General features: G+C 59.2%; 403 protein-coding genes, 3 tRNA genes, 13 pseudogenes and 4 riboswitches (2 of these 423 only partly in view). Of the genes and pseudogenes, 236 read left to right on the top strand and 183 right to left on the bottom strand.

The annotated features are described in order from the left end of the window. Nucleotides 1–913, bottom strand: partial view of an NAD(P)-dependent alcohol dehydrogenase gene (locus EQV97_RS03755; protein WP_240888446.1) — the 5' portion only. 98 nt of this gene lie to the left of the window's left edge; only the first 913 of its 1,011 coding nucleotides appear in the window; it begins with the start codon at nt 911–913; the stop codon falls past the left edge of the window. Between the two features lie 364 nt (nt 914–1,277). Between EQV97_RS03755 and EQV97_RS03750 the strand changes: the two genes are divergently transcribed. Further along, a complete protein-coding gene (locus EQV97_RS03750) occupies nt 1,278–1,613 on the top strand; it encodes a hypothetical protein (protein ID WP_201148178.1) in 336 nt (111 codons plus the stop codon). Between the two features lie 161 nt (nt 1,614–1,774). Here EQV97_RS03750 and EQV97_RS03745 read toward each other — a convergent pair whose 3' ends face one another. From EQV97_RS03745 to EQV97_RS03735, 3 genes are all read right to left on the bottom strand, one after another. Next, on the bottom strand, nt 1,775–2,254 hold the full coding sequence (locus tag EQV97_RS03745; protein WP_240888445.1) for an SMI1/KNR4 family protein: 480 nt from the start codon (nt 2,252–2,254) through the stop codon (nt 1,775–1,777). A 132-nt stretch (nt 2,255–2,386) separates the two neighbouring features. Beyond that, nucleotides 2,387–2,704 (bottom strand): hypothetical protein, encoded by a 318-nt coding sequence (locus EQV97_RS03740; protein WP_346769713.1) that lies wholly within the window; start codon nt 2,702–2,704, stop codon nt 2,387–2,389. A gap of 359 nt (nt 2,705–3,063) precedes the next feature. Next, nucleotides 3,064–4,323, bottom strand: a complete 1,260-nt coding sequence (locus EQV97_RS03735; RefSeq protein ID WP_346769712.1) for an outer membrane beta-barrel protein — start codon at nt 4,321–4,323, stop codon at nt 3,064–3,066. Between the two features lie 381 nt (nt 4,324–4,704). Between EQV97_RS03735 and EQV97_RS03730 the strand changes: the two genes are divergently transcribed. From EQV97_RS03730 to EQV97_RS28970, 6 genes are all read left to right on the top strand, one after another. Next, nucleotides 4,705–5,772 (top strand): maleylacetate reductase, encoded by a 1,068-nt coding sequence (locus EQV97_RS03730; RefSeq protein WP_240888443.1) that lies wholly within the window; start codon nt 4,705–4,707, stop codon nt 5,770–5,772. Nucleotides 5,773–5,815: 43 nt separating this feature from the next. Beyond that, nucleotides 5,816–6,691, top strand: a complete 876-nt coding sequence (locus EQV97_RS03725) for a dioxygenase (protein WP_225570398.1) — start codon at nt 5,816–5,818, stop codon at nt 6,689–6,691. A 12-nt stretch (nt 6,692–6,703) separates the two neighbouring features. Then, nucleotides 6,704–7,621 (top strand): alpha/beta hydrolase, encoded by a 918-nt coding sequence (locus EQV97_RS03720; protein WP_240888442.1) that lies wholly within the window; start codon nt 6,704–6,706, stop codon nt 7,619–7,621. 49 nt (nt 7,622–7,670) lie between these two features. Beyond that, nucleotides 7,671–9,593, top strand: coding sequence for an NAD(P)/FAD-dependent oxidoreductase (locus tag EQV97_RS03715; protein WP_240888441.1), 1,923 nt, complete (start codon nt 7,671–7,673; stop codon nt 9,591–9,593). 101 nt (nt 9,594–9,694) lie between these two features. After that, a complete protein-coding gene (locus tag EQV97_RS03710; RefSeq protein ID WP_225570400.1) occupies nt 9,695–10,627 on the top strand; it encodes a LysR family transcriptional regulator in 933 nt (310 codons plus the stop codon). Continuing rightward, complete coding sequence (locus EQV97_RS28970; protein ID WP_346769711.1) at nt 10,585–10,812, top strand: MarR family transcriptional regulator; 228 nt, start codon at nt 10,585–10,587, stop codon at nt 10,810–10,812. Before EQV97_RS03710 ends, EQV97_RS28970 begins: the two co-directional genes overlap by 43 nt. A 379-nt stretch (nt 10,813–11,191) precedes the next feature. Here EQV97_RS28970 and EQV97_RS03700 read toward each other — a convergent pair. After that, nucleotides 11,192–12,001 (bottom strand): annotated as a pseudogene (locus EQV97_RS03700) (TonB-dependent receptor plug domain-containing protein); the annotation flags it as partial. Nucleotides 12,002–12,453: 452 nt separating this feature from the next. Here EQV97_RS03700 and EQV97_RS03695 point away from each other — a divergent pair. From EQV97_RS03695 to EQV97_RS03675, 5 genes and pseudogenes are all read left to right on the top strand, one after another. Further along, nucleotides 12,454–13,785, top strand: coding sequence for an amidohydrolase (locus tag EQV97_RS03695; RefSeq protein WP_240888439.1), 1,332 nt, complete (start codon nt 12,454–12,456; stop codon nt 13,783–13,785). A 185-nt stretch (nt 13,786–13,970) separates the two neighbouring features. Then, a pseudogene (locus EQV97_RS03690) lies at nt 13,971–14,063 on the top strand (DUF4113 domain-containing protein); the annotation flags it as partial. Between the two features lie 359 nt (nt 14,064–14,422). Then, entirely contained in the window at nt 14,423–15,601 is a 1,179-nt protein-coding gene (gene solA / locus EQV97_RS03685; protein ID WP_240888438.1) for an N-methyl-L-tryptophan oxidase, read from the top strand. 38 nt (nt 15,602–15,639) lie between these two features. After that, nucleotides 15,640–16,377, top strand: a complete 738-nt coding sequence (locus EQV97_RS03680) for a MetQ/NlpA family ABC transporter substrate-binding protein (protein WP_052321298.1) — start codon at nt 15,640–15,642, stop codon at nt 16,375–16,377. A 78-nt stretch (nt 16,378–16,455) separates the two neighbouring features. Next, nucleotides 16,456–16,821, top strand: a complete 366-nt coding sequence (locus EQV97_RS03675; RefSeq protein WP_240888437.1) for a histone-like nucleoid-structuring protein, MvaT/MvaU family — start codon at nt 16,456–16,458, stop codon at nt 16,819–16,821. Between the two features lie 92 nt (nt 16,822–16,913). Here EQV97_RS03675 and EQV97_RS03670 read toward each other — a convergent pair whose 3' ends face one another. Beyond that, nucleotides 16,914–18,200, bottom strand: a complete 1,287-nt coding sequence (locus tag EQV97_RS03670; protein WP_240888436.1) for a citrate:proton symporter — start codon at nt 18,198–18,200, stop codon at nt 16,914–16,916. A gap of 106 nt (nt 18,201–18,306) precedes the next feature. Then, nucleotides 18,307–19,233, bottom strand: a complete 927-nt coding sequence (locus tag EQV97_RS03665; protein WP_240888435.1) for an SMP-30/gluconolactonase/LRE family protein — start codon at nt 19,231–19,233, stop codon at nt 18,307–18,309. Between the two features lie 332 nt (nt 19,234–19,565). Here EQV97_RS03665 and EQV97_RS03660 point away from each other — a divergent pair, with 332 nt between their 5' ends. The 7 genes from EQV97_RS03660 (at nt 19,566) to EQV97_RS03630 (ending at nt 25,725) form a co-directional block, all read left to right on the top strand. Next, nucleotides 19,566–20,507: a hydroxymethylglutaryl-CoA lyase gene (locus EQV97_RS03660; RefSeq protein WP_122840423.1), complete on the top strand. Its 942-nt coding sequence runs from the start codon at nt 19,566–19,568 to the stop codon at nt 20,505–20,507. Then, nucleotides 20,504–21,703, top strand: a complete 1,200-nt coding sequence (locus tag EQV97_RS03655) for a CaiB/BaiF CoA-transferase family protein (protein ID WP_240888434.1) — start codon at nt 20,504–20,506, stop codon at nt 21,701–21,703. The genes EQV97_RS03660 and EQV97_RS03655 overlap by 4 nt, the downstream gene beginning before the upstream one ends. Nucleotides 21,704–21,780: 77 nt before the next feature. Next, nucleotides 21,781–23,100, top strand: coding sequence for an MFS transporter (locus EQV97_RS03650; RefSeq protein WP_240888433.1), 1,320 nt, complete (start codon nt 21,781–21,783; stop codon nt 23,098–23,100). 122 nt (nt 23,101–23,222) lie between these two features. After that, nucleotides 23,223–23,990: an IclR family transcriptional regulator gene (locus tag EQV97_RS03645; RefSeq protein WP_122840424.1), complete on the top strand. Its 768-nt coding sequence runs from the start codon at nt 23,223–23,225 to the stop codon at nt 23,988–23,990. Beyond that, on the top strand, nt 23,983–24,315 hold the full coding sequence (locus EQV97_RS03640) for a histone-like nucleoid-structuring protein, MvaT/MvaU family (RefSeq protein WP_240888674.1): 333 nt from the start codon (nt 23,983–23,985) through the stop codon (nt 24,313–24,315). Before EQV97_RS03645 ends, EQV97_RS03640 begins: the two co-directional genes overlap by 8 nt. Nucleotides 24,316–24,506: 191 nt before the next feature. After that, nucleotides 24,507–24,908: a putative quinol monooxygenase gene (locus EQV97_RS03635; RefSeq protein WP_240888432.1), complete on the top strand. Its 402-nt coding sequence runs from the start codon at nt 24,507–24,509 to the stop codon at nt 24,906–24,908. A 418-nt stretch (nt 24,909–25,326) separates the two neighbouring features. Next, nucleotides 25,327–25,725, top strand: coding sequence for a GFA family protein (locus EQV97_RS03630; protein ID WP_240888431.1), 399 nt, complete (start codon nt 25,327–25,329; stop codon nt 25,723–25,725). A gap of 26 nt (nt 25,726–25,751) precedes the next feature. Here EQV97_RS03630 and EQV97_RS03625 read toward each other — a convergent pair. The 8 genes and pseudogenes from EQV97_RS03625 to EQV97_RS03590 all read right to left on the bottom strand — a co-directional run. Further along, nucleotides 25,752–25,862, bottom strand: a pseudogene (locus tag EQV97_RS03625) (transposase domain-containing protein); the annotation flags it as partial. An 84-nt stretch (nt 25,863–25,946) separates the two neighbouring features. Beyond that, nucleotides 25,947–26,309: a response regulator gene (locus tag EQV97_RS03620; RefSeq protein ID WP_240888430.1), complete on the bottom strand. Its 363-nt coding sequence runs from the start codon at nt 26,307–26,309 to the stop codon at nt 25,947–25,949. A gap of 23 nt (nt 26,310–26,332) precedes the next feature. Then, nucleotides 26,333–27,774 (bottom strand): annotated as a pseudogene (locus EQV97_RS03615) (ATPase domain-containing protein). A 190-nt stretch (nt 27,775–27,964) separates the two neighbouring features. After that, nucleotides 27,965–28,453 carry a copper chaperone PCu(A)C gene (locus tag EQV97_RS03610; RefSeq protein ID WP_240888429.1) on the bottom strand — a complete coding sequence of 163 codons (489 nt, stop codon included), beginning with the start codon at nt 28,451–28,453 and terminating at the stop codon, nt 27,965–27,967. Continuing rightward, nucleotides 28,453–29,058, bottom strand: a complete 606-nt coding sequence (locus EQV97_RS03605; protein WP_240888428.1) for an SCO family protein — start codon at nt 29,056–29,058, stop codon at nt 28,453–28,455. Before EQV97_RS03605 ends, EQV97_RS03610 begins: the two co-directional genes overlap by 1 nt. A 157-nt stretch (nt 29,059–29,215) precedes the next feature. Next, the gene (locus tag EQV97_RS03600; protein WP_240888427.1) at nt 29,216–29,647 is read right to left on the bottom strand and encodes a copper uptake system-associated protein; all 432 of its coding nucleotides are present in this window, start codon (nt 29,645–29,647) and stop codon (nt 29,216–29,218) included. A gap of 63 nt (nt 29,648–29,710) precedes the next feature. Next, nucleotides 29,711–31,633 (bottom strand): TonB-dependent receptor, encoded by a 1,923-nt coding sequence (locus EQV97_RS03595; RefSeq protein ID WP_240888426.1) that lies wholly within the window; start codon nt 31,631–31,633, stop codon nt 29,711–29,713. A gap of 276 nt (nt 31,634–31,909) precedes the next feature. After that, nucleotides 31,910–32,290: a DUF2946 domain-containing protein gene (locus EQV97_RS03590; protein WP_240888425.1), complete on the bottom strand. Its 381-nt coding sequence runs from the start codon at nt 32,288–32,290 to the stop codon at nt 31,910–31,912. A gap of 364 nt (nt 32,291–32,654) precedes the next feature. Beyond that, a riboswitch (cobalamin riboswitch) is annotated at nt 32,655–32,852 on the top strand. Nucleotides 32,853–32,893: 41 nt separating this feature from the next. Here EQV97_RS03590 and EQV97_RS03585 point away from each other — a divergent pair. From EQV97_RS03585 to EQV97_RS03560, 6 genes are all read left to right on the top strand, one after another. Continuing rightward, entirely contained in the window at nt 32,894–33,541 is a 648-nt protein-coding gene (locus tag EQV97_RS03585) for an energy-coupling factor ABC transporter permease (protein WP_240888424.1), read from the top strand. A gap of 98 nt (nt 33,542–33,639) precedes the next feature. Next, nucleotides 33,640–34,023, top strand: coding sequence for a DUF2946 domain-containing protein (locus EQV97_RS03580; RefSeq protein WP_240888423.1), 384 nt, complete (start codon nt 33,640–33,642; stop codon nt 34,021–34,023). Nucleotides 34,024–34,257: 234 nt separating this feature from the next. Next, nucleotides 34,258–34,896, top strand: a complete 639-nt coding sequence (locus EQV97_RS03575; RefSeq protein WP_240888422.1) for a putative natural product biosynthesis protein — start codon at nt 34,258–34,260, stop codon at nt 34,894–34,896. After that, nucleotides 34,896–35,309: a DUF2946 domain-containing protein gene (locus EQV97_RS03570; protein WP_346769710.1), complete on the top strand. Its 414-nt coding sequence runs from the start codon at nt 34,896–34,898 to the stop codon at nt 35,307–35,309. The genes EQV97_RS03575 and EQV97_RS03570 overlap by 1 nt, the downstream gene beginning before the upstream one ends. Before the next feature lie 96 nt (nt 35,310–35,405). Further along, nucleotides 35,406–37,592, top strand: a complete 2,187-nt coding sequence (locus tag EQV97_RS03565; RefSeq protein WP_240888421.1) for a TonB-dependent siderophore receptor — start codon at nt 35,406–35,408, stop codon at nt 37,590–37,592. A 10-nt stretch (nt 37,593–37,602) separates the two neighbouring features. Next, the gene (locus tag EQV97_RS03560; protein WP_240888420.1) at nt 37,603–38,433 is read left to right on the top strand and encodes a DJ-1/PfpI family protein; all 831 of its coding nucleotides are present in this window, start codon (nt 37,603–37,605) and stop codon (nt 38,431–38,433) included. 84 nt (nt 38,434–38,517) lie between these two features. Here EQV97_RS03560 and EQV97_RS03555 read toward each other — a convergent pair whose 3' ends face one another. From EQV97_RS03555 to EQV97_RS03530, 6 genes are all read right to left on the bottom strand, one after another. Continuing rightward, nucleotides 38,518–38,805 carry a c-type cytochrome gene (locus EQV97_RS03555; protein WP_122557269.1) on the bottom strand — a complete coding sequence of 96 codons (288 nt, stop codon included), beginning with the start codon at nt 38,803–38,805 and terminating at the stop codon, nt 38,518–38,520. 510 nt (nt 38,806–39,315) lie between these two features. Beyond that, nucleotides 39,316–39,690, bottom strand: a complete 375-nt coding sequence (gene copC, locus EQV97_RS03550) for a copper homeostasis periplasmic binding protein CopC (RefSeq protein WP_240888419.1) — start codon at nt 39,688–39,690, stop codon at nt 39,316–39,318. A gap of 92 nt (nt 39,691–39,782) precedes the next feature. Further along, entirely contained in the window at nt 39,783–41,864 is a 2,082-nt protein-coding gene (locus EQV97_RS03545; protein ID WP_240888418.1) for a TonB-dependent receptor, read from the bottom strand. A 112-nt stretch (nt 41,865–41,976) separates the two neighbouring features. Further along, entirely contained in the window at nt 41,977–42,366 is a 390-nt protein-coding gene (locus tag EQV97_RS03540) for a DUF2946 domain-containing protein (protein ID WP_240888672.1), read from the bottom strand. A 233-nt stretch (nt 42,367–42,599) separates the two neighbouring features. After that, a complete protein-coding gene (locus EQV97_RS03535; RefSeq protein ID WP_240888417.1) occupies nt 42,600–44,636 on the bottom strand; it encodes a TonB-dependent receptor in 2,037 nt (678 codons plus the stop codon). Between the two features lie 138 nt (nt 44,637–44,774). Beyond that, complete coding sequence (locus EQV97_RS03530; protein WP_240888416.1) at nt 44,775–45,152, bottom strand: DUF2946 domain-containing protein; 378 nt, start codon at nt 45,150–45,152, stop codon at nt 44,775–44,777. A gap of 188 nt (nt 45,153–45,340) precedes the next feature. Further along, nucleotides 45,341–45,402, top strand: a riboswitch (Fluoride riboswitch). Between the two features lie 142 nt (nt 45,403–45,544). Between EQV97_RS03530 and crcB the strand changes: the two genes are divergently transcribed. Together crcB and EQV97_RS03520 are read left to right on the top strand one after the other, a co-directional pair. Next, nucleotides 45,545–45,928 (top strand): fluoride efflux transporter CrcB, encoded by a 384-nt coding sequence (crcB, locus tag EQV97_RS03525; RefSeq protein WP_240888415.1) that lies wholly within the window; start codon nt 45,545–45,547, stop codon nt 45,926–45,928. Between the two features lie 10 nt (nt 45,929–45,938). Continuing rightward, nucleotides 45,939–46,271 (top strand): DUF190 domain-containing protein, encoded by a 333-nt coding sequence (locus EQV97_RS03520; protein ID WP_240888414.1) that lies wholly within the window; start codon nt 45,939–45,941, stop codon nt 46,269–46,271. 559 nt (nt 46,272–46,830) lie between these two features. Here EQV97_RS03520 and EQV97_RS03515 read toward each other — a convergent pair. Then, a complete protein-coding gene (locus EQV97_RS03515; RefSeq protein ID WP_240888413.1) occupies nt 46,831–47,040 on the bottom strand; it encodes a hypothetical protein in 210 nt (69 codons plus the stop codon). 823 nt (nt 47,041–47,863) lie between these two features. Between EQV97_RS03515 and EQV97_RS03510 the strand changes: the two genes are divergently transcribed. From EQV97_RS03510 to EQV97_RS03500, 3 genes are read left to right on the top strand one after another with little or no spacing between them, the layout of a single operon-like run. Then, nucleotides 47,864–48,352, top strand: coding sequence for a type VI secretion system tube protein Hcp (locus EQV97_RS03510; RefSeq protein ID WP_240888412.1), 489 nt, complete (start codon nt 47,864–47,866; stop codon nt 48,350–48,352). 9 nt (nt 48,353–48,361) lie between these two features. Then, the gene (locus tag EQV97_RS03505; protein ID WP_240888411.1) at nt 48,362–49,339 is read left to right on the top strand and encodes a hypothetical protein; all 978 of its coding nucleotides are present in this window, start codon (nt 48,362–48,364) and stop codon (nt 49,337–49,339) included. Further along, nucleotides 49,336–49,701: a hypothetical protein gene (locus tag EQV97_RS03500; RefSeq protein WP_240888410.1), complete on the top strand. Its 366-nt coding sequence runs from the start codon at nt 49,336–49,338 to the stop codon at nt 49,699–49,701. The genes EQV97_RS03505 and EQV97_RS03500 overlap by 4 nt, the downstream gene beginning before the upstream one ends. 10 nt (nt 49,702–49,711) lie before the next feature. Here EQV97_RS03500 and EQV97_RS03495 read toward each other — a convergent pair. Continuing rightward, nucleotides 49,712–50,249, bottom strand: a pseudogene (locus EQV97_RS03495) (transposase); the annotation flags it as partial. A gap of 147 nt (nt 50,250–50,396) precedes the next feature. Then, a complete protein-coding gene (locus tag EQV97_RS03490) occupies nt 50,397–51,353 on the bottom strand; it encodes a LysR family transcriptional regulator (protein ID WP_240888409.1) in 957 nt (318 codons plus the stop codon). Nucleotides 51,354–51,489: 136 nt separating this feature from the next. On the opposite strand from EQV97_RS03490, the gene EQV97_RS03485 reads away from it, so the two are divergent. Next, on the top strand, nt 51,490–52,548 hold the full coding sequence (locus tag EQV97_RS03485; RefSeq protein ID WP_240888408.1) for an SDR family oxidoreductase: 1,059 nt from the start codon (nt 51,490–51,492) through the stop codon (nt 52,546–52,548). Between the two features lie 491 nt (nt 52,549–53,039). Here the strand turns inward: EQV97_RS03485 and EQV97_RS03480 are convergent, their stop codons facing one another. Next, entirely contained in the window at nt 53,040–53,951 is a 912-nt protein-coding gene (locus EQV97_RS03480) for a LysR family transcriptional regulator (protein ID WP_240888407.1), read from the bottom strand. Nucleotides 53,952–54,078: 127 nt separating this feature from the next. Here EQV97_RS03480 and EQV97_RS03475 point away from each other — a divergent pair, with 127 nt between their 5' ends. The 4 genes from EQV97_RS03475 (at nt 54,079) to EQV97_RS03460 (ending at nt 58,935) form a co-directional block, all read left to right on the top strand. After that, nucleotides 54,079–55,386 carry an MFS transporter gene (locus tag EQV97_RS03475; RefSeq protein ID WP_240888406.1) on the top strand — a complete coding sequence of 436 codons (1,308 nt, stop codon included), beginning with the start codon at nt 54,079–54,081 and terminating at the stop codon, nt 55,384–55,386. A 26-nt stretch (nt 55,387–55,412) separates the two neighbouring features. Next, the gene (locus EQV97_RS03470) at nt 55,413–56,918 is read left to right on the top strand and encodes a M81 family metallopeptidase (RefSeq protein WP_240888405.1); all 1,506 of its coding nucleotides are present in this window, start codon (nt 55,413–55,415) and stop codon (nt 56,916–56,918) included. 268 nt (nt 56,919–57,186) lie between these two features. Then, entirely contained in the window at nt 57,187–58,494 is a 1,308-nt protein-coding gene (locus EQV97_RS03465) for an OprD family porin (protein WP_240888404.1), read from the top strand. A gap of 177 nt (nt 58,495–58,671) precedes the next feature. Then, complete coding sequence (locus EQV97_RS03460; protein WP_240888403.1) at nt 58,672–58,935, top strand: hypothetical protein; 264 nt, start codon at nt 58,672–58,674, stop codon at nt 58,933–58,935. 150 nt (nt 58,936–59,085) lie between these two features. On the opposite strand, the pseudogene EQV97_RS03455 reads toward EQV97_RS03460, so the two are convergent. The 4 genes and pseudogenes from EQV97_RS03455 to EQV97_RS03440 form a co-directional block, all read right to left on the bottom strand. Then, a pseudogene (locus tag EQV97_RS03455) lies at nt 59,086–59,951 on the bottom strand (patatin-like phospholipase family protein). Nucleotides 59,952–60,180: 229 nt separating this feature from the next. Continuing rightward, nucleotides 60,181–60,468, bottom strand: a complete 288-nt coding sequence (locus tag EQV97_RS03450) for an AbrB/MazE/SpoVT family DNA-binding domain-containing protein (protein WP_240888402.1) — start codon at nt 60,466–60,468, stop codon at nt 60,181–60,183. Between the two features lie 62 nt (nt 60,469–60,530). After that, on the bottom strand, nt 60,531–60,812 hold the full coding sequence (locus EQV97_RS03445; RefSeq protein WP_240888401.1) for a hypothetical protein: 282 nt from the start codon (nt 60,810–60,812) through the stop codon (nt 60,531–60,533). Nucleotides 60,813–61,003: 191 nt separating this feature from the next. Continuing rightward, nucleotides 61,004–61,969: an endonuclease gene (locus EQV97_RS03440; protein WP_240888400.1), complete on the bottom strand. Its 966-nt coding sequence runs from the start codon at nt 61,967–61,969 to the stop codon at nt 61,004–61,006. A 672-nt stretch (nt 61,970–62,641) separates the two neighbouring features. On the opposite strand from EQV97_RS03440, the gene EQV97_RS03435 reads away from it, so the two are divergent. Beyond that, nucleotides 62,642–63,748, top strand: coding sequence for an aromatic ring-hydroxylating dioxygenase subunit alpha (locus tag EQV97_RS03435; RefSeq protein ID WP_240888399.1), 1,107 nt, complete (start codon nt 62,642–62,644; stop codon nt 63,746–63,748). Between the two features lie 214 nt (nt 63,749–63,962). On the opposite strand, the pseudogene EQV97_RS03430 reads toward EQV97_RS03435, so the two are convergent. The 5 genes and pseudogenes from EQV97_RS03430 to EQV97_RS03410 form a co-directional block, all read right to left on the bottom strand. Beyond that, nucleotides 63,963–64,743, bottom strand: a pseudogene (locus tag EQV97_RS03430) (NYN domain-containing protein). An 824-nt stretch (nt 64,744–65,567) separates the two neighbouring features. Next, nucleotides 65,568–66,686: an agmatine deiminase family protein gene (locus tag EQV97_RS03425; protein WP_240888398.1), complete on the bottom strand. Its 1,119-nt coding sequence runs from the start codon at nt 66,684–66,686 to the stop codon at nt 65,568–65,570. Nucleotides 66,687–66,709: 23 nt separating this feature from the next. Then, complete coding sequence (locus EQV97_RS03420) at nt 66,710–67,807, bottom strand: extracellular solute-binding protein (RefSeq protein WP_240888397.1); 1,098 nt, start codon at nt 67,805–67,807, stop codon at nt 66,710–66,712. Nucleotide 67,808: 1 nt separating this feature from the next. Next, on the bottom strand, nt 67,809–68,717 hold the full coding sequence (aguB, locus tag EQV97_RS03415) for an N-carbamoylputrescine amidase (protein WP_240888396.1): 909 nt from the start codon (nt 68,715–68,717) through the stop codon (nt 67,809–67,811). 4 nt (nt 68,718–68,721) lie between these two features. Further along, nucleotides 68,722–69,774: an agmatine deiminase family protein gene (locus tag EQV97_RS03410; protein ID WP_240888395.1), complete on the bottom strand. Its 1,053-nt coding sequence runs from the start codon at nt 69,772–69,774 to the stop codon at nt 68,722–68,724. Nucleotides 69,775–69,908: 134 nt separating this feature from the next. Here EQV97_RS03410 and EQV97_RS03405 point away from each other — a divergent pair, with 134 nt between their 5' ends. Next, the gene (locus EQV97_RS03405; RefSeq protein ID WP_122840440.1) at nt 69,909–70,790 is read left to right on the top strand and encodes a LysR substrate-binding domain-containing protein; all 882 of its coding nucleotides are present in this window, start codon (nt 69,909–69,911) and stop codon (nt 70,788–70,790) included. On the opposite strand, the gene EQV97_RS03400 is transcribed toward EQV97_RS03405, so the two are convergent. Further along, nucleotides 70,768–71,979: a type II toxin-antitoxin system HipA family toxin gene (locus EQV97_RS03400; RefSeq protein WP_240888394.1), complete on the bottom strand. Its 1,212-nt coding sequence runs from the start codon at nt 71,977–71,979 to the stop codon at nt 70,768–70,770. The two genes, EQV97_RS03405 and EQV97_RS03400, sit on opposite strands and share 23 nt — an antisense overlap. Further along, nucleotides 71,979–72,323, bottom strand: a complete 345-nt coding sequence (locus tag EQV97_RS03395; protein ID WP_240888393.1) for a helix-turn-helix domain-containing protein — start codon at nt 72,321–72,323, stop codon at nt 71,979–71,981. Before EQV97_RS03395 ends, EQV97_RS03400 begins: the two co-directional genes overlap by 1 nt. A gap of 315 nt (nt 72,324–72,638) precedes the next feature. Between EQV97_RS03395 and EQV97_RS03390 the strand changes: the two genes are divergently transcribed. Beyond that, nucleotides 72,639–73,292 carry an MliC family protein gene (locus EQV97_RS03390; RefSeq protein ID WP_240888392.1) on the top strand — a complete coding sequence of 218 codons (654 nt, stop codon included), beginning with the start codon at nt 72,639–72,641 and terminating at the stop codon, nt 73,290–73,292. Nucleotides 73,293–73,332: 40 nt separating this feature from the next. Further along, nucleotides 73,333–75,720 carry a DUF3772 domain-containing protein gene (locus EQV97_RS03385; RefSeq protein WP_240888391.1) on the top strand — a complete coding sequence of 796 codons (2,388 nt, stop codon included), beginning with the start codon at nt 73,333–73,335 and terminating at the stop codon, nt 75,718–75,720. A 72-nt stretch (nt 75,721–75,792) separates the two neighbouring features. On the opposite strand, the gene EQV97_RS03380 is transcribed toward EQV97_RS03385, so the two are convergent. Next, complete coding sequence (locus tag EQV97_RS03380; protein ID WP_225570407.1) at nt 75,793–76,716, bottom strand: helix-turn-helix domain-containing protein; 924 nt, start codon at nt 76,714–76,716, stop codon at nt 75,793–75,795. Nucleotides 76,717–76,878: 162 nt separating this feature from the next. Here EQV97_RS03380 and EQV97_RS03375 point away from each other — a divergent pair, with 162 nt between their 5' ends. The 7 genes from EQV97_RS03375 to EQV97_RS03345 all read left to right on the top strand — a co-directional run bounded on the left by EQV97_RS03375 (nt 76,879) and on the right by EQV97_RS03345 (nt 84,526). Next, entirely contained in the window at nt 76,879–78,237 is a 1,359-nt protein-coding gene (locus EQV97_RS03375) for a glutamine synthetase family protein (RefSeq protein WP_122840688.1), read from the top strand. Nucleotides 78,238–78,411: 174 nt separating this feature from the next. Then, nucleotides 78,412–79,500 carry a polyamine ABC transporter substrate-binding protein gene (locus tag EQV97_RS03370; protein WP_225570408.1) on the top strand — a complete coding sequence of 363 codons (1,089 nt, stop codon included), beginning with the start codon at nt 78,412–78,414 and terminating at the stop codon, nt 79,498–79,500. Further along, on the top strand, nt 79,497–80,798 hold the full coding sequence (locus EQV97_RS03365; RefSeq protein WP_240888390.1) for an FAD-binding oxidoreductase: 1,302 nt from the start codon (nt 79,497–79,499) through the stop codon (nt 80,796–80,798). Before EQV97_RS03370 ends, EQV97_RS03365 begins: the two co-directional genes overlap by 4 nt. Before the next feature lie 267 nt (nt 80,799–81,065). After that, nucleotides 81,066–81,662, top strand: coding sequence for a paraquat-inducible protein A (locus EQV97_RS03360; protein WP_045058403.1), 597 nt, complete (start codon nt 81,066–81,068; stop codon nt 81,660–81,662). Beyond that, nucleotides 81,659–82,315 carry a paraquat-inducible protein A gene (locus EQV97_RS03355; RefSeq protein WP_225570410.1) on the top strand — a complete coding sequence of 219 codons (657 nt, stop codon included), beginning with the start codon at nt 81,659–81,661 and terminating at the stop codon, nt 82,313–82,315. The genes EQV97_RS03360 and EQV97_RS03355 overlap by 4 nt, the downstream gene beginning before the upstream one ends. Beyond that, a complete protein-coding gene (locus tag EQV97_RS03350; RefSeq protein WP_122840449.1) occupies nt 82,296–83,951 on the top strand; it encodes an MlaD family protein in 1,656 nt (551 codons plus the stop codon). The genes EQV97_RS03355 and EQV97_RS03350 overlap by 20 nt, the downstream gene beginning before the upstream one ends. A 17-nt stretch (nt 83,952–83,968) precedes the next feature. Beyond that, nucleotides 83,969–84,526 carry a PqiC family protein gene (locus tag EQV97_RS03345; protein WP_122840450.1) on the top strand — a complete coding sequence of 186 codons (558 nt, stop codon included), beginning with the start codon at nt 83,969–83,971 and terminating at the stop codon, nt 84,524–84,526. A gap of 123 nt (nt 84,527–84,649) precedes the next feature. On the opposite strand, the gene EQV97_RS03340 is transcribed toward EQV97_RS03345, so the two are convergent. Next, on the bottom strand, nt 84,650–85,573 hold the full coding sequence (locus EQV97_RS03340) for a tyrosine-type recombinase/integrase (protein WP_045058399.1): 924 nt from the start codon (nt 85,571–85,573) through the stop codon (nt 84,650–84,652). Nucleotides 85,574–85,928: 355 nt separating this feature from the next. On the opposite strand from EQV97_RS03340, the gene EQV97_RS03335 reads away from it, so the two are divergent. The 3 genes from EQV97_RS03335 (at nt 85,929) to EQV97_RS03325 (ending at nt 89,043) form a co-directional block, all read left to right on the top strand. After that, nucleotides 85,929–86,639 (top strand): HPP family protein, encoded by a 711-nt coding sequence (locus EQV97_RS03335; RefSeq protein ID WP_240888389.1) that lies wholly within the window; start codon nt 85,929–85,931, stop codon nt 86,637–86,639. A gap of 142 nt (nt 86,640–86,781) precedes the next feature. Then, a complete protein-coding gene (locus EQV97_RS03330) occupies nt 86,782–87,888 on the top strand; it encodes an enoyl-CoA hydratase/isomerase family protein (RefSeq protein ID WP_240888388.1) in 1,107 nt (368 codons plus the stop codon). 3 nt (nt 87,889–87,891) lie between these two features. Beyond that, nucleotides 87,892–89,043: an acyl-CoA dehydrogenase family protein gene (locus EQV97_RS03325; protein WP_240888387.1), complete on the top strand. Its 1,152-nt coding sequence runs from the start codon at nt 87,892–87,894 to the stop codon at nt 89,041–89,043. Nucleotides 89,044–89,159: 116 nt separating this feature from the next. Here the strand turns inward: EQV97_RS03325 and EQV97_RS03320 are convergent, their stop codons facing one another. The 7 genes from EQV97_RS03320 to pssA all read right to left on the bottom strand — a co-directional run bounded on the left by EQV97_RS03320 (nt 89,160) and on the right by pssA (nt 97,610). Then, nucleotides 89,160–89,933: an enoyl-CoA hydratase gene (locus tag EQV97_RS03320; protein ID WP_240888386.1), complete on the bottom strand. Its 774-nt coding sequence runs from the start codon at nt 89,931–89,933 to the stop codon at nt 89,160–89,162. A 14-nt stretch (nt 89,934–89,947) separates the two neighbouring features. Next, nucleotides 89,948–91,075 carry an acyl-CoA dehydrogenase gene (locus EQV97_RS03315; RefSeq protein ID WP_122840455.1) on the bottom strand — a complete coding sequence of 376 codons (1,128 nt, stop codon included), beginning with the start codon at nt 91,073–91,075 and terminating at the stop codon, nt 89,948–89,950. A gap of 122 nt (nt 91,076–91,197) precedes the next feature. Next, nucleotides 91,198–92,391, bottom strand: a complete 1,194-nt coding sequence (locus EQV97_RS03310; protein WP_240888385.1) for an acetyl-CoA C-acyltransferase — start codon at nt 92,389–92,391, stop codon at nt 91,198–91,200. 11 nt (nt 92,392–92,402) lie between these two features. Beyond that, nucleotides 92,403–93,164, bottom strand: a complete 762-nt coding sequence (locus EQV97_RS03305) for an SDR family NAD(P)-dependent oxidoreductase (RefSeq protein ID WP_122840457.1) — start codon at nt 93,162–93,164, stop codon at nt 92,403–92,405. A 16-nt stretch (nt 93,165–93,180) separates the two neighbouring features. Further along, a complete protein-coding gene (locus tag EQV97_RS03300) occupies nt 93,181–94,845 on the bottom strand; it encodes an AMP-binding protein (RefSeq protein ID WP_240888384.1) in 1,665 nt (554 codons plus the stop codon). 257 nt (nt 94,846–95,102) lie between these two features. After that, a complete protein-coding gene (locus EQV97_RS03295) occupies nt 95,103–96,119 on the bottom strand; it encodes an AraC family transcriptional regulator (protein ID WP_240888383.1) in 1,017 nt (338 codons plus the stop codon). Between the two features lie 147 nt (nt 96,120–96,266). Beyond that, a complete protein-coding gene (pssA, locus tag EQV97_RS03290) occupies nt 96,267–97,610 on the bottom strand; it encodes a CDP-diacylglycerol--serine O-phosphatidyltransferase (protein WP_122840460.1) in 1,344 nt (447 codons plus the stop codon). A 168-nt stretch (nt 97,611–97,778) separates the two neighbouring features. On the opposite strand from pssA, the gene EQV97_RS03285 reads away from it, so the two are divergent. From EQV97_RS03285 to EQV97_RS03270, 4 genes are all read left to right on the top strand, one after another. Continuing rightward, nucleotides 97,779–98,636: an SDR family oxidoreductase gene (locus EQV97_RS03285; protein WP_122840461.1), complete on the top strand. Its 858-nt coding sequence runs from the start codon at nt 97,779–97,781 to the stop codon at nt 98,634–98,636. Between the two features lie 133 nt (nt 98,637–98,769). After that, on the top strand, nt 98,770–99,381 hold the full coding sequence (locus EQV97_RS03280; RefSeq protein ID WP_122840462.1) for a Yip1 family protein: 612 nt from the start codon (nt 98,770–98,772) through the stop codon (nt 99,379–99,381). A gap of 46 nt (nt 99,382–99,427) precedes the next feature. Continuing rightward, nucleotides 99,428–100,771, top strand: coding sequence for a cation:proton antiporter (locus EQV97_RS03275; RefSeq protein WP_122840463.1), 1,344 nt, complete (start codon nt 99,428–99,430; stop codon nt 100,769–100,771). Between the two features lie 116 nt (nt 100,772–100,887). Continuing rightward, entirely contained in the window at nt 100,888–101,175 is a 288-nt protein-coding gene (locus EQV97_RS03270) for a hypothetical protein (protein WP_122840464.1), read from the top strand. Between the two features lie 80 nt (nt 101,176–101,255). Here the strand turns inward: EQV97_RS03270 and EQV97_RS03265 are convergent, their stop codons facing one another. Then, on the bottom strand, nt 101,256–102,479 hold the full coding sequence (locus EQV97_RS03265; protein ID WP_240888382.1) for a zinc-dependent alcohol dehydrogenase: 1,224 nt from the start codon (nt 102,477–102,479) through the stop codon (nt 101,256–101,258). Between the two features lie 355 nt (nt 102,480–102,834). Here EQV97_RS03265 and EQV97_RS03260 point away from each other — a divergent pair, with 355 nt between their 5' ends. Further along, nucleotides 102,835–103,311 carry a hemerythrin domain-containing protein gene (locus tag EQV97_RS03260; RefSeq protein ID WP_240888381.1) on the top strand — a complete coding sequence of 159 codons (477 nt, stop codon included), beginning with the start codon at nt 102,835–102,837 and terminating at the stop codon, nt 103,309–103,311. 55 nt (nt 103,312–103,366) lie between these two features. On the opposite strand, the gene EQV97_RS03255 is transcribed toward EQV97_RS03260, so the two are convergent. The 4 genes from EQV97_RS03255 to EQV97_RS03240 form a co-directional block, all read right to left on the bottom strand. Beyond that, nucleotides 103,367–103,903 (bottom strand): hypothetical protein, encoded by a 537-nt coding sequence (locus EQV97_RS03255; RefSeq protein WP_122840467.1) that lies wholly within the window; start codon nt 103,901–103,903, stop codon nt 103,367–103,369. Nucleotides 103,904–103,988: 85 nt separating this feature from the next. Further along, entirely contained in the window at nt 103,989–105,911 is a 1,923-nt protein-coding gene (locus tag EQV97_RS03250) for a PAS domain S-box protein (RefSeq protein ID WP_240888380.1), read from the bottom strand. An 84-nt stretch (nt 105,912–105,995) separates the two neighbouring features. Continuing rightward, the gene (locus tag EQV97_RS03245) at nt 105,996–108,275 is read right to left on the bottom strand and encodes an ATP-dependent DNA helicase (protein WP_240888379.1); all 2,280 of its coding nucleotides are present in this window, start codon (nt 108,273–108,275) and stop codon (nt 105,996–105,998) included. Next, the gene (locus EQV97_RS03240; RefSeq protein ID WP_122840470.1) at nt 108,272–109,954 is read right to left on the bottom strand and encodes a VRR-NUC domain-containing protein; all 1,683 of its coding nucleotides are present in this window, start codon (nt 109,952–109,954) and stop codon (nt 108,272–108,274) included. The genes EQV97_RS03245 and EQV97_RS03240 overlap by 4 nt, the downstream gene beginning before the upstream one ends. Before the next feature lie 147 nt (nt 109,955–110,101). Here EQV97_RS03240 and EQV97_RS03235 point away from each other — a divergent pair, with 147 nt between their 5' ends. Further along, entirely contained in the window at nt 110,102–110,326 is a 225-nt protein-coding gene (locus EQV97_RS03235; protein ID WP_122840471.1) for a YgdI/YgdR family lipoprotein, read from the top strand. Between the two features lie 188 nt (nt 110,327–110,514). On the opposite strand, the gene EQV97_RS03230 is transcribed toward EQV97_RS03235, so the two are convergent. Genes EQV97_RS03230 through EQV97_RS03215 form a run of 4 tightly spaced genes read right to left on the bottom strand, consistent with a single transcriptional unit; the run spans nt 110,515 to nt 114,284 of the window. Further along, nucleotides 110,515–111,600 carry a polyamine ABC transporter substrate-binding protein gene (locus tag EQV97_RS03230; protein ID WP_122840472.1) on the bottom strand — a complete coding sequence of 362 codons (1,086 nt, stop codon included), beginning with the start codon at nt 111,598–111,600 and terminating at the stop codon, nt 110,515–110,517. A 46-nt stretch (nt 111,601–111,646) separates the two neighbouring features. Further along, nucleotides 111,647–111,988 (bottom strand): cupin domain-containing protein, encoded by a 342-nt coding sequence (locus tag EQV97_RS03225; RefSeq protein ID WP_122840473.1) that lies wholly within the window; start codon nt 111,986–111,988, stop codon nt 111,647–111,649. A 28-nt stretch (nt 111,989–112,016) separates the two neighbouring features. After that, nucleotides 112,017–113,423 carry an FAD-dependent oxidoreductase gene (locus EQV97_RS03220; RefSeq protein WP_240888378.1) on the bottom strand — a complete coding sequence of 469 codons (1,407 nt, stop codon included), beginning with the start codon at nt 113,421–113,423 and terminating at the stop codon, nt 112,017–112,019. Nucleotides 113,424–113,471: 48 nt separating this feature from the next. Beyond that, nucleotides 113,472–114,284, bottom strand: coding sequence for a helix-turn-helix domain-containing protein (locus EQV97_RS03215; RefSeq protein ID WP_240888377.1), 813 nt, complete (start codon nt 114,282–114,284; stop codon nt 113,472–113,474). A 273-nt stretch (nt 114,285–114,557) separates the two neighbouring features. On the opposite strand from EQV97_RS03215, the gene EQV97_RS03210 reads away from it, so the two are divergent. After that, nucleotides 114,558–114,830: a DUF1652 domain-containing protein gene (locus tag EQV97_RS03210; RefSeq protein ID WP_045058376.1), complete on the top strand. Its 273-nt coding sequence runs from the start codon at nt 114,558–114,560 to the stop codon at nt 114,828–114,830. Between the two features lie 84 nt (nt 114,831–114,914). On the opposite strand, the gene EQV97_RS03205 is transcribed toward EQV97_RS03210, so the two are convergent. The 3 genes from EQV97_RS03205 to EQV97_RS03195 form a co-directional block, all read right to left on the bottom strand. Next, nucleotides 114,915–117,398 (bottom strand): UvrD-helicase domain-containing protein, encoded by a 2,484-nt coding sequence (locus tag EQV97_RS03205; protein WP_240888376.1) that lies wholly within the window; start codon nt 117,396–117,398, stop codon nt 114,915–114,917. 298 nt (nt 117,399–117,696) lie between these two features. After that, nucleotides 117,697–121,074, bottom strand: a complete 3,378-nt coding sequence (locus tag EQV97_RS03200) for an ATP-binding cassette domain-containing protein (protein ID WP_240888375.1) — start codon at nt 121,072–121,074, stop codon at nt 117,697–117,699. Nucleotides 121,075–121,446: 372 nt separating this feature from the next. Further along, the gene (locus EQV97_RS03195; protein WP_240888374.1) at nt 121,447–121,623 is read right to left on the bottom strand and encodes a hypothetical protein; all 177 of its coding nucleotides are present in this window, start codon (nt 121,621–121,623) and stop codon (nt 121,447–121,449) included. 146 nt (nt 121,624–121,769) lie between these two features. On the opposite strand from EQV97_RS03195, the gene EQV97_RS03190 reads away from it, so the two are divergent. Next, on the top strand, nt 121,770–122,465 hold the full coding sequence (locus tag EQV97_RS03190; RefSeq protein WP_122840478.1) for a pirin family protein: 696 nt from the start codon (nt 121,770–121,772) through the stop codon (nt 122,463–122,465). A 76-nt stretch (nt 122,466–122,541) separates the two neighbouring features. Here the strand turns inward: EQV97_RS03190 and pgm are convergent, their stop codons facing one another. From pgm to EQV97_RS03170, 4 genes are all read right to left on the bottom strand, one after another. After that, complete coding sequence (gene pgm, locus EQV97_RS03185; RefSeq protein WP_240888373.1) at nt 122,542–124,188, bottom strand: phosphoglucomutase (alpha-D-glucose-1,6-bisphosphate-dependent); 1,647 nt, start codon at nt 124,186–124,188, stop codon at nt 122,542–122,544. 109 nt (nt 124,189–124,297) lie between these two features. Beyond that, nucleotides 124,298–125,698, bottom strand: a complete 1,401-nt coding sequence (locus EQV97_RS03180; protein WP_201148096.1) for a PLP-dependent aminotransferase family protein — start codon at nt 125,696–125,698, stop codon at nt 124,298–124,300. Next, entirely contained in the window at nt 125,695–127,149 is a 1,455-nt protein-coding gene (locus tag EQV97_RS03175; RefSeq protein ID WP_240888372.1) for a hypothetical protein, read from the bottom strand. The genes EQV97_RS03180 and EQV97_RS03175 overlap by 4 nt, the downstream gene beginning before the upstream one ends. A gap of 563 nt (nt 127,150–127,712) precedes the next feature. Further along, nucleotides 127,713–128,735 carry a zinc-dependent alcohol dehydrogenase family protein gene (locus EQV97_RS03170; RefSeq protein WP_122840481.1) on the bottom strand — a complete coding sequence of 341 codons (1,023 nt, stop codon included), beginning with the start codon at nt 128,733–128,735 and terminating at the stop codon, nt 127,713–127,715. A gap of 265 nt (nt 128,736–129,000) precedes the next feature. Between EQV97_RS03170 and EQV97_RS03165 the strand changes: the two genes are divergently transcribed. From EQV97_RS03165 to EQV97_RS03150, 4 genes are all read left to right on the top strand, one after another. Continuing rightward, entirely contained in the window at nt 129,001–129,930 is a 930-nt protein-coding gene (locus EQV97_RS03165; RefSeq protein ID WP_045058370.1) for a LysR family transcriptional regulator, read from the top strand. 280 nt (nt 129,931–130,210) lie between these two features. Continuing rightward, entirely contained in the window at nt 130,211–131,464 is a 1,254-nt protein-coding gene (gene mexE / locus EQV97_RS03160; protein WP_240888371.1) for a multidrug efflux RND transporter periplasmic adaptor subunit MexE, read from the top strand. Between the two features lie 15 nt (nt 131,465–131,479). Then, nucleotides 131,480–134,659, top strand: coding sequence for an efflux RND transporter permease subunit (locus EQV97_RS03155; RefSeq protein ID WP_205892591.1), 3,180 nt, complete (start codon nt 131,480–131,482; stop codon nt 134,657–134,659). Then, nucleotides 134,656–136,077, top strand: a complete 1,422-nt coding sequence (locus tag EQV97_RS03150; protein WP_122840484.1) for an efflux transporter outer membrane subunit — start codon at nt 134,656–134,658, stop codon at nt 136,075–136,077. The genes EQV97_RS03155 and EQV97_RS03150 overlap by 4 nt, the downstream gene beginning before the upstream one ends. Before the next feature lie 143 nt (nt 136,078–136,220). Here EQV97_RS03150 and EQV97_RS03145 read toward each other — a convergent pair whose 3' ends face one another. From EQV97_RS03145 to EQV97_RS03135, 3 genes are read right to left on the bottom strand one after another with little or no spacing between them, the layout of a single operon-like run. After that, complete coding sequence (locus tag EQV97_RS03145; RefSeq protein WP_122840485.1) at nt 136,221–137,183, bottom strand: HlyD family secretion protein; 963 nt, start codon at nt 137,181–137,183, stop codon at nt 136,221–136,223. A 4-nt stretch (nt 137,184–137,187) separates the two neighbouring features. Next, nucleotides 137,188–137,388: a DUF1656 domain-containing protein gene (locus EQV97_RS03140; RefSeq protein ID WP_045058365.1), complete on the bottom strand. Its 201-nt coding sequence runs from the start codon at nt 137,386–137,388 to the stop codon at nt 137,188–137,190. Further along, a complete protein-coding gene (locus EQV97_RS03135; protein ID WP_240888370.1) occupies nt 137,378–139,513 on the bottom strand; it encodes an FUSC family protein in 2,136 nt (711 codons plus the stop codon). The genes EQV97_RS03140 and EQV97_RS03135 overlap by 11 nt, the downstream gene beginning before the upstream one ends. Before the next feature lie 150 nt (nt 139,514–139,663). Between EQV97_RS03135 and EQV97_RS03130 the strand changes: the two genes are divergently transcribed. The 3 genes from EQV97_RS03130 (at nt 139,664) to EQV97_RS03120 (ending at nt 144,131) form a co-directional block, all read left to right on the top strand. Continuing rightward, on the top strand, nt 139,664–140,719 hold the full coding sequence (locus EQV97_RS03130; RefSeq protein ID WP_240888369.1) for a tetratricopeptide repeat protein: 1,056 nt from the start codon (nt 139,664–139,666) through the stop codon (nt 140,717–140,719). 242 nt (nt 140,720–140,961) lie between these two features. Continuing rightward, nucleotides 140,962–142,464, top strand: a complete 1,503-nt coding sequence (locus EQV97_RS03125) for an ATPase domain-containing protein (protein WP_122840488.1) — start codon at nt 140,962–140,964, stop codon at nt 142,462–142,464. Continuing rightward, a complete protein-coding gene (locus EQV97_RS03120) occupies nt 142,461–144,131 on the top strand; it encodes a response regulator (protein ID WP_225570439.1) in 1,671 nt (556 codons plus the stop codon). The genes EQV97_RS03125 and EQV97_RS03120 overlap by 4 nt, the downstream gene beginning before the upstream one ends. 309 nt (nt 144,132–144,440) lie before the next feature. Here EQV97_RS03120 and EQV97_RS03115 read toward each other — a convergent pair whose 3' ends face one another. The 5 genes from EQV97_RS03115 to EQV97_RS03095 form a co-directional block, all read right to left on the bottom strand. Beyond that, entirely contained in the window at nt 144,441–144,818 is a 378-nt protein-coding gene (locus EQV97_RS03115; RefSeq protein ID WP_045058360.1) for a response regulator, read from the bottom strand. Between the two features lie 77 nt (nt 144,819–144,895). Then, nucleotides 144,896–146,077, bottom strand: a complete 1,182-nt coding sequence (locus EQV97_RS03110) for a hybrid sensor histidine kinase/response regulator (protein ID WP_122840490.1) — start codon at nt 146,075–146,077, stop codon at nt 144,896–144,898. Next, nucleotides 146,071–146,652 carry a chemotaxis protein CheB gene (locus EQV97_RS03105; RefSeq protein ID WP_122840491.1) on the bottom strand — a complete coding sequence of 194 codons (582 nt, stop codon included), beginning with the start codon at nt 146,650–146,652 and terminating at the stop codon, nt 146,071–146,073. The genes EQV97_RS03110 and EQV97_RS03105 overlap by 7 nt, the downstream gene beginning before the upstream one ends. After that, a complete protein-coding gene (locus EQV97_RS03100) occupies nt 146,649–147,464 on the bottom strand; it encodes a protein-glutamate O-methyltransferase CheR (protein WP_122840492.1) in 816 nt (271 codons plus the stop codon). The genes EQV97_RS03105 and EQV97_RS03100 overlap by 4 nt, the downstream gene beginning before the upstream one ends. Then, entirely contained in the window at nt 147,464–150,958 is a 3,495-nt protein-coding gene (locus EQV97_RS03095) for a response regulator (RefSeq protein WP_240888368.1), read from the bottom strand. The genes EQV97_RS03100 and EQV97_RS03095 overlap by 1 nt, the downstream gene beginning before the upstream one ends. A 259-nt stretch (nt 150,959–151,217) precedes the next feature. On the opposite strand from EQV97_RS03095, the gene EQV97_RS03090 reads away from it, so the two are divergent. The 11 genes from EQV97_RS03090 (at nt 151,218) to EQV97_RS03040 (ending at nt 163,048) form a co-directional block, all read left to right on the top strand. Then, on the top strand, nt 151,218–151,586 hold the full coding sequence (locus EQV97_RS03090; protein ID WP_045061169.1) for a response regulator: 369 nt from the start codon (nt 151,218–151,220) through the stop codon (nt 151,584–151,586). Between the two features lie 94 nt (nt 151,587–151,680). Then, nucleotides 151,681–152,976, top strand: coding sequence for a glycosyltransferase (locus tag EQV97_RS03085; RefSeq protein ID WP_240888367.1), 1,296 nt, complete (start codon nt 151,681–151,683; stop codon nt 152,974–152,976). Nucleotides 152,977–153,054: 78 nt separating this feature from the next. After that, the gene (locus tag EQV97_RS03080) at nt 153,055–153,960 is read left to right on the top strand and encodes an AraC family transcriptional regulator (protein ID WP_122840495.1); all 906 of its coding nucleotides are present in this window, start codon (nt 153,055–153,057) and stop codon (nt 153,958–153,960) included. A 156-nt stretch (nt 153,961–154,116) separates the two neighbouring features. Next, nucleotides 154,117–155,427: a sugar ABC transporter substrate-binding protein gene (locus EQV97_RS03075; RefSeq protein ID WP_240888366.1), complete on the top strand. Its 1,311-nt coding sequence runs from the start codon at nt 154,117–154,119 to the stop codon at nt 155,425–155,427. A gap of 159 nt (nt 155,428–155,586) precedes the next feature. Continuing rightward, entirely contained in the window at nt 155,587–156,486 is a 900-nt protein-coding gene (locus EQV97_RS03070) for a sugar ABC transporter permease (protein WP_225570463.1), read from the top strand. A 10-nt stretch (nt 156,487–156,496) separates the two neighbouring features. Then, nucleotides 156,497–157,327: a carbohydrate ABC transporter permease gene (locus EQV97_RS03065; protein WP_240888365.1), complete on the top strand. Its 831-nt coding sequence runs from the start codon at nt 156,497–156,499 to the stop codon at nt 157,325–157,327. Nucleotides 157,328–157,494: 167 nt separating this feature from the next. Next, nucleotides 157,495–158,598, top strand: a complete 1,104-nt coding sequence (gene ugpC, locus EQV97_RS03060; protein ID WP_122840500.1) for a sn-glycerol-3-phosphate ABC transporter ATP-binding protein UgpC — start codon at nt 157,495–157,497, stop codon at nt 158,596–158,598. Nucleotides 158,599–158,614: 16 nt separating this feature from the next. Next, nucleotides 158,615–160,087 (top strand): mannitol dehydrogenase family protein, encoded by a 1,473-nt coding sequence (locus EQV97_RS03055; protein WP_240888364.1) that lies wholly within the window; start codon nt 158,615–158,617, stop codon nt 160,085–160,087. Nucleotides 160,088–160,160: 73 nt separating this feature from the next. Beyond that, a complete protein-coding gene (gene xylB / locus EQV97_RS03050) occupies nt 160,161–161,657 on the top strand; it encodes a xylulokinase (protein ID WP_240888363.1) in 1,497 nt (498 codons plus the stop codon). Between the two features lie 13 nt (nt 161,658–161,670). Next, nucleotides 161,671–162,609, top strand: a complete 939-nt coding sequence (locus tag EQV97_RS03045; RefSeq protein WP_240888362.1) for a carbohydrate kinase — start codon at nt 161,671–161,673, stop codon at nt 162,607–162,609. Between the two features lie 172 nt (nt 162,610–162,781). Further along, nucleotides 162,782–163,048, top strand: a complete 267-nt coding sequence (locus EQV97_RS03040; protein WP_122840504.1) for a DUF2790 domain-containing protein — start codon at nt 162,782–162,784, stop codon at nt 163,046–163,048. 74 nt (nt 163,049–163,122) lie between these two features. On the opposite strand, the gene EQV97_RS03035 is transcribed toward EQV97_RS03040, so the two are convergent. From EQV97_RS03035 to EQV97_RS03020, 4 genes and pseudogenes are all read right to left on the bottom strand, one after another. Then, a complete protein-coding gene (locus EQV97_RS03035; RefSeq protein WP_122840505.1) occupies nt 163,123–163,392 on the bottom strand; it encodes a DUF1652 domain-containing protein in 270 nt (89 codons plus the stop codon). Between the two features lie 297 nt (nt 163,393–163,689). Then, nucleotides 163,690–164,676: pseudogene (gene ilvA, locus EQV97_RS03030) on the bottom strand (threonine ammonia-lyase, biosynthetic); the annotation flags it as partial. 336 nt (nt 164,677–165,012) lie between these two features. Continuing rightward, nucleotides 165,013–166,164 (bottom strand): PQQ-dependent sugar dehydrogenase, encoded by a 1,152-nt coding sequence (locus EQV97_RS03025; RefSeq protein WP_122840507.1) that lies wholly within the window; start codon nt 166,162–166,164, stop codon nt 165,013–165,015. A 39-nt stretch (nt 166,165–166,203) separates the two neighbouring features. After that, entirely contained in the window at nt 166,204–166,554 is a 351-nt protein-coding gene (locus EQV97_RS03020) for a hypothetical protein (protein WP_122840508.1), read from the bottom strand. 205 nt (nt 166,555–166,759) lie between these two features. Here EQV97_RS03020 and EQV97_RS03015 point away from each other — a divergent pair, with 205 nt between their 5' ends. Continuing rightward, complete coding sequence (locus tag EQV97_RS03015; protein WP_225570451.1) at nt 166,760–167,632, top strand: Ku protein; 873 nt, start codon at nt 166,760–166,762, stop codon at nt 167,630–167,632. Nucleotides 167,633–167,737: 105 nt separating this feature from the next. On the opposite strand, the gene lpxO is transcribed toward EQV97_RS03015, so the two are convergent. Next, nucleotides 167,738–168,637 (bottom strand): lipid A hydroxylase LpxO, encoded by a 900-nt coding sequence (lpxO, locus tag EQV97_RS03010; protein ID WP_122840510.1) that lies wholly within the window; start codon nt 168,635–168,637, stop codon nt 167,738–167,740. A gap of 409 nt (nt 168,638–169,046) precedes the next feature. Between lpxO and EQV97_RS03005 the strand changes: the two genes are divergently transcribed. Further along, the gene (locus tag EQV97_RS03005; RefSeq protein WP_122840511.1) at nt 169,047–170,636 is read left to right on the top strand and encodes an ABC-F family ATPase; all 1,590 of its coding nucleotides are present in this window, start codon (nt 169,047–169,049) and stop codon (nt 170,634–170,636) included. A 238-nt stretch (nt 170,637–170,874) separates the two neighbouring features. Beyond that, complete coding sequence (locus EQV97_RS03000; RefSeq protein ID WP_240888361.1) at nt 170,875–172,062, top strand: MFS transporter; 1,188 nt, start codon at nt 170,875–170,877, stop codon at nt 172,060–172,062. 19 nt (nt 172,063–172,081) lie between these two features. Here EQV97_RS03000 and EQV97_RS02995 read toward each other — a convergent pair whose 3' ends face one another. From EQV97_RS02995 to EQV97_RS02985, 3 genes are all read right to left on the bottom strand, one after another. After that, on the bottom strand, nt 172,082–173,119 hold the full coding sequence (locus EQV97_RS02995) for a dienelactone hydrolase (RefSeq protein ID WP_240888360.1): 1,038 nt from the start codon (nt 173,117–173,119) through the stop codon (nt 172,082–172,084). A gap of 166 nt (nt 173,120–173,285) precedes the next feature. After that, nucleotides 173,286–173,897 (bottom strand): FMN-dependent NADH-azoreductase, encoded by a 612-nt coding sequence (locus EQV97_RS02990; RefSeq protein WP_122840513.1) that lies wholly within the window; start codon nt 173,895–173,897, stop codon nt 173,286–173,288. A gap of 102 nt (nt 173,898–173,999) precedes the next feature. Beyond that, nucleotides 174,000–174,926 (bottom strand): SDR family NAD(P)-dependent oxidoreductase, encoded by a 927-nt coding sequence (locus EQV97_RS02985; RefSeq protein WP_122840514.1) that lies wholly within the window; start codon nt 174,924–174,926, stop codon nt 174,000–174,002. A gap of 187 nt (nt 174,927–175,113) precedes the next feature. Between EQV97_RS02985 and EQV97_RS02980 the strand changes: the two genes are divergently transcribed. Further along, a complete protein-coding gene (locus EQV97_RS02980) occupies nt 175,114–176,034 on the top strand; it encodes a LysR family transcriptional regulator (RefSeq protein ID WP_240888359.1) in 921 nt (306 codons plus the stop codon). Between the two features lie 118 nt (nt 176,035–176,152). Here EQV97_RS02980 and EQV97_RS02975 read toward each other — a convergent pair whose 3' ends face one another. Beyond that, entirely contained in the window at nt 176,153–177,022 is an 870-nt protein-coding gene (locus tag EQV97_RS02975) for an SDR family oxidoreductase (RefSeq protein WP_240888358.1), read from the bottom strand. A gap of 116 nt (nt 177,023–177,138) precedes the next feature. Between EQV97_RS02975 and EQV97_RS02970 the strand changes: the two genes are divergently transcribed. The 7 genes from EQV97_RS02970 to grxC all read left to right on the top strand — a co-directional run bounded on the left by EQV97_RS02970 (nt 177,139) and on the right by grxC (nt 181,858). Next, nucleotides 177,139–178,077: a LysR family transcriptional regulator gene (locus EQV97_RS02970; protein ID WP_122840517.1), complete on the top strand. Its 939-nt coding sequence runs from the start codon at nt 177,139–177,141 to the stop codon at nt 178,075–178,077. 221 nt (nt 178,078–178,298) lie between these two features. After that, a complete protein-coding gene (locus tag EQV97_RS02965; protein ID WP_240888357.1) occupies nt 178,299–178,928 on the top strand; it encodes a LysE family translocator in 630 nt (209 codons plus the stop codon). 277 nt (nt 178,929–179,205) lie between these two features. Then, nucleotides 179,206–179,682, top strand: coding sequence for a nuclear transport factor 2 family protein (locus EQV97_RS02960; protein WP_122840519.1), 477 nt, complete (start codon nt 179,206–179,208; stop codon nt 179,680–179,682). 367 nt (nt 179,683–180,049) lie between these two features. Then, on the top strand, nt 180,050–180,517 hold the full coding sequence (gene cynS, locus EQV97_RS02955; RefSeq protein ID WP_045061152.1) for a cyanase: 468 nt from the start codon (nt 180,050–180,052) through the stop codon (nt 180,515–180,517). Between the two features lie 101 nt (nt 180,518–180,618). Further along, nucleotides 180,619–180,867 carry a DUF2790 domain-containing protein gene (locus EQV97_RS02950; RefSeq protein ID WP_201146576.1) on the top strand — a complete coding sequence of 83 codons (249 nt, stop codon included), beginning with the start codon at nt 180,619–180,621 and terminating at the stop codon, nt 180,865–180,867. Nucleotides 180,868–180,905: 38 nt separating this feature from the next. Then, a complete protein-coding gene (locus tag EQV97_RS02945; protein ID WP_240888356.1) occupies nt 180,906–181,568 on the top strand; it encodes a carbonic anhydrase in 663 nt (220 codons plus the stop codon). A 26-nt stretch (nt 181,569–181,594) separates the two neighbouring features. Continuing rightward, nucleotides 181,595–181,858 (top strand): glutaredoxin 3, encoded by a 264-nt coding sequence (gene grxC, locus EQV97_RS02940; RefSeq protein WP_201146578.1) that lies wholly within the window; start codon nt 181,595–181,597, stop codon nt 181,856–181,858. Nucleotides 181,859–181,879: 21 nt separating this feature from the next. Here grxC and EQV97_RS02935 read toward each other — a convergent pair whose 3' ends face one another. After that, the gene (locus EQV97_RS02935; protein WP_240888355.1) at nt 181,880–183,952 is read right to left on the bottom strand and encodes a pyridoxamine 5'-phosphate oxidase family protein; all 2,073 of its coding nucleotides are present in this window, start codon (nt 183,950–183,952) and stop codon (nt 181,880–181,882) included. 409 nt (nt 183,953–184,361) lie between these two features. Between EQV97_RS02935 and EQV97_RS02930 the strand changes: the two genes are divergently transcribed. Beyond that, entirely contained in the window at nt 184,362–185,138 is a 777-nt protein-coding gene (locus EQV97_RS02930; RefSeq protein ID WP_240888354.1) for an alpha/beta hydrolase, read from the top strand. Between the two features lie 37 nt (nt 185,139–185,175). Here the strand turns inward: EQV97_RS02930 and EQV97_RS02925 are convergent, their stop codons facing one another. The 4 genes from EQV97_RS02925 to cynR all read right to left on the bottom strand — a co-directional run bounded on the left by EQV97_RS02925 (nt 185,176) and on the right by cynR (nt 188,854). After that, complete coding sequence (locus EQV97_RS02925) at nt 185,176–186,087, bottom strand: LysR family transcriptional regulator (protein ID WP_240888353.1); 912 nt, start codon at nt 186,085–186,087, stop codon at nt 185,176–185,178. Then, nucleotides 186,087–187,007, bottom strand: coding sequence for a LysR substrate-binding domain-containing protein (locus EQV97_RS02920; protein ID WP_122840526.1), 921 nt, complete (start codon nt 187,005–187,007; stop codon nt 186,087–186,089). The genes EQV97_RS02925 and EQV97_RS02920 overlap by 1 nt, the downstream gene beginning before the upstream one ends. 196 nt (nt 187,008–187,203) lie before the next feature. Further along, complete coding sequence (locus EQV97_RS02915; protein ID WP_122840527.1) at nt 187,204–187,833, bottom strand: glutathione S-transferase; 630 nt, start codon at nt 187,831–187,833, stop codon at nt 187,204–187,206. 130 nt (nt 187,834–187,963) lie between these two features. Beyond that, nucleotides 187,964–188,854: a transcriptional regulator CynR gene (cynR, locus tag EQV97_RS02910; RefSeq protein WP_240888352.1), complete on the bottom strand. Its 891-nt coding sequence runs from the start codon at nt 188,852–188,854 to the stop codon at nt 187,964–187,966. Between the two features lie 327 nt (nt 188,855–189,181). Between cynR and EQV97_RS02905 the strand changes: the two genes are divergently transcribed. Further along, nucleotides 189,182–190,114, top strand: a complete 933-nt coding sequence (locus EQV97_RS02905; RefSeq protein WP_240888350.1) for an alpha/beta hydrolase — start codon at nt 189,182–189,184, stop codon at nt 190,112–190,114. 157 nt (nt 190,115–190,271) lie between these two features. On the opposite strand, the gene gorA (EQV97_RS02900) is transcribed toward EQV97_RS02905, so the two are convergent. The 3 genes from gorA (EQV97_RS02900) to EQV97_RS02890 all read right to left on the bottom strand — a co-directional run bounded on the left by gorA (EQV97_RS02900) (nt 190,272) and on the right by EQV97_RS02890 (nt 193,204). Continuing rightward, nucleotides 190,272–191,633 (bottom strand): glutathione-disulfide reductase, encoded by a 1,362-nt coding sequence (gene gorA, locus EQV97_RS02900; RefSeq protein ID WP_240888348.1) that lies wholly within the window; start codon nt 191,631–191,633, stop codon nt 190,272–190,274. Between the two features lie 474 nt (nt 191,634–192,107). Continuing rightward, a complete protein-coding gene (rclC, locus tag EQV97_RS02895) occupies nt 192,108–192,686 on the bottom strand; it encodes a reactive chlorine resistance membrane protein RclC (RefSeq protein WP_201148798.1) in 579 nt (192 codons plus the stop codon). 176 nt (nt 192,687–192,862) lie between these two features. Next, nucleotides 192,863–193,204 carry a carboxymuconolactone decarboxylase family protein gene (locus EQV97_RS02890; RefSeq protein WP_122840530.1) on the bottom strand — a complete coding sequence of 114 codons (342 nt, stop codon included), beginning with the start codon at nt 193,202–193,204 and terminating at the stop codon, nt 192,863–192,865. 108 nt (nt 193,205–193,312) lie between these two features. On the opposite strand from EQV97_RS02890, the gene EQV97_RS02885 reads away from it, so the two are divergent. Continuing rightward, complete coding sequence (locus EQV97_RS02885; protein WP_122840531.1) at nt 193,313–194,227, top strand: AraC family transcriptional regulator; 915 nt, start codon at nt 193,313–193,315, stop codon at nt 194,225–194,227. Here the strand turns inward: EQV97_RS02885 and EQV97_RS02880 are convergent. Further along, a complete protein-coding gene (locus tag EQV97_RS02880) occupies nt 194,217–195,167 on the bottom strand; it encodes a LysR substrate-binding domain-containing protein (RefSeq protein ID WP_225570077.1) in 951 nt (316 codons plus the stop codon). The two genes, EQV97_RS02885 and EQV97_RS02880, sit on opposite strands and share 11 nt — an antisense overlap. Before the next feature lie 222 nt (nt 195,168–195,389). Here EQV97_RS02880 and EQV97_RS02875 point away from each other — a divergent pair. Then, nucleotides 195,390–195,500: pseudogene (locus EQV97_RS02875) on the top strand (LysR family transcriptional regulator); the annotation flags it as partial. After that, a complete protein-coding gene (locus EQV97_RS02870) occupies nt 195,497–195,856 on the top strand; it encodes an MmcQ/YjbR family DNA-binding protein (protein WP_122840532.1) in 360 nt (119 codons plus the stop codon). The pseudogene EQV97_RS02875 and the gene EQV97_RS02870, both read left to right, overlap by 4 nt. Here EQV97_RS02870 and EQV97_RS02865 read toward each other — a convergent pair. Together EQV97_RS02865 and EQV97_RS02860 are read right to left on the bottom strand one after the other, a co-directional pair. Continuing rightward, entirely contained in the window at nt 195,853–196,260 is a 408-nt protein-coding gene (locus EQV97_RS02865) for a DUF1294 domain-containing protein (RefSeq protein ID WP_122840533.1), read from the bottom strand. The two genes, EQV97_RS02870 and EQV97_RS02865, sit on opposite strands and share 4 nt — an antisense overlap. Continuing rightward, on the bottom strand, nt 196,257–197,087 hold the full coding sequence (locus tag EQV97_RS02860; protein ID WP_122840534.1) for an undecaprenyl-diphosphate phosphatase: 831 nt from the start codon (nt 197,085–197,087) through the stop codon (nt 196,257–196,259). The genes EQV97_RS02865 and EQV97_RS02860 overlap by 4 nt, the downstream gene beginning before the upstream one ends. A 289-nt stretch (nt 197,088–197,376) precedes the next feature. Here EQV97_RS02860 and EQV97_RS02855 point away from each other — a divergent pair, with 289 nt between their 5' ends. From EQV97_RS02855 to EQV97_RS02815, 9 genes are all read left to right on the top strand, one after another. Then, complete coding sequence (locus EQV97_RS02855) at nt 197,377–199,011, top strand: methyl-accepting chemotaxis protein (RefSeq protein ID WP_122840535.1); 1,635 nt, start codon at nt 197,377–197,379, stop codon at nt 199,009–199,011. Nucleotides 199,012–199,222: 211 nt separating this feature from the next. Further along, on the top strand, nt 199,223–199,786 hold the full coding sequence (gene pnuC / locus EQV97_RS02850; protein ID WP_045061131.1) for a nicotinamide riboside transporter PnuC: 564 nt from the start codon (nt 199,223–199,225) through the stop codon (nt 199,784–199,786). Further along, nucleotides 199,783–200,325 (top strand): AAA family ATPase, encoded by a 543-nt coding sequence (locus EQV97_RS02845; protein ID WP_122840538.1) that lies wholly within the window; start codon nt 199,783–199,785, stop codon nt 200,323–200,325. Before pnuC ends, EQV97_RS02845 begins: the two co-directional genes overlap by 4 nt. A gap of 292 nt (nt 200,326–200,617) precedes the next feature. After that, nucleotides 200,618–201,055, top strand: coding sequence for a hypothetical protein (locus EQV97_RS02840; RefSeq protein WP_122840539.1), 438 nt, complete (start codon nt 200,618–200,620; stop codon nt 201,053–201,055). Between the two features lies 1 nt (nt 201,056). After that, complete coding sequence (locus tag EQV97_RS02835; protein ID WP_122840540.1) at nt 201,057–201,629, top strand: adhesin; 573 nt, start codon at nt 201,057–201,059, stop codon at nt 201,627–201,629. Between the two features lie 51 nt (nt 201,630–201,680). Continuing rightward, nucleotides 201,681–203,048 carry a heme utilization protein gene (locus tag EQV97_RS02830; protein ID WP_122840541.1) on the top strand — a complete coding sequence of 456 codons (1,368 nt, stop codon included), beginning with the start codon at nt 201,681–201,683 and terminating at the stop codon, nt 203,046–203,048. A 62-nt stretch (nt 203,049–203,110) separates the two neighbouring features. Then, nucleotides 203,111–203,794 carry a C39 family peptidase gene (locus EQV97_RS02825; protein WP_240888346.1) on the top strand — a complete coding sequence of 228 codons (684 nt, stop codon included), beginning with the start codon at nt 203,111–203,113 and terminating at the stop codon, nt 203,792–203,794. A gap of 33 nt (nt 203,795–203,827) precedes the next feature. Further along, nucleotides 203,828–204,625: a hypothetical protein gene (locus EQV97_RS02820; protein WP_122840543.1), complete on the top strand. Its 798-nt coding sequence runs from the start codon at nt 203,828–203,830 to the stop codon at nt 204,623–204,625. Between the two features lie 46 nt (nt 204,626–204,671). After that, nucleotides 204,672–205,952: a hypothetical protein gene (locus EQV97_RS02815; RefSeq protein ID WP_122840544.1), complete on the top strand. Its 1,281-nt coding sequence runs from the start codon at nt 204,672–204,674 to the stop codon at nt 205,950–205,952. A 116-nt stretch (nt 205,953–206,068) separates the two neighbouring features. On the opposite strand, the gene EQV97_RS02810 is transcribed toward EQV97_RS02815, so the two are convergent. After that, entirely contained in the window at nt 206,069–207,394 is a 1,326-nt protein-coding gene (locus EQV97_RS02810) for a sigma-54 dependent transcriptional regulator (RefSeq protein ID WP_122840545.1), read from the bottom strand. Between the two features lie 344 nt (nt 207,395–207,738). Here EQV97_RS02810 and EQV97_RS02805 point away from each other — a divergent pair, with 344 nt between their 5' ends. The 3 genes from EQV97_RS02805 (at nt 207,739) to nhaB (ending at nt 211,127) form a co-directional block, all read left to right on the top strand. Then, a complete protein-coding gene (locus tag EQV97_RS02805; protein WP_045061122.1) occupies nt 207,739–208,005 on the top strand; it encodes a hypothetical protein in 267 nt (88 codons plus the stop codon). A 246-nt stretch (nt 208,006–208,251) separates the two neighbouring features. Continuing rightward, on the top strand, nt 208,252–209,541 hold the full coding sequence (locus EQV97_RS02800) for a hypothetical protein (protein ID WP_240888344.1): 1,290 nt from the start codon (nt 208,252–208,254) through the stop codon (nt 209,539–209,541). Nucleotides 209,542–209,624: 83 nt separating this feature from the next. Beyond that, complete coding sequence (gene nhaB, locus EQV97_RS02795; protein WP_240888342.1) at nt 209,625–211,127, top strand: sodium/proton antiporter NhaB; 1,503 nt, start codon at nt 209,625–209,627, stop codon at nt 211,125–211,127. Nucleotides 211,128–211,244: 117 nt separating this feature from the next. Here nhaB and EQV97_RS02790 read toward each other — a convergent pair whose 3' ends face one another. Genes EQV97_RS02790 through gnd form a run of 3 tightly spaced genes read right to left on the bottom strand, consistent with a single transcriptional unit; the run spans nt 211,245 to nt 214,581 of the window. Beyond that, nucleotides 211,245–212,084, bottom strand: a complete 840-nt coding sequence (locus EQV97_RS02790; RefSeq protein WP_122840548.1) for an HAD family hydrolase — start codon at nt 212,082–212,084, stop codon at nt 211,245–211,247. Next, nucleotides 212,081–213,604 carry a glucose-6-phosphate dehydrogenase gene (gene zwf / locus EQV97_RS02785; RefSeq protein WP_122840549.1) on the bottom strand — a complete coding sequence of 508 codons (1,524 nt, stop codon included), beginning with the start codon at nt 213,602–213,604 and terminating at the stop codon, nt 212,081–212,083. Before zwf ends, EQV97_RS02790 begins: the two co-directional genes overlap by 4 nt. Continuing rightward, nucleotides 213,601–214,581 (bottom strand): phosphogluconate dehydrogenase (NAD(+)-dependent, decarboxylating), encoded by a 981-nt coding sequence (gene gnd / locus EQV97_RS02780; RefSeq protein ID WP_240888340.1) that lies wholly within the window; start codon nt 214,579–214,581, stop codon nt 213,601–213,603. Before gnd ends, zwf begins: the two co-directional genes overlap by 4 nt. 271 nt (nt 214,582–214,852) lie before the next feature. On the opposite strand from gnd, the gene EQV97_RS02775 reads away from it, so the two are divergent. The 4 genes from EQV97_RS02775 to EQV97_RS02760 all read left to right on the top strand — a co-directional run bounded on the left by EQV97_RS02775 (nt 214,853) and on the right by EQV97_RS02760 (nt 219,651). Then, nucleotides 214,853–215,026 carry a DUF6026 family protein gene (locus EQV97_RS02775; RefSeq protein ID WP_163019498.1) on the top strand — a complete coding sequence of 58 codons (174 nt, stop codon included), beginning with the start codon at nt 214,853–214,855 and terminating at the stop codon, nt 215,024–215,026. A 236-nt stretch (nt 215,027–215,262) separates the two neighbouring features. Further along, complete coding sequence (locus tag EQV97_RS02770) at nt 215,263–216,996, top strand: phosphoethanolamine transferase CptA (protein WP_240888338.1); 1,734 nt, start codon at nt 215,263–215,265, stop codon at nt 216,994–216,996. 117 nt (nt 216,997–217,113) lie between these two features. Beyond that, a complete protein-coding gene (locus EQV97_RS02765) occupies nt 217,114–219,351 on the top strand; it encodes a TonB-dependent siderophore receptor (protein WP_122840552.1) in 2,238 nt (745 codons plus the stop codon). A gap of 99 nt (nt 219,352–219,450) precedes the next feature. After that, the gene (locus EQV97_RS02760; RefSeq protein WP_045061113.1) at nt 219,451–219,651 is read left to right on the top strand and encodes a hypothetical protein; all 201 of its coding nucleotides are present in this window, start codon (nt 219,451–219,453) and stop codon (nt 219,649–219,651) included. A 55-nt stretch (nt 219,652–219,706) separates the two neighbouring features. On the opposite strand, the gene EQV97_RS02755 is transcribed toward EQV97_RS02760, so the two are convergent. The 3 genes from EQV97_RS02755 to zapE all read right to left on the bottom strand — a co-directional run bounded on the left by EQV97_RS02755 (nt 219,707) and on the right by zapE (nt 222,030). Further along, a complete protein-coding gene (locus tag EQV97_RS02755; protein ID WP_045061112.1) occupies nt 219,707–220,198 on the bottom strand; it encodes a GNAT family N-acetyltransferase in 492 nt (163 codons plus the stop codon). A gap of 113 nt (nt 220,199–220,311) precedes the next feature. After that, a complete protein-coding gene (locus tag EQV97_RS02750; protein ID WP_122840553.1) occupies nt 220,312–220,893 on the bottom strand; it encodes a DinB family protein in 582 nt (193 codons plus the stop codon). Between the two features lie 18 nt (nt 220,894–220,911). Continuing rightward, complete coding sequence (zapE, locus tag EQV97_RS02745) at nt 220,912–222,030, bottom strand: cell division protein ZapE (protein WP_122840554.1); 1,119 nt, start codon at nt 222,028–222,030, stop codon at nt 220,912–220,914. Nucleotides 222,031–222,175: 145 nt separating this feature from the next. Here zapE and EQV97_RS02740 point away from each other — a divergent pair, with 145 nt between their 5' ends. Continuing rightward, on the top strand, nt 222,176–223,228 hold the full coding sequence (locus EQV97_RS02740; RefSeq protein ID WP_201147902.1) for an aldo/keto reductase: 1,053 nt from the start codon (nt 222,176–222,178) through the stop codon (nt 223,226–223,228). 90 nt (nt 223,229–223,318) lie between these two features. Here EQV97_RS02740 and speB read toward each other — a convergent pair whose 3' ends face one another. Continuing rightward, complete coding sequence (speB, locus tag EQV97_RS02735) at nt 223,319–224,278, bottom strand: agmatinase (RefSeq protein ID WP_240888336.1); 960 nt, start codon at nt 224,276–224,278, stop codon at nt 223,319–223,321. 108 nt (nt 224,279–224,386) lie between these two features. Between speB and EQV97_RS02730 the strand changes: the two genes are divergently transcribed. From EQV97_RS02730 to EQV97_RS02715, 4 genes are all read left to right on the top strand, one after another. After that, entirely contained in the window at nt 224,387–225,289 is a 903-nt protein-coding gene (locus EQV97_RS02730) for a LysR family transcriptional regulator (protein WP_122840557.1), read from the top strand. Between the two features lie 117 nt (nt 225,290–225,406). Further along, nucleotides 225,407–226,879 (top strand): nucleobase:cation symporter-2 family protein, encoded by a 1,473-nt coding sequence (locus EQV97_RS02725; RefSeq protein WP_122840558.1) that lies wholly within the window; start codon nt 225,407–225,409, stop codon nt 226,877–226,879. Between the two features lie 57 nt (nt 226,880–226,936). Next, on the top strand, nt 226,937–227,410 hold the full coding sequence (locus tag EQV97_RS02720) for an LEA type 2 family protein (protein WP_045061105.1): 474 nt from the start codon (nt 226,937–226,939) through the stop codon (nt 227,408–227,410). A gap of 24 nt (nt 227,411–227,434) precedes the next feature. Next, nucleotides 227,435–227,980: a GNAT family N-acetyltransferase gene (locus EQV97_RS02715; RefSeq protein ID WP_122840559.1), complete on the top strand. Its 546-nt coding sequence runs from the start codon at nt 227,435–227,437 to the stop codon at nt 227,978–227,980. 89 nt (nt 227,981–228,069) lie between these two features. Here EQV97_RS02715 and EQV97_RS02710 read toward each other — a convergent pair whose 3' ends face one another. The 4 genes from EQV97_RS02710 to EQV97_RS02695 form a co-directional block, all read right to left on the bottom strand. Beyond that, nucleotides 228,070–229,359 carry a sensor domain-containing diguanylate cyclase gene (locus EQV97_RS02710; RefSeq protein ID WP_240888333.1) on the bottom strand — a complete coding sequence of 430 codons (1,290 nt, stop codon included), beginning with the start codon at nt 229,357–229,359 and terminating at the stop codon, nt 228,070–228,072. Then, the gene (locus tag EQV97_RS02705; protein ID WP_122840561.1) at nt 229,356–229,721 is read right to left on the bottom strand and encodes a PAS domain-containing protein; all 366 of its coding nucleotides are present in this window, start codon (nt 229,719–229,721) and stop codon (nt 229,356–229,358) included. Before EQV97_RS02705 ends, EQV97_RS02710 begins: the two co-directional genes overlap by 4 nt. A gap of 160 nt (nt 229,722–229,881) precedes the next feature. Next, the gene (locus EQV97_RS02700; RefSeq protein ID WP_240888331.1) at nt 229,882–230,661 is read right to left on the bottom strand and encodes an EAL domain-containing protein; all 780 of its coding nucleotides are present in this window, start codon (nt 230,659–230,661) and stop codon (nt 229,882–229,884) included. 277 nt (nt 230,662–230,938) lie between these two features. Next, entirely contained in the window at nt 230,939–232,144 is a 1,206-nt protein-coding gene (locus tag EQV97_RS02695; RefSeq protein WP_122840563.1) for a diguanylate cyclase, read from the bottom strand. Between the two features lie 308 nt (nt 232,145–232,452). Here EQV97_RS02695 and EQV97_RS02690 point away from each other — a divergent pair, with 308 nt between their 5' ends. Genes EQV97_RS02690 through EQV97_RS02680 form a run of 3 tightly spaced genes read left to right on the top strand, consistent with a single transcriptional unit; the run spans nt 232,453 to nt 235,482 of the window. Continuing rightward, nucleotides 232,453–233,595: an ABC transporter substrate-binding protein gene (locus tag EQV97_RS02690; RefSeq protein WP_240888329.1), complete on the top strand. Its 1,143-nt coding sequence runs from the start codon at nt 232,453–232,455 to the stop codon at nt 233,593–233,595. A gap of 13 nt (nt 233,596–233,608) precedes the next feature. Then, a complete protein-coding gene (locus tag EQV97_RS02685; protein ID WP_240888327.1) occupies nt 233,609–234,685 on the top strand; it encodes an iron ABC transporter permease in 1,077 nt (358 codons plus the stop codon). Beyond that, complete coding sequence (locus EQV97_RS02680) at nt 234,682–235,482, top strand: ABC transporter ATP-binding protein (RefSeq protein WP_225570062.1); 801 nt, start codon at nt 234,682–234,684, stop codon at nt 235,480–235,482. The genes EQV97_RS02685 and EQV97_RS02680 overlap by 4 nt, the downstream gene beginning before the upstream one ends. A 118-nt stretch (nt 235,483–235,600) precedes the next feature. On the opposite strand, the gene EQV97_RS02675 is transcribed toward EQV97_RS02680, so the two are convergent. Beyond that, nucleotides 235,601–236,695: a GNAT family N-acetyltransferase/peptidase C39 family protein gene (locus EQV97_RS02675; RefSeq protein ID WP_122840567.1), complete on the bottom strand. Its 1,095-nt coding sequence runs from the start codon at nt 236,693–236,695 to the stop codon at nt 235,601–235,603. A gap of 94 nt (nt 236,696–236,789) precedes the next feature. Between EQV97_RS02675 and EQV97_RS02670 the strand changes: the two genes are divergently transcribed. From EQV97_RS02670 to EQV97_RS02650, 5 genes are all read left to right on the top strand, one after another. Next, the gene (locus EQV97_RS02670; protein WP_225570060.1) at nt 236,790–238,370 is read left to right on the top strand and encodes a RimK family protein; all 1,581 of its coding nucleotides are present in this window, start codon (nt 236,790–236,792) and stop codon (nt 238,368–238,370) included. 3 nt (nt 238,371–238,373) lie between these two features. Then, complete coding sequence (locus EQV97_RS02665) at nt 238,374–239,285, top strand: magnesium transporter CorA family protein (protein ID WP_122840569.1); 912 nt, start codon at nt 238,374–238,376, stop codon at nt 239,283–239,285. A 194-nt stretch (nt 239,286–239,479) separates the two neighbouring features. Then, nucleotides 239,480–239,944: a DUF393 domain-containing protein gene (locus EQV97_RS02660; protein WP_201147893.1), complete on the top strand. Its 465-nt coding sequence runs from the start codon at nt 239,480–239,482 to the stop codon at nt 239,942–239,944. A 90-nt stretch (nt 239,945–240,034) separates the two neighbouring features. Next, nucleotides 240,035–240,595, top strand: coding sequence for a GTP cyclohydrolase I FolE (gene folE, locus EQV97_RS02655; protein WP_122840571.1), 561 nt, complete (start codon nt 240,035–240,037; stop codon nt 240,593–240,595). Between the two features lie 144 nt (nt 240,596–240,739). Continuing rightward, nucleotides 240,740–241,186, top strand: a complete 447-nt coding sequence (locus EQV97_RS02650) for a PAS sensor domain-containing protein (RefSeq protein ID WP_045058345.1) — start codon at nt 240,740–240,742, stop codon at nt 241,184–241,186. A gap of 69 nt (nt 241,187–241,255) precedes the next feature. Here the strand turns inward: EQV97_RS02650 and EQV97_RS02645 are convergent, their stop codons facing one another. After that, nucleotides 241,256–242,242, bottom strand: a complete 987-nt coding sequence (locus tag EQV97_RS02645; protein ID WP_240888325.1) for an aldo/keto reductase — start codon at nt 242,240–242,242, stop codon at nt 241,256–241,258. Between the two features lie 156 nt (nt 242,243–242,398). On the opposite strand from EQV97_RS02645, the gene EQV97_RS02640 reads away from it, so the two are divergent. Further along, nucleotides 242,399–243,316: a LysR family transcriptional regulator gene (locus EQV97_RS02640; protein WP_225570059.1), complete on the top strand. Its 918-nt coding sequence runs from the start codon at nt 242,399–242,401 to the stop codon at nt 243,314–243,316. Nucleotides 243,317–243,396: 80 nt separating this feature from the next. On the opposite strand, the gene EQV97_RS02635 is transcribed toward EQV97_RS02640, so the two are convergent. Then, nucleotides 243,397–244,296: a LysR family transcriptional regulator gene (locus EQV97_RS02635; RefSeq protein ID WP_240888323.1), complete on the bottom strand. Its 900-nt coding sequence runs from the start codon at nt 244,294–244,296 to the stop codon at nt 243,397–243,399. A 122-nt stretch (nt 244,297–244,418) separates the two neighbouring features. Here EQV97_RS02635 and EQV97_RS02630 point away from each other — a divergent pair, with 122 nt between their 5' ends. Continuing rightward, nucleotides 244,419–245,033, top strand: coding sequence for an NAD(P)-binding domain-containing protein (locus tag EQV97_RS02630; protein ID WP_240888321.1), 615 nt, complete (start codon nt 244,419–244,421; stop codon nt 245,031–245,033). Nucleotides 245,034–245,587: 554 nt separating this feature from the next. Next, the gene (locus EQV97_RS02625; RefSeq protein ID WP_201147890.1) at nt 245,588–246,037 is read left to right on the top strand and encodes a PTS sugar transporter subunit IIA; all 450 of its coding nucleotides are present in this window, start codon (nt 245,588–245,590) and stop codon (nt 246,035–246,037) included. Between the two features lie 87 nt (nt 246,038–246,124). Here EQV97_RS02625 and EQV97_RS02620 read toward each other — a convergent pair. After that, a pseudogene (locus EQV97_RS02620) lies at nt 246,125–246,493 on the bottom strand (LuxR C-terminal-related transcriptional regulator); the annotation flags it as partial. 242 nt (nt 246,494–246,735) lie between these two features. Between EQV97_RS02620 and EQV97_RS02615 the strand changes: the two are divergent. The 6 genes from EQV97_RS02615 (at nt 246,736) to EQV97_RS02590 (ending at nt 252,619) form a co-directional block, all read left to right on the top strand. After that, nucleotides 246,736–247,341, top strand: a complete 606-nt coding sequence (locus EQV97_RS02615) for an SCO family protein (protein ID WP_163019502.1) — start codon at nt 246,736–246,738, stop codon at nt 247,339–247,341. Continuing rightward, nucleotides 247,341–247,829, top strand: a complete 489-nt coding sequence (locus EQV97_RS02610) for a copper chaperone PCu(A)C (RefSeq protein ID WP_122840578.1) — start codon at nt 247,341–247,343, stop codon at nt 247,827–247,829. Before EQV97_RS02615 ends, EQV97_RS02610 begins: the two co-directional genes overlap by 1 nt. A 144-nt stretch (nt 247,830–247,973) precedes the next feature. After that, on the top strand, nt 247,974–248,387 hold the full coding sequence (locus EQV97_RS02605) for a DUF2946 domain-containing protein (RefSeq protein WP_240888320.1): 414 nt from the start codon (nt 247,974–247,976) through the stop codon (nt 248,385–248,387). A gap of 106 nt (nt 248,388–248,493) precedes the next feature. Further along, nucleotides 248,494–250,629, top strand: a complete 2,136-nt coding sequence (locus EQV97_RS02600) for a TonB-dependent receptor (RefSeq protein WP_240888671.1) — start codon at nt 248,494–248,496, stop codon at nt 250,627–250,629. Nucleotides 250,630–250,793: 164 nt separating this feature from the next. Beyond that, entirely contained in the window at nt 250,794–252,236 is a 1,443-nt protein-coding gene (locus EQV97_RS02595; RefSeq protein WP_163019504.1) for an ATPase domain-containing protein, read from the top strand. Between the two features lie 23 nt (nt 252,237–252,259). Beyond that, on the top strand, nt 252,260–252,619 hold the full coding sequence (locus EQV97_RS02590; protein WP_122840581.1) for a response regulator: 360 nt from the start codon (nt 252,260–252,262) through the stop codon (nt 252,617–252,619). 74 nt (nt 252,620–252,693) lie between these two features. On the opposite strand, the gene EQV97_RS02585 is transcribed toward EQV97_RS02590, so the two are convergent. Then, a complete protein-coding gene (locus EQV97_RS02585) occupies nt 252,694–252,945 on the bottom strand; it encodes a hypothetical protein (protein ID WP_045058343.1) in 252 nt (83 codons plus the stop codon). Nucleotides 252,946–253,108: 163 nt separating this feature from the next. Here EQV97_RS02585 and EQV97_RS02580 point away from each other — a divergent pair, with 163 nt between their 5' ends. Beyond that, entirely contained in the window at nt 253,109–253,426 is a 318-nt protein-coding gene (locus EQV97_RS02580; protein WP_045058342.1) for a DUF883 family protein, read from the top strand. A 65-nt stretch (nt 253,427–253,491) separates the two neighbouring features. Here the strand turns inward: EQV97_RS02580 and EQV97_RS02575 are convergent, their stop codons facing one another. After that, on the bottom strand, nt 253,492–254,532 hold the full coding sequence (locus EQV97_RS02575; protein WP_240888319.1) for an Ldh family oxidoreductase: 1,041 nt from the start codon (nt 254,530–254,532) through the stop codon (nt 253,492–253,494). A 281-nt stretch (nt 254,533–254,813) separates the two neighbouring features. On the opposite strand from EQV97_RS02575, the gene EQV97_RS02570 reads away from it, so the two are divergent. Beyond that, complete coding sequence (locus EQV97_RS02570; protein WP_240888317.1) at nt 254,814–255,818, top strand: FecR family protein; 1,005 nt, start codon at nt 254,814–254,816, stop codon at nt 255,816–255,818. A gap of 63 nt (nt 255,819–255,881) precedes the next feature. On the opposite strand, the gene EQV97_RS02565 is transcribed toward EQV97_RS02570, so the two are convergent. Then, nucleotides 255,882–258,197 (bottom strand): acylase, encoded by a 2,316-nt coding sequence (locus tag EQV97_RS02565; RefSeq protein ID WP_240888316.1) that lies wholly within the window; start codon nt 258,195–258,197, stop codon nt 255,882–255,884. Nucleotides 258,198–258,441: 244 nt separating this feature from the next. On the opposite strand from EQV97_RS02565, the gene EQV97_RS02560 reads away from it, so the two are divergent. After that, nucleotides 258,442–258,813: a fe2+ zn2+ uptake regulation protein gene (locus EQV97_RS02560; protein WP_122840585.1), complete on the top strand. Its 372-nt coding sequence runs from the start codon at nt 258,442–258,444 to the stop codon at nt 258,811–258,813. Nucleotides 258,814–258,831: 18 nt separating this feature from the next. Here EQV97_RS02560 and EQV97_RS02555 read toward each other — a convergent pair whose 3' ends face one another. After that, the gene (locus tag EQV97_RS02555; protein WP_045058337.1) at nt 258,832–259,020 is read right to left on the bottom strand and encodes a hypothetical protein; all 189 of its coding nucleotides are present in this window, start codon (nt 259,018–259,020) and stop codon (nt 258,832–258,834) included. Between the two features lie 251 nt (nt 259,021–259,271). Here EQV97_RS02555 and EQV97_RS02550 point away from each other — a divergent pair, with 251 nt between their 5' ends. From EQV97_RS02550 to EQV97_RS02530, 5 genes are all read left to right on the top strand, one after another. After that, nucleotides 259,272–259,718: a DUF411 domain-containing protein gene (locus tag EQV97_RS02550; protein ID WP_045058336.1), complete on the top strand. Its 447-nt coding sequence runs from the start codon at nt 259,272–259,274 to the stop codon at nt 259,716–259,718. Continuing rightward, nucleotides 259,718–260,152, top strand: a complete 435-nt coding sequence (locus tag EQV97_RS02545; RefSeq protein ID WP_240888670.1) for a YqaA family protein — start codon at nt 259,718–259,720, stop codon at nt 260,150–260,152. The genes EQV97_RS02550 and EQV97_RS02545 overlap by 1 nt, the downstream gene beginning before the upstream one ends. An 82-nt stretch (nt 260,153–260,234) precedes the next feature. After that, complete coding sequence (locus EQV97_RS02540) at nt 260,235–261,260, top strand: alpha/beta hydrolase (RefSeq protein ID WP_240888315.1); 1,026 nt, start codon at nt 260,235–260,237, stop codon at nt 261,258–261,260. Between the two features lie 13 nt (nt 261,261–261,273). Further along, a complete protein-coding gene (locus tag EQV97_RS02535; protein ID WP_240888314.1) occupies nt 261,274–262,227 on the top strand; it encodes a D-2-hydroxyacid dehydrogenase family protein in 954 nt (317 codons plus the stop codon). Nucleotides 262,228–262,342: 115 nt separating this feature from the next. Next, nucleotides 262,343–262,876: a tetratricopeptide repeat protein gene (locus EQV97_RS02530; RefSeq protein WP_122840588.1), complete on the top strand. Its 534-nt coding sequence runs from the start codon at nt 262,343–262,345 to the stop codon at nt 262,874–262,876. A gap of 67 nt (nt 262,877–262,943) precedes the next feature. On the opposite strand, the gene EQV97_RS02525 is transcribed toward EQV97_RS02530, so the two are convergent. Together EQV97_RS02525 and EQV97_RS02520 are read right to left on the bottom strand one after the other, a co-directional pair. Continuing rightward, nucleotides 262,944–264,245, bottom strand: coding sequence for an ATP-binding protein (locus EQV97_RS02525; protein ID WP_122840589.1), 1,302 nt, complete (start codon nt 264,243–264,245; stop codon nt 262,944–262,946). Nucleotides 264,246–264,249: 4 nt separating this feature from the next. Next, the gene (locus EQV97_RS02520; protein ID WP_045058331.1) at nt 264,250–264,951 is read right to left on the bottom strand and encodes a response regulator transcription factor; all 702 of its coding nucleotides are present in this window, start codon (nt 264,949–264,951) and stop codon (nt 264,250–264,252) included. 295 nt (nt 264,952–265,246) lie between these two features. Here EQV97_RS02520 and EQV97_RS02515 point away from each other — a divergent pair, with 295 nt between their 5' ends. The 8 genes from EQV97_RS02515 (at nt 265,247) to EQV97_RS02480 (ending at nt 275,720) form a co-directional block, all read left to right on the top strand. Then, nucleotides 265,247–266,404 carry an efflux RND transporter periplasmic adaptor subunit gene (locus EQV97_RS02515; protein WP_240888313.1) on the top strand — a complete coding sequence of 386 codons (1,158 nt, stop codon included), beginning with the start codon at nt 265,247–265,249 and terminating at the stop codon, nt 266,402–266,404. 15 nt (nt 266,405–266,419) lie between these two features. Continuing rightward, nucleotides 266,420–269,518, top strand: coding sequence for an efflux RND transporter permease subunit (locus tag EQV97_RS02510; RefSeq protein ID WP_240888312.1), 3,099 nt, complete (start codon nt 266,420–266,422; stop codon nt 269,516–269,518). 158 nt (nt 269,519–269,676) lie between these two features. Next, nucleotides 269,677–270,318 carry a DUF1345 domain-containing protein gene (locus EQV97_RS02505; RefSeq protein ID WP_122840592.1) on the top strand — a complete coding sequence of 214 codons (642 nt, stop codon included), beginning with the start codon at nt 269,677–269,679 and terminating at the stop codon, nt 270,316–270,318. Between the two features lie 115 nt (nt 270,319–270,433). Next, complete coding sequence (locus EQV97_RS02500; protein ID WP_346769709.1) at nt 270,434–271,459, top strand: LacI family DNA-binding transcriptional regulator; 1,026 nt, start codon at nt 270,434–270,436, stop codon at nt 271,457–271,459. A 107-nt stretch (nt 271,460–271,566) separates the two neighbouring features. After that, nucleotides 271,567–272,349 (top strand): TIM barrel protein, encoded by a 783-nt coding sequence (locus EQV97_RS02495; protein ID WP_240888311.1) that lies wholly within the window; start codon nt 271,567–271,569, stop codon nt 272,347–272,349. Then, nucleotides 272,342–273,367 (top strand): sugar kinase, encoded by a 1,026-nt coding sequence (locus EQV97_RS02490; RefSeq protein WP_240888310.1) that lies wholly within the window; start codon nt 272,342–272,344, stop codon nt 273,365–273,367. The genes EQV97_RS02495 and EQV97_RS02490 overlap by 8 nt, the downstream gene beginning before the upstream one ends. Before the next feature lie 66 nt (nt 273,368–273,433). Then, nucleotides 273,434–274,729 (top strand): MFS transporter, encoded by a 1,296-nt coding sequence (locus tag EQV97_RS02485; RefSeq protein WP_122840596.1) that lies wholly within the window; start codon nt 273,434–273,436, stop codon nt 274,727–274,729. Nucleotides 274,730–274,742: 13 nt separating this feature from the next. Beyond that, complete coding sequence (locus EQV97_RS02480; RefSeq protein ID WP_122840597.1) at nt 274,743–275,720, top strand: D-glycerate dehydrogenase; 978 nt, start codon at nt 274,743–274,745, stop codon at nt 275,718–275,720. 73 nt (nt 275,721–275,793) lie between these two features. Here EQV97_RS02480 and EQV97_RS02475 read toward each other — a convergent pair whose 3' ends face one another. Further along, nucleotides 275,794–276,981, bottom strand: a complete 1,188-nt coding sequence (locus tag EQV97_RS02475; RefSeq protein ID WP_225570045.1) for an aminotransferase class I/II-fold pyridoxal phosphate-dependent enzyme — start codon at nt 276,979–276,981, stop codon at nt 275,794–275,796. Nucleotides 276,982–277,138: 157 nt separating this feature from the next. Here EQV97_RS02475 and rarD point away from each other — a divergent pair, with 157 nt between their 5' ends. After that, a complete protein-coding gene (gene rarD, locus EQV97_RS02470) occupies nt 277,139–278,020 on the top strand; it encodes an EamA family transporter RarD (RefSeq protein WP_045058321.1) in 882 nt (293 codons plus the stop codon). A 48-nt stretch (nt 278,021–278,068) separates the two neighbouring features. Here rarD and hppD read toward each other — a convergent pair whose 3' ends face one another. Further along, nucleotides 278,069–279,145, bottom strand: a complete 1,077-nt coding sequence (gene hppD, locus EQV97_RS02465) for a 4-hydroxyphenylpyruvate dioxygenase (protein WP_122840599.1) — start codon at nt 279,143–279,145, stop codon at nt 278,069–278,071. A gap of 407 nt (nt 279,146–279,552) precedes the next feature. Between hppD and EQV97_RS02460 the strand changes: the two genes are divergently transcribed. Then, on the top strand, nt 279,553–281,088 hold the full coding sequence (locus EQV97_RS02460) for an EAL domain-containing protein (RefSeq protein WP_240888309.1): 1,536 nt from the start codon (nt 279,553–279,555) through the stop codon (nt 281,086–281,088). 229 nt (nt 281,089–281,317) lie between these two features. After that, nucleotides 281,318–281,683 (top strand): histone-like nucleoid-structuring protein, MvaT/MvaU family, encoded by a 366-nt coding sequence (locus EQV97_RS02455; protein ID WP_240888308.1) that lies wholly within the window; start codon nt 281,318–281,320, stop codon nt 281,681–281,683. 197 nt (nt 281,684–281,880) lie between these two features. Here EQV97_RS02455 and EQV97_RS02450 read toward each other — a convergent pair whose 3' ends face one another. Next, nucleotides 281,881–282,393, bottom strand: a complete 513-nt coding sequence (locus EQV97_RS02450; protein WP_122840601.1) for a DUF4946 domain-containing protein — start codon at nt 282,391–282,393, stop codon at nt 281,881–281,883. Nucleotides 282,394–282,538: 145 nt separating this feature from the next. Here EQV97_RS02450 and gloA point away from each other — a divergent pair, with 145 nt between their 5' ends. After that, nucleotides 282,539–283,060 (top strand): lactoylglutathione lyase, encoded by a 522-nt coding sequence (gene gloA / locus EQV97_RS02445; protein ID WP_225570042.1) that lies wholly within the window; start codon nt 282,539–282,541, stop codon nt 283,058–283,060. A gap of 80 nt (nt 283,061–283,140) precedes the next feature. On the opposite strand, the gene ahpF is transcribed toward gloA, so the two are convergent. The 3 genes from ahpF to EQV97_RS02430 all read right to left on the bottom strand — a co-directional run bounded on the left by ahpF (nt 283,141) and on the right by EQV97_RS02430 (nt 286,481). Next, nucleotides 283,141–284,703: an alkyl hydroperoxide reductase subunit F gene (gene ahpF, locus EQV97_RS02440; RefSeq protein ID WP_122840603.1), complete on the bottom strand. Its 1,563-nt coding sequence runs from the start codon at nt 284,701–284,703 to the stop codon at nt 283,141–283,143. Nucleotides 284,704–284,840: 137 nt separating this feature from the next. Beyond that, complete coding sequence (ahpC, locus tag EQV97_RS02435; protein WP_240888307.1) at nt 284,841–285,404, bottom strand: alkyl hydroperoxide reductase subunit C; 564 nt, start codon at nt 285,402–285,404, stop codon at nt 284,841–284,843. A 138-nt stretch (nt 285,405–285,542) separates the two neighbouring features. Next, nucleotides 285,543–286,481: a site-specific integrase gene (locus EQV97_RS02430; protein ID WP_240888306.1), complete on the bottom strand. Its 939-nt coding sequence runs from the start codon at nt 286,479–286,481 to the stop codon at nt 285,543–285,545. A 320-nt stretch (nt 286,482–286,801) separates the two neighbouring features. Here EQV97_RS02430 and EQV97_RS02425 point away from each other — a divergent pair, with 320 nt between their 5' ends. After that, nucleotides 286,802–287,812, top strand: a complete 1,011-nt coding sequence (locus EQV97_RS02425) for a DNA-binding protein (protein WP_240888305.1) — start codon at nt 286,802–286,804, stop codon at nt 287,810–287,812. Here EQV97_RS02425 and gorA (EQV97_RS02420) read toward each other — a convergent pair. Together gorA (EQV97_RS02420) and galU are read right to left on the bottom strand one after the other, a co-directional pair. Beyond that, nucleotides 287,809–289,167 carry a glutathione-disulfide reductase gene (gene gorA, locus EQV97_RS02420; protein ID WP_225570039.1) on the bottom strand — a complete coding sequence of 453 codons (1,359 nt, stop codon included), beginning with the start codon at nt 289,165–289,167 and terminating at the stop codon, nt 287,809–287,811. The genes EQV97_RS02425 and gorA (EQV97_RS02420) overlap by 4 nt on opposite strands. Nucleotides 289,168–289,296: 129 nt before the next feature. Beyond that, entirely contained in the window at nt 289,297–290,136 is an 840-nt protein-coding gene (gene galU, locus EQV97_RS02415; RefSeq protein ID WP_010460715.1) for a UTP--glucose-1-phosphate uridylyltransferase GalU, read from the bottom strand. Between the two features lie 280 nt (nt 290,137–290,416). Here galU and EQV97_RS02410 point away from each other — a divergent pair, with 280 nt between their 5' ends. Both EQV97_RS02410 and EQV97_RS02405 read left to right on the top strand, forming a co-directional pair. Then, the gene (locus tag EQV97_RS02410; protein WP_045058310.1) at nt 290,417–290,608 is read left to right on the top strand and encodes a hypothetical protein; all 192 of its coding nucleotides are present in this window, start codon (nt 290,417–290,419) and stop codon (nt 290,606–290,608) included. Nucleotides 290,609–290,758: 150 nt separating this feature from the next. Next, nucleotides 290,759–291,040, top strand: coding sequence for a lipoprotein (locus EQV97_RS02405; RefSeq protein ID WP_045058309.1), 282 nt, complete (start codon nt 290,759–290,761; stop codon nt 291,038–291,040). 11 nt (nt 291,041–291,051) lie between these two features. Here the strand turns inward: EQV97_RS02405 and EQV97_RS02400 are convergent, their stop codons facing one another. Both EQV97_RS02400 and EQV97_RS02395 read right to left on the bottom strand, forming a co-directional pair. Next, nucleotides 291,052–291,282: a hypothetical protein gene (locus EQV97_RS02400; protein ID WP_045058308.1), complete on the bottom strand. Its 231-nt coding sequence runs from the start codon at nt 291,280–291,282 to the stop codon at nt 291,052–291,054. A 72-nt stretch (nt 291,283–291,354) separates the two neighbouring features. After that, nucleotides 291,355–291,711: a hypothetical protein gene (locus tag EQV97_RS02395; RefSeq protein WP_122840607.1), complete on the bottom strand. Its 357-nt coding sequence runs from the start codon at nt 291,709–291,711 to the stop codon at nt 291,355–291,357. 210 nt (nt 291,712–291,921) lie between these two features. Between EQV97_RS02395 and EQV97_RS02390 the strand changes: the two genes are divergently transcribed. The 13 genes from EQV97_RS02390 to EQV97_RS02330 all read left to right on the top strand — a co-directional run bounded on the left by EQV97_RS02390 (nt 291,922) and on the right by EQV97_RS02330 (nt 302,525). Continuing rightward, the gene (locus EQV97_RS02390; RefSeq protein ID WP_045058306.1) at nt 291,922–292,224 is read left to right on the top strand and encodes a DUF1883 domain-containing protein; all 303 of its coding nucleotides are present in this window, start codon (nt 291,922–291,924) and stop codon (nt 292,222–292,224) included. Between the two features lie 35 nt (nt 292,225–292,259). After that, nucleotides 292,260–292,430 (top strand): hypothetical protein, encoded by a 171-nt coding sequence (locus EQV97_RS02385; RefSeq protein ID WP_163019503.1) that lies wholly within the window; start codon nt 292,260–292,262, stop codon nt 292,428–292,430. Between the two features lie 49 nt (nt 292,431–292,479). Then, nucleotides 292,480–293,145 (top strand): DNA oxidative demethylase AlkB, encoded by a 666-nt coding sequence (gene alkB, locus EQV97_RS02380; RefSeq protein ID WP_240888304.1) that lies wholly within the window; start codon nt 292,480–292,482, stop codon nt 293,143–293,145. Nucleotides 293,146–293,232: 87 nt separating this feature from the next. Further along, nucleotides 293,233–294,333, top strand: coding sequence for a bifunctional DNA-binding transcriptional regulator/O6-methylguanine-DNA methyltransferase Ada (ada, locus tag EQV97_RS02375; RefSeq protein ID WP_122840609.1), 1,101 nt, complete (start codon nt 293,233–293,235; stop codon nt 294,331–294,333). Nucleotides 294,334–294,426: 93 nt separating this feature from the next. Continuing rightward, the gene (locus tag EQV97_RS02370) at nt 294,427–295,488 is read left to right on the top strand and encodes a nitronate monooxygenase (protein WP_240888303.1); all 1,062 of its coding nucleotides are present in this window, start codon (nt 294,427–294,429) and stop codon (nt 295,486–295,488) included. Nucleotides 295,489–295,648: 160 nt separating this feature from the next. After that, the gene (gene modA, locus EQV97_RS02365) at nt 295,649–296,416 is read left to right on the top strand and encodes a molybdate ABC transporter substrate-binding protein (protein WP_122840611.1); all 768 of its coding nucleotides are present in this window, start codon (nt 295,649–295,651) and stop codon (nt 296,414–296,416) included. After that, nucleotides 296,417–297,097, top strand: coding sequence for a molybdate ABC transporter permease subunit (modB, locus tag EQV97_RS02360; RefSeq protein ID WP_122840612.1), 681 nt, complete (start codon nt 296,417–296,419; stop codon nt 297,095–297,097). It begins immediately after the preceding gene. A gap of 3 nt (nt 297,098–297,100) precedes the next feature. Next, nucleotides 297,101–298,180, top strand: a complete 1,080-nt coding sequence (gene modC, locus EQV97_RS02355; protein WP_122840613.1) for a molybdenum ABC transporter ATP-binding protein — start codon at nt 297,101–297,103, stop codon at nt 298,178–298,180. A gap of 75 nt (nt 298,181–298,255) precedes the next feature. Next, on the top strand, nt 298,256–299,302 hold the full coding sequence (locus EQV97_RS02350; RefSeq protein WP_122840614.1) for a DNA topoisomerase IB: 1,047 nt from the start codon (nt 298,256–298,258) through the stop codon (nt 299,300–299,302). Between the two features lie 140 nt (nt 299,303–299,442). After that, nucleotides 299,443–301,173: an ABC-F family ATP-binding cassette domain-containing protein gene (locus EQV97_RS02345; RefSeq protein WP_240888302.1), complete on the top strand. Its 1,731-nt coding sequence runs from the start codon at nt 299,443–299,445 to the stop codon at nt 301,171–301,173. Nucleotides 301,174–301,206: 33 nt separating this feature from the next. Then, on the top strand, nt 301,207–301,428 hold the full coding sequence (locus EQV97_RS02340) for a hypothetical protein (protein WP_045058297.1): 222 nt from the start codon (nt 301,207–301,209) through the stop codon (nt 301,426–301,428). Nucleotides 301,429–301,540: 112 nt separating this feature from the next. Beyond that, entirely contained in the window at nt 301,541–301,771 is a 231-nt protein-coding gene (locus EQV97_RS02335; protein WP_046038414.1) for a hypothetical protein, read from the top strand. A gap of 328 nt (nt 301,772–302,099) precedes the next feature. Continuing rightward, nucleotides 302,100–302,525: a hypothetical protein gene (locus EQV97_RS02330; RefSeq protein ID WP_122840616.1), complete on the top strand. Its 426-nt coding sequence runs from the start codon at nt 302,100–302,102 to the stop codon at nt 302,523–302,525. 113 nt (nt 302,526–302,638) lie between these two features. Here EQV97_RS02330 and EQV97_RS02325 read toward each other — a convergent pair. Further along, nucleotides 302,639–302,725 (bottom strand) — tRNA-Leu (locus tag EQV97_RS02325). A 690-nt stretch (nt 302,726–303,415) separates the two neighbouring features. Here EQV97_RS02325 and EQV97_RS02320 point away from each other — a divergent pair. Then, the gene (locus EQV97_RS02320) at nt 303,416–304,498 is read left to right on the top strand and encodes an acyltransferase (RefSeq protein WP_122840617.1); all 1,083 of its coding nucleotides are present in this window, start codon (nt 303,416–303,418) and stop codon (nt 304,496–304,498) included. Nucleotides 304,499–304,570: 72 nt separating this feature from the next. Here the strand turns inward: EQV97_RS02320 and EQV97_RS02315 are convergent. From EQV97_RS02315 to uvrY, 5 genes are all read right to left on the bottom strand, one after another. Continuing rightward, nucleotides 304,571–304,644: transfer RNA gene (locus tag EQV97_RS02315), tRNA-Cys, on the bottom strand. A 47-nt stretch (nt 304,645–304,691) separates the two neighbouring features. Continuing rightward, nucleotides 304,692–304,767, bottom strand: a tRNA-Gly gene (locus tag EQV97_RS02310). 63 nt (nt 304,768–304,830) lie between these two features. After that, nucleotides 304,831–305,391, bottom strand: a complete 561-nt coding sequence (gene pgsA, locus EQV97_RS02305; RefSeq protein WP_122840618.1) for a CDP-diacylglycerol--glycerol-3-phosphate 3-phosphatidyltransferase — start codon at nt 305,389–305,391, stop codon at nt 304,831–304,833. Between the two features lie 32 nt (nt 305,392–305,423). Next, nucleotides 305,424–307,247, bottom strand: coding sequence for an excinuclease ABC subunit UvrC (uvrC, locus tag EQV97_RS02300; RefSeq protein ID WP_122840693.1), 1,824 nt, complete (start codon nt 307,245–307,247; stop codon nt 305,424–305,426). Nucleotide 307,248: 1 nt separating this feature from the next. Further along, nucleotides 307,249–307,890: a UvrY/SirA/GacA family response regulator transcription factor gene (gene uvrY, locus EQV97_RS02295; RefSeq protein ID WP_082069126.1), complete on the bottom strand. Its 642-nt coding sequence runs from the start codon at nt 307,888–307,890 to the stop codon at nt 307,249–307,251. A 678-nt stretch (nt 307,891–308,568) separates the two neighbouring features. Here uvrY and EQV97_RS02290 point away from each other — a divergent pair. From EQV97_RS02290 to EQV97_RS02245, 10 genes are all read left to right on the top strand, one after another. Then, nucleotides 308,569–309,636 (top strand): 3-deoxy-7-phosphoheptulonate synthase, encoded by a 1,068-nt coding sequence (locus tag EQV97_RS02290; RefSeq protein WP_240888301.1) that lies wholly within the window; start codon nt 308,569–308,571, stop codon nt 309,634–309,636. A gap of 227 nt (nt 309,637–309,863) precedes the next feature. Further along, a complete protein-coding gene (locus EQV97_RS02285; protein WP_045058291.1) occupies nt 309,864–310,145 on the top strand; it encodes a peptidylprolyl isomerase in 282 nt (93 codons plus the stop codon). 136 nt (nt 310,146–310,281) lie between these two features. Next, nucleotides 310,282–312,150: an extracellular solute-binding protein gene (locus EQV97_RS02280; protein ID WP_122840620.1), complete on the top strand. Its 1,869-nt coding sequence runs from the start codon at nt 310,282–310,284 to the stop codon at nt 312,148–312,150. Next, nucleotides 312,150–313,211 carry a microcin C ABC transporter permease YejB gene (locus EQV97_RS02275; protein WP_225569932.1) on the top strand — a complete coding sequence of 354 codons (1,062 nt, stop codon included), beginning with the start codon at nt 312,150–312,152 and terminating at the stop codon, nt 313,209–313,211. The genes EQV97_RS02280 and EQV97_RS02275 overlap by 1 nt, the downstream gene beginning before the upstream one ends. Next, nucleotides 313,211–314,233 carry an ABC transporter permease gene (locus EQV97_RS02270; protein WP_122840622.1) on the top strand — a complete coding sequence of 341 codons (1,023 nt, stop codon included), beginning with the start codon at nt 313,211–313,213 and terminating at the stop codon, nt 314,231–314,233. The genes EQV97_RS02275 and EQV97_RS02270 overlap by 1 nt, the downstream gene beginning before the upstream one ends. A gap of 16 nt (nt 314,234–314,249) precedes the next feature. Beyond that, entirely contained in the window at nt 314,250–315,833 is a 1,584-nt protein-coding gene (locus EQV97_RS02265; RefSeq protein ID WP_240888300.1) for an ABC transporter ATP-binding protein, read from the top strand. Beyond that, nucleotides 315,830–317,248, top strand: coding sequence for a sigma 54-interacting transcriptional regulator (locus EQV97_RS02260; protein WP_122840624.1), 1,419 nt, complete (start codon nt 315,830–315,832; stop codon nt 317,246–317,248). The genes EQV97_RS02265 and EQV97_RS02260 overlap by 4 nt, the downstream gene beginning before the upstream one ends. Nucleotides 317,249–317,540: 292 nt before the next feature. After that, nucleotides 317,541–318,932 carry a GntP family permease gene (locus EQV97_RS02255; protein WP_045057562.1) on the top strand — a complete coding sequence of 464 codons (1,392 nt, stop codon included), beginning with the start codon at nt 317,541–317,543 and terminating at the stop codon, nt 318,930–318,932. Nucleotides 318,933–318,939: 7 nt separating this feature from the next. After that, nucleotides 318,940–319,713, top strand: a complete 774-nt coding sequence (locus EQV97_RS02250) for a 3-hydroxybutyrate dehydrogenase (RefSeq protein WP_122840625.1) — start codon at nt 318,940–318,942, stop codon at nt 319,711–319,713. Between the two features lie 100 nt (nt 319,714–319,813). Further along, the gene (locus tag EQV97_RS02245; RefSeq protein ID WP_240888299.1) at nt 319,814–321,769 is read left to right on the top strand and encodes an acetoacetate--CoA ligase; all 1,956 of its coding nucleotides are present in this window, start codon (nt 319,814–319,816) and stop codon (nt 321,767–321,769) included. Nucleotides 321,770–321,809: 40 nt separating this feature from the next. On the opposite strand, the gene EQV97_RS02240 is transcribed toward EQV97_RS02245, so the two are convergent. After that, the gene (locus EQV97_RS02240; RefSeq protein WP_122840694.1) at nt 321,810–322,919 is read right to left on the bottom strand and encodes a PilT/PilU family type 4a pilus ATPase; all 1,110 of its coding nucleotides are present in this window, start codon (nt 322,917–322,919) and stop codon (nt 321,810–321,812) included. Between the two features lie 119 nt (nt 322,920–323,038). Here EQV97_RS02240 and EQV97_RS02235 point away from each other — a divergent pair, with 119 nt between their 5' ends. Next, complete coding sequence (locus EQV97_RS02235) at nt 323,039–325,576, top strand: PAS domain-containing protein (RefSeq protein WP_240888298.1); 2,538 nt, start codon at nt 323,039–323,041, stop codon at nt 325,574–325,576. Between the two features lie 66 nt (nt 325,577–325,642). Further along, a complete protein-coding gene (locus EQV97_RS02230; protein WP_007898282.1) occupies nt 325,643–325,918 on the top strand; it encodes a peptidylprolyl isomerase in 276 nt (91 codons plus the stop codon). Between the two features lie 55 nt (nt 325,919–325,973). On the opposite strand, the gene EQV97_RS02225 is transcribed toward EQV97_RS02230, so the two are convergent. The 5 genes and pseudogenes from EQV97_RS02225 to EQV97_RS02205 form a co-directional block, all read right to left on the bottom strand. After that, nucleotides 325,974–327,191, bottom strand: coding sequence for an amino acid deaminase (locus tag EQV97_RS02225; RefSeq protein WP_240888297.1), 1,218 nt, complete (start codon nt 327,189–327,191; stop codon nt 325,974–325,976). 59 nt (nt 327,192–327,250) lie between these two features. Next, nucleotides 327,251–327,640, bottom strand: coding sequence for a RidA family protein (locus EQV97_RS02220; protein ID WP_225569927.1), 390 nt, complete (start codon nt 327,638–327,640; stop codon nt 327,251–327,253). 163 nt (nt 327,641–327,803) lie between these two features. Continuing rightward, entirely contained in the window at nt 327,804–329,363 is a 1,560-nt protein-coding gene (locus EQV97_RS02215; RefSeq protein ID WP_240888296.1) for a TerC family protein, read from the bottom strand. A gap of 256 nt (nt 329,364–329,619) precedes the next feature. Next, nucleotides 329,620–329,712, bottom strand: a pseudogene (locus tag EQV97_RS02210) (outer membrane lipoprotein carrier protein LolA); the annotation flags it as partial. Further along, nucleotides 329,687–330,583 (bottom strand): LysR substrate-binding domain-containing protein, encoded by an 897-nt coding sequence (locus EQV97_RS02205; protein WP_122840631.1) that lies wholly within the window; start codon nt 330,581–330,583, stop codon nt 329,687–329,689. The gene EQV97_RS02205 and the pseudogene EQV97_RS02210, both read right to left, overlap by 26 nt. 103 nt (nt 330,584–330,686) lie before the next feature. Here EQV97_RS02205 and EQV97_RS02200 point away from each other — a divergent pair, with 103 nt between their 5' ends. After that, nucleotides 330,687–332,234, top strand: coding sequence for an MFS transporter (locus EQV97_RS02200; protein ID WP_122840632.1), 1,548 nt, complete (start codon nt 330,687–330,689; stop codon nt 332,232–332,234). A gap of 86 nt (nt 332,235–332,320) precedes the next feature. Further along, nucleotides 332,321–334,045: a ubiquinone-dependent pyruvate dehydrogenase gene (gene poxB, locus EQV97_RS02195; protein ID WP_240888295.1), complete on the top strand. Its 1,725-nt coding sequence runs from the start codon at nt 332,321–332,323 to the stop codon at nt 334,043–334,045. A gap of 125 nt (nt 334,046–334,170) precedes the next feature. Here the strand turns inward: poxB and EQV97_RS02190 are convergent, their stop codons facing one another. From EQV97_RS02190 to cobW, 4 genes are all read right to left on the bottom strand, one after another. Continuing rightward, nucleotides 334,171–334,911 carry a VWA domain-containing protein gene (locus tag EQV97_RS02190; RefSeq protein ID WP_240888294.1) on the bottom strand — a complete coding sequence of 247 codons (741 nt, stop codon included), beginning with the start codon at nt 334,909–334,911 and terminating at the stop codon, nt 334,171–334,173. Further along, nucleotides 334,836–335,834, bottom strand: a complete 999-nt coding sequence (locus tag EQV97_RS02185; protein WP_240888293.1) for an AAA family ATPase — start codon at nt 335,832–335,834, stop codon at nt 334,836–334,838. Before EQV97_RS02185 ends, EQV97_RS02190 begins: the two co-directional genes overlap by 76 nt. 67 nt (nt 335,835–335,901) lie before the next feature. Further along, on the bottom strand, nt 335,902–339,729 hold the full coding sequence (gene cobN, locus EQV97_RS02180) for a cobaltochelatase subunit CobN (protein WP_240888292.1): 3,828 nt from the start codon (nt 339,727–339,729) through the stop codon (nt 335,902–335,904). Nucleotides 339,730–339,732: 3 nt separating this feature from the next. Beyond that, a complete protein-coding gene (gene cobW, locus EQV97_RS02175) occupies nt 339,733–340,794 on the bottom strand; it encodes a cobalamin biosynthesis protein CobW (protein WP_122840637.1) in 1,062 nt (353 codons plus the stop codon). Nucleotides 340,795–340,893: 99 nt separating this feature from the next. Further along, nucleotides 340,894–341,108, bottom strand: a riboswitch (cobalamin riboswitch). A 189-nt stretch (nt 341,109–341,297) separates the two neighbouring features. Continuing rightward, a riboswitch (cobalamin riboswitch) is annotated at nt 341,298–341,527 on the top strand. A 118-nt stretch (nt 341,528–341,645) separates the two neighbouring features. Here cobW and EQV97_RS02170 point away from each other — a divergent pair. The 4 genes from EQV97_RS02170 (at nt 341,646) to cobM (ending at nt 343,799) form a co-directional block, all read left to right on the top strand. Continuing rightward, nucleotides 341,646–341,837 carry a CbtB-domain containing protein gene (locus tag EQV97_RS02170; protein ID WP_045057575.1) on the top strand — a complete coding sequence of 64 codons (192 nt, stop codon included), beginning with the start codon at nt 341,646–341,648 and terminating at the stop codon, nt 341,835–341,837. A gap of 11 nt (nt 341,838–341,848) precedes the next feature. Further along, nucleotides 341,849–342,556, top strand: a complete 708-nt coding sequence (locus tag EQV97_RS02165) for a CbtA family protein (RefSeq protein WP_225569920.1) — start codon at nt 341,849–341,851, stop codon at nt 342,554–342,556. After that, a complete protein-coding gene (locus EQV97_RS02160; RefSeq protein ID WP_240888291.1) occupies nt 342,553–342,966 on the top strand; it encodes a cobalamin biosynthesis protein in 414 nt (137 codons plus the stop codon). The genes EQV97_RS02165 and EQV97_RS02160 overlap by 4 nt, the downstream gene beginning before the upstream one ends. 80 nt (nt 342,967–343,046) lie before the next feature. After that, entirely contained in the window at nt 343,047–343,799 is a 753-nt protein-coding gene (gene cobM, locus EQV97_RS02155; protein ID WP_240888290.1) for a precorrin-4 C(11)-methyltransferase, read from the top strand. Nucleotides 343,800–343,876: 77 nt separating this feature from the next. Here cobM and nfuA read toward each other — a convergent pair whose 3' ends face one another. The 3 genes from nfuA to EQV97_RS02140 form a co-directional block, all read right to left on the bottom strand. Beyond that, the gene (gene nfuA / locus EQV97_RS02150; RefSeq protein WP_045057579.1) at nt 343,877–344,461 is read right to left on the bottom strand and encodes a Fe-S biogenesis protein NfuA; all 585 of its coding nucleotides are present in this window, start codon (nt 344,459–344,461) and stop codon (nt 343,877–343,879) included. A gap of 57 nt (nt 344,462–344,518) precedes the next feature. Beyond that, the gene (locus EQV97_RS02145; RefSeq protein ID WP_240888289.1) at nt 344,519–345,553 is read right to left on the bottom strand and encodes an acyltransferase; all 1,035 of its coding nucleotides are present in this window, start codon (nt 345,551–345,553) and stop codon (nt 344,519–344,521) included. Between the two features lie 123 nt (nt 345,554–345,676). Further along, nucleotides 345,677–347,962 (bottom strand): fatty acid cis/trans isomerase, encoded by a 2,286-nt coding sequence (locus EQV97_RS02140; RefSeq protein WP_122840642.1) that lies wholly within the window; start codon nt 347,960–347,962, stop codon nt 345,677–345,679. 155 nt (nt 347,963–348,117) lie between these two features. Between EQV97_RS02140 and metH the strand changes: the two genes are divergently transcribed. Then, a complete protein-coding gene (metH, locus tag EQV97_RS02135) occupies nt 348,118–351,828 on the top strand; it encodes a methionine synthase (RefSeq protein ID WP_240888288.1) in 3,711 nt (1,236 codons plus the stop codon). Between the two features lie 102 nt (nt 351,829–351,930). Next, nucleotides 351,931–352,149, top strand: a complete 219-nt coding sequence (locus EQV97_RS02130) for a DUF2970 domain-containing protein (protein WP_045057583.1) — start codon at nt 351,931–351,933, stop codon at nt 352,147–352,149. Between the two features lie 8 nt (nt 352,150–352,157). On the opposite strand, the gene EQV97_RS02125 is transcribed toward EQV97_RS02130, so the two are convergent. After that, nucleotides 352,158–353,231 (bottom strand): ABC transporter substrate-binding protein, encoded by a 1,074-nt coding sequence (locus EQV97_RS02125; protein WP_240888287.1) that lies wholly within the window; start codon nt 353,229–353,231, stop codon nt 352,158–352,160. A gap of 521 nt (nt 353,232–353,752) precedes the next feature. Between EQV97_RS02125 and EQV97_RS02120 the strand changes: the two genes are divergently transcribed. Both EQV97_RS02120 and EQV97_RS02115 read left to right on the top strand, forming a co-directional pair. After that, nucleotides 353,753–355,411 carry a nitrite/sulfite reductase gene (locus EQV97_RS02120; protein WP_122840645.1) on the top strand — a complete coding sequence of 553 codons (1,659 nt, stop codon included), beginning with the start codon at nt 353,753–353,755 and terminating at the stop codon, nt 355,409–355,411. Further along, a complete protein-coding gene (locus tag EQV97_RS02115; RefSeq protein ID WP_045057586.1) occupies nt 355,395–355,889 on the top strand; it encodes a DUF934 domain-containing protein in 495 nt (164 codons plus the stop codon). The genes EQV97_RS02120 and EQV97_RS02115 overlap by 17 nt, the downstream gene beginning before the upstream one ends. A gap of 91 nt (nt 355,890–355,980) precedes the next feature. Here the strand turns inward: EQV97_RS02115 and sohB are convergent, their stop codons facing one another. Further along, on the bottom strand, nt 355,981–357,003 hold the full coding sequence (gene sohB / locus EQV97_RS02110) for a protease SohB (RefSeq protein WP_122840646.1): 1,023 nt from the start codon (nt 357,001–357,003) through the stop codon (nt 355,981–355,983). 207 nt (nt 357,004–357,210) lie between these two features. Between sohB and EQV97_RS02105 the strand changes: the two genes are divergently transcribed. The 6 genes from EQV97_RS02105 to EQV97_RS02080 all read left to right on the top strand — a co-directional run bounded on the left by EQV97_RS02105 (nt 357,211) and on the right by EQV97_RS02080 (nt 363,750). Beyond that, complete coding sequence (locus tag EQV97_RS02105; protein ID WP_122840647.1) at nt 357,211–357,921, top strand: histidine phosphatase family protein; 711 nt, start codon at nt 357,211–357,213, stop codon at nt 357,919–357,921. Between the two features lie 64 nt (nt 357,922–357,985). Further along, nucleotides 357,986–358,300, top strand: coding sequence for an SCP2 sterol-binding domain-containing protein (locus EQV97_RS02100; protein ID WP_008154977.1), 315 nt, complete (start codon nt 357,986–357,988; stop codon nt 358,298–358,300). A 302-nt stretch (nt 358,301–358,602) separates the two neighbouring features. Then, nucleotides 358,603–360,450, top strand: a complete 1,848-nt coding sequence (locus EQV97_RS02095; RefSeq protein WP_240888668.1) for an amidohydrolase — start codon at nt 358,603–358,605, stop codon at nt 360,448–360,450. A 100-nt stretch (nt 360,451–360,550) separates the two neighbouring features. Beyond that, the gene (locus EQV97_RS02090) at nt 360,551–361,414 is read left to right on the top strand and encodes a LysR family transcriptional regulator (protein WP_240888286.1); all 864 of its coding nucleotides are present in this window, start codon (nt 360,551–360,553) and stop codon (nt 361,412–361,414) included. Between the two features lie 105 nt (nt 361,415–361,519). After that, nucleotides 361,520–362,665 (top strand): SRPBCC family protein, encoded by a 1,146-nt coding sequence (locus tag EQV97_RS02085; protein ID WP_122840697.1) that lies wholly within the window; start codon nt 361,520–361,522, stop codon nt 362,663–362,665. Continuing rightward, nucleotides 362,662–363,750, top strand: coding sequence for an SMP-30/gluconolactonase/LRE family protein (locus EQV97_RS02080; protein WP_240888285.1), 1,089 nt, complete (start codon nt 362,662–362,664; stop codon nt 363,748–363,750). Before EQV97_RS02085 ends, EQV97_RS02080 begins: the two co-directional genes overlap by 4 nt. Nucleotides 363,751–363,800: 50 nt before the next feature. Here EQV97_RS02080 and EQV97_RS02075 read toward each other — a convergent pair whose 3' ends face one another. Continuing rightward, nucleotides 363,801–364,040: a DUF465 domain-containing protein gene (locus EQV97_RS02075; RefSeq protein WP_045057592.1), complete on the bottom strand. Its 240-nt coding sequence runs from the start codon at nt 364,038–364,040 to the stop codon at nt 363,801–363,803. Between the two features lie 206 nt (nt 364,041–364,246). Here EQV97_RS02075 and EQV97_RS02070 point away from each other — a divergent pair, with 206 nt between their 5' ends. Continuing rightward, on the top strand, nt 364,247–364,768 hold the full coding sequence (locus EQV97_RS02070) for a DUF4142 domain-containing protein (RefSeq protein ID WP_240888284.1): 522 nt from the start codon (nt 364,247–364,249) through the stop codon (nt 364,766–364,768). A gap of 61 nt (nt 364,769–364,829) precedes the next feature. On the opposite strand, the gene EQV97_RS02065 is transcribed toward EQV97_RS02070, so the two are convergent. Then, on the bottom strand, nt 364,830–365,087 hold the full coding sequence (locus tag EQV97_RS02065) for a hypothetical protein (protein ID WP_122840651.1): 258 nt from the start codon (nt 365,085–365,087) through the stop codon (nt 364,830–364,832). 213 nt (nt 365,088–365,300) lie between these two features. On the opposite strand from EQV97_RS02065, the gene EQV97_RS02060 reads away from it, so the two are divergent. Genes EQV97_RS02060 through EQV97_RS02035 form a run of 6 tightly spaced genes read left to right on the top strand, consistent with a single transcriptional unit; the run spans nt 365,301 to nt 370,725 of the window. Continuing rightward, the gene (locus EQV97_RS02060) at nt 365,301–366,152 is read left to right on the top strand and encodes an STAS domain-containing protein (protein ID WP_045057595.1); all 852 of its coding nucleotides are present in this window, start codon (nt 365,301–365,303) and stop codon (nt 366,150–366,152) included. Between the two features lie 4 nt (nt 366,153–366,156). Further along, on the top strand, nt 366,157–366,519 hold the full coding sequence (locus EQV97_RS02055) for an STAS domain-containing protein (protein ID WP_240888283.1): 363 nt from the start codon (nt 366,157–366,159) through the stop codon (nt 366,517–366,519). Beyond that, a complete protein-coding gene (locus EQV97_RS02050; protein ID WP_045057597.1) occupies nt 366,516–366,920 on the top strand; it encodes an anti-sigma regulatory factor in 405 nt (134 codons plus the stop codon). The genes EQV97_RS02055 and EQV97_RS02050 overlap by 4 nt, the downstream gene beginning before the upstream one ends. Continuing rightward, entirely contained in the window at nt 366,917–367,927 is a 1,011-nt protein-coding gene (locus EQV97_RS02045; RefSeq protein WP_240888667.1) for an ATP-binding protein, read from the top strand. The genes EQV97_RS02050 and EQV97_RS02045 overlap by 4 nt, the downstream gene beginning before the upstream one ends. Beyond that, the gene (locus tag EQV97_RS02040; protein ID WP_122840653.1) at nt 367,920–368,792 is read left to right on the top strand and encodes an ATP-binding protein; all 873 of its coding nucleotides are present in this window, start codon (nt 367,920–367,922) and stop codon (nt 368,790–368,792) included. Before EQV97_RS02045 ends, EQV97_RS02040 begins: the two co-directional genes overlap by 8 nt. After that, nucleotides 368,782–370,725: a response regulator gene (locus tag EQV97_RS02035; protein ID WP_122840654.1), complete on the top strand. Its 1,944-nt coding sequence runs from the start codon at nt 368,782–368,784 to the stop codon at nt 370,723–370,725. Before EQV97_RS02040 ends, EQV97_RS02035 begins: the two co-directional genes overlap by 11 nt. A 55-nt stretch (nt 370,726–370,780) precedes the next feature. On the opposite strand, the gene EQV97_RS02030 is transcribed toward EQV97_RS02035, so the two are convergent. The 3 genes from EQV97_RS02030 to EQV97_RS02020 all read right to left on the bottom strand — a co-directional run bounded on the left by EQV97_RS02030 (nt 370,781) and on the right by EQV97_RS02020 (nt 376,499). After that, nucleotides 370,781–373,402: an excinuclease ABC subunit UvrA gene (locus EQV97_RS02030; RefSeq protein ID WP_240888282.1), complete on the bottom strand. Its 2,622-nt coding sequence runs from the start codon at nt 373,400–373,402 to the stop codon at nt 370,781–370,783. A gap of 84 nt (nt 373,403–373,486) precedes the next feature. Next, complete coding sequence (locus EQV97_RS02025; protein WP_240888281.1) at nt 373,487–375,598, bottom strand: ATP-binding protein; 2,112 nt, start codon at nt 375,596–375,598, stop codon at nt 373,487–373,489. Nucleotides 375,599–375,809: 211 nt separating this feature from the next. Then, nucleotides 375,810–376,499, bottom strand: coding sequence for a GntR family transcriptional regulator (locus tag EQV97_RS02020; RefSeq protein WP_122840657.1), 690 nt, complete (start codon nt 376,497–376,499; stop codon nt 375,810–375,812). Between the two features lie 140 nt (nt 376,500–376,639). Here EQV97_RS02020 and EQV97_RS02015 point away from each other — a divergent pair, with 140 nt between their 5' ends. The 7 genes from EQV97_RS02015 (at nt 376,640) to EQV97_RS01985 (ending at nt 383,997) form a co-directional block, all read left to right on the top strand. Beyond that, nucleotides 376,640–377,725, top strand: coding sequence for an ABC transporter ATP-binding protein (locus EQV97_RS02015; RefSeq protein ID WP_122840658.1), 1,086 nt, complete (start codon nt 376,640–376,642; stop codon nt 377,723–377,725). Between the two features lies 1 nt (nt 377,726). Further along, nucleotides 377,727–378,644 (top strand): ABC transporter permease, encoded by a 918-nt coding sequence (locus EQV97_RS02010; RefSeq protein ID WP_240888280.1) that lies wholly within the window; start codon nt 377,727–377,729, stop codon nt 378,642–378,644. Next, nucleotides 378,641–379,429 carry an ABC transporter permease gene (locus tag EQV97_RS02005; RefSeq protein ID WP_240888279.1) on the top strand — a complete coding sequence of 263 codons (789 nt, stop codon included), beginning with the start codon at nt 378,641–378,643 and terminating at the stop codon, nt 379,427–379,429. Before EQV97_RS02010 ends, EQV97_RS02005 begins: the two co-directional genes overlap by 4 nt. A 17-nt stretch (nt 379,430–379,446) precedes the next feature. After that, nucleotides 379,447–380,499: an extracellular solute-binding protein gene (locus tag EQV97_RS02000; protein WP_122840661.1), complete on the top strand. Its 1,053-nt coding sequence runs from the start codon at nt 379,447–379,449 to the stop codon at nt 380,497–380,499. 141 nt (nt 380,500–380,640) lie between these two features. Continuing rightward, nucleotides 380,641–381,831 (top strand): amidohydrolase family protein, encoded by a 1,191-nt coding sequence (locus EQV97_RS01995; RefSeq protein ID WP_240888278.1) that lies wholly within the window; start codon nt 380,641–380,643, stop codon nt 381,829–381,831. Then, complete coding sequence (locus EQV97_RS01990; RefSeq protein ID WP_240888277.1) at nt 381,828–383,327, top strand: amidohydrolase family protein; 1,500 nt, start codon at nt 381,828–381,830, stop codon at nt 383,325–383,327. The genes EQV97_RS01995 and EQV97_RS01990 overlap by 4 nt, the downstream gene beginning before the upstream one ends. A 10-nt stretch (nt 383,328–383,337) precedes the next feature. Next, nucleotides 383,338–383,997: a flavin reductase family protein gene (locus EQV97_RS01985; protein ID WP_122840663.1), complete on the top strand. Its 660-nt coding sequence runs from the start codon at nt 383,338–383,340 to the stop codon at nt 383,995–383,997. A gap of 114 nt (nt 383,998–384,111) precedes the next feature. Here EQV97_RS01985 and EQV97_RS01980 read toward each other — a convergent pair whose 3' ends face one another. From EQV97_RS01980 to EQV97_RS01920, 13 genes are all read right to left on the bottom strand, one after another. After that, a complete protein-coding gene (locus EQV97_RS01980) occupies nt 384,112–387,210 on the bottom strand; it encodes an error-prone DNA polymerase (protein ID WP_240888276.1) in 3,099 nt (1,032 codons plus the stop codon). Then, complete coding sequence (locus tag EQV97_RS01975; protein WP_122840665.1) at nt 387,186–388,601, bottom strand: DNA polymerase Y family protein; 1,416 nt, start codon at nt 388,599–388,601, stop codon at nt 387,186–387,188. The genes EQV97_RS01980 and EQV97_RS01975 overlap by 25 nt, the downstream gene beginning before the upstream one ends. A gap of 7 nt (nt 388,602–388,608) precedes the next feature. Continuing rightward, nucleotides 388,609–389,226 carry a translesion DNA synthesis-associated protein ImuA gene (gene imuA / locus EQV97_RS01970; RefSeq protein WP_045057611.1) on the bottom strand — a complete coding sequence of 206 codons (618 nt, stop codon included), beginning with the start codon at nt 389,224–389,226 and terminating at the stop codon, nt 388,609–388,611. Continuing rightward, nucleotides 389,226–389,843 (bottom strand): transcriptional repressor LexA, encoded by a 618-nt coding sequence (gene lexA / locus EQV97_RS01965; RefSeq protein WP_122840666.1) that lies wholly within the window; start codon nt 389,841–389,843, stop codon nt 389,226–389,228. Before lexA ends, imuA begins: the two co-directional genes overlap by 1 nt. 79 nt (nt 389,844–389,922) lie before the next feature. Continuing rightward, nucleotides 389,923–390,198 carry a DUF971 domain-containing protein gene (locus tag EQV97_RS01960; protein WP_240888275.1) on the bottom strand — a complete coding sequence of 92 codons (276 nt, stop codon included), beginning with the start codon at nt 390,196–390,198 and terminating at the stop codon, nt 389,923–389,925. Next, the gene (locus tag EQV97_RS01955; protein WP_240888274.1) at nt 390,195–391,157 is read right to left on the bottom strand and encodes a HEAT repeat domain-containing protein; all 963 of its coding nucleotides are present in this window, start codon (nt 391,155–391,157) and stop codon (nt 390,195–390,197) included. Before EQV97_RS01955 ends, EQV97_RS01960 begins: the two co-directional genes overlap by 4 nt. Continuing rightward, nucleotides 391,154–392,002, bottom strand: coding sequence for an ABC transporter ATP-binding protein (locus tag EQV97_RS01950; protein ID WP_240888273.1), 849 nt, complete (start codon nt 392,000–392,002; stop codon nt 391,154–391,156). Before EQV97_RS01950 ends, EQV97_RS01955 begins: the two co-directional genes overlap by 4 nt. Then, entirely contained in the window at nt 392,002–392,784 is a 783-nt protein-coding gene (locus tag EQV97_RS01945) for an ABC transporter permease (protein ID WP_240888272.1), read from the bottom strand. The genes EQV97_RS01950 and EQV97_RS01945 overlap by 1 nt, the downstream gene beginning before the upstream one ends. A gap of 83 nt (nt 392,785–392,867) precedes the next feature. Beyond that, on the bottom strand, nt 392,868–394,274 hold the full coding sequence (locus tag EQV97_RS01940; protein WP_122840671.1) for an ABC transporter substrate-binding protein: 1,407 nt from the start codon (nt 394,272–394,274) through the stop codon (nt 392,868–392,870). Nucleotides 394,275–394,421: 147 nt separating this feature from the next. Further along, on the bottom strand, nt 394,422–394,667 hold the full coding sequence (locus EQV97_RS01935; RefSeq protein WP_007946457.1) for a ferredoxin family protein: 246 nt from the start codon (nt 394,665–394,667) through the stop codon (nt 394,422–394,424). A 26-nt stretch (nt 394,668–394,693) separates the two neighbouring features. After that, nucleotides 394,694–396,439: a fumarate reductase/succinate dehydrogenase flavoprotein subunit gene (locus tag EQV97_RS01930; protein WP_122840672.1), complete on the bottom strand. Its 1,746-nt coding sequence runs from the start codon at nt 396,437–396,439 to the stop codon at nt 394,694–394,696. Continuing rightward, on the bottom strand, nt 396,436–397,188 hold the full coding sequence (locus tag EQV97_RS01925) for a GntR family transcriptional regulator (protein WP_122840673.1): 753 nt from the start codon (nt 397,186–397,188) through the stop codon (nt 396,436–396,438). The genes EQV97_RS01930 and EQV97_RS01925 overlap by 4 nt, the downstream gene beginning before the upstream one ends. Nucleotides 397,189–397,322: 134 nt before the next feature. Further along, nucleotides 397,323–398,210 (bottom strand): Dyp-type peroxidase, encoded by an 888-nt coding sequence (locus EQV97_RS01920; protein ID WP_240888271.1) that lies wholly within the window; start codon nt 398,208–398,210, stop codon nt 397,323–397,325. A gap of 298 nt (nt 398,211–398,508) precedes the next feature. Between EQV97_RS01920 and EQV97_RS01915 the strand changes: the two genes are divergently transcribed. The 7 genes from EQV97_RS01915 to EQV97_RS01885 all read left to right on the top strand — a co-directional run bounded on the left by EQV97_RS01915 (nt 398,509) and on the right by EQV97_RS01885 (nt 407,211). Beyond that, nucleotides 398,509–399,636 carry a PAS domain-containing protein gene (locus EQV97_RS01915; RefSeq protein WP_122840675.1) on the top strand — a complete coding sequence of 376 codons (1,128 nt, stop codon included), beginning with the start codon at nt 398,509–398,511 and terminating at the stop codon, nt 399,634–399,636. Further along, nucleotides 399,633–401,060 carry a sigma 54-interacting transcriptional regulator gene (locus EQV97_RS01910; protein ID WP_201146521.1) on the top strand — a complete coding sequence of 476 codons (1,428 nt, stop codon included), beginning with the start codon at nt 399,633–399,635 and terminating at the stop codon, nt 401,058–401,060. The genes EQV97_RS01915 and EQV97_RS01910 overlap by 4 nt, the downstream gene beginning before the upstream one ends. Before the next feature lie 233 nt (nt 401,061–401,293). Then, nucleotides 401,294–401,896: a dimethylamine monooxygenase subunit DmmA family protein gene (locus EQV97_RS01905; protein WP_201146520.1), complete on the top strand. Its 603-nt coding sequence runs from the start codon at nt 401,294–401,296 to the stop codon at nt 401,894–401,896. Further along, complete coding sequence (locus tag EQV97_RS01900; protein WP_240888270.1) at nt 401,893–402,861, top strand: PDR/VanB family oxidoreductase; 969 nt, start codon at nt 401,893–401,895, stop codon at nt 402,859–402,861. The genes EQV97_RS01905 and EQV97_RS01900 overlap by 4 nt, the downstream gene beginning before the upstream one ends. Before the next feature lie 18 nt (nt 402,862–402,879). Next, a complete protein-coding gene (locus EQV97_RS01895) occupies nt 402,880–403,902 on the top strand; it encodes a DUF3445 domain-containing protein (protein ID WP_122840679.1) in 1,023 nt (340 codons plus the stop codon). 188 nt (nt 403,903–404,090) lie between these two features. After that, nucleotides 404,091–405,629, top strand: coding sequence for an amino acid permease (locus EQV97_RS01890; RefSeq protein WP_240888269.1), 1,539 nt, complete (start codon nt 404,091–404,093; stop codon nt 405,627–405,629). Nucleotides 405,630–405,786: 157 nt separating this feature from the next. Next, complete coding sequence (locus EQV97_RS01885; protein WP_240888268.1) at nt 405,787–407,211, top strand: gamma-aminobutyraldehyde dehydrogenase; 1,425 nt, start codon at nt 405,787–405,789, stop codon at nt 407,209–407,211. A 308-nt stretch (nt 407,212–407,519) separates the two neighbouring features. Here the strand turns inward: EQV97_RS01885 and EQV97_RS01880 are convergent, their stop codons facing one another. Beyond that, entirely contained in the window at nt 407,520–407,762 is a 243-nt protein-coding gene (locus tag EQV97_RS01880; protein WP_045057348.1) for a hypothetical protein, read from the bottom strand. 181 nt (nt 407,763–407,943) lie between these two features. Between EQV97_RS01880 and EQV97_RS01875 the strand changes: the two genes are divergently transcribed. The 7 genes from EQV97_RS01875 (at nt 407,944) to EQV97_RS01845 (ending at nt 417,209) form a co-directional block, all read left to right on the top strand. Beyond that, the gene (locus EQV97_RS01875; protein WP_122840367.1) at nt 407,944–409,707 is read left to right on the top strand and encodes an L-lactate permease; all 1,764 of its coding nucleotides are present in this window, start codon (nt 407,944–407,946) and stop codon (nt 409,705–409,707) included. Nucleotides 409,708–409,792: 85 nt separating this feature from the next. Beyond that, nucleotides 409,793–411,292 (top strand): glycolate oxidase subunit GlcD, encoded by a 1,500-nt coding sequence (gene glcD, locus EQV97_RS01870; RefSeq protein WP_045057350.1) that lies wholly within the window; start codon nt 409,793–409,795, stop codon nt 411,290–411,292. Then, complete coding sequence (glcE, locus tag EQV97_RS01865; protein WP_240888267.1) at nt 411,292–412,356, top strand: glycolate oxidase subunit GlcE; 1,065 nt, start codon at nt 411,292–411,294, stop codon at nt 412,354–412,356. The genes glcD and glcE overlap by 1 nt, the downstream gene beginning before the upstream one ends. Before the next feature lie 3 nt (nt 412,357–412,359). Continuing rightward, nucleotides 412,360–413,601, top strand: coding sequence for a glycolate oxidase subunit GlcF (gene glcF / locus EQV97_RS01860; RefSeq protein ID WP_225571006.1), 1,242 nt, complete (start codon nt 412,360–412,362; stop codon nt 413,599–413,601). After that, entirely contained in the window at nt 413,598–414,011 is a 414-nt protein-coding gene (locus tag EQV97_RS01855) for a heme-binding protein (protein ID WP_122840363.1), read from the top strand. The genes glcF and EQV97_RS01855 overlap by 4 nt, the downstream gene beginning before the upstream one ends. A 49-nt stretch (nt 414,012–414,060) precedes the next feature. Continuing rightward, entirely contained in the window at nt 414,061–414,948 is an 888-nt protein-coding gene (gene yghX / locus EQV97_RS01850; protein WP_122840362.1) for a YghX family hydrolase, read from the top strand. A gap of 92 nt (nt 414,949–415,040) precedes the next feature. Then, complete coding sequence (locus tag EQV97_RS01845; protein ID WP_240888266.1) at nt 415,041–417,209, top strand: TonB-dependent siderophore receptor; 2,169 nt, start codon at nt 415,041–415,043, stop codon at nt 417,207–417,209. Nucleotides 417,210–417,366: 157 nt separating this feature from the next. Here EQV97_RS01845 and EQV97_RS01840 read toward each other — a convergent pair whose 3' ends face one another. Next, entirely contained in the window at nt 417,367–418,308 is a 942-nt protein-coding gene (locus tag EQV97_RS01840; protein WP_240888265.1) for an aldo/keto reductase, read from the bottom strand. Then, nucleotides 418,295–419,581: an MFS transporter gene (locus tag EQV97_RS01835; RefSeq protein WP_240888264.1), complete on the bottom strand. Its 1,287-nt coding sequence runs from the start codon at nt 419,579–419,581 to the stop codon at nt 418,295–418,297. Before EQV97_RS01835 ends, EQV97_RS01840 begins: the two co-directional genes overlap by 14 nt. A 91-nt stretch (nt 419,582–419,672) precedes the next feature. On the opposite strand from EQV97_RS01835, the gene EQV97_RS01830 reads away from it, so the two are divergent. Continuing rightward, the gene (locus EQV97_RS01830; protein ID WP_240888263.1) at nt 419,673–420,455 is read left to right on the top strand and encodes an alpha/beta fold hydrolase; all 783 of its coding nucleotides are present in this window, start codon (nt 419,673–419,675) and stop codon (nt 420,453–420,455) included. 71 nt (nt 420,456–420,526) lie between these two features. Here EQV97_RS01830 and EQV97_RS01825 read toward each other — a convergent pair whose 3' ends face one another. The 3 genes from EQV97_RS01825 to EQV97_RS01815 all read right to left on the bottom strand — a co-directional run bounded on the left by EQV97_RS01825 (nt 420,527) and on the right by EQV97_RS01815 (nt 423,342). After that, nucleotides 420,527–420,994, bottom strand: a complete 468-nt coding sequence (locus EQV97_RS01825; RefSeq protein WP_240888262.1) for a cupin domain-containing protein — start codon at nt 420,992–420,994, stop codon at nt 420,527–420,529. A gap of 147 nt (nt 420,995–421,141) precedes the next feature. Then, on the bottom strand, nt 421,142–422,170 hold the full coding sequence (locus tag EQV97_RS01820) for an AbrB family transcriptional regulator (RefSeq protein ID WP_122840356.1): 1,029 nt from the start codon (nt 422,168–422,170) through the stop codon (nt 421,142–421,144). A 155-nt stretch (nt 422,171–422,325) separates the two neighbouring features. Further along, the gene (locus tag EQV97_RS01815; protein WP_225570999.1) at nt 422,326–423,342 is read right to left on the bottom strand and encodes a succinylglutamate desuccinylase/aspartoacylase family protein; all 1,017 of its coding nucleotides are present in this window, start codon (nt 423,340–423,342) and stop codon (nt 422,326–422,328) included. A gap of 163 nt (nt 423,343–423,505) precedes the next feature. Between EQV97_RS01815 and EQV97_RS01810 the strand changes: the two are divergent. Then, nucleotides 423,506–423,991 (top strand): annotated as a pseudogene (locus EQV97_RS01810) (TetR family transcriptional regulator C-terminal domain-containing protein); the annotation flags it as partial. Here the strand turns inward: EQV97_RS01810 and EQV97_RS01805 are convergent. From EQV97_RS01805 to EQV97_RS28850, 5 genes are all read right to left on the bottom strand, one after another. Next, a complete protein-coding gene (locus EQV97_RS01805) occupies nt 423,947–424,954 on the bottom strand; it encodes a DMT family transporter (protein WP_122840354.1) in 1,008 nt (335 codons plus the stop codon). The pseudogene EQV97_RS01810 and the gene EQV97_RS01805 sit on opposite strands and share 45 nt — an antisense overlap. Then, nucleotides 424,954–425,652 (bottom strand): ABC transporter permease subunit, encoded by a 699-nt coding sequence (locus tag EQV97_RS01800; RefSeq protein ID WP_122840380.1) that lies wholly within the window; start codon nt 425,650–425,652, stop codon nt 424,954–424,956. Before EQV97_RS01800 ends, EQV97_RS01805 begins: the two co-directional genes overlap by 1 nt. A 5-nt stretch (nt 425,653–425,657) precedes the next feature. After that, nucleotides 425,658–426,371 carry an ABC transporter permease subunit gene (locus tag EQV97_RS01795; RefSeq protein ID WP_240888261.1) on the bottom strand — a complete coding sequence of 238 codons (714 nt, stop codon included), beginning with the start codon at nt 426,369–426,371 and terminating at the stop codon, nt 425,658–425,660. A gap of 103 nt (nt 426,372–426,474) precedes the next feature. Further along, a complete protein-coding gene (locus tag EQV97_RS01790; RefSeq protein ID WP_240888260.1) occupies nt 426,475–427,257 on the bottom strand; it encodes a transporter substrate-binding domain-containing protein in 783 nt (260 codons plus the stop codon). A gap of 24 nt (nt 427,258–427,281) precedes the next feature. Next, entirely contained in the window at nt 427,282–429,285 is a 2,004-nt protein-coding gene (locus tag EQV97_RS28850) for an aminotransferase class I/II-fold pyridoxal phosphate-dependent enzyme (protein ID WP_122840352.1), read from the bottom strand. 491 nt (nt 429,286–429,776) lie between these two features. Here EQV97_RS28850 and EQV97_RS01775 point away from each other — a divergent pair, with 491 nt between their 5' ends. The 4 genes from EQV97_RS01775 (at nt 429,777) to EQV97_RS01760 (ending at nt 436,066) form a co-directional block, all read left to right on the top strand. Next, the gene (locus EQV97_RS01775; protein ID WP_122840379.1) at nt 429,777–431,066 is read left to right on the top strand and encodes a sialidase family protein; all 1,290 of its coding nucleotides are present in this window, start codon (nt 429,777–429,779) and stop codon (nt 431,064–431,066) included. After that, the gene (locus EQV97_RS01770) at nt 431,063–431,674 is read left to right on the top strand and encodes a hypothetical protein (RefSeq protein ID WP_240888259.1); all 612 of its coding nucleotides are present in this window, start codon (nt 431,063–431,065) and stop codon (nt 431,672–431,674) included. Before EQV97_RS01775 ends, EQV97_RS01770 begins: the two co-directional genes overlap by 4 nt. Nucleotides 431,675–431,704: 30 nt before the next feature. Further along, nucleotides 431,705–433,741: an LTA synthase family protein gene (locus EQV97_RS01765; protein ID WP_240888258.1), complete on the top strand. Its 2,037-nt coding sequence runs from the start codon at nt 431,705–431,707 to the stop codon at nt 433,739–433,741. Between the two features lie 105 nt (nt 433,742–433,846). Continuing rightward, the gene (locus EQV97_RS01760) at nt 433,847–436,066 is read left to right on the top strand and encodes an LTA synthase family protein (RefSeq protein WP_240888257.1); all 2,220 of its coding nucleotides are present in this window, start codon (nt 433,847–433,849) and stop codon (nt 436,064–436,066) included. 31 nt (nt 436,067–436,097) lie between these two features. Here EQV97_RS01760 and EQV97_RS01755 read toward each other — a convergent pair whose 3' ends face one another. Next, the gene (locus EQV97_RS01755) at nt 436,098–437,225 is read right to left on the bottom strand and encodes a GGDEF domain-containing protein (protein ID WP_240888256.1); all 1,128 of its coding nucleotides are present in this window, start codon (nt 437,223–437,225) and stop codon (nt 436,098–436,100) included. Nucleotides 437,226–437,369: 144 nt separating this feature from the next. Beyond that, nucleotides 437,370–438,410 carry a GlxA family transcriptional regulator gene (locus EQV97_RS01750; RefSeq protein ID WP_122840347.1) on the bottom strand — a complete coding sequence of 347 codons (1,041 nt, stop codon included), beginning with the start codon at nt 438,408–438,410 and terminating at the stop codon, nt 437,370–437,372. Nucleotides 438,411–438,517: 107 nt separating this feature from the next. On the opposite strand from EQV97_RS01750, the gene EQV97_RS01745 reads away from it, so the two are divergent. From EQV97_RS01745 to katG, 6 genes are all read left to right on the top strand, one after another. Further along, complete coding sequence (locus EQV97_RS01745) at nt 438,518–439,567, top strand: ABC transporter substrate-binding protein (protein WP_122840346.1); 1,050 nt, start codon at nt 438,518–438,520, stop codon at nt 439,565–439,567. A 15-nt stretch (nt 439,568–439,582) separates the two neighbouring features. Then, a complete protein-coding gene (locus tag EQV97_RS01740) occupies nt 439,583–440,650 on the top strand; it encodes an ABC transporter ATP-binding protein (RefSeq protein WP_240888255.1) in 1,068 nt (355 codons plus the stop codon). Further along, nucleotides 440,647–441,489, top strand: a complete 843-nt coding sequence (locus tag EQV97_RS01735; RefSeq protein WP_122840344.1) for an ABC transporter permease — start codon at nt 440,647–440,649, stop codon at nt 441,487–441,489. Before EQV97_RS01740 ends, EQV97_RS01735 begins: the two co-directional genes overlap by 4 nt. Further along, complete coding sequence (locus tag EQV97_RS01730; RefSeq protein ID WP_122840343.1) at nt 441,486–442,274, top strand: ABC transporter permease; 789 nt, start codon at nt 441,486–441,488, stop codon at nt 442,272–442,274. The genes EQV97_RS01735 and EQV97_RS01730 overlap by 4 nt, the downstream gene beginning before the upstream one ends. A gap of 38 nt (nt 442,275–442,312) precedes the next feature. Next, nucleotides 442,313–443,326, top strand: coding sequence for a proline racemase family protein (locus EQV97_RS01725; protein ID WP_122840342.1), 1,014 nt, complete (start codon nt 442,313–442,315; stop codon nt 443,324–443,326). Between the two features lie 230 nt (nt 443,327–443,556). Next, nucleotides 443,557–445,815, top strand: a complete 2,259-nt coding sequence (gene katG, locus EQV97_RS01720) for a catalase/peroxidase HPI (protein WP_240888254.1) — start codon at nt 443,557–443,559, stop codon at nt 445,813–445,815. Nucleotides 445,816–446,203: 388 nt separating this feature from the next. Here katG and yecR read toward each other — a convergent pair whose 3' ends face one another. The 4 genes and pseudogenes from yecR to mqo form a co-directional block, all read right to left on the bottom strand. Beyond that, complete coding sequence (gene yecR / locus EQV97_RS01715; protein ID WP_240888253.1) at nt 446,204–446,728, bottom strand: YecR family lipoprotein; 525 nt, start codon at nt 446,726–446,728, stop codon at nt 446,204–446,206. Nucleotides 446,729–446,768: 40 nt separating this feature from the next. Continuing rightward, the gene (locus EQV97_RS01710) at nt 446,769–447,386 is read right to left on the bottom strand and encodes a GAD-like domain-containing protein (RefSeq protein WP_122840339.1); all 618 of its coding nucleotides are present in this window, start codon (nt 447,384–447,386) and stop codon (nt 446,769–446,771) included. 47 nt (nt 447,387–447,433) lie between these two features. Continuing rightward, a pseudogene (locus EQV97_RS01705) lies at nt 447,434–448,018 on the bottom strand (DUF6861 domain-containing protein); the annotation flags it as partial. Nucleotides 448,019–448,269: 251 nt separating this feature from the next. Continuing rightward, nucleotides 448,270–449,919: a malate dehydrogenase (quinone) gene (gene mqo, locus EQV97_RS01700; RefSeq protein ID WP_045057376.1), complete on the bottom strand. Its 1,650-nt coding sequence runs from the start codon at nt 449,917–449,919 to the stop codon at nt 448,270–448,272. A 385-nt stretch (nt 449,920–450,304) separates the two neighbouring features. Here mqo and ilvD point away from each other — a divergent pair, with 385 nt between their 5' ends. Continuing rightward, on the top strand, nt 450,305–451,987 hold the full coding sequence (gene ilvD / locus EQV97_RS01695; RefSeq protein ID WP_240888252.1) for a dihydroxy-acid dehydratase: 1,683 nt from the start codon (nt 450,305–450,307) through the stop codon (nt 451,985–451,987). Nucleotides 451,988–452,108: 121 nt separating this feature from the next. On the opposite strand, the gene EQV97_RS01690 is transcribed toward ilvD, so the two are convergent. Genes EQV97_RS01690 through EQV97_RS01680 form a run of 3 tightly spaced genes read right to left on the bottom strand, consistent with a single transcriptional unit; the run spans nt 452,109 to nt 456,382 of the window. Then, entirely contained in the window at nt 452,109–453,536 is a 1,428-nt protein-coding gene (locus tag EQV97_RS01690; RefSeq protein WP_240888251.1) for an aldehyde dehydrogenase family protein, read from the bottom strand. A gap of 9 nt (nt 453,537–453,545) precedes the next feature. Beyond that, entirely contained in the window at nt 453,546–454,853 is a 1,308-nt protein-coding gene (locus EQV97_RS01685) for an aminotransferase class III-fold pyridoxal phosphate-dependent enzyme (RefSeq protein WP_122840335.1), read from the bottom strand. 29 nt (nt 454,854–454,882) lie between these two features. Then, the gene (locus tag EQV97_RS01680; protein ID WP_225570990.1) at nt 454,883–456,382 is read right to left on the bottom strand and encodes a serine hydrolase; all 1,500 of its coding nucleotides are present in this window, start codon (nt 456,380–456,382) and stop codon (nt 454,883–454,885) included. 190 nt (nt 456,383–456,572) lie between these two features. Between EQV97_RS01680 and EQV97_RS01675 the strand changes: the two genes are divergently transcribed. After that, nucleotides 456,573–457,451 (top strand): GntR family transcriptional regulator, encoded by an 879-nt coding sequence (locus tag EQV97_RS01675; RefSeq protein WP_240888250.1) that lies wholly within the window; start codon nt 456,573–456,575, stop codon nt 457,449–457,451. A gap of 71 nt (nt 457,452–457,522) precedes the next feature. On the opposite strand, the gene EQV97_RS01670 is transcribed toward EQV97_RS01675, so the two are convergent. The 3 genes from EQV97_RS01670 to EQV97_RS01660 all read right to left on the bottom strand — a co-directional run. Then, nucleotides 457,523–458,761, bottom strand: coding sequence for an OprD family porin (locus EQV97_RS01670; protein WP_225571011.1), 1,239 nt, complete (start codon nt 458,759–458,761; stop codon nt 457,523–457,525). Between the two features lie 161 nt (nt 458,762–458,922). Beyond that, nucleotides 458,923–460,551: a dipeptide ABC transporter ATP-binding protein gene (locus EQV97_RS01665; protein ID WP_240888249.1), complete on the bottom strand. Its 1,629-nt coding sequence runs from the start codon at nt 460,549–460,551 to the stop codon at nt 458,923–458,925. Nucleotides 460,552–460,553: 2 nt separating this feature from the next. Next, nucleotides 460,554–461,373, bottom strand: the 3' portion of a protein-coding gene (locus EQV97_RS01660) for an ABC transporter permease (protein WP_240888248.1). It continues 56 nt past the right edge of the window; the window shows 820 of its 876 coding nt (coding positions 57–876); its start codon lies off the right edge, out of view; the stop codon is at nt 460,554–460,556.

Raw genomic sequence — 461,373 nt, 5'->3', positions numbered from 1 at the left:
GGCGCATGCCATTAGCATTGATGGCTCGGATCATGTCTTGCTGCTGGCTGCGGCTACCCACCAATACACCCTGCAGACGCACTTGCTTGATCAGTGCGGGTACAAAATTCATTGCACCGCTTACGCCACTCAATATCCCGATGATGGAGATGTGACCAGCAACCCGAATTGCAGTCATCGATTGCTCAAGCGTCGCAGGGCCGCCGACTTCGATGATGTGGTCAACACCGCGGCCACCCGTTAGAGCGCGTGCAGTTTCGCCCCAGTTAAGGTCTTTGCGGTAATTGATCACATGATCAGCACCTAGCGCTTTCAGACGTTCAAGTTTTCCGTCACTTGAAGAGGTAGCAATGACGGTAGCACCGGCCATTTTAGCGAACTGCAGGGCGAAAATTGAAACGCCACCAGTGCCTTGGACCAGCACGGTGTCGCCCGGCTTGAGTGAGTCATCGGCCATCAGGGCGCGCCATGCAGTAAGGCCGGCGGTGGTAAGCGTCGACGCTTCAGCATGGGTGTAGCCAGTAGGCGCGAGGGTGAACGATGTGGCTTTGGCCGTCACTTGCTCACGAGCGTAGCCGTCAATGCCATCACCTGGCACGCTAACAAAACCTTCGACCAGGGGCGCACCGTTGATCCACTCCGGGAAGAAGGTGCTGACGACCGAGTTACCCACCTTGAATTCAGTGACATCCGGGCCGATAGCAATGACTTCACCGGCACCATCGGCCATGGGGATGCGTTTTTCGCTGGGGCCCCACATACCGCTAACTACCGCGAAGTCGTGGTAGTTGAGCGAGTTGGCGTGGAGGCGTACGGTGATTTCGCCTCGAGTTGCGGCTCGGACTTCGCTGCTGCCAACCACAACCTTTTCATAGCCGCCACCTGGTTGGACGAAGATAGTTTTGCTGCTCATAGGGGTTTCCTTATAATTTCCAATTACGCGAAATAACGAAATCAAGATTTAAAAATTGCAATTCGATAATCAGCCTAGCCGCAAAGTCATCAATCGCCTGCTGATTGCGCCTTCTTATCGCCATGTGTTGAGAAATTCCGCGTAGAATTCGCGTCCATCTTCGGACCCCAATGCAGCCATATAAGCTTCGCTGAGACGGGCTTATCACACGACTGCCGGAGGAAAAGCTTTCGCGAGCGTTGAGGGGCTCTCGGATCGAATTCGAAGTGGGGATGTGACGTCTATGCAGGTTCCCCAATGACGCCAGTCAGTAACAATCCTAGTAACATTTGTCGAGCTAAGTACCACTCCTTTGAGATGCCCTATGAACTCTGAGTTAACTGAAGAAGAAATGCGTCGTGCCCTGTTCGGTACGGATGAGCCCGAAGTGCAGGTTTCTGCTCCTCCGGTGCAGGAGCCTGCGCCCGAGGTTTTACTTCCCAAGCCGGTTGAAGCTCCCATAGTTAAGAAAGCAGTAGCGAAAGCATTTACGCCTAGGCTTAGAGTCACGCTTCGGGTTGGCAACGAATTTGAGGGGAAGATGCACGAGTTAATTCACGAGGCCGACACGTTGAGCTCGTTGCTTGCCGAGCAAGAAGCCGTGAAGGCTGCCAGGAAGAAGTACAAGTATGTGGAGGTAGTATCGGTCAAGTCGATGTAGAGGCGCTCCTGGCTTCCTTGGTTAGGCGGCTAATCGTGCGTGCGTCAGGATCATCGAGTTTCGCGTAGGCGTAGGCGTAGCGTAGGGCGTATAGCGCGCTATGTTGCCCCCCCAGATGGGTGGCGGATAACGCGATACGCTTTAGATGGCAAACACAGGGACTAGGCCAGCTCCAGCCGCCCGGACTCCATGGTTTCCACAAGACTGTGCAACCAATCTTCCAGCGTTGGAGCAACCACTTCGCGTAGTGGCTCGTCGTGCCAGAAGTCGATGATCTCACCTGGTTTTTCAGACACTATATTGATGCAGAGATGATCGCCGCCAAAGCTCTGCGTAAATGGTACCCACTGCCGTTTCCACCATTCTGGGTCTTCGAAGTCAGAACCTATCATTGCGTCTAGCTCCAGCTTGCTGCTCAGGCTGTCTCTGACAGAGATGAACATGTGATTGGTAAATAGCGCTTCCTCGGTACTCCCATCCTTCCATAACCAGAGCGCCCGGAGGTCTGCTGGGAGTGTGATGCCAGTTCGGCGCTCGTAATCATCCAATGCAGCAACTGACACGCCAGTCGCAAGTGTTGCGTAATAGGCTGGGCGGTGCTGTTGCAACCACCCGTCCATGCGCGTGATGAGATCCTGCATGTAAAAGACTCCTGTGACTGCTCGGTAGGCCATTATGGATCTCATTCCATGATGGGATAGGACTTCGTATCATGACGTCAGGTTCGTTTTTCAACTTTTCTTTCACTAAAGATTCCAGCAGCGCAGATAGCCTCAAACAAGCATCAGTCTGGTCTTGACCCTGGCGGTGACTAGCGCGGCGTCTACACCTGGCGGCATCAGGTACGGCCAAGTGCCGTCTTCCAGCGGTAGCGACAAGTGATCCAGCACGAACGGAATCGCCACTGACGGCTGCAGTGGGGCGTTACCCAGCGCCTGGCTGTTACGCCAGGCCGACCAGTAGGCGAGGGCGCTGAGATAGCTGCGCATCGCATTCGCCGCGATGCTGGCAGTGATAAAAGCTGCTGCCGCTTCCTGGGTGTTGAGCCCGAGGAGATGCGGGTACAGCGGGTCTTCATCGACCAAGAGCAATCTGCAATTCCGATTATGTTCAACGGAACATAATTCCAGTATTAAGAATATGATGTCGGATAACATTCTATTATCAGACCTAATATAGCCAGCGATGAACCCGCCTGGGCTCTGATTGCCGGGTCAAGCTGGTGGAGGATTTTCGTTTAGGCTCCTTCGTTAGCCACAACCCATTTTAGTGCTCGGTTGGCAAAATTTACTTCTCGAGGGCAACTGCCAGTCTGAAACTCGGAAAGTTGCCTGCAATGGAGGTTGGCAATTTCACGGCGGCAAGGCAATGGCACTTCCGGGCTAGCAGGTTTGCGTTTTCTGCAAAACGTCGTCAATCGCAGCCGCCACGCTATCACCAGACGGGGCGGTCAAAAATAATAAAGCGCCTGCACGGTGGCCGTTGCTTGGTGGCGCTTTCTTCCATTGCCAAAAGGCCGGTCATCGGCATCACCGGTAAACCAGTCGTAGCGGATTTCGGGTCGCAGCGACAGATTACGCGTGGCTTCATAGCGCAGGCCCAGGGTAATACCATCAAATGCGCCGTGTGCCACGGATACCGGGAACAGCGCAAAACCCTGTGGATCGCTGAAGTGTTCCGCCCGGGCAGAAAAAGCCAGGTCCTGGCGATACTGATAAGTCAGCGAACTGTTGACGCCCCACCAATGCGCACCGGAAAACCCGGGGCCTGTGACTATATCGAAAGTACCCGGCTTGCCGTCGCCGTCCTGGCGCCCGTAGAGAACTTCGGCACCGATGGACCACTGTTTGTCCAGGGCAAACCAGCCGTTCAATGAGTGCTGTTGCTTGAATTGGCCACTCGACGAAATCAAGCGCGAGGTGGGTGCCTGAATATCATCGGTAGCCTTGTTCTGCTCATCACCGGCGATGAATTCATAGTCGATCCAGGCTTGCATATCGGCGCTGCGCCAGCGCAAGGCGCCCAGTACCGATTTGCGATCGTTGTTATCACGCAGGTTATTCCAGCCCTGTACGATCCCCAGTTCGCCGCCCATTACACTGGAATCGGTAGCCAGTATTCGTGTACCCACGACGACCCCACTAACGGTCCCTGGCTCGGTCACGAATGCATAGGTCTTGGTCGCGAATGCGTTGCGCGCAACCCGGATATTCGGCGGAATTTCATAGCCGATCCCAGGGCCGAAAATTCCCGCCATGACGCTGATGCCGGTGCCATACGGAAGGTACGCCGTCGCGAACAGATCCGGGAATGCATAGAACTTTTGCCGGCGTCGCTTGGCGCTCTCCGCATCTGAAGCGCCTGGTTCATTGATGCCCCAATGCTCGTCCCAGCCTGCGGTGCGGGCGAACTGGCCGTCACGGCCGTATAACAATCCCAGGCTAAAGCCGAATGAGTAATCCGTCGCCTGTGGCCCGGGCAGGGGTGTGGCGCGTGGCAAGTAACGGCTGGCGAGTGGCTTTTCGATAAATAAGTTGAAAAAAGCCAGTTCGAATTTTTCATCGGCGTACCCGGCCACTGGCAAGTTAGTCAGGCCGCCGCTGCGCTCCGTTCGGGTGGATGTATTGTTGCGCGAATACCCTGCGTCGATTACGCCATGGATGTTGATGCCGGTTTCTTTTTCCAATGCAGGGAACAACCAGTTAGCCATGTCACCTTCACCAGGTTGGGAGGAGGCGGCAGCACACAGCGTGCACGATAACATCGCGCACAAAGAGGCGAGGGATTTGAGCATCGGGCTCGGACCTTATTGTTGTTATTTTTTTGGCGAGAGGGACTATCCGCCCGCTCTTTTGTGCCCGGACATTAAGATCATGGCTCTGGTCAAACAAGGCCAATATGGGCGAATAGAATGTTCATGAAACACGAATAATTGATGTGTTCGTCATGATAAGTTGGTTCGAACTAACCGCATTAGCGACAGCTTTGTTCGCGTTTTGCGAACAGTCATTTCGCCGAGAATGGTCTTGTTAGGGCCATGGGCGCACCTTACTGTCTGGCCACTCAAACACAAAAATAAAAGGCCATAACGATGAATACCTTTATCTATCAAGGTACGCCGACGCGGGTCATTTTCGGCGCGGGTAAACTCGCCAGTCTGAGCGACGAAATCGAGCGGATGGGCGCCCGTCGTGCGTTGATCCTCACCACCCCTGACCAGCAAGAGCTTGGCGAGCAGGTCGCCCGCTTGCTAGGCGATCGCAGCGCCGGGGTGTATCCCAAGGCAGTGATGCACGTGCCACTGGAAACCGCTCAGGCAGCTCGCGAGGAGGCCGTGCGCCGTGAAGCGGATTGCTGCGTGGCGGTGGGCGGAGGTTCGACCATCGGCCTGGGCAAGGCGATCGCCATGGACAGCGGCCTGCCGATCCTGGCCGTGCCCACTACCTACGCCGGATCGGAGATGACGCCGATCTACGGCCTGACCGAAAACCGCCTGAAAAAGACCGGACGCGACCCCCGGGTGCTCCCCAAGACCGTCATCTACGATCCGCAACTGACTCTGACCCTGCCGGTCGCGCTGTCGGCCTGCTCGGGCATGAACGCCATGGCCCACGCAATTGAAGCGCTGTATGCCGAAGACGCCAATCCGGTGATCTCGTTGATGGCCGAAGAGTCGATCCGCGCCCTGGCGCAGTCGCTGCCCAGGATCGTCGATGATCCGTCCAACATCGAGGCCCGCGGGCAGGCGTTGCAAGGGGCCTGGTTGGCCGGCATTTGCCTGGGATCGGTCGGCATGGCCATCCACCACAAGCTCTGTCATACCCTCGGCGGCACCTTCAACCTGCCCCATGCCCAAGCTCACGCCATTGTTCTGCCCCACGCTGCGCACTACAACCGCGAGGCGGCCGTCGAGCCCTTGCGCCGCGCAGCGCGGGCGTTGGGTGGCGAACAGGCGGACGACGTCGGGCCGTTGCTGTACGCCCTTAATCGCCGCCTCGGCATCCCCTTGGCGCTGGCCGATGTCGGCTTCCCCGAGCATGGCCCGGCTGAAGCGGCGCGCATCGCCTGCGCGAGCCCTTACTACAACCCGCGACCGTTCGAGCAGGGAGCCATCGAGGCGTTGTTGACCCGTGCGTTGAACGGTCAAGCACCGAATTAAGGGTGTTTGCGCTGATCCACCCTTGTCAGACGAGATTATAAATATGAGTCACTCAGACATAGCATCCGAACGCGAGATTACTGCCCGTGCCGTCAACAGCTTTGCCCATACCCCTGACGCACGCCTGCGCTTTTTGCTGCAGAAACTGGTAGGGCATCTGCACAATTTTGCCAGCGAGGTGGAGCTCGGCGAGGCCGAATGGTTTCAGGCGATCCAGTTCCTCACGGCCACCGGGCAGAAGTGCGACGACGTAGTGCGCCAGGAATTCATCCTGCTCTCCGATGTGCTGGGGCTGTCGATGCTGGTCGACGCTATCGAGCACCGCAACGGCGCCGAGGCCACAGAAAGCACGGTGTTCGGGCCGTTCTATATTTCCGGCATGCCGGATCGTGAATACGGCGAGAACATGGCGCTGATCCCGGGTAACGCTTCGCTGATCACGGGTTGCGTACGTGACATCACCGGCAAGCCTCTGGCAGGGGCCACCCTGGATGTCTGGCAGACCGCTGAAAACGGCCAGTACTCCGGCCAGGACGTTACCCAGCCGCATGGCAACCTGCGCGGTCGCTATCACACCGATGAGCATGGGCGCTATGCGATTCGCAGCGTGGTCCCGGTCAGTTATCCGATCCCTACCGATGGCCCAGTCGGTCAGTTGCTGGAAGCGACGGGACGGCATCCATGGCGCCCGGCGCACCTGCATTTCATGCTCGACGCCCCGGGCCACAAGCGCCTGGTGACTCACGTGTTCAATGATGACGATCCCTATATCGATTCGGATGCGGTATTCGGCGTCAAGGATTCGCTACGGGTGGTCTACCAGCCACGCGGTGCCAGCGACCCACTGGCCAGCCAGTTCGATATAGGTACCGACTTTCACCTCGCGAGTTTCGACTTCGTTCTGGATACCACGGCGTAGGAGGGCACCGCTATGACACTCGATATCGAGTCTGCCCAGCTGTTGGCGCAGTTGGCCGAAACCGGCTTGAAACCCTTTCACCAGATGGATGCGCCAGAGGCCCGAGCGGTCATGGCGGGGCTGCGAGCTCAAGACGAGGGGCCGGCCATGCACAGCGTCGAGGACATGCAACTGGGCGGTGCGCGCTTGCGGATCCTTAGCCCAAGCGCCTCGGTCCGTGGCGCCATTCTTTATCTGCACGGCGGTGGCTGGGTACTTGGCGGCATCGACGACTTCGACTGCTTCGCCCGCCAGTTGGCGCAGCGCACCCAGTGCACCGTGGTGCTGGTCGAGTACCGCTTGGCCCCGGAGTTTCCGTTTCCGGCGGCGCTCGATGATGTAGAGCGCGCGGCGCAGTGGCTGGTGGATCGCCGCGCACAACTGGCCGGCGGCGCCGAGGGCACGCTGATCGTCGCCGGTGACAGCGCCGGCGGCAATCTGGCCGCGGTGTTCGCCCAGCGCGCGGCCCGGCGTGGTCAGTTGTACTGGGCCTTGCAAGTGCTGATCTACCCGGTCACCCAGGCGGATCTCGACGGCCCCGCCTACCTGGATCCGCAACGCCAGTTGCTGCTGACCCGCGAAGACATGCGCTGGTTCTGGGATCACTACCTGTCCGATGCCAGCCAACGCCAACAACCGAATGCCTCGCCGCTCGCCGCCAAGGATCTGCGCGGCGTGCCACCGGCGATAGTGCTGACCGCACAGCTGGATGTGCTGCGGGACGAAGGCCAGGCTTACGCCGCCCGCCTGGTGCAAGACGGCATCACGGTGGTCGAGCGCTGTTTCAGTGGCCAGATGCACGGATTCGTGACCATGCCGTTCCTGCGTGCCAGCGGTGATGCGCTGGATTGGCTGCGCGAACAGATCGAACCTTTTTTACCGCCCGTTTGACCCTCGCTGACGATCAATGACCCCTGACAAAAAGAATAAGAGGTTTACCATGAGTGCCTTCAATACCACTGTATCCTCCATCGATTGCGATGATGAAACCCTGCGCGGCAACCTGCAGGGTGCCGATATTCCTACATTGCTGATGACGGTCGCTCACCTCACTGGCGACCTCACAGTCCTTAACCCCGAATGGAAACCCGTGGTCGCCATGGGCGTCGCCGGTAGCGGCATGCCTCCTGAAACAGAAGCCCAGGTTCGCGAATTTTGCCTGCAACGCCTGCTGGCGTTTCGTGACAGCGGCCAGCCCGTGCCCGGTCGGCCCACCACTGATCAACTGCACACCTTGGGCACCTGGCTGATGGGGCCCGTCATTGAGCCCTATCTACCGCTGATTGCCGAGGAGGCGGTTACCGCTGAAGAAGACTTGCGTACTCCGCGCTGGCACAAAGACCATATCGCCGCCGACCGGGACTTCAGGGTCGTGATCATTGGCGCTGGCGAAAGCGGCATGATCGCGGCCCTGCGCTTCAAGCAGGCGGGGGTGCCCTTTGTGGTCTATGAAAAAGGCGATGATGTCGGTGGCACCTGGCGCGAGAACACCTACCCGGGTTGCCGCGTCGACATCCATAGCTTCTTCTACAGTTTCTCGTTTGCGCGCCATATCTGGGACGACTGTTTTGCGCCCGCGCCGCAAGTATTCGCCTACATGCAGGCGGTGGCACGGGAGAAAGGTCTGTACGAGCATATCCAGTTCAACACCGAAGTCAGCGATGCCCATTGGGATGAAGCGACTCAGCGCTGGCAGTTGCTGTGTCGCAACAGCGACGGGCAGGTCCGAGTCGATAGCAACGTAGTGGTGTTTGCCGTAGGGCAGCTGAATCGCCCGATGATTCCGGCGATTCCCGGTATCGAAACGTTCGAGGGGCCGGCCTTTCACTCGGCGCAGTGGGATCACAGCATCGACTGGAGCGGCAAACGTGTAGGGGTGATCGGCACGGGCGCCAGTGCGACCCAGTTCATTCCTCAGCTGGCCAAGACGGCGGCCGACCTGAAGGTGTTTGCACGCACCACCAACTGGCTCCTGCCGACCCCTGATCTGCATGGGAAGAACTCTGACAGCTGCAAGTGGCTGCTGGCAAATCTGCCCCATTACAGCCTGTGGAACCGGGTAGCCATGGCGATGCCGCAGGGTGTCGGTTTCCTCGAAGACGTGATGGTTGATGTCGATTACCCGCCGACCGAAGTCGCGGTGTCGGCACGCAATGAGCAATTGCGCCAGGACATCAGCGCCTGGATGGAGCCGCAGTTCGCCGACCGCCCGGACCTGCGAGACGTCTTGGTGCCTGACTCGCCGGTGGGTGGCAAGCGTATCGTTCGCGACAACGGTACCTGGATCGCGACACTCAAGCGCGATAACGTCAGTATGATCCGCCAGCCGATCGAAGCTATTACTCCAAAAGGCATCTGCTGCGTCGACGGCACCGAGCACGAGTTCGACCTGATCGTCTACGGCACCGGGTTTCACGCCTCCAAGTTCCTCATGCCGATCAACATCACTGGTCGGGGCGGCGTGGCGCTGCAGGAGGTCTGGAAAGGTGACGACGCACGGGCCTACCTCGGCATGACGGTGCCCGAGTTCCCCAATATGTTCTGCATGTACGGACCCAATACCAGCCTGGTGGTGTACAGCACAATCATCCAGTTTTCGGAATTGACTGCTAAATATGTCGTCGATGCGGTGCGGCTGCTGCTTGAGGGCGGACACCAGAGCATGGAGGTCAAGACACCGGTATTCGAGTCCTACAACCAGCGCATCGACCAGGCCAACCTGCTCCGCGCCTGGGGCTTTTCCAAGGTCAACAGCTGGTACAAGAACAGTAAGGGGAGGGTGACGCAGAACTTCCCCTTCAACGCAGTGGAGTTCTGGCATCGCACCCATGAGGTCGAGCCAACCGACTACATTCTTTCCTGACCGCTAAGCTGGCGGCCCCACAGGCACAGCCTTACTATGCAAACAAGTCTGTGCCTGATCGACCGTCGTGGGCCGCCAATCACTACAAGAAGAGAGAGGTCATGGATCGTCTACTCATCACCGAGGCGTTCGTGCGCGTCGCCCAAACCGGCAGCTTTGCCAAGGCTGCGGAGCAGTTGGGCGTCACCCGCTCCGTCATCACTCATCGCGTGCAACAGCTCGAGGCGTTCATCAACGCACCGCTCTTTCACCGCAGCACCCGCCATGTGCGGCTCTCGGATATCGGCGAGGCGTATTTTCAGGAGTGCGCCGACCTGGTCGCAGGCTTTCACGGGCTGACCGAGAAAATGCGCCATCAACGTTCCAACCTCACTGGCCAGCTGCGCCTGCAGGTACTGCAAGGCTTTGCAATCGACCATATGGGCCCGATGCTGGCGCAGTTCACCGCGATGTACCCCGAGATCGAGTTGGATGTGGTAGTCACCGATCGCGTGGTCGAGCCGATCGAGGAGGGGTTCGACATCGCCTTCCAGATGTTCCCGCCCCATGCCGAGCGTTTGGTGGTGCGCAAACTCTTCACCCTGCACCGGGTGTTCTGTGCTTCGCCGCAGTATCTGCGCGACCATGGGGAGCCGGAACATCCCATGCAACTCAAGGATCATCGCGTGGCGTTGTTCAGTTCATACCCATCGCGCAATCGCTGGCAATTTACCAATGGAGACGAGAGTGTCGAGCTGACGCTGCACAGCCAGATGCGCTCAAGTTCCATCCATTTGTTACGCGACTACGCTCTGAACGGTGCAGGCATCACCTGCCTGCCGACCTTGATAGCCAGCGACGATTTCATCAACGAGCGACTGGTGCCGATCCTTAACGACTATCGCCTGTCGTCCTTCGATTTCGCCGCCGTGTACCCGGAAACTCAGCGCCGCGCCTTGCGGGTACGCACGTTGATCGATTTTCTAATCGAACGCATCGGCGAAGTGCCGCTATGGGATCAACGCCTGATCGATCGCGGAATTGTGCTCCACTGAAGCCCGCTGCACTGGTCAGCCGTCGTGTTATCGGTGTGCCCATATCGATAACGCGAATGCTCGATTATCTTGAGCGAAAAGGCCTAATCGTCCGTAGTCAGGAAGGTCAGGATCGACGCCATACCAAGGGGAGGGTGCGCCAATCGCGAATTGGGTGGAAAGTCCTAAAACCCAGTAATTCCTAATCCAAACCCTTCTCTTACGGAAGTTAGTGGAATTCTTCGCGGTTTTTCCACTCAAGAAGCAAAATAAATCGTGATTTTCCGCCCATTCGTTTAAAGCCAATGTGAATTTCCACCCATTGATTCTAACCATTTCAGCGTCCCGCAAAAATCTGGCTAACGCCTGCCCCCACCTCTCCTGCGTCTCCGCGTGCGCCAGTCAGAGCAACCTGGCTGCGGCGCACTCCTAGCTCCCTTGGCGGCCAGCGTTCACTTCAAGGCTTCGGCTGCTGACAAAACCACGCAAGAACACAACATGTCTGACATGGGCCCCGACATGGACAAAGTGCCTTGGATGGGAGACGAGCAAATCGCAATGTTGATCTACCCAGGCATGACAGTAATTGCCCTGGCGGCTGTAGCTGGCTTCCAGGTCAATGGCGTTTTCCGGGTTCAATTGCCAGCTCAGCAGACCATTGATGTCCTTGTTGCGCACACCTTCCCGGCCAGCCACCAGGGAATCGGCGATGGCCTGATGGCTGGCGTTAATGCCGTCATCGTCGGCATCGGTCTTGTTTGCACTGCCGTAGACGCGAAACACCAGGATGTCTTTCAGTGGACCGCTCAAATTGAAGTTGGCACGTTTGCCGGTACCCTCGACGCTGTCTTCGGGGAACTGGGTGTAGACGGTCATCGAGCCGTGCAGCTTGTCGGTCGGGCGCTTGGTGATGATGTTGATCACGCCACCCATGGCGCCGGAGCCATAACGCGCGGCCGCCGGGCCACGGAGGATTTCGATACGCTCGACCTCTTCGGCCGGCACCCAGTTGGTTTCGCCGCGGGTGTCTCGGTCGCCGTTCCAGCCGTGGCGCACGGCGTTGCGGGACGAAGAAGGCTTGCCATCGATCAGGATCAGGGTGTTTTCCGGACCCATGCCACGCAGATCGATCTGGCGATTGTTGCCCCGGTTGCCGCTGGCGCTGTTGCCGGTCAGGTTGCCCCCCGGCTCGCGGCGGATGATGTCGGAAAGATCGTTGGCCGGTGGACGTTTCTGGATGTCCTCAGCGGTGATGATGGACACTCCCGGCGCTTGCTTGAGCTCTTCTTCGGCGGTACCCAGTACCCGGACTTCCTGCAACTGCAGGGCTTGATCGCTAACGTCCACCGGCAGGTCGCTCGGCTGGATGTACACTTCGCCAGGTTTGATTTCCATGACTTGGGCAAAGGAAGTTGGTGCGAAAGCAGTCAACAGGGCGACAGACAAATGGTTGAGGGTAAAGCGCATGGCACAGCTCTCCGTTAGGTAATGCGAGATGGAAGAGCGCTTGCCGGTGGTTTTTGGAGTCAGAGATTTATCCTTGGTCTAGAGCGCTCGACACATCAGTCCGGCTCGGATGGTATTAATCAAATGTAAGTAAAGCGCATTTACAATCTATACACTTAGTTTGTTTCAAGGTGTTAGCAGTGCTAGTGAGTGGCCGAATATCGCCCACAAAGTTGTAACTAACTGCGTTTATCTTTCGGTTATTGTTGAATCTTTTCGCACCGGGAAACTTCGTTTATCGACAGGTTAAGCATTAACTTGCACCTTTGACTTAATCGGTTAGGCTGGGTCTTTTGTAGCGACTTCTACAGGCCGCTGCATCGATGTCAGGAGTTGATACAATGCAATCATTCAAACCATCAAAGTTGCTGGCCGGGCTACTGCTGGGCCTCGCCGGTGTCGCCCAGGCACAACCACCCAGCGCACTCGAGGAGCAGGCTTACAGCCGTGCTGCAGCCGTGGAGCAGAAGCTGATTGAGTGGCGCCGCGATATTCACCAACATCCAGAATTGGGTGATCAGGAGACGCGCACCGCCAAGTTGGTAGCTGACCACCTGCGCAAGCTCGGCCTTGAGGTGCACACGGGCATTGCGCGCACCGGCGTGGTGGGCATTCTCGAGGGTGGCAAGCCCGGGCCTACCGTGGCATTACGCGCCGACATGGACGCCCTGCCGGTCAAGGAGCCGGAGGGCCTGCCGTTCGCCTCCAAGGCCCGCGGCACCTACAAGGGCAAGGAAGTGGACGTCATGCACGCCTGCGGCCACGATGCCCACACCGCCATGCTGATGGCCACGGCCGAAGTGCTGGCGGGCATGCGCGAGAAACTGCCTGGCAAGGTGATGTTCATCTTCCAGCCTGCGGAAGAGGGATCGAGCCAGGTCATGTCCGGCCAGAACCAGCGTTGGGGGGCGCAGCTGATGCTGCAAGAGGGTGTATTCGACAAGCTCAAACCCAATGCGGTTTTCGCTGTGCACGTCATGCCGGGACGCTCAGGGGAGCTCAGCTGGCGGACCGGCGCGACCACTGCCAGCAGCGATGACCTGCAAATCACCGTCACCGGCAAGCAGGGCCATGGCGGCATGCCCTGGAACACCGTCGACCCGGTCGTGACCGCCGCCCAAGTGCTCACCGGCCTGCAGACTGTGGTGAGCCGCCGGACCAATTTGACGCAGTCGCCAGCGGTGGTCACCGTCGGCATGATCCAGGGCGGCAGCGCCCCCAACATTATCCCGGAGCAAGTACAAATGGCCGGCACCATTCGTACCTACGACGAGAAGGTCCGTGCGCAGGTAGGGCGCGATGTGAAACTCACCGCTGAGAAGATCGCCGAAAGCGCAGGCGCCAAGGCTGAGGTGTCGGTAGTCCCGGCTTATGGCACTACGATGAACGACGAAAAGCTCTCGGCACAAATGGCTCCCGTGCTTGACCGGGCGGCCTCTGGCAAGGTTGCGACCACCCCGCTGGTTGGCGCCTCCGAGGACTTCTCCTTCTTCGCCAGTCAAGCGCCCGGCCTATACTTTTTCCTTGGCGTAACGCCGGATGGCCAAGACCCAGCGACCGCCGCGCCTAACCATAATCCGAACTTCTTTGTGGATGAAAGCGCGTTAGTCGTCGGAGCACGTGCGCTGTCAGGGATGACCGTGCGGTTTCTTGAGGCAGGGAAGGAGGGGTGACAATCCCTGGCACTCAATAAAACTAGTTACTTCCACTATTACTCGCGCCGTTGCCTGAATCCTGTTCTCCTTCAGGCGGTGCTTGACCAGGTTTTGCTTCGGCACTGTTGCCTTTTTTATCGTGGTTTCCCTTGGAGCCTGACAACTCTCCAGGCTTGGTGGCCGGCGGGGTGGTCTGGGGGGGGCCAACAAACCCTGACTGGGGTATGCGAAGGGAGATGATGAGTCAGAGTTTCACGACACGCGTTGATCAGCTTTGGACGGTTTACTGCCAGTGAGTCGAGCTTCTCTGTCCGTCTCTCATACCTAGCCGTCCGAGCAGAACACTTTCCTGACACCTTCGCGTAATCTGAAGCACATCGCCATAGGCAAACGATTCACCTGGGTCGCGTTCCGTGTGTATGGTGTCCCGTTAGAAATCCACTGCCTGATCTATGCCACTTATGACAGCTTGAAACTCATCGCGTCGTGATCAGAGTTGACGATAATCGAAAGCGAAGTATCGACGCCTTTCCGATAAAACACTTGAGGCAGTGCGGCTGCTTACACGTGATTTAGAATATGCATATGCTCTTTTAGATGTTGATTCTTAATCTGTTTCCCTCTCAACTAGCCTCTTTTTGACAGGTGAGAGCTGATGTCCGAGCGGTGTGATGTTGCGGTTTTGGGCCTGGGTGCCATGGGCGCTGCAACGGTGTATCAGTTGTCGAAGGCCGGTGTGAGTGTTGTTGGTATCGACCGCTATCACCCACCTCACAATCAGGGCTCTAGCCACGGCGATACGCGCATTACTCGGCTTTCGGTCGGTGAGGGCGCGCAGTACGTTCCCATTGTGCGCAACTCCCACCGCATCTGGCGCGAGCTTGAGGAATTGTCGGGGGAGTCGCTGTTCGAACAGTCGGGCCTACTGGCGCTGACCTCGAGTCCCGAGTTTGACCCCAACGACAAAACAGACTTCACCTTGCGTACCATCGGCTTGGCGCAGACATATGGCATCGAGCACGAAATCTTGTCCGCCGAGCAGATTCGCCAGCGCTTTCCCCAGTTTGCCAACGTGCACGACAATGCCATCGGCTATTTCGAGCCTGGTGGAGGCTTTGTACGCCCTGAACGTTGCATCGACGTGCAGCTCAAGCTGGCCGAACAGCACGGCGCGATCCTGTACAAAGGCGAGACCGTCACCGCGATTAGCTCGAATGAGCAGGGTGTTGAAGTCACCACGAACTTGCGGACGCTCTTTGCCAACAAGCTAGTGATCAGCGCCGGCAACTGGAGCAGCGAATTGTTGGGCAAGCCGTTTGACAGCCTGCTCAGTGTCTACCGGCAGAAGCTGTTCTGGTTCGAGCTGGAGGAGAGCGCCGGGCTGGTGGGCCACTCACCGACTTTTATCCTCACCCACGGTCGCGGCGACGACAAAATCAATTATGGCTTCCCCGCGTTACACGGCGAGGGCAGCCTGAAAATCGCTACCGCGCAGTACCACACTACCTCGTTGCCACAATCAATGGATCGTACAGTCTCGGCGGCGGAAGAGCAGGACATGTTTGAGCACCAGGTGCGCGGCCGCATCGCCGGTGTTACCTCGAAGGTGGTCAAGTCTGCTGTCTGCGCCTACACCGTTACGCCGGATCGCCATTTCATCATCGACGAGCATCCGTCGTTGCAGCACACCTTGGTAGTGTCAGCCTGTTCCGGCCACGGCTTCAAACATTCCGCTGCACTTGGCGAGGCGTTTGCGCAGTGGTGCATGCGCGGCTCGACCGACCTGGATCTCTCTTCTTTTTCCCTAAATCGCTTCGAAGGTAAATTATCGTGAAACGCGTCGTTCTCTCCGTTGCACTGCTCGTCGCAGCCATGGGTTCTGCCTATGCCGAAACCCTGAAAATCGCAGTGGTGCCTGTGCCCCATGCCGAGATCTTGGAATTCCTCAAACCTGAGCTTGCCAAAGAAGGGGTGACGTTGGATGTCAAAGTCTTCTCTGACTATATCCAGCCAGACCGGCAAACGGATGAAGGTTTGTTGGACGCCAATTACTTCCAGAGTAAGCCGTACTATGAGGCGTATAAAAAAGATCGCCCAAGCAGCGATCAAGTGCCAATCGTGGCCGTGCACATCGAACCGTTCGGTGCCTATTCGAAAAAGATCAAATCTATTAGTGAACTCAAGGATGGCGCCACCATCGCCATACCCAACGACCCGACCAACTCCGGTCGTGCGCTGCTACTGATCGCCAAGCAAGGGCTGATTACCCTCAAGGATCCCGATAACATCATGGCTACTCGCCTCGACATCGTCAGCAACCCCAAACACCTGAAATTTCAGGAGTTGGAAGCGGCCATGCTGCCGCGCGTGCTTAACCAGGTCGACCTGGCATTGATCAACGCTAACTACGCGCTGGAAGCGAAGCTTGAGCCTCATAAGGATGCTCTGTTTATTGAAAGCTCGGAGTCACCGTACGCCAATTACCTGTACGTACGTCGCGACAAGGCGAACGCTCCGGCCGTATTGAAACTTGGCGCGTTGCTCAATTCGCCTGAAGTGAAGAAATTCATCCTTGAGCGCTATCACGGCGATGTCGTGCCTGCCTTTTGACGAAAGTAGGCTTACGCCAATTACAAACTTTTTTTTATTTAGTGTACGGTTAGGAGACTAACCAACTAGAGGCCTCTCATGTCTAAGCTCGCAGAATTCCGCCAGCTCGAAAAACACTTAGCCGAGCAACTCCAAGCTCTCGAAGCCCTGAAAGGCGACGCTGGCCTCAAGAAAGAAATCGAATTTGAAACGAAGCTACGAGCTTTGCTCGCCGAGTACAGCTACAGCCTGCCCAACGTGATCAACTTGCTTGATCCTAAGGCTGGCCGTCGTGCACCTGCTGCCGAATCCAAAGCAGGCGCTCGGAAGCCCCGCCAAGTAAAGGTCTACAAGAACCCGCACACCGGCGAAGTCGTAGAGACCAAAGGCGGCAATCACAAAACGCTGAAAGAATGGAAAGCAGAGCACGGCTCCGCGACCGTTGAGTCCTGGCTGACCAAGTAATTTTGGTTTGAGTACAATAGAGCCTCTAGAGGGCCCTTTTTATTTATTCGGTTTCCAGGACTCGGATTTTGGCTGGGCACCTGTCACATCAGTCAGTTAATGACTGTTATCGCCCCAATTCCGATTGCAGTCATAAGCATCACTAAGACCGTTCCGAACGTCCATTTCAGGGAGACTCGCTGGTTGTCGCCGTAGTCAATATCCAACAGCCCGCATAGCAGGTAAGTCGATGCAACCAGAGGGCTGAGGAGGTGGACGGGCTGGCCAATCAGTGACGCAATTGCCATTTCATTCGGGCCAATCCCATAGTGAGCAGCCGTCTCTGCAAGGATGGGCAACACACCGAAGTAAAACGCATCGTTGGTCAGTACATAAGTGAACGGCATGCTCAGCAGGGCTGTGATCAGCGACATGTAATGACCAGCCTGTTCTGGCAGGATCATGATGAGGTTATCCGAGATCGCCTTGATCATCCCTGTGCCACTCATGATGCCGACGAATATGCCTGCAGCAAAGATCAGCAGAGTGACCGCCATGACGTTATCAGCATGGCGGGCTATGACTTCTTTTTGCTGTTTCAAGCTTGGATAGTTAACTAGGCAAGCTAAACCAAACGCCAGCATGAACAGAATCGGCAGGGGCATGAGGCTAAGCATCATGCCGGCGATCAGCGTCAGCGTCAGCACAACGTTGAACAAGAACTTCGGATCTTTGAGCCGAATGTGCGCATAACCATCCAGCACTTCGTCCTCACTCACCGTCACAACGCCGAGCCGACGATATTCCATGCGTCCCAGCCACCAAGCGGCAAGAACAACCCAGACGGCGCCGGCGATCATGATCGGTATCATCTCCAGAAACAGCGCGGTGATATCGACATGCATAGCGCTGGCCGCGCGAGAAAACGGCCCCGCCCAAGGCAGTATGTTCATCACGCCGATGGCCATTAGCAAAACGGTCGCCATCACCTGCAGCCGTATCCCGGTCAGGCGGTATAACGGCAAAAAGGCTGCAGTGGCAATGATGTAGGTGGTTGCGCCATCGCCATCGAGGCCAACACACAAACCCAGAATGGCAGTGCCCACGACGATCTTCCGGGGGTCGCCTTTTACCAGGCGCAGCAATACTTTAATCAGCGGATTGAAGAGCCCTGCGTCGGTCATCAGGCAGAAGTAGAGAATCGCAAAGGTCAGCATGATGCCCGTCGGCGCGAGCATTTTTATGCCGTCGTACATCATTGCGCCGAGTTGGGTCGCAAAGCCTCCCAGGCACCCGAACACGACAGGAACGAGTAACAGCGCTACTAGGGGAGATAGTCGCTTGCTCATGATCAGGTACATGAAGCAAACGATCATGGCGTAGCTTAAGAAGATCAGCATGAGTGTCCCTTTTATTAGACTTGTAGGGCTGGTGCGTCGTGCGCACGCTTTTTTCGGGCCGAACGAATCCCGTGCGGGCAGCACTAGGAATTCAGAGCGTCATAGGCTAGCTATGGGAATACATGGGTGACCCGGCGTGTTCGAGATCGGCTACCAATATCGAACCGGTGGAGGAGTCGGTGATGAACAATTGCTTGTTGCCCGCACCACCGAACGCCAAGTTGGTCAGGGTGCGTCCATCGGTGCACGATCGAATCCGATACAGCGGCACTGCATGGGGGTCGAACACCCAGACGCAGGCATTCCCGGCATCGCACACATAAAGATTACCGACGCAGTCTAGTGCTAGGCCATCGGCCCCACTGACACCTCCCGCCATTGCGGCGAAGATGCCAACTTTGCTGGTTCCCCCATCGCTTTGAATCGGCAGGCGCCAGATTGCATTGCCGCGTGTCATCGCAACGAATAGCGCATTCTGCTGAAGATTCATCACCAGGCCATTCGGGCTTGGGCCGTTGTCTATCAAACGGGTCAGGATTTCTTTATCCAGGTCGTAGGCAAATACACGTCCGCTGGGATCCTGTTGGCCGGTCTGACCTTGATCGGTGAAGTAGAGCTTTCCGCTTTCATCAAAGAACAGATCGTTTACGCCTTTGAATCCTTCACTACGGCTGTGCGTAAGAAATGGCGCAATTGAGCCGGTGTTTGGATCGAGTACAAGAATGCCCTGCTTGTAGTCGGCAATGAAAACTCGACCATCCCGGTGGATTTTCAGTCCGTTCGGCCAACCGTCATATTCCGCAACCAGCGTCCAATTGCCCAACGGGTCTATTCGAAAAATACGACCGTAGGGAATATCAGTTACGTAGAGGTTTCCGCTTACATCGAAGGATGGCCCTTCTAGAAAACTTTTGACGTTCTGTCCGGGTTTGTTAGCACGTACCCACTCGGAGTCACCATCCTTCCAGAAGGCCTCAGGCATCGTAGTAAATACGCGAGTCGGTAAATCACGCGGGGGGGCATAAAGGCTCACAAAGTCGACTCCTACACGGGCGCCGAACAAGACAGGTATCGACCTTCGAGGGTGAAAAAGTCTGTTCTTCGCATTGTTGTTGTTCTGTCAGACAGAATTAAATATCTTCTGGCAGAACAAATGTCGATCTATTTTCCTTCCCTGTCAACCCACCTGCTGCCGTACGGCACTGATTCGACCATCTGCGCTTGCGTCGTTTAAATCAAAAACCCCAACTCACCGGAATTATAGATGGGTGGCGTTGACAGCTTGAATTCATGCGCTCATTATTTATTTCAGAACATTGTTCTATCAGATAGAACGTACGCAATTCAACACCCGGAGAACCGGCGATGAACGATAAAAGCAACGTAGATATCCTGATCAGTGAGGTAGGCCCACGGGATGGGTTGCAGAGCGTCAATGCAACGATGCCGACTGAGCTGAAAAAGCACTGGCTAACTTCGCTGGCCGACGCCGGGCTTCGAGAAATCGAGATTGGGTCTTTTGTCTCACCCAAGCTGCTGCCACAGATGGCTGATGCAGCAGAACTGGTCGCTCACCTTCGGCAAAGACAGGATGTATTCGTCACCGCCCTGGTGCCTAACCTCAAGGGCGCAGAGGCAGCGTTCAAATCCGGCGTTCAGAAAATTACGATGCCGATTTCCGTCAGCGAACCGCATTCACTTGCCAATATCCGCAAGACCCATGAGCAGGTTTACGAAGAGGTGCGTTCTATTGTCACCCTTCGAAACGAGCAATTTCCTCATGTCGAGATCGAGTCCGGCCTATCGACGGTATTCGGCTGCACGATTCAAGGTGTAGTCCCGGAATACGATGTGATTCGCATGGCTTTGCGCATGGTCGAGTTGGGCGTTGATGAGGTCGGTCTGGCCGATACCGTCGGCTATGCGAACCCGGCTCAAGTACGCCGTCTTTTCACTCGGTTGCGTAGCGAGATAGGTGCTAAAGCAGGCAGTGCGCATTTCCACAACACTCGTGGTCAAGGGTTGGCCAACGTGGTTGCCGCGCTGGATGTTGGCGTCACGACGATCGACGCTTCCCAAGGCGGTCTCGGAGGATGCCCTTACGCACCAGGTGCCTCGGGAAACATCGTCACCGAAGATCTCGTCTATCTGCTCGAATCCATGGGGCTACGTACCGGTGTCGACATCGACAAACTGGTAGCGGCCCGTGAGTGGCTCAAACAAGGGTTGCCGGGCGAACCGCTCTACGGGTTTATCCCGGACGCTGGAGTGGGTAAAAACTTTCAATACGCCGGGGGCGCGCAATGAGCATGCAAAATCAGAACATCCAGACATTGCCGCTGGCGGGCATCCGGGTTGTCGAGTTTGTGCACATGGTCATGGGCCCTACGTGCGGTTTGGTACTCGCAGATCTAGGTGCGGAGGTGATCAAGGTCGAACCAACGCCTGAGGGCGACAATACGCGCCGCTTGACGGGTTCTGGCGCGGGTTACTGGATGACCTACAACCGCAATAAGAAAAGCTTTGCTGTCGACATCAAGTCGGAGGATGGCATGGCCGCAGTACGCAAGCTGATTGAGAGCGCGGATGTGGTCACCGAGAATTTTCGGCCAGGCGCGATGGAGAAGCTTGGGCTGGGTTATGAAGACGTGAAAGCTTTCAAGCCCGACATCATCTACAGCTCCATGAAAGGTTTTTTGCCTGGCCCGTATGAGCACCGAACGGCGCTGGATGAAGTGGTGCAGATGATGACTGGGTTGGCCTACATGACGGGCCCTGAAGGCCGTCCATTGCGGGCGGGTGCTTCGGTTAACGATGTGATGGGGGGAATGTTCAGCGCCATTTCGATCCTCGCAGCACTTTGGCAACGCAAGGCCACCGGTGAGGGCCAATTTGTCCAAACGGGCCTTTTTGAAAACTCAGCTTTTCTGGTAGGCCAGCACATGATGCAAATGGCAACCACAGGAAAGCCCGCAGCCCCAATGCCCAGCCGACTTTCAGCGTGGGCAATCTATGACGTCTTCACCACGCTGGATGATGAGCAGGTTTTCATGGGCGTAGTGAGCGACAGTCAATGGGTCAGTTTCTGTGAGGCCTTCGGTTTCGATCAGTTGGGCCGTGACCCCGATCTGGCGAAAAATACCCAGCGCGTCCAGGCTCGTTCAAAAATTCTTCCCCTGGTGAAGGAGCGGCTCGCCAGCCTCAGCAAACATGCCGTCATGGCCATGTGTGAGCAAGCAGGTTTGCCTTTTTCTCCCATCCAGCGTCCTCAGGATCTGTTCGAGGATCCACATCTGAATGCCTCTGGAGGCCTGGCACACCTCTCCTTGGAAAACGGCGAAGAAGTAAAGGTACCTATGCTGCCGTTCGAGATGAATGGTCGGCGCATGGATGCTCGTCTGAATGTGCCTCGGTTAGGCAGCCATTCAGAAGAGCTGCTCGGCGAGATGGGTTATGACTCCAAGGATATCGAGTCTTTGCGAGGTCGTGGCGTCGTCCGCTAACCCTCAAGCCTGTAGCAAATTCGCTGACGGTTTTTCCCGCCGTCAGCCATATAAAAATAAAGTTGAGGAACCCCGTCATGGCTATTGTCACGACATCTCCGAAAAGTCCAAAAGCCTTCACGGCACAACCTCTCGATGCAGAACAAACCCGTGTGCTTCACAAGGCTGCGTGGCGATTGATTCCGTTGCTTGCGCTCGCCTATTTTTTCAATTACCTGGATCGCACCAGCGTAGGTTATGCCGCGCTGCAAATGACTGATGATCTGGGGCTGACCGCTACTCAGTTTGGGCTTGGCGCAGGGATCATGTTTTTTGGGTACTGCTTATGTGAAGTCCCCAGCAACCTCGCAATGTATCGATTCGGCGCCCGGCTCTGGATGGCCCGGATCATGATCACATGGGGACTGGCCGCCGCCGCAACAGCTCTGGTAGTCGGGCCTTACAGTTTCTATGTGGTAAGGCTGATCCTCGGTATCGCCGAAGCAGGTTTCTTTCCTGGCGTTATCTTCTTCCTGACGTTGTGGTTCCCAGCGCAGTACCGCACAAGGGTGCTGGCATGGTTCACAGTGGCCACACCTATTTCATTCCTGGTAGGGGGCCCACTCTCTATTTGGCTCTTGCAGATGCATGGCTTTCTCGGACTCGCCGGCTGGCAATGGATGTTCATCATCGAGGGGATTCCAGCCTGTATTTTGGGATTGATCACATTGAAAGTGCTCACCAACCACCCCTCAGAAGCAAAGTGGTTGACATCTCGTGAGCGTGATTTGATCGCCGGCATGCTGGCGGAAGAACAAAGTAAGGGACAACACAGTCATGGTTTCAAGGCAGCGCTAAGGGATCCCAGGGTGTGGATTCTCAGCTCGATCACCTTCAGCTTCACCTTAGGCTCCTACGGTATCGGCATCTGGTTGCCACAGATGCTCAAGGCCCACGGCGTAGAAGTGAGCATGATTGGTTGGGTAGCGGCGATTCCCTACTTCTTCGCAACCATCGGCCTTTTGATCTGGGCAAAACATGTTGATCGCACCGGCAAGGGAATTCTTAACCTTACGCTTGCTATGCTGCTTGCAGGTTTGGCGCTGCTGTTCGCGTTGCAGATGAATGCGTTGGCTCCCGCATTGGCCGGTATCACCTTGGCTTTGGTCGGTACGATTGCAGGAAAAACAATTTTTTACACACTGCCAGGCAAGTTTCTTCGCGGTCAGGCAGCTGCGGGTGGTATTGCCTTGATCAACTCGATTGGTGCCTTCGGTGGTTTTGTGGGCCCCTATCTGATGGGGTTTCTCAAGGACTACACCGGCTCATTCACAGCAGGGCTGATGGTGATGGGATGCATCATGTTTGTGGCTGCGGCGATGGTCATGTCATTGCGCCTGTTTCTACGCGAGGATTGACGCACTGGCTCCTGGGCTGCTCAGAAGGTATCTTAAGTTCATTGAAATTGTCTTGCAGGCAATTACAGCTGTGCTACTGCTGCTGGATTGCCTTGCGAGCTCAGACCTGACGTTGAGTGACTATGAACACCGAATCTGATACAGGCCTTTCTGATCAATCCAACGGCGTTGAAGGAGGCGGGGTCGCCGCTGTGGATCGAGCCTTTGCGATTCTAGCTGCCTTCCAGGTTGAACAGGAAAGCCTGACATTGGCTGAGCTTGCGAGGCGAACCGGGCTCTACAAAAGTACAATTCTGCGGTTGATTACTTCGTTGGAGAAAGCCGGTTTTGTGCGCCGTCTGAGTGACGGTAGCTATTCTGTCGGGCCTGAGCCTCTTCGTTTGTCGCAGCTGTACCAGGCCTCGTTCCGACTTCGTGATGTCATCCATCCATTGTTGGAGTCAATAGCAGAGGAGAGTGGGGAAACGTCCTCTTTCTATGTGTTGGAGAACGGCAGCAGGGTGGTGCTGTTTCGTGTTGAGCCTAAGCGAGCAGTGCGCGTTTCCGTACTGGAGGGCTCGCGCTTCCCTTTGCATGCAGGCGCTTCAGGAAAAATTCTTCGAGCTTTTTCTCGGCAGGGGGATCCTACGTTGACGGAAGTACGGGAGCGTTTCTGGGCTAGCTCTTTTGGCGAACGAGATCCAGAGACAACCGCTGTATCAGTTCCTGTTTTTTCGCTGGGCTATGAGCTAAAGGGCGCACTCACGCTCTCTGGCCCATCTGATCGCCTATTGCAAGAGCATGTTCAACACGCAGCGTCAATTTTGCTACGTAACGCCATCATTGCAACGAGTGCCTTGGGCGGTAGTAATGCAGAGCTGAGAGAGGCGCTTAAACGACTGAATCCTTAAGAACTGCCATTTCTGGTGGCTCGAAGCCCTGAAAGGCGACGCTGGCCTCAAGAAAGAAATCGAATTTGAAACGAAGCTACGAGCTTTGCTCGCCGAGTACAGCTACAGCCTGCCCAACGTGATCAACTTGCTTGATCCTAAGGCTGGCCGTCGTGCACCTGCTGCCGAATCCAAAGCAGGCGCTCGGAAGCCCCGCCAAGTAAAGGTCTACAAGAACCCGCACACCGGCGAAGTCGTAGAGACCAAAGGCGGCAATCACAAAACGCTGAAAGAATGGAAAGCAGAGCACGGCTCCGCGACCGTTGAGTCCTGGCTGACCAAGTAATATTGGTTTGAGTACAAAAGGGCCTAGAGGGCCCTTTTTGTGGGTGTCAAAATTCCACCCTCCCACGTACATGAGCGAGGCGATGAGTATGTGGGATGCAGGACTCTGACAGCCCTACCAGGTAAGCCGCCAGACATGTCACCGGCGACCGCTAACTCGGCAAACTTAATAAGCGTGCCATGGAGGCAAAAATGAAGAAGCTGATGCGAACATTAGGAGTCATCGTAATGCTCGGTGTACCCACACAGCAGGCGTTATCCGATGAGACTGGCGGAAGAGTCATCCGCATTGCTCAACTTGAAATTGACCCCGCGCAGCTGGCAGCCTACCAGGCAGCAGTCAGGGAGGAGATAACTGAGTCGGTAAGACTCGAGCCTGGTGTCATCTCAATCTACTCAGTAGCAGAGTCTGACCATCCTAATCGCCTACATTTTTTCGAAATTTATGCCGACGATGCAGCCTACAAGAGCCATATTGCGTCAGCGCATTTTCAAAAATATGCGGCGACTACTCAGTCGATGATTCTCTCAAAGCGCCTAATAGCTACGCATCCTGTACAGCTCAGTCCAGTCCCGACCCCAGTTGGCAAGTAATACGAACGCCATGCCTAGGATGGAGGAGGTGTTCAAATTATTCTGCACTTATGTCATCGCTTACCGATAGCTAGGCTACGGTATGAAGTGGCGTCAATGAAGAGATCGCACCTTCGGGCCTTAAGGCCCGGCTCAACCATTAGCCAAATATTTCCCGCAAGATGTAAGCCACATCCTGCATCGTCTACCCCTTGGTGATAGGTACCCTGCAAAGCCTCGTCAGTTGTAAGCATCCGCTCAATACACCTTGTGGATCACGATTTTTATGCTGTGCGTCCGGCACATATCGTAACCCTGAGAATTAGGGCAGAAAAATTTAGAGGTTTAGAAAATATGTATCTATTGATTGCTCGTCGAGACAGGTTCGATAGCCTACCGCTAAGCTTGACCCTATGACCGCAGGTCAACGGAGTAGTACATGGAAAAAACAACCTATAGTGGCGGATGCGTCTGCGGATGGGTTCGATATGAAGCGCTAGGCCCAGCAGAGAAACCTCATACGTGCTCATGCAAAACTTGCCAGCAGCATACTGGCTCTCTTACTGCCGTGTGGGTCGAGTTTGCGCGAGACAGAGTTAAGTGGATAGGTGCCGGTGGTGCTCCCTCAGCGTTTAGATCTTCAGATTACTCCAGTAGAGCTTTTTGTCCAAAGTGCGGGAGCTCCATCGGTGCAATAGATGACGAACCAACTATCGCATTGCTAGTCGGTGGTTTTGACGACAATGATCTAGAAGCTCTCTTACCGTTGTATCACTCGTACGAGGACAGAAAGCCACGGTGGTGGTACGTTAGTTCGACGGATTCGAAATCAAAGTAAAATTTCTCAAAAGGTACACTCCTCGACTATAGGGGGTTCCATCTTTGGGGCAGTAACTCAGCAGCCTCACTCGCACGCTGCGTCGGCAGCCGCGTCAGCACATCTTTAAGATAGGCATACGGATCATGCCCATTCATCGGTGTAGCTCCTAGCGCCTCCGCCGTAGTAACTCTCACGGGGCGCGATGGTCAGCTCGACCCCATGACGCAGGCGCTCTCGTACTACTCTGACCCCAAGAGCTTTCTAACTTCTGCGATGATCAAATCGATGTTGAATGGCTTTGCCAATACAGCATCAAACAAATCCGATCTCTGCATACCGATATGTGCCTGAGCACCGCTCATCAAGATGATCGGCAAATGATTAGCGGAAGGAAGGGCTCGGACGGCTTTGGCGAATTCCAGGCCGTCCATCACCGGCATCATAAAGTCGGTAATGATCAAGGCAGGCCGTTCTCTATCCAGCACCTCGAGTCCTTTTCGACCATTGCTGGCCGTCACCACCATGAACCCCTCATCCTCCAGCGCAAGGCTGAGAATGTCAGCGATCAAATACTCGTCGTCGACGACCAGGATGGTGGTCATGTTAATTCAACCCACTCAAAAGCCTAAGAAATTGAACCGGGAGATGACTCAGTGGGGACTGAAGGTTCATGTCTTGAAGCCTTTTTCAGGAAAACATCTTGATCACGGATGACGACCTCAAATCGTGAAGGGTCGTAAGAGCTGTCTCGTACTTTAAGAATGGAAAGCGTTCTGCTTAGTTCAGAGTGATTCTCAGAGAATCGCATCAGCATCAGGTTGTCGACGATGCTCGACAGGTCAGAGTTTGGTGCGCTGACCTCGGAGCCAAATAGATCGCGCATTTCCCATGAGGCAAATACCGTAACGCCCCTGGATCGCAGCTCGTTCATCAAAGCACTGAAGAAGTCAGTAATCCGTGCGGGATTTGTCGAGACTCGTGTCATACCGCTAAGGCTATCGATGAACAGGCGCTTGATACCCTTTTCCTCAACGATACTCAGCAGTCGTGCGCCCAGTCCATCGAGCAGGCCTTCAGTAGTTGGCTGCCAGGCAATGCTCAGGGCGCCGCTGTCTTCCATGCCTTTGATATCGATACCCAGTGATTGGCCTTTGAGTCGCAAACGTTGTGGGCTCTCGTAGAAGCCAAAATGCAGTCCTGGAGCATCCACCGTTGACTCGGACAGAAATTTGAGACCAGAGTCGTTTTACCAATTCCGGAGGGGCCCATGACCAGAGACACACTGGAACTGTAAAGGCCTCCGCCCAATATGCCGTCCAGTGATCCAATGCCACTGGCAATACGCGTCATGTCGGCGCTGTCGGGGGCGGACGGGTGGCTGTAAAGACTTTCGAGTCGAGGGTAAACCACCAATCCGTTGTCGGTAATCTCACACTCATGAAGGCCTGTCATTGCTCCACTGCCGCGAGTTTTACGCAGTTGAATACGACGCACTGAGCGAGTGCCATATAGCTCTTCACCCATCTCAATCACGCCATCAACCATAGTGTGCTCAGGGCTGCCGTCATCGAGTCGGGAACTGGTAAGAAACAGTACGGTGCAACCCGCGAAAGCAGCGTGCCCTTGCAACTCTGAAATGAATTTCTTGGTGTCGATGTGCGAATCGGCTTTTGAGCGCGCATTGAGTAAGCCGTCTACCACCATCACCGTGGCTTTTTGGCGGCTTATCTCGCGCCGAAGCAGCTTTACTACCTCATCCAGACCTTCGTTTTCCAGGGTGTCAAACGCGCTGACAAATTGAATTTCGGCGCCGACTTTGGAAGAGTCGAAAAAGCTCAGAGTAGAAAGAAATTGAAAAAGGCGGTCATGTGACTCGGCCAGCAGCGTGGCGACCAGAACCCGGCCTCCATTATTCGCGTGATGGAACCCGAGTTGGTTAGCGAGGATCGTTTTTCCAGACCCTGGGCGACCCTGGATTATGTACGAAGCGCCTGCGACCAGCCCTCCCTTGAGCAGAGCGTCGAGACCTTCTATTCCACTTTGGAGGCGTTTTAGCTTTTCCACGATGCGACCCTGATCTGAAAAACAGGCTGTTTAAACCGAGTGGACGGAATGCTATCGCCATTTTCGCTCCGGAGCCATTCACGCCTATTCGCGGAGGGAGGCTAATTGCCGCAGCTCGGTCTATGACGCAATGGGATCTTTAATCAGTGACGTTTACCTGGTCAAACGTCACTGATTTTTATCCTTCAGGTCATCAATTCATCTTGCTGTGATCAGGCATATTCAGAGCCCGCGCTGTGGCTTCAACCTTGATCGACTCCTTCTCGCCTTTGGCATTCTCGACCGACAACATCAGCGGCACCTTGTCGCCCTCTTTGACCTGCTGAACTAGGTCAATAAGCATGATGTGGTAGTTGTGGGGATCCAGAGTGACGGCTTTGCCAGCAGGCAAGGCGACGAACTCTACCGGTTGCATGCTCATCACGTCGTTCTTCATGATCGACTGGTGAACTTGCACGGTTTTAGCCACCGGTGACTGCGCACTGAGCAGCTTGCTGTCGCTGCTTGCCGTGATAGTCATGAACGCTCCGGTCGCTTGTTGTCCTGCAACTGTTGCGCGAACCCACGCGTCGTCTACCTGCGTCTGGGCTGATACCTGGCAAGCCAGTCCCAGTAGAGAACACCCAAGTACGATCTGTCTGACGCGTTGGGTAATGCTGGTTTGATTGAGAGTTGAGTTCATTAGCAGACCTCCATGACAGTGAGCAAATCTTCCGTGCACTCTTGTGCAGAAAGCGAGTGAGACAATCCAAGGCGTAGCGTTCCCCTGGAATCATAAACATAGCTCGTCGCAGTGTGGGAAAGCGTATAAGTTGATCCGCTGGGGACTTTTTCGTAGAACACGCCGAACTCTTTGGCCGTAGCAGCCGTTTCTTCCAGTGTTCCGTAAAGTGCGACAAATGATGGGTCAAAGGTTTTGACGTAGGCGTCGAGCACGGCAGGTGTATCCCGTTCGGGATCCAGCGTGATGAAAATGACCTGGAGACGGTCACCATCCTTGCCCATTAGTTTTTTGATTTTTACTGCTCGGGCCAGAGCGGTGGGGCAGATCGCGGGGCATTGGGTAAATCCGAAGAACACCATCGGCATCATGCCTCGATAGCTCGAGAGCATTCTCACGTCGCCGTCAGTATCTTTTAACTTAAACGTTCGACCGAGGATCTGATTGCTCAGATCCTTGCCGTACTTGTACGACAACTCCCCTCGGGAATCGCAGCCGGTCAGGATGCCCAGACCAAGCAGCCCCATACCTGCAACCACTTTGCGGCGAGTCAGCAAAACGCTCATGGATTAACGCCTTTTGGATCGTCCAGCAGTCCAGTCAACTGTATGGACGCATCATCTTAAAATTAACGTATGGCATCAAAATGACTGATCGATATTTCCCGACTGAACGAGAGGTCAGTCGGGGTCTGCCCTGCTGAATGCATCTAATCGATTCAGCTCAATGAGCCGCTGAAGAGTGCTCTTGGCCTACGTTCACGACTCCTTTGAACAGAGCGAACTGCTTCACCCGATTCGGCGATATAGCGCTTTCTGCCTGTGTCACGGATTGGCTCATATGTACGGCTGCGTCAGGGGCCAATCCGGCGCTGCGTAAGGTGGTCGGATCCAGCAACGCGTCGCCGGCGCACAGCACGACTCGCCAGCCTTTATCGCTTTTTCCTAGCAGTGCGCGACCTCCGCGCTCGCCTTGTGTCCAACCGGCGACAGCGTGATCACCTTCGACCGTAATTGGGCCGACATCAAGCGGAGCATCCGGACGCTCCCAAGTATGGCGCATCAGCTGTTGGATATTTTGTTGATCCGATACAGTGTCAGCGAAAGCCCCCGTGACAAGTGTCATCAAGATTAGAAATAGCGGTGCGAATTTCATGGTGTGTGTCCTTGAGTAGAGGCTGCCGTCGATCACTCGGCAGCCGAGTTCCATCGGGGTCGTTTAGAAGCCCATTTTCACGCCGAGCTGCGCCGAGGTTCCGGGCATTGGATAACCGTTGCGATACTCATAGTTGCGGTCGAATAGGTTTTCTACCGCCACAAAAACCTCACCGACTTTGCCCAGCGCCGGAACCGCATGACCCACCCTCAGGTTCACGACAGTGAAGCTGTCCACCTGTGCGAAGTTCGCGGCCCCTGCGGTACGCTCTTCCGCTAGCACGTACATGTCTCTCTGATACTGGGCATCAGCGCTCAAACGCCAAGGGCCGGTTTCGTAGGTCGTGCCTAACGACAAAGACCGTTTCGGTGCGTAAGGCAGAGTTTTCAGCGACGGATCCAGCCAGGTGAAGCCGACGAAGCTGCTCCAGCTATCGTTCCAGTGCTGCTGCCAAGTGGCCTCGGCGCCCTTGATTTCGTAGTTACCCAAGTTCGTAAATGAGGGCTGTGAAACGGCAGGAGGGAACGCGAACAAATAGCGATCTTTGTACTTGTCCTTGAAGATGGCCAGATCCAGGGTTGCACTCTCGATAGGGTTGAATTTGACCCCCAGTTCTTGGTGATCGAGTTTCTCGGGCTTTAGATCTTTCCAGCTTTCGCCGAGCGCCGGGATTAGGTTCGAGAGAACTGAAGCCTCGAGCCCTGGATAATTGATGCCTCGAGACAGGTTGGCCCGAAACTCGACATTGGAAGTGGACAGCAGCACACCAGCATGCGGCGCTGTAGCGCTTTCGAAGACGTTGTGGTCGTAGGTACGCACTCCGGCAGAAGGCGTTAGTGTCCAGCTGTCATTGAGTTCAAATGCATGGCTGAGAGCAATGTGTGGCGAGATCACTCGCAAGGTTGGCGCGTCGAAGTCGGCACGCGGTGCCGGCGCTATACGTTTGTAAGTCACGTCGCCTTTGCTTTCATCGATGTCCATGCCCAGCGCGACTTCGCCGTTTTGCCAAGGTCGCAGACTTTCTTCCCAGCGCAGGCCTTGCAAGGTGAAGTCGCTGATGGTGTCACCATCGAGCCCAGGTTGATCGAGCGCGCTGCCTCGACCTTCGTTGTGGTAAAGCTTGACGCTACCGTTGCCCCAGTCGTAGTCGTGGTTAAGTGAGAGCGTAGCCAAGGTGCCGCGAGTGTTGAATTCACCTGTCTTGGTCTCTGGTAGACCTTTCTGTCCAGGGTCTGAGGCTTGGTTGTTGGCATGCAACAGCAACAGGCCAGCACTCCAGTTATCGTTTAAACGATAACCTATGCGCGCCAGGCCGTTGTTCAAACGGCCATCGCCATCCGGACGGTCGCCATCGGAGTGAGCGGCTCCTTGCGCTAGCAGGTAGTCCCAATCGCCGCTGCGGCCAATAAGGGAGGCTTGATCGGTCGCTGTGTGGAAACTGCCACCAGTTACCTGCAATTCGCCATGCTGGTTATCGCCCGCTTCAGCAGTACGAGGAGTCAAATCAATTGCGGCAAAGGTGTTGCCGAATTTTTGCGGTTGCGGGCCTTTGTAGACGCTGATGCTTTGCATGGCATTGATCGGTAGCAGATCCAGTAAAGGGTGCCCCCAAACGCCCATGTAAAAAGGCACTCCATCGATGTACGTCTTGATCTCACTGCCTGGTCGGCTGGCACCCATACCACGGATATACACCGCACCACCTTCAGCCCCACCAAACGACCCCACTGGGTTGAATCGTGAAACGGTCACCCCTGGAGTACGGCGCAGCGCGGACGATAGATCTAGCGCGTTGAGGTCGCGGATCTGATCCTGCCCCACCACGGTGGTCAGGCTACCGAAGGAGTCGACCTTGTTCTGGTCGATTACAGAAGAGCCAATCACCGTCGTTTCAGGCAACTCCACAGGTTGATTATCTGCCTGTGCAGCGGCAGTGGCGCCAAACAGTGAAATCGAAACACCGTACCAAATAGCCTTTTGCATCATCCCTTGTGCTCCTTGTTATCGACGAGGCCCTGCTCACTAACGGAGTGTGTGCCTACGTTTTCAATGCCAAAGTTTTCTCGCCTGCGGTGCATCCCCATGCACGGCAGGGACTTGCTGCATCACAAATGAAATAGCCAGCACGGGGCATACCTGATCACACCAGTACGTGATTCAGATCTCGGTATCGGACGCGCACCAACGATGGATCTCTTGGTCATCAAAGGATCCCAGAGATCGAGCTGGCAATAATTGAGCGCTGATGACCGTGGCTATTTATTACAAGGGAGAGGCGCGAGGGTTGGCCGATGGCCAAGAGTAGCGAGGAGGAGCCTTACCGCGGGTTTCAACGGGTTTTCGCTGAACCTGGTTGGTTCGCGCAAGCCAAGCAAGGCAGAACAGGAACACGAGGTTTAAGGTGATTGAGGAGCACATCGGGCAACTGAAGTTGCTGGCCCAATTACTCTTGGACTGGGCAACCAAATCCCCCCCGACATCCGCAACACCCACATTAGATACTGAGCAGAATTGCCCTCCCGCGCCATTGAGGGCCAAGCCACTCATCTGTCCGTGAGCAATACCGCAAGCCAATAGATTGAACAGGACGCAGGCATAGAGCGTCCAGGCAATCAACGAGCGGTCTGTTCGAGTTCTGTTCATGGAAATGACTCTAGCACCCGACTTTTGGGCGTGCCACGTAACGACCATGTATTTGGTTGAGGTTTAACGCAGAAGCATTTCTAGTTCCAGACGAACCGTCCGAGCGTATTTGAGCTACTGTCGGAAGTGCGTCAGGTGAAACCCAATCATGCCTACTGAGCATTTGTTCTGACCGACTCGTGGAGGGGCAAAAAGTCTAACGACACCTGTCACCTTTAATAACCTGCGACAGTCTGGCGCAGGCATTGCCCTAAGTCCGATAAAACATGCCTATCGAGTCGCCTGAGGCAGACTGTCGCACGTTGTTCCGTGGAACCTTGTCGGAAAGACTACTCGCCTCGTGCGCAGACCGTGCAAAACCCTTAATCTGTTGACGCTTTGTGGTTTCACCTTTTGGTGAAGCAATAGGGAAGCAGGTACGCCCTTTGGCCATTCCTGCGCTGCCCCCGCAACTGTGAACGGTTAGCTCTCTCGTCTATGCCACTGGCCTATAACGGCTGGGAAGGCGCGGGAGGGTGTTGAGCTGTGAGCCAGGAGACCTGCCACAAGTGCTGCCGAATATCCCGGCAGTTTTCAGACCCGCATCCCTCGGAGGGAGAACTGATGCATATCGAACCCGGCGTGCTCAATGCCGCCAAAGTGCTGTACGCCAACGCCGCTGCAATCGCTACGCTGGCGGCGTTTTCGCCGAAGCTGTTACGCCCCGATAACCTGATTAAGACGATACTCGCCGCCGCGTTTTTCTCGGTGTTCATGGAAGTATTCCATTTGCCGGTCGGCGCTTCTGAATTGCATTTCGTCGGTGCTTCCGCCGTCTACGTCATCTTCGGCTTTATCCCCACGCTGTTTGGTTTTGCCATTGGCCTGTTGTTGCAAGGATTGTTGTTCGAACCGCAGGATCTAGTGCACCTAGGGGTCAACTCGTTGTCTTTGATGTTGCCGCTGATTGCCGCCCACGGCTTGCTGGGACGCCGCTTTTTCGACGTTGCCGGACGCAGCATTCGTTGGGCTGAAGTGGTCAAGTTCGATGCGCTGTATTACACCGGTGTGGTAGTGATGGTGGGTTTCTGGTTGTCCATGGGCGAGGAGCCAACCCCTCTGAGTAACTGGGCGCTGTTCGCCGTTTCGTACTTGCCACTGGTGTTATGCGAGCCGTTGTTCACCTGCCTGGTTGCGAGGACGCTTAAGCGCTATGCCGACAACACCTTTGTCGAGCGCTTCACCTGTGTGAAATCACTGAAAGTCGCATAATTTCCCCGTGCCCCATCGTCTAGGTATTTCTGGGCGGTGGGTTTGAACGACATCTTTCGATCTTCAACCCCGCTTGCTTGGGTGTTAATGTCGCTGCCATGAAATTGTCCCTATCAAACCGCTCGCTCGTTGCCTGGACGCTATATTTCTGCGTCCTGTTCAACGTGTTTGCCTGCGGTTTGGGACATGGGCAGATGAGCGGGCTCGAACTCAATGGAGTCGGCGGTCAGTTTTGCTCTGCACTGGGCAGCAAGAGCCCGATTCAGAAAACGGACTTCACTGACCAGTCAACTGGTGGCTGGGCCGGTAGTCTGTCGTGCCCTATCTGTTCAGCGGTGACATTGAGCATCGCCTTTCTATTTTGCCTGACCTGGCTGCTGCGAATCAGACAAAAGCCGCAGCCCAGCCGCGAGCTGCGCTGCAAGGCACCTCCTCGATACTCTTGGCCCTCGGCCAACCCTCGCGCTTCCCCTCAGATTTGACGCCTGTGAGTGGCCGGCTTGATTTGCCCGCCATCGCTTGTTTTTTCGTCGTCCGTTTTACGCCGGCTGTCGCTGATGCGACCAAGGGTGGACGCCGTTCAACCGTCTCGGGAAGGACATCCGTATGTCTCTTGTTATTGATCATCCAAGTTCCAGGTTTAGTTTTTCCGAAAGGATCACTGTCTGTATTACTGCATTCCGTAAGTCGCAAGCGGTTGTGGCACGGAGGTTGGTATGCGCTCTGTAGCCATTCCTTCAGGGGCTTCGCGGCTGGTCAGTAAGGCGTCGCGTGTGAGCAGTCGTGGCGACTTCCTGTTGCCGTTTCCTGACTACCCCAGTAATGCACGCTGTTTTGTTCACTTGGATGCCCGGTTGCTGCCTTACTGGCATACGTTGTTCGATGTGTGTCCTGGGTTGCTCAAGTTAGATCCACCGGACGGCTTGAACATATTTCGAAGTTTCATGACCTGGGCATACCGCAATCATCCACCTCTGAACTGGACTTACTACCTGAGTGTTTGTCGCTGGTTACTCAACTCGACCTACCAGAAGCAAATACACGAGGAACACATCGACTCCTTCATGACTGCGGCGGCGGCTCGTTGGATAAATACTGACGATAGCCAAGCTCGCGGGCTGGTCTTGGCTTGGCAGGGTTCGCCTATGAGGGTGTTTGACTGGAAGGTAGCCCCCCGTTCTGTCGCCGGCGTTGACCCCGAAAAAGAGGAATTTCCCCCGACGCCTTGGGACTTCGCCTGGTGCCCTCTTACAGGAAAGGGAGGCGCTGGCTTTCGCCGCTGGTTGCCTATCCCCGGATACGAGCCACAGGCCCAGCCTTTGAAGGCTGTCCGTGATAAGCAGAAGTCCTGCTAGTGCATAAGCGCTACATCATCGGAGCATGGCTGAGTCTGTTCGCCATGCTGATGATTTTTGCCGGCCCGCTGATCAGTCAGGGGATCAGCCTTGCCCATGGCCAAAGTCAGCAAATGGGTATGTCAGGCATGGAATGCCACGACATGCCTGGCATGAGTCAGATGACTCATCACGGCTCTGCTGACAAACACCATGACCTGATCGTGTGGGAAAAGTGCGGGTACTGCTCACTGCTGTTCCAACACCCTGCACTCATCGAGTCGAATCTGCCCAGCTTCCGGCTTAATGCTCCACCGCTACGCCATCTTTATGCTCGCCTCACCGCACAGCCAGCAGCGCCACCAGTTTTTCCTGGTGCTCGAAGCCGAGCGCCACCGGTTCAACCTTTGAACGTCACCGCTACTTTTTGCTGAAAACGAATTGCCGACCTGCGTCACGTGCTCTTGTGGGCCGTGTTGCCGAATCGTCATGAACGTTCAGCCAATACCTGACTTTCATCGGAAGATCCCATGTACCCGACCAAGAACGAGCCGCTGCTTCACATTGACCTGTCGCGTTTGCGTTGGCGCCATGCCTCCTACATGGTTCTAGGGCTGGCATTACCAGTAATCGCCCAAGCTGCACAGCCGCAGGACGGCACCGGAGATGCAACACAAACAACCAAACGGTTACAGACCTGGACGTTGGAGCCTATAAACGTTTCTGGGGAGCGCGAAGGCTATACCGCACCAAGCTCTGCTTCAGCCACGCGCACCGACACACCCTTGATCGAAGTCCCGCAGTCGGTACAGGTCGTCACTCAATCGATGATCAAAGAGCAGGACAGCCATTCGCTTACTGATGCGCTGGTCAACGTCTCAGGAGTCAGAGCGACAAAGCCTCAAGAGGCACTGTTCGCCCAGCCTATCGTGCGCGGATTTCCGGCGGAAATTTACATGAATGGGCTACCTGCATTCGGAGGTACGGCGGCCAGTATCGACCCAACCAGCCTCATTGGCACCGAACGCGTCGAGGTACTCAAAGGCCCGACATCAGCGCTTTACGGCGGCGGAATTGGCGCGCCGCTAGGTGGCTTGATCAACGTGATTTCCAAGCGCCCTGAAGCTGAGCCCAGTGCCTTACTGTCAATGCGCACAGGCAGTTTCGGCACGGTGAATCCTTCGATGGATCTCAACACACCCATCGGCGACAAGGTTGTCGCACGGATTTCCGCTGACTATCAGGAAAACGATAGCTGGATTGATCACGTCAATGGCCATCAATGGTCGATACAGCCAAGCATTGCGTTCCAGCTTTCGCCAGAGACCGAGCTATTGCTGCGTGGTCAGTACGAGGATCGTAGCCAGCTCGAATATTCCGGCCTACCAGCCGCCCAAGCATTGAGCGGGCAGATTGATCGCAATGCATTCCCAGGGGCTACAAGTGGACAGCCTCACACCACCATCGAGAATCGAACAACGACTGCCCAGCTCACGCATGAGCTTAGCGACGACACGCGAATGACCGTCACCGCTCAGTATTACGAGGGTAGGGTTCGCGACTATGGCAGTTTTGTTTATCCGGAACTTCTCGGCCCAAGTCCTGCGACGCCAACGGTCTACCCGATATTCAAGCTTTACCTGCCCACGAACATCCGGGAAAACACCCTCGATACCAACCTGGCATCCAGAATCGAAGCGCTGGGCGGCAACCACGAACTACTGATAGGAGCCAGCTACGACCGTACCGATTTCACCTCGGCCATGTCCGGCGCGGAGCTCATCGGTGAGCTTGACCTTGCCAATCCGGCATATGGGATTTCCTACGGCGCGACACCCGAAATAATGGTGTCCCAGACCAACCGTTACGAAACAAAGGCTCTTTATGTTCAGGATCAGGCAACCTATGGCCGCTTCCACCTTTTGGGGTCGTTGCGAGTGACCCAGCTTGATCTCAAGCAGCAAGAGCAGGGCGTTGATACTTCCTATCACCGTGTTACGCCACGGTTTGGCATCACCTATGACCTGACCGAAAGTCTTGCGCTCTACGCGGCGTATTCCACCGGTTTCAGGGGGGCGTTCAACTTCACTGGTCGCGAAACTCCCAAGCCTGAGCTCTCTCGCAACTATGAGGCGGGCATTAAGCTGGCTTTCAAAGATCTCGGCATTTCCGGCACGCTCGCGGTGTTCGAACAGACGCGCCGTAATGTGTCCACTCCCGATCCTGACCCTAACTACTCGATTCTGGGTTATTCGGTGCAGAGCGGCGAACAACGCGCTCGCGGGGTAGAAGCGGATCTGGTCTGGGAACCGATCCCCGCTCTTTCGTTACTGGCCAACTATGCCTATACCCAGGCAGAAGTCACAGAGGACAGCTCGATTCCGGTCGGTGACGGACTGCCTCGAGTACCACGGCACAGCGGTCGCCTCGCAGCCCGTTATCGAATACTCGATGGCGCCGCGAAGGGGCTGGGCTTCGGTGCTGGTATCACAGCACTCAGTTCCCGTGAGTTAACCCTGCCCAATACGGTATCCGCACCAGGCTATGCACTGCTGGATGCGCAGACTTCCTACGACTTCGACCGATACACGATCTCAGTTTCGGCGGTAAACCTGACAGGTCGCAAAGTCTTTGAGACCTATCAATATTTGGGGTCTCCCCTGGTATTACCTACTCAACCACGTTCGGCTTACCTGACGCTGACAGCCAGCTTCTGAGGACACCATCATGATTGATAACCAACGTCGTAAATTAGTGATTGGCGCACTCCTAGCTCCCTTGGCGGCAAGCGTTCACTTCAAGGCTTTGGCTGCTGACAAAACCACGCAAGAGCACCACATGTCTGACATGGGCCCCGACATGGACAAAGTGCCTTGGATGGGCGACGAGCAAATCGCAATGTTGATCTACCCAGGCATGACAGTAATGGATCTGATTGGCCCGCACTGCATGTTTGGTTCGCTCATGGGGGCCACGATTCATATTGTTGCCAAGTCGCTTGATCCGGTAACCAGCGATGCGGGTTTAACGATTATACCGACCGCCACCTTCGACACCTGTCCTCGCGACCTGACTGTGCTTTTCACACCAGGCGGCACGGATGGCACCCTGGCAGCGGCCTCTGACCCCGAGACTCTGGCCTTCATGGCTGATCGCGGGTCGCGTGCGAAATATGTCACCAGTGTCTGCTCTGGCTCGCTAATTCTCGGCGCGGCTGGGCTGTTAAAAGGTTACAAGGCAACCTCTCACTGGTCGTGCCGCGAGGCATTAGCCGGGTTTGAAGCAATCCCCACCGAGGCTCGCGTTGTGCGCGACCGCAACAGAGTCACGGGCGCAGGCGTAACAGCGGGGTTGGACTTCGGCTTGGCTATGGTCGCGGAACTGCGCGATCAGACCTATGCAGAATGTACGCAGTTAATGAGTGAGTACGATCCCGATCCGCCGTTCAACGCAGGATCAATGAAGACCGCTCCGCCGAAGGTAAAGGCAGCCATGATCCAGATGGCAGTGGACTTTACGAAGAAGGCAGAGGCGCTCGCCAGCGCGGCGAAAGGCTAAGATTTGTGGTGCGGGGTATGCGGTAGTTCCGCACTTACGGATATGAGCTGGTGGGGGCAGCAAGCTGCCTCCCTACCGCGACCCTTACTTCGACATCCACGCAATTACGGCCTTGTAGTCTTCGGCGCTACAGTCCATGCACAGGCCCCGCGCCGGCATTGCATTAAAGCCTTCGGTCACGTGTTTGACTAATACATCGGTGCCCTGCTCAAGGCGGGGTTTCCATGCCGCTTGATCACCTTTTTTTGGTGCCATAGGTAACTGGCCGCTATGGCACATGGTGCAGGCGCGGTTGAATACCGCTTCAGGCTCTTGGGCGGCATAAGCGGTAGAGAATGCGAGTAAACAGGCTGCTGCCAATACTTTCTTCACGGTCGACCTCATGGGACATTTTATAATCAGGCGGCGCCTTCGGAATGACAGAGTCCATCCGTGGCACATGAGCATTGCCGACGCATTTGCCGTTTGGCAGAAAGCACATCAGCAGGGCATTTTGAGTTTAGTGAGGGCGTATCGAGACCCCAAATGCGACAGGCCGCCGCACCTGGCGACCTAGCTAATGAACCGTAGCTCGCTTGAGGGGGGGCGAGCGTCACCTGTGGCAGGTTGTCGCAGACCAGTGTGTCAGTGGATGCATGCTACATTTAATGCCGACGCGGTGATTTCTCTTGGCAGGGTTAACGTCGTGTCACTGAGTGCCATGGCCTGAAAGGGCCGTGGCACTTTTCTTTTCTCTAAGTAGCTCACTCCCGCATACGATATCTGCGCTCCTTGTTTACTGATTCTCCAGCAGACTCATCTCCAGCTTTTCTTTGAAAGCGCCTCAAAGAAAAGGCCCACAGCGTGGGCCTCGTTAACTTCAGTCGAGCTTACCGATCAAGATCACTTGCCCACGGTGAAACCGTAGTCGCCATCACTTTTGTGGGTATCAACCGAAACGGCATGCCATTCAACCTTGTACTTTCCGGCTGCCAGCGGCTTCTCAGGTGTGACGATCAGTGTTTTCTGGTCGCCAGGAGCGGTTTCGATGCTTTTGACCGCAACTGCGGAGCCATCGCCAGTGATGATAACTTTGGTGAACTTGGCTTCGACACCCTCAGAGAACACCAGACGCAGCTCCTGCGGTGCACTTACCGTGCTATCAGCAGCCGGCGTTTCACTCTTAAGGTGGGCATGGGCAAACACTGAAGTGGCCGTTGCAAGGGATGCAAGCAACGCCACGGAGGTCAGGATTTTTTTCGCAAAATGAGCTGGCATCTTTATTACCTATGGTTAACGACGAGTAAAGGTTTGCTGCGAATTCGTACTCTGTATCGCTGAGGCCAGATGGGCCCCAGCGGTTATCCACATCAGAAGTCAAGAGTAAGCCCGGCGTACAAAGCACGCCCATCACCTGGTGAGTGCAGGGATGCTTGGGCACCATCCGGGTCGTACCAAACGTATTCATAATAGCGGTTGGTGAGGTTTTTCAACTGTAGATCGACGCTCACCGATTTGGTCACTTTGTAGGTCGCGCCGAGGTTCATCAGAACGTATCCGCCATACATCCCTTTGGTGTTTTCTCGCTCCAGGTAGTAGTTAGTCTGGCCATTCATCCAGGCCGTCAGCTGTAGCGCAGGTGTCGCTTCATAGCTGATCCCGGCGTTGTAAAGGTGATGGGGGATATGGTCGATTTCCTGACCTTTGCTATTGGGCAAAGTGGCGCTTGGCTGGAGTATTTTCGAATACTGCCAAGAGTAGGCCATCCATGTTTCAGTGCGTTCGTTAGGGTGTAGGTTCATCTGCAGGTCATAACCCCACCGTCGCGTTTCACCGACGTTGTCAGACTCGCCGCTCGGGTCGTTGAGGCGGCGACTGACTTCACCCGAGGCTTCTTGCTGCCAGTAGGCGACGCGACCATCAATCCAGTCCGCCGGGGTGAACTTGATGCCTGTTTCCCAGCCTTCATTGATTGAAGGTGCCAGATCGGTATCTCTTGGCGGGATTTTGTAGGCTGCCGCGCCGGTGCCAACTTGGAAGGTACGGCCCCAGTTGGCATAAAAACTGGCCACGTCCCACGGCGAGTAGACCACGCTAAGCTTGGGCTGTTTGATCAGGCCATAATCGTTGATGTCGTAATCCAGGTCGGTCATTTCGTTGGTGAAATCACCCTGGATTTTGTCGACTCGATACGCCGGAACGATCTTCAACGACTCGAAAGGTTTGATCTCTGCCTGGACGTAAGCACCATAGGTGTCGAAATCAAACTGTTGATCGCGTGTCTGTGCCAGGCGGGCACGGTTTTTTGTGCGGTAGCGCTCACTCTCGTTCTGCTGCTGTTGTAGGTCTGCACCGCCCTCCAGGGCAAAGTCATACAGCCAGCTGACTTCCGGGCGCCAGGTTAGGGAGGTGAGGGCTCCGTACTGTGTTTCGTAGGCATCGCGTTCCTGCTGGGAGGTGGTGCGCCAATACTGTGTCCATCGTCGGTCATCGAAGGTGTTGACGTAGGTCTTCGCTGACCAGGCGAGCGTATCAGCCAGGTCAGTATCGAAATGCAGAATGACCTGATTCATGCGCCGCGTGCCCTTGTCTGTGGCGTTATAGCTGTTGGTCATGCTCGGATGATGACGGGCATCGTCTTCGGTCAAATAGCCGGGCTCCTGTGCCTCAGCTTCGTAGTGACGGGCAATCAGACCAATGCGGTAGCTGTCATCGTCGGGCGTATAGAACCACTTGCCAGACATCGAGTATCGGTCGGCTTCGGCATGATCCCGATAGCCGTCGGATTTTTGATAAGCGAAGAAGTAGTTTTGCGTCCAATTGCTGCTTTCTATGCCCTTGGCGAGTTGGGTTTCCTGGGTATTGAAACTGCCGTAGCGAATGCGCGCCTTACTGTAGTCACCGCCTGTACGGGTCAGCATGTTGACGTTACCGGCGATGTTATTCAGACCATATCGCGCATCACTGGTGCCCCGGACAACCTCAATGCTGTCCAGCTCCATAGGGAAAATCATGTCCATGAACGGCATGTTGCCGTCGTTGCTGTTGCTCGGAATCCCGTCTATCAACAGCTTCACGGCATTCACTTCGCCTTCGCCGTTAAAGCCACGGAAGGAGATTTTCCCTGAGGTCGTGCCCTGGTTGAACTCCGTGAGCATCACCCCTGGAGCTCGGCTGAACAACTCCCAGCTGTAATTGACTGGCATCTTTTCCAAGATATCTCCCCCGAGGATATCCACCGAGCTGAGTACACTGCTGGTACTCAAGGGGCCGCTGGCTGTGCCCTGAACGTTCACGGTGCCCAGAGTCAGAATTGAATCTTCGCTTTTGCTGGTTTCGGCCAATGCCAAGGACAACGGGCTTATTGCAAAGAGGCCTAGCGACAGCAGCGGCCATAGTGAACGGGACACAGACAAAGGCTTTGCCTGAGGCAAAGTAAATGGAGCAGGCATAACGCACACTTCCTGATGACCAAGAAACTTCAAGGGCGTTTAGCGATCACGACAGGGCCGCTAAAAATTGGTAATGAAGACAACGCAGGACTTATGTCAGCGGTGTTGATGATCAGGCGAGGGGAGACGCGCGCGGGCTCAGGCTGGGCCAACGAATCCTGGGATGCAGCGTCGGCAGTTCTGGATTGTCGAGGGACGTATCAGGCGTGTATCGCGGTAGGAAATGTCTGTAGTAGTCAGACGGAAGCGCTGCCATTCCGGCATGGCCACAGCAGCAATCGCCGTGTTGCATGACAGTTTTAGACGGGGCCGGCTGGAGAGCATCGATCAGCTTGTCGAACCCTGGAGGCAATGCTTGTGAGGCACTTCCTGAGCAGAATCCACCCCAAAGCATCAGTTGCATATCCGGTGTCTGCATAGCGCGGCTCAGCGGCATGGCAAACATGTTTAGCAACACGGCCAGACAGGCGATCCAAGGGCTTATGCGTTTCAACGAGGACATGAACAAGGTCGGCAAAGAAGGGCGGCCATTTAGCCGGAATTCAGGGAGGATGTAAAAGTCGCTAAACGCGCTATTTTGCCGCAGGTAAAAGCTGAGCGATGAGCAACTTCGTCTCCGGGCATAAGACACGTACCAGGCTAAATGCATCCAAAAATGAACCGGCTGCTGGTGGGCCCTATTCAACAAGGCAGCGTCCACGAAGACACTGCCTTGGCTCAGACTGGAGCGCGCTATTACATCCGCCACTCCAGACCAAAAAACAGGCTTCGGCCATCGCCAGGCAGGAACTGAGCACTGTCTTGCCCATTTGCGTCGGCGATCACCCCGGTGGTGGCTGCGTAGGTCTTGTCGGAGAGGTTGCGGCCTTCAACAAAGAAGCCCAAGCCCTGCGCTGGTCGGTATCCACCTTTCAGCCCCCAAATGGCATAACCGTCTGCATACAAGGTTTCAGCCTCGTCGACATTGTAGTGGTTGGGTACCCATTCAAATGTCGGGCCGGCGTACCAGCCTTGTAGCTGCCACAGGGCCTCGCCCTTGATGAATTGCCGAGGGATCCCGGCCAGTCGATTATCGCCGTAGACCTTGTCATCGTCGAAGCGGAAGTCGTTCAACAGGTACTGTCCACGCAAAACGAACTGGCCAAAGGTCAATGCTCCCCCTAGCTCAATACCTTGGTGAATCGTATGGTCGGCATTCACCGTTCCCAGTGGTTGGCCACTGCTGTCGTTGAGTGCGAGCAATTCGTCGCGGATCTCGCTGCGGTAAACCGCAAAGTCCAGGTCGAGATTGTTTCGAGACCAGCGCATACCGGCTTCCAAAGTATTTGCCTTCTGCTCGTCGTTTTTCGTCACGACTTGCCCTCCAGTTAGTTCGGAGAACGTTGGCGGCTCGATACTTTGGCTCAAGTTGGCAAAGAGCTGTATACCTTCAGCTAAGTCATGGAGTATGCCAATGCGGCCTATGTGACCTTGGTAAGTCTCGCTGAACGATTCATCCTGAGGCAAGCAGAAGGCCGAGACAAAAGCGTTGCACTTGAAGCGGTCGTCGACTTCGCGTTGCTGGTGCAACCAGGCAACACCTGCGATCACAGCCCAGCGTTGCGCGACGGGGATCTCTAGTTCGCCAAAGGCATTGAGGTTGCGCGCTGTCTGGTGAAGCTCGTTGACCTTGCGACCTTTGTGCCCGGTAACGTTGACGTATCGAGAGTCCCAGTTACGTCCTTGACTCGCCTCCACGCCGGCTGTAGAGCGCCAACCTTGCTCGTTCTGCCACTTGTGTGAGAGACGTGCACCGTAGTCTTCACTATTGATGTCCAGTACTTGGAAGATCGGGTGGAACAACGACTTCTCGCTGTAGTAAGTGGCCAGTTCCAAACTGTGCCCATCGTCCAGCTGTAAGGTACTGATATTGCCGATCCGGTTGAGGGTGAAATCGCGCTGCTGATCACCGCTGATGCTGTCCGCTGAAGCCTGTTTGGGGTCATTACGCATCTGAGCCTTGGTCAGGTTGCCGGGCAGATCCGAGTCGGTCTCCACATGGGTCAGGTAGAAACGGGTCGACAGGCGTTCGTTGATGCGACCGCCGAGGTTGGCGAAATAGCGCTGATTATCCTGCCTGGAATGGTCGCGGTAGCCGTCCTGATTGGAGTCGGAAACACTCAAAAAACCATCCCAATTCCCGAAGTCCTGTGCGAACGCACCGTATCGACGTTGATAGCCAAAACTGCCTCCTTCGTAGCGCACGTCTACAGGCGGAGCGGTCTTTCCGGTGGGTGTCACGAAGTTGATTGCTCCACCAAGGTTGGTTGCCCCATAACGCCAAGCATTGGCACCACGCAGCACCTCTATATGGTCAGCGGCCAGTGGTTCGATGGTCTGGAAGTCGAAACTGCCATCGGCCAGATTGACGGGGGCGCCATCCTGCATCAATAGCAGACCGCGCCCGTGGAAAGTACGTTGCAATCCCGAACCCCTGATTGAGAGTCGGGCTTCTTCTGCGCCAAAACGCGGCTGAATGAAGACACCGGTGGCGAGCCCGAGCGCATCCTGCAAGGTACTGCTGCGACCAGTCTTGTAGGTCTCAGCATCGACCACTGAGGCACCGCCGGGGATATGTGAAAAGTCAGCGCGTTTTTCAGCAATGCTCGGTGCTGTCGGGTCACTACGGTACTCGCCCTTGATTTGGGTTTCTCCTAGTTCGACGTGATCGGCCTGCGCACAGGGAATGAGGCCCAGGCTTAAAGCCAGGCTCAAGAACGGCGTACGGTTCATGGGTTGCTCCTTGGATCTAATTTTAGGTGTTCGAATCGGCAGACAGCATCGTTCCCTGTCGAGCAGACAAAGCTGCACCGCTCAGACAGGCACGATCAGATACCCGCAGCGAAGTGCGGGAGAGGGATAGCGATGGAGTTAAGGGGAAGCGCGGGGGTTGGCGGGGGGCCAGGTGAAGCGAGGGCAAGTGCTTTCGCGTTGTTGGCGATACTTGAATGTTTTGCGATGGGAGCGAAGCAGCCAGCTGAGGCAGAACAGCATGGTGATGTTTAAAGTGAATGCGCTACAAAGCGGACAGCCCATGGTTGGCATCAAGCCCGGATTTTTCGAATCGTCCGATTTTTCGCCCAGACCGACACCGGTATGGTTGTCAACAGAACAAAAGAGACCGCCGATTCCATTTAGCTCCAGACCACTTTGTTCTCCATGACTGAAGCTGCAAGCCAATGCACTGAACAGGACGCATGCATAGAGCATCCAGGCGATCAGCGCGCGATGACTTCGAACAACACTCATGGCATTGGCTCATGGTTACGGGGGCTTTATTCTTATTCATCATAGACGCAGATTTTGCATATTCGCCAGTCGTCTTAAGGAGAATGGAGTAATCAAATTCAGGCGCCTTCGTCAGCCATGCTGGAGACTCGGTTACGGTGGAATTCGAGTTCTTAGCATCTTGAATATCCAACCGGTGCTGCTATAGGATGAAGACAGGAGATGGCATTCCTCCTTTAACCGCCTTTGTGCTGATGATGCCTACGTGAACCCTGGACAGGGTGCGTAGGTGTGTCTCCCTGTCCTCCAATTCAGGACAGGATCGTGACCTCTATTCTCATATCAGTTCGCTCTCGTAATCTGCGGTTATCAGCCGCTCCTCGGCTCTACCAGCCCAGAGGAGAATTTCATCCATGCTGAAATCACTTCTCGTTATCGCCATCGGCGCGTCCCTTGGTGCCTGGTTGCGTTGGATCTTGGGCATGGAGCTCAATGCCCTGTTCCCTACAATTCCCCCAGGTACTGTGGTCGCCAATATGGTCGGGGGCTACATCATTGGCCTCGCAATAGCGGTTTTGGCCGCATCCCCCTCCCTAAGCCCTGAGTGGCGCCTGCTGATCATCACGGGTTTCTGTGGGGGACTTACCACCTTGTCCACTTTTTCAGCCGAAACAGTCGCCCTGATTCAGGAAGGCAGATTACTGTGGGCACTCGGCTCGATTTCGTTGCACGTCGTGGGCTCGTTGGCGATGACGGCTGCCGGGCTTCTGTCCTATCAAATGATTGGCACGCGCTGAGGAGATGAAAATGAAAGGTTTTCTGGTGATTTTCTTTACCCAGCAGAACCGTCGTTACCAAGGAAAGATGCTCGGTGACTGGATTGTTGATTTGGCGAACGACATGGGTTTGCGTGGTGCGACCCTGTCTACGGGTATTGAGGGTTTTGGACACACGGGCCGGCTACATTCCTCGCATTTTTTTGAGTTGGCAGATCAGCCGACGGAGATTCGAATGGCTATCACCGAGGAGGAATCCGAAAGGTTATTCAAACGATTGGAAATTGAGGATATTTCGGTTTTCTACATAAAAACCCCCATCGAGATGGGCACTGTCGGAAAAAGCCCACCTAACCCCCTCTGACAGCTGCCGATTGAAGCTTTCAACGAATCATGACGCTTACCTTCGCAGGAAGGACGGCTTAACAGTAGGTGACGTGTTGAGCCATTTTTCCTTAATTAGTTGCTGCGTGCCGGCTACCGCAACCATAATGCCAACGACTACCCTCCGCCATTTCACGGTAAAAGCCCCGCCTCGCGCGAGACTTTTATCGCAAACTTGCGTCCTTAAATTTCCGGAAACCCAGAGGGCTAGTCGTGCTTTTGACCGCTTGAGAATGAGCTTTGGACATCATCTAAGGCCTGCCATGGGAGTATCCCCAAAGAAGCCTTCGCGCAGCCTGGCCCGTGGGGAAATGTTTTGTCTCTGTCCAGTTCCGCCTGCTCGGCATGGCAAGTCTTGCACCTGACCACTCCCTGATCGATCGCCCAGCTTGAGTGCCATTCAAGAAGTTTTTCTGTCGGTGTCATGGAACAACGCTCTCAGGCGAGATTGGCAAATCAGTGTGCTCTGTTCGGATGACAAGACCGAAGTCACAGCAGTTCAATTGACCGTCTGCTTTTGGATTTTAGCTGCCTGTTGATCACTCCGGAGCCATCAACATTGCGAGCGTCATATTGATGAATTCTTCATTTTTGCTGATCGTGCCCAGCGCTCCACGAACGTTGTCGGCGACTTCAGCAGATCCGCGCTGCTCAACCCAAAGCGTCAATTCCATAATGGTCGCCTCAAGCGCGAGTTGGTTCTGATTGATCTTGAATAGTAGGGATGGGAGCAGGTCTGAGCTTGGCATCGCGAATCCTCCGTGGAAAGTCAGCGTAGCAGCAGTAAAGTTTTCAGGAATGGATGATCGTCAAACAAGTAGATGTGCGAGGCCAGGGCAGATCACGAGCCTTTTTTACGATGCTTCCGATCGACTCATGTCCGCTCGTGCTGCTTATCGGAAATTGACTGCGGTCGCTTGCGATGGTGGCTCATGGCCGCTAATAGTGAGGAGGTGCTTGGAGAGGATGTGAAGATGATTTCGAGATTTGTTGTTGTCCCTGCAATCCCAACGGAAACGGGATCAATGCGTAACGGATCGCGCTTTTACTGCCAGACTGCTCCAATAGGCTTCAACCTCTATGACAATGAGGAGAAGCTTCGGCTGAAGTCTACCTATCAGACCCGAGAAGAAGCCGAGGGAGAGTGTCAGCGGCTAAACCTTGAGGGGCTTCAAAGCATCCTTTCAGAGCAGGAATCCGTGACTGCGCTATAGGCATTCACTCCCGCATAGTCATCAGGCGCCCAGTTTCCAAAATGAGTGGATCAGGAGCTCGCAAAAGCACGACCGACATCACTTTGACGGGGATGGTCTGCATTCAGGAGCGAACAATCAGCGTCTGCCTCCACCCTGACTTTGAACACCCCATGCGTGCTAGCTGAACCTTAAATTCATAATCGCGGCTGCGCGCTCGCCTCTGCGCAGCTGCCCGCGGAGAATCAGCTCTCTAGCTCATATGCCCATGACTTTATTCGGTAGAGGTGGCGCTTTTGTATGAGGGAACATTTTGGTGACGCAACAGTCATAACCATTCACCAGGTTTCAACCCAACTATTACCAAGGAGAGGTAAGCATGTCCTTCGACGCTTTCATCCAATTTGACGATATCGCTGGCGAATCGCTGGATGACCAGTACACCAACTGGATCGAGATCACGAGCTACAACTTCGGCGTCAATCAAAGCACCTCTGCCACCGCGAGTTCTTCTGGCGGTGCAACTTCAGGGCGTACGACCCTGACCAATTTTACCTTCACCAAGTTTCTCGACATCGCCAGCTGCAAACTGCTGGAAGCGAGCTGTGTGGGTCAACATTTCAAAGAAGTTAAGCTCGTGCTTTGTCGGGCAGGCACGGACAAGCTTAAGTACTACGAAATTGTATTGGAGGAGGTGATTATTGCCGACTACTCGCAGAACGCCAGTTCGGGCGTTCCCATCGAAGTCATTCAGTTGAATTACGGGCGCATCAAAACCACGTACACCCGGCAGAAACGTTCCGATGGTAGCGCTGGCGGTAATGTGGCCGGGGGCTGGGATCGGATCAACAATAAGAAGTACGCGTGAGGAAAGGCGATGTCTGAAGCACGGAGCTTCATCAACCCACGAACCCAGTCGTACCAGTCGTTGAAAGCTAGCACACCGGTGTCGGGGTATGCCAAAGGCAAATTTGATGTCTTGAATGCGCATATTGCCACCAGTGTGGTCATGGCCGGGGAGCTTGTTATTGTGGGCGACGCCAGTACGCCATCTTGCACTAGCCAAGAAGCGTTCCTGATGGCCAAGGCTGCTCAGGTGCATAGAGATCTGCTGACCAGCGGGGTGGAGGGGGATGATTTTTTCCTGGAACACTTCGACTTGCTGCAGAGCGTACTGGCCAATGCCTCAATCGGAGCGGGTGCAGCCAGTGATGGGTGGAGCAAACACCTGGGAAATATCAAGGTCACACTTGAGGAGATCGAGAAACTACACCGCGATTACCTCGGCTCTGGCACCCTGAGTGCCCGCGACACGTTTTACGCCAAGCGCACCGCTTTGTTCATAAAGCTCGAAAAGCAGTTGGGGAACGTTGCCGCGTATGGCTCAGGGTTACGTAACGAGGGAAAGATCAAGCAGGCATTGGGTATCTCGACCCGCAGCTACCTCCATACAGGCGAGATCGCCGGCTATGCCGACAAAGTGTCTGGCATTGCCAGAGCGTCGAATCTAATCAAGAAAGGCACTTATATTGGTACTGCGCTGGATGTGGCGTCCACAGGCTTGTCGATTCATAAAGCCTGCACGTTGGGCCGGGAGGAACAATGCCGCCGCGCCAAATATGTCGAAAGTTCGACATTGATGGGGAGCTTGGCGGGCGGCAGCGCCGGGGGGTATGTGGGCGGTATGGCTGGCACTGCTGTTTGTGCCGTAGTTCTGGGGGTCAGTACAGGCGGCCCTGGAGCACTAGCTTGTGCTGTCGTCGGTGGTGCAGCGGGCGGTAAGCTCTTCGGTGATTTCGGGAGCAAGGCAGGCGAGATGCTGGGTGACTTTTTGTATGGTGAGGTATCGGAGTGAATGAAGTTGCCCCTGGATTGATCGCGTTGCTGATCATTGCACCCATGATGCTGGCTATGGTCGTACAGTGCTACATTGCACATAAATACACTGAGCGCTTTGAGTCGTTTCTTACGAATTGCATCTTCGTGACCGGCAATAAAAATACATTTCAACATGCAGGTTTGTTGGGCAAGGTCATGCGCACCGGGTTGATCTCAATGGTGCTGGCTGCACCAAGGATCTTTGTGCGCAGGAAGTTAATTGATTTCGATGAAGTTAAACGCTTCCCGCCGCGCATGAGACGACTGCTGGTGAGTCTGTTAGGCATCCACATCCTTTTGCTCGCTGCGCTGGCCATATTCAATTATGCACAGCCCTGAATCTTATGAGTCAGGCTGGCATCCACTGATGCAGAAGCAACCGGTCAATCTCTCTCGCCTGCTGCGTCGGCAGCCGCGTCAGCACATCTTTTAGATAAGCATGCGGATCATGCCCTTTCAGTCGTGCAGTTTTGGATCAAACTCATGATCGCCACCGCCCTTTTCCCGCTGCGCAACGACCTTGCGAAGAGCCAGTTCTTGCGTCCAAGCGCCCATGGCCGGATCTGGTTCTCGGCCCAATTGTTGTCAATGGGCACGGCCCCGTTATCAAGGTAGCGCGACAGCGCTGCCCGGCGTTTCAGGCTGTAATCGAGCGCTCTGCTGATCGCTGAACCTTCGGGCACAAGATCACGTTGGGCGAGCATTCAGGCATGCAGCCTATCCATCACCGTCACGGCTTTTTCTTGCCGTATTCGGCGCCGTAAATCCGGCTCCAGGTCGCGGACTTCGTACTCGATTTCGTACAACCGCTGTATGTAGCGCATGGCTTGCTCGGCCAGCGTGCTTTTATTGGTAGAGTGCAGTTCGAAGAATTTGCGCCGTGCATTGATGACTGCTGTTATGCCATAGGGCATGCGAGGGGCTGCTTCTGGCTATCTTCAGCGTTTCACCACGGGCAGCAATCGACCCATTGCGGACTAAGTGGCGCTCCAGTGAGCATATGTGGCCAGGTGGGCATTTACGAAGCACATATTTTACCAAGCATCGCCCATCCGCTTTTCATCAGGCCCCTGACCATGTTCCAGCCTTTTGAGTTGTACGTTCGCGACCAGATAATCGAGAAAAACACGAACCCGTAACGGCATCTGCGTGCCTTGGCCGAGAAATACCGCATGGACGGGATCAATGTCTCCAGGGTTGAAGGCTTGCAGTATCGGCAAAAGTTTTCCTGATTCAATGTCGTCAACCACTTGGAATTCATCGAGACGAGCCAAGCCTACTCCTGCCAGTGCTAGCTGGCGAAGAGCCTCACCGTCACTCGCCGTCACATTACCCGCTGGCGAGACAATCCATTGCGAGCCATTCACGATGAAAGGCCAGCCTTTCAGTGTGCGTGTGTAACCGAAGTCCAAGCGGTTATGGCGGGTCAGGTCTTCTGGCACGGTCGGCAGGCCATGGCGCTCCAGATACTGGGGAGCTGCGACGACGACCATCCGTGTTTCGCCGAGCCTTCTCGCCACCAGGCGCGAACTTTCCAGCGGGCCGTGACGTATCGCAACGTCGGTGCGCTCCTCAATCAGATTCACCACTTGATCCGTGAGTACGATATCCAGCTCTATACCTGTGTAGCGCGAGAGGAATTCGGGGATGAGGGGTAATAAAACTCCTCGGGCAAAAGGCACACTGGCACTGACCCTGAGAAGCCCCCGTGGATCGCCCTGTCCGGAGGTGCTGCGTTCAGCATCCTCCACATCCGCAAGAATTCTGACGCACTGTTCATAGAACGAATGGCCTTCCGGCGTGGGCGTCAGTCGCCGAGTCGTTCGGTTTAGCAAGCGTGCCTGAAGGCGAGTCTCCAGGCGGGATAGCAACTTGCTGACCGCCGAGGGTGTCATGCGGAAGTCCCGCGCCGCCAACGAAAAATTGCCGAGTTCTATAACCCGGACGAACACTTCCATCTCTGCCAGACGGTTGATATCCCAACGTGCCATTGTGAATTTATGTCATATAAGCCATTCGTGATAGCAGTCTATATCACAGATCATCCCGTGGGCATCATCTCTCTCAACCCCGTGTACAAGGACGGAAGGAGAAATAAATGATCAGAATTCGAAATGGTGAGGCAGCATGAACCCGACTATGGCAAACCCCAAGGTCGCGCTTGTCGTCGGCGCGAACGGCATCATCGGCCATGCCCTGGCAGAGGAACTCAAGCGCGAAGGTTGGCGGGTCAGGGCGCTGGATCGCCGAGCCGTCGTGGGTACCGAGACAATACTGGCGGATCTCACGGATGCCGATGCCGTGGCCATCGCGGTGAACGCTGTCCGAGACACGACTCATGTTTTTTACGCGGCCTTCAGTCCTGATCCGGATCTGGCGGTGGAAGCAAGTCGCAATGCCAACATGCTGGCCAATGTGCTGGATGGACTTGAGCAGGCGAATTCCGCTCTTCAGCGCGTGGTCATCTATCAGGGCTTCAAAATTTACGGCTCTCACCTCGGCGCGAAGGTTCGCACGCCCGCACTGGAAAGCGATGCGGGGCATATGCCACCGAACCTGTACCTTGCACAGGAAGCCCAGCTTAGAAAGCGTGCCGAACACAGCCGCTGGGATTACGTGGCGCTGCGTCCCGATCTGGTGGTCGGGGATATCTACGGCAACACGATGAATATCGCGCTGGTCATCGGCGTTTTCACCGAGCTGTCCCGTGCGCTGGATATCCCGTTGCGATTTCCCGGCACCGATAAAGCCTACGGTCAGCTGCTGCAATTCACCGATGCCGGGTTACTGGCACGGGCCAGTGTCTGGGCTGCACTCAGCGACTCTGCTGGTGGAGAGGCTTTCAACGTCGCCAACGGCGACATTTTCCGCTGGGAGCGTATGTGGCAAGACACGGCCAAACATTTCGGGATGGAAACGGCGTCTCCGGTTCCGTTGACGCTTGCACGCCACATGCCCGACAAGGCCGCGCTGTGGCGGGAAATCGCCGATCGCCACAATTTGATCCAGCCTGATCTGGGCAAGTTGGTCGGCTGGGGATTCGGAGATTTCATCTTTCACACCGAGACGGACATCATCTCGGATACGAACAAAATCTACCGGTACGGATTTACTGAAAGGGTCGACTCGAAAGCCTCGCTGTTCGATGCGCTGGATAGCCTCAAGAAGCAGCGAGTGCTTCCGTAGAGAGATCAGTAGTCGTTTGGATTGCCGCTGGTTTACGCAATCTCGCCAGCGGCAATTCTGCGCTTGAGAAGCGCAGCAAAGATAAAGTCTCTACTGACCGCTATTGGCCGATCTCTGCCGGTCGCGAGAGGCAGAAAACGACCCAAAGCTGCCTGTTGTAGAAGCGCTTATCCGGTGATCAGTGAAGCCAAGCGGAATTGAACCAGTTGCCGAGATATCACTGACCCAGTCTGATTCTTCGCGAACCATTGCCTGTGCTGGATTTGTGCCGACTTGTGGGTGGGGCAGTTTTTTACCGGTACATGGGCCAATTCGACATTGGCGTCTACAAATCCTGACCTTTAGGGCTATCGCATCCGCTTAAAAATACGTGGACGCCAATACGGGAGTTCGGAAGGTGTGTTGGCGGGACGCTTACTACTAAGGTGATGGCTTTGAGGGGGCTTGAAAAATATTAGTGTCCTCGGCTCGTATGAATTTATCTTCGGCATTTATTTATTGAATATAAATATCCGTTCTTTGATCCATTTTATAAGTTCTTCTGCACCAACAGATTGGGGCTTTCTTTTTTTAACTAGAAGACGAGCATATATGTTTTGGAATAGTGGGTGATCGATTGATCGAGTAACAAGATCTCCGCTAATCATATCGTTAAAGGCGGAAAATTCGCTCATCATCGTTACCGCATCTCCGCTCATCACATAACGTCGGAGAGCGGTAAGAGAGTTCGTTACCATGGCCGGTCGAATGGATAGATTTTCTGTATGTGTTACGAGCTGAATAATCTGTCCTAATCCGTATTGAAGCGGCATCACAGCTAACGGGTAACGCATTATCTCTTCGAATTTCAGAGGTTCACTGAGATGCGTAAGCGGATGATCTGATCGCATGAGCAATCGAACAGGTTGCAGTGATGATGCGCGATAGGTGACTTCAGGATGCGCAGGTGGATTGTACGCGAGGCCGATATGGGCTGCGCTCTGAACTACTTCCTCCAGAACGCTCTTGACCGGAAGTACATCTAGACTGATACGAATACCAGGATAGGTGGCAGTGAAATCCCTCAAAACATTGTCGATCAGCAAGTCGATGAACCCCTCGCTGGTAACGATACGGACTTCACCCTCCCTTAACCCCTTCAATCCTCGCAAGCGGTCTTCAAGATGCTCTTGTTGTGCCTGGCAGCCACGCCAGAACTCCAAGAGAAGGTGGGCTGCTTCAGTAGGAAGCACTCCACGTGCTTGCCTTTCAAACAATATAGTTTCCACTTCCTCTTCCAGAAGTTGGATTTGCCGGGTGATAACTGAAGGTGCCGTGTTCAGGTTTTCGGCTGCCCCACGAATGGAACCGCTGGACAGAACCTCATAGAAATACCGCATTCGGCGTTGATTCAGATCTCTCACAAAAAATCCTCCCCTTGCATGACCGTTGCCCTCAGAGCAACGATAACATCAAAAAGTTGCTCTTGCTTGCCTTGCCATTCCGCCTGAATATCAATCGCACAATAAAAACGCCTACAGCGGAGGCAGTATGCAAAATTGCATCAATCCATCGAGCGAGCTATCGACCATCTATCGGAAAATAGACTGGCGGTTATTACCCTTTTTGCTCCTATGTTACGTAGTGGCGTATCTGGATCGGGTAAATGTGGGATTTGCCAAGCTTCAGATGCAAAGCGATCTAAGTTTATCTGACGCGGCTTATGGACTTGGTGCCGGAATTTTTTTCATAGGCTATGCCTTGTTCGAAACCCCTAGCAATTTGCTATTGCCCAAGATCGGAGCGCGCAAGACGCTCAGCCGGGTAATGATTTTGTGGGGTATCACATCTGCATGCATGGTTTTCGTCGAAAGCGAGAGATCATTTTACGTGCTGCGTTTTTTCCTCGGAGTCTTTGAGGCGGGTTTCGCTCCCGGAATGATTTTTTACCTTACTTATTGGTATGGCCGTGAACGGTTAGGCAGAGTGATGGCGATCGTTATGCTTGCGGGGCCACTGGGCGGCATATTTGGGGCCCCTTTGTCCGCGTGGATCATGACCACCTTCGCAGGTTTCCACGGCTTGGCCGGATGGCAGTGGATGTTTTTTCTGGAGGCATTACCGGCTGTAGTGTTAGGTCTCATAGCGTTGAAAGTTCTTAGCGATAAACCCTCGGTCGCGCCTTGGTTGAGTGCGCGTGAAAAACAAGTGCTGAATGCGCATATCGGTGAAGGGCAGGGAGCCCACCATTCATTTGTACAAGTGTTAAAAGACCCTCGTGTGTATCTAATGGCGGCTGGTTATTTCTGCTTGATTTGCGGAATTTACACCATGAGCTTTTGGCTGCCATCCATTCTGAAGGATGCAGGCGTTCAAGGTGTCATGCAGATCGGCCTGTACTCAGCGATTCCATATGTGGGTGCGATGGCAGGGATGTTGGTCTTTGGTCGTACATCAGATTACTTTTTTGAGCGGCGTTGGCATACCGCTGTACCGGCGTTAATTGCAGCCATTTGTTTAATGGGGTCTGTGATTTACAAGAATGAGTTTGTTTTTGCACTCACTTTCTTGACGCTTGCTACGACCATGATGTGGGTTGCTTATACAGTGTTCTGGGCAATTCCTTCGCAATACTTCAAAGGTGACACTGCTGCGGGTGGTATCGCAGTTATTAACACCATTGGGTTAACGGGCGGGTTTCTCAGTCCCACGGTGATCGGTTATGCCAAGTCCATCACTGGCAACTCTGATTCAGGTCTTCTGGTCATGGCTGCAATTCTAATAGTGGGTTCATTGATACTTGCCGCCAACAAGCCGCAACGTGTTCAGCAAAAAGTTTGCATTACACAGCCTGTCTAAAAATTTCAACGAGGCGTTTAATAGCCATGACATATCGAATTCTGATCGCTGGTTTTCAACACGAAACTAATACGTTCGCGCCCTCCAAAGCTGAATATGAGAATTTTGTCAGGGGTGAAGGTTTTCCTCAGATGGTAAGAGGCGTTGAGATGTTGGAGCTTCGGAATGTTAATATTCCGGCAGGCGGGTTTCTGATTGAAGCAGAGCGCTTGGGCTATGAAGTAGTCCCGGTGATCTGGGCTGGAGCCAGTCCATCCGCGCATGTTACTCAAGAGACCTACGACCGCATTACCGATGAAATCATAAAGGCCGCTGCAAACGAAGCAATCGACGGTATATATCTAGACTTGCATGGGGCTATGGTTGCCGAACATACGGACGACGGAGAAGGAACGCTCCTAGCTCGGCTGCGAGCTGTTGTCGGCCAGGATATTCCGATAGTCGTATCTTTGGATTTACACGCTAATGTTACTGAGTTGATGCTCAACCACGCAGATGCAATGGTTGCATTTCGTACTTATCCCCACGTGGATATGGCTGATACTGGCGCACGAGCTGCCAAATTACTTGAGTTGCGGCTCCGTTCGGGAAAACTGCATTGCGAGAGCCTGCGACTCCCTTTCCTGATCCCGATAAACGGGATGTGCACGCTCATGGATCCAGCACGAAGCCTTTACGACCAATTAGAACACCTTGAGTCCGAAGGTCTTTCATTGTCATTTACTCCAGGCTTTCCGGCTGCTGATTTCGAGGAGTGTGGGCCGGTTATCTGGGGTTATGGAACAGACAGGCAAGCGATCAAGGCTGCTGTCGCTGTCCTTTATAAAAAGGTAGTGGGGGAGGAGGATCAGTGGGAAGTACCTTTCCTGCTCCCGGACGAAGCAGTGCTCCGAGCAATGACATTAGCAGAAACCGCTCAGCGTCCAATTGTCATTGCCGATACCCAAGACAACCCGGGAGCAGGCGGGGATTCGAACACAACAGGAATGCTTAAAGCACTCATTAAACACGGTGCTACTAATGCCGCCGTAGGATTGCTTTATGACCCGGCAGCAGTTCAGTCCGCCATTGCAGCCGGGGTAGGCGGTTTCATTGAGATAACGCTGGGGGGACAGTCAGGTGCACTGGGCGATAGTCCCTTGCAGGGGCGCTTTGAAGTAATGCATCTATCCGATGGCCGCTGTCGTTTTGCAGGCCCCATGATGAATGGCATGGAGGTTGATGTGGGGCCTGTTGCATGCTTGAAAATCGGGGGAGTGAAGGTTGCTGTCAGCTCTGGTAAATGTCAGATGCTGGACAGGAATTTGTATCGGATAGCAGGTATAGAACCAGAAAAAATGAGTGTACTGGTTAACAAAAGCTCTGTTCATTTCCGGGCCGATTTCGCGCCGATTGCCGACCAAATACTCGTTGCCAAAGCGCCTGGGCCCATGACAGCGGATCCTGCGGACATTCCATGGAAAAGACTTCGTGAGGGAATCAGGCTAAAACCCAATGGGCCTTCATTCCACAGCCCTGCACTCCGCGCTTAATGACCGTTTCCAAATTAGGTATTGAACTGCATTAACGTTAAATGGCGTAAGGGGACGTTCGCCTGGATTAAAAATACTTCCTGATCTATCTGGAGTCAGAAAGTGGATTACACCAGTAGATAAGATAGAAGGTATTCCAGTTGTGCATATTAAGTTGATGCATTTGCGTTAGCGAACGCTGCGTGGGATTCGTGTGTGTTGCGTTGGTGTGGAAGATTTTCTTGTAGCTTCTGTTATTTAACAATTATAAAAAATCGGAGCGTTATAAGTGAGCGTAAATAAAATATCTGCAACTTTGATGTTTGGCAGCATTGCCATGAGTAGCCAGGTGTTTGCTGACTTCCTAAGTGATAGCAAAGCTACGTTAGGAATGAGGAACTTCTACTTCAATAATGACAACCGTGATGGCACCGCTGTCCCTTCGAAAACCGAAGAGTGGGCGCAGGGTTTCATGCTGGACGTTAAGTCGGGATATACTGATGGTACCGTTGGTTTTGGTGTCGATGCCTTGGGGTTGCTGGGTGTTACCCTGGACACAGGCAAGGGACGCCACGTCGGCAGCTCTATGATTCCCTCTGACAGTGATAACCGCGCCGTCGATGAGTGGAGTCGGTTGGGGTTGACCGGAAAAGTCAAAATATCGAAGACCAACCTGCGCTACGGTACCTTGATTCCGAAACTTCCGATTCTGGTCGCCAACGATGGACGGGTGCTTCCACAAACCTTCGACGGCAGCCAAGTCACCTCGAGCGAGTTCAAGGATCTGACTCTGACCGGTGGGCGAATTGAACATGCAACAGGTCGCGGTTCAACTGATCAGACGGGGCTGGCCGCTCTGGGAGGTACGCGTGAAAGCAACCAGTTCGACTTCGCCGGGGGCGACTGGAAAGTCACCAAGGATCTAACGGCTCAGTACTACTATGCCCATCTCGAAAACTACTACACTCAGCAGTTTTTCGGGCTGATTCACACGCTTGCGTTCTCGGACAACCAATCCCTGAAAACCGACCTGCGCTATTTCAACACTGACTCGTCAGGTGAAAACAACTCCGGTACATCAGGTTACAGAATCAGTGGCTACACCAAAAACGGTGATGGCGTGATCGACAACCGTACCTGGAGTGCTGCATTGATTTACAGCCTTGGCGGCCATGCGATAACTGCGGGCTACCAAAGCGTTTCGGACGGTAGCAGCTTCACCCAGCTCAACCAGGGTGGTTTGGTAGATAAAGGCGCCGGAGGCAGCAGCGTGTACCTGTATACAGACCGTCTGATCCAGAGTTTCACCCGCGCAGGGGAGCGTACGTCATTCGGTCAGTACGCCTATGACTTTGCTGCCCTGGGTGTCCCTGGACTGAAAGCCTCGGTCGTATACCTCTCCGGGGACAATATCAAGACGAGATCCGGTGACAATCAGAAAGAATGGGAAAGGGATATTTTTCTCGACTACGTCCTTCAGTCAGGGGCGCTCAAAGGTGTTGGATTCGGTTGGCGTAACGGTAAATCCAATAGTGAAGCCGCCCGTGATCAAGATCAGAATCGGGTTTTTGTAAGCTACAGCATTCCGCTTCTCTAAGGGCGCAGCATATGCTCTTGCTGAATCGCACCACTCGCACCACTCGCGGCGTCGCGCCCACCGAAGCAGGGCAACTGCTCTTGTAGACCCTCGCACTTGCGCTCGACGAACAGGATGCAAGCAGGCGCCCTGAGTGAGCTGGGCGGTAAGCCCGCTGGAACAATACGAATAACCTCAGTGGAACACGCAGCCAAAACCATCCTGTGGCCGGTGCTGCGGGAGTTGATGATCACTTACCCCACCTCCCAGGCCGATATCACTTTGGACTATGGGTTGACGGACATCGTTGCCGAACGCATTGATGCCCGCGTCCGCCTTGGTGAGTACGTCGATAAAGACAGGGACGGGCTTAAGCTGAGACAAATCATGACAGAGCACCATGCTTCTCATCGTAGGAAGGGCGGTTTAGCAGTAGGTGCCGTGTTAAGCCCTTTTTCCTAAAGTCGCTACTTCGGGCCAACAGGGCCCGGCTGAACTTTTGGTGTGCCTGATAGAAGTGCATATGAAGTCCTTCTGAACGAACATCAGTGGTACGGCCTGCCCATCCGAAGTGACCCTGGCTATTAAGCGCAGCTCGAATAGAGCCTTCACTCAATGCTCATGGGCATGTGAATGGATGGTCAGGGCACCAGGTACCTTGGTGCGTTCGAGCCCCCCATGTTCCAGCCACCGGAGGGTCTGCTCATATGCGCGCTGCAGCAAAGACTCGGTCTGGTCAAAGTTGAACACCGAGACATCCACAGGGCACAAGGGCGGGACGATGTGCAGGCTGGTGAGAGTGCGGAAGTGTTCGATATCACTCACCAACTGGCGCATGCTCATCAGGTTGACAGTATGGAGGGCTAAGGCGATCAGGCCTCGGGGCGGTTGTGGTAGGGCGCAACTCATTCCTGTAGGAACCACCACTACGTTGGTGGCGCCCAGGGCTACGGCGGTTGAAATAGGTGTATTGCTTGCCACGCCACCGTCAATCAGGAACTGATCGGCAATTTTTACGCAGGGGAACACCAGCGGGTGGCCGCGCTGGCAAGCAACGCCTGTCGGAGTTCGCCACTGGACAGAACGGTCTCGGCACCGCTCAGCAAGTCGGTGGTGACGATGTGCAGGGGTAACGTCGCATCCTCAATGCGGTGGATAGGTAGAGCTTGTCCTAGCAGTCTGTTCAAAGCCGCCGGCTGCAACAGAAACCCACGTCCTTTGATCAGTCCTCTACAGGTATCGAGCCAGGACAATGGAAAGATGTCCGTTTTACGAAGACCACGCCAAAAACCGGCTAGCGCCTCGACACCTTCCAAATCGGGCCGTGCGGCAAAGTAGGCACCATTGATGGCGCCCACCGAAGCGCCCACCACCAAGTCGAATCGAACATTAGCCTCGACCAAGGCCCGCAACATGCCTACCTGGACAGCACCCAAGCTACCACCGCCAGCGAATACGATTGCGGTCTTGGTCGCCATGCTCGAAGTCTCGGTGCAGAAAGGTATCGAATGAGTGTAGCTGGTCGGGCGGCGTTACTTCCGGGTGCTCACCCCATGATCGAGACTGCGCAAGCCCGGAGTTCCGGACGAATCCAGACTGGTTCCTTCCGAGTCCTCGAAGAGGCGCGGTGAGTCCTAGTCCAAATTGGATCTAATCGGTCGACTGGAGAGGGGAGTGTTCGTTTAAGTTTTGTCACGTGCTTCAACCTTACGAATTCATCGCAAGCCCTCGATTTGATTTGGAGGAGCGACCTAACTTGTCCTCGGCGGTGCCGCGCTGTTCGTTATTCCAGCCATCAGTCAGCTCATCTATCCGATCCGCAATCTGAGGCGTTTTTGATAGGATGAGGCAGCGCGTGTTGCCGACAAACTCTTCTATCAGGTACACAGCGTCGCCGACATCCAGCTCGAGCTCCTGCAGCGCCTCATCGGGAATTCGGATGGCACCGTCACCATCCCATTCTTCGATGATGATTTTCATGGGGGGCTTTTTCACATTTGATCTCCGTTGCTATGAGTAGGCAAGCCGTTCCCGCATTTAGATTCGCGGTGGCTCGTTTACAGATCCGGATAATCATCAAGCTTAAGGCTAGGAGCGCCTGCGTCCTCCGGCTCGCGCTTAGGCGTATGTATCACTCCAGCTTCGGCGTCAGAACGCATCTGCTCGAGCTCTTTGTGAAATGCCTTGTCCTGAACCGTGGGCTTGCTGGTGTAAGGTTTTCGGTCAGGTACAGGCTGGGCCGCATAGGTCGTTACCGCGTCTGGGTCGTGCTGCAGCTTTTCTTGGACTTGCGACTCCAGCAGTGCACGGAGCGCGTCTTTGTCGGGACGGTTAAGCAATTTTCTACTCCTCGTTCACAGCAAGCGATTGGCTTATTGGATGGTGAAAGATGTGGCGTCCAAGCCTTAGCTGGAACGGCCTGCGGTGAATGACTTTATCAAGTATGAAAATCGCAAAAACAGGACGCATGTATGAGTCTGATGTTAGGTGCCGGCCTCGGTTTCGCAAGGCCGGGTTCAATGAGAAACAACTATTTGCAGTTACCTGCCTTTCGATATCCCGCCGCCTGTGCATCAGATTCTGAGGTGAAGGAGATCTGATTTTTCTCGGACACCTGACCATAACTAGGGCACCCCACTGAGAGGTGATACACCTGGCTCTTCCGGTTACCGATGATCACACCTATCCCGGTCGCGCTCGCGAGGGTTGGCTGGGCTGCTACTGGCGGAGAATTAACAGGAATCGCGCTAACGACCCCATCACCAACTGCCTTGTACCCTTGTGACCATCGACGCTCGCCAGTTACGAATGGATTCGAGTGCCCCATGATTGCTGCAATGCGGCGATCTCGCTCTTTCTCCCAGGACGAAACCGGGTACTGCTTGTCCCAGGCCATCAGCAACTGTTGCTGCTGACGAGACATGCTCAGCTTGTATCTGTCGAACATGTAAAACGTTGTCCTGGCAACTAGGCCCTTAACCTCGTCACGCGGTTCCGCAGCACGTTGATCGAAATCAACTCGCGTCTTGCACTGGCCATACTGCGGCGAGACCCCGGACGCCATTCCATAGTTGAAATTGCTACGGTCGCCATTTACCTCACCTACAGATGGGTAGAGGTTAAAAAGGTCTGCTTCCATCGCGCGGAATACCGGATCATCGTCCACGCAATGCTCTCGACCACCGTTCTGCCAGCATTGACGTTGGTTGCCGAATGTCCAGGCTGGAACTATGTGCTCCCACTCCGTACGTTCTGATCGAGTCTCTTGCTTCCTCGCCTTAAGGCCACATGACTCAGCATCGATACGACCTCCCGATTTACCAACCCACGTCCATTTGCAGCCGCAATACAACTCGCCCATGGCGCTGTTCGCCTGGTCGAGGTAGATCTTTTGCTTGGCGATGATCTTGGCGTCGGAAAAGGTCGCTGGAGGGCTTGAGAAGGCGGGCGTGATTACTGAGAGGGTTAGAGCTACTACGGAAAGCAGTTTTTTCATTGGAAAGCTTAAGCAATTGAGAAGAAGCGCAGTATACGCGTTACTCCGTGGCCACCGATTGAGAGGGCAATGTAGAAGTCGCAGGTTCGGGCCAGCGGGCCTAGATTAGATGTAGGTTTTTCAGATGGAGGTAAGTGCTGTCACCGATCAAGGAATAACAACCGGGGGCCCAGATCCCACAGAATATTTGGATGACCGCCGGTCTTCCTTCACGCGGTACCAGACTTCATGACCTAGCTGGGTCTTCGAAGTCAGAACCTATCATTCCGTCGAGCTCAAGCTTGCTGCTCAGGCTGTCTTTGACAGAGATGAACATGTGATTGGTCAATAGCGCTTCCTCGGTACTCCCATCCTTCCATAACCAGAGCGCCCGGAGGTCTGTTGGGAGTGTGATGCCAGTTTGTATAGAGCTTCGTATCATGACGACAGGGTCGTTTTTCACCTTTTCTTTCACTAAAGATTCCAGCAGCGCAGGTAGGCTCAAATAAGCATCGGACCAATTGAGTCATCCAACCTGATAGCGCTCTCGCTACCAAACGGTGCCAAACGCCGAGGCCTAGTTGGAATGGGGAATTGCTTTCCATGTGGTATCTGAAGTGAACGCCCCTCGACGGAACGGCTCAAACTCTCCGAAGCTTTAAATCCACTTTCGGTTTAACTGGTCGCCCGGCAATGCTCAAAAATATCTGGTACGTCGTTCTTCCGTCATCGCAGCTGACGAGCTGGCTGGTGTCGGTTCGATTGCTTGGACAACCGTTCGTAGCGTTCCGTGACAACGCTGGGATGGCGCACCTGCTTTCTGACGTTTGCGTGCATCGTGGAGGCTCGCTATCCGCTGGCAGCAAGGTGGGAGACAGCGTGCAATGCCCATATCACGGTTGGCGGTTTGGAGCAGATGGAATCTGCACGCTTATACCTGCCCAGCCAAACCTGCGAATTCCAGCTAAGGCCCGAGTGGACGCATATCCAACATTAGAGCGTTACGGTTGGATTTGGGCCTTTTTGGGTGACCTCCCTGAGCCGGAACGTCCCCCTCTACCAAATCTGGATTGGGTCGATAATCCAGCCGTCCGAGTGGTAACTGGTCATTTTGATTGGGAGGCAAGTTGGGATCGGATTATCGAGAATGGCCTCGACTTCGCACATGCTCCATTTGTACATGGCTCTACCTTCGGCGATCCGGATCATCCCGAAATTGAATCGTTCAATGTAGAAGCTGATTCCTGGAGCGGTAGTGCAAAGATGCTCATGCGCAGGCCAGTGCGCAAAGGCTTGCTCAGGCGCAAATCATCAACTGAGTTTGTCAGTGTGGCCACTGTGCCTGGATTTCATTTGTCTGGCCCGTGTACAACTCTGGAGCTCGAACTGCCGAGTGGCTGGAACATCTACATCGTCTCGGCGCACGTCCCAATCGAAGCTAACCGCACTAGAACCTGGTGGATGATGGGTAGAACCTTTCTTCGATCTCGACTGCTGGATCAAAGGTTTGTTGCCAGCAATATCCGCATTTTCGAACAAGACCATGACGTACTCAAAAATGTGCGTCCGGAGCGAGTGCCAGACTCATGGCAGCAGGAGGTTTCGTTGAAGTCTGATGCGCTTCAGATTTCTTTCCGGAAACGGGTGAAGGAACTGGAGCAGGGAGGGTGGCGCATCGATGAAGAATGTCTCGCTCGAGAATTCACGGGACGTAAGGCATGCGCTATACCAAGCCCCGAGCGTCGTAATTTTGATTCCTGGGCGATAGAGCCAATTCCGGTCGTAGACATCACAGACTGATACGAATGACGCAGCGTTCGGCATTCGTTCACTCCCAGGCGATCGGTTTACCCCCTGCATCACCTACTTGCAGGGTAAAAACAGGAGGCTTCGACAGGGGGGAGGGTGGGGCAGTGTGCGGGGTTTAAAGTAAGGGCAAGCCTTTCCCCAAAGTGACTCATTCCATTCTCAAACCTCATACATGCCGGCTCCGGGTATCTTTTCTGGAAAACGGCTATTTGCCCTGTTGCTTGTGTCTTGCATACATCGCGGCAGTGCCACCTGGGGTATCTCGTGCCTGCAGCTCGAAAGCGTGCGGGTACCCTTTGATCAGATCGCTCAGCTTTTTGTAGCCATGAGTGCGAGGGTCAAACTCTGGGCGTAGCTTCGTGATGTTCGCGCCTAACGCGCCTAGATGTGCCCATCCATCCTCATCTGCAATGTCGTCAAGGATTTTGGTAATAAATCCCACGGGGACCTTTGGCTTTTTCGGCGGTTCTATCACTGCAGGTTTGGCGGTGTACGCGCTGGTGGTCGGGTCAGGCAAAGGCTCTTCGTTAGCGGGCGTCAAGGCATCCTCACGGAGCAGTTCGATGTAGACAAACTTGTCGCAGGCAGCCACAAACGGCCGTGGAGTTTTCTCCTCGCCAAAGCCGTAAACAGTGAGGCCTTCTTCGCGTAACCGAGATGCCAGCCGAGTAAAGTCACTGTCACTTGAAACCAGGCAAAACCCATCAAAGCGCCGGGTGTACAGCAAGTCCATCGCGTCGATGATCAACGAGCTGTCAGTGGCGTTCTTACCTTTGGTGTAGGCGAACTGTTGGGGAGTGATCCAGCAGGACTTTCTTCCAGCCGCCGAGCTGCGGGCCCGTCCAGTCACCATAGATGCGTTTGACGCTGGCGACGCCGTACTTGACTATTTCTTCAAACAGGCCTTCAACGATCGCTGCTGGAGCGTTGTCAGCGTCGATCAGGACAGCGAGATGCTTTTGGTTGCTGGAGCTTTGGTTGGCCATAAGTCGTCCCTGAATTAAAGGTGCCACCATACATTGACAGACTGGCTTCCTGAAGCAATACCTTATTTAACATAATATACATTATGCGTAACGTTGGATTGCGCAGTTAGCCCGGTTGGCCGTGGATTTCGAGGTGGCCTCTTCTCAAATAGTGGTCATTTTATCGTCGGGCTCTTGAGACCGGTTCGGCTGCTTGAGATCTGCTTTGCTTGTGATGATCTTGAAGATGATTGCACAACTGCGCTTGCGCTTCGTTGTCCTCGACCTCGACTTGGTTTAGTCGGCGCTGCATTTCCCAGTTTGAAAACCTTTTGCTTGGTGGTTCAGTTGGTGCGGTATTTCAAAATCAAAGTCAAAAGATCGCAGCCTTCGGCAGCTCCTACGGTGTTTTACGGTGTTTGCATGGTCATGATGGGAATTGGTTTTTTGCCGCGGCTGGCTGTTGTCGAGATTTGAGCTCGCAGTGTTGACCCGATTTGAAGGACGCGATCCATTGCCTGCTTAAGAGCCAGCGTTATGGTCTGTCAGCCAACTGGCACTGATGTTGACTCCTGAAAACGCGTGTTCCCTTGAGGAGCCGGTGAGCTTGTTGGCCTGGGTTTATAGTGCCTGAAGCGCTAAAACCATAAGTTGGCAAGCAATCCTCCACAAATCCGTAGTACAGCCCAGCATTTCGAGTGCGCACTCGCTCTGGTTATCATTTAGATTGAAAAAGATCTGCTCTATTAGGTAGTTAGAAGTTGGTAGAATTTAACTATACTAAATGTCTCTTTAGTTGAATTAGATTTTACCGTGCCCTGGATCACCCCGATCTCTCGCTTTTTTCACACCGCCGGCTGATGGCTGGTCACGCAGTGAATCCCTCCACCGCCCGCTGCAATCGCGTCAATGTTCAGCATCACCGTCTCCCTGTCCGGATAAAGCCCGGACAGCAGTTCCAGTGCCTTCGCATCTGCCTCCCGATCGCCGAACTCAGGCGCGATGACCGCCCCATTGACCACAAAGTAGTTGATGTATCCAGCCGCGAAGTCCGGATTCTTTCGGTTGAATTGGCTCTTTCGTGGCTTGAGTGGCGGCGACAGTGTGTGCACCTGCAAAGGCCGGCCATCGGCGTCTGTGGCCTTCTTGAGGATCTCCAGGTGTGCCAGGGTCACTGCCCGGTCGTAGGATTTGGGGTCGTTGTCGAGGTTGGCGATTACCACGCCCGGCTTGACGAAACGTGCGTAGAAATCCACGTGGGCATCGGTAATGTCTTTGCCTTTGATGCCCGGTAGCCAGATGATTTTGCGTAAACCCAGGCGTTCTTTGAGCGCTTGTTCGACCTCGGCTTTGTTCCTGCCCGGGTTGCGGTTGCTGTTGATCCAGCTGCTCTCGGTCATGATCCCGGTGCCGTGGCCGTCCACTTCGATGGCACCGCCCTCTCCCACCAGTTCACTGCGCAGGTAGACCGCTTTGGTGGTTTTGGCGACGACTGCAGCCAGCTCGGCATCTTTGGCATGCTGTTGTTTGTTACCCCAGCCGTTGAAATTGAAGTCCACGGCGCCGAGATTGCCATGGCCATCAATGACGAAGTTGGCGCCGATGTCGCGCATCCAGATATCGTCGAGTTCGGTGGTGACGAACCTGATGTTGCGGGTGCCGCAGTGTTGTTCGGCGAGGTTGCGTTCGCTCGGGCGGCAGAACACGGTGACGGGTTCATAGCGCGCTATGGTGCGAGCGATCAGGCCGACGGCGGCGTGCACGTGGGGAGTGAAGTCTTCCCAAATGGAGGCTTGGGCGCCGAAGGCAATGAACGCTTGTGCGTGGCGGTCGCTTTCTTCGGGCATACGCCAGAGGCTGTCGGTTGCCGCTTGCGCCGGCGGCGGGCGCAAACTCATGCAGGCGGCGGCGCCCAGGCCGACGACTATGGCTGTCTGTTTGATGAAGTTTCGCCGCGTCGGCATGGTGGATTCTCCTGGCGCAGTGCTCATTTGGCGGTCGCCGTCTTGAATTTGGTCCAGGTGCGCATCCGCGCCCGCATGTCGGCCTGGGGAATGTCTTTGCCTGGAATCAGGCGTGCGTAGGTGGCTTCATCGAGGTAGATGTCGGGGTTATTGCGCATCGTCGCATCCACGCTCGCGCGGGCCTTGGCGTTGGAGGTCGGGTAGCCGGTGAAGTTGCTGATGGCCGCCATGTGCTCGGGCTGCATCACGAAGTTGATGAACGCGTAGGCGTACTCCGGGTGTTTGGCGTCGACCGGAATGGCCATGGTGTCCATCCATACGGTGGTGCCTTCGCGCGGGATGCGGTACTCGAATCGGGTGCTTTTGCCGGCGCCGTCCGAGGTGCGTTGGGCCTGGGTCATGTCGCCGCTGTAGCCCAATGACACACACAGGTTGCCGTTCACCAGATCGGTCACGGGTTGCGACTGGAATTTGCGAATGTAGGGTCGCACTTTCATCAGCAGCGCACTGGCGGCGGCGAGGTCGTCGGGTTTGGCGCTGCGCGGGTTGCGGCCCAGGTAGTTGAGGACGACGGCCAGTACTTCGTCCGGTGAGTCGATGATCGAGATACCACAGTCGGCAAATTTCGCTGCCAGTTCCGGCTTGAACAACATGTCCAGGCTGTTGACCGGAGCATCAGGAACGCGTTGCCTGACCTGTTCATCATTGTAGGTCAAGCCGATGGTGCCCCAGGTGTAAGGAACGGTGGCCTGGCTTGAGGTTTCATACTGCGTGCGCAGCTTCTGCAGGCCGGGCTCTATGTCCCCCAGGGCGCTGAGTTTCGAGCGGTCCAGCGGGAGCAGGCTGCCGGCGCGCATCAGGCGTTCGGCGACGGTGTCTCCGGGAAAGATCAGGTCGTAGCCACTGCCGCCGGCGAGCATCTTGGCTTCCAGGGTTTCGCTGCCGTCCATGACGTCGTAGATCACCTTGATCCCGGTTTCGGCGGTGAAGCGGCTCAGCGTGTCTTCGGCGAAATAATCGGACCAGTTGTACAGCCTCAGGGTTTTTTCATCGGCATGCAGCGGTGCTGAGGCGATTGCCAGGCCCAGCGCGCCCAGCAACAGTGTGTGGGGAATGCGCATATCAGACTCCTCCGGTGTTCCAGCGTGCATGAAGACTACGGCCGTCCTGAGTCAGGAGCGCCCCGTACATTTCCGGGCGACGGTCGCGGTAGATACCCCAGCTCAAGCGCTCTTCACGCATCGCGCCGAGATCGAGCCGCTGGACCAGCACGCCGGCACTGTCGCGGTCAGCCTCAACCAGCAGTTTGCCCTTGTGGTCACAAATGAAGGACGAACCGTAGAAGGTCATTTGCAGGGATGGATCGGTAGTCGCCACTTCCTTGCCGACGCGGTTGGCGGCGACCACCGGCAGCAGGTTTGCGGCCGCGTGGCCACGCATGGTCATCTGCCAGTGATCGCGAGAATCCAGGGCCGCGCAACCGGGTTCTGAGCCGATCGCCGTCGGGTATAGCAAGACTTCGGCGCCCATCAGTGCCAGGCAGCGGGCAGTCTCGGGAAACCACTGGTCCCAGCAGATGCCAACGCCGATGCGCCCAAATGCCGTGTCCCAGACCTGGAAACCGGTGTCACCAGGGCTGAAGTATTCCTTCTCCTGATAGCCGATGGCGTTGGGGATATGGGTTTTGCGATACACCCCGCGCAAGCGCCCATCGGCGTCGGCCACGGTCAGGGAATTGAAGCAGGCATTACCGGCCCGCTCGAACCAGCTCAGCGGCAGCACCACCCCCAGCTCCCTGGCCAGCGCGGCGAAGCGTTTGAGCAGGTGACTGGCCTCAAACGCTTCGGCCAGTGCCAGGTGTTTATGGTTTTGCTCGATGCAGAAATACGGCGTGGCAAACAGTTCCTGCAGCAGGATCACCTGGGCGCCCTTCGCTGCTGCTTCACGTACCAGGCGTTCGGCTTGATCGAGGTTGCCCGGCAAATCCCAGGTGCAGGGCATCTGCGTGGTAGCGATGGTTAATAGTGTCATGGCATCACCCCTGCACTGGCCAGGCCGGTTGCTGCTGGGTGATGCAATGCACCCCGCCACCGCCGTGGGCCAGGTTGTTGATGCGCACCGGTACTACCTCGCGACCAGGGAACGCCTGCGCCAATACGGCGGCCGCTGCGTTATCGGCGTCGATGCCATAGGCCGGCATGATGATCGCGTTATTGGCGATATAGAAGTTGGTGTACGAGGCACAGAACACTTCAGCTTCGGTGTCCACTGCATCCGTGGCTTCGTACAGCTCGATCAGCTCGAAACTGCGTCCATTGGCATCGGTGGCCAGCTCCAGTGCACGGCGGTTTTCCCGGGCGACCTCGGCGTACTGCGAGCCGGTGTCGTGGGTCGCATCGACCAGCAGCACGCCAGGACGGGCGAAGGCACAGACACCGTCTACGTGGCCGTCCGTCATGTCGCCGGTCACATGGTCCGGGTCGCCCGGTAGCCAGATGGTTTTTTTCACCCCCAGCAGTCGTGTGAAGATTTCTTCGATGTCGGCCTTGGTCAGTCCCGGATTGCGATTGGGGTTGAGCAGTACTGACTCGGTGGTGATCAGCGTGCCCTCGCCGTCGACATGGATCGCCCCGCCTTCGTTACTCAGCGCCGTGCCGAAGCATTGCACGCCCAGCTGCTCAAGTGCCCGGCGTGCCAGGGTTTCGTCGAGGTCGTGGGCCGACTTGCCGCCCCAAGCGTTGAACCGCCAACTGACACCGGCCAGGCCCTGTTGGGGGTGACAGACGAACGTCGGGCCGGAGTCGCGGCACCAGCTGTCGTTGACTGCCAGTTCAATCAGTTCGACATTGGGGCCGCAGAGTGCCCTGGCACTGACAACGGCAGACGGGTCCACCACCATTTTGACCGGTTCGAAGCGCGCAATGGCGTTGGCCACCCGGGCGAAATCGATTTGCACCAACGGCAAGGTGACGCCCCAGCTCGACTCCCACAGCGCCTGATTGTGCGGCCAGACCATCCAGGTCGCGGCATGCCTGACCCACTCCGCCGGCATCTGCCAACCACTGTTCTGACGATCATCATGCTGCATGTTATAAACCCCTTGGTTAGTCATTGTGTTCAATGAAAATCGCAATCGCGGTATTGGCATGCATGCTAAGGCCGTGATCATGGGCTAACAAACGATGGATTTTGTGGAAAAGTGATTAGAGGAGCTTATCAATCATGCTCAAGCACTGGCCCCCGTTGGGCACCCTTCGCGGCTTTGAAGCGGCCGCCCGCCTGGGCAGTTTTCACAAGGCTGCCGATGAGCTGCACCTTACCCAGTCGGCGATCAGTCAGCAGATCCGCACGTTGGAGGCTTATCTGGAACAGCCGCTGTTTTTCCGCAGTGGCCGCAGTGTCAGCCTGACCGATGCCGGTCATGACTTGCTCAGCACCACCCAGGCATTACTGCAACAACTGGCTGTCGGCATTCGCCGCCTGGGGCAATATCAGAAACCCAATCAACTGGTGCTCAACACCACGCCGACCTTTGCCCGGCACTGGCTGCTGCCGCGCCTGGGGGATTTTCGGCGCCGGCATCCAGAGGTCGACCTGTGGATTTTCAGCACCGATGAAGTGCCGGACATGACCACCCAGACCATCGACCTCGCCGTGCGAGATGACATCAGTTCGCAGGCTGAATGCAGTTTCAAGGTGCTGCACGCCGATCGCCTGTATCCGGCGTGTCATCCGCACGTGCTGGAGGTGGCGCCCGAGCAGCGCACTACCCTGCACGGCGAGCGGGAAATGGACTGGAGCCATTGGGCCGTGGAGGCTGGAATTGACGTCGGCCAGCGGGATCAGGGGCTGAATTTTTCCGATCCTGGACTGTTGCTGGACGCCGCCTGTGCAGGGCTTGGCATTGCGCTGGTCAGTCAGTTGCTGAGCCAGACAGCGCGCGATGGCGGGTTGTTGGCGCCTTTGGTGGAGGACACCATTCGGGGGCCGAACTGGGCGTTATTGACCCATCGGGACAGCGAAAACAATCCGTTGGCGCGCAGTTTTGTGCAATGGTTGCAGGCCAATTTGCAGGCGCCGGCTACCGCATCCGCTCGGTGCTGACCGCTGCCCGGGACATGGCCAGTTCTTCGCCATGCAGGCAGGTGGCGTAGTAGTCCTTGAGCGGTTCTTCCCAGCCAATGACTTCGTCCAGCAGGTGCTCGGCGTGGTCGCGGGTCAGGGCGAAGTGCGCGTGGTGGCTGAGCAGGTTGACGCGGCTGACCCTGGTGCCGTCGCGGCCCACCGCCATGGACAAAGTCTGGGCAGGCCCCTCATCGATAATCGGCAATACGTCGTACATCGGTGACAGACGCCATTGCCCGCCAAGCCAGATGATCGAATGGTTGCGCGGATGATCGTCGCTGTTGCCTACCAGAGCGTTGTAGCACATGCGTTTGAACAGCTCCTGCAGATCGCCGTCGGGCACGCCGCGCCGGCGCATTTCATCAGCCACCGAGGCATAGCGCCAGTCACGGTGGTACTGCTCGTTCCATTCGGAATCAAGCAAGGTCAGTGCGCTGAGCATCGGGATGCGTCGGGCGCCGTCGGCCAGCGGGGTGCGGTCGAAACGCTCGACCAGCAGCGTCGACGGTGATTCGGCGTGCAGTGCGGTGTTGGCCACGTTCAGCCCTTTCGACGCGGCAAAGGTCATGCAGGCGTATTCGATTGCAGGGAAATCATAGAGGTCAAAACGGTCGCGGGGCTTGGCCAGGATCAGCATTCCGCTGTCCTGCAAGGTGCGCTTGGGTCGTGCACCGCCCAGGGACGAGCGCTGCTGGCGGATGTTGAGCATGGCGATCGACTGCTCATCGAGCTGGCCGTCATACACCGCTTCGCAGGCCTCGATAAACTTCCCCAGCCCTTTGAGCGTAGGCACCGGCCCTTCCCCCAATCCGGGCGCGGGCACAGTCGCAGTGCCGGCCAGGAGGTTGCCGACCCGGTCGTTGTTCGGCGACTTAAGCAGGAAATCAATAGGCGCCAGCACCTGCCCGAATGCACGCTGCAGCAGGCGCTCGCCCCAGCCGTCCGGCATTGCGTCATTGACGAAGCCGGGGATGCCGCGGTTTTTGCTGATGCCGGTATAGGCTTCGGTACGCAAGGGATAGTTGATCGGATCAGGCACCCAGCCACCGCGTTCGACGTAGTCGGGGGCATAAATGAACTCGCCGAATTTACCCTGCAGCGTCACCCGGCCCAGGGTCAGCAGTTCACCGGTGTCCGGGTGCTCCATGTAGATATAGGCACGGGACATCAGAAATCCTCCGCCTTGGTTTTCGGCAGGCGCACGCGCTTGTTGGCGATGCTCTGGTAGGCATCCGCGTCAGTGACATAGCGGGCAACCTGCGACGTGGTTTCGACCCCTTCCAGTGAGGCAAAGACCGTCTCGTTGATCCCCAGGCGCCACAGCACCAACATGAATGAGCGCAGGTCAACTGACTCCGAGCCATTTTCGATCTTGCGCAGGATGTGCTCGGAGATGCCCAGTGCCGATTTGAGATCAGATTGACGCAGACCCAGAGCCAGTCGCCGGGATTTGACCAGCAGGCCTATCCTGCCGAGGGTATCGCTGCAGGAAACCGGAAAAAAGTCGTTCATAGTATGCACCAGTCGCAGCTTTAATCTTAATAAGGCAAACCATAACATGCCTTATAAAAGATAACCATGTTTGTAACGTGCACACCAGTGCGTATTAAATAGTTTAATGCTCGCCTGCGTAAACATTAATAGGCTTGCCGATGATGCTTTCCCGGCGGCCCTCGCAGTCTGTGTCTACTATGAAAGTCTGTGCGACCTGACTTTCGATCACAGAACGAGAATCCCGATGACCAGGAGGATTCCAGGCATCGTCCCGAAGGCTGGAACGCCTCGCTGTCCGTGGTGCTGCCAATCTCCGATTAAACTGGATCGATCATGAAAACGCTCACGGTTATCTGCACCTGTCTGCTCACCGCCAGCGCGGTGACGAGCCTGTGCGCCAGCGCTGCCACCCCTGCCCCGCTGTTTAAAACCAGCTTCGATTGCGCCAGCGCGAGTGCACCGGTGGAAAAGCTGATCTGTCGCGACGCGCAACTGGCGCGGATGGACCGGGAACTGGACCGTCTCTACCGCCTGGCGCTCACGGACGAATGCTCGGTTCCGCGGCCGGGAAAAGTCATCACCGACCAGCAAATATGGATGCTGACGCGCAATCAATGTTTCACCGAAGCCGATCCGAAGGCGTGTACGGTGAGCCGCTATGCCGAACGCGCCCATCAGTTGCGCCAGGGCTCGGCCATCGTCAGGACCAAGGACCCGGACCGTCTCACCGAAGGCCCGCTGGCGATTCGATGTGCGGGGCTTAATGCGCTGATCGCCGCCACCTGGTTCAACGCCGACCCCGGCGTGGTTTACCTGCGCTGGGCCAACTCGTCCATCACCCTGAGCCAGGAACCTGCGGGGACGGGGCAGCGCTACAGCGGCAAGGACACCACGGGTTACTACAGTTTTTCGCAAACCGGTGATGATGTGCTATTCCAGAAGCCGGGCTCCGGGACACTGCGCTGCCAAATGGAGCCGACGGGGTGATGCACATCTACTTCAGAAAGTCAGCGGGCGGGACGCGTGTATGGGTGATGCATTGAAGTGGCTGGTATTGAGCGTGATCATGCTGTTTCAAGCCGGCACCGCAGTGCTTTGGGCCGCCGAGGCGCCGAGCCCGATCTCCGCAGTGACAGGAGCGCCCTCTTTTACGGTGTCCCAGAGCGAGTTACAGGACTTGCAGGTCCGCCTGGATCGCATCAAGCAGCAAGTCTCCCAGGCCAACAACCTGAGCCTGATGGTCGGCCTGCAGGATTCGGTGCAGTTGTATATCAACGACATCGACAGCCTGCAGTCGGCGCTGCTGCCGGAGCAGAAGCAGTTGCAGGCGCAACTGGACGTGCTGGGGCCGGTGTCCCCGGTAGAAATCGGCGCAGAGAAGTCGGAAATCGCCACGCAACGCGCTGACCTGTCCGAGCAAAAGCGTCGGGTCGACGCCAGCCTCACCACGCTGGCTGCGCTAAGAGGCAGCGCCGCCGGGCTCATCCCGCAGATCGCCGGCATTCGCCGCAGCCTTCTGGAAAGCGAGGTCACCCTGCGCAGTGGCAGCATCCTGGGGCCGCAGTTCTGGGCGCCGCTGTTCAGCCCGCGCGAGGACGATCGCCAACGTTTAAGGGAGTTCATCGAGCAGGCCCAAGACGCCGTTGCAGTCGCCTGGCAACCGGGCAAGCGTCTGGTTACCGTGCTGCTGGTGGTGCTGGCACTGGCAATCTGGACCTCGGGCCGCAGCGTGGCTGATCGCGGACTGACCTGGCTGTGTATTCATCGCATGCCTGAAGGACGTTTGCGTCGCAGTTCGCTTGCCCTGGCTTCGGTGATCGCCACGGTCCTCGCTACTGCGCTGGCGATGCAGTTGCTGTTCTACGCACTGACCCGCCAGCTGCCACTGACGCCAATGCTGCAGAATTTCGCCGACGAGTTTGAAAAGCTGATTTACCTGTGCGTGATGATTACCGGGTTGAGCCGCGCGCTGTTGTCGACCGCGCATCCGTCGTGGCGTCTGCCGACCATCTCCGACTCCGTGGCCCATGCCCTCGAACCCTTTCCGCGCATAGTGGCCTGCACCCTGCTGGTGCTGGTGGGGCTGGCGCAAATCAGCAATGTCAGCGGCATGAGCGCCTCGGCCATATTGCTGGGCCGCGGAGTGGTTGCCCTGGTCGTCACCGTGCTGTTCGCGATGTTGTTCCGCCGCGCCAACAAAGCCCGCAGGGCAGTAGCGGTGGCCGGCGATGCACCGGAGGCCAGTACCACGCTGGCCGGGCTGATCTATTCCGCTGCCACTGTGGCCATGATCATTTCGCTGTTCGCCCTGCTGATCGGTTACGTGTCCCTGGCACGCTTCATCACCTATGAGCTGGTCTGGGGCTTCCTCATCCTCTGCGGTTTCTACCTGCTCATCCAGCTGCTCAAGGACAGCTGTGAATACCTGTTCTCCGCCAAGAGCCCGAGCGGCAAGGCGCTCAAACAATTGCTCGGCATCGGTGACACTCGCCTCGAGCAGATTTCCATCGTGCTGTCCGGTGTGGGCCGCGCCGCGTTGCTGTTACTGGCGATCATTTCCATGTTCGTCGGTGGCGTCGGCGTCACGCTGGGGCAATTGTTCAGCCAAGTGGTGGCCATCCTCGGTGGCGACGGCTTGCGCAAACTCAATGTGGTTCCGGCTCATTTGCTCAACGCGGTGCTGGCGCTGCTGATCGGCATCTACCTGATCCGCTCGCTGCGCCGCTGGCTGGATAACGAGTTCCTACCCAAGACCAATATGGATCCGGGCATGTGCGCGTCGCTCAGCACGCTATTTGCCAACATCGGCTACGCGCTGGTGATTCTGCTGACGCTGTCGTCGCTGGGTATCCAGTGGACCAACCTGGCGTGGATCGTCAGCGCCCTGTCGGTGGGCATCGGTTTTGGTTTGCAGGAGATCGTGAAGAACTTCGTTTCCGGCCTGATCCTGCTGACCGAACGCCCGGTAAAGGTAGGCGACCTGATCAGCATCAGCGGAGTCGAAGGCGATATTCGCCGGATCAACGTGCGGGCCACGGAAATTCAGCTCAGCGACCGCTCCATCGTCATCGTCCCCAACTCGCAGCTGATCTCGCAGAACCTGCGCAATGTGACCCTGGGCGGCAGCGCGCAGGGGGTGGCCAGCCTGGAGCTGACCTTTCCGCTGGACATTGACCCCGAGCAAGTCAAGAACCTGCTGTACGACACCTACTGCGAGCACGAAACCATTCTCGACAAGCCTGCGCCGATGGTGCGCTTCAGCAAGCTCAGCCCCGAGGGCATCACGCTGACCGTCACAGGCTACGTCAGCAGCCCGAGGATCGTCGGCGCTACCAAGAGTGATCTGTTGTTCGAGATACTGAAGCGGTTAGGCGCGGCGGGAATCGCGTTGGCCACACCTGCGCCGACAGTCTGATCGGAATAAAGATACGCCTGCGAAAAACAGCGGGAGCGAGCGCCCTCGCCACAGGCGTTGGCAGACACAGGATCATCCAGTTACGCGGTGGTTACGGCCACTTCGCTTGAGCGTCTCGCTCGGCAATTCCTTGAACAACGCACGGTAGCTGCTGGAAAACCGCCCCAGATGCCAGAACGACCACTTCATCGCGACCTCGGCCACGGTGGTGTCCATGGGGCTGCGCCCGAGCAGTTCGCGGTGCGCACTGTTCAGTCGGCGCAAGCGCAGCCAGTGGGTGGGCGTCATGCCGGTGTAGGCCTTGAACGCGTGCTGGACCTGGCGCAACGACACCCCGGCAACCTGGGCAAGTTGCAGCAGGTTGAGGGTTTCCTCAGGCGAGTCCGCTGCCCACTCACCAATGCGCTTCATCACCGCCCGTTCCTCAGTGCGGCGCTGCAGGCCACCGTGATCCAGGCACACGCTGGCATTGTCGAGCAGATAGAGGCAGTCCTCGAGCAACTGTTGGGTCAGGGCTTCCCTGCTGGGTGGATCGATTGTCTGTGTCAGCTGGGTCAAGGTGCTGCTGAGCCAGCGACTGAACAAGGCGTTCTGCCCTGAATTCAACGGCGCCAGGAACAGCCCCTCGAGCCTGGCAACGTCCAGGCCATGGCGTCGCACGAAGTCCGGACCGAACACCACGGCGATTTCCTGGTAGTTCTCCGGGGTGATCCAGATGTTGCGGCTCTCGCCATTGAGCACATACAACGCGTTGTCACTGCGATCGAAACAGAACGCCAGCGCCCCCTGGGGCGCACTGAAATTCTGCTCGACCCGGGTGTTCATCTGCTCTTCGTAAATCTCCACGCCCTGCAGGTCCAGGTAACGCACGCGCCCGGCGAAATGCCCCGGTGACATCTGCTGGTATTGCTGCACCCACCCGGGCGTGGCACGGATCTGTTCGGCCACATCTTCGGTGTTGAACGCTTGGACTTGTAACGGGCTGGACGCTGTCATGGGTGAACCTTACGCACTCGTTTGGTGCGTTTTGGTGCTGCTGAAAGTGGATAGATGGATCTGCAAGGCTCGCCCAAGATAGTCGTCAACGCGTCCCAGGGGAAGGGTGTGGTGGATGAAACCGCCCTCCCCGGCGTTAATAAAACCAATAACGAGGTCTGTATGAATGTCCCTTTCGATCAGCTGTTCACGTGGCTGAAAGATCACAAGATTACCGAAGTCGAGTGCGTCGTCAGCGATCTGACCGGCATTGCACGCGGCAAGATTGCACCCACCAACAAGTTCCTGCATGAGCGAGGCATGCGCCTGCCGGAAAGTGTGCTGTTGCAAACGGTGACCGGGGACTTTGTCGACGACGACATCTACTACGACCTGCTCGACCCGGCCGATATCGACATGGTCTGCAAGCCCGACGCCGACGCGGTGTACGTGGTGCCGTGGGCAATCGAGCCGACTGCCATCGTCATCCATGACACGTTCGACAAGTTCGGCAACCCCATCGAACTGTCACCGCGCAACGTCCTGAAAAAAGTCCTGCGGTTGTACACCGACAAAGGCTGGAGGCCGATTGTTGCGCCGGAAATGGAGTTCTACCTGACCCAGCGCTGCGAAGACCCGGACTTGCCCCTCAAGGCACCACTGGGCCGTTCCGGACGTGCGGAAAGTGGCCGGCAGTCTTTTTCCATCGACGCCGCCAACGAATTCGACCCGCTGTTCGAAGACGTCTACGACTGGTGTGAACTGCAAGGCCTGGACCTGGACACACTGATCCACGAAGACGGCCCGGCGCAGATGGAGATCAACTTCCGTCACGGCGACGCGCTGGACCTGGCCGACCAGATCACCGTATTCAAGCGCACGCTGCGCGAAGCGGCGCTCAAGCACAACGTGGCGGCAACCTTCATGGCCAAGCCCATCGGCGATGAGCCCGGCAGCGCCATGCACATTCACCAGAGCGTGGTGGACATCAGCACCGGCCAGCCGATTTTCGTCGACGCCGACGGCAAGATGAGCGAGCTGTTTTTAAACCACATTGGCGGCCTGCAGAAGTACATCCCCAAGGTGCTGCCGATGTTCGCGCCCAACGTCAACTCGTTCCGCCGCTTCCTGCCGGACACCTCGGCACCGGTGAACGTCGAATGGGGCGAGGAGAACCGTACCGTCGGCCTGCGGGTGCCGACCTCGAGCCCCGAGGCGATGCGCGTGGAGAACCGCCTGCCCGGCGCAGATGCCAACCCCTACCTGGCGATTGCCGCGAGCCTGTTGTGTGGTTACCTGGGCATGATCGAAGGCGTGCAGCCAAGCGCGGCGGTAGAGGGGCGCGCCTATGAGCGACGCAACCTGCGCCTGCCGATCACCATCGAGGACGCCCTGACGCAAATGGAAGAGTGCCAGACCATCGAAAAGGTCCTGGGCAGCAAATTCGTGCGCGGGTATGTCGCGGTAAAGCGTGCCGAACACGAGAACTTCAAGCGGGTGATCAGTTCGTGGGAGCGTGAATTTCTGTTGTTCAGCGTTTAGGTATCAGGCGTCTGCGAAGGGCCCATCGCGAGCAGGCTCGCTCCCACAGGGGAGTGCATGCCATTCGTTCCCACTATGGAATGCACTCCCCTGTGGGAGTGAGCCTGCTCGCGATGAGGCAGCGACAACACGACAGAAACACCTGAAAAATCCAATAACTCCAAGAGGTGTCTAATGCGTCTATTGAAATCCGTGGTCCCGGCAACGCTGGCCTTGCTGTTCAGCGCAGTGGCTCAGGCCCAGCCAACCGTCAGTGTCTACAACTGGACCGATTACATTGGCGAGACCACCCTCGTCGACTTCCAGGCGAAAAGCGGGATAAAAGTCATCTATGACGTCTTCGATTCCAACGAGACCCTCGAAGGCAAGTTGCTCGCCGGGCGGACCGGATACGACGTGGTGGTGCCGTCCAACCACTTCCTCGCCCGTCAGGTAAAAGCCGGCGCGTTCCTCAAGCTCGATCGCGCTCAGTTGCCTAACTACAAGCACCTGGACCCCAAGCTCCTCGCCCTGCTGGAAAGCAACGATCGGGGTAACGAGCATTCGGTGCCGTACCTGTGGGGCACTAACGGCATCGGCTACAACGTAGAAAAGGTCAAACAGGTGCTTGGCATCGACCGGATAGATTCCTGGGCCGTACTGTTCGAGCCGGAAAACCTGAAAAAACTCAGCCAGTGCGGCGTCTCTATGATGGATTCTGCGGACGAAGTGTTCCCCGCCATTCTCAATTACATGGGCATGGACCCGCGCAGTGAAAATCCCGAGGATTACAAGAAAGCCGAAGCCAAACTGCTGAGCATCCGGCCATACATCACGTATTTCCACTCGTCCAAGTATGTGTCCGACCTGGCCAATGGAGACATATGCGTCGCCTTCGGTTATTCCGGTGACGTGTTCCAGGCGGCCAATCGCGCCAAGGAAGCCGGAAACGGGGTGAACATCGCCTACGCCATCCCCAAGGAAGGCAGCAACCTGTGGTTTGACCTGCTGGCGATTCCAGCCGACGCGAGCAACCCTAAAGAAGCCCATGCGTTCATCAATTACCTGCTCGACCCGCAAGTGATTGCCAAAGTCAGCGCCTCGGTCGGCTACGCCAACCCCAACCCTGACGCCAAACAATTCATGGACCCGGAGTTGGTGAACAACCCCGAGGTCTATCCTCCTCAGGCCGTCCTCGACAAGCTCTACATCTCGACCACCCCGCCCCAGGCGATCATGCGACTGATGACGCGTTCGTGGAGCAAAGTGAAGTCCAACAAATGAACCAGTACACCCAGGAACATGCGCACTCTTACTACGCCGCCACGGCCCGTGACCTGACGGCCTACCCGAGCCTGGCGACTGATCGGGTCGCTGACGTGTGTGTGATCGGCGGCGGTTTTACCGGGGTCAATACCGCGATAGAGCTGGCGCAGCGTGGGCTTTCGGTGATTATGCTCGAAGCCCGGCGGATTGGCTGGGGCGCCAGTGGGCGCAATGGCGGGCAGTTGATTCGGGGGATCGGCCATGACGTCAGCGGGTTTGGCCGGTACATCGGAGCGGATGGCGTGCGTTATCTGGAGCGCGCCGGCACGGAATCGGTCGAACTGGTGGGCCAGCGCATTCGCGAGCACGCCATTGATTGCGACTTGCGCTGGGGCTTTTGCGAACTGGCCAACACCCAGGCGCAGTTCGCCGCATTCAAGGCCGAGCAGCAGCAACTGCAGACCAGTGGATACGCCCATGAAACCCGCCTGGTGGGGCCGCAGCAGATCCGCGAGGAAGTGGTGGACTCCGGCGTGTATGCCGGAGGCCTGGTGGACATGGGCTCGGGGCACCTGCATCCGCTCAACCTGATCCTTGGCGAAGCGCGCCTGGCTGCGTCCCTCGGCGTGCAGATCTTCGAGCAGAGCCCGGTGCTGGAGTTGATCCATGGCGATACCGTGCAGGTGCGTTGCGCGGGTGGCACGGTGCGCGCTGGCAGGCTGGTGCTGGCGTGCAACGCGCACCTGGATGAACTCGAACCCAAACTCAGTGGCAAGGTGTTGCCCGCCGGCAGCTACATCATTGCGACCGAGCCGCTGACGGCGGATGCCGCCAGTGCCTTGATCCCCCACAACCTGGCGTTGTGCGATCAAAAGGTCGGGCTGGATTATTACCGGCTTTCGGCAGACCGACGCCTGCTGTTTGGCGGTGCCTGTCATTACTCAGGCCGCGATCCGACGGACATTGGCGCCTATATGCGCCCGCAGATGCTCAAGGTGTTCCCGCAACTGGCGGATGTGCGCATCGACTACCAGTGGGGCGGCAAGATCGGCATCAGCGCCAATCGCTTCCCCCAGGTCGGTCGCTTGGGCCAGCACCCGAATGTCTACTATGCCCAGGGATACTCCGGGCATGGGCTGAACGTGACCCACTGGTGCGCCAGGCTGCTGGGTGAAGCGATACATGCCGGACACAGCCACGGCTTCGATGTTTTCAGTGCCGTGCCGCACATGACCTTCCCCGGCGGCCCGATGCTGCGCTCGCCGCTGCTGGCACTGGGGATGTTATGGTATCGGGTGCGCGAGATCCTGGGCTAAATCCGCCCTCGTAGGAGCTGCCGCAGGCTGCGATCTTTGATCTTGACTGCATGCATCCGCCCCCCCTCCCCGTAGGAGCTGCCGAAGGCTGCGATCTTTTGACCTTGACCCTAAATAAAGGCAAAGATCGCAGCCTTCGGCAGCTCCTACAGGGTTCATGCCTTCTGTCTTCTCATGGCTTTGATTCAATTTCGATTTGCTGATTCGCCACTCGCCTCTATATTGAGGAGGTGCTCTGCCTTTAAAGCCTCTTATTGAGCGCGACCCATGGCCTCGAACGACCAGCTGATCATCTGCGAGCATTGCGATTGCGTGTTTCAAAAAGCGACGCTCGCCAAACATCAGAAAACCCTGTGCTCACGTTGTGGCGGGGTGCTCCAGCGCTATAACGGCTTGACCATAGAGCAGCGCCTGGCGTTGAGCCTCACGGCGCTGGTGGTGTGGATCTTCACCAACTTCTACCCGGTAATGAGCATCAGCCTCAAGGGCTTGAAAAACAGTGCCACGCTCTGGGATTCGGTACTGGCCCTGAGCCAGGGACCCATCACCTTCATCGCCATGGTCGCAGCGATCGCCATGATCATCGCCCCGATCTTTCAGCTGGTGCTGCTGATCTGGGTGCTCGGTTTCGCCCTCTCCGGGCAACGCTGCCCCGGCTTCAAACCCTGCATGCGCTGGCTAGAAACCTTGCGCCCCTGGAGCATGCTCGAAGTCTGCCTGCTCGGGGCCATGGTCGCCGTGATCAAACTGGCAGGGTTGCTCGATGTATTGCCCGGCATCGGCCTGTTCGCCCTTGCCGTGCTCAGCCTGATGATGATCCGCATCGCCGGGCGCGACGTGCGTGATCTGTGGGACACCCTATGAGCCGACCGCCAGTGGCGCAAGAACTCGACCTATGCCTCTGTCACAGTTGCGGCCTGGCGTGTGACATGACGCATGAACCCCATGAGTGCGAACGCTGTGACGCGCCCTTGCACCGACGCAAGACCAACTCGATCACCCGGACCTGGGCTTACCTGCTGACCTCGCTGGTGTTCTACATTCCCGCCAACCTGTTGCCGGTCATGAACACAAAGATGGTCGGCAATGGCGCCGACAGCACGATCATGAGTGGCGTGCTGGAGTTCTGGGAAGCCGGTGCCTGGGACATCGCCCTGATCATCTTCATCGCCAGCATCGCGGTGCCGGGCATCAAGTTCGTGGCCCTGACGCTGCTGCTGGTGACCGTGCAGCGCAACAGCCTGTGGGCACGCAGGGAGCGCTCGAAAATGTATCGCTTCGTCGAGGTGATCGGCTACTGGTCGATGCTCGACGTCATCGTCGTGGCGCTGGTCGCCGCCCTGGTGAAGTTTCAGGCCCTGGCCGATATCGAGCCAAGGCCGGGTATTCTGTTTTTTGGCCTGGTGGTGGTGTTCACCATGCTGGCGGCGATGAGTTTCGACCCACGCCTGATCTGGAATGATTCGCGGGAAAAGCCGCATAACGAGGAGGTCATGGATGAAGTCGCAAGCCACTGACGGGCCCCAGCCCCCCGGCCAGGCACCGATCAAGACCCGCAGGTTCAGTGTTTCCCTGGTGTGGATCGTGCCCATTGTTGCGGTACTGGTAGGTATTTCCCTGGTGGTGCACAGCATCCTGCAGCAAGGGCCGACCATCACCATCACGTTCAAGACGGGCGCTGGCCTAACGGCCAACAAGACCGAGGTCAAATACCGTAACGTGGTCATCGGCCATGTCTCGGAAGTCGAACTCAGTGACGACCAGAAGAGTGTCAATGCCACGATAAAACTGGCCAAGCAGGCGGAAAGCTTTACCCGTGAAGACTCGAAATTCTGGGTCGTGCGCCCGCGCATAGGAGCTGGCGGCGTGTCGGGTATCGATACCCTGCTGTCCGGCGATTACATCGGCGCTGATATCGGCCAGGCCAACACCCGGGCCAAGCGCTTCCAGGGCATGGAAAACCCGCCGCCGATCACCTACGGCGAACCGGGCAAGCGCTTTACCCTGCACACCCAGGACCTGGGCTCGCTGGACATCGGCTCGCCGGTCTACTACCGCAAGATCCCCGTCGGCCAGGTGGTGGCCTATGCCCTGGACGCCGATGGCAAAGGCGTGAACATCGACGTGTTCGTCCACTCGCCCAATGATGCCTATGTCACACAAAACACCCGGTTCTGGAACGCCAGCGGCATTGATGTGAGTGTCGGCGCCAATGGCTTTTCGCTCAAGACCGAGTCGTTGTCCTCGATACTGGTCGGCGGCATCGCCTTTCGCGCTCCTGAGTACAGCCCTGACGACAAACCTGCGGCAGAAGAATATGCCTATGAGCTGTTCCCGGATCAGCAGACCGCCCTCGCCCCGCCCAATGGCAAGGCGCAGTACCTGAGCCTGCGCTTCGATCAGGCGCTGCGAGGGCTCAAGGTCGGCGCCCCGGTGGAGTTCCTCGGTACGGAGTTCGGCAGAGTCGTTTCGGTCAACCTCGATTTCGATGCGCAGAAGCGCAGTTTTCCGGTGAATGTCGGCATCGTCATCTACCCGCAACGTCTCGGCACGGCCCATACCAAGATTCAAAAAGTGTTGAATCACGATTCCAACGACGAGGCCGCCGGAGTGCGCCTGATGGGCTCCTTCGTCGAGAACGGCCTGCGCGCCCAGGCCCGCAGTGGCAACCTGTTGACAGGGCAGCTGTACATTGCACTGGACTTCTATCCCAAGGCGCCAAAGGTCACGTTCGATGCGACTGCCCGCCCCGTCAGCATTCCAACCATTCCGGGCAGCCTGGAGGAGATTCAGGGCAAACTGGAGGCGATGGTCGACAAGATCAACAAACTGCCGATCGAACGAATCGCCAACAACCTCGATGCCAATCTGGTCGAGCTGCGCAAGGGCTTGACCCAGTTCAATGCCAAGACGTTGCCCGGCGTCCAGAGCACCCTGGCCGACGTCAGCAAGACCTTGCAGTCGGCCAACTCGACATTGGCCGAGGACTCGCCGCAACGTGAGCAACTGTCCGAAACCCTGGACGATCTGGGCCGTACCTCGCGTTCCTTGCGCGACCTGGCGGATTACCTGGGACGCCACCCCGAATCGTTGATTCGCGGACGTCCCAATAATGCCGCGCCTATCGACCTGCAAGGGCCGCCGAGCAAATGACCACAGGAGCATCACCCATGGCTTTTCCGCTGAAGATCACCCTGCTCGCCGCGCTGTCATTGCTCGCCGCCTGCCGCAGTGATCCGATTCAGTTCCATACCTTGACCCCGGCGCAGTTGAACGCGAATTCGCAGTCCACGGCGCAGATACAGATCGAATCGCTCACGGTGCCGCCGCAGGTCGATCGTCCGCAGATCGTCGTGCGTCAGGGCAACACCGGGATCGCGATTCTTGAAACCCAATGGTGGGGCGCCAGCCTGGTGGATGAGTTACGCGCGGCGTTGATCGACCAGATGGTGAACAGCAACCCCAGGCGCAATATCTCGGTGCGCCTTGAGGTGCAGCGGTTCGACTCGATTCCGGGTCAATATGGGCTGATCGACGTAAAATGGCGCCTGCGCGACGCAGGCTCCACTGACAAGGGCACCCTCACCTGCCGCAGCACCTTGAAGACCCCATCCGGGCCTTCGATTGATGACCTGGTTGATGCGCAGCAGACCAACGTCAAGCGTCTGGCCGCGCTGATCAGCCAGGCGGCAGGCAATCCGCAAAACACCTGCCCCACCAGCCTGTAAACACTGACAAGTACTGCGCCGGGTGTTGCCCCCACTGTATGTTCGTCACGGTTCAAGCGGGATATCAGGCTGCCAGAGAGTTCGTTCACGACCATCGCGAGCGAGCTCGCTCCTGCAACCGCATCACAAATCGAAACGATCCACCGCCCGCCGCCGCTCGTTGTCGTCACGCACATCGTAGTTGGCGGTCGTCTGGATATTGCTGTGGTGCGCCAGCTTCTGCGCGATAGACAGGTCGTGCTCCTCGATCACCCGGGTGATGAACGACCGGCGAAAATCGTGGGGCATGATCTTCACGCCGACCTGCGCGCCACGCTGGCGGGCAATGTAATAGATCGCATGTTTGGTGATGCGCTCGCGCGTGATGTGGCTGCCTCGACGAATGCGGTTGAACAGGAACGGGTCATCCACCTCCCCCTCCTTGAGCTGCGAGCGGCGCAGTTCAAGCCAGGCGTCGAGCTTGGCAAAGGCCCAGGTGGGCGCATATTTGATCAACTGCTTGTTGCCCTTGCCCGTCACTCGCAGACTGCGCTCGGCAAAATCCAGCTGACTGAGGTCCAGGTTGACCGACTCCGACTTGCGCATCCCCGAGCCATACAGAATTGCAATGATAGCGGCGTCGCGCAGCCCCTGGGGTCTGGGGTCGGCGGCACACACCGCCATCAGTTCCTGGATCAGCGAACGGCGCAGATTGCGCCCCTGGGACAGCCGCGTGCCGGCGATGCCCTTGACCGAGCGCATCTTCAACAGGTGTTCCTGGCTGATCAGGCTCATGCGCCAGGCTTCATTCATTACCCCGCGCACGGCGTTGACGTACAGCGATGAGGTGTTGGGCGCATAACCGTCCTCGCGCAGCGCTGCAACCAGCGCAACGACATCCTCTGGCTGTAATTGATGCCAGGGAATTTCCTCGACGTTCATGTCTTCGAAACCCAGGCGATCGGCGGCATCCTGCAGGACATAACGCATCGTCATTTGGCTGGAGGGTGCCAATCGCGCCAGGTAGACAGTGAGCGGATTAGCCTTGGAAGCGGGTAAGTCAGTCAAACGAAACGGCCTTGAGTGAAATCGGTGTCATTGAACAAAAAACAGCCATGAGCTGCCTTGCGGTAGTCAGGTGCGGGCTAAACCACAATCTCCATCAGCTGACGTGCCCCGGTGGGGCTCCCAACCCTGCCGGCCGGGGCTGCAAAAGTCAAATCAGCTGTCATTTAAAATGGGCAACGCTGCCATTTAATTCATAATTAATGCATTAAACCTGCATTAATATGAATTTGTCAGTGCCCGTATAGCGAGGCAAACTGTGCGCGTTCCTCCCCCAACAGTGGGAACGCTTTCAAGGGCTTACTGGGTTTCCAGCCGAGCCTTTTTTTTCGCCTGCTTTTCACGGATCGTTTAATTCATGCTTGCTCGCTGGTTACCTGCCGCCATCAACACTCGCCCCACTGAATGGAGCCGCGCCGCGATTGGCATGGCCATAGGTACGATGTTCACCGTCTGGCTGTGCAGCCGGGTATTCGGCGTCGAGGTGGCCCAACACCTGATCGGGCCGCTGGGGGCTTCGGCCGTGCTGCTGTTTGCCGTGTCATCCGGTGCCCTCGCCCAACCCTGGGCGATCCTGGGCGGCTACCTGAGCGCTGCAGTGGTGGCTCTGCTGGTAGCGCACGTGCTCGGTCGCACGTTGACCAGCGCATGCCTGGCGGCGGGCGTTGCGCTGATCCTGATGTGCTGGATGCGTTGCCTGCACCCGCCCGCCGGCGCCCTGGCGCTGACCCTGGTGCTGGCCGACCCTGCGACCATCGCCCTGGACTGGCAAGCTCTGGGGCCCGTGATGCTCGGGGCTGCCACCCTGTTGTTGTGTGCCCTGCTCTACAACAACCTGACGCGCATCCGTTATCCCAAACGTGCAGGCGAGCCCCCGGTAGCAGTGCCCGCCGGTCCCGCCGTGGTCGACAGCCAGGCCATCACCGCCCAGGATTTGAAGCTGGCCCTGGCAGACCTGGAGGCCTTCTACGACGTCACGCCCGAAGACCTGGAGCAATTGATCCATGCCAGTGAAGTGCACGCCCGGCGGCGCAGCATTGGCGACGTGTTCACGGGACGGTCCGCGTAGTCAGGTTTCGTTCCCTGCATGCATATCTGCAGACTGGACCTGCAGATATCCCGGTTGTACATCACAAATTTGCACTGGTACGATCCGGGATCGCTCGCGTGCGAGCTTCTCTATAAAGAACAATAAAAGCAGGGAGTTAGTGATGACTGCTCAGGTTTCTTCTCCGGGGACTCAGTCCATGGATGCCACGCACAACGACGTGCTGGCCGAAGTACGCAACCACATTGGTCACCTGACCCTCAATCGTCCCGCCGGTCTCAATGCCCTCACTCTCGACATGGTGCGCAACCTGCAGCGCCAGCTCGACGCCTGGGCGCAGGATTCGACGGTACACGCCGTCGTATTGCGCGGCGGCGGGGAAAAAGCCTTCTGTGCCGGTGGTGACATCCGCTCGCTGTACGACAGCTTCAAGAACGGCGACTCGCTGCACCAGGATTTCTTTGTCGAGGAATATGCCCTGGACCTCGCCATTCACCACTACCGCAAACCGGTGCTGGCGCTGATGGACGGATTTGTACTGGGCGGCGGCATGGGCCTGGTGCAAGGTGCCGACCTGCGAGTGGTCACGGAAAAAAGCCGCCTGGCAATGCCGGAAGTGGGCATTGGCTATTTCCCGGACGTCGGTGGCAGCTACTTCCTGCCTCGCGTGCCCGGCGAGCTGGGGATCTACCTGGGCGTCAGCGGCGTGCAGATTCGCGCAGCCGATGCTCTCTACTGCGGGCTGGCCGACTGGTACCTGGACAGCAATAAAATTGCCATCCTGGACGAGCAGCTTGATCAGATGGCATGGCACGACACCGCGCTCAAGGACCTGCAGGGCGTACTGGCCCGGCTCGCGGTGCAGCAACTGCCCGATGCGCCGTTGATTGCGCTGCGCCCGGCCATCGATCACTTCTTCGCCTTGCCCGACGTGCCGAGTATGGTTGAGCAACTGCGTGCCGTCACGGTGGCTGACAGCCACGACTGGGCGCTGGCGACGGCGGACCTGCTGGAGACGCGCTCGCCGCTGGCCATGGGGGTCACCCTGGAAATGCTGCGCCGTGGTCGCCACCTGAGTCTGGAAGACTGTTTTGCCCTTGAACTGCACCTGGACCGCCAGTGGTTCGAGCGTGGTGACCTGATCGAGGGCGTGCGCGCCTTGCTGATCGACAAAGACAAGACGCCACGCTGGAACCCTCCCACCTTGCAGGCGCTGGGCGCCGGGCATGTGGAGAGTTTCTTTGAAGGCTTCGACCGGAGCGGGAGCTGAGTCATGCACGATATCGAATTGAGCGAAGAACAAGTGATGATCCGCGACATGGCCCGGGATTTCGCCCGGGGTGAAATCGCGCCTCATGCCCAGGCCTGGGAAAAGGCCGGCTGGATTGATGACGCCCTGGTGGCGAAGATGGGCGAGCTCGGCCTGCTGGGCATGGTGGTACCCGAGGAATGGGGTGGCACCTATGTCGACTACGTGGCCTATGCGCTGGCGGTGGAGGAAATTTCCGCAGGTGACGGCGCCACCGGCGCCCTGATGAGCATCCACAATTCCGTCGGTTGCGGGCCCGTGCTGAACTTTGGCACCGAAGAACAGAAACAGGCCTGGCTGCCGGACTTGGCCAGCGGCAAAGCCATTGGCTGCTTCTGCCTGACCGAACCCCAGGCCGGGTCCGAAGCCCACAACTTGCGCACCCGCGCGGAACTGCGCGATGGCCAGTGGGTGATCAACGGCGCCAAGCAATTCGTCAGCAATGGCAAGCGCGCCAAATTGGCGATCGTGTTCGCCGTGACCGACCCGGACCTGGGCAAACGCGGAATTTCCGCCTTCCTGGTGCCAACCGATACCGCCGGTTTCATCGTAGATCGCACCGAACACAAGATGGGCATCCGCGCATCCGACACCTGCGCAGTCACCCTGAACAACTGCACCATCCCCGAAGCCAACCTGCTGGGGCAACGCGGCAAGGGCCTGGCCATCGCCCTGTCCAACCTTGAAGGTGGACGCATCGGCATCGCCGCCCAGGCGCTGGGCATCGCCCGCGCGGCATTTGAAGCAGCCCTGGACTACGCCCGCAGTCGGGTGCAGTTCGACAAGCCGATCATTGAACACCAGAGCATTGCCAATCTGCTCGCCGACATGCATACCCGGCTGAACGCGGCGCGCCTGTTGATCCTGCACGCGGCGCGCCTGCGCAGCGCCGGCAAGCCTTGCCTGTCGGAGGCGTCACAAGCCAAGCTGTTCGCTTCGGAAATGGCCGAGAAGGTCTGCTCTTCGGCGATGCAGATTCATGGCGGGTATGGCTATCTGGAAGACTACCCGGTGGAGCGCTACTACCGCGATGCGCGGATCACGCAGATCTATGAGGGGTCGAGCGAGATTCAGCGGATGGTGATTGCCCGAGAATTGAAGAACTATCTGGTTTAGGGCCTGGAAGCATCGCGGGCAAGCCTTGCTCCCACACAAGCCTCGGTCCCACAGTCCCGATCACCTGTGGGAACAAGGCTGTGGGAGCAAGGCTCGCCCGCGATAGCCTTACCCGATTACTTGCCCTGGAACTGCGCCTCACGCTTGGCAATAAACGCCGCCATCCCTTCCTTCTGATCCTGCGTCGCGAACGCCGCATGGAATACCCGACGCTCAAAGCGCACGCCCTCAGACAGGCTGACTTCGAACGCGCGGTTGACGCTTTCCTTGACCATCATCGCGATCGGCAGGGATTTAGCGGCGATCAACGCGGCGGCTTTCAGCGCCTCGGCCAGCAACTCATCCGACGGCACGATGCGCGCCACGATGCCACAGCGCTCTGCTTCCACGGCGTCGATCAAACGTCCGCTCAGGCACATTTCCATGGCCTTGGCCTTACCTACCGCGCGGGTCAGGCGCTGGGTGCCGCCCATGCCCGGGAGCACGCCGAGGTTGATTTCCGGTTGGCCGAACCGGGCGTTGTCGCCCGCCAGGATGAAGTCGCACATCAGTGCCAGTTCACAACCGCCACCCAAGGCAAAACCGTTCACCGCAGCAATGACGGGCTTGCGGCGATTGGCCACGCGGTCGCTGTCGCTGAACAGATCGTCGAGGTAGATCTGCGGATACGTCAGCTCGGCCATTTCCTTGATGTCGGCGCCGGCCGCGAAAGCCTTTTTCGAACCGGTGAGCACGATGCAGCCGATGTTCGAGTCAGCTTCCAGGCCATCGAGCGCCTGGTTCAGTTCGCTGACGATCTGCGCATTCAATGCGTTTAACGCCTGGGGCCGGTTCAGGGTGATCAGGCCAACACGACCGTGGATTTCCAGCAAAATCGTTTCGTAGTTCACAAATGGACTCCTGTTCAAAGGTTGCGCGAGATAACCATGCGTTGAATGTCGCTGGTGCCTTCGTAGATCTGGCACACCCGCACGTCGCGGTAGATGCGCTCCAGCGGGAAGTCGTTCAGGTAACCGTAGCCGCCCAGGGTTTGCAAGGCCGCAGAACAGACTTTTTCAGCCATTTCCGAGGCAAACAACTTGGCCATCGAGGCTTCGACCAGGGCGGGCTTGCCGCTGTCACGCAAAGCCGCTGCGTAATGCACCATCTGCCGGGCCACGGCTATCTGGGTGGCCATGTCGGCGAGGCGGAACGCGACGGCCTGATGTTCGATGATCGGCTTGCCGAAACTTTCCCGCTCCCTTGCGTAGTCCCGGGCTGCTTCGAACGCGGCTCGGGCCATGCCCACCGATTGCGAAGCAATGCCGACGCGACCGCCTTCAAGGTTGGCCAGGGCGATTTTGTAGCCTTCACCCTCCTCGCCCAAACGGTTGGCCACTGGCACCTTCACGTCTTCGAAGAGAATCTGGCAGGTGTCGGAGGCGTGCTGGCCGAGCTTGTCTTCAACCCGCGCGACTTTGTAGCCCGGTGAATCGGTGGGAACGATTAGGGCGGTGATTCCGCGCTTGCCTGCGCTCGGGTCCGTCACGGCAAACACGATCACTACGCCGGCATTCTGCCCGGAGGTGATGAACTGTTTGCAGCCATTGAGCACGTAGTGGTCGCCTTCCAGGCGGGCACGTGTTTTCAGGCCACTGGCATCGGAACCGGCCTGGGGTTCGGTGAGGGCAAAAGCGCCGAGCATGTCGCCCCTGGCCAAGGGTTTGAGAAAGCGTTCTTTCTGCTCATCGGTGCCGTAATTGAGGATCGGCACGCAGCCCACCGAGTTGTGCACGCTCATGATGGTCGAGCACGCGCCGTCACCGGCCGCGATCTCTTCCAGGGCCATGGCGTAGGCCAGGTAACCGGTGTCGCAGCCACCCCATTGCTCCGGCACGAGCATGCCGAAGAAGCCCAGTTCGGCCATTTCGCCGATGGCTTCGGTGGGAAAACGATGCAGGCGGTCCCACTCGGCGGCGAACGGTTTCAGCCGTTCCTGGGCAAACTGCCGTGCCGCGTCGCTGATCTGGGATTGTTCGTCATTGGGAATCATGCCAAATCCTTGAATATGAAATACCCCGTGTAGGAGCTGCCGCAGGCTGCGATCTTTTAATGATGATCTTCAAGGTCAAAAGATCGCAGCCTGCGGCAGCTCCTACAGGGGGTGTGCGGGTTTTAGTACAGGCATTCCACAGCCATGGCCGTGGCTTCACCGCCGCCGATGCAGATGGCTGCAACGCCGCGCTTCAAGCCTTTCTGGCGCAGCGCCGAGAGCAGGGTCACCAGGATCCGCGCGCCGGATGCGCCAATGGGATGGCCCAGTGCGCAAGCTCCGCCGTGCACGTTGACTTTCTCATGGGGGATTTCCAGCTTGGCCATGGTCACCAGGCTGACCACCGCAAACGCTTCGTTGACTTCAAACAGATCGACCTGGTCCAGGGACCAGCCCGTCTTTTTCATCAGCTTGCGGATTGCGCCCACCGGGGCCACCGGGAACAGCCCCGGGGTATCGGCAAAGGCAGCATGCCCGTGAATCACTGCCAGCGGCTTGAGCCCCTGTTTTTCGGCAGCGGAGCGGCGCATCAAGACCAGGGCCGCAGCGCCGTCGGAGATCGAGCTGGAGTTGGCCGCAGTGACGGTGCCACCGTCGCGGAACGCCGGCTTGAGTGCAGCAATCTTGTCGAGTTTGGCTTTCGGCGGCTGTTCGTCGTTACTGATCAGCACCTGTTCCTTGCCGACGGTAACGGTAAGCGGGACGATCTCGTCCTTGAAACTGCCGTCCTTGATCGCTTGCTGTGCACGGGTGGTCGAGGCAATGGCAAAGGCATCCTGGGCTTCGCGGCTGAAGCCGTTGGTCTCGGCGCAGTCTTCGGCGAAGGTGCCCATCAGGCGTCCCTTGTCGTAGGCGTCTTCAAGCCCGTCGAGAAACATGTGGTCCATCACCCGACCGTGCCCCATGCGGTAACCGCTGCGTGCGCGGTCCAGCAGGTACGGCGCGTTGGACATGCTCTCCATGCCTCCGGCGACGACCACCTCGGCACTGCCGGCGACGAGCATGTCGTGGGCCAGCATCGTCGCTTCCATACCCGAGCCGCACATTTTGTTCAACGTGGTGCAGCGGGTTGATTTGTCCAACCCTGCACCCAGCGCGGCCTGGCGCGCCGGGGCCTGGCCAAGGCCTGCGGAGAGGACGCAGCCAAACAGAACTTCCTCGACCAGAGCAGGGACGATACCGGCGCGTTCGACGGCGGCGCTGATCGCGGCGGCACCCAGTTGCGGTGCGGTGAGACTTTTCAGTTCGCCCTGGAACCCGCCCATGGGGGTGCGCACGGCGCTGACAATAACAATCGGATCGTTGGCAATAGTCATGACGAATTCTCCTACCTGGCGGCCATGCGCAAGGCACCGTCGAGACGGATCACCTCGCCATTGAGCATGCTGTTTTCAATGATATGCCTTACCAGCGCGGCATACTCGTCCGGTTTCCCGAGCCTGGGTGGAAACGGCACGCCAGCCGCCAGCGACGCGCGTACTTCAGGCGTCATGCCGGCCATCATCGGCGTCTCGAAAATGCCCGGGGCAATGGTCATCACGCGGATGCCAAAGCGCGCCAGCTCGCGAGCGGCGGGCAAGGTCAGGCTGACGATAGCGCCCTTGGACGCCGCGTAAGCCGCCTGGCCGATCTGGCCGTCATAGGCAGCGGCTGACGCAGTATTGATGATCACCCCGCGCTCGCCGTCGCTATCCGCTTCAGTTTCGGCAATCGCCGCTGCCGCCAGGCGCAGCATATTGAAGCTGCCGATCAGGTTGACGTTGATCACTTGGCTGAAGCTGGCCAGCGCATGCGGGCCGCTCTTGCCGAGGATTTTTTCCCCGCGCACGATACCGGCGCAGTTGACCAGTCCATTGAGGCCGCCGAAGGCTTTCACCGTGGCTTGCACTGCTGCTTCGGCGGCGGCCTCATCACTGATGTCGGCGACCACACTTTGCGCGCCCAGTCGCTGGGCCTGAGCGGCGACGGCGTCGGCGTTCATGTCTACCAGCATCACGCTGGCACCGGCGGCCACCAGCATTTCAGCGGTGGCGGCACCGAGCCCGGACGCACCGCCGGTGACGAGAAAAACCTTGTTTTCGATCTGCATCACAGTTTCCTTGGATTCAAGCTGAAACGTTCTTCGCGGCGGCCTCTTGAGCCTTGGCGATTTCCTGGTTGCGCAAGATAAAGCGCTGCAATTTGCCGCTTGGGGTTTTCGGCAATTCGCTGACAAATTCGATTTCACGGGGGTACGAATGCGCGGCCAGGCGCTTGCGCACGTGCTGGCGCAGTTCTTCGGCGAGCGCCGGATCGGCGCGGTATTGCGCACTGAGTACAACGAAGGCTTTGACCAGCTCGGTGCGCTCCGGATCAGGTTTGCCGACCACTGCCGCCTCGACCACGGCCGGGTGCTCGATCAGCGCGCTTTCCACGTCGAACGGGCCGACCCGGTAGCCGGAGGTGGTGATCACGTCGTCACTGCGCCCGACGAAGCTGATGCTGCCATCGGGGTTCCACTCGACGGTGTCGCCGCTCAGGTAGTAGTGGCCGACGAACGCTTTGGTGGGGCCGCCTTCGTAACCGGAGAACCAGCACATCGGTGACTGGCTGCGATCGATGGCCAGGATGCCCGGCTGACCGACGCTCAGTTCCTGGCAGGCCTCATCCAGCACCACAATGCGGTGGCCGGGCGAGGCAAAGCCGGCGGCGCCCATGTGAATCGGGTGTTCCAGGCCGTGGTGATTACACAGCACCATGCCCAGTTCGGTCTGGCCATAATGGTCGTGGATGACCACGTTCAGGTTGTCGGCGAACCAGCGGATCACTTCCGGGTTCAGCGGTTCACCGGCACTGCTGACAATGCGCAACCTGCCTTTGATGGACCGGGCGAACTCGTCGCCGCCGGCGATCAGCAGTCGGTAGGCCGTGGGCGAGCCCGTGAGGTTGGTGATTCCATATTTGTTGATGACCCGGCAGGTACTTTCGAGGGTGAACGGGCCGTCGTAAAAGGTAATCGGATGCCCCATCGCCAGTGGCCCGGTCACGCCGAAATAAATGCCGTAGGCCCAGCCGGGATCGGCGACGTTCCAGAATGCATCTTCGGGGCGCAAGTCGACCGCATCGCGGGTGTAACTGTGGAACGCGACGATGGCCTTCAGGGGTACGGACAGGGCTTTCGACGGGCCGGTGGTGCCAGACGTGAACATCAGCAGGAAAGGGTCTTCACCAGTGAGCAGCACCGGTTCGCAGACAGCAGGGTAATTGGCCAGCTCAGCCCAGAAGCTGAAATCGCCACGGACAATGCCCTGGCCTTTTGGTCCTGCGACGGTAACGATGGTCGGGCAGCTCTCGACCTCGGCGAGCTTGCTGCGATTGCCCGCATCGGTCACCACCACCTTGGCACCGGAACTGCCCAGACGGTGCTCGATCGCCTTGGGGCCGAAGGCGGTGAACAGCGGTTGATACACCGCACCGATGCGCCAGGTCGCGAACACCGTGACCAGCAGTTCGATGTTGCGAGGGAGCAAGCCGGCAACCTTATCGCCTTTGCGCACGCCCTGCTCCAGCAGGAAATTGGCGAAACGCGCGGCTTTGTCCTGCAAGTCGCTAAACGTATAAGTCGCGCTCGAACCGTCGCGCCCCTCCCAGAACAGCGCAATGCGCCCGGGCAGTGCGTGCCGGTCGCAACACTCGACGCAGGCATTGAGCGCAGTGAGGTCGCCGGCCAGTGCGGCATCGACGGTGTGCTGATAATCGAACTGTGAAGTGGCAGTCAGGTAGTCGCGCATTGCCAGAATCCCTCTGTATTTTTATTAGGTTGGGGGAACCGTAATCAACAGGAGAAATAGTCGCTCTGTGCGCCCGGCGGGACAATGGTCAAAGCTATCAAGTTGTTTGACTGGTTTGGCCAAGGTTCGGGAGGCGCAGCGGCTGCCATGGCCTCGTCGCGGGCACGCTCACTCCCACAGGATCTGTGTGCTGACGCTAAAACTGCAGGAGCGAGCTTGCTCGCGATGGGGCCAGTCAGGCCACTACACAATCACGCTCAGTTCGGCTCATTGAGGATAAGACTGCGGTAATGCCCGGGATTGGACCCCGACCACTTGCGAAACGCCTTGTAGAACGAGCTCGCATCGGCAAACCCCAGGCGCGTGGCAATTTCGGCAAAGCTGATCACCGGGTCCGCCAGCCAGACGATCGCCAGCTCCTTGCGCACGCTGTCCTTGAGCCCCTGGTAAGTCTGCCCCTCCTCCGCCAAGCGGCGGCGCAAGGTCGAGGCCGACATGCACAATTGTTGCGCCAGTGCCTCGGTCTCCGGCCAGTGCTGGGCGGTGATCTGCCGCAAATCGTGCTTGATCCGGCTGGCCAGGCTCTGTGGATCGCGGTATTTCACCAGGATATTGGCCGGGGCATGGGCCAGGAAGCGCTTGAGCTCATCGGGACTGCGGCGGATCGGCATGTCCAGGCAATCGGCGGCAAAAATCATGCGAGTGCGGGGTCGATCGAAGCGCAGGTTCTCGGAAAACATTACCTGGTAGTCGTCCAGAAAATCCGGTGCCGGGCAGCGCAGTTCAATCGCCAGGATCGGTATTCGCCTCCCGGCCAACCAGCAGGCGACGCCGTGCACGATCATCCAGTAGGTAAAGTAGGTGAACGCGCGCTTGGCGGGTTGCTCATCCTCGATCAGCACGATTTCCGCCAGGCTCTGCTGACGCACCAGGTGCGCTGGCAGGTGCCGGAACATCAGCGAGAGAAAGTCCAGGCCGCAGGTCAGGCCCGCCATCAGGCTGGGCTGGGCCATAGCGCTGCGGCAGAGGAATTCGAAACTTCCGGAGCGCAGCGGGCGCGGATCCATGCCAAAAAACTCATCGTCGCCCCGTCGGGCCAGCAGCCGCCACAGCCGTGCATAGGCCGTCGCCGGCACCCGGGCATTCGCGGTACCCAGTAACGCCGGGGCAATGCCGACCTTTTCCAGTACTTCGGCGGTTGCCACGCCGGGCGCACAACTTTGCAACAGGGCTTCGCGCACCAGTTGGATGGAGATAGTGTCTTTTTCCGACATTAAATCAGGCAGGCCAGGTTGTTATTCGAATATCGCCATCTTACATGCAGGAGGCAGCTTGCTGGCGATGGTCTTTAACGATGACGCGGGGTGCCTGATGCCCCGAGGCGGCCTCTGGTTTTTCGCGAGCGAGCTGGCTCCTGCAAGTTACAGGATCCGGTACAGCAACCTCTCGATCCGCACGCGGCTGACGCGCTTGAGGAACTTGGCCACCGCTGCCGGGTATTCCACCAGCGTTTCCAGGTCCTGGTATCGGCCAATGCGCGTGGTGTGCTGGAAAATCTGCCCAAGCTCTTCCCTGCGCGGCGCCAGCAGCTCACCTTTGGGATCATCGATCAGCAAGGCGTTTTCCAGGTCGAGACGGAACGCCCGCGGGTTCAGGTTATTACCGGTGAGCAAGGTATAACGCTGGTCGACCCACATGCCCTTGAGGTGGTAGGTGTTGTCGCCGTCCTTCCACAGGTGCAGGTTCAACTGGCCGCTGTCGATATAACGCTGATGACGCTTGGCGAAACGGCGCAGGCTGATTTCGTACAGGTATGGCAACGCCGCGATCACCTTGAACGGCTCGCTGGGTGGGATGTAGAAATCGTTGGCTGTCTTGTCCCCGACCACGATGTCGATCTTCACGCCCCGTGCCAGTGCCCGATTGATTTCCCGGGTCACGGCCAGCGGCAGGTTGAAATACGGCGTGCAGATGGTCAGCTGCTGCTGGGTGCTGGCGATCAACTCGCCAATCACCCGGCTCAGCGGATTGTTCTTGCCCACGCCGAGGAGCGGGCTGACCGACAGCCCGCCTTTGTCCGTAGTCCCATTGGTGGTGTCATACGTCGCGTGCTTGAGGCGGCTGCGCAGGTCACCGATATCGTTGCGCAGGCTGCGGGTGGTCGGCAGATTGGGCAAATCCAGGCGATTGACCGCCTTGGAGGCGATAAGGCCGTGCTGCACCAGGTGCTGCATCGAGTCCGCCAGGTCGCGGTTGTGCAACAGGTGATAACGGTCGTAACGGTACTTGTCGAACTTGTGCAGGTAAACGTTGTTCAGACTGGCGCCGCTGTAGATCACGCAATCATCAATTACAAAACCCTTCAAGTGCAGCACGCCGAACAGCTCACGGCTCTGCACCGGCACGCCGTACACCGGCACTTCGCTGGCATGGGTGCGGGTGGTTTCCTGGTACCACGCCGAGTTGCCCGGCTGCTTGCCAGCACCGATCAGGCCACGCTGGGCGCGCAGCCAGTCGACGACCACCACGACATCCAGTTCCGGGCGCGCCAGTTTGGCGGCATGCAGGGCATCGAGGATCTCCTGGCCGGCTTCATCCTGTTGCAGGTACAACGCGACGATGTAGATGCGTCGGGTTGCACTGGCGATCTTTTCCAGCAGGCAGCGACGAAACTCGGCGGCACCCGAGAGGATGGTGACGGCCTCGGCGGTCAGCGGGAAGCTGCGCAGTTTTGGCAGCAGGGAGCGTTTGAAAAGCGACGGCATAGGGCTCGCAAAGGGTCGAATCCGAAGAGTCGCAGAGCTTACACCATGGCGTCGCGCCTGGCACAGCGTGTTGACCGTTCAACCCTTTCACCGAAAATCCAACCGAACCCACGCCAAAAGCCCAGGGTCCACCCTCTGACTCTTTCGCCTTGAGATTGGAGATTCACGATGAATGACTATCCAAAACCGCCCTTCCCCAAACAGGCACAACCCGTCCCCGGCTCCCAGAAAAAAATGGATCCCTACCCGGACTGCGGTGAGCAAAGCTACAAAGGCTCCGGCCGGCTGGAAGGCAAGATTGCCCTGATTACCGGCGCCGACAGCGGCATCGGCCGCGCCGTGGCAATTGCCTTCGCCCGCGAAGGCGCGGACGTGGTCATTGCCTACCTCAACGAACATGAAGACGCCCAGGAAACCGCACGCTGGGTCGAACAGGCCGGCCGCCAGTGCCTGCTGGTGCCAGGCGACCTGGCGCAAAAAGCCCAATGCCAGGCGGTGGTCGACAAGACCGTCGAACGCTTCGGTCGCATTGACGTGCTGGTCAACAACGCCGCGTTCCAGATGACCCACGAGAATTTCGAAGACATTCCGGACGAGGAATGGGTGATGACATTCGACGTCAACATCACCGCGATCTTCCGCATCTGCCAGGCGGCGTTGAAACACATGAAGCCCGGCAGCTCGATCATCAATACCAGCTCCATCAACTCGGACATGCCCAAGCCTACCCTGCTCGCCTACGCCACTACCAAGGGAGCTATCGCCAACTTTACCGGCGGCTTGGCGCAGATGCTCGGGCCGAAGAACATCCGGGTCAACAGCGTCGCACCCGGGCCCATCTGGACGCCACTGATCGTCTCGACCATGCCCGACGAAGAAGTGCAGAACTTCGGCGCCCAGACCCCGTTGGGGCGTCCCGGGCAGCCTGTGGAAGTCGCGCCAATTTATGTACTGCTCGCCTCGGATGAAGCCAGCTACATCACAGGTCAGCGCTACGGCGTAACCGGTGGCAAACCGATGCTGTAACTGTCGCGCAGCCAGTCTTGGGGCCTGCACGCCAAGACTGGCTGGTCTGTGCGACAAAAAAATGAACCGTCGGTAAATGCCCTTGCTCAATACGTTTATAGCCCTCCACCACGGGCCGTTCGAGGAGGTCGTCATGTCCGCACCTATCGTCAAGCTATTCACTCAACCCAACTACGCCTGGACGGATATTCGCAAGGAAGAGGAAGCGCATCCGCGCCACTACCTTGCGCATCTGCTCCTGCTCGCCCTGATCCCCGCAGTGTGCCTGTTCATCGGGACCACCTATGTGGGTTGGAGTTTGGCGCAGAATGAGACAGTCAAGCTCAGTACCACTAGCGCCTTGCAGCTGTGCGTCATGCTCTACGTGACGATTCTGCTGGGCGTAGCAGTAATGGGCCTGTTCATACGCTGGATGTCGCGCACATTCGACGCCCGGCCGACCATCAACCAATGCATCGGATTTGCGGCTTACACCGCCACCCCGTTCTTCCTGGCCGGGCTGGCAGGCCTTTATCCCAGCCGTTGGCTGGCCATCGCGGTGCTGGGCGCTGCAGGCATCTACTCGACATTTTTGCTGTTCGTAGGCTTGCCCACGTTCATGCATGAACGCAAGGAACAGGGAGTATTGAATGCCGCCTGCGTCTGGGGCGTGGGCTTGCTAGTGCTGGTCACTATCCTGGTGGAAATGATCTTGCTGTGGTTCAACGTGCTGACGCCCGAATACCTGCGCGCGACTGTCGGTTGAGCTTACTCCACGCTGTATCACGGCCACCCTCGCGCAGGACGCAAGTATGAGTTTTACGATATGGGTGGCCGTTCTCGGTGCCGTGTTACTGACCCTGGCGTTGACGTCGTCCTATCTGCGCTGGAAGCCCGTTACCACCTCGGCGGTATGCCTGGCGCTGGGCGTCGGTATCGGCCCCACGGGCCTGGGCGTATTGAAACTGGATGTGGACGATGCATCAGTGTGGATGGAACACCTGACCGAAGTGGCGGTGTTGTTTTCCCTGTTCGTTTGCGGTTTGAAGCTGCGCGCTCCCTTCAGGCAAAAGAACTGGCGAGTGGCACTGGGCCTGGCGGGCCCGGTTATGATGCTGAGCATTGCCGGGGTGTGTCTGCTGCTGCACTTCGCATTCCAGTTGCCTTGGGGTGTCAGCGTACTGGTTGGCTCGATCCTGGCGCCGACCGACCCTGTGCTCGCGTCTCTGGTGCAGGTTAACGATGCCCGCGACGACGACAGTGTGCGGTTCGGCCTGTCCGGCGAGGCTGGCCTGAATGACGGAGTCGCCTTCCCGTTCGTGATTCTTGGATTGCTCCTGCTGCAACAAGACGGCAACCCCGGCTGGCTGGGAGATTGGGCGCTCGGCAGAGTGCTCTGGGCAGTGCCGGCGGGGCTGTTGATCGGGTACTGGATGGGCCGTGGAATCGGCAGGTTGACCTTATCCCTGCGCATTGCCAATGAAGACAGCACCCTCTCCCCCAACGACTATCTGGCCCTGGCCCTCATCGCATTGGCCTATGTCGGCGCCGAGTGGGTTCACGCCTACGGGTTCCTGTCTGTATTCGCCGCTGGCCTGGGGTTGCGTCAGGAAGAGGTCAAGTCCACGGGCGATGCCCCGGTGCCGGCCGAGCATCTGGTCCAGCCAGTGGTCGGTCACCAGAACGTCGACCCCCAGCAAGCGGTGCATGGCGACACCGAGAATCTTGAAGACTCCCAAGTGGCCGCCGGCATCATGATGGGCGACATGCTGGCATTTGGCGGTCTGGTGGAGCGCGCCATGGAAGTATTCCTGGTGACCTTGCTCGGCGTGGTGCTGATTGCGCACTGGGACTGGCGCGCGCTGCCGATAGGTGGCGCATTGTTCCTGCTGATCAGACCGCTGAGCGTCCTGGCCATGCCCTGGGGCGGTCTGCTCGAAAGTCGCCAGCGTCTGTTGATCGGCTGGTTCGGGATCCGCGGGATCGGCAGCCTGTATTACCTGTTCTACGCCCTGAATCACGGGCTGGACCCGTCAGTCGCGGCCTTGTGCACCAACCTGACGTTGTCGGTGGTGGCGTTGAGCATCCTCGTGCACGGGGTCAGCACCCAACCCATCCTTGCTCGATACGAACAGCGTAAAAAACGAAAAAACTGATTTTTTGCTCAGGGTTTTATCGTCGGAATAATCGAAATTTAACGCTCATAAATTTGAAATCCTTCGCCGGTGCCGCTGCCTATTAATCATTAACATTCTGAATAAAGGTGCCGGCCATGATCCACTACTCCACCCGTGATGAAATTTCAGCCTGCCGCGAGTTCGCCCTGGAACGCAACCGCCAGCTATTTGAAGAAGCAGAGACGCTGAATCAAGCCGCCTTCGCCCTCCTCGAAGGCAGCGAGCTGGATGGCGAGCAGTTCGACCGCTACCAGGCAATGCGCAGAAAAGCCGACTTGAAATTCGAAGAAGCCATCGAGCATTTGCGCCTGTTGAACGAGGACTTCCCTTCGATGCCGATGGCGGTTGCCAATCCCAAACCCGCGCACGAATCCAGAGCGTGATGTAGCTGGCACTGCCTGTCACTTGCAGGAGCCGGCTTGATGCTCCTGCAAGTGTGCTTCCCCCCTTTCTCGGCTCTGCATCAGGTCACCGGGATTGCCTGGGCCTCGAAGGTTTCAGCCAAGGGCTCCTCAGGGCTACCCGGAGTCAGGATCACTTTGCGACAATCCTCCTGCTTTTTATCAAACAGCTTGTACCCTTCGGCGGCCTGCTCCAGTGACATGCGGTGGGTGACGATTGCCTCGGGTTGCAAGCGTCCGGTTTCGATATACCCCAGCAGCTGCGGCAAATAGCGCTGGACATGGGTCTGCCCCATTTTGAATGTCAGGCCTTTATCGAACGCGTCACCGAACAGGAAACCATGGATAAAGCCGGAGTAAACCCCAGGCACGCTGACCACGCCGCCTCGGCGAACGGCAGCGATACTCTGGCGCAGCGCCTTGCCACTGCTGCCCTCCAGCTTCAACGTCGCCAGCACCGTCTCGGTGGTGCTGCCCTTGGCCTCGAAGCCCACCGCGTCAATGACCGCGTCCACCCCGCGACTGCCAACGGTCTGGCGAATGATGGTGTCCGCCGGGTCGTCATCTTCATCGAAGTTTATCGGGATCACTCCGTAGGCACTCTGCGCGTAAGCCAGTCGATACGGATGATGATCGACCATGAAAATTTGCTCGGCGCCCAGCATTCGTGCGCAGGCAGCGCTGAGGAGCCCCACTGGCCCTGCACCGTAGATCGCCAGGCTGGAACCCTGGCCAATGCCAGCGTTAAGTACGGCTTGCCAGGCGGTAGGCAGGATGTCCGAAAGAAACAGTACTTTCTCGTCTGCCAGCATACCCGGAACCTTGAAAGGCCCGGTGTTGGCCTTGGGGACACGCACTAATTCGGCCTGCCCGCCGGGAATGCCCCCATATAAACGGCTGAAGCCGAACAATGCCGCCGGTGGAGGGATTGCCTTTTTGTTGACGATGGCTCCGCGCCCGGAGTTGGTGGTTTCGCAGCACGCGAACAGCTCTTGCTGGCAGAAAAAGCAGTCGCCACAGGCGATCACGAAAGGGATCACTACCCGATCACCGCGCTGTACTGCAGTCACCGCCGAACCGGTTTCCTCGACAATGCCCATGAACTCATGGCCGAAGATGTCGCCATGTTCCACCGTGGGAATCTTGCCTCGATACAGGTGCAGGTCCGACCCGCAAATGGCGGTCGCGGTCACCCTGAGGATAATGTCATCAGGGGCCTCGATGACGGGATCAGGTACGGTTTCGACCCTGACGTCGTGAGCACCGTGGTAAGTCATTGCTCGCATGGCTGCATCCTCGCTGGTCAATCTCGCTGGTCAATAAAGACTGGATAGTCTGTAGTTAAGGGCGATGGCTGAAGCGGCGAGTTCAGTTGAATGCGAGGCGATTCTGATCGGCGGTTTTTGCCTCTTCAAGAAAAAATCCCGCGTGGTGCCAGCCCAATGCGAAGTGCAATGGCCGCCTTTGTACACTCATGCAGGCTGCATGGTAGTCCCAGCTTATAAACAGAGTTAATTAATTGATTTATAAGAGAATTAGCCGCTGATCGGATCCGGCACGGGAAATGCTCCCTCACTGTAAGCGACCTGCGGCATCGAGACCGTTAGCGCTCTACCCGTGACTATTCGAGAGAACCCGACCATGAACGCCATCGACCTGTTGAAAGCCGACCATGAACGCGTGAAGAGCATCCTGACCCAGTTGAGCGAATCCACCGAGCGTGGAGTCAAGAAACGCACGGAGCTGCTTGCCAAGCTGGAAATGGAAATCACCATCCATACCCGGCTCGAGGAAGAAGTGTTGTACCCCGCCTACAAGAAAGCCGGGGGCAAGGAGCAGGAAATCATGTACTACGAAGCCAAGGAAGAACACCGCACGGTCGATTCCCTGGTGCTGCCAGACCTGAAAGCAACCGACCCATCGACCCCCGAGTTTTCCGGGCGGGTGAAGGTAGTCAAGGAGCTGCTGGAGCACCACATCGAAGAGGAAGAACAGGAGATGTTCCCTGAAGCCAGCAAGCTGCTGGGCAAGGCTGAGCTGGAAGAGCTTGGGGCGCAGATGGAGAGCTTGAAAGCGCAGTACAGGAAAGAGATGAGCGCCGCTAATCTGGCGGCTTGATAGCCAATGCCAGGGCGTGGCGAGGGCAAGCCCCCCGCCACAGCCCAAAGGCTGATCAACCACCAGGATTGGTCACCTGAATAAATACCGCATAAGTGCCCAGCAATACCCAAAACGTCGCAAAAATCCACGGGGTTCGCACTGAAAACAGTAGCGACTTGCGGTATCCCTTGTGCGAAGACTCCATCTCGCTGAATAAAGGTGATTCATCGTACGCCAGGCCCATCAGGGGTTCACTGCTCAACAGTTCGCTCTGTTTGAAATGCCAGTGATCGATGATGTCGTACGCCGCCCTGATGCCGGGCCAGGCATTCAGGGAACTCAGCAACCCCAGCAGCGCCAGGAATGGCGGTACGATCAAGGTGAACAGCTTGCCCCATTCGGGGTTGAGGTTTGCCATACAGGATGCGAACGCAATGACCAGGAACGACTGCGCGGCCAGGTAGGCATCCGTGCGGTTGGCCAGGATGCTGGTCTCATACTGGATTTCCCTGCGGTAGAAATCCAGGCGCTCCTTCGGTGAGCCAAACATTTTGGCATTGTGTTCGGTCAGGGCTTCTTCAGCCGTGGCTTCGGTCAATATTCTGGGCACGGGGGTTCTGTCAGGTCTGAAAAAGAATTAGAAGATCCGGCTTGAAACTAGTTCAGCCGGATTTCATTCCCTGGCCTGCACGCACTTACTTCAAGGTCGAGGCAATGATTTCTACCAGGTTGAGCTGGTTGAATGGCTTGGACAGCCGCGGCAGATTGGCAGCGAAACCTTCCAGTCGCTCGGCGAAGCCGGTGGCGATGATGATGGGGATGCCCGGGTTGATCTCCTGAATGGCATGCGCCAGTTGCGCGCCACTCATGTGCGGCATGGCCATGTCGGTGATCACCAGGTCGAATGGCTGGTCGGCGCTGAACAATTGCAGTGCTTTCGCGCCGGAGTTCGCTGCTGTGACCTTATGGCCCAGGTCCTCCAGCAGGAGGCAGGTGCTGGTCAGGACCAGGCTGTCATCGTCCACCACCAGTACGCTTATTCGTGACACAGGTGCAGACGGCTCGGTTTCGGCCTGTAGTCGGGTTGCGCTGCTGACACCAGCCACCGGCAACCACAACTCGGCCGTGGTGCCTTTATCCTTCTGGCTCTTGAGGATGAAACGGCCACCCAGCTGTTCGATAAACCCGTGCACCATCGACAAGCCCAGGCCGGTGCCCTTTCCAAGCCCTTTGGTGGTGAAGAACGGGTCCATTGCCGAGGCGAGCGTGGCGTCGTCCATGCCTTCGCCGTTATCGCTAACGCTCAGGCAGATATATTGCCCGGCCGCCAGAGACAGAGTCGATTGCGCATGGATCTCCACGGCCTGGGCACTGACCAGAATTTCGCCGCCCTGGGGCATGGCGTCGCGGGCATTGGTTACCAGGTTCATCACGGTCAATTCAAGCTGGTTCATGTCGGCGAGGGCCGGCTCGAGTCCTGGCGGGAAATGGGTTACCAAACGCACGGACGGCCCCAGCGCACTGCGTAACAGTCCGGTAATCCCCTGCACCATTTCCGCAACCTGGACCGGCTCGGTCTTGAGCTCCTGGCGTCGGGCAAAAGCCAGCATACGCTGGGTCAGGGAGACCCCGCGCAAGGCACCTTGGGTCGCGTTGTCTACCAGACGGGTGATTTTTGGTTCGTTGACTGCGCGTTTGCGAATGATCTCCAGGTTGCCCAGGATGACCGTCAGCAAATTGTTGAAGTCGTGGGCGATCCCGCCACTGAGTTGACCGATCGCCTGCATTTTCTGCGCCTGGAACAGCGCTTCGCGGGTTTGTTCCAGGGTGCGCTGTGCCGTGGTGGCCTCGGTGATATCGCGCGTAATCTTGGCAAAACCCAGCAAGGTTCCGGTTTCACCCCAGATGGGGTCGACCACCACATGCGCCATGAACCGCGTACCGTCCTTGCGCATACGCCAGGCCTTGTTCTCGAACCGGCCTTCGCGCACCGCCGTATCCAGCGCCCGTTGCGGTTCGCCGGCAACGCGATCTTCAGGGGTGTAGAACATCGAAAAATGCTGGCCCACCACCTCTTCAGGGGCATAGCCCTTGATTCGTTGAGCCCCCGGGTTCCAGTTGGTCAGGCGCCCTTGCGGGTCGAGCATGTAGATGGCGTAGTCAGTGACTGACTGAACCAGCAGGCGAAACTGTTGCTCGCTTTGCTTGAGCGTTTCCTCGGCCATCTTGCGGTCGGTGAGGTCGCGGGTGATCTTGGCAAAACCGAGCAATTGACCATCGGCGTCACGAATCGGGTCGATCACTACATGGCACCAGAAGTGCGAGCCATCCTTGCGCACGCGCCAGCCCTCGCCTTCGAAACGGCCGTCGCGGATCGCAGTATCCAACGCTCGTTGGGGCAGGCCGGCGCGACGGTCATCCTCGGTGTAAAACCGTGAAAAATGCTGACCCAGGATCTCCGCCTCTTCATACCCCTTGAAACGCTTGGCCCCGGAGTTCCAACTGGCGATTGTGCCATCGGGATCGATCATGTAGATCGCATAATCGACCACGGCATCGATCAACAAGCGAAAGCGCTTCTCTTCGATGGCACCGGCTTTCCTCCGATCCTCGCTCATTCAACCCTCACGTGAATTTCGTTTTCGAGAGTATGGGACATCCGGCGAAATTGAAAAGCTGCAATCACAGGCAATCAATTGTCTTTACCCGCCTGCGCTACCAGCGACCAGACCTGGCGCCCACCAGCGTGGCAGCAATTGCATGACCTTGGCCTGCGCGAAACGGTCATCGATCAGCATGACGACGCCCTGATCCTGCTGGGTACGGATCACCCGTCCGGCCGCCTGAACCACTTTCTGCACACCGGGATACAGGTAGGTGTAGTCATAACCGGCGCCGAAAATCGCTGCCATTCGGTGTTTGAGTTGTTCGTTGATCGGGTTCAACTGTGCCAGGCCCAGGGTGGCAATGAACGCTCCGATCAAGCGCGATCCAGGCAGGTCAATGCCCTCGCCAAACGCGCCGCCGAGCACCGCGAAGCCGATGCCCTGACTGTCGGCGGTGAACTGGTCGAGAAACGTCTGGCGCTGCCCTTCCCCCATGCCACGCGATTGCGACCACAGATTGATGTGCGGGTGGGCCTCGGCCAGCCGTTGCGCGACTTGCTGCAGGTAGTCAAAGCTGCTGAAAAATGCCAGGTAGTTACCGGGACGCTCTGTGAATTGCCGAGCCATCAACTCGACGATCGGCCCCAGGGACGCCTGACGATGGACAAACCGCGTGGAGATCTGGCTGACGATATGGACCTGCAACTGGTCGGCGTGAAACGGCGATTCGACATCGATCCACACGGTGTCGGGCGGCGTGCCCAGCAGGTCGGCGTAATAGTGACGGGGGCTGAGGGTCGCGGAAAACAGCACGGTGGTGCGCGAGGCGGTCAGGCGTGGGCGAATGAATCCGGCAGGCACCACATTGCGCAGGCACAGGGTCGAGAGGTTGTGCTTGCGCTCAAGGTCGCGCTTGCTGATATCGAACAGGTACTGCTCATCGAAGAGTTCGGCCACTCGGCCAAATTGCAGCATGTCGAAATAGAAGTTCTGCAGGCCACTGTCGACCCCTTGGGGATGATCATTGAGGTAGTCGCCAATGCTCGCGCTGCAGGAAAACAGCGCCTGCAGGAGTTTTTCCGGAGCACGGTCATAAGCCTGATAGGCGCCCAGTTGCTGATTATGCAGGGCATTCCATTCACGATGGACTCGCTGCAGCGACTTCTTCAATGCCTCGGGCGCGGTTTTGCGCACCGCGTTCAGGGCCGATTGGTCGAGGCTGGCGCTATACATCTGGCGGCCCCGTTCGACCAGGTTATGCGCTTCATCCACCAAGGTCGCGACTCGCCAGTTATTGGCCTGGGCCAGGCCGAACAACAGTGCGCTGAAGTCAAAGTAATAGTTGTAGTCGGCAACCACCACATCGGCCCAACGCGCCATTTCCTGGCTCAGGTAATAAGGGCAGACGTCGTGTTCCAGCGCCACCTCGCGCAAGGCGGCCTGATTCAGCAGGGTCAGCTCGCTGGCAGCCTGGCGCGCGGCCGGCAGGCGATCATAAAAGCCTTGCGCCAATGGGCAGGACTCACCGTGGCAGGCTTTGTCGGGATGCTCGCAAGCCTTGTCCCGGGCGATCATCTCCAGCACGCGCAACGGCGGTGCGTCGGCGCTGTCGATGATCACCTGCGCCGCGTCCAGTGCCAGTTTGCGCCCCGGGGTCTTGGCCGTCAGGAAGAAAATCTTGTCCAGTTGCTGAGGCGCCAGTGCCTTGAGCATCGGGAACAGTGTGCCGACGGTCTTGCCGATGCCGGTGGGCGCCTGGGCCATCAGGCAGCGCCCGGTACTGACCGCCTTGAACACCGACTCGGCGAGGTGGCGTTGCCCGGGCCGAAAACCGGCGTGGGGAAACGTCAACGCCTGCGCGGCGAGGTTGCGTGCCTCGCGATGGGCCATTTCCTGCTGCGCCCAATGCAGGAACAGCTGGCAATGGTGCTCGAAAAACTGCTCCAGCAGTGCAGCACTGAACGCCTCGACCAGGCAGGTTTCCTTTTCGCTGACGATGTCGAAGTACACCAGGGCCAGGTTGATCTGCTCCAGGCCGGCTTTCTGGCACATCAACCAGCCATAGATCTTCGCCTGGGCCCAGTGCAGCTGCCGGTGATTGGCGGGTTGCTTGCCCAGGTCGCCGCGGTAAGTCTTCACCTCTTCCAGGCAGTTTTGCGCGGGATCGTAGCCATCCGCCCTGCCCTTGACGCGCAAGGTCCGGTAATGGCCCTCCAGCGCAACCTCGGTCTGATAGCCCTCGCTGCGACGCGATGCAACCGTGCGGTGCCCGACGATGCCTTCCAGGGCAGTGGGCGACGGCGTAAAACGCAGGTCGAGGTCACCGACCTTGGCGGTAAACTCGCACAACGCCCGCACTGCGATGCTGTAGCTCAAGCGCCCTGCTCCGCCCACTGCACGTAACAGACGGCAATGGGCATCTGGTGCTCATGACAAAACTCCAGCCAGCGCAGTTGATTGTCCTGCAGGCGGTCGCCGGGGCCTTTGACTTCGATCATGCGGTAGGTCTTGTCCTGCGGCCAGAACTGGATCAGGTCCGGCATGCCGGTACGGTTGGCCTTGATATCCAGCAGCAGGCGATTGAACCAGTGCCGCAGGTGCTCGGCGGGCAGGCACGCCAGCGCCTGGTCGAGCAACTCCTCGCTCAACGCGCCCCAGAACACGAAAGGCGACTGCACGCCCCATTTGCTGGAGTAACGCTCGCGTATGGTCTGCAGGTAGCGACCGTCTTCCAGTTCGGCCAGGCACGCGGCGAACAACTCGGCGCGCCGGGAATGAAAGTCTTCGTAGAGCAAGTCCGCCGGACCGCGCTGAAACGGATGGAAGAACGCGCCAGGCAAAGGCGCAAAAATCGCCGGCCAGCACAGCAAGCCGAACAGCGAATTGATCAGGCTGTTTTCCACGTAGTGCACGGGTGCTGTCACCTCTGCCAGATGCACTTGAACGCAGCGCTCCACCGACAGCTCATCCGCCGATACTGCGGGATCAAACCTGGGCAACTGCAGGTCAAGGCGCAGCATTTGTCGCGGCGACGCCCGTTTCATGGGCGGTCCGCCGAGCTTGCGGCGCAGCCTGGGCAGTATCCTGAGCACATGCTGCTGCTCAGCGGCGCTATGCGGTAACTGCTGCGCATGCAGGGCCAGGTCCAGGGCCAGCTGATATTCGGCGCAGCGCTCCAGCACGCGGATCAGCCGGACTCGCGCACCGGGGTAAGTACAGTGGCGATAAAGGGTCACGGCGTTGACGAAATCTGCAATGCGTTCGCAGTGCTGGCCCATCTGGAACATCAACTTGCCGCGGCGCCTGGACAGCCAGGGGTTGGTGAGCGTGAGACTGTTGATCTGTTCGACGATCTCCGACAGCGCTTCACCCGCTTCGAAGCGCATCTGGCAGTCGTGCAGGTAAAGACAGGCATCCACGTCCTCGCGACTGCACAACCCGCGCGAGTCGGCGCCGATTTCGATTTTCTCGTAGGTGAAGATGCCCAGGTCGGCCAGCACGAATTCGGACCAGTCCTGGTAAAGATTGCCGAAAAACATCAGGCGCAGGCGATCGCACAGGCCCATGATGGTCAAGGTGAACAGGCGATCCCCGAGGGGCGCGCACCATTGGCTGAAGCTCTGGGCCTCGGGGTACTGCTCGATCAGGGTCGGCAACCAGTCGTTCTTCTTGCCCCTGGGCTGAGTGATCGCGCTTGCAAAACACTGCAGCACTTCGGTCTTGAGCAACACCGGGAACAGGGTTTCGATGGGCAGCGCACTGTGCTCGTCGATCCAGCCCAGCGTGATCAGCCGCGCGGCTGCCTGGGCAATGTCGCCTATTTCGACGTACTGCAACTTGCTGGCGCGAAAATGAATGCCCTTGCGCATGATCAGCCTCACCAGCAGTGCCCGGGATTCACGGGGCAGCTGGTTGAATTCGCCAATGAAGCGCTGCTCCTCGTCACTCAACACGTCCGCATAACGATGCTCAAGCCAATCAAGCACTTGCATGAAGTTGTTAAGGTAATAGAACGGATCGTCGAGGGGGTTAGCAGTCACAGAATCCGGCGCCATGGCAATACAAGTACTGGTTATGCGTACAGATAACAGCTCTGGGCGGTCAGGCGCAAATGGAAAAAGATAAGCGGCTGGCGAACTTTTCTGCGTTCCACTGCACCAACGCCGATAGGGATACGCTTTTTTGCATTTCGAGAGGTGAATATGAACATCAAGACCCTGGGCCTGCCACTGGCCGTTGCGACCCTTCTGGCGCTGGCAGGTTGCTCCACCGCCACGGTGGTGACCCTGCAGAACGGCACTCAGTACCTGACCAAGGACATGCCGAAAACCGAAACAAAGGATGGTTTTTACGAGTTTGAAGATATTTCCGGGTCGAAGGTTAAAGTCCGCGCGGCGGAAGTGGCCACGGTCCGCGAAGAAGATTAAACAAGAGCAAGGAGCAAACATGGTGATTGAGGCCGATGTTTGCTCCCTGTCGAGTCGCTTGATTGCAGTGGCTTGTGCTGGCTTTGGAGTATTGATTAACCAGGGACACGCACACAAAAAACCTGTCTGGAATGACAGGCCGTTTGTGTGGGGTGGGACGATAAACCCCTCAGGTAATCGATTCGCGCTTAACTCCCCGTGCGAATCTTGTTCCACACCCGCGTACGAATCCTGTCGATGTTCAGCGGCATGGCTTCCAGCGCAAACAGCTTGCCCATCATCTCTTCGCTCGGGTAAACCTTGGTGTCATTCTTGATCGCAGGGTCAACCAGGCCGTCCGCCTGCTCGTTACCATTGGCGTAGTGCACATGGTTGGTAATGCTGGCCATGACGTCCGGACGCAGCAGGTAGTTCATGAAGGCGTATCCGGCCTTTTCGTCGGGGGCATCGGCGGGCATGGCTACCATGTCGAACCAGATCGCCGCGCCTTCCTTGGGAATGGCGTAGCCGATTTCGATGCCATTGTTGGCTTCCTTGGCGCGGGTCTCTGCTTGGAGAATGTCCCCGGAGAAACCGACCGCCACACAGATATCGCCATTGGCCAGGTCGCTGGTGTATTTGGATGAATGGAAATAGCTGACATAAGGCCGAACCTTGATCAGCAGCGCTTCAGCCTTTTTGTAGTCTTCGGGGTTTTTACTGTGGTGTGGCAGGCCCAGATAGTTAAGGGCGGCCGGCAACAGTTCCGGGCCGTTGTCGAGTATCGCAACGCCACATTTCTGCAGTTTTTGCATGTTCTCGGGCTTGAAGATCAGGTCCCAGGAATCCACCGGCGCGTTGTCCCCCAGCACTTCCCTGACCTTGGCCACGTTGTAGCCGATGCCGGTACTGCCCCACAGGTACGGAAAACCATGCTCGTTGCCGGGATCGTTGGTCTGCAAAGCCTTGAGCAGCACCGGGTTGAGATTCTTCCAGTTGGGCAGCTGGTTCTTGTCGAGCTTCTTCAGCGCCCCGCCCTGGATTTGCCGAGCCATGAAGTGGTTGGACGGAAACACCACGTCGTAACCGGATTTGCCGGTCATCAACTTGCCATCGAGGGTTTCGTTGCTGTCATACACGTCGTAGCTGAAACCGATGCCGGTTTCTTTCTGGAAGTTCTTCGTGGTGTCGGGCGCAATGTAGTCCGACCAGTTGTAGATCTTCACAGTCTCGGCCGCCTGGCTGAGGCTCGCGACCAGTGCAAGGGGGGCCAGGGTCAGGGTCTTTCGCAGCATGAGTCGATTCCTGTTTGGGTTGTTGTTTTGGCAGGCAATCAAAGAATCAGAAAATCAGGACGTAAGTCTTGCGCACGGTCTCCTGGATATCCCAGGTGCCGAGGCTGTTCGCGGGCAACATCAACGCATCGCCGGCTTCTATGTGCAGGGTTTCGCCGTCGTCCGGGGTGAAGGTGCAGCGGCCCTGGATGAAGTGACAGAATTCCTGGGCCACGATCTGCCGGCGCCAGCGCCCCGGCGTGCATTCCCAGACGCCGGTTTCCACCCCGTCGTCGCGCTCGACACTGGTGGTTGAGGCTACAGCCACTGGCGTGCCGAGGGGCACGGCGACCGGGTTGGATTCTTCCAGTGCCAGGGTGGCAGTGTTCTTGAATTGGGTGATGCTCATGGGGAGTACCTGTCGTTGAAAACGCTGTTTAGTGCATGAAACCTTCCATGAAACCCGCCACGCCACTCGCCAGTTTGCGCCGCCAGGGCGCGCTGGTCGGGTTAGCCAGAGTCTGGTCTTCGTGGACGAAGCTGCGGATGATCGCGTTGTAGCCAAGCCACCGGCAGGGCTCTGGCTCCCAGGCCCGTAGCGCGGCCAGGCCGGCGTGGGGAATGACCCAAGGCTGGCGAACCAGTTCGGTGTCGCGCTCCAGGATCAGGTCGGCCAAGGTGCGCCCGCCCAAATTGCTGGCACCCACGCCCTCCCCGCCATAACCACCGGACAAGGCAATGCCGTTGGATCGATCGCACAGCATGTGGGGCTTGAAACGTCGGGACATGCCCAGATTGCCTCCCCAGCCGTGGGTAATCCGCACGTTCTTGAGTTGGGGGAACAGCTCCCCAAACAGATACCGGCGCAACTCCACTTCATTCGTCGTCAGGTCAAAGTTGTGGCGCAGCTTGCCGGCGAACTGGTAGCCACCCCGGGCGCCAAACACCAGGCGATTGTCAGCAGTGCGCTGGCCATAAGTAACCTGGCGGCTGCTTTCGCTGAATGCCTGGCCGCGACTGAGGCCAATTTCATCCCAGGTGGCGGCGGATAATGGTTCGGTTGCAACCAGCAAGCTCTGCACGGGCAATTGATATCGCCCCAGCGGCGGCAAGGTGACGGAGTATCCTTCTACGGCCGGTACGATCCAGCGACTGCGCACTTGCACCTTTTCCGTACGCAACGACCCGGACTGCCACTGGGTAACCGGGCTGTTCTCGTAGATCCGCACGCCCATGCGCTCGACCGTGCGGGCCAGGCCGCGAACCAGTTTGGCAGGGTGGATGGTGGCCACATGAGGGGCGTAAATGCCGCCGTATGGCTTGGCGAGGCGAATCTGCTGCGCCAGTTGCTCGGGGCTGAGCCAGCGGTAATCTTTTTCAGTCAGCCCTTGTCGATACAGACCGTCCAGATACCGTCGCAGGCTGGTCTCCTGTTCGGGGTAGCGGGCCGCGCAATACAGGGCGCCACCTTTGCGGTAATCACAGTCGATAGCCTCGCGTTCGAGGACAATCTCCACTTCTTTAGGGATAGCGTGCAGCAAGTCGAAGGCGGCGCGGCGATCTTCGGGCGACAGCTTCGCCAGCAGCCGGTCTTCACCAAGCAGATTGCCCATCAACCAGCCACCGTTGCGCCCGGATGCACCGAAACCTGCGGTTTGCGCCTCGAGGATGGCAATGTTCAAGCCCGGTGCCAGGCGCTTGAGGTAATACGCTGTCCAGAGTCCGGTGTAGCCGGCGCCAATGATGGCCACGTCGACATCCAGGTCTTGTTCCAGCGCCGCACGCGCTGTCAAAGGATCGTCGAGCTGATCCATCCATAAACTGATAGTGCGCCATGCTGGCATGCTGGACTCCGCCACTGAACTTCAATGACGTGATCCTAGTGCGTGCTCTCAGTGGTTGTCTTGCGCGCGTGCACGCAAAGAAATTTGTTTGACGTAGGCCTTCGGCGACTGCCCGGTGTGCCGGCGGAAGCTGCTGTAGAAGGCCGACAGCGAGTTGAACCCGGCGGCAAAGGCCAGCTCATCGACCCTCAGCGGTGGCGTGGCCGAATCCAGCGCGGCCAGCAGGTGCTGCAACCGCGCCTGATTGACGTAGCGATAGAAGCTTTGGCCGAGTACCTGATTCAACAGGTACGAAATCTGGTTCCGGCTGTACCCGCACTCGTCAGCCACCCGCTGCAGGTCGAGTTCTGGATCGAGATAAGGTTGCTGACGCTGGAAATACTGTTGCAAGTCTTCGGCCATGAAGCTCAACTGCCTGGGAGACAGGCCGAGCCGACTGACGGCTGGGCGGTTACCGGTTGGCTTGTTGCCGGATTGTTCGTGCACCAGTGAAGCGTACTCGTTGACCCGCCATATCAAGCCGTCGCACACAGTTATCGCCTCGCTGGCGCGGAATGACACCAGACCCTCGCCGCCGCGCAGGGTAATGCGGTACTGGATAAAAGCGGTATCGCCGTCGATGCGGATCCTGTCGCTGTGTTCCAACGCTTCGTCGGGGTCGCGGGGCATGCTGCTGCGCACGTATTCGCGCAATTGGGCCAGCCCCATTACCCGGTTCTGGAAGAAATCGCTGTACTGCACCTGCGGGTGGTAAAGGGCCATCACCCCGTCCAGGTCCCGGTGCTTCCAGCGCAGGTGGTAACGCATGACCGTTTCGCTGGTGGCAAGTGTCTGTTGCGGTCCGTCATCGTCGGTGTGCATAAACGGCTCAATGAAAAAACCCGAGCTTGCCCAAGTTCTGCCTGCGCTTCAATGGTCAGGGAAGGTGCTATGAGTGCGAATCGCTGCCGGCTATTGCGCCCAAGCGTGATCTGCATCAAAAAAATGCCAGCCAATCGCCAAACGGTTTGAAAAAGCCACAGGATTTTCACATCCGGATGCTACTTTTAATGGCAGTCACCGGTTGAGCCATTGAAGGCTCTTCCCTCCTAACATGAGCTAACGGAAGCGCTCGATGAAGAAGGCGGGCAATACATGAATAAAGGTTTTAGCAAGGTCACGTTCCCAAACGCCTGCCAGCTGATGCGCTGGCATTTTCATCCCATGGGCTTCGAGGCGAGCATGGACGCGCCTGGGAGCATGATTGCCCGCCTGTTTGATCGGGTCAGTGGCGAGACCATGATCGCCATTGCCGGTATTCCGTGCGCGACGGTGATGAACGCTGCGGATGTGGAGCGCATTATTGAAGCGGTGGAGGACGAGCTTGAAGCGTTTGTTCCGCCGGTTTCGTTCAGGAGCTATGCCTGAAATCCTTGTAGGTTAAACAGCGGGGCCGCGTCGCGGCCCAGCGCAAGCGAGCTCTCTCGCCACATCAAGCGCCTCGCCACAGGCTCATGCCTTTTCAGACTGTGCCTTGCCTTCCCGGTGATCGGCGAAGAACGCCTTGCCCTTGCCGACACGATCAGACGCCTTGGGCAAGTTGGCTGCCTGGGTGTCCTGGGCATCGACATACCAGTAGCAGTGGCTTACCGCCCGGGTAATGCCGACGTAGGCCAAACGCAGGATCTCGTCCTTTTGCGCATTATCGTAGGCCTCGTTGTCACCCGCCTTACCTAGCCCCGCCATACGGTACACCTGGTTCTTGTAGGGAGAGCTGGTGAGATGCTGGCAATCACCCAACAAGAACACGGCGTCGGCCTGAAGGCCCTTGGCGCTGTGATAGGTCAGTTGTTTCAACCGGCGCGCCTCATACGGCAAGCTAGAATCAACATTAAGTACTGGCTGAATATACTGCTCAATCAATAGCTTATCGCTGCTTTTTCGATACAACATTAAGATCGAATGGCCTTGACGGTAGTGTTCCATCAGCCGGTTGGCCATGCCCTGATCGTCCCGATCGAGCACATTCACCGGTACCAGCGCCTTGGGTGCGCCGCTAGCCTTGGCTTTCTTGCCGGCAATGGCCGGCGCGGCCCGCACGATGTGTTCGGCAGCATCAATGATGTGCTGATGGCTGCGATAGTTGTCGCTGAGCATGACCTTGGTGGTGCTCGGCGACGCAAACTCCTTGTTGAAATCCATGAAATAGCTGGGCGAACTGCCCCGCCAGCCGTAGATCGATTGCCAATCATCGCCCACGCACAACAATGACGAACGCTGTGCACCTCGGCCGACGTGCAAGGCGGGACCGCGACTGCGGATTTCGGCCAGGCTGGCGCGAATCCAGGAGACTATCTGCGGGGAAACGTCCTGGAATTCATCGATCATCAAATGCGCCAGCGGGCGCAGCAGGTCGTTGCTCAGCAGCTTGAGGTTTTCCGGAGAATGCTGGCTGAACAGCGCGAACATGCGGTTATAAGTCATGATCGGTGGTTTCTGGTCCAGCAGATGATCTTCCAGAGCTCTCCAGTACAGGCTCAACGCCTCGAAGAAGAACCGGTCGGGATCGTCTTTTGCAAAGCTCATCTGACCCACGGCCGTCGGTACATCCAGGCCAAGGTTCTCGATGAACCCGGCCGCGGCGACAAAACAGTCCAGCAACGGCGCGGAAGCCAACTCACCCTTGACCTTGTAATCGAAGCCAGGACCGGCACTGGCATCACCGGCAAGCGACGCCAGCACTCGCTTGGAAGATTGATAGGTATCTAACCATATCAATGGCTTACGACAGAAAGCTTGAAACAACGTGCGCTTTACCGCCCATTCCGCCCGTACTGACAATTTTGACCCCGGACGGCTAACCTGTGGGTTTTCCTGCGGATCAAAACCCAGCACCACCCAGGCATCCAGGGTCGGGATGTAGCCGTGACAATGGAAGGTCGAGCCATTGATGTCGAACGTCTGGCGCTTGGGTTCGATGCCCTTGATCGGCCACGCCCCGGCGCGAAACCACAGGTCTTCGATGGTATCGCACAGTTCTTCATCACGATTGGCAGCCAGTTGGGTCACCGCCACGCGTTTCTGCACGTCAGGGTGATCGCGCTCCAGCTCCTTGAGTTGCAGGGCATGCCGGGACAGCGGCGTGATCAGTTCGCGAAAGCGCGCATCGCGAGTATGCAGGCTGTGGTAGCAGGCGTTGAGCTGCTGGCGCTGGGCGTCATTGATGCGCAGGTCGAACGGATTGCTGTCGGCATCATCGTCCTGGCTGGTTGCGCGCAGGCTGAGGTTCTCGAAGGCTTGCAGGCGTTCGAACCCTGGCAAGCTGCGCACCAGGGGCAGGATTCGTGAGTGAAAAGTGCGCACCAGGTCGCGCGCCTCCTTGAAACTCAGCGCCCGCCCCCACAGTGCAAACATCTCGATCAGCTTGTTGATGAAGTCCTTGCGCGACTCCCGGGTAAAAGTCACGACGGTCATGGAGTCGAGTTCGAAGCCCAGATAGTGGGTCAACAGCAGGATACGCAGCACCAGGGTCGTCGACTTCCCTGCTCCGGCACCGGCGATCACCGAGGTCGACGGCGTGTCGCTGAAGATCATCTTCCACTGCGCAGCACTTGGCTGGGCATGGGCTGGCAGTAACCGGCCGACATCGGCCTTCATGCGTTTTTTCAGTTCGGCGGTCAATGGCAGGCGCCAGTCGTCGAACAGGTAATCGTCGACGTTGGGCGGGCGATGCTCGGTGCTGCGCGAGTCGCGAATCAACAGAACCTGCCGCCCCTCTTCAAGCCCTTCGAGCTTGCCTTCCTTATACCCGTAATCCACCCCCGCACTGTGCCCGCTGCGAAACCCATCCGCCTGCCCGTGCAACCACGATGCCCGATGCTGGGCCCGCAGGCGCGTCAGGCCGTGGCCAAAGAACCGTGCAGCAAGGCGTTTGAGCAATGGCATTTCTGCCAACGGACGAAGTTCAGGAGGAAGGTCGGGGGTGTGTTGCGGCACGCGGATGGACTCCAGGCTGTGAGGCTGTTGGGCGCTATGGTGTCTTTATTTGGCCTGGAGTTCTAGCGAAATGCTTGCGAGTCATTGGGTTAGGCGATGAATTGAAGCTTGAATGGCAAGAAATACTAAACCTTTGAAAAGCAGCGCTTAAAGGAACGGTGGATCAGAATAGCTGCCTGCATGAGCCTGCGGGCAATCCCGCTCAAGGGAAGTTGTGGGTTAGCGACGCAATAAACGCAGCCCGCCGCGCGTGCAACCCATGTTGACAATGCTTGTAGAACGGCTTGAGAGGATGTTTTTATGCTGTTTTTTCAACCAGGCGCTTTGCATGGTTAAAGTTGAATTTTCTGTTTCCAAGCGTGGAAAGCTCAGGGTTATGCGTGATGATGAAAAATAACGTGTGCGGGAGCGCAGCAATTACTTTCTTGATGAGCTGCGTTTCTTCGGCACTGCTGAGCTCCGAGGTGGCCTCGTCAAGGATGGCAACGGCTGGCGTATTCACAGTCAGGTCAAGCAATGCGAGCCGTTGAAGTTCTGACTTGCTCAGGTTCATTTCACCACTCCAGGGAACCTGTTGATTAAATCCATCCGGCAAGCGGTCGATAACGCCCGAAAGTCCAAGATAAGCTGCTCGTTGGTAGAGTTCTTCCCGTGATGGACTATTGAAGTGATCGACAAGCAAGCCCGGTTTGAAGATCGGACTGGAGGTCAGCAACCGCACTTCTTCGGCATGTTGTCTTGCCAGATACCCATCAGTACCACCCAGTATCGAGATCTGTCCCAGACTGGGTAACAAGCTGCCGACCACCAGATTGGCAAAGGTAGATTTGCCAACACCGCTGGCTCCCATTATCACCACCACATCACTCACGTGAAACGCCTGGTCGAATTGTTCAAGTACGGTTGTTCCGCTGCGCTGGTTAACAAATGTGACATTTGAAAACGATACCAGTGGCGCATTGTCGCGAGCCTGTTGGCGTCTTGGCGCTGTCGCCGGGAAGGTACCAGTCACCACCAGTCGATCTGCGCTATCGAGGACTTGCCGTAGTTCCACAGTGCATCTGCCCAAACGGGCAAAAATCGCAATCAGGCTGTAGGAGAGGCTCAGCGCCAGCACGTTAGCCATGGTGGCTGTGCCGGTGGCGTGGAAGTAAATCGTTGAAGCCACGATGCCGGACAGGAAAAAAAAGCCCATCAAGTCCAGTTTGTAGCTGTACCAGCGACGCGTCGCGGCGTTATCCAGAGAAGCGAAAGCCCTGGTGGCCAGGCTGGCGCTCAACCAGTCCAGGATGCTTGCGTTGTTTGCGGTGCCGTTAAATCGGCCGCCATCCCAGTTCAGCGCTTGAACGCGTGAAAACAACACGGCAGTCGCGTCGATTTCCCGGGTATTGGACCTCTGCAACAGTTCGCCGGAGCGTCTTGCCCTCCGCCAGTAACACAGGCCCATAAGAAAGAACGGAAACAGTACGTAGATGTTGTTCAGGACGATGTAGCCCGTGGTAACGGACAGCAAAGTTGCCGCGCTGACGGTTTCCAGCAACAGGACGGGCAATACTTCATCGACGCGCCGCTGGTCCCATGTCATCTTGTTTTGGCTGTCGCGATTGACTTCCCGGGACAGGCGCTCATCCAGGCCAGGGTCCATCAAATGGGAGAAGTAGCGGATGCAATGTGCCGACGCTGCCTCAACGCTTTTCTTGACCGTCATCAACGCTCCGGAAATCGACAGTAAAGCACTCACCAGCAAAACGCCGGCCAGTCCGATCAAGGATGCATGTAGGTGAGTACCAAGATATCCGCTGGCGATCAGGTAGTCCCCGGCAATGGTGAACACTTCTTTGAGCGCCAGAAGGGTGAAGGCAATCAGCGTAATGATTCCGATGCCGAAGCTCATCAGGCTGCTAGTCATTGACCTGGAACTGACGTGAGACTGCTCTGCCGGGTCTTTTACCGTCGAGCGATCTGCCTCTGGCGCCGACGGGACAGAAACAGGACGTACAACTGGTGCGGCGGTGAGTCGAGCGCGCGCGGCCGCGTATTGGATTTGGACGTCAGTGACCATGCCGTCTGAAACAGTCCAGACTTCTTCCGCTGCGTCTTTTTCTTCCGGGCTATCTGTGACAAACATCACCCTGGTGTCGCGCCACGGACCTCGTAGCAGTGACGTCAACAATCCTTTGGCTAGCGCTCCGTCCAGCCCCGAGGTGGGTTGATCAATGAAGATCCACTCTGGCTCCGCCAACAAAGCGCGAACCAATTCGACGCGTTTTCCCTGCCCCCTGGAAACGTTCCAGTGTGTATTGGGGCCATAGTTCCGCTCGTTGATGTAATCGAGGTGGAACTGCTCGGGCAAGCGTGCAAGGGCAATGGCATTTCGCACTTCTTCGCCTGAACAATCTCGGCGATAGAGACTCAGGTTTTCGCCAACACCGCCGGCAAATATCCATGGCTCATCCGGAATGAAAATCGACGGGCCGGTAGTCTCAGGAAAACGTTGCGCACATTTTCTCAGCACTGACGTCTTGCCACTGCCTGTGGCACCGACAATAGCGATATGTTTCGCCGTCGTAGAAGGCATCTCCATCGTTGCGGCAGTGGGAGTACCGGGCTCACGGCCATCGAGGTATTGCTCTATATGCTGATGACCGACAAACCCTTGGGAGATGCTCTGAACAATGTCCGGAATATTATTGGCGACCGATCTCAGTCCGCCGATCAATGCGATGGCTGCAAGCACACCAGGCATATCGATGTGGCCCAGGTAGATCAGTTGCAACAAGGCCGAACTCAACAGCGCGGCGATGGGCGTCATGGTCGAGATCAGGCTGATGGCTGCTACCAGTCGGGCAGCTTTTTTCAGGGAGGCTTCTTCAAGGTTTCGTTTGGCGGCATAGTCGCGAATCAATTCGGCATTCCAGTTTTTAAGCCATACCTGGCACCGATTCTTTGTCGCGAACCCCCCTATCTCCAGGCGCTGAGTGGAGTTCACCGACAGCAGTTGATAGGTCGCTCCAAGTTGTTGGGCAAGCCAAAACACGAGCAGTGAACTGCCGGCAATGACGGCCAAGGCGGCCACTGCACTAATACCCAGAGCAAAAAAGAAAAACGTGGACGTGAAGATGACAGTTGCTAGCGCCAGGGTGATCGTGACCAACCCTGACCATGACGATTCGACACGTGCCGCCTCGCGGTCAAACAACGTGGTCAGGCTGAGTGGGAAAGCATCGCTCTGTGCAGCAGCCCGTTTGAGTAAAAGCCGTTGTTCAACATAAGAACGACTTCCCACACCGACCAGTTCAGCGAGAAAAAACGTATGGTTGAGTGCCAGCCAGGCGCAGTAAGTCAGCGCAAGGCAGATGGCGCCCTGCGTGATGTTCGAGAGGACTGGCGAGGTACCCTCAATGAGTTGCGCCAGCAGTGACTTAAGGGTGATTGCGGCGCCAAAAGCCGCCGCAGTATGCAACCCGATCGCCACCAGCGCCAACGTGATATCCCGTTTGAGGGCTACAAAGATTCTGATATGAAGCCGCCCTTTCCCACCTACTCGCGCATCATGGATGACTGCCTTGCACCATCCTTGCCAGCGGGCAGCATGGACCGCCCGCGCACCTCGATTTCGTTCAGGCTCCGGCGTCCGAAACCATAGGATCGTCTTCAGAATTTCTGCAGTTTTCATGAGAGTCAGCTTGAAACCGGCGCAGGTTGAGGTGCGATGGGTATTAGTTATTCGATGTTTCCATTTCTATTTTTGGCGTAAGTAAAATCCTACACCCGTTTCGGAAGTGCAAAACAATGCGCCGATGTGTGAGCACAACTAGAATTTAAAGATGATAAATTTTCGAGCTTATAAAACTATGTATTCCAGCGAATAGAATATTGGCCGGGAGCGATATTTTCAGTATTGTTTTGAGAAGTCAATACCGGAAATAAATTGATATCGTTGTTACTTAGAGAATGTAGGATAAATCAGACAGAAATTAAACGCGCCAAGTAGCAGAACAACGGATTCAACGCGCGCTGGATACCCACTTCATAGTTCTTCAGAATTCTAATGAATCCGCCGGGCATGCCCACCCGAGTAGCCATTGATCGCTTCCGCAATCCCGGACGACAACTCGTGCTTGTCGAGCGGGTTACAGAAGTTAGGAACTATGGTTTCGTCGTGATTGCGCGCCACGCTCAGCCCAGCAAGCTTGCGCACATTGCCGTACCGAGTCTGGATCATCGCTGAATAGCGCTAGCCGAGAGGAAGAAATCCCTTTATCAATACATCGAACAATTCGATTATATTAAGGCATTAATTACGCTTTTTATCGATGTTTGACTGATGGATGATGATCGCCATAAATCACCTTTTGGCAGGAGACGATCATGCTTGAACTCAGACCTTTTACCTCCCTTGGCGGCGCTCATCATGGCTGGCTGGATGCACATCACCATTTTTCATTTGCCGAGTACCATGACCCCAAGCGCATGAACTGGGGCAATCTGCGGGTCTGGAATGATGACGTGATTGCCTCGGGCACCGGTTTCCCTAAACACCCGCACCGGGACATGGAGATCATCACTTATGTCCGTGAAGGCGCGATTACTCACGAAGACAACCTTGGCAACAAGGGTCGCACCGAAGCCGGAGACGTTCAGGTCATGAGCGCCGGCACCGGGATTGCCCATAGCGAGTACAACCTGGAAGCGACCGAGACGCGGATTTTCCAGATCTGGATCATTCCCAATGAAGCTGGATCGGCGCCGTCCTGGGGCGCCAAGCCATTTCCCAAAGGCCAGCGCGAAGGTTTTGTAACCCTGGCCAGCGGCAAGGCGGGAGATGATGAAAGCCTGCGGATTCGTGCGGATGCCCGCCTGGTCGCGGCCAACCTCAAGGCTGGGGAAACAGCTGAATATCGCCTCGACAGCGGCCGCCGCGCCTACCTGGTTCCGGCTACAGGCCGTATTGAAGTCAATGGCTTGCAGGCACAAGCTCGAGACGGTGTGGCGATTGCAGATGAGCAGGTGCTGCGAGTGACTGCCATTGAAGACAGTGAAGTGGTGCTGGTAGACCTGGCTTGAACGGCAAAGCCATCAAGGCAAAAAAGGGGCGAACCTCAACGGTCGCCCCTTTTGCTGTTGCGTGACCCTATCCTGATTACTTCGAGGAAATAGCGCCGTCCACCAGTGTCTGCGCTTCTGCAACCAGCAGCTTGAGGTGCTCGTCACTGACGAAGCTCTCGGCGTAGATCTTGTAGATGTCTTCGGTGCCGGACGGGCGCGCGGCGAACCAGCCGTTTTCGGTCATGACTTTCAGTCCGCCGATGGCCTGGTCGTTACCCGGTGCGTGGCTGAGTATGCTCTGGATTGCTTCGCCAGCCAGTTGGGTCGATGTCACCTGGTCAGGCGACAATTTACTCAACAAGGCTTTCTGTTCCGGGTTGGCCTTGGCGTCGACCCGCACCGAGAACGGTTCGCCCAGCTCATCGGTCAGGGCGCGATAAGCCTGGCTTGGATCACGACCGGTACGGGCGGTCATTTCTGCAGCCAGCAATGCCGGGATCAGACCGTCCTTGTCGGTGCTCCAGACGCCACCGTCCTTGCGCAGGAACGAGGCACCCGCGCTTTCTTCGCCGCCAAAGCCCAGGGAACCGTCAAACAGGCCGTCCGCAAACCATTTGAAGCCCACCGGCACTTCATACAGTCGGCGACCCAGGCGCTTGGCCACTCGGTCGATCAGGCCACTGCTGACCACGGTCTTGCCCACGGCCGCGTCGGCGCGCCAAAGGGGGCGGTTCTGGAACAGGTAATCGATCGACACAGCAAGGTAGCTGTTGGGCGCCAACAGGCCACCCGACGGCGTGACGATGCCGTGACGATCGTGGTCCGGATCGCAAGCGAATGCCACATCGAAGCGTTCCTTGAGGCCGATCAGGCCTTGCATGGCATGGCTGGACGAGGGGTCCATGCGAATCTGGCCATCCCAGTCGACCGTCATGAAGCGGAAGGTCGGATCCACTTGTTTGTTGACCACTTCGAGGTCGAGTTGGTAGTGATCGGTGATCGCTGACCAGTAGCGCACCCCTGCTCCACCCAGCGGATCAACACCCAGGCGCAGCTTGGCGGCGCGAATGGCATCGAAATCGATCACGTTGATCAGGTCGGCGACATAGGTATTGAGGTAGTCGTGGCGATGGGTGGTCTCGGCCTTCAGGGCTTGCTCGTAACTGATGCGCTTGACCCCGGCGAGCTTGTTGCCGAGCAGCTCGTTGGCCTTGGCTTCGATCCACTTGGTGATGTGGGTGTCGGCCGGGCCGCCGTTGGTAGGGTTGTATTTGTAGCCACCGCTTTGTGGCGGGTTGTGCGACGGCGTAATGACGATGCCGTCGGCCAGGCCCGAGGTACGGCCACGGTTGTAGCACAGGATGGCGTGGGAGATGGCCGGGGTCGGGGTGTATTCGTCACCCTCGGCAATCATCACGGTGACGCCATTGGCGGCGAGTACTTCCAGGGCGCTGGCGCCCGCCGGAGTGGACAAAGCGTGGGTATCGATCCCGACAAACAGCGGGCCGTCGATGCCCTGCGCCTGGCGATACAAGCAAATGGCCTGGCTGATCGCCAGGACGTGCCATTCGTTGAAACTCAAATCGAACGAGCTGCCGCGGTGCCCGGAGGTGCCGAACGCGACGCGCTGGGTGGAGATGGCGGCGTCAGGCTGGCCGGTGTAGTAGGCCGTTACCAGTCGCGGGATATCGACCAACAGTTCTGCCGGTGCCGGTTTGCCCGCAAAAGGATTGAGTGTCATGCAAAACCTCTGGAATCTATTGGTTCGGGAATTGGATCGCAGTTTACTGGCAGTTTGACCACAACGCGATCAGATCGATCCCCCACGTGCACGACACCGGCTGCTTTGCTTAATCCAGCGACTCCAGGCGCAACGCGTCACCGAGCAAACCGATGGCGGCCGACAGGTCATGATCGCCGCCGAAGGTATGGCTCAGACGCATGTGCTGCGCATGCAGCCCCTGCAAACTGAACAACTCGCCGGGGGCAATCAAGACCTGGCGTTGCAGTAAGCGCTGGAACACCCGGCGCACATCCACCTGGCGCAATGAGCGTACCCAGATCGTTGCGCCGCCCTGGGGCTCGACAAAGCTGAGGGCATCGCCCAGGCGTTCGTTCAGCAACTGGCTCATCTGTACCGAGCGATCCTTGAGCAGGCGACGCAACACTTGAAGGTGCTGATCAATCCGACCATTGATGTACAGGCGTGCGATGGCTTTCTGGCGAATCGGCGACAATCGGAACGAGCGCAACAGAAATTGCCGTTGCAGTTGCATGCGCAGATGCCGCGAAAGCACATAGCCAAAGGGCGCCTCAGGCCCGATGATTTTTTCAAACGTCGAATAGACCAGCAGCCGATCAGGGTCCAACAGGTCGCGAAAGCGCAGGCCGTCCGGATCGAAGCCAAGTTCGCCGTGACAGTCGTTTTCCAGGACCCAGCAGGCATGCCGCTCCAGCAGTCGCGCAATGGCCCGCCGGTTGTCCTCGGACGCCAGACTGGCGCGGGGCATATTCAACCGCGAAGACAACAGCACCAGTTGCACCGGATTGAGCTGCAGCGTCCGTTCAAGCGTGTCGATATCCAGCTCGCCGTCGGCTTGTACGGCCAATTCAATAACCTTGACGTTGGCCGACTCGAACAGGCGCAGCACGGGCCAGTCGCAAGGCGATTCCACCACGACCGTGGAATGCCTGAGGCTCAGCACCTCGATCAGGATCTCCAGCACGCCACGCAGATCCGCGCCGATATACACGTCCTCGGCGTGCCAGCAGCGCAGTGGCGAGGTGGTATACCGCGCCGCCAGTGCAGCCCGCAGTTCCAGTTCGCCGCAGGGTTGCGCTGACGATTGCGGCTGCCGCGGGTACTGGCGTAGCAATTCCCTCTCCAGCAGCAGCAAAGGGCTGTCGAGGGGCTGCAACAGGGTGGGTTCGTCGGCGCTGAGCACCAGCATTGACGGGTTTCGGGCGTTGACGTAAACGGTTTCCAGCAGATCGTGACCATCGCCCAGGGTGTCGATGGACGACATCGGTACTGCGTAGTAGCCCGACTTGGCCAAGGAGTAGACCCGCCCCTCTTTCTCCAGTAGCGAGTAGGCATACTGGATGGTCGAGATCGAGACGCTCAAGCGGTCGGCCAATTGGCGCAAGGAAGGGAGGCGCACCCGGGCGTCCCTGGCCGACTCGTTGATCAGTTGGGTCAGGTAGCGGTAAACCGCCTGGTAGGCAAAGCCGGTTTCTCGCACGCCATTCAACGCCCCGTTGACCCGTCACTCGCTTGGGTGTTGTCCGTATCGCAGGTGATCGATGACGCGCCAGGTGCACCTTCAACTGCCCGCTCCATGCGATAAAGCTTGCCAATCAACGCGAGCGGCAAGCCGCTTACATCCACCATCCATTGCAGGATCTGCTCGGGCACAGCGTGGCCTTGCATGGCTCGGTGCAAATCCGGCACGGCAATCAGCATCCCGGGATGGCACCGGCGCAGGAAACTCTCCAGCCTCGCGCCCTTGTCGACGAAAGGCGCGAACAGCAGGCACACCAGCTGCGCTTCGCTCAGGCCAAGATTCTTCTGGGCATATGCAGTGCCCAGGGCTCGCTGTTCGGCATCCGTGGTGATTTGGCCAAACACTTGCGCAGCCTGCTGGCACAAGCCATCCGATAGCTGCTTGCGGCGCATCATGACCAGTGTTCGCTGGAAGAACTCGGCGACCCCGGATTCATAGCTGTCGCCGTGCATGAAACAGGCCTGCAACCCGCGTACATGAGCGCTTAGTTCAAGGCTGACGAGCTCATTATCGCTCGCGTAGGCCATCAGTCCGTCGGGCTGGAAGCCCAGGAATTCGGTCAGCAGCGGCCAGCGCTGCTCAAGATTGCTGACCAGCATGTCGTGTATGTCGATGAAGGTCGCGCGCCGGCAGGTTTCGAACAGTTCAGAGGGACGCCAGTGCGGCTGCATGAGCTCGGGCTCAAACCCCCGATAGTACTCCGGGCCGACCTCATCGAGCAGCGTGAACAGATCTTCGTAGCCGTGTTCAGTGTACCGCGACGGCAAGAGGCCGGCCTTGGCGGTCGCCCGCTTGAAGCCGTACAAAAATTGCTTCTGCTGGCGTGGTGTCTCGCTACTGACCAAGGCGTCTACCCCACCATCCCACCGCGCGATCTGGCCATAGAACTCTCCCGTGGCGAGAAATCCGTTGTCCCAGAGATCAAGCGCATCATCGCTGTCGCGGCGATGTCCGACCATCAGCAGGTTCAGGCGGCTGACCTCGCGGCCGGCATCGGATATCGGCGCTGGCTGAGTGAACGGCAGCACCTCGCGATTGTCGACCCTCAGCACGTCGACCCGCGGGTCGTCATAAAGAAACAAAGCGCTGTAACTGTTGTGGATGTTGTCCAGCGCCGTGGCGCTGACGCCGCTCTGCTGCAATGACGCGACACGCAGCCGGAAGGTGGCCGGTGCCCGGCCGGCGATGCTCAACTGTGCTGCACGCAACAGCGCCAGGGTGTAACAACTGTCCCGGGACCCGGTCTGAATAGCCAGCACCTTGTAATCGGCAAGGCGCTCCATGCCGCCTGCGGCAACTACCAGGCGCTGAATTAACAGCTGTAAAGCCGTGCGTTCGGCGCGAGAGAAAAAACCCAGTAACCGTTGCAATATCTGTTGGTAGACATGGTTCATGGCTTGATCATGGATGCTGGTCATATTTATATACCTGGTGCTGGAAAATCGATATCACGAACCACGCAAATCATTTTTGCGCAGCGCTTTGCCCGTTACATTCTGACGACGGAGATTTATTACCAAATGCTAGCACTTAAAGGGGCAAGACATTATTTGAAATAAATAAGCCGAGGCCTAGGTTTCATCATCGATAGTTTCAAAGAAACCGCTCAAAGCATTGAGTTAGAGGGCTTACTCTGCGTCCTAGGAAATATCCCACAATGTCTGACAGATAATTACTACGAGAATTTAGGAATAAAGCTACAAGTGCGTTTTTGATCGCGGAAAGACGATCAACAGATTGTTTGGCGCACATCAACGGACTGTACTGAAAAGTAACAACTTGACACTCAGTCATGACGCATTCCTTGAGATGAAAGCAATCGTTCAATTATCAAGGCTTACTGGCTGATTAGAAGATACAGATGGTGGGGAAAAACCAGTTCAGTTGCTGAACAGGCTGCCCGGAAGGGAAACAGAGATTTGTTTAAAACCCGAAAACAAAAAAGTCCGTGCGGGTCACGGACTTTTTCAGGGGGGGGACCTCAGGCCGGTTCGACTTGAAGCGCGACCCGTTCGCGGCATGGGCATTCGTCCATGTAGCGGTGGGCTTCGACGAACTCGGCAAACGGGAACACTCGAGTCTTGAGTGGCAGCAGCACGCGGTCCGCCGTCAGCTGGTTGATATCGCGCAGGGCACGCTGCAGCGACACCTGGTCCTGGACGATGCCCAGTTCCGGCTTGCCGGTGAAGTTACCGATGCAGTGGACGAAGAACTGAATGTTCTTCTGGAACGCTGCACAGGCCGGGAATGGCGTCTGGTTGCCCCCTTGCAGACCGTACAGCACCAGGCTGCCACGGGGTGCGAGGACATCGCCGAGCATTGACATCTGCGGGCCACCCAAGCCATCGAACACCACGTCAACGCCACGGTTATCGGTGATCTTGTTGATCTGCATCAGCAGATCCTGTTCCTCGGTGACGATGACTTTTTCCGCTCCGAGGGACAGCAGGTTCTCCCGCTCTTCGGCACTCTTCGTCGCCGCGATAACCCGTACGCCCAACGCCTTGCCCAGTTGCACAAAAGACGGACCGGCACAGTGGCTGGCGTCAGTGACCAGGGCGAACTGGCCGGGTTTGACCCGTGCCAGGTCGACATAAGCAAAATAGGCGATCAACAGCGGCGTGTAGTGCACGCTGGCTTCAACCGGGCTGAGTACATCCGGGTAACGGGTCAGCGCAGTGCGTGGCAGTACAATCTGTTCACCGTACACCGGGTAATCATTCGGGCTCTCCGCCGGGAAGCTGGCCACCTTGTCGCCCACTTCCAGATCGTCGACGCCCTCTCCGAGCGCCGTGACCACGCCAGACATTTCATGCCCCAGGCCCGAAGGCAGGCGAGCATGGGAGGGAGCCAGGTTCTGGCGCCAGAGAATGTCGTACCAGCTGATGCCAATCGCCTCGACGCGCACCTGCACTTCGCCCGGCGCGGGCAAAGCAGCCGCATGCTCTTCGCATTTGAGCACCTCGGCCGGACCAAACTTGTGAAAACGGATCGTGCGTGACATCGCAAACCTCGTCAAAGAAACCTCTAATGCCCCGAACTCTATATGGGCTTTGTAGCCAAGACTATCAGTGGCTATTAATAGTCGACATGCCTGTCATTGATTCCGCACCCTCGAAAGGATCAACGGTTGGCCAGGACATGGGCGAACTGCATCGGTAAAAATGAATTATTCGGTGCAGAGTACCAGCCTTTCCCCGTAAGATTCATGCCGGTCATTGTTCTCATATGACCGCCCCCGTCAAGCCTTGACTCTGCCAGGACTCCAGATGAATCGTAATGACCTGCGTCGTGTCGACCTGAACCTGTTGATCGTATTCGAAACACTCATGCACGAGCGCAGTGTGACCCGCGCTGCGGAGAAATTGTTCCTTGGCCAGCCCGCGATCAGCGCCGCACTCTCGCGCCTGCGTGGGCTGTTCGATGATCCGTTGTTCGTGCGCACCGGCCGCAGCATGGAGCCTTCCGCACGGGCGGTGGAGATCTTCGCCCTGCTCTCCCCGGCACTGGATTCGATTTCCACGGCCGTCAGCCGCGCTGCAGAATTCGACCCAGCCACCAGCACGGCGGTATTTCGCATAGGGCTGTCGGACGACGTCGAGTTCGCCCTGCTGCCGATGCTGCTCAAGCGCCTGCGCGCCGAATCCCCGGGGATCGTGCTGGTAGTGCGCCGCGCCAACTACATCCTGATGCCGGCCTTGCTGGCTTCAGGCGAGATATCCATCGGCGTCAGCTACACCGCCGACCTGCCGGCCAACGCCAAACGCAAGGTGCTGCGCCGCAGCATGCCCAAACTGCTGCGTGCCGATACGGTGCCGGGCCCCCTGAGCCTGGACGACTTCTGCGCCCGCCCCCATGCGCTGGTGTCGTTCGCCGGCGACCTGAGCGGGTTTATCGATGAAGAGCTGGAAAAACTCGGGCGCAAGCGCCATGTCGTGCTCGCGGTACCGCAGTTCAACGGCTTGAGCACGTTGCTGTCCGGTACGGATATTGTCGCCACCGTGCCCGATTACACCGCCGATGCTCTGACTGCCGCCGGCGGCGTGCGCGCCGAGGACCCGCCTTTGCCAGTGCGCAGTTTCGAACTGCACATGGCCTGGCGTGGCTCGCAGGACAACGATCCTGGAGAACGCTGGTTGCGCTCGCGGATCCAGATGTTTTTCGGCGATCCGGACAGTCTTGAGCTACCGGGGCATTAAAGGCCGAAAGCCGGTTTAGATTAGCGGCAAAAAGCAAGACGGCCTTCGCCCGACCCATGACGACCGACTCATTGTCGGGCAGAGACCAATCCTTACACGTCCCGCAACAAACAATTACCATCAAGCATATTGATAGCCCCCTAACGAAAGGCGCATGCTAGAGGGCTGAATTGATTCTTATATCATTCCGAATGATAGTTACCTTCGCTTCATTCGATTCGTGCGATACAACCCCGCCAATCATCATCCGTCCATTCTCAATACATTGGCGGATGCATCCATGGAACAGTCACTCAAACATTTGCGCTTCCCGTTGGCCCTTCTGGCCGTGCTGGTGATGAGCGCCTGCGGCAAGACGCCGGAGACAGCGGCCGCCATGCCAGCTGCCAAGGTCAGCGTGGCCAAGGTGCTGGAACAGCCAGTCAACGAATGGGACGAATTCACCGGGCGCCTCGAAGCGCCGGAGACCGTGGAAATTCGTCCGCGGGTTTCCGGGCAGATCGATGAAGTGGCCTTCACTGAAGGCGCCCTGGTCAAGAAAGGTGACCTGCTGTTCCAGATCGACCCGCGTCCGTTCCAGGCAGAGGTCCGCCGCCTCGAAGCCCTGGTTGCGCAATCACGTGCCAACGCCACCCGCAGTGAAAACGAAGCCCAGCGCGGTGAACGCCTGCGCAGCAGCAATGCGATTTCCGCCGAGCTGGCCGATTCGCGCACCAGTGCTTCCCAAGAAGCCCGCGCAGCCGTCGGCGCCCTGCAAGCGCAACTCGACCTGGCGAAACTGAACCTGAGCTTCACCCGAGTCACCGCGCCCATCAGCGGTCGCGTCAGCCGTGCGGAGATCACCGCCGGCAACCTGGTGACAGCCGACACCACGGCGCTGACCAGCGTGGTTTCCACCGATAAGGTCTATGCCTACTTCGACGCCGACGAGCGCGTGTTCCTCAAGTACACCCAGCTGGCGCGCCAGGGCAAACGCGGTGCAACCACTCCGGTGTACCTGGGCCTGTCCAACGAAGACGGCAACCCGCATCAGGGTGTAATGAACTTTGTCGACAACCAGGTCAACCCGAAAACCGGCACCATCCGTGGTCGCGCGGTATTCGACAACACTGACGGCGCCTACACCCCGGGCCTTTATGCGCGGCTGAAACTGGTCGGCAGCGGCACCTACTCCGCCGTGTTGATCAACGATGAAGCGGTCGGTACTGACTTGGGCAAGAAGTTCGTGCTGGTGATGGATGTCGACAACAACACCGCTTACCGCGCAGTCGAGCTGGGGCCGAAGACCGAAGGGTTGCGCATTGTGCGCAGCGGCCTGAGCAAAGATGACACGGTGATCGTCAAGGGCCTGCAACGTGTGCGTCCCGGTTCACCGGTCACCCCTGAAGTGATTCCGATGGCCAGCGAGCAAACCCTCGCGGCACTCGCCCAACAACGACAAGCGCTGGAAGCCAGCAACCTGCCACAAGTCGCACCTGCCAAGGTCGCGCCAGGGTCGGTTGTGAAAGTGGCTGCCGCGACTCCACGCGGTTAAGGGACGACAACTCCGATGAATTTTTCTCAATTCTTCATATCCCGGCCGATCTTCGCAGCGGTTTTGTCGCTGCTGATCCTGATTGCCGGTGCGATCTCGCTGTTCCAGTTGCCCATCAGCGAATACCCGGAAGTGGTACCGCCGACCGTCGTGGTGCGCGCCAACTTCCCCGGTGCCAACCCCAAAGTCATCGGCGAGACCGTGGCGGCTCCTTTGGAGCAAGCCATCACCGGCGTCGAGAACATGCTGTACATGTCCTCGCAGTCGACCGCCGATGGCAAGATCACCCTGACCATCACCTTCGCCCTGGGTACCGACCTGGATAACGCGCAGGTGCAGGTGCAGAACCGCGTGACCCGTACCGAGCCCAAACTTCCCGAGGAAGTGACGCGCATCGGTATCACCGTAGACAAGGCTTCGCCCGACCTGACGATGGTCGTGCACTTGACCTCACCGGACAAACGCTACGACATGCTGTACCTGTCCAACTATGCCCTGCTCAACATCAAGGATGAACTGGCGCGCCTGGGTGGTGTGGGCGATGTGCAGCTGTTCGGCATGGGCGACTACTCCCTGCGGGTCTGGCTCGATCCGAACAAGACGGCTTCGCGCAACCTGACGGCCACCGATGTGGTCACCGCCATTCGCGAGCAGAACCGCCAGGTCGCAGCCGGTGCCCTGGGCGCCCCTCCCGCACCGAATGCCACGGCGTTCCAGTTGTCGGTCAACACCCAGGGTCGCCTGGTGTCCGAGGAAGAGTTCGAGAACATCATCATTCGCTCCGGGGACAACGGCGAGATCACCCGTCTCAAAGACATCGCCCGGGTTGAACTGGGTTCCAGCCAGTACGCCCTGCGTTCACTGCTGAACAATCAACCGGCAGTAGCGATTCCGATTTTCCAGCGTCCTGGTTCCAACGCCATCGAAATCTCCAACCAGGTCCGCGACAAGATGGCGGAGCTGAAGAAAAACTTCCCCGAAGGCATGGACTTCAGCATCGTCTATGACCCGACGATCTTCGTGCGCGGCTCCATCGAGGCGGTGGTTCATACCCTGTTCGAAGCCCTGATCCTGGTCGTACTGGTGGTGATCCTGTTCCTGCAAACCTGGCGCGCCTCGATCATTCCGTTGGTGGCGGTGCCGGTATCGCTGATCGGTACCTTTGCGGTCATGCATTTATTCGGCTTCTCGCTCAACGCCCTGTCGTTGTTCGGGCTGGTGCTGGCCATTGGCATCGTGGTGGACGACGCCATCGTGGTGGTGGAGAACGTCGAGCGAAATATCGGACTGGGGCTGACCCCCGTCGAGGCCACCAAGCGTGCCATGCGCGAAGTGACCGGGCCGATCATCGCCACGGCGCTGGTGTTGTGTGCGGTGTTTATTCCGGCGGCGTTCATTTCCGGCCTCACCGGGCAGTTCTATAAACAGTTCGCCCTGACCATTGCGATCTCGACGGTGATCTCGGCGTTCAACTCGCTGACCCTCTCGCCGGCGCTGGCGGCGGTATTGCTCAAGAGCCATGACGCACCCAAAGACCGCTTCTCCCGGGGTCTCGACAAGTTGTTCGGTGGCTGGTTGTTCCGTCCATTCAACCGCTTCTTCGACAAGGCCAGCCATGGGTATGTCGGCACCGTTGCGCGGGTTATCCGCAGCAGCGGTATTGCCCTGATCCTGTACGCCGGCCTGATGGTGCTGACGTTCTTCGGTTTCGCCAACACGCCGACCGGTTTCGTACCCGGCCAGGACAAGCAGTACCTGGTGGCATTTGCACAACTGCCGGATGCGGCGAGCCTGGATCGCACTGAAGACGTGATCAAGCGCATGTCCGATCTGGCCCTGAAACAGCCTGGCGTGGACAGTGCGGTTGCCTTCCCTGGCCTGTCGATCAATGGTTTCACCAACAGCCCGAACGCCGGCATTGTGTTCGTCACGCTCAAACCGTTCGACGAGCGCAAGGACCCAAGCATGTCTGCCGGCGCCATCGCCGGTGCATTGAACGGCCAATTCGCCGGGATCCAGGAAGCCTACATGGCGATCTTCCCGCCGCCGCCGGTACAAGGCCTGGGCACCATTGGCGGTTTCCGCCTGCAAATCGAAGACCGGGGCAACCTGGGCTACGACGAGCTGTACAAGGAAACCATGAACATCATCAACAAGAGCCACAACGTGCCGGAACTGGCCGGCCTGTTCACCAGCTATACCGTGAACGTGCCGCAAGTCGATGCAGCCATCGACCGGGAAAAAGCCAAGACCCACGGCGTGGCGGTCAGTGACATCTTCGACACCCTGCAGATCTACCTGGGTTCGTTGTATGCCAACGACTTCAATCGCTTTGGTCGCACCTATCAGGTCAATGTGCAGGCCGAACAGCAGTTCCGCCTCGAACCGGACCAGATCGGCCAGCTCAAGGTGCGTAACAACAAGGGTGAAATGATCCCGCTGGCGACCTTCATCAAGGTCAGCGACACCTCGGGCCCGGACCGCGTCATGCACTACAACGGCTTCATTACCGCTGAGATCAACGGTGCGGCAGCCCCGGGCTACAGCTCCGGACAAGCGGAAAAAGCCATCGAAAAACTGCTCAAGGAAGAACTTCCGAACGGCATGACGTACGAATGGACCGACCTGACCTACCAGCAGATTCTGTCCGGCAACACCGCGCTGTTCGTGTTCCCGCTGTGCGTACTGCTGGCGTTCCTGGTACTGGCGGCGCAGTACGAAAGCTGGAGCCTGCCTCTGGCGGTGATTCTGATCGTGCCAATGACCCTGCTGTCGGCGATTGTCGGTGTGATTGCCTCCGGCGGCGACAACAACATCTTTACCCAGATCGGCTTGATAGTGTTGGTGGGGCTTGCCTGTAAGAACGCGATCCTGATTGTCGAGTTTGCCAAGGATAAACAGGAGGAAGGCATGAGTCCGCTGGCTGCGGTGCTCGAAGCCTGCCGCCTGCGTCTGCGGCCGATCCTGATGACCTCCTTTGCGTTCATCATGGGTGTGGTACCCCTGGTGTTCTCCAGTGGCGCTGGCGCCGAAATGCGTCACGCCATGGGTGTCGCGGTGTTCTCCGGGATGCTTGGGGTGACCTTCTTCGGCCTGTTGCTGACGCCAGTGTTCTATGTGCTGATTCGTAATTTCGTGGAGCGCGGCGAACAACGCAAAGCGGCCAAGGCCCTGAAACTGGAGGCGCAACAATGAGCCTGAAAGCCTTCCTGCCGAGCCTGCTGGTGCTGGCGCTGAGTGCCTGCGCCGTGGGCCCGGACTACCAGACGCCGGCGACGCAGCCGGCACATATCACGGCCGCGACCGATGATGCTGGCGGCCAGAAAAACTTCGACCGCTCGCGTTTCGAAGGCATCTGGTGGCAGCAGTTCGAAGATCCGACCCTCAATCAGTTGGTGGTCCAGTCGCTGCAAGGCAACCGCGACTTGCGAGTGGCTTTTGCGCGCTGGAAAGCCGCCCGGGCGATTCGTGACGATGTCAGCAATGACGCCATGCCCACCATCACCAGCCGCGCCAGCAGCGACCTTGGCAAGGGGCAGATTCCAGGCCAGACCACCCGCCGGGTCAACAGCGAACGTTACGACCTGGGCCTGGACATGGCCTGGGAGATTGATCTGTTTGGCCGCATCCAGCGCAACCTGGAGTCGGCCGATGCTGAACAGCAAGGGATCGAGGCGGATCTGTACCAGCTGCAAGTCACCATGATTGCCGAGCTGGTCGATTCCTACGGTCAGCTGCGCGGCGCACAGCTGCGAGAAAAAATCGCCCTGGCCAACCTGAACAATCAGCAGGAGTCGCGCAAGATCACCATCAGCCTGCGTGATGCCGGCGTCGGTGATCAGCTTGATGTCGAGAGGGCCGATGCACGCCTGGCATCGGTTGAAGCCAGCGTGCCGCAGTTGCAAGCCGAGCAGGTGCGGCAGAAAAACCGCATTGCCACTCTCCTCGGTGAGCGCCCGGACAAATTGAGTGTCGACCTCGGCCCCAAAGATCTGCCCGCCATCGCCAAGGCGCTGCCGATCGGTGATCCGGGAGAGCTGTTGCAACGCCGTCCCGACATCCTGAGTGCCGAGCGCCGGCTGGCGTCGGCCACTGCGCGGATTGGCGTGGCCAAGGCCGATCTGTTCCCCCGGGTCAGTCTGAGCGGCTTCCTTGGCTTTACCGCCGGGCGTGGTTCGCAGATCGGCTCCGCAGCGGCCAACGCCTGGGCGCTGGGTCCGAGTATTACCTGGGCGGCGTTCGACCTGGGCAGCGTGCGCGCCCGTTTGCGCGGTGCCGATGCTGATGCCGAAGGCGCGCTGGCGACCTATGAACAGCAGGTGCTGCTGGCCCTGGAAGAATCGGAAAATGCGTTCAGCGACTATGGCAAGCGCCAACAGCGCCTGATTTCGTTGATTCGTCAGAGTGAATCAAGCCGTGCGGCCGCCGACCTGGCGCAAATCCGTTACCGCGAAGGCACGGCCGACTTCCTCGTGCTGCTCGACGCGCAGCGTGAGCGCCTGGCGGCCGAAGACACCCAGGCCCAGGCCGAGGTCGATCTGTATCGCGGCATCGTCGCCATCTACAAGGCCCTCGGCGGCGGTTGGGCACCGGAGACGGTCGCCAGTCAGTAACCGCTTCAAGCGCCTCTTTGGTTGGCCGCGACCCACCCATTTTTTAACCCCACGCCTCATCCGGTCGTGGGGTTTTTTTTGCGTGTTTGGCAGGTAGCTGGGTGGCACACTCAAGGCCGCCCACCCATCAATTGCGCAAGCTTTTATCGCGCCTGTTGTCGGGTATTCTCCAGCACAGTCACGGTCGCGGTGGTCCCCGCCCGGAGGCGGTTTTTTGCCGCATAGCCAGGATCAATCCCTATGCGCACCGGCACCCGCTGTGCCAGTTTTACCCAGGTGTAACTTGGGTTGATGTTGGCCAGCAGACGCCCACCTGGCAGGTTTTCCCGGTCGGCGATGGCGAAGGCGATGCTTTGCACCGTGCCAGCGAAGGTCTCGCCGCTCATCAATTCGATCTTCACGGGGTCGCCCTCCTGGATGCGCGGTAATTTGGTTTCCTCGAAATAACCCGCGACATAAAAGGAATCACTGTCCACCAGCGCCAGTAACGCGCCGCCCGCCGGGGCATAGTCACCCTCGCGTGTCAGCAGGTTGGTCACATAGCCACTCACCGGAGCCACCACGCGGGTGCGTTGCAGGTCGAGTTCGGCCTGGGTCAGCGCCGCGATTGCCAGTTGCACATTGGCTTGGGCCAAGCCCAGGTTAGCCTGGTTGCGCAGCAGCTCGGCCTTGGCCACCGCCACCTCGGTACTGGATTTCTCCCACTCCTCACCCGAGATCGCGAACCCTTCCTTGAGCTTGCGCCGGCGTTTTTCCTCACTCTCACGCTGCTTGAGCAATGCCTCGCTGGACACGATCGCCGCCTCGGATTGCCCCAGGGTGGCCTTGGATACTTCTACCGCACGCCTGGCATGTTCAACGGCCAAGGTGTATCGCGCCGGGTCGATCTCCAGCAGCAGCTGGCCCTTGGCAACATGTTGATTGTCCTGCACGCCGAGGCTGACGATGCGCCCCGCTACGTCGGCCGACAAGGTGACCACGTCGGCACGCACCCGCGCGTCCCGGGTCCAGGGCGCACGCGTGTAGTGATTCCAGGCAAACCAGCCGAGTAAGACGGCCAGCAGCACTACGGCGAGGGTGGTTAGACGGGGCAGTAATTTTTTCAAGGTGTCAGGCTCCCATCACCAGTATCAGGGCGGCACACACGCACACGTACAATGCGCCTTCGAACAGCGCCTCGTGCCAGACAAAGCGCAGCACCCCCATGCGCCGCAGGGCCCAGTCCAGGGCAAGGAAAACCGGCAGGGCCAGCAGCAGGGCCTGGGCGATCGGCGGCAGATAGACGCCGCCCACTTCCAGATCAATGGGCAAAATCAGCTACTCCTTCCACGTCCACCGTTTGAAAATGCGCCGAGTGGCGCTCCAGGAACGACACCACAATCAACAGCGCAACGCGCATACGGAACACGCTCCACAAATGTTCATGGGCGCCCGAATGCAGAGTGTCAAGGTAATCACCGAGTTGGTGCAGGCGACCGAGCACGCCAGTCAGTTCAATACCCTGGCGCCCGGCGATCAGCCGCCCGGTCTCGCGCACGGTGGCCAGCAAGCGACTTTGCACTTCGTCGTCCAGCAAGCTGTTGCCCTGCCCCTGCTGTCGCAGCTGGTTCAATGCCACGCCTAACGCCATGCAGCCCAGGCTGAACTCGAAAAATGCCCTGGAGTCTTTGTCGCTCGCCGCGGGCAGCAGCCCCAGCATCATGGTGACCCTGTCGACCATGCGGCTCTCGAAGGCGAATTGCTGTTCGTCGCTGGCGGCGGCCTTCAACAAGGCATACACCTGCGCCCGATTCTCGAAGTACAGCCGGCGGATGCGCAAGGCTGGCCGGAATGGGAAAATCAGCGCATAGACACTCAATGCCAGCGCCGTGGCGCACATGTACGCGCCAGCAAATTCGAACCACTGGATTGCCGTATTCTGGCCGATCTCCGCGTTCTGCGGCCCCAGCAGCAGGAAGGTGGATAACCCCAGGCCGATCCCGGTCCCGGTAGTGGGCGGGCTGGCCAAACCCACCGCCACGGCATACAGCAAGGGCACCAGCAACAGCGCGAGCATTTCGAAGTCACTGATCATCGGCACCAGCATGAACTGATACAGCGCTGACACCACCAGTGCCAGTCCCAACCCTCGGGCATAACTCTGCGCGGCCAGCAGCGGTCGCGGGAATGTCGCCATCAATGAGCAGAGAATGCCCACCAGCACCATCCCTCCACGGGCGCCGTCCCAACCCGTCTCGATCCAGATCAGACCGGCCACCACCAACGCCGTAAAGGCCCGCACCGCGTTCATGGTCGCCAGGGTGAAATCCAGGTGCAACGGATTATTCTGCCCGCGGAACACCGAGCTGGCGCGGCGCTCCTCCTGAATCGCATCGCTGAGCTCCAGAATCTGCCCCAGCTGCTCAAGCAGGCGTGCCTGTTCCCAGCGCAGCGACCAGGCCAGCGAACGCAATGTCGCCGGCATGGCCTCGGTCAGTTGCTCGGCGCGATAGGCAAGCTCATCGAAGCGGTGCTGCAGCAAGATGAAATGCTGGCGAGACTCGGCCGAGAGCGAACGGCCCTGGTAAGCCAGTTCGTCGAGGAATTTCAGCTCTTCGGCGCGAATCTGCAGTATTTCTTCCGGCAGTTCGCCCTCCCAACGTTCGGTCAGCAGTAGACGCTGGTGCCGCAAAGCAGTCAGGCGAGACGTCAGCAGCACCAGTTGGTTACCCAGCAGTTGCACCAGAGCGTTGGCACTGCGCAGCCGCGGCGCGTCGAAATACAGATGACGCCGCACGCCTTCCAGGGCACTGATTTCGCCCAACAGCTGCATTTGCCGACGATGGAAATTGTCCTCGCTTTCCTCGGTGCGGATCACGGCGGCGGCGTGGGTGGCGAGCAGTTTGATGACCTGGTCGATCCGGGTGAAGTAGTCCCGGGCGACTGACTCCGGGCGCGCCGTGAGCAGGCTCACCACGCAGACACAGGCCACTGCCAGCAAGGTCTCAGTGACACGGGTTACCGCCAGCAGGAAGATGCCATCCGGCTCGGGCACGGCGAGCAACGCCACCACCACCGCTGTATAACCGCTGAGCACAAAGGCCTGGGAACTGGTGTAGCGCAGCAGCGTCCCCCCTGCTGTGCACAGGGCCAGCCATAAGGCCAGGGTCAGAATAAATGGCAGCGGCGCCTGGGGGAAAATCGCCATGATCAGCACCGCGACCACGGCACCCAGGGTGGTACCGATGACCTGGCCGAAACTGCGCGCCAGGGTCATGCCGCCCAGGGGTTGGCTGACGATGACCACTGCCATGATCGACCATTTTGGCTGGTCCAGGTCGAACAGGAACGCCAGGTACAGCGTCAACAGGCCCGCGACAATGGTTCTCAAGGCGAACAACAACACCCCTGGTCCGGGGTTTAGCATTGCCTTGAAATATTGAAGCAGTGGTTGCATGGAAGCGCTCGACCAGTCTTGTCCCTGCAAGCGTAGTCACTGGGGGCAGTCTGTCGACGCATTTCATTGGCACGCGTCAGGGTTTGACTCCAGGCCCTGCCTGACCGAAGCTGACGGCTTTGCACAAGCTTGTCAGCAATGGATTCCTGCATGCCCCAGTCTCGCCGCTACCTGATCATCAGCTTCTGCGCGCTGTTCGCCGTTGTGCTGGCCTGGTTTTTCCTGCGCAGCACCACCCCCGACGTCCCGCCTGCGATCAAGCGGGGTTACAGCGAAGCGCTGGAGCAGGCCCGAGCCGGAAAGCCCGGCGCTGCGCGGGTGCTCTATCAACAACTGGCGCGCCCCGACATCTCCGATAAACGACGAATCTGGCTGCACGCCGAACTGCCTAACTACCCAAGCTCGGTCGCCCTCAAACTGGCGGATGCCGACTTGCAACGCGAATCGCCCCAGGTGCGCGTGGCGGCCATCAAGAGCATCAGCGCCCTGGTGCCCAATGGCCAGCGCAGCCTGTTGATCGGGCCATTGCTCGATGACGGCGAACAGCAGGTGCGTTATGCCGCGGTAAATGCCTTGCTCGGCCTGTCCCCGGATGAGCTTGGCTTGTATTTTGGCCCGCTGGAACAGGCGATCGATGCCTGGGAACAGGACCTGAAGACGCAGCCGCCCAGCGCTGACAATTATTACCAGCTGGCTCGGCTGCATCTGCACAACGGTGACCTGAAGGAGGCGCAGCAGGCGCTGGAGAAAACCCTGCAACTGGCCCCCACCAATTTGCCGGCGCTGGTGATGCAAATCGACGTACTGGACAGGCAAGGCCAGAGCGACGCCGCCCGGCTGCTGTTGGCCAAACAGTTGAAAGCCCAGCCGGATTCGGCTTACCTGCAACATGCCCTCGGAATGTGGTTGCTGCATCACGGGCAGAGTGAATATGCCGTCCTGGGTTTGGCCAAGGCGGTAGAGCTGGAACCGGATAACAAGGACTACCGCTACGACCTGGCTACTACATTGCACGATGAGCAGGAACTGGAAGCGGCGCAGAAGCAGTTGCAGGAAATAGTCCAGCGCCATCCCGCCGATCGTCGGGCCCGGGTGTTGTTGATCAATTACTGGAAGGAAAGCGGGCAGTTGCAGAATGTGCAGATTCTGCTGGCTCAGCTTGAGCAGATGAACCCGGATGACCCGGCGTTGCAGCAGGGGCTTTGAGGCAAGTTGGGTCCAGTAGAACCGACGTTAGCTTTGCTTCCACAATCCTGCATATCCTGCATACCCTGCAACTTGCCAAAGCCCTCAATCCTGAATAACTCACAACTCGGTAAAGCCCAAAATACGCCCAAACGGCAAATAGTGTGGAACCGCCGTGATGGCACAAGGTCAAGTGATCAGGCAGTCCGAGCAGGCACTTCAGGCCTGCGGCCTCGCTTCCCCTAGTCATGAGAGGGCTTTTTTTGTCTACATCTAACGAGTTGTTCAGCGCAAAGGCCGCTACCGGTATCGAGGGTCTGGATGACATCCTGGCCGGTGGCTTGTCCCGCGGACACGTTTTTTTGCTGGAGGGTGAACCCGGTACCGGCAAAACCACCATTGCCTTGCATTTTTTGATGGCCGGCGCTCGAGCCGGCGAGCGCTCGTTGTACATCACGCTTTCGGAAACCGAACGAGAGTTGCGTCAGGGCGCGTTGTCCCACGGTTGGGAACTGGACGAAAACATCCATATCTTCGAGCTGACACCTCCGGAAAGCCTGCTCAACGCCGAACATCAGCAAAGCCTGCTGTATTCCTCCGACCTGGAGCTTGGCGAAGCGACCCGGCAGATTTTTGAAGTGGTCGAGCGCGTCAAGCCGACCCGCGTTGTACTGGACAGCCTCTCCGAGATCCGTCTGCTGGCCCAGAGCTCGCTGCGCTATCGTCGGCAGATCCTCGCCATCAAGCATTACTTCGTGCGCTACGACGCCACCGTTGTGCTGCTGGATGACCTCACTACCGAATCCCTGGACAAAACCGTGCACAGCGTCGCGCACGGGGTCATTCGCCTGGAAGAGTTGACGCCCAACTACGGCGCCGAACGTCGACGTATCCGTGTGGTGAAATACCGCGGCCAGAAGTACCGCGGTGGTTACCATGACTTCACCATCATGGGCGACGGCGTGCATGTCTTCCCCCGCCTGGTGGCCGCCGAACACCGCGGCAAATACATCCGCACGCAATTGACCAGCAGCATCAAAGAGCTTGATGCCCTCCTCGGCGGCGGTATCGAAACCGGCTCCAGCACCCTCATCCTTGGCCCCGCCGGCACGGGCAAATCGCTGATTTCGATGATCTTTGCGGCAGCGGCAGTGCTGCGCGGGGAAAAGGCCGCGTTGTTTATCTTCGACGAAGAATTGGGGCTGCTGTTCGAGCGCATGAATAACATGGGCATTGACCTCAAGGCCCTGCAGGACACCGGCAACCTGATGATCGAGCAGGTCGACGCGGCCGAGCTGTCCCCCGGCGAATTTTCCCACCGGGTGCGCCGTTGCGTGGATGAACGCGGAATCAAGACAGTGGTGATCGACAGCATCAACGGCTATCAGGCCGCCATGCCCGAAGAAAATGCCCTGGTCCTGCACATGCACGAGTTGTTGCTGTACCTCAACCGTCGGGGCGCAGCGACGTTCATGACCGTTGCCCAGCACGGCCTGGTAGGCGACATGCAGGCCCCCGTCGATATTACCTACCTGGCCGACACCGTGATCCTGCTGCGCTATTTCGAAGCGCTGGGCAAGGTTCGCCGCGCGATCTCCATCATCAAGAAGCGCACGGGCAGCCACGAATCCACCATCCGCGAATACCGTATCAGCGGCAAGGGCATGACCATCGGCGAGCCGCTCGATGCCTTTCAGGGTGTGCTGCGCGGCGTGCCTACCTACATGGGCGCCAGCAAGCCGTTACTCGGGGACGAAGCCCCGTGACGGCTCAAGTAGCAACGTCCGAGCGCGCGATCATCCTCGCACCGCTGGGACGTGACAGCCAGATCGCATTGATGTTGCTTAATGAAGCCGGGTTTACCGGGATCATCACCCGCGACCTGACGTCCTTGTGCAGAGAGCTGGAGGTTGGTGCCGGGGTGTTGCTGATTTCTTCGGAGGCCTTGCTGGGCGGCGATCTCGAACCCCTGGTGGGGCTGATCGAGCAACAGCCGGCATGGTCGGATCTGCCCATCGTGCTGATGACCTATCACGGTGGCCCTGAGCAAAATCCCGCTTCGCGTTTCAGCCCGCAACTGGGCAACGTGACCTTCCTCGAGCGCCCTTTTCATCCGGTGACCTTGATCAGCCTGGTCACCACGGCCTTGCGCGGGCGCCGACGACAGTACGAAGCCAGGGACCGGCTGATCGACCTGAGTCAGAGCGAGCTGCGCCTGCAGAATACCCTCGAAACCCTGGAACAGCAGGTTGAGGAACGCACCGCGCAGTTGCGCCATAACGAAGAAGTCCTGCGCCAGTCGCAAAAAATGGAAGCCGTGGGCCAGCTCACGGGTGGCATTGCTCACGACTTCAACAACATGTTGACCGGGATCATTGGCAGCCTGGAGCTGTTACGCCGGCGTCTGGCCCGTGGTCGCACGGACGACCTGGACGGTTTGATCGACCTGGGTGTGACTTCGGCCAATCGCGCCGCTGGCCTGACCCACCGGCTGCTGGCGTTTTCACGCCGCCAGTCACTGGATTCCAAACCCGTGGAGATGAACGCCCTGGTGGTCTCCATGGGCGAGCTGTTGCAGCGCAGCATTGACGAAAGCATTCAGCTGGATATGCAGCTGGATCAGCAACTGTGGGTGGCCGAGGCCGATCCCAATCAGCTGGAAAGCGCCCTGCTCAACCTCGTCATCAATGCCCGGGACGCCATGCCCAACGGCGGCAAACTGGTGGTCAAGACTCGCAACGAACACCTGGATGCGACCTTTACCGACGCCCATGCCAATCTGGAGCCGGGCGACTACGTGATGCTCAGCGTCACGGACAACGGCTGCGGCATGCCACAAAGCACCATCACCCGGGCCTTTGACCCCTTCTTCACCACCAAGCCCATCGGCCAAGGCACGGGACTGGGCCTGTCGATGATCTATGGTTTCAGCAAGCAGTCGCGGGGTCACGTGGCCATCAGCAGTGAAGTGGGTGCGGGCACTACCGTGAGCCTGTACCTGCCGCGTTTTGGCGGTGATGTGCCGCAGTACCTGCCGGTGGATGCGCCTCATGCGCCCTTCGCGCGAAACGGCGAGACGGTGTTGATCGTTGAAGATGATCCGGCCGTGCGAGTGCTGGTCAGCACGGTCCTGAGCGATCTCGGCTACGCCTATGTGGAAGCCGGCGACGCAGACAGCGCAGTACCGATCCTTGATTCGACGCAACGCATCGACCTGATGATCAGTGACGTCGGGCTGCCTGGCATGAACGGGCGGCAGCTGGCGGAGATCGGGCGCCAGTTCCGGCCGGATCTCAAGGTGTTGTTCATTACCGGTTACGCAGAACATGCGGCGGTGCGTGGAGGGTTTCTTGACCCTGGGATGCAGATGATCACCAAGCCCTTCACCTTCGACCTGTTGACGGCGAAGGTGCGGGAGATGATCCGTATTTGAGCCTGCAGGCTTTTTTGGCCGGTTTTGGCTTGGGTTGACCGGGTTTGGCCGGTTGGCCGATACGGCTGGTTTTGGCCGATTTTGGCTGGTTTTGCCGATGTTGGATCGGTAGGAGCTGCCGAAGGCTGCGATCTTTTGATTTTGATTTTGATTTCGGGATCGGGAGATCGCGCTGGATTAATTCAGATCAAAAGATCGCAGCCTCGTTTCACTCGACAGCTCCTACGCAGGCCGTACGCAGCTCCAACGCAGGTCGTACGCAGCTCCAACGCAGGTCGTACGCAGCTCCTGCGGGTGTCTTCGCAGCTTCTACGACAGCATGTCCCGCATCAATTCCTGCAACACATCCAGATCGAATGGTTTGCCCAGGATGGGTGCCTTGCGGGTAATCGGGCTGTCGGTCTCGCGGATTTCCTGTGGGTAGCCGCTGATGAATATCACCTTCAGTTCCGGTCGCAGCTTTACTGCGGGCTCGGCGATCTGCACGCCGGAAATGCCACCCGGCAGGCGGAAGTCGGTGATCATCATGTCCAGGTGCGGTTTGCTGGCGAGGATAGCGAAGGCCTCCTCGCCGTTCTCAGCCTGCAGCACGCGGTAGCCCTCGCCCGATAAATAAGCGGACAACACCATCAATATCGAGGGGTCATCCTCGACGACAAGTACTACATCTTGCGCATCTTCACTCATGGGAAGCCTTTGTTCGGTCAATAGCTGCTGATACGACCGTGGGGTCGACCAGAGGTTGCGTTTATCTGGCTGATTTCCTACAGCGGCAGACAAACGCGAAACAGGGCACCTTCGCCAATCCGGCTTTCGACCGTAATGGTACCGCCGTGGGCCGTCACAATCTGTTCTGAAATAAACAGGCCCAGGCCCAGGCCGGCGACGGCGTGCTTGGCCGTGACGCGCTCGAATTGCTGGAAGATCCGTTTCTGGTTTTCTTCACCGATGCCGATCCCTTGATCCCGCACTTCAACTCGCGCCTGACCGTTGTCACTGTACACCCTCACGGCGATCGGGCTCTTGGCGCCGTACCGTAAAGCGTTGGTGAGCAAGTTTGAGATCACTTGTTCGATGCGAAATTCATCCCAATTGCCCACTACCGGTTCATTGGCTTCCAGGGAAACCGAGGATTCGGCCGCGTCGATTTGCGGGGCGAAGTTTTGCAGTAACTCACGCACCAGCGCCGAGAGATCGAAGCGGTTTGGGCGGATCGACAATTTCCCGGTGCGAATTCGCGATACATCCAGCATGTCCTCGATCAGGCGGATCAGGCTCTTGATCTGCCGTTCGTCGCGATCAACCATGGCGTGCATCTTGTCCAGAGTGAACGCGGCGGCGTTTTCCCGGGCCAGGTGCATCTTGCGCAGCTGGGTCTCCAGAATCAGGCCATTGAGCGGAGTGCGCACTTCATGGGCGACGATCGACATGAAGTCATCGCGCATGCGCACCGCCTGCTCCAGTTCCAGCTGGGTACTTTGTAATCGCTGCAGCAGCGCCTCCTGCTCGCGACGGCTTTGCTCAAGCGCTTCGACCTGCTGTTTCATCGCCTTGCTCTGGCGATACAGGTCGACGAACACATTGACCTTGCTCTTGACCGCATGGATATCCAGCGGCTTGTGCAGGAAGTCCACCGCCCCGCTTTCGTAGCCCTTGAACGCGTAATTGAGCTCGCGACCGGCGGCGCTGACGAATACGATCGGGATGTTCCGGGTCTTTTCCGTGCCGCGCATCAACTCGGCGAGTTCAAAGCCGTTCATGCCGGGCATCTGCACGTCGAGAATGGCCATGGCGAACTCGTGCTGCAGCAGCAGGGACAGGGCTTCGTCGGCGGACAAGGCCTTATACACCATGCGGTCTTCGCGCTTGATCAGCGCTTCGAGCGCCAGCAGGTTCTCCGGCAGATCGTCGACGATCAGCAGTTTGGCTTGAATATTACTTAGCATGCGATTCGTTCCAGCTCGACTAGCAGACGGCCGATGCCGTGAATGGGAAGAATGTGATCGGGCTGGTGGGTGGCCAATGCCGCCAACGGCATGGTGGCCACCTGCGCCTCTTGCGGATCCTGGACGATGGTCAGGCCGCCCCGGTCCTTGACCTGTGCCAGGCCGCCGGCACCGTCGCGGTTGGCGCCGGTCAACAGCACCGCCGCGAGGTTGACGCCATAGGCATCGGCCGCGGATTCGAACAGGTAATCGATGGCCGGGCGCGAGTGGTGCACGCGATCTTCCAGGCTCAGGGAGAAGGTCCGGTCCTGTTCCACCGAGAGGTGATAACCGGGCGCCGCGAAATACAGCGTGCCCGGCGCGACCGGCGTCTTGTCACTGGCCTCCATCACCGGCATCGAGACCCGGCGGGCGAACACTTCGGTCAGATGACTGCGGCGCGCATCGGGCAGGTGCAGGACGACGATGATCGGCAGCTTGAAGCCCTCGCGCAGCGGGCTGAGGATGTTCAGCAAGGCTTCGACCCCGCCTGCCGAGGCGCCGATCACGATGGCTTCAATCGAAGAATGGCTCATGATTTGCGGTAGATCCGTTCTTGTTTGACCAAGGGTTCGAATTGCTTGCCGAAGGCTGAAAACTCCGGTGTTTCCTTACTGCCCAGTACCAGGAAGCCGCGATGGCACAGTGACTCATGAAACAAGCCAAAGGCCCTGTCCTGAAGTTTTTTATTGAAATAAATCATCACGTTACGGCAGGAAATTAACTGAGTTTCTGAAAACACACTGTCGGTGGCCAGGCTGTGATCGGCGAAGGTCACGTTCTCGCACAGCGACTTGTCGAAAATCGCGTAGCCGTAAGCGGCCGTGTAGTACTCGGAGAAAGAACGCTGGCCACCGGCTTTCTGGTAGTTGGCTGTGTAGGCCCGCACGTTTTCCATGGAAAAGATGCCTTGCTTGGCTTTATCCAGAGAACGCGGGTTGATGTCGGTGGCGTAGATGATGGTGCGGTCCAGCAAGCCTTCTTCGCGCAGCAGGATCGCCATCGAATAGACTTCTTCCCCAGTGCTGCAGCCGGCGATCCAGATCTTGATCGAGGGGTAGGTCTTGAGCAACGGCACCACTTCCTGGCGAATGGCCAGGAAGTGCGAGGGGTCGCGAAACATCTCGCTAACCGGGATGGTCAGCAGCTGCAGCAATTGCATGAACGCCGTCGGGTCGTGCAGGACCTTCTCCTGCAGCGCCGAAATGGTCGCACATTCGAACTGGCCCAACGCGTGCTGCACCCGGCGCTTGATCGAAGCGCCGGAGTAGTCGCGAAAGTCATAGCTGTACTTGAGGTAAATGGCCTCGATCAGCAGCCGCAATTCGATTTCGGTATTGGCTTGCACTAAATGCGTTCCATCTTCGGTAACCACACTCGAATCAACGAGAACAGGCGATCCAGGTCAATGGGCTTGGCCAGGTAATCATTGGAGCCGGCCTGCAGGCAGCGTTCCTGATCATCCTTCATGGCCTTGGCCGTCACCGCAATGATCGGCAGCTTGCGCCAGCGCGGGTCCTTGCGAATCTCGATGGTGGCTTCAAAGCCGTCCATCTCCGGCATCATTACGTCCATCAACACCAGATCGATGTCCTCGACTTCATTCAACCTTTCAATCGCTTCACGACCGTTACGGCCAATGACCACTACAGCGCCTTTTTGCTCGAGCGCGCTGGTGAGGGCGAAAATATTGCGCACGTCGTCGTCTACCAACAGCACTTTGCGACCCTCGAAGACCTTGTCGCGGCTACGGGCGGTCTTGAGCATCTTCTGCCGTTCATGGGACAGCTGGGATTCGACTTTGTGCAGAAAGAGTGTCACCTCGTCGAGCAATCGCTCCGGTGAACGCGCGCCCTTGATGATGATCGAGCGCGAGTACTTGCGCAGCTCGGCCTCTTCATCCCGGGTGAGGTTGCGGCCGGTGTAGACGATCACAGGCGGGAAGGAACAGATGTCCTCGGTGGACATGCGCTTGAGCAGTTCATTGCCCAGCATGTCCGGCAGCTTCAGGTCGATGATCATGCAGTCGTAGATGGTGGTGCGCAGCAGCTCCAGCGCTTCCTGGGCATAGCCAACCGCGGTGATCTCGATGTCCTCGTCACCAATCAGGCGGGCGATGCTGTCGCGCTGCAGGTCGTCATCTTCCACCAGCAGCACGCGCTTGACCTTCTGGGTCAGCTTCGCTTCCAGGCGGGCGAACACATCCTTGAGCTCTTCGCGGGTGGTCGGTTTGACGGCGTAACCGATGGCGCCCATGTGCATGGCCGCTTCCACTCGGTCCTCGACCGAAATCACGTGCACCGGGATATGCCGCGTGTCTGCGTGTTCCTTGAGGCGCTGCAGCACGGTCAGGCCGGAATGGTCTGGCAGACGCATGTCCAGCAGGATCGCGTCCGGAATGTACTCCCTGGCCAGGTTGTAACCTTCGTCGGCGCCATGGGCAACCAGGCACTGGTAGCCCAGTTCATGCGCCAGGTCGTAGAGAATGTGTGCGAAATTCGGCTCGTCTTCCACCACCAGGATGCAGCGCGTGGCAAACGGCGCCTTGCTGCGGTCATCGTTGAAGCGGGGGATGTCGACCGGCGCAATCAGCGGTGCCAGGGCAGGCGGTGCGGCGACTTTGTGCGAGACGGCCACGGGCGCCGGAACTACCGGCGCGACCGGGCTTTCACCCGGCTCGACATATTGCTGCGGCAGCACCAGGGTGAACACGCTGCCCTGCCCCGGTTCACTGGTGACACTGATGGAACCGCCGAGCAATGCGGCCAGATCCCGGGAAATCGACAGCCCCAGGCCGGTGCCGCCGTAGCGCCGGTTGGTGGTGCCGTCGGCCTGGCGGAAGGCTTCGAAGATGCTTTCCTGCTGATCGGCGGCAATGCCAATCCCGGAATCGCGCACGACGAACGCAATGCCATCATCCGGCATGCTGGTAACGGTGAGGCTGACCGTGCCGCTCTCGGTGAACTTCACGGCGTTGGACAGCAGGTTCTTGATCACCTGCTCCAGGCGCTGGCGGTCGGTGTAGATCATCAGCGGCGAACCGTCTTGCAGCTCGACCTGGAAATCCAGCTTCTTTTGCGTCGCCAGCGGCTGGAACATCCCGCGCAAGCCGTCCACCAGGCGCGCGACGCTGGTGTTCTCGGGGAGCATCTCGAGCTTGCCGGCCTCGACCTTGGAAATGTCGAGGATGTCGTTGATCAGATGCAGCAGATCGTTGCCTGCCGAATAGATCGACTCGGCAAACTTGACCTGCTCGGCGCTGAGATTGTCCTGGGGATTTTCCGCCAGCAGTTTGGCCAGGATCAGCGAGCTGTTCAGCGGCGTGCGCAGCTCATGGGACATGTTGGCGAGGAATTCGGACTTGTACTTGCTCGAACGCTGCAACTCCTCGGCACGCTCTTCCAGCTGCGTTTGAGCCAGATTGAGCTCAGTGTTCTTCTGGTCCATGGCGTCGCGCTGATCGGCGAGGATCTGCGCCTGCTCGGCCAGCTGTTCATTGGTCTGCTTCAGCTCCACCTGCTGGGTTTCCAGGTGCGCCTGGGATTCCTTGAGGATGCGCGACTGCTCTTCGAGCTCTTCGTTAGCGGTCTTGAGTTCTTCCTGCTGAACCTGCAGCTCTTCATTGAGTTGCTGGGTTTCGGCCAGCACCTCTTGCAGGCGCTGGCGATAACGCGCGGCCTCGATCGATGTGCCAATGTTGCCGGCAATCAGCTCCAGCAACTCGACGTCACGGTCACTGAGGGGGCGCAGAAAGCCCAGCTCGATTACGCCATTGACCCGCTCGTCGTCGCTGGTCGGGACCACCAACACACTGTGCGGCAGCCCTTCGCCCAGGGCAGAGCTGACCTTGAAGTAATCACTGGGGACCTTGTCCAGGCGAATCAGCTGGGCCCGTTGAGCCACCTGCCCGACAATCCCTTCATCGCTATAAATGTAGTGCTCACGCTCTTCCTGTTCCCGGGAAAACCCGTAGGACGCAATGCGCTTGAGGCCACCGTGCTCTTCGCGCACATAGATGGCCGCGACCGCTGAACCGAGGTACTGCGCGCAGAACTGCAGGATATTGCGCCCCAGCACGTTCAGCGAAAGCTGCCCCAGGACCTGTTCGGCGAGTTCAGTCTGGCCATTGCGCAGCCAGGCCTGCTGCTCCAGACGGTTGGCGCTGGACTGCTGCGCGGCCAGGTTGGCAGCGTAGTTCTGCGACAGGTTGAGCAGGTCGCGGCGGCCTATATAGGCCAGCAGCGCACTGATCCCGGCGACGAACAGCAGGTACAGGGCGATGCTCCAGATGGTGGTGCGGCGCACGTCTTCATTGCGCGAGGCGCGCAGCTGCTGCTCCATCTCGATCACGTCTTCGAACTGCTTGCGTATTTCATCGGTCAGGCGTTTGCCGCGCCCGGCCTTGACCGCACCACGGTAGTCGCCACTGGAACGTTGCAAGTCGATCATCGATTGCGCATAGCTGGCCCATTCGCCCTGCAGCGCTTCGAGGCGACGCAGACGATCGGTCTGTACCGGGTTGTCACTGGTCAGTTCCAGCAAGGTGTCGAGAGCAACCTTGATCCGCGGGCGCGCGGTTTCATAGGGTTCGAGAAACTTCTCGTCACCGCTGAGCAGATAGCCGCGCATCCCGGTTTCCAGATCGACGGTCAGTTTCACCGCTTCGTTGGCGTTATTGATCACCCGATCGGTATGTTCCACCCACTGGATGGTTGACAACAGATAGAGGATCAGGGACACGAAGAACACCGCACTGACAACGCCCACACCCAATGGCAGGCTGACGTTGCGGCTCAGGAGTTTACGGAATCGTTGCTCATCTACCGAAGACGCAGAGGTCATGTGGGAGCCTTGTCGAACTGTTAAAAAACAGGGAGTTTGCCCCATAACGGGCATATTGATCCAATTTTCTGACGGGTATTTCCGCAAAATTCTACATTCAGCTGTTCCAGAACCAAGGAGCGGTTATCCTTCCCGCGCTTGAGCAGCTATTCTTTTTTCAGCACGAGGGGAACTTGTCGGGCCCCGCCGTTTACTCAAGCAAGACTCCGGCGAATCTGATCGACCGGCCAACACCATTTCAATCTTTGGGAACCCTATTATGTCTTCCGCCGCGTCCATCATCCTGGTAGTCGAAGACGACGACATCGTGCGCATGTTGATCGTCGATGTACTGGAGGAACTGGAATTCGAGGTGCTGGAGGCTGATGGCGGCGAGCAGGCGCTGGCGTTCCTGGCCAACGCCGGGCAAACCATCGATCTGATGATGACTGATGTCGGCCTGCCGGGCATGGACGGGCGTGAGCTGGCCGACAAGGCGCGTCAGCTGCGTGCCCGCTTGCCGATCCTGTTCGCCAGCGGTTACGCCGAAAACATTGATGTGCCTGAGGGCATGCACCTGATTGGCAAGCCGTTCTCGATCGATGCGCTGCGGGACAAGGTCAAGGGCATCCTGCAGGCCGCCAGCTAAACCCTCATAGCGCCAGGATCGCTGCGGACTGTGCTTTAATTGCGCGCTTTTTTCCGCATGCCCCCCCCCTGCCCGCTTCAAGGAACCACCCTCAATGAGTCAGCCCCGCGCAACCAAAGTCCTGGTGATTGGTTACGTTTGGCCCGAGCCCCGCTCCTCGGCGGCCAGCGGCCATGTGATGCAAATCCTCGAAACCTTCCTGCACCAGGGCTGGGACATTACGTTCGGCAGCCCGGCAGGTGCTGGCGAGCACCCGGCTGACCTCACCGCCCTGGGCATTCGCCAGGTGCCGATCGAGCTCAACAACAGCAGTTTCGACGCGTTTGTCAGTGAGCTGGCCCCGGATGTCGTGCTGTTCGACCAGTTCATGATGGAAGAACAATTCGGCTGGCGGGTAGAAAAGCACTGCCCCAATGCACTGCGAGTGCTGGAAACGTCAGACCTGCAGAGCCTGCGTCACGCCAGGCACCAACGCCTCAAGGAGCGCCTGAAGGCCAGCGCTGACCTCGAAGACTTCAACGAATTGTTTGCCCCCGCGTTACGGCAGGAATTCGAACTCATGGCCGATGCTGACCTGGCCAAGCGTGAGCTTGCCGCCATTTATCGTTGCGACCTGACGCTGATGATCTCCGAGGTGGAGATCGATTTGCTGGTGCAGCAATTCAAGGTGCCCCGTGAATTGTTGCACTGGTGTCCGCTGATGATCGATGTGCCCACCCGGCCAGCGACTCGCTTCGAAGACCGCGCGCATTTTCTCAGCATCGGTAACTTCCGGCATGCGCCGAACTGGGATGCAGTGCTGTGGCTCAAGACGACGATCTGGCCGTTGATTCGCCAGCAATTGCCCGCTGCCCAGCTCCACATCTATGGCGCTTACACACCGCCCAAGGCAACCGCACTGCACAACGCCGCCCAGGGTTTTCATGTAATGAACTGGGCCGAGGATGCCTTGCAAGTCATGTCCGCGGCCAGGGTGTGCCTGGCTCCCTTGCGCTTTGGCGCGGGTATCAAGGGCAAGCTGGTGGATGCGATGCTGTGCGGCACGCCGAATGTCACAACGCCGGTTGGCGCAGAAGGCATGCACGGCCTGGAACCCTGGCCAGGTGCAATTACCCGCACGGCCCAGGCGTTTGCCGACAGCGCGGTACAACTGCACAACGACCGCACCTGCTGGCTGGACGCACAGGCCAAAGGCCTGCAATTGCTCGGGCTGCGCTATCGCCAGGCGGAGCATGGCCCGGCGCTGATCAGACGAATTGAAGAATGTCGTCGAAACCTGGGCTCAATCCGGCGCGACAACTTTACCGGCAGCATGCTGCGCCATCACCAGCACAAGAGCACTCAGTACATGTCGCAGTGGATCGAAGCGAAAAACCGTCAGCCTCAGTAACCCTGTGAGACTGCGGGTAGCGCCTCCGGCTCGGAAAGAGGCATGATCGGCAGGCGAATATTCTGAAAGTGCCCTGACATGACCCGAGCAGCCAGAGTCACCGACCCTTCCTACGAGTTGATGGACGACCATAACGGATTGTCCATCATCTATCGCCAGCATGGCTTCCCCTGCCCCCTGGTACGTTGGCATTTCCACAAGGAATACGAACTGCACCTGATCGTCGCCAGCTCCGGCAAAGTGTTCATCGGCGATTACATTGGCAACTTCTACCCGCAAAGCCTGTTCCTCACCGGCCCCAACCTGCCCCATAACTGGATCAGCCAGGTGGCCGAGGACGAAGTGGTGCCCAAGCGCGACATGCTGGTCAACTTCACGGACGAGCTGTTCGACAGTGGCCACCTGGTGTTCGCCGAACTCAAGACCCTGGCGCCGCTGCTGGAGCGTGCGCAATACGGTATTGAATTTCGCTGCAAGCGCACCATCCGCCAGGCCATGGGCCTGATGCAACGCATTGCCGATACCCGCGGCGTCACGCGCCTGGGGCACTTTTTCATTCTGCTGGAGTTGCTGGCAGCCTCTGACGACTTTCAGTTGCTGTCCGGCGCCACCTCGCCGCAGTTGGCCGACGAGCACAACGTCGACCGCACTAACCGAGCGGTTGATTACATCTTTGCGCACTACGCCCGGGAGCTTCCGCTGGAGGAGGTTGCCGAGCACCTGGGCATGAAGCCGACGTACTTCAGTCGAGTGTTCAAGCAATCCACGGGGCGCTGTTTCATCGAATTCGTCAACCGCCTGCGCATCAGTAAGTCCTGCGAGCTGCTGGCCGATGGCGACAAGCCTGTGACCGATGTGTGCTTCGAGTCCGGGTTCAACAACATCTCCAATTTCAATCGGCGCTTCCAGCAACTCAAGGGCATGACCCCCTCGCATTACCGGCGGTTGGCGGTGCAGCGCCTGACCGAACAGAATTCTGGTTGAGCGCCAGTGCAAAATAGTATCGATGCAAGTGCGATGGATGATTTGTCACGCCATCGATAGAAGGCTGTAATCAGTGCACAGACTTCCCAGCACCGGAAGACACAAAAACAATAACCATCCGTCTGCCGTCCTCTGGCTGCAGAAAAGGAGTGCACGATGCAACCTTCTGTAAAAGCTCTGCTTGCCCTCACCTGCATGACCCTCAGTAGCGTCAGCCTGGCTGCCCAGACCCTGACCATCGCCACCGTCAACAACAGCGACATGATCCGCATGCAAAAACTCTCGAAAACGTTCGAGGCCGAGCATCCGGAGATCAAGCTCAATTGGGTGGTGCTGGAAGAAAATGTCCTGCGTCAAAGGCTGACAACGGACATCGCCACTCAGGGCGGTCAGTTCGACGTTCTGACCATTGGCATGTACGAAGCCGCACTCTGGGGCGCCAAGGGTTGGCTGGAGCCAATGAAGGATCTGCCGGCCAACTATGCCCTGGAAGACGTCTTTCCTTCGGTCCGTGAAGGCCTGTCGGTCAAAGGGTCGCTCTATGCCCTGCCGTTTTACGCGGAAAGCTCGATCACCTATTACCGCACCGATTTGTTCAAGGAAGCCGGGCTAACCATGCCCGAGCGCCCTACCTGGACGCAAATTGGTGAATTCGCCAGCAAACTCACCAACAAGGATAAAGAGCAGTACGGCATCTGCCTGCGCGGCAAAGCCGGCTGGGGCGAAAACATGGCGCTGGTCACCACCCTCGCCAATGCCTACGGTGCTCGCTGGTTCGATGAGCAATGGCGGCCTGAATTTAGCGGGCCGGAGTGGAAAAATGCGCTGAATTTCTACGTCGACACCATGAAAAAGTCCGGGCCACCGGGCGCCTCCAGCAACGGCTTCAACGAAAACCTGGCACTGTTCAACAGCGGCAAATGTGCGATCTGGGTCGATGCCAGCGTGGCTGGCTCGTTCGTCACGGACAAGACCCAGAGCAAAGTGAGCGAGCACGTGGGCTTTACCTTCGCGCCGCATGAGGTCACCGACAAGGGTTCGGCCTGGCTGTACTCCTGGGCACTGGCGATACCCACCAGCTCCAAGGCCAAGGAGGCGGCGAAAACCTTCAGCGCCTGGGCCACTTCCAGGGAATACGGCGTACTGGTTGCCGAAAAAGATGGCATTGCCAACGTACCACCTGGCACCCGGGCCTCGACTTACAGCGACGCTTACATGAGCGCCGCGCCATTCGCCAAGGTCACGCTTGAATCCCTCAAGGCTGCGGACCCGAGCAAACCGACCCTCAAGCCGGTGCCCTACATCGGCATCCAGTTGGTGACCATTCCCGAGTTCCAGGGCATTGGCACCCAGGTCGGCAAATCGTTCTCGGCGGCGCTGATTGGCCAGACCTCGGTCGACCAGGCGCTGACGGCGGCGCAGCAAACCACCGAGCGAGAGATGAAGCGCGCGGGTTATCCGAAGTAACCCGCGTCCCCTTGCAGGAGCGAGCTGGCTCGCGATGGTGTGTCAGGCGACACCCATTTATCTGACCCACCATCGAGAGCAAGCTCGCGCCTACAGATCTTTATCTGCCTGTTCCCAATCGGTTCTATCGCCATGAATACTTCGACTGCCAAAGCTCACATGGATATTCCCCAACCGGTGCGTAAGAGCCGGTTGGCCAACCCTGGCTGGTTTCTGGTCAGCCCCTCGGTGGCGTTGTTGCTGCTGTGGATGATCGTACCGCTGGGCATGACGGTTTACTTTTCGATGATTCGCTACAACCTGCTTAACCCGGGTGAAAACGAATTTATCGGGCTGGAAAACTTTACCTACTTCCTGACGGACTCCGGGTTCATGCCGGGCGCCACCAACACGCTGTTGCTGGTCGGCAGCGTGCTGCTGATCAGCGTAGTGCTTGGGGTGCTGATCAGTGCCTTGCTCGAGGCCAGTGAGTTTCTCGGGCGCGGCATCGTGCGGGTGATGCTGATCTCGCCGTTCTTCATCATGCCCACCGTCGGTGCGCTGATCTGGAAGAACCTGATTTTCCACCCGGTGTCGGGGATTCTTGCCTACGTGTGGAAACTGTTCGGCGCGCAACCGGTGGACTGGCTCGCGCACTACCCGCTGCTGTCGATCATCATCATTGTCTCGTGGCAATGGCTGCCCTTCGCGATTCTGATCCTGATGACCGCCATGCAGTCCCTCGACCAGGAACAGAAGGAAGCTGCGCGCCTGGACGGTGCCGGGCCGGTCGCGATTTTCTGGCACCTGACGCTGCCGCACCTGGCACGCCCCATTGCCGTCGTGGTGATGATCGAAACCATCTTCCTGCTCTCGGTGTTTGCCGAAATATTCACCACCACCAATGGCGGCCCCGGTTATGCCTCGACCAACCTCGCCTACCTGATCTACAACCAGGCGCTGGTGCAGTTCGACGTCGGCATGGCGTCCGCCGGTGGCTTGATTGCGGTGGTGATCGCCAACATCGCCGCCATCGTGCTGGTGCGCATGATCGGCAAAAACCTGACAGACAAAGCCTGAGGCCTGCGCCATGACCCTTCAACAATCCCGTCGCCTGCAAAGCCTGCTGCTTGGCACCCTGGCCTGGGCTATCGCGATCCTGATCTTCTTTCCGATTTTCTGGATGGTGCTGACCAGCTTCAAGACTGAGATCGATGCGTTCGCCACGCCGCCGCAGTTCATTTTCAGCCCCACCCTGGAGAATTACCTGCACATCAATGAGCGCAGCGATTACTTCAGCTTCGCCTGGAATTCGGTGGTGATTTCCTTCAGCGCCACCGCCTTGAGCCTGCTGATCGCGGTGCCGGCGGCCTACTCGATGGCGTTCTATGAAACCCGGCGCACCAAAGGCACGCTGCTGTGGATGCTGTCGACCAAGATGCTGCCACCGGTGGGCGTACTGATGCCGATCTACCTGCTGGCCAAGAGCTTCGGCCTGCTCGATACGCGCATCGCGCTGATTGTGATCTACACGCTGATCAACCTGCCGATCGTGGTCTGGATGATTTACACCTACTTCAAGGACATTCCCAAGGACATCCTCGAAGCGGCGCGCCTGGACGGCGCAACGCTGTGGCAGGAGATGGTGCGCGTGCTGCTGCCTATCGCCAAGGGTGGCCTGGCTTCTACCGTGCTGCTGTCGCTCATCCTGTGCTGGAACGAAGCGTTCTGGTCGCTGAACCTGACCTCGTCGAAAGCCGCGCCGCTGACCGCCTTGATCGCTTCGTACTCCAGCCCCGAGGGACTGTTCTGGGCCAAGTTGTCGGCAGTCTCGACCCTGGCCTGCGCGCCGATCCTGATTTTTGGCTGGATCAGCCAGAAACAGCTGGTGCGCGGCCTGTCATTTGGTGCGGTGAAATGACGATCGCCCACCACGCGTTCCCCTGTAGGAGCGAGCTTGCTCGCGATGGACGTGAACGATAACGCGCGCTGCCTCAAAGCACTCATTGTCCGGACGTTTTTCGCGAGCAAGCTCGCTCCTGCGGAACAGTCCGGGTTAACGCATAAAACACGTGGAGGCCCATCATCATGGCCAACCTTAGAATCAAGAATCTGCAAAAGGGTTTCGAAGGCTTCTCCATCATCAAGGGCATCGACCTGGAAGTGAACGACAAGGAATTCGTGGTCTTCGTCGGCCCCTCGGGCTGTGGCAAATCCACCCTGCTGCGCCTGATTGCCGGGCTGGAAGAAGTCAGCGGCGGCACCATCGAGCTCGATGGCCGCGACATCACCGAAGTCAGCCCGGCCAAGCGTGACCTGGCCATGGTGTTCCAGACCTACGCCCTGTACCCGCACATGAGCGTGCGCAAGAACATGTCCTTCGCCCTCGACCTGGCCGGCGTTCCCAAAGCCGAGGTCGAGAAAAAAGTCGGCGAAGCGGCGCGCATTCTCGAGCTCGGACCGATGCTGGAGCGCAAGCCCAAGCAACTGTCCGGCGGCCAGCGTCAAAGGGTGGCTATCGGCCGGGCGATCGTGCGCAACCCGAAGATCTTCCTGTTCGACGAACCCTTGTCCAACCTCGACGCCGCGCTGCGGGTGCAAATGCGCCTGGAGCTGTTGCGCCTGCACAAGGATCTGCAAGCCACGATGATCTACGTGACCCACGACCAGGTCGAAGCCATGACCATGGCCGATAAGGTCGTGGTGCTCAATGGCGGCAGGATCGAACAGGTCGGCTCGCCTCTGGACCTGTATCACCAGCCGGCCAATCTGTTTGTCGCCGGTTTTCTCGGCACGCCCAAAATGGGCTTCCTCAAGGGCAAGGTCACCCGGGTCGACAGCCAAAGCTGCGAAGTGCTGCTGGACGCCGGCACTCGCATCAACCTGCCGCTGAGCGGCGCCAGCCTGAGCGTCGGCGGCGCGGTGACATTGGGCATCCGCCCCGAGCACCTGAACCTGGCGCGCACCGGCGATTGCACCTTGCAGGTCACTGCCGATGTCAGCGAGCGCCTTGGCAGCGATACGTTCTGCCACGTGCTGACCACATCCGGTGAGGCCCTGACCATGCGGGTTCGCGGCGATCTGGCCAGCCGTTACGGTGAGGCCCTGAGCCTGCACCTGGATGCCGAGCACTGCCATTTATTCGATGCCGACGGCGTGGCGCTGACCCGCCCGCTGCGCGCCGCCGCCTGATTTGCGAGAGCCAGTGATGAAACTCAACAAACAGAATTTGCCTCACCTTGCTGCCGAAGTGCGCCTGCCGGCCTACGCCTTAAGCGACACCCGCCAGGGTATCGCGCACATTGGCGTCGGCGGTTTCCACCGGGCGCACCAGGCGTATTACACCGATGCGCTGATGAACCTGGGCATTGACCTGGACTGGGCCATTTGCGGCGTCGGCCTGCGCGGCGAAGACCGCCGCGCCCGGGATGACCTCAAGGGCCAGGATTACCTGTTCACCCTGTACGAACTGGGCGATACCGACGACACCGAAATCCGGGTTGTCGGTGCCATCCGCGACATGCTGCTGGCCGAGGACGGTGCGCAAGCCTTGATCGACCGGCTGGCGGACCCGCAGATTCGCATCGTCTCGCTGACCATCACCGAAGGCGGCTACTGCATCGATGACAGCAGCGGCGAGTTCATGGCGCAGCTGCCACAGATCCAGCACGACCTGGCGCACCCGCAGGCGCCGCAGACCGTGTTCGGTTTCCTCTGCGCAGCGCTGGCCCGCCGCCGCGCAGCGGGTATTGCGGCGTTCACCTTGATGTCCTGCGATAACCTGCCCCACAACGGCGCCGTCACCCGCAAGGCCCTGCTGGCCTTTGCCGCCCTGCACGACGCTGACCTGGGCGAGTGGATCGCCGCCAACGTAAGTTTCCCTAACGCCATGGTCGACCGCATCACGCCCATGACCAGCACCGCCCATCGCCTGCAACTGGCCGACCGGCATGGCGTGGACGATGCCTGGCCGGTGGTCTGCGAGCCGTTTGTGCAATGGGTCCTGGAGGACAATTTCGTCAACGGACGCCCGGCCTGGGAAAAGGTGGGCGTGCAGTTCACCGACGACGTGACGCCCTACGAAGAGATGAAGATCAAATTGCTCAACGGCAGCCACCTGGCGTTGACGTATCTGGGCTTCCTCAAAGGTTATCGCTACGTCCACGAGACGATGAACGATCCGTTGTTCGTGCGTTACATGCGCGCCTACATGCAGTTGGACGTCACCCCGCAACTGGCGCCCGTACCAGGCATCGACCTGGCGGATTACCAGGACACGCTGGTGGCACGCTTCTCCAATCAGGCGATAGCCGATCAACTGGAGCGGGTGTGTTCGGACGGGTCGTCGAAGTTTCCCAAATTCACCGTGCCGACCATCAACCAACTCATTGCCGATGGCCGCGACACCCGGCGGGCCGCGTTGGTGGTGGCGGCGTGGGCCCTTTACTTGAAAGGGGTCGACGAAAATGGCGATACCTACACGATCCCAGATCCGCGGGCGATGTTCTGCCAGGCATTGGTGGCCGATGATGCGCTGGTGACTCAGCGCTTGCTGGGGGTTGAGGAGATTTTCGGTACGGCCATCGCGCAGTCGCCCGAGTTTGTCGCGGCGTTCGAATGGTGCTGCAACAGCTTGCGCGAGGTGGGGGTGACACGCACGTTGGAGCGGGTCCTGGCGTAGCCTCAGTTCTGTGGGAGCGAGCCTGCTCGCGATCAGCCTCACCAAGGTTCAGATGAAACACCAAGGATCAACCATGGCACATCAACAGCTATACCTGGGCATCGACTGTGGCACCCAGGGCACCAAGGCCCTGATCCTCGACGCCCACAGCGGTCAGGTGCTGGGTCAGGGCGCCGCGGAGCACAGCCTGATCAGTGGGGCCAACGGCCGACGCGAGCAAGACACCGGTCAGTGGCTCGATGCATTTGCCCTGGCGACACGCCGCGCATTGCAGGCGGCTAATGTCGACGGTCAGGGCATCCGGGGTATCGCCGTCTCCGGGCAGCAACATGGCCTGGTGCTGCTGGACCACCAGGGTCAGGTACTGCGCCCGGCCAGGTTATGGTGCGACACCGAGTCCACCCCGCAGAACGATCGCCTGCTGGCGTTGCTGGGCGGGGAAAAGGGTTCTCTGGAGCGACTGGGCGTGGTAATCGCCCCAGGCTATACCCTGTCCAAACTGCTCTGGACTCGGGACCATCACCCGCAAGTGTTTGCCCGCATCGCCCATATCCTGTTGCCCCACGATTACCTCAATTATTGGCTCACAGGCCGTTGCTGCAGTGAATATGGCGATGCCTCCGGCACGGGTTACTTCGATGTTCGCACGCGCCAGTGGGATACGCAGTTGCTGCGCGAGATCGATCCCTCCGGGAGGCTGGAAGCGGCGCTGCCCGAACTGGTCGGCGCCGACCAGCCAGTCGGCACCATCAGGCCGGACATCGCGGCACTCCTGGGGGTCAACCCGCAGGCACGCGTTGCCAGCGGCGGCGGTGACAACATGATGGGTGCGATTGGCACTGGCAACATTCAGCCCGGCGCCATCACCATGAGCCTGGGCTCGTCGGGAACGGTGTATGCCTATGCCGACCAGCCACGGGTCAGCTTCGATGGGTCGGTGGCCACTTTCTGTTCGTCCAGCGGTGGCTGGTTGCCACTGATCTGCACCATGAACCTGACCAACGCCACCTCGGCAATACGCGAACTGTTCGAACTGGATGTCTCGTGTTTCAACCAACGGGTGGCGCAGGCACCAATAGGGGCCGAAGGCGTGTGCCTGCTGCCTTTCTTCAACGGCGAGCGGGTGCCCGCCCTGCCCCATGCCACAGGCAGCCTGCTGGGGTTGAGCCTGACCAACCTGACACAAGCCAATGTCTGCCGCGCAGTGGTCGAGGGCACGACGTTCGGATTGCGCTTCGGACTGGACCTGCTGCGCTTCGATGGCTTACAAAGCCTACGCATCTGCCTGACGGGTGGTGGCTCGAAAAGCCCGGTGTGGCGACAGATGGTGGCAGACATCATGGACACCCCCGTGATCTGCACCCATCAGAGCGAGGCGGCAGCACTGGGCGCGGCGATTCAGGCGGCCTGGTGCGTGTCACTGGCAGATGGAGCAGCCGTCAGCCTCAAAGTCTTGTGCGAGCGCTGCGTGCAACTCGACCTGAGCAGCGAAACCCTGCCGGTCGCCGCCAATGTCGCCGCGTATGAGCCGCTGTACAAACGTTACCGACAGCATGTCGCAACCCTTTGAAGAGTGAATAATCATGTATCTGGTGTGTGGCGAAGCGCTGTTCGATTTTTTCAGTGAAGAAGACGTCAGTGGCCTGGCGTCCAAAGTAAATTTCAAGGCCATTGCTGGTGGTTCGCCGTTCAATGTGGCCGTGGGTTTGCGTCGGCTGGGCGTAAAGGCCGCGCTGTTTGCCGGGCTGTCCAGCGATTACCTGGGCAAGCGTTTGCAGCAGGTGTTGCAGGACGAAGGTGTGGCTACCGACTTCGTGGTGGAATTCGCGGCGCCCACTACCCTGGCGATGGTCGCCGTGGGCGCCAATGGCTCGCCGCATTACAGCTTTCGGGGCGAAGGTTGCGCTGACCGGCAGCTGCGCCTCGACCATCTTCCGCTGCTGCCGGCCTACATACGCGGCCTGCATGTTGGTTCCTACTCGCTGGTGGTACAGCCGGTTGCCGATACCCTCCTGGCATTGGTGCGCAGGGAAAGCGGTAAGCGCTTGATCAGCCTGGATCCGAATGTGCGGCTCAATCCAGAGCCGAACATCGAATTGTGGCGCTCGCGAGTGGCGATGCTGGTCGAGCATGCCGACCTGATCAAGGTCAGCGACGAGGACCTGAGCCTGTTATATCCCGAACAGGACCCGCAGCGGGTGATCGAGGGCTGGCTGGAGCATCGCTGTCAGCTGGTGTTCCTGACTCGCGGTGGCGAAGGTGCGACGGTGTTCAGTCGTCGACACGGCGCCTGGTCGGTACCGGCCTGCGCCGTGGAGATTGCCGACACCGTCGGTGCCGGCGATACCTTCCAGGCGGCGTTGATCGCCTGGCTGACGGAGCGGCAACTGGATTCGGTGCAGGGTTTGCAGCAATTAGAACGCGAGCAGACTGATGCAATGCTCAGGTTTGCGGTGAGCGCAGCGGCACTGACGTGCACCAGGACCGGGCCGGACTTGCCGTATCGGCATCAGCTGCAATAAACCTGAAATAGCAGCCTCCAGCCGACAGGTGGCATACGGCGAGGTTAACCATCGCTTAACTGTGCGGTCCAATAATTGACTGGACCGCACGCCTGCAGCTTGCCTGACAGCCCAGTGCGGACCGCTCGATCCTGACGGTCGAGCTGACCTTTGTCTGCGCTGGAGTACGCTCATGAAAATGCAAACGATATTGCTCGCCACCACCCTTGCCAGTATTTCCTGGGGCGGCATCGCCCATGCCAATGACGCAGGTACCAGCCAAGCGGTGCCCTACCATTACGGGATGCCCCTGCACGTCGCCAAGGTGGTGGCCCTGACGGAGCCTTCGACCATGGACTGCAAAGTGGTGACGGCTGAAATGAAATACATCGACAACGCCGGGCAACCTGCGCAAATCAGCTATCGCAAATTGTCGGATGCTTGCAGCTTGCAGAACTGACGACAAAGGGTCTGGCCTGTTGTCAGGCCAGACCCTTGAGTAATAGTCAGATCGCCGGCGGTTATCGTCAGAGCTTAAAGCGCCTTGCGGTCCGGGTGCAGCGTTTGCTTGTGTGCATGGAGATCGATATCGGAGCGCAGCCCCGCAATGAGCTCGTTGATCTCTCGCCTGCCGTTAAGATGACTGGCGTCTATACCGGATTTGACCAGGTCGACCTGATCCGTCACGCCGTCGGAAAACACTTTGATGGTCATGGAAAGGTCAGGCGATAACGTACATAAACAGCGTTTAGGCAGGAAACTGCTTTCAATGATGTTGCGAAGTTCCAAGGCAGAAAGAAACATGGCGACCCTCTCCTTATTGTCAGATTGCCAACGATAACCAGGCGCTGACTCAATGAAATTCGGGGTCAGCTTAAGGACATCTACAGCATAAATCATGCCTCTGATTTCGCTGTGCAGCTCATCGGGAAATCAATAGGTTAGCGAAGGTGAGCGAGCAAGTGATCATGCAAACTGCAAGAAGCCGCGCCTGGGCCACTGCAAAATGCAATCCTGCCCCGGCCGGTTGCACGAACCGGACACGGCGGCAAGAATGCGGCAATGTGTCCAGTCTCAGGCCGGCGCGCCGCATGAGGCGGCACGTTCAGCCACGTGGCGCAGGCTGTCGAAGTTGATGTTGGCGCCCGAGTCGATGGCCACCAGGGTCTGGCCACGGGCTTGGGTGCGGGCGACATACTTTTTGATACCGGCCACGGCCAGTGCACCGGAAGGTTCGGTGATCGAACGGGTATCGTCGTAGATATTCTTGATCGCGGCGCACAACTCGTCATTGCTCACGGTCAGCATTTCGTCCACGCAGAATCGACATACTTCAAACCCATAGGCGCCTATTTGCGCCACCGCAACGCCGTCGGCAAAGGTGCCGACGTTCGGCAGCACCACGCGCTCATCGGCTTGCAGCGCTGCGCCTAGGCAAGCTGAGTGTTCGGACTCCACACCGATGATGCGCACTTGCGGTCGCAGGTATTTGACGTATGCGGCGATGCCTGCGATCAGTCCACCACCCCCCACCGGCACAAAGATCGCGTCGAGGCCTGCGGGGTGCTGACGCAGGATCTCCATGGCGACAGTGCCCTGCCCCGCGATCACCTCCGGGTCGTCGAATGGCGAAACAAAGGTACGGCCTGTGCGCGCGGCCAGGTCCAGGGCGTATGCCAGGGCAAACGGAAAGCTTTCACCGTGCAGCACGGCCTCGGCGCCACGGCTTCGCACCCCCAGCACCTTCAGTTCCGGCGTCGTGGCGGGCATGACGATGGTCGCGGCAATTCCCAGTTCCCGCGCTGCCAACGCCACACCTTGTGCGTGGTTGCCGGCCGACGCGGTGATCACTCCGCGTGCTTTTTGCTCATCACTCAGTTGCACCAGCTTGTTATAAGCACCGCGGATCTTGAAGGAAAACGTCGGCTGCAGGTCCTCGCGTTTCAGCAGGATCTGGTTACCCAGGGCTTCCGACAACGCGGGTGCAGGTTGCAATGGCGTACGTACGGCCAGTTCGTAAACCGGCGCCGCGAGTATTTTCTTTACGTAATGGGCAAGCAGGGCTTGCTGGTTGGCGGTGTAGGTCATCTCGGTCTCCTTTATTACCCACGCAGGAGCTGCCGAAGGCTGCGATCTTTTGCTCTGCAATAGCGACAAGATCGCGACCTTCGAACAGCTTCTACGCCGGTCCCTCAGCGGCTTTAACCCAGGAGACAGAAAGTAAAAACCCGCCTCGAGGGCGGGTTGGGTGCTGCAGTCGTGAGCTAGCCCGCCAAATAAGGAATGGCGGTAATAATGATTGGCTGGCAGCGCGATACGTTGGAAGTCATGGGTCGAAACTAGCCGGCGGCTGAGGGCAAGTCAATGGCCAATTATAATCGCCCCCTGCAGACTCGCCGCTCAACCCAGGGAAGGTGGATGCAGTTACTTCAACCCAACCTTGTACAACACCCCATCGCTCTCATCCGTCAGCACGTACAAATAACCGTCCGGCCCCTGCCGCACATCGCGAATGCGCTTGTTGAGCTCGCCCATCAAGCGCTCCTCGTGGACCACTTTGTCCCCGTTGAACTGCAGGCGGATCAATTCCTGGCTGACCAGTGCCCCCATGAACACGTTGTGCTGCCACACCTTGAACCGGTCGGCATCGTAGAACGCCATACCGCTCAGCCCCGGGGATTTCTCCCAGACATGGTGCGGCCCTACCGTGCCCTCGGCGGTCTTGCCGGTGGCTTCGGGAATGGGCTGGCCTGAATAATTGATGCCATGGGTAGCCAGCGGCCAACCGTAGTTCTTGCCGCGCTCGATCACATTCAGTTCATCGCCACCGCGGGGGCCATGCTCGGTTTCCCAGAGGACGCCCGTCCAGGGGTTGAGCGCCGCGCCTTGGGGGTTACGCTGACCGTAAGACCAGATTTCCGGGCGCACACCGTTCTGCCCGACAAAGGGGTTGTCATCCGGTACCCGGCCATCGGGATAGATCCTGACCACCTTGCCCTGCAACTTGTCGAGGTCCTGGGCCGTTGGCCGGTCGTTGTTTTCACCCAGGGTGATGAACAGATAGCCGTCGCGGTCGAACACCAGCCGCGAGCCGAAGTGATTGCTGACCGAGAGCTTGGGCTCCTGCCGGAAGATCACCTTGAAGTTCTCCAGAGTCTTCAAATCTGCCGACAGTTGCCCGCGACCTACCGCGGTACCGGCCTTGTCCCCCTTGCCGCCACCCTCGGCGTACGACAGGTACACCGTGCGGTCCTGCTTGAAGTCAGGGGACAGCACAACATCCAGCAAGCCACCCTGGCCTTTGGCCCACACGTCCGGCACGCCGCTGATAGGGGCCGAAAGCTTGCCATCGAGGGAGACCAGCCGCAGGTTGCCCGGGCGCTCGGTTACCAGCATGCCCTGGCGGTCGGGCAGAAATGCCAGGGCCCAGGGATGCTCCAGACCTTGAGTGAGGGTGGTGACTTCAAGCGTGCCCTGCTCGCTCTTCAATTCCTGGACAGATGCCGCAACGGCGGCGGGTGCAGTGGTGAACATGACACTGGCGCAGAAGGTGGCCAGGAGGGATTTTCTCAACATGCACAGTTCCTTATGTCGTCAAAATAGTCAGCCAGGCTGTCAGCGATTGTTGCTATCGCCGTCTCTAGGGGGTGGGTTGGGAATGAACCTGGGTGGGCTGTCGGGCACAGGGCGAGTCTGCGGTGCACGATTGCCAATGCCGCCGTTGTCCAGGGTGGGTGGCCGGGGCACTGGTACGGTATTGGGCCCGCGTATGGCCGGCGCACTGGGTTGTGTGCCTTGCATGCTATTGGGGTTGGCCCGGCGAATGGGGCTGTTGTAGGGATTGCTGGTACTACCCGTAGGGCTTTGCGCCAACAGCATCGACTCAGGGGCCGCTGCCGCGTGGGCCTGATGGCTCAGCACGGCACCCCATGCCAGTGCGGTGCAGACCAGCACGAACCTGTTCATCGGTGAACCTCTCGACGTGGGCGTGGATAGGGTCTTCGATACCACGCTACGCCGGGGGTTCTGTTTTGTTAATCAAAACCTCGCGCCGAAGATGTAACACCAGTTGACCAGGGCTGCCCCGCGCCCCGGCGGGCCGGGGCATAATCGGCTGAAACTTTTGCCAGGGGATGCGGGTCACCTGATCATCACTCGCGAGTAGACGACCATGGCACGGGCAATCTGGAAAGGCGCAATCAGTTTCGGGCTGGTGCATATCCCTGTAGCGCTGGTTTCGGCGACGTCTTCCCAAGGCGTGGACTTTGACTGGCTGGACAGTCGCAGCATGGATCCGGTCGGGTATAAACGGGTGAACAAGGTAACCGGCAAGGAGGTGACCAAGGAACACATCGTCAAAGGTGTGCAGTACGAAAAGGGACGCTACGTGGTGCTCAGTGAAGAGGAAATCAAATCAGCCCACCCGCTCTCCACCCAGACAATCGACATCTTTTCCTTTGTCGACAGCGAGCAGATTCCGCTGCAGAACATCGATACGCCTTATTACCTGGCCCCGGATAAACGCGGCGGCAAAGTCTATGCGCTGCTGCGTGAAACCCTGAGCAAAACCAACAAAGTCGCCCTGTGCCACGTGGTGCTGCATACCCGCCAGCACCTGGCAGCGCTGATGCCGTTGGAGTCGGCGATGGTCCTGGTGATGCTGCGCTGGCCGGAAGAGGTTCGCAGTCTCGACACCCTGGAACTGGGCAGCGAAGTGACCGAGCCCAAATTGGCCAAGGGCGAGCTGGATATGGCCAAGCGCCTGGTGCAGGACATGAGCGGCGACTGGTCGCCTGAAGACTATCGCGACAGTTTCGAGGACAAGATCATGGCGCTGGTCGAGAAGAAAGCCCATGAAGGCAAGATCGAAGATGTGGAAACGGCGACCGGCGAGGAAGAGCGCAAGACGGCGGATGTCATTGACTTGACCGAGTTGCTCAAGCGCAGCCTGGGAGGGAAAGCTGCTACCAAGCCGGCGGCGAAAACCAAGTCGGCGGCGAAGGCTGCACCGGCGAAAAAGGCGACCAAGCGCTCGGCGGGATGATTGATTGTTAAGGTGCAGTCCTGATCGCGAGCAGGCTCGGTCCCACAGCGGCTTTGTGTTGTTCACAATGCCCGCCTGGGGGGAGCCTGCTCGCGATGGCATTGATCAGATCAGCACAAAAACCGTCAGCAACCCGCCCAATATTGCCCACTTTTCCAGGTAATAAAGCTTGCGATTGCGCTTCTTCAGCGCCTTGCCGCGCAAGCGGATCTTGTAGATCTTGCCAAACAGCCGGTTGATCCCGCCCGTCTTGTCGCCCGCATCATTCGGTGCGCCGGCAGCGGACATCACATGGCGGCTGAACCAGCCGTTGAATGCTGCCGCCCAGCGATACTTCATGGGCCGCTCGATATCGCAAAACAGAATGATGCGATTGTGACTCGTGGTGTTTTCCGCGTAATGGATGAAGGTCTCATCGAACATTACGGCTTCACCGTCGCGCCAGTGGTAATTCTCGCCGTCGACGTTGATATAGCAGCCCGCATCATTGGGCGTTTCCAGGCCAAGGTGGTAACGGTAGGACCCGGCATAGGGATCACGATGGCGCACCAGTCTGGCCCCCGGCGGCAACTCGGCGAACATCGCCGCTTTGATCGAGCCGATGCCCTGTACCAGTTCGGTGGTGCGGGGGCACAACTTCATGGCCGAGGGATGGCTGTCGCCATACCACTTGAGGTAGAAACGTTTCCAGCCAGTCTTGAAGAAGGAGTTGAAGCCGACATCGTCAAACTGGCTGGAACGCTTGATTTCACCAGCGCGAATCAGGTTCTGTCCTTCTGCGCGAATCTCCTGCCAGTGTTCCTGCAGTGGCCGCAGGTCCGGAAAGTCTGCCGGATCGAGGTACGGCTTGTTGGGCAATTTCGAGAACAGGTACAGCAGACAGTTCAGGGGCGCGAGGAACGTCGAGTGGTCGCTCAGTTGCCGGCCTGGTTTATGGCGCACGCGGCCGCGCAGGTGGACGTAAGCGATCGAGACTATATAAACGGCGGCAATGATGAGTTTCACGGAAATCGTCACATGTCAGGAGTGAACAAACTGCATCCATGCCTGTCGGCATCAAGTAGGTGGCATTTTAGCCACAGTTGCTGCCCCTTGGTGAACCTGCAAATGCGAAAAACCGTCCGCTGACGCCGCCAAAGCACCCGCACGGCCTTAATGCCCTATCGTTTAAGGTGCCAGACCAGTACAATCGCCGCCAAACATTACGCGCCCCCCTTGGTTGATGACGGGAATACCCCCCGTTTCAGCGCACTTCGACTCGGGCCAAGCGCTCCATATGCTGCTGTCCACTTATTGCCAGATGGACCTTCCGCTTCTGACCGGGATGCATTTCCGTGGTTTGAATACCGGAAACGGGTACTGAATCGGTACTGCCGCAACCCTAGCTACTCTGAATGCTTCGCAGGAAAAACCTTTGATCTCTACAGCTAACATCACGATGCAGTTCGGCGCCAAGCCGCTATTCGAAAACGTTTCGGTCAAGTTCGGCGCGGGCAACCGCTACGGCCTGATCGGCGCCAACGGCTGCGGCAAGTCGACGTTCATGAAAATCCTCGGTGGCGACCTCGAACCGTCCGGTGGCCAGGTCATGCTGGAACCGAACGTGCGCCTGGGTAAATTGCGCCAGGACCAGTTCGCCTACGAAGAATTCACCGTGATCGACACCGTGATCATGGGCCACGAAGAGCTGTGGAAGGTCAAGGCCGAGCGCGACCGCATCTACTCGCTGCCGGAAATGACCGAAGAAGACGGCATGGCCGTGGCCGAGCTGGAAACCGAATTCGCGGAAATGGACGGTTACACCGCCGAATCCCGTGCCGGTGAACTGCTGCTGGGCCTGGGTATCGGTATCGAGCAGCACTTCGGCCCGATGAGTGAAGTGTCCCCGGGCTGGAAACTGCGGGTGTTGCTCGCCCAGGCGCTGTTCTCCGATCCTGAAGTGCTGCTGCTCGACGAACCGACCAACCACCTGGATATCAACACCATCCGCTGGCTGGAAAACGTGCTGACCCAGCGCTCCAGCCTGATGATCATCATCTCTCACGACCGTCACTTCCTGAACAGCGTGTGTACTCACATGGCTGACCTGGATTACGGCGAGTTGCGCCTGTTCCCGGGCAACTACGACGAGTACATGACCGTGGCGACCCAGTCCCGCGAGCAGCTGCTGTCGGACAACGCCAAGAAGAAAGCGCAAATTTCGGAACTGCAGTCGTTCGTCAGCCGCTTCTCGGCCAACGCCTCGAAAGCCAAGCAGGCCACTTCCCGCGCCAAGGCGATCGACAAGATCCAGCTGGCCGAGGTCAAGCCATCGAGCCGCGTGAGCCCGTTCATCCGTTTCGAACAAACCAAGAAGCTGCACCGGCAGGCCGTCATCGTCGAGCGCATGGCCAAAGGCTTCGACGGCAAGCCGCTGTTCAAGGACTTCAGCTTCCAGGTTGAAGCCGGCGAGCGCGTAGCGATTATCGGCCCGAACGGCATCGGCAAAACCACCCTGCTGCGCACCCTGGTCAACGAGCTGACGCCGGATGCCGGTACCGTGAAGTGGACCGACGCCGCGGAACTGGGCTACTACGCCCAGGACCACGCACACGACTTCGAGGACGACTGCAACCTGTTCGACTGGATGGGCCAGTGGACCCAGGGCGGCGAGCAAATCGTTCGCGGCACCCTCGGCCGCATGCTGTTCTCCAACGACGAGATCCTCAAGTCGGTCAAGGTGATCTCAGGTGGTGAGCAAGGTCGCATGCTGTTCGGCAAGCTGATCCTGCAAAAGCCGAACGTGCTGATCATGGACGAACCCACCAACCACTTGGACATGGAATCCATCGAGGCGCTGAACCTGGCGCTGGAGAACTACCCGGGCACGCTGATTTTCGTCAGCCACGACCGCGAGTTCGTATCGTCCCTGGCAACCCGCATCATCGAGCTGAGCCCGAGCGGCGTGATCGACTTCAGCGGCACCTATGACGATTACCTGCGCAGTCAGGGCGTGGTGTTTTAAGAGCAGCTATTAGTTTCAAGCTGCAAGTTGCAAGTAAAAGCCCTGTCCTGGTGACGGGGCTTTTTATTGTTTGAAGATCAAAAGATCGCAGCCTTCGGCAGCTCCTACCTTGGAATGCGCCCTCTGTAGGAGCTGCCGGAGGCTGCGATCTTTTGATCCTGATCGTTAGCCTGCTTCCTTTTATTTCTCGCCCGCGCCATGATGCATCTCTCCCTCCGCCGCCCGCGAACGAGCCCTCATGTCTGTGCAGCAACTGCCACCGCAAAGCTCCATGGCGATCACCCTGCAGATCGTCTCCATCGTCTTCTACACCTTCGTCGCTTTCCTGTGCATCGGCCTGCCGATCGCCGTGCTGCCGGGCTACGTCCATGACCAGCTGGGGTTCAGCGCCATAGTCGCGGGCCTTACCATTGGCTGCCAGTACCTGGCTACCCTGCTCAGCCGGCCGATGGCCGGGCGCATGTCGGACACTGTCGGTACCAAGCGGGCGATCGTCTACGGGTTGTCGGGCATTGTCCTGAGTGGCCTGCTGACCTGGCTGTCGACACTCCTGCAAAGCACGCCGCTGCTGAGCCTGCTAATCCTGATTGCCGGGCGTTTATTGCTGGGGATCGCCCAGGGCCTGATCGGCGTCGGCACCATCAGCTGGTGCATGGGCCAGGTGGGCGCTGAACACACTGCTCGCTCCATTTCCTGGAATGGCATCGCTTCCTATGGCGCAATCGCCATCGGTGCGCCCCTGGGCGTGCTGATGGTCGGCCAGCTGGGTTTCGCCAGCCTGGGAATCGCCCTGTCATTGCTGGCGGGGGGCGCGCTGTTGCTGATTCGCAACAAACCTTCAGTACCAGTGATCCGCGGCGAGCGCCTGCCATTCTGGGCGGTGTTCGGGCGGATTGCACCGTTCGGGGCCAGCCTGAGCCTGGCGTCGATCGGCTATGGCACGCTGACCACCTTCATCACCCTGTACTACGTGAACCGTGGCTGGACAGGTGCGGCGTATTGCCTGACGGTGTTCGGCGTGTGCTTCATCCTGGCCCGGGTGCTGTTCATTTCCAGCATCAGCCGTTTTGGCGGCTTCAATTCAGCTATCGCCTGCATGTGCATTGAGGTTGTGGGGCTGGTATTGCTCTGGTTCGCGCCCTCCACTGGCTATGCCTTGCTCGGCGCAGGGCTGACGGGGTTCGGCCTGTCCCTGGTGTACCCGGCGCTGGGGGTGGAGGCGATCAAGCAGGTACCAAACTCCAGTCGCGGCGCGGGCTTGAGTGCCTACGCGGTGTTCTTCGACCTCGCTCTGGCGATAGCCGGGCCATTGATGGGTGCCATCGCATTGAACCTGGGGTATTCGTGGATCTTCTTCTGCGCAGCCCTGCTGTCAGCGACAGGACTGGGACTCACTCTGCTGCTCAAACGTCGGGCAATGGCTTAAGCCCTATATCGCGCAGGTATCATTGATCAGCGGTTTGCATACCCGCCCGATTCGGCTTGGACAGCGTGCGGGAAAAGAACCGGCCAGCCTCCCCAATCAGGTTGCGATGAATGTCCTCGCGGTTAACGCCATCGGCATCAGTGCACAGTGCTGGCATGGCGGCAATCTGCTCATCGTTGCACGGGGCCATGAACACGAAATGCCCGGCGCCAGCCAGCAACTTGAAATCCGGTGCGATTGGCAGTTTGCGTGCCAGGGCGGCGGCATTTTTGTCAAAGGCCACCAGCTTGTCTCCGTCACCGCTGTAGAGCAGCACTGGCACATGCACGTCAGCCAGGGTGTGCCGGCCGAACTTGAGGCTCAACGGCGCCATCAGGAGCAAGGCGTGTACTCTTGGGTCGGCCACCGGTTGCAGGTCATCGCGATCGACGATCAGCTCGCCCTGGGTATTGCAGGCGTCACGATCATCCGGGCGCTCCTGGCAATAACGGCGCAGGCGATCCAGATCAGGGGTTGCACCGGAGAGTATCAAGGCCGTTTCACCGCCCGCCGAATAGCCGATCACCCCGACCTGCCCGGCATTCACGAATGGCGCCAGCATCGGATCGCCCAAGGTTGCGGTAATGGCTTCGGAAATCTGCAGCGGCCGGCCGTACAGATTGCTCAGGGTACCCAGACGACTGTGGTCGGTTGAGTTGTCACCCGGATGGATAACCGCCACCACCACAAAGCCCTTGCGCGCCAGCGAAGTCATCAGGTCGTGCAAGGCCATCGGCGTGCCAGTGTTGCCATGGGACAGCATCAGCATCGGGTAACGCCCGATGGCCACCCGGGTATCCTCACCCGCTTCGACCGTATAACCCTCCAGGCGGCTGGAATGCTCCTTGTCGCTTGAGGGGTAGAACGCGATGGCACGCATCGGCTGCAAGTCCAGAGGGTCGAGAAAACTCATCTCGTGGTAGCCGACGCTCCAGCGCGGGTGCAGTGCACGTGCTGCCTGCACCCAATTAAGGCTGCCGAGCAGGACCAAGAGTAATGCTGCACAAAGACGTACCATGGAACGCCCTACCTGTTGGCTTGCGGCGACGATGACCCTTGACTGCACGAGCTGGGCCAACTTGTGACACAGCCAGAAACAAAAAACTCCGTACCTGGCGCTTGCGCTTCCAGAATACAGAGTTTTTTAGCGATTGCCTGAGCTGTTTGAGCTCTTTACGCAAGCCTTACGCAGCGGCGAACAACTGCTCACTGATGCGCACGTGCGCGTCATTCATGGCTTTGGTACGCACTTCGTCACCGTAGGCCAGGCCTTCGGCACGCACGAACTCGATGTCGGTGATACCGAGGAAACCCAGCAGCAGCTTCAAGTACTCTTCATGGGCTACGCCGCTGGCCTGGCCGGCATGCAGGCCGCCGGAGGTCGACACGATCACCACTTTCTTGCCGCCGCACAGGCCTTCAGGGCCGGCTTCGGTATAGCGGAAGGTCTGGCCAGCTACCGCGATGCGGTCGATCCAGGCCTTGAGCTGGGTTGGAATCGTGAAGTTGTACATCGGCGCGGCAATCACCACCGCATCGGCCGCGAGGAATTCAGCCAGGGTAGTGGCGCTCAGGTCGGCCTCGTGTTGTTGCGCGGCATTGCGCAACTCGGCGGTGGTGCCGGCCGCAACGAGGGTGGTGGCGGAAAAATGGCTGATGGCATCGGCGGCCAGGTCACGGTAGGTCACCACGGTGCCTGCTTCAGCGCCCTGCCAGGCCTTGACCACTTCGCTGCTCAGCTGACGGGAGGCCGAGTTGTCACCCAGAATGCTCGAATCGATATGCAACAGTTTCATAAGGGATCTCCAAGGTGAGGATCGCCAGCCGGCGATCTGATGGAGTAAATCCTACAGGTGAAACCAATAGCCGATTAGTCAGCAACAATGCGATTGATCGTCTCACCTATAGAACAATCCGACGGTCATCCGCGTGGCAACTTCCCACAACCGCTGCGCGTTATCAGGGTCAACGGCATAAGCTGCAACGCCCATGTAATCGGCAGGCCGTTTGGTGACTACCAGCGCCTCATTACAGTCCTCGAAATAACGACCACCAATGCCTTCCAACAACGGAGACGCCGCAAGCAGTACCGATGTCGCAGCACCTTGTTGCACGTTCTTCTGACGTTCAATTGGGGTCTTAAGCCCACCGGTATGTTTCTGAAGGTTGGTCGCGATTGCCCCAGGGTTCAAAGCGTTAGCGAAAATGCCTAGCTTCGCCCAGCGACGGGTGATCTCTACGGCGATGAGCGCGCATGCTGACTTTGCCTGGGCATATGATGCGTACGCATCGTATGTACGGAAGTCAAAATTGATGTCGTCGAAAACGACTGGCCCTAGAAGATTAGCGTTTGAGCTCAACGAAACAATTCGGGCGCCTTCGGCTTTGATCAGGGCGTCCTGCAACCCAAGCACAAGCGCAAAATGGCCAAGAAAGTTGGTTGCAAACTGCATCTCCCAACCCTGCGATGTCAGCTCCCGCTGAGGAACGGCCATGATCCCTGCGTTATTGACCAGGATATCAAGTGGCTCTGACCACGACTCAGCAAACGATTTCACAGAGGACAGATCTGCCAGATCGATTGAGCGGATATCAACGGTACCCCTGCCCCCAGAGCGCAGTTCGGCGGCTACCGACGCCGCCGCTTCCGGACGCCGTACTGCAAGCGTCACGTTTGCGCCGGCATTGACCAATGCGCGCGCTGTCTCGATACCGATACCGGAGGCCCCGCCCGTTACGATTGCACGTTTACCAGCGAGGTCAACCCCTTCCATGACCTCTTGTGCGGTTGAATGAAACCCGAACGGTGTAGTGATACGCGTCATGAATTATTCCTCGCATGTTTGATGACCGCAGAGTCGAACTGACTTGCGGGATCACCGAATGACCGGGATGCCACAGGCCACGCTATGAAGCCCGACCTGCGTAAAGTTGTTGTGGACCAAGATAAGCCGCAGCACTGTCGCAAACAATCAGGCTAATATCGGATGAACTGATGCAGGAATTAGCACAATGCAGAAATCCGGCCTTCTCGAACTGAACGCCGTAGTCGCCGTTTCTACTCACCGCAGCTTTCGTCGCGCGGCCATAGAATTGGGAATGTCGCCATCAGCACTCAGTCATGCGATCGCTGCACTGGAGAAACGCCTTGGCGTGAGGTTGTTCCACAGAACCACGCGAAGCGTTTCTCTGTCTGAAGCCGGGGAGCAGTTTCTGGTTCGTGTGCAGCCCGCTCTGCGTGATATATCCGCGGCCATGGAGGCGGTAAGCGAGTTCCGCGATACACCGGCCGGAACCCTACGCCTGAACACCTCCGAAGGTGCTGCGCAAATGGTGCTGACGCCAGTGGTATTGGAGTACCTAAGGCGTTATCCCGACATGCGGGTAGACATCGTTACCGATAGAAGTCTGGTTGACATCGTTGCTGGTGGATTCGACGCCGGCATACGGTTGGCGGAAAGCGTTCCGCAGGACATGATCGCCATTGCGATCACTCCCCCGCTCCGTTTTGCGGTGGTCGCTTCCCCCCAGTACTTCGCGAAATGCAAAAAACCAAAGGTTCCAATAGACCTGCTCGCACACAACTGCATACGCGTGCGCTTCCCCAGTGGTTCAATCTACAAATGGGAATTCGAGAAGCGCGGTGAAGAGCAATCAATAGATGTCAGCGGGTCGTTGACGCTCGACAGCCACCACTTGATGCTAGAGGCTGCTTTGCAAGGCGCCGGCATAGCCTGGACTAATGATTTCGCTGCTTCTGCTCATATTGCGTCCGGAAAGCTCATGCGAGTGCTGGAGGACGGGACACCTTCGTACCCCGGACTGCGCCTTTACTATCCTGCGAATCGCCATATGCCGGCGGGACTTCGGGCTTTCGTCAACGTCGTCCGTGAGATTGTGTCGGCGGATTCGATCGCTAAAAAGAAAGTCTGAGCTTTTACGCTCAGACCGGGAGCGCTTCTGCATCTGCCTCTCTTGGCATGACGTAATACTTCTTTCATGCAAGCGCAATGCTCGACTTGTTCGGGCTGCAGGATAGCCAACTGAAACGTCAGAGCTTGAAGGCATCTCTAACGATGGCTTCAAGATCTTTGGGCTTTCGACCTAGCAGTTCTTCAAGGGTACGACTGGTTTGATCAAATGCGCCCTTCTCGATAGCGCGATACCAATCGCCAATGAAGGTCGCGACATGAGGTGGCCAACCTTCGGCTTCGCGGGCGGCGATGAAGGTTCCGGTCGAGATCGGCTGATAATGGACGGCTTTACCGGTTATGCGCGAAAGCGCGGCGGCGATGTCTGCGAACGACCAGGTTTGTCCGCTATTGAGCAGATAAGCTCGATGCTCGTGACCCGGCTGACTGAGTAGGGTTGCCCCGCCTTCAGCTAGTTCATCAATGCTCGTCAGGGCCACCCGCCCCTGACCGGCGGGTGCGCTGAAGCCCTTCTGCGGAGCATCTTTGCCGATGTACATCGCAAGCACGTCGGCATACAGCGGATGCCGGACGATGGTGTAATCCAGCCCGGATGATTTAAGCATCGCCTCTGTTTCGAGGTCGCTGGCAGTGACACCCTCAATAGGACAATAGTCATCGCTAACGCGCTGAATGCTGGTGTAGAACACATGTCGAACACCCGCCATACGTGCCGCATGAATGACGTTCCTGTGTTGCCCCACCCGATCGCTGAAAGCAACGGCTGACACCAGGTAGATTTTTTCCACCCCGGCGAAGGCATTGACCAGGGATTCGACGTCAGTGTAATCGCCCAGCCGCACTTCGACGCCCAGGTCCGACAACCACTGCGCTTTGCTCCCCTCTCGAACCAAGGCGACGACATCTGCCGCAGGCACCTTCCGGACCAGTGAGCGCACTACTGCGCTACCCAGCTTACCGGTCGCGCCGGTGATTAACATTTTGCCCATTACGCTCCACCTGTTTTGAGTGTGAAATTCAGTCGGCCACCACTATGGGCTCAAATTCAGCACCAAATTAGTCATCAATCAGTAGAATCATCTTCAACCAAAAGTTGGAGATAAGCGTGGACAGTTTGGGCAACCTGGAATCATTTGTAAGAGCCGCAGAAGCTCGCAGTTTTTCCGAAGCGGCTCGGCGGATGGGCATTTCCGCCGCGGCAGTGAGCAAAAACATTGCCCGCCTGGAAACAAAATTGGGCACTCGACTGTTTCAACGCAGCACGCGAAGTCTGTCCCTTACCGAAGCCGGTGAGGCGCTATATGAACAAGTGGCGGGTAGTGTCGAAACGATTCAAGGCGCAATGGCTCAACTCGGCGACTCACGCGATGTGCCCGCCGGTCGGTTGCGGGTCAACATGTCTCCGTCCTTCGCCTACGACTATGTGCTGCCTCTGCTGAAAACGTTCAAGCAACGATATCCCTGCGTTGTGCCCGATTGGCACCTCGAAATCCGACGCGTTGATTTGATAGGTGAAGGTTTTGACGTTGCGATTGGCGGCGGCCTGGAATTAAGCCCGGGCGTCGTGGCACGCGAGCTGGCCAAGCTACACCTCGTCGCTGTAGCAGCTCCCGAGTGGCTCCAAGGCAAGCCATTGCCCGTTGTGCCAGCGGACTTGCAGGGCCAGGATGGCATTGTCGTGCGATCGACCGACACCAACCGATTACGCACCTGGACGTTGCGCAGTTCGGCTGACGAAACCTTTGATCTGAGCCTGAAACCAACAGCCATCATGAATGATCCGCAAGCCTTGTGCATGTGCGCCCTGATGGGGCTGGGCGTGGCATTGGTGCCACTGGAGCGAGCATGGCCCTGGTTACAGCGGGGTGAGCTGATTCGGCTATTACCGCAATGGTATGTCGATCTGGGCTCAATCTCCGTCTACTACTCGGCCAGAAAAGAACTGCCAGCTAAAACACGCGTCTTCGTAAACTTTCTGATTGAACATTTCCAAGGCACGCTGAGTGATCACTTCAGCGCCATGGAAACTGATAAAGGGAAGTAGCGGCACGCCTTGGCGTTCCCTTCCCGACATTAGCCAGGCAAGAGTCCAGCCGCCCAAGCCTGATTTGCGGAAAACGATCAGTTGGCATACAGGTTCCCTGTTCTAACTATCAAAGGGCAGATTCTGCCAAAAAACGTGGATTTGGGAGTTAAATTCGCAACCACCTGCCCTGCTCCTCCCCTCTAAAATTGTCTCCCTCATTTCCTGCCGAGCACACGAATATGGAAGACAAAGCGCTGTACCTCCTCGCTCTCTCGATGATTTTCCTAATGCCCGGTCCGGACATGATCCTGCTACTTCAAACGGGTGCGAAACAAGGTAGAACCGCAGCGCTAGCGACTGCGCTCGGGCTCGCGTTGGCGCGTGCCTGCCATGTGGCTTTGACCGCTATGGGATTGGCAACGATGTTCAAGGTGCTGCCTTGGACTTTTGATATCGTCAAATATGCAGGAGCAGCCTATCTACTTTGGGTAGGTATCCAGATGTTCAAAACCAGTGGCAAGAGTGCACCTGCCCTTACAGAGACTGGCACTGTAACGCCGAGCTTGAGCGCGGCTATCCGGCGGGGGCTTTTCACCAATTTACTCAATCCGAAAGCGCTACTTTTTAGCTCAGTGCTGCTTCCGCAATTCATCGATCCGAATCGATCGTCGGTATCGGAGCAATTTGCAATACTGGGTGCAGTACTCGTAATCACCGGTCTGATTTTCGACAGCATTTATGCCACTGCCAGCGCTTGGGTAGGGCGTTGGTTAGAGCGTAGCGTGACCGCGCAACGAGTTCAGCAATGGCTTTTCGGTACCCTCCTGATTGGATTTGCAGTGCGGCTGGCGTTTGTACAGCAAGCCTGACGTCCTGACGCCAAGTCGTTTGGGCGGTGCATTAGTTCGTTCGATTCCTGGACTGCTCAACCGCTACTCTCACATCGCCGCCAACCCGCTTTTACACAGGGCGCTAGCGAATGAAGCATCAACTGAAGGTTTATCAATTCCCGAAGGTCACCTCTCATACCTGCTGATGTATTTGATCTAGAAATGCTCGGTAGGCGCCCTGATGGTTCCTGACTTAACTAAGCTTTTAGCTAACCACGGATTTTATCCCGAGGTACCTCAATGTGGAGTAGTGATCATGGCTGAATCTGAGACCCGTCCCCCGCTACCACCGTTTGACCGCGAGTCTGCAACACTCAAAGTTCGCCTGGCTGAAGATGGATGGAATAGCCGAGATGCTGAAAAAGTCGCATTGGCCTATACCACCGACACCAGGTGGCGCAACCGCGTCGATTTTGCAGTCAACCGGGCTGAGGCACAGGCGTTCCTTACTCGAAAATGGAATAAGGAGTTGGAGTATCGACTTATCAAGGAGTTATGGGCGTTCACCGACAATCGTATTGCTGTTCGCTATGCCTATGAGTGGCGCGACGATTCCGGGAATTGGTACCGCTCGTACGGAAACGAAAACTGGGAATTCGCCGAGAACGGTTTAATGGCAAACCGTTTTGCGTGTATCAACGACATGCCCATCAAAGAGTCAGAACGAAAGTTTCGGTGGCCGCTAGGCCGTCGCCCGGACGATCATCCAAGCCTTTCCGACCTGGGTCTTTGAGAAGGGAGGCGTACTCGCGCTGACTGACTAACACGCACACAAAAGCAGCGCTGTACGGCCCGTTGCCTCTCCCCAATAAATCCAGATGCTGCCACTGAGCCCGCCGTACGCGGGCTCTTTTGTCTCGCCATCCCCCTCGCGCAGCAAAGCGATTCTTTTTGTCGACCAATGTGATTATCCAGAATCAGCAGTATTGCTTCCGAGTTCCCGACGTTCATGAGCCCCCCGATTTAAACCTATAGGCAGGGCTTATGCGAAGCATTGTTTATCGGTCTTGGACGCTATAGAGCAAACGGCAGAACATGGCTTCACACCAAGCAACACTCATCCAGCAACTCTTACCCAAGCATCCGATAGGAGCGACACCATGCAACAGTCCCACGCTTACAACGACACCAGTCTTGAACTGACCGCTAAAATTCTAGACGCCAAAGCCCGCAAAAACCTGTCGTTCGAAGACATGGCAGAAGGCACCGGCCTCGGTCTGGCCTACGTGACCGCAGCCCTTCTCGGCCAGCACCCTCTTCCAGAAACTGCCGCGAAAGTGATCGGTAAAAAGCTGGACCTGGACGCTGACTCGGTAGCGCGCCTGCAAATCATCCCACTGCGTGGCAGTCTTTCGGGCGTCCCTACGGATCCTACTATCTACCGCTTCTACGAAATGATCCAAATCTATGGCACGACTTTGAAGGCCTTGGTCCACGAACAGTTCGGCGACGGCATCATCAGCGCGATTAACTTCAAGCTCGATATGAAAAAAGTTGAAGATCCTGAAGGTGGACACCGCGCAGTAATCACCCTCGACGGGAAGTTCCTGCCACTGCGTCCTTTCTAAGAAGGCGACTGGAAATGTAATTCGGCCCGCACTGGTAGCGGGCCTGCTTCAACACATTTATCCACTTCACCGACTCACCAAATCTAAATGGAGGATGCGTCATGCAAAAAATTCTGTTGCTCGCCCTGTCCCTGACAGCTTCGTTGTCGGCCTATGCACAGCAAACTTCGGCTGCGCCAGAAGCCACTCCGTATGTCTATGGCGTGCACTTGGATATTGCCAAGGTCATCAACATCACTGAAGCAGCAGACGTCTGCGGCCCAGTGCCAGTGCAAATGACTTACAAAGATTCGCACGGTGACACTCGCGTCCTTGAATACAGCGTGATAGGTCGCGGCTGCACTAATTGAATATTACCTAACTTGATTACTTGCGAAAGGCTAATCCCATGAAAGCGCTCATTGAAGGTTTTTTAAAGTTTCAGAAAGAAGCATTTCCGCAACGGACGGACCTGTTCAAACACCTGGCCACCACGCAGCATCCAGGCACGTTGTTTATCACGTGTTCCGATAGCCGCGTAGTACCAGAACTGTTGACGCAACAAGAACCTGGCGAACTGTTCGTGATCCGAAACGCGGGGAATATCGTGCCTTCGTATAGCCCCCACCCCGGAGGTGTGTCGGCAACGGTCGAATACGCCGTGGCGGTGCTCGGGGTGACCGATATCGTGATCTGCGGTCATTCGGATTGCGGCGCAATGACGGCGGTCGCCAAGTGCAAATGCATGAACCATCTCCCAGCTGTCGCCGGATGGTTGCAACATGCTGAATCCGCGAAGGTCATCAACGAGTCTCGCCATCACATGAATGACGCGGCAAAAGTAAGCTCGATGGTTCGAGAAAACGTGATTGCCCAACTGGCCAACATCCAGACTCACCCAAGCGTGCGCATCGCTCAGGAAAAAGGCTTGTTGAATTTGCATGGATGGGTCTACGACATCGAAACCGGATCGGTTGACGCTCTTGACTCTGATAATCGCAGCTTCAAATCGTTGGCAGAGCACCCGGATACCTGCGCTGTACACGCTCGTGCAGAAAAAGCCGCAGCCTGAAACTGTCTAAACGGTGAGGATTCTTCATGCCTGACATTATTATGTACACAACCAGCACCTGCCCTTACTGCCGTGGTGCAAAGCAACTGCTTAACGCTAAAGGTATTTCTTATACCGAAATCGATGTGCAGTCAGTTGATCAGAAGGTCGCAATGATAAACCGCAGCGGCCGTCGCACGGTTCCGCAAATTTTCATCGGCGACTGGCATGTGGGTGGATTTGATGACCTCGTTCAACTCGACCGTGAAGGCGGTTTGGCTCAAGCGCTCAACCCGCGTCTCGCGGGATGAGCGATAGAGAGGGCATTCATGCTACAGATCCAAAACCAGGGGGGCGTCGCCCTCCTTGCTTTGCGCTGGCACTGCGCAGCAAATCAAGACCTCTCCCTGAGCCGGCATTTCAGCGGGCAAGTTCAAATAGTGCACCTCCCCACTGATCAGCTTCGTACGACAAGTCCCACACGACCCGCCGCGGCAACTGAAGTCCGGATTCAGACCACGACTTTCAGCCAACTCCAGCAAGCTGCCGTTGCCTGGCTCCCAACGCGCCTCTTTAGCAGAAGTCGCGAACAGTACTTTTACGGGGGTACTGGCTGCCGGAACTTGTTCGACCGCCGGGGTCAACTGATCGCGTAGCCGAACCAAGGTCGATGGCCCGAAAGTTTCAGCGTGAATGCGATCATCGCCAATGCGGAGTTCACGTAGCCCATCGTATAACGCCTGGGTAAACGCGCCTGGGCCGCACAAGTAAAAGTCGTAATCATCCAGGGGTAACAGCGCCTTGAGTAGCGCGACGTCCACACGTCCAGCCAATTCAAAGTCCTCGCCCTCGCGAGCGTGCTGCTCAGGCTGACTCAGAAGTCGCAATGCACGAATTTTATCTTTCGCACGGGTTGCTAGTTCAAACAGCTCATCCCGAAATGCCAGCTCCGCCAGACTGCGCGCACTCTGAATAAACCAGGTCGGCCGAGTGCGACGAATTCGCTCTCCTTCGTAGATCACTTCACGCAGCATCGACAGCAGCGGCGTGACCCCGACCCCAGCGGCCAATAGAACCAATGGCCGATGCTCATCGGCCTTCACTGTGAATCGTCCCTGAGGGGCACGGGCTTCGATCAGATCCCCCACCCGAATCTGGTCGTGCAAATGCGACGAAATCAACCCGTCACGCTTGACGCTGATCCGGAAGAAGTTGTCAGACGGTGCACTCGACACACTGTAAGTCCTGACAACCGGCGCCTGCCCATCAACCAGGCTAAACCGTACCGGTAAATGCTGGCCCGCCTCGAATCGCGGCAATCCCGCACCATCGTCGGGTTCCAGATAAAAAGAGCTGATGGTGCTGCTCTCTTCAACGATTCGGGTGACGCGCAGATGCCGCCATTGGTCGCGCAGGGCATCGGCCTGTAAGCGGCCTTCAGCTTTTTCCCAGCTGCCGGTCATCATACTGTTCGGTGAGAAACCTTCGAATACCCAGCGCAGAGCCAATACGGCTCGCCTTAGGACGACATGCTCCACCGTCAAGGTCCAGAATCTCTCGGCCCCTTGAAATGCAGCGATCTGCGGCCCCTCAAGAATAAGCTCGGTGCGCCCGGCCACCTGGAGCACATCACCTGACGAGAAATCGACAAAAACCAAACCGGCTTTAGGGTTGAGCAACAGGTTGCCCAATGTATTGAAATGCAGATTGCCGGCGAAATCGGGAATTGTCAGCACATTGCCTTCGACCCTGACAAAACCTGGATTACCTCCGCGATGGGAAACGTCAACCGAGCGCTTGGCTGAGTCTCCTTCGAGGTCGACGTAGCTGGCGAGGAAGAACGTATCGGCCTGACGAATCATCTCTGTAGCCGCCTCGTCCAATTCGTGCAAACGTTTTGCTGCAACATCGGATGAGGATCGCCCAACGCTGACGGGCTCGACACTTCGCAATTGGATGTACTGAGGACAGTTGCCAAAAGCGTGCACGACAGAAACGGCAACACCGTCAGAGGAGACGGTGTTGATATTGCCGTTCACACGATTGCGCCTTCGGGTCTTCAGATCGATGCCAAGTAACCCGACTGCGGCGCCCATTCCCAAGGCAGGTTTCACTGGGTCGCCGTCTGCGGGGAGGCGGTCGAGCTGCAAGCTGCGTGGGTCGGGTGAGTGAACAAACCCTGGAGGACCCTCGATCAACGTCGCCCAAGGGATGCCGTCTTGGTCGACCGCACCCACCACCAGATAGGGGAGTTGGCTGTAGAACGAACGATGCTGATCCGGCATGTAGTCGCGAACAACTTTTCGCCCAAAGTGCTCCATCTGCTGCGCCACGCCGACACTTTCTTGCAACCGCCGCTCGCCAGCATGCCAGGGTGAAGCCCCTTGCTCATCCGTATTACTCATGATCACCTCTACGTATTCGTAAACAGGTGCGATTCACTCGCCGCCGAGCGTTCATTGATGGCTGCACCGGTGGGGTGTTCACTGCGTACCCACCGATACCATCAATGCAACGTCTGGCAGGCCGGAGCGCTACACGTCTTTTCATAGGTGTCTGCGCAGTCAGGTGTTTTATAAAGTGCCTGGAACGCATGCTCCGCCTTAATCGCTTTGGTGAGAACAAACACAAAACACAATCCAATGTTTCGCCTGCTGAAATGCTGGGGGAGCTTTGTGTCGGTTTGTAGCAAAGGCGGCGTTAGATACATTTCCATGCGTAGCACAGGATACGGGGACACATAGGGGATACAGCTAGCGGTTTAACTATTCCTGTCGCTCCACAACCCATCTCCCGTCATGCACAGGAACACAGATGAAAAAGATATTTGCAGGTCTGGCCTTAGCGGCCGCAATAGTTACAGCCTCCGCAGCGATGGCTGCGCCGGTCAAACCGACTGTCGTGTTGGTTCACGGCGCTTTCGCTGATTCCAGCAGTTGGAATGGCGTCGTCAAAATTCTTGAAAAAGATGGCTATCCAGTGATCGCAGCCTCGAACCCGCTGCGCTCGCTCAAAGGAGACGCCCAAGCAGTGGCTGACGTGCTCGCTAGCGTCAAAACGCCCGTTGTGCTGGTAGGGCATTCGTATGGTGGTCCGGTCATCACCGAAGCGGCTTACGGCAACACCAATGTCAAAGCGCTGGTGTTCGTCGCAGCCATTGCGCCTGAAGCAGGTGAATCCACCGCAGAGTTATCCGGACGTTTCCCGGGTGGCACGCTGGGCCCTACTCTCGCTCCTCCAGTAGCCTTGGCTGACGGCGGTAAGGATCTGTATATCCAGCAAGACAAATTCCACGACCAGTTTGCAGCCGACGTTTCCAATGCGGACGCCAAATTGATGGCTGCAACTCAACGTCCCGTCACGGTGGCGGCGCTCAATGAAGCATCGACCGAGCCGGCCTGGAAAACCATTCCTTCATGGTTCGTCTACGGCGACGCTGATAAGAACATTCCAGCACAAGCACAGGCCTTTATGGCGGAGCGGGCACACTCCAAACAGACCGTCGTGGTCAAAGGCGCGTCGCACGTTGTGATGGTGTCCAACCCGAAAGTCGTCGCCAGCCTGATCGAAAAGGCAGCGAACGCCAAATGAAGCTAATCGGCGATCTCGGTCCGGGATCGCCGAACGCTCAATGAGCGTCGGGCAACATTGCCGGATGTTCGCGCAGGCCTTCGACAATGTGGTCGACGAAACTGCGCACTTTCATTGAAGCTCTACGCCCTTCCCGGTAAACGACATGAACTGGAAGCGCTGGCAGTTCGAAAGGTTGCAACACCCTGTGTAACCGACCGTCATTTAAATAATCGTAGGCAGGATAGCTGAGGCAGCGCGTAAGCCCCGCGCCATAAGCCGCCGCATCGATGGCAGCTTGAACGGTGGTGCAGCTGACGCGTGATCGGGCCTTGATGGTGGATGGAACACCTTGTCTGGAAAAATCCCAGTTGATCTTCTCCCGATAAGCTTGAATGCCAATCAGCCGGTGACTTTTGAGATCCTCCGGCTCGGCGGGCACACCATGGGCTTCGAGATAGGTGGGGCTGGCGCATACGATCGTACGAACGTAGCCAACCGGCCTTGCTATCAACGAGGAACTGGGCAAATTTCCGACCAGCACGGCGACGTCAAGCCCCTCCTCGTTCATGTTCGGAAAACGATCATGATAATGGGCGAATACTGTGACTTCGGGATAAAACTCCATGTAATTCGCAAGCAAAGGCGTCATTACATAGCGGCTGAAAAGGAGTGGAAGCAATACAGTCAGATTACCCTGAGCCTGAACATGGAGGCCTTTAGCTGATGCTTCTGCGTCTTCGATTTCTTTGATGATGCGCGAGCAGTCAGCCATAAATACAACACCCGACTCAGTCAACGACACTCCACGAGTGCTGCGTTGCAATAACGGCACCCCGAGACGCATCTCCAACCGAGCAATCGCGCGAACGACTGTCGGGCCAGAAACGTTCAGACGGCGCGCAGCTGCCGCCAGGCTTGGCCGCTCTGAGAGCGCTTCAAACATGAGCATTTCATGGAAACGGTCCATCAGAGCGTGCTTTTCTTGGCAGGTCGAAGCGCCGCATCACATCCCAGGCGTTCCGTGAGGAAATCCACGAACGTACGTATCTTCGCTGGTACGCGGTTACTCTTGAGGTAAACGACCTGGATGGGCAAAGCGGGCGGTTCAAAATCCTGGAGTACCACTTCCAGTTCACCGGCGGCTACCTGACTAGCCACCTGGTAGGACAACACCCGTGTCACGCCCCAGCCCAGACAAGCAATATTGATGGCCGCCTGATTGGCGGTAACGACTAGCCGCGGATCGAACCGAAAGCTGAGTGCATTTCCTTCATTCTCAAATTGCCAATCGCTCAACAAATGGCTAGCCGAAGACATGACGATTTTGGCGGAACCCAATTCTCCAGGATGGCGGGGCCTGCCGAACTCCTCGAAATACTTGGGGGCGCCACAGATTACCTGGCGCACCTCGCCGACGTTGATACCGTGCTGATTATTCTCGTGCAGATGGCCAATACGGATCGCCACATCGATACCTTCATCAACCATGCTTGTCACGCGGTCAACCAGTAACGCGTTGAGATGTACAGAAGGAAATTGATCCAGGTACTCAGCCAGCAAAGGCGCAATGTACAACTCTCCGAAAAGCACAGGAGCTGTCACCGTCAAGTGCCCGCATGGAATTGAGTAGCTGCCGGCAGCAGCTTCTTCCGCTTCATTGACCTCACCGAGTATTCGCCGGCAATCATCCAGGTATCGCTGCCCTGCCTCAGTCAAGTGCAAGCTACGAGTTGTGCGTGAGAGCAACTGAGTACCGATGCGATCCTCCATAGCAGCAATGGCACGGGTAACGCTGGGAGGGGAAATATTCAAACGACGGGCGGCGGCCGCAAAACCTTCTTCTTCGGCCACCGTCATGAATATCTGCATTTCCTGAAAGCGATCCATAGGCGACTCTGCCGTGATGTAGGAACAGCCAGATCTGATCGCGAGAGCGAGCAGACATAAATGCAAAAAAGTGTCGCCTGGAGCGACTGGGGCACCCTATCCAGATGACTGGTGCAAAAGGCAACAATTCGAAGAGATCGTAGTTGAATCAGCGAAGCCTACCCGGAATTTTTCCCGGGTAGCTTCGATGGTTGGATCAAGCTTGCTGCAAGCCCTTGGCAGTACGCTGCATACCTACGAAATTTGGCAATGCCTCAATGCTGCTCAACCAGGCACGAACGTTTGGATAGTCAGTCAGTGCAACATTACCTTCTGGGGCGTGCGAGACGTAGGTGTAGGCTGCGACATCTGCAACGGTCGGTTTGTCGCCAGCCAGGAATTTACTTTTACCCAGCTCTTGCTCCATCACCGCCAGCAGGGTGTGGGACTTGCTGATCGCATCCTGCGCATTGTAACCGGCCCCAAACACAGTGATCAGTCGGGCGGTAGCGGGGCCTGAGTTGATCTGCCCGGCGGCAACTGACAACCAGCGTTGTACTTTTGCTTGCGCTACGGGATCACTGGGCAGCCACTCACCGTTGCCGTATTTAGTTGCGAGATAGACCAGAATGGCGTTCGAGTCAGCTAGAACGGTGCCGTTATCATCGATCACCGGTACTTGGCCGAAGCTGTTGAGCGCCAGGAATTCAGGCAGTTTGTGCGCGCCCTTCATCAGATCCACAAATATCAACTCTGTTGGCTGGCCGAGCAGTGAGAGCATCAATTCGACACGATGCGCGTGGCCTGACAATGGGTGACGATAAAGTTTGATCGGTTGTTGGGACATGACGTACTCCGGTTGTTTTTGGATTCGACCCGGTGATCGTGTCGATGGAGTCATCTTGCTCTTAGCTACCAAACAGAGGAATTACCATTATTTACAATCCAGCATTTCACTGGGCGTAATGGTCAGCACTCTATTCTCGGTCCACTGGCGCGGATCCAAGCATCAAATTCATGAACGCGACCGATGCTGCACTGTGGTAGTTATTTTTTCGCCTCAGAATCGACACGCCACGTTGAGGCGCTTTGTCGAGCAAGGCCAGCTTGTGCAAAGCACGATCCTGCGTGGCAATGGGTTCAGGAAGAATGGTGGCGACCGCGGTGTTTCGGATGACTTCAAGCAACGTGTTCACGGAGTTGACCTGAATCGTCACCTTGGGCGTGATTTTCGTCTTGGCGAAGTACTCATCGATACAAATGCGCGTAGCGAAGTCAGGGGTCAGCAAAGCAAAATCCAGTTGAGCTAACTGGTCCGTCGTGAGTGCATCCTGGCAGTCATAGAGTGGGTGAGCGCGCCCAACCATCAGACCAAGTGTCTCGACAAAAGCCGGGATTGATTCGATATCGGCGTGTCTCACTTGGTCAAATGCCACCGCTATATCCAGCGAATCATCGACCAACCCCGTTTCGATATCGCCCATCGATAGCTCGAAGATCTCTAAGCGAATGTTCGGGTATTGGGAGATGTAATCACGCACTAAAGGACCCAAAACGTACGCCATGAACGTTGGGGCCATGGCGAGCCTTAACGTGCCACGGGACAGGTCTTTCACATCGTGCAACGCCCGTTTACCCGCCGCCAGCTCCACCAGTACCCGCCGGGCGCATTCGATGTAGGCTAGTCCAGCATCTGTGGGTTTGACAGTCCGGGATGTTCGGTCAAAAAGGATGACGCCAAGCGTTTCTTCCAGCTGCCGTATCTGCTGCGACAGTGTTGGCTGAGACACATGAAGGACTTCTGCGGCCCGGGTAAAGCCACCGTGGTCAGCTACTGCCAACAGATACCGCAAATGTCTTAGAAGCATTGGATCACCGAAAGATTGGGTTCGTAAGGCAGTGAATATCTGACCGTTGCGCAGTAATTGGCCGACCAGGTGTCAGCCTATTATTCTCAACCGAGCCTCCCAAAATGCAATGGGACTTTCGTGATCACCGCCACCGCGAAGATGGCCAGCCCTGCGTCGGCAACATCCGCCCTCATGATTCTTTCATCAGGTGAAATACCGCATTGTCTCGTTTAGTCATTCCTCAGACTCAGCGGTTTATCGAGTATTGGATGGAGCGCAAAACAACATCAACGCGCTGACCAGATTTCTGCGCAGATCAGCTCTGCACCCACTGGAGTACCGGTGATGCCCTTACTTAAATACCTCTGCTTTCCAGTTCTGACTTTGCTTTTGGGCTTCGGACACGCCCAAGGGGAAACGCCAAAAATGCAGTATCGCCAAGTGACAGTCGATGGCGTAAATATTGCCTATCGAGAAATTGGCGACCCCAGCGCCCCCTCCGTGTTACTCCTTCATGGAGTGCCCAGCTCGTCTCGTATGTACGACGATCTCATGAAGCAATTGGGCAACCGTTTCCACCTCATTGCTCCGGACTACCCAGGCTTCGGTAACAGCGATGCGCCCCCACCAGACAAGTTCGTCTACACATTTGATCACCTCGCGAAGATGATGGAGCGCTTTACAGATGCAGTCGGGCTCAAACGATACAGCTTGTTTATGCAAGACTACGGCGCTCCCGTCGGTATGCGATTAGCGATGGCGAGACCGGAAGCCGTAACCTCGATGGTGTTCCAAAATGGCAATGTCTATGCAGAAGGTTTGGGCAAGATGTGGGACAGCCGCAAAGCCTACTGGGCTGATCGCAATGCCTATGAGGCGAAGTTTCAGGCTGCTCATCTATCCCTGGACGTAACACGACAGCGACATGTCGGCAGCGATCCAGACGTCACGGCGTACAACCCCGATTTATGGCAAGACGAAGTGGCATTCCTCAACCGCCCCGGTGAAGGTGCGATTCAAATGGAGCTGATTTACGACTATCGCACTAACCTGGATGCATACCCGGCGTGGCAGAAATGGCTGCGTGAACATCAGCTGCCTACATTGGTTGTCTGGGGCAAGCATGATTTGGCCTTTACCGTCGCAGGAGCTGAAGCTTTTCACCGGGACTTGCCCAATGCTGAGATCGCGATCCTCGACGGCGGACATTTTGTTATGGACACCCGGCTGGAAGATGTCGCGAATCTCACTCGAAAATTCCTGATCAAGCAAAAATGAAATAGGCGCATCCTGATCAAATCAGGGTGCGCTTCATGTTCCTGCTTACCCCTATCGCTTAACCGTTAAATCGAACAGTGTCATACGACGGCAGACGGCAAATACTCCATCTCCTGAAAGGATGGCGCTAAGGGCAAAAAGGGAATCGCCATCCCCGTCACCTGCTACTCACCGCCGTACGGAGGGTAACGAACTCTTCTGCGGAGGTCGGATGAACGCCAATAGTGTCATCAAAAAGTCGTTTGGTGGCACCCGCCTTAAGAGCAATCGCCAAGCCTTGAATGATATCCCCCGCGTCCGGACCGACCATGTGGCATCCCAATACTCGATCAGATTCTGCGTCCACTACCAGCTTCATGAGCGTCTGTTCTGGCGACTCGGTGAGAGACAATTTCATGGGTCGGAACCGGCTCTCGAACACCACCACTTTGTGGCCTTGCTCAATCGCTTGCTCCTCGGTGAGGCCTACCGTACCAATATTTGGCTGGCTGAACACCGCAGTTGGAATATGGCGATAGTCGACCGGGCGATACTGCTCAGGTTTGAACAATCGACGGGCAACCGCCATGCCCTCTGCTGTGGCAACGGGTGTCAACTGGACACCGCCAATGACGTCACCCAGAGCCAAAATGGACGGCTCGCGAGTTTCGAAGTGCTCATTCACGTTAATGTAGCCAGCCTTGTTAAATTCCACGCGCGTATTTTCCAGCCCCAGGTTATCGAGCATTGGCCTGCGACCAGTGGCGTAGAAGATGCTGTCAGTTTCCAGCTGCGTTCCATCCTTTAGCGTCGCGAGCAAGCTTCCATTGGCCTGCTTATCAATTTGGACAATGTCAGTGTTGAAATCTAACCGCAGACCGCGCTTAGTCAGCTCCTCTGCCAAATGAATACGCACTGATCGATCAAATCCTCGCAAAAACAGATCGCCTCGATACAGCAGCCGAGTATCGGCTCCTAGCCCGTTGAAAATACCAGCGAATTCCACGGCAATGTAACCTCCTCCGACCACCAGGATTCGCTTCGGCAGCTCCTTCAGGAAGAACGCTTCATTCGAAGTGATCGCATATTCATGTCCCGGAATCTCCGGAATCTGCGGCCACCCGCCAGTCGCAATCAAAATCCGCTCAGCGCTGAAACGCTGGCCGTTTATATCGACGTGGTTCGCATCGGCTAATCGCGCGTGGCCTTCGAGCAACGTGACGCCGCTGTTAATCAAAAGCTCACGGTAGATGCCATTGAGACGATCGATCTCACGGTTCTTGTTCGCAATAAGCAATGGCCAGTCGAAATTCGCCTTGCCCGCTGTCCAGCCGAAGCTTTCGGCCTGTTCGAAGTCATCAGCAAAATGGGCACCGTAAACCAACAACTTTTTTGGAACGCAGCCGACATTCACACACGTGCCGCCTAAGTATCGACTTTCGGCAACCGCTACTTTGGCACCAAAACCTGCTGCAAACCGCGCAGCACGCACTCCACCCGAGCCGGCACCAATGACAAATAGATCGAAGTCGTAGCTCATTTCAGTTCTCTGCAGGGAATGCACAGCACCCGGCTGTCCAATTTCATTTGAGGAATAATGACCGGAGCGAATGCATCAGTGAGGCGCAAAGCCTTGGTAACAAACCTTGGCCTGATTGCGATTGGCACATATCAGTCATGCCCAATTCGCTGGTCTCACTTGCCAAGGCTCCCATGAACTGGGGAAGCAAAAAGCCCGCTTCGTGCTCACGATGAAGCACGATTGAAGTATCCGGACAGGAGCCACCAGGGCAGGATTGAGTAGTGCCAAACATTGGAATCTCCCAGGTATGGAGAACGCTGCGACAACTCCAGCGGCTGATCGCTTATGGGATCAGTTTCACCAACAAAAGCGCGTTAGAGAATGGGCAGAGATGTCATGGCTTAATTGTGCAGGATGAAACAATGTTGGTAAGCGTTCCGGGAACACAGCTTCCGAACTCCAGCGTTAAGGGCGATGGTGTCCGCGTATTTTTTAGCGGACGCAGCGTTCGCGGAGCAATTGACGTGCGGAGTCAGCCATCACGGGTAGGGAGCCGGCCAGCATCAGTACATCTTTAAGCACCAGGCGCCCGGCGCCGGACAGATAAGGGAAGCCGTGTTGTGCATCACCGAGAGCACCCACCCAGGCTTCGGGTGTGGTAATCAAAAAGCCAAGCGTTACCAGCGGTGTACCGAAGGCCAGGGCCCCGCCCAACAGGCCGGTACGTCTCGAGACTGAATTTGACAGCACGAGCACGCCAATCAGGATTTCGACGATCCCGAGTCCGGTCGAAAAACCGTAGGTGTTGTTTTCGGTTTGCCAGGCACGCTTGTCCGCATTCAACTCGCCTTCGTGAGTGAGGTGCGCCTTGTATCCTTCGGGGTGTTCATAGAAGAAAGACATGAAAGGGCTATTGGCAACAAAAGGTGTGATGCTGTCGGCTTCATATGGAACGAATTTCAGCGCTCCGATCCATAGAAAAACGATGGCGATAGCCAATCGCATGAGAGACGTTGCGAAGGTGTCGACTTTGCTGATAAATCGGAGCCAGGCAGTAAAGGATGTGAGCATGAGACTTCTCCAAATGTTTGAATGTAGAGATAGTCTGAGGTGAATCCGAACGCCGATTTTGTGCGTCTTGCTCGATTTATTGATTGATCGTCTCAAGATGCTGATGAGGATCTTGCAGGTGTAAAAAAGCCTCGATACCTTGCAGTACCGAGGCCAAACGCGTGCGTACGAATGATCTATTTCTTCAGCGAGTCATACGCCTCCAACGTACGCAACGAATAGATGTAAGCAGCGCCGGCGTTGAGCGAGATTGCGGTCGCTAATGCCGCCGCCACTTCTTCACGACTTGCTCCTGCTTTGATCGCCGCGTCCGCGTGGGCAGCGATGCAGCCATCGCAGCGGGTGGTGACAGCTACCGCGATCGAAATCAACTCCCGGGTTTTGGCATCCAGCACATCGTTCTCCGCGGAGGCTTCTCCAAGAGCGAGGTAAGCCTTCACCATCTTAGGGTTGCTCTTTCCAAGCCCGCCGAAGGCCTTCTGGATGGTAGGTAGCATTTCGGACCAGTTGTTGAACATCGCATGACTCCTGAGGAAGTTGGTGTAGTGTTTCGACAGGCTTAGTTTTCCCCCCCTGAGAGATGTCAGTTTGTCCGATCCGCTCAATTTTTTATGCGAAGCTCTCAAATGAATTCTATCGATAAGCTCATCAGCCTGGCTAACGTCCGAGGCAGCCTGGATTTGCGGTGTCAGTTTCAGGGCGATTGGGCACGAGGTCACGAGCAAGAAATATTAGGCAAAGCGCCCTATCACATTGTGTTGGAGGGAGAGTGCCGGGTTGAGTTTCCGGACGGGCAACGCCTGCCCATGCGAGCAGGGGATATTTTGCTTCTGCCTCGTGGTGCACCGCACGTCATGCGTAGCATTGGAAAACCGGCTGAGCCCAGCACGCCAAGGCTGATTTCCAATGCGCCCCTGCCGCTCTATCGGATTGGAGATGTTAGTACCGATCTAGACATGCTTTGCGGAGGCTTTCACTACAATCGAACGTCGATGTTGTTCGCGGCGCTCCCCGAACACCTTGTGATTCCAAGTGCTGCCCTCCCTAAAAGTGCCCCCCTGCCGGCGTTGGTCGAAATGTTGCGAGGTGAAGCAGATAGCGATCAGGTGGGCGCACATTACTTGCTCGATGCTTTGTCCCAAGCGCTGTTCACATTGATCCTGCGGGCCCACATTGCGAGCCACGGCCAGCACACCGGCACCTTGGCATTGCTGTCTGATAAACGACTGGGCCGCGCTTGGCAGTCCATGCTGGCTGATCCTGCGCACGAGTGGACCGTTGACGGTCTCGCTGAAACCGCCAGCATGTCTCGCGCAACGTTTATGCGAGCCTTCGTACGGGTGGCTGGAGTTTCGCCTTGGGTGTTATTGACCCAAGTCCGTATGGAGTTAGCGTTCAACCTGCTAAGCCATTCCCATTTGGGGCTGAGCGACATTGCCGCCCAAGTCGGGTATCAATCCCAGGCGGCTTTCAGCAAAAAATTCAAGGAAATATACGGTGAAGCACCTGGGAGAGTGAGGCGCGCAATGACTACCGCGTAGCCGGATGCTCTTTTCCAGCTCTCTCACAAGCGACCCTGTCCGCCTCGGCGTTAGCGCCAAAATCCATAGCTAACTTATCAATCAGACCGCGGACTGAAGGTAGCAGCCCTCTTCGGGACGGGAAGACCGCATGGATGAGCCCGCTACGCAGCACAAACTCAGGTAGTACCTCCACCAATAGCCCATCATGTATGGCGTGCCGCACCATGATTTCGGGTAGTTGTACGACCCCTACCCCTTGTATTGCAGCGCGGTGTAACGCATCAAGATCCGAGGTGACAAATCTGGGCGTGTGAACCACCTCGATTCGATATTCTTTCGTGCCTAAAAAGGTCCACCTGTGCTCACGGTTTGGTGGACCTAGATCCATGCTAGGCAAGCTCGCCAAGTCATTTGGGGTTTCGAGCTTCAACCCTTCTATCAAGGAAGGCCGCGCAACCAGCTTTTGGTGGCTATCGCCTAATACTCGCATCACAAGGTTGTCGTCTTCCAATGGCGGGAAACGCACTCTCAGCGCGATGTCATACCCCTCACCCAGCACATCAACCCTGCGATTTGTGCTGTCTATGTGCACCTGGACTTTGGGGTGCAGCACCATGAATTCCGCAATAATGTCGCTCACACCCATGGCGCCTAACGCAGGTGGACAACTGATACGCACGATTCCTTGAGGTTCGGAGCGTGAATGCTCGACCACTTGCTCAGCCGCGTCAGCCTCTACGAGCATCGCTACACAATGACGGTAGTAGTCTTGGCCGATCTCTGTGACCGTAAACTTTCTGGTTGATCGCTGGATCAGGCGTACACCAAGCCGCTCCTCTAGAGATGCGATACGTCGGCTTAGCTTCGATTTGGGGATGTCGAGTTTTTTACTCGCGCTGGTGAATCCGTTGTGATCGACAACCTGGACGAAGAAATACAAATCATTGAAGTCGTACACGGAGTCATTTGCCCGGTGGTTGGGTTCAGAACGCATTATCGCAGGTGATGGTGGGAGTTCCCATTGCTGAGTACCTTGCGGCTTTCCGGCGCTGGCCGCTTGCCCTTCTTTGCGTGATAGCCGCTTTGTCAAAAGGAGCGTACGCTTTTGCCGATTGCCACAATGAAAATCGAAATTTCTACTTTGGATCAATCAGTTACGGCATTTATAGTTTTGCCGCCGGTGCAGTTGCTGCCTGAGTGGTCATTACTTGGGGGCAGGCTGCAGGCTGTGCGCGCCTGGATCGATCATCTGGTTAAGTCATTCAACGCCCGCGGGGAGCGCCTGTTATGAGCACTGCACGAATGAGCGAAGCCGCTGTGGCGCAGTTTTGCCTGGCATTGCCGGGTGCCAGGGAAGACTACAAATGGGGTGGCGTGCGGGTTTTTTCGATCGCGGGAAACAAGATGTTTGCGCTGCAGGGACTGCGCGGGAACTCCCTGGCGTTCAAGGTCGACAAGGATCTGTTCCTGGGGCACTGCGACCGCCCTGGCATCCATCCGGCGCCCTATCTGGCCAGGGCCCAATGGATCATCCTGGAGTTGCCCTACCCTCTGGGCGCTGAAGAGCTGCAGGGTTTATTGCAGCGTTCCCACCAGTTGGTGGTGAGCAAGCTGCCCAAACGGACCCAGGTGGGACTGCTGCTCTAGAACAGGGCGAACAGATGGGCGCCGAGGAACAGTTGGTCGATCCAGAACACCTGGTGCAGCAGCACGATGGCCCAGAAAAGGACCTGATAGGAAACCTTGCGGGTCTTGTGCCGGAACAGTTGCTGCGCCACCAAGGCGCCAGGCCAGCCACCGGCCAGTTCCACGGCGTGCAGGACATTCTCCGGGGTACGCCAGCGCTCGGTACGGGCCTTGCGCTTGTCGCTCCAATAAAGGAAGAACGCCAGCACGCTGACGATGCCGTAGGCCGACAGGGGAATCAACGATATCCCCTGCAGCCACATCAACATCGAGCCGGCCAACGGCAGCGCACACACCAAGGCGAACACCAGCGACTTGAGTCGTGGATTCTGAATCCTTGCGGGGCGCGCGCTGCGGTCGATCATGGCTTGGCTGCGGTCCAGTCGACCCAGCCGAACTGCCAGGTCGCGAGGATCAGCAGGCCGAAGGCGATGCGGTACCAGGCAAACACGGCATAGCTGTGGTTGGCGATGAACTTGAGCAACCCGCGTACCGCAATCATCGCGAAGATGAACGCCGTGACGAAGCCGACGGCAAATACCGGAAAATCCGCCGGGACGAACAGGTCACGGTATTTATAGCCCGAATACACAGCGGCACCGACCATGGTCGGCATGGCCAGGAAGAACGAAAATTCGGTAGCCGTCTTGCGTGACAGGCCGAACAGCAGGCCACCGATGATGGTCGAGCCCGAGCGCGAAGTGCCAGGAATCATCGCCAGGCACTGGGCAAAGCCGACTTTCAAGGCATCTTTCCAGGTGATTTCGTCCACGGTCTCGGCATGCACTTCATGCTCGCGGCGCTCGGCCCACAACATGATGATGCCGCCGACGACCAAGGCGGACGCCACGGTGACTGCGTTGAACAGGTAATGATGGATCAGGTCGGCGAAAATCACCCCCAATACCACCGCCGGCATGAACGCGATCAACAGGTTGACGGTAAAGCGCCGAGCGCTGGGCTGGGTCGGCAAGCCGATGACCACGTCCAGAATCTTGCGGCGGAATTCCCACACCACCGCCAGGATCGCTCCGAGCTGGATGATGATATTGAACGCCATGGCCCGCTCACCACCGAAGTGGAGCAGGTCCGCGACGATAATCTGGTGTCCGGTGCTGGAAATGGGCAGAAACTCCGTCAGCCCTTCTACAACGCCTAGTATCAATGCCTGAAAGGCGGTCCAAAGATCCATCAATCCCCCAAGAAGCGATGCGCGCCGGCATGCCCCGTTAATATTTTCAATGCATTTACTGCGGTCAGTCTGGCTGTAGCGCCGCGTGCTGGAACCTCTGGATAAACCACGACTTGGCGTAGAAAGCTCATGCCGGATTCAGGTTTTTGCGCGCGGGGCCGAAATCCTATCAGACAAGTCCGTTTTACGCTGCCGAGTATTGGGCTTGACTGCAAACCCGTGCCTGCCATCCGGGGTGAAATGCTGGCGATCCTTTATGACAAGAACAAGAAACCGGAGTAACCGCCTTATGAACAGCTTGCGCACCATGTCGATCAGTCGCCGCCTGTGGCTCATCCTGATTGTGGCCGTCATGATGCTGATGACGCTGGGCGGATTGATGCTCAAGCAGATCCACACAGACCTGTACCAGGCCAAGGCGCAGAAGACGCGGCACGTGGTGCAGACCGCCAGCGGTGTCCTCAACTATTACCATGGCCTCGAGACTACCGGCGTGCTGACCCGCGAAGCGGCGCAGAAGCAGGCGCTGACCGCAGTTCGTGGCCTGCGGTACGACCAGGACGATTACTTCTGGATCAACGACCTGGTACCGGTCATGGTCATGCACCCGGCCAATCCGAAACTCGATGGCCAGAACCTTTCAGCGATCCGCGATCCGGACGGCTTTGCCCTGTTCAACGAGATGGTCGCGGTGGCCAAGAGCAAGGGCGCCGGCATGGTCAACTATCGCTGGCCTAAGCCTGGTGCCAACGCACCGGTCGAGAAAACCTCCTACGTCAAGTTGTTCGAGCCGTGGGGCTGGGTAATCGGCTCGGGCGTCTACATAGATGACATGCAAGACGAGTTCTACGGCCAGGTGTGGAAAGCATCATTGGTCGGTCTGGTGATTGCAGCGATCATGGCCTTGCTGGTGATCCTCATTGCCCGCAGCATTGTTCGTCCCCTGCAGGAAACAGTGAACGCCATGGCCAATATCGCCAGCGGCGAGAGCGACCTGACCCGCAGCCTCGATACCCATGGCCGCGATGAAGTGACGCAACTGGCCCAACATTTCAACGCGTTCACAGCCAAATTGCGCCTGGTGATCGGCCAATTGCAGGTCTCGGCCAGCGACCTCGGTGAATCGTCCAGCGCCTTGGGCAATGACGCAGCCCAGGCTCAACAACGCAGCCAGCAGCAGTCCCAACAAATGGAACTGGTGGCGACAGCGATCAACGAGGTCACGTACGGGGTGCAGGACGTGGCCAGGAATGCCGAGCATGCCGCCAGTGAAATGCGCGATGCCGAGTCGCAGGCGCAGCAGGGCCAGGTCAACATCGATGGCAGTTTGCAGCAGATCGACAAATTGTCCGGCACCATCGAACAGGCGGTGCAAGTGATCCGCACCCTGGCCGCCGAGAGTACGCAGATTGGCACGGTGCTCGAAGTGATCCGTTCGATTGCCGAGCAGACCAATCTGCTGGCCCTCAATGCCGCCATCGAAGCCGCCAGGGCGGGCGAACAGGGCCGAGGTTTTGCGGTAGTGGCCGATGAAGTCAGGCTGCTGGCTCAGCGCACGCAGAAATCCACGGCCGAGATCCAGTCGATGATCGAGCGTTTGCAGAATCATTCGGAAGCGGCGGTCAAGGTCATCGGCGACAGCAGCCGCGCTTCGCAACTGACCATTGAACAGGCGGGGCTGGCCGGCGCGAGCTTGAGTGCCATAGGCCAGGCTTTGCGCAACCTCAACGGCCTCAACGCTTCCATTGCCAGCGCCACCCTGCAGCAGGCGCAGGTGGTGGAAGACATTAACCAGAACGTGACCCAGGCGGCAGGCCTGTCCCACAGTACGGCGCTGGCGGCCGAGCAATCGAGCGTAGCCAGTGTGCGTTTGAAGGGGCTGAGTGAGCAATTGAACGGGTTGCTCAAGCAGTTTCGCGTTTAACGTTTGCAGGAGCGAGATTGCTCGCGATGGACGTTAGCGTTACCGCGTGCTTGCTGATTAAACGCGGTGCTCTAGGGACCATCGCGAGCAAGCTGGCACCTGCAAGAGTCTTGCTGGTTCGACAATCTTCTACGTCAGTGTCGAGCCGAAGTTTTTACATCCGCACCCATCCGGTACAATCCGCTCCCCTCCCCACCCTCAAGGAACCTCCATGTCCGGGTTAGAACTGTTTGCCGCCGCCCTCGGTGTGATCGCCGTCTGGTTGACGGTCAAACAGAATCCCTGGTGCTGGCCGATTGGCCTGGTCATGGTATTGCTTTATAGCTGGGTGTTTTTCGAGGTGAAGCTCTACTCGGACATGCTGCTGCAGGTGATCTACGCGGCGCTGCAATTGTACGGCTGGTGGCAATGGACGCGTGGAGGTGATGAACGGCTGGGGCGGCAGGTCAGCCAGTTGGCGGTGGCGCCGATTGCCTTGAGTCTGTCCCTGGGCGCCATTGGCAGCCTCGCTCTCGGCGCGGCCATGGCGCACTGGACCGACGCCGCGCAACCCTGGCTGGATGCCGCGCTCACCGGTTTCAGCCTGGTGGCCCAGGTGTGGATGGCACAGAAACGCGTGCAATGCTGGCCGCTGTGGATCTTGCTGGACGTGATTTTCGTCGGGCTGTTCGTCTATAAAGGCATGTACCTGACGGCCGGACTTTACGCGCTGTTTACCCTGATCGCGATCCAGGGCTGGCGTGAATGGCGCACCGACCTGGCCTTGCGAACATGAAGGTGCTGGTGCTAACAGGTCCGGAATCCAGCGGCAAAAGCTGGCTTTCCCACGAGATCCAGGCGCATTTTGGTGGGCTGCTGGTCGGCGAGTACGTTCGGCATTTCATCGACAGTGAAGCCCGCGACACCTGCTACCAAGACATCGAGACCATAGCCCACGGCCAACTGGCCTGGGAGGACGAGGCTCGAGCGAAGCAACCGTCACTGTTGATTCTCGACACCCACCTCTTGAGCAACATCCTGTGGAGCAACACATTGTTCGGCGCGTGTCCGGCCTGGATCGAGCAGGCCTTGCTGGCACGCCACTATGATCTGCATGTGCTGCTCAGCCCCGAAGTCGTGGCCTGGCACGATGACGGGCAGCGTTGCCAACCGCAACTGGCGCAACGCCAGGCATTCTTCCAGGCCACCCATCAGTGGCTGGAGCTGCACCACCAGCCTTTCCAGATCCTGCAAGGTGACTGGCAGCAGCGCAGGGATGCAGCGTTCGAGGCCGTGGCCCGCTTGCTCTTCCCTGCTGAAAGTGTCCATTCCTGAAACACATTGTGCTGCGTAAACCCATGAGCTAAAGCGGCTCAGCCCTCTGCGCGCAAAACTGTTAAGTCACTGAAACAACCTGCCAATACCGGCGGTAGCGAGCACTGCTGCCTGAATGGCGGGGAATATCCCCCAACTTTGTCTCAGTGCCGTTACACCCTTCGACCATTCAGTTTTGAATTTTCAGCCAACTAACTGTTTTTTAAAGTAAATCTAAAAGCGGCACGCCTTCTGCTCTCTCCCTCGCAACGCTGATAAGGGCCAGCGTTCACTAACAGAAGGAATTGCCGCCGTGGGGAAATTTGATAAACGCATCTATGGCTTGTTGGTGATCGGATGCGCACTCGCAATCAGCGCCTCCCTGCCTGCACATGCCGACAATGGCATCATTACCATCAAACGTGATGTGCAAACACGCAACGCGGTCGTTCCTCCGCTGATCCCCGATCCGAATCCCACCACAGTCAACGCCAATCCCTCTCAACACATTCTCAAACAGACGAACGAGTTGAGCGACGGCGATTTCGCCAACGTTGCCAGTGGTGCAAGCATCTCGCGCATGGTGACCCAGAACACCAACAACCTGGGTGCCAACATGTCCAACCAGACCCAACTGTCGAACCAGCCCGCCGGGCGTTCGGGCAATTCGGGCGGTGGCATTGCCAACATGGTCAATTCGAGTATGACCAAGGGCCTGGGCACTCTGAACATCATAACGGGAGGCCGTTAGGATGAATCGCACACTGCTGGTCATCGCCATGTTTTGCAGTGCATCGACCTTTGCCCAATCTCCAGTGATCAACAACGCTGAGATCGATAATTCGGGCATGCAGTACCAGGGCAACCTCACGGTCAACCAGGCGGCCGGTGATCAACAGCAACAGGTCAACGCCCGGGCCATCGCCATTGGCCATGGAGCCACTGCGACCACGCAAATTCGCCAACGGCTGGGTAGCAGTGGCGACCCGGCAATGGATGCCAGTTCCAGCATCCAGGGCAACTCTTTCAGTCGCGGCAACGGCGCAGTGGGTGTCAACCAGAGCTCCGGTGCCAGCAACCAACAGGCGAACGCACTGCGCATCAGCGTCAGTGACCAGCCGCAAAGTATCGACGACAGCGTCCTCATGCAACAGAACGTGGCGCTGCTCAACAACTCCGATCCAACTGACTCTGCACCAGGCTATCGCCAGGTCACTACCAGTGACCAGGCCTTCACCGGTAGCCGCGGGGTAATTCAGTTGAATCAGAGTGCCGGGGTGGGAAATCGAATGGGAAACACCCTGAGCATACGGGTCGCGGATTGACCCAAACAGGTAATAACAACACTTAACCTAAAATAAGTACGGAGAATCACCATGAAACCTTCGATGGCAATAAAGCCTCTGGTTTTCGCAATTGCTGCGGTCATGGCTGTTGCTGTACAAGCTGGGCAATACGACAACAACGGCCACAACAATGGCCATAACAATGGTCATAACAATGGCCACAATGGTAACGGCAACGGCAACGGAGGCCCACGCACTCCTCCTCCAACCATGATCCCTGTCTTTGCTACTGCCAATGCCATCGACAACCAACGCAGCACCGGCAACAGCATCCGCAATGAAGGGACCGTAAACGAAGCTGAAATGACCAGCTCCGCTACCGGCACCAGCGGCAACGTCGGCGTCAACGTGGCTGCTGGTAATGGCAACCAGCAAGACAACGCGGCCGCTATCGCCAACGCTGCATCGGACTCCAGTCTCGATAACAGCTTCGTGTTCGGCACTGCTTCCGCGAGCTCCACTGTCAACCAGTTCAGCAACAACAACACGGTCAACAACTTCGGCAGCACCTCTTCGGCGGTGATGACCGGTTCGGGTAATGGCGGCAGCGGCAACATGGGTATCAACATTGCCGGTGGCGACCTTAACCAGCAGAAAAACACCATGGCCATTGCTAATGCCAACGCTCCACTGGGCAACGCAACCGCCACTGCTTCGGCCACTCAAAACGGTCCTGGCCTGACAGTGAATAACAACGCTGATCGGACTTATCGCCTGGATACCATCACCGTCACCAATTCGGCCAGCGGTAGTGCTTCTCAAGGCTATGCGTCCGTTGCCAGTGGCAGTCAGAGCGCTTCTTCGAGCTTTGAACTGGCCGGCGCCCAGGCTTCTGCAGCCAGCGGCTCAAGCAGCTGGAATGCCAGTGGCTCTCACAGCAGCGATTCGAGCGGTTCTTCGAATGCTTCTCTGACTGCCACACTGAGCGCCACTCTGGACGCCGCTGCTGAAACTGCCAGGGAATATACCCGTGACTATGGTCGTCATGAGCAAAGTGGCAGCGAGTCTAACAGTTCGTCGCTTAACGCTTCGCTCGACGCATCGCTGGACGTCAGCGTAGACAAGTCGTACACCAAATCGCACGACTCTTCGTTCGAAAAATCGTATGACAAGGCCTACGAAAAAGCCCAGGCCTCGGCATACGAAAAATCGGGCAGCAAATCGTCCGAATCTGCGTATGACAAATCCAAAGGCTATGCTGAAAGCAGTGCATTTGACTTGAGTACTACCTACTCCTATCAAGTGCTGACTCCAACTGGCTGGGCCAACCCTGTAACCAACACCGCAACCCTCAGTGGTTCGGTTAACGGTGGCAGCGGCAACCTGGGCGTCAACGTGGCTGCGGGTGTGGGCAACCAACAAAGCAACTCGCTGGCGATTTCCAACCAGTCGTTCTAATCGTTGTCTGTGGAGGCCCCCTTACGGGGGCCTTTTTCAGCGCACCCAGAAGGCGTCCAACCATGCGCATCATCGCCTTGGCATTTTTGCTCAGCATGGCCGGTATGACCGAGGCGGCACAAATGCCGCTGTCCGTGATCCTGCCCGGCGGAGCGGTGGTGTACAAGCCGATCCAGAGCATTCGCGAACGCAAGTTTGCCGACCTGGTACAACAGAAAACCGACTTCAGTTGCGGCGCAGCAGCGCTGGCGACCGTCTTGCGCCAGGCCTACTGGCTGGACGTGAACGAAGAACAGATCATCGAAGGCATGCTCGCCCACTCCGACCAGGATCTGGTCCGGGTCCAGGGTTTTTCCATGCTGGACATGAAGCGGTACGTAGAAAGTATCGGCATGCGCGCCCGTGGCTACCGTGTAGCACCGGAGACGTTAAGCGAAGTGAAAATCCCGGTGGTGGTTCTGCTGGACATTCGTGGCTACAAACACTTTGTGGTCATGCAACGAGTCCACGATGGCTGGGTATACATCGGAGATCCGGTACTGGGTCATAAACGATTCAAGGTCGAAGATTTTGTCAAAGGCTGGAACGGCATCATCTTTGCCGTTATCGGTCAGGGCTACGACAAAAACAACGCCTTGCTCGACCCTCCCTTACCACTCACTGCCAAAAACCGTATCAATGCATTCAGCCCGGTGCGAGACGCAGACCTGATGGATTTCGGGTTCATAAAAAGCGACTTCTTCTAATAACAAGGGAGCATGAAGCTCCGGGAGCATCCAATGAACACTCCAACCTGGCTGGCCGTCGTTTGCCTGGCTGCCAGCCTGCCAACCCAGGCACAGACGTTCAAACCCATTGAACTGAAGGATCAGGAGCTGGCGAGCCTGCGAGGCCGCTATGTCATGCCCGGACGGATCATCAGCTTCGGGGTTGCCATGACCAGCACCTGGGAAAATGCCAAAGGAGAATTGATCGGGGTCACCTCCTCGATGCAGATCCAGAAATCAACGATCAAGCCACAGTTCTATGTGTCGATGATCGATGAAAAAACCCCGGGTGCCAGCAGTTCGCAAGGCACCACCAACTCTACTGCGGGCACAGGCGCGCAGACCGTTGCGGCAACGGGTTCAGGCACCGGCACCGTCACAGGCGGCAGCGGCCTCAACACCACCGAAGGTGTCACTCAAGTCGTGCGTGCGGCCGGTGACAACAACACCGCCTACAACAATGTCGACATCAACGTTACCAAGGCGAACGAGGCGCCAGTCATGCAACCCCAGGGCCAGGCACTGGCCGCGGGCACCACGCTGGTGGGCAGCAATGGAGCGGGCTCCCTGAGCGTTTCCTCATCGGGCACAGGTGTGCAACTCAACATCGTGGCCAACAACAATCAAGGCAGTACGATCCAACGCCTGGCCCAGGGTGGGCTGACGCAGAACACGACTTTGCTGGGAAGTAGCAACCAGGTGCGCAACCTCACATCGTTCAATGTGGTGCTGCGTGACAGTGCGACTACAGGCGGGTCATTGACCGGTAATCTGGACCAGCTTAAAGGTCTTCGCACTGCCGGATTCTGATCTACGCTCAGTCTCATCAGAAGTAGTCAGAAGGGACGGCTAACCCATGCACCGATCGTTAACGCTCAGAGCAATCGTCTGTTTGAGTAGCCTGGCTCCGGTCACTCTGCTGTATGCAGCGACAGACCCCCAGGTAGAAGCATTAAAACAAGAACTCATGGAGTTGAAGCAGCGCTACCAAGCCCAACAGAACGCGTTGATGGTACTCGAACAACGGGTTCGCCAGGTCGAAGAAACCCCGGTGACTCCGCCACCCAGACGCCTGACCAAGTCCCCGGCCGACCCGGCCAGGAGTGGTCAGGCGGTGGCTGCAGGTGCTCCGGGAACCGCCGGCAGTTCCTATGGCCAGTCGCTCAAGGAAGACGCGGAGCCAGCGCCCAGCGTTTCCAACCTGTATGACGAAGCCAGTGGCTTCTTCGGTGGCGGGAAGTTCAGCGTCGAAACCGGCCTGACCTACACCCACTACGACACTCGCGCATTGACGCTCAATGGCTTCCTTGCACTGGACTCGATCTTTCTCGGCAACATCAACCTGGACCGTATCAAGGCGGATAACTGGACACTGGACTTGACCGCTCGCTACAACCTGGCGCAACGCTGGCAGTTCGATATTAACGTTCCCGTGGTTTATCGAGAGTCGACTTACTCCTCCGGCGGCGCTGGTGGTGCAGGCCCGGTGACGTCGGATGCAACCGTCACCCGCGACCCGACCATTGGCGATGTAAACGTTGGCGTGGCTTACAAATTCCTGGACGAGTCGGTCAACCTCCCCGACGCGGTCGTCACGCTGCGGGTCAAGGCGCCCACCGGCAAGGACCCCTACGGCATCAAACTGGTCAGCGACCCCACCAACGATAACCTCTCGGTACCCGAAGACCTGCCAACCGGTAACGGTGTGTGGGCGATCACCCCGGGTATCTCGCTGGTCAAGACGTTTGACCCGGCCGTACTGTTCGGCAGCTTGTCGTACACCTACAACATGCAGGACTCTTTCAGCGACATCAGTCCTCAGGTTGGCTCCAAGGTCAGCGGCGATGTGAAGCTGGGGGACTCCTGGCAGGTGGGCGCCGGTATTGCGTTCGCCTTGAACGAGAAGATGAGTATGTCGTTCTCGTTCACTGACCAGTTCGCTCGCAAAAGCAAGATCAAGCCCGATGGCGGTGATTGGCAGTCCATTAGCAACAGTGATTACAACGCGGCCAACTTCAACATCGGCATGACCCTGGCGGCCACCGACAAGCTGACAATCGTGCCCAACCTGGCGATTGGCCTGACTGACGATTCGCCGGACTTTTCGTTCAGCCTGAAATTCCCTTACTACTTCTGAGGTATATAAGACAAAAGATCGCAGCCTCGTTGCACTCGACAGCTCCTACAGAGATTTTCAATTCAATGTAGGAGCTGTCGAGTGCAACGAGGCTGCGATCTTTTTTGATCCTGGCGCTAGCGAATCTGATGCTTGTGCAACAACCGATAAAAAGTCGGCCTCGAGATACCCAGCACCTTCGCTGCAATGCTCAGATTGTCACTGTGACGGTTGAGCACATCGCACAACGCCTGGCGCTCAGCCCGGGTTTTGTAATCCTCCAGCGTGCCCATTGGCGCAACCACGGTATGGTGGCTAATCAGCCCCAGGTCGCGGGCTTCGATCTGCCGACCTTCGGCCAGCACCAGGCCGCGACGAACCCGATTGGCCAGTTCGCGCACATTGCCCGGCCAATCATGCTTGCCCATCGCGATCAGCGCGTCATCGCTGAAGCTGCGTGGCCTGCGGCCGGTTTCATGGCTGTAGAAGTGGGAGAAATGATTGGCCAGCATGGACAAGTCGCCATGCCGTTCTCGCAATGGCGCGGTCACGACTTGCAGCACGTTGAGGCGGTAGTACAAATCCTCACGGAAGCGTTTCTTCTCGATCGCCGCTTCCAGGTCGACGTGGGTCGCCGCCAGAACTCGCACATCTACCGGTATCGGCTGGCTGCCGCCGACATGTTCGATATGTTTTTCCTGCAGGAAGCGCAGCAGATTGGCTTGCAGCTCCAGCGGCAGGTCACCAATCTCATCGAGGAACAGTGTGCCGCCGTTCGCCGCTTCGATCCGGCCGACTTTGCGTTGGTGGGCGCCGGTGAAGGCACCCTTCTCGTGGCCAAATAGCTCGGACTGGATCAGGTGTTCGGGAATCGCGCCGCAGTTGATGGCCACGAAGGGTTTGTTGTGCCGCTGGGATTGCCGATGCAGGGTACGGGCCACCAGCTCTTTGCCGGTTCCGCTTTCACCGCGGATGAGTACCGGGGACTCGGTAGGTGCCAGCTTGCTCAACAGCCGGCGAAGCTCGCGGATCGGCTTGCTGTCGCCGAGCAGCTCATGTTCTGGCTGGTCAATGTGAACGGTGCCTTTACCGCGCAAACGCGCCATTCCGAACGCGCGTCCCAGGGTTACCTGAACTCTTGATACATCAAACGGCAGGGTATGGAAGTCGAAAAACCATTCGCAGACAAAGTCGCCGACATTTTGCAGTCGCAGGACTTCCTGGTTAAGCACGGCGATCCATTCGGTGCCACTGCGGCTGATCAGTTCCTTGACCGCCTCGGGGCGTTCGAGATGAAAGGGTTGTAGTCGCAACAGGCCGACATCACAGGTCTTGTCGGCGGCATTTTCCAGTGTGCAGCTGTCGACATCCCAGCCCACAGCTCGCAATCCTGGCAGTAAACGATGGCAATCGTCGCAAGGATCAACCACTAATAGACGTCGTTGGGCAGGCGCTTCGTTCATGACTGTTCCTTGGCGCCAAATTCGATTAAATATTAGTAAAAACAGTCATTTGGCGGACCTGGCTGTAACATTAGCAAGAAATTGACAGTTGCTTGTACCGATTGACTATAGGGCTCTCGCCTAAACAGTTATAAGGGACTGCTTGGTTAGTTTCCTAATGAACTTCAACCTTTCATTCAGCTTTCAAAACGGCACCGAACAGCGCGTTCTTGCAAGAAAGTTGAAATTTCTTTGATTCCAGTGTGACCCGAGGCCGGGTAGAGGACATCAGTACAAGTACCAGCCGCACGGGAAGCCCGACCGTCGGCCGATCACTTGATTGGGCATATAGAGAGAGAACCCCAATGAACGCCCCGCTCCGTATCAACGAAGCTCTTTTGATTGCAGACCGCGCATTCCAGCCTTTCCAGTGCGTGGCCTGGTCTCTACAAGATGGCAACGGTGAACTCAGCCTGACAGTGATCGACCGCACCAAATGCAGCATCGGTCGCAAACAGATTCCAAGCAGTGCCTATACCGATCCGGCACAACTTGAGCGTGTTCTTAAACAGGCCCGCGAAGAACTCAGCCGTGACGGTTACAACCTTGAATCATGGTCGATGCCACACTGATAGCAGCGCGGATTACCTGGCAGTAATCCGCGCCCTTCCCGGTCTTTCAGTCCGCTGTTCAGTACTGCGAAGGTACTAATTACTTGGCAGGCTTGCCACTGGTTCAAAAAGACACTCTTCTGGCACACTGCGACCCTCCGCCTGTTATTTCTCCCCGTTGTACGGTTGGCCATTCAGGGTTTGAATATCCTCCTTATAAGGTCGCCAGGCCAACTTCTGGACGACGACTCGCAAGGAGATGCGTGCATGTCAAGCCAGGTTGCCTTTGCCTCCTCCGCCACACTCAGCCAAGCCGGTCGCCTCGACCTTTCGTTTGCCGCCCGCGGAACCACCCAGGTGTATTTCGCCGGCAGCCTCTGCAGCATGACCCATGACGTCGCCATTGATGCCTGCGGGCGCATCCTTGTCGCGGCCAAAGTAGGAATGGCCGAGGGCAGTTGCTTTGGCCTGGCACGCCTCCTGGCCGATGGGTCTGCGGACCTGTCCTTCGGTGATCAAGGCAGCGTCATCGGCCAGTTCGAGAATGGTTTCGAGGCCATGGCCGGCAAACTCGCGGTGCTGCCCAACGGCAATATCCTGCTGGCCGGGCTGCACTATCTCAACGGCCATCGCACGCTCCCGGCCCTGGCATTGTTTGACCACTGTGGCCAAACGGTCCAGGGCTTCGGCGAGAATGGCCGCTGCGTGGTGCGCTTGCCCGGCAATCTTTCCGTGGGCGTGCGTGATGCCTGGCTTCCACCGGGCGTTCCGGGCGCCGAAGCCTGCGATCTAAGGGTGCAGGAGGATGGCAGGATCCTGCTTTTGGCCAATCATCATTTCGAACTGGCCGATCATGTCGGCCTGCTCATCTGCCTGAACCGTGACGGCTCACTGGACAGCTCGTTCAATGGCCGCGGATTTGTGGTCGTCCGGCACTTGCTGATGAACACCTGGCTCAGCAGTCTCTTGCTGCAAGCAGATGGTCGAATCCTGGTGGGTGGGTCGATCAACTTTCCCGCCGAAGGATTGATCGCCCGTTACCACGCCAACGGGCAACTGGACACCAGCTTCGCAGTCGACGGTTTCATGAGTTTCGATGGTGCCGGCCGCAGCACTCACGTCAGCCATATCGTCCAGCAGCACAACGGGGACCTGCTGTGCGTAGGCAGCAGCCGGGACCCCATGCATTGCCTGTCCCTGCGGTTACACAACAACGGGCGTCCCGACAGTCATTGCCATGGCGGTCAGCCGCGACTGCTGGAGATCGGCCGAAGTGGCTGTCAATGGACAGCGGCCCTGGCCTTGGCCGACGGCTGCACCCTGGCCGCTGGCGCGACGCTTGGAGGCTGTGAAGCTGACTTCATACTGGCCCGGCATCTGCCGGATGGGCAGTTCGATCACCAGTTCGGTGATGGCCTCGGCTGGGTCCGCACCCGGCTGAGTCGCAACCTGGACACAGCGACTTCACTGACTGCACAAACAGATGGCGCGATCGTCGTTGGGGGTTATTCGCTCGACGGCAATTACCGGGCGATTGTGGCGCGCTACCTGGGGTGAATGACGCGCGGGGACTTTGCCTGCACTTGATATTCCGCTGGTCTTACGGCAACTTGCGCGCTTCTTAAAACAAGGAGCAGCCGATGTCCGGTTCAATGGCCCAGGCGTTCGCGCACAATTTTCTCGGGCACTCTCCCCGCTGGTACAAGGCGAGCATCGTCGGCTTCCTGATTCTCAACGCTGTGGTGTTGTGGACGGTCGGCCCTGTGGTGGCGGGCTGGTTGCTGGTCCTGGAGTTCATTTTTACCCTGGCCATGGCGCTTAAATGCTATCCGCTGATGCCGGGCGGGCTGCTGCTGATTGAGGCGCTGCTGCTGAAGATGACCACACCCCAGGCGTTGTATGACGAACTGGTGCACAACTTCCCGGTAATCCTGCTGCTGATGTTCATGGTGGCCGGTATTTACTTCATGAAAGACTTGCTGCTGTTCCTGTTCTCCCGGCTGCTGCTCGGCGTGCGGTCCAAGGCATTGCTCGCGCTGCTGTTCTGCTTTTTATCGGCGTTTTTGTCGGCCTTTCTCGACGCCCTGACCGTGACCGCCGTGATCATCAGCGCAGCGGTGGGCTTTTATTCGGTGTACCACCGCGTGGCCTCGGGCCATGACCCACGCCTGGACAGCGCTTTCTCCGACGACCGTCATCTGCCGCAACTGCATCACGATGACCTCGAGCAATTTCGCGCCTTCTTGCGCAGCCTGTTGATGCACGGCGCCGTCGGCACAGCACTGGGCGGTGTTTGCACCTTGGTGGGCGAGCCGCAAAACTTGCTGATTGGCCACGAGATGGGTTGGCACTTCGCCGAGTTCTTCCTCAAAGTGGCCCCGGTTTCCTTGCCGGTGCTGGTAGCGGGCCTGGTGACCTGCGTGCTGCTGGAAAAGCTGCGCTGGTTCGGCTACGGCACGCTGTTGCCGGACAACGTGCGCGCCGTACTGGCCAACTATGCCGCTGAAGATAACGCCGAGCGCACTTCTCGCCAGCGTGCTGCACTGGTCGTCCAGGGCCTGGCGGCGCTGATCCTGATCGGCTGCCTGGCCTTCCATGTGGCCGAGGTGGGGTTGATCGGGTTGATGGTGATCGTGCTGATCACGGCATTCACCGGCATTACCGACGAACATCGCATTGGCAATGCCTTCAAGGACGCCATGCCCTTCACTGCGCTGCTGGTGGTGTTCTTTGCAGTGGTTGCGGTGATCCACGATCAGCAGTTGTTCACGCCGTTGATTCAGTGGGTGCTGGCCCTGCCCGCAGAGCAGCAACCGGGCATGTTGTTCATTGCCAACGGCCTGTTGTCTGCCATCAGCGACAACGTGTTTGTCGCAACCATTTACATCACCGAGGTCAAGCAGGCGTTTGTGTCGGGCCATATGAGCCGCGAGCACTTCGAGACCCTGGCGATTGCGATCAACACCGGCACCAACCTGCCGAGCGTGGCGACGCCTAATGGCCAGGCGGCATTCCTGTTCCTGCTGACCTCGGCAATCGCGCCGCTGATTCGCCTGTCGTATGGGCGGATGGTGTGGATGGCGTTGCCGTACACCGTTGTGATGGGCCTGCTCGGGTGGTATGCGGTCAGCTATTGGTTGTAACCACAGAAACCTGTGCGGCCACGCGCCCCCTGTGGGAGTAAGACTTACTCGCGATGAGGCTGGTGAATCTGGCATCGATGGCGCCCGACAGGGCGTCATCGCGAGCGAGCTTTGCTCCTACAGTGCGGCGCGGTGTGGGTGGTTGAGGATGTACTGCTCAATCGCCTGCGCAGCGCCATCTTCGGTGTTGGCACCAGTGACGACGTCCGCCTGGCGCTTCACCGCCTCTTCCGCCTGCCCCATCGCGATCGACAAACCGGCCTGGTGAAACATCGCCGGGTCGTTGCCGCCATCGCCCAGCGCCGCCGTGTGCTCCAGGGGCACGCCAAGAAACTCGGCCAGTGTCGCCAGCGCCGCGCCCTTGTTGGCCTGCATGGCTGTGACGTCCAGGTAAACCGGTTGGGAACGCGAGACCTGCGCCTGCTCTTGCACCTTGGGCAATAACAGCGCTTCGAGCTCAATCAACAGATCGGTGTTGTTGCTGGTTGCGACGATCTTGTCGATGCGTTCCAGATAGGGTTCGAAGCTGTCGACCACCACGGGCGGGTAACCCAGCCCATGCTGCTCCCTGGGCACCATCGGCCCGTCGGGATCCTTGAGCAGCCAGTCACCACCGCTGAACACCCAGACTTCAACGTCGCTGCGATCGGCAAACAACGCCAATGCCGTCAAGGCTGCGGTCACTGGCAAATAATGGGCGACCAGAATACTCCCGTCAGGATTAACCAGGGTGCCACCGTTGAATGCCGCCGTTGGCAGGTCAACGCCCAGGGCTTCGATCTGCTGCAACATGGCTTTCGGTGGACGCCCGGTGGCCAGGCTGAACAGCACCCCCGCCTCACGCAGTGAGCGAACGGCCTCGATGGTGCGCCGGCTGAGGCTGTGGTCGGGCAGCAACAAGGTACCGTCCATGTCGCTGAGCAAAAAGCGAATAGGCGCCCGGGTCAATTCACTCATCCGAGGCTGTGCCAGACGCGACCGTCGCGAGTCAGCAGATCTGCGCCCGCCTGCGGACCGTCTTCACCGGCGGCATAGCCCTCAACGCTGGCATCTTGCTGCCAGGCGTCGAGGAAGGGTTGCACGGCGCGCCAGCCGTTCTCGATGTTGTCCGCGCGCTGGAACAGCGTCTGGTCGCCCGTCAGGCAGTCGTAGATCAAGGTCTCATAGCCGGTGGACGGCTGCATTTCAAAGTAGTCCTTGTAGGCAAAACCCAGCTCGATATTGGCCATCTTCAGCGCCGGGCCAGGACGTTTGGCCAGCAGGTCGAACCACATGCCTTCGTTGGGCTGGATCTGGATGCGCAGATACGTTGGTTGCAGTTCGTCCACTTCGGTATCCCGAAATTGCGCATAGGGCGCCGGCTTGAAGCAGATGACGATTTCCGTGTCGCGCACGCTCATGCGCTTGCCGGTGCGCAAATAGAACGGCACCCCGACCCAGCGCCAGTTGTCGATCATCACCTTGAGCGCGACGTAGGTTTCGGTGGTGCTGTCGGGCGCAACGTTGCCTTCCTGGCGATAACCAGGCATTGCCTTGCCGTCGACTTCGCCGCTGGTGTACTGGCCACGCACCGAGTTGGCCCGGGCCTCTTCCACCGACCAGGGGCGAATCGCGCCGACGACCTTGGCCTTCTCGCCGCGTACCGCGTCGGCACCAAAAGCGGCCGGCGGCTCCATGGCGACCATCGCCAGCAACTGGAACAGGTGGTTGGGCACCATGTCGCGCAACGCGCCGGTGTGCTCGTAAAAGCTGCCCCGGGTTTCCACGCCGACGGTCTCGGCGGCAGTGATCTGCACATGGTCGATGTAGTGGTTGTTCCAGAACGCTTCGAACAGGCTGTTGGAAAACCGGCTGATCAGAATGTTCTGTACGGTTTCCTTGCCCAGGTAGTGATCGATCCGGTAAATCTGGTTTTCCGACATCACCTTGAGCAGGCACGCGTTCAAGGCCTCTGCAGTCTGCAGGTCGGAGCCAAAAGGCTTTTCGATCACGACGCGGCGAAACGCTTCGGGGGTTTCTTCGAGCAGCTTCGCCGCGCCCAGTCGACGCACCACTTCGCTGAAGAAACGTGGCGCGGTGGCCAGGTAGAACACCGCATTGCCGGTGCCGCTGGCGGCGATTTTCGCCGCCAGGGCTGAATAGGTGCTGTCGTCCAGGAAATCGCCCTGGACGTAGCTGATGCCTTTGGCGAGTGTGGCCCACAACGCCGGGTCAAGGGCGTCATCGCCCTTGCCGACTTTGCTCATCGCTTGCGCCCGAATGAAATCCTCGAGCTTCTGCGCAAAGGCTTCGTCACTGATGGCGTTGTGGTCAACGCCGATGATCCGCAATCCATCCCCCAGCAATCCATCGCGGCTCAGGTTGTACAGCGCCGGCATCAGCAGCCGCTTGACCAGGTCACCGTGTGCACCGAACAGGAACAGCGTGGTGGGTGGTGCTGGTTCAGCCTTGGATTTATTGCGGATCAGGCCAGTCATTTTTTCGAAGTCTCCACATGGCCGCCGAAGCCGAACCGCTGGGCCGAGAGAATCTTGTCGCCAAAGGTGCCCTGCCCGCGTGAACGGTAGCGAGAGAACAGCGAGTTCGACAGCACGGGAACCGGTACCGACTGTTCCATGGCCGCCTCGATGGTCCAGCGACCTTCGCCGCTGTCAGCTACGGAACCCGAGTAACCTTCGAGTTTCGGATCGCTGGCCAAAGCGTCTGCGGTCAGGTCGAGCAACCAGGACGAAACCACGCTGCCACGACGCCAGACTTCGGCGATGTCGGCGACGTTGAGGTCAAAGCGCTGGTCTTCAGGCAAGTTTTCGCTGGCCTTGGTCTTGAGAATATCGAAGCCTTCGGCGAAGGCCTGCATCATTCCGTACTCGATGCCGTTGTGGATCATTTTCACGAAATGACCCGAGCCTGCAGGGCCGGCGTGGATGTAACCGCGCTCGGCACGGTCGTCATCGGACTTGCGGTCCTTGGTGCGCGGGATGTCACCGATGCCGGGGGCCAGGCTTTCGAACAGCGGATCCAGGCGTTTTACCACCTCGGCTTCGCCGCCGATCATCATGCAGTAACCGCGCTCCAGGCCCCAGACGCCACCGGAGGTGCCCACATCGATGTAGTGCAGGCCTTTTTCCGACAGGCTCTTGGCCCGGCGGATGTCGTCCTTATAGAAGGTGTTGCCGCCGTCGATGATGGTGTCACCGGCTTCGAGCAAGGTGCTCAGGGTGTCGATGGTGTCTTCGGTCGGCGCGCCGGCCGGCAGCATGACCCAGACCGCACGTGGCTTGGCCAGGCCAGCCACCAGGGCTGGCAGGTCGATGACGCCCTTGGCGCCTTCTGCGGCCAGGGTGTCGACAAAAGCGGTATTGCGGTCGTAGACAACGGTGGAATGCCCGTTGAGCATCAGGCGCCGCGCAATATTACCGCCCATGCGGCCCAGTCCAATAATCCCGAGTTGCATGTGCTGATGCTCCTTACTGCAAATAATGTGTGTCAAAGGTTATAGCCCAACGCAACCTGTTCAGCTTAGTCAGACAGGTCGCCATGAAGTTTCCGTGCATTGTGCCCGATCCAGACTGATAACGTCGGGAATCGTCGCGAAGACACACCGACCACGAAAAATAAAAAAGTTCCCTTCGCGGGCAAAAGAAATCAAAATTGCAGCCGATAGTGAATCAGCGCCCGACGTCGGGAGCAGGTTCACAGTTGAAACACCATTTGCGAGGTGAGCAATGGGCACAGTACAAGCAGCACGGCCAGCACAAACTCTCTACGTCACGATCCGTCGTGATGAACTGCGCCAGCTCAAAGAAGAGCGCGACCTGCTGAAGCAGGAGCTTGCGCAATTGCGCCAGCTGACCCAAGGCCACCAGCCACAGGCCCTGCCAGTACTCCACCGCGCCTGACCGCCCTGCAGGGGCGAGCTCGCTCGCGAAAAACGAGACGCCGCTGCGGGCCATCAGGCACCGAGCGTCATCGTTCACGCCCACAGCGGGCAAGCTGGCTCTTGCAACTCACAAACTTTTCACACCCGCTCATTGATACTCCTGCGCCATTGTGGCCGCTCGGTAGGCGTGCCGCGCCCGTTCGTCCACCAGTTTCCACTGGCGGCGGTCGACGATTATCTAGGCTGGAGCGCTGAATGGCTTTGTTCAAACGCAGCAACACGACTGCGAAAGGGTTCGACTGGGCCGGGCTTGCCTGGCTGTTTGTGTTCTTCTGGTACTTTTCCGGCATCACCCAACTGCTGATCCAGCTGACCGGCACCTCGGGTTTCACCGGCTTCCGCCAAGCCTTCATCATGAGCGCGGTCTGGCTCGCGCCCATGCTGCTCTTCCCCCGACAGACCCGTGTGCTGGCCGCCTGTATCGGTGTGGTGCTGTGGGCCTGCTCAATGGCCAGCCTGGGCTACTTCTTCATCTATCAGCAGGAGTTTTCCCAGAGCGTCATCTTCATCATGTTCGAATCGAACATCTCTGAAGCTGGCGAGTACATGACCCAGTATTTCGCCTGGTGGATGGTCGCGGCCTTTCTTGCCCACACGCTGTTTGCCTACTTCCTGTGGACCCGCTTGCGTCCGGTGTACCTGCCTCGCGGGCGGGCCTTCCTGGCAGCAACGGCCATCCTGGTGGCAGTGATCGGTTATCCGTTGGTCAAGCAGACCCTGCGTACCGGCAGCCTGGCCGAAGGCTTCGAGAAATTCGAAACCCGCATCGAACCTGCCGTGCCATGGCAGATGGCTGTGGCTTACCACCGCTACCTCGACACCCTCGCCGGCATGCAGGACATGCTGCACAGCGCGAGCAAGATCGCACCGCTGAAAAACCTTACCGACTCCGCAGCCAATCAGCCTGCGACCCTGGTACTGGTGATCGGCGAATCGACCAACCGCCAGCGCATGAGCCTGTATGGCTACCCGCGCAATACCACCCCTGAGCTGGACAAGCTCAAGGACCAGTTATCGGTCTTTGATAACGTCATCACCCCGCGCCCCTACACCATTGAAGCGCTGCAGCAGGTGCTGACATTCGCCGACGAAGATAACCCGGCGTTGTATCTGTCGACTCCGTCGCTGGTCAGCATGATGAAACAGGCCGGCTACAAGACCTTCTGGATCACCAACCAGCAGACCATGACCAAGCGCAACACCATGTTGACGACCTTCTCCGAGCAAGCCGACGAGCAGGTGTACCTTAACAACAACCGTAACCAGAACGCTGCCCAGTACGACGGCGATGTCATCGCGCCGTTCAACAAGGCCCTGGCCGACGCGGCACCGCGCAAGCTGATCGTGGTGCACCTGCTGGGCACGCACATGAGTTACCAGTACCGTTACCCCTCGACCTTCGACAAGTTCAAGGATCGCCAGGGTGTACCGGCCGGCGTACGTGACGATCAATTGCCGACCTACAACAGCTACGACAACGCGGTCCTGTACAACGACTTCGTGGTCTCGAGCCTGATCAAGGATTATGCGAAGGCGGACCCCAATGGCTTCCTGATGTACCTGTCCGACCATGGAGAAGACGTCTTCGACTCGCCGGGCCATAGCACCTTGGGCCGCAACGAGAGCAAGCCGACCGCGCCGATGTACACCATTCCGTTCATGGCCTGGGCCTCGCCGAAATGGCGTGAGTCCCATGACTGGAACTTCGCTGGCGATCTGAGCCGCCCCTACAGCAGCTCGCACCTGATCCACACCTGGGCGGACATGGCGGGGCTGAATTTCGATGAGCTCGATCGCAGCAAGAGCCTGGTCAGCGACAGCTTCAAGCCGCGCCCATTGCTGATCGGCAATCCCTACGAAAAACAGCAGCGGCCGTTGATCGACTTCAGCCTGATGAAACCCAAAGCCGTGGAAGTCGTGCAGCATTAATGCTGCCAGGCACCCCACGGCAAACACAATAATTATTGTTTACCGCTAAATATTCGCCGCCCTCCTTCGTCTTTGAGCAAACGGAATTTTTCCCTCAACGACAAGGAGTCGGCTGCGATGTTCGCGCCTATTACCCGTTCCATGACTTTAACCCTGGGCCTGTGCAGCGTTGCACTGAGCCCGGACCTGCTTGCCGACAGCGAAATTGAAAAGGCTCCGGTCGCCGGCGCCCTCGAGCTGACCGCCACCAGTATCACCGCCCAGGGCTTGGGCAATAACACCGAAAACACCCAGTCCTACACCACCGGCGCCATGAGCAGCGCCACGCGCCTGAACCTGTCGATCAAGGAAACCCCACAGTCGGTTTCGGTGGTCACGCGCCAGCAAATGGACGACTTCAAACTCACTTCGCTGTCCGAAGCCATGCGCCAGACCACCGGCATTGTGGTGCAACACAACGACTCCGACAGGGTCAACTATTCCTCGCGCGGCTACTCGATCAACAACTTCCAGGTTGACGGGATGCTCAACACCTTCAGTTACATGAAGTCCGACTCCGACACCATCATCTACGACCGCATCGAAGTCGTGCGCGGCGCCACCGGCCTGACGACGGGCGCCGGGGATCCGTCCGCGACCATCAACATGGTGCGCAAACGCCCGACTGCGCAATGGCAGGCCAAGACCGGTGTCAGCGCCGGCAGCTATGACAATTACTACACCTACCTGGACGTTGGCGGGCCATTGGCCTTCGACGGGCGCCTGCGCGGCCGCAGCGTGCTGGCATACCGTGACAGCGACTCGTTCCGCGACAAATACCAGCAGCAACGGGAAGTCGGCTACGGCGTGCTCGAAGCTGATCTGACCGATGCCACCACCCTGGCGGTGGGTTACGACTACCAGAACAAACACGTACAGGGCACTTCGTGGGGCACCGTGCCTTACTGGAATGCCGACGGCAGCAAGGCCAACCTTGGCCGTTCGACCAACATGGCCACGTCCTGGAGTTCCTGGCCGATCAAGGACCAGACCGCCTTCGCCAACCTGGACCATCAATTGGGTGCAGGCTGGCACCTCAAGGCCGCCTACACCCACCGCGAGAGTGACACCGACGGCAAGATCTACTACGCCGGAGGCGGCTTCCCCGAGCCCGATCGCAGCGGCATGGTGGCCAACGTCAGTCACATGATCGGCACCCAGAAGATGAAAGCCTACGACTTCAATGTGTCCGGTCCCTACTCGCTGCTGGGACGCGAACATGAACTGATGATTGGTTATGGCGAAGCGCAGCGCAGCGACAAAAACCCATACACCGACGGTCCGATGGCTGACGACTACGCGATCGTGCCGGACTGGAAGTACATGGGCGATATCGACAAATTCTCCGACACGGTGACCAGCCTCACCGGGTCCACCAGCAGCACCGAGCAGAAAGCCGGTTACCTGGCCACACGCCTGAGCCTGACCGATGAGTTGCACGCCGTACTTGGCAGCCGCTATGGCAGCTGGAAATCGTCGAGCACCACCAATAGTTACGACGCCAATCAGGTGTTGAGCGCAGTGGACGATACCAGCCAGAAACATAACGACATGTGGACGCCTTACGCCGGGTTGCTCTACGACATCACACCCGAGTACACCGCCTACGTCAGCTACACCGACATTTTCAAGCCGCAAACCAATCGCGACGCCAACCGCAAGTACCTCGAACCGGTAGTGGGCAGCAACTATGAATTGGGACTCAAGGGTAGCCTGCTTCAGGAGCGCCTCAACCTGGCTACGGCGCTGTTCTGGAGCGATCAGGACAACGTCGCCGAGCTCGACGATTCGGTGCCACCGGATCCGGTCACTGGAGAGGAGTTCTACAAGGCCAATGGCAAGGGCACCAAGGTCCGGGGTTTCGAAGCCGAACTGTCCGGCGAGGTGATGGCCGACTGGAACATGACCGCCGGTTACACCTATACCCACTCGGTCAACGGCGAAAAGAACCGCACCAACACCACCGCGCCCCTGAACATGTTCCGCCTGTCCACGGCCTATCGGCTTCCAGGCAACTGGCATGCGCTGACGGTGGGCGGAGCGCTTAACTGGCAAAGCGAGATCTACCGCGCCGCGAGTCGCCCGGTGGGGCGCAACGCTGCAGGCAATATCATCACCCAGCGCACCAACATCAGCCAGGACGCCTACACCCTGGTCAACCTGATGTCGCGCTACGAGTTCGACCAGCACCTGTCGGCGTCGCTCAACGTGAACAACCTGCTCGACAAGAAGTACTACGAGAACGTCGGCTTCTATAACGGCAACTACTGGGGCGACCCTCGTACCGTGACCCTGAGCCTGGACTGGAAGATTTAAAAGCAGTTAATTCCCAATTAACGGAATCGGCGGATAATGCCCTTTCAACATTGCTTCATGGAAGAAAGGGCACCCGAAACCTGTAGTGGGAGGCACACCATGAAATCTACAACCCTGATCCTCGCCAGTTTGATGATGCTGGGCACGACAGCCGCCTGGGCGGAAGGCGGCGCTGAACGCATGCGCTATTACTACGAGACCTTGCGATTGAGCCAGCAGGCGAATCAGCAACAGCCAGCGCCGCAGGTGCGGGTTCCGGACGATCAGACCGCACAAATGACGGAGCACTACAAACCATAACGAGCTCAAGGCTGTGGCGAGGGAGCCTGCTCCCCCGCCTCGCCTGGTTCAGGTCTTACAGCGCCTTGGTCCAGAACAGCATGCGACCGTGGGCCGGATCGAACATCCCGGCGGCGAATCCGAATTTGCCATAAGACGCCTGGGCAATGGCGTTACCCTCCAGGACCTCCAGGGTGATCTTGCAGCAGCCGCGCTGGCGGGCGATGTCCTCGACCTTTTGCAGCATCTTCTGACTCAACCCCAAACCGCGAAATTTCTTCACGACGGCGACATCGTGCACATTGACCAGCGGCTTGCAGGCAAACGTCGAAAAACCCTCAAAGCAATTGACCAGACCGGCCGGCTCGCCGTTGACGAAAGCCAGGACGCTGAAGGCGTGTGGCCGCTTCGCCAGTTCGCCCGCAAGGTTTTCCAATACATCGACCGGCAGCGAATGTCCGCCTCCCATCGGGTCTTCTGCATAGTGGTTCAATACCAGGCTGATGGCCTCGGCATGCAGCGCATTGGTGTAGCTGGCCTGAAGTACCAGAATTTCTGCGGATTCCATTTCCATCCTCGATCACACGTGAAGTAGCAGCTTGTGAATCTATCAAGCGCGATCGCAAATCAAAAGCAATGCGGCCAATGTTGCTCCCACAGCATTGGATACCAGCCTGCCTATCAATGCCCCCAGATCAATGCCTCGGTCCATCCGAGCTCGGCAAAATCCTCAGCCCGTAAGCTCGCCTCCCCCACGCAAAAAAACTCGTCCAGCTGCGGCGGCTGCACCGAGGTTGAGCTGAGCATTGCATGGACCTGCCCCCGATGGTGAATCTGATGTTCGAACAAGTGCGAGAGCATGCGCAATCGGCAATCATGCTGCGGCGTGTCACGGGCAATGGTCACGATCTTGCCCAGATCGCTATCGCGCATCTGCTCGCAATAAGCGATCAGCCGCCGGTCCACCAGCGCCTGTTCGCGCTGCAGATCGGCAGCCGTGGTACAGGGCTCATCCAGGCTGAAGAACACCTGGCAATCGGGATGCGGATCGTCACCGCGCAACTCGCGCTCCAGCGCGTCCACGTAGAACCAGTCGCAAGTCAGGATGTGGTTCAAGGTGGCTGTGAGACTGGGGAAGAAGCTGACCCGTGGTGCCGCCAATTCCTCAGGGGCCAAACGCCCCCATGCTTTGGCGAGCCGATGATTGGCCCAGGCGTTCTGATAAGCCATGGTCAGCAGATGATGCGACAGCGTGTGAGACATGGGTTCGCCTCCCGGTTGTCAGACCTCGGCAAAACGTTGCAGCTGCATTTCCTGCAAGCGACTGAGGGTGCGGCGGAACGGGAATTCCAGATATCCCTCAGTGTAGAGCTCGGCCATGGATACCTGGGCCTCAAGGTAGAGCGGCACCTTGCGATCGTAACATTCGTCGACCAGCGCGATGAATCGACGCACGCCGTCATCATGCACCGACAATTGAGGTAACTCGCGATCACCAGCGGCCACGCGCTCGACCCCGTCTTCGGTGCCCCGGGCAATACGTCCGGTACGCTTTTGCGCGCTGAGGTTTGGCACTTCACTTAACAGGATAGCCTTGAAGGTGTCGCACAGGACCATGAAGTCCATCGCGGCGAAGGGTTGCTCGCACAGGTCGGCGTAACGACACCACAGCACGCTTTTGCTGGCCTGTACCACGGGCAGCGACCGGTGACCGACCGCGATCGGCTCGCTGGAGACCGACTGGCCGAGGGTCAGTGTCCGGAACACCTCGTGCAATGCACTGGGCTGCCCGGGCTCTGCGACCCAGTAGCGCTGCAACCCGGTGCCCGGATGCAGGCGATGGTCTTCAGCGCCGTCCACTGCGATGACCTGCATGTGCTGTTTGATCGCCTCGATGGCGGGTACGAACCGGTCGCGGTTGAAACCGTCGGCATACAGTTGGTCAGGGGGCAGATTGGAAGTGCACACCACAACCACGCCCTGCTCGAACATTACCTGGAACAACCGCCCGAGGATGATCGCATCGCCAATGTCATTGACGAACAGCTCGTCGAAGCACAGCACCCGAACTTCTTCGGCGAGTTCCCGGGCCAGGCTTTTAAGCGGGTCTGCGGTACCGGTCAGCTGAAATGACCGCTGGTGCACCCAGCCCATGAAATGATGGAAATGCTGGCGCCGGGCTGGGACTCGCAGGCTTTGATAGAACTGATCCATCAGCCAGGTCTTGCCTCTCCCAACGGGGCCCCACAGATAGACGCCGGTCACGCCCGGACGCCCCTCGTGCAGGGCCTCGTAGCATTTCTGCAGGGCCCATACGGCATGTTCCTGGGCTTCGTCCTGGACGAAACCTTTCTGTTCGATGGCCTGCTGCCAGGCGCTTAACGGCGAGTCGATGGTCATGCGCGGCAGTATGCCATGAGCGCTTGGACGCTAGCCGTCAGCCAGTGGAAAAATACCTTGACGAGCAATATTACGTACGTAATATTACTCGAATATCGCACGACATTCATGTCGAGCAGCACCATTCGCTCCAGGAGTCACCGCCATGCACTACAAAGTATTCGGCCGTAAAACCGGCTTGCGTGTTTCGGAGCTGGCCTTGGGGGCCGGCAATTTTGGCACGGGTTGGGGGCACGGCGCGGAGCGCGACGAGGCCATGCGCATTTTCGACGGCTATCTGGAAGCCGGCGGCAACTTCATCGACACCGCCAATGGTTATCAGGCCGGACAGTCTGAGAGCATGCTCAGTGAGTTCATCGCGCCGGAGCGCGATAGGCTGGTCATCGCCAGCAAATACACCTTGGGTACCACTCCGGCAGACGGCATTTCACACACGGGTAACAATCGCAAGAATATGGTCCGGGCTGTCGAGGAGAGCCTGACCCGCCTCAAGACCGATCGTCTTGACCTGTTCTGGGCGCACATGAGCGACGGCGTCACGCCAATGGAGGAGATTCTGCGAGGTTTTGACGACCTGGTGCGTGCCGGCAAGATTCACTACGCGGGTCTGTCGAATTTCCCGGCGTGGCGCATTGCCCGGGCCGATCTGCTGGCCGAGGTTCGCGGGTTTGCGCCGATTATCGCACTCCAGGTCGAATACAGCCTGGCTGAACGCAGCGCCGAACGTGAGCAGCTGCCAATGGCCGAGGCCCTGGGCCTCGCCGCGACCTTGTGGTCGCCCCTGGGTGGCGGATTCCTCACTGGCAAGTACCGCAATAGCGACGGGGATAACCGCGCAGCCAAGTTGGGCATGCTGATCCACGCGGAAAAAGGCGCCCGCGAGACCGCCCTGCTCGATACGCTGCTCGCCGTAGCCGGGGAACTGGCTGCCAGCCCGACCCATGTAGCGATCGCATGGCTGCGGGAAAAAGCCCGGCAGTCGACGACCGCGTTGATTCCGATCCTGGGTTCGCGTACCCGTGAACAGCTGGACTCGACCCTGGGGGCGTTGGCGGTGGAATTGGATGCCGGGCAAATGGCGCGGCTGGATGAAGTGAGCGACGTGCCCAAGGGCGTGCCGCATGAAACCCTGGCGGGCTCCTTTTCACGCTTCAGCGGCGACCGGATCCTGGACCTGCCGAAGATTCCGGTCGCCTGACCGAATCACTGTTTGACCGGCTTGCTCGCGAAGCGCTGGTGAACGCACTATCGCCATCGCGGGCAAGCCTTGCTCCTGCGGGGTATTGTTTCACCGGTCGACCTTGTGTCTGGCCGCATACAGGCAAAGCATTTCCATCGCCAAAGTCGCTGCTGCCAGGGAAGTGATCTCGGCGCTGTCGTAGGCCGGAGCAACTTCCACCACGTCCATGCCCACCAGATTGATGCCGCGCAAACCACCCAGGATTTCCAGCGCCTGTACCGTGCTCAAGCCTCCGCATACGGGGGTTCCGGTGCCGGGGGCGAATGCCGGATCCAGGCAGTCGATATCGAACGTCAGGTACACCGGATTATCCCCCACCCTGGCGCGGATGGCCTCGACGATCGACTCGCAGCCGCGTCGATGCACCTGGCGTGCATCGAGTATCGCAAAGCCCATGGCATCGTCATTGGTCGTGCGCAAGCCGATCTGCACTGAGCGCGACGGTTCCACCAGGCCTTCGCGGGCGGCGTGCCAGAACATCGTGCCATGGTCGACCCGCTTGCCCGCCTCGTCCGGCCAGGTATCGCTGTGGGCGTCGAAATGGATCAGCGACAGCGGGCCATGTTTACGCGCATGGGCCTTGAGCAGTGGATAGGTGACGAAATGATCGCCACCAAAGGTCAGCATCGCGCTGCCGGCCGCAAGGATATGTTCGGCGTGAGCCTCGATGCTGTGGGGTATCGAGTGCGGCGCGCCATAGTCGAACGCGCAATCACCGAAATCGACCACCGCCAGGTGGTCGAACGGATCGAACGTCCACGGCCAGTGGCGCTCCCAGGCGATCCCGGCCGACGCTGCACGAATGCCCCGTGGACCGAAACGCGCACCGGGACGGTTGCTGGTTGCGGTATCGAACGGCACGCCGCTGACTGCCACGTCGACTCCGCGCAGGTCGCGGCTGTAGCGCCGACGCATGAAACTGGTGATGCCGGCGTAGGTGCTTTCCGCCGCAGTACCGTAGAGGCTGTCGCGGGTCATGGCTTGATCGTTCAGCATTGGGGCGTCCATCGCGTATTCCTTGTTTTGACGTCTACGGAGTGACGCCACAATGCGCGGTCGGATACATTGGCAAAATACCAACTTTGTTATCCTGGCATTATCACGGAGTAATGTTTGATGCTTGGCCAACTTCACGACCTGGACCTGCAGCTACTGCGTCTGTTCGTACGCGTAGTCGAGTGCGGTGGTTTCAGTGCCGCCCAAGGCGAACTTGGCTTGAGCCAGTCGAGCATTAGCCAGCAGATGGCCAAGCTTGAAACCCGGCTCGGCTACCGGTTATGCAGCCGTGGCAAAGGCGGGTTCAACGTCACGCCCAAGGGCGCGGAACTGCTCGGTGCGATCCGCACGCTGTTCGAGTCCATCGAAACCTTCCGCCATCAATCCAATGGCGTGGCCGGGCGCTTGATCGGTGAAGTGCGAGTCGGGTTGTCCGAAGCGCTCGATCAAGCGGTGCTGCAACGGGTGGCCGAGGCGATACGGCGCTTTCGCCAGCGCGACGAGTCGGTGCGCATCGAACTGATCAGCGCGATGCCCGGCGAAATGGAAAGGCTGCTGTTGCAACAACGCCTGGATCTAGCCATCGGCTATTTCTCCCTGGCGCAGCACGCGTTTGACTACCGTGAACTGTTCAGGGAGAGCCAGCAGCTGTACTGCGCTCCGGGCCACCCACTGTTCAGCACCAACGCGCCGCTCGCCCAAACGCTGCAGGCCAGTGATCGCGTGGACCACCCCTACCGCTTCCTGCGCCGCGACGAACCCTTTCAAGGGACCCCTTGTTCGGCGCGGTCGGAGCAAGTGGAAGGCACGCTCGCGTTCATTCTGTCGGGCCGGCATATCGGTTATCTACCCTGCCACTACGCCCGAAGCTGGGAGGAAAAAGGCTTGTTACGCGCGGTACAGCATGATGGAACCCGTTTCGAAGTGGCATTCCAGCTCGCCCGCCATCGCGCCCAGTCGCCAGGGGATGCGCAAAAGGCGTTCGAAGAAGATCTGCTGGCCGCTTTCAAACCCGGCACTTGAGGTTTCTCGCACCGCCGCAGCAGGATTTCTGTAACCCTTGGTTACTGTTTTCCCAGCTTTCTGGCATCCTGCGCCTCCATTTTCTGACCCGGCCCGCCTTTTGGCACGCATATCACCATGACCGCCTCCGAAAAAGCCCCTGCTGCGCGCAACAACGATCTGATCTACGGCCTCAACGATCGCCCTCATCTCACCGCCACCGTCTTCGCCGCCTTGCAGCACGTTCTGGCGAGTTTTGTCGGCATTATCACCCCCACCCTGATCATGGGCAGCGCCTTGGGCCTGCAAAGCGAAGTGCCCTACCTGATCAGTATGGCGCTGTTCGTTTCCGGGCTCGGCACGTTCGTCCAGGCGCGACGCTTCGGGCCGATCGGTTCCGGGTTGTTGTGCCTGCAAGGCACCAGTTTCTCGTTCATCAGCGTGATTCTCAGCGCTGGTTTCATGGTCAAGGCCCGTGGCGGCGGCACCGATGAGATCCTTTCGACGATCTTCGGCGTGTGCTTTTTTGCCGCCTTCATCGAAGTGGTTTTGAGCCAGTTCATCGGCAAACTGCGGATGCTGATCACCCCGGTGGTCACCGGCACCATCATCACGCTCATGGGGCTGTCGCTGATCAAGGTGGCGATGACCGATATCGCTGGCGGCTTCGGCGCCACCGACCTGGGCGGCGCCCACCACCTGGCGCTCGCCGCTCTGGTGCTGGGCACCATCATCGTGCTGAACCGGGTCGACGTGCCATTCCTGCGTCTGGGGGCCATCGTCATCGGCCTGACCCTTGGCTATTTCGTGGCCTGGATGATGGGTGACGTCAGTTTCTCGAACATGCCCGACGTGCCTCTGATGAGCGTGCCGGTGCCGTTCAAATATGGTTTCAACTTCGACTGGGTCGCGTTCGTCCCGGTGGCGGTGATCTTCCTAGTGTCGCCGCTGGAAGCGGCCGGTGACCTCACGGCCAACTCGATGATTTCCCGGCAACCGGTCAAAGGCCCGGTGTACATCCGGCGAATCAAGTCCGGCCTGCTTGCCGATGGCCTCAACTCGGCCATGGCCGCAGTGTTCAACAGCATGCCCATGGTGACCTTCGCCCAGAACAACGGGGTGATTCAGCTCACTGGCGTGGCCAGCCGCTATGTCGCGTTTTTCATTGCCGGCCTCTTGGTAGTGCTCGGATTGTTCCCGATGATCGGCGCGGTGTTGCAGTTAATGCCCAAGCCAGTGCTCGGCGGCGCTGAGTTGGTGATGTTCGGAACCGTGGCGGTGGCCGGTATCAAGATCCTCGCCGAGGCTGGCCTGCACCGGCGCAATATGTTGATCGTGGCGATTTCCTTGGGCATGGGCCTGGGCGTCGCAGCCGTCCCCGAAGTGTTGCGCGAGCTGCCCCTGGCGCTGCACAACATCTTCGAATCGCCGATCACTGTCGGCGCGTTGTGCGCTATCGTGCTGAACATCTTCCTGCCGGAAGAATTCATCGAGCTGGAAGAAGACGATTTCGACCCGGAAGCCTCGATCCTCCAGGTCATGGAAAACCCCGATGTTGCGGCCAGGGGTGAACCGGCAACCGTTGCGGCGGTCGCACAGTTGAACCGCTGACACGGCTTGAGGGCTGCGTCGGCAGCGGTTCAGCCCTTTACTTGAAGAGAGCCTGTCATGCGCAGTATCCACGCCGTTATCCTGTCCTTGCTGATGCTCTCCCTGAGCGCCTGCGCGCTCTTTCCCAATCGCGACCCGGTCAATATCAACGTGGTCGGCATCGAACCCCTGCAGGGCCAGGACATGGAGGTGCGGTTTGCGCTGAAGATCCGTGTGCAGAACCCCAATGAGACCCCCATTGATTACAATGGCGTGGCCCTGGACCTCGAGGTCAACGGCCAGCCGCTCGCCTCGGGAGTCAGCGATCAGTCGGGCTCGATCCCGCGCTTTTCGGAAACCGTGCTGACGGTTCCGGTCAGCGTTTCGGCGTTTTCGGTGTTGCGCCAGACCCTGGGACTGAGCCAGACGCAGACCCTCAACAATCTGCCTTACGTACTGCGTGGAAAACTCGCCGCAGGCTTGTTCGGCACCATGCGGTTCGTCGACAGTGGCAAGCTCAGTTTGCCAGGGACGACGTCCGGCACCTGGTAACGTTCACTCAGGAGCTCGATTAACATGGATGCCGCACCCACGCTGTACACCGAACGTATGATTTTGCGTCCCCTGGAATTGGCCGATGCCGCTGGCATCCAGCAGCAGTTCGCGCATTGGGAGGTCGTGCAGTACCTCAACGCTTTGGTGCCCTGGCCCTATCCCGCCGATGGTGCACTGACTTATCTGCGAGACATTGCGCTGCCGGCGATTGCCGCGGGCAAAGAGTGGCATTGGTCGATTCGCCTGAAATCCGCACCCGAACAATTGATCGGCAATATCAGCCTGATGGACGACCCGGACAATAATCGCGGTTTCTGGATCGCGCCGCAGTGGCAGCGCCAGGGGTTGATGGCCGAGGCCAGTGCGGTGGTTACCCATTACTGGTTTGAAACCCTCGGGCGGGAAGTGTTGCGGGTGCCAAAAGCGGCGCCGAACATTGGTTCGCGCAGACTCTCGCAGCGTGGCGGGATGCGCCTGGTACGCACGGATGAAGGACGATTTGTGGGTGGATTATTTGCGCGGGAGATCTGGGAGATCACCCGAGAAGAATGGCGCAATAGGCAATAAATCGGACCGCGGGCTTCACCCGCTCACCCACCGATGGCTCAACCACACCGGGGCGAAGATCGCGGCATGGAAACACATGATTCCGACCATTAGAAGTCATCGATATCAATTATACAGTTTCTACCCTTGGATTTTGCGCGGTAGAGCGCGGCATCTGCCGAGACCAACAACTGCTTGAGAGTGGATCGCGATTCACTCATTGAGGCACACCCGATACTGACAGTGATTTTTATTTCCCCACCGGCTGCGTTTACACTAGATGCTTCAATGCTGATCCTGAGTCGCTCCGCAACGACTGAAGCCTCGAGACTATTGCTCTTAGGCAACATAATTGCAAATTCTTCGCCTCCAAATCTGGCGATAGTATCTCCGGGCCGAAGAACGCCCTCGGCAATTTTAACGATAGACTTGAGAACCTCGTCACCCATGGGATGCCCCCAACTATCATTCACATGTTTGAAGTGATCGGCGTCCAGCATGATGATCGATACTGAGTGGCCGTATCGGCTTGCCCGAGCAAACTCTTTCTCCGCCAAGTTGAAAAAGTGAGCGCGATTAACTGCGCCCGTGAGATGGTCTTTGGTGAGTAAGTTGGCCAGGTTGTCACTCGACACCTTCCGCTCGGTGATATCTCGACACACAACGGTATAGCCGGAAAACTCGTCATGTTCTTCGCGTAGAACGGCGATCATGGTTTGAGCAAAAAAAGTGCGTCCTGATTTGTGTTGGCACAGATAGTCTCGTGAATGCCAACCTTCTTCACGTGCGAACGTGAGATGTTCATCAAAAACATCAACATCCACGACTGGCAAGTTACAGAATCGGCGCAGCGTCTCTCCAATAGCCTCGGATTCCGTGTAACCTGTTAAACGCTCTGCCGAAGGGCTCCAGCTATTGATTACTCCCTGTTTAGTCAGGCCGAGCACTGCAAAATCATTGACTATGGTATAGATCGCATCCAGCCATGAGTCGGTCTGCCTTAGTCGCCTTTCAGTCGCAACCTGGCAGGAGATATCAGTCAAAACCGTTATCAGAACCTCATTATTGACTTTCACAATCGTACACGCTAGAACAACACCCCCCTCCGATGCGGGCGACACATGAATTCTGTGACTTACACATATTGACCCGCATGACTCTCTAAAACTTGTTACCAGGTTACGTAACTCAGGCGCCACGGAAGAAAGCGTTTCGAACAGATTTTCAAGTCCGGAAAACTTGACCAGCGGCATCAACAATTGTGTTGCCATGGGATTTAGCATATCAATGACACCTGTGGGATTGGTTCTTACCAATCCCACAGGTGATAGATACATGAATGAGAGCAATGCTTCGTATTCTGACTCGATTGAGTCAGCATCCTGCTCAATACTGTTCATTTTCTTGCCCATTCAACCAATAGGAAGCGGGTGTCGTTATCCATTTTCTTAAGTAGTCTCATTCTAACGGGGATCGGCCGCATTCTAAGTGCCAGAACGTAAGAAATGATCACATCCAGCTCAGGTTCATTCTCAAATCTTTGAGCGACCATGGCGTTATTCAAGCATGGAGCAATTTCCAAGAATAAATTTTTCCCTACAACGCGTGCCTGGCGCAGGGCCGCGCTTGAGGCCTCAAAAGCATTGTAAATGACTACTTTTGCAGCGTCATCAAAGCCAATAATCCCGAAGTTCAGAGTATCCAATTCATCAGGCGCGTCTAACAATGATTCAATTGAAGCCTCTTCAAACGTCAGGTTCATTTCCTACTCACTCGCAAAATTAAATTAAAACGCCTTGGGCGCCCGCCCCCTACACAATCGCGTAGCAATAGCGCCCTTTTGGCATTTAATGAGAACATTACACTGACCGCAAATTATCCTCTTAAAAAGAGTTCGGCTTCACGGTAATAATCTGCACGATCTACGCCTTTTGCCAGGCATCAGGAGCAATCTGAGCCATTTTTTGAAATGCCGGCCTGGCGAACCAAAACCCTTGCATCAGATAAACTCCGCAGTCGGCAAGAAAATCCCGCTCCTCGGCATGCTCGACGCCTTCTGCAATGATTTTAATATCCAGCTCTGCACATATCACGACAACACCACGCAGTATAGCCTGACGGGAGCGATCGCGATGGATATTACGCACAAGTTCCATATCAAGCTTTATAAGGTCCGGTTGAAAGTCTGCGAGCAGCTTCAACCCTGAACAACCTGAGCCAAAATCATCAATTGCTGTCTGAAAACCGAACTCACGATACTGACGCAAAATATTGGTCAGATGATGATTGTTATCAATATATTCACTTTCGACTGTCTCGAATATCAGCCGACTGATCGGAAAGCCATGAGTTCGCGCGGCATCCAATGTGCTTCTAATGCACATTTCTGGACGGTAAACTGCGCCGGGCAGAAAGTTAATTGATAGATTTTGAGTCATGCCAAGTTGTGCGGCAGTGAAAATAGCCCGCATGCGGCAAAGCTGATCGAATCGATAGAGGTTATTATCGTTTACTTTCTCAAGCACCGACCGAGCGCCCTCACCATTGATGCCTCTAACCAACGCCTCATGTGCAAAAATCGATTGATCGCGCACATCCACAATTGGCTGAAAAGCGAACGAAAATTCCAGATCAAGTTCGCGAGTGTTTTTGCAACCTTGGCATCCATCTGACAAAGTTAATGAGCCAGGAAAAGTTTTCACGTCGCGCTCCAAAAATCAACTACCATTTCCACCGTAGCTGTTCTAACAAAACTTTGAGCATTCAAATAAATACGAGATTAACTTTCGACGAGGCAAGGATTACCCAGGAAATTTGATTGTAGCAGTTTATTTGCATAACGGCGCTCCCCTACGAATAACTGCACGATTTTCAGTCCTAAGAACACTACAACGAGGTCAAAAACGTTTATAACTTAGGCACTTACCCTTATTTAAGCCCCGCTGATCTTTTGTATTTATAGAAGCGTCGCACGTGGAATCACGACGATTCTGTCGTTTGTGGAATCTCACTGAACGGCGCAGCACTGCGCAGGCGACAAGGCTGCGCCAGTCGCAACGTATTGCGCCCCAAGCCCTTAGCCTCATAAAGCGCCGCATCCGCCCAGGCAAGCAGGCTGGCGGTGGTATCGCCGTCATCTGGCATCACAGAGCAAACACCGATACTGATGCGCACCGCAATACTTGCGTCACCGAACTGCGCAGGTGTCTCGGCCAAAGAGGCACGCAGTTGATCAAGCACAGCCACGGCTCCTTCGGGGCTCGTACCAGGCAGCAGCACCAGGAATTCTTCGCCTCCATAACGACCAATACTGTCGGAATGACGAAGACGCTCGGTCAGATGGTTAACGCAGTGGCAAATCACTTCATCACCCGCCAGATGACCATGGACGTCATTGATTTGTTTGAAGTGGTCTATATCGACCATGGCCACAGCAAGATAAGCATTCTCTCGGCGTGAACGTTCCAGGTCTTTGGAAAACTGCTCAAGGATAGCTCGACGATTGAGAATGCCTGTCAGAACGTCCCGCAGCGCCATTTGCTGGAGTAATGACTCACTGCGCTCCTTGGACAGCAGCACAAGCCCGAGAGAGATCATCATCGCGGTAAACGTACCGATACTGACCGAGATAGTCTGCTTGAGGTTGCTGACATCGTAGCGCATCTCGGCAGCCCCCCCGCCTAGCACAGCCACCACCCGCATGCCCAGGCCAATCAGGCTGATACTCGCCCCAATGATCAACAGCATCCGTGCACGGCCCTGAGCGGGAATGTAGCGGCGAGTCCAGTAGATGATCAATGCGCACTGCACCATCAACACTCCAGTGGCAGCGAGCATTCTCGGCTCCAGGGTCTCGATCAGGCTTGCCATCAACGTCAGCATCAGTACAGCCGGTGCGAAAACCCGCCACCAAGCCACTGGCAACTCGATAATCCGGAACAGGCTGGCACCATAGAAGGCCAGCGCCACCGCGAGTAATGTATTGGCGGCACCGTAGGTCAACCATAATGGGGCATGACCGTAGAAGGTGTAGCCAACGTAGGCCAAGGCGTGGGCCAATAAACCAAAGCCAATGGTGAGCAGACCGTCACGCTGATTGAACTGGCCGACCAGAATCAGACAAAACGCCATGATCGTCGCGACTAACGCGACACAGGCAAAAAGCGTGGGGGTATGGGCAATCATGGAGTCTCACAAGACGCTGCTGGAAATAGCTCTGATCGTGAGTTTAGCTGAGATGGCCGACTGCCAGTATCTGTTTGTCGGACGACGGTGGTCAGCGAGGACGGGCTCAGATGTCGCCAAGGGAGGCTAGGCTGGCGAAAAGTCCTCGAGCACAGGTTTCCAAACCGCATCCATCAAAACAGGCTGCATGAAACATTCTTAATACACGAATGAGATTTATTCCCATAGCCTTGCCGGGCGTTTTTTGAATTACCCCGTATGAACACCTACGAAAAGCGCACCCTCCTTCAGCGGCTACGGATTTCGTCATGCAGCACCTCGTGCGCTTCATCTCAAGCGTTGGTTTAATGCTGGCAGGTCAGACCTTTGCATACGCAACGACCTACCCTGTCACCGTCACTGATGTTGCCAATCGCCAAGTAGAAATCCTTCAAGAACCCAAGCGCATCGTCCTTCAGGATGGTCGAGACCTGTTTACGCTGGCCCTGCTTGACCGTCAGGATCCGTTCCAGAGAATTGTGGCCTGGAACAACATCGTCAAGCGCGCAGACCCCAACACCTGGGAAGTGTTTGAGCATCAGTGGCCAGCGTCAGCTAACCGGGCAACCGACATGAAGTTCGGCGACGAGGGCGATCTCAATTTAGAGGCCATCGTGGCTGCGCGTCCCGACTTGCTGGTGTTTCAGACCCGTGCTCGGGCATCTCTGGAGAATGCCGGCGTTGCGTCGAAACTGGCAGCGCTGAAGATCCCGGTAATATTTGTCGACAGCGACCTCGATCCGGTGACCAACAGCCAGAAGACCGTCGAACTGCTCGGGAGAGTTCTTAACCGCGAAAATGAGGCCCGGGCCTACCTGGATTTCTACCGAAGCCGTCTTGCGAGTATCGATCAAATCATCAAGCAACATTCACATAGGCCAGTCGTATTCGTAGAAGCGAAAGCAGGACAAAGTGGTGCCTCGGCATGCTGCTTCACTCATGGCGATGTGTACTGGGGTAAGTTGGTCGAAGCCGCCGGCGGACAAAATCTCGGCTCAAGCTTACTGCCGGGCGCGACCGGTGACGTGACACTTGAAACAGTGCTCGGCAAACAGCCAGACGTCTACGTGATGACCGGTTCGCAGTTTCCTGGTTACACCTCAGTTGCGCCTGGGTTCGGCTTCGGGGACAGCGTGAAACAACCCATGATCGATCGCTCTATGAGCCTGTTGCAGGAGCGTCCAGGTTTTGCTCAGTTGAAAGCCAGCCAGAACGGCCGGGTGTTTGGTATCTATCACCAGTTTTATGCGAGCTCCTGGAACATCCTCGGGCTCGAGTATCTGAATCAGGCGTTCTATCCCGACAGTGCTAAACGCATCGACACGAGCAACAGCCTGTCAGCCCTGTTCGCACTCACCGGATTGAAAACCGTACCCGCCATCCTTTACTCGCGCGCACCTGCCAATGATTGAGTACCGACCGGCCATGACGATGCCAACCGGCCTTGCGGCGCCCTCCTCGCAGGTTCGCTACACAATCACCATATGGCGACGCAGTGCACTGCTGATGATTCTGCTGGCATTCGCTGTCATGGCGTTCGTTGCCGATCTGATTGTTGGTTCGGGCACACTGACGTTCAATGAAGCGGTATCAGGACTGCTTAATCCTTCCAGTGTGGATACCAGCGTACGTGTAATCCTTTGGGAACTGCGGATGCCGATGACGCTGATGGCCGTGCTGGCTGGCACTTGCTTATCGCTGGCCGGGTTGATGATGCAGACTGTACTGGACAATCCGCTCGCAGAGCCCTTCACGCTAGGCATTTCGTCCGCTGCCGGTTTTGGTGCGTCGCTGGCACTGGCGTTCAATATGTCGCTCGGCCACGCGTTGCCAGGCTTCGGGGCCGACCTGGTCGTCACCGCCAACGCCTTCCTCTTTTCGTTGCTGACGGTCGGGATCATCCTTGTGTTGTCGCGCGGCCACGTTGGCCTGCAAGCCATCACATTGCTCGGCATCGCCGTGCACTTTGTGTTCAGTTCACTGCTGGGCCTGGTCCAGTATGTGGCGAGCACCGATCAGCTACAAAGCATCGTGTTCTGGCTGATGGGCTCGCTTCAGCACGCCACCTGGAACAAAGTCACTCTGTGCGCGGTGATCGCAGGGGTGGCCATCCCGCTCTCGCTGGCACAAGCCTGGGCTTTGACCGCGCTGCGCAGCTTCGGTGAACAGGCCGTGTTGTTCGGCATTCCAGTGCGTCGGTTGCGCACAACCATGCTGTTGCTGGCCGCACTGTTGGCCGGTGCGGTCACCTCGGTGGTTGGCGTGATCGGCTTTGTGGGCTTGGTGGCGCCTCACATGGCGAAGCTGCTGGTGGGTGAAGATCAACGCTTCACCATCGGTGTAACGATCGCCTGCGGGATTATCTTCGTAACCCTGGCTTCACTCGCCAGCAAACTCATCGTGCCTGGCGCCGTGCTACCCATTGGCATGGTGACCTCACTGATCGGTTTGCCGTTTTTCATCATCCTCATTTTGCGCGACCGGAGGCTGACGTCCCGATGAGTTTTTGCACCAGCAACTACCGGGTCACACTACGCGGAAGGCCCATCCTCAAGGGATTGGACATGGAAGTTTCAGGCGGCCGCACACTCGCTTTACTAGGCGCTAACGGCGCTGGTAAATCGACCTTCATGAAAGGCCTGTGTGGCTTGGTACCGGCGCAGGGTTCGGCCACCATCAACGGCACCCCGCTAATGGATGCTTCCCCTGCCCGCCGCGCTCAACTGATTGGCTATGTCGCGCAAGACCTCGCCAGTCTCGACGTTAGATTGTCCACCTATGAGTTACTCCTGCTGGCTCAACAAGGCACTACACGAGGCTGGAGGACGAGTCAGAATGCTCGACGAAAGGCCGCTGAAATGCTCGAACTGCTGGGCCTGCAACGTTTCTCCGAGCATCAGCCAGGGCAACTGTCTGGAGGCGAGCGGCAGATGATATCCCTGGCCTTGGCCCTTGTTCGCAGTCCCCGGTTATTGCTACTGGACGAGCCGACTTCTGCGCTGGATCTGGCCAATCAGTTACAGATACTTGATGCTGTCAGCAGCTATACGCGCAAACATAACATCGTCACGCTGGCGATTTTCCACGACATGAATTTGGCCAGTCGCTATGCCGACGACACAATGATGCTGCACCAGGGCCATGTGCATTGCAGCGGTTCGACAGGCGCCACGTTGACACCGGAAAACCTTGCGCACGTCTATGGCGTCGATTGCCGCGCATTGAGTGTCGACGCGGGGACATTCACCGCGATCTATCCAGTATCTGTACTGACGCCTGAACAACGAGCAGCCCATTAAATTCAGATTACCGTTTGCTAGCCAAAGACCCCGCGCAGCATGGAGGGTGCGAGTGATGTCTTCAAACAACAATCACCCGGTCAGCAAAACGCTACCGTTTCACCCGACGAGCACCCCTTTAACGTGCACGCAGCATGACGGCAGCCCGTACTCGGCGAGAGCCAAACGTGCTCATGCGCATAAACTCTTCATGACTCACTGGCAGGTGCTGGCAATCGATGCTCTGACGGTGGCGGCTGTGATCCACATCCGGATCGTGCAGATACACAAACTCGTCGTCACACCCTGTTATCAGTACCCAATGAGGGGCCTTCAACCGGGTGAATCGGTAGTTACTGATCAGTACCACTGGTTTGAATCCAGCCACAAGTGCTGCGCGGATATCAAAATTGGAAGCCTGCTCCTGTATGACGCCCGCTTGCGCCAAATCCTCAGCGAAGCTGTCTTCTACCAGCTTCATGATGGCCTTTTTTTCCGGACTGCGTACGCCCTCCAGAAACAGCGAGCCAAGTTGGCTAACCACCAGACGCACCTCAAAACCGCGCCGACAGGCAGCTAAAGCCAAGCCCTGAGGACTGCAGCCACCGTGTCCTGCGGTCATGAAGATGGTAGTCGCCTCGCGCCAGAGCTGAATTTCCTCCTTGCGACTCATTGGCCGGCTCGTCTCGATGGCAGCCATAGCCATCAGCAGACAGGCCGCGCCGCATGTGAATTCGGTGGTCTGTTGGTAATAGGGTACTTGACGTGTCGGCGACGGAGCTTGATGGAGAATTCGCTTCTCGTAACGCAGCGCTTCGGCATGATCTTCGTAGTAGTCCTCAACGACTGCGAAGCGCTGGTATCCATTGGCCTCATACAGGCTGATGGCAGCGGGATTATCGGCTCTGACCTCCAAACGCAACCATGCGCAGTTCCGGGAAAGCGCACGCGTTTGTGCCTCTTCCAGCAGCCTCTGGCCGAGGCCATGGCCTCGCCATGCCTGACTGACAGCGATTGAATACAGGCGTGCGAGTGATGTGCCACGATGAAAGAGCAACAGGGCATATCCCGCCAGTTCTTCCTGGCATTCGGCGACAATCAAACAACTATTGGCACGGCTGACCATCCAATGAAAATTGCGCTGGCTCAACCGATCAAGCGTAAAACACTCCTGTTCCAACGCGACCAATTCGTCGATATCGTCCGTCGCTGCAACGCGAAAGTTAAAAAGCATGGTGGCACCGTAATGTTTGAGTAACGAACCGGGACAGACCCGGATGTCCGTGATTTATTGAAGCGGCGTGTTCTTCAATAGGGATCGATTACTCATGTCAGCGGTGCAAACCAACGTGAACGAAGTATTGGACAAATCGGAACGTTCCACAATATCTCTCGTCGAGGAGCCTCCCAGCACGGGGCGTTCAGGCAGCCAGTTGCTGATCCTCGTCGAACGCAAGGAAGACTGGGCCAGCTACCTCCCCAGTGAAAGCCTGATGCTTGCCCAGGATTACCTTGAGCACAGCGACGACCTCCCAGGTCGCACGCAAGTGATCAACCTCTGCCGCAACTACAAGTACCTGGGCCAAGGCTACTACTGCTCTTTGCTTGCAGAAGCGCGCGGGCACAAGGTATTCCCGTCGGTGCGCATCATCAGCGAGCTGTCGCGCAAGGCGCTGTACGGGGTGGGTCTGGATGATCTTGAGCGCACCCTGGAGCGGGCGCTGGCCAACCATCCTTATGGCAATACCGAAGCCTTTACCCTGTCATTGTATTTTGGCAAAGCCACCATTGAGTCACTGCAAGAGATTGGCCGTCAGCTCTTTGAGGCGTTCCCCTGCCCTATTTTGCTGGTGGAATTTCGCCGTGGTGAGACGTGGCAGATCGCCGGAATAAAACCCGGTGCATTGCACAAACTGCGTGATGAGCAACAGCATGTTTTTGCCAACGCCCTGGATGCCTTCAATCGGCGCACTTGGCGACAACCGGCGTCCAAGCGGATGGCTCGATACGACCTGGCAATATTGCAAGATCCCGCCGAGGCGCTGCCACCTTCCAATTCATTGGCGCTGGAGCGATTTATTGAAACCGGCAAACAGCTTGGCATCGATGTCGAACTTATCGAGAAAAAAGACTATGCGCGCCTGGCAGAATTCGACGCGTTGTTCATTCGCGAGACTACCCGCGTAGACGACCACACCTACCGTTTTGCCAAAAGAGCCGAGAGTGAAGGCCTGGTGGTCATCGATGATCCATCTTCCATCCTTCGTTGCACCAACAAGGTGTACCTGACTGACCTGCTCAAGCGACGCGGCCTGGGAATGCCAGCGACGGAAATCCTCTACAAGGATCGACCTCAGGAACTGGAGCAGGCAGGCCGTCGGTTGGGCTTTCCTCTTGTACTGAAAATTCCCGACGGCTGCTTCTCGCGGGGTGTCATCAAAGTCGCCGATGCGCAGGCGCTGTCGTCGGCAGCACAGGAATTGTTCGAGCATTCAGTGCTGCTGCTCGCTCAGGAATACTGCTACACGGAGTATGACTGGCGTGTAGGCGTACTTAACGGCGAAGCCCTTTATGCCTGTCAATACTTCATGTCCAAGGGGCATTGGCAAATCTACAACCACAAAGCCGTGCCAGGTGAAATAAACGGCATGTGCAAGGCCGTCCCGATCGAGCAAGCGCCGCCAGAGGTTGTGCAACTTGCAGTCGACACCGCACGGCTGATCGGCAACGGCCTTTATGGCGTCGACCTTAAACAAGCCGGTGACCGGGTGTTGGTGATTGAAGTCAACGACAACCCTAACCTGGATGCAGGAACCGAAGACGCCGTTTTAGGCGATGAGCTGTATCGGCGGGTGCTTCAAGCATTTATCCAGAGGCTGGAACTCAAACATCGCGGCCAGGCGTGGTAAGCGATGATCGAAGCCTACAGCATTCAGGAAGGTAACCTGTGCCAGGCGCCCGACGATCAAGCCAGCGTCTGGCTGTGCGTCGCACCGGATGCCGGCGAGCAGTTGCTGCTCCGGGAACGATTGGGGATCGGCGCCCAGGCGCTGGAGTCATCCCTGGACCCGGACGAAGTAGCGCGAATCGAGATCAAGCCAGACCATCTGTTCCTGATCTGGAAGCGACCGGAGAGCTTCGATGGCCGAGCGTTCAATGTGTCGTCGTTCGGAGTGGTGTTGAGCGAGCAGAGGTTGGTGGTGATCTGCGCGAGCAACTCACTTCTAGCAGGTTTGGAGAGCGACTCAGCGCTGAGCGGCCCTCTGGATGTGCTGATGGCGCTGCTGGCTGAAAGCGTGCATCACTATTTGGGCCACCTGCGTGTTGTCAAGCAGATGGCCCGCGAGGTACAGCAACAAGTCAGCCGCACAATGGATAACCAGCAACTGGTGCAGATGTACAATTTGAGCGAAAGCCTTGTGTACTACGTGAACGCCATTCAGAGCAATGGCGCGGTACTCGCCCTGCTTCGAAGCCATGGCCAGCGCCACGGGTTCGGCCCAAGTCAGCTGGACTCGCTCAACGATCTGATTATCGAGAACGAGCAGAGCTATCAACAGGCAAAGATCCACGCCAAGGTGTTTGCGAATCTGATCGAGGCACGTGGCAATCTGGCGAACAATGGCATGAACCTGGCGCTGCGCAACCTGACCCTGATAAACGTGGTTTTCCTGCCACTCAACCTGATCGCAAGCATTGGCGGCATGTCGGAGTTCAGCATGATGACCGCCGCCATACCTTGGTGGGTGTCGTTCCCCTGTTTGGTTGTTGGCATGGCTTCGATAGGCGGCGGCATGGCCGCAGCACTGCGGCGAGTGGCTTGACGAGCCACGCTTGAAGTTGGACCGAGCAGGACTATGCCGCCCGCCGCTCGCAGCGCTGTTGCTGCGCTTATGATCCCTACTTTGAACGCTGCCCGGCGGGCGGGCGGACCAATTTCACGGCAAAGGAATGCCCACGATTGTCAGTTCGTTTTTTTAAGCTTATCTTGTACAAAACCTATACAAGATAACCATCAATGTACAATAAAGAGCATTGGCCACTAACGCTGTACTTCGACGGTACATGCCCGCTGTGCGCGCGCGAAATCAAGATCCTGCAGCGACACGCCGTAGAGAGTCGACTGCTGTTTGTAGACATCAGCAGTGATGCATTCGACGCCAGGACACTCGGGTTCACGCTCGAGCAAATGCAGTCCTCGCTGCATGCCCGTTTTGCCGATGGCCGCTGGTTAACCGGACTGGACGCCACTCTATGGAGCTGGCGAGCCGCCGGCCTGGGGTTCTGGGCAACGCCACTGACATGGCGTGCAATCCGCCCTCTGCTCGCCGTGGGTTATCGCCTCTTCTGCCGATTACGCCCCCATTTGGCCTGGTTGCCTCATCCGGATGGTCGCCGTCGATGCGTCGACAGCTCTTGCACAATGCCGGCATCAAAACCCGAACCCGACGAGCATCTCACCTGCAAAATTAAGCAGCCCTAGAATGCTTCGCTCAGGTTCTTCCCCAGCCCGAACGCCCCTAAGCCAAGGATGGCCGTCACATGAACCGCAGCATGGCTGCGAGGAATAGAAATGAACCCATCATTAGCCGAGCACTACCGTGAAATTCTCGTCAGCGTCGGCGAGAACCCTGAGCGTGAAGGATTGCTGGACACGCCCAAACGCGCAGCCAAGGCAATGCAATACCTGTGTAACGGCTACACGATGAGCCTTGAAGAAGTGATCAATGGTGCACTGTTCGAATCGCTAAACGATGAAATGGTCATCGTGCGTGATATCGAACTGTATTCACTGTGTGAGCATCACATGCTGCCCTTCATCGGCAAGGCTCACGTCGCATACATCCCCACCGGAAGGGTACTAGGGCTGTCGAAGGTTGCACGAGTGGTTGATATGTTTGCCCGCCGCTTGCAGATTCAGGAAAACCTCACAAAACAAATTGCCGACGCCATTCAGCACATCACCGATGCCGCCGGCGTGGCTGTGGTCATAGAGGCCAAGCACATGTGCATGATGATGCGAGGCGTGGAGAAGCAAAACTCGGTGATGACCTCATCAGTGATGCTGGGCGCCTTTCGCGAGTCGTCCGCTACGCGCCACGAGTTCCTGCAACTGATCGGGCGACCAGCTTGACACCAAAAGGTCGCGCCTTTCCGCGCATACCTTTCTTGCTGGCGGCGCCTTGGTCAGTCATGGGAATGCTGTCGAATTGTGTCGAAAGCATTTTGAAACCCCAAGTTGTCCTAAAATGATGTGACATTCACTGGGGCTCAGAAAATGATCAATGCAGAACTGCTGCAACTGATGGTTGAAGCATCCAACGATGGCATCGTGGTAGCAGAGCAGGAAGGCGACGAGAACATACTGATCTACGCCAACCCCGCCTTCCAGCGCCTGACGGGCTACGGTGTTGACGACATCCTTTACCAGGACTGTCGCTTTCTTCAGGGCAATGACCGCGACCAAAGCGGCCTGGCTACAATCCGGGAGGCAATAAAGAACTTTCACCCCTGCCGGCAAATCATCCGCAACTATCGCAAGGATGGCAGCGCTTTCTGGAACGAACTGTCGATTACCCCTGTGTTTAACGACGCAGATCAACTGACGTACTTCATCGGTATCCAGAAGGACGTCAGCGTTGAGGTTGAGGCTCGCGAGCGAGTCCGTGAACTTGAAAGTGAAGTGGCGCGATTAAAGGAACAATTGGCGCAATTGCGACGCTAAGCCTGACTGCGTCTAATGAATTGATGCCCGCTGCTCCTTTCAAGACCAATGACGTTTGAAGTCAATGAATTACCATTGGTGGTGCACATGAGAGGAGATTTTCGATTCATACAGGTCACGAACCGCTTGCATCGACTCCTCAGAAATGGGCGCCAAGTCACTCGAATCACTATTGGCTTTGGCTTGCTGTGGATTCTTGGCCCCCGGGATGACAGTCGTCACGCCGGACTCCATCAAAATCCAGCGCAATGCAAATTGCGCCATTGTGACGCCCTGCGGCACTAAGGGCCGAAGTCGCTCGACGGCTTCCAGCGCTACATCAAAGGGTACGCCGGCGAAGGTTTCCCCTTTATCGAACGCCTCGCCATTTCGATTGAACAAGCGATGATCATCCGCAGCGAAAGTAGTAGCATTGGTCATTTTTCCACTTAGCAAGCCGGAAGCCAAAGGCACGCGAACGATAACCCCAACTCCACGTTTTTTAGCCTCGTGCATGAAAAGAGAAGCGGGCCGCTGACGGAAGATGTTGTAGATCATCTGAACCGAAACGACACCAGGGTATTCGATAGCCTTCAACGCCTCTTCGACCTTTTCCACCGAAACACCGTAGTGACGTATTTTCCCCGCGGTGATCATGTCCTCCATTACCTGAAAGACATCGGGTTGATAGTAAATTTCGGTAGGTGGGCAATGAAGTTGAACAAGGTCGAGACAATCTGTTTGCAGATTTCGGAGGGAGCGGTCTACGAAATCGTTCAGATTCGCTCGCGTGTAGCCTTCAGCCACATGAGGATTTAACCTCCTTCCAGCTTTCGTCGCGATAAAGGGCCGATCCCCGCCTCGCTCTTTCATCACATCTGCAATGATGCGCTCTGATCGTCCGTCACCGTAGACGTCTGCGGTATCGATGAACGTCGTGCCTTGATCCAATGCCGCGTGAAGTGCCGCTTTGGCATCGGACTCGGAAACCTCACCCCAGGCTCCACCGATGGCCCATGCACCAAATCCAATTTCTGAGACTTTTCTGCCCGTGCGTCCAATGACTCGGTGATGCATATCTGATTCCTCTTCTCTTAGCCCTGCATGACGCCACTGGCGGATATTCCCAATCACGCGGTCGTTTGGCGATGCCATCGGCTCGTTGACGGGGTGGTGATAATCGCACAGGCTAAACTGAAATCAGTTCATCCAGTCAGTGAAGCCGAATCATCTATGACTCAGAAAAATCGCATCGATTTCGCAGACCTGAAAGTTTTCCTGTCCATCGTCCGATGGGGAAGTTTCAAATCAGCAGCTAAAGAATTGGGCCTGACTCCTTCGGCTTTGAGCCATGCCATACGGCGGCTCGAAGACCGCTTGGGCGCAAAATTACTGAACAGGACAAGTCGAGCCGTATCGCCCACTTTTTTGGGGCTGGATTTAGCGGAGCGTCTGGAAGATGGCTTCAACAAGATCGGCGCCGCGCTTGAAACGTTTGAAGCGCCAGGCGTCGGCAATCTGGGTGAGATTCGTCTCAATGTATTTGCAGATGCTGCCGATCTGCTGATCGCACCAGCACTCCCTGAATTCGTCCGACGCTGCCCAGGCGTGCGTCTAACGGTAGTGGTCGATAACAGGCCTATTGATATTGTGGCCGAGGGATACGACGCGGGTATACGCTACGGTCATCATGTTCCGAAAGATATGGTCGCATTGCCGTTGAGCGGGCCTCAGCGCTGGGTTTTGGTGGCCTCGCCAGGCTACGTCGAGCAACACGGAGCGCCAATGACCATAGAAGATCTGGAGCATCACACCTGTCTTCAACTACTTTTGGGAGATAACTCGAGCTTTCGCTGGGAGCTGCAGGTTGAGGGTGAGCGCAGGAAAATTCGTGTTCCAGGATTGGTGACCATCAATGATACAGCCACAACTATCTCTGCCGCTAAAGCGGGCGTGGGCATCGCCTATGTGCTTGAAGCACGAATAACACCGGAATTAAAGTCTGGAACACTGAGATTGATACTTCCCCAGCACGCATCCGCGGAAGATCCATTCCATATATATTACGGTAGTCGTAAATATAATCACCCAGCACTGCATATACTGATCAACATTATAAGAGAACAGCAATCCCTTCCAAACCTGATGTAGGCAATTTTTCACACGTCTGCAGCGTGCTGAGTTCTTCTCCTGTCGAACTCACAAAATCATCTTTAATCGAAGCGGAAACGCTAGCCAATCGGACTGATTTTTATCCGATCTATCAACCACCGCCCGGCTGGGCCGGGCAATGTGCTGGTTGCATGAACCGCAGAAATATCGATCTTTACACCGTCTCTGGGGACAGTCTCGACATCCAGCATCACCAGCGTTCCGTCCGCCAGATCTTGCTCGATCATGTGCAACGGCATACTGCCCCACCCCACACCATCTTTCAGAAAAGCGTACTTGGTTGAAAGATCGGCCAAACGCCAAGTCAGTGGCGACATCACGCCATAATCTTGTCCTGCCAACATTTCCGAGCGATCGGTTAACACCAACTGAATGTGCGTGGAAAGTTCGCGCCTGGAGATTTTGCCACTGAGTCGTGACAACGGATGATCGATGGCAGCGACCATGACCAGGGAAAATTCGCCAATGCGCTCGCTGGACAGTGTGGGAAAATTTATGGGCAACGATGCAAGGATGCCAAGGCTGCAACGGCCGTCCAGTATCGGCTGATAGCCGGCACCGAGGCCCTCTACGAAAATCTTCAAGCGGGTCAAAGGGAAGCGCTCGGCAAACTCTTTGACGACGGCTGTGATCGCTGAGGTGGGGAAAAACACGTCCACGACCACAGACAATTCCGGCTCAAGGCCGGACGCCATGAGTTTGGCCCGCGCTTTCAAAATATCCACGCCGGAAACAATATTGCGCGCATCTATAAGCAACAGTGCCCCTTGCGGCGTCAGCTTGGGGAAACGTCCCGAGCGGTCGAAAAGCACCACGCCGATTTGATCCTCCAGACTGCCGACCCAGCCACTGACAGCCGACTGCACTCTGTTGAGTTTTCTGGCGGCGGCCGAAAAACTCCCTTCATCCACCGCAGCGATGAAGGTTCTTAGCTGATCAAGCGATACGCCGTCGAGCATTTTTCCTCCGGCCCATCTCTAAAAGAGATACATAGTATCTCAATATACCGTCTTTTAAGATTCAACCAACAAGGTCATCTTGTCCGTGAGCTTTTCATTCACACGACCCTGGTGACTTCATCATGCAAATCCTCCACCTCGATTCGAGCATGACTTACTCCATCATTGGTTCCGGCAAAGTGGGCAGCGCCCTCGCCCGCCAGTTCGCCCGAAGCGGCATCCCGGTCGGGATTGCCAACACAAGAGGTCCACTCAGCCTTGCAGCCCTCACCCACGAGCTGGGCGACAGCATCGTTGCGCAGCCCCTCGAACAGGCCTTGAGCGCGGACATTGTGATTCTGGCCATCCCTTTCAGCGCTCATCGGGACATCGGTAGGAAGATGGCTTGCTGGAACGATAAGATCGTCATCGATGCGATGAATACATATGGAGTGCCGCCCCAGGAACTGGGTGATCGAGCATCAACCGACGTTGTCGCCACCTCATTCGTGGGAGCCCGGGTAGTCAAAACCTTCAATCAGCTTCCTGCCGCACGATTAGCCGAACACCCTACGCAGGATGGAGGGCGCAGAGTGATGTTTGTTTGGAGCCGAGATCAAGATGCCAACATTATCGTTACCGAACTGGTCGATCAGTTGGGCTTCGCCCCGATATCGCTTGGTACGATCGATGAAGGAGGAAAACTGTTAGGGCTAGGCGGCGCGCTCATCCTTCAAAATATCGTCAAATATCAATAATCGGACAGCTGAGTGACCCTCTTTGGCGATGGCTGCGCAGTAGCAAAAAAATCGTAAAGAAATCGTAGATCGCCTTGAGTTCCGCCATAGATATTTTATCCTCCGGAATACATTTCGACGGAAGAACATTATGAGCAGCTCAGACCTGGGAATTATGATCATTTCAATTATTGGATTGTTCGGATTGGCATCTTTTGTTTTTGAGCATTTGAGCCGTAACCGCTCAACCAAAACTAACTATCAGAACTCCCCGATGGAAAAGCGACAACGTGAAGCCCGGCCAAAGAAAAATACCCATTACTAAAAAATTACCCTGATTCAACCACACCACTTTAATCTTTATAAGATCTTTATTCTTTCGCTGCCAATGCTTTTGACAATTTACCATCTATCGAGACAGGCTGCCTTCATTGCTGGGGAGAATGCCATGGACTTCATCTTTTTAGTACTCGGAGCGCTATTGTTAAGCCGGGTGGGCCTGGCGCGCGGCTCCACGCCGGAGACGATCTAAATTCACAAAAAACGATGGGGATTATTAAGTGGGAGACACGCAAATGGTTAAGCTCGCCGAACACCTCTCTGTTAATGACATCCTGCTCGGAGTAGATGTACCTAATAAGTCAGGACTGTTTGAACTTGTTGGCCAGCATATGGAACAGACACATAAATTGCCTCGGCACTGCGTTACGACCAGTCTTTTACGACGAGAGCAGGCGGGCAGCACCGGCTTAGGGGATGGAGTGGCGGTACCTCATGCGAGGTTGAGTGAACTTGATACGATTCATGCACTTTATCTACGGCCGAGGGGCCCTATGGCTTTTAATGCTTCTGACAGAAAGCCGGTTTCCGATATTGTTGTGCTTCTCGTGCCCGCCCCCGCAGCGCCTCTGCATCTCGATCTGCTTGCAGAAATCGCACGTTTGTTCTCCGATCATAATTTTCGCGAAGAGCTTGATCAGTGTGAAAATGAACAGGAAATCATGAGTCTTCTTGATCGTAGTTGATCAGCATAAAACCCTCGCAACTTAAGGCTCAAGAGATTATGAGTCGGTGGGGAATAAGGCGTTGCAGTTCTTTTTTCCCATCGCTGCCTAAAAATTTTTCTGGCGACCGCCCTCCTTAAGACGTTCGGACAACTTGACCAGTTCGGCGAGGGAGTCGGCTTTCATCTTGCGCATCAAGGCGCCGCGCCGTACCTTCACAGTGACTTCGCTGACGCCCAGCCTTGCGGCGATCTGTTTATTCAACAGCCCGGTGACCACCAGGTTCATGACATCACGCTCTCCTTCGGAGAGACAGGCATGACGACCCTGCAAATCATTCAAAGCCGCGGCCGCCTCACGCCTTTCGCGGTCATGGCGCAGGCCTCGTTCAATGGCGTCGAGAAGGTCCTGCTCGCGAAACGGCTTCGTCAAAAACTCTAGAGCGCCCGCCTTCATGGCTCTCACCGACATGGGGATGTGCTTAAGGCATCGCCCGCGCCAAAATGTCGCAGACTAACAAGGCGACAGGCATTGGTAGACTCTTCAACTCACCTTCGGTTGGCAGGACACATGCGCTCAATCATCATATTTGGGCTACGCATGACCTAACGTCCAGTCAGGCGGTATCAATCACCGTCATTTTGATACCATGGGATTTTTTTAGATGATACGTCTACAGGGTTGACTGAACTGCTGGACGATCCAAAAGGCCTTAATACATGAGTGTTTTGTTGACTCGCCGCAAGGTGGTTGCTGGTATGGGGTTGCTCGGTCTGGGCATCCTGACCGGCTGCGATTCCAGAGGAGAGCTGTCGTACAAATACGGCAAAGATCTGAGCAATCAGATCCTTGGGCGCACATTCAAGTTAAAGGATACTGACGGCGAGGTGAGAATGCTCTCGAGTTATCGAGGCATGATGCCGATGGTGTTTTTCGGATTTACCCAATGCCCGGCGATCTGTCCCACCGCCCTGGCTCGCGCAGTAAAAATCAAGAAACTGATGGGCAAGGATGGCGACCGCCTCCAGGTCATCTTCATCACACTGGATCCCGAACGGGATACACCTGCCGTACTCGACGCCTACGTCAAAACCTTCGACCCTTCATTTGTCGCACTTTACGGAACACTGGAAGAAACGGCTGCTACGGCCAAAGAGTTCGGCGTGTTTTACGAAAAAGTCCCGAGCGGATCAACATATACCCTGTCCCATACCGCGACGAGCTATGTTTATGACTCCAGGGGAACGCTACGCCTTGGATTGTCTCACTCGCTTTCTGCACAAGAGTGTGCGGAAGATTTGCTCACCGTCATGGAGGTCTGCTAATGAACTCGACTCTCAATCAAGCCAGCATTGCTCAACGCGTCAGACAGGTCGTACTCGGGTTGTCTCTCCTCGGCCTGGCTTGTCAGGTATCGGCCCAGACGCAGGTAGGCGACGCTTGGGTTCGCGCCACAGTCGCAGGGCAGCAGGCGACTGGGGCGTTCATGACTATCACGGCAGGCAGCGACAGCAAACTGCTCAGTGCGCAGTCACCTGTGGCTAAAACCGTGCAAATTCACCAGTCGACCATGAAGAACGACGTGATGAGCATGCAACCGGTTGAGTTCGTCGCGTTGCCTGCTGGCAAAGCCGTCACACTGGATCCCCACAACTACCACATTATGCTTATTGATCTGGTTGAACAGGTCAAAGAAGGCGACAAGGTACCGCTGACGCTGACGGTTGAGAATGCCACAGGCGCCAAGGAGTCGATCAAGGTTGAGGCAACGGCACGGGCACTGAATATGCCCGATCACAGCAAGATGAATTGATGAGCTGAAGAATAAAATCAGTGACGTTTGACCCAGAAAACGTCACTGATCCAGGATTGCGTTGCGCCATGGAACGAGCTGCGGCGATTCGTCTCCCCCGGCGACTGTTCCCCCTGAAAAAAACTCGGTGCCAGAGTCGCCCCCATGAAAACTGCCCGCAAAGACCTGTCGTCTATTGCATGGGTGCTGTACGCCAGCCTCCTGTTCAGTCTGCTCGCCTGCGCAATTCATCACGGGCAGATGGGCGCCCTGAGCTTGAGCGGATTGAACGGCGGCTTTTGCTCTGTCAGCAACGAACACGGCCCCTATATGGATGCCAGCGATCCAGATGATCCTGCGCCACATCTGGCGACCCAGTTTTCCTGCCCCCTGTGTTCGTCCTTTGCCGCCGCGCTGGCCATCAACACCTTGGCCTCGGCGCTTGACTATGTGCCAGGCGGCACCCTGAGACCGATAGTCGTAAGCAGCCTGGCGCAGCCACCACCACGCTATGTGTGGCCTGCGCTCAACCCTCGAGCATCTCCCGACGCTTCACTCGCAGTGACTCTCTCGGCCTGATATTGCCTGCCTGTGCATTTGCGCAGCCTTAGGGGTTTTCAGGTACGACCCTCACACTTTTGCGTGGAAGTTGTCCATGAACACAAGAAACACTTCGTTGGTGCTGATGATCGGTGCCTGCAATCTGGCCTGGGCCGAAGAAAATGCCCTCGACTTGCCGGCCACTACTATCTCCGCTCGCCAGGAAAAGCCCTCAGGCGTAATTCTCGACCAGCCAATCAAGACCGGTTCACGCCTCGGTCTGACTGCCCGCGAAACGCCCGCATCGGTGAGTGTTGCAGACCGTTCGATCATTGAGGAACGCGGCGCCAAGGACACTCAGGATGTCATCAATTCCATGACCGGGATCAATGCATCGGCAAACCCGGGCTTCGGCGGCTTTGTGTCTTACCGTGGTTTTACTCAGAATCAAATCACCCAGCTCTACAACGGCATCGGAATGAGCTACAGCAGTGCCACACGCCCGGTGGATGCCTGGATTTATGATCGAGTGGAACTCATCGGGGGGCCGTCTACATTCCTCTACGGTGCCGGGGCTGTGGGTGGTTCGATCAACTACATCACCAAGTTGGCCAGCCGGGAAGAACAGGCAGTCGAAGGCCGCGTGCGCTATGGCAGCCATGACTCCTCAGAGCTTTCGCTTGGGGTCAACCATGCCCTGAGTAGCGGCGCGGATCCGCATCACTTTGCTCGCCTGGATGTCAGCCGTACCGGCAGTAATGGCTACATGGATCGCAATAAACGCGACTCCACAAGCACCGCGTTCTCCATCCTCAGTGACCTGACGCCGCAGCTCAGTCACACCCTTGCGCTTGAATACCAGGAAGACAAAGAAGAGAGCCCCTACTGGGGGTCACCGATTCTGAACCCGGTCGGCGATACCATGAAGATCGACAAAAGTCGACGCTTTGAAAACTATAACGTGGGCGATGGACGTTACGAGCAGCGCGTCCGCTGGGTGCGTTCGATCATCGATTATCAGGTCAACGACAGCACCAGCCTGCAAAATACGCTCTACCACTACGACGCTCAGCGTGATTATCGAAACCTGGAGAACTATCGCTACAACACCGATAACAGTTTGGTGAGACGCGGCTCTGCCTATCTGCAACGGCATGAACAACAGGTCGACGGTAACCGCTTCGAATTGCGCCACGACAACACCTTGTTCGGCATGACCAGCCAGTGGTCTGCCGGCTTCGACTACTCGGTAAACCAGCAGAAGTTGTACCCCAATAGCAAGTTTTCGAGTTCGCCATACGATACGGTTGATCCGGACAACTTCGATCCTGGCAGTTTTTACGACATCTCTGGCGTCAATAACGGCTTACAAAAAGTGCGCAAGCACCAGGTCACTACCTTGGCTGGCTTTCTGGAAAACCGCCTTGGACTGACGGATAAACTGGCTCTCCTGACCGGCCTGCGCTACGACCACTTGCATATGGAGGTGAACAACTACGGCGCGGTCACTCCCACCAGCCCGGCGTTTTTTGAGCGCACTTGGGAACCCGTCACCGGGCGGGTCGGTCTGGTCTATGCCTTCACTCCAGCACTCAATGTCTACGTGCAATACAGCACAGCCGCTGATCCGCCGGCAGGCAACCTGGCCTCGGCGACCTTTTCTCAGGCGCAGAACGCCGACCTGACCACCGGCGAACAGATTGAGGTCGGCAGCAAGTTCGACTTCCTCGATGGTCGTGGCGCGGCAACACTCGCCGCTTACCAAATCGTTCGTAAAGACTTTTCGGTCACTGACCCTGACAACATCAACAATACAACGCAGGCCGGTCAGCAGACTTCAAAGGGAATCGAGCTGGCGGGCAAGCTGCAAGTCACCCCCAGGCTGATGGCGGAAGCTAACTTCGCCTACGTCGATGCCCAGTACGACGAGTTTACCGAGAACGTGGGCGGCCAGGCGGTATCACGTAAAGGCAACACCCCAACTAATGTGCCCAATCATGTTGGAAACCTCTGGCTGACCTACGAAATTGTGCCGGCGTGGCAGGTAGGGATGGATGCGCGCTACGTGGCGTCGGTCTATGCCGACAACGCCAATACGTTGAAAGCGCCCTCTTACACTTTGTACGGCGCATTCGCCCGCTTCAAAGTTGATGAACAGACGGCGGTTACCGCCCGCTTGCGCAACCTGACCGATGAAATCTATGCCAAGCAGGCGTACGGCACCCTGTATTACCAGGGCGCACCCCGAACTTTCGAAATAGCAGTGGATACACGCTTCTAAGCGAGGTGCAGCGATGTTATGGCGCTGTGGTTGGCGTCGGGGTAATGTTGCTCCATGCCGGCTAGCCAACCATGCTCCAGGCGTAAATGGCTCCAGAGCTAAAATGGCGTTAGCATTGAGTCCACTCGGCTTAAACAGCCCGTTTTTTTTCAGATCAGGGTCGCATCGTGGAAAAGCTAAAACGCCTCCAAAGTGGAATAGAAGGTCTCGACGCGCTGCTCAAGGGAGGGCTGGTCGCAGGCGCTTCGTACATAATCCAGGGGCGCCCTGGGTCTGGAAAAACGATCCTGGCCAACCAACTCGGGTTCCATCACGCGAGTAATGGAGGCCGGGTTCTGGTCGCCACCCTGCTGGCCGAGTCACATGACCGCCTTTTTCAGTTTCTTTCTACCCTGAGCTTTTTCGACTCTTCCAAAGTCGGCGCCGACATTCAGTTTGTCAGCGCGTTTGACACCCTGGAAAACGAAGGTCTGGGTGAGGTAGTAAAGCTGCTGCGGCGCGAGATAAGCCGCCAGAAAGCCACGGTGATGGTGGTAGACGGCTTGCTCAACGCACGCTCAAAAGCCGATTCGCACATCGACACCAAGAAATTCATTTCGGAGTTGCAAGGCCACGCTGCTTTCGCCGGTTGCACCGTACTGTTTCTTACCAGCTCCCGACTCGATGACGGCAGCCCTGAGCACACCATGGTTGATGGCGTGATTGAGATGGGTGAGGAGCTCTATGGCACTCGCTCAGTGCGTCGTATCCAACTGCGTAAAACTCGCGGCAGTGGAGCAATGACAGGGCTTCATGAGTGTGAGATTACCGACAACGGATTAGTGGTATACCCCCGACTCGAAAGTCTCTACAGCCACCCGTCCGCCCCCGACAGCGCCGACATGACGCGTATTGCCAGTGGCATCGAGTCGCTGGACGGCATATTGGGCGGAGGTCTTTACAGTTCGAGTGTGTCTCTGGTCATGGGCCCCTCGGGGATTGGTAAAACAACCCTTGGTCTCAAATTTTTGGCAGAGTCGACCGTGGAAACCCCGGGCCTGCATTTTGGTTTCTACGAAAGCCCACAACGGTTGCGACTCAAAGGCCAATCACTGGGTATCGATATCAAAGGTATGGAAGACAGCGGCGCCCTGAGCATTGCCTGGCAGCCTACTACTGAAGGCCTGCTGGATGGACTGGGCGCACGACTGCTGAGTCTGGTTGAAGAAAAGGGCATCAAGCGCGTGTTCATCGATAGCCTTAACGGCATGACAAGAGTCTCGACAAATCCGGCGCGGATTACTGACTTCTTGAGCGCCTTGATGAACGAGCTGCGATCCAGGGGCGTTACGGTATTTGCCTCCTGGGAAATGCGCGATCTTTTTGGCTCCGAGGTCAGCGCACCAAACTCTGACCTGTCCAGCATCGTCGACAACCTGATGCTGATGAGGTTCTCTGAGAATCACTCTGAACTAAGCAGGACGCTATCCATTCTTAAAGTAAGAGACAGCTCTTACGATCCCTCTCGATTTGAGGTCGTCATCCGTGATCATGATGTTTTCCTGAAAAAGGCTTCAAGACATGAACCATCAGTACCTACTGAGTCATCTCCCGGTTCAACGTCTTAAGCTTATGAGCGGGTTGAATTGACATGACCACCATCCTGGTCGTCGACGACGAGTATTTGATCGCCGACATTCTCAGCATCGCACTTGAGGATGAGGGGTTCATGGTGGTAACGGCCAGCAATGGTCGAAAAGGGCTCGAGGTTCTTGGTAGAGAACAGCCTGCCCTGATCATCACCGACTTTATGATGCCGGTCATGGACGGCCTGGAATTCGCCACAGCCGTCCGGGGCCTTCCTTGCGCTGATCGGTTGCCGATCATCCTGATGAGCGGTGCTCAGGCACATATCGGAATGCACAGGTCGGATTTGTTTGATGCTGTATTGGCGAAGCCATTCAACATCGACTTGATCATTGCCGAAGTCAGAAAACTCTTGGGGTCGTAGCAGCCCGCAACCGCTCAAGGCAATGAGAGCCGCCCAAGTGCGCGGCGATCAGCGACCCCAGGGAGCCCGCTTGGTTACTTGGCAGCCATCAGGCGATTGACTTCACTGCGCACCATGTTGGCAAATTCCGGGGGCGACATGGCGTCGAGCTCCGAACGGACCCACTCGGCCCATTTACCTTTGCGTTTGGCGCGCTCGCCAAACAACCGTGCGGCCTCGCCCTTGGCTTTGCCCAGGTTGCTTTGCCAGAGATCGAACAGACGGGATTTTTCATCTTCAAGCGCGGCGCGCTCGGAAAGGGGTTTGTCGGCCAGATTGAAGCTCATGGGGTTTACCTGCTGTGTAAATTGGCAACATCTTACACCCTGGCAGGAAATGTCCTGCGCTGGATTTTCTCAAGGAACACATTTTCGCGCTAGATCCCTGCAACTTTTCCTGCCGCTCTACACTCCATTGTTCACTGTCCATCCATCAGCAAGGAGTACTTCAATGGCCCGGAAAACTGCCGCGCAAATCGCCGAAGATCAAATCAAGGATCAAGCATTCAGCGAGTTGCAAGCGTTGATCGAAGAGTCGGACAAACTGCTCAAGAGCAGCGCATCACTGGTCGGTGAAGAGGCAGAAACCCTTCGCGGACAGGTTGCCCAGAAACTCCAGCAAGCCATGGACTCGGTCAGCAGCGTGCGCGATCGGACCAAGCCTGCCGTAGAAGCCACCGAGACCTACATCGGTGGCCATCCATGGCAGACCGTGGCGATCTCCGCAGGTTTCGGCCTGGTGGTGGGACTGCTGCTCGGCCGCCGCTGATACAACCGCAACCTCCGAAGCGGCTGGCGTTGCCAGCTGCTTCGGCGTTTCAGCCTCAGGCAGGTCTAGCCCCCCGCAAGCGCCCGCAGATTGTCCAAGGTCTGCGCATCCAGCTCGATACCTCCAGCCGCTGACTTGGTCCGTTGTTGATGACGGCGGTCCCCCGGCAAACGTTTAAGCCCTGCACCATGCATCTGCCGCACCAGCTCCTGGCTGCGCTCGGCAAAACTCTGCCCGGCGGCCTTGCTCGGGTCGATCACAATCAGCAACTGTCCGGTCCACGGGGTCTTGGCTCCCGGGTGGTTGGACCAGTCGAACTCGAAAGAAAAATTCCCACCTGTCAACGCTGCCGCCAGCAACTCCACCATCATCGACAGTGCTGAGCCCTTGTGCCCGCCAAACGGCAGCAAAGCGCCGCCCTCAAGGATGGCCTTTGGGTCCTGGGTCGGCTGGCCAAGGCTGTCGACGCCCATGCCCGCTGGCAGACGCTCGCCCTTGCGCGCGGCGATCTGTACGTCGCCATGGGCAATCGCGCTGGTGGCCAGATCAAAGACGATGGGATCGCCGTCGGCGCGTGGTGCGGCAAAGGCAATCGGGTTAGTGCCAAACAGCGGCCGGTCGGCACCGTGCGGCACCACGCAGGTCATGCTGTTGACCACGCTCAAAGCCACCAGCCCTTCGTAGGCAAAGGGTTCAACATCGGGCCACAACGCGGCGAAGTGATGGGAGTTGCGGATTGCCAGCACTGCGATGCCCGCACTGCGAGCCTTCTCCACCAGCAAAGCGCGCGCTGCCGCCAGCGCAGGCTGGGCAAACCCGTTGCCGGCATCGACCCGGACGAAGCCTGAGGCCACGTCTTCTACCAGCGGGATGGCCTGGCCGTTGACCCAGCCACTTTGCAGGGTCGATACATACCCGGGAATGCGGAATACGCCATGGCTGTGCGCGCCGTCCCGTTCGGCGCCCGCGCAGTTGAGGGCCAGGGTGCGGGCGACTTCGGCGCTGGTGCCATGGCGCAGGAAGATCTTTTCCAGTAACTGGGTCAATTCATCAAAAGACAGATTTTGCGAAGCCGTGGGCGTGGCAAGTTCGTGTGGCGCGGACATCTGAAGCTCCAGATTAATTATTGGAGGGGGCAACAGCGTGTAATGACAAACAAACCGATTAAACAAAGTGAGCTGCACGGCCTGTCAATCTTTCGACCGGGCGGCGTTCAACCGGATCAATGTAACCGACCCGGCGGGAAATTTGGCGATAACTATTTACCAGGCGGCCCTTTGAACGGCAGGTTTAAATGAAAAACATTGCTGTTTGATGGGTAATTGCCATGACGGTGTTCTCGCCGACTTCCTGCAAAGGTTAGAATGCAGGAAATCAGGATGAGTCAATGACCGACACCCCCCTTCCGCAAGCCGAATATGACGCCATTACCGATGCCGCTGCGCATTGGTGCATGCGTCTGCATGCCATCGACTGCACCGCGCAAGAACGCCTGGCGTTTGAGCAGTGGCTGGATGCTCATCCGCTGCACGCATTTGAGTACGAAGCGATGCTGGAGATCTGGGAAGTCGCTGGCGACCTGCCGCGTCCGGCCACCGAAGGTGCGGCCGTCCTCCCCTTCAAGCCTGCCTCCCCTTGGCGAACCTTCGGTATTGCAGCCGCGGTCTGTGGGCTGGCGCTACCGCTGGCCGCCTACAGCGGCTGGAACCTGGGTTGGCTGCCCAATGCCTACGAGCACATTGAAGCGGGCGATATGGTGCGCCATGTGACCCTCAGTGATGGCAGCGAAGTCGAGCTGAACCTGGGCAGTAACCTGACGTTTACCAACTACAAGGATCAGCGCCGCGTTACCTTGAACAAGGGTGAAGCCTTTTTCAAAGTCAGCCACGACACGAGCCACCCGTTCATCGTGAAGGCCGCTGACGGCCGGATTCGGGTCACCGGGACTCAATTCAATGTCTGGATGTATGAGGATCAGGTACGGGTCAACCTGATCGAGGGTTCGGTGCTGGTCAGCAGTAACGATGACCTTCCAGGTGATGGCCTGCGCCTGGGTCCTGCCATGCAGGCCAGCTATGGTCGCGGAGACTACACTGCGCGCATCAGCCAGACCTACGACAACGACAATTCGCTGGCCTGGCGCAGCGGCAAGCTGGTACTCGATGACCTGACGCTGAGCAACGCCCTGCCCCTGATCAACCGCTATCTAAGCAAACCCCTGGCGGTCGCCGACCACAACACCGGTGCGCTGCGGATCGGCGGAATCTACAACATCAAGGAGCTCAACTCTTTGGTGGCCTCGCTGCCCAAGGTGCTGCCGGTGTACGTGACCCGCAACAAGGACGGTAACCCGGTGCTCAACGCCATGCCGCAACAGGCCCCAAAAATCTGATACTCGCCCACAAAGTTGTTATCACAGGCTCATGTGCAAAGACTTGCTCTCACAGGGTCGCGCCTAGCGGCCATCCCCCTCGCTGATCCGCTCGACCCGGTACTGCGGATCTGCCTCGATCTGCTGTTGGGTAAACGGCAAGACGCTGAGCTTCTTCCGGGAAAACGCCTCGGTCTGATCCCGCGAATGCTTTGACTGGGGATCGCTCGACAGCGAAAACGCCAGCAGTCCCTGGGCGTGTGGCCCCTTTTCATCGAAGGTCACCACCTGCAGGTAACTGGTGCCGCTGACCACCTCGAGCCGGCCGTCACTCCTGGGCACGCTCTGTATCGCGTTGTACACACCCAAGGTGCCTGGCCCGCCATGGATCGGCGTTTGCTGCCCGCCACTGCTGGCCACCTGGATGTCGCCCCAGCGACTGTGCTCGTTCAAGCCCATTTTGGCCGCCTTCTCCAACGACGCCAACATTGCTCCACGAATCGTTTCGGCAACCTGCGGCTCATCCACCCGCAGCCCGCGCGGCGTGTGCTGCGGGTCTTGTGGATCGAAACCCACACGCCATGCATCAGGCGACTCCTGCAGCGCCTGCATGAGGTTCTGGAAGTGCACAAATCCGATACCGCTGTCCAGATTCGCCCTGCGGTCCCAGGCTTTGAGGCTATTGCATACCGCAGCGAGTTGCTGCGCATCAGCCCCTTGGCCTGAAGCGCATAGCTGCAGCATATCCGGCATCACCAGGCCAGCGAGGTAGACCTCATCATCCAGCACCATGCGTTGCAGGTCGGCGGCGCCAATACGCCCCTTTGCCAAGGCCTGCAGGCGCTGCAGCGCGAAGCGCGAACGCAGCCCCAGCGGCTGCTCCTGCTGGCTGATCAACGGGGAGAATCCAGTCAGCGGTTGCGCAGGGTTGACCATCCACGCCGAGTCGTTGGAGTGCTGCACGAAGTCCTTGCGCAGCAGTTGCGGTAAGTCGGCAGCGGCATAAATACCGGGTTGCACAGCCTGGGGATCGACGTCCCACGCGCATTCGCTGCGAGAACCATCGAGCACGATCATCTGCAGGCCGGCGCGCGGGTCGCTGCACGCCGCCAGTTTCGCGGCATTCACGTTGGGCACGACCGAAAGGTTCATGTAGAGCGTCTGGCCCTGATCATCGGCGGCCAGGGTGTTGACCCAGGGGATACCCTGGATCTTGTGCACCGACGCTTGCAACTGGCCAAGGCTGGTTGCGCGGTTCATCGAGTACCACTGCTGTAGCACCCGATCGTTTTCCAGATTGGCATCGCGCAGGCTGTAGGCGAACTGCGAATCCCAGTCCAGCTTGCCGGGCCATTGTACCACGGGGCCGAATCGCGAGCTGTAGACTTCGCGTGTCATCGGCTGCACCTGACCGTCCGCAGTTTTTGCCTTTACCATCACGGTCTGCCGGGTCATCGGCAGCGACTTGCCATCCAGCAAATAGCGGGTCGGGTCCTTGGGATCGAGCTGCAGGCGGTACAAGGTAAAGTGTTTGGACGAATCCACCGTGTGGGTCCAGGCCAGGTGCTGGTTGAAACCGATGTTGATCATCGGCAGCCCGGGCAACGCGGCGCCCATCACGTCCAGCTGGCCGGGAATGGTCAGGTGCATCTGGTAGAAGCGCATGCCGCCGACCCAGGGAAAGTGCGGGTTGGCCAGCAACATCCCGCGCCCGTTAAAGGAACGCTCGCTACCCACTGCCACGGCGTTACTGCCGCGATCCAGGGCAAAGCGCTGCAGGCGCGTGGACGCCACCTGGAACGAAGCCGGCGGACCGGCCTGTGCAGCGCCTGCCTGGGGCGGCGAGGCACCCGCCAGTGCTTCGGCAAACTGACCGACCCCTCCCTCGACCAGCAAGCGCCGGGTCAGCTTGACCAGATCCTGCGCGGTGATGTCGCGCACCCATTCGCCCTGGCACTGCGGGGGCAGGCCCTTGGCCCGGGTTTCTTTCAGGGAGCGATTGAAACCCGCCACATAACCTTCCATCAGGTCGCGCACGGGGGGCGTTTGCGCCTGCCAGAATGCGGCAACCGCCTGGGGCGTGTTGAGCCAGGTGAAAAACACGTCGCTGACCTGGTTCTCCCGTTCTTCCACGGTCAACTGGGTCGGACCGAAGTAGCGCGAGCGCTCGCCATTGACCGTGACAATCTCGTTCGCCAGCAAGCACAGATTATCTTGCGCATAGGCGTAACCGATCCCGTAGCCCAGGCCGCGCTCGTTGTCGGCGCGGATGTGCGGTACGCCAAAACTGGTACGCCGGATATCTGCAAAGGCCTCGGTCGGCTGCGCGCTTGCCGCAACGTTCACCGCTGCCAATACACCCGCAAGGCTCAATCGGGTCAACTGCCTGGAAATAATCACGCTCGCTCCTGATCGAAAATGCCAGTCATTGGCTGTACGTACGCGACTGGCCTTCCCCCAAGAACGAAAATCCCGGGCAAAAATTTAGCGCCTGCAACCCGGTCTGCAAGGCCGCTCACACCTTGCCGACATGGCGTCGACAAAATTTCTACATTTGAGCCTTCATGATTTGCCCCTCTCATCCGTCTTATTAAATGAGAGCACCCATCATTTACCGGACAAAGCTCGGAAAAGGAGTTTTTGCATGTACAACTCGCAACTGCCAACGGACGGTAGCATTGCGCCAATGGGAACATCCATTGGTGCCGGCGTTTTCGATCAACGTACCGATCGCCATGGCAACGAACGCATCAGGGTCCTGCTCAAGAGCTTCGGCCTGCGCACCAGCCTGATCCGCCTCAAAGTCATCGACGCCCTGTTGAGCGCCGCCGAACAGGAGCGTTCGCTGGGCGTGCGCGGGGTGCACAGCCAACTGCTGGACCTGGATATCCCCCTGTCCTTTCTCAGCGTGCGCGAAGTGTTGAAACGCTTGTGCAGCGAAGGGGTGATCAGCCTCAACCCGGACAAGAGCTACAGCCTCAATCCCCAGGCATTCGCCGCATTGCACGGCGAATAATCATCCAGTGTGCGTCGTTCAGGGCTTGACCTTGCGGCGCATCACGCCGTTGATCACGACCACCAGCACCGCCACGCCAATGGCGATGTACTGGAAGGTTTTTTCGCCGATGACGCCGGTGTTCTGCAGATAAGACAAGCCAAACATGATCGCCAGCACTACCAGCGAGATCAAAATCGAATACTTCAAACGTTGTGACTGGGTCATGGGTCATTCCTGAACGTGAAAATATAGCCGCCTGCCTGTCGGGGCGCAGGCGGCTCATCATGTTACAGGACTCGATTCCAGCCGGCACCGATGGTTTGCGGTGCAGTTGCACCCCAAGCTTTGCCTCAGGATGGATCCGCCTTGATCCTTCCCGCGCATTTTTGTAGTACTTGGAAACACTCCTTGAAGGTCTGGCCGTCGAAAAAGGTCAAAATGCACGTTTCCGGCCGCAATTCGAGACGAGACTCACCATGCGAACCCACCTGCGACTGGCTGCCTTGAGCGCCTTGTTCATTTCTTCCCTGGCCCAGGCCGCCGACCTCATCCCGATCGAGGTCCATCGTGACGCCAACTGCGGCTGCTGCAAAAAGTGGATCAGCCACCTGGAAGCCAATGGTTTCAAGGTCGAGGACCACGTTGAAGCCGACATGAGCGCGTTCAAACAGAAACACGGCGTGCCGCCTCGCCTGGCGTCCTGCCACACCGGCCTGATCAATGGCAAATTTGTCGAGGGTCACGTGCCGGCCGATCAGGTGCTGGCCTTGAGCAAGCGCGACGATTTGCTGGGCGTGGCCGCCCCCGGCATGCCCATGGGTTCGCCCGGAATGGAAATGGACGGCATGAGCGACGCCTATCAGGTGATCGGCCTGAACAAGGCTGGCGCTGACGTGGTGGTGGCGGACTATCCGGCCAAGTGATTGTTGGGGCCTACCTGGGGCTTTTCCTCGCCGCGTTCGGCGCCGCCACCTTGCTGCCGTTGCAATCGGAAGCCCTGCTGGTGGGTTTGCTGCTCAGTGGCAAATACTGGCTCTGGGCACTGCTGGCGGTGGCGACACTTGGCAACGTCCTGGGGTCACTGGTGAACTGGTGGCTGGGGCGCGGTATCGAGCGCTTTCGTGATCGTCGCTGGTTTCCGGTGAGCCCCCAACACTTGGAAAAAGCCCGGGTGCACTACCAGCGTTATGGCCATTGGTCGCTGCTGCTCAGTTGGCTGCCGATTATTGGCGACCCGCTGACCCTGGTGGCTGGCGTCATGCGTGAGCCATTGGGACGATTCCTGCTGATTGTCACTTTCGCCAAGGGCGCGCGTTACGGTGTACTGGCCGCAGCGACCCTGGGCTGGGCCGGTTGAACGATCAGCCCCGCGTATTGCCTGTTTAATGTTGCCCTAATGAGGCCGTCCCAGGATTGGTCGATTACCAAGGAGTTCACCCATGCCCCTCGCCTTTTCCCGCTGGCTGCCCGGCCTGATGTTGAGCGCTGCGCTGCCTGCTCTTGCCTACGCCGAAGGTCCGGAATATGGCCCGCAATTGCAGGGCTTCGAGTACCCCTACACGGTGAAGCATTTTGCCTTTGAGTCCCAAGGTGAATCACTGCAAATGGGTTACATGGACGTCGCCGCCGAAGGCAAGGCCAACGGCCGCAGCGTGGTGCTGATGCATGGCAAGAATTTCTGCGGCGCGACCTGGGACACCTCGATCAAGGCGCTGAGCAAAGCCGGGTACCGGGTCATCGCACCGGACCAGATCGGCTTCTGCACCTCAAGCAAGCCAGCACATTACCAGTACAGCTTCCAGCAACTGGCGACCAATACCCAGCAACTGCTCAAGGCCCTGGGCATCCAGAAGGCCACCCTGCTGGGGCATTCCACCGGCGGCATGCTCGCCACCCGCTACGCGCTGCAATACCCCGAACAAGTCGACCAACTGGCCATGGTGAACCCCATTGGCCTTGAAGACTGGAAAGCCCTCGGCGTGCCCTATCGCACCGTGGACCAATGGTATGAGCGTGAGCTGAAAGTAACCGCACAAGGCATCCGCGACTACGAGCGCAGCACCTACTATGACGGGCGCTGGAAGCCTGAATACGACCGTTGGGTCGACATGTATGCAGGCCTGGCCAAAGGGCCGGGCAAGACCCAGGTGGCGTGGAATTCGGCGTTGATCTACGACATGATCTTCACCCAGCCGGTGTACTACGAATTCAAGGACCTGAAGGTGCCCACGCTGTTGCTGATAGGCACGTCCGATACCACGGCCATCGGCAAGGACATCGCACCGCCGCAGGTCAAGGCGAAAATCGGCCATTACGAAGTGCTGGGTAAACAAGTGGCCAAACTGATTCCACAGTCGACCCTGGTGGAGTTCCCCGGCATGGGCCATGCACCGCAAATGGAAGAACCGGAAAAATTTCACCAGGCCTTGCTCGCCTGGTTGAGCAAGACCAACTCCGTTCCTTGATGAGGTAAGGCCAATGGCTGTGCAGATTGCGGTGCTCGATGACTGGCAGGACGTGGCGCGCGACGTGGTGGACTGGACAGCACTGGACGCCATTGGCCAGGTGAGTTTCCTTCACGACTTCCCGGCCGATAACGCCACCCTCGCCCAGCGCTTGCAGGCCTTCCAGGTGATCTGCGTGATGCGTGAGCGCACGCGCTTCGATGAAGACCTGCTGCGCCGCCTGCCTAACCTCAAGCTGCTGGTGACCGGGGGAATGCGCAATGCGGCCCTGGACCTCAAGGCCGCGGCAGCCCTGGGAATTCAGGTCTGCGGCAGCGACAGTTACAAGCACGCCGCCCCGGAGTTGACCTGGGCGTTGATCATGGCTGCCACGCGCAATCTGCTCGCCGAAGCCAACGCCCTGCGGGCCGGCCACTGGCAGCAAGGCCTGGGGGGCGATCTGCACGGCAAGACCTTGGGCATTCTTGGCCTGGGCAGCATCGGCCAGAAAGTCGCCGGTTTCGGCCAGGCCTTCGGCATGCGGGTGATCGCCTGGAGCGAAAACCTGACCCCCGAACGCGCGGCGGCCGTCGGCGTGACTCATGTCAGCAAGCAGCAGTTGTTCGAGCAGGCCGACGTACTGTCGGTGCATCTGGTACTCAGCGAGCGCAGCCGTGGGCTGGTGGACGCCGAGGCGCTAGGGTGGATGAAGCCCCACGCGCTGCTGGTCAACACCGCACGCGGACCGATCGTGGACGAGGCGGCGCTGATCAAGGCGTTGCAAAAACAGCAATTGGGCGGCGCGGCACTGGATGTGTTCGAACAGGAACCCTTGCCAGCCCATCACCCGTTCCGAACACTCGACACTGTGTTGGCAACACCGCATGTGGGCTACGTGAGCCGGCAGAACTATCAGCTGTTCTTTTCGCAGATGATTGAAGACATCCAGGCCTGGTCAACGGGAGCACCGATCCGCCTGTTGACCTGATCAGCAGTCAGGCAGGACACCATCATTTGAGCTTTGCTTACAGGGAGCGCTGCAAAGAAATGAACATTTGCCGGCGCGGCGATGTTCTATAAGTATCACCCCTGAGGATTGGCTCATGAATACTCGTCTTGCCTGGTGCTCCCCCCTGCTGCTGGCCGCTGCGCTATCCAGCTCCCTTGCCTTCGCCAACGCCGACGAAGAAGAGGAGCCGGCCAAGCCCAATTGTCCCAAAGGCCAGGTCTGGGACAGCAAGCAGCAAAAATGCCTGATGCAAGACAGCAGCCTGCTGCCTGACGCCGACCGCACCACTTACGCCTATCGCCTGGCCAAGGATGGTCGCTACGAAGAAGCCCTGGCGCTGCTCGACACGCTGAAACAACCCCACACCGCCAAGGCACTGAACTATCGCGGGTACGCCACGCGCAAACTGGGGCGCACCGACGAAGGCATCGGCTATTACCTGCAGTCGGTCAAACTCGATCCGCAGTATGCACAGGTGCGCGAATACCTCGGCGAAGCCTATGTGATCAAGGGCCGACTGGACCTGGCACAGGAGCAGTTGCAGCAGATCAAGTCCATCTGCGGCGACACCCGCTGCGAGGCTTATAAGGATCTGGCCGAGGCGATCAACGCCTCATCGAAAACCTGAAACGACAGCGACGCCGCAGGCTGAATCCGCACCAGGCCCTGGGCGCTGGCGGGGTCGTTTGTCCATCTCAGGCCGCATTCGGCAACCACAACCTGAACCGGGCGCCGCCCAGGGGCGAAGCCTCCACCGTAAGTGTGCCGCTTTGGGCCTCCAGGGCTCGACGGCTGATGGCCAGGCCCAGCCCAAAGCCTCCGGTGGCGCGATCGCGGCTGCGATCAAGCCGGTAGAAGGGTTCGAAAATTCGCTCACGTTCGTCGTCAGGGATTCCGATCCCGTCGTCATCCACCCAGATTTCGCAGCCGTGCGCCAGCACCTGCACGCTGACCTGGATACGTTTCTCGCAGTAGCGCATGGCATTGCGCAATAGGTTCTGCAGCGCCCGCGCGGTGAGGCGTGGGTCGAGGCTGAAGCGCTCAAGCTGGCCATGCAGCCACACGTCGATGACGATGTCCGGCGACTCCAGCTCTTCGTCGACACTGCCCAGCACGCTGTCGATGAACTCATCCAGCGAGACCTCGACTTGCTCAGGCAGACGCGCAGGATTTTGCAGGCGGCTGTAGGACAGCAACTCCAGCACCAGTTCATCCAGTTCGCGAATGTGTGCCACCAAGCCTTGCAAGCGCTCGCGAGTGGCCGCTGGCAAGTCATCGGAGAGTGCCAGCGCCAGGCCGAAATCCAGGCGTGTGAGAGGCGTGCGCAGTTCGTGAGAGACGGCATTGAGCAGGTCTCGCTGCTGGTTGAGCAGGCTTTCGATGTCACTGGCCATGGTGTCAAACACGTTCGCCAGGCTGCCGATATTGGAGCGCGGCGAAATATTCGTGCGCTCACTCAGTTGCCCTTTGCCGAAACGTTCGGCGGTACCCTTGAGGCGCTCCAGATCACGCCAGTGCGCGCGCAGCCACAGTAACAGGCAGGCGAGCATGGTCGCGCCAATCAGCAGGTTAATGCTCCAGTACAACAGGTTGACGTCCAGCGGATCCGGCGGCACCACCATCTTGACCACGGTTTGCTCGTTCAGAGGCGCCACCGCCAGGGTGCGCCAGCCCCAGTCACCGATGCGCACCACTTTCTCGCCGCGCTGCAGGCGCTGGCTCTCAGCCGGAGAGAAATCAGCGTCGTCGATGGGTGACAGTACGATGTGCAGCGGCGCGAACTCCTTGTCCATCTGCTCGGCCAGGCCAGGCCACTGCTCCTGCGGCACGCCATGAAACTGCTTGACGATCAGGCTTTGCAGGCCGCGGGAATAGTCGAGGTTGTAGCTGACAAAGCGCTCGTGAAACAGCTTGATCACCAGGTCCGGTACCAGGTAAATCGCCGCGCTGTAGGAGACGATCGTGACCAGGTACAGGCGGAACAGAATTCTGAACATGGCTTCAGCATTCCCACTCGGAGCGGCTGAACAGGTAACCCTTGCCCCACACCGTCTTGATCTTGCGCGCCTCGGCGGCGGTATCGTCGAACTTGCGCCGCAGCTTGGAAATCGCCACGTCCACCGAACGGTCGGTGCCGTTGAACTCGATGCCACGCAGACGTTGCAGGATCTGGTCGCGGCTCAACACTTCGCCCGCGTGCCGGGCCAGTACCACCAGCAGGTTGTACTCGCCGCTGGATAGCTCCACGAGCTGCCCACGCCAGGTCACGGTGCGCTCGGACAGATCGATGCACAGGTTGCCCATGAGGATCCGGTCGTTGGCGGTCTGCGGCTCGCCCAGGCTGCTGCGGCGCAACAGCGTGCGCACCCGGGCCAGCAGTACTCGGGGCTCACAAGGCTTGGTGACATAGTCGTCGGCGCCCATTTCCAGGCCCAGGACCTGGTCGTGGCTGTCGTCCCGGGCGGTGAGCATCAGGATCGGCAAGGTCGCCGAGTCGGCGCGCAGCAGGCGGCAGACCTGCAAGCCATCGAGCCCCGGCAGCATCAGGTCAAGGATCACCAGATCCGGCGGATTGAGCCGCGCGCGCTCGCGCACATGATCACCACGGCTGATCACGCTGACGGAGTAGCCATTGCGTTCCAGGTAGCTGGCAATCAGTTCGGCGAGCGCGGTGTCGTCTTCGACCAGGAGGATGTTGGGCATGGGTGTTTCCAGAAAGTACGGTGGCGACTGTGAGATGGCGATTGCGGGCAAGCCTTGCTCCCACAGGGATTCTCGTTGGACACAAATCCTGTGTACACCACAGATCCACTGCGGGAGCGGACTTGCTCGCGGAGGCGGCATGACAGACGCAATAGGAATCAAGGCCTGCAGGATATACGCCATCACCCACTCCTGAGTAAAACCCTTACACAATTTCACACTGCACGTACAAAGCTTCACCGCTACTCTCGCCCCCTCCCCGTAGGATGCCGGGGGGTCACTATTGGGGTAATACATGTCGAAGAAACTGCTCGCCAGGCTCAGTCTGATTGCACTTGCGCTGACGCTGAGCGCCTGTGACAAGTCGTCGATCGCCGAGGAGACCGCGCCACTGGCTACCGTGCGCATCGAAACCATCGAGGCGCGGCCACTGTCGATTACCAGCGAACTGAGCGGGCGGATTGCCGCGCCGCGCATGGCCGAGGTCCGCGCCAGGGTCCCTGGCGTGGTGTTACAACGGACCTTTCGCGAAGGCAGCGACGTCAAGCAGGGGGACGTACTGTTTCGTATCGACCCGGCGCCGCTCAAGGCTGACCTCGATAGCGCCGAGGCTGCGCTGCGCAAGGCCGAGGCCAACGCGTTCCAGGCGCGCTTGCAGGAGCAGCGCTACGCCCAGCTGGTGGAAGGCAACGCCATCAGCGGCCAGGATTATGACAACGCCCGGGCCGCCGTGCGGCAAACTGCCGCCGACGTCGCCGGCAACAAGGCCGCGGTCGAGCGCGCCCGCCTCAACCTTGGCTACGCCACAGTCACTGCACCGATTTCCGGTCGCATCGGCCGCGCCCTGGTCACGGAAGGCGCCCTGGTGGGGCAGAACGAAACCACGCCCCTGGCATTGATCCAGCAGCTCAACCCGATCCATGCCGACCTGACTCAATCGACCCGCGAGCTCAACGACCTGCGCCGCGCGTTTCGCTCCGGCCAATTGCAACAGGTAGGTCAGGGCCAGGCCAAGGCTACGCTGATCCAGGACGACGGCAGCCTCTACCCGCTACCGGGCAAGCTTCTGTTCACCGATATCACGGTGGACCCGGGCACCGGCCAGATCACCCTGCGCAGCGAATTCCCCAACCCGGATCTCGATTTGTTGCCCGGCAGTTTCGTGCGGGTGCGCCTGGAACAGGCCATCGACCAGCAGGGCATCAGCGTGCCGCAGCGGGCCATCCAGCGCGACAGCGCCGGCGTGGCCCAGGTGTTGTTGCTCGATGGCGAACAGCGCGTCGGCCAGCAGCCGGTTGAACTGGGGGCCGTGCAGAACGATCGCTGGATCGTCACCGGTGGCCTGAAGCCGGGCGACCGCATCGTCATCGAAGGCCTGCAGCACGCCCGTACCGGTGAGAAAGTCCAGATCGACGACACCCCTCTTCCACTTGCCCAGGTTTCTGGCCAGTAAGCAGGACGCTTTTTTATGCCGCAGTTCTTTATCGATCGCCCGATTTTCGCCTGGGTAGTCGCCCTGTTCATTCTACTGGCGGGCGCCCTGGCCATCCCGCAGTTGCCGGTGGCGCAGTACCCCGACGTCGCGCCGCCGCAGGTGGAAATCTATGCCGTGTACCCCGGTGCATCGGCGCAGACCATCGACGAGAGCGTGGTCAGCCTGATCGAGGAAGAGCTCAACGGCGCCGACAATCTGCTGTATTTCGAGTCCCAGAGCAGCCTGGGCAGCGCGACGATCAAGGCCACTTTCCAGCCCGGCACCAACCCGGAGCTGGCCCAGGTCGACGTGCAGAACCGCTTGAAAGTAGTCGAATCTCGACTGCCCCAGGCGGTGAACCAGCAGGGTTTGCGGTTGGAAAAAGTGTCCTCCGGCTTTTTGCTGTTGATCACCCTGACCTCCAGCGACGGCAAGCTCGACGAGACTGCGCTCAGCGATTACCTGGCGCGCAACGTGATGAACGAAATCAAGCGCCTGGACGGCGTCGGCAAGGCGCAGTTATACGGTGCCGAGCGGGCCATGCGTATCTGGATCGACCCGCAGAAGCTGATCGGTTTCAACCTGACCCCAGCTGACGTCAACGCTGCCATCGTTGCACAGAATGCCCAGGTCTCGGCCGGCAGCATCGGCGACTTGCCGACCCGCAGCACCCAGGAAATCACTGCAACCATTCTGGTCAAAGGCCAGCTCTCGACCCCGGAAGAATTCGCCGACATCGTGCTCAAGGCCAATCCCGACGGTTCCACCGTGCGCATCGGCGATGTCGCCCGGGTGGAAATCGGCAGCCAGGAATACCAGTTCGGCACCCGCCTGAACGGCAAGCCGTCGACCGCCGTCAGCGTGCAGCTGGCGCCGAGCGCCAACGCCCTGAAAACCGCGACCCTGGTGCGGGCCAAGATGGACGAGCTGGCGCGGTATTTCCCGGCAGGCGTCGAATACAAGATCCCTTACGACACCTCGCCCTTCGTCAAGGTCTCGATCACCAAGGTCGTCTACACCCTGGTCGAAGCCATGGTGCTGGTGTTTGCGGTGATGTTCCTGTTCCTGCAGAACATTCGCTACACGCTCATCCCGACCCTGGTAGTGCCGGTCGCGCTGATGGGCACCTTCGCCACCATGTTGGCTTTGGGCTTCTCGATCAACGTGCTCACCATGTTCGGCATGGTGCTGGCCATCGGCATCCTGGTCGATGACGCCATCGTAGTGGTGGAGAACGTCGAGCGCATCATGGTCACCGAGGGCCTGTCGCCCAAGGAAGCGACGCGCAAGGCGATGCAGCAGATCACCGGGGCGATCATCGGCATCACCCTGGTGCTGGTGGCCGTGTTCATTCCCATGGCGTTCATGCAGGGCTCGGTCGGGGTGATCTACCGGCAGTTCTCCCTGTCGATGGCCACCTCGATCCTGTTCTCGGCGTTCCTCGCCCTGACCTTAACCCCGGCCCTGTGCGCGACCTTGCTCAAGCCGATCGCCAAGGGTGAACATCATGAAAAGCGCGGTTTCTTCGGCTGGTTCAATCGACGTTTCGAGCAACTGACCGAACGTTATCAAGCCTGGGTCGCTTACGCGCTCAAACGTACGGGGCGCTATCTGCTGATCTACGGCGTGCTGCTGATCGCCCTGGGTATTTGCTTCGTACGCCTGCCCTCCTCGTTCCTCCCGGTGGAGGACCAGGGCTACACCATCACCGACGTACAACTGCCGCCGGGTGCGAGCAAGAACCGTACAGTCGCAGTGGTCGAGCAGATCGAAGCGCATAACGCCAAGGAGCCGGGAGTGGGCGACAGTACGGTGATCCTCGGCTTCAGTTTTTCCGGCAGCGGGCAGAACGCGGCGCTGGCATTCACCACGTTGAAAGACTGGTCCGAACGCGGCAGCGACGATTCGGCGAGCTCGATTGCCGACCGGGCCAACATCGCCCTGAGCCAGATCAAGGACGCCGTGGCGTTCTCGGTGCTGCCGCCACCGGTGGACGGCCTGGGCACTTCCAGTGGTTTCGAGTTCCGCCTGCAGGATCGTGGCGGCCTCGGTCATGCCACGCTGATGCAGGCACGCACCGAGTTGCTGGAGGCAGCAGACAAAAGCCCGATCCTGATGAACGTGCGCGAAAGCGCCCTGGCCGAGGCACCGCAGGTACAATTGATCGTCGACCGCAAGCAGGCCAACGCCCTGGGCGTGTCGTTCGCCGAAATCGGCAATGTATTGTCCACCGCCGTCGGCTCCAGCTACGTCAACGACTTCCCCAATCAGGGGCGCATGCAACGGGTGGTGGTCCAGGCCGAAGGCGATCAGCGCAGCCAGGTGGCGGACCTGTTGCAAATGCACGTGCGCAACAACGCCGGGAAAATGGTGCCGCTGTCGGCCTTCGTCGAGGCCAAATGGACCCAGGGCCCGGCGCAACTGACCCGTTACAACGGCTACCCGGCGATCAGCATTTCCGGTGAACCGAAGCCGGGGCACAGCACCGGCGAAGCCATGGCCGAGATCGAGCGCCTGGTTGCGCTGGGACCTGCGGGTCTGGGCCAGGAATGGACCGGTTTGTCGCTGCAGGAACGGCTGTCCGGAAGCCAGGCGCCGATCCTTTTAGGATTGTCCTTGCTGATCGTGTTCCTGTGCCTGGCGGCCTTGTACGAGAGCTGGTCGATCCCGACTTCAGTGCTCCTGGTCGTACCGCTCGGCGTGCTGGGCGCGGTACTGGCCGTGACCTTGCGCGGAATGCCTAACGACGTGTTTTTCAAGGTCGGGTTGATCACCATCATCGGCCTGTCGGCGAAGAACGCGATCCTGATCATCGAGTTCGCCAAGAGCCTGTATGACGAAGGTCACGACCTGATCGACGCGACACTGCAAGCCGCACGCCTGCGATTGCGGCCGATCGTGATGACGTCCCTGGCGTTCATCCTCGGCGTCGTGCCGCTGGCCATCGCCACCGGCGCCAGCTCGGCCAGCCAGCAAGCGATCGGCACCGGAGTCATCGGCGGCATGATCACCGCGACCCTGGCGGTGTTGTTCGTGCCGGTGTTTTTTGTGGTGGTGATGAAGCTTGTGCGCAAGCGCCATAAGGAGCTGTAGCCGCCCCCCGTTGTAGGAGCGAGCTTGCTCGCGATGAACGCAAGCACGCTGCTGGGTGTCAGGCTCCCAGCGTCATCGTTAACGACCATCGCGAGCAAGCTCGCTCCTGCAACAGGACCGCGCTATGGTGCACTGACGTCCTGCTACAGTGAGCCGCTATGCCCTTCCTAGCCCGCACCCACCCGCGCCTGTCCGCCGCTGCCACCCTCGGCATCGCGGTGGGCATCCTGGCTCCCGCCGATTCGATCATCAGCAAAATCCTCTTTGGCTGGAATGCCGGGGTCTGGACTTACCTGGTGCTGATGCTCTGGCTCACCGCCCGCGCCAAAGCGCCTGACGTAAAGCGCATCGCTGAAGTCGAAGATGAAAACGCCGGCCTGGTGCTGCTCGTGGTGTGCATCGCCGCCATCGCCAGCCTGGCCACCATCGCCTTCGAACTGGCGGGCAGCAAGCAACTGGAAACCACCACCAGACTGCTGCACTACGGCTTCACTGCGCTGACCGTGATTGGCTCATGGCTGCTGATCGGCGTGATATTCAGCGTGCATTACGCGCGCCTGTTCTACACCTGGCGCGGCAAGGACCCGGCACTGCGATTCGCCGAGGGCCTGACCACGCCCAACTATTGGGATTTCCTGTACTTCTCGTTCACCATCGGCGTGGCGGTGCAGACCGCCGATGTGGGTGTCGCCACCCGTGATATGCGCAAGATCGTGCTGGCGCAGTCGTTGGTCGGATTTGTATTTAATACCGCGATATTGGGCTTTTCGATCAATATCGCGGCGGGATTGTTCGGGTAAAAGGCGACGAACATTCTGCCAGGGGCTTGACGCGGGGCATAATCCTGGTGTTTCCTGAAACCGGTTTCAGCGCCAAGCGCCAACCTTATAAATCCAATAACAAGGTTCTCAACCCGTGAACGACTTTTCCGCCGCCCAGCGCAGCCGCGTGACCATGCTTGATGTCGCTGAACACGCCAGGGTTTCCAAGGCCAGTGTGTCGCGATTCATTGGCGAAGACCGCGCCCTGCTCTCCGATGCCATTGCGTTGCGCATCGAGCAGTCGATTGCCGAGTTGGGCTACCGCCCAAACCAGATGGCCCGTGGCTTGAAGCGCGGACGCACGCGCCTCATTGGCATGCTGGTGGCCGACATCCGCAACCCTTATTCGATTGCCGTGATGCACGGGGTGGAAACCGCCTGCCGTCAGCACGGCTACAGCCTGGTGGTGTGCAATACCGATCGCGATGACGAACAGGAGCGTCAACACCTGGCCCTGTTACGTTCGTACAACATCGAAGGCTTGATCGTGAACACCCTGGGCCATCACCGCGACGAATTGCACGAACTGCATCGGGAAATGCCCCTGGTGCTGGTGGATCGCAAGGTCGAGCACCTGGAAAGCGACATGGTCGGGCTGGATAACTCGCAGGCGGTCGAGATGGCCATCGAGCACCTCGAAGCTCAGGGCTATCGCGATGTACTGTTGGTGACCGAGCCATATGACGGCACCAGTTCGCGTATCGAGCGCGGCAGCAGTTTCAAATCGCAGATCGCCCAGCGGCCTTCACTGCGAGGCACGATTATCGAAACCGGCAGCCAACTCACGGCTCATCTCAAGGCTTTCCTGGACGCTCCTGGCCCCGGCCCGAAAGCGCTCTTCTGCGCCAACGGTATTGCGGCACTGGCCAGCACCCACGCACTGCGGGAACTGCAGTGCGATCTGTTTGCGAATGTGGGCTTGATTGCCCTGGACGACCTGGATTGGTACCCGCTGGTGGGCAGTGGCATTACCGCCCTCGCCCAGCCGACCGCGCAAATTGGAGCAAGTGCATTCGAGTGCCTGCTCAAGCGACTGCGGGGGCAGGCTGGGCCGGTTCGAACGCTGGATTTTCCGGCGCAGTTGATCGTGCGGGGCTCGACGCTCGGGAGTTCTCGGTGATGGAGCAGGCTTCATCGCGAGCAGGCTCACTCCCACAGGGGATCTGCGCACCAGCCAGAAACGATTTTTTTGACTAAAAATGAAACCGGTTTCAGAGGTAAATAACAATGAAAAAATCCCCCGTCTCCATCAGCCTTTCCAGCTACGGCGCCGAACTGGTACGCCAGCGCGGCCAAGGCAGTTTCATCGAAATCCTCGCCGCCGCGGGTGCTTCCCACATCGAATGGCGTGAGGAATTACTGACCCACGAACACGCCACGCAACTGGCCCAAGCCACCTCCAACCATGGCCTGGAAAGCATCTACTCCTCACCCATCGAGCTATGGCTGGCGGGCCATTCAAACCCTAATCCCGCGTTGACTGCAGCCCTTCACAGCGCCCAGGCCTTCGGCGCCAAATGGCTGAAAGTCTCGCTGGGCTATTTTACTGATAACAATGACCTGCAAGGTCTGGCCCGTACCCTGGGCCACTGCGGCGTGCAACTGCTGGTAGAAAACGACCAGACCCTGCACGGAGGCCGCATCGAACCCTTTCAGCGCTTTTTCGGCGAAGTGGAGCAACACCAACTGCCCATCAGAATGACCTTCGATATCGGCAACTGGCACTGGCAGGACCAGTGCGCTGCAAGCGCCGCTCGAATGCTCGGTCGTCACGTCGGCTACGTGCACTGCAAGGCCGTGACGCGCCGGGCCGATGGCAAACTGATTGCCACCCCGCCCGCCCCGGCGGATCTGCAGCAATGGGAACAACTGCTTCGCCACATGCCCCAGGGCGTCATGCGGGCGGTGGAGTATCCACTCCAGGGCGACGACCTCGCGCAACTCACCGGCGAACACGTCGCCGCCCTCGCCCGCCTGGGTCAATCGCGACTGGAGAGCGCTCATGTCTGAGATCGATATCCTGTCGTTTGGCGAGACCATGGCGATGTTTGTCGCCGAAGAACCCGGCGACCTGGCCAGCATCACCCGGTTCCACAAGCGCATCGCCGGTGCTGACAGCAACGTCGCCATCGGCTTGTCGCGGCTTGGATTCAAAGTGGCCTGGCTGAGCAGGGTCGGTGCCGATTCACTTGGCAGGTTCGTGATCGACACGCTTGAAAAGGAAGGACTGGACTGCCGTCATGTCGACATTGATGTCGCGCACCCGACCGGATTCCAGCTCAAGTCCCGCACCGAGGACGGCAGCGATCCGGTAGTGGAGTATTTCCGCCGTGGTTCGGCCGCCAGTCACCTGTCCCCGCAGTCGATTGTCCCCCAATTGCTGAACGCCCGGCACCTGCACGCCACCGGTATTCCTGCGGCCCTGTCAGCAAGCGCACGGCAACTGTCGCTGGAATTGATGACACGCATGCGCGATGCAGGACGCAGCGTATCGTTCGACCCCAATCTGCGGCCGAGCCTGTGGGCCAGCACGCAACAGATGGTCACCGAAACCAACCGCCTGGCTGCCCTCGCCCATTGGGTGCTGCCGGGCTTGAGCGAAGGCCGGTTGCTCACCGGCTTCGAAGACCCTGCCGATATCGCTGCTTTTTACCTCGACCAGGGCGTAGAGGCTGTGGCGATCAAGCTGGGCCCGCACGGTGCCTATTACCGGACTCATCAGGATCAGGGTTTTGTCGCCGGCGTGCCGGTGCAGGCAGTGGTCGACACGGTGGGTGCCGGTGATGGCTTTGCCGTGGGCATGATCAGCGCCTTGCTGGAAAACCAAAGCTTTGCCGAGGCCGTGAAGCGGGCCAACTGGGTTGGCAGCCGGGCGGTGCAGAGTCGGGGGGATATGGAGGGGTTGCCTACCCGGGCCGAGATGAGCGCTGAGTTAGAGGCCGCCGTCGCGAGCGGGCTGGCTCCAGCACTGGATAGGGTTCCAACCCAAATGCCCTGTGGGAGCGAGCCTGCTCGCGATAAGGCCTGACCATTCACTGAAGATTCCGAATTCGTTACCTGCTGCGACAAAAACAACAAGCTCAGGAGCACCACCATGAAAACCGCAACCCTCGCCACCCGCCGCTGGTGGTACATCATGCCCATCGTGTTCATCACCTACAGCCTGGCGTACCTGGATCGCGCCAACTACGGCTTCGCCGCCGCCTCCGGCATGGCCGCCGACTTGATGATTACCCCGGGCCTGTCCTCCCTGCTCGGCGCCCTGTTCTTCCTCGGCTACTTTTTCTTCCAGGTACCGGGGGCGATCTATGCGCAGAAACACAGCGTGAAGAAACTGATTTTCGTCAGCCTGATCCTCTGGGGCAGCCTGGCAACCCTGACCGGAATCGTCTCCAATGCCTATTGGTTGATCGTCATCCGCTTCATGCTCGGCGTAGTCGAGGCCGCGGTGATGCCGGCGATGCTGATCTACCTGTGCCACTGGTTCACCCGCGCCGAACGCTCGCGGGCCAACACCTTCCTGATCCTCGGCAACCCGGTGACCATGCTGTGGATGTCGGTGGTCTCAGGCTATCTGGTACAGCACTACAGCTGGCGCTGGATGTTCATCATCGAAGGCTTGCCTGCGGTGCTGTGGGCGTTCATCTGGTGGCGCCTGGCCGACGATCGTCCGGCCCAGGCCAAATGGCTCAGTGACCAGGAAAAACATGACCTGGAAAGCGCCTTGGCGGCCGAACAGGTCGGCATCAAGGCGGTGAAAAACTATGCCGAAGCCTTTCGCTCGCCAAGGGTAATCATCCTCGCGTTGCAGTTCTTCTGCTGGAGCATCGGCGTCTATGGCTTCGTGTTGTGGCTGCCGTCAATCCTCAAGGCCGGTGCACAAATGGACATGGTCGAAGCGGGCTGGCTGTCGGCGCTGCCCTACCTGGCCGCCGTCATCGGCATGTTGCTGGTGTCCTGGGCCTCGGACAAACTGCAAAAACGTAAACGCTTCGTCTGGCCACCACTGCTGATCGCCTCGTTCGCTTTCTATGGCTCCTACGCCCTGGGCGCCGAACATTTCTGGTGGTCCTACACCCTGCTGGTGATTGCGGGTGCCTGCATGTACGCGCCTTACGGACCATTCTTCGCGATCATCCCGGAAATCCTCCCGGCTAACGTGGCGGGCGGCGCCATGGCGCTGATCAACAGCATGGGCGCCCTTGGTTCGTTCGGCGGTTCCTACCTGGTCGGCTATCTGAACAGTTCCACGGGTTCGCCCGGCGCGTCTTACTTGTTGATGAGCGGCGCGCTGATGCTCTCGGTGGTGCTGACTATTTTCCTCAAGCCCGGCGCCAGTGACCGGGAGCGGCCCACGGTCGCATTAACCCGCACCGCCGCACATTCCTGACTGGATGACGACAATGAAAAAGCAGGTTGTTCTATACAAGAAACTCTCGGCGCCGCTGATGGCTCGTTTGCACGAACAAGCCGAAGTGACGCTGATCGAAAGTCTCGACGCCGATGGCCTCGCCCGATTGCGCGATGCCCTGCCCCGAGCCCACGGTTTGCTCGGTGCCAGCCTGAAGCTGGATGCCGAGTTGCTGGATCTGGCGCCCGACCTTGAAGCCATCGCCAGCGTCTCGGTGGGCGTCGACAACTACGACATCGACTACCTGACCCAGCGACGCATCCTGCTGAGCAACACGCCAGACGTGCTTACCGAAACCACCGCCGATACCGGTTTTGCGTTGATTCTGGCGACCGCCAGACGTGTAGTCGAACTGGCGAACATGGTTCGAGCAGGCCAGTGGAGTCGTAACCTCGGCCCCGCGCATTTTGGCAGCGACGTGCACGGCAAAACCCTGGGCATCATCGGTATGGGCCGCATCGGCGAGGCACTGGCCCAGCGTGGGCATTGCGGTTTCGGCATGCCGGTGATCTACCACAGCCACTCGCCGAAACCGGCGGTAGAGCAGCGTTTCAATGCGCAATACCGCAGCCTGGGCGAGCTGTTGCAAGAGGCGGACTTCATCTGCCTGACGCTACCGCTGACGGCTGAAACCGAGCGACTGATCGGCGCCGAGGAATTTGCCCAGATGCGCCCGCAAAGCATCTTCATCAACATCTCCCGAGGCAAGGTCGTGGATGAAGCGGCGTTGATCGAGGCATTGAGTTCGGGGCGGATTCGCGCGGCGGGGCTGGATGTGTTCGAGCGTGAGCCGCTGAACCTCGACTCGCCGTTGTTGCAGATGGATAACGTGGTGGCAACGCCGCACATGGGCTCGGCGACCCATGAGACACGGGAGGCGATGGCTCGTTGTGCGGTGGATAATCTGTTGGCCGCCCTGGCGGGTGAGCGGCCGGCCAATCTGGTGAATCCTTCGGTCTGGAAAGATTAAGATCAAACGATCGCAGCCTGCGGCAGCTCCTACGGTAACGTACATCCGAGCTGCTGGAGGCAGCGATCCTTTATTAGGCTCGACGCGCTTCCAGAAGGTCCATTGCACACAGCGCAATCCTTCGACAGGCATCCGCCAGTTTGCGCTGGTCCACCACCAACCCGATGCGGATATGCCCCGCCGCGCTCGGCCCGAACGCCTCGCCCGCCAGCACCGATACGCCATACCCCTCCAGCAGCCGCTCGGCGAAATGCTGGGCGGACAGCCCGGTCTGGCGCACGTCGACCATCACGAACATTCCGCCATCGGGCTGAATGGCCCGGATACCCGGGCATTGGTTCAGGCTCGTACACACCAGGTCGCGGCGCTGACGATATTCATCGCGCATCAGTGCCACCTCCGGAAGGTCTTCATCCAGCGCCCGTTGCGCCGCCTTTTGCACGAACTCCGGAATGCCAAACAGCATGCTCAACGAGAGATGCTCCAGATGATCGTTCAAGCGTTTGGGGCCGATCACCCAACCCACTCGCCAGCCGGTCATGGCGTGGGACTTGGACAGGCTGCCGATGGTCGCTGTACGCTCGGCCATGCCCGGCAGACTGGCCGGGCTGATATGTTCACCCTCGTACAGCAGATCACCGTAGACCTCGTCGCTGATCAACCAAAGGTCGTGTCGCACACACAGCAACGCCAGCTCCTGCCAGATCATCAGCGACAAACTGGCGCCGGAGGGGTTGTTCGGGCTGTTGAGTAAAAGCGCCCGGGTCCTGGGGGTGATACGGGCTGCCACGTCGGCAGGATCAACCCGAAAGCCGTTCTCTGGACGCACCGCCACCGGCATCACCTTGGCCCCGCACGCGCCGAACACCCCTTCATACGTCACGTACATCGGCTCGGCGACGATCACTTCGTCGCCTGGATCAAGCAGGCATTGCGCGACCGAGTACACCGCGCATTGCGCGCCGGGCATCACGATCACATGGTCGGCGTCCACCACCTGCCCACTTCGACGCCGATGACGCTGGGCAATGCTGTCTCGCAAACCCCGACTGCCCCGCACCTGAGAGTAGTGGGTGTCGCCCGCCAGCAAGCTATCAATAGCGGCCTGGACGATGGGCCGGGGTGTATCGAAATCCGGGTCGCCAACCGACAGCAGCAGTACGTCGACGCCCTCTTCGCGCATTTGCAGCGCGCGATTATGAATCTGCCAGGCCGCGGCGCCTTCACCGGCGATGCGTTGGGTCAAGCCTGAATAGCGCATGTATTTCTCCAATCGCGCGAGTTCCTGAGTCAACCCTATCTCAAATCGCGCTACGCGCCAGTACCGTGGTGAAATCGACGATCGGGGCAGGCAACAGAAATCCTGAAAACCACGTATCCTTCATACCCCGTTACACCTTCACTGCCGCGAGGACACGTTGTCTAAAGGTATCGCTCTATCGGTCACGGCCTCGGTGCTGTTTGCCGTCATGTATTACTACACCTCGCTGCTCACCCCCTTGAGCGGCGTGGAGATTTTTGGCTGGCGGATGCTGCTGACCGTACCGTGCATGACTGTGTACATGGTGGTGTCCGGGGAGTGGAAGCGGGTGGTCGAGCTGGTGCGACGACTTATCGCCAAGCCGAAACTTATTGCCGGCCTGGTCGCCTCCTCTGCCCTGCTCGGCGTGCAGCTGTGGCTGTTCATGTGGGCGCCGCTCAACGGCTACAGCCTTGATGTTTCGCTGGGGTACTTCCTGTTGCCGCTGACCATGGTGCTCACTGGAAGAATCGCCTTTGGCGAACGCCTGTCCTATCTGCAAAAAGTCGCGGTGGTGTTCGCCTGCCTCGGGGTCATCAACGAGCTGTACCAGGTGGGTGGTTTTTCCTGGGCGACCCTGCTCGTGTGCGTTGGTTATCCGACATTTTTTGTCCTGCGCAAGCGCTTGAAATCAGACAACCTGGGCGGCCTGTGGCTGGACATGGCGTTGACCCTGCCGGTGGCATTCTGGTTTGTGCAGAGTGGCGATCAGGGCTTTGCGGTGTTTGATCAGTACCCGTGGTTGTCGCTGCTGATTCCGCTGCTTGGGGTTATCAGCGCGTCGGCGCTGGTGGTTTACATCATCGCCAGCCGGTTGTTGCCGTTCAGCTTGTTCGGGCTGCTCAGTTATGTTGAGCCGGTGCTGTTGCTGGGGGTGGCGTTGCTGCTGGGGGAAAGCATCAAGGAGGGGGAATGGCTGACCTACATACCGATCTGGCTGGCAGTGGTGGTGTTGATGTTTGAGGGGTTCAAGCATTTGATGCGGCAGCGGCGGCCTTGAAAGCAAAAGATCGCAGCCTTCGGCAGCGATCTCTTGTCCTGAACCAAATCAGTCAGTGGACAGCACGCCACGACGAACCTGATCACGCTCGATCGATTCGAACAGCGCTTTGAAGTTACCCTCGCCAAACCCATCATCGCCTTTACGCTGGATGAATTCGAAGAACACCGGACCCATCAGGGTTTCCGAGAAGATCTGCAGCAGCAGGCGCTTGTCGCCGGACTCCGACGAACCATCGAGCAGGATCCCGCGCATTTGCAGTTCATTAACCGGCTCGCCATGGTTCGGCAGACGGCCTTCCAGCATCTCGTAATAAGTTTCAGGCGGCGCGGTCATGAAGCGCATGCCAATCTTCTTCAGGCGGTCCCAGGTGTCGATCAGGTTGTCGCTGAGGAAGGCCACGTGCTGGATGCCTTCGCCGTTGAACTGCATCAGGAATTCTTCGATCTGCCCGGCGCCCTTGGACGACTCTTCGTTCAACGGAATGCGGATCATGCCGTCCGGTGCGGTCATGGCCTTGGAGGTCAGGCCAGTGTATTCACCCTTGATATCGAAGTAGCGAATCTCGCGGAAGTTGAACAGCTTCTCGTAGAAATTCGCCCAGTACGCCATGCGGCCGCGATACACGTTGTGGGTCAGGTGATCGATGATCTTCAGGCCCGCGCCTTCTGGATTACGGTCCACGCCTTCGATGAACACGAAGTCGATGTCGTAGATCGAACTGCCCTCGCCGAAACGGTCGATCAGGTACAGCGGCGCGCCGCCGATACCTTTGATGGCCGGCAGGTGCAGCTCCATCGGGCCGGTCTCGATGTGGATCGGCTGGGCGCCAAGTTCCAGGGCGCGCTTGTAGGCCTTCTGCGAATCCTTGACGCGAAACGCCATGCCGCACACCGACGGGCCGTGTTCGGCCGCAAAGTACGAGGCTACGCTGTTGGGTTCATTGTTGAGGATCAGGTTGATTGCGCCCTGGCGATACAGGTGCACGTCCTTGGAACGGTGGGTCGCCACCTTGGTGAAGCCCATGATCTCAAAGATCGGCTCCAGGGTGTTTGGGGTCGGCGATGCGAATTCGATGAATTCAAAGCCCATCAGGCCCATTGGGTTTTCGTATAAATCTGCCATGGTCGGCGCCTCATCATGCTTTTCAGAATTAACAAATGTCAGTTGCTGGCGATGCTGAGGTCGGCGGGCGGCGCGCAGGAGATACCTCTCACGCTGCGCGCGAGGAAGTCACCATAGATCAGTTGAAACCCAAATATCTTCATTGTCGACCCAAGGCTAAGACGGGCGAGGCTTCTGCTGCCAGAAGACGATTATTCTTGTATGCGTAACCCGATTCTACACAGCGTAACCATATTTGTCCGCCCTGTGTATCAAATCCCTGTTCAACGCCGCTGTGCAAGGGGGCATCGGCCCGGGCAGACTGGCAAAAGGCCGACTATCATGGCCGCTGCCTGCCTCTTTTGGTGGGCCTGTGATGGTCCTGCCAGCCGTTGACAGCCCTATCCCGTCACCCGGGCTTACAAAAAATGCCATTAAGCGCCAAGACCCGCCGCAAACGCAGCTCCCGGATTGTCGTGACCCTGCTCAGCGCACTGCTGCCCATCGTGCTGGGTGGCGTCATTCTTTACCTGCAAGCGCAGCGCGCTCTGGAACAGGGTTCGCGCCTGACCGCCGAAGAAGCCGTCCTCCAGTTCGACCTGATGCTCGAAAACACCGCCCAGGCCGCAGAAAACCTGCTGCCGCTGGCGGGGCAACCCTGTGTAGACGTCAATCTTGCCCTGCGCGAACAAGTCACACGCCGCCCCTTTGTGCGCGCGACAAACCTGTTGTGGGACGACACCATTTATTGCAGCTCGCTGTTCGGTGAAACCCACGAAAAAATAGCACCGGGTGATTATAGCCACGGGCAGCTACTGCTGATGAAGGGCAACCGGGTGACGCCTGACACCGCTTTGCTGGTGTATCGACTCAGCAAAGGTAAACAGGGGGCGATGAGCACCCTGGACGGTTACCACCTGAGCAATATCCTGCGCCTGATCGGGCGCAAGACCATCATTTTGTTGCAAGTAGGTGCGGACTGGCTGGATGCCGACGGGCAGATCCACGAAGGCCCCCTGCCCGTCCTGCCCGTGGCGCAAATCACCCTGGACTCGCAGCGTTATGCCTTTCATGTGACTGCCGGTTTCCCCGAAGGCGAGACCTGGCGCTACATCAGCAGCGAGTACCCTCCGCTGTTCAGCCTGCTGATATTTTTCGGCGTGATGTCCGGGCTGATCGGGCACATCCTGCAGAAGCGCTCGACGTCGCCAAGTGTCGAGATGCAACGGGCGCTGGAAGCCAGGGAGTTTGTTCCGTACTTCCAGCCGGTCGTGTCGGGGGACAGTAAACAGTGGTCTGGCGCCGAAGTGCTGATGCGCTGGAACCATCCGAAAGAAGGCCTGGTGCGGCCGGACCTGTTCATCCCCTTTGCCGAGCACTCCGGGCTGATCGTGCCCATGACCCGCTCGCTGATGCAGCAAACCGCCGAACTGCTGGCGCCCATCGCCAGCTCATTCGAGCAACCCTTGCGCATCAGCGTCAACATCACCGCCCGTCACTGCAGGGACCTGCAACTGATCAACGATTGCCGCACATTCCTTAGCCATTTCACCCAGGGCTCAGTCTGCCTGGTGCTGGAACTGACGGAGCGAGAACTGATCGAGCCCACTGATAACACTCACAGGCTGTTCGAACAACTGCATGAACTGGGGGTGAAGATCGCCATCGATGACTTCGGTACCGGCCATTCAAGCCTCGGCTACCTGCGCCAGTTCAACGTAGATTTCCTCAAGATCGATCAAAGTTTCGTCGCGATGATCGGCGCCGACGTGTTGTCCCGGCACATCCTCGACAGCATCATCGAGCTCTCGGTAAAGCTGAATCTGGACATCGTTGCAGAAGGTGTGGAAACCGAAGAGCAGAGTGATTATCTGACTGCACGTGGGGTCGGCTTCCTGCAGGGTTATCTGTTTGCGCGACCCATGCCGGGCGCGCAGTTCATTCACGCATTAACAGGGCGTTAACTTATCGACTCAAACGACGTACTAATAACGCCGCCTGTGAACACTTCGACAGGTGGAGTTGTTAAATGTAAAAAAGTCATGATTTACTCTTTTCGTATTAACCACTACACTTTTTACTGTTCACACAAAGATGCGCCAGCGAGCCCTTAGCACTGAAACGCTTCAAAGCGCCTGGCTTATAGCTTTATTTACGGCTGGCATCAATCACACAACTATTGGAGTGAAGATATTGTCCAGACTTGCTGAATTTCGTGCAGCTGAAAAGGCCCTTCAAGAGCAGCTCAAGCAGCTGGAAACCTTGAAGAACGACGCCGGACTCAAGAAGGAAATGGAATTCGAAGAGAAGCTCCAGGGGCTGATGAAAACCTATGGCAAGAGCCTGCGGGATGTGATCGCCATTCTCGATCCGAACCCGGCAAAATCGGGCCTGCAGGTGGCGTCTGCGCCGAAAACCCGGCGCGCTCGCGTGGTCAAGGCCTACCACAACCCGCACACTGGTGAACTGATTGAAACCAAGGGCGGCAACCACCGCGGCCTGAAATCATGGAAGGAACAGTACGGGGCGTCTACGGTCGAGTCATGGCTTCGCGGCTAAGATCCTCGTAGGAGGGAGCTTGCTCGCGAAGAACCCAGAGACAGCGCGCTTAGTCAGGCCTTACGCGTTATCGTTTACGTTTTTCGCGAGCAAGCTCGCTCTTTCAGTGTTACTGCCAACGCAGAGCTTTTTTACGGTTAGATACTTACTTTATGCTTAATTCTTTAGAGCTGTCCTACTCCAATTTTTAGTCACCACTAAAGTTTCAAACTGTTACGAGCGGCAGCTATCTCGTCCTGACTAGCCTTGTACGCTTCGGCTTGTCCGGCGTAAGAAAGTACATAGGCGTTATCCGCGTCCACGGCCGCGACCAATGTCTGAGAGAGCACGTGCCGTCCGTTCTGGGTAATGGTGCAAGTTGTCTCCAGCGCCTGCAAATTACTCAAGCGTGCTTCGTGGATCTTGTTGCAAACACTTTGATACCCGCCCTGGAAAAAGTCCTTTTGCAGCGACTTGCGCATCTCCAGCAACACGCCCTGCAGATTGACCTGATGCCCGGGTTCCACTGGGGTCATGGTCAATTCCATCACCAGCACGGGAGTACCGCCCACATCGTTTTTTACTGCACGTTGGCGCGACACTTTCGATGCAGCGTCTGCCTGGGGCACGGCTTCCACTTCCCAGCCACTGGGCCAGGTGATCAGCGCCGGTTCAGCATGGGCGGCGGTGATTACCGACAGCAGGCTTATCAGTAAACAGAATCGAATCATCGCAAGGTCGTACTCAAAGGCTGAGTCAGCAAGTCTGGGCCCACCCCGCCCGTCAGGCAATAGCGGACGCTTTGGGTTTGGTGATGTCGGATCCCTTGCGTATCATTGCTGCCATTCGATAGCCCATTTACTGACCGGAGGGCCCATGAGCCTGCACGAATTGAACACCTTCCCCGGTGTCACTGCCCAACCTGACACAGCCACGCAGAAGTTCGTCTTCAACCACACCATGCTGCGGGTCAAGGACATCACCAAGTCACTGGATTTCTACACGCGAATCCTCGGTTTCTCACTGGTGGAAAAACGCGATTTTCCGGAGGCGGAATTCAGCCTGTACTTCCTGGCGCTGGTCGACAAAGACCAGATCCCGGCTGACGCTGCTGCGCGCACCGAATGGATGAAGTCGATTCCAGGCATCCTGGAACTGACCCATAACCACGGCACGGAGAATGATCCGGCGTTTGCTTACCACAATGGCAACACCGACCCGCGGGGTTTTGGTCATATCTGCATCTCGGTCCCGGACATCGTCGCCGCCTGCGAGCGCTTTGAGGCACTGGGCTGCGACTTCCAGAAGCGCCTGACCGATGGCCGCATGAAAAGCCTGGCCTTCATCAAGGATCCGGACGCTTACTGGGTCGAAATCATCCAGCCAGCTCCAATGTAAACCAAACCACATTTGGCTCGTCCAAAACGCAAAAACCCCATGATCGCTCATGGGGTTTTTGTGTTTTCAGCCCTCGGCGTTTATGCCGGGGCCGAGGTGCGGATCAGGTGATCGAATGCGCTCAAGGAAGCCTTCGCGCCCTCGCCTACCGCAATCACGATCTGCTTGTACGGCACAGTGGTCACGTCGCCGGCAGCGAACACGCCTGGCATCGACGTCTCACCGCGAGCATCAACGACGATCTCGCCGCGGGGCGACAACTCGATGGTGCCCTTGAGCCAATCGGTGTTGGGCAACAAACCGATCTGCACGAAGATACCTTCCAGCTCGACGGTGCGAAGTTCATCTGACTTGCGATCCTTGTACCGCAGCCCATTAACCTTTTGTCCGTCGCCGGTCACCTCGGTGGTTTGCGCACTGGTGATGACTGTTACGTTCGGCAAACTGTGCAACTTTCGCTGCAAGACCGCATCGGCACGCAACTGTACGTCGAACTCCAGCAAGGTCACGTGGGACACGATCCCGGCCAGGTCGATGGCCGCTTCGACGCCCGAGTTGCCGCCGCCGATCACCGCCACGCGCTTGCCCTTGAACAGCGGGCCGTCGCAGTGTGGGCAGTACGCCACGCCTTTGTTGCGGTACTGCTGTTCGCCAGGGACGTTCATCTCACGCCACCGCGCACCGGTCGCCAGGATCACGGTCCTGGCTTTCAAGGTGGCGCCGCTGGCGAAGTGGATCTGGTGCAACTCACCCTCCTTGCCCGGCACCAGTTTGTCGGCACGCTGCAGGTTCATGATGTCGACGTCGTATTGCTTGACGTGCTCTTCCAGGGCCACGGCCAGCTTGGGCCCTTCGGTTTCCTGCACGGAGATGAAGTTTTCGATGGCCATGGTGTCCAGCACCTGGCCGCCAAAACGCTCGGCCGCGACGCCGGTGCGAATGCCTTTGCGGGCAGCGTAGATCGCGGCCGACGCACCGGCCGGGCCACCGCCGACGACCAACACGTCAAAGGCTTCCTTGCCGCTGATTTTCTCGGCTTGACGTTCGATGCCGCTGGTGTCGATCTTGGCAAGGATCTCTTCCAGGCCCATGCGGCCCTGACCGAAGTTGACCCCGTTGAGGTAGATGCTCGGCACGGCCATGATCTGACGCTCATCGACTTCAGCCTGGAACAGCGCGCCGTCGATCGCCACGTGGCGAATATTCGGGTTCAGCACCGCCATCAGGTTCAGCGCCTGGACCACGTCCGGGCAGTTCTGGCAGGACAGCGAGAAGTAGGTCTCGAAACTGAACTCGCCTTTGAGCGAACGGATCTGTTCGATCACTTCCACACTGGCTTTCGAAGGGTGACCGCCGACTTGCAGCAAGGCCAGCACCAACGAGGTGAATTCGTGGCCCATCGGGATGCCGGCGAAACGCAGGCTGATATCGGCACCTGGGCGATTGATCGAGAACGATGGTTTGCGTGCATCGTCACCGTTATCGAGCAAGGTAATCTGGTTGGAAAGACTGGCAACGTCTTTCAGTAACGCGAGCATTTCCTGGGATTTCGCACCGTCGTCGAGGGAAGCAACGATCTCGATCGGCTGGGTGACCCGTTCCAGGTATGACTTCAACTGGGCTTTAAGATTGGCGTCCAACATACGGGCGATTTCCTTTTTTCGAATTCATATAAAGCAGGCATAAAAAAACGCCCGAGCGAGTCTCGCCCGGGCGTTTTTAGTGGGCGGTTGCAGCTTACTGAGGTGCGGAAACCCGCCCTGATAGTGCTTTCACAGTCTTAGATCTTGCCGACCAGGTCCAGGGACGGAGCCAGGGTAGCCTCGCCTTCTTTCCACTTGGCTGGGCAAACCTGACCTGGGTGAGCAGCAACGTACTGAGCAGCCTTGATTTTGCGCAGCAGCTCGGAAGCGTCGCGGCCAACGCCGCCATCATTGAGTTCAACGATCTTGATCTGGCCTTCAGGGTTGATCACGAAGGTGCCACGGTCAGCCAGGCCAGCGTCTTCGATCAGCACGTCGAAGTTGCGGGAGATGGCATGGGTAGGGTCGCCGATCATGGTGTACTGGATCTTGCCAATGGCTGGCGAAGTGTTGTGCCAGGCAGCGTGGGCAAAGTGGGTGTCGGTCGACACGCTGTAGATTTCAACGCCCAGCTTCTCGAACGCTTCGTAGTTGTCGGCCAGGTCTTCCAGCTCGGTTGGGCAAACGAAGGTGAAGTCCGCCGGGTAGAAGAATACGACCGACCATTTGCCTTTCAGGTCAGCGTCCGAGACTTTTACGAAGTCGCCATTTTTGAAGGCGTCAGCTTTGAACGGTTTAACTTGGCTGTTGATGATAGGCATCGATGACTCTCCGTCAGGGGTTGAAAAGTTGATGAGATGAATCCTACCTATCCAATCCCTCGATGGCTCATTGGCAAAGCTCATGCTGCTGATTGGTTTTCGCTATTAGCCGACAGTATTAATAGAAGAAAACGGAATCTAGGGCGCCAGTGGCTTTTCGACCAGGCGGGTCATGCCGGGGAACGGACTGGCCTCGACGTAACGCATCGCCGATTTCACGTCTTTCCAGCCGACGTAACTCATCAGCGATTTCAGATCCCAGCCGCTTTGATGGGCCCAAGTGGCAAAACCCCGACGCAGGGAATGGCTGGTGTAGTGCTCGGCGGCGATGCCTGCGCGTTGTAACGCCTGGCGCAATAGAGGAATCACGCTGTTGGGGTGCAAGCCCTCCTTGCTCAGATGTCCCCAGCGGTCGATACCGCGGAACACCGGGCCCCGCACCAACGCGGCGGCGCTGATCCAGGCGATATAGGCCTGCACCGGGCACAGGCGCTGGAGCGCTGGCGTCTGGTAGGTCTTGCCGAGGTTGTCACGGTCACCCTTGCTGCGCGGCAAATACAGGCTGATTCCGGCACCGGCGCTGGCCTGGACGTGCTCGATCTGGACACGACATAACTCGTCACTGCGAAATCCTCGCCAGAATCCCAAGAGGATCAGCGCGGTGTCGCGCCTGGCGCGCAACAAGCCCGGTTGATCGTGTTCGGCCTGAGCGATCTGCGCCTCTCGTTCAAGCCAGGCAATCACCCGCTCCAGGTGCTGCAGCTGTAACGGCTCGGCCTGCTTTTCCTGTGCCGGGTGCAGTGCGCGGATGCCCTTGAACACCTTGCGCACCACCGGCGCCTTGGTGGGGTCGGCAAACCCCTGGCTGCTGTGCCACTGGGCCAGCGCCGACAAGCGCAGCTTCAAGGTGTTGATCGAAAGCACGCCGGCATGCGCCACCAGATAGCGCGCGACGCTGTCGGCGGTCGCGGGCAGGAAGCCGCCCCAGCTGACTTCGAAGTGCTCGATGGCGGCGCGGTAGCTGCGCCGGGTGTTGTCGCGGGTGGCGGCATTAAGGTAACGATCAAGCTCGCTCATGCGACCTGCCTTCTGGACGATCAAACCCGCTCATGGAACTTGCCTTCTGTAGACGCGAGCTTGCTCGCGATGGTCGTTAACGATGACGCGGGGGGGGGGGGGCAATTGGCCAGCGGTGCTTTGCAGTTTTTCGCGAGCGAGCTCGCTCCTACAGGGCGTTGTGTACGGATTTGGGGGCCGCTGACACCTGAGAAAGCATATCATACGGGATAATACCAATATATCCCATGTGAGGATTCAAGGATTTTCTCTGCTTATCTAATCATGGTACAATCTTATTTTTGTGGTATGTACCACAGTACGAAATCGTAGGAGAGCTCATGGCTCGCGGCGGCATTAACAAAGCAGTGGTTCAAACGGCACGCCTGGCAATCCTTGCCCGGGGCGAACACCCGAGCATTGACGCTGTACGCATAGAAATGGGCAATACCGGCTCAAAGACTACTATTCACCGATATTTGAAGGAGCTCGACGACGCTGGCGAGCCTGCAGATGCGACCAGCGAACCGATCGACGACGAGCTCGCCGGGCTGGTCGCCCGTCTCGCCCAACGGCTTAAGGAGCAGGCGCAGGAACCCATTGACCAGGCTCGCGCGCAGTTCGATCAGCAAAAAAAGGCGCTGGACGCACAGCTGGCCCAAGCGATGGAAGCCAACACCGAGCTGCAACAGCAATACGAAGTGCAAACACTGGCCCTGACCCAGGAATCGGACACGCTGCAGAGCACGCTCGCGTTATTGCAGACCGAGCAGACGCGCAACGCTGGACTCAACCAGGCGCTGGCAGATTTCGAATTGCGCTTGCAGGACAAGGATGAGCAGATTCGCTCTCTGGAAGAAAAGCACCTGCACGCCCGCGACGCGCTGGAGCACTATCGCAACGCGGTCAAGGAACAGCGTGAGCAGGAGCAGCGCCGCCATGAAGGGCAGGTGCAACAGATTCAGATGGAGCTGCGCCAGGCCCAGCAGAGCGCCTTGATACGCCAGGACGAAATCACGCAGCTGCATCGGGACAATGAACGCCTGCTGACGGAGAACCGTGGCACGCTGCGCGAGCTGAGCCTGTTGCAGGAACAGCTCAAGCACACCCATAACCGCCAGGATCAGTTGCTGGAGCAGGTCAACCGCATCGACAGCGAGCGCACCCTCCTCCAGGAACGCCTGCGCGCGGCGTTGCTGGAAAGCCAGTCGCTTAAACAGAGCGTTGAAGAGCAGTCGCAGCTCAACAAGGGATTGGAAGCAGAACTGCAGAAGACCCGGGCGAGCCTTGATGAAAGCATGCGCCTGGCGGCTGCCGTTGCGACAGCCCCAGACGCGGCAACAGCCGATTAACGATCGACCGGCGTACGCATGGTGACAAATTCTTCGGCGGCCGTCGGATGGACGCCGATGGTTTCGTCGAAGTCGCGCTTGGTCGCACCAGCCTTCAACGCGATCGCCAGGCCCTGAACGATTTCACCGGCGTCGGGGCCGACCATGTGACAACCCAGCACCTTGTCGGACTTCGCGTCGACCACCAGTTTCATCAGGGTGCGCTCCTGGCACTCGGTCAAGGTCAGCTTCATCGGGCGGAAACGGCTTTCGTAGATCACCACTTCATGCCCGGCGTCCCGCGCCTCTTCCTCGGTCAAGCCAACAGTGCCGATGTTCGGCAAGCTGAACACCGCGGTCGGGATCATTTTGTAATCCACTGGACGGTATTGCTCGGGCTTGAACAGGCGTCGCGCGACCGCCATGCCCTCAGCCAGCGCGACAGGCGTCAGCTGGACCCGACCGATGACGTCACCCAGCGCCAGGATCGACGGCTCGGCGGTCTGGTATTGCTCGTCAACTTCGACGAAGCCTTTCTGGTCGAGCTTGACGCCCGTGTTTTCCAGCCCAAGATTATCCAGCATCGGCCGGCGGCCCGTGGCGTAGAAAATGCAATCGGCTTCCAGCTCACGACCGTCCTTGAGGGTGGCCTTGAGACTGCCATCGGCCTGCTTGTCGATGCGCTCGATGTCGGCGTTGAACTGCAGGTCCATGCCGCGCTTGGTCAGCTCTTCCTGCAAATGCTTGCGCACCGCGCCGTCAAAGCCGCGCAGGAACAGATCACCGCGATACAGCAAGGTGGTGTCGGCGCCCAGGCCGTGGAAGATCCCGGCAAACTCGACGGCAATGTAGCCGCCACCGACTACCAGCACGCGCTTTGGCAGCTCTTTCAGGAAGAACGCCTGGTTGGAGCTGATGGCATGCTCGTGCCCTGGAATTTCCGGAACCTGCGGCCAGCCGCCGGTGGCGATCAGGATATTCTTCGCCGTGTGACGCTCGCCATTGATCTCGACCGTATGCGGATCAACGATCTTGGCATGCCCCTCGTGCAACGTCACACCGCTGTTGACCAGCAGATTGCGGTAGATGCCGTTGAGGCGATTGATCTCGCGGTCCTTGTTGGCAATCAGGGTCGCCCAGTCAAATTTCGCCTCGCCCAGTGTCCAGCCGAAACCGGACGACTGCTCGAAGTCCTCGGCAAAATGCGCGCCGTAGACCAGCAGCTTTTTCGGCACGCAGCCGACGTTCACACAAGTGCCACCCAGATAGCGACTCTCGGCCACGGCCACTTTCGCGCCAAAACCGGCAGCAAATCGAGCAGCCCGCACACCGCCAGAACCGGCGCCAATCACATAAAGGTCAAAATCGTAGGCCATCTTCAATCTCCTCGGCAGGTCAACAGCATACCTGCACACGCATGCTGGGCAAGTGCTGGGCGTTTATTTGGGGCCTGAAAAAGAAAAAGCCACCCGAAGGTGGCTTTTCATTACAAGCAGGCCTGGCTATCAGTAAGCCTTGCCAGTCTTGTAGAAGTTCTCGAAGCAGAAGTTAGTCGCGTCGATGTAGCCTTCGGCACCACCGCAGTCGAAACGCTTGCCTTTGAACTTGTAGGCCATCACGCAGCCGTTTTGTGCCTGTTTCATCAGGGCGTCGGTGATCTGGATTTCGCCACCCTTGCCTGGCTCGGTTTGTTCGATCAGGTCGAAGATGTCCGGAGTCAGGATGTAGCGACCGATGATCGCCAGGTTCGACGGCGCATCTTCAGGTTTTGGCTTTTCAACCATGCTATGAACGCGGTAGATGTCGTCGCGGATCATCTCACCGGCGATTACGCCGTATTTGTGAGTCTCTTGCGGATCAACTTCCTGGATGGCCACGATCGAGCAGCGGAACTGCTTGTACAGCTTGACCATCTGGGTCAGTACGCCGTCGCCTTCAAGGTTCACGCACAAGTCATCCGCCAGGACCACGGCGAAGGGTTCGTCACCGATGAGCGGACGGCCGGTCAGGATGGCGTGGCCCAGGCCTTTCATTTCGGTCTGGCGGGTGTAGGAGAACGAGCAGTTGTCGAGCAACTTGCGGATGCCGACCAGGTATTTTTCCTTGTCGGTGCCCTTGATCTGGTTTTCCAGCTCATAGCTGATGTCAAAGTGATCTTCCAGCGCGCGTTTGCCGCGGCCGGTCACGATGGAGATTTCGGTCAACCCAGCGTCCAGGGCTTCTTCAACGCCGTACTGGATCAGTGGCTTGTTTACCACCGGCAGCATTTCCTTGGGCATGGCTTTAGTCGCTGGCAGGAAGCGAGTACCGTAACCGGCTGCTGGGAACAAGCATTTCTTGATCATAAAAGTCCTTGTAAGGGCTGTGTGTACGAGTTTCGGCGCAGTCTAATCAGGCGGCGGGCACCTTACAATGCCCCGCACTGGCTAACCGATGCCATCATAGAGAAATATTCTGTCGGATAGTTCCCCAGAACAATTCGCCTCCTATAGATAGCAGAAAAGCTGGACGCCGTGCGCCGAGGGGAAAATCGGCGCGCAATCGCACCACCATACGCCCATCAGCACCCGGTGAGTGCATTTGGCGTTATCATTGCGCAATTGAACCAGCCAACGAGGCAGATACATGTCGGAAGCAAAAATAGTCAACGGTTACCAGATCAAGCAAGTCAAGCCTGGCGAATGGCGAGTAGCGGGTGCCAACGGTGAAGATGTCGGCGCCGGAGCCTTCCCGACAGAGGCGATGGCGATTGAGGTAGCATCGGTACTGGAGCTGGAACACGCCAGCACTGGCCGACGTGGCAAAGACAAGCGCTGATCAGTACCTGTCGCACCCAAGCCCTGACTCGCGCAGGGCTTTTTTTGCGGGCAGTTTTAGATAAGACGGTAATAAGTGGCCTTTGGCTATAACCTTTTGATGCCAGCGCTGTCACAGGCTTAGCCCCATCATCCTGACGACGACAACGACATGAATAAATTTTTGCCACTGATTGCAGTATTGGCCCTGAGCGGCTGCGCCACCTCTGAAACCACCTACCTCAACAACGGGGAACAAGGCCTGGCCATCGACTGTTCCGGAGAGGCCAATTCCTGGGCCACCTGCTATGAAAAAGCCGATGCCTCCTGCGCTGGCACCGGCTACCGGATCGTCGGCACCGACGGCACACCTTCGTTGAAGGAAAGCGACAAAACCCTTGGGGTGGACGTCGGCAACTTCAAAAACCGCAGTGTGGTGGTGGTCTGCAAGTAAGGCGCCCTGCCCTACATGTGGATTTCCGCAAACTTGATCCCGAGACCGCGAACGGTCTCGATCAGATCGTCGAGACGGCTGAAGGACTCGACTTCGTCGTTATCATCCACCAGAAAGTAACTGCGCCCGGCGCTCTTCTTGAAGAAAACGATCCACTCCCCCGAGTTCGCCGGATTCTGAATCACATGGGTGGCCGAAATACTCCCTTCGGCGTGACGTTCCCGTACTTGCTCTCGCTTCATGCTCGACTCCAGAAATGACAATGCCGCCAAAGCGTCGCTGAGGCGGCATCAGTGCTGACCGGCGGTATTCTATCAGCCGGAAATGCAGGCAGTTGCAGCGTCGCGCACATCCGTGGGGCGCAACGGCACATTGGAAATGCGCTCGTGCAGCTTGATGCTGCTGCCACTGGAACGGTCCTCGATATCAAATACGGCGGCCGGCCCCGAGGAAAACTTCTGCGGTACGATGACGCGCACGCCATCCTTGTGCGGCTCAACCTGCAAGGCGCCACGGCTGCTGGCAAGCTTTTCGGTCAGGCACTGCGCATATTCATGGGGTTTCTTGCCGGAGATCACGCTCATGGTCGGCAGCGTTTCATTGATCTCCGAGACACTTGCGCAACCACTGATCACCAACGCCAACGGCAGTAACCCTACACCCCACTTCATATAAAACCTCCGATAAAGACCCTCCGACAGCACAAATGCTGTTTTTCTCCGAGGCTGCCTGCATTAATCGCTGATGGATGTCCAAAATTCTGCATTTATTGCCAAAGTGGACCAAGGCGACCGGATAATAACCTGTTCGGGCTGATAAACTGCGGCAATTGCCCAGCTATCGTTTTGATTTTGTAGAAAAAGCCCTTCTGGAGGCGCCTCATGAAATTTATCCACCAGCGCGAGCACCTGAACGAAGACGACATCGTCGTCATTCAATGCTCGCAAACCTGCAACATCCGCTTGATGAACGACGCCAACTTCCGCAGCTTCAAGAATGGTGGTCGCCACACGTACCACGGCGGCGCGTTCGACACTTTTCCGGCGCGGATTACCGCACCGAGCACCGGTTTCTGGAACATCACAATCGACACGGTGACCAACCGGGCGATCAGCGTGACCCGCAAGCCGACCCTCACGCACTCGATCAAGATCATCCGCCGCTCCAGCTCGAAACTGAGCTGAGTGGCATTTCCACCTCCCGACTTGCAGGTATGACCGTGGCCCAGACGACCAAGTACGTCATCAAATACAAGCTCAACGGCGAACGCCGGTTCGAGTTCGCCCAGCTTGAAAACGGCACTGCCGAAGAAGCCAAGGCCGCGCTGGACGTGATTCACGGCCAGGGCGAAGATGTCATCAGCGAGATCAGCGTGAGCAAGGCACTGTAACGCCGACATCTTGCGAATCGCTGATCATCGTCTCGATGAGTGACCACCTATGAGCTCTTTCACCCTGGACCTGTTCGCCGATCACGAACCTGAGCAACCGCCAAAGCGCGAGCAGATTGCCGAGCAATCCTGGGTGCTGCGGGGTTTCGTCCTGCCCTGGCTTGAACGTTCGCTGCCGGAGCTGGATGCTGTCCTCGCGGCCGCGCCTTTTCGGCAAATGGTGACCCCAGGGGGCTTCACCATGTCGGCCGCGCTGAGCAGCTGCGGTACCTGGGGCTGGACCACCGACCGCAGTGGCTATCACTACACCCGCCACGATCCATCGAGCGGCAAGCCCTGGCCACCAATGCCCGAGGTGTTTCTCCACCTGGCCCAGGCAGCCGCCCTGGAAGCTGGATTTGCAGGCTTTGTCCCCGACTCCTGCCTGATCAACCGGTATGCCCCCGGTGCAAAAATGTCATTGCATCAGGACAAGGACGAGACGTCCATGGCAGCGCCAATCGTCTCGGTATCCCTGGGGTTGCCGGCGGTCTTCCTGTTTGGTGGATTCGAACGCGGTGACAAATGCCAGAGGGTGCCGCTGTTTCATGGCGATGTGGTGGTATGGGGCGGTGTCGATCGCTTGCGCTATCACGGGGTATTGCCTATCAAGGACGGCCAGCATCCACGGTTGGGGGAGCAGCGCATCAACTTCACCTTCCGGGCGGCGCGGTGAGCCTTTCGAGTTCAATCGCAAGCCGCGGAGTGTTGCGTAGCGCGCGACCCCCTAAGCTGGATCAAACCCTTCCATGCAGGTGAAGCCATGACCACTCCTTCGACGACTGGCGCCATCGAGGACGATCCCCGCTGGGCTGCCGTGGTTGCGCGCGATCCGCGCGCAGACGGGCAATTCGTCTATGCGGTGAAAACCACGGGGGTCTATTGCCGCCCCAGTAGCCTGGCGCGCTTGCCCAATCCAAAGAATGTGCAGTTCTTCGATACTGCCGAGCAAGCCCAGGCAGCAGGATATCGCCCAAGCAACAGGGCGGCGAAGGATCAAAGTGATCTCGCCGCGCAGCATGCCGCGACTGTAGCAGCGGCGTGCCGCCAAATAGAAACCGCCGAGCAAGTGCCGGTGCTCAATGATCTCGCCTCGGCAGCAGGCATGAGCAGCTTTCACTTCCATCGGGTGTTCAAGGCGATCACTGGCCTGACCCCCAAGGGTTACGCCTGCGCCCATCGCGCGCGCAAGATGCGCCAGCGCCTGGGCGATGGCGGCTCGGTCACTGAGGCGCTCTACGACGCCGGATTTAACTCCAATAGCCGCTTCTACGCAGCGGCGGATAATGTACTGGGCATGAAACCGACCGATTACCGCGCCGCCGGCCAGAACAACGACATTCTTTTTGCCGTGGGCCAGTGCTCACTCGGCGCGATCCTCGTGGCGCAAAGCGAGCGCGGGGTGTGCGCGATCCTGCTGGGGGACGACCCGCATCAGTTGGTCTGCGATCTGCAGGATCGGTTTCGTCAGGCCAATCTGCTGGGGGCTGATCAGGCCTTCGAGCAATTGATTGCCAAGGTCGTCGGCTTCATCGAAGCCCCGGCCCTGGGCCTGGATTTGCCCCTGGATGTGCGCGGAACGGCGTTTCAGGAGCGGGTATGGCAGGCGCTGCGGGATATTCCGCCGGGTAGCACCGCCAGTTATGCTGAAATTGCCCGGCAGATCGGCGCCCCGAAAGCTTTCCGGGCGGTAGCGCAGGCGTGTGGCGCAAATCATCTGGCAGTGGCGATTCCTTGTCATCGCGTGGTGCGCAGTGACGGCGACCTGTCGGGGTATCGGTGGGGTGTGGAGCGCAAGCGAGAGTTGCTGGAGCGCGAAGCACGCCCCGATACGGCTGTTGGACGTGAGACTTGTTTGAAATGAGCGCTGCGGCCGCACTGGCCTTGGCGCCGCGATTGCTGGTACAAATCCAGCCCGACTGCCCCTGCCCTGCCTACCTGCCGGAGAGCCCCCAAAATGAGTCAATGGCCAGATACCCGCATTCTTGACCTGCTTGGCATCGAGCTGCCGATCATCCAGGCGCCCATGGCTGGCGCGACGGGTGCGGCCATGGTGATCGCGGCGAGCAACGCCGGAGGCCTGGGGTCCATGCCCGCAGCCCTGTTGAGCACCGACCAACTGCGCGAAGAACTGAAGGTCATTCGCGCGCAGACCCAACGCCCGATCAACGTGAATTTTTTCTGCCATCAACCGCCCGTGGCCGACGAACAAGGTGCCCGGGACTGGAAGAATCTGCTGGAGCCTTATTACAGCGAACTGGGCGTGGATTTCGATGCGCCGACGCCGGTGTCCAATCGCTCGCCGTTTGATAACGCCACCTGCGAAGTCGTAGAGGCACTGCGACCGCAAGTGGTGAGCTTTCATTTTGGCCTGCCGGAAAAGTCACTGCTCGACCGCGTCAAGGCGACCGGCGCAAAAGTGCTGTCGTCCGCTACTACGGTCGAAGAAGCGATCTGGCTGGAGCAGCACGGTTGCGACGCGATCATTGCCATGGGCAATGAAGCGGGGGGGCATCGAGGCATGTTCCTCAGCGACGACCTGAGTAGCCAGGTGGGTACATTCGCCCTTGTGCCGCAGATAGTCGATGCCGTGAAAATCCCGGTGATTGCCGCAGGCGGCATCAGTGACGCCCGTGGCGTGGCGGCTGCGTTCATGCTGGGAGCGAGCGCGGTGCAGGTCGGTACCGCCTACCTGTTCACCCCGGAAGCCAAGGTCAGCGCCTCTCATCACAAGGCGCTGCGCACCGCCAGGGAAAGTGACACGGCCGTGACCAATCTTTTCACCGGCCGCCCGGCACGGGGCATTCTCAATCGAGTGATGCGCGAGCTGGGGCCAATGAGTGACAAGGCCCCGGCCTTTCCGCTTGCCGGGGGCGCGTTGTTGCCACTGCGTGCCAAGGGAGAAGCCGACTTCAGTAACTTCTGGGCAGGGCAGGCGTTTCCCCTCGGGAAGGAGCTGAGCACGGCAGAACTGACCCGCAAACTGGCAGAGGAAGGGTTGGCGAAGCTGATCCACTAGACCTGAGCCGCCTCACTCTGTAGGAGCTGGCGAAGGCGCCTACGGGAATCCTTCTCGGCAACATGTATACAATCGAGTTCCGTTTGCAGGTATTTCGCTATATATTTCGCTACATAGCGTTTAGTACCCACTGCTGTACCTGCCCGTCACGGAGCCGTTCATGACCCCTCGCGCCTCACGTTTTGCCCCTGCTGCCCTTATGAGCCTGCTGGCTGTCTGCACGGCTGGATCGGCCCAGGCCGACGAAGTCCAGGTCGCGGTCGCGGCCAATTTCACCGCCCCCCTCCAGGCGATCGCTGCCGATTTCGAGAAAGACACCGGTCACAAGCTGATAGCTGCCTACGGCGCCACCGGCCAGTTCTACGCCCAGATAAAGAATGGCGCGCCCTTCGAAGTGTTCCTGTCAGCCGATGACAGCACGCCGCAGAAGCTTGAAAACGAGGGCGATACCGTCAAGGGCTCACGTTTCACCTACGCCATTGGCACCCTGGCGCTTTGGTCGGCCAAGGACGGATACGTCGACAGCCAGGGCAAAGTCCTTAGCGATAACCAGTATCAGCATCTGGCCATCGCCAACCCGAAAGCTGCGCCGTACGGGCTGGCGGCTACCCAAGTGCTGGCCCGGCTGGGCCTGACCGATCAAGTCAAAGCCAGGATCGTCGAAGGCCAGAACATCACCCAGGCTTACCAATTTGTGTCCACCGGCAACGCCGAGCTCGGTTTCGTCGCCTTGTCGCAGGTTTACAAAGACGGCAAAGTGTCCGGCGGCTCGGCCTGGATCGTTCCGGCGGACATGCATGACCCGATCAAGCAGGACGCGGTGATCCTCAACAAGGGCAAGGACAATCCAGCCGCCAAGGCGCTGGTTGACTACCTCAAGGGGCCGAAAGCCGCTGCCGTTATCAAATCCTACGGTTATCAACTTTAAATGAGCCTGACCAGTGCCGATTTTGCCGCCATCTGGCTGACCCTGAAACTGGCGTCGCTGACGACGGTCATCCTGTTGGTGATCGGCACTCCGATCGCGTTGTGGCTGTCGCGTACCACCTCCTGGCTACGCGGTCCGGTCGGGGCGATCGTCGCCCTGCCCCTGGTCTTGCCCCCTACGGTGATTGGTTTTTACCTGTTGATCGCGCTGGGCCCCCACGGTGTTGTCGGCCAGCTCACCCAATCACTCGGGCTCGGCACCCTGACCTTCAGTTTTGCCGGCCTGGTGATTGGCTCGGTGCTCTATTCCATGCCATTCGTGGTGCAACCCCTGCAAAATGCTTTTGCCGCTATCGGTACGCGGCCACTGGAAGTGGCTGCGACGCTGCGGGCCAATCCCTGGGACACTTTTTTCAGCGTAATCCTGCCCCTGGCACGTCCCGGTTTCATCACGGCAGCCATTCTCGGCTTTGCCCATACGGTCGGCGAGTTCGGAGTCGTACTGATGATCGGCGGCAACATCCCGGACAAAACCCGGGTGGTCTCGGTACAAATCTACGACCATGTCGAAGCGATGGAATACGCCCAGGCCCATTGGCTGGCCGGGGCGATGCTGGTCTTTTCGTTTGCCGTGTTGCTGGCGCTCTACTCCAGCCGCAAGACCCGCGCGGGCTGGAGCTGATCGATGATTGATATGCGCTTGAAACTGGACTATCCGGGGTTTGCCCTGGACGTCGATCTGCAATTGCCCGGCCGTGGCGTGACGGCGCTGTACGGACATTCCGGCTCCGGGAAGACCACCTGCCTGCGGTGCATCGCCGGGCTGGAGAAGGCTGGTCAGGCTTTTATCCAGGTCAATGATGAAGTCTGGCAAGACAGCGCGAAGGGGGTTTTCGTGCCAGCACACAAGCGCGCCCTGGGCTATGTGTTCCAGGAAGCGAGCCTGTTTCCGCATCTGTCGGTGCTGGCCAATCTGCAGTTCGGCCTCAAGCGCATTCCCGCCTCCCAGCGGCGGGTCGACATGACGCACGCGACCGAGCTGCTGGGCATTGGCCATCTGCTTGATCGACATCCGCAGAACCTGTCGGGCGGCGAGCGCCAGCGCATCGGCATAGCCCGCGCATTGCTCACCAGTCCCCGGCTGCTTTTGATGGACGAGCCACTCGCGGCGCTCGACAGTCAGCGCAAGAACGAGATCCTGCCGTACCTGCAGCGCCTGCACGACGAACTGGAAATCCCCGTCCTGTACGTCAGCCACTCACAGGATGAAGTGTCGCGCCTGGCCGACCATATTGTTCTGCTAAGCGATGGCAAGGCCCTGGCCAGCGGACCGATCGGCGCCACCCTGGCGCGTCTCGACCTGCCGCTCGCGTTGGGAGACGAAGCAGGCGTGGTGATCGAGGGCCTGGTTGTCGCCTACGATGCCCACTACCAGTTGCTGACACTGCAACTGCCCGCCTGCGACATGAACATTCGCGTAGCGCACTCGCCAATGACCCTGGGCCAGGCGCTGCGGTGCAAGGTGCAGGCACGAGATGTCAGCCTGAGCCTGCACGCCGCCGAGCACAGCAGCATTCTCAATCGCCTGCCCGTCACGGTGATCAGTGAAATGCCCGCGGACAATGCCGCTCACGTTTTGATACGCCTGGAAGCCGGTGGCACGCCGCTGCTGGCGCGCATCACGCGTTACTCCCGGGACCAGTTGGGTGTGCATCCCGGCCAGCAATTGTGGGCGCAGATCAAGGCGGTGGCGGTGCTGGCTTAAATTCGCCGGCACCACTGCGATTGCGTGCGGTCAATCGCTGTAACGGCCAATTGATTGCAAGCCAGGACTACCGCCATGCCCGATACCGATCTGCCCGTTGCGTTGCCTCCCGATCTGCACTATGTCGATGACACGCAACCTGGAATCACCCGCCGGAAACTACGCGGCAAGTTCTGCTACTTCGACTCGACCGGCCAGCGCATCACCGATCCGGACGAGGTCAAACGCATCAATGCCCTCGCGGTGCCGCCGGCCTACACCGACGTGTGGATCTGCGCCGATCCACGCGGCCATCTGCAGGCCACCGGACGTGATGCACGGGGTCGCAAGCAGTATCGTTATCATGCGCGCTGGCGTGAAGTACGCGACGCCGACAAATACTCACGCCTCAGAGATTTCGGCCTGGCTTTGCCCAAGTTACGCAAGCAACTTGAAGCATTGCTCGAGGCTCCCGGCTTCAGCCGTGACAAGGTCATGGCCACCGTAATCACCTTGCTTGACGCGACACTGATCCGCGTCGGTAACACTCAATACGCCCGGGACAACCGCTCCTACGGCCTGACGACCCTGCGCAGCCGCCATGTTGAAGTCAACGGCAGTGCGATCCTGTTCCAGTTCCGCGGCAAGAGCGGCGTAGAGCATCAGATCACCGTCAAGGACCGGCGCCTGGCGCGAATAATCAAGCGCTGCCTGGAGATACCCGGACAGAACCTGTTCCAGTATCTGGACGAAAACGGTGAGCGCCGCACGGTGAGTTCTTCAGACGTAAACGCCTATCTGCAAACGCTCACCGGCGCCGACTTCACCGCCAAGGATTACCGCACCTGGGCCGGCAGCGCGCTGGCGTTGTCGGTGTTGCGCGAATTGCACTGGGAGCCGGAATCGGACGCCAAGCGCCACGTGGTTGAAATGGTGAAAAATGTCGCCAAACAACTGGGCAATACCCCGGCGGTGTGCCGTAAGTGCTACATCCATCCGGCAGTACTGGAGCATTTTCTCCTCGGCGCCCTGGCTGAACTGCCGAGACCCAGAACCCGCAAGGGGCTGCGAGCCGAGGAAGTCGGATTGGCCATGTTCCTGGAAAAAATGGTCGAAGCAACGCAGAACGCCGACTTGCGATAACCCTCGAAGGGCGAGTAGGCTAGCCACCTCCGCTCTCTCAGGTTGACCTTTGACGTGAACAACTAAGCCTTCCAGAAATGTGTTCGCGACAAGCCGCCCATGGCGCTTGTTGATCTTCTCGACATTTTCCGGAGGTGCCGATGACTCACGTCACGCGTCTGCCTGCACTCGTTTCCCTGAACCAACTGGGCTTTCAATTCGCCGATGGCGAGACAGTTTTTCACGATCTCAATTTAAGCTTTGATCACGTCCACACGGCCATCGTCGGTCGCAACGGCAGTGGCAAGAGCGTGCTGGCGCGACTGATTGCCGGACAGCTGCAACCCTGCTCGGGCACCCTGACGGTTCAGGGTCAGGTGGCCTATGTGGCGCAATCGTTTACCGATGCGCCGGGACACACTGTCGCCGATGCCACTGGCACCCGTGAAGTGTTGCAAGCGTTGGCCAGAGTCGAGCTTGGGCACTTCGACGAGGCGGACCTGCAAGCCCTGGCCGGGCGCTGGGACCTGGCTGCCCGCCTGCGCAGGCGACTCGACGAGGCGGGGCTTTGCCACGTCAACCCGGATACGCCCACCCAAACCTTGAGCGGGGGCCAGCGGGCGCGGATCGGGCTGATCGGCGCGTTTCTGCGTGAGGCACAACTGATCGTCCTGGATGAGCCCACCAACCACCTGGACGACCAAGGGCGTAGTTGGCTGATGAATCAGTTCGCACAGTGGCGCGGTGGCCTGATCGTGGTCAGCCATGATCGGCACCTGCTGAGCCGTTTTGCCCGAATCGTCGAAATCAGCCCACTCGGCGCCAGGCTCTTTGGCGGTAATTATCGCGAGTTTCAGGCGAAGCGAGAGCTTGACCAAGCTGCGGCAAGCGCAAAGCTCGATCAGGCCCGTGCCGAGCGCAAACGCGAGACCAGCCGCCTGCAGCGCGAGCATGACGCTGTGCAGCGACATGCTGCCTCTACCCGAAGAAAAGCGGGCATCGCCAACGTCTCGGGCTTCGAACGGGGAAAAATCAAGAGCGCGGCCAGGGATGCCATGGGTCCGGTCCGCCAGGCGCATCAAGCGCGCAAAGACGGCCTGGCGGCCAGGGTACGCGATGCCAGCGCCAACGTTGTGGTCCAGGAAAGTCTCCTGGTCAACTTGCTCGGCAGCCGGGTGCCGGCCGGTCGCCAGGTACTGACACTGGTCGATGTGCACCTGGACAACCCCGGAACGACCCAATACGCAGTGGATGACATGGGCCACGCCGCTGTAGGAGCGGCGGCCGGCCTGACCTTGGCCATCGCAGGCCCGGTACGCATTGCCGTCAGCGGGCCCAACGGTTGCGGTAAAACCACCCTGTTGCGCACGCTGGCCGGGCACATCGCCCCGCGCCGTGGCCAGTGCCTGACCCACGTCCCGTGCGTCTTGCTCGATCAGCACCTGGCATTACTCGATGACCAGCGCTGCGTGCTCGAACAACTGCATGCGCTCGATACCCCGATACCAGAAGACAGGCTGCGTAACCACTTGGCGCACTTAAACCTGAATGCCGACCGAGTCACGCGACCCAGTTGTTCGCTGAGCGGCGGCGAGCGCCTGAAGGCCGCCATCGCCATCGCGTGCTGGCGCAAGACGCCTGCGCAGTTACTACTGCTCGATGAGCCTACCAATCACCTTGACCTTGAGTCCGTAGAAGCTTTTGAGACAGCCCTGCAGAATTTTCCCGGCGCCATTGTCGCAGCCTCCCATGACGCACATTTCCTCGCCGCACTGGCGCCGACCCACCTCCTCAAATGGCACCCGCAGGGCTGGTTGCTGGCACCGAATATGCCGCACCCGCAGAGCTTTGGCCCTGCGGATTTTTTGCACGATTGCAAATGGCTTCTATAGTTGATGTGAACAAGAATCTGCAGCGGTGGAGCCATGGAAGACATATTCGTCGTCAAGCGGTGCAACAAGATCATCATCCACGGACGCCGAGCCGGTGAAGTCAGCCATGCGCCACCCGATGCCTCGGTCTGGTACAGGGTGACAGACACCCGCACCCGCGGCTTCATCGGCGACGGATTCGATTTGGAAGAAGACGCGCGCCGTGAATGTCAGCGTCTCAATGACAGGTCCCGTGTGACGGTCCGACAGGGCTGAAGTACGGGTCTATACTTGAAGCGCTGACGGAGCGGCTTACCCATCGACAGCCTGCTCGCACCTTGCGGGTTGTTTGCTGTCATCTACCAGGTTTCTTGAACGGAGGTGTGTCATGTCCGAAAAAGAGTCCATCACCACCCTGCTTACCCTGCTTGATTCACGCCAGGCGCGACTGGCGGCTGCGTGCAAGGAAATTGCCGACTGGGTCGATCATCAAGGCGGGCACCCAACTGCCCTGCGAATCCGCGATCGGCTCAATGACATTGAAAAAGACACGCCGCTCATCCGCAACACCCTGTCCTCACTGCAACCGGTTGACAGGCCGCTGCCGCGCTTCAGGTAGTAAGCACTGGACGCCCCGATGCAAGCGCTGTTCTGATTCAGGACGCATTAACGGCGACGTCACCGTCACCGGATGCGTCCTTGCCTGATTGAAATTGACCTCTTTTTATCCGCTAGGCCTTGCGCCGCTCTTTTCACGTCCCTTTCACATCGAGTGCCCTACAGTGGCTTCACTCCTTTGACGAATCCCCTTGGCCCGCCCGCATGCGGGTCATTTTTTTGCCCGGGATTCAGTAGGCGCCCAATCCAATGGAACGAGGCCGTTCAGCGCTTTTCAAACTCCATATGCCCCCGAATTGACCCTGGGGCGCTTCGGAGAGGAAATCCCGATGAACAGTAAACTCCTGCTTTTGCTCGCCTGCCTGAGCCCAGGCATGGTGGTAGCCCAAGGATGCGACGTCACCACAAGATCACAGAGCCCTTCCGTGCCGGTGGTCGAATCCCACACCTGTTATGAATACGAAGGCATGCCGGTAGATGCCATCGACTGGTCCTGCAGCAATGAAAGCCGGGAAATGCTGACCAGCACCAAGAAGAAGGTCCAGCAGTGTGGCGATCACTACCAGGCCACCTGCCTTGCAACCCTCACCCAGGAATCCCTGGCCAACCCGCAATCAACCAGCAAGGACAAGGACAGCCAGTCCATTAACATCCCTGACAATGCGAAAATCAGCACCTTCTATTACGGAGCCGAGAATCTGCGGCAATCGAAGATCGACTGCGAGAGCGGCGGTGGCAGCTGGAAAGCCAAGTAGCGGATTCATTTCGCCCGGTCTGGACCATCGACCCTCACGCAAAAGGCAAAGGTTTATGGAGGCGCAACAAAAAAGGCTTGCATGAAGTATCTCATGCAAGCCCTTGATATATGTGGTGCCCGAAGCCGGAATCGAACCGGCACGCCCTTACGAGCGGGGGATTTTAAGTCCCATGCGTCTACCAGTTTCGCCATTCGGGCGGTAGCGCGGTCAAGCAGCCTGAATTTCACCAGTCATTCCTGGCAGATCCGACGCTTGTGCAGCAGAGGTGGGAATATATACATCCCGAACGTGTGAAGCAAGTTCACAAGCCTCTTTTTCGAGACTAAATCTTGCAATCTTGCTGGTTAAATCTCTTGGCAAATCATGGATCTACGGCGCAATACTCGAGCAGCAGGTGCAGTCGCGCGCTGGCGAGGGAGACCCGCAACGGTTCCAATGCGTGCTCCACCCCCGGCTGATTCCGCCAAAAAGCACCGGCTGGCATAAATTGCACAGTGGCTGCTTATGAAACACCGATGTAGCACTTACCGCTCATTATTGAGGTATTGAGTTCTGAAGATTATTTTCTGGCGTCATTATTGAGTCGATCGTCCATTCGTCACCACTCCACAAACCGCCTTGCTCTTTCAAAGAGCGCTGCTAACGTGTTATCACGCCGCGCGATTTGGTTAAGCCGTCACCTGAAAATGGTAACTATCATTAGCCGCCATGTTGGCGTGTTGTCTATGGCAACTCGATGCTATGCACTGTTTAACGCTCGGCTTTTCGCATGTTTGCTTTGCACGTATTACGGCCAAGCGTATTTGTATTATTAGACTGCGCCAGCCATATCGCCTTCCCCTCTTATTCGACGCCACCTTCCGAGCCACACTGATCAGGGTCTCGCCATGAATTCCTCGCTGCAGGCTCCAACCGACAAGCTCGAAAGCGTTCAAATGCTGCGCGCTATCGCAGCACTCGCCGTGGTGTTTTTTCATATTCCTTTGTTTCGCAATGGCGACTGGGGCGTTGATATCTTTTTTGTCATCAGCGGTTTTATCATGGCCATGGTCACCGCTAAATCAGGCAGCCACTTTTTTATTAAAAGAATTATCCGTGTCGTTCCGTTGTATTGGCTCGGCACCTTCGGTGTATTCGCAGTTGCCTTGTTGTTGCCGAGCTTGCTCGACAACACTACAGCCGATAGCGTCGGGCTGCTTAAATCGCTGTTCTTCATTCCGTACCAGAAAGGCGAGTACGTTCAGCCGCTGTTGTACTTGGGCTGGACTCTGAACTACGAAATGTTCTTTTATGCCTTGTTCGCCATTTCCATGGCCATCAGCCACCGTTACCGCCTGCTTATTTGCTCGGCCCTGCTTCTGGCATTGGTGGTGGCGGGCCACCTGGTGGCGTTTGACGCGCTAGTGGCCCAGTTCTACACCCAGCAGATCCTCGCCGAGTTCGTCCTTGGCATGGGCTGCTACGCTTTCTACGCCCGCACCGCCCCGTGGCGTGCCGACGGCACGACTAACGCCGCGCGCACTGTGCTCATCCTGATCGGCCTGGTGGCTCTGGTGTACATGCCCTTTGCCGTCGACTTGACCCACTGGCTGGGACGCGGGCTCGCCTGGGGTATCCCGGCTGCAGTTGTATTTCTCACACTGGTGCACGGGTTGTCGGGGCTGAATTTGCCTGGGTGGGTGGTATTGATCGGCGATGCCAGTTACTCCCTGTATCTGTTCCACCCGTACGTACTGAAGGTCTTCAACAAGGTGTTCCATGTTTTCGACGAGCCTGGCGCCCTCGCCTATCTGATGACGCCCGTAAGCATCGTTCTGTGCTGCATCGTGGCAATCGGTATTTACCGCTTGGTGGAGCTTCCAATGACCCACTGGCTGCGGGTCATATTCCTCGACAGAAGGAAGCTGCCCAGCCAGCCGCCGGTCTTGCCCATGGGGGCGGCGAGTCATAAGAGCGGTGTGGAAGGCTGATACGCTCAACCACCGCACTTTCCCGAAGCAAAAAAAAACCCGTAACTCACTGAGTTACGGGTTTTTTAATAGTGGAGGCCGAGGTCGGAATCGAACCGGCGTAGGTGGATTTGCAATCCACTGCATAACCATTTTGCTACTCGGCCTCAAAACATTTGGTGTCGTGTAGCGCAACATCAAATGTGTACAAACTTGGAGCGGGAAACGAGACTCGAACTCGCGACCCCGACCTTGGCAAGGTCGTGCTCTACCAACTGAGCTATTCCCGCGTCTTGGTGTGGCGCATTCTATAGAATCCAGAAGCCCCGTCAACCCCTTGATTCAAAAAAGTTTTATTTCTTTTCAACCTCGGTCTTCAGATGTGGCCAGGCAGCCCGCAGGTACTGGACCATCGACCACAAAGTCAGGCCGGCAGATACCAGCAACAGCGCGTAACCCACCAGCACCCAGAAGGTGAAATCCGATGGATTGGCCAGCAGGATCACCAGCGCGAGCATTTGCGCGGCGGTTTTCCACTTGCCCAGGTTCGACACCGCCACATGTGCGCGGGCGCCGAGTTCAGCCATCCACTCGCGCAATGCCGAAACGACAATTTCACGACCGATAATCACGGCCGCCGGCAGCGTGAGCCACAGGTTGCCATGCTCTTGCACCAGCAGCACCAGCGCGACGGCGACCATCAGCTTGTCGGCCACGGGATCGAGAAACGCCCCGAACGGTGTGCTTTGCTCCAGACGGCGGGCCAGATACCCGTCCAGCCAGTCCGTCGCGGCGGCAAATGCGAACACCGACGCGGAGGCCATATAGCTCCACTGGTAAGGCAGGTAGAACAGCAAAATAAAGATCGGGATGAGCAGGACGCGTAGAACGGTAATCAGATTAGGGATATTCATCGGCACAACTGGCTACGAGGTGAGGTGGCATTCTACTCGCTGTGCAGATTTGCATAAATCAACTCTGCGAGCTTTTTACTGATTCCGGGTGCTTTGGCGATCTCTTCGATGCTGGCACGAGACAGCTCCTGCAATCCACCAAAATGTTTCAACAAATCACGACGACGGGTTGGCCCGACTCCGGCTACGCCTTCCAGCGTAGATGTCCGACGGGTTTTACCACGTCGGGCACGGTGACCGGTAATGGCAAACCGGTGGGCTTCGTCACGAATCTGCTGGATAAGGTGCAGCGCGGGTGAATCGCCGCGCAGGGTGAACTCATGGGCCGCATCGTTGAGATACAGGGTTTCAAACCCGGCCTTGCGGGTTGCGCCCTTGGCCACGCCCAACAGGATGAGGTCGGGCACCGCCAGTTCGTTGAGCACGTCCCTGGCCATGGAGAGCTGGCCCTTGCCCCCGTCCACCAGCAGGATGTCCGGCAGCTTGCCGTCCCCGTCCTTCAGCTTGCTGAAGCGCCGGGTCAGGGCCTGGTGCATGGCCGCGTAGTCATCGCCTGCAGTCACGCCTTCAATGTTGTAGCGTCGGTAGTCGGACTTGATCGGCCCTTCGGGGCCGAACACCACGCAAGACGCCACGGTCGCTTCGCCGCTGGAGTGGCTGATGTCGTAGCACTCCAGGCGTTGCGGCGGCTCGTCCAGGTTCAGTACTTCTGCCAAGGCATCGAAACGTGCTGCAACATGTTGCCGATTGGCCAGCCGTGCGCCCAGGGCCTGTTCGGCGTTGGTGACCGCCAATTGCTGCCAGCGTGCTCGGGTGCCACGCACCCGATGACTGATGGACAACTCACGACCACGCAGCTCTTCAATGGCGGCGATCAATGTCGGAAAGTCTTCGTGAACCACGTTGACGATCAATTCGCTGGGCAAGTCGCGCTCGGGACTGCTGATGAAGTAGTGCCCGAGAAAAGCCGCCATGACTTCTGAAACGTCTTCGTCGATACCCACCTGCGGAAAGAAATTCTTGCTGCCCAGGACCCGGCCTCCGCGCACGCTGATCAGGTGCACGCAAGCACCGCCCGGGTTGACGAACGCGGCGATGACGTCCACGTCACCGGTCCCGCCTTCCATGCTCTGCTGGTCCTGAACACGGCGCAGCAGGGAGATCTGGTCGCGCAGCTCAGCGGCGCGCTCGAATTCCAGATTGATCGCGGCTTCTTCCATGCCCGCGGACAATTCATCGGTCAACGCATTGCTGCGCCCCTCCAGGAACATGACCGAGTGCCTGACGTCTTCGGCATACACTTCGGGCTCCACCAGGCCGACACACGGCGCCTTGCAGCGCTTGATCTGGTACTGCAGGCACGGTCGCGTACGGTTCTTGTAGTAGCTGTCTTCACACTGGCGAACAAAAAAAGTCTTCTGCAGCAGGCTCAGGCTTTCGCGGATGGCGCCGGCACTGGGGTAAGGACCGAAGTACTTGCCCTTGGCCTTTTTTGCGCCGCGATGAATGCTGAGCCTTGGAAACTGGCCATCCGAAAGGAACACATACGGATAGGACTTATCGTCGCGCATCAGGATGTTGTAGGGCGGTCGCCATTCCTTGATCAACGTCTGCTCGAGCAACAGCGCCTCGGTTTCGTTGGCCGTGATGGTCGTCTCGACCTGGGCAATACGCGCGACCAGCGCGGCCGTCTTTGGTGCGAGCCCCGACTTGCGAAAGTAGCTCGACAGCCGACTCTTGAGGTTCTTGGCTTTGCCGACGTAGAGCAGGCGCGCATCGCTGTCGAACATGCGATAGACACCGGGGCGTCCACTGACCGTGGACAGAAAAGCGCTGGGATCGAAAGTTTCAGTCATTTCAGAGGCTGGCATCGACCATGCCGTGACGAACCGCCAACAGCGTCAGCTCGACGTCACTGCTGATCGAAAGCTTTTCGAAAATGCGGTATCGGTAGGTGTTGACGGTTTTCGGGGACAGGCACAATTTATCGGAGATGATCTGCACCTTCTGGCACCCGACAATCATCAGCGCAATCTGGATTTCCCGCTCGGACAAGGCGTCGAACGGTGAATCGCTGGTGGGCTGGAACGATTTGATCGCCAGTTGCTGGGCAATTTGCGGACTGATGTAGCGCTGCCCGGCAAACACCAGGCGGATGGCCTGGACCATTTCCGGCAGCCCGGCACCCTTGGTCAGGTACCCCGCCGCCCCGGCCTGCAACAACCGGGTAGGAAACGGATCTTCCTCGCACACGGTCACCGCGACCACCTTGATGTCGGGATGGCTGCGCAACAGCTTGCGCGTGGCTTCCAGGCCGCCGATACCGGGCATCTTGACGTCCATGAGGACCACATCGGGTTTCAACTCGCGCGCCTTGAGCAGGGACTCTTCCCCTGACTCGGCCTGGCCGACTACTTGCAGGCCATCGATGTCAGCCAGCATTCGTGTAATGCCTGTACGAACAAGATCATGGTCATCGACTACTAGCACCCTAATCAAGCAGACACCTCACGCAATGGTCTTGTTGGTTGCCGGACACCTTAGCAAAAAGCGACTCCCAGACCTAGCGCCAAGCGCCAACTAAAAAGTTTCAATACGTCTTGGGAGGCTTGTCGCCTGCGCGTTTCAGCGAATCCTGAGGCGGCGCGCAATTTCTGATTGAAACCGCCTGCCCGCCTCTAGTAAGCTCCGGGCATCCATCGGAGACAGACCATGTTCAACACCCTTTCACAGCTTCGCACCACCAGCGCCCTGCGCTCGGTTGCGGCTGCCCGGGTGAATGACACGTGCGCTCCGGTCAGCTTTTATTTTGGGTATTGGTTTAGCCACTGGCGCGCCTGATACCCACACGGCGCCCACTTGAAACGGGTCGCCACCAGAGATTTCTCAACCCCCGGTCGGCCTCCCGACCGGGGGTTTTGTTTTTTCAGCTCCATACATTTTTAGCGTCACTCCAGACACCACGAGGGTTACCCAATGAACTACGCCACTTATTACCGTTACGACACTTTTACCGCCTGGCGATTTACCAGCCTCCGCTCGGGACAGCCTGCCGCCTCCGATCGGTCACCCACAGGTGGCAAGCACACACACGCAGCCAATCCGGCTAATTGTCGAACACCCCAGTAGGGCCGAGCGCGCGGGAACGAACCCGCCCCTCGTCCAGGAAGCCTGAATATGAACTCGTCCGTCTCCGCCATGCCGCTGTCCACCCTGAGCCCTGCCAACGAAGCGCTGACCCTGCGCCTGCCAAGCTCGTTGCAACTCAAGCAGCAATTGCCCCTCAGCCACACCCTGACGCAGCAAGTCGCCGCCCATCGCGACGCGGTCCGGGCGATCCTCAACGGTGAAGACTCCCGTTTGCTGGTGATCGTCGGTCCCTGCTCGATCCACGACCCGCAATCAGCCCTCGAATACGCCGCGAACCTTGCACGTCTCGCCACGGAAGTCAGTGACGAGATGCTGCTGGTCATGCGCGCCTACGTCGAAAAACCCCGTACGACCGTTGGCTGGAAAGGCCTGGCCTACGATCCGGAACTCGATGGCAGCGACGACATGGCCGGCGGCCTGGCGCTGTCGCGGGAATTGATGCGCGAAATGCTTCGGCTCGGTTTGCCGGTCGCCACCGAGTTGCTGCAACCGATGGCGGCAGGCTACTTCGAAGACCTGCTGAGTTGGGTGGCCATAGGCGCGCGGACCACTGAGTCGCAGATACACCGGGAAATGGCCAGCGGCCTGAGCATGCCGGTCGGTTTCAAGAACGGCACCGATGGCGGCGTCGGCGTCGCCAGCGACGCGATGCGCTCAGCCGCCCACCCGCACCGCCATTTCGGCGTTGACAGCCAGGGGCACCCGGCAATCATCCAGACCCCGGGCAATCCGGACACTCATCTGGTGTTGCGCGGGGGCCATAGCGGCCCGAATTACGATCGCGCCAGCGTGGCCCAGGTGAACAGTGACCTCAGTCGCTTGAGGATCCCGACCCGGATCATGGTCGACTGCAGCCACGCCAACAGCGCAAAGGATCCGCTACGGCAACCGGCTGTGTTCAATGATGTGCTCGAACAACGCCTGCAAGGCGACCGCTCGCTGATTGGCATGATGATCGAGAGCCATTTATTCGAAGGCTGCCAGCCACTGGGCGCGGTACTGCGTTATGGCGTCTCGGTCACGGATGGGTGCCTGGGTTGGAGTGCAACCGAGCAATTGCTGCGCGAGGCGGCGCAAAAGCTGCGTAGGGGCTGAGTAGGCGCTGAGTAGGAGCTGTCGAGTGAAACGAGGCTGCGATCTTTTGATCCTGCCTCTTTCATGCCTACACACCCATTTTCGCCGTAACGAATCTGACCACCGCTCCGAACTGGCGGATTGCCTGCGCAAGACCGCCTCATAGAAACGATGGAACTTTGAGAAGAATTGGGCCACTGAGTCCGGTAGGCTCACCACTTTACTGAACATTGATTGGAGTTTTTCCCATGCCTAAAGCTACTGCCCGTCACATCCTCGTTGCCAGCGAAGCCAAGTGCAACGAACTGAAAACCCAGATCGAGGGCGGCGCAGACTTCGCCGAAGTCGCCAAAGCCAACTCCACTTGCCCTTCCAGCCGCCAGGGTGGCGACCTCGGTTCGTTCGGCCCGGGCCAGATGGTCAAGGAATTTGACACTGTAGTGTTCAGCGCACCGATCAACACGGTGCAAGGCCCGGTCAAGACCCAGTTTGGCTATCACCTGCTGGAAGTGACCAGCCGCCAGGACTGATCAGTCCGCGCAGCTTTCACCACGACGGCCCGCCCTTTGGTGGGCCGTCGTGTATGGGACGATCAATTCGGCTGGCGAGGGATGCGCCGCTAGCGTACAAATTACGGTTATCGACCGCCCGGCTCTAAGGCTGACAATGCGACTGGCTTTCCCTACTGTGTTATTCACTGCCGTGGCCCTGTTGTTTGGCGCCGCCGGTGTGAATGCAGCACCGCAACATGCGCTGACCGTATACGGCGAACCGGCCAAGTATCCTGCCGGCTTCAGCCACTTTGCCTACACCAATCCCCTGGCCCCAAAAGGCGGCACCTTGCGCCGTTCGGCGGTCGAGATCGGTCACTTCGATCACATGCTGCCCTACATTGACAAAGGCATCGGTGTCACGCAGATCGACGGCATGCTCTACTCGCCCCTGGCCCAGCGCTCGATGGATGAGCCCTACACCGTGTATGGCCTGGTGGCGCAACAAATGGAACGCTCGGATGACGGCCTGTCCCTGCGCTTCTACCTGAACCCGAAAGCGCGTTTCGCCGATGGCACGCCCATCACTGCCGAAGACGTGCGCTATACCTTCGACCTGCTGATGACCCAGGGCAGCCTGCGCTATCGCAGCCAGTTCGCCGACGTCAAAGGGGTGGAGATCGAATCGCCGCTGACGGTTCGGTTCGATTTCAAGAGTAACGAGAACCGCACCCTGCCCCTGGACATCGCTACCCTGCCGGTGTTTCCCGAGCACTGGTGGAAGACTCGCGACTTCGCGGGTGGTGGCGGCTACGAGGCACCCCTGGGCAGTGGCCCCTACAGGGTCGGCAAAGTCGATGCCGGGCGCAGCATCACGTTCGAACGCAACCCCGACTGGTGGGGCAAGGACTTGCCGGTGAGCCGTGGGCTGTACAATTTCGACCATTTCAGCATCGAGTATTTTGGTGATACCGACGTGGCGCGGCAGGTGCTGCGCGGCGGCGCCTATGACTACAACCGCGAGTTCTCCGCCACGGGTTACTCCATTGGTTATGACAGCCCCGCCCTGCGCGACGGCCGCTTGCAAAAAGCCCACCTGGCGACCCAGGCACCGCAACCGAGCCAGGGTTTCGTGTTCAATTTGCAAAACCCGATGTTCCAGGATCGGCGCACCCGCCAGGCACTGGCCATGCTCTGGGATTTCGAATGGAGCAACCGGCAGATGATGCGCAACCTGTACATCCGCCAGCAGAGCTTCTTTTCCAACACCGAACTCGCCGCCCGGCATCTGCCGGACGCTGCGGAACTGGCGATACTCGAGCCGTTGCGCGGGCAGATACCCGACGAGGTGTTCACCCAGGTGTTCGAAGCGCCGAAAACCGATGGCAGCGGGGTCATCCGCGACAAACAGCTGCAGGCCCTGGCGCTGCTTGAGCAGGCCGGCTGGAAACCCGAGGGCGATCAACTGGTGAATGCCGAAGGCAAGCCGCTGAGCTTCACCTTCCTGGTCAGCCAGAACGGCATTGACCGCTTGCTGCTGCCTTACAAGCGCACGCTGAAGCAGATCGGCATCGACCTGAACATCCGCCGCATCGATGCCTCCCAGTACGTCAACCGTCTCATGAGCCGTGACTACGACATGATCGTCACCGGTTACCCGGTCACTACGTCGCCCGGTGGCGAGCTGCTCAACTATTTCGGCTCGGCCTCGGCCAACGACCCGGGCGCCAACAACTACATGGTGCTCAAGAACCCTGCGGTGGACAGTTTGGTGAGCGGCCTGATACGCGCCTCGACCAAGGCCGACATGCTGCGCTACGCCCACGCCCTGGACCGGGTGCTGCAGTGGAACTACTACTGGATTCCCAACTATTACCCGCCGGGCACTTCCACCGTCTGGTGGAACCGTTTCGGCATGCCCAACGAGCAGGCGAGCAATGACGAAGCCATCGAAAGCTGGTGGGAAATGAGCACCACGCCCCTGACCAACCAACAGATGACCGCCGAGCGCATCAGCCGCAGCAAACCCGGAGGGCCGCATTGATGTGGGCTTATACGTTACGGCGTCTGCTGCTGATCATTCCAACCCTGGTGATCATTCTGCTGGTCAACTTCGTCATCGTTCAGGCCGCACCTGGCGGCCCGGTCGAACAGGCCATTGCGCACCTGCAAGGCATCGGCGGCGCGAGTGTCGGCGGCGGTTCCGGCGATGCACCGTCGGGCAGTTCCCGGGCCAGTCGCGGGTTAGACCCGCAATTGATCAAGGAAATTGAAAAACAGTACGGTTTCGACAAACCGGCCCATGAGCGGCTATGGCTGATGCTCACCAGCTATGCACGACTGGACTTCGGCAAGAGCTTTTTCCGCGGCGCCACGGTCACCGACCTGATCCTGGAAAAGATGCCGGTGACCATTTCCCTGGGCCTCTGGGCCACGCTCATCACCTACCTGGTGTCGATCCCGCTGGGCATCCGCAAGGCGGTGCACCACGGCAGCCCATTCGATATCTGGAGCAGCACCGCGATCATCATCGGCTATGCGATGCCGGCGTTCCTGTTCGCGATGTTCCTGATCGTCATGTTCGCCGGTGGCACCTCACTGAACTGGTTTCCGGTGCGGGGCCTGGTCTCGGACAACTTCGAATCGCTGTCCACCGTGGGCAAGATCGCCGACTACTTCTGGCACCTGGTGCTACCGGTCACGGCGCTGGTCATTGGCGGGTTCGCCACCCTGACCATCCTGACCAAAAACTCCTTTCTCAACGAAATCACCCGCCAATACGTGGTCACCGCACGCGCCAAGGGCATGAGCGAACGCCGGGTGCTGTACGGCCATGTGTTTCGCAACGCCATGTTGCTGGTGGTTTCGGGCATTCCCCAGGCGTTCATCAGCGTGTTCTTCGCCGGCTCATTGCTGATCGAGGTGATCTTCTCCCTCGATGGCCTGGGCCGCATGAGTTACGAAGCCGCCGTCTCGAGGGACTACCCGGTGGTCTTCGGCTCCCTGTTCATCTTCACGCTGTTTGGCCTGCTGATCAAACTGATTGGCGACCTCTGCTACACCCTGGTCGACCCGCGTATCGACTTCGCCGCGAGGAACGCCTGATGTTCAAGCTCTCGCCGTTGGGTCGTCGGCGCTTCGAACGCTTTCGCAAAAATCGTCGCGGCTGGTGGTCGTTATGGCTGTTCATCGGTCTGTTCCTGCTGACCCTGGGCGGCGAACTGATCGCCAATGACAAACCGCTGGTGGTCAGCTACCAGGGCGAACTGTATTTCCCGGCCTTCAAGCGCCACACCGAACAGGAGTTCGGTGGGCAACTGCCATTCCAGGCTGATTACCGCAGCGACTATGTGCAGAAGCTGATTGAAAAAGATGGCGGCTGGATGCTGTTCCCGCCCATTCCCTTCAGCGCGGACACCCCTAACTACGACCTGAGCAAACCCGCCCCCAGCCCGCCTTCGAGCGAGAACTGGCTGGGCACTGACGACCAGGCTCGCGATGTGTTGGCCCGGGTGATTTTCGGTGCGCGGGTGTCGATTCTGTTCGCCTTGATGTTGACCGTGGTCAGTGCGTTCATCGGCATTGCCGCCGGCGCCTTGCAAGGTTATTACGGCGGTTGGGTCGACTTGCTCGGTCAGCGCTTGCTGGAGGTGTGGTCCGGGTTGCCGGTGCTGTACCTGCTGATCATTCTCTCGGGGTTCGTCGAGCCCAATTTCTGGTGGCTGCTGGGGATCATGGCGCTGTTCTCCTGGCTGGCCCTGGTGGACGTGGTGCGTGCCGAGTTCCTGCGCGGGCGCAACCTGGAATACGTCAAGGCTGCGCGAGCGCTGGGGCTGACCGATCGAAAGGTGATCGTGCGGCACATCTTGCCTAACGCCATGAATGCGACATTGAGCTATCTGCCGTTTATCCTGACCGGCGCCATCTCAACACTGACGGCCCTGGACTTCCTCGGTTTTGGCATGCCCGCCGGGAGTGCATCCCTGGGCGAACTGATTGGCCAGGGCAAACAGAACCTGCAGGCACCCTGGCTTGGGCTGACGGCGTTTTTCACCCTGGCACTGATTCTTTCCTTGCTGGTTTTTATCGGTGAGGCATTGCGCGATGCTTTTGATCCGCGATCTTGAATGACGGACCGTTGATATGAGTAACCTGATCGAAATCCGTGACCTCTGCGTGGCCTTCAGCGGCCAGACTGTGGTGCGCAATCTGTGCCTGGACATTCGCCCCGGCGAATGCCTGGCACTGGTAGGCGAGTCCGGCTCCGGCAAATCGGTGACCGCGCATTCGATCCTGCAACTGCTGCCCGAGACCGGCACCGATACCACCGGCAGCATCCGCTATCATGGCAAAGAGCTGCTCGGCGCCGACCCCAAGGTGCTGCGCGAATTGCGCGGCAACCGGATCGCGATGATCTTCCAGGAGCCGATGACGTCGCTCAATCCCCTGCACAGCATCGAGAAGCAGATCGGCGAAACGCTCCTGCTGCACAAGGGCCTGACCGGCAAACCGGCCCAGGCACGCATCCTCGAGCTTCTGCACCTGGTGGGCATTCAAAAACCTGCGGAGCGGCTCAAGGCCTACCCGCATCAACTGTCCGGGGGGCAACGGCAAAGGGTGATGATCGCCATGGCCCTGGCCTGCGAACCGCAACTGCTGATCGCTGACGAGCCCACCACCGCGCTCGACGTCACGGTGCAGCGCAAGATTCTGCTACTGCTCAAATCCCTGCAGCAGCGCCTGGGCATGTCCCTGTTGCTGATCAGCCACGATTTGAACCTGGTGCGCAGCATCGCCCAGCGCGTGTGCGTGATGAAGGCCGGGGAGATCGTCGAACAGGCGCCCTGCGAAACCCTGTTCAACGAACCGAAACACCCCTACAGCTGCGTCTTGTTGAATGCCGAGCCGGAAGGCGAAGCATTGCCCCGGGACGAGCGCGAGAATGTGCTGGAAGTCGATGACTTGAACGTCAAGTTCCTGCTCGGTAGCGGGCTGTTCCAGCGCAAGACCTACCTGCATGCCGTCGATGGCATCAGCCTGAACATTCAACGGGGCAAGACCCTGGGCATTGTCGGCGAGTCCGGTTCGGGCAAGTCGACATTGGGCCAGGCGATCCTGCGCCTGCTCGACTCAGAAGGCAGCATCCGCTTTCAGGGCGCGGCGCTGGACGGTCTCACGCAAAAACAGCTAAGGCCGTGGCGCAAGAAAATGCAGGTGGTGTTCCAGGACCCCTTCGGCAGCCTGAGCCCTCGTATGTCGGTGGCGCAGATCATCAGCGAAGGGCTCGAAGTGCATAGCCAACTGAGCGCTGATGAATGCCAGGCCGAGGTGATCCGGGCGCTGGAAGAAGTCGGCCTGGACCCGCAAAGCCGCCATCGTTATCCCCACGAGTTCTCAGGCGGCCAGCGCCAACGTATCGCCATTGCCCGGGCGCTGGTGCTGAAGCCGGCGCTGATCCTGCTGGACGAGCCGACCTCGGCACTGGACCGTACCGTGCAAAAACAAGTGGTCGCCCTGCTGCGTCAGCTCCAGGAAAAACATGGCCTGACGTACCTGTTCATCAGCCACGACCTGGCCGTCGTTCGCGCGCTGGCCCACGATATGATCGTGATCAAGGACGGCAAGGTGGTGGAGCGCGGGGCCAGCCATGAGGTGTTCGATTCGCCGCAGCATCCGTATACCAAGGAGTTGCTGGCAGCGGCGTTGCTTGGCGTGCCGGCATCATGAACACCACCGAAAGTCTCAAGGACTACCAGCGCGTGCGCCTGCTGGCGATCCGCTCGCTGTTCGAGATCATCGAGCAATCGAGCGAAGGCACGGTCATCGTCGACCGCGATGCCAACATCGTCTGGATGAACGAGCGCTACGCCCGCCGCTTTGGCCTGGAATCGGCTGAAGTGGCGATTGGCAAGCCATGCGAAAGCGTCATCCCCGGCAGTCTGCTGCGCGAGGTGGTGCGCACTGGCCGGCCGATCCTGCTCGATATGCAGGACACCCCCAAGGAGCCGCTGGTGGTCATGCGCCTGCCGATCCATGACGACACCGGTGTGGTGATCGGAGCGATCGGCTTTGCGCTGTTCGACGAGTTACGCAGCCTCTCGCCCATGCTCAAGCGCTACATGAGCATGCAAGAGGAACTGGCCTCGACCCGCTCGCTGCTGCGGGCACGCCAGAGCAAATACAACTTTGCCCACTTTATCGGCACCAGCACCGCGACTCTCGAAGTCAAGCGCCGTGCACGACGCGGTGCCAGCGCCGATTCTCCGGTGTTACTGCTCGGCGAAACCGGCACCGGCAAGGAGCTACTTGCCCAGGCGATCCACGGCGCATCACCCCGGGCCCACAAAGCCTTTGTCAGCATCAACAGCGCGGCCATCCCCGAAGCACTGCTGGAAGCCGAGTTCTTCGGCACCGCACCCGGTGCGTTCACCGGCGCAGATCGCAAGGGTCGCATCGGCAAGCTGCAATTGGCGCAAGGAGGCACGCTGTTCCTCGACGAGATAGGCGATATGCCCCTGCCCTTGCAGAGCAAGTTGCTGCGCGTGCTTCAGGAGAAGGAGTTCGAGCCAGTGGGCTCCAACGAAATGATCCAGAGCGACGTGCGCGTCATCGCGGCGACTTCCACGGATCTGGAAGCGGCGATCAAGCGCGGCGAGTTTCGTGCCGACCTGTATTACCGCCTCAATGTCTTGCCGATCCATGTGCCGCCGTTGCGTGATCGCCCAGGCGACCTGCCAGCCCTGAGCGAGGCGATCCTTGAAGAGCTGCGCAGCCAGCATGAACTCAACCACGAGGCCCTGGCGCTGTTGGCGCAACACGCCTGGCCGGGCAACATTCGCGAACTGCGCAATGTGCTGGAGCGGGCGGCATTGCTCAGTGATGATCTGATCCTCGATGCCGAGGAAATACGGGCGGCAATCGGCACGTTGACCCCGGTGGAGCGGGCGGCGCCACCGGTGATCGTGACAGCCGCGCATGAGACGTTCAGCCAGGCGCGGGAGCGTTTTGATCGACAACTGATTGAATCAGCCCTGGCGCAATGTAGCGGCAAGGTCATTGATGCGGCGGTGCTGCTGGGGTTGGGGCGGTCGACGTTGTACAAGAAGATGGTCGCTTTGGGGATTGCAGAGTCTCACTTATGAGACATTAGTCTCTATGGGTAGATAGGCCCTCACCGCGGGCAAGTCTCGCTCCCACAGGTGCGAGGCCTAACTCATCTTTTGCTGTCTCCAGGGTTCTGTGGGAGCAAGGCTTGCCCTCGATGGCGTCCGCCCAGCCGAAACGATTCTCCAATCAGAGACAAAAACCTTCACCCCATTCTCAATCAAACAATAATTTCGTTATATTTCAATGAGTTGTACCACTGGCACGAAACTCGCTATAGCGTCTCCTACCAAGCCTTACCCAAAAAAATAACAATTCAGGAGACACACCATGAGTGTGATCATCGCCTTGGCAGCCCTGGCGCTGCTAATGCTGGCCGCCTACCGCGGCTACAGCGTCATCCTCTTTGCCCCTATCGCCGCCCTCGGCGCCGTCCTGCTCACCGACCCTTCCGCCGTTGCACCTGCATTCACCGGCGTGTTCATGGAAAAAATGGTCGGCTTCATCAAACTGTACTTTCCGGTATTCCTGCTCGGCGCGGTGTTCGGCAAGCTGATCGAGCTGTCCGGCTTTTCGCGCTCTATCGTTGCCGCAGCGATCCGCATGCTCGGCACCCGCCAGGCGATGCTGGTGATTGTGATGGTGTGCGGGCTGCTGACGTATGGCGGCGTGTCGCTGTTTGTCGTAGTGTTCGCGGTCTACCCGTTCGCCGCCGAAATGTTCCGCCAGAGCAATATCCCCAAGCGCCTGATCCCGGCAACCATCGCCCTCGGTGCCTTTTCGTTCACCATGGACGCCCTGCCCGGCACTCCGCAAATCCAGAACATCATCCCCAGCACCTTCTTCAACACCACCGCATGGGCAGCGCCCTGGCTGGGATTGATCGGTTCCATATTCGTGGTGTGTGCCGGCATGCTGTTCCTGCAGCGCCAGCGCAACAAGGCCCAGCGCGCGGGCGAAGGCTATGGCACCGAGCTGCGCAACGAGCCGGAGACGGCCGAAGACATCAAGCTGCCAAACCCCTGGATCGCCCTGTCGCCATTGTTGGCCGTGGGCGTCATGAACCTGCTGTTCACCCACTGGATTCCCCAGTGGTACGGCAAGACCCATAGCCTTGCCCTGCCGGGCATGAGCGCACCGGTCACCACCGAAATCGCCAAGCTCACGGCGATCTGGGCGGTGCAGGCCGCCCTGCTGATCGGCATCCTCATGGTTCTGGCATTTGGCTTCAAGGCGATTCGCAGCAAGCTCGCCGAAGGCAGTAAAAGTGCTGTCAGCGGCGCACTGCTGGCGGCCATGAACACTGCCTCGGAATACGGTTTTGGCGCAGTGATCGCCTCGCTGCCGGGCTTTCTGGTATTGGCCGACTGGCTCAAGAACATCCCCAACCCCCTGGTCAACGAGGCGGTTACCGTGACCTTGCTCGCGGGGATTACCGGCTCGGCGTCCGGGGGCATGAGCATTGCCCTGGCGGCCATGTCAGAACAATTCATCAGCGCAGCCAATGCCGCCAACATTCCCCTGGAAGTGCTGCACCGGGTGGCCGCCATGGCCAGTGGCGGCATGGACACCTTGCCGCACAACGGCGCGGTGATCACCTTGCTGGCCGTTACCGGCCTGACGCACCGGGAAGCTTACAAAGACATTTTCTGTATTACGCTGATCAAGACCCTGGCGGTTTTCGTGGTGATCGGCACTTTCTACGCCACTGGCATTGTGTGAGGTATTCATGACCACTCTTTCGGGCAAGACCGCACTGGTTACCGGTTCCACCAGCGGCATTGGCCTGGGCATTGCCCTGAGCCTGGCCAAGGCCGGCGCCAACGTGGTGCTCAACGGCTTTGGCGATGCCACGGCAGTGATCACTCAGGTAGAGCAATTTGGCGGCAAGGTCGGCCATCATCCGGCTGATGTGAGCGATCCATCGCAGATCGCCGAGATGATCGCCTACGCCGAGCGCGAGTTCGGCGGTATCGACATTCTGGTGAACAATGCCGGCATCCAGCATGTCGCGGCCGTGGAGGATTTTCCCGTGGAGCGCTGGGACTCGATCATCGCGATCAATCTTTCGTCGGTGTTCCACAGTACTCGCCTGAGCCTGCCCGGCATGCGCGCGAAGAACTGGGGGCGGATCATCAACATCGCCTCGGTGCATGGCCAGGTGGGTTCCACTGGCAAGGCTGCGTATGTGGCCGCCAAGCATGGAGTCATTGGCTTGACCAAGGTGGTCGGCCTGGAAACCGCCACCACCGGGGTGACCTGCAACGCGATCTGCCCGGGCTGGGTGCTGACGCCGCTGGTGCAGAAACAGATCGATGATCGGATTGCCAAGGGCGTTGACCCGCAGCAGGCGCAGCATGATTTGCTGGCGGAGAAACAGCCATCTCTGGAGTTCGTCACGCCGCCGCAACTGGGTGAACTGGTGCTGTTCCTGTGCAGTGACGCGGGCAGCCAGGTGCGCGGGGCCGCTTGGAATATCGACGGTGGGTGGTTGGCTCAGTAGCCAGGCAGGGCCAAAGTCTGCTCCCTCAGGCGATATGCAAAACCTGTGGGAGCAAGGCTTGCCCACGATTGGATTTCAAAATAAAAAAAGAGGCCAGGCCATGTCCACCATCCTTTGGCAACCCGATGCCGACCGCATTGGCAAGACACGCATGGAAGCGTTTCGGCGCTTTATCAATCAACGCCATCACCTGCATGTCGATGACTACCCTGCCCTGCACCAATGGTCCATCGATCAGCGGGTGGACTTCTGGCAAGCCATTGTCGACTTTTTCGACATCCGCTTTCACGAGCAACCGGACTGCGTGCTGCTCGAAGGCGCACAGATGCCCAGTGCCCGGTGGTTCCCCGGCGCCACGCTGAACTTCGCCGAGCACCTCTTGCGGCGCCGCGATGATGCGGTGGCCGTGGTTGCCATCGCAGAAAACGGTCAGCGCGAACAGCTGACCTGGGCGCAACTCAGTGAACACGTCGCCGGATTGCAGAACAGCCTGAAGGCTGCCGGCGTCGGCCTGGGTGACCGGGTGGCCGCATGCATGCCCAATACCTGGCAAACCCTGGTGGCGATGCTCGCCACCACCAGCCTGGGGGCCATCTGGTCTTGCTCCTCACCTGACTTCGGCACCCAGGGCGTCATCGACCGCTTTGGCCAGATCGAACCAAAAGTGCTGATCACCTGCGCCGGATACCGCTACGCCGGCAAGGACATCGAGCAAACCGCCAAGGTCAATGAAATCCTCGAACGGCTGCCGTCCCTGCAACAGCTGATCGTTGTTCCTTACGCTCGGCCACAGGCGCGTGTCGACGACTTCCATACACCGGCCAATGTCAGCCTGTGGCAGGACTTCTACGAAGTCGGTGGCGAGCCTGATTTCATCTCCGTGCCTTTCGCTCACCCGCTCTACATCCTCTACTCCAGCGGCACCACCGGCGTACCCAAGTGCATCATCCACAGCACCGGTGGCGTGCTGCTGCAGCATGTGAAGGAGCATGGCCTGCATGCCGACCTGGGAGTCGGCGACCGGTTGTTCTACTACACCACCTGCGGCTGGATGATGTGGAATTGGCTGGTCTCGGCCCTGGCGGTGGGCAGCGCGGTGGTGCTGTACGACGGTTCGCCGTTCCATCCTGGTCCGGAACGCCTGGTCGACCTGATCGACGATGAACGCATCAGCGTCTTTGGCACCAGCCCGAAGTTTCTCGCGACTCTGGAAAGCAGCGGCCTGAAGCCCCGGCACAGCCACGACCTGGGCAGCCTGAAAACCCTCCTGTCCACGGGCTCGGCCTTGTCGCCGCAAAGCTACGACTACGTCTACCGCGACATCAAGAGCGACCTGTGCCTGGCCTCGATGTCTGGGGGCACCGACATCGTCTCGTGCTTCGTCATCGGCAACCCGCTATTGCCGGTGCGCCGTGGCGAAATGCAGGGCAAGAGCCTGGGCATGGCCATCGAAGTGTGGAACGACGAAGGCCAGCCGGTCATCGGCGAGAAAGGCGAGCTGGTGTGTACCCGGCATTTTCCGGCGATGCCGATCGGATTGTGGCATGACGCTGATGGCGAGAAACTGCGGGCCTCCTATTTCAGCCAGTTTCCCGGCGTGTGGGCCCAAGGCGACTACGCCGAGCAACTGGTACATGGCGCAATGATGATCCACGGCCGGTCGGACGCGGTACTCAACCCGGGCGGTGTTCGCATCGGAACGTCAGAGATCTATCGCCAGGTCGAAAAAGTCCCGCAGGTCGTGGACAGCGTGGCCATCGGTCAACAGTGGCAGGATGATGTGCGGGTGGTGCTGTTCGTGAAACTGCGCGAGGGAGTGTCGCTGGATGAAAGCCTGCAACAACAGATCCGCCAGATCATCCGCGCCAATACCACGCCACGGCATGTGCCGGCGAAGATTGTCGCGGTCACCGACATTCCTCGTACCATCAGCGGCAAAGTGGTGGAGTTGGCGGTAAGAAATGTCGTGCACGGGCAGCAGGTCAAAAACACCGACGCACTGGCCAATCCCGAGGCGCTGGAGCAATACCGCAACCGTCCGGAATTGCACAACTGACAAACCGGTCACGTAGGAAGATCGGCGCGCCGAGGTAGCATCAATCCACCAGCCCCCATTCGCCAGAGGCCGGCGCCGCCCCCGGCGTCACCTCCCCATGCAACTTCAGTCGCAAGCGCAGATTGTTCACTGAATCCGCATGCTTCAACGCCTCCTCCTCATCGATCGCCCCTTCGACCACCAGCCCGAACAGCGCGCCATCGAACGTCTGCATCCCTTGTTCGGCCGATTTTTCCATGATGCCTTTGAGCTCATCCAGCTCATTGCGCCGGATCAGGTCGGCGATGGTCGGCGTGCCCAGCATCACTTCCACCGCAGCCCGACGCTGGCCACTACGGCTGCGCACCAAGCGCTGGGAAACAAACGCCTTGAGGTTGTTGCCCAGGTCGTGCAGCAACTGGGGGCGGCGTTCGTCCGGGAAGAAATTGACGATGCGGTCCAGTGCCTGATTGGCGTTGTGGGCATGCAGCGTGGAAATCACCAGGTGCCCGGTGTCGGCAAATGCCAGGGCATGCTCCATGGTTTCGCGGTCGCGTATCTCGCCGATCAGTACCACGTCCGGGGCCTGGCGCAAGGTATTCTTCAGCGCGGCGTGAAAGCTGCGGGTATCGACCCCCACTTCGCGCTGGTTGATGATAGAACGCTTGTGGCGATGGATATATTCGACTGGGTCCTCGATCGTGATGATGTGCCCGCTGCTGTGGCGATTGCGGTAGTCGATCAACGCGGCCAGGGAAGTCGACTTGCCCGACCCGGTGGCGCCTACGAACAGCATCAGGCCTTGCTTGAGCATGATGGTATCAAGCAGCACCGCTGGCAGGTTGAGGTCTTCGAAGCGAGGAATGTCGAGCTTGATATTGCGCGCGACGATGGACACGTCGTTACGCTGTTTGAAAATATTGACGCGAAAGCGCCCCACCCCCGGCAACGAGATCGCCAGGTTCATCTCCAGCTCCCGATCGAACTCCAGGCGCTGTTCGGCGTCCATGATGGACGCGGCAATGGCGGCGATCTCTCCCGCCTTGAACGGTTGCTCGGCCAGTGCCTGCAATATCCCATCGAACCGGGCGCTGGGCGGCGCGCCTGTGGAGAGGTACAGATCGGAGCCGTTACGGCGGGCCAGCAGCGTTAACAGTGCATCGATTTCCATGGCAAAAAACACCCGCGAAGCATTCAATTGGACAGTATGACCCCAACAGGCCACCCAGCGTCTACCACCTTGCAAGCATAATAGACGCCGCCAGACCGACATTACTGCAGGACAATTTGATGAACGCATCACCGACCGGCAGCGATGCCCAGGCCTTGATCGCCCGCACCGACTGGAGCCGCAGTGCGCTGGGCGCTGCCAGCACCTGGCCGCAAAGCCTGCGAACGGCCGTGGACATCGTGCTTCATTCGCCCATGCCCATGCTGTTGCTGTGGGGGCCAGACCTCACGCAGATCTACAACGACGGGTTTGCCCTGCTGGCGGGCAGCAAACATCCCCATGCGTTTGGCCAACCGGCACATCAGGTCTGGCCCGAACTCAAGGACTTCACCGACCCGATCTATAGTGCAGTGCTGCAAGGCCAGGTGCGCACCTACAGCGAACAGCGCTTCACCTTGCAGCGTGACGGCGTTGATTCGGACTTCTGGCTGGACCTGACCTACAGCCCGATCCGCGACGAAGCCGCGCAGGTCGCCGGCATCCTGGTCACAGCCATTGAAACCAACGAGCGCCGGCGCATTGCCGTGGAGCTTGAACAGCGCTCGGCAGCCAGCCTCAAGGCCCAGCGCGAAACCGAAGAGCGCCTGCAGTTGGCACTCGCCGCGACAGACGCGGTTGGCACCTGGGACTGGGACATCAACGAAGACCACTTCATAGCCGACACCCACTTCGCCCAGTTGCACGGGGTCGATCCACTGCTGTCCAACCAGTTACCCATCACCGCCTATCTGCAAGGCGTACACCCTGAAGACCGGGCCACCGTCGCCCGGGGCATCAAGCACGCCATTACCCATGGCACTGAATACGCCGAGGAGTACCGACTGCTGCAGGCTGACGGCCAGGTGCGCTGGGTATTCGCCCGCGGGCGGTGCTACAAGGATCATCACGGCCGGCCGATCCGCTTCCTCGGCGCCGCCCTGGACCTGACCGAACGCAAACACACCGAGCAGGCCCTGCGCCAGAGCCAGACCGAGTTGCAGCTGATCATCAACGCCATGCCGATCCTGATCAGCTACGTGGATAGCGAGGAGCGCTTTCGCCTGAACAATGCCGCCTACCTCGACTGGTACGGCCGCACCCCCCAGGAACTGTACGGGCACACGATCCGCGAAGTGCTGGGCGAGGAAGCCTACGCGCTGCGCGCCACGCACATTGCCGACGCCCTGAGCGGCAAGACCTGCTGCTTCGGCATTGACACTCGCCACCGTGACGGCAGCTACCGGCATGCCTTGATGAACTACCTGCCGCGCCATGGAGCTGACGGTGCGGTGAACGGTTTCTACATTTTCGTGATTGACGAAACCGAGCGCAAAAACACCGAGGAGGCTCTGCGCAACCTCAATGAAACCCTGGAAGAGCGCGTGGCGGCCCGTACCCGGCAACTGGCCGAAACCAACCAGCGCCTGCAAAACGAAATGTTTGAACGCGAACGCGCCGAAGACGCCTTGCGCCATGCACAGAAGATGGAAGCGGTGGGTCAGCTCACCGGCGGCATTGCCCATGACTTCAACAACATGTTGACCGGGATCATCGGCAGCCTCGACCTCGTGCAACGCTACATCGCTGACGGGCGTGCCGCCGAGATCGGCCGGTTCACCGAAGCGGCCGTTTCGTCGGCCAACCGCGCCGCCGCCCTGACCCACCGCCTGCTGGCCTTCTCCCGACGCCAGTCGCTGGATCGCAAGCCGTTGAACGCCAACGACCTGGTCCACTCCCTGGAAGATCTGCTGCGCCGCACCAAAGGCGATCACATCGAGCTGCGCCTGCAGCTGACTGAAGACGCATGGCCGGTGAGCACCGACGTCAGCCAGCTGGAAAATGCCCTGCTAAACCTGGTGATCAACGCTCGCGATGCCATGCCGGACGGCGGTGAGCTGCTGATCGAGACCGCCAATGTCTACCTGGAAGACAGCCATATCACCACCCTGGAACCGCTCAAGGCCGGGGATTACCTGATGATCGCCGTCAGCGATAACGGCACCGGGATGACACCTTCGGTACTGGCCAAGGCCTTCGACCCGTTCTTTACCACCAAGCCGATTGGCCAGGGCACAGGCCTGGGCCTGTCGATGATCTACGGGTTTGCCCAGCAGTCCGGCGGGCATGTCCACATCGACAGCGTGCCGGGCCAGGGCACCTGCGTGCGCCTGTACCTGCCTCGCCTGCAAGACATGGAGCAGCCAGATACCCTGCTGCCCTTCACAGGCGAAGCGCCGGCGGCCAATGCCGGTGAGACCGTGGTACTGGTCGAGGATGATCCGGCGGTGCGCCTGCTGGTGCTGAACCTGCTCAAGGAGCTCGGTTACCAGGCCCATGAGGCTCGGGATGCGATCGAGGCCCTGCCCTTGCTGGAGTCGGACGCGCGGGTCGACCTGCTGGTGACCGATGTCGGCTTGCCGGGCATGAACGGACGGCAACTGGCGGAAATCGCCCGTCAGCGCCGGCCCGGCCTGAAGGTGCTGTTCATGACCGGTTACGCGGAAAAAGCCGCAGAACGCCAGGGCTTTCTAGAGCAAGGAATGGACATGGTAGCCAAGCCGTTTTCGATCGACCTGCTAGCCAACAAGATTCGCGCGATGCTCGGTCAACCGGGGTAAGTTGAGGCATAATCGCCCGCCCCGCGCTGGCACCCGCCCAGTCACCACCGTTGCAAGGTACTTCCAATGAAAGCCCAAGCCCGTCACATCCTGGTGAAAACCTCGGAAGAAGCCGAGCAGCTCAAACAGCGCATTGCCAAGGGCGAAGCCTTCGATGTGCTGGCCAAAAAGTACTCCACCTGCCCCTCCGGCAAACGCGGTGGTGACCTGGGTGAAGTGCGCCCCGGACAGATGGTCGGGGTGATAGACGCAGTGATTTTCAAGAAGCCATTGCGGGTGGTGCACGGGCCGATCAAGAGCAAGTTCGGTTATCACCTGGTGCAGGTGTTCTACCGGGATTGATCTAGCGGCATCATTTGCAGCCCATGCCCAGCCTCAGGCACCTCGGTCTTGACTGTTAAAAACAGGTTTCCATGGTCTCGATGACATTCAACTGCTCATCCACCAGACACCCTACCCGCCACTTGTCGAACGTCAGGCATGGATGGGAAGTGCCGAAGGAAATGATGTCCCCCACCCGCAGTTCAACCCCGGGCGCCACTGTCATGAACGCATGCTGGTCCATGACCGCAGTCACTTTGCAGGCACCCACGTCGTCGGCCACTGCAGGCACCACCCCCGGCTGGTAACGCCGCAACGGGACCGGCAGTCCGGCGTCATAGGCCACGTCGCGCTTGCCCAGGGCAATCACCGCAAACCCCGGCTCCGGCAGCGACTGCACGTGGGCCCAGACTTCCAGTGCCGGGCGCAGGCCTTCATGCAAGTCGCTGCGACGCTCGAGCACGCAGCACTGCGCCTCTTTGTAGATGCCGTGGTCGTGGGCCACATAGCTGCCAGGACGCAGCACATTGAGAAAGCGTCCGGCGGCATTCTGCGCCTCGAACGATTCGGCAATCAGGTCGTACCAGGCCGACCCCGAGGCCGTGATGATCGGCTTGGCGATGGCGAATGCGCCGCTGTCCTGCAACTGGACCGCCAGGCGCACCAGGGAGGTGGCGAACGCGCGGATTCCGCTCTCGGCATGATCACCGTGGATCACCCCTTCGTAGCCTTCGATACCGGTCAGTGCCAGTGCCGGTTGCGCACAGATGGCTTTGGCCAGATCAAGCACTTGCTGTTCGGTGCGGCAGCCACACCGGCCGCCGACCACGCCATATTCGATCATCACGTTCAGGCGCACACCGCGCGAGGCGAAGTAGGCACCGAGGTCGGCGACGTTATCCGGATGATCGACCATGCAGTGAAAATCAAAGCCCGGGTCTGCCAGCAGATCCGCGATCAACGCCATGTTCGGCGTGCCGACCAGTTGATTGGCCATCAGTATCCGCCGCACGCCATGGGCGTAACCTGCACGGGCCTGGGTTGCGCTGGCCAGGGTAATGCCCCAGGCGCCAGCATCCAGTTGGCGGCGAAACAAAGCCGGCGTCATGCTGGTCTTGCCATGGGGGGCGAGCTCGGCGCCGCTGTTGCGCACAAAATCCTGCATCCAGCGAATGTTGTGTTCCAGCGCTTCCCGGTGCAAAACCAGGGCCGGCAGGCTGACGTCGCGCACCAGGCTGGCGCCGGTCGGGGCCGCACCTTTTTCCACGGCGACGTTGATTGGGGCAGTAGTCATGATCGAACTCCTCGGATTTCGCGACGTCACACAGCCGCTGTCCTGCATTCGGTGACGATTCAGGCTTTTTTCCTGTAGGCCACGCAATCGATCTCGACCTTGCAGTCGACCATCATGTTCGCCTGCACGCACGCCCGGGCCGGGGCATGTTCGGGGCTGAAGTACTCGGAAAACACCTTGTTGAAGCTCCAGAAATCCCGCGGGTCTTCCAGCCACACACCGGTACGAACCACGTCCTCCAGGCCATAACCGGCCTCTTCGAGGATCGCGACCAGATTCCTCATGGCCTGGTGAGTCTGCTCGACGATACCGCCGACGATAATCTCGCCATCCAGCGCCGGGACCTGGCCAGACACGTACAGCCAGCCATCGGCCTCCACGGCGCGGGCGAAGGGCCGCGGCTGGCCGCCGCCTGCAGTGCTGCCGGTGCCGTATCGAGTGATGCTCATGAATATTTCTCCTGGTCTGCATGCTGGGTGCGCCGATTCTGAATCGTGCGCCAGCTGAGAGATTAAATCGCAAGCAGGCTCGCTCCTACAGGAAATTGTGATCGGTCACAAAATCTGCGGGAGCGAGCCTGCTCGCAATGAGGCCTTCAAGGGCCCGGCAAGATTAAACGCTGCGAGGCACCAGCAACACGCGCGTCACCCGGCGCTCCTCAACGGCCATCACGGTCATCTGCCAGCCGTCCCACTCATGGCTGTCACCAATCGCCGGCAGGCGATCCAGCACGCTCACTACCAGGCCGGCCAGGGTCTGATAGTCCTCGGTGGGTTCTGCCGCGAAACCGGTGCGCTGGCGCACCCGCATCAGGTTCAAGGCACCGCTGACGATGAACCCGCCATTGTCCTCGATCACGTCCGGGCCTTCGATTTCACTGGCGTCTGGCAACTCACCGGCAATCGATTCCAGGATGTCGGTCATGGTCAGCAAACCGACGAAGTCACCGAACTCATTGACCACGAAGGCAATGTGAGTCGAGGCCTTGCGCATCTGCTCCAGGGCATTGAGGATCGAATAGCTGTCCAGCAGGTTGATAGTCTTGCGCGCCAGGTGTTCCAGGTCCGGCTCGTTGCCGGCCAGGTATTCCTTGAGCAGTTCCTTCTTGTGCACGAAGCCCAGGGGCTCGTCCACCGCGCCGTCGCGAATCAGCGGCAGGCGCGAATAGGACGAGTGCATCAGCCGCGCACGAATGGCCTCGGCGTCATCCGCCAGGTCGATGTGATCAATGTCGGCACGGACCGTCATCAAGGTGCGGATCGGCCGCTCGGCCAACTGCAACACACCGCTGATCATCACCCGCTCGCGCCGGTCGAACAGCGCTTCACTCGGTGCCAGGCCATTGTCCAGCAGGTCGGCGATCTCGTCGTCGACCTCCTCCGCTGCCAGCGTGCGCCCGCCCAGCAAACGCATCACCGCATGCGCGGTGCGTTCGCGAATCGGCCGCACGCCCTGCATCGAACGTTTGCGACGAGCGCGGGCGATCTGGTTAAAGACTTCGATCAGGATCGAGAAGCCGATGGCCGCGTACAGGTAGCCCTTCGGAATATGGAAGCCCAGGCCTTCGGCGGTCAGCGCGAAGCCGATCATCATCAGGAAGCCCAGGCACAGCATGATCACTGTCGGGTGCGCGTTGACGAAGCGGGTCAGCGGCTTGCTGGCGACGATCATCAGGCCAATGGAAATGATCACGGCGATCATCATCACCGCCAGTTCATCAACCATACCCACGGCAGTGATCACCGCGTCCAGGGAGAACACCGCGTCGAGCACGACGATCTGCGCCACGATTGGCCAGAACATCGCGTAGGCCGTATTGGACGTGCGCTCGCCGACATGGCCCTCGAGCCGCTCGTGCAGTTCCATGGTGGCCTTGAACAGCAGGAATACACCACCGAACAACATGATCAGGTCGCGGCCGGAGAAGCTCTTGTCGAACACCTCGAACAGCGGCTGCGTCAGGGTCACCAGCCAGGAAATACTGGCCAGCAGGCCCAGGCGCATCAGCAGCGCCAGGGACAAACCGATGAGCCGGGCGCGGTCGCGCTGCTCCGGGGGCAGTTTGTCCGCCAGAATCGCGATAAACACCAGGTTATCGATACCCAGTACCAGTTCCAGCACAATCAGGGTCAACAGGCCCAGCCACGCGGTGGGATCAGCAATCCATTCCATGAAAATCTCTCTACCTCTTCAGTTGATTCAGAATGCCAGGCACGGCAAAGCTCGGCGCACAGGCCGTAAAAACGCTTGGGAAATGGATATCTGGGGGCGGAAGACGGGGTGTTTCGCGTGCATCAAGACAGCGCGGTGGCGCCGGGTGAGCGGGTAACTGGGAGGCTCCGAGAGGGTGTTCATGCAAATCCTGCAGGAAAATAGGATTTCAAGCGTACAGCGGAACGCGACCTTTCCTACACATGGAAATCATTACAAAATCTGTAGGAGCGAACTTGCTCGCGAAAAACCTGACTGCGCTGCAGGGTGACAGGCTTCCCGCGTTATCGTTGACGACCGTCGCGAGCAAGCTCGCTCCTACAACGAATCTGCTCGATGTACCGGCCCACAGCCGCAGATTTTTCAAATCGCCGATGGATCAAGGACAACCACGAACTCGCCTCACAGCCGTCAATCTGCCGATACCAGACCCCGGGCAAACCCACATGGCCGACCACCGATTCCGGCACTACGGCCACGCCCTGTCCCAGGGACACCAGTGCCAGCACCGCCACCAACCCGCCCGGTTGAGCCCCCAGTTTTGGAGCAAAGCCGCCCTCGGCAGCCACCTGCAACGTACCGCTGATCTGCTCGGGCAGAATAAAGGTCTCATCCTGCAGTTGCCTCGGGCTGATCACCGGCAACCGGCTTAGCCATGACTCGCCCGACACCGCCAGGACAAAACCTTCGGCATCCAGGCGCACAGCTTCCAGGCCGTCCGGCAAGGTCATGGGCGAGCGCACGTAACCGACGTCATATCGTCCATCCAGGACCATCGCCGGTAGGGCGGCCATCGGGCTTTCGCACACACCCACGCTGACGTCCGGATACTCGCGAGTGAAGGCCTGCACCTGTTTTTGCAGCAGCCCGGAATAGACTGCCGAGGCCACATATCCCAATTCAATGTGGCCGATGTCCCCGCGGCCGGCACGCCGGGCATTATTCTGCGCCGCCTCAAACTGGCGCACGGCAGCGTCCGCCTCGGGCATCAGCGCGACGCCGGCCTCGGTCAGGCTGACGTCACGTTGATGGCGATTAAACAGCCGGGTGCCTAGTTCGCTTTCCATATCCTGGATCTGCCGGCTCAAGGTCGGCGGTGCGATGCCCAGTTGCTCGGCGGCGCGGGTGAAGTTGCGCTGACGGGCGACGGCCAGGAAATAACGAAAATGGCGGATATCCATAGGCGTATTAGCTCAAAGGTAATGAAGTCGTGGCGCTCGCCTAACGCGGACGGCAGCTGGCAGCCATAAGCTTGAAGGACTTCCACCCTAGAGAACAACCGCCATGCTCGTCAAATCCCGGGTCAGCCCACGCCTGACGTTACTTACAGCCTCAGGCGTTTGCTCATTGATCGTCCTCGACACCAACATCGTCGCCGTCACCTTGCCTACCATTGCCCGCGACCTGGGGGCCAATTTTGCCGACATCGAATGGGTAGTCAGCGCCTACATGCTGGCGTTCGCCGCCTTGTTGCTGCCGGCGGGCAGTCTCGCCGACCGATTCGGCCGACAGAAAACCCTCCTGTGGGGCCTGGGCATTTTTATCCTGGCCTCTATCGGTTGCGGGGCCGCACCCAGCGCTTTGGTCCTGGACATCGCGCGGGCGATCAAGGGCGTTGGCGCAGCGCTGCTCCTGACCTCGGCCCTGGCGTCCATCGGCCATACCTTTCACGATGAGGTGGAACGGGCCAAGGCCTGGGCGTTCTGGGGTGCCTGCATGGGCGTGGCGATGACAGCCGCACCGACCCTCGGCGGGCTGATCACGGAAGCCATTGGCTGGCGCTGGATTTTCTACCTCAATCTGCCGGTGGGAGCGTTCCTGATGGTGATGGTGTGGCGCGCTGTTCCCGAATCGCGCGACCCGCAGTCCGCTCGTCTGGACCCTTGGGGGAGCCTGGCCTTCAGTGCCAGCCTGCTGTGCCTGATCTGGGGGCTGATCGAGGCCAACCGCATTGGCTGGAGCAATCCGCTGACCTACGCCCGGCTCATCGGCGGCGCTTTATTGATGGGGGCGTTTGTGCTCATCGAGCGCATGCAGCAACGGCCGATGGTCGACCTGCAACTGCTCCGCCACCCGCGCTTTATCGGCGCCCTGCTTGGCATGTTCGCCTACGCCGGTTGCGCCCAGGTGATGATGACGCTGCTACCGTTTTATCTGCAGAACGGCCTCGGCTTATCTGCCATCAGTTCGGGTCTGGGCATGTTGCCGTTTGCCGCGACCATGCTGATTTTCCCGAAGGTCGGCGCGCGCCTGGCCACTCAATTTACGCCGGGCGCTTTGATGGCGACCGGGCTGGCCCTGGTCGCCAGCGGCAACCTGTTGAGCGCGTTGGCCGTCAGCAGCGCCAGCTACCTGCCTTTTGCCCTGGCGATTGCAGTCACCGGTGCTGGCGCCGGGTTACTCAATGGCGACACACAGAAAAACATCATGGCGTGCGTGCCCCGCGAACGCACGGGGATGGCATCGGGCATGAGCACCACCATGCGCTTCAGCGCCATCGTCCTGGCGATCGGCGTGTACGGTGCCCTGCTGTCGAGCCACTCCTCGCAGGTTTTGCACGCTGAACTGGCGAACCAGGCTCCGCAATGGCTGGAGCACACTCAAGGTATCAGCTCGAGAGTGGTCGCCGGGGACATGCCGGCAGCCATGAGCCTGCTGCCCGAGGCCGCTCGCACGTTGGTGGAGCCTCTGGCCCGTCAGGCATTCATCAGTGGTTTCAGCTTGTTGTTGCTGGTTGCCGGGCTATTAGCGGGATTGGGCGCGCTGGTAGTCGGCACCTTGATGCGTCACCCGATTCCGGCGCAAAGCGGTTTGTCCCTGAGCGCGAAATAAACAGGGGGAGTCATGACCGGTATTGAGTTGTCCTCTTTTAACCCGAGGACAACTCATCGCTCGATTTTTGGAAAACGGAGTACCCCATGGCGAAAATCACCCTTGCCCAGCAACTGGCAACCACCCTTGAACAGGCCGGCGTCAAGCGCATCTGGGGCCTGACGGGCGACAGCCTCAACGGCCTGACCGAAGCGCTGCGCACCATGGACAGTATCGAGTGGATGCACGTGCGCCATGAGGAGGTCGCCGCCTTCGCCGCCGGTGCCGACGCGGCGGTCACTGGCGAACTGGCGGTGTGCGCCGGCAGTTGCGGGCCGGGTAATCTGCATTTGATCAACGGGTTGTTCGACTGCCACAGGAACCACGTGCCCGTGCTGGCGATTGCCGCCCAGATCCCATCGTCGGAGGTCGGCCTTAATTACTTTCAGGAAACCCATCCCCAGGAACTGTTCAAGGAGTGCAGCCATTTCGTCGAACTGGTGAGCAACCCGGCGCAGATGCCCCAAGTGCTGCACCGGGCGATGCGCAGCGCAATCCTCAACCGCGGCGTGGCGGTGGTGGTGATTCCTGGTGACGTGGCGTTGCAGGAAGTTGACGACGCCTTCAAGCCCTGGCCCGCGCTCGCCCAACCGCGCATCCTGCTGGCGCCCCATGACCTCGATCGACTGGTCGAACTATTGAGCCAAAGCAAGGCCGTTACCCTGATGTGCGGTGCCGGCTGCGCGGGCGCCCATGATCAAGTGGTGGCCTTGGCCGACGCCCTTGGCGCGCCAGTGGTGCATGCCTTGCGCGGCAAGGAACACGTGGAGTGGGACAACCCGTTCGACGTGGGCATGACCGGCCTGATTGGTTTCAGCTCCGGTTACCACGCCATGCTCAACTGCGACACCCTGGTGATGCTCGGCACCGACTTTCCTTATCGCCAGTTCTATCCCACCGACGCAACCATCATCCAGATCGACCACGACCCGCAAGCCCTCGGGCGGCGCACGGCCCTGGACCTGGGCATAGTTGCCGACGTCAGCGAGACGCTCGCGGCCCTGTTGCCACGCCTGCCCTATCGGGCTGATCGAAGCTTCCTGGAGTCGTCACTCAAGCATTACGCAAAAGCCCGCCAGGGCCTGGACGACCTGGCCCAGCCGTCGGCGCCAGGGCGTCCGATCCACCCGCAGTACCTGACCCGCCTGCTCAGTGAACTGGCAGACGAAGACGCGATTTTCACGGCTGACGTCGGCACGCCAACGGTGTGGGCTGCACGCTACCTGAAGATGAATGGCCAACGACGCCTGCTTGGCTCCTTCAACCACGGTTCTATGGCCAACGCGATGCCGCAAGCGATCGGCGCACAGGCAGCCTTCCCGGACCGCCAGGTGATTTCCCTGTCGGGTGACGGTGGTTTCAGCATGCTGATGGGGGATTTCATTTCCCTGGCGCAACTCAGGTTGCCCGTGAAAATCATCGTCTATGACAATGCCTCCCTGGGCTTTGTCGCGATGGAAATGAAGTCCAGCGGGCTGCTGGATACGGGCACCGACCTGCACAATCCGGATTTCGCGGCGATGGCCAACGCGATGGGCATCCTCGGGATTCGCGTCGAGGCCAGCGAAGACCTGGACGCGGCATTGCGTCGGGCACTGGCGCATGACGGGCCGGTACTGGTGGACGTGGTGACCGCAACCCAGGAACTGGCGATGCCGCCGACCATCAAGCTGGAGCAGGCCAAGGGTTTCAGTTTGTACATGCTCAAGGCGGTGATGAGCGGGCGTGGGGATGAGGTGATCGAGTTGGCGCGGACTAATCTGTTTCGTTGAGGGCCGGTTACGCCCTGTAGGAGCTGGCTTGCCAGCGATGGTCGTAAACGATGACACGGGGCGGCGGGATGAACCGGTCAGGCCACGAGATTAAAAGATCGCAGCCTCGTTTCTATCGGCAGCTCCTACAGGGGGACCAGTTCGTCGATGTGGCGGTAGTCGATGGTTAAGTCTGCGGCCAATTGTTTCGCTCGTGCCAAGCGAATCGGGCCGCGCTCTATGTCGATCAGCAGCCCGGGGCACTTGAGCGACGTCAGTATCGGCCACTCCTTCAACCGCCCATCGGTGACCAGCAATAGCCGCTGTTGCTCGGCTGGCAAGCGCTTTTGACGGGTAGCCAGCCATTGTTCCGCCTCGGACAGTGCTGCCAGCAAAGGTGTGCCGCCTCCGGCACCCAATTGATCCAGCCAGGCGTGCAAACCGCTGGACGCCTTTAAACCTTGTACCTGCCAGGTCGGGGTCGTACCGCTGGCGGTCAGCAGCGCCAGCCTCGCACGCTGGCGATAGGCGTCATCAAACACCTGCGCGAGCAAACCCTTGGCATCACTCAGTGCCTGGTGGCGACGAGTGGACGCAGAGGCATCGACGATCACCAGCCACAGTTCATGGGGCGAGCGAGTGCGCGCCTGGAACTGCAGGTCAGCACGCTGGCTCGGGCGCCCATTGAGCAAGGTGCCCGGCCAGTTGACCGAACCTTCGCGCGTCACCCGCTGCGGGCCTTGCTTGCCGCTGTCGAGATGTCCCGCGCGGGCTTTGGCATTCGCCCCCGCTGCAGATCGAGGGCGAATGCCTAGGGCTTTTTTGGCCAGCTCGGTACTTCGCGGCGAGCGCCAGTCGGCAATGCCTGGGCGGGCATTTGGCCCCATTGCCCCTGCCCTTCGCCTGGCTGCGAACCCTGGCTTGTGGGTGGCTGGCTTGCTTGCGGCGCGGGTGGTGTGTGTTCGCGCCGACGATGGCGCAGGGCGAACTCGGCAACCGCTTCAATATCTTCTTCGCCTATCCCTTGCGCACCGCGCCAGGCCGCGTGGGCCCGGGCGGCACGCAACCAGACGAGATCAGCGCGCAAGCCATCGACGCCGGCAGCGAAGCAGCGCTCAGTGATTTTGCCCAAGGCCTGGTCATCCAGAGGAATGCTGGCCAGTACACTCCGGGCCTGCTCACAACGCTCGCGCAAGGCATGCTGGGCGGCTTCCCATTCGGCGCAAAACGCCGCGGGATCATGATCAAACGCCAGGCGCCGGCGAATGATTTCGCCGCGTTCGGTGGGTACAGCATGGCCACCGAGAGCAACGTTCAGGCCGAAGCGATCGAGCAACTGCGGACGCAGCTCGCCTTCTTCAGGGTTCATGGTGCCAATCAGGACAAATTTCGCCGAATGCCGATGGGAGATGCCATCGCGTTCTATCAGGTTGATGCCGCTGGCCGCCACGTCGAGCAACAGGTCCACCAGGTGATCGGGCAGCAGGTTGACTTCATCGACATACAATACGCCGCCGTCGGCCTTGGCCAGGACCCCTGGCGAAAATCGCGCGCGGCCTTCGTTCAGTGCCGCATCAAGATCTAGAGTGCCGACCAGGCGCTCTTCTGTCGCACCCAGCGGCAGCGTGACGAACAGGCCGCTGGCAAGCAGGTCCGCCAGGCCACGGGCCAGGGTGGACTTGGCCATGCCCCGGGGGCCTTCGATCAACACGCCGCCGATCTTCGGGTCGATGGCGGTGAGGCACAGGGCGAGCTTCAGATCGTCGGCGCCGACCACGGCGGATAAAGGAAAATGCGGTGTTTCAGTCATTAGTCAGTCTCGGTCATGGTCGCAGTATCGCGAGCAGGCTCACTCCTACAGGGGGGTAATGGCAGTCTCAAGTATCTTCTTCAATGTCCAGCAGCAGATTCTCCAGTGCCTCCTGGTACTCGCCGGGCTCTTTCCACATGCCGCGCTGCTGCGCCTCGAGCATGCGCTCGGTCATGTCGCGCAGGGCATGGGGATTGTGCTCGCGCACAAACTCGCGGGTCGCCGGGTCCAGCAGGTAAGCATCGGCGAGCAACGCGTACTGGTGATCGTCAATCAACTGCGTGGTGGCGTCGAAGGCGAACAGGTTGTCGACGGTTGCCGCCATTTCGAACGCGCCTTTATAACCGTGGCGCTTCACCCCGTCGATCCACTTGGGATTGGCTGCGCGGGAGCGAATAACCCGGTTGAGTTCTTCCTTGAGGGTGCGGATTTTCGGCAGATCGGGCTGGCTGTGATCGCCGTGATAACTGGCCGCCGCTTCCCCGCTCAGGCTTTCGACGGCAGCGAGCATACCGCCCTGGAACTGATAGTAGTCGTTGGAATCGAGCAAATCGTGCTCACGGTTGTCCTGGTTTTGCACCACAGCCTGGACCTGACTCAGGCGCTGGGCGAACTGTGCCCGGGCGGCCGTTCCTTCGTCTGAACCGCCATAGGCGTAGCCGCCCCAGTTCAGGTAAACCTCGGCCAGGTCTTCGCGGCTTTGCCACAAGCGACCCTCGACCGCGCCCTGCACACCAGCACCATAGGCCCCCGGTTTCGCCCCGAAAATACGCCACCCTGCCTGGCGGCGCGCAGCCTCCTGGTCGAGACCCGCCAGCAACAGGGTTTCCCGCTCGGCACGCACCTTGGCAGCCAGTGGGTTGAGGTCGTCGGGCTCGTCGAGTTCGGCAACCGCTTGCACGGCGGCATCGAACAGCCGGATCAGATTGGCGAACGCATCGCGGAAGAACCCCGACACCCGCAACGTGACGTCCACCCGAGGGCGGTCCAGCAGGCTCACTGGCAGAATTTCAAAGTCGTCAACCCGCTGGCTGCCGGTGGCCCACACCGGTCGCACGCCCATCAGGGCCATCGCCTGGGCGATATCGTCGCCACCGGTGCGCATGGTCGCAGTGCCCCAGACCGACAGGCCGATCTGGCGCAGGTGATCGCCATGGTCTTGCAGATGGCGTTCAAGGATCAGGTTGGCCGACTGGAAGCCGATGCGCCAGGCGGTGGTGGTCGGCAGGTTGCGTACGTCTACCGAGTAGAAGTTGCGACCCGTGGGCAGCACGTCCAGTCGTCCACGGCTGGGTGCACCGCTTGGGCCGGCGGGGACGAAGCGGCCGTTCAATGCATCGAGCAGACCGCGCATCTCTGTCGGGCCGCAGGCGTCCAGGCGGGGGGCGACGGCTTCGCGCAGGTGGTCGAGGATGGCCGACACTTGCCCCCAGTTCTCACCTGGCGGGAGCGAATACGCTGTGCCAGGCAAATCAAGGTTGACTGACACTGCGTATTCGCGAGCAAGCCCGCTCCCACAGGTGGTCTGCTCGATCAGTTGGGTGGCGAACAGTTCCAGGCGTTCGCGGGTGTCGCCCGCCGTGCGCCATGTATCATCATTGATGGATTGCAGTTCAATGGGACGCGGCCCGGTCCAAGGCTCGGCCAATGCACAATCCAGCGGATCAAAGCCCAATTCGAACGCCTTCGCCAGCGCTCGCAACACGCTCGACTGGGCACCGCGTCCATCGCCACGAGGAATACGCAGCAACGCCAGCAAGGTGTCGATGCGCAACCGCCCGCTCGGCGACTCGCCGAAGATGTGCAGGCCGTCGCGGATCTGCGACTCCTTCAGATCACACAGATAGGTGTCCAGGCGCGGCAACCAGATCGCCGCATCGGCATCACTGTCCAGCTGTTCGTCCAGCTGCAGCTCACGGTCGATATGGCTGTCGCGCACCAGTTGCAGGATGTCGCGTTGCAGCTCCCGCGCCCGACGGGGGTCGAGCAGCTGCGCATCGTAGTACTCGTCGGCGAGCAGCTCCAGGTTGCGCAGCGGGCCATAGGTTTCGGCGCGGGTCAGCGGCGGCATCAGGTGATCGATGATCACTGCCTGGGTGCGCCGCTTGGCTTGGGCGCCCTCGCCCGGGTCATTGACGATGAAGGGATAGATGTTCGGCAACGGCCCGAGCAGCGCGTCCGGCCAGCAATGCTGCGACAGCCCGACACCCTTGCCCGGAAGCCATTCGAGGTTGCCATGCTTGCCGACGTGAATCACACCGTGGGCACCGTAGGTGTTGCGCAACCAGAAATAGAACGCGAGATAGCCGTGCGGCGGCACCAGGTCCGGGTCGTGGTACACCGCGCTAGGGTCAACCTGATACCCCCGAGCCGGTTGAATGCCGACAAAGGTCAGGCCAAAACGCAGGCCGGCGATCATCATCCGGCCGCTGCGGAACATCGGGTCCTTTTCTGGCGCCCCCCAACGCTGCAGCACGGCCAGCCGGTTGGCCTCGGGCAGCGCGTTGAACATCACCAGGTAATCATCCAGCCCGAGGCTTTGCTGGCATGGACGCTGATCAATGGTGTCGAGGTCATTGCTGACGCCGCCGAGCAGTTGCTGGATCAGCGCGGTGCCGTTTTCCGGCAGTTGATCCGGCAGCGGATAACCTTCCTGGCGCAAAGCGCGCAGGATATTCAGCGCCGCCGCCGGCGTATCGAGCCCGACGCCATTGCCGATGCGACCATCGCGGGTCGGGTAGTTGGCCAGGATCAGCGCAATGCGTTTTTCGCGGTTGGGTACTCGGGCCAGATCGGTCCAGCGCCGCGCCAGTTCAGCGACGAAATCCATTCGTTCAGGTTGCGCGCGGTAGCACACCACGTCGGACTGGCTGCGCTCGCTGCGCCACGCCAGGTCCTTGAAGCTGATCGGTCGGCTGATGATCCGCCCGTCCAGTTCCGGCAGCGCAATGTGCATCGCCAGGTCCCGCGGGCCGAGACCCTGGTCGCTGGCTTGCCATCCGGCCTCGTTATCCTGGGCGCAAATGGCCTGGATCACCGGGATATTGCGGCGAAACGGCCGGATATGAGGCGCTTCAGGACTCGATTGGGCAAAGCCGGTGGTGTTGAGAATCACCGAGGCGCTGACTTCGTCCAGCCAGTCCTCGACCACCGCCAGGCAGCCGGGTTCTTTCAGACTGGCCACGGCGATCGGCAGCGGGTTCAATCCCGCCGCCTGCAAGCGCTGGCAGAAAATATCGATGAAGGCGGTATTGGCCGCCTGCAGGTGCGAGCGATAAAACAGCACGGCGGCCACGGGCTGACCGGCCTGCCAGTCGGCATGCCAATCGGCTGGTACAGCTGGACTTCGGTGCGGATGGTAGATCGCGGTGCGTGGCAAAGCCCGCGGCTCGGCCCAGGGGTAGTCGCGTTCCAGCCAACGACTGGCCAGGCAGCGAAAGAAATCCAGGGCATTGCCCAGACCGCCCTGGCGTAGAAACTGCCAGAGCCGGTCGCGGTCTTCGGCGCCCACGGTACTGAGGTCGCTGAGTTCCGGGTCGGGACGGTCATCGCCTGGCACCAGAATCAGTTGCACGCCCCGTTCGGACAATTGCACCAGGCGCTCGACGCCATAACGCCAATAGGCGATGCCGCCGTGCAGCGAGATCAGAATCACCTTGGCATGGCGCAGCACTTCATCGACATACAGGTCGACCGAGGCATGATTCTGCACCTGCATCGGATTGGCCAGGCGCACGCTTGGATAGTCGTCGGGCAACTGCTGCGCGGCTTCGGCGAGCAACGCCAGGCTGGAGTCGCCGCTGCACAGGATCACCAGCTCCGCAGGGGTCTGTCCAAGATCGGCAATATTGTCATCCGAAACGAAACCGCCGGGCTGGGTCCTGAGCAGGTGCATGGCTTATACGCTGAGCGCGGCGCGCAGTTGTGCTTCGAGTTGGGCGGCGTCCAGCTCCTGGCCGATCAGCACCAGGCGGGTGGTGCGCGCTTCATCGGCGCCCCATTGACGGTCGAAATGCTTGTCGAAACGCGTGCCCACGCCCTGGATCAGCAGGCGCATCGGTTTGTTCGCAATAGCTGCGAAACCCTTGACCCGCAGGATGCCGTGCTTGACTACGAGTTGCGTCAGGGCGTCCAGCAGCAGGCTTTCATCCGACTGGGGCAGTTCGATGGAGATCGAATCGAAGGCGTCGTGATCGTGATCGTCTTCACCTTCGTGGTGATGATCGTGATGGCTGTGACGGCTGTCGATGTGTTCTTCGGAACCGGCACCCAGGCCAATCAGCACGTCCAGGGGCACACGACCGCTGCTGGCTTCGATGACCTTGACCGCTGGCGGCAGTTCTTCGGCGACTTCCAGGCGCACCCGGGCCAGGTCTTCCGGGCTGATCAGGTCGGCCTTGTTGAGGATGACCAGGTCGGCGCTGGCCAACTGGTCGGCGAACAGCTCGTGCAGTGGCGACTCGTGATCCAGGTTCGGGTCGAGTTTGCGCTGGGCGTCAACCTGGTCAGGGAAGGCGGCAAAGGTGCCCGCCGCCACGGCCGGACTGTCGACCACGGTGATCACGGCATCGACGGTACAGGCGCTACGGATTTCCGGCCACTGGAAGGCCTGCACCAGGGGCTTGGGCAGGGCCAGCCCGGAGGTTTCGATCAGGATGTGGTCGAGGTCGGCGCGGCGGGCCACCAACTCGCGCATCACCGGGAAGAATTCTTCCTGGACGGTGCAGCACAGGCACCCGTTGGCCAGTTCATAGACACGCCCGCTGGCTTCTTCCTCAGTGCAACCGATCGAGCACTGCTTGAGGATTTCGCCGTCGATACCCAGCTCGCCAAATTCGTTGACGATGACCGCGATGCGCCGGCCCTGGGCGTTGTCGAGCATGTGCCGCAGCAAGGTGGTCTTGCCCGAGCCAAGGAAGCCGGTGACGATGGTGACGGGAAGTTTGGCCAGTGTTTTCATCGGATGCCCTTTGGCAAGGTGGCGGGCATACGGGACGACAATCGCTGCGACTGGAGCGCGCGCGGGAGAGTTCGCCACCGGATCACCCCGCCCGGTTGTAGTGAGAATCTGTATCGAGGCAGGTCTCCTGGCTGACGGCGTGCCGGGCATTCAGCCTGGCATTCGCTGCGCCTTCCCGCGAACCCGTTGCACAGGTGTTGCAGTGGCGTGGCAGCGAACATCACCGTTCACAGTTGCGGGGGCAGCCGCGGCATTGACCGCGTTCCCTTCTTAGCTTCGGCCAACGCCGAAGAACCTCGAAAGCGCAAGGCTACGCATCGTATCGGGGCGGGTCAATGCTCCTGCGGTAAACGCTATCCCCTGCAGGAGCTGCCGAAGGTTGCGATCACTTGATTGTCTATCAACAGCCAGATCAAAAGATCGCAGCCTTCGGCAGCTCCTACCGGGGCCAATCCCCAATTGAGAACCTCTGCCAATTGACGCCAATCCCCGCCCCATGCTCTCCTACGCAACTTGTTACGGGTGCCCTTCACAGGGTGAAACGGGAAACCGGTGAATCATGTGCTTTACTAGAAGCTCATGTCAGTCCGGTGCTGCCCCCGCAACGGTAAGCGAGCGAAGAGTCAGATCCACTGTGCCAGCCGTACGGCATGGGAAGGCGACTCTTGCAGGTACAGGCGCAAGCCCGCACCCCTCGCGAGCCCGGAGACCGGCCCGCAACACATGGCGAACATCAGGTTCGCCGACCAACAAACCCGCGGTGGGCGGGCGCTGTTTGAGCCTCTGCGTGCCCGTTCGCAGGGGTTTGCCATGCGCTCCATAACCCCGCTGACAGACCAGAGGGAAGCGCCATGTCGACCATCAGCACCACCGGTAGCCGTACCACCAGCAGTACCACGACCCTGACCCAACGCCTGACCGCCGCTGTTTTCGCGTCGATCCTGGGCGCCGGCCTGGTGTATTTTGCCGGTTTCTCGCACATCGAGGCGGTGCACAACGCGGCGCACGATACCCGTCACAGCTCCGCGTTCCCGTGCCACTGAGACCTGCCCAGATGATCAAGCGTATCGCGCAAACCGCAGGTTTTACCGGGTTGCTGGCCGCCCTGCTGCTGACCCTGCTGCAAAGCCTCTGGGTCTCTCCGCTGATTCTGCAGGCGGAAACCTACGAACAATCCGAACCTGCCACGGTTCAAGTCCACGAACACGCAGCCGGCGCTACCGCAGCGCACAGCCACGACGCTGAAGCCTGGGAACCGGAAAACGGTTGGCAACGCCTGCTGTCGACCACTGGCGGCAACCTGGTGGTCGCCGTGGGTTTTGCCCTGATGCTGGCCGGCCTCTACACCCTGCGCGCGCCAACTCGCACGTCCCAGGGCCTGCTCTGGGGCCTGGCCGGCTACGCGACGTTCGTCCTGGCGCCAACCCTGGGCCTGCCGCCTGAATTGCCGGGCACTGCAGCGGCCGACCTGACCCAGCGCCAGATCTGGTGGATTGGTACAGCCGCTTCCACAGCGGTCGGCATTGCCTTGATCGTCTTCAGCCGTCACTGGCTGATGAAGGTCCTTGGCGTGGCGATCCTGGCCGTGCCACACGTGATCGGGGCACCACAACCCCAGGTGCATTCGATGCTCGCGCCAGAGGCATTGGAAACCCAGTTCAAAATCGCTTCGCAGTTGACCAACGTGGCGTTCTGGCTGGCACTGGGCCTGATCAGCGCCTGGCTGTTCCGGCGCAAAAATCCGGATCATTACCCGGCATGACCCAAGCTGGCAAAGTGCCGACGCTGGTCGTCGGCCTTGGCTGCCAGCGTGGCTGCCCTGTCAGCACGCTGCGGGCGCTGCTGGACCAGGCGCTGCAGGCCCATTCTATCGAGCTCGAGCAGATCAGTGCCTTGGCCAGCATTGACCTCAAGCGTGAAGAGCCAGGCCTGATTGAGCTCGGCGTCCAGCTTGGGCTTGAGGTGCAGTTTTTCAGCAGTGAGGCACTGGCCAGGTATTCGGGCCAGCTCAGCCATCACTCGGACATCGCCTTCGAACGTACCGGCTGCTATGGAATCGCTGAAAGCGCTGCCCTCGCCCTGGCCGAACAGTTGGCCCGCACCCCGGCAGAACTGTTGATTTCACGACAAAAATACGCCCAGGCCACCCTCGCATTGGCCCGCGCCGTTTAAAATCCCCGATAATCCCATGTCTGATCATGAGCAATCTTCATCTGAAGCCTGCCCATGTCGCTTTTTCACAGGATACGACGATGACCGTCTACTTCATCGGCGCCGGCCCCGGCGACCCGGAACTGATCACCGTCAAAGGCCAGCGCCTGATTCGCAGCTGCGCCGTCATCATTTATGCCGGCTCGCTGGTCCCCGCCGCCGTGCTGGAAGGCCACCACGCTGAACAGGTGGTCAACAGTGCCGAACTGCACCTGGAACAGATCATCGAACTGATCAAGGCCGCCCACGCCAAGGGCCAGGATGTGGCAAGGGTGCATTCCGGCGATCCGAGCCTGTATGGCGCCATCGGCGAACAGATTCGCCACCTGCGCGAGCTGGACATTCCCTTTGAGATCATTCCCGGGGTGACGGCCACGGCAGCCTGTGCCGCGCTCTTGGGTGCTGAATTGACCCTGCCGGACGTTTCCCAGAGCGTGATTCTGACCCGCTACGCCGACAAGACGGCGATGCCGGCCGGTGAAGAACTGGCCAGCCTGGCACAACATGGCGCGACCATGGCGATCCATCTGGGGGTCAGCCACCTGCGCAAGATCGTGTTGGAATTAATCCCGCATTACGGTGCCGATTGCCCGATCGCGGTGATTCACCGGGCGAGCTGGCCGGACCAGGACTGGGTGGTGGGGACTTTGGCAGATATCGCCGGGAAGGCTGAAGCCAAGGGCTTTCGGCGTACAGCGCTGATTCTGGTGGGTCGGGTGTTGGGCAGTGATCAGTTCAGCGAGTCTTCGCTGTATCGTGCGGGGCATGCGCATCTGTACAGGCCCCGAGAATAGAAGGTCTTTTGGCTTCCGGCATAAAAAAACGGCACTCACGGGTGCCGTTTTTTTTGCTTGCGCAGCGAACACCTTACTTAGTAGTAGGCGTTTTCTTTCTGCGTATGGTCAGTCACATCGCGCACGCCCTTGAGCTCCGGCACACGCTCGAGCAAGGTGCGCTCGATGCCTTCGCGCAAGGTCACGTCTGCCTGGCCGCAGCCCTGGCAACCGCCACCAAACTTGAGGACGGCGATGCCGTCGTCGACCACATCGATCAGGCTGACCTGGCCGCCGTGGCTGGCGAGGCCCGGGTTGATCTCGGTTTGCAGGTAGTAGTTGATGCGCTCGTTGATCGGGCTGTCGGCGTTGACCATTGGCACCTTGGCGTTGGGTGCCTTGATGGTCAACTGGCCGCCCATGCGGTCGGTGGCATAGTCGACTACCGCGTCGTCCAGGAACGCTTCGCTGAACGAATCGATGTAAGCGGTGAAGCTCTTGAGCCCCAGCGCCGTGTCTTCAGGTTTTTCTTCGCCCGGCTTGCAGTAGGCAATGCAGGTTTCGGCGTACTGGGTGCCGGGCTGGGTGATAAAGACGCGAATGCCGATACCCGGGGTGTTCTGCTTGGAGAGCAGATCAGCCAGATAATCGTGGGCGGCGTCAGTGATGGTAATAGCGGTCATGGAAACTCCTCGCAGGCTTGGGCGCAGTTTACGCCAATCAACGCGCGGGACAAAGTCCTAGTATTTTTGTCGGGAAAGAGCCGGCGACGGTTGGGCCCCGGATTTGCCATCAACACGCTGTTTAAGCCACCGATAGCTGGATTTTTCCACCCACTGGTAGCTGGCCCAGGAGCCCACGGCGATCGCCAGTACGCACAGCACAAACATGACGTAGGGGTTCACACCATACCGTTGTGCGATAAAACCACCTGCGGACAGCACCAGCACATGCATCAGGTACACCGAGTAGGAACAATCACCCAATAGCTTGAGCGTTCGATTGTGTTCAAAGAAACGCTCAAGCGCCATGCACGCCATGACCAGCACCGCGCTTGGCAGGCCCCAGACCAGAAATCGCGGTTGCGGGGGCGAATGGTAGATTATCAGCAACGCGCCGCTGATGCCCACCAGTGGCAGCCACAGGCCCGGGCGGATCCAGCCGCGGCGGTGCAGCATGCCGATGGCGATCCCCAGCAGGAACTCGTAGACGATGTCCGAGCGATAGAACTGGCTGACCCAGCCATAGCCCGTCCATGCCTGGCACACCGCGAAAAATAACGCCGCAACCACCAGCAGCCTCACCTGCAGGCGGAACAACAGCGCCCAGGCGAACAGCACGTAGAAGAGCATTTCGTAGTTGAGGGTCCAACCGACATTAAGTGTTGGATAAATGCCGTAGCCACCGGGATTTTCGCTGGGAACGAACAGCAGGGACAGGAGGAAGTGCGACCAGTCAACGGTCTGGTCTGGCAGCAGGGGTTGGGCGAACACCACCAGTAGCGCCATCAACAGGGTGTAGAACCAGTAGGCCGGAACGATGCGAAACAGTCGGTACAGCAGGAATTTTCCGGGCGGCAGTGCTTTGCCTTCGGTGGACAGGAAGATCACCAGGCCGCTGATCACAAAGAAAATATCGACGCCCACCGCGCCTTTGTCGATGAACATCTGCCCGATCGGGCCACGGGCCTTGAAGTCGAAGAATATCTGCATGAAATGGTGGCAAACCACCGTCCAGGCGGCCAGGGCGCGTAATGCCTGTACAGAAATCAGCATTGATTGCCCTCCGTTGAACATCCACATACCACCGCAATCGACCTGTGGCAGCGAGCAGGCTCGCTCCCATAGGGACATCAGTGTGCCTTGTAGATCGGACAACGCCGCGTCGGCAAAGGTCTATCAAAGATTCTCGTAGCGGTTCATGTCCAGCACGCCCTCTTCCTCCGGCTGGGTCTCGTGCACATACCGGCTCAAGTCGTGAAAGTACTGCCAGAACTGCGGATGGCTGCGGCGGATGCCCCAGCGCTGGATGATTTTCTCCAGGCGGTTGGCGTCCTTGGCATTCTCCATGGCATCAACGAAAGCTGGCACCTGGTCGGCAGGAATGTTGAAGATGAAATTCGGATAGCTGCTCAACACACCTGGAAAAATGGTCAGGGTGTCCAGGCCGGGTTGATAACGCAGTGACTCGCCCAGCAGAAACGCGACGTTGCTGTGGGCGCGATTGCGCAGAAGGCTGTAGACCTCACGCTGACCGCTGGCACTCTGCACGCGCAACAGGGTGGCTTCCGGCAACAGGTCGATGACCCTCAGCCCGGCGGCCGGGCGCGAGGTCAAGCGGCTCAAGGCTTGATCGGCATTCTGCAAGTCCGGGTCGATGTTGGGGCGCGAGCAATACGCGCCCTCACAGCGATTGATCGGGTCGGGGCTGGCGTCGAGGTCGCCGTAGCGGGCCAGCAACTGCCGGGCAAAGTCACGCTTGGGGTCCTTTTCATCGAGCTTGAGCGCAGTGTCCTTGTCGTCGTCGATGCTCTCGTAATCCAGCCACATCTTGATTTTGCCGCTGTTCTGATACCAGTCGTCGAGGTAGCCCTCCCGGGAATCGGCGGGCATCAGGCGCAGGAAATTCTGCTCGGCGCCATTGCGGATCAGGTCGAAATACAGCCGCGTCTGCGCCTGGTGCGACACGTTGCCGAACACGTCGAAGTTGACCGCCAGCTGGTAATAGGTGCGTTCCAGCAGCGGATAATCGAACAGCCACATCGTTTGCGGCACTTCGCCAATCAAGCCCTTGGTCACCGACGCGCTGTCGAAATGGCGGAAGATGCTCAGCAACGCATTGTCATTGCCCGCCCACAGCGTCGACCAGCTCGGCGCCGGCGCGTCGGCATAACTGTCGCGGCGCAAGGCTTCGTACTCATTGCGTTTATTGCGGTAGTCGTGCCACAGGGTCAGCACACTGCCGACGTCATCGTCCTGCCCGGGCATCGCCAGCAGCGGCGTGGCCTGGCCGCGATAGTTGGGGTCGGTGATGTAGAGGTCGTGCTCCGGCGCCTGGAACAGTGCCCAGAAGTTATCGCGGATCACGTCGGTGGCAATCTGGCCACGGCACACCGGACCGCGAATAAAGGTGCGCACGAAGTACTCGGCGTTATCCAGCATGAACTGATAGCGCGCCTGGGCCGGGATCGCTTCGAAGGTACTGAACGGATTGGCCCGCCGTTCAGGGCCATAGCCGGGCAAGGCGTTGACCTGCCAGTTACCGGTGTAGAAAAGGCTCTTGACCCGGGCCATCTTCGGCGCGCTCAACGGGTAGCTGATGTGAGTCTTGTGCACGATCACCCCTTGCACGGGCCGCAGGCGGTAATACACCTGGGTCCCGGGATCGTCGTTGGGACGCCGGGTCTTGATCAGGTCGATGGGCTGGCCGGTGGGTGTTCGCGAGCGCACCCACTGGAAAAAGTGCCCGGGCTCGCCGTCCTTGAAGTACAGGTGGGCCAGGAACCAGTGTTCGAACAACCAGCGCCCCACCAGGCTTTCCCGGGCACCCGGCGCATTGAGCAGGTTTTCCCACTGCAGCACCTGCAATGCTTCCCGGGAGGACGGCTGCAGGCCTTGTTCATCAATGGGCGCACCCGAGGCCAGCCAGCGTTGAAGCGTCTGGTATTGCTGGTCGGTCAGGCCTGTCACTGCGAGCGGCATGCCCTCTTTGGGGTGGGCACCGGCGTAGCCGTCGAATTCGCCCGGCATGGCACACATGTTGGCCCGGTTCAGGCCAAGCGCGATCTCCTCGGGCAGTTTGGCATTGGGCTGCAACGGCGTGCGGTGGCCCAGTTCCAGCATCCGCGCCATCAGGGAAGCCTGGCTCGCCTGGGCGTCGAGCACCGAATAGAAACCCTTCTGCTGCCAGGCCTGCTTGCCGAACGCATCGTAATACAGCCGGGTTGGCGCGGCCGCGCTGGTGCGTTCGCCGTCGTAGACCGGGGTCTTGCTCGCGCCCCGTGCCGCGCCCTCGCCGCTGCCCAGGTTCAACTGACAGGCGGCGTCATTGCAGGCGTGGCAGGCCACGCACTTTTCGGTGAAGATCGGTTGAATATCCCGGGTATAGGAAATGGCCGGCTCCTGCGCCGCAGCGCCCCAGCTCAAACACAGCACAATCATGCTGGTGACGAAGCGATACGACATGTCCCTGGTCCCGATCATGAGAAAACGCCGCGATTCTACCGGCACGGGGCTATCACCAACATGAGCGATATTCATGCAAAACCGGTACATGCTCTAAAAGCGCGCAGGTTTGCTATGATCCCGGCCCTTCGTAATGGTCTTTCCGAGTAGTCCACATGTCCGATCGCAGTGTTCGCCTTCAAGCTCTCAAGCACGCCCTCAAAGAGCGCATCCTGATTCTCGATGGCGGCATGGGCACCATGATCCAGAGCTACAAGCTCGAGGAGCAGGATTACCGGGGTAAACGCTTTGCAGACTGGCCGAGCGACGTCAAGGGTAACAATGACCTGCTGGTGCTGACTCGCCCGGACGTGATCGGCTCGATCGAAAAAGCCTACCTGGATGCCGGCGCCGACATCCTCGAAACCAACACCTTCAATGCCACCCAGGTATCCCTGGCCGATTACGGCATGCAGGGCCTGGCATACGAGTTAAACGTAGAAGGCGCACGCCTGGCGCGCAAGGTGGCTGATGCCAAGACCCTGGAAACCCCGGACAAGCCGCGCTTCGTCGCTGGCGTGATCGGGCCGACCAGTCGCACCTGCTCGCTGTCGCCGGACGTGAACAACCCCGGCTACCGCAACGTGACCTTCGATGAACTGGTGGAAAACTACACCGAGGCGGCCAAAGGCCTGATCGAGGGTGGCAGCGACTTGATCCTGATCGAAACCATCTTCGATACCTTGAACGCCAAGGCAGCGATCTTTGCCGTGCAGGGGGTGTTCGAAGAGCTGGGCATCGAGTTGCCAATCATGATCTCCGGCACCATTACCGACGCCTCTGGCCGCACCTTGTCGGGCCAGACCACCGAAGCCTTCTGGAACTCCGTGGCCCACGCCAAGCCGATATCGGTTGGCCTGAACTGCGCCCTCGGCGCCAGCGAGTTGCGCCCGTACCTGGAGGAGCTGTCGAACAAGGCAGGCACCCACGTCTCCGCGCACCCGAACGCCGGGCTACCCAACGAGTTCGGCGAGTACGACGAGCTGCCAGCGCAAACCGCCAAGGTCATCGAAGAGTTCGCCCAGAGCGGGTTTCTCAACATCGTCGGCGGCTGCTGCGGCACCACCCCGGGCCACATCGAAGCCATCGCCAAGGCCGTGGCGGGATATGCGCCGCGGCAGATTCCGGACATTCCCAAGGCGTGCCGCCTTTCCGGGCTTGAGCCGTTCACCATCGATCGCAGCTCGCTGTTCGTCAACGTCGGCGAGCGCACCAATATCACCGGCTCGGCAAAGTTCGCCCGCCTGATTCGTGAAGACAACTACACCGAAGCCCTGGAAGTCGCCCTGCAACAGGTCGAGGCCGGCGCCCAGGTGATCGACATCAACATGGACGAAGGGATGCTCGATTCGAAGAAGGCGATGGTGACCTTCCTCAATCTGATTGCCGGTGAACCGGACATCTCCCGCGTCCCGATCATGATCGACTCCTCGAAATGGGAAGTGATCGAGGCCGGCCTGAAATGCATCCAGGGCAAGGGCATCGTCAACTCGATCAGCATGAAAGAAGGCGTCGAGCAGTTCATGCATCACGCCAAGCTGTGCAAGCGCTACGGTGCGGCGGTGGTCGTGATGGCCTTCGACGAAGCCGGCCAGGCTGACACCGAAGCGCGCAAGAAGGAAATCTGCAAGCGCTCCTACGACATTCTGGTCAACGAAGTCGGCTTCCCGCCGGAAGACATCATCTTCGACCCGAACATCTTCGCCGTGGCTACCGGTATCGAAGAACACAACAACTATGCCGTGGACTTCATCAACGCCTGCGCCTACATCCGAGACGAGCTGCCATATGCGCTGACGTCGGGCGGCGTGTCCAACGTGTCGTTCTCGTTCCGGGGCAACAACCCGGTGCGCGAGGCCATCCACTCGGTGTTTCTGTTGTATGCGATCCGCAACGGCCTGAGCATGGGCATCGTCAACGCCGGCCAGCTGGAGATCTATGACCAGATCCCGGCCGAACTGCGTGACGCCGTGGAGGACGTCGTGCTCAACCGTACCCCGGAAGGCACCGACGCCCTCCTCGCCATCGCCGACAAGTACAAGGGCGACGGCAGCGTCAAGGAAGCCGAGACCGAAGAGTGGCGCAGCTGGGACGTCAACAAGCGCCTGGAGCACGCACTGGTCAAGGGCATCACCACCCACATCGTCGAGGACACCGAAGAGTCGCGCCTGTCGTTCGCCCGCCCGATCGAAGTGATCGAAGGGCCGCTGATGTCCGGCATGAACATCGTTGGCGACCTGTTCGGCGCCGGCAAGATGTTCCTGCCGCAAGTGGTGAAATCCGCCCGGGTGATGAAGCAGGCCGTAGCCCACCTGATTCCGTTTATCGAACTGGAAAAAGGCGACAAGCCCGAAGCCAAGGGCAAGATCCTGATGGCCACGGTCAAGGGCGACGTGCATGACATCGGCAAGAACATCGTCGGCGTGGTCCTGGGTTGCAACGGCTATGACATCGTCGACCTGGGCGTCATGGTGCCGGCGGAGAAAATCCTCCAGGTGGCCAGGGAGCAGAAGTGCGACATCATCGGCCTGTCCGGCCTGATCACCCCGTCGCTGGACGAGATGGTCCACGTAGCCCGTGAAATGCAGCGCCAGGATTTCCACCTGCCGCTGATGATCGGTGGCGCCACTACCTCCAAGGCACACACGGCGGTGAAGATCGAGCCCAAGTACAGCAATGACGCGGTGATTTATGTCACCGACGCCTCCCGCGCCGTGGGCGTGGCGACCCAGTTGTTGTCCAAGGAGTTGAAACCGGCTTTCGTCGAGAAGACTCGCCAGGACTACGTCGAGGTTCGCGAACGCACCGCCAACCGCAGCGCCCGCACTGAACGCCTGAGCTACCCGGCGGCGATCGCCAAGAAGCCGCAGTTCGACTGGAGCACCTACACGCCGGTCACACCGACGTTCACCGGTGCCCGGGTGCTGGATAATATCGATTTGAAGGTGCTGGCCGAATACATCGACTGGACGCCGTTCTTCATTTCCTGGGACCTGGCCGGCAAGTTTCCGCGCATCCTCACCGACGAAGTCGTGGGTGAAGCCGCCACTGCGCTCTACGCGGATGCCCGGGAGATGCTGGACAAGCTGATCAACGAAAAGCTGATCAGTGCCCGTGCGGTGTTCGGCTTCTGGCCGGCCAATCAGGTGCGCGACGACGACATCGAAGTCTACGGCGATGACGGCAAGCCGTTGGCCAAGCTGCATCACTTGCGCCAGCAGATCATCAAGACCGACGGCAAACCAAACTTCTCCCTGGCCGACTTCGTGGCGCCCAAGGACAGCGAGATCACCGACTACGTCGGCGGGTTTATCACCACTGCCGGCATCGGTGCCGAAGAAGTGGCCAAGGCTTACCAGGACGCCGGCGACGATTACAACTCGATCATGGTCAAGGCCTTGGCCGACCGCCTGGCCGAGGCCTGCGCCGAGTGGCTGCACCAGCAGGTGCGCAAGGATTATTGGGGTTATGCCAAGGACGAGACCCTCGACAACGAGGCACTGATCAAGGAGCAGTACACCGGCATCCGCCCTGCGCCGGGCTACCCGGCGTGCCCTGATCACACCGAGAAAAGCACGCTGTTCAGCCTGCTCGACCCTGAAGCCAGCGAAATGCAGGCCGGCCGCAGCGGCGTGTTTCTCACCGAGCACTACGCAATGTTCCCTGCTGCTGCAGTCAGCGGCTGGTACTTCGCCCATCCGCAGGCGCAGTACTTTGCCGTGGGCAAGATCGACAAGGACCAGGTGCAGAGTTACACCTCACGCAAAGGCCAGGAGCTCAGCGTGACCGAGCGCTGGCTGGCACCGAACCTGGGTTACGACAACTAAGATCTACAGATCGCAGCCTGCGGCAGCTCCTACAGGTCATCAGGCTGCGATCTGCCCTGCTTTGTCTATGCTTACCTTTCTCACACAAGTGATGAGGGATTTATGGACGATCCGGTCGACAACAAACCGCCGAGCTTCTGGCAGATGCTACACAGCGTCATGGCTGCGGCGTTCGGGGTTCAAAGCGGGAAGAATCGGGCACGCGACTTCACCCATGGCAAGCCCAGTCATTTTGTCATCCTGGGCATCCTGTTCACGGCGGTGTTTGCCTTGACGTTGTTTGCCATCGTCAAGCTGGTGCTGCACCTGGCCGGCATCTGAGATCGCTGTCAGTGCATCAGGGTGTGCATGCTGAAGGGGTACCGGTAAGACGCCGGGCGGCCTTTTGCCGACAGGCGGCGGAAGTTCACCCGGTAATCGGTCGACGTCTTCATGGCCAGCAGACGCCGGGCCTGTGCCTGATCGACCACTTGCAACAGGGCAAGCATCTGGTCCCGTCCTCCTTGCCGGTTCAGGTCTATACCGAGCTCATGGTCATGCAACTGCACCAGCGCCCAACCCCCAAGGGTAAAGTGCCCGCCCATCAACACGCTCAGGCGTCCGTCAACCTTGGCTTGCAACGCCGAAGGCGAGGTATTGACCGCGCTGAACAGCGCGTCCTTGCCGGGGACCCCGCCGGTCTCCGAATACGCCTGCATCGCGCCGAATGCCATTTCGTCATTGGCTGACCACACCAGGCTCACTTTGGGGTAGCGCTGGAACAACATTCGGGCTTGCTCGTACGCCCGCTGCCGGGTCCACCCGCTGTACACCAACTGGCGCAAGCGTACCTGCGGATGTTCGGCCAGGGCGCGATACATGCCTTGCTCGCGTAAATGGGCAGAGGGCGTAATTTTCAAGCCGGAAAAGGCCAGCAACTCGATCACCTGGCCGGGTGCGGCGGGCGGATGCTGGCGGATCAACTCCTTGAGCATCAGGTAGCCGCCCTCCTCGTCGTTGGGCACCAGGCTACCCAGCAAGTCCGGACGATCGCCCAGCAGGCTCTTCTGATTGTCGGTCAGGGACGCGTTGACCATGAACAGCTTGACGCCGCTACCCTGGGCCAGGCGCATGATTTGCGGAGCAACGTATTGCTCGTTGACGAAGATCAGGTAATCCGGACGCTGGGGCCCCTGCAATGCCTCACGGGCTTGCACCACGGTCAATTCCGGCATGCGTTCGCTGTAGCGCACCTGCAAGTCGATGCCCAGGTCATCCGCCGCCGCTCGCATGAACTGTGCGTAGGTCACCCAGAAGGTTTCGTTGGTGCCACCGGGACTGAGGAACAGCACCGACTCGGCGCGCGCGGCTGAGCCGCAGGCAGCGCTGAGTGCCAGCAATAGAGTGAAGCAGTACTTGAGCATTGGTCGTCCGGGCCCCGAAAATCCGCCGCGCATTATAGCCAGCGAAGCCCGGAAAATCGGTCTTTACCGCATGTTCTGTCCGACAATCGTCGGAATCAGGCCCGGACGAGGCGGTTTATTGATGACTGACCCAGAACACGGCAGTGCCCACGACCAGGATGATCAGGAACAAAATCGCCCAGGCATCAACCGTACTGTCGGGTTTTGAAGCTTTGGTAGGGTTGCTCATTGCATCGCCTCTTGTCGGTTTTATCGGTGATTGCACGAAGACTCGCTCACAGTTAAGACGATGATTGCCCACACCACAAACGCGGGTTTGCTAACAACGATTCTCGTTAGTCGTTTTGGTTCTTTACATATACTCAAACATCACTTTTGCGCATAACTACAAACTGGTATCTTGCCCCGGCTCCGTTGGGAGTGCGCGGCCGTGCGCGCAGAATTGCCGAGGCAGTATCGGACTTCAGCAAGCCCCACATGCAGCTGGAACCGACCGGCCCAAGCCTGAGAACAGGACTTATATGTACGTATACGACGAGTACGATCAGCGGATCATCGAGGACCGCGTCAAGCAGTTCCGTGATCAGACCCGACGCTATCTGGCAGGCGAGCTGAGCGAAGAAGAATTCCGCCCCCTGCGCCTGCAAAATGGCCTTTACATCCAGCGTTTCGCGCCGATGTTGCGGGTCGCGGTGCCTTACGGCCAACTGACTTCGCGCCAAACGCGAATGATGGCCAAGATCGCCCGTGACTATGACAAGGGCTATGCCCACATCAGCACCCGGCAGAACGTACAGTTCAACTGGCCGGCGCTGGAAGACATCCCGGATATCCTGGCAGAGCTGGCCACCGTGCAGATGCACGCGATCCAGACCAGCGGCAACTGCCTGCGCAATGTCACCACCGACCAGTTCGCCGGTGTCGCGTTCGATGAGCTGATTGATCCGCGCCCATGGTGCGAGATTGTGCGCCAGTGGACCACCTTCCACCCTGAGTTCGCCTACCTGCCGCGCAAGTTCAAGATCGCGATCAACGGTTCGACCTCCGACCGTGCCGCCATCGAAGTGCACGACATCGGCCTTGAGCCGGTGCACAACGCGGCCGGCGAGTTGGGTTTCCGCGTGCTGGTGGGTGGCGGCCTGGGCCGTACCCCGGTGGTGGGCGCTTTCATCAACGAATTCCTGCCGTGGCAGGACCTGTTGAGCTATCTCGACGCCATCCTGCGTGTCTACAACCGCTATGGCCGTCGTGACAACAAATACAAGGCGCGGATCAAGATCCTGGTCAAGGCGCTGACTCCTGAAGTTTTCGCCCAGAAAGTCGACGCGGAAATGGAGCACCTGCGCGGTGGCCAGACCACCTTGACCGAAGCCGAAGTGCATCGGGTGGCCAAGCACTTCGTGGACCCCGAGTACCAGGCGCTGGACAACCAGAGCGCGGCCCTGGCCGAGCTTGACCAGCAGCACCCGGGCTTCGCCCGCTGGCGCACGCGCAACACCCTGGCGCACAAGAAGCCGGGTTACGTTGCCGTGACATTATCGCTGAAACCTACCGGCGTGGCACCGGGGGACATCACCGACAAACAGCTGGATGCCGTGGCTGACCTGGCCGAACGTTACTCGTTCGGTCAACTGCGCACATCCCATGAGCAGAACATCATTCTGGCGGACGTCGAGCAGAGCCAACTGTTTACCCTCTGGGGTGAACTGCGCGAGCAAGGGTTCGCCACGCCGAACATCGGCCTGCTGACCGACATCATCTGCTGCCCGGGGGGTGACTTCTGCTCCCTGGCCAACGCCAAGTCGATCCCGATTGCCGAATCGATCCAGCGTCGTTTCGATAACCTGGACTACCTGTTCGACATCGGCGAACTGGACTTGAACATTTCCGGTTGCATGAACGCCTGCGGTCACCACCACGTCGGCCATATCGGCATTCTCGGGGTGGACAAGAAAGGCGAAGAGTTTTACCAGGTCTCCCTGGGTGGCAGCGCCAGTCGCGATGCGAGCCTGGGCAAGATCCTCGGCCCGTCCTTCGCCCAGGAAGCCATGCCTGATGTGATCGAGAAGCTGATCAACGTGTACGTCGAACAACGTACCGAAGACGAGCGCTTCATCGACACTTACCAGCGTATCGGCATCGACCTCTTCAAGGAGCGCGTCTATGCAGCGAATCATTAAGAACAACGAAGTCGTCGACGAAACCTGGCACCTGCTGCCCAAGGATTTCAACATCGACGAGATCAGCAACTGCGACGACCTGATCGTCCCGCTGCAGCTGTGGCGTGAACACAGCCGCATGCTCAAGGCCCGCGATGGCGGCCTTGGCGTGTGGCTGGATGCGGATGAAGAAGCGGAAGAAATCGGTGACGACGTGGACCAGTTCCAGGTCATCGCCCTTAACTTTCCCGCTTTCACCGATGGTCGCAATTACTCCAACGCCCGCCTGCTGCGTGACCGCTACGGTTTTAAAGGCGAGTTGCGGGCGATCGGCGATGTGCTGCGTGACCAGCTGTTCTATCTGCGTCGCTGCGGCTTCGATGCCTTCGCATTGCGCGCTGACAAAGACCCGTACGAAGCGCTGGAAAGCCTCAAGGACTTCTCGGTGACCTATCAGGCCGCCACTGACGAACCGCTGCCGCTGTTTCGTCGTCGCTGATGCTGCAAAGGCATGACCCCGTCCGGGGTCATGCGTCCTTCCCACTGAGCCCTTTCACCTTCAAGAGGTGAAAGGGCTCAGTGGTGACTGGTTACCAGAAGCGTTGTTGAGTCAACCGGCTCCACCAGGTCAGCAGTACCCGGTCGACTGAACCGCTGGCCGCCATGCCGATGCGTTCCTGCAAGCTTTTACGTTCGGCATAGTGCAGGTGGTACAGCTCGGATTTCTTCGCCCGTTCTGCCAGGTACTCGTCGCTGGTCTTGAGTTCGTCGACCAGTTGCAGGTCCAGCGCAGCCATGCCCAGCCAGATTTCGCCGGTGGCGACCTCATCGATGGCCAGTTGCGGCCGGTAACGCGAGACGAAGTTCTTGAACAGCTGATGGGTGATGTCCAGGTCTTCCTGGAATTTTTCCCGGCCCTTCTCGGTGTTTTCGCCGAACACGGTCAAGGTGCGCTTGTATTCCCCGGCAGTCAGCACCTCGAAATCGATGTCATGTTTCTTCAGCAGGCGGTTGACGTTGGGCAGTTGCGCAACCACCCCGATGGAACCGAGGATGGCAAAGGGTGCGCTGATGATCTTCTCGCCAATGCACGCCATCATGTAGCCGCCGCTCGCCGCCACCTTGTCGATGCACACGGTCAAGGGCACGCCCGCATCACGGATGCGCGCCAGTTGCGACGACGCCAGGCCGTAGCTGTGCACCATGCCCCCGCCGCTTTCCAGGCGCAGCACCACTTCATCCTTGGGGGTCGCCAGGGTCAGCAATGCGGTGATCTCATGGCGCAGGCTTTCAGTGGCGGAGGCCTTGATGTCGCCATCGAAATCCAGCACGAAAACCCGTGGCTTGGCCTCGGGCTTCTTCTTTTGCTTTTTCTCGGTCTTGGCCTGGGACTTGCGCAGGGCCTTGAGCTGGTCCTTGTCGAGCAAGGTGTGCTCCAGGCGTTCGCGCAGGCCCTTGTAGAAATCATTCAGCTTGCTGACCTGCAACTGGCCGGCGGATTTGCGGCGACCCTTGCTGCGCAATGCCGCAAAACTCGCCATCACCACCAGAATGGCGACCACCAGTGTCACGGTCTTGGCCAGGAAACTGGCGTACTCTGCAAAAAACTCCACAGCAACTCCTTCATTACTAAGCGCGGCATGAAAACGCACGCGGGGTGGTTACCAGCATACCCATGCGCCGGCCTGTCGGCCAGCCGCGAAACCTGTGGTAACAGGCCTGGAACGAGCATTTCAAACAAGCGTATGTTTTTTCATTGACAGCACACCGTCATCCCCCATAACCTCGCCAGACCTTCAACGTACCGGGATGAAGCGGACGTGGGCAGCATCTATCTGATTCGACATGGCCAAGCCTCTTTTGGTGCAGACGATTACGACGTCCTGTCGCCGACCGGCGTGCGCCAGGCGCAAATCCTCGGCCAGCACCTGGCCGAACTGGGTATCAGCTTCGATCGCTGCCTGGCAGGCGACCTGCGCCGGCAACAGGATACCGCCACCGGCGCCCTCGACCAGTTCGCCGCCTTCGGGCTGCCCGTGCCCATCCTGGAAACCGATGCAGCGTTCAACGAATTCGACGCCGATGCGGTCATCCGCGCATTGCTGCCTGAAATGCTGCCGCAAGAACCCCAAGCCCTGCACATCCTGCGCAACGCCGCGCAGAACCGCGGCGAGTTCCAGCGCATCTTCGCGCTGATCATCGAGCGCTGGCTCGCCGGCACCTATGACACGCCGGGCCTGGAAAGCTGGCTGGGATTTGTCGAGCGCGTCCGGGCCGGCCTGCACCGCCTCCTCGAAAGCGCCGACAACACCCAGAAAATCGCCGTGTTCACCTCCGGCGGGACCATCACTGCGCTGCTCCACCTGATCACCCAAATGCCTGCCCGGCAGGCTTTTGAACTGAACTGGCAAATCGTCAACACCTCGCTCAACCACTTGAAGTTTCGTGGGCGCGAGGTGGCACTGGCTTCCTTCAACAGCCATGCGCACCTGCAACTGCTGAAGGCCCCGGAACTCATCACATTTCGCTGAGTCCGGACTATTGTGACCCTGGCTGTAATCACCCAGCTCTAATTACCCAAGAAAGGATCAAACCATGACCTCCGTAGCTGACGCCGTACAAGCAATGAAAGCCAAGTTCAACCCAGCCGCTGCTGCCGGTCTGGACCTGGTCTTCGGTTTCCGCATCGACGACACCAAGAACTTCTCGCTGATCGTCAAGGACAGCACCTGCGAGCTGCAGGAAGGTGAAAACCCGGACGCCCAGGTGACCCTGGTGATGGACGGCGAAACCCTGGAAGGCATCGTCAGCGGCGAAACCGACGGCATGCAAGCGTTCATGGGCGGCAAATTGCGCGCTGAAGGCGACATGATGCTGGCGATGAAACTGTCCGAGCTGTTCCCGGCCTAAGCGACGGGCCCCGAACTTCGGGGCCGCGCCGGCTGCAAACAAATCCCGCCCTCCGTGGCGGGATTTGTCGTTTTTCGCCCCGGTGAAAGGCCGTGCGTGGATTTGCCGGCTATATTCCTTCTGGCCGCCGCGTCAGAACCTGGCTGCCAACGCTAACTTGCGATGAACCCAGTCCTGTGGAGAGCACTGCCATGAGCCCACCTGACGACCACGATGGATTTAACCGCCGCCGTGTACTGCAAGGCCTTTCGGCAGGCGCCGTCGGTGCCTGGATCAGCCCGCTGTTTGCAGGGAGTAAAACCATGCCAGACGCCCCCGCCGACCTCATCTTGTACAATGGACGCCTGCACACAGTCGATCGCAAGAAGCCCCAGGCCAGTGCCGTGGCGATCAAGGACGGGCGTTTCGTGGTGGTTGGCAGCGATGCTCAGGCCATGGCGTTACAAGGTCCCGGTACGCAAATCGTCGACCTGCACGGACGCACCGTCATCCCCGGCCTGAATGACTCGCACCTGCACCTGATTCGCGGCGGTTTGAACTACAACCTCGAACTGCGCTGGGAAGGCGTCCCGTCCCTGGTCGATGCCTTGCGCATGCTCAAGGACCAGGCAGATCGCACGCCAACGCCACAATGGGTACGTGTGGTCGGTGGCTGGAATGAGTTCCAGTTCGCCGAGAAACGCCTGCCCAGCATTGACGAACTGAACAAGGCCGCCCCGGACACCCCGGTGTTTGTCCTGCACCTCTACGACCGCGCCCTTCTCAACCGCGCAGCGTTGAAGGTCGTCGGATACACCCGCACCACGCCCAACCCTCCCGGTGGCGAGATCCAGCGCGACGCCAATGGCGATCCCACCGGAATGTTGATTGCTCGACCCAACGCGATGATCCTCTACTCGACCCTGGCGAAGGGGCCCAAGCTCCCGCTGGAATACCAGGTCAACTCGACCCGCCAGTTCATGCGCGAACTTAACCGCCTGGGCGTTACCAGCGCCATCGATGCCGGTGGCGGCTACCAGAATTATCCTGATGATTACCAGGTCATCCAGCAGCTGGCTCGGGAAAAGCAACTCACGGTCCGCATTGCCTACAACCTGTTCACCCAGAAGCCGAAGGAAGAGCTTGCCGATTTCAAGAACTGGACGAGCAGCTCTCGCTACGGCCAGGGCGATGACTTTCTACGGCACAACGGCGCTGGCGAGATGCTGGTGTTTTCCGCAGCCGACTTCGAGGACTTCCTCGAGCCTCGTCCCGACCTGCCGCAAACCATGGAACAGGAACTTGAACCAGTGGTTCGGCACCTGGTGGAACAACGCTGGCCGTTCCGCCTGCACGCCACCTACAACGAATCCATCAGCCGCATGCTCGATGTGTTCGAGAAGGTCAATCGCGATATCCCTTTCGACGGGCTGCCCTGGTTTTTCGATCATGCCGAAACCATTACCCCGCAGAATATCGAACGGGTCAAAGCGCTCGGCGGCGGTATCGCGATTCAGGATCGCATGGCGTTCCAGGGTGAGTATTTTGTCGAACGCTACGGCGCCAAGGCCGCCGAACACACGCCTCCCATCGCGCGCATGCTCGCCGAAGGCCTGCCCGTCGGGGCTGGAACTGATGCCACGCGGGTGTCGAGCTATAACCCCTGGACGTCGCTCTACTGGCTGGTCAGCGGTCGCACCGTCGGAGGTCTGGAGCTGTATCCCCAGGGCCTGAGCCGCGACACCGCGCTGGAACTGTTCACCCATGGCAGCGCCTGGTTTTCTTCCGAACAAGGCAAGAAAGGCCAGATAAAGGCGGGGCAACTGGCGGACCTTATCGCCCTTTCAGCCGACTATTTCCACATCGAAGACGAGGCGGTCAAATGGATCGAGTCGGTATTGACGATTGTCGATGGCAAAATCGTCTACGGCACTGCCGAGTTCGGCAAGCTCGGCCCGCCGCCAGTGCCCGTGGTGCCTGAATGGTCCCCGGTGGTCACAGTGCCCGGCCACTGGAAACCCCTGGCGCCGCTAACCGCACAGGTTCATCAATGTGTGGGCGCCTGCGCGGTGCACGCCCACAGCCATGAGCGGGCGCGGCTGTCCTCGGCTCCGGTGAGTGATTTCCAGGGCTTCTGGGGAGCGTTCGGGTGTTCGTGTTTTGCATTCTAAGCGACGTTCCAGGCCCCCGTGCATGTGCGGCGTGCACGGGGGGCGCCTGGCTTGAGAACACAGTTGCTACAATGCCTGCACCTCCCGCACCGGCCGCCCCATGGACATCGACCTCGCCCGCACCTTCCTCGAAATTGTTCGTCACGGCAGCCTCGCCGCCGCAGCGCAGAAGCTGCATGTTACCCAGACCGCCATCACTGCACGGGTACAAAAACTCGAAAGCCAGCTCGGCAGCACGCTGTTTGTGCGCAATCGCGCCGGCGCCCGCCTGACGCCCAACGGCGAGGCCTTTGTGGTGTACGCCAACCAGCTGGTGCAGACCTGGGAAGCGGCGCGCCGGGATTTGCCGCTGCCCGAGGGTTATCACAATGTCCTGCATATTGGTGGCGAAGTCAGCCTGTGTAACCCGCTGATGCTCGGCTGGGCCGGCGAACTGCGGAATAAGATTCCCGGCCATGCGCTGCGCATGGAAGTTGGCGATGGCGAACATTTGTTGCGCCAGCTGGAGCTCGGGCTACTGGACGCGGCCCTGGTGTTTCACCCCGAGTACTGGCCGCGCCTGCAAGTTGAGCAGGTACTGGAAGAAAAACTCATCCTGGTGCGCTTGGTGGCCAAACCCGAGCCCTACGTCTATATCGACTGGGGTCCGGACTTCCGCCGCCAGCACGACGCGGCGCTGCCAGAAAATGCCCGGGCGGCGCTGAGCTTCAACCTCGGCCCGCTCGGCCTGCAATACATTCTCGAACACGGTGGCAGCGGCTATTTCCGCACTCGAGTGGTCCAGAGCTACCTGGAGAGTGGCGTCATGGAAATAGTGCCCAAGGCCCCGGAGTTCAACTACCCGACCTATCTGGTCTACTCCCGCGACCGCGATTCGGCGACGCTGCAACAGGCATTCGATCTGCTACGCGAAGTCATCAAGCGCGATGGTGACTGGTCACAGCGCTGGGACCCGCTGATCTGAGCACGCGCTGCACCGGAGCATGGCATTTGTGCCATCGAGATCAATCCGGCCAGACGCCTGGAATCGGCTAATCTGCTGGGGTGACCATCATCCGGGGTGAATGCAGTGAGGCAGACCACCGATCTATTCCGCAGCCGCTACCGCGCTGCCGTGCATCCGCGTTACAACCCCTGGCTGCACGGCGTTTTTGTACTGGTATTCGGACTGCTGGCCTGTGGCGCATTCTGGAGCACTGTGCAACAGGTCCAGCCAGGGGAATGGCTGGCCGTGCCGCTGACCCTGCTGCTGTTCAACGCCGGCGTCTACCTGGTGCACCGTCACCTCGGGCACCACAAAAAAAGCTTTGCCCGAATGTTCTACGCCCGTCACGCCGGCGATCACCACAGTTTTTTCACCCCCGGGCACATGACCTATGACAGCGCCCGGGACTGGCGGGTGATCCTGTTTCCGGCGTGGCTGATTGTGCTGCACACCCTGGTGATTACCTTGCCCCTGTGGTGGCTGCTGTCGCTGATCAATACCAACGTTGCCGGTTTGTTCGGTGGCTGCCTGGTGCTTGGTTACCTCACCTATGAAGTGTTCCATGCCTGCGAACACTTGCCGCCGAGCAACCGTCTGACCCGGCTGCCGTGGATCCGCCAGATGCGTCGCCTGCACGAATTGCATCACCGCCGCGAGCTGATGCAGGAACGCAATTTCAACATTGTCTTTCCCTTGATGGATTACCTGTTCGGCACCCTCTACTGGGAACCGGAACACCTCACCACGCCCCCGACGAGTAGGCCCATGACCCGCATGCAGCATCAAGTCGACATCGCCGCAAACCCGATTGAGGTGCTCGCCTACGCCAGCGCCGCAACCCGCTGGCCGGAGTGGCACCCGTCGTCCCTGACAGTCGACGGACAGGCCGGCCCGCTGCATGCAGGGTCACGCTTCGAAGAAGACATTCGCGCCGGAGGCCGTGAAGGTCACCTGAGCTGGGTGGTCGAGGAATACTTGCCGGGACGGCGCTGGATTGCCCGCGCCCAGGGCGATAACGGCCTGTCGCTGCTGCTGACCTATGAGTGCGCGGCCCAGGGCAATGGCACACGGTTTATCCGCACCCTGGACTATCAGTTCGAGAGCCTGGCGATGCGCCTGGCCAATCATCTTCTGCTCAAGCGCCGCATTGACCGCGAGTCTGCGCAATCCATGCTGGCCTTGCGCACAATGGCGCAACAGCACCTGGCCCCCACGGGAGCGACTGCGTGAGTCGATCCATAAGGTTTCGTCATGTCGTATTGCTGATGCTGGTGGTTATTGCGGCGTTCCTCTTGCTGATGCCCACCAAGGTGCAACCGGTGGCCTGGAACCCGCCACCGGCGCCTTCGCTCACCAGTGGGGTCTACGCAGACAATCAGCGCCTCAAAGACGTTGAGCCCGTGGGTGCCGGCCACCTGGAAGGCCCGGAGGCCTTGCTGCTCGAAGACAGTGCGCTGATCACCGGGCTGCACGACGGTCGGTTGATCCGTACCAGCCTCGACGGCAAGTTCACCCAGGTCCTGGCAGACACTGGAGGCCGGCCATTGGGCCTGGCGCGACATCCCAACGGCTTGCTGGTGATTGCCGACGGGGTCAAGGGATTGTTATCCCTGGATGCCCAGGCCCGCCTGATTCCATTGTCCACAGAGGCCAAGGGTGTGCCCTTGGGTTTTACCGACGACGTGGCCATCGACAAATCCGGGCACTATGCCTATTTCAGCGACGCTTCCAGCCGGTTCGGTTATGGCAGCGATGGCGATGCCATCATCGAGCATGGCGGCGACGGGCGCTTGCTGCGCTACGACTTCCAGACCGGCAAGACCGCCGTGCTGCTGGACAAGCTGGAGTTCGCCAACGGCGTAGCACTGGGCCCGGACGAGAGCTTTGTGCTGGTCAACGAAACGGGCGCCTACCGCATCAGCCGCTACTGGTTGAGCGGTCCGAAAGCGGGCACTCATGATGTGTTTATCGACAACCTGCCAGGTATGCCCGACAACCTGTCGTTCAACGGCGAAAACCGTTTCTGGGTGGCGCTCTACGCCCCGCGTAACGCCCTGCTGGATGCCACGGCGCCGCACCCCTTCGTGCGAAAAATGATTGCCCGGGCCATGAGCGTGCTGCCAAAGCCAGTAGAAAAGCGCGGGTTTGCTCTGGGTCTGGATGTGCAAGGACAGGTGATCGCCAATCTGCAGGACGGGAGTCGCGACAATTATTCGCCGATCACCACCGTGCGCGAATATGGCGAGTGGTTGTATTTTGGTTCGCTGAAGGCCGATCACATGGTGCGGTTGCCTTTGGCGAAGGCGCTCCAATAATCGGACCTTGCAGGAGCCGGCCAGTTGCAGGCTCCTGCATGTCAGGGTCGCTACCTGGCCTGGAGTTGCTGGACGATCTTGTCCTTGACCTGCAAGCGCTTCTCCTTGAGCTTCTTCAACGCATCATCGCTGGGCGCATCCGACTGGGCGGTCTCTGCCTTCACCACCTCCGCATCGGCTTGGGAATACTTGTTGATCAGTGAATCCAGTAATGGATCCTTGGTGCGTTTTTGCTGGATCTCTTCCTTTGACAGTTTCAGGTCCTGATACAGATCGTGGGTCACCGGCATGGAACACCTCCGTTTGTTGATCGGCGGTGAACGCGATCAATTGCGCTCACCAAGTACCAGAATGGCCTCGGTTGGCGGGTCCTGTCGATACCGGGAGTGTCCGTTCGTCGTGCTGGCGCAAACACGATCAAACCTTTGGCCATTCATCCGGCTCCATTTATTAACGATCAACGGATCGCTTATAAAAACTGTGTGGAGAATGATCAATGGACGGATTCACCTTGCGTAACCTCGCCCTGGCCGTAGCCTTGAGCAGCGGTATGGGCACAGCGTTTGCCGCCACTTCCAATGACTTCGTCGACAATGCCGCCGCCGGGGGGATCGCCGAAATCGAGACCAGCCGACTGGCCCTGGAAAAGAGCTCATCGGCTGATGTCAAGGCGTTTGCCAACATGATGATCACTGATCATTCCAAAGCCAACGATGAACTTGCAGCGCTGGCGCGCAAGAACGACATCGAAGTGCCGGACACCACGACCCTGGTGAAGCAAGCCAAGGAAAAGATTCTGGAAGTGCGCGATGAGTCCTTCGACGCCGCCTACGCCAACAATCAGGTGAAGGCCCACGAGGAAACCATCGAGTTGTTCAAGAAAGAAGCCAATACCGTGACCGACGACAAGGTCAAAGGCGCCACGGAGCTCAAGGCGTTCGCGCAAAAGATGCTGCCAGCCCTGGAAAAACACTTGGCAGAAGCGAAAAACCTGCAAGCTGCGCATCCAGACAAGTAAGGCGCTCCAACAAAAAGGCCGCATCAATCGATGCGGCCTTTTTTATGTGGCCACAACGCGCCTAGCCGCCATCGGTATCAATATCGCCATCGGTGTTATCACCAGGTTTGGCCCGATCCGGTTCAGGCTTGAAGCCCGGGCTGAATTCATTGTCGTTGTCGTCGTGCTGATTCTTCTGATCCACCGCCGAGTCGGCGCTGTCCGGCTCGCTGGTCTGCTGCTGCGAAGCAGAGTTGTCACCGGGGGTCTGCGGGTCAATCGCCGGATCGTTGCGGTCCACCGCTTGATTCTGTTGCTGCGTCATCGAGTCGTCTTTCATAGGTACCTCATTCATCAGTACAGGGCAGGCTGAGACACTCGCCTTATAGCTTCGAATCTGCGCCTCGAACAACGTTCCATCCATGATCACCTACGCTGTGTGAGATGATAAATAACTGCGCAGCACGACAACTATTTCGAACGGCAAATGTCATTGCTTTGCGCCGATCCAAAACTCGCGTAATCGGCCAATAATTTCAAGGAGTTCAGGCACATGGCAGCACTGCAGACCAGCACACTCGATGCAATGAAAATCAACCAGAATCAACTGCTGGCTGATTGGGCGCAGCGCCTGGAAGCCAACGGTGCCTCGCGCAACGTCAAGGAACAGGACCTCAAGCAACAGACTGCGCAATTTCTACAACTGATCGTCGCCGGCCTGGAACAAGGCAATGGTCAGAACGTTACGGCCCCAGGCTGGGACGAGATTCGCCAGTTCCTCGAGAAGCTGTCCCACAGCCGTGCCCTCCTCGGCCAGGACTCCCATCAGACCGCCAGTTTCATCTTCTCGCTCAAGGGTCCGATGTTTGCGATGCTGCAAAATCATTATCAGGACAACCCTGCACTGCTGGCCGAACAACTGTGGGAAGTCTCCGAGCTGCTCGACGCTCTGGGCATGCACACTATCCGCACCTTCCAGAAATCCCGCGAAGCCGTCATCAAGCGCCAGCAGGAAGAACTGCTGGAACTGTCGACGCCGGTGGTCAAACTCTGGGATGGCGTACTTGCCCTGCCCATGATCGGCACCCTGGACTCCCAACGTACCCAGGTCGTCATGGAGTCGCTGCTCCAGCGCATCGTCGACACTGGCTCGGAAATCGCGATCATCGACATCACCGGCGTGCCGACGGTCGACACCCTGGTCGCCCAGCACCTGCTCAAGACCGTCACCGCGATTCGCCTGATGGGCGCCGATTGCATCATCAGTGGCGTACGCCCGCAGATTGCCCAGACCATTGTGCACCTGGGCCTGGACCTGCAAGGCGTAGTCACCAAGGCCAACCTGGCCGACGCGCTGAAACTGGCCCTGACCCGCCTGGGGTTGACTGTCAGCAAGGCAGGTTGAGCCGATGGAACGCATTCCAATTCTGCAAATGGGCGACTTCCTGCTGGTGACCATCCAGGTCGACATGCATGACCAGTTGGCCCTGACGCTCCAGGATGACCTGTCCGAGCGCATCAGCCGCACCTCCGCTCGCGGGGTGTTGATAGACATTTCGGCGCTGGACATGGTCGACTCGTTCATCGGGCGCATGATCGGCACCATCTCCGGGCTGTCGCGCATCATGGACGCCCAGACCGTGCTGGTCGGCATGCAGCCGGCTGTGGCGATCACCCTGGTGGAGCTCGGCATGACCCTGCCAGGGGTGAGCACGGCGCTCAACGTCGAACGCGGGATGAAACTGCTGCAGGATCGAGTACGTGAGCAATGAACGTGCGCAGCAGTGGCAGCCAGCCCATTCAAATCGAACAGGACGTGGTCCTCGCGCGCCAGACTGCGCGCAAGCTGGCCACTGAATGCGGCATGCGGTTGATCGACCTGACCAAGATGGTGACCGCCGTCAGCGAGCTGGCGCGCAACACTATGGTGTATGGCGGTGGTGGCGACATGGATTGGCAAATCCTCGATGAAAACGCCCGCACCGGGCTGCGCCTGGTGTTCCGCGACGAGGGGCCGGGCATACCCGACATCAAGCTGGCGATGACCGACGGCTGGACGTCCGGGGGTGGCCTGGGCCTTGGCCTGACCGGCGCCAAACGCCTGGTGGAAGAATTCGAACTCGATACCGCGCCTGGCAAGGGTACTCGCATAACGATCACACGATGGGTATGAACATCAGCGGTTCGATGACGCAAGTACTCCCCATCGAAGACACCAGCCAGATCGGTCACGCCCGCCGTACCGCGCAGCAACTCGCCGAGCAGCACGGCTTCGACGCCACGGATGCCGGGCGCGTGGCACTGGTCGCCACCGAACTTGCCAGCAATATTCTCAAACATGCCGCCAGCGGTGAGTTGCACCTGCGTGTGCTGCCTCGGGCAGCCGGTGCCGGGATTGAAATGCTCGCTATCGACCGGGCCAACGGATTTGACCTGGAGGCCTGCCTGGCCGACGGTTTTTCTACCGGTGGTACCCAGGGCATCGGCCTGGGCGCGGTGTCGCGCCAGACCCAGGTCTTTGATGTGTATGCCGACGCCCGGGGCGCTGTGCTGCTGGCCCGGCTGTACCCACGCAACGACAAGGCTGCGGACCAGCGGTTCGGCGTCAGCCAGCATTCCCTGCGCAACGACCCCGCCTGTGGTGATGTCTGGCACCTGGCCTTTGACGGCTCGCGTATCAGTGCCCTGGTGATCGATGGCCTGGGCCATGGCGAGGACGCCGAACGCGCCGCACGTGCGGGTGAACAGACGTTCGCCTTGGCGCCGTTCACCACGCCGGTGATGCTGCTCGAAGACATCCACCGCGACATGATCGGCACCCGCGGCGGCGCCCTGGCGATTGCACAGTTCGACGGCGACGCCGATGCACTGAAATTCGTCGGCATCGGCAACATCGGTGCCTGTCTGATCGCCCCCGGAAAATCACGCGGCCTGGCGTCCCACCCCGGCATCGTCGGTGGGCAATATCGAAAGGCGCAACCCTTTGACTATGCTCAAGTGAACGGACAACTATTGATCATGTACAGCGACGGCCTGCAGTCCCGTTGGAACCTGCAAGATTACCCCGGCCTGGTACACCGCCATCCCGCCGTGATTGCCGCCATTTTGCACCGCGATTTTTGCCGCGCAAGCGACGACGTCACGGTCGTGGTCATTGAGCTGGAGGCCCATCATGGCTGATGCACCCATCAATCACGACGAGCAAGCGGCATTGGTCGCGCAGTTGCAGGCCGAGGCCAACGCCCTGCGTGAGGAGCTGGACGAGACCAACCAGGGCGTCCTGGCGCTGTATGCCGAACTGGATACCCAGGCCGACCAGTTGCGCCAGGCATCGGACCTCAAGAGCCGCTTCCTGTCGTACATGAGTCATGAGTTCCGCACACCACTGGGTTCGATCCTGAGCATCACCGGCCTGTTGACCGATGAACTCGACGGCCCATTGAGCGCCGAGCAGCACAAGCAGGTGGCGTTTGTCAGCAACGCCGCGCGCGAACTCAGCGACATGGTCGACGACCTGCTGGACCTGGCGAAGATCGAAGCCGGACGCATCAATATCTCCCCTGCCTGGTTCGACATGTTCGACCTGTTCGCCGCGTTGCGCGGCATGTTTCGCCCGATTGTCGATGCCAGCGCCGTGGACCTGATTTTCGAAGAGCCGGTGGGCCTGCCGAAGCTGTTTACCGACGACAAGAAGCTGGCGCAGATCCTGCGCAACTTCATTTCCAACTCGTTGAAATTCACCACCCGCGGCGAAGTCCGGGTCTCGGCACGGCTGCACGACGCGGCTCACGTACGTTTTGCCGTCAGCGACACCGGAATAGGTATCGCCCCGGAGCTACATGGCGCATTGTTCGAGGACTTTTCCCAGGTCGACTCACCGCTGCAGAAGCGCCTTCGCGGCACCGGACTCGGGCTGTCCCTGTGCAAACGCTTTGCTCAGTTACTGGGTGGCGAAGTCGGCCTGGAGAGCAAGCCGGGCCTGGGCTCGACCTTTTTCGTGATCATCCCGCTGGCAATTGCCATGGAGCCCGTCGATGAAACGTGACATCCGCCTGCTGGTCGTCGATGACAACGTCGCCACGCGCTACGCCTTGCGCCGTCGCCTGGAAAGCCACGGCTATGAGGTGTTGGAGGCCGGCACCGGTGGCGAGGGCCTCGAACTGATCGCCAGTGTCGCCCTCGACGCGCTGATTCTCGACGTGAACCTGCCGGACATGAGCGGTTTCGACATCGTGCGCAAGCTGCGCTGCGACCCCGCCACCGCCCTGCTGCCGGTGATTCACGTGTCGGCGGCGTCGATCCAGACTGGCGATATCATCACCGGCCTGGACGCTGGCGCGGATGCCTACCTGATTCACCCGGTGGACCCAGATGTGCTGCTGGCGACCCTGCGCACCTTGCTGCGGGTGCGTGAAACGGAAAATGCGCTGCGCGAGAGCGAGGCGCGTTTTCGGGAAATATTTGTCAATGTGTCTGCGCCCATCGCGGTGCTGGACGCGCAGCTCAAGGTGCACGAATGCAATCACGCGTTCACGCAGCTGATGCAGGACAACCTCGACCCGGATGCCCTGCGCGAGTGTTTTGCCCCGGACCAGGGCGCGGTCATTGACGAACTGCGCCTGCGCCTGGCCTATGGCGAGCGCTGGAAAGGCACGCTGAATATGCGCGTGCACGGCGAAGTCCGCGAGACCGAATGGCAGCTCTCACCCTACCGCACACCTGAACTGAGCCTGGTGTTCGTCGAGGACGTCACCGAGCACCGTCATCGTGAGCGCTCGCATCTGGCGCGCCTGGATGACGCCACTACCCAGCTGGCCAACGAAGTCGCGCAACGGGCGCGCACCGAGGCGCAGCTGCTGCAGGTGCAGAAGATGGACGCGCTGGGCAAGCTCACCGGCGGTATCGCTCATGACTTCAACAACCTGCTGACCGGCATCATCACCAGCCTTGAACTGATCCAGAAGCGCATCGCCGCGTCACGCACCGACAAGGTCCAGTTGTATACCGAAGCCGCCTTGAGCTCTGCCATGAGTGCCGCCTCCCTCACTCATCGCCTGCTGGCTTTTGCCCGCCAGCAGCCACTGGACACCCGGCCGGTGGACATCAACGCCCAGGTGCGTTCGCTGGAAGAATTACTGATGCGCACTATCGGCGAGCGCATCGCCTTGAAACTTGAGCTGACGTCCAAAGCGGCGATCGCCCTGGTCGACCCGGTCCAGCTGGAAAGTGCCGTTCTCAACCTGGTGATCAACGCGCGCGATGCGCTGCCCCAGGGCGGTAATATCTGGGTCAGTACCTATGCCGCCTTCTCCCACGGTGATCCCAACCTGGCGGACGGTGCTTATGTCGCCCTGGCCGTGCGCGATGACGGTACTGGCATCGATCACAGCGTCATCGACAAGGTCTTCGATCCGTTTTTCACCACCAAACCGCTGGGCCAGGGCACCGGCCTCGGGCTGTCGACCATCTACGGCTTCGCCCGCCAGTCCGGCGGCGACGCGCACATCCGTAGCGTGGCGCGACGCGGTACCGAAGTCACGATCATGCTGCCCGCTACTTCCGACCCGACCTCCAGCGAGGCCCCCCCACTCACGGCAGATGCTCAGGGCGATGGCGAGCACGTGCTGATCGTCGAGGACATGCCGTCAGTGCGCATGTTCGTCGCTGAGGTGCTGATGGACGCCGGTTACCGCTGCACCCAGGTCGGCGACATTGAAAGCGCACTCGAGCGGTTGCAGAACGACCCGTCGATCGACCTGCTGCTGACCGACGTCGGCCTGCCGCGCATGACCGGCCGCGAGCTGGCGGACGTAGCCCGAGGCTGGCGCGCGCAGTTGCCGATCCTGTTCATGACCGGCTATGCGGAAAACGCGATCAACCGCCAGGTGTTTCTCGGCGACGGCATGGAAATGCTGGTCAAGCCATTCCAGATCAACGAGCTACTGGACAAGGTGCGACGTACGATTGATAGGGTTTGATCTACCGTTTGTGGGAGTAGGACCGGTGGGAGCAATGCTCATTCCGGTCCTGCTTCTACAGGTTGAGCGTCCTGGCCAAAAACGGTGCAGTCTTGCTCTTCCTGCTTTTGGCAACTTTCAGCGGCGTTCCCGCCACCACAATTTTACCGCCCTGATCCCCTGCCCCAGGCCCGATATCAATCACCCAGTCACTCTGCGCTACCACGCGCATCTCGTGCTCGACCACTATGACCGTATGCCCCGCCGACACCAGGGTGTTGAGCTGTTCCATCAGCCGATCGACATCCCGGGGGTGCAACCCGGTGGTCGGTTCGTCGAGCACGTACAGGGTGGCGCCGCGCTGGTTGCGTTGCAGTTCAGTGGCCAGTTTGATGCGCTGGGCTTCGCCGCCCGACAGCTCGGTGGCGGGCTGGCCGAGGCGCAAATACCCCAGGCCAATGTCACGCAACACCTCCAGTGAACGGCGGATGCCAGCCTGCTCGGCAAACACCGTCACCGCTTCATCCACGGTCAGCTGCAGCACCTGGGCGATGTTCAAGCCTTGCCAGGTGATAGCCAGAGTCTGGGGGTTGTAGCGCGCACCATGGCAGGTTGGGCATGGCGCATACACGCTGGGCATGAACAGCAACTCGACGCTGACAAAACCTTCGCCTTCACAGGTCGGGCAGCGGCCCTTGGCGACATTAAAAGAGAACTGCCCGGCATCGTAGCCTTGCGCCCGCGCCTGATCAGTGGCGGCATACAGCTTGCGCACGCTGTCGAACAGGCCCGTATAGGTCGCCAGGTTCGAGCGCGGCGTACGGCCAATCGGTTTCTGGTCGACCTGCACCAGGCGCTTGATCGACTCCAGTCCCGCAGTCACCTGACCACCACTGACCTGGGGCGCATCGTCCTCCAGGCTCGGCTCCTCGGCATCACTCTCAGCCACCGGGCGTCCCAAGTGCGCGCCCACCAGTTCCAGCAACGCCTGGCTGACCAGGCTCGATTTCCCCGACCCCGAAACACCGGTAACCGAAGTGAAACAGCCCAGTGGAAACTCCACACTGAGGTTGTCCAGGTTGTTGCGGGTGATCCCCTCCAGTCGCAGCCAGTCGGCTGGCTTGCGGCAGGTGCGCGCCTGGCTCGCTGCCTCGGCGAACAGGTAGTCGCGGGTTTGCGATTCCTTGACCTGCTCCAGGCCGGCCGGTGGCCCGCTGTACAAGATCCGCCCGCCATGTTCACCGGCCGCCGGGCCGACGTCGATCAGCCAATCGGCACGGCGCATGGTTTCCAGGTCGTGCTCGACCACAAACAAGGTATTGCCGCAGGCCTTCAGCCGTTGCAAGGCATCGAACAGCGCCTCGCCGTCCGCCGGGTGCAGGCCCGCCGAGGGTTCGTCGAGCACGTAGATCACGCCGAACAGTTGCGAACCCAACTGGGTCGCCAGGCGCAGGCGTTGCAACTCGCCGGAGGACAGGGTCGGCGTGCTGCGCTCCAGTGCCAGGTAGCCCAGGCCCAGGTCGGTCAGGGTGCTGACCCGTTCCAGCAGATCCTGAGCGATACGCTGCGCCGCCAGACGCTTTTCCACCGACAGGTTGGGCGTATGCCGCACATCCGGCGCATTGGCATGCGCACTGGCCCCGTGGGCGACGCGCTGGGCCCGGGCTTCCAGGGTTTGGCTTGGCGTGAAGACGTCACCCGCTTCCTCGGCCTGGTCCAGATAGGTCTGCGCCGCCACCGGTTTCAGCACCTCGGCAAACTGCAGCAAGGGCATCTGCGACAACTCGCCGATGTCATAACCGGCGAACTTCACCGACAACGCTTCGCGCTTGAGGCGTTTGCCGTCGCACACCGGGCATGGATTGCCGAGCATGAACTGCGCAACCCGCTTTTTCATCAGCGCGCTTTGGGAATGGGTGAAGGTGTGCAGGATGTAGCGTCGGGCGCCGGTAAACGTGCCCTGGTAACTTGGCTCCATCTTGCGCTTGAGGGCGACCCTGGTTTCCTCGGGCGTGAGCCCGGCGTACACAGGTACAGTCGGGGTTTCCTCGGTGAAGAGGATCCAGTCACGCTGTTTTTTCGGCAGCTCGCGCCAGGGCGTGTCGACGTCATACCCGAGCGTGACCAGGATGTCGCGCAGGTTTTGTCCCTGCCAGGCCATCGGCCAGGAAGCGACTGCGCGTTGGCGGATAGTCAGACTCGGGTCCGGAACCATTAGTGCTTCGGTGACTTCATAGACCCGCCCCAGGCCATGACATTCCGGGCAGGCGCCCTGTGGTGTGTTCGGCGAGAAATCCTCGGCATACAGCATCGGTTGCCCGGGCGGGTAGCTGCCGGCCCGGGAATAGAGCATGCGGATCAGGCTCGACAAGGTGGTCACGCTGCCCACCGACGAGCGCGTGCTCGGCGTGCCGCGCTGTTGCTGCAACGCCACGGCCGGCGGCAGGCCATCGATGGAGTCGACGTCAGGCACACCCACCTGATCGATCAGGCGCCTGGCATAGGGCGCCACAGATTCGAAATAACGCCGTTGCGCTTCGGCATAGAGCGTGGAAAACGCCAGGGATGACTTACCCGAGCCGGAGACTCCGGTGAATACCACCAGGGCATTGCGGGGGATATCGACATTCACATTCTTGAGATTGTGTTCCCGGGCACCGCGCACCCTGACCATGCCGGAGGTTGGATCGGAATTCATAGGCTGCCTTGATTGAATTGAGGATGCTTAATCTCAGGTTTACCAGCTCCTACGTTGGTTCCTTGCAAATCCCGATAATTCACTTCAACCGCTCAGGACATTACGGACCATGCGCGTCAGCGCTTCCGGCCCATAAGGCTTGCTCAACAGATGGGTATCGGGACTGAGCTGGTGATTGCGCGAAATGATGTCGCGGGTATGCCCCGACGTGAACAGCACCGCAACCGGCGGTTTCTGCACCTTGGCCCAGGCGGCCAGGTCCGAGCTCTTGATCAGCCCGGGCATGACCACGTCAGTGAAAATCAGATCCACCGCTACGCCTTCCAGCAACATCTGCATGGCGATGTCCCCGTTGGCAGCGATCAGCACCTTGTAACCCTCCTCGTGCAGCAGCTCCACGGCCGCGGCGCGCACCGCCTCGTTATCCTCCACCACCAGGACAGTTTCGTGGCCGCCTGGATGCTGCGCGTCATGCACCGCTGATTCAACAGACAGCCCGCGCAGGCACCGCGGAAAATAAAGCTCGACCCGAGTGCCCTGGCCTTCAAAGCTGGACATCTCGATATGCCCGCCGCTTTGCTTGACGAAGCCGAACACCATGCTCAGGCCCAACCCGGTGCCCTGGCCATCCGCCTTGGTAGTGAAAAAGGGTTCAAACGCCTGCGCCAGCACCTGGGGGGGCATGCCAACACCCGTGTCAACTACCGCAACCCGCACATAATCGCCGGCGACAATGCCCTTGCCGGCACAGAACTGGCGGTCCAGTGCAACATTTTCGGCGCTGAGTATCACCGTGCCCTCGCCCCGCATGGCGTCCCGGGCATTGATTGCCAGGTTGAGGATGGCGTTTTCCAACTGATTACGGTCAACGTTGAGATGCCAGGACTCTTGCGGGACCCGCACATCGATCTGCAAGGTTTCGCCCAGCGCTCGCTGCAACAACTCGGCCAGGCCTTCGAAGATTTGCCGTGGGTCATAGACCGCCGGGGACAAAGGCTGGCGCCGGGCAAACGCGAGCAGTTGCGAGGACAGCTTGGCCCCGCGCTCGACCGCTGCAATCGAGGCCTTGACCCGACGTTGCACATTGGCGTTGTCCGGCTCATGCCGCGCCAGCAGGTGCAGGTTGCCGGCGATCACCTGCAGCAGGTTATTGAAGTCGTGAGCTACGCCACCCGTGAGGCCACCGATGGCTTCGAGCTTCTGCGACTGACGCAGTTGCTCCTCGGCCTGCAGCCGCGCGCCGACCTCTTCAGCGACACGTTGTTCCAGATTGCGGGTGAACTTGAGCAGTGATTCTTCAGCCGTCTTGCGCACATGAATGTCGATCAGCACTCCGGGGAAGCGCAACGGTTCGCCCCTTTCGTCGAACTCGCAAGCGCCGCTGGCCAGCACCCACAGATGGCTGCCGTCGGGCCGCAGCACGCGGTATTCGGCGTTAAAGGGTTCACCGGTCTTCTGCGCCTGCTTAACCTGCTCACGGACCCAGCCCACGTCCTCGGGGTGAATCCGCGATTCAGCGACGGCACTGGGCAGGTTGGACAGGTCGTAGCCTGGCGGAAAGGAGAATGTGCGGGCGAATCGTTCGTCGCCGGAAAGAATGTCAGCCTTGAGGTCCCAGACGAAGGAGCCCAGCAAGGCCCCGGCATTCAGTGCCAGGCGGACCCGCTCGTTATCGGCGCGATAGGCATCTTCAGCCGCCCGGCGCCGGCGCTCGGAAATGACATGGTCGGTGGTATCCACCACCATCGCCATGACGCCTGCGGGCCGACCCTCGTCATTGGCCACCGGGCTGTAATAGAGATCGAGCCAGACGTCTTCGGGGACCCCGTTGCGTAACAGCACCAGTTCCTTGTTCTGATAGGACAAGGTGCCCCCGCCCAGGCACGTGTCCACCACATGCCGGTTGAATTCGGCGACTTCCGGCCAACCCAGTTCCACCGGAGAGCCCAGCAGGTAAGGATGGCGGCCGCCAGCGAATTCCGAGTAGGCGTCGTTGTAGATCATGTACCCGGCCCGGCCCCAGAGCATGACCATTGGCAAGGGCGACGCAAGCATCAACTGCACAGTGCTGCACAGGCTTTTCTGCCAACTCTGGACAGGCCCAAGCTCGGTCAGGCTCCAGTCGAATGCACGAATGCGTCCGGCCATCTCACCGTTCCAGCCGGCACACCCGTGGCTTGCGTCTAGAAACTGCATCGACTGACTCTTTAGTCCCTGAAATGACACCTGTCTGCTTCGAGCACACGCGGCGCCAATGGTTTCATTGCCTACAAGCACATCGTAGCGATCTGAAGCACGCGCAGGCGCTGTCGAGAGAAACGAGGCTGCGATCCTTTGATCCTGGCGCTAGCAAAACAAGATCAAAAGATCGCTGCCTGCGGTAGCTCCTGCCTGAATTTCCAGATCATCACACTTCAATCAGGTGCTTAAGCGGATGGTAGCCAGTTTTCAGCGTGGCGGCGACGTCAAGGATGGCCTTTTCGATGCCGTTCAGATGCATGCAGGTCAATTCGATCGCCGCGCTCTGGTTTCCCGCCTCGATGTACTCAATCAGCCGCAGGTGTTCGTCATCGCGGCAGGCCTCGTGGCTGTCGTCGTCCAGCGCCGCCGCGTAGAGCGAGGCCCGGGATATCAGCTTCTGGAACCAGTCGAGCAGCACGGGGTTGTTCAGGCTGCGCGCCAGCTTGATGTGGAACTCCCCAAGCAGATGAATCAGCCGCTCGTGGTCGCCGTTGCGGTGCGCTTCGTCCTCCAGCAGCAGGTGCTCGCGCAGGTCCTGGGCGACTGCCGAATCGCGCCGGCGACACAGTTCACTGACGATGCCGATCTCGATCAGGCGGCGGGTTTCAAACAGCGAACGGATCTCTTCATCACTGGGCAAAGACACCGATGCACCTTTATTGGGCTCGGTCGTCACCAGCCCGTCGGCTTCCAACTGCTTGAGCGCCGCGCGCACCGACGTGCGGCTCACATTAAAAAGCTCGGCCAGTGACGCCTCGCCAAGCTTCATCCCCGGACGTAACGAACGCTTGCTGATCGCTTCGTAAACCCCTTGGTAGACGCGGTCCACGGTTGTCTCGGGTTTCTTTTCGCTCATCTGAATACTCCTTTGTGCCGGACAACCGCCCCCTGGCAATGAATGGCCAACGAAAAAAGGGGGTTGCACCCGCAGATTAATCCGGTTATTTGTAGATTGCATCCAGATATTGCATACAATAATTAGAGGATCGCACCATTATGGGTCAGCCAAACGCTATCGAAGTGCGTAACGTTTCCAAGCGGTATTCCGACGATCCCGGGTTGGCCCCAGCCCTGGACAACGTGTCGGTCGACATCGCCGACAACGAATTCTTTACCTTGCTCGGCCCTTCCGGCTGCGGCAAAACCACCCTGCTGCGCACCATCGCCGGTTTTGAGCATGTCAGCGATGGCCAGATCCGCCTTGGGGGTGAACCGGTCAATGACCTGCCGCCCTTCAAGCGCCGGGTCAACACGGTGTTTCAGAGCTACGCGCTGTTTCCACACATGACTGTCGCGCAGAATATCGCCTTCGGCCTCGAGATGCAGGGTCTTGATCGCAAACAGACGGCCCGGCGGGTGGAGGAAATGCTTGCGCTGGTGCAGATGCAGCACCTGTCCTTGCGCAAACCCGCCGAATTGTCCGGCGGGCAACAGCAGCGCGTGGCGCTGGCCCGGGCGCTGGCCCCCAAGCCCAAGGTGCTATTGCTGGACGAGCCGCTGTCGGCCCTGGACCTCAAGTTGCGCAAGGAAATGCAGGTTGAACTCAAGCGAGTGCAGAAAGAAGCCGGCATTACCTTTATTTTCGTCACCCACGACCAGGAAGAAGCCCTGACCCTGTCCGATCGCATCGCCGTGATGTCGGCGGGCAAGATCCTGCAGATCGGCAGCCCAAACGACATCTACGAACGCCCGCAACACCAGTTCGTCGCCCAGTTCATCGGCGACATCAATTTCCTTCCCGGCCACCTCAAGCGCGGCCAGCACAACGAAAACCTCTTCGTTCCGAACGGCATGCCGGTGGAAATCCCGTGCCAGGATCACGGCCTGGACAGTGCCAACGTACAGCTGGCATTTCGTCCGGAACGTTCACAACTAGTCGACCCCACGCAACCGCACCACCTGCGGGGCGTGATCGAGGCCGTCCTGTACGTGGGCACCGCCACGCTTTATCAGTGCCGGCTGAACAATGAAGTCAAAGTCATGTTGCGTGAGAACAACGAAGGCCTGAACCGTGGCCGGGCCGTAGGTGACCGGGTCGCCGTCAACCTGCCGCCCCACGCCTGCCTGTTGATGGAGGCCTGAGATGAGCGTCAGCAGTTCTTCCCCCGCCTTGAGCCGTGCGCTGTTGCTCAGCCCGGTGGTCCTTACCTTGCTCGCCCTGATCGCCATTCCCCTGGGCATCATGGGCTACATCAGCCTCCTGCCGCGCAACGTCTACGGCGGAGTCGACTGGCAGGCCGACTGGCAATTGCAAAGCTATGTGCAGCTGTTTTTCCAGGAAGGTTTCGACGGTGAACTGGAGCTCAACTGGGTGTACGCCCAGGCACTGTTGCGCTCGGTATTCCAGGCCGCAGGCACCACGCTGCTGTGTTTCCTGTTCGGCTTCCCGGTGGCGCTGTGGATGTCCAGCCTGACCCCGGGCCGGCGCAACCTCATGGTGCTGCTGATCACCATCCCGTTCTGGACCAACCTGCTGATCCGCAACTATGCCTGGCTGATCATCCTGCGCGAACACGGCTGGGTCGCGCAAAGTCTCAATGCGCTGTTCCCCCAGGCCGGTGGCATCACCCTGCTGTACAACGACTTCGCGGTCAGCGTAGGGCTGGTCTACAGCTTCCTGCCCTTCATGATCCTGCCGATCTACTCGACCCTGGAGAAACTTGACTGGCGCCTGGTAGAAGCCGCCTACGACCTCGGCGCCAATCGCTGGCACGCGCTGAAGCGAATCATCCTGCCGCTCTCTATGCCGGGGGTGATCGCCGGCGCGCTGCTGGTGTTCGTGCCGAGCCTGGGCGCCTTCATCACCCCGGCGATTCTCGGCGGGGGCAAGACGCTGATGATCGGCAACCTGATCCAGCAACAGTTCGGCACCGCGCGCAACTGGCCGCTGGGCAGCTCTTTATCGTTCCTGTTACTGGGGATTCTGCTGCTGTCCCTGGTGCTGTACGCCCTCTACAGCCGCAATGCGGCCAAGACCCTGCGTCGGGGAGCCCCCCTATGATCGCCCTGCACCTGAAAAAACTGCCGCTGACCCGCGAGGTCAGCCTGCTAATCCTGGCCTATCTGTACCTGCCGATCCTGGTGTTGATCGCCTACAGCTTCAATGCCAACCGCTCGGCGACGGTCTGGACCGAGTTTTCCTTCGCGTGGTACGGGCGGATCCTGGCGAACCCGTCGATCCAGACCGCCGCGTTGAACTCGATCATCGTCGCCAGCATCGCCACGGCGTGCGCCACGGCTATCGCCCTGCTTGCCGCGCTGGCGACCTACCGACCCTTCTATGGACAGAAGATGGTCGAGGGCGGGATCAACCTGCCGTTGATCCTGCCGGAGATCGTTACTGCGGTCGCCACGCTGCTGCTGTTCATGGCCCTGGGCATCAAGCTGGGGTTGCTCACCGTGATCGTCGCGCACATCGGTTTCTGCATTCCCTTCGCTTACCTGCCGATCCGTGCCCGCCTCAATGACCTGGACAAGAGCCTGCTGGAAGCGGCCAACGACCTGTACGCCAACCCATGGCAGGTGTTTCGCCGGGTCACCCTGCCGCTGCTGTGGCCGGCGGTGCTGTCGGGTTCGGTGCTGGCCTTTGTCGTCAGCCTGGACGATTTCATCATGACCTTCTTCGTTGCCGGCCCGGGATCCACAACCCTGCCGGTCTACATCTTCTCCGCAATCAAGGCCGGCGTGACGCCGGAGATCAATGCGATTTCGACCCTGATGCTGGTGATTTCCATCGTGCTGGTGGTCCTGGCCTTCTGGCTGGGACAGCGCGGCAAAAACCAATGAGCCTGGAGTGTTCTGTCATGAAAATGAAAACCCTGCGGTATGGCGTCGCCGGTCTGGCACTCAGTTGCCTGACGGTTTTTACTGCGCAAGCCGCCGAGCCCAAGGAGCTGTTCTTCTACAACTGGACCGATTACTACCCGGTCGACCTGCTGGCCAAATTCGAGAAAGAAACCGGCATCAAGGTCACCATGGACGGCTACGACAGCAACGAGACCCTGCTCGCCAAATTGCAGGCCGGGGGCGCTGCCTACGATGTGATCGTACCTTCGCAGTCGATCATGCAAACCCTGATCAAGCAGGATTTGCTGCTGCAGATCGACGCCGCTGCCCTGCCCAATTTCCAGTACGTGAAACCGGCCTTTCGCGACCCGACGTTCGACCCTGGCCGCAAGTTCTCTGCGCCTTACCTGTGGGGGACCACCGGTTTCTCTTATGACAGCGCCCGGGTGCCCGGTGGCAAGCTGGACGATTCGTGGAAAGAGTTTTTCGAGCCGCGCAAGGAACTGCAAGGGCAACTGGCCGCCCTCGACACTTCCAGCAGCGTGATCAACGCCGCCAGCCATTACCTGAATGTCGACGAGTGCAGCGAAAACCCCCAGGACGCCAAGCGCATCCTGGAACTGCTGCAAAAGCAAAAGCCGTTCCTGAAGATGTACAGCTCCGACAACACCGTCGACCGCATGGCCTCGGGTGAAGTGATCATGATGCAGAACTGGAACGGCTCGACCGCCCGCGCCACGCTGCAGAAAAACACCATCAAGTACGTCTACCCGCGCGAAGGCCTGGCGATGTTCCAGGACAATTTCGCCGTGCCGAAAAGCGCGCCACATCCCGGTAACGCAAAGATTTTCATCGACTGGATGATGAAGCCGGAAAACGCAGCGGCGGTATCGAATGCCATTGCCTATGCCAACGGAATCCAGAGCGACAAGCTGCTGGAGGCCAAATGGAAGGTCATGGACGCTATCAACATGCCAGACGAGTTCGCCTCGCGCCTGCGCCCGGAGAAAGAGTGCAGCAACAAGGCGCGGGAGCTGCAGGACCGGATTTGGGCGAAGCTCAAGGGTTGAATTGCCTGGCTTTAAACCGAGTCGCGGCCATCGCGAGCAGGCTCGCTCCCACAGGGGGCCTGGCCCCCCACGGATCCCTTGTGGGAGTGACCTTGCTCGCTATGGAGCCAACTCTGACCTCACAAGATCCGGAGATACGTAATGATCCAATGGCTACGCAACGTGCGCCCCTACGGCGCCCCCGCTGAAGACCTGCTGATCGAAGACGGCCTGCTCAAGCAACGCCGCCCGGCAACAAACGCAGCGCTCAGCGCCACCGACATCGACGGCGGTCATCAACTGCTCACCCCGGCCCTGGTGGAAAGCCATGTGCATCTCGATAAAACCCTCTGGGGCCAGCCCTGGCGCCCGAACAGCGCCGGGCCGACTCTGAAGGACTACATTGCCAACGAGCGAAACGTCCTGCGTGAAGTCGACTCGCCCATCGCCCACCGGGCTGGCGCACTTCTGGAAAACTGCATCGCACGCGGCTCGCTGACCATGCGCTGTCACGTCGACATCGACCCTGAGTTCGGCCTGCGCCATGTCGAAGCCATGCAGCAACTGCGCGAGCGCTACCGCGACCTCATCGACCTGCAACTGGTGGTGTTCCCGCAAACCGGCCTGATCAGCCGCCCCGGCACTGCCGACCTGATGCGCGAAGCCATGACCCTGGGCGTGGAAAACGTCGGCGGCCTGGACCCCTGTGGCATCGACAATGATCCCGTCGCCCAGCTCGACTTCGTGTTCAAGCTCGCCAGCGAATTCGACCGTGGGGTGGACATCCACCTGCATGACAAAGGCGAACTGGGCTTGTGGCAGATCGCCCTGATTGCCGACTACACCGAGCGTTTCGCACGCCAGGGACAGGTAATGATCAGTCATGCCTACTGCCTTGGCATGTTGCCCTGGAACCAGGTCAAACCCGTGGCCGAGCGTCTGGCTGCCCTCGGTATTTCGCTGATGAGTTCGGCGCCAGCGGACTGCGCAGTGCCACCGTTCCTCGCGTTACGCCAGGTCGGGGTCAACATGTGCCTGGGTTCCGACGGCATCCGCGATGCCTGGTCGCCCATGGGCAACGGCGACATGCTGGAACGGGCGATGCTTCTCGCCTTTCGTTTCGACCTGAACAAGGACGATGAACTGACCGCCGCGTTCGATGCCGCGACCGTCAATGGCGCCCGCGCGTTAGGCATCGAACACTACGGCTTGGAGCTCGGCCGCCCGGCGGACTTCCTGTTGATGCCGGTACAGACCCTGGGCGAAGCAGTGGTCGCGCGGCCATTGCGCCAGGTTTATCGCCAGGGCCAGTTGATTGCCTGCGATGGACGATTGCTGGACAGTCGCCTGTGAGTCGCCGGGCAACCATCATCGGCCTCAAAGCGGCTTGTGTGGTCGGCTTCGACGGCAGGCAACACGTGTTATGGCGCGACGGCGAGGTGGTGTTCGAAGGCTCGCGCATTCTGTTTGTCGGGCGTGGCTACGTGGGCCCGGTGGAACAATGGATCGACTACGGTACCGCGCTGATCAGCCCGGGGCTCATCGACCTGGATGCCCTCGGCGACCTGGATTCCACGGTGTTGACCCTGGACAACGGCGACGAACGCGAGATGGGCCGCATGTGGTCCGAGCAATACCTGACGCGAGGCCCACGGGAGAGTTTCAGTCCAGAGGAGGAGGTATTCAAATATCGCTACGCCTTCACTCAACTGATCCGCAATGGCATCACTACGGCAATGCCGATCACCTCGATGTACTACCGCGAGTGGGCCGAAACCTACGACGAGTTTGCCGCCGTCGCCCAGGTTGCCGGCGAACTGGGCCTGCGGACCTACCTCGGCCCTTGCTACATGAGTGGCATGAGCTACTGGCGTGCAAACGCAACCCTGGGGCATCACTTTGATGAGGCCAGGGGGTTGGCCGGGCTGGCAGCGGCTGAACGATTTTTCCAGGATTTCGACGGTGCCCACGGCGGGCTGATTCGCGGCGCGTTGCTGCCGGACCGCATCCAGACCTGTACGCAAGGGTTACTGCAACGCACCGCTGCTTTAAGCCGCGAACTTGCAGCGCCAGTGCGCCTGCACTGCTGCCAGGGGCTTGGCGAGGTCGCGATGGTCGAGCAACTGCACGGTTGTTCACCGCTGGGCTGGCTGGAAAAACTGAACCTGCTCACCCCGCGCAGCCTCCTGCCACACGGCATCTACACCTCAGGCGATGAGGACCTGCAGCGCGTGGTGAATGGCGGGGCCAGCCTGGTCCATTGTCCGGTGGTGTTTGCCCGTGATGGCGAGGCGCTTGACTCGTTCGGACGCTATCGCGCCCTGGGCATTAACTTCGCCTTGGGCACCGATACCTGGCCAGCGGACCTGCTGGAGAACATGCGCCAGGGCTTGAACATCGCCCGATTGATGGAGGGCGGCAATTCGCTGACCAGCACCCTGGACCTTTACAACGCCGCCACCCTCGGTGGCGCCAAGGCACTGGGGCGAGACGACCTGGGCCGCCTGGCTCCAGGGGCCAAGGCCGACATCAGCGTATTCAACCTGCGCGGCCTGCACCTGGGCCCGCTGTTCGACCCATTGAAAAACCTGGTGCTGGCCGGACGTGGAGACGATTGCATCGCCAGCTATATCGATGGTCGCTGCGTGATGCGGGACGGCCAGGTGCAAGGCATCGACTACCCCGCCCTGCAACGCCAGGCCCAGCGACAATTCGAAAAACTGATGCGCAGCCATGCCGACCGGGCCACAGGCCAACCCGACTGGAAGACCCTGTTCAAACCGGCCATTGCGTTCGCCGACGACTACAGCGCAAGCGCGCCTTTAAGCGCTATCGACCCCTTACTTTAGAGTACTGCCCATGCACAGCTTCGACTTCAGCACGATGAGCCCTCGGGACAAATACAAGATACTGATCGGCAGTGTGGTGCCCCGCCCGATTGCCCTGGTCACCACGATCGATGGCGAGGGCCGCATCAACGCCGCGCCCTTCAGCTTTTTCAACGCATTGTCCGCCGACCCGCCGATCCTTGCCCTGGGTGTTGAAAATTATGGCGACCAGAGCCCGAAGGACACCACGCGCAACATCCAGTTGAATCAGGAATTCACCGTCAATATCGTCAGCGATGCCCTGGTGGAAGCCATGAACGTCTGCGCCGTCCCCTTCGCCCCTGGCTTCGATGAATTGACCGCTGCCGGCCTTACGGCTATCCCCGGCACCCTGGTCAAATGCCCTCGCATCGGCGAAGCGCCAGTGGCTCTGGAATGCCGGCGGATGATGGCGCTGTCGATCGGGCAGTCGCGGGAAATCATCTTTGGCGAAGTATTGATGGCCCATGTCCGTGATGAACTGATCGACCCGAAAACCCTGTACATCGATCAACTCGGCCTGGATGCCATCGGCCGTATGGGCGGCCACGGGTATGCGCGCACCCGGGACTATTTCGACTTGCCGACGCGATCGCTGCAGGCCTGGACGCAAGCGCCGGGCGGCGGCGAGCGGGTCTGGCCTGAAGTGTAGGAGCTGTCGAGTGCAACGAGGCTGCGATCTCTTGATTTTGTTTTTTACGATCAAAAGATCGCAGCCTCGTTGCACTCGGCAGCTCCTACGGAGAGGGGATAGAGGATGGATTCATCAATGGAAATCCCGACTGCGAATGCTCATCCCGTCCAGCAACTCACTCAGGTCACTCATTCTTCCGGCAATCAGGTGACGAACCTCGCCCTGGCTCTCCCAGCGCCCATCGACCTTGAGCAACTGCGAGCCCACCAGCACTTTTCGCTGACGCTCGGCCAGGTCGCGCCAGACGATCACGTTGACGTTGCCGAACTCATCTTCCAGGGTGACGAAGGTCACACCACTGGCGGTACCCGGTCGCTGGCGACCGGTGACCAGGCCGGCGACACTGACCGGACGGCCATGCTCGACCTCCAGCAATTCCCTGGAACTGCGACAGCGCCGCGCTTTCAGCTCGCCGCGTAACAAGGCCAGCGGATGTGGGCCGAGGGTGGTACCGACACTGGTGTAGTCAGCCAGCAGATCCTCGCCAACCGTGGGCTTGGGTAAGGCCACCGGTTCCTCCTCCTGCATCGCCAGCCCGGCAAACAGTCCCAGTTGCTTGTGCACCCCTGCCACTTCCCAGCGCGCGCGATGGCGATCTCCCGCCAGCCCGCGCAGGGCTCCAGCATCGGCCAACTGCTCCTGGGCGCGGGCTTCGAGCCGTGCCCGTTCGCCGAGGTCGGCGATGTCGACAAATGCCCCTCGAGCCCGGGCCACCTCGATGCGTCGTGCATCGTCCTCGCGAAAGCCCTTGATCATGCGCAAGCCCATACGGATCGCCGGCTGCGCCCCGGCAACGGGTTCAAGGCTGCAATCCCAGTCACTGGCGCGCACATCCACCGGGCGAATCTGTAAATGGTGGCGGCGTGCATCCTGCAGGATCTGGTCGGGACTGTAGAAACCCATGGGCCAGCTGTTAATCAGCGCGCAGGCAAATGCCGCAGGTTCGTGGCACTTCAGCCAGCAACTGGCGTAAGTCAGCAAGGCAAAGCTTGCGGCGTGGGACTCGGGAAAACCATAGCTGCCAAACCCCTTGATCTGCTCGAAGATCAGCTCGGCGAATTGCGCCGTATAGCCGTTTTTCTTCATCCCGGCAGCCAGGCGCAACTTGTGCGGTTCAAGCCCGCCGTGGCGTTTCCAGGCCGCCATGGAGCGACGCAACTGGTCGGCCTCCCCGGGGCTGTAGTCGGCGGCAACAATGGCGATCTGCATCACCTGCTCCTGGAACAACGGCACCCCAAGCGTGCGCTTCAACACTTCGCGCAATTGCTCGGACGGATAGGTTTCAAGCTCTTCACCGTTTCGTCGCCGCAGATACGGATGCACCATGCCACCCTGGATAGGCCCGGGTCGCACGATCGCTACCTCAATGACAAGGTCATAGAACTCTTTGGGCTTGAGCCTGGGCAACATCGACATCTGCGCCCGGGACTCGATCTGGAACACCCCGACCGTATCCGCACGGCCAATCATTTCGTAGGTCTGGGGGTCTTCAGCCGGCACCGTGGCCAGGCTCAGGTCGAGGTTGCGGTGGCGACGCAACAGGTCAAAACAACGGCGAATGGCACTGAGCATGCCCAGCGCCAGGATATCGACCTTGAGCAGACCGACCGCATCCAGGTCGTCCTTGTCCCATTGAATGATGGTGCGCTCGGCCATGGCCGCGTTCTCCACCGGCACCAGGGTGTCGAGTGGCTGCTCGGAAATGACAAAGCCACCCGGATGCTGGGACAGGTGCCGGGGAAAGCCGATCAGTTGTCCGGTGAGGCTGAGCACCCGACGCAACACCGGGCTTTCGGGGTCGAAACCGCTTTCGCGCAAGCGCTCCAATGGCGGCGTCTGATCGCTCCAGTGGCCGCAACAATCGGCCAGGGCGTTGATCTGGTCCGGCGGCAACCCCAGCGCCTTGGCCACGTCACGCACCGCTCCGGCAGCGTGATAAGAGCTGACCACTGCGGTCAGGGCTGCACGGGTGCGACCGTAGCGCTGAAACACGTATTGCAGGACTTCTTCGCGACGTTCGTGTTCGAAATCGACGTCGATGTCTGGCGGTTCGTTACGCTCCTTGGAAAGGAAACGCTCGAACAGCATGTTCATGCGTGCCGGGTCGATCTCGGTGATGCCCAGGGCAAAGCACACCGCAGAGTTGGCCGCCGAGCCGCGTCCCTGGCAGAGAATGCGCTCGCGTCGGGCGAACGCGACGATGTCTTGCACGGTGAGGAAATAACTTTCATAACCCAGCTCGGCGATCAGGCCCAGTTCCTTGTCGATCAGTTGCCGAACCTTGTCACTCGCACCTTCGGGCCAACGCTGGCGAATCCCGCGCTCGGTCAGTACCCTCAGCCACGAGACCCCGCTGTGCCCCTCGGGCACAAGCTCACGTGGGTATTGGTAGCGCAACTGGCTCAGGTCGAAGGTGCAACGACGGGCGATCCTGACTGTTTCGTCGAGCAAGGCCTGGGGATAGAGCGCGTCCAGAGCATCGAGACTGCGCAGGTGCCGCTCGCCATTGGGGTGCAGGCGTAAACCGGCGGCTGCCACCGGCACGTGATGGCGGATGGCGGTCATGGTGTCCTGCAGCGCGCGTCGCCCGCGCACATGCATGTGCACGTCGCCGCTGGCTACCATCGGGATTTGCAGCTCGCCCGCCAGGCTCATCAGGTCGGCCAGTCGGCGCCGGTCATTCTGCCCACAGTGCAACTGCACCGCCAGCCACAGACGTTCAGCAAACACTTGCCGCAGCCACTGACCACTGCCCGTATCATCCACAGCGTCAGGCACCCACAGCGCCAGTAAACCCGGCAACGGCTCGCTGAAATCTTCGCGCAGCACCTGATACTGACCTTTCTGCGTACGACGTCGGGCCCGCGTGATCAGCCGGCACAGGTGCTGATAACCCTCGAGATTTTCCACCAGGAGCACCAGTTTCGGGCCGTTCTCGATGCGGATTTCACTGCCGATGATCAGCGGCAAGTCCACCGACCTGGCCGCCTGCCAGGCACGGACGATGCCTGCCAGCGTGCATTCATCAGTAATGGCCAGCGCCAGGTAGCCCTGTTTTTGTGCCCGCTGGAACAGCTCAAGCGCACTGGATGCGCCGCGCTGGAAGCTGAAGTTCGACAGGCAATGCAGTTCCGCGTAGGCGCTGGTCATGCGAACCAGCCCTGCAGCCACAATGGACCACCCTCGCCTACCGCTCGATAGGCCCAGGCCTGCTGGCCGGAGCGGGTTTCAATCAGGTAATAGTCGCGTCGCACATCGCCGCCATCCCACCAACCGGACTCGATTCGCTCCGGCCCCATGACAATGCGCGCCGACCCTTCCTGCACCGCCAGCGGTTCAGTCAGCAGCCACCCTGGACGTTGCACACCGCACAGCCCGTTGCCGCGCTGGTTATCGGCCCCGGCCTGCCAGGCACATTCAGGTCGGTGGTCGGCCTGAAAGCGCAAGCCGTGAACCGCATCATCCCCAAGCCGGGCCCGCAAGCGCTCGCGCAATTGCTCCCAGGGCAAGGACTGTTGCGGGCGGTCGTCGAACAGCTCCTGATGCTGGGGCACAAAGGCGGGCAAGTCTTCGGCTCGCAAGCGAAAGCCGCGCACCGGGGCCTGCACCTGCACTTGCTCCAGCCGCCCACGGGCCAGTTCAAAGAGCATCGCCGGATCGCGCTCGGCGCTGAGCAGGCCGACCTTGATCACGCTGTCAGGCAAGCCTGAGTGTTCCAGGTGCAGGTCAAAACGCTGCACGCCACTGTCGCGCCCGCACAGGAACGCCGCGAGATCGCCGGTCAGGCGGCGTAATGGAAACAGCAACGCCTGGTGGGACTGCACATCAAAATTGAGCTCGATGCGCACATCAAAACGGTCAGGTGGCAGGTAGAACGCCAGGGCCAATGGCCGGATCCCGCACAAGGTGTCCAGGTGCAGCAGTACACGGGCTTCGAACCGCCGTGCCAGGCTGTTACGCGGCAAAGCCTGCAGCTGGTCCAGGGTGCGCAGCCCCATGCGCGACAAAGCCGTGGCTACCGTCGGTTCCAGGGCAATGCGGTCGATGGGCAATTGCGCGAGGTGCCATTGCAAGGCGGCGTCATCCGCGACCACCAGACCGTCATGCAGGTTGGCCAATACCCGTGCAGCCACCGGGTTGGGGGCTGCGACTATGCGATGGCGAAAACCCAGCTCCCCCAGCTCGCTGCGCAAGCGGGCCTCGAATTGCGACCAGGGGCCGAACAGGCCCAGGCTGGATTCGATCTCGAACACCAGTGCACGGGGGTAATGCACGCTGACCTGGGAACTGAACCGATAGGCCCAGGCCGCGAGGAATTGCTGCCAGTGTTCGATTTCTGCGGCGTCGTACTCCGCCGTGACAAAGGCCTTGCTCAATGCCTGGGCGGCAGTCATTGACTGGCCTGGACGCAAGCCCAGTGCCCTTGCAGAAGCGTTGACTGCCTGCAACACACGGCGCTGGGCCGGGCCGGTCAACAGCGCCAGCGGTTGATCCGGGTCGCTGCGCTGACGCAAGACCGCGTCCAGCGCCAATTGCGGGAAGAGAATACATACCCAACGCATGGCAACCTCAATGCCCCACGGCAAAGGCGATTGGCGCCGAACGGGCCAGCCCGCCCCGGCACTTGAGCACACGCAGTTGCGCGGGGCGCGCATCGATGGCGATGCGCAAAGCCGCAGGCGAAGGGTTGATGGCCTCCTGGATCGAGCGATAGGCAAACGCCAGGGTCGAGCCGGTTTCCGCTGCCACTTGCAAGCGACGCAATGCACGGTCATCGGCTTTATGCGGCCAGCACAGCACCGCGCCGCAACTGCCCGAGCGCAGGCACTGCTCCGCTGCCCACAAGGCATCGCGCTCGCTGGCCTGGATGATGGACAGTTGACGCAGATCGACCCCGGCGTTTTCCCAGGCTTGGGGGTAGGGAACAAAGGGCGGCGCCACCAGGACAATCCGCTCCCCCGCTGCGGACAACCGCGCCAGGGCCGGCCACACCAGTTGCAATTCACCCACGCCCTGCCCGGCCAGGAGGATTTCAGTCAGTGCCGCTTCCGGCCAGCCACCGGTGGGCAGCGCGGCATCCAGCACCGCGTGCCCGGTGGGTTGCGGGCTGGCGGCCGGGGGCGCAGGCCGGCCTCTCCAGACCTGGCCGCCATTGAACAGCGTATCCAGCGCAACGACGGCACCCATTACCCTTGCCTCACCAGACCGCAGAACACCCCTTCGATGGCCAGGTCCTGATCGGCTTCAACGATGATCGGTTGATAGGCGGGGTTGCGTGGCAACAGCCGGACGGTCTCGCCCACGCGTTCGAATCGCTTGATGGTCACTTCACCATCGAGCCGCGCCACGACGATCTGCCCATTCAGGGCTTCGGCGCTGCGATGCACCCCTACCAGGTCGCCATCGAGAATGCCGTCCTCGATCATCGAGTCGCCCTGGACCCGCAGCATGTAGTCCGGCACCCGGGAAAAGATCGCCGGGTCGAGCATCAAGCGCCGGTCAACCTCGGCATCGGCGCCGATCGGTGCCCCCGCCGCCACCCGGCCAAGCACCGGGATGTCCAGCAGTTCCGGGCGCGCCGCCTGGCCGAGCAAACGAATGCCCCGGGCCTGATGGGGGTTGACCTCGATGAACCCGGCTTCGGTAAGCGCCAGCACGTGCTTGCGCGCCACACTTCGGGAGGCGAAACCGAACGCCTCGCTGATCTCGGCGAGGCTTGGAGGCTGACCACGCTCGGCGATTCGATCGCGAATGAAGGTCAGGATGGCATTACGGCGGGGAGTTAAAGTCGTCATGGAGTACATTTGTACTCTTCTGCGGTTTTGGTGACAAGCACCATCCGTCCATGACATGCCCCGTGGGGGGCGTGTTCAATTGGAGTTATTAGCCAAGTCCGGCGAGAAAGCCCCACGGAAAAATTCCCCGCTCATGTCCATCACTGAATACCAGCTGCACCCCATACCCCTGGTCATTGACCTCGATCACCCGCACCCGCGAGTCCACCAGCGGCGCCTGCCCTCGCAGCCGAAACGCCCGGCATTGCGAGCACGGGCACTGGCGGCGCAGTTCAGCATGGTCCAGCAATTGTTCACGGCCATCCGGCCAGTTGAGGCGCAATTGCTGTCGAGCCTGGGAATTGCCAACCGCCAGCGGATTCATTGCAATTGACTCAACGCAATGCGCACGGCTTTACGGACTTCCGGATCACCATCATCCTGCGCTGCCTGCAATGGCGCGATGGCGCCCGGGTCCTGCAACTCGCCGAGGGCCAGCGCCGCCTCCTTGCGCAGGTTGCTGATGCGATGGCCGAGGGTGTCGATCAGGGCCTCAAGCGCCGGGACATAGCGCAAGCGCCCGAGGCTGCGGGTGGCGCGCAGGCGCACTTGCCAGTAATCGTCGCCCAGGGCATCGACCAGCGCCGGGCCCGCGTCAACGTGGCCGACCTTGCCCAGGGTCGTAGCGGCTTCCTCACGAACCTGCCAGGCGTTGTCCCGCAGGGCCTGACGCAGGGCCGGCAGGACCTGGGCATCGCAAGCCAGACCGAGGGCGCCGGTGGCGGCACGACGAACTTCTGTGTCGGGATCCTGGCTGGCCAGCGTCGCCAGCGCCGGCAAGGCATCGAGCTGCTTGAGCCAGCCGAGCACGCCGACCGCCTCGCGGCGCACACCTGGGTCCACATCGAGCAAGGCGGCAGAGGCGGCAGCGGCGGCACCGGGGAAGCGCAACTCGCGCAGAGCCCGAAACGCGGCGACGCGCACCTGCACTTCGGCATGCACGGTCCACGGCAGGATCACCTTGGCTGCCGCCTCGCTCTTGAGCAGGCTGAGGCTCTGCGCGGCGGCGGCCTGCACTGTCTGCGCAGGGTCGGTCAGGGCCTGGCACAATGCCTCGACGACCGGGTCATCCTCCCAGGCTTCCAGCAGCCGTGCGGCTTCGGCACGAACTTCTTCAGCCGGATCCTCGGCCAGTCGGTCGACCAGCCAGACCAGGCCTTCAGGCTCCTCGAGATCAGCCAGTTCAATCAGGGCAATCCTGCGCACGCCCGGATCCTCATCACTCAGGCGTGTTTGCAGGGCAAGAATGTCAGCGTTATCGGTTACATCGAATAGAGAGGTCATAGGGCAAATCGCGGCAGTTTATTTTCTGGGGGAAGTCCGAGAGGGTTCAGGCGCGGTAGCTGCCGACCGTCTTCGTGACGCAACAACTCAAGGCAGTGACGCTTCAAGCGGGAGAATTCGTGGCTGGTCACCAGTTCGCTGGCGCGGGGCCGCGCAAAGTCCAGGCGCAGGTCTTCGATGATCCGTCCTGGGCGCGAACTCATGACCAGCAATCGGTCGGCCAGGAACAACGCCTCATCGATGTCATGGGTGACGAACACCACGGTGGTGCGAATCCGCGTCCAGATGTCCAGCAGCAGTTCCTGCATGTTCAGCCGGGTCAGGGCATCGAGCGCACCGAAGGGCTCATCCATCAGCAGCAGGCGCGGGCGATTGATCAGCACCCGGGCGATTTCGACGCGTTGCTGCATGCCCCCGGACAACTGATCAGGCCAGCGCTCGGCGAACCCTTCAAGCCCGACCAGGGCCAGGATCTCGTCAGCGGCCTGGTGTCGCTCGGTTTTACCGATGCCACGCATCTTCAGGCCGAAGGCGACGTTGTCACGCACCGTGCGCCAGGGGAACAACGTGTGATGCTGGAACACCATGCCGCGCTGGGGCGACGGTCCCGAGACTTTCGCCCCATCAACGGTGAGGTTGCCGGTGCAGGCCTGCAGGTGCCCGGCCAGCGCCCCGAGCAAGGTGGACTTGCCACAACCGGAAGGGCCGAGGATGCACACGAACTGCCCCGCTTCGATCTGGCAGTCGAGGCCCTGCACCGCTTCAAAAGCCGTGTTGCCCTCGCCCAGGCGGATCGACAGCCGGCGCATGTCGATGCGCCCTTGCATGGCTTGATCAATGCTCATCAGGCTTTTCCTCGTGGTCGGTGCCACGGCGTGAACAGGCCGCCGAGACGTTTGATCAGCAGGCTGCTGCCCATGCCCAGTACACCGATCAGCAACATGCCAACCACGATATCGGCGTAGTTCTGGACGGTGTAGGACTCCCAGGTGTAGTAGCCGATACCGTATTGGCCGGAGATCATTTCGGCGGTCACCAGGCAGAACCACGAGGTCCCCATGCCAATGGCCAGGCCAGTGATAATGCTCGGTGCAGCACCGGGCAATATGACTTCCAAAAGGATCGCCCTGCGCCCTGCCCCAAGGCTTTTTGCCGAGGCGATCAGCCTTGGATCGACCCCTTCGACACCGTGCACGGTATTCAACAGGATCGGGAACAGTGCGCCCGTGAAGGTGATGAAAACCATCGACAGCTCCGACGAGGGAAACATCAGGATGGCCAGGGGAATCCAGGCCACGGCGGGAATCGGGCGCAGCACTTCCAGGGGCGGCAGCAGCCAGTCTTCAGCCCGCTTCGAGCGACCGATGGCCAGGCCCAGAGCGATACCGATGACCAGCGCCGCCAGGTAACCGGCGAATACCCGGCTCAGGCTGCTGCCCAGGTGGCGGCCGAGTTTCCCCGACCCCCCAAGCCCCAGTGCGGCCTCGACAACCGCAAGCGGCGTCGGCACGTTGGCGAAGGTGACCAGGCCCAGGTTCCAGTGATGACTGGCAGCGAGTTGCCAGAACAGCAGGCAGAGCAGCAATGAAGCGGCCCTGGGGGTCCAGCGGATAAATGATCGGTACATAAACAATTCCCAATGGCGACACGCCCCCCGTAGGAGCTGCCGGAGCCTTCGGCAGCTCCTACGTTGACCGCATTCCAGTTTGATTACCGGGCAGCAACCGCCTGGGTGGTGGCATCCGTGAAGTCGAGGACTTTGCCGCCCTGGGCCGTGGCGTATTGCTGGGCCTGGCCCTTGAGCAGGAAGGCGCTGAGTTCGCCCTTGGCGTTGCTGGCAAACCACGCCTGGTCCGCCAGCAATTTGATTCCGCTGTCACTCGCCTGGGCATAGACCGCGCGGATGTTCCTGCCCTCGGCTTTCAACTGCGCCAATGCGCTGAACGCTGTCTGCGCCGAGGCATACTGGCGAACCTTGGGTTCACCGCGCACCCAGATCTCGGCCACGTGACTGAAGTCGGTGATGACCTGGCCGTTCGCTGCATCCACTGCCTTCAACGGGCTCTGGGCGTAATTGCCAAGCTGGGCGGAGTAATCCAGGTTCGACGCCTTGAACGCGGCGCGAATGTATTGGTCGTCGATGAACGTATTGAGGTCGAGGCCGCGATCCGCCTTCTTCAGCAGCTTGAGCGTATCGATGGCCGTGCCGACCGCCTGACGATATTCCGGCTTCCAGCTGAGGTCGCGAGTCTGCACGCCGAGCGGGCCGTGGAACAGGTAATTGACCTCGGCATCGACGCCGGTGACCTTGGCGATCAACTCGCTGTACTTCTCCGGCTCTGCGGCCAATAGCTGGTTGGCCTCAATGCTCGCCCGCAGGTAAGCCACGACGATTTCCGGGTACTTTTTCGCGTAGGCCTGATCGACCAGGGCGCCGTGGAAGGTCGGTGCATTGGCTTGCGCACCGTCATAGATCTTGCGGGCAAAGCCCCGGCTCGGGAACAGTTCGGCGAAGGGCACGAAGTCGGCATGGGCATCGATTTTCCCGGCCTGCAGCGCAGAACCTGCAACCTCCGGCGGCTGGGCGATGATGTTCACGTCCTTGAGCGGATCCCAGCCCTGCGCCGCCACCGCTCGCAACAACATGCCGTGGGCCGTCGAGGCGAACGGTACGGAGATGGTCTTGCCCTTGAGCTCGGCCAGGGATTGCACGCTGGACGCGCTGGGCACCACGATGCCGTTACCGCTGCCTTTGATACTGCCCGACAACACGCTGATGAACAGGCTGTGCTTGCCAGCGGCTTCAAACGCCACCCCGTTGAAGGTGCCGGGGAAATCCGCCATGGCGCCGAAGTCGAGTTTGCCGGCGACCATCTCATTGGTCAGGGGCGCACCGCTGGTGAAGTTTTTCCACTGCACCTCGTATTGGGTGTCCTTGTACTGGCCGTCCCGGGGCAGGTATTTGTCCAGAAGCCCAAGTTCACGAATCAGCAGGCCGCCAGCGGCGCAATTGATCGTGGTGTCCTGGGTGCCGATGGCAATGCGGATGGTTTCGGCCGAGGCCGACAGGGTCAATGAAGCCAGTACCAGACCGGCAACCGCTGCACGCAATAACATGGGTGTGTCCCCTCGAATCATTTATAGAATATTCGTCTCCGCCACGATCAGGGCGCGGTGGGAAACGAGGGGTGGTTTAATCCAGCGTCCGGGGGTGGCCGGATGGCTTTACAAGTTGTCTGTACTCGATCCCACAATGATTGGGCTTTAGCGCAACAGATAGGGAATCTCGACCTTCACCGCCCCGGTCGGGCAGTCCTTCTCACAAGGCATGCAGTACCAGCATTCATCAAACGCCATGTAGGCCTTTTGCGTCGCCGGATTGATCGCCAGCAGGTCCATCGGGCAGACGTCTACACATACGGTGCAGCCTTTGTGGGCAATGCACAGGTCCTCGTCGACGGTCACCGGCGCGTTGGAGCGGAAGAAAATTTCCTGGGGTTGATAGGCCATGGTTCGGACTCTCCTGGTATTGATTGTCAGGCGGCGTAAGCGCCGACCCGCAACTTGTCGTAGGCCTGCAACTCTTCGGCGTCGAGTGGAATGATGTAGGGCTCCACGGCTTTCTTGAAACTGGTCATCAAGCCGTCTTCACCCTTCTTCAGGTGGCAATGGCAGAACCAGTCGCGGTCATTGCGCTGCGGGTAATCGACCCGATGGTGGTACAGCCCCCAACGGCTTTCAGCGCGGAACAACGAAGCCCGGGCGGCCATTTCGGCGCAGTCGCGGATCATGCTGACTTCCATCGCACGCATCAGCTCATGGGCGTTGTGTGCCTTGATCTGATCCAGGTCGCGCTGGATATCGCTGAAGCGCTGCAGGCCGATCTGCATTTTTTTGGTCACTTTGGGCGGTTGCAGGTAGTCATTCACAAATCGGCGCAGCTTGTATTCAACCTGGGCCGGTGGCAGGCCGTGTGTACGGTCCAGAGGCGCGTAGACCCGTTGTTTTTCCGTTTCGACCTGCCCGGCATCGACGGCTGAAAAATCACGCCCGGCGACAAAATCTGCGGCGTTGTTGCCGGCGAACCAGCCGTAGGTAAATGCGCCCAACATGTAGTTGTGCGGCACGGCCGCCATGTCACCCGCCGAGTACAAACCCTTCACCGAAGTCTCGGCCTTCTCGTTGACCCAGACCCCGGACGCCGAGTGACCGCTGCACAAGCCGATTTCCGAGATGTGCATCTCAACCATCTGCGTGCGGTAATCGGTGCCACGGTTAGCGTGGAACTGGCCGCGGCTGGGCCTTTCGTTGCTGTGCAGGATCTCTTCGATGTTCTGGATGGTTTCCTCGGCCAGGTGATCGAGCTTGAGAAATACCGGGCCATTGCCGCTCTCGAGTTCCTGGTGGAACTCCCACATCATCTGTCCGCTCCAGTAGTCGCACTCGATGAACCGCTCGCCCTTGTTGTTGGCGGTGTAGCCGCCCAGGGGACCTGTGACATAGGCACAGGCCGGACCGTTGTAGTCCTTGATCAGCGGATTGATCTGGAAGCATTCCAGGTTCGCCAGTTCGGCGCCTGCGTGATACGCCATGGCGTAGCCGTCGCCGGCATTGGTCGGATTTTCGTAGGTGCCCATCAGGTAGCCCGAGGACGGCAGCCCCAGGCGACCGGCGGCACCGCAGCAGAGGATCACCGCCTTGGCCTTGATCACATGAAAGTCGGCCGTGCGGCAATCGAACCCCATCACCCCGTTGACCGCGCCCTCTGCGTCAGTCAGCAGGCGCGTGCACACCAGCCGGTTGGTGATGCTCACCCGCGCGCGTTTCAACTGGCGATACAAGACCTTCTTGATGTCGTGTCCTTCCGGCATCGGCAGTACGTAGGCGCCCATGTGGTGGACCTTCTTCACCGCGTAGTCACCGGTTTCGTCCTTCTCGAACTTCACGCCCCAACGGTCCAGTTGCTCGATGGTCTCGAAGCTGTGGGTGGCATAGGCGTACACCGCCGCCTGATTGACGATGCCGTCATTGGCAATGGTGATTTCCTTGGTGTACTGCTCCGGCGTCGAATGCCCGGGAATGATCGCGTTGTTGAGACCGTCCATTCCCATGCTGATGGCGCCACTGCGCTTGACGTTGGCCTTGTCGATCAGCAGCACCCGCAGGTCGCGGTTACGCTCCTTGGCCTTGATCGCCGCCATGGGGCCGGCAGTGCCGCCGCCGATCACGACGATGTCGTATTCCTGTTCAAGGGTATTTCTGTTCTCGCAACTGTGGGTCATGCCTGATCCCCTTTTTGCCGGTCGATTCGCAAGCGGTACTGGAAGGCATCGCCGCGGTAGTAGAGGTGTTCGAAATCCACGGGGCGGCCAGCGGCATCGTGGGTCAGGCGCTCGATGCGCATGATCGGCGAGCCGGCTTCCACGCCCAGGGCCTGGGTCAGGTCGCTGTCAGCCAGCACCGCGTCGATAGCCAGGTCGGCATGCCCCAGCGACAGCCCGCAGTCGTTTTCCAGGATCAGGAAAATATCGCGGGTCACCAGGTCGGCCTTCTCCAGGCGCTCGCCAATGGCCTGGGGCAGGTAGGTGATTTCCAGGGAGATCGGCTCACGGTTGATCAGCCGCACCCGCTTGATCTGCGCCACCATGTCGCCTTCGGCTACCTGAAGGCGTTCGGCAACCAGCTTGTCGGCGCCGATGAATTTGAAACTGCGCAAGCGGTTGATCACCTCATAGCCGCGCCCGGTCATCGATTCGGCCAGGCCCTGCAAGGTGCTGACGTTCTGAAAGGTCTTGGGCTTGGCCACGAACGTGCCCTTGCCATGAATCTTGAAGATCAACCCTTCCTTTTGCAGATCGCCCAAAGCCTGTCGCACCGTGATGCGGCTGACCTTGAACAGGTTGCCCAACTCGCTTTCAGAAGGCATCTGGCTGTCTTGCGGATATTCACCGTCGAGGATTCGCGCACGCAGCACATCACGCAGTTGGGTGTGCAGCGGGACGCTGCCAAGGGAGAGGACGTTATCAGTCATGGGCATTCACTTGTTATAACGAGTTATGACAAGATCATATCGAGCTGATTTGCGGCTGGGAAATAACGTTTGGGTATAAGGTTAGTCGGCAGTTTCAGGTGAAGGCGCCTGCTCCTTCACCCTGCCAACCGGTGTCAGCCCATGCGCAGCGCGCGCAGGTCGAGGTGGCCGTCCTTGAGCGGCGGGCACCAGTAGTAGCCGCCGGTGATCGGTCGGCTGATGCGATACAGGCCATCGGTGACGCCGTCTTCCAGGCCGCTCATGCGGCGCAGCTGGGCTTCGAAGGCGTCCAGGGAGAAGCCGAAAGCGAGGAACATCAGGCCGGCACGGTCGCCTTCAATCCAGGGCATGGAACGACGCACCACAAACGCCTCGGGGGCAAAACTTTCCTGGGCGGTGCGTTTGACGTGAGCGGAGATTGGCGCATCGTCCAGTTCTTCGTTGTCGCTCAGGCGCCGGCCCATGATGTTGTCCGTCTCATGGGACGGCAACGCGCGAAAACCTTTCAAGTCGTGCTGCCACTGCTGGATCGCGGCAAAACTGCCACCGACCAGGCCCTCAGCGCCCTCGCCCAGCAACGCCGCCGCCACGGCCGCTTCGTCATGGGGGTTTTCCGTGCCGTCCTCGTAACCGGTCAGGTCGTGGCCGGTCAGGTGGCGAAAAGTTTCATTCATCTGCACCAGACGCAACGCCGGAGCCAGTGCCGCTTCGATGGCCTGGCTGCGATTGAGCAGTTCGCCACGGTCGATGCCATGCAGCCAGCACCACAGCGCATGCTGGGTCGACGGGTTGTCGACGCCCACGCCGGTCATCGCCGGAAATGCCCGCAGGCCATCGATACGGGCGTGAAGTGCCATGGCCAGGGACTCACCAAAGCCCACTACGGCAGATTTGCCGTCTACCAGTTGCATCAGGTTGTCGAGCGCAGCCGGCAGGGCTTCGACGGACACCAGCGCGAAGAACAGATGACGGGCTTGCAGCGGAACGGGGGTGGCGAGGATGCCCGGCTGGTAGTGACTCATATCGACTCCTTGAAAAAGGAGCGCAGTTTACCGGGGTCCTGGATCGTATACACATGCGTTTTTTCATGTAGAGCGGGATCTGCGCATGCCCGCTTCGTCGCCTGATCGCTGTAAAAATGCTAAACGTGCTGCAATATCGCAGCACTTTTGTGCAGCTGCCAAAGATTGTGGGAGCACACGCTGTACAGCCGCTCCATCTGCTGCAGTTGCTACAACGGCTCCAGGTGCTACGAAAGATCTGCTTGGCATGCGATGTGCCCTGCTTTTGAGACCCTCAGCCAACCCGAGCCGATTCGCCATGGATATCCTGAATTTGCTGGCCCACAAGGCGCCGCCCTGCACCAGCACCCTGAGTGCCGACGGGCTGCTCGTGAGCCTGTCCGCCAGTTTGAGCGACCAGTTGGGTTACTCGCCGGAAGACGCTTTGAACCAGCCGATCGAACACCTCTACAGCGTCGAATCGGTTCGCACCCTGCGCGCACTGTTCGCCAACCCGCCTGCGGACGAGCTGGTCCAGAGCCTTGAGCTGACCCTGATCCGCCACAACGGCAGCCTGCTGCACGTGATTGCCAGCGGGTTGCTGCAGTGGCGTGAGGTTCAGCCGGCCTGCCTGCACTTATTGAACATACCGCTGGGCACACTGGGTCATCGCCTGCGGGAAATGCACAACGCCAATGAAGTGATGAGCCAGATGCTGCAGAGCGCCAAGGTGGCCTACTGGTGCATCGAGTTTGCTGAGGCGGTAGACATCAACAACTCGCCCGATGAAATCGTGCGACAGGTCTTCGAGAACGACTCGCACTGGCGCCTGTGCAACCGCGCGATGGCCGACGTCTACGAAATGCCTTCGGATGTCGATTTCAACCAGCAACCGGTCCGGCTCTACTGGCCGCGCAGCCCGGCCAACGAGGAATTTGTGCGGCGCCTGATCGAAGCCGGATTCAGCGTCGACTGCGCCTTGTCCGTGGATCGCCGCCATGACGGATCGCCCGCCTACGTCGAGAACGACGTGCGCGCAACCATCGTCAACGGGCACCTGTTACGCATGTGGGGCAGCATTCGCGATGTCAGCCAGGAACTGCGCATGCAACACGATGCAGAACAACGCATAGATGCGCTGCGCCGAGTATTCGATGCGGTACCGGACGCCGTGCTGGTGATTGACGAACACTTGCAGCCGCAATGGCGCAACGCAGTGTTTGAAGAGACATTCGGCATCACCAACGGCGCGGGTATCGCTCGCCTGTTGCTGGATAACGCACTGCCGGAACGCACCTGGCACCGTCTGCCGCTGCCGGATCTGAGTGGGCGTGCGCCGGACTTCGACGTGCACTGTTCGCGCATCCTGATTCGCGAAGGCGTGGCCTGGCGCGTTGCAGTGTTCCGTCAGCGCCAGGGCGTGCGCACCCAAGAGTTGCACCCATGAAAGACTCGAACCTGCCACCCAGCCTGCAGATGGGCATGCGTTCCTCGGTCAATGTCAGCAGCGAAGTGCTCGGCGCGTTACTGCAGACCCCGGCCCTGCACGCCCTCCTCGACAGCTTCAGCGAGGCGCTCATCGTGACTGACGGCGAAGGCCGCGTACGCTTTCTCAACCTGGCCGCCGAGCGGGTCAATCGACTGTCCAAACAGCAGGCCATCGGGTTATCGGACAGTGAGTTTTTCCAGCGCTCTGCACTCAACTACGACGACCTGCAAGCGGCGCTCCATCGCGGCGGCAATAGCGCCTTGACGCGCTCCCGAGAGGGCCGCGTGCTGCTCAGCAGCACCCATGCGATTCCCACCGGGGCTTATGAAAAGCCTTTTCGCATGCTGACCCAGAAAGATTTTGACGGCAGCCAGCCGCAACGCCGAGCGTCCCTGGGCGCCAGGCCGGTTGAATCCCACGGCCTGCGCGACCCGCAAGATAACGCGCTGCATCTGTCCCCACAGCTCTCAGGCATCGCCGACACTGGCGTGCGCGCCTTCCGTCGACGCGCGCGCCTGTTGCTGTTGGGTGAACCAGGAGTGGGCAAGACTGCGATCGCCCGACACATACACCGAGCTGCGGGCTGGGGCGATCGGCCGTTCATTCATGTCAATTGCGGGAGCATTCCCGAGAGCCTGTTCGAATCGGAGATGTTCGGTTATGAACGCGGGGCCTTTACCGGCGCGCTGGCGGGCGGCAAGCAAGGCTATATCGAAGCGGCTGCCGGCGGGACGCTGTTCCTCGACGAGATCGGCGAGATACCGCTGCACGTCCAGGCCAAGTTGTTGAAATTTCTCGAAGACAGCACCATTCAATCGGTCGGCTCGCCCCTGAGCAAATCGGTGCAGGTGCAGGTCATTGCCGCCACCAACAAGGATTTGCGACACCTGGTCAGCCTGGGCGAGTTCCGTGCCGACCTGTACTACCGCCTGGCCGTGCTGCCGGTGGAAATCCCGCCGTTGCGCCAGCATCGTGATGATTTGCCCTTCCTGATCGACATTCTGCTCAGCCGCATCAATGGAGACCGTGAACCATCCCTGAGCCTCTCAGCGGGCTGTCGCAAGCGGCTGCTGAGCTACGACTACCCGGGCAATATCCGCGAGCTGGTGAACATTTTCGAGCGCCTGGCCGTCCTCGCCGATGATGAAGCACAGGAACATCATCTGCCTGCCGAAATGCTCGAACCGCAGCGCCCTCGGGAATCAGTGGATGCCCGACTGGCCGACGAAGAGGATGCGCAGCAGAACCTCAAGCTGCAGGTCCAGCATTTCGAACGCCAGGTGATCCTCCGGGCGGTGCACCTGTGCGGCAGCAAGCGCAAGGCGGCGGTGCACCTGGGTATCGACATTGGCACGTTGATTCGCAAGTTGCAGCGCGAGTGATTTGAAAACGTAGCAGCGTAGAGGTGCTGTTTCACCTGAAAGCGCTGCGAAAACGCATACATATCCAGTTACTTTTGCCTTCCTCTTTTCTTCGCCAAACAACATATCCCTTTGGATTCATAGACTTATATAACTGGCACGACCTGTGCTCCTGCTATCTGCAACCCACCATCGTTGGGCTTTGCACAAGGCCGGCTTTACCGCCGCGCCGGTAGCCAGGAGGAATAATAAAAATGTTGATCACCGGGATCAAAAGCCGACCGGTCTATGACCGGCTGGAACCGCTGCCAGGCGGTCTGCACCACATCATCGCCGGCCAGGGCAGTGGTGGGCGCGCCATGTTGCGATTACTGGACGAGATGGCCGCATCTGCGGGCCCCATCACCCTGCTGTATTCCCAGGAGTCCTTCTCCGGGCAGGATTTCCTCGGCCAGTTACAGGAGCATCCGCAGCTTCCACTGCACGTGCACTCGTCCAATCAGGCGCTGATCGAAGCACTCAGGACCCTGCTCGGCGAAGCACGCATGGGCACCCGCCTGTACCTCGCCGGCTCGGAAAGCTTTCTCGGCAGCGCCATGCAAGTGGCCACGCATTTCGACCTCAATCGCGACGAAGTGCTACGCGAGCATTCCGGCACCCTGGTACGCCGGGTCTGGTGCGTGCATTGCGACACCTACACCGAGAACGTCACTCAACGGGTCTACGACTGCCCTGGATGCGGCGTGACGCTGGTGGTGCGCGATCATTATTCCCGTCGCCTGGCCGCCTTTCAGGCGGTCAAGGCCGATGCTGAAGTCCCGGGTGAATTGCCCGAAGCCGAGGAGCTCGACACATGAGCCAGAACAACGGCACATTGAATTTGCGCGTAGCCCGCATCGAAGCGGTGACCCCGGAAATCAAGCGCTTCACCCTGGTGTCGCCGACCGGCGCTCACCTGCCCGCGTTTTCCGGTGGCAGCCACGTGGTGGTGCTGATCGCCCACTCGCAGAACACCCTGCGCAACCCCTATTCACTGCTCAGCTCGCCGTACGACACCAGCAGTTATCAGATTGCCGTGCGCCGGGTGGACAACGGTCGTGGCGGCTCGGTCTCGCTGCACGACGATGTCAGCGAAGGGGATGTGATCGAGGTGACGCCACCGGTCAACCTGTTCCCGCTCATCAAGCAGGCGCGGCTGCACATCTTTATCGCGGGCGGCGTCGGCATTACACCGGTCATCTCGCAGCTGGAGGAACTGCGCCTGAGCAAGGTGCCTTTTGAACTGCATTACGCGGTGCGCGGCGAAGCGCATGCACAACTTGGCAAGGAATTGCAGGCCACCTATGGCGAACAGGTGCATCTGTATCGCAAGGGTGTCGACTCGCGCATGGACATCGGTAGGGTCCTGGCCGACCGCCCGCTGGGTAGCCACGTGTACGTCTGCGGCCCGGACAGCATGATCGACGCCACGCTGGCGTGCGCCCGGGAACTGGGCTGGACCGACAGCCATGTGCACTTCGAGCGATTCCTGGAGCAGAGCAGCGGCGGCGAAGCTTTCAGTTTCACCCTCGGCCGTAGCGGCACGACCATCGAGGTCTCTCCCGACCAGACCATGCTCGAAGCAGTAGAAGCCGCTGGCTACAGCATGCCTTACCTGTGTCGTGGCGGCGCCTGTGGCCATTGCGAAACCACCGTACTGGAACTTGATGGCGAGCTGCTCCACAGCGATGACTGGCTGTCGGATGAGGACAAGACCAGCCGCAAGAAAATCATGCCCTGCGTATCCCGCGCCAAATGCAATCGCCTGGTCATCGACCTCTGATCGACGGAAAACATAAAAATGAATATTAAATTCAATCCCGACGAAACCTACCGCGACGACTACACCTTCGCCAACAGCCCGGAAACCATCGCCCGTGCGCCCTTCCCATTCCCTGATGACGACTACATGTACTCGATGAATCTCGAGCCGCATGTCTCGGTAGGCGATGGCGCGTTCCGCGCAGCTTTCGACATCGACGAACATTACATCAGCGAGTGCAAGGACCGGGCGATCACCCTGGATAAAGACCCAGGCATGCACTACGTCTCGGCTCCTCACATGATGGAGGCGCAGTGGGACTTGCTGGAGCTGATCATGGAGTCCTACGCCCGCGATTATCCGCAGTACTTCAGCCTGCAGCGCGAGGGCCGCCAGTGGCACTGGACCAACCGTCTGCTGGACATTGATGACCACTTCACCTTCGGCGATCCGGCCACCCTGCCCTACGAGCCGATGGAATACGTGACCCGCCAGGCCCAGGGCGATTGGGTGTTGCAGGAAGAACGCGACGGCACGCTGTTTTGGGGCGCCGGCATCGCCACCCAACGTGCCGATTACTCACTGCGCTTCAACCTGGGCATGAGCTGGGAGGAATTCCACGGCCCGGTGCCACTGGTCAAGGAAATCGGCATGCTGGACCGTGCCTTGAAGTTCCTGTTGCGCTTGCGTACCGGGCATCCGGTGCGTCGCCTGAACTGGTCACTGACGGTCAACCCGCGCCTGGAAGTCTCCGCCGAAAGCCTGCCGGAATGGGCACCGGACCGCACCATCGTGACGGCACAGAACGCCGGCAAGCTGGTGTACCTGCGCATCGAGTTGCAGCCGCTGCACCGCCTGCCTCGCAGCAACGCGATCGTGTTTCCGATTCGTACTTACCTGCTTAGCCTCGAGGACATCGCTACCAACCCTGCATGGGCGCGGCGCATGCACCGGGTGCTGCGGGACTTGAACCAGCAACTGGTCGATTACAAGGGCTTCAGCCGTTATCGCGATGCAGCGGTGGAATGGCTTTCGCAGTACGACACCGAAGCCAAACCCTGACGCGAGCCCCTGTGGGAGCCCCTGTGGGAGCCCCTGTGGGAGCCCCTGTGGGAGCCAGCCTGCTGGCGATGGCTGCCTTGAAGTCGCCATCGCCAGCAGGCTGGCTCCCACAGGTTCGAGTTATCAAATAATTGGCGGGCCAACCCGCCAGCACCGCAATCCACTGCCATTGATAATGAGGAAATAAAATGAGTGGCTCATCCAACACGCGTGCAAGCTGCAGCGCCGATCAGGACGCGGAACAACTACGCGCCCTCGGCTACAGCTCGGATTTCAATCGGAGCATGAGCCTGTGGGAGAATTTTTCCCTGGGCTTCACTTACCTGTCACCGGTGGTCGGCGTCTACACCCTGTTTGGCCTGTGCCTGGCCGCCGGCGGCCCGCCGATGTTCTGGTCGTACCTGCTGATCGGCGCCGGGCAATTGCTGGTGTGCCTGATCTTCGGTGAAATCGTCTCGCAGTTCCCCATCTCCGGTGGGGTCTATCCATGGGCGCGCCGTCTGGTGGGCAAGCGCTGGGCGTGGATGGTCGGCTGGGTTTACGCCTGGGCGCTGTGTGCAACCATCGCCGGCGTCGCAGTCGGTGCGGGACCTTACCTGGCCATCATGCTGGGTTTCAATCCGGGGCCCGAGGCCAATATCTATATCGCCCTGACGATCATTGCACTGTCGACCGCGCTGAACCTGGTCGGCACCAAGCTGCTGGCGCGGGTGGCGATGTTCGGCTTCCTCTGCGAGCTGGTCGGCGCCATCCTGGTGGGTGGCTACCTGCTGATCTTTGAACGGCACCAGCCGTTCAGCGTGCTGTTCGACACCTTCAATCTCGAAGTCAACGGTTCATACCTGCCAGCGTTCCTTGCGGCATCGCTTGCCGGCCTGTTCCAGTACTACGGCTTCGAGGCCTGCGGCGATGTCGCCGAAGAAACGCCAAACCCTGGCAAGCGCATTCCCAAAGCCATGCGCATGACCATCTACATCGGTGGTGCGGCGGCGATGTTCGCCTGCCTGGCGCTGATCCTGTCGGTGCCTGACATGGCCAAGGTCCTCGCTGGTGAAGACACCGACCCGGTAGCGACCATTCTGGCCAACGCCTTCGGCCCGGTGGGTTCGCGCCTGGTGATGGCGGTGGTGATGGTGTCGTTCATCTCTTGCGTACTGAGCCTGCAAGCGGCCGCCAGCCGCCTGTTGTTTGCCTATGCCCGTGACGAAATGATCATCGGCAGCTCGCTGCTCAAGCGGCTGTCGGGCAACCACGTGCCGTCGTTCGCCCTGTTGATCAGCGGCCTGGTGCCGGCTGGCATCGTCTGCCTCGGCATGTTCATGGCCGATGCGGTGGCGACCATCGTCGGTTTCGCGGCCATTGGTATTTATGTCGCCTTCCAGCTGATCGTCATTGCGGCCCTGATCGCCCGCGCCAAGGGCTGGCGTCCGAACGGGCAGTTCACCCTCGGCGCCTGGGGCCTGTGGGTGAACCTCGCCGCGCTGATCTATGGCGTCTGCGCGATCATCAATATGGTCTGGCCGCGCTCGCCGGATGCGCCGTGGTTCATCAACTATTCGATGATCCTGACCACCCTGGTCGTGATGGGTGCCGGCCTGGTCTACATGTTGCTCGGCAAACCGTACGACAAGGGCACAGCGCCTGCAGGCGATGCATGGAAGTTCTCCAGGCCGCCGGCCAAGGCTGCTGATGTGTCCGCTGCGGCGATCAACAGACCTTCAATTTAACAACACCCCCCCTGTAGGAGCGAGCTTGCTCGCGATGGACCTGAGAGTGCCGCGTGCATTCAGGCAGCCCTCGTCATCGTTGACGTCCATCGCGAGCAAGCTCGCTCCTACAAGGGTCCGGTTTGAAAACAAGAATTGCTTCAGAGAGGACAATGCCATGCAAACCAAACTCCTGATCAACGGCCAGTTGATCGCTGGCGAAGGCCCCGCCCAAGCCGTGTTCAACCCGTCACTGGGCCGAGTCCTGGTGGAGATCAACGAAGCCAGCGAAGCCCAGGTCGATGCTGCCGTGCGGGCCGCCGATGCGGCGTTCGATGGTTGGTCACAGACCCCGCCGAAGGATCGCGCCCTGCTGCTGCTGAAGCTCGCCGACGTCATCGAGGCCCACGGCGAAGAGCTGGCCAAGCTGGAATCGGACAACTGCGGCAAGCCTTACAGCACCGCTCTGAATGACGAAATCCCGGCAATTGCCGACGTGTTTCGCTTCTTCGCCGGCGCCAGTCGCTGCATGAGCGGTTCGGCTGGCGGTGAATACCTGCCCGGCCACACCTCGATGATCCGCCGCGATCCGGTGGGCGTGATCGCCTCGATCGCGCCGTGGAACTACCCGCTGATGATGGTCGCCTGGAAAATCGCGCCGGCCCTCGCCGCCGGTAATACCGTGGTGCTCAAGCCGTCGGAACAAACCCCGCTGACCGCGTTGCGCCTGGCCGAATTGGCGTCGCAAATATTCCCCGCCGGTGTCCTCAACCTGGTGTTCGGGCGCGGTCCAACGGTGGGTAGCCCGCTGGTAACCCACCCGAAAGTGCGCATGGTCTCGCTGACCGGCTCGATCGCCACTGGCTCGAACATCATTTCCAGCACCGCCGACAGCGTCAAGCGCATGCACATGGAACTGGGCGGCAAGGCCCCGGTGATCATCTTCGACGACGCCGACATCGACGCCGCCGTGGAAGGCATTCGCACCTTCGGTTTCTACAACGCCGGCCAGGATTGCACGGCGGCCTGCCGCATCTACGCCCAGGCCGGGATCTACGAGAAGTTCGTCGAGAAGCTCGGCGCCGCAGTCAGCAGCATCAAGTACGGCCTGCAGGACGATCCGGCCACCGAGCTCGGCCCGCTGATCACTGCGCAGCACCGCGACCGCGTGGCCGGGTTCGTCGAACGCGCCGTGGCGCAGTCGCACATCCGCCTGATCACCGGTGGCAAGGCGGTGGACGGCAACGGTTTCTTCTTCGAACCGACGGTGCTGGCGGACGCACAGCAGGATGACGAGATCGTTCGCCGCGAGGTGTTCGGGCCGGTGGTGTCGGTGACCAGGTTTACTGATGAGGCCCAGGTGCTGGGCTGGGCCAACGACTCGGACTACGGCCTGGCGTCGTCAGTGTGGACCGCCGACGTCGGCCGCGCGCATCGGTTGTCGGCGCGCCTGCAATACGGCTGCACCTGGGTCAATACGCACTTCATGCTCGTCAGCGAAATGCCCCATGGCGGCCAGAAATTGTCCGGCTATGGCAAGGACATGTCGATGTATGGGCTGGAGGACTACACCGTGGTGCGGCATGTGATGTTCAAGCACTAAAAAGCATCGCTGGCAAGCCAGCTCCCACAAGGGTTGGGGCGTACCCAACTCTGCGGTCAACCACAAATCCTGTGGGAGCTGGCTTGCCAGCTCCGACAAGGGTTGGGACTTACCCAACTCTGTGGTCAACCACAAATCCTGTGAGAACTGGCTTGCCAGCTCCGACAAGGGTTGGGACTTACTCAACTCTGTGGTCAACCACAAATCCTGTGGGAGCTGGCTTGCCAGCTCCGACAAGGGTTGGGACTTACCCAACTCTGTGGTCAACCACAAATCCTGTGGGAGCTGGCTTGCCAGCGATGGCGCCCTCAAGGCCCCAACGTCCTCTGCCCATTGCCGATCCCCTTCGCAACATCTACCCCCCAATCCAGCGCCGCTTCCATGTCCAGTAAATGCGGGCGTGGATCATGGTCCTCGGAAACCGGTACCCCGTCCGGCCGATAAACGCCGATAAACATCTTCAACGAACCATCGCGCAAAATTTCCGCCTTCACCACAATCGAGCATCCATTCGACAGCGTTTCCTTGTGTTCCAAATGGCGCTCAGTCATCACGGCAATCCTCCGGTCGTCGGGTTCGGGTCAGTACTCATCTTAGCTCACGCCAGCGCACCAAAATGATTCGTCAAAATGCCCGAAAACCCCGGCCTGACAGCGGCGCATTGCCACCTATACTGGAAACCACCGCCCCTTCGGGGTCTGCACGTCCAACAATAAAAAGCAGAGGTGGAACATGGTCTGGCAGCAAATCTACGATCCGTTCAACAACCCGGTCATTTCCACCCTCATGGCAGCCGTGCCAGTGGTGGTGATGCTGGCGGCCCTGGCGTTCTTCCATATCAAGGCGCACCTGGCGGCCCTGCTAGCCCTGGGCTCAGCCCTGATCATCGCGATCTTCGCCTTTGGCATGCCGGCCGACATGGCAGGCTCAGCGGCCCTGTATGGCGCCGCCAACGGTTTGTTGCCGATTGGCTGGATCGTACTCAACATCATTTTCCTGCACCGCCTGACCACCGAAAATGGCTCGTTCAAGGTGCTGCAAGACTCACTGGCGCGGATCACTGACGATCGTCGCCTGCAACTGCTGTTGATCGCCTTCTGTTTTGGCGCCTTTTTTGAAGGCGCCGCAGGTTTCGGCACACCGGTGGCAGTGACCGGGGCGATTCTGATCGGTCTGGGGTTCTCGCCACTGGCCGCGTCCGGCCTGGCGCTGATTGCCAACACCGCGCCCGTGGCGTTTGGCGCACTGGGCACGCCGATCATCACGCTCGCCAAGGTCACGGGCCTGGATGAGATGGAGCTGTCGATGATGGTCGGTCGGCAACTGCCGTTCTTCTCGGTGATCGTGCCGTTCTGGCTGATCTGGGCGTTTGCCGGGTGGCGCAAGATGCTGGAAATCTGGCCGGCGATCCTGGTCGCCGGGGTCAGCTTCGCCGTGCCGCAGTTCCTGGTGTCCAACTACCATGGCCCGATGCTGGTGGACGTGATTGCTGCGCTGATCTCCATGGCCTGTTTGACCGGCTTCCTCCGGGTGTGGAAACCGGCCACCGTACACACCTCCGCAGCCCTTTCCGGTCGCGTCGACAATTCGAAAATTGATGCCGAGCACGATCAAAAACCCGTCGCCAGCGCCGCGTTTGGTACGGATGCCAAGTCCGCCGTGATGCGTGCGTGGATGCCGTGGATCATCCTCACCGTGTTCGTGTTCGCCTGGGGTACCCAGGGTTTCAAGAACATGTTCGATACCCGGCCTGCCATTGATCCTGTGACCCAGTCGGCCAAGCTCGATCCTCAAGGCAAACCGTTGCGCGAGGCCAATCCGATCTTTGCCCCGGTGATCACCTTTGGCACGATCCACCAGCAAATTGAAAAAGTCCCACCAGTAGTACCTGCGCCAAAAACCGAAGAAGCGGTCTACAAGTTCACCTGGCTGACCAGCACCGGCAGCGGCATCCTGCTCGCGGCGATCCTGGGCGGGCTGTTGATGGGCTATTCGATTCCGCAACTGATCAAGCAGTACGTGCGCACCATCTGGGTGGTGCGCTACTCGCTGATCACCATCGTCGCGATGCTCGCCCTGGGTTTCCTCACGCGCTATTCAGGCCTGGACGCAACGATGGGCCTGGCGTTTGCCGCCACGGGGATTTTCTACCCCATGTTCGGCACCCTGCTGGGCTGGCTTGGCGTGGCGCTGACGGGCTCCGACACAGCGTCGAACGTGTTGTTCGGCGGCCTGCAGCGGGTCACTGCCGAACAACTGGGGCTCAGCCCGGTGCTGATGGCCGCTGCCAATAGCTCCGGCGGGGTCATGGGCAAGATGGTCGATGCGCAGTCGATCGTGGTGGCCTCCACTGCCACTCGCTGGTATGGCCATGAAGGAGAAATCCTGCGGTATGTGTTCTTTCACTCGATCGTCCTGGCGATTCTGGTCGGCGGGTTGGTGACGCTGCAGGCGTATGTGGCGCCATTCAGCGATATGGTCGTGGGTGGGCATTAAACGGGATCAGCCGGTTGTTGCGCTTCTGACCTACCCGCCCGGGCTGCTGCCCGGGCGTTCATGAAAGGAGTAGGGTAAAGCGACTATGAACATTCTCTACGATGAACGCGTCGACGGCGTGCTGCCGCAGGTCGATCGGGCTGCCCTGCTACAGGCCCTGCATGCGCGCCTGCCGGACCTGGAAGTGCTGCATCAGCAGGAAGAGCTCAAGCCCTACGAATGCGACGGCCTCTCGGCGTACCGCACCACCCCATTGCTGGTGGTGCTGCCGCGTCACCTGGACGAAGTGCAAGGGGTGCTCAAGCTGTGTCACGAGATGCAGGTTCCGGTAGTCGCCCGGGGTGCGGGCACCGGGCTATCGGGTGGGGCACTGCCGCTGGAGCAAGGCGTACTGCTGGTGATGGCGCGCTTCAACAACATCCTGCACATCGACCCTGCGGCTCGCACGGCACGGGTCCAGCCGGGTGTGCGCAACCTGGCGATCTCCCAGGCCGCGGCACCATTTGGCCTGTACTACGCCCCGGACCCTTCGTCACAGATCGCCTGCTCCATCGGCGGCAATGTCGCGGAAAACGCCGGAGGCGTGCACTGCCTCAAGTACGGCCTGACCGTGCACAACGTGGTCAAGGTCGACATCCTCACGGTGGAGGGCGAGCACCTGAGCCTGGGGTCGAATGCCCTGGACTCACCGGGCTTCGACCTGCTTGCCCTGTTCACCGGGTCTGAAGGCATGCTCGGCGTCATCACCGAAGTGACGGTCAAGCTGCTGCCCAAACCCCAGACCGCCAAGGTGCTGCTGGCCGCTTTTGATTCGGTCGAAAAAGCCGGCCGTGCGGTAGGCGACATCATTGGTGCCGGCATCATCCCCGGGGGCCTGGAAATGATGGACAACCTGGCCATCCGCGCCGCCGAAGACTTCATCCATGCCGGCTACCCGGTGGACGCCGAAGCCATCCTGCTGTGCGAACTCGATGGCGTCGAAGCCGATGTCCACGATGACTGCGACAGGGTCCGCCAAGTGCTCGAACAGGCCGGCGCCACCGAAGTGCGCCAGGCCAGGGACGAAGCCGAACGCGTGCGTTTCTGGGCCGGACGCAAGAACGCCTTTCCGGCGGTCGGGCGACTGTCGCCGGACTACTACTGCATGGACGGCACCATACCGCGTCGGGAATTACCTGGCGTGCTGCAGGCTATCGCCGCCTTGTCTGCCGAATACGGCCTGCGCGTAGCCAACGTGTTCCATGCCGGCGATGGCAACATGCACCCCTTGATTTTGTTCGATGCCAACCAACCGGGGGAGCTCGATCGGGCCGAGGCACTGGGGGGCAGGATTCTCGAGCTGTGCGTGAAAGTCGGCGGCAGCATCACCGGTGAACATGGCGTCGGCCGCGAGAAGATCAACCAGATGTGCGCCCAGTTCAATAGTGATGAACTGACGCTGTTCCATGCCGTCAAGGCAGCGTTCGATCCCGCTGGCCTGCTCAACCCCGGCAAGAACATCCCCACCTTGCACCGCTGCGCAGAATTCGGCGCGCTGCATGTGCACATGGGGCAATTGCCCTTCCCTGAGCTGGAGCGTTTCTGATGCGCCACGAAGACGACTTCGATGACAGCGCCGCACTTCTGGAGCAAGTCAACCAGGCGTTGCAGGGCATTACCCCACTGCGCATCCAGGGCTCCAACAGCAAGGCTTTCCTGGGGCGCATCACTGCAGGAGAAGTGCTCGACACCCGCGCCCATCGGGGCATCGTCAGCTACGATCCGACTGAGTTGGTGATCACTGCACGCTGCGGCACGCCGTTGGTGGAACTGGCTGAAGTGCTGGCTTGCGCGCAGCAGATGCTGCCCTGCGAACCGCCGTCCTTCGGCGAGGGCGCGACGGTCGGCGGCATGATCGCCTGCGGGTTGTCGGGGCCGCGACGGCCCTGGTCGGGCTCAGTTCGCGACTTCGTCCTCGGCACCCGGGTAATCACCGGCCACGGCAAGCATCTGCGCTTCGGCGGCGAAGTGATGAAAAACGTCGCCGGCTACGACCTGTCGCGCCTGATGGCTGGCAGCTACGGCTCCCTGGGGGTAGTGACCGAGGTATCACTCAAGGTGCTGCCCAGGCCTCGGCAATGCCTGAGCATCAGCCTGGAGCTCGACGTTGAACGCGCCCTCGATCGCCTCAGCGAATGGGGCCAGCAGCCATTGCCGATCAGCGCGGCCTGCCACGATGGCACGCGCCTGCACCTGCGCCTGGAAGGCGGCGAAGGCTCGGTGGCCGCGGCCCACGAACGCTTGGGCGGCGAGCTGCTGGACGCCGGGTACTGGGCCGATCTCAACGAACACAGGCTGAGTTTTTTCGATGAGGATCAGCCGCTGTGGCGGCTGTCCGTACCGCACAATACCCCTCGCCTGTCACTGCCGGGGCGACAACTGATCGATTGGGGCGGTGCCCAGCGCTGGCTCAAGACCGATGCTGAAGCCGCGTTCATTCGCCAGGTGGTCAGCGAGGTCGGCGGACACGTGACCTGTTACAGCCATGGATTGATCGACAGCCCTTTCCAGCCATTGCCGGTCGCCCTCATGCGCTACCACCGCAACCTCAAGCAGCAACTCGACCCCCAGGGTATTTTCAACCCCGGTCGCCTGTACGCGGAGCTCTGAGCCATGCAAACCACGTTGAGCGAACAGGCCCGCCAGTTGCCCCGAGCCGAAGAAGCCGAAAGCATTCTGCGCAGCTGTGTGCACTGCGGCTTCTGCAATGCCACCTGCCCCACCTATCAACTGCTCGGCGACGAGCTGGACGGGCCACGCGGACGAATCTACCTGATCAAGCAAGTACTGGAAGGTCACGAGGTCACGCGCAAGACTCAACTGCACCTGGACCGCTGCCTGTCCTGCCGCAACTGCGAAACCACCTGCCCCTCCGGCGTGGATTACCACAACCTGCTGGATATCGGCCGGGCGGTGGTCGATGCAGCGGTCCCGCGCTCGCTGGCACAGCGCCTGTTGCGCGAGGGACTGCGCAACGTCGTGCCCAACCCTGGGCTGTTCAAGAGCCTGGTCAGCAGCGGTCAAGTGTTCCGGGCGCTCCTGCCGGACACGCTGCGCGCCAAACTGCCACGCAGTGCCTGGCCGGCAAAAGCCCGACCGGCCGCGCGCCATGCCCGGCAGGTACTGATGCTCGAAGGCTGCGTGCAGCCTGGCCTGTCGCCTAATACCAATGCCGCCGCCGCGCGTGTGCTGGACCGCCTGGGCATCAGCGTCACCCCGAGCCGCGAAGCCGGGTGCTGCGGCGCGGTGGATTATCATCTCGATGCCCAGGCCGCCGGCCTCGATCGCGCCCGGCGCAACATCGATGCGTGGTGGCCAGGCATCGAGAGTGGCGCCGAGGCAATTGTGCAGACCGCCAGCGGCTGCGGCGCGTTCATCAAGGACTACGGGCACCTGCTGGGCACCGATCCGGCGTATGCCGCCAAGGCACAAAAAGTCAGTGCGCTGGCCAGGGACCTGGTTGAAGTGTTGCGTGACGAACCCCTGGAAACCCTTGGCGTGCAGGCCGAGCAACGCCTGGCGTTCCACTGCCCTTGCACCTTGCAGCACGCGCAGAAGCTCGGGGGGGCGGTCGAGGCGGTGCTGGTACGTCTGGGTTTCAACCTCACCGTCGTGCCGGACAGTCACCTGTGCTGCGGCTCGGCAGGCACTTATTCGGTGACCCAGCCAGTACTGGCCCGACAATTGCGAGACAACAAACTCAATGCCCTGGAAAGCGGGCACCCCGACGTGATTGCTACCGCCAATATCGGCTGCCAAACGCACCTCGACGGCGCCGGTCGCACCTCGGTCAGGCACTGGATCGAACTGGTCGAAGCGGCACTGCCCTCCCCACCTGCTGGAGTATCCCCATGAACAGCAAATTCGTTTTGAGCCAGGTCGAGGTCAGTCAGATCCTCGCCGCTGCGCGCACTGAAGCCCTGGGTAATCAATGGGCGGTGACCATCGCGGTGGTCGATGACGGCGGCCATCCCCTGGCCCTGGAACGCCTTGACGGCGCTGCCGCGATCAGCGCCTACATCGCCACGGAAAAGGCCCGCACTGCGGCGCTGGGTCGGCGCGAGTCCAAAGGTTATGAGGACATGGTCAATGGCGGTCGGCATGCGTTTCTCTCGGCGCCCTTGCTGACGTCCCTGGAGGGTGGCGTACCGATCATCGTCGAGGGCCAGGTGATTGGCGCGGTGGGGGTATCAGGCGTCAAGGCCGAACAGGATGCACAGGTGGCCAAGGCGGGGGCGCAGTGCCTGGGCAACCCGAACGCCTGATCAGGCCAAGCCCCAATGGTGAATCAATCGACGAAGAGGAAACCTGCCGATGCCCCGCCTGACCGCCAAGGACTTCGCTCCGCAACTGCTCGAACTCTACGACTACTACGCCCACGGCAAGATCAACCGACGCGAGTTTCTTGACCGCGCGGCGCTATTCACCTTCGGCGGACTGACCGCTGGCGCCCTGCTTGCGAGCCTGAGCCCCAACTATGCTTTGGCCGAGCAAGTCGCCTTCACCGACCCGGACATTATTGCCGAGTACATCACCTATCCTTCACCCCAGGGCAACGGGCAGGTGCGTGCCTACCTGGTGCGCCCGGCCAAAGCCCCGGGCAAGGTGCCGGGGGTGGTGGTCGTGCATGAGAATCGCGGTCTCAATCCTTATATCGAAGACGTCGCCCGACGCCTTGCCAAGGCGGGGTTCATCGCCCTCGCTCCCGACGGGCTGACCTCCGTGGGTGGCTACCCGGGAAACGATGATAAGGGCCGCGAGTTGCAGGCGACCGTCAACCCGGAAAAGCTCATGAACGACTTCTTCGCAGCTATCGAGTGGCTGATGAAGCTTGACGCCGCCACGGGCAAGGTCGGCATCACCGGCTTCTGTTACGGCGGCGGCGTCGCCAATGCCGCAGCCGTGGCCTATCCGGAACTGGGGGCCGCCGTGTCCTTTTACGGGCGCCAGCCGGAGGCCAAAGACGTGCCGCGAATCAAGGCCCCGGTGATGCTGCACTACGGCGAACTGGACACGCGCATCAATGAAGGTTGGCCGGCGTACGAGCAGGCGCTAAAGTCCGCCAGCAAGACCTACGAGGCCCACATCTATCCCGGCGCCAATCACGGTTTTCACAATGACTCCACGCCCCGCTACGACGAGGCTGCGGCAAACCTGGCGTGGGACAGGACCCTGGGCTGGTTCCAGCGCTATCTGGTGTAAACCCTTGGTGCTGGCATTAACAATCGCCGGCCAGGATACGTCCTCTGTATGATGGCGCGCTTTGAGTGCGGGTCAGACTTCGAGGAGTATGCATGGACAGGTTTTACCGGACAGGACACCAGGGCTTGTCCGCCCTCAATTTACTGACCTTGGGCCTGTTATCGGCCAACAGCGCGCTGGCCGCCGACACCGAGTTGCCGGCGCTCACCGTTACCGGCGAAGACACCTCAGGCTATCAGGCCGACAGCGCATCGGTCGCCGGCTTCGACACGACCACGCTACTCGACACCCCGGCGGCGGTGACGGTCCTCACCGATGCGCTGATCAAGGATCAACAGGCGCGCCTGCTCAGCGAAGTCCTGCGCAATGACGCCTCGGTGGGTCAAGCCTATGCTCCGGTCGGCTATTACGAGAACTTCGTGGTGCGCGGCTACTCGCTCAACTCCGCCAGCAGCTACAGGATCAATGATCGCACCATCACTGGCGAACAGAACGTCGGGCTGGAAAACAAGCAGCAGGTGGAACTGCTCAAGGGCCTGTCGGGCCTGGAAAGCGGCGTGTCGGAGCCCGGTGGGCTGGTCAACTACGTGACCAAGCGGCCGACCGAAGTGCGCCAGGTCACGGTCTCGACCGATGACCGCGGCAGCGGCTACCTGGCGACCGATATCGGCGGGTTCTTCGGCAGCGAACAGCAGTTCGGCCTGCGCGCCAACCTGGCCCATGAAGATATCCATTCCTACGTTGAACATGCCAACGGTCAGCGGGATTTTGCCTCCCTGGCCTTTGACTGGAACATCAGCCCCGATGCGCTGCTGCAACTGGACGCCGAGTACCAGAGCCGGGAACAGCGTTCGGCGCCCGGCTACCAACTGCTGGGTGGCACCCGACTGCCGCACCATGCCTCGCCGAAAAAACTGCTGGCCCACCAGAGCGGCTCCAACCCGGTCAGCACCGATGCGCTGAACCTCAACGGCAAGTTCGAGTACCGCTTCAGTGATGCATGGAAAACCGACATCAGCGCTTCGCGCAGCCGGGTGGTGATCGACGACTACAGTTCGTTCGCCTGGGGTTGCTACGGTGCCGCCAGCTGCGCCGACGTCGCAGTGCCGAATTACTTCAGCCCGGAGGGCGACTACGATATCTACGACTTCCGCAGCCCCGACGATACCCGTCGCAACGACGAACTGCAGGCAACCCTCAGCGGGCGTTTCGACACGGCGGGCCTGGGTCACGAACTGACCTTGGGCACCAGTGCGTTCCGCCGGGTGGTGGACAAGCGCGACCCGATCAACGTGATGATCGGCAGCGCTAATATTAACAGCGAGCCTGCAGACTTCGCGCGTTATGACGGCCCGCTCAATGACTCCCAACGGCGTCTGGACAGCCGCCAGTACGGGTTGTTTTTCAATGACCGGATCAGCTTCAACGAGCACTGGCAAACCGTATTGGGCGGGCGCGCGGTGCGTCTGGACGAAGAAACCTTTGACAGCCAGGGCGAAACTACTCGCCATACCCGCCGTTACGAGTTCCTGCCCCAGGCTGCACTGATCTACAAGCCGGTGCAGAACCTGTCGCTGTACACCCGCTATAGCAAAGGCCTGTCCCTGGGCGGCGAGGCGGCGTGGTTTACCACCAACGCCTTCGAAATCCTCGCGCCAACCGTGTCCCGGCAGATCGAGGCCGGGGTCAAGTATGACTGGCAGCGCATCAGCCTGGGCGCGGCGCTGTTTCAGATTCGCCAGGCGTATCAGTATTCGCGCCCCAACGACGACGGTACCTTCACTTTCGCGCAACAGGGCGAACAGAAGAACACCGGCCTGGAGCTGTCCGCCAATGGCTGGGCGACCCAACGCCTGCAGATCAGTGCCAGTGTCGCGGCGATTCGTTCGCGGGTCAGCGGCACGGGAACGGCGGCTTATGAGGGCCACCAGACGATCAATGTGCCGACCTTGCGCGCCAGCCTTTCCGGCGAGTATGCATTGCCCTGGATAGACGGCCTGGCATTGCTCGGTGGCGTGCAGTACAGCGCCAGCAAATACGCGAGCCAGGTCGGCGAAGTGGAAACGGGCGCCTACGCGATCTTCAATGCCGGCAGCCGATTCAGCACGCGTATTGATGGTTACGAGACGGTCTTTCGCCTGAGCGTCGACAACCTGTTCGACAAGCGCTACTGGCGCGATGCCGGAGAATACATGGGCGATGACTACGTATTCCAGGGCGCGCCGCTGACGGCGCGCTTGAGTGCTTCTGTCAATTTCTGACGGCTGCCGATATCACCTGTAGGGGCCAGCTTGCTGGCGATGGGCGTTAACGATAACGCGGGGTGCCTGACAGCCTGCGGCGTACTCAGGTTTTTTCGCGAGCGAGCTCGCTCCTACAAGATGGTAAACGTTAACGGGTGAGCCGAATTGGAGCTCCTCAGTTCACCAGGTCAATCAGCTGTTCACGCTGCGCCCCGGTCAGCATCGGGCCGAATCCGGCCGCCGCATTATCGGCCATGTAACGCGGATTGCCGGTGCCTGGGATCACACAGGTCACCGCCGAATGCGACAGCAGAAATTTCAGCGCCAATTGCGGCCAGCTATTGACCTGTACCTGCGAGGCCCAGCCCGGCAGGGGCTTGCCCTTCAGGCGGGCAATCAGGCCACCGCCGCCAAACGGCCGGTTGCAGATCACTGCCACGCCACGTTCCCGGCATAGCGGCAGAATGCGCTTCTCGACTGCGCGATCATCCAGGGCGTAATTGATTTGCAGGAAGTCGAGTTGTTCAGCCTTGAGCACCGCCTCCACCTCGTCATAGGCCAACGCGGTGTAATGGGTGATCCCGATGTAGCGGATGCGCCCTTGCTCTTTCCATTCGCGCAACGTCGGCAGATGGGTTTTCCAGTCCAGCAGGTTGTGGATCTGCATCAGGTCGATCCGGTCGGTTTGCAGCAGCTGGAATGATTGCTCCATCTGCGCAATGCCTTCTTCGCGGCCACGGGTCCATACTTTGGTCGCCAGGAAAGCCGGCGAGCGCGGTTCGTGGATCGACAGCAACTCACCGGTGGTCTGCTCGGCGCGCCCGTACATCGGCGAGCTGTCGACCAGCGTCCCGCCTTTCTCGAACAGCGCATCAAGCACGGCCGGCAGTTGCTTGTAGGCCGGGTCCCCAGGGGCGACATCGAAGCCGCGATAAGTGCCCAACCCAACGACGGGCAGCGGCTCGGCGCTGGAAGGAATGCCTCGGGTCTGCATGTTCTTGCCTCCTGTGACGATCGGCGGCGCTTGCGCCCCGGCTGGGTCGAACGTGAAGACCGCCGAGACACCGGCAGCCAGCGTGAGTAGTCGGCGACGGGTAATTCCATCAGTGTGGCTCATGATGTTGCTCCTCCATTCGGGTGCTGGCCGCCCGTTGTTCCTGCCGCCTCGCCAGCCAGAAACACAACCCTGCCCATACGCCCGCAACCGGAAAAATCGCCAGGGCCACCAGGCCAAATCCTGCGCCCACTGCCGTCAGCCCTGCAGACAGCCAGCCACTGGCGGCATCGCCGCCGCGATAGACCAGGGTTTCGACCACGTTCTTGGCCTTGTACTTCTCTTCGCGGCTGACCACCGTCCACAGCACCTCTCGCGCCGGCCGAACGAAGGCAAATTCCACCGCCCGACGCAGCCCTTGCGCCAGGGCAACGGCGGCAGGTACCGGCGCCATGGCCATCGCCGAGAAGGCCACGACGCTCGCCAAGGGCAACATCACCAGCGCCCCGCCCACGCCGACCCAGCGGATCAACGGCGCGGTCAACAGCAGCTGGAATAACAGGGTCAGCACCGACACCAGCAAATCAACCAGGGCAAAAAATTGAGTGCGGCTTGCCACATCAGCGTAGCTGCCTGCGACGATCCGGCCTTGTTCAAAGTACAAAAGGGTCGCGGCGCTGGTGTGCAGCAGCATGAACGCCACCAGCCCGAGCAAATAGCGCGAGCGCAGGATCAGCGTGATGCCGGCCAGCATGCTGCCGCCCAATCTTTGGTCATCCGGCGAGCGGTTGTCGCTACGCGCCACCGTGCACCTGAGCAAGGCCCGGTAACAACGCACGGCGATCTCGAGCAGCACCGCCGCCGCCAGCGTCAGGGCCATCGGGCCCAGGCGCACGGCCATGGTCGCGGCCAGCAGCGGCCCGATAAAGGTGCCCAAGGTGCCACCGGCCGCAATAAAACCGAACAACCGCCGCCCCTGATCACTGGAAAACCGGTCGACCAGCACGCTCCAGAAGATCGTGACGATAAACAGGTTGTAAATGCTGATCCAGACAAAAAACACCTGCCCGACGGTCACCGGCGCAACGTGATTGGCGATCAGCAGCCCGAACACCAGCATCGACAGCGCAATCAGCCGATAGATCAAAGGCACGAAACGCGTTGCCGGCAGCCGGGACACCAGCGCACCGTAGAGCGGTACCATCAGCAACATCACCACGAAGGTGGCGCTGAACAGCCACTGCAATTGGTCCGCACCACCCTCCAGGCCAAGGGCATCGCGCAGGGGGCGGACCAGGTAATAGCTGGCGAGCACACAAAAATGGAAGGCAAAACCCAGCATCAGCGCGGTTCTTTCCGCAGGCAGAATATTCAGCGATTTCAGCGCGATGGGCATCGCTTCCCTCCCGGACCGGCGCGCTACGGGGCCGATCGACTACACTGCGACAGCGATCAAGTGATCGCCGTTTTCCACCCTTGAGTCGTCAATGCCGCTCCCTAACGTTAGTCGAATGTCGCGCATCCTGATGATCATCGCAGGCATCGTCATCGCGCTGTACCTGGTGCTCTGTATGGCGCTGTGGGTATTCCAGCGCGCCCTCATTTATTACCCGCAGCCTCGATCCGTGGCGAGTGCGCTGTTGACGCTGCCCCGTTCCGACGCGCAGGTGCTGGTCTCGGTGCGCGAGCACGAGGGCCCCAAGGCGTTGATCTATTTCGGTGGCAACGCCGAGGACGTGTCGCGCAACCTGCCCTCGTTTTCAGCGGCCTTTTCCGATCACGCGCTGTATTTTCTGCACTACCGAGGGTTTGGCGGCAGCTCTGGCTCGCCGACCGAGGAAGCGATTCAGCGCGACGCACTGGGGTTGTTCGACGAGGTGTACGCCCGGCACCCGCAGGTGACACTGGTGGGCCGTAGCCTGGGCTCCGGGGTCGCGGTGCGCCTGGCCAGCCAGCGCCCGGCATCGCGCCTGGTGCTGATCACGCCCTATAACAGCCTGGAAGAACTCGCTGCGCGGCAGTTTCCGATCTTCCCGGTGCGATGGCTGTTACAGGATCGTTTTGAGTCCTGGCGATATGCCCGGGAGATCAGCGTGCCGACCCTGCTGATGGCGGCAGAGCACGACGAAGTGATCCCGCGCTCGAGCACCCAGCGGCTGTTCGAGCATTTCGCTCCGGGGGTGGCCGTGCTCAGGGTGATACCGGGGGTGGGGCATAATTCGATTTCCGCCAGTGCGGATTACCTGAGGCTGCTGCGGGAGGCTTTGTGAGGTTGAGTGTTGCGCTCCTGAGGCGAACATGCTGAATAATTCCAGCATGCTCGCCTTCTTGAGCGCATCACCTATTGAGCAACAATCTTCACTAACGGCGCCCCCTTCTTGACGATGTAGGTCGCCAGTTCCGAGCTGGTAGTCGCACTTGTATTCTTCGCAACATGCGCCACCCCTGCCGGGATATAGAGCGAATCCCCCGCCTTGAGTGTCACTGCAGGCTGCCCTTCAAGCTGATACTCGAACGTGCCCTCCAGTACATGGGCCACCTCAACCCCCGGGTGGGAATGTTTGGGCGAGACCACGCCCGGTTCGAAATCCACGCGCACCTGCAGCACTTCCTGTCCCGCAACGTCCATGTCCCGGTGCAGCAGATCGGTGCGGTGCAGGCCGGTCTGCCAGCTCTTGGTCGCCGGCGCATCCTGAGTGGACGACTTGACCTCCTGGGCCTGGGCCAGGCCCGTGACAGCAGCCAATGTGGTCGCGGCAATGGCCAGGCCGAGTGCGCCAGCGGTTTTACGAACATTTAACAGGAACATCGCGATTCTCCAGTGGTAGTACCGCAGATGCGGTGTGCCCCATTCAAACGCCGCCATGTATCAGCCAAGTGTCCAAGCCACCCTGGATATGTATGCGCAAGTGGCTGCAGGCACACCTGATACGCAGGGATACAAACCAGTGACACGTCAGCCCCGGTCGGCACTCTCGCGCCAGCGCCGCGCCTGGATCAGCAACGCGGGGGAAAAATGCAGCACAACCATCCGCACCAGATGGTGGGACAGAATGAACACGACATTCAGCCCGCCACTGAACGCGACGATCGAAATGGTCTCGATCGCGCCCGGCATGTACGCCAGCCACAGCGTCAGCGGGTCACTGCCCAGCGTCTGCCACGCCACTACAGCGAAGCCTGCCGCCACCAGCAGCATCAGCCCCACCGACATCAATCCGCAGCGGCCGTGGCGCAACAGTTCCCTGAGGCTGATGTCGCGGAACTTCGAACCGATCAACGTACCCAGCAGCACCGAGGCAACATCAATGCTCCACGGCGGCATCTGGAAACCCGGGAGATAACCCGACCTGACGTAGACGCCGGTCAGGACAATGGCCGTCAACATGAATGGCGCCGGTACTCCAAAGCGCAGGAGCACGCGCCCCAGCGCCAGGCACAGGGCAATCAGCGAGAGCAGGATCAACAGCGTGCTCACCAGCCAGGGACTGCTGTCGGGAGTGCTCACTGCGGTTTGCCCGGTCACGCAAAAGCTTACCAGCAGGGTGATGAACAGCAATCGCACCAGGTGCACCACGATCACCTTGCTCGAGGCCCGCTCCGACTCCAGTAAATCGAACACCGCCGCGAGCGCGCCCGGGTAGACTGCCAGCAGCGAATCCTTCAGGTTCCAGCCGCAGCCCCTGCACAACCACACCCCGGCCACGACGATCTGTGCCACCAGGCATAACAGCAACAGACCCAGGCTGGGCAACAAAGCAGCGGCTGTGCTGCTGTCCCAGGCCTGGAACATCAGCCCGGTGGCGATTCCCAAGGAGACTTGCACGTAACCCAGGCCAAAGCGCAGCCTGGGCGCGAAGCCTGACTTTGCAGCAATGATGGCGGTGGCGAGGATCGAGCCGAGCAACAAGCCGTGGGGCACACCGACCGACTGCAGCAGGGCACCGACAGTGGTTGCGATCAGCAAACACACAAGCGTTCTCATGAATTGTCCTTAATTCCAGTGCTGATTTTTTGGATCCAATCCTCCTCTGCTCAGACTTTTTCCCACTGAACCTTGTGCAGCGTCAAGTTATAATCGCCGATTGCAAAAACGCCGCTCGTTGTCGAGCGGCGGTTTTATCCCGCGCCCGCCAGTGGTCAGTTAGGGTCGAGCAGGCCCCCGTGCCAGTGGCGAGAAACACGCGTGCCCGTGAATTTCGCCACCACCATGCCCTGGCCAATCAGTCGATCGCGGTAACGGGTGACCATCCGCCCCGCCTGCTCGGCGAACAACACCACTTCGCTGGAGGGATCACCGGGCCGGCGCAGGATCCGGGCAAAACGCTGGCCCTCCGCAACAGGGTCTCCCAGCTGTTTTTCGAAGATCAAGACCCCGGGCGTCGGTGCAAGGACGGTCTCCATCTGGCCCATTTCCAGGGTTTGCACCGGCCAATCCTCCGGGCCTAGCGCCTCATCAATGGCTCCGCAGCGGCACAGCCAGGCGTAAAGTCCCTGGGCATCCTGTTCGGCCAGTTGGTCGCCGACATCGCCCTGCCCGCGCAACTCCAGGGTTGCCGCCATATTGCGGTCACTGAGCCCTCTGCGCAGCCAGGGCGCAATAATGGTTTCCTCAAACGAACCATCGCCGCCATCGTCCCAGATGATCGCCACGTCCATCTTCATCGCTGCCGCCAGTTCGCGGCCTTGGGGGGCAAAGCTGCGGTGGACATAGAGGTACGGCAGTGCCTCGTCATCGGTGTGCAGATCGAGCATCACATCGGCATCGGCGGCCAGTTGCACCAGGGCTTTCTGCCATTCCTGGACATTGGTGGACGGGTGTTGCTGCGCCGCCGACTGGTCAAAACCACGATTGAAATTGTGCCCTGTGGCGTCATGAAAACGCCCCAGCAGGCGGCCTTGGCGGAACTGGCCAATACCCAGGGGATTGGCCTGGGGCACAACCGTCACCTGACTCCTGAGCCGCCCCTGGGCTTGGGCAACCTGCAGGCGTTGCATCAACAGGTGCAGTACCAGCATCCCGGCAATTTCGTCAGCGTGCACCCCGGCTTGCAGGTGCACCTTGGGGCCGCTGCCATCACCCTGGTAACGCCAGGCCCCCACTTGCAACGGGTCGCCATTGTTGCTGCGAACATTCAACGAAATATCCTGCACCATCCGTTTGTCCTCCCGTCATGACCACTAGAAAACCAAGGCATTGCCGCTGGTGATTGAACAGACGTTCAACTAAGCTCGGCAACGTATAACCGACTCCAAGGACTGACCCGTGACCCGTGCCCCAGCTAAAAACCGCCGCACCGAACCCGACGCGCGCCGCGAAATGCTCGTGGCCGCTGCCCTGCGTTGCCTGGTGCGCGACGGCCACGCCGGGCTGTCGGTGCGCCGCATCGCAACGGAGGCCGGGGTGTCGGTAGGCCTGCTCAATCATCACTTCGGCAGCATCGATGCGCTGATCGCCGACACTTACCAGAAGCTCGCCAACGAACTGACGAGCGCCCTGATGCAGGAAATAGAACAGGCCGACACCCCCGCCGCAAAGATGGACGCCTTCCTCACCGGCTCATTTGCCCCCCGGGTCATGGACCCGCAATTACTCGGCGCCTGGGTGGTGTTCTGGAGCCTGATCCGCCACTCCGTTCACGTCAGCCAGGCTCACGAAAAAAGCTATCGAGCCTATCTCGACTTGCTGCGCCATTTGCTCGACGACCTGGCGGCCAGCGAAGGGTTTGTGATCCACGACACTCACCTGGCCGCCATCGGCCTATCCGCGACGCTCGACGGACTCTGGATCGAGTGGTGCCTCAACCCCGAAACCTTCAGCCCCGCCAACGGCCTGCATATCTGTCGCTGCTGGGTAAAGGGGTTGCGAAACGGAGCATTCAGCGCCGACGACGTCCTGTGAGGCATGACGCCCGAAGATCATCGCCAGGGTGCCACTGACAGCAATCAGCCCCGCGCCGATCATCAGCGACACGTCCATCCGGGTGCCCCAGATCAGGCTCGACAGCAGGAACGCCCAGATCAACCCGGTGTACTCGAATGGCGCCAGCAAGGTCGCCGTCGCCCGACGGAAACTGGCGAACAGCAGGAACTGGCCGATACCACCCACCAAGCCAGCTGCGAGCATACCGAGCCAGTCCGGCATCGGTGCCGGCGTATGAGTCCACGGCAAGGCCAGGGTCATGCAAATAACAAACACCACGTTGGTGATCAACATTTGCTCCAGCACCGATGTCTGGTCATCCACCTGCCGCAACTGGATGTAGGTGAACGCCCAGCACATGGCGGCCAGCAGGGTCAGCACCACCGGCAACGGGTCGGTCAACCGTGTTGGTCGGCAGGCGATGATCACGCCGATGAAGCCGACGACCAGGGTGAACCATTGCCACCCGTTGGCGCGTTCCTTGAGGATCACCGCCGCCAATACCGTAACCATGATCGGCGCGGAAAAATACAGCGTGGTCATCTCCGCCAGCGACAGGTCTCGGGCAGCGGTGTAATACAGCACCCAGGCGATGATCGACAGCAAACCGCGCACCACCAGCAAGCGCCGGCTTGGCGAACGCCAGGCTTTCTGCACCAGGCGCAAGCGCCCCGCAGCCACGCAGACCACCACGACCAGCAAGCTGCGCCAGAACAGGATGGTCACCACCGAATAATCGGCCACCAATGCCTTGATCACCGCGTCCTGCAAGGCCAGAAACGCGTACCCCAGGGTGCACAGGCCGATGCCCTGCAACGACCGATCAACCATCCGTGGCGCACTCATCACACCGACCTGCGTACGGGCGTCCCGCGCCGCTCGAAGAACGCAAACAGGGCCTCGATCAGGAAGGTGAGGCACACATACACCCCGGCCACCAGCAGCAGCGGCTCATACACCTGCAGGGTTTGTGCGCGCACCACATTGGCCGCGCCCAGCAGGTCGATGATCGCAATGGTCGAGGCCAAGGCCGTGGACTTGAGCAGCATCACCGTCTCCCCGGCCAGGGTCGGCAACAGCAGGCGCATCGCCCGCGGCAGGCGCACTCGCAACAAGGACTGGCGCGCAGTCATGCCGAACGCCGAAGCCGCTTCCATTTCACCCTTGGGCACCGCCAGCAGCCCACCACGAATCACCTCTCCGACGTAGGCACCCACCGACAGCACCAGCGCAAAAACGATGTACCAATAGCCGTCGCGCAAATAAGGCCAGAAAAAGCTGCCACGGATCAGCGGGAACTGCGCAAACAGGCTGCCCAGTCCGTAGTAGAAAATGTAGATCTGGATCAGCAGCGGCGTGCCCCGCAGCACACTGGTGTAGAACAGGCTGGCCTTGGCGATGAACTTGTTTTTCGAGATCCGCGCCAACGCCACCAGCACCGCCAGGGCGAAACCGAACACCATCGAGATCAACAGAATGCTGATGGTTGTTTGCAATCCACGGCCCAGGAGTGCCGCATATTCAACTATCCACGCTGGAATCATTTCATTCACTCAGCCAAAGGCATCCAGCGACGGATGCGTCGCTCCAGCCGTCCCGAGAGGTAGTTGGACACCAACGTCACGGCGTAATACATCGCCGCAGCCGTGAGGTAGAACAACAGATAGTGACGCGTCGAACCCGCCCCTTGCTTGGCGGTGTACAGCAGCTCATTGGTGCCGACCACGCTGATCAGGGCACTGTCCTTGATCAGGTTGATCCACAGGTTGGCCATCCCTGCCATGGCGTAGGGCGCCATGATCGGCAGCGTGACTCGCCGGAACAGGCCGAACCCGCTGAGCCCGAACGCCCTCGCCGCCTCGATCTGGCCATAGGGGATCGCCTGGATCGCCGCGCGAAAAATCTCCGAGGCATAGGCGCCCTGGACCAGTCCCAGCACCAGGATTGCCGCCAGCGGGCCGCTGACGTTGACCGCGTCGTAACCCATCCTGGCCATCAGCGAATTGAGCAGCATGGAGCCGACGTAGTACAGCAGCAGGATCAGCAACAACTCCGGAATGGCCCGAAACAACGTGGTGTAGCCGCGCATCAGCGCCGCGATGGGTTTAGGCGCGCCCAACTTGAGACAGGCCACCACCAGGCCGATAAACAAACCGACCACGAAAGCACCCGCAGAAATCTGCAGGGTCATCATCAGGCCCTTGAGCAACGCGCTGCCCCAGCCTGTTTCGCTGAAATTGATCAAATCGAACATTGCTGGCATTTCGGTCTCCAGTCGGCGAACCAGACATCACCACTCCTTCGTGTGGGAGGAGCCCCTGTGGGACCCAAAGCTCTGCTCCCACAGGTCATCTTGCAGCCCGGCGTCAGAACGCAGGTTTCACGCTCGTACCGAAGTAGCCCTGGGACAGTTCGTCATAGTCTTTGCTTGCCAGCAGGCGAGTGATCGCCTGGTCCAGTTTGGCCTTGAGCTCAGTGTCATCCTTGCGCAAACCGGCGCCGACGCCTTTACCGAAAATCGGGTCGTAGGGCACGGTGGCGAGGTAGGCCAGGTTGCTGGCATCGGCCGTCTTGACGAAAGAGGCCATGGCCGTGCCGTCCGCCATCATCAAGTCGATACGGCCGGAAATCAGGTCGGCATTGGCCGAGTCCTGGGTGTCGTAGTACTTCACCTCGGCGATCTTTTCGTAATTGGCCTTCAGGTAGCTGGCACTGACGGTCGAGTTCTGCACGCCGATGATCTTGCCTTTGAGATCATCCGGAAACTTGCTCACGGTGGTGCCCTTGGGCCCAACCACCGCGATTGCCGAATCGTAGTAAGCCTTGCTGAAGGCGATCTGTTTCTCGCGCTCGGCAGTCACCGACATCGAGGAAAAAATCACGTCGATCTTTTTCGCCAGCAAGGAGGGAATGATGCCGTCCCATGCCACTTCCTTGATCTCGCACTCGGCCTTCATCTCGCTGCACAGCTTATGGATCAGGTCAACCTCGAAACCTTTCCACTCACCGTTCGCCTGCTTCTCGGTGTACGGCGGATAAGGTTCTGCTGCCACTGCAAACCTGATCGGTGCAGCCTGGGCTGCGCTCATCCCGGCCAGCAGCACGCATGCCACGCCCGTCATCCAGTTTGCCAAACGTCGATTTCCCATGATTGTTCCCCGTCTTTTTATTGATCAGCGAGTCTGATGAGCGTTGACGAATTGTCGGCAACGCTCGCTGCGTGGGTGTACGAACACATCGTCCGGCGAACCGGTTTCTTCGATCAGCCCCTGGTGCAGGAAGGCGACCTTGGAGGAGACATCGCGTGCGAAGGCCATTTCATGGGTCACCAGGATCATGGTCCGGCCTTCTTCGGCGAGAGAGCGGATCACCCGCAGCACTTCGCCGACCAGTTCCGGGTCGAGTGCCGAGGTGGGTTCATCGAACAGCATGACCTTGGGCCGCATGGCCAAGGCCCGGGCGATGGCGACCCGTTGCTGCTGGCCACCAGAAAGAAACGCCGGGTACTCGTTGCGCTTGGCCGCCAGTCCCACGCGCTCGAGCAAGGCTTCGGCCCGTTCGGTGGCCTCCGCGCGGCTTTCTCGCAGGACCTGGGTCGGTGCTTCGATAAGGTTTTCCAGCACGGTGCGATGGGGCCAGAGGTTGAAGTTCTGGAACACCATGCCCAGGCTCGAACGGATCCGCACCAGCTGTTTGGCGTCGGACACCAATGGCGCCCCCGGCCGATTCTGGTTCAGATGGATGCTTTCGCCATCCACCAGGATGCGGCCCTGGTCGGGTATTTCGAGCATATTGATGCAACGCAGCAAGGTACTTTTACCCGAACCGCTGGCGCCAATCAGGGAGATCACTTCACCTTCACGAGCGGTCAGCGAAACACCCTTCAGCACCTCGATATTGCCAAAGCGTTTGTGCAGGCGATCGACTTCGATCATGGTCTTGCGGGCCACCGCCTCGATCGTCGCCTCGCTGCCCACCCGATTGATCACCGGGCGCGGCGCTTCACCGTTCAAAACCAGGACAAATTTGCGAATGCGCTGGCAGGCCTGGGCCAATCGCTCTTCGCCTTGGGTAAACGAGAGCCGCACAAAACCCTGGGCCGGCTCACCGAATGCAGCCGCATCCAATACCGAGACATGCGCCTCGCGCAGCAGCCGCCAGGCAAATTCCAGCGACGTCAGGCCGGTGCTGCGCACGTCCAGCAGCACAAACATCCCCGCGTCCGGGTTGAGTACCGATATCCCTGGACAATCCGCCAGGCTCTTCACCACGAGGTCGCGACGACGGCGGTAAATGTCACGCATGCCGTGGGTGACGTCCGCATGGGACTGCACGGCCTTGAGTGCCGCCTCCATGACAAAACCCGGCAGGCCATAGAGCATGCTCAGCACCAGGTTTTCGACGTGGGCCACCAGGGTTTCGTTGGCGATGATCCAGCCGATGCGCCAGCCGGTCATGGCGTGGGATTTCGACAGGCTGCCGATCACCACGCAACGTTCGGCCATGCCCGGCATCGCTGCCAGGCTCAGGTGCTCACGCTCGAACGTCAGGCTTTCATAGACTTCATCCACCACCACCCACAAGTCATGGACAACGGCAAGCTCGGCGATCGCCTGCAATTCTTCGCGATTGAGCACGACGCCGGTAGGGTTGTTCGGGTTGGACAGGAACAGGGCTTTGGTGCGCGGGGTAATGGCCTTGGCCAGCACCGCGGCATCCAGCCGAAAACCGCCATCGGCAGCGCACGGTACGCGCACCAGCGTCGCGCCGGACGCCTTCAGGGTAGCCTCGTAGGTGACGTACATCGGGTCCAGGGCGATCACTTCGTCGCCAGCTGTCAGCAGGCACATTGATGCGGCGAACAGGGCATTCTGCGCCCCTGCCGTCAAAATCACGTTGGACGCGTGCAGCTCACGGTGGAACAGGGGGCTATGGCGGGCGGCAATCGCTTCGCGCAATTTCAGGCGACCGGCGATTTCGGTGTAGTGAGTATCGCCCTCACGCAGGGCATGAATAGCGGCGTCAGTGATGAAGTCAGGGGTGGGGAAGTCCGGATCGCCGACGCTGAGGATAATCACATCCTCGCCCCGGCGCTGGGCTTCATACGCTGCGTAGTGAATATCCCAGGCGGCAACGCCGTCACCAGTTATCCGCTGAACAAAGGGTGAAAACCGCATGCAAGTGCCTCGTTCGATAAGAAGAAACGCAAGCCCGCGCTACCAGCCGGGGAAGTGGGTCTCAACATAATCTAAGCTGAACAGTCGTTCAACAGATAATTCCTGCCGATTCGCGTTCAGTGTCAAGAGGTCGTTTTTACGACAGTACTGCCGTTTCAAGGTACGCTTTTGCTGTGACTGTGCTGGCCGCATCACGAGCAGGCCCGGCGACGCACACCTACCGAGGCCGACGTTGTCCCTCCTTCGGTTGATGGTTACGTACCACGCATCTAAAGCTAATAGCGCGAACGTCCTGCACAGGAATTTTTCCATTCAAGCACCGACGTCTCTGAGACGGTACTTTCAGCCCTCCTGGGTACCTGCGCTCGCCGGAAGTCCCAGTAGATACAAACATCTCCTTACAAATACACTCCTGGCTTAACTCCGAATATATAACTACTAGTGATAGGTTACGCCGCTCGATCAGGCCCCTTGAGATGCCGAGCCGTATGATGCGCATCAATCCTCCCCGCCTTGCCGTTTACGTTGTATTGGTGTGCCTGTTCGCGGGCGCCTGGTTTACCCACCCTGCCGCTGTCCACTCCTCCTTCGCCCTGATGAGCCCGGTGATGGCGGTGGCCGACAAAGTGGCCAAGCCCGTCTACACCAGCCGCTTCGCGTCCTCGGGCCTGGTGGACTTTGTGCATTCCTCGGCGGTTACCGCACTGCCTGACGGCAGCCTGATGTCTGTCTGGTTCGCCGGCACCCGCGAAGGCGCTGCAGACGTGCAGGTGCGTTCCGCCCGGTTCAACGCGAAAACCGGTGAATGGGGCGCGGAGCAGGTGTTGGCGACTCGCCAGTCGACCCAGCAAGGCACTCGCAAATACATTCGCAAGCTTGGCAACCCGGTCGTGGCGCTGGCGCCGGACAATCGCCTGTGGCTCTTCTATGTCTCGGTGTCGATGGGTGGTTGGGCCGGCAGTGCAGTCAATGTGATGGTCTCCGACGACTTCGGCGATAACTGGTCTACGCCGCGCCAGTTGATCACCTCGCCCTTTCTGAATATCAGTACCCTGGTGCGTTCGGCACCGGTGTTTCATGCCGATGGTTCCATCGGCCTTCCGGTGTATCACGAGTTTCTGGGCAAGTTTGCCGAGTACCTGTACCTGAGCCCGGACGGCAACGTCATCGACAAATTCCGTATCAGCCGTGGCACCAATTCCTTGCAGCCAACGGTCGTGCCGCTGGATGGCCAGCGCGGCGTCGCCCTGCTGCGCTATGCCGGCGAGACCCACCACCGAGTGCTGGCGACGCGCACCGAAGACGCCGGGCAAACCTGGAGCGAACCCTATCCGCTCGACCCGTCCAACCCAAACTCTTCGCTGGCAGCGGTCGCCACGCCGGAACACGGCTTGCTGGTGGCACTCAATGACCTGCGTGAAGGCCGTTTCAAGCTGAGCCTGTACGGCACCGATGCGAAAATGGACGACTGGCGCGCCCTGCGCGACCTGGATAAATCGCCAGACCCGGAAGGCGAGCCGTTTTCCCCGCAAGCCTACAAGGAAATCATCGGCCAGGAATTTCGCGACTCCAGCGGTGCGCTGCGCCAGCCCCTGGAAGCGCAGTTCCTGAGCAATCTGGACACCCGGGTCTGCACCAGCCGCGGGTGTGAATTCGAGTATGAGTATCCCTACTTCATTCGCAGCCCCGACGGCATGTATCACCTGGTTTATTCCTGGAACAACACCTTCATCAAGCACGTCACCTTCAACGAAGCCTGGCTGTCCGAGCGCCTGAAATGATCAACCTGTGGCAAGCCCATCTCAGTTTCGCAATGATCATATTCCTCATGCTGCCCGGCTTTGGCCTCGGCCGGCTCTGGCGCGGGTTGCTGCTGCTGGCTTTGCTCGCCGCCAGTTTCATCCCGCTGGACGGTTTGACGGTGGCGGCTTATTTGCGCAGTCACATCGATGACCTGGCAATTACCACGATGATCCTGATGGCGTGGGCATGCCTGCGCCGCCTGGAAATCCTGGCGCCTGCGCCACGTGGATATGTCGGCGTGCTGGTGATCTTCGCCGCCATGGCCGTGCTGTTGTATCCGGCGACGCTGGGCTGGACGTACGTCGATCCATACCGGCTGGGTTTCAGCCCGCGCGTGCTGCTGACCCTGATTGCCTTGCTGACGCTCGGCCTGTACTACCTGCGCAACGGTCTGGCTGTGGCCATGCTGGCGGGCGCGACCCTGGCCTTTATGGTGGGGCTCAAACCTTCGCACAACTATTGGGATTACCTGGTGGATCCACTGCTGGGGCTGTATTGCTGCGTGGCGCTGCTGGTGCTCGGCACCCGCCAGGCCTATCGCTGGTTCCTCAGCCGGCGTGGATCGGCGAGCCACAGGTCCATTTGAGATTTAACGACTTTAAACAGGGGAACAGGGATGGGTTGGTTGCAATCGAGACGCTTGCATTACTGGTTGGCCGCGACCGCGATCGTGTTTGCGCTGTTCGCGGTATTGCGAGTAGTGTTCTTCTTCGGCTTTTCAGGGTTTGACGCTAGCGCCCTGAGCGCCCAACCCGCGATTGTGGAAACCCTGGGCATCGGCTTTCGTTTCGACTTGCGCCTGGCCATCCTCACGGTGCTGCCCCTGGCGTTGCTGGCGTGGATTCCGCGCTGGAACCTGACCACCAGCCGCGTGCTGCGCCTGGTCGCCAGGGTCTATCTGGTGGCGGCCCTGAGCGTTCTGCTGCTGATCTACATCATCGATTTTGGTCACTACGCCTACCTTGGTGTGCGCATCAATGCCACCGTGCTGCGCTTCATCGAGGACGCGCAGATATCCCGCGACATGGTCTGGCAGACGTACCCGGTGATCTGGATCAGCCTCGGCTGGCTGGCCACGGTCGCGCTGGCGACCCTGGCCCTGGTGCGCCTGGAAAGGGTCACGCTGGATCGTCCGTGCAAGGTCATTCACCCACTCTCCGCCACCTGGGGCAGTGCGTTGATGGTGGTGCTGGTGCTGCTTGGCATCCTCGGCCGAGTAGAAAACATGAACCTGGAAAATCCGGTTCCCCTGCGCTGGAGCGATGCGTTTTTCTCCAGCAACAACCAGATCGCGGCATTGGGCCTGAACCCGGTGATTTTCCTCTACGACACGGTCAAGGTTGGTCAGTCCCGCTACGACGAACAGCAGGTGCGCGAGCACTACGCAGTCATGTCCCGCTACCTGGGCGTCGACCAGCCGGACGCGCAAACCCTCAATTTCGTACGGCACCAGGCACCTCAACCTTACAAGATTCCCGGCTCGCGCCCACCCAATGTGATGTTCGTGATGCTCGAATCCCTGGGCACCAGCGCTGTCGGGGCCTACGGCAACCCGATCGATCCGACGCCCAACATTGACCGACTTGCCAAGCAGAGCTGGTTTTTCGAACATTTCTACGTGCCAGTCACCGGTACCGCGAAAACCGTGTGGGCGAGCATCTCCGGGGTGCCCGACGTCACCCGTCAGGAAACCGCGACGCGCAACCCGCTGATCACCCAGCAGAACACCCTGATCAACGCCTTCACCGGCTACGAGAAGATCTACACCATCGGCGGCAACTCCGGCTGGGCCAACATGAACGCGCTGATTCGCCAGAGCATCGATGGCGTGCGGCTGTACGAGGAGCGCGACTGGAAGGCGCCGGTCGTCGATGTCTGGGGCATTTCCGACCTGGACCTGTTCAAGGAAACCGACAAGATCCTGCAGGCGCTGCCCAAGGACAAACCGTTCTTTGCCTATGTGCAAACCGCCGGCAATCATCGCCCTTTTACCATCCCCGAGCTCAATGACGGATTCGAGGTCAAGCACCCGACCCTGGCCGAAGTCCAGGCTGCCGGCTCGCGCAGTGTCGAGCAGTACAACGCCGTGCGCCTGCTGGACTTCAACATCGGTCGCCTGATGGAAATCGCCAAGGCAGGCGGCTGGTACGAGAACACCATTTTCGTGCTGTTTGGCGATCACAACACCCGCATCGCGCAGATCCCGTTTCTGGCCCCGGCCTACGAACAGCTGGGCCTGGAAAGCAACGCCGTGCCGATGATCATCCATGCCCCTGCGCTGCTGGGCTCACGCACCGTCGAGGAAGCCGTGGGCCTGGTGGATTTGCTGCCCACCGTGGCCGGCATGGCGGGCCTGGAGTTTCGCAACAGCGGCATGGGCCGGGATATCCAGCAACCCGCCCCCGAAGGCGAACGCGTGGTGCCGCTGGTCCTGCGTGAGGGCACATTCCCGCTGATTGCCGGCGTTACCCAGCATTTCATGGTGCAAATGGAGCACGACGGCAGCTCGCCGACCTTGCACGACCTGGCGTCGATGACCCCGACCGATGACGTGGCCCGACAGAACCCGGAAGAGTTCAAGCGCCTCGTGCAATTGACCCGAGGCATGCACGAAACTTCGAGGCTGATGCTCTACCAGAACGTGCGCAAGTAACGGCCTGACAAGTGCCGGCGGACAAATGTGACCTTATATATCCGGGCCAGTTTTGCCGGCACTTGATACCATCCAGCACACTTGTGTGACGATTTAGTGGCTGGAATGTATTTTGTGAACAAACTCCGTCTCGGGTTGCAGCAACCCTACGCGCGCCTTATTGCCCTGGTCGGCCTGGTGTTGTTCGTGCCCCTGTGCCTGCGGGCAGCACTGGGCTGGTCAAATCCCCACGGATATTTGTCGGACCTGGCCATCGGCAGCCTGCTGCTGGTGCTGTTACATCGTCGGCCCTGGTGGCTGGCACTGCCGGTGTTGCTGGCATGGGGCTTCCTGACGGTGGCCAGCGCCGAGCTGGTCAGTGCCGTTGGCCGGTTGCCCAACGTGTCGGATGTGCATTACCTGATCGACCCGCAGTTCCTGGAAAATTCCACCGGTGGCGGCTTCGCCCAGCCCTGGCTGGCAGCCTCGTTGCTGGTCGCACTGGGCATATGGTTGCTCAGCCACTGCCTGGCGCCCTCGACCCCCTCGCCGTCCCTGCCCCGTCAGGCCTGGAGCGCTCCGCTGCTGCTGCTTATCGCCCACTGGGGGGCGCAGCACTTGCAGCCTACCGATGCCGATCAGTGGCGGGTCTACAACCTGCCCCATCAATTGATGGCCGCTGGCACGGGCAACGTGCAGATGACGGTGGAGGAATGGCTGGAGGGCGACGTCGTCGACGTGCCGCCGCAGATGGCTGGCCTGGTCCAACTCGACCTGGACGGCCAGCGGCTGCTGGCCGGCCGCGGACAGGCGCGTAATGTGTTGGTCATCGCCCTGGAAGGCATTCCCGGTGCCTACATCGGGGCCAATCGCGAAGCTTTGCACAGCAGCTATCAGGAGGACCTGATGCCGCGACTCAGTCGCTGGGCGCAACGCGGCATGAACACCCCCGACTACGTGCTGCACAGCCACCAGACCATCCGCGGCCTTTACGCCATGCTCTGCGGTGACTATGACAAACTCGACAACGGCACGCCCAAAGGCGTCGAGATGCTCACCCAAAGCGCGCGCAACCAGGACTGCCTGCCGGCACAGCTGCGCAAGAACGGCTTTGCCACGCATTACCTCCAGGGTGCCGGCCTGCGCTTCATGGCCAAAGACAAGATCATGCCGCACATCGGCTTTGACACGACCCTGGGCCTTGAATGGTTCACCAACGCATCGTACCTGGACTTTCCGTGGGGCAAGGACGACAAGGCCTTCTTCGAAGGTGCGCTGGACTATGTCGGCCAGCTCAAGAAACAAAAACAACCCTGGATGCTGACCCTGCTCACCGTCGGCACCCACCAGCCCTATTCCGCCCCCGAAGACTACCTGCAACGCTACGACACCCCCAAGCAGGCAGCGGTCGGTTACCTGGATGACGCCCTCGACCAGTTCCTCAGCGACCTGGAGCGCCAGGGCGTGCTCAAGGACACCCTGGTGGTGATCACCTCCGACGAGTCCCATGGCATCGATGGCGTGCGCCTCGCTTCATCATGGGGGTTCAACCTGACCCTCGCACCGGATCAGACGCAGTTGCCACACATCAAACCCGGGGTGTACGGGCATGTGGACTTGAGTACGTCGATCCTCGACTACTTCGCCCTGCCCGTGCCGGCCACCCTGAGCGGCCGCTCGCTGTTTCGCGACTACGCCACCGGGCGCGAGATCATGTCCTACACCAACGGCAATCTGCGTTATCACGATGGCCAGGGTACGTTCACCGAGTGCGATTTCCAGCAACGCTGCCGGTACTACGCCAGTGAAGGCTTCATCGCCGAGCGGGCGAAGCTGCTCGGCCAATACGGCGGCCAGCGTGCCCGGCAGATTGCTGCGCGCGCCACGGCCCTGGATCAAAGCCTGATGCAGACACCGCTGAACCAGCGTTATCAGTTCGGCAGCCCGGCAAGCATTCCGCTGCAGGCACAAATCAAGGATGACTGGGCCGACAACCTCATCGGCGCGCAATACCTGGAAATGCCCAAGGGCTCGCACACCCGGGTGCGCCTGACCGTACGCTCGGTCGACAGCCAGGACAATGCCTACATCCTGCTCAAGACCAAGGAATTCGAACGGGACGTTCAGGTAGGGTTGCCGGCTGAAATGCTGGTCACCGCCGACCAGCCGCTGGAGATGGACTTCAGCTTCGACAATCCCGAGTCGCGCAAGGCTTTTTCTTTCCACTTGCTGGGGTACGGCACGGGCGCCGTCGAGGTCAGTGACTTCAGCGTGATTACCGAATTGCCGGGGCAGGAAGAACCGGTCGGCGAAACCCTTGATGATGATACGGCGGAGTCGAGCTGAGTGACGGGTGCGCGGTTTGAGCAGCCTTGCGTTACTCCGACACCGCCACCTGGTTACGCCCTCGCGCCTTGGCACGGTACAACGCCTTGTCCGCGTTGTTCATCAGGCTGTGCAAATCATGATCCTCGCTCCCCATCGATGCGACCCCCAGGCTGGCCGTGATGCAGTGCACCGGCCCGGTCATCGACCCTGCGATGGAGCGCGTGACCTGCTCTGCAATATCCAGCGCCACCTCGATGCAAGTGTCGGGCAACAACACCGCGAACTCCTCACCACCCAAGCGTCCATACACATCCGTAGGCCGGAACGACTTGCTGATCACCACCCCCATCTGCCGCAACACCTGGTCCCCGACCTGATGGCCATAGGTGTCATTGATGTGCTTGAAATGATCCATGTCCAGCATTACCACGCACAGGGGCAATCGGTGATTCATGCAGTGGCTGTACAACTGCTGCGCTTGCTCGAAGAACGCACGCCGATTGTTCAATCCGGTGAGCTCGTCGGTCTGCGCGGCGCGGGTGGAAATGCTGTGCGCCTGTTCCATTTCCCGGGTCAGGCGAAAGGCAGTTTCCAGCGCCTGGGACAACTTGCGGGTCGCGCCGGCCACAAAAGAGGCAAAGACCAGCACCGCCAGGGCCATGCCCACCTGAATCGTTGACGACTGGAACAACAGCCAGACAGTACAGGGCAGCAACACCAGCGCTATCGACGCCAGGGTCATGTGGCTATAGGACGAATAGCAGGACACGGCGCTGACCGACATCCCCACCGCGAACAACATGACCAGCGCCTGGGACAACAGGTCGTTCGTGGGCATCACCGCCAGGGCCCCGGCACCCCAGATGCCTGCCGACAGGATCAGCGTCAGCCAGTACATGAGTTCCCAACGTTGCGGGGTACGTTCCAGGTCAGGGCTGCGAAAATAGGCGATGAACATTCCCAGGCGTAATAATGACGACACCGACAACAAGGCGATCCAGGAAAAAACCACATTGTGATCCAGGTTGTCCCAGCACAGCCAGCACAGCATGAGAGCGGCCAGGTAACTGCCAAATACCGCAGACACCGATTGGTGAAACAACTGGTGCAACCGGTCCGAGCGCACCTGATCGGCGATCTGCGTCTGCTGGTCGTACCGAGGCCCAAATCGATCCATGTGATCCGCCTGATCATGCTGCCGGTAAAAACGCGATTGTGGCACCCCGCCACTAACGCCCGCTATTGAATAACACTCATTTGCGAAGAAAAATTCGTTGCGGGAGCGAGCTCTTACAGGTTCAACGTTCAATATTGTAGTGCATCAACCGGCTTGTCCCTGACGCTGGAACTGACGCGGTGATAAACCAAAGCGCGTGCGAAACTCCCGTGAAAAATGCGCGCCATCGGCGAACCCGCAGTCCATGGCAATTTGCGTGATGCTGCTGTGACTGTTGAGCAGTAACCAGCTGCCGTATTCCACCCGCAACGAGCGCTGGAATTCCATGGGCGAAATGCCCAGCGACTGTTGGAACGCGCGAGTCAGCTGCCGGCGCCCAAGGCCGACATAGCGCGCGATGGCGTCCAGCGTGGGCAGGCTGTCCATGCGCTGCTCGATATAGTGAGCGGCCTGGCGCACCCGCTCATCCTTGATGTCCGCCAGGTTCGCATAGAAATGCGCCTGGGGCTGCCGACCCTGGCGAATCCCCTGCAACATCATATGCCGCACGGCCTGCTGGGCTTTTTCGCGCCCGCAGTGGCGCGCTACCAGGTACAAGCCCAGGTCGATTGCCGCCGTTGAACCGGCGCAGGTAATCAAATCTCCCTCGTCGATGAACAGATGGTCCACCGCTGCTGGCGTTTTCGGAAACCGCGCGCGAAACGCGTCCAGCACGTTCCAGTGCACACAGACCGAGCGGTTTCCTACCACGCCTGCCTGGGCGAGTGCGAAGGTGCCGGTGCAGATGCCCAGTAATCGGGTGCGGCTGTTTGCTGCGCGCTGCAACCAGTCCCGCAAATGCCCCGGCAAATGGGTATTGGGGTAATCATTGCCACCGCAGATGGCAATGTAGTCGAACTGGTCCAGGTCCTGCTCCAGTGCGCCGGCAACCTCCAGCGTGATCCCGGCGCTGGAGGTTCGGGGCAAGCCGTCAACGCTCATCACACGCCAGGCAGTATGGATCTGCCGACTGGCGCCACCGATATCTGCAGACAACCGCAGCACATCCACAAATCCGGAGAACGCCGCCAGGGTGAACTGGTCGAGCAACACCAGTCCCACCGACAACTGCGGGCGAGTGTTCGCCTGCGCGTCGGTGCCGCTCGATACATGGCAATCATGAAGATTCTGAGTCATTTTGGGCATGACCCAACTATTCAACTTTAAGACCCCGGTGTGCAAGCGCTCGTATCGACGTTACGAGCAAGATGCAGACAAGGGGAACAGCTCGACTACACCCCAGAGGACATGAGATGAGAACAATAAACCGCACTAAAATCACAGTCGCGCTATCGCTGGCGGGCTGCATCTCCTCGCAAGGCGCCATGGCGGATCAGCAAAAACTGACCGTCGCGTTGTACGGCGGCAACTGGGGAGACGCGTTCCTCAATTGTGTTGCAGAACCTTTCACCAAAGCCACCGGCATTGCCGTGGCAGCGGAAGTCGGCACCTCGACCACGACACTCGCCAAGCTTCAACAGCAAAAATCCAGCCCCACCATCGACGTCGCGTGGATGGATGGCGGCATCAGCGAGCTCGCTTACGCGGCAGGCGTGATCGCCGACCTCGACCCGGCAGCCATTCCCAACCTGAAAAACGTCGAGGAAAAAGGACTGTACTCCGAAGCGGGCCATACCTTCGCTGTCAGCAGCGGCTTCTACTCTTTGGGCCTGACCTACAACACCCGGGAAATCAAAGAGGCACCGACCAGCTGGAAGGACTTGTGGAAGCCCGAGTACGCCGGTGCGATAGCGTTGCCCTCGCCCGCCAATTCTTCCGGGGTGCCCTTCGTGTTCTTCATGGCCGATGTCTGGGGTATCGATCGCGCCGATCTGGCACCTCTTTACAGCAAGCTGGGGGCACTGGACACCGCGCTGTTCTTCGACAGTTCGGGCGCCGCTACCAACGCTTTCCAGAGTGGCGAAGCGATCATCGGCGCGCACTTCAACGTCGGTGCCTGGGACTTGATCGACAAGGGAGCCCCCATCGGCTTCACCATTCCCAAGGAAGGTGCATGGGCGACCGACGCGCGCTTGCACCTGATCAAGGGCGCGCGCAACACCAAGGCCGGTGAGCAATTCATCAATACCGCATTGACCCAGGAAGCGGCGTCCTGCCTGGCCGGCAAGCTGTACCTGGGCCCGGCGGTGAAAGGCGTGGAAGTCTCGCAGGAGGTCGCCCGCAAGTTGCCATGGGGCGCAGGCGGATCGATCAAGGACCTGCGCCTGTTCGACTGGGCGCAGATCAACGCCCAGCGCGCCAGTGTCACCAACGACTGGAACCGCAAAGTCACCGCCAAATAGCTCAAGAGGTCTGCAATGTCAGTTTTATTGAGCATCGACAGCGTCTGCAAGAACTTTGGGCCTTACCAGGCATTGGACAATATCAACCTGGACATCGAGCAGGGCGAGTTCATCGTCCTGCTGGGTCCCAGCGGCTGTGGCAAGACCACCCTGCTGCGCTCGATCGCCGGCTTCATGCAGCCTGATTCCGGGAGCATTGCGATCGACGGCCAGGACGTCAGTCGCCTGCCACCCTACCGTCGGCCACTGAACACGGTCTTTCAGAACTACGCGCTGTTTCCGCACATGACCGTGCTGGAAAACGTCGCCTACGGCCCACGACGCCAGGGCGTCAACCGTGGCGAAGCCCGCGAACGGGCTCGTGAAGCGCTGGCGCTGGTGGGCCTCGAAGCGCTGGGCGATCGTTACCCGAGCGGCATGTCCGGCGGCCAGCAGCAGCGGGTTGCATTGGCCCGGGCCATCGTTAACAAACCGAAATTGCTGTTGCTCGACGAACCGCTCTCGGCGCTGGACATGAAACTGCGCAAACGCATGCAGCTGGAGCTCAAGCATCTGCAAGCGAAGTTGGGGATTGCGTTTATTTTCGTCACCCATGACCAGGAAGAGGCGATGACCATTGCCGATCGTATCGTGGTGATGAATGCCGGCCGCATCGAACAAACCGGCACCAGCAGCGCCATCTACAGCGCACCGGCTTCGCGTTTCGTCGCTGACTTTATCGGCGAAGCCAATCTCATCGACTACCAGGTCACCGGCAACGATGAAATACGCCTGGGCATCCGCAACCAACCGCTGGCGCGCAACACCAGTGCCATCCCGTCACAAGGCGTGGCCGTGCTGCGCCCCGAACATTTGCAGGTGCTGGAAACAGCTGCTGCCCAGACGCCCGGCTGCCACGAAATCCACGGTACCGTCAGCGACGTCGTTACCGTCGGCAGCCATACGCTGATCCATGCCCTGATTGACGGGCAGATGATCATCGCGCGCACCATGGGCTTTCCAGGGCCGCACATGGTTGCCGGCAGCACGGTGCGCCTGGGCTTCAACCCCGCTCATCTGCACCTGATCGGGGAGTCGGTATGAAACGCAAGACGCTCGCCCCGCTGCTGATGCTCTTTGCAGCCCTGGCATTTTTCGCGGCGTTCTTTCTTGCGCCGTTTGCCGTGGTGATCTTCGCCAGCTTCACCCAGGGCGCGGACCAGGCGTTTACCCTCGATCACTATATTCGGGTGTTGGGCGATCAGTACCATTGGGACGTCATCCTGGTGACCTTCCGCATCGCCGCGCTGACCACCCTGGTGTCTTTGCTGCTGGGCTACCCGCTGGCCTGGTACCTGGTGCGTGTCGTGAAGTGGCGGGCCTGGCGGCGCGCCTGTGTGATCCTGCTGGTGGTGCCGATGTTCACCAGCAACATCGTCCGCTCGTTCGGCTGGATGGTGCTGCTGGGGCGCAAGGGCCTGGTGAACCAGAGCCTGATGGACACTGGCCTGATCGACACTCCAGTACGGTTTCTGGGCACCGAGCTGGGCATCCTGATCGGCATGGTCTACATCCTCCTGCCATTCATCGTGCTCGCGGCAGGCAATGCCCTGGCGCAGGTCGACCCGGCCTACGAGCAAGCTTCCGAAGATCTCGGCGCCAGTCCCCGGGCCACGTTTTTCCACGTGGTGCTGCCACTGACCATGCCTGGCATCATCTCCGGCTCGATCATGGTGTTCACCCTGGCAGCCAGTGCCTATGTCACCCCGGCACTGCTGTCGGGCGGCAGGATCTCGGTGCTGTCGATGTTGATTTTCCAGCAATACAGCTCGGTATTCGACTTCAACTACGGCGGCGCCCTGAGCGTGGTGCTGCTGATCTTCACCCTGGTCATGGTCGGCCTTGCCGGTCGGGTTGGCAGTGTCAGAGGGAGCAATCAATGATCACGCGAATGCTGGTTCGCCTGGTGGCCTGGGCAGTGCTCGGCTACATGCTGCTGCCCCTGGTGGTGATCATGGGCGTGTCCTTTACCGCCTCGTCTTTCCTCGCATTCCCGCCTCAAGGCTGGACGCTGGATTGGTACGCCAAGATGCTCAGCGACCCAAGCTACGTGGCCTCGTTTGCCACCAGTACGGTCCTGGCATTGGTCGCGACCTGTGTTGCAGTGCTGCTCAGCGTGCCGGCGGCCCTGGCGATTGCGCGTTACGAGTTCGCCGGCAAACAGGCGATCCTGGCTGCCCTGACGTCCCCGCTGGTGTTCCCGCATATCGTGCTCGGCGCAGCGCTGCTGCAGTTTGGTGGCTACTTCGGCTTGACGCGCAGCTTCCTCGCGCTGCTGATCGGCCACACGATCATCATCTCGCCTTTCGTGTTGCGCTCGGTGCTGTCGATGCTGACGCCAGAGCAACGTGCGCTGGAGGAAGCGTCCAGTGACCTGGGCGGTACCCCTTGGGCAACCTTCTTTCTGGTGGTGCTGCCACAGATCCGGCCCGGGATCGTCACCGGGTCGATCTTTGCCTTCATCTCGTCGTGGATCAACGTTGAGCTGTCGATCTTCAACACCACCCCGGACCTGAACACCATACCGGTGAAGCTTTTCAACTATGTGCAGTACACCGTCGACCCAACCATTGCCGCCGCCTCAGGGGCAACCATCGTCGTGGTCGTCATCGCCGTCATCATTCTGGACCTGTGTATCGGTCTCGATCTTTTGTCAGAACGCAAATAAACCCCCACCCCTACATCCCGCAAGCCAGGAGTTCAGTCATGCGTATGCAAGACACGTTCGATGTCATCTATACCCATACCGAAGGTGAACCACTGTGCATCGTGCACAGCGGCATCCCCTACCCCGCAGGTTCGACCATTCTGGCCAAGCGTGCCTTTCTTGAGCAGAACTACGATTGGCTGCGCAAGGCGCTGATGCAGGAGCCTCGCGGCCACAAGGACATGTTCGGCGTCTTCCTCACCCCGCCTTCGAGCAGTGAATTCGACGCCGGCCTGATCTACATGGACGGCAGTGTGTATTCGCACATGTGCGGGCACGGCACGATTGCCGTCAGCATGGCGATGGTTGCCCTGGGCCTGGTCCCACGGGGCGCCGATGGCATCACCAAAATCCGCTTTGAGACCACCGCAGGTCTCGTCGTTGCGGAAGTGGCCTCGGAAGGCGAAAACGTCCTGTGGACCCGCTTCGAAAACGTACCGGCTTACGTGGCGGCCCAGGACATACCCGTGCACCTGCCCGGGTATGGCGACCTCAAGGCAGACCTGGTCTGGGGCGGTAATTACTTCGGCATCATCGACCTGACCCAGTGCGACCTGCGCATCAGCCCGGAGAATGGCAGCGAATTGTCGCGCCTTGGCCTGCTGGCCCGGGACCAGATCCAGAAACAACTCAAGATCCAGCACCCCACCGAGGCGCACATCAACGACCTCAACTTCATCACGTTCTGGCACCCGGCAACCATCGACGGAGCGTTCTACAAGAACGTCCACGTGTTCAGCGCTGGCCAACTCGACCGCTCACCAGGCGGCACGGGCACCAGCGCGATGATGGCGATGTTCGAAGCCCGGGGCAAACTCGGGTTGAACCAGCCGATCCTGTCTGAAGGCTTGCTGGGCAGCGGCACGTTCGAAGGCTGCCTGTTGGGTGAAGTCGACCTCAACGGTACCCGTGCGGTGCGCCCGACCGTCAAGGGCACCGCGAGCATCCTGGGGACCTCGCGCTGGGTCATCGAGCGCAATGATCCGGTCGGTGCCGGTTTCGTCGTTAACTGACCACTGCCCGCGCCCGGCGCACCACGCCGGGCATGCCCCTCTGCGGCGCGCGCATCCTCGCAACCGCCCGACACCCTGTGTAAAAGACTTTCCCTATCGTCCCCTAACACTCCACCTATTAGCTGAGTACCCAACTCGGGTCTACCCTTAGGGCTGCTCTGGCGCCACAAGCTGGCCGTGCCCACAGGGCGCGGATAGCCCGGATGATCACGACCAAAGGTAGCTCACACATGGCAAATGAATCGAAATGCCCGTTCAATCACGCCGCTGGCGGTGGCACGACGAACCGCGACTGGTGGCCCAACCAACTGAACCTGAAGATCCTGCACCAGCATTCGTCCCTGTCCGATCCGCTGGACGAAGGCTTTGACTATGCCCAGGCATTCAAGAGCCTGGACTTCCAGGCACTCAAGCAAGACCTGCGCGCGCTGATGACCGATTCGCAAGACTGGTGGCCGGCGGACTTCGGGCACTATGGACCGCTGTTCATCCGCATGGCCTGGCACAGCGCGGGCACCTATCGCACCGCTGATGGTCGTGGCGGAGCGGGCTCCGGGCAGCAACGTTTTGCCCCGCTCAACAGCTGGCCGGACAACGTCAGCCTGGACAAGGCCCGCCGCCTGCTGTGGCCGATCAAGCAAAAGTACGGCCGCAACATTTCCTGGGCTGACCTGATTGTCCTCACCGGCAACGTTGCGCTGGAATCCATGGGCTTCAAGACCTTTGGTTTCTCCGGCGGCCGTCCGGATGTCTGGGAGCCGGATGAAGACGTCTACTGGGGCTCGGAGAACAAGTGGCTGGCGGGTGACACTCGCTACGATCAAGGCCATAAGGAACCCATGCAGGAACCCGGCGAAGGCCCGCTCGTTGCCGAGCCCGGAGAAAATGAAGACAGCCGGGTCGAACCCGGTCGCCACCTGGAAAAACCCCTGGCCGCCGTACAAATGGGCCTCATCTACGTCAACCCCGAAGGCCCGGAAGGCGAGCCTGACCCGGTCAAGTCGGCCCTGGATATTCGCGAAACCTTCGGCCGCATGGCCATGAACGATGAAGAAACCGTCGCGCTGATCGCCGGTGGCCATGCGTTCGGCAAAACCCACGGCGCCGGGCCTGCGGACAATGTTGGCGCGGAACCGGAAGCGGCGGGCCTTGAGGAACAAGGTTTCGGCTGGAAAAACAGCTTCGGTACCGGCAAAGGCCCGGACACCATCACCAGCGGCCTGGAAGTGACCTGGACCACCACGCCCACCCAATGGAGCAACAACTACCTGGAAAACCTCTTTGGCTTCGACTGGGAACTCACCAAAAGCCCGGCCGGCGCGCACCAATGGACGCCAAAGAACGGCGCGGGCGCCGGCATCATTCCCGATGCCCACGACCCGAACAAACGCCGCAACCCAACCATGCTCACCTCGGACCTGGCGCTGCGTTTCGATCCGATCTACGAACCCATCTCCCGACGGTTCCTGGAGAATCCCGACCAACTCGCCGACGCCTTCGCCCGCGCCTGGTTCAAGTTGATCCATCGCGACATGGGCCCGCTTTCACGCTACCTGGGCCCGGAAATGCCCAGCGAAGAACTGCTGTGGCAGGACCCGATCCCCGAAGTCGACCACGAGTTGATCAACGACAGCGACGTCACCGCACTCAAGGGCAAGCTCCTGGCCAGCGGCCTGTCCGTCTCGCAACTGGTTTCAACCGCGTGGGCGGCGGCTTCGACATTCCGCGGCTCCGACAAACGCGGCGGTGCCAACGGCGCACGCCTGCGCCTGGAGCCGCAGAAATCCTGGCAGGCCAACCAGCCGGAGCAACTGGGCAGCGTGCTGGCCAAACTTGAAAGCATCCGGAACGAGTTCAGCAACGGGGGCAAGAAAGTCTCGCTGGCGGACCTGATCGTGTTGGCGGGCAACGCCGGCGTCGAACAGGCGGCCAAAAATGCCGGGGTCACCCTCACCGTGCCCTTCACTCCGGGCAGGACCGATGCCACCCAGGAACAGACCGACGTCGAGTCCTTTGCCTTCCTCGAACCTGTCGCCGATGGCTTTCGCAACTTCCTCAAGACCCGCTACACCGTACCGGCCGAAGCACTGCTGATCGACAAGGCCCAACTGCTGACCCTCACGGCCCCGGAAATGACCGCGCTGATTGGCGGCCTGCGGGTGCTGAACACCAACGTCGGGCAGACCCGGCACGGCGTATTCACCCAACGGCCGGAAGCCTTGACCAACGACTTCTTCACCAACCTGCTGGACATGGGCGTGGAATGGAAACCCACCTCGGACGAGGCGCAGGAGTTTGAGGGACGTGACCGCAAGACGGGCCAGGTGAAATGGACCGGGACGCGTGTGGACCTGGTATTTGGATCGAATGCGCAGTTGCGGGCGCTTGCCGAAGTCTATGCGAGCAGCGACAGCCAGGAAAAATTCGTCAAGGACTTCGTTGCGGCGTGGACCAAGGTGATGAATCTGGATCGGTTTGATGTGAAATAAGCCTGAGCCCTGAAATGCAAACGCCTCCCGCTGGAGGCGTTTTGCTTTACAGCACGAAGGCTACACCGGCGAGATTGTGGCCAGAGCGCCGATCAGCACCGTCAGTACGAGAAAACCACCGAGGAAAATCGCCATCTTGCCCATGAGGGTGCTCCTGCCTGTTCAATATGCAGTTATTGTGAGCCGCAGACTGTTTGCATTACAGATGCAGATGGCGATGAAAAATACGGATCAGATGCCGACCGCATCGCATCATGGTTGAATCGTCCCTCGTCCCCTACCACCTTTTGCCGCTCCTGCAGGTAGTCGCTGTCTGCCTTCGGCAGCTGCACAAAAGACTCCCAGCCGGGGCGCGGAGGCACATTATCCGCTGCTAGATCCACAAGAACTACTCCGCCATGATCGCGTGATACTGCTTCTGGTACTCGCCGTAAGGCAGGTTTTTTTCCATCAGCGCCTTCAAACGAGTTTCCTTGTACTGGGCAGCCGACATGATTCCTGCCGGAACAGGTGTGACTGCCGGCGCTGCTGCCTGAGTCGGCGGCGTGATGTTGCCGATGCACTGGTACTTGACGACTATCTGGCCCGCGGTGCAATTGCCCCAACCATCGCTGGCGTGGCAGTTCTGGATTTGTCCTCCGAATCGCTCGGCTCGCTCATAGCCCCAGACAGCGCATTTGCTGGATGCGACTGACTCCGCCTGGTTGATGTCGACAATAGGCGTTTCAAAGGGTTTGAAATCGTAAGCCATATCAATCGAGCCATCCGCCCGACTGCCGCCTGTGGCGTAAAAATCCTTGCGGGTGGAGCAGCCAGTGATTGTTACGGCCAGCATGACCAGCAAAATCAGCTTATACATCGAGGAAATCCTTTTCAGTTGGCGACTGCATTGAATAATGGCAATACGCCTCACTGTAGCAGCTGGCGGAGCCTGCGTAGACCTCGGGCCACCTCTAGATTTCCGGGAACCCCCAATCGGTAAGCGGTGACAGTTGAGATAAAAACTCCAGATGCTCGATAATTTCTACCTTTTCTAAATTTTTTAGATCAATCGATCCACCCAAGGCCAGCGCAGGGACTAGAGCATACATCTCGCCAGCCTTAAGTTTTCCCAGCTTGCTCAAAGCAGGGTCAAAAAGCCCTTCAAAATCATTATATTCACGCTTCATCGAGGAGAAAAAGACCCTGACTGCAAAATCCATCTCTTCACCGGTAAATACGGGCGAGTGGTGTGAATAGCGTGACATGCAGGGAGTGATGGTCAAACATTCACCGCTCTTCTCTCCCCAGACATACAACTCACCAAATGCGCCTCGTGCGATGACATGACAGACGTCTTGTTTACAGACATCCGCATCAGCAAGCCATTCGGTTAATATATGTTCGTAATCCTGCGGATTGACTGTCCAAAACAGACCGTCTGCATACCCGCACCAACCATACTCTTCCCAATAACGCAGCAGTTGACCTGGCAGCTTGTTTCGATAGCGAATCATGCTCGACACTGGGACATGCTGGCGAGATGTTTCGGGACCGAATCTCTTGATAAAAAAAGCAAAATCCTCGTCCAAATCAAACTCCTTATTTGCATCTTGCAAGTTTTGCGTTAATTTTTGTCGTGCCCCTGGGCAATGTGCTGGGAGGCTCGGTCTATGGCGAACGGGTCATCATGGCTATAAGGGTCCAAACCCTCATCGCCCTTGGTGCCCCTCCACGCGATGTTGATGCCATCGAGGTAATACTCGCCAATGCGTGGCAAACCCTCCACAAAGAGCTCGGCAATGGACACCAGGCCCAAAGCCCCGAGTATCCAGGAACTGACCTTCAAGCCCATGGCAGCGCCAGCCATCCCGATCGGAATGGCGCCACCACCTCCCGCAAATGTCCCCACTCCAGCGCCAATGACACCGCCTGCCAAAACGCTGCCGGCGACGATCATTGCCATTTGATTCACTACGCTGATCAATTCAGTGAGGACGGTAGAGATGTCCAGATTGGCGAAGCGCTGTCTCAGGGACCCGACGGCAATGCACTCTGCTCGAGCGAACGCCGTCTGGACGCTCTGGACTCGGCGAATAATCAAACTCAGGGAAGCTTCATATTCATTAAACTGTATTCGTGCATGTCCGCCCTGATAGCCCATGTTATGAGTTATTCGGTCTTCGATTTCGAACCACGAGGGCACGATGTTCCATAGCGCCATTGTGCGTCTTCCTGACAAGGGAAAGTGCTTAAAAAGTTCGTCGCAACTTTTAATAGCTCACCCTAAATCAGGCAGATTTGTTCAAACAACTTGATCCCAAACAACTCCTGGCCCCATTGATCAACAAAAGAAGTTTCATACCGCCAACTTCCGACTCCCCGTCAGAACTTTCTTACTTCCCTTAACAAACACCCAAAAAAAAAGCCCGCTGACCGTCACCGGTTCAGCGGGCTCTGCAACAGCGCTTCTACTTACAAAGCCATGTCACTTGCAGCGTTAGCCTTCGGAGCAGCCTTCTCGGCATCAGCCGGAGCAGCTACCGGTGCCGCTACCTGACCCATCGCCGGCGGCGGAGTCAGTTGCAGTACCTTGGCGGTATAGGCCCACTCTTCAGCCACTTTCTCAGGGCTGCCGTTCAACTGGGTGCCGTAGCTCGGCACGATCTGGTGCAGTTTTTCCTGCCAGGCCGGGGAAGCGACCTTGTCCTTGAACACCTTCTGCAGAACGGTCAGCATGATCGGCGCGGCAGTCGATGCACCTGGGGAGGCGCCCAGCAGGCCGGCGATGGAACCGTCTTGCGAAGCCACGATCTCGGTGCCCAGCTTCAGCACGCCACCGGCGGCTTCGTCACGCTTGATGATTTGCACGCGCTGGCCGGCTTGCCACAGGCGCCAGTCTTCAGCCTTGGCGTTCGGGAAGTATTCCTTCAGGGCGTTGAGGCGGTCTTCGTCCGACAGCATCAGCTGGCCGGCGAGGTACTCGACCAGCGGGTATTCCTTGATGCCGACCTTGGTCATTGGCCACACGTTATGCGTGGTCGTGGTGGTCAGCAGGTCCAGGTACGAACCTTCTTTCAGGAACTTGGTGCTGAAGGTCGCAAATGGGCCAAACAGGATGACGCGCTTGCCGTCCAGGACACGTGTGTCCAGGTGCGGAACCGACATCGGTGGTGCGCCAACGGAGGCTTTGCCGTAGGCCTTGGCCAGGTGTTGCTCGGCGATGGTCGGGTTCTCGGTCACCAGGAACGAGCCGCCAACCGGGAAGCCTGCGTACTCCTTGGCTTCAGGAATACCGGACTTCTGCAGCAGGTGCAGGGCACCGCCGCCAGCGCCGATGAAGACGAACTTGGCGTCGGTTTCGAACTTGCTGCCGTCTTTCAGGTTTTTGTAGCTGACGCGCCAGGTACCGTCTTCGTTCCTGGTGATGTCCTGCACTTCGCTGGACAGCTTCAAGTCGAATTTAGGGGTGGTCTGCAGGTGCGCGACGAACTGGCGAGTGATTTCGCCGAAGTTGACGTCGGTACCGATCGGCGACCAGGTGGCGGCAACTTTCTGTTTCGGGTCACGCCCTTCCATCATCAGCGGCACCCACTTGCTGATCACAGCCGGGTCTTCGGAGTACTGCATGCCGGCGAACAGCGGGCTCGCTTGCAGGGCCTCGTAACGCTTTTTGAGGAAGCTGATGTTGTCGTCGCCCCACACAAAGCTCATGTGTGGCGTGGAATTGATGAACGAACGCGGGTTCTTCAGCACGCCTTGCTGAACCTGCCAGGCCCAGAACTGACGGGAGATCTGAAACGCCTCGTTGATTTCAACGGCCTTGGGAATCGACACATTGCCCTTGTCGTCTTCCGGGGTGTAGTTCAACTCGGCCAGGGCGGAGTGACCGGTACCGGCGTTGTTCCAGCCGTTGGAGCTTTCCAGGGCCACGCCGTCCAGACGCTCGATCATTTCCATCGAGGTGCCGGGCTCCAGCTCGTTGAGCCAGACACCCAGGGTCGCGCTCATGATGCCGCCGCCGATCAGCAGCACATCGACTTTCTTTGCCTCTTCCGCTTGAGCGGACGTGATCCCCATCGACAAAGCCAGCCCCAGCAGGGCCGTGTTCATTTTCTTAAACATCTGTAGCACCTATGATAAAACGCCATCCGCCCTGCCATCCGCAGTCTCGGGCCCCGTGTTTCACGACAATCAGGCAGGATGTCGTGGGTGCTCGCGCCGCTGGATTGGAGGGTGGGCACACAAGGCCGATTGAGTGCATCGACCTCAGTTTATATGTCCCTACTGAACTGACTTTTTATCTTTATTGGCTTCAGCTGCTTGAGCGACAGTGATTCCGTTGGCGCGTCGCATGGACACGCAAACTGAATGGATCGAACCAAGTTACTGCAAAGAATATCACGTCATGACAAACCCGCGCGTCTGTTCCCGACCTGTTGGTCCGGCTGCGGGCGTCGGGGCCACTATACTCAAGGTGTTTTTTCACCAGAGCCGGCGAGGCATCTAAATGAGCGACAAACCCGAATTGCGCAAATATTCCTCTCAGGTAGTTGACGGCGTGGAGCGCTCGCCGGGGCGCGCCATGCTGCGGGCGGTGGGTTTTACCGACGAGGATTTCGCCAAGCCGCAGATCGGCATTGCCTCGACCTGGGCGATGGTCACCCCTTGCAACATGCACATCGACAAACTCGCGCGGGAGGCCGAACGCGGGGCGAATGCGGCGGGTGCCAAAGGGGTGATCTTCAACACCATCACCATCTCCGACGGCATCGCCAACGGCACCGAAGGCATGAAGTACTCATTGGTGTCGCGGGAGGTGATCGCCGACTCGATCGAAACGGTGGCCGGTTGCGAAGGCTTCGACGGACTGGTCACGGTCGGTGGCTGCGACAAAAACATGCCCGGCTGCCTGATCGGCATGGCACGCCTGAACCGCCCCTCGATCTTTGTGTATGGCGGCACCATTCGCCCGGGTGCCGGCCATACCGACATCATTTCCGTATTCGAAGCCGTGGGCCAGCATGCGCGCGGCGATATCAACGAGATCCAGGTCAAGCAAATCGAGGCAGTGGCCATTCCCGGCCCTGGCTCCTGCGGCGGCATGTACACGGCCAACACCATGGCTTCGGCCATCGAGGCCCTGGGCATGAGCCTTCCCGGTTCCAGCTCCCAGGAAGCGGTAGGCACCGACAAGACGTCAGACAGCTTCCGCGCCGGGCAACAGGTCATGGAGTTGCTCAAGCTCGACCTCAAGCCGCGGGACATCATGACCCGCAAGGCCTTTGAAAACGCGATTCGCGTGGTGATCGCCCTCGCCGGCTCGACCAACGCCGTGTTGCACCTGCTGGCCATGGCCCACGCCGTGGACGTCGAGCTGACGCTGGATGACTTCGCCGAGCTGGGCAAAGTGTCGCCGGTTGTGGCCGACCTGCGGCCCAGCGGCCAGTACATGATGAGCGAACTGGTAGCCATCGGCGGCATTCAGCCGCTGATGAAACGTATGCTGGACGCCGGCATGCTGCATGGCGATGTCATGACCGTGACCGGCAAGACACTGGCCGAGAACCTGCGCGATGTTGCCGATTACGTGTCCGGCCAGGACGTGATCCTGCCCTTCGACCAGCCGATCAAGAAGGACTCCCACCTGGTCGTGCTGCGCGGCAACCTGGCCCCCGATGGCGCGGTGGCCAAAATCACCGGCAAGGAGGGCCTGCGCTTTGCAGGCACTGCCCGGGTCTATCACGGCGAAGAAGGCGCGCTGGCGGGCATTCTCAACGGCGAGGTGCAGGCAGGCGATGTGATCGTGATTCGCTACGAAGGACCCAAGGGCGGGCCCGGCATGCGCGAAATGCTCTCGCCGACTTCGGCGGTCATGGGCAAGGGGCTGGGCAAGGAAGTAGCGCTGATCACCGATGGCCGCTTCTCTGGCGGCTCCCATGGCTTCGTAGTGGGCCATATCACACCGGAGGCATTCGAGGGCGGGCCGATTGCGTTGATCGAGGATGGCGACCGAATTGTTATCGATGCCGAAACCCGGCAGATCACCGTGGAAGTTGCGGCGGCTGAATTGGCCAGGCGCAAGACGACTTGGCTGCGCCCGGAGGCCAGGTACAAGCGCGGGGTGTTGGCCAAATATGCCAAGACCGTGTCCAGCGCCTCGGAAGGCGCTGTGACGGATAAGTACCTCTGAGCGGAGTTGACGGCTGCTTGAACTATCGCCATCGCGAGCAGGCTCGCTCCCACAGTGAACTCGCCAGGGTTCATCTGTGGGAGCGAGCCTGCTCGCGATGAGGCCCTTGAAACGAAAATGTCTAAGCGCCCGACTGGTAACCAAACATCGACTTCAACTCCAGGTATTCCTCGAATCCGTGGACGCCCCACTCGCGGCCGTTGCCCGACTGCTTGTAGCCACCAAAGGGCGCGCCGTTGTCGGCCTTGCTGCCATTGAGGTGAACCATGCCGGTGCGCAGCCTTCGAGCAACCGAACGAGCCTGCTCCAGAGTGCCAGCGGTCACATACCCTGACAGTCCGTAAGGGCTGTCATTGGCGATCGCCACGGCTTCGTCCTCGCTGTCGTACGGCATGATCACCAGCACCGGACCGAACACTTCCTCGCGAGCAATCGGCATGTCCGTGGTGACGTCGGCAAATACCGTGGGCCTCACGTAATACCCTTGGGTCACGCCAACCGGACGACCCACGCCACCACACACCAGGCGCGCGCCTTGATCCATCGCCCCGGCGATCATGGCCTGGACGCGCTCAAATTGCGCCAGGTTGGCCAGCGGCCCCATGGCGGTGGAGGGATTGCTGTCGTCGAAACAGATCTGGGTGGCGACAGCCCGGGCAATCTCCACGGCTTGTTGCTGCAAGTGGCGCGGGATCAGCAATCGCGTCGGTGCATTGCAGGACTGGCCGCTGTTACGAAAACAACTGCTGACACCGTGGCGCACAGCCGCCTTAATATCCGCATCGGCGAGTATCAAATTGGCCGACTTGCCGCCCAGTTCCTGGGACACGCGCTTGACCGAGTCCGCCGCGGCCTTGGCCACAGCAACCCCGGCACTTGTGGAACCGGTGAACGACACCATGTCGATATGCCGATGGCGGGCAATGCCGTCGCCGATGGTCGGGCCGTCGCCGTTGACCAGGTTGAACACGCCCTTGGGCACCCCGGCCTGATGAAGAATGTCGGCCAGTAGCAACGCCGACAGCGGCGCCCTTTCGCTGGGCTTGAGCACCAGGGTGCAGCCGGCCGCCAGTGCCGGGGCAATTTTGCAGGTCAGTTGGTTCAGCGGCCAGTTCCATGGGGTGATCAGGCCGCAGACGCCGATAGGCTCTCGACTGATCAGGGTGCTGCCATGGGGACGGTCGAAATCATAAGTGCGCAGCACTTCAAAAGCGCGTTGCAGATGTCCGAGGCCTGCGGGAACGTGGGCGCTGCGGGCCAGTGACAGCGGCGCGCCCATCTCCTTGTGCACCCATTCAGCCAAGGCTTCGCTCTGTGCTTCATAACCTTGAATGATCGCCGCGAGCAGTTCCAGGCGCTGTGCCCGCGACCACTGCGAGTAATCTGCAAACGCCTGCCTTGCCGCTGCCACCGCGTCATCGAGATCGGCCCGGGTACCCAGGCTGATCACCCCGACCGAGCGCTCGGTGGACGGGTCAATCACCTCCAGGGTAGAACCACCCTGCGGCTTGACCCACTGGCCATTGATGTAGAAATCCAGGAAGTTCATGGCGGCTCCTCAGGCGACCTTGTCGATGGCGCGGCGCAAGGTGGCGAAGATCAGCGCGATCTGTTCTTGCGTGATAATCAGAGGCGGCGACAGTACGATATTCTCCCCTGACGCGCGTACCAGCACCCCGGCGTCGAAACACCGCTGGGCAACCTCGGCGGCGCGGGCACCCGGTGCGCCTTCACGGGGTTTGAGTTCAACCGCGCACAGTAAGCCAATGGCGCGAACGTCGAGCACCAGGCCCTGCTCGCGCAATGCCAGTGCAGCGTTCTGCCAGACTGGCGCGACCTGCTGCACATGGGCATTGATGCGCAGCTCATCGTGCACTGCCAAGGTCGCAAGCCCGGCGGCGCACGCCAGTGGGTGCGCCGAGTAGGTGTAGCCGTGCATCAATTCAATGGCCTGGTCAGGGCCCTGCATGAACGCGTCATACACCGCACCGCTGACCAGCACGCCGCCCATGGGCACGGCGCCATTGGTCAAGCCCTTGGCCAGGGTCATCAGGTCAGGCGTCACGCCGAACACCTGCGCACCGAAAGACTCGCCCAGGCGCCCGAAACCGCTGATCACCTCATCAAAAATCAGCAGTACGCCATGCCGATCGCAGATTTCGCGCAGTTTCTGCAGGTAACCCAGTGGCGGCGCATACACCCCACCCGACCCCGTGACCGGCTCGACGATGACCGCCGCCACGGTCGCCGGGTCGTGAATTTCCAGCAATTGCAGCAACGCGTCGGCGTAATGCGCGCCCTGCTCCGGCTGACCGGGGCTGAAACGCAAGCTGGCATCGTACGGTAGCGGCAGGTGTGCAACGTCGCCTAGCAACGGGCCGAAGTCACGTTTCTGCCGGCCTATCCCGGAGACCGACAGCCCACCGAAGCCCATGCCGTGATAGCCCTTGGCGCGGCCGATCAGTTTGGTCCGGCGACAATCGCCACGAGCCTGATGGTAGGCCCGGGCGATCTTCAACGCCGTGTCGACGGCCTCGGAGCCGGAGTTGGTGAAGAACACCTTGTCCAGGCCCGTCGGAGCCTTCGCCACTAACTGGTCAGCGAAGGCGAGTGCCGCCGGGTGACTCATCTTGAACGAGGACACAAAGTCCAGGCGCCCCGCCGCTTCGCGAATCGCTTCAACGATTTGCCCCTGCCCGTGCCCCGCGTTGACACACCAGAGCCCGGCCATTGCATCGAGCACCTGACGGCCGTCGGTGGTGGTGTAGTGCATGCCCTCGGCGCTGTCGATCAGCAGCCGCTGGCGATCGAACTGGCGCATCGGGGTAAAGGGCGCCCACAGCGCCGAAGTCGAGGTCTGGTTCATCTACAGTGCTCCGTAAAGTGTCAAAAGATTCAGATGCGCTTGCCGGTCAGGGTCGGCCGCTGCATTGACCCGGCGTTGGTGTTGACGCCGCGATCAAACAGCAGGCGACCGCCTTCCAGACGGCAACGGACATGGTCGCCAAAAGCGGTTTCGACGAAGCGCCAGTCCATTCGCAACTCACCATCAGGGGTCCAGCGCCCATGGGCGATTACCGGGGTCTGCGGTGGTTGGTATTGGTGATGCAGATAGTTACCGGTAAGGCTGGTGATCGATTCCAACGGCTGCTGCAAACCCACTCGCAGGCGATGGGTTCCGCGATGATCGACCAGGCTGAACGCGCATTCGCCAGGGCTGAAATCAAAGCTGATCTCGCGCACACCGTCCTCGTTCGGTTCGATGGCGAAACGCCCCTGCAGGGCTTCAGCCTCGGGAGATTCACTCAAGCCCTGCAGCATGGGCAGGCGCAGGCCTTCGATCGCTGCATCGAGTTGCAACCGGGACGCTTGCGGGTCCGCCGCTGCACGCCCAAGGGCCGGGAACAAATATTCCCAGATGGCCGCCTGCAAACGGCGTTCGCCGAGCTGCAGGCCGCAGGTGAAGGCCAGCACCGTTTCCTGGTCGGGCAGCACCATGCAGTACTGGCCGAAAACCCCAGACGCGTAGTACCCGCCGTGACGGGTCATCCACCACTGGTAGCCATACCCTTCACGTTGCACTTCGCTGGCACCGTCCTTGTTGCGCGGCAGGTATTGCTTGCCATCGAATTCGCCCATCCACACGTCTTCGACCTGGTTGCGAGTGGCCGCGGCGATCCACTGCGGCGACAATAACTGCCGGCCCTGCCACTGCCCTTTGTTCAAATGCAGCACGCCGAACTTCAGTGAGTCTTCCGTGGTGCAGCTCAAACCATTGCCGCCGGAATTGAAGCCACCTGGCGCCAGATCCCACTCCAGTTTGTCCATCCCGAGAAAACCCAGGACCCGCTCCTGCAACAGGGCATGCATGGTCTGCCCGCTGACACGGGTGACAATGGCCGAGAGCATGAAGCTTGAGGCGCTGCTGTAGATGAATGACTGGCCCGGGGGTTCGTCCACAGGCTCGTGCAGGAAGGCCTCGACCCAGCTGCTTTGCAGATTGCGCCAGGCGCCACCGGAAATGCCGCGCTGATGGCCGGTGCGCATGGTGAGCAGGTCTTCGACGGTCATGGCGGCGAGGTTCGCGCTGATCTGTGGCGGGCACAGTTCAGGGAAAAAGCTCACGACTTTGGCGTCGAGCTGCAGGCGTCCATCGTCGACCAGCAGGCCGACGGCGGTGGCCGTCCAGCTCTTGGTCGCCGAGTGCTGCACGTGCATGCGGCGCGCCGAATAAGGTTGCCAGAACGCCTCTGCCACCACCGCTCCCTGGCGATAGAGCATGAAACTGTGTAGCTCGATCCCGGCGTCACTCACCGCCTCGAGAAATTCGACGATCCCGCGAGGGTCGACGCCCCGTTCTTGAGGCAGGGCTCTGGGCAGAGGTACATAGGTCATCACAACGCTTCCTGATAATTGCCATTGATGCGGCGGCAATGTTTTTATATTGAAAGTAATACAGCTCAAATAGTGACTTTTACTTATTAAATGTATTTGCGCCGCCTATAATTCCGTTTCGGGCGAATCGAAGCGGCCCGGGCTTTTCGGGTATCCTTGCCTTCCCCTGCCACAGGAACGACCTCGCGCCATGTCTCAACTCACCTCGCTGCAGACCAAAGTCGCCGGCCAGATTCTTTCCGCCATCCAGTCGGGCGACCTGCAACCCGGTACTCATCTGAAGGAAGTCGAACTGACCCAGCGCCTGGGCGTGTCCCGCTCGCCCATTCGCAGCGCGCTGTCGTACCTGGCCGAGCAGCAGTTGATCGAGCCCTTGCCGCAGCAGGGTTTTCGCGTACCGCTGCAGACGGCCAGCGGACTGGCACAGCAGGTCAGCGAGTTGCACAACGAGGAGGACGACCTGTACACGCGCCTGATCGATGACCGGCTGAACCAGGTGCTGCCCGATCAGATCTCCGAGAGCGACCTGCTGCGCCGTTATGGCGTCGGTAAAAGCGTGCTGCGCCGTTGCCTGTTGCGCCTGTCCGATGAAGGCGTAATGCAGCGCAGGCACGGTCACGGCTGGTTGTTCCTGCCAACCCTGAGCAGCGCGCAAACCCGCTTCGAGAGTTATCGCTTTCGCATGCTGCTCGAGCCCGCGGGGCTGCTGGAGCCGACCTTCAAGGTCAACCCCGAGCAATTCCGTCGGTGCCGGGAGCGGCAGCTGGAGCTGCTTGAAGGCCAAGTGGACGGGCAGCGCTTTTTTGAATGCAATGCCGAGTTTCACGAGCTGTTGGCTGCGGCCTCTGGCAACAGCTACATCCTGCAGGCGATCCAGCAACAGAACCGCCTGCGCCGGCTCACCGAGTTCCATTCGGCGAGCAACGTCGAGCGGGTCAAGGTCTCCTGCCGCGAGCACCTGGCGATTCTCGATGCGCTGGAACAGGGCGACAACGAATGGGCATCGACCCTGTTGCATCGGCACCTGGAAGTCGCCAGCAAGATGGGCATCGCGCGCAACAAGGCCTGACTCGCACCGTAGGCATCCCCCCGTAGGAGCTGCCGAAGGCTGCGATCTTTTGATCTTGTCCAGCAGGCTCATTACCAAAGCGCCACGGTGTAACCGACGATCACGCGGTTTTCGTTCATGTCGCGCAGGTAATTGGCTTTGCTCATCCCGTTGCGCCAGCGCAATGAAACGCCTTTGAGCGCGCCGGACTGGAACACATACCCCAAGTCGATATCCCGCTCCCACTCACGCCCTTCCCCGGCAAAACCCAACACTTGCGCCTGATCTCCCTTGGCCCAGCGAGTCGAGAACGTCAGCCCGGGCACACCCAGCGCAGCGAAATCAAAGTCATAACGCGCGTGCCACACCCGCTCGTTGGTCTGGGAGAAGTTGCTCAACTGGTACTCGGAAAACAGATAGGTGTTGGTGCCATCGACATAGGTGAACGGCGTATCACCAAACTGCTCCTGATAACCGCCGCCCAGGCTGTGTCCCTTGTAGCTGTAGGCGACCCGCGTGCTCAGCGCGCGGTTATCCACCTTGCCCGCCAGCCCGGCGCCCGCCTTGTCCGCGTCGAAGTAGCGAATGTCGCTCTTGAGCACGCCGCCGCCCAGGGCAAAACTGTTCTTCAGGCCCACATAGTGCTGCTGGTAAATGTCCTCCAGCTGGGCAAAGTGATAGGTCAACGTCAGGTTCGGATTGACCTTGTAATCGCCGCCCATGAAACGGAACTGATCGCTCTTGGCCGAGCTTTTGTAAGCGCCGCTTTGACCCGTCAACCCCATGTCCTCATAGTCGGTCGACTCACGTTGTTTGGTCCGGTCGATCTGGCCACCAGTGAGGTTCAGGCCGGTGACATCCGCCGACGTGACCTGAGTACCGCGGAACGTCTGCGGGAACAGGCGGCTGGTGTTGGGTTGCAAGGTCGGCAAGTCCGGTACCAGGTATCCGCTGCGCAATTCGCTCTTGGCAAAGCGCACCTTGCCGGTCACACCCAGCTTGGAATATTCATCGTGGGCGCGCTTGACGTAGCTCGGTTGCCCGGGCTCTGGTTCGTTGTCGCGCGACAGCAGGCCCGACCCTGAGCGGTCCGGACTGGAGTCCAGTTTCAGGCCAAGCATGCCGACCGCATCGACGCCGAACCCGACCGTGCCTTCGGTGAAACCGGACTTGAGGTTGAGCATGAAACCCTGAGCCCACTCCTCGCGTTTGGATTGCCCGGCGTCTTCGCGGTAGTCACGGTTGAAGTAGTAGTTTTTCAGCTCCAGGTCGGCCTTGCTGTCCTTGATGAAATCGGCGTAGGCCGGGGCGCACAGCAAGCCGCCGCTCATGAGGCTTACGCCCTTGAAGATCAGGTTCAGGTTGTTCTTATGCATTGTCATTGGCTCCTGGCAGTCGTGATGGATGAGTAGGTCTTATTGTTTTTCGGACATGACTTCCCCCTTCGCGCCCGTTTTGAAGCTGGCGCGCCGGGTGTCATCAGGGTGCTAAATCAAAAGCTTGCGGGTCGTATTCGGTAGCCGCCGTCGCTCAGCATTTCCAGCGGGCTCGCCGCCGCCAGCAGCTGTCGGGTATAGGGGTGTTGCGGGTGGTCGAAGATCTGTTCGCGAGCGCCCACCTCCACGACTTCGCCCTGATGCATCACGGCCACGCGGTGGGCAATGCGCTCCACTGCCGCCAGGTCATGGGAGATGAACAGGCAGGCGAAGCCGTATTGCGCCTGCAGACGCTCGAACAGTTCGAGGATCTGCTTCTGGATCGTCATGTCGAGGGCGGAAATCGGCTCGTCGGCGATCACCAGTTGCGGATGCCGCACCAGTGCGCGGCCGATGGCGACTCGCTGGCGCTGACCACCCGACAGTTGGTGGGGAAAGCGCTCGATAAACTGTTCGGCCAGTCCCACATCGCGCAGTGTCTGTGCCACGCGCTCCCGGCGCTGCGGGGCATTGAGCGCCGGTTCATGGCGCAATGGCTCGGCCAGGATCTCGCCGATTTTCATCCGTGGATTAAGCGATGAATAAGGGTCCTGGAAAATCATCTGGCATTGCAGCCGATGGGTTCGATTGGCCGCCTTGAGAATGTCCACGCCCTTGAACCGAATGGCCCCGGCACAGGGTTTGATCAGCCCCACCAGTGAACGCCCCAGGGTGGTCTTGCCCGAACCGCTGCCGCCGACCAGCGCCAGGGTTTCCCCCGGCGCAATCGCCAGGCTGGCCGAATGCACCACGCGCTTGTAGTGGCGTTTGCCCCAGAACGAAGTAGGCCCGGGATGCTCGATGCACACCTGATCGACCTCTACCAACGGGCCGTCGCTGGCCGGCAATGGCGCCAATGCGCCGCGCCGTGGCAAGGCTTCGAGCAACTGGCGGGTGTATTCGGCCTTCGGTGCCAGAAGGATGTCCTGGATACTGCCCTGCTCCACTGACTTGCCGTGACGCATCACCACTACCTTGTGGGCGTAGCGTGCGACCAGTGACAGGTCATGGCTGATGAACAGGATAGCCGTGCCCTGCTCCCGGGTCAGCTCCAGCATCAGCTCGATGACGTCCAGCTGCGCCAGGCAATCGAGCGCGGTAGTCGGCTCGTCGGCAATCAGCAACGCCGGGCGTAACAACATCACCGAAGCCAGCATGATCCGTTGGCGCATGCCGCCGGAAAACTGGTGAGGGTACGATTCCAGGCAGCGTTCGGCGTCCTTGATGCCGATGCGCTGGAGCATCGTGATGCAACGCTCGCTGATCTGCGCGGCGTTGAGGTCGGTGTGCAGTTGCAGCGCTTCGCTCATCTGCTGGCCGATTTTCAACGCGGGGTTGAGCGACACCATTGGCTCCTGGAACACCATGCCAATGCTGGCGCCGCGAATGGCGCGCAGCTGTGCGGTGTCGAGCTTCACCAAATCACGCCCCTGGAACTCCAGGCGACCTGCGCAGACCTGCATCGGCGCCGGCAGCAGGCCGATCGCCGCACGGGCCGCCATGGTCTTGCCACTGCCCGACTCGCCAACCAGGGCGACGATCTCGCCCGGTGCAACGCTGAAGCTCAGGTCGTCGACCGCCAGTGCGCCGTGCTCACCCACGCGAATCTTCAGGTTTTCCACGCTCAGCAACGTATCAGTCGCCATGCTTATTTCCTCATCCGGGGGTCGAGACGATCACGCAGCGCGTCGCCGAACAGATTGATAGCCAACAGTGCCAGGCAGATGAACAGCCCCGGGAAGATTCCCAGCCAGCTCGCCGAAGCAATATAGGGTCGGCTGCTGGCGAGCATGTTGCCCCACGTCGCCGCAGGTGGCGGAACGCCCAGGCCGAGAAAGCTCAAGGCGCTTTCCGACAGCAATGCCCAGCCGAACATGCTGGTAGCCAGTACGCACAGTGGCGCCAGGCAGTTGGGGGCGATGTGCCGCAGCATGGTGTACAGCTCGGAATTGCCGATCACCCGCGACGCTTCGATGTACTCCAGCTCCCGCAGCGACAACACGGTGCCGCGCACCACGCGCACCACCGACGGGGTGTAGGCAATGCCCAGTGCCAGGACGATCCCGTACTTGCTCGCGCCGATGATCGCCATGATGCCCAGGGCCATGAGGATGCCGGGGAAGGCCAGCAGCGCATCGTTGAACATCATCAGCACGCGGTCAGTCCAGCCGCGCAGGTAGCCGGCCAGCATGCCGATCAAGGTCCCCGCGATCACCGCGACACTGACCGCCAGCAGGCTGATCCACAGGCTGGTACGGGCGCCGATCAACAGCCGGCTGAACACGTCACGACCGAATTCATCGGTGCCCAGCCAGTGAGTGGCTGATGGCGCCTGCAACCGCGACAGTAAGTCGAGACGCAATGGGTCGAACGGTGTCCAGACCAGTCCCAGCAAGGCCAGGGCGATCAGGATCAACAGCAGACTGCCGCCGATCATGGCGTTGGCCGCGGGCCAGGCACGGGGCCGC

It is taken from the genome of Pseudomonas sp. TMW22090 (assembly GCF_022496665.1).
GTDB classification, from domain to species: domain Bacteria; phylum Pseudomonadota; class Gammaproteobacteria; order Pseudomonadales; family Pseudomonadaceae; genus Aquipseudomonas; species Aquipseudomonas gregormendelii.
The sequence above is the reverse complement of the archived record's forward strand: the minus strand, read 5'-3'. Positions and strand labels throughout refer to the sequence as shown.

What these genes read in the sequence shown, in the direction of transcription:
- EQV97_RS03025 (WP_122840507.1), bottom strand. Translation starts at nt 166,164, where the DNA reads ATGTTGAGAAAATCCCTCCTGGCCACCTTCTGCGCCAGTGTCATGTTC.
- EQV97_RS03265 (WP_240888382.1), bottom strand. Translation starts at nt 102,479, where the DNA reads ATGCGAGCAATGACTTACCACGGTGCTCACGACGTCAGGGTCGAAACC.
- yghX (WP_122840362.1), top strand. Translation starts at nt 414,061, where the DNA reads ATGCCCCGCCTGACCGCCAAGGACTTCGCTCCGCAACTGCTCGAACTC.
- EQV97_RS02810 (WP_122840545.1), bottom strand. Translation starts at nt 207,394, where the DNA reads ATGAACGAAGCGCCTGCCCAACGACGTCTATTAGTGGTTGATCCTTGC.
- EQV97_RS03280 (WP_122840462.1), top strand. Translation starts at nt 98,770, where the DNA reads ATGTCCGCACCTATCGTCAAGCTATTCACTCAACCCAACTACGCCTGG.
- EQV97_RS02160 (WP_240888291.1), top strand. Translation starts at nt 342,553, where the DNA reads ATGACCCAAGCTGGCAAAGTGCCGACGCTGGTCGTCGGCCTTGGCTGC.
- EQV97_RS02750 (WP_122840553.1), bottom strand. Translation starts at nt 220,893, where the DNA reads ATGTCTCACACGCTGTCGCATCATCTGCTGACCATGGCTTATCAGAAC.
- EQV97_RS01740 (WP_240888255.1), top strand. Translation starts at nt 439,583, where the DNA reads ATGTCAGTTTTATTGAGCATCGACAGCGTCTGCAAGAACTTTGGGCCT.
- EQV97_RS02145 (WP_240888289.1), bottom strand. Translation starts at nt 345,553, where the DNA reads ATGCTGATTTCTGTACAGGCATTACGCGCCCTGGCCGCCTGGACGGTG.
- EQV97_RS03730 (WP_240888443.1), top strand. Translation starts at nt 4,705, where the DNA reads ATGAATACCTTTATCTATCAAGGTACGCCGACGCGGGTCATTTTCGGC.
- EQV97_RS03720 (WP_240888442.1), top strand. Translation starts at nt 6,704, where the DNA reads ATGACACTCGATATCGAGTCTGCCCAGCTGTTGGCGCAGTTGGCCGAA.
- EQV97_RS02410 (WP_045058310.1), top strand. Translation starts at nt 290,417, where the DNA reads ATGTCGGAAGCAAAAATAGTCAACGGTTACCAGATCAAGCAAGTCAAG.
- EQV97_RS03645 (WP_122840424.1), top strand. Translation starts at nt 23,223, where the DNA reads ATGAACACCGAATCTGATACAGGCCTTTCTGATCAATCCAACGGCGTT.
- EQV97_RS02835 (WP_122840540.1), top strand. Translation starts at nt 201,057, where the DNA reads ATGAATCGCACACTGCTGGTCATCGCCATGTTTTGCAGTGCATCGACC.
- EQV97_RS02935 (WP_240888355.1), bottom strand. Translation starts at nt 183,952, where the DNA reads ATGAGTAATACGGATGAGCAAGGGGCTTCACCCTGGCATGCTGGCGAG.
- EQV97_RS03300 (WP_240888384.1), bottom strand. Translation starts at nt 94,845, where the DNA reads ATGCGCGACTACCTGACTGCCACTTCACAGTTCGATTATCAGCACACC.
- EQV97_RS02240 (WP_122840694.1), bottom strand. Translation starts at nt 322,919, where the DNA reads ATGGAAATCGATGCACTGTTAACGCTGCTGGCCCGCCGTAACGGCTCC.
- EQV97_RS01855 (WP_122840363.1), top strand. Translation starts at nt 413,598, where the DNA reads ATGAACAGCAAATTCGTTTTGAGCCAGGTCGAGGTCAGTCAGATCCTC.
- EQV97_RS02025 (WP_240888281.1), bottom strand. Translation starts at nt 375,598, where the DNA reads ATGCAGTTTCTAGACGCAAGCCACGGGTGTGCCGGCTGGAACGGTGAG.
- EQV97_RS02755 (WP_045061112.1), bottom strand. Translation starts at nt 220,198, where the DNA reads ATGGAATCCGCAGAAATTCTGGTACTTCAGGCCAGCTACACCAATGCG.
- EQV97_RS02855 (WP_122840535.1), top strand. Translation starts at nt 197,377, where the DNA reads ATGAACAGCTTGCGCACCATGTCGATCAGTCGCCGCCTGTGGCTCATC.
- EQV97_RS03485 (WP_240888408.1), top strand. Translation starts at nt 51,490, where the DNA reads ATGAACCCGACTATGGCAAACCCCAAGGTCGCGCTTGTCGTCGGCGCG.
- EQV97_RS03400 (WP_240888394.1), bottom strand. Translation starts at nt 71,979, where the DNA reads ATGTCCCGTGCCTATATCTACATGGAGCACCCGGACACCGGTGAACTG.
- copC (WP_240888419.1), bottom strand. Translation starts at nt 39,690, where the DNA reads ATGCCAGCTCATTTTGCGAAAAAAATCCTGACCTCCGTGGCGTTGCTT.
- EQV97_RS02005 (WP_240888279.1), top strand. Translation starts at nt 378,641, where the DNA reads ATGATCGCCCTGCACCTGAAAAAACTGCCGCTGACCCGCGAGGTCAGC.
- EQV97_RS02575 (WP_240888319.1), bottom strand. Translation starts at nt 254,532, where the DNA reads ATGTCCGCGCCACACGAACTTGCCACGCCCACGGCTTCGCAAAATCTG.
- EQV97_RS03515 (WP_240888413.1), bottom strand. Translation starts at nt 47,040, where the DNA reads ATGCCAAGCTCAGACCTGCTCCCATCCCTACTATTCAAGATCAATCAG.
- zwf (WP_122840549.1), bottom strand. Translation starts at nt 213,604, where the DNA reads ATGACTGGCCTGATCCGCAATAAATCCAAGGCTGAACCAGCACCACCC.
- EQV97_RS01685 (WP_122840335.1), bottom strand. Translation starts at nt 454,853, where the DNA reads ATGAACCAGACCTCGACTTCGGCGCTGTGGGCGCCCTTTACCCCGATG.
- EQV97_RS02670 (WP_225570060.1), top strand. Translation starts at nt 236,790, where the DNA reads ATGTCAGCGGTGCAAACCAACGTGAACGAAGTATTGGACAAATCGGAA.
- EQV97_RS03210 (WP_045058376.1), top strand. Translation starts at nt 114,558, where the DNA reads ATGAATAAAGGTTTTAGCAAGGTCACGTTCCCAAACGCCTGCCAGCTG.
- EQV97_RS02475 (WP_225570045.1), bottom strand. Translation starts at nt 276,981, where the DNA reads ATGCGCTATTCAGGCTTGACCCAACGCATCGCCGGTGAAGGCGCCGCG.
- EQV97_RS03505 (WP_240888411.1), top strand. Translation starts at nt 48,362, where the DNA reads ATGTCTGAAGCACGGAGCTTCATCAACCCACGAACCCAGTCGTACCAG.
- EQV97_RS03565 (WP_240888421.1), top strand. Translation starts at nt 35,406, where the DNA reads ATGTACCCGACCAAGAACGAGCCGCTGCTTCACATTGACCTGTCGCGT.
- EQV97_RS03225 (WP_122840473.1), bottom strand. Translation starts at nt 111,988, where the DNA reads ATGAGCATCACCCAATTCAAGAACACTGCCACCCTGGCACTGGAAGAA.
- ada (WP_122840609.1), top strand. Translation starts at nt 293,233, where the DNA reads ATGACCACTCCTTCGACGACTGGCGCCATCGAGGACGATCCCCGCTGG.
- EQV97_RS01670 (WP_225571011.1), bottom strand. Translation starts at nt 458,761, where the DNA reads ATGAGCGGCGGCTTGCTGTGCGCCCCGGCCTACGCCGATTTCATCAAG.
- EQV97_RS03710 (WP_225570400.1), top strand. Translation starts at nt 9,695, where the DNA reads ATGGATCGTCTACTCATCACCGAGGCGTTCGTGCGCGTCGCCCAAACC.
- EQV97_RS02825 (WP_240888346.1), top strand. Translation starts at nt 203,111, where the DNA reads ATGCGCATCATCGCCTTGGCATTTTTGCTCAGCATGGCCGGTATGACC.
- EQV97_RS03600 (WP_240888427.1), bottom strand. Translation starts at nt 29,647, where the DNA reads ATGAAATTCGCACCGCTATTTCTAATCTTGATGACACTTGTCACGGGG.
- EQV97_RS02580 (WP_045058342.1), top strand. Translation starts at nt 253,109, where the DNA reads ATGGCCCGGAAAACTGCCGCGCAAATCGCCGAAGATCAAATCAAGGAT.
- EQV97_RS03595 (WP_240888426.1), bottom strand. Translation starts at nt 31,633, where the DNA reads ATGATGCAAAAGGCTATTTGGTACGGTGTTTCGATTTCACTGTTTGGC.
- EQV97_RS01730 (WP_122840343.1), top strand. Translation starts at nt 441,486, where the DNA reads ATGATCACGCGAATGCTGGTTCGCCTGGTGGCCTGGGCAGTGCTCGGC.
- EQV97_RS01690 (WP_240888251.1), bottom strand. Translation starts at nt 453,536, where the DNA reads ATGAACTTCCTGGATTTCTACATCAATGGCCAGTGGGTCAAGCCGCAG.
- EQV97_RS03655 (WP_240888434.1), top strand. Translation starts at nt 20,504, where the DNA reads ATGAGCATGCAAAATCAGAACATCCAGACATTGCCGCTGGCGGGCATC.
- xylB (WP_240888363.1), top strand. Translation starts at nt 160,161, where the DNA reads ATGGCACATCAACAGCTATACCTGGGCATCGACTGTGGCACCCAGGGC.
- EQV97_RS01945 (WP_240888272.1), bottom strand. Translation starts at nt 392,784, where the DNA reads ATGTACCGATCATTTATCCGCTGGACCCCCAGGGCCGCTTCATTGCTG.
- EQV97_RS03345 (WP_122840450.1), top strand. Translation starts at nt 83,969, where the DNA reads ATGGCTTTTCCGCTGAAGATCACCCTGCTCGCCGCGCTGTCATTGCTC.
- EQV97_RS03590 (WP_240888425.1), bottom strand. Translation starts at nt 32,290, where the DNA reads ATGAACAGAACTCGAACAGACCGCTCGTTGATTGCCTGGACGCTCTAT.
- EQV97_RS01735 (WP_122840344.1), top strand. Translation starts at nt 440,647, where the DNA reads ATGAAACGCAAGACGCTCGCCCCGCTGCTGATGCTCTTTGCAGCCCTG.
- EQV97_RS02585 (WP_045058343.1), bottom strand. Translation starts at nt 252,945, where the DNA reads ATGAGCTTCAATCTGGCCGACAAACCCCTTTCCGAGCGCGCCGCGCTT.
- EQV97_RS02185 (WP_240888293.1), bottom strand. Translation starts at nt 335,834, where the DNA reads ATGACTGAAACACCGCATTTTCCTTTATCCGCCGTGGTCGGCGCCGAC.
- EQV97_RS03635 (WP_240888432.1), top strand. Translation starts at nt 24,507, where the DNA reads ATGAAGAAGCTGATGCGAACATTAGGAGTCATCGTAATGCTCGGTGTA.
- grxC (WP_201146578.1), top strand. Translation starts at nt 181,595, where the DNA reads ATGCCTGACATTATTATGTACACAACCAGCACCTGCCCTTACTGCCGT.
- EQV97_RS03295 (WP_240888383.1), bottom strand. Translation starts at nt 96,119, where the DNA reads ATGTCGGAAAAAGACACTATCTCCATCCAACTGGTGCGCGAAGCCCTG.
- EQV97_RS02790 (WP_122840548.1), bottom strand. Translation starts at nt 212,084, where the DNA reads ATGAGTGAATTGACCCGGGCGCCTATTCGCTTTTTGCTCAGCGACATG.
- EQV97_RS02000 (WP_122840661.1), top strand. Translation starts at nt 379,447, where the DNA reads ATGAAAATGAAAACCCTGCGGTATGGCGTCGCCGGTCTGGCACTCAGT.
- EQV97_RS01835 (WP_240888264.1), bottom strand. Translation starts at nt 419,581, where the DNA reads ATGCCCATCGCGCTGAAATCGCTGAATATTCTGCCTGCGGAAAGAACC.
- EQV97_RS03080 (WP_122840495.1), top strand. Translation starts at nt 153,055, where the DNA reads ATGACCCGAGCAGCCAGAGTCACCGACCCTTCCTACGAGTTGATGGAC.
- EQV97_RS01800 (WP_122840380.1), bottom strand. Translation starts at nt 425,652, where the DNA reads ATGATTCCAGCGTGGATAGTTGAATATGCGGCACTCCTGGGCCGTGGA.
- EQV97_RS02765 (WP_122840552.1), top strand. Translation starts at nt 217,114, where the DNA reads ATGTTCGCGCCTATTACCCGTTCCATGACTTTAACCCTGGGCCTGTGC.
- EQV97_RS03580 (WP_240888423.1), top strand. Translation starts at nt 33,640, where the DNA reads ATGAAATTGTCCCTATCAAACCGCTCGCTCGTTGCCTGGACGCTATAT.
- EQV97_RS02905 (WP_240888350.1), top strand. Translation starts at nt 189,182, where the DNA reads ATGCCCTTACTTAAATACCTCTGCTTTCCAGTTCTGACTTTGCTTTTG.
- gnd (WP_240888340.1), bottom strand. Translation starts at nt 214,581, where the DNA reads ATGCAACTCGGGATTATTGGACTGGGCCGCATGGGCGGTAATATTGCG.
- EQV97_RS02845 (WP_122840538.1), top strand. Translation starts at nt 199,783, where the DNA reads ATGAAGGTGCTGGTGCTAACAGGTCCGGAATCCAGCGGCAAAAGCTGG.
- EQV97_RS03175 (WP_240888372.1), bottom strand. Translation starts at nt 127,149, where the DNA reads ATGACCAGCATCCATGATCAAGCCATGAACCATGTCTACCAACAGATA.
- EQV97_RS02965 (WP_240888357.1), top strand. Translation starts at nt 178,299, where the DNA reads ATGGAAGACAAAGCGCTGTACCTCCTCGCTCTCTCGATGATTTTCCTA.
- EQV97_RS28970 (WP_346769711.1), top strand. Translation starts at nt 10,585, where the DNA reads ATGGGATCAACGCCTGATCGATCGCGGAATTGTGCTCCACTGAAGCCC.
- EQV97_RS03385 (WP_240888391.1), top strand. Translation starts at nt 73,333, where the DNA reads ATGGGTGATGCATTGAAGTGGCTGGTATTGAGCGTGATCATGCTGTTT.
- EQV97_RS03165 (WP_045058370.1), top strand. Translation starts at nt 129,001, where the DNA reads ATGAATCGTAATGACCTGCGTCGTGTCGACCTGAACCTGTTGATCGTA.
- EQV97_RS02975 (WP_240888358.1), bottom strand. Translation starts at nt 177,022, where the DNA reads ATGGGCAAAATGTTAATCACCGGCGCGACCGGTAAGCTGGGTAGCGCA.
- EQV97_RS02695 (WP_122840563.1), bottom strand. Translation starts at nt 232,144, where the DNA reads ATGATTGCCCATACCCCCACGCTTTTTGCCTGTGTCGCGTTAGTCGCG.
- EQV97_RS02090 (WP_240888286.1), top strand. Translation starts at nt 360,551, where the DNA reads ATGGACATCGACCTCGCCCGCACCTTCCTCGAAATTGTTCGTCACGGC.
- EQV97_RS01890 (WP_240888269.1), top strand. Translation starts at nt 404,091, where the DNA reads ATGAGTGGCTCATCCAACACGCGTGCAAGCTGCAGCGCCGATCAGGAC.
- folE (WP_122840571.1), top strand. Translation starts at nt 240,035, where the DNA reads ATGAACCCATCATTAGCCGAGCACTACCGTGAAATTCTCGTCAGCGTC.
- EQV97_RS02995 (WP_240888360.1), bottom strand. Translation starts at nt 173,119, where the DNA reads ATGGTACGTCTTTGTGCAGCATTACTCTTGGTCCTGCTCGGCAGCCTT.
- EQV97_RS03115 (WP_045058360.1), bottom strand. Translation starts at nt 144,818, where the DNA reads ATGAGTGAAGATGCGCAAGATGTAGTACTTGTCGTCGAGGATGACCCC.
- EQV97_RS03745 (WP_240888445.1), bottom strand. Translation starts at nt 2,254, where the DNA reads ATGCAGGATCTCATCACGCGCATGGACGGGTGGTTGCAACAGCACCGC.
- EQV97_RS03040 (WP_122840504.1), top strand. Translation starts at nt 162,782, where the DNA reads ATGAAAATGCAAACGATATTGCTCGCCACCACCCTTGCCAGTATTTCC.
- EQV97_RS01680 (WP_225570990.1), bottom strand. Translation starts at nt 456,382, where the DNA reads ATGACCTATGTACCTCTGCCCAGAGCCCTGCCTCAAGAACGGGGCGTC.
- EQV97_RS02010 (WP_240888280.1), top strand. Translation starts at nt 377,727, where the DNA reads ATGAGCGTCAGCAGTTCTTCCCCCGCCTTGAGCCGTGCGCTGTTGCTC.
- EQV97_RS03680 (WP_052321298.1), top strand. Translation starts at nt 15,640, where the DNA reads ATGGGTTCTGCCTATGCCGAAACCCTGAAAATCGCAGTGGTGCCTGTG.
- EQV97_RS03095 (WP_240888368.1), bottom strand. Translation starts at nt 150,958, where the DNA reads ATGACCTCTGCGTCTTCGGTAGATGAGCAACGATTCCGTAAACTCCTG.
- EQV97_RS03650 (WP_240888433.1), top strand. Translation starts at nt 21,781, where the DNA reads ATGGCTATTGTCACGACATCTCCGAAAAGTCCAAAAGCCTTCACGGCA.
- EQV97_RS03735 (WP_346769712.1), bottom strand. Translation starts at nt 4,323, where the DNA reads ATGGCTAACTGGTTGTTCCCTGCATTGGAAAAAGAAACCGGCATCAAC.
- EQV97_RS03020 (WP_122840508.1), bottom strand. Translation starts at nt 166,554, where the DNA reads ATGAACAGGTTCGTGCTGGTCTGCACCGCACTGGCATGGGGTGCCGTG.
- EQV97_RS03395 (WP_240888393.1), bottom strand. Translation starts at nt 72,323, where the DNA reads ATGAACGACTTTTTTCCGGTTTCCTGCAGCGATACCCTCGGCAGGATA.
- EQV97_RS03520 (WP_240888414.1), top strand. Translation starts at nt 45,939, where the DNA reads ATGAAAGGTTTTCTGGTGATTTTCTTTACCCAGCAGAACCGTCGTTAC.
- EQV97_RS01885 (WP_240888268.1), top strand. Translation starts at nt 405,787, where the DNA reads ATGCAAACCAAACTCCTGATCAACGGCCAGTTGATCGCTGGCGAAGGC.
- EQV97_RS01790 (WP_240888260.1), bottom strand. Translation starts at nt 427,257, where the DNA reads ATGGGAAATCGACGTTTGGCAAACTGGATGACGGGCGTGGCATGCGTG.
- uvrC (WP_122840693.1), bottom strand. Translation starts at nt 307,247, where the DNA reads ATGACTGAAACTTTCGATCCCAGCGCTTTTCTGTCCACGGTCAGTGGA.
- EQV97_RS02190 (WP_240888294.1), bottom strand. Translation starts at nt 334,911, where the DNA reads ATGGGGCCAAATGCCCGCCCAGGCATTGCCGACTGGCGCTCGCCGCGA.
- EQV97_RS03355 (WP_225570410.1), top strand. Translation starts at nt 81,659, where the DNA reads ATGAGCCGACCGCCAGTGGCGCAAGAACTCGACCTATGCCTCTGTCAC.
- EQV97_RS03675 (WP_240888437.1), top strand. Translation starts at nt 16,456, where the DNA reads ATGTCTAAGCTCGCAGAATTCCGCCAGCTCGAAAAACACTTAGCCGAG.
- EQV97_RS02340 (WP_045058297.1), top strand. Translation starts at nt 301,207, where the DNA reads ATGGAAGACATATTCGTCGTCAAGCGGTGCAACAAGATCATCATCCAC.
- EQV97_RS02060 (WP_045057595.1), top strand. Translation starts at nt 365,301, where the DNA reads ATGGCAGCACTGCAGACCAGCACACTCGATGCAATGAAAATCAACCAG.
- EQV97_RS01665 (WP_240888249.1), bottom strand. Translation starts at nt 460,551, where the DNA reads ATGGCGACTGATACGTTGCTGAGCGTGGAAAACCTGAAGATTCGCGTG.
- EQV97_RS03170 (WP_122840481.1), bottom strand. Translation starts at nt 128,735, where the DNA reads ATGTCACGCACGATCCGTTTTCACAAGTTTGGTCCGGCCGAGGTGCTC.
- EQV97_RS02505 (WP_122840592.1), top strand. Translation starts at nt 269,677, where the DNA reads ATGCCCTTCCTAGCCCGCACCCACCCGCGCCTGTCCGCCGCTGCCACC.
- EQV97_RS03380 (WP_225570407.1), bottom strand. Translation starts at nt 76,716, where the DNA reads ATGACAGCGTCCAGCCCGTTACAAGTCCAAGCGTTCAACACCGAAGAT.
- EQV97_RS02630 (WP_240888321.1), top strand. Translation starts at nt 244,419, where the DNA reads ATGCAAATCCTCCACCTCGATTCGAGCATGACTTACTCCATCATTGGT.
- pssA (WP_122840460.1), bottom strand. Translation starts at nt 97,610, where the DNA reads ATGCCGTCGCTTTTCAAACGCTCCCTGCTGCCAAAACTGCGCAGCTTC.
- mexE (WP_240888371.1), top strand. Translation starts at nt 130,211, where the DNA reads ATGGAACAGTCACTCAAACATTTGCGCTTCCCGTTGGCCCTTCTGGCC.
- EQV97_RS02020 (WP_122840657.1), bottom strand. Translation starts at nt 376,499, where the DNA reads ATGAGCGAAAAGAAACCCGAGACAACCGTGGACCGCGTCTACCAAGGG.
- EQV97_RS03235 (WP_122840471.1), top strand. Translation starts at nt 110,102, where the DNA reads ATGAACATCAAGACCCTGGGCCTGCCACTGGCCGTTGCGACCCTTCTG.
- EQV97_RS01940 (WP_122840671.1), bottom strand. Translation starts at nt 394,274, where the DNA reads ATGTTATTGCGTGCAGCGGTTGCCGGTCTGGTACTGGCTTCATTGACC.
- EQV97_RS02075 (WP_045057592.1), bottom strand. Translation starts at nt 364,040, where the DNA reads ATGCCGGTGACCCACGATCTGTATCAGGACCTGAAACTGTCAAAGGAA.
- EQV97_RS02865 (WP_122840533.1), bottom strand. Translation starts at nt 196,260, where the DNA reads ATGATCGACCGCAGCGCGCGCCCCGCAAGGATTCAGAATCCACGACTC.
- pgsA (WP_122840618.1), bottom strand. Translation starts at nt 305,391, where the DNA reads ATGAATATCCCTAATCTGATTACCGTTCTACGCGTCCTGCTCATCCCG.
- EQV97_RS01765 (WP_240888258.1), top strand. Translation starts at nt 431,705, where the DNA reads ATGGGTTGGTTGCAATCGAGACGCTTGCATTACTGGTTGGCCGCGACC.
- EQV97_RS03420 (WP_240888397.1), bottom strand. Translation starts at nt 67,807, where the DNA reads ATGCGCATTCCCCACACACTGTTGCTGGGCGCGCTGGGCCTGGCAATC.
- EQV97_RS03390 (WP_240888392.1), top strand. Translation starts at nt 72,639, where the DNA reads ATGAAAACGCTCACGGTTATCTGCACCTGTCTGCTCACCGCCAGCGCG.
- EQV97_RS03220 (WP_240888378.1), bottom strand. Translation starts at nt 113,423, where the DNA reads ATGCCAGCATGGCGCACTATCAGTTTATGGATGGATCAGCTCGACGAT.
- EQV97_RS01995 (WP_240888278.1), top strand. Translation starts at nt 380,641, where the DNA reads ATGATCCAATGGCTACGCAACGTGCGCCCCTACGGCGCCCCCGCTGAA.
- EQV97_RS02490 (WP_240888310.1), top strand. Translation starts at nt 272,342, where the DNA reads ATGTCTGAGATCGATATCCTGTCGTTTGGCGAGACCATGGCGATGTTT.
- EQV97_RS02535 (WP_240888314.1), top strand. Translation starts at nt 261,274, where the DNA reads ATGGCTGTGCAGATTGCGGTGCTCGATGACTGGCAGGACGTGGCGCGC.
- cobM (WP_240888290.1), top strand. Translation starts at nt 343,047, where the DNA reads ATGACCGTCTACTTCATCGGCGCCGGCCCCGGCGACCCGGAACTGATC.
- hppD (WP_122840599.1), bottom strand. Translation starts at nt 279,145, where the DNA reads ATGGCAGATTTATACGAAAACCCAATGGGCCTGATGGGCTTTGAATTC.
- EQV97_RS03085 (WP_240888367.1), top strand. Translation starts at nt 151,681, where the DNA reads ATGAGTCAGCCCCGCGCAACCAAAGTCCTGGTGATTGGTTACGTTTGG.
- EQV97_RS02290 (WP_240888301.1), top strand. Translation starts at nt 308,569, where the DNA reads ATGAACTCGTCCGTCTCCGCCATGCCGCTGTCCACCCTGAGCCCTGCC.
- EQV97_RS03045 (WP_240888362.1), top strand. Translation starts at nt 161,671, where the DNA reads ATGTATCTGGTGTGTGGCGAAGCGCTGTTCGATTTTTTCAGTGAAGAA.
- EQV97_RS02680 (WP_225570062.1), top strand. Translation starts at nt 234,682, where the DNA reads ATGAGTTTTTGCACCAGCAACTACCGGGTCACACTACGCGGAAGGCCC.
- EQV97_RS03350 (WP_122840449.1), top strand. Translation starts at nt 82,296, where the DNA reads ATGAAGTCGCAAGCCACTGACGGGCCCCAGCCCCCCGGCCAGGCACCG.
- modC (WP_122840613.1), top strand. Translation starts at nt 297,101, where the DNA reads ATGATTGATATGCGCTTGAAACTGGACTATCCGGGGTTTGCCCTGGAC.
- EQV97_RS02945 (WP_240888356.1), top strand. Translation starts at nt 180,906, where the DNA reads ATGAAAGCGCTCATTGAAGGTTTTTTAAAGTTTCAGAAAGAAGCATTT.
- EQV97_RS02540 (WP_240888315.1), top strand. Translation starts at nt 260,235, where the DNA reads ATGCCCCTCGCCTTTTCCCGCTGGCTGCCCGGCCTGATGTTGAGCGCT.
- EQV97_RS02265 (WP_240888300.1), top strand. Translation starts at nt 314,250, where the DNA reads ATGAGTAACCTGATCGAAATCCGTGACCTCTGCGTGGCCTTCAGCGGC.
- EQV97_RS02485 (WP_122840596.1), top strand. Translation starts at nt 273,434, where the DNA reads ATGAAAACCGCAACCCTCGCCACCCGCCGCTGGTGGTACATCATGCCC.
- EQV97_RS03240 (WP_122840470.1), bottom strand. Translation starts at nt 109,954, where the DNA reads ATGGCGCCGGATTCTGTGACTGCTAACCCCCTCGACGATCCGTTCTAT.
- EQV97_RS02990 (WP_122840513.1), bottom strand. Translation starts at nt 173,897, where the DNA reads ATGAAACTGTTGCATATCGATTCGAGCATTCTGGGTGACAACTCGGCC.
- EQV97_RS02625 (WP_201147890.1), top strand. Translation starts at nt 245,588, where the DNA reads ATGGTTAAGCTCGCCGAACACCTCTCTGTTAATGACATCCTGCTCGGA.
- EQV97_RS02520 (WP_045058331.1), bottom strand. Translation starts at nt 264,951, where the DNA reads ATGCCCAACATCCTCCTGGTCGAAGACGACACCGCGCTCGCCGAACTG.
- EQV97_RS02400 (WP_045058308.1), bottom strand. Translation starts at nt 291,282, where the DNA reads ATGAAGCGAGAGCAAGTACGGGAACGTCACGCCGAAGGGAGTATTTCG.
- EQV97_RS01920 (WP_240888271.1), bottom strand. Translation starts at nt 398,210, where the DNA reads ATGAGTCACTACCAGCCGGGCATCCTCGCCACCCCCGTTCCGCTGCAA.
- EQV97_RS01750 (WP_122840347.1), bottom strand. Translation starts at nt 438,410, where the DNA reads ATGCCCAAAATGACTCAGAATCTTCATGATTGCCATGTATCGAGCGGC.
- gloA (WP_225570042.1), top strand. Translation starts at nt 282,539, where the DNA reads ATGAGCCTGCACGAATTGAACACCTTCCCCGGTGTCACTGCCCAACCT.
- EQV97_RS03360 (WP_045058403.1), top strand. Translation starts at nt 81,066, where the DNA reads ATGGCCTCGAACGACCAGCTGATCATCTGCGAGCATTGCGATTGCGTG.
- EQV97_RS02390 (WP_045058306.1), top strand. Translation starts at nt 291,922, where the DNA reads ATGAAATTTATCCACCAGCGCGAGCACCTGAACGAAGACGACATCGTC.
- EQV97_RS03440 (WP_240888400.1), bottom strand. Translation starts at nt 61,969, where the DNA reads ATGAAAAAACTGCTTTCCGTAGTAGCTCTAACCCTCTCAGTAATCACG.
- EQV97_RS01900 (WP_240888270.1), top strand. Translation starts at nt 401,893, where the DNA reads ATGAGCCAGAACAACGGCACATTGAATTTGCGCGTAGCCCGCATCGAA.
- EQV97_RS03715 (WP_240888441.1), top strand. Translation starts at nt 7,671, where the DNA reads ATGAGTGCCTTCAATACCACTGTATCCTCCATCGATTGCGATGATGAA.
- EQV97_RS02130 (WP_045057583.1), top strand. Translation starts at nt 351,931, where the DNA reads ATGGACGATCCGGTCGACAACAAACCGCCGAGCTTCTGGCAGATGCTA.
- EQV97_RS02660 (WP_201147893.1), top strand. Translation starts at nt 239,480, where the DNA reads ATGTACAATAAAGAGCATTGGCCACTAACGCTGTACTTCGACGGTACA.
- EQV97_RS01725 (WP_122840342.1), top strand. Translation starts at nt 442,313, where the DNA reads ATGCGTATGCAAGACACGTTCGATGTCATCTATACCCATACCGAAGGT.
- EQV97_RS02255 (WP_045057562.1), top strand. Translation starts at nt 317,541, where the DNA reads ATGAGTGTGATCATCGCCTTGGCAGCCCTGGCGCTGCTAATGCTGGCC.
- EQV97_RS03190 (WP_122840478.1), top strand. Translation starts at nt 121,770, where the DNA reads ATGCTTGAACTCAGACCTTTTACCTCCCTTGGCGGCGCTCATCATGGC.
- EQV97_RS02320 (WP_122840617.1), top strand. Translation starts at nt 303,416, where the DNA reads ATGAATTCCTCGCTGCAGGCTCCAACCGACAAGCTCGAAAGCGTTCAA.
- EQV97_RS01815 (WP_225570999.1), bottom strand. Translation starts at nt 423,342, where the DNA reads ATGGTGCAGGATATTTCGTTGAATGTTCGCAGCAACAATGGCGACCCG.
- EQV97_RS02425 (WP_240888305.1), top strand. Translation starts at nt 286,802, where the DNA reads ATGGCTCGCGGCGGCATTAACAAAGCAGTGGTTCAAACGGCACGCCTG.
- EQV97_RS02065 (WP_122840651.1), bottom strand. Translation starts at nt 365,087, where the DNA reads ATGAAAGACGACTCGATGACGCAGCAACAGAATCAAGCGGTGGACCGC.
- EQV97_RS02615 (WP_163019502.1), top strand. Translation starts at nt 246,736, where the DNA reads ATGAGTGTTTTGTTGACTCGCCGCAAGGTGGTTGCTGGTATGGGGTTG.
- EQV97_RS03055 (WP_240888364.1), top strand. Translation starts at nt 158,615, where the DNA reads ATGAAACTCAACAAACAGAATTTGCCTCACCTTGCTGCCGAAGTGCGC.
- EQV97_RS02430 (WP_240888306.1), bottom strand. Translation starts at nt 286,481, where the DNA reads ATGAGCGAGCTTGATCGTTACCTTAATGCCGCCACCCGCGACAACACC.
- EQV97_RS02205 (WP_122840631.1), bottom strand. Translation starts at nt 330,583, where the DNA reads ATGGATATCCGCCATTTTCGTTATTTCCTGGCCGTCGCCCGTCAGCGC.
- EQV97_RS01830 (WP_240888263.1), top strand. Translation starts at nt 419,673, where the DNA reads ATGCCGCTCCCTAACGTTAGTCGAATGTCGCGCATCCTGATGATCATC.
- EQV97_RS02640 (WP_225570059.1), top strand. Translation starts at nt 242,399, where the DNA reads ATGACTCAGAAAAATCGCATCGATTTCGCAGACCTGAAAGTTTTCCTG.
- EQV97_RS03065 (WP_240888365.1), top strand. Translation starts at nt 156,497, where the DNA reads ATGACCCTTCAACAATCCCGTCGCCTGCAAAGCCTGCTGCTTGGCACC.
- EQV97_RS02860 (WP_122840534.1), bottom strand. Translation starts at nt 197,087, where the DNA reads ATGGATCTTTGGACCGCCTTTCAGGCATTGATACTAGGCGTTGTAGAA.
- EQV97_RS03560 (WP_240888420.1), top strand. Translation starts at nt 37,603, where the DNA reads ATGATTGATAACCAACGTCGTAAATTAGTGATTGGCGCACTCCTAGCT.
- EQV97_RS03410 (WP_240888395.1), bottom strand. Translation starts at nt 69,774, where the DNA reads ATGCAGCATGATGATCGTCAGAACAGTGGTTGGCAGATGCCGGCGGAG.
- cynR (WP_240888352.1), bottom strand. Translation starts at nt 188,854, where the DNA reads ATGCTTCTAAGACATTTGCGGTATCTGTTGGCAGTAGCTGACCACGGT.
- EQV97_RS01925 (WP_122840673.1), bottom strand. Translation starts at nt 397,188, where the DNA reads ATGACTGATAACGTCCTCTCCCTTGGCAGCGTCCCGCTGCACACCCAA.
- EQV97_RS02250 (WP_122840625.1), top strand. Translation starts at nt 318,940, where the DNA reads ATGACCACTCTTTCGGGCAAGACCGCACTGGTTACCGGTTCCACCAGC.
- EQV97_RS02980 (WP_240888359.1), top strand. Translation starts at nt 175,114, where the DNA reads ATGCAGAAATCCGGCCTTCTCGAACTGAACGCCGTAGTCGCCGTTTCT.
- EQV97_RS02605 (WP_240888320.1), top strand. Translation starts at nt 247,974, where the DNA reads ATGAAAACTGCCCGCAAAGACCTGTCGTCTATTGCATGGGTGCTGTAC.
- modA (WP_122840611.1), top strand. Translation starts at nt 295,649, where the DNA reads ATGACCCCTCGCGCCTCACGTTTTGCCCCTGCTGCCCTTATGAGCCTG.
- EQV97_RS03015 (WP_225570451.1), top strand. Translation starts at nt 166,760, where the DNA reads ATGGCACGGGCAATCTGGAAAGGCGCAATCAGTTTCGGGCTGGTGCAT.
- EQV97_RS03250 (WP_240888380.1), bottom strand. Translation starts at nt 105,911, where the DNA reads ATGAGCGAGGATCGGAGGAAAGCCGGTGCCATCGAAGAGAAGCGCTTT.
- EQV97_RS03535 (WP_240888417.1), bottom strand. Translation starts at nt 44,636, where the DNA reads ATGAACCGTACGCCGTTCTTGAGCCTGGCTTTAAGCCTGGGCCTCATT.
- EQV97_RS03725 (WP_225570398.1), top strand. Translation starts at nt 5,816, where the DNA reads ATGAGTCACTCAGACATAGCATCCGAACGCGAGATTACTGCCCGTGCC.
- EQV97_RS28850 (WP_122840352.1), bottom strand. Translation starts at nt 429,285, where the DNA reads ATGCGGTTTTCACCCTTTGTTCAGCGGATAACTGGTGACGGCGTTGCC.
- EQV97_RS02690 (WP_240888329.1), top strand. Translation starts at nt 232,453, where the DNA reads ATGCAGCACCTCGTGCGCTTCATCTCAAGCGTTGGTTTAATGCTGGCA.
- EQV97_RS02985 (WP_122840514.1), bottom strand. Translation starts at nt 174,926, where the DNA reads ATGACGCGTATCACTACACCGTTCGGGTTTCATTCAACCGCACAAGAG.
- modB (WP_122840612.1), top strand. Translation starts at nt 296,417, where the DNA reads ATGAGCCTGACCAGTGCCGATTTTGCCGCCATCTGGCTGACCCTGAAA.
- EQV97_RS02635 (WP_240888323.1), bottom strand. Translation starts at nt 244,296, where the DNA reads ATGCTCGACGGCGTATCGCTTGATCAGCTAAGAACCTTCATCGCTGCG.
- EQV97_RS03375 (WP_122840688.1), top strand. Translation starts at nt 76,879, where the DNA reads ATGAATGTCCCTTTCGATCAGCTGTTCACGTGGCTGAAAGATCACAAG.
- EQV97_RS02200 (WP_122840632.1), top strand. Translation starts at nt 330,687, where the DNA reads ATGCTCGTCAAATCCCGGGTCAGCCCACGCCTGACGTTACTTACAGCC.
- EQV97_RS01805 (WP_122840354.1), bottom strand. Translation starts at nt 424,954, where the DNA reads ATGAGTGCGCCACGGATGGTTGATCGGTCGTTGCAGGGCATCGGCCTG.
- EQV97_RS02550 (WP_045058336.1), top strand. Translation starts at nt 259,272, where the DNA reads ATGCGAACCCACCTGCGACTGGCTGCCTTGAGCGCCTTGTTCATTTCT.
- EQV97_RS03425 (WP_240888398.1), bottom strand. Translation starts at nt 66,686, where the DNA reads ATGCCGACGCGGCGAAACTTCATCAAACAGACAGCCATAGTCGTCGGC.
- EQV97_RS03150 (WP_122840484.1), top strand. Translation starts at nt 134,656, where the DNA reads ATGAGCCTGAAAGCCTTCCTGCCGAGCCTGCTGGTGCTGGCGCTGAGT.
- EQV97_RS02495 (WP_240888311.1), top strand. Translation starts at nt 271,567, where the DNA reads ATGAAAAAATCCCCCGTCTCCATCAGCCTTTCCAGCTACGGCGCCGAA.
- EQV97_RS03285 (WP_122840461.1), top strand. Translation starts at nt 97,779, where the DNA reads ATGAATGACTATCCAAAACCGCCCTTCCCCAAACAGGCACAACCCGTC.
- EQV97_RS01880 (WP_045057348.1), bottom strand. Translation starts at nt 407,762, where the DNA reads ATGACTGAGCGCCATTTGGAACACAAGGAAACGCTGTCGAATGGATGC.
- EQV97_RS03105 (WP_122840491.1), bottom strand. Translation starts at nt 146,652, where the DNA reads ATGAGCCATTCTTCGATTGAAGCCATCGTGATCGGCGCCTCGGCAGGC.
- EQV97_RS03325 (WP_240888387.1), top strand. Translation starts at nt 87,892, where the DNA reads ATGCACGATATCGAATTGAGCGAAGAACAAGTGATGATCCGCGACATG.
- EQV97_RS03660 (WP_122840423.1), top strand. Translation starts at nt 19,566, where the DNA reads ATGAACGATAAAAGCAACGTAGATATCCTGATCAGTGAGGTAGGCCCA.
- EQV97_RS02280 (WP_122840620.1), top strand. Translation starts at nt 310,282, where the DNA reads ATGCGACTGGCTTTCCCTACTGTGTTATTCACTGCCGTGGCCCTGTTG.
- EQV97_RS03305 (WP_122840457.1), bottom strand. Translation starts at nt 93,164, where the DNA reads ATGCAGATCGAAAACAAGGTTTTTCTCGTCACCGGCGGTGCGTCCGGG.
- nhaB (WP_240888342.1), top strand. Translation starts at nt 209,625, where the DNA reads ATGTCCGGTTCAATGGCCCAGGCGTTCGCGCACAATTTTCTCGGGCAC.
- EQV97_RS02165 (WP_225569920.1), top strand. Translation starts at nt 341,849, where the DNA reads ATGATCAAGCGTATCGCGCAAACCGCAGGTTTTACCGGGTTGCTGGCC.
- EQV97_RS02685 (WP_240888327.1), top strand. Translation starts at nt 233,609, where the DNA reads ATGACGATGCCAACCGGCCTTGCGGCGCCCTCCTCGCAGGTTCGCTAC.
- EQV97_RS02230 (WP_007898282.1), top strand. Translation starts at nt 325,643, where the DNA reads ATGAAAGCCCAAGCCCGTCACATCCTGGTGAAAACCTCGGAAGAAGCC.
- EQV97_RS03230 (WP_122840472.1), bottom strand. Translation starts at nt 111,600, where the DNA reads ATGCTGCGAAAGACCCTGACCCTGGCCCCCCTTGCACTGGTCGCGAGC.
- pgm (WP_240888373.1), bottom strand. Translation starts at nt 124,188, where the DNA reads ATGACACTCAATCCTTTTGCGGGCAAACCGGCACCGGCAGAACTGTTG.
- EQV97_RS03070 (WP_225570463.1), top strand. Translation starts at nt 155,587, where the DNA reads ATGGATATTCCCCAACCGGTGCGTAAGAGCCGGTTGGCCAACCCTGGC.
- cobN (WP_240888292.1), bottom strand. Translation starts at nt 339,729, where the DNA reads ATGCACCTGCTCAGGACCCAGCCCGGCGGTTTCGTTTCGGATGACAAT.
- EQV97_RS02590 (WP_122840581.1), top strand. Translation starts at nt 252,260, where the DNA reads ATGACCACCATCCTGGTCGTCGACGACGAGTATTTGATCGCCGACATT.
- EQV97_RS02050 (WP_045057597.1), top strand. Translation starts at nt 366,516, where the DNA reads ATGAACGTGCGCAGCAGTGGCAGCCAGCCCATTCAAATCGAACAGGAC.
- EQV97_RS02775 (WP_163019498.1), top strand. Translation starts at nt 214,853, where the DNA reads ATGGGCACAGTACAAGCAGCACGGCCAGCACAAACTCTCTACGTCACG.
- cobW (WP_122840637.1), bottom strand. Translation starts at nt 340,794, where the DNA reads ATGAAAACACTGGCCAAACTTCCCGTCACCATCGTCACCGGCTTCCTT.
- EQV97_RS01745 (WP_122840346.1), top strand. Translation starts at nt 438,518, where the DNA reads ATGAGAACAATAAACCGCACTAAAATCACAGTCGCGCTATCGCTGGCG.
- EQV97_RS02330 (WP_122840616.1), top strand. Translation starts at nt 302,100, where the DNA reads ATGAACAGTAAACTCCTGCTTTTGCTCGCCTGCCTGAGCCCAGGCATG.
- EQV97_RS02480 (WP_122840597.1), top strand. Translation starts at nt 274,743, where the DNA reads ATGAAAAAGCAGGTTGTTCTATACAAGAAACTCTCGGCGCCGCTGATG.
- EQV97_RS02245 (WP_240888299.1), top strand. Translation starts at nt 319,814, where the DNA reads ATGTCCACCATCCTTTGGCAACCCGATGCCGACCGCATTGGCAAGACA.
- pnuC (WP_045061131.1), top strand. Translation starts at nt 199,223, where the DNA reads ATGTCCGGGTTAGAACTGTTTGCCGCCGCCCTCGGTGTGATCGCCGTC.
- EQV97_RS01930 (WP_122840672.1), bottom strand. Translation starts at nt 396,439, where the DNA reads ATGACCCACAGTTGCGAGAACAGAAATACCCTTGAACAGGAATACGAC.
- EQV97_RS02510 (WP_240888312.1), top strand. Translation starts at nt 266,420, where the DNA reads ATGCCGCAGTTCTTTATCGATCGCCCGATTTTCGCCTGGGTAGTCGCC.
- EQV97_RS02885 (WP_122840531.1), top strand. Translation starts at nt 193,313, where the DNA reads ATGAATTCTATCGATAAGCTCATCAGCCTGGCTAACGTCCGAGGCAGC.
- EQV97_RS03540 (WP_240888672.1), bottom strand. Translation starts at nt 42,366, where the DNA reads ATGTCCTCGTTGAAACGCATAAGCCCTTGGATCGCCTGTCTGGCCGTG.
- crcB (WP_240888415.1), top strand. Translation starts at nt 45,545, where the DNA reads ATGCTGAAATCACTTCTCGTTATCGCCATCGGCGCGTCCCTTGGTGCC.
- EQV97_RS02450 (WP_122840601.1), bottom strand. Translation starts at nt 282,393, where the DNA reads ATGATTCGATTCTGTTTACTGATAAGCCTGCTGTCGGTAATCACCGCC.
- EQV97_RS03670 (WP_240888436.1), bottom strand. Translation starts at nt 18,200, where the DNA reads ATGCTGATCTTCTTAAGCTACGCCATGATCGTTTGCTTCATGTACCTG.
- ahpF (WP_122840603.1), bottom strand. Translation starts at nt 284,703, where the DNA reads ATGTTGGACGCCAATCTTAAAGCCCAGTTGAAGTCATACCTGGAACGG.
- EQV97_RS02030 (WP_240888282.1), bottom strand. Translation starts at nt 373,402, where the DNA reads ATGAATTCCGATCCAACCTCCGGCATGGTCAGGGTGCGCGGTGCCCGG.
- EQV97_RS02170 (WP_045057575.1), top strand. Translation starts at nt 341,646, where the DNA reads ATGTCGACCATCAGCACCACCGGTAGCCGTACCACCAGCAGTACCACG.
- EQV97_RS02095 (WP_240888668.1), top strand. Translation starts at nt 358,603, where the DNA reads ATGCCAGACGCCCCCGCCGACCTCATCTTGTACAATGGACGCCTGCAC.
- EQV97_RS02920 (WP_122840526.1), bottom strand. Translation starts at nt 187,007, where the DNA reads ATGGATCGCTTTCAGGAAATGCAGATATTCATGACGGTGGCCGAAGAA.
- EQV97_RS03585 (WP_240888424.1), top strand. Translation starts at nt 32,894, where the DNA reads ATGCATATCGAACCCGGCGTGCTCAATGCCGCCAAAGTGCTGTACGCC.
- EQV97_RS02725 (WP_122840558.1), top strand. Translation starts at nt 225,407, where the DNA reads ATGACCGCCTCCGAAAAAGCCCCTGCTGCGCGCAACAACGATCTGATC.
- EQV97_RS02225 (WP_240888297.1), bottom strand. Translation starts at nt 327,191, where the DNA reads ATGACTACTGCCCCAATCAACGTCGCCGTGGAAAAAGGTGCGGCCCCG.
- katG (WP_240888254.1), top strand. Translation starts at nt 443,557, where the DNA reads ATGGCAAATGAATCGAAATGCCCGTTCAATCACGCCGCTGGCGGTGGC.
- EQV97_RS02235 (WP_240888298.1), top strand. Translation starts at nt 323,039, where the DNA reads ATGAACGCATCACCGACCGGCAGCGATGCCCAGGCCTTGATCGCCCGC.
- EQV97_RS03575 (WP_240888422.1), top strand. Translation starts at nt 34,258, where the DNA reads ATGCGCTCTGTAGCCATTCCTTCAGGGGCTTCGCGGCTGGTCAGTAAG.
- EQV97_RS01775 (WP_122840379.1), top strand. Translation starts at nt 429,777, where the DNA reads ATGCGCATCAATCCTCCCCGCCTTGCCGTTTACGTTGTATTGGTGTGC.
- EQV97_RS03135 (WP_240888370.1), bottom strand. Translation starts at nt 139,513, where the DNA reads ATGCAACCACTGCTTCAATATTTCAAGGCAATGCTAAACCCCGGACCA.
- EQV97_RS03335 (WP_240888389.1), top strand. Translation starts at nt 85,929, where the DNA reads ATGCTTGCTCGCTGGTTACCTGCCGCCATCAACACTCGCCCCACTGAA.
- EQV97_RS03090 (WP_045061169.1), top strand. Translation starts at nt 151,218, where the DNA reads ATGTCTTCCGCCGCGTCCATCATCCTGGTAGTCGAAGACGACGACATC.
- glcE (WP_240888267.1), top strand. Translation starts at nt 411,292, where the DNA reads ATGCGCCACGAAGACGACTTCGATGACAGCGCCGCACTTCTGGAGCAA.
- EQV97_RS03435 (WP_240888399.1), top strand. Translation starts at nt 62,642, where the DNA reads ATGCTCAAAAATATCTGGTACGTCGTTCTTCCGTCATCGCAGCTGACG.
- glcD (WP_045057350.1), top strand. Translation starts at nt 409,793, where the DNA reads ATGAACATTCTCTACGATGAACGCGTCGACGGCGTGCTGCCGCAGGTC.
- nfuA (WP_045057579.1), bottom strand. Translation starts at nt 344,461, where the DNA reads ATGACCGCTATTACCATCACTGACGCCGCCCACGATTATCTGGCTGAT.
- galU (WP_010460715.1), bottom strand. Translation starts at nt 290,136, where the DNA reads ATGATCAAGAAATGCTTGTTCCCAGCAGCCGGTTACGGTACTCGCTTC.
- EQV97_RS03750 (WP_201148178.1), top strand. Translation starts at nt 1,278, where the DNA reads ATGAACTCTGAGTTAACTGAAGAAGAAATGCGTCGTGCCCTGTTCGGT.
- EQV97_RS02815 (WP_122840544.1), top strand. Translation starts at nt 204,672, where the DNA reads ATGCACCGATCGTTAACGCTCAGAGCAATCGTCTGTTTGAGTAGCCTG.
- EQV97_RS03620 (WP_240888430.1), bottom strand. Translation starts at nt 26,309, where the DNA reads ATGACCACCATCCTGGTCGTCGACGACGAGTATTTGATCGCTGACATT.
- EQV97_RS01820 (WP_122840356.1), bottom strand. Translation starts at nt 422,170, where the DNA reads ATGAGAACGCTTGTGTGTTTGCTGATCGCAACCACTGTCGGTGCCCTG.
- gorA (WP_225570039.1), bottom strand. Translation starts at nt 289,167, where the DNA reads ATGGCCTACGATTTTGACCTTTATGTGATTGGCGCCGGTTCTGGCGGT.
- EQV97_RS02405 (WP_045058309.1), top strand. Translation starts at nt 290,759, where the DNA reads ATGAATAAATTTTTGCCACTGATTGCAGTATTGGCCCTGAGCGGCTGC.
- lexA (WP_122840666.1), bottom strand. Translation starts at nt 389,843, where the DNA reads ATGTACTCCATGACGACTTTAACTCCCCGCCGTAATGCCATCCTGACC.
- EQV97_RS02335 (WP_046038414.1), top strand. Translation starts at nt 301,541, where the DNA reads ATGTCCGAAAAAGAGTCCATCACCACCCTGCTTACCCTGCTTGATTCA.
- EQV97_RS02120 (WP_122840645.1), top strand. Translation starts at nt 353,753, where the DNA reads ATGTACGTATACGACGAGTACGATCAGCGGATCATCGAGGACCGCGTC.
- EQV97_RS01910 (WP_201146521.1), top strand. Translation starts at nt 399,633, where the DNA reads ATGAAAGACTCGAACCTGCCACCCAGCCTGCAGATGGGCATGCGTTCC.
- EQV97_RS03315 (WP_122840455.1), bottom strand. Translation starts at nt 91,075, where the DNA reads ATGATTCCCAATGACGAACAATCCCAGATCAGCGACGCGGCACGGCAG.
- EQV97_RS02100 (WP_008154977.1), top strand. Translation starts at nt 357,986, where the DNA reads ATGACCTCCGTAGCTGACGCCGTACAAGCAATGAAAGCCAAGTTCAAC.
- EQV97_RS02740 (WP_201147902.1), top strand. Translation starts at nt 222,176, where the DNA reads ATGCACTACAAAGTATTCGGCCGTAAAACCGGCTTGCGTGTTTCGGAG.
- EQV97_RS03365 (WP_240888390.1), top strand. Translation starts at nt 79,497, where the DNA reads ATGAACCAGTACACCCAGGAACATGCGCACTCTTACTACGCCGCCACG.
- EQV97_RS02720 (WP_045061105.1), top strand. Translation starts at nt 226,937, where the DNA reads ATGCGCAGTATCCACGCCGTTATCCTGTCCTTGCTGATGCTCTCCCTG.
- EQV97_RS02930 (WP_240888354.1), top strand. Translation starts at nt 184,362, where the DNA reads ATGAAAAAGATATTTGCAGGTCTGGCCTTAGCGGCCGCAATAGTTACA.
- EQV97_RS02260 (WP_122840624.1), top strand. Translation starts at nt 315,830, where the DNA reads ATGAACACCACCGAAAGTCTCAAGGACTACCAGCGCGTGCGCCTGCTG.
- EQV97_RS02460 (WP_240888309.1), top strand. Translation starts at nt 279,553, where the DNA reads ATGCCATTAAGCGCCAAGACCCGCCGCAAACGCAGCTCCCGGATTGTC.
- poxB (WP_240888295.1), top strand. Translation starts at nt 332,321, where the DNA reads ATGGCGAAAATCACCCTTGCCCAGCAACTGGCAACCACCCTTGAACAG.
- EQV97_RS02960 (WP_122840519.1), top strand. Translation starts at nt 179,206, where the DNA reads ATGGCTGAATCTGAGACCCGTCCCCCGCTACCACCGTTTGACCGCGAG.
- EQV97_RS02345 (WP_240888302.1), top strand. Translation starts at nt 299,443, where the DNA reads ATGACTCACGTCACGCGTCTGCCTGCACTCGTTTCCCTGAACCAACTG.
- EQV97_RS03130 (WP_240888369.1), top strand. Translation starts at nt 139,664, where the DNA reads ATGCCCCAGTCTCGCCGCTACCTGATCATCAGCTTCTGCGCGCTGTTC.
- EQV97_RS02515 (WP_240888313.1), top strand. Translation starts at nt 265,247, where the DNA reads ATGTCGAAGAAACTGCTCGCCAGGCTCAGTCTGATTGCACTTGCGCTG.
- EQV97_RS03695 (WP_240888439.1), top strand. Translation starts at nt 12,454, where the DNA reads ATGCAATCATTCAAACCATCAAAGTTGCTGGCCGGGCTACTGCTGGGC.
- EQV97_RS02925 (WP_240888353.1), bottom strand. Translation starts at nt 186,087, where the DNA reads ATGGACCGTTTCCATGAAATGCTCATGTTTGAAGCGCTCTCAGAGCGG.
- EQV97_RS01845 (WP_240888266.1), top strand. Translation starts at nt 415,041, where the DNA reads ATGGACAGGTTTTACCGGACAGGACACCAGGGCTTGTCCGCCCTCAAT.
- EQV97_RS02220 (WP_225569927.1), bottom strand. Translation starts at nt 327,640, where the DNA reads ATGAGCATCACTCGATACGGCACCGGCAGCACTGCAGGCGGCGGCCAG.
- EQV97_RS02215 (WP_240888296.1), bottom strand. Translation starts at nt 329,363, where the DNA reads ATGGAATGGATTGCTGATCCCACCGCGTGGCTGGGCCTGTTGACCCTG.
- EQV97_RS01755 (WP_240888256.1), bottom strand. Translation starts at nt 437,225, where the DNA reads ATGGATCGATTTGGGCCTCGGTACGACCAGCAGACGCAGATCGCCGAT.
- ilvD (WP_240888252.1), top strand. Translation starts at nt 450,305, where the DNA reads ATGAGCGACAAACCCGAATTGCGCAAATATTCCTCTCAGGTAGTTGAC.
- EQV97_RS03200 (WP_240888375.1), bottom strand. Translation starts at nt 121,074, where the DNA reads ATGAAAACTGCAGAAATTCTGAAGACGATCCTATGGTTTCGGACGCCG.
- EQV97_RS01840 (WP_240888265.1), bottom strand. Translation starts at nt 418,308, where the DNA reads ATGAGCCACACTGATGGAATTACCCGTCGCCGACTACTCACGCTGGCT.
- EQV97_RS02040 (WP_122840653.1), top strand. Translation starts at nt 367,920, where the DNA reads ATGGCTGATGCACCCATCAATCACGACGAGCAAGCGGCATTGGTCGCG.
- EQV97_RS02055 (WP_240888283.1), top strand. Translation starts at nt 366,157, where the DNA reads ATGGAACGCATTCCAATTCTGCAAATGGGCGACTTCCTGCTGGTGACC.
- EQV97_RS02645 (WP_240888325.1), bottom strand. Translation starts at nt 242,242, where the DNA reads ATGCATCACCGAGTCATTGGACGCACGGGCAGAAAAGTCTCAGAAATT.
- EQV97_RS02015 (WP_122840658.1), top strand. Translation starts at nt 376,640, where the DNA reads ATGGGTCAGCCAAACGCTATCGAAGTGCGTAACGTTTCCAAGCGGTAT.
- metH (WP_240888288.1), top strand. Translation starts at nt 348,118, where the DNA reads ATGTCCGATCGCAGTGTTCGCCTTCAAGCTCTCAAGCACGCCCTCAAA.
- EQV97_RS02610 (WP_122840578.1), top strand. Translation starts at nt 247,341, where the DNA reads ATGAACTCGACTCTCAATCAAGCCAGCATTGCTCAACGCGTCAGACAG.
- mqo (WP_045057376.1), bottom strand. Translation starts at nt 449,919, where the DNA reads ATGTTTAAGAAAATGAACACGGCCCTGCTGGGGCTGGCTTTGTCGATG.
- EQV97_RS03605 (WP_240888428.1), bottom strand. Translation starts at nt 29,058, where the DNA reads ATGAGCGTTTTGCTGACTCGCCGCAAAGTGGTTGCAGGTATGGGGCTG.
- ahpC (WP_240888307.1), bottom strand. Translation starts at nt 285,404, where the DNA reads ATGCCTATCATCAACAGCCAAGTTAAACCGTTCAAAGCTGACGCCTTC.
- EQV97_RS01825 (WP_240888262.1), bottom strand. Translation starts at nt 420,994, where the DNA reads ATGTTCCTGTTAAATGTTCGTAAAACCGCTGGCGCACTCGGCCTGGCC.
- EQV97_RS01915 (WP_122840675.1), top strand. Translation starts at nt 398,509, where the DNA reads ATGGATATCCTGAATTTGCTGGCCCACAAGGCGCCGCCCTGCACCAGC.
- EQV97_RS02270 (WP_122840622.1), top strand. Translation starts at nt 313,211, where the DNA reads ATGTTCAAGCTCTCGCCGTTGGGTCGTCGGCGCTTCGAACGCTTTCGC.
- EQV97_RS03545 (WP_240888418.1), bottom strand. Translation starts at nt 41,864, where the DNA reads ATGCCTGCTCCATTTACTTTGCCTCAGGCAAAGCCTTTGTCTGTGTCC.
- speB (WP_240888336.1), bottom strand. Translation starts at nt 224,278, where the DNA reads ATGGACGCCCCAATGCTGAACGATCAAGCCATGACCCGCGACAGCCTC.
- alkB (WP_240888304.1), top strand. Translation starts at nt 292,480, where the DNA reads ATGAGCTCTTTCACCCTGGACCTGTTCGCCGATCACGAACCTGAGCAA.
- EQV97_RS02555 (WP_045058337.1), bottom strand. Translation starts at nt 259,020, where the DNA reads ATGACCCAGTCACAACGTTTGAAGTATTCGATTTTGATCTCGCTGGTA.
- rclC (WP_201148798.1), bottom strand. Translation starts at nt 192,686, where the DNA reads ATGCTCACATCCTTTACTGCCTGGCTCCGATTTATCAGCAAAGTCGAC.
- EQV97_RS02140 (WP_122840642.1), bottom strand. Translation starts at nt 347,962, where the DNA reads ATGTCGTATCGCTTCGTCACCAGCATGATTGTGCTGTGTTTGAGCTGG.
- EQV97_RS02115 (WP_045057586.1), top strand. Translation starts at nt 355,395, where the DNA reads ATGCAGCGAATCATTAAGAACAACGAAGTCGTCGACGAAACCTGGCAC.
- EQV97_RS02830 (WP_122840541.1), top strand. Translation starts at nt 201,681, where the DNA reads ATGAAACCTTCGATGGCAATAAAGCCTCTGGTTTTCGCAATTGCTGCG.
- EQV97_RS03270 (WP_122840464.1), top strand. Translation starts at nt 100,888, where the DNA reads ATGATCCACTACTCCACCCGTGATGAAATTTCAGCCTGCCGCGAGTTC.
- EQV97_RS02710 (WP_240888333.1), bottom strand. Translation starts at nt 229,359, where the DNA reads ATGAACAGTATTGAGCAGGATGCTGACTCAATCGAGTCAGAATACGAA.
- EQV97_RS02915 (WP_122840527.1), bottom strand. Translation starts at nt 187,833, where the DNA reads ATGTCCCAACAACCGATCAAACTTTATCGTCACCCATTGTCAGGCCAC.
- EQV97_RS01905 (WP_201146520.1), top strand. Translation starts at nt 401,294, where the DNA reads ATGTTGATCACCGGGATCAAAAGCCGACCGGTCTATGACCGGCTGGAA.
- EQV97_RS02600 (WP_240888671.1), top strand. Translation starts at nt 248,494, where the DNA reads ATGATCGGTGCCTGCAATCTGGCCTGGGCCGAAGAAAATGCCCTCGAC.
- EQV97_RS03490 (WP_240888409.1), bottom strand. Translation starts at nt 51,353, where the DNA reads ATGGCACGTTGGGATATCAACCGTCTGGCAGAGATGGAAGTGTTCGTC.
- EQV97_RS02730 (WP_122840557.1), top strand. Translation starts at nt 224,387, where the DNA reads ATGCTTGGCCAACTTCACGACCTGGACCTGCAGCTACTGCGTCTGTTC.
- EQV97_RS02045 (WP_240888667.1), top strand. Translation starts at nt 366,917, where the DNA reads ATGAACATCAGCGGTTCGATGACGCAAGTACTCCCCATCGAAGACACC.
- EQV97_RS01975 (WP_122840665.1), bottom strand. Translation starts at nt 388,601, where the DNA reads ATGCGTTGGGTATGTATTCTCTTCCCGCAATTGGCGCTGGACGCGGTC.
- EQV97_RS02715 (WP_122840559.1), top strand. Translation starts at nt 227,435, where the DNA reads ATGGATGCCGCACCCACGCTGTACACCGAACGTATGATTTTGCGTCCC.
- EQV97_RS02950 (WP_201146576.1), top strand. Translation starts at nt 180,619, where the DNA reads ATGCAAAAAATTCTGTTGCTCGCCCTGTCCCTGACAGCTTCGTTGTCG.
- EQV97_RS02370 (WP_240888303.1), top strand. Translation starts at nt 294,427, where the DNA reads ATGAGTCAATGGCCAGATACCCGCATTCTTGACCTGCTTGGCATCGAG.
- cynS (WP_045061152.1), top strand. Translation starts at nt 180,050, where the DNA reads ATGCAACAGTCCCACGCTTACAACGACACCAGTCTTGAACTGACCGCT.
- EQV97_RS03275 (WP_122840463.1), top strand. Translation starts at nt 99,428, where the DNA reads ATGAGTTTTACGATATGGGTGGCCGTTCTCGGTGCCGTGTTACTGACC.
- EQV97_RS02820 (WP_122840543.1), top strand. Translation starts at nt 203,828, where the DNA reads ATGAACACTCCAACCTGGCTGGCCGTCGTTTGCCTGGCTGCCAGCCTG.
- EQV97_RS03510 (WP_240888412.1), top strand. Translation starts at nt 47,864, where the DNA reads ATGTCCTTCGACGCTTTCATCCAATTTGACGATATCGCTGGCGAATCG.
- EQV97_RS02675 (WP_122840567.1), bottom strand. Translation starts at nt 236,695, where the DNA reads ATGCTTTTTAACTTTCGCGTTGCAGCGACGGACGATATCGACGAATTG.
- EQV97_RS02275 (WP_225569932.1), top strand. Translation starts at nt 312,150, where the DNA reads ATGTGGGCTTATACGTTACGGCGTCTGCTGCTGATCATTCCAACCCTG.
- EQV97_RS02890 (WP_122840530.1), bottom strand. Translation starts at nt 193,204, where the DNA reads ATGTTCAACAACTGGTCCGAAATGCTACCTACCATCCAGAAGGCCTTC.
- EQV97_RS01985 (WP_122840663.1), top strand. Translation starts at nt 383,338, where the DNA reads ATGCACAGCTTCGACTTCAGCACGATGAGCCCTCGGGACAAATACAAG.
- EQV97_RS03035 (WP_122840505.1), bottom strand. Translation starts at nt 163,392, where the DNA reads ATGTTTCTTTCTGCCTTGGAACTTCGCAACATCATTGAAAGCAGTTTC.
- EQV97_RS03530 (WP_240888416.1), bottom strand. Translation starts at nt 45,152, where the DNA reads ATGAGTGTTGTTCGAAGTCATCGCGCGCTGATCGCCTGGATGCTCTAT.
- EQV97_RS02800 (WP_240888344.1), top strand. Translation starts at nt 208,252, where the DNA reads ATGTCAAGCCAGGTTGCCTTTGCCTCCTCCGCCACACTCAGCCAAGCC.
- solA (WP_240888438.1), top strand. Translation starts at nt 14,423, where the DNA reads ATGTCCGAGCGGTGTGATGTTGCGGTTTTGGGCCTGGGTGCCATGGGC.
- EQV97_RS03155 (WP_205892591.1), top strand. Translation starts at nt 131,480, where the DNA reads ATGAATTTTTCTCAATTCTTCATATCCCGGCCGATCTTCGCAGCGGTT.
- EQV97_RS02350 (WP_122840614.1), top strand. Translation starts at nt 298,256, where the DNA reads ATGCCCGATACCGATCTGCCCGTTGCGTTGCCTCCCGATCTGCACTAT.
- EQV97_RS02530 (WP_122840588.1), top strand. Translation starts at nt 262,343, where the DNA reads ATGAATACTCGTCTTGCCTGGTGCTCCCCCCTGCTGCTGGCCGCTGCG.
- EQV97_RS03405 (WP_122840440.1), top strand. Translation starts at nt 69,909, where the DNA reads ATGCTCAAGCACTGGCCCCCGTTGGGCACCCTTCGCGGCTTTGAAGCG.
- EQV97_RS01955 (WP_240888274.1), bottom strand. Translation starts at nt 391,157, where the DNA reads ATGACCTCTCTATTCGATGTAACCGATAACGCTGACATTCTTGCCCTG.
- EQV97_RS03330 (WP_240888388.1), top strand. Translation starts at nt 86,782, where the DNA reads ATGACTGCTCAGGTTTCTTCTCCGGGGACTCAGTCCATGGATGCCACG.
- EQV97_RS02570 (WP_240888317.1), top strand. Translation starts at nt 254,814, where the DNA reads ATGACCGACACCCCCCTTCCGCAAGCCGAATATGACGCCATTACCGAT.
- EQV97_RS01960 (WP_240888275.1), bottom strand. Translation starts at nt 390,198, where the DNA reads ATGAATCCGCTGGCGGTTGGCAATTCCCAGGCTCGACAGCAATTGCGC.
- EQV97_RS03260 (WP_240888381.1), top strand. Translation starts at nt 102,835, where the DNA reads ATGAACGCCATCGACCTGTTGAAAGCCGACCATGAACGCGTGAAGAGC.
- EQV97_RS02870 (WP_122840532.1), top strand. Translation starts at nt 195,497, where the DNA reads ATGAGCACTGCACGAATGAGCGAAGCCGCTGTGGCGCAGTTTTGCCTG.
- EQV97_RS03610 (WP_240888429.1), bottom strand. Translation starts at nt 28,453, where the DNA reads ATGAACTCAACTCTCAATCAAACCAGCATTACCCAACGCGTCAGACAG.
- EQV97_RS02560 (WP_122840585.1), top strand. Translation starts at nt 258,442, where the DNA reads ATGTACAACTCGCAACTGCCAACGGACGGTAGCATTGCGCCAATGGGA.
- EQV97_RS03000 (WP_240888361.1), top strand. Translation starts at nt 170,875, where the DNA reads ATGTCTGTGCAGCAACTGCCACCGCAAAGCTCCATGGCGATCACCCTG.
- glcF (WP_225571006.1), top strand. Translation starts at nt 412,360, where the DNA reads ATGCAAACCACGTTGAGCGAACAGGCCCGCCAGTTGCCCCGAGCCGAA.
- EQV97_RS01795 (WP_240888261.1), bottom strand. Translation starts at nt 426,371, where the DNA reads ATGCCAGCAATGTTCGATTTGATCAATTTCAGCGAAACAGGCTGGGGC.
- zapE (WP_122840554.1), bottom strand. Translation starts at nt 222,030, where the DNA reads ATGACCATCGACTCGCCGTTAAGCGCCTGGCAGCAGGCCATCGAACAG.
- EQV97_RS03475 (WP_240888406.1), top strand. Translation starts at nt 54,079, where the DNA reads ATGCAAAATTGCATCAATCCATCGAGCGAGCTATCGACCATCTATCGG.
- EQV97_RS01770 (WP_240888259.1), top strand. Translation starts at nt 431,063, where the DNA reads ATGATCAACCTGTGGCAAGCCCATCTCAGTTTCGCAATGATCATATTC.
- EQV97_RS02285 (WP_045058291.1), top strand. Translation starts at nt 309,864, where the DNA reads ATGCCTAAAGCTACTGCCCGTCACATCCTCGTTGCCAGCGAAGCCAAG.
- EQV97_RS03195 (WP_240888374.1), bottom strand. Translation starts at nt 121,623, where the DNA reads ATGATCCAGACTCGGTACGGCAATGTGCGCAAGCTTGCTGGGCTGAGC.
- EQV97_RS02760 (WP_045061113.1), top strand. Translation starts at nt 219,451, where the DNA reads ATGAAATCTACAACCCTGATCCTCGCCAGTTTGATGATGCTGGGCACG.
- EQV97_RS03215 (WP_240888377.1), bottom strand. Translation starts at nt 114,284, where the DNA reads ATGCACACCGACGATGACGGACCGCAACAGACACTTGCCACCAGCGAA.
- EQV97_RS03370 (WP_225570408.1), top strand. Translation starts at nt 78,412, where the DNA reads ATGCGTCTATTGAAATCCGTGGTCCCGGCAACGCTGGCCTTGCTGTTC.
- aguB (WP_240888396.1), bottom strand. Translation starts at nt 68,717, where the DNA reads ATGACACTATTAACCATCGCTACCACGCAGATGCCCTGCACCTGGGAT.
- EQV97_RS02705 (WP_122840561.1), bottom strand. Translation starts at nt 229,721, where the DNA reads ATGAACCTGACGTTTGAAGAGGCTTCAATTGAATCATTGTTAGACGCG.
- EQV97_RS02395 (WP_122840607.1), bottom strand. Translation starts at nt 291,711, where the DNA reads ATGAAGTGGGGTGTAGGGTTACTGCCGTTGGCGTTGGTGATCAGTGGT.
- ugpC (WP_122840500.1), top strand. Translation starts at nt 157,495, where the DNA reads ATGGCCAACCTTAGAATCAAGAATCTGCAAAAGGGTTTCGAAGGCTTC.
- gorA (WP_240888348.1), bottom strand. Translation starts at nt 191,633, where the DNA reads ATGAGCTACGACTTCGATCTATTTGTCATTGGTGCCGGCTCGGGTGGA.
- EQV97_RS03110 (WP_122840490.1), bottom strand. Translation starts at nt 146,077, where the DNA reads ATGCTAAGTAATATTCAAGCCAAACTGCTGATCGTCGACGATCTGCCG.
- EQV97_RS02125 (WP_240888287.1), bottom strand. Translation starts at nt 353,231, where the DNA reads ATGCTCAAGTACTGCTTCACTCTATTGCTGGCACTCAGCGCTGCCTGC.
- EQV97_RS03470 (WP_240888405.1), top strand. Translation starts at nt 55,413, where the DNA reads ATGACATATCGAATTCTGATCGCTGGTTTTCAACACGAAACTAATACG.
- EQV97_RS01875 (WP_122840367.1), top strand. Translation starts at nt 407,944, where the DNA reads ATGGTCTGGCAGCAAATCTACGATCCGTTCAACAACCCGGTCATTTCC.
- EQV97_RS02070 (WP_240888284.1), top strand. Translation starts at nt 364,247, where the DNA reads ATGGACGGATTCACCTTGCGTAACCTCGCCCTGGCCGTAGCCTTGAGC.
- EQV97_RS03310 (WP_240888385.1), bottom strand. Translation starts at nt 92,391, where the DNA reads ATGACTATTGCCAACGATCCGATTGTTATTGTCAGCGCCGTGCGCACC.
- EQV97_RS01895 (WP_122840679.1), top strand. Translation starts at nt 402,880, where the DNA reads ATGAATATTAAATTCAATCCCGACGAAACCTACCGCGACGACTACACC.
- EQV97_RS03075 (WP_240888366.1), top strand. Translation starts at nt 154,117, where the DNA reads ATGCAACCTTCTGTAAAAGCTCTGCTTGCCCTCACCTGCATGACCCTC.
- EQV97_RS02035 (WP_122840654.1), top strand. Translation starts at nt 368,782, where the DNA reads ATGAAACGTGACATCCGCCTGCTGGTCGTCGATGACAACGTCGCCACG.
- EQV97_RS01760 (WP_240888257.1), top strand. Translation starts at nt 433,847, where the DNA reads ATGTATTTTGTGAACAAACTCCGTCTCGGGTTGCAGCAACCCTACGCG.
- EQV97_RS02805 (WP_045061122.1), top strand. Translation starts at nt 207,739, where the DNA reads ATGAACGCCCCGCTCCGTATCAACGAAGCTCTTTTGATTGCAGACCGC.
- EQV97_RS01675 (WP_240888250.1), top strand. Translation starts at nt 456,573, where the DNA reads ATGTCTCAACTCACCTCGCTGCAGACCAAAGTCGCCGGCCAGATTCTT.
- EQV97_RS02770 (WP_240888338.1), top strand. Translation starts at nt 215,263, where the DNA reads ATGGCTTTGTTCAAACGCAGCAACACGACTGCGAAAGGGTTCGACTGG.
- EQV97_RS02665 (WP_122840569.1), top strand. Translation starts at nt 238,374, where the DNA reads ATGATCGAAGCCTACAGCATTCAGGAAGGTAACCTGTGCCAGGCGCCC.
- EQV97_RS03630 (WP_240888431.1), top strand. Translation starts at nt 25,327, where the DNA reads ATGGAAAAAACAACCTATAGTGGCGGATGCGTCTGCGGATGGGTTCGA.
- EQV97_RS02525 (WP_122840589.1), bottom strand. Translation starts at nt 264,245, where the DNA reads ATGTTCAGAATTCTGTTCCGCCTGTACCTGGTCACGATCGTCTCCTAC.
- EQV97_RS02650 (WP_045058345.1), top strand. Translation starts at nt 240,740, where the DNA reads ATGATCAATGCAGAACTGCTGCAACTGATGGTTGAAGCATCCAACGAT.
- EQV97_RS01935 (WP_007946457.1), bottom strand. Translation starts at nt 394,667, where the DNA reads ATGGCCTATCAACCCCAGGAAATTTTCTTCCGCTCCAACGCGCCGGTG.
- imuA (WP_045057611.1), bottom strand. Translation starts at nt 389,226, where the DNA reads ATGGGTGCCGTCGTTGCGCTGGATACGCTGTTCAATGGCGGCCAGGTC.
- EQV97_RS01950 (WP_240888273.1), bottom strand. Translation starts at nt 392,002, where the DNA reads ATGAGCATTGATCAAGCCATGCAAGGGCGCATCGACATGCGCCGGCTG.